This is a genomic window from Agrobacterium sp. 22-226-1, assembly GCF_053522345.1.
This window is the reverse complement of sequence record NZ_JBNWCP010000006.1, coordinates 1-349,254: the sequence shown is the minus strand read 5'-3', so window position 1 is coordinate 349,254 and position 349,254 is coordinate 1. Positions and strand designations below refer to the sequence as shown.

The window sequence follows — 349,254 nt, the reverse complement described above, 5'->3', positions numbered from 1 at the left end:
TATTGCCTCCGACCAAATCACCAGTCGGGGCGATAGAATCAGAATTCCGCAGCCAGGGGAATCCTCAATGCGATTCCGCGTTCAATGGACGTGCTCTAGGCCGGGCCGGCAAACTGCTCGGTGGAAACGGCATGCAGCGCCCTGCCGGTCCTGAAAAAGCTTTCGATATTGCCGATCGTGGTGTCCGAGATGTTCCTGAGGGCCTCCTGCGTGAAGAAGCCCTGATGGCCGGTGACCAGAACATTGGGGAAGGTCAGCAGCCGCGCGAAAACATCGTCGCGCAGCACGTCGTTGGAAAGATCCTCGAAAAAGAGATCGGCCTCTTCTTCATAGACATCGATGCCGAGACTGCCGATGGTGCCGTCTTTCAGACCCGCAATCGCGGCCTGCGTGTCAATGATGGCGCCGCGGCTGGTATTGACGAGCATTACGCCCTTTTTCAGAAGCGGCAGCGTCTCCCGGCGAATGAGGTGACGGGTCTCCGGTGTGAGCGGGCACATCAGCGCCAGAATGTCCGATGTTCGAAATAGTTCCTCGCGCGTGACGTAGACTATGCCCAGTGCTTCGCAATCCGGATTTGGCCGGACGTCATGGCCGACGAGACGGCAGCCGAAGCCGGCCGCAATGCGCGCGAAAATTGCCCCGATCTTGCCCGTACCGACAATGCCGACTGTCTTGCCGTGAAGGTCGAAGCCGAGAAGACCATCGAGGGCGAAGTTTCCTTCGCGGACACGGTTATAGGCGCGATGGATCTTGCGGTTGAGCGACAGGATGAGCGCCATGGTGTGTTCGGCGACCGCATAGGGCGAGTAGGCCGGCACGCGCGCAATGGTCAGGCCGAGCTTTTCGGCGGCGGCGAGATCGACCTGATTGAAACCGGCGCAGCGCAGGGCGATGAGCCGGATACCCATTTCCGCAAGCTTTTCAAGCACCGGCCGCGACAGGTCGTCATTAACGAAGGCGCAGATCGCCGCCGCTCCCTCCGCCAGCGCCACTGTCTCGAGAGACAGACGTGCTTCGTAATATTGCATCCGCATGCCAGCGTGGGCGGCAGCGTCAAGGAACTGCCTGTCATAGGGCTTGGCGCTGTAGACCACGATCCGCATCTGTTTCTCCAGTCTCCAAACGAAAGCTGCCGTTACAGTGCGACGCGTCCGGCAGCTATCTTAGCTGCGAAGGCCCGGTGCTTCCTGTCCCGTGCTTTCGACATATTCGGTATAGCCGCCGCCATATTGGTGGATGCCATCGGGCGTGAGTTCCAGCACCCGGTTCGAAAGCGCGGCCAGGAAATGGCGGTCGTGCGAAACGAACAGCATCGTGCCTTCATAATCCGACAGGGCCTTGATAAGCATTTCCTTGGTGTCGAGATCGAGATGGTTGGTCGGCTCGTCCAGCACGAGGAAGTTCGGCGGATCGAACAGCATGGCCGCCATGACGAGACGGGCCTTTTCGCCGCCGGACAGAACACGGCAACGTTTTTCCACGTCGTCGCCGGAAAAGCCGAAACAGCCGGCAAGGGCGCGCAACGGCGCCTGCCCCGCTTTCGGAAAACGCTCCTCCAGCCATTCGAGAATGGTGCTGTCGCCATCCAGAACATCCATGGCGTGCTGGGCGAAATAGCCGAGTTTGACGCTGGCGCCGAGCGTGATATTGCCGGAATCCGGTTCCGTCGTGCCGGTCACCAGCTTCAGCAGCGTCGATTTTCCAGCGCCGTTGACACCCATGATGCACCAGCGTTCCTTGCGCCGAACCATGAAATCGAGCTCGCCATAGATCTTGCGGCTGCCATAGGCCTTGTTCACCTTCTTCAGCGCCACAACATCCTCGCCTGAGCGAGGAGCGGGGGCAAATTCGAAAGCCACCGTCTGACGCCGTTTGGGAGGCTCGACGCGGTCGATCTTCTCGAGTTTCTTCACGCGGCTCTGCACCTGCGAGGCGTGCGAAGCGCGGGCCTTGAAGCGTTCGATGAACTTGATTTCCTTGGCGAGCATGGCCTGCTGGCGTTCGAACTGCGCCTGCTGCTGCTTTTCGTTCTGCGCACGCTGCTGTTCGTAAAAGCCGTAATCACCGGAATAGGTGGTGAGATTGCCGGCATCGATTTCGATGATCTTGGTGACGATGCGGTTCATGAATTCGCGGTCATGCGACGTCATCAGCAAAGCGCCGTCGTAATTCTTCAGGAAATCTTCGAGCCAGATCAGGCTTTCGAGATCGAGATGGTTCGACGGTTCGTCGAGCAGCATCACATCCGGGCGCATCAAGAGGATACGCGCAAGCGCCACGCGCATCTTCCAGCCTCCGGAAAGCTTGGAAACATCGCCGTCCATCATCTCCTGGCTGAAGCTCAACCCGTCCAGCACTTCGCGCGCTCGGCCTTCCAGCGCGTAACCGTCCAGTTCCTCATAACGCGCCTGCACTTCGCCGTAACGTTCGATGATGGTGTCCATCTCGTCCATCCGGTCGGGATCGGACATGGCGGCTTCCAGTTCCCGAAGCTCCGCCGCCACTTCGCTGACGGGGCCTGCCCCTTCCATGACTTCCGCGACGGCCGAGCGGCCGGACATTTCACCGACATCCTGATCGAAATAACCGACCGTCATGCCCTTTTCGACGACGACCTGGCCCTCGTCGGGCTGCTCTTCGCCGGTGATCATCCGGAACAGCGTGGTCTTGCCGGCACCGTTCGGACCGACAAGGCCGATCTTCTCGCCGCGATTGAGCGCGGCGGAGGCCTCGATATAGAGAATACGGTGACTGTTCGACTTGCTGATGTTTTCGATGCGGATCATGACAGGGCCTGTGAATGGGAGCGGCCCTCCTATGCCACGGGCCGCCGCCGCTGTCACCTGCCGCACACGTCTTGTCAGCCATGCAGCCGACAAGACGCTCCGGAAACAGATCAGTTGGTGAGCGTGGCTATGCTGCCGGCAGCCTTGCGCGCGATTTCGCCAAAGGCTGTGACGATCTGCTCCATGTTTTCCGGCGCGTAATAATTGTCGAGGCTGGATGCGCAATATTGCAACAGCGACTTGCCCTTGTCCGGCGCCATGAAGGCGACGCTGAAAATCTTGATCCCGTCTTTTTTGGCGGTCTCGCAGGTCGTGCGCACCGACTGGTCGATGCTGGAGTTCCACGAGGCGCTGTTGCCCGTCATTTCACCGTCGGTCATGAGAACAATGTAGCGCTCGAAGGATTCACTGCCTTTGTCTTTATGTGCTTTTGCTTCGTCGGTATTGGCTTTTTTAAGGGCGTTATAGGCGGCGTTCAGGCTGCTGCGGGCATCCGTGCCGCCGGAGGGAAATTCCGGGATCTGTTTGTTGACATAGCTGGCGACACTGCCCGTACCCCAGCTGACGGGCTGAGCAGCATATGTCTCGTGCGTATAGACCGAGGCACCGGTGCGGACGAGCTCTGAACCGCCGTTAGCCGTGTAGGTCGGATCAGCCTTGTTCAATGTTGCGACGAGGAACCCGACGGCGGTTTTGAGCGACGTGGCCTTGTTGACATAGCAGGGACTGGATGTGGCCTTCGCTTCGCTGGTACCCCAATTGTCAGCCGTATAAACCGGGCACGATTTTTTCGCGGTATTGATGGTGTCCGTCTTGAATGACATCGAACCGGAACGATCAAGCGCCAGATACATGGAGATCGGTGCCCCCTTGTTGACGGTGCTCTTTGCGGTGCCCGTTACCGAAAGATCGAGTGTTTTTGCGCCAATGAACCCCAGCAACGGATTGAGCTGTACGCGGTGGTTAATGGTGGTCTCAACGGTGTAGGTTTTGCCGCGGGCATTTTCGCTTGTCGTGATATTGGTCGGAGAATTCTGCTCCAGTTCCTTTTTCTCTTCCTCGGTCAGGTTCTTTTCCATCTGGGCCGCGATGAAGTTCTTGGCGATTTCCTTGATCTGCTCGTCCGTCAGGTCGCCCATTTTCAAACGGGCCTCGGTGGCCGCCGCAAGGGCTGCAGAATCCGCGGTATTCTGCATATCCGCTTTCACCTGCATCACATTTGCCAACTCCATGCCGGCGCCGGCAAAACCCAGCAACACCGGCAGCAGAATGGCCGTCATCATGCCGAAATTTCCGCTGGTATCGGCAAGAAAACGGCGCTTCGGTTTTTGATGTGCAGAGGCGGTCATGACGGGCTCACGGATTAGAATATTCGACTGAGCACAGAAAAGCCGCAAACGATGTAAAATCCGCTAACGTGATCGGTTCAATTTTACGCAGCGATCAAATTGGAGCAGTTTTCGAAGTATTTTCAAGAATTGTTGGCGCGATGGCCGCAATAATACACATCGTGTCATTATTGGACGGGGATGACGTCGACGGCCTGTTTTATCTGCTGGTTGCCATAGCTTTTCAAGACACCGATCACGGGGGCGACATCGGAATAGTCCCGGCCGTAACCGACGACGATATGGTCGCTTCCGGCGACGATATCATTGGTGGGATCGAGTTCCAGATAACCGGCTGCTTCTCCGCACCAGACGCGAACCCAGGCATGCATTGCATCGGCGCCTTCAAGCCGTTCCTTGCCCGGTGGCGGAATGGTGCGCAGGAAACCGCTGACATAACCGGCGGGAATGCCGAGGCTGCGCAGCGCCATGATCATGATATGCGAAAAATCCTGGCACACGCCGCGCTTCAGCTTGAAGGCTTCCGATGGCGTCGTATCGACGGTCGTCGCCTCGCCGTCATAGGTAAAGTCCTTGTGGATGCGTTTGCACAGAGAGAGCGCGATTTCGCGAATGGTCATTCCCGGTTTCAGCAATTCCCGGGCATAGGCGGATATTGCCGCATCCATTCCGATCCTAGGGCTTGCGCCGATGAAGTGGTGCGGCGACTGGAAATCGAGCGACCAGACATCGGCCAGGTCCTGCGGCAGGCGGGAGAGTTCCGGAGAGAAATCCGCCGTCAGCGCCGGCGCCTCCACCATCACGCGGGCCTGCATGCGGATATCCAGCTTCTCATGCGGCGCGCGCAGATGCACTGACGTGGCCGATTGATGAAAGAAATCCTCGAAGGTGGCACGTTCTTCCGGCACCGGCGAAACATCGATGGAGCCGGCGACAAGCCGCTGCCGGCCGGGGATGGAAAGCGGCAGGACACGGATGATGTGACGCGCGCCGTGGGCCAGCGTGTCGTAGGTGTAACCCATATGCAGGGAAAGATCGTAAAGCATAGGATTATCCGAGATAGGTCCGGGCCAGAACATCGGAGAGATGTTCCATGTCGGTTTCGAGCTGGCGATAGATCGCGCCGTTCATGTTTTCCGGCGTCATGACCGCAAGCCCGGAATGCAGACGCATCGCCTCGCGGTAGAAGGGAGACATCTGACCGTTCACGAAGGCGTTCGGAAGCTGTTCCACCTCGGTGCGGATCTCGTTCAGCTGGAACAGGATAGAGCGGGGATTGAGCGGGTCGAGCGCCAGAAGATCGGTCACGGTGAGACCCGCCGTATTGACGTTGTAGCGGCGGCGATGGGTCATGACACTGTCGCCGATTTCGAGCAGCATGTCATAGGAGCCGTCAGGTGCGTCCGGGCCGGTCATATGGCCGAGAAGACGCGTCATATGCAGGCCGCGCTCCAGGTAGCGGCCGATCGACAGGAAACGCCAGCCGGTGAAGCGATACATGTTTTCGTGCACGAGACCGGCAAAGCCCGCAAGCTTGCGCAGCAGGATCGTCATGGCATGGGTAGCATCGTCGCCTGGGGCGACTTTCGCGTGGAAACGGCGGGCGGTCTTGGCAAGGTCGTTCAGCGCCAGCCACCCGTCAGGCGAAAAGCGGTCGCGGATATTGCTGGCGGAATAAAGCGCGCTGTTGATGTTGTTCAGCAGGCTTTCCGGCACGGCATCGCTCATCTCCACATCGAGCGCTTCGAGATAGCGTGTCACATGCGCGAGCAGAGGCTGGCGCGGATCGGCGGATTCGGCATAACGCCCGTGCCAGGCGCGCAGGATGCGCAATGCGCCTTCCGAACGCTCGATATAACGGCCGAGCCAGAAGAGATTGTCGGCTGCGCGGCTCGGCAGGCTGCCCGGCATATTGCGGGTGAAGCTTTCTTCCGCCGGCAAAAGCGTGGTGCGTTCCACCGGCTTTTCGCTGACGATCCATACATCCGCAGCGCTTCCGCCCGATTGCATGGCGATGGCGGAGACATCGTTGCTGCTGCCGATACGGGCAAAGCCGCCGGGCATGATCTGCCAGCCGTCCTGGGTGCGCGCGGCAAAAACGCGAAGGCTCATCGGGCGCGGCACGAGCTTGTTGTCGATATAGGCCGGGGTTGTCGAAAGCGTCACCACTTCCTGTCCCACCAGCCTGTGGCCGTCGGAGGCGAGCCAGTCGCTGATCGATTCCTTCGCCGTTTCGCGCAGCGACGAGCCGAGCACGGATTGACCGTTATCGTCGAAGAAGGGAAGCCTTGAGTAAGCCGGGCCGATGACCATGCCTTCGATATTGCCGGCGACGTGGCGACGTTCCGATTCCTGGCCGCACCACCAGGTCGCGATGGAGGGCAGTTTCAGCTCTTCGCCGAGAATGTGGCGGCAGATACGCGGCATGAAGGCGAGCAGCGCCCGCGTTTCGAGAATGCCGCTGCCGAGCGCATTGACGACGGTGAGCGCTTCATTGCGCAGCGCCTGCACCATGCCCGGCGTGCCGATATGGGATTGCTGGTTCAGTTCCAGCGGGTCGGAATAAGAGGCGTCGAGACGCCGCCAGAGAACGCCGACCGGTTTCAGTCCCGCTACGGTTCTGACCATGACGCGGCCGTTGACAACGGTGAGGTCTTCGCCTTCCAGCAGCATGAAGCCGAGATAACGGGCGATATAGGCGTGTTCGAAATAGGTTTCGTTGGCGGGGCCGGGCGTCAACACGGCGATCCGGTCGTCGGGGTGCTTTCTTTGCGCCTGCAGCGTGTCGCGGAAAGCGCCGAAGAACGAGGCCAGACGGTGCACATGGGTTTCGGCATAGATATCGGAGAGCGCGCGGGTGGTTGCCACCCGGTTTTCGAGCGCGAAACCCGCACCGGAAGGCGCCTGCGTCCTGTCGGCCAGCACCCACCAGTTGCCGTCAGGTCCGCGCCCGATCTCGAAGGAACAGAAATGCAGATAATGGCCGCTTGCCGGTTTTACGCCGACCATGGGCCGCAGATATTCCGGATTGGAGGCGATTAGGGCCGGCGGCACGAAACCTTCCTTGACCAGCCGGTTTTCGCCGTAAAAATCGGCGACCATGGCCTCCAGAAGATTAGCGCGCTGTTTCAGCCCTTCGGAAAGAACCGCCCACTCCCTGTCGTCGATCAGCACCGGAATATGGGAGATCGGCCAGTTTCTTTCGCTGCTGCCCTTGCCGTAATCGCGGTAGAACACGCCGGCATCGCGCAGATAGCGGTCGGTGCGGGCAAAGCGCTCATGCAATTCCCGTTCCGACATGCGCGACAGGGCGTCGAGCAGGGTCTTCCAGACCGGCCTGACCTTGCCGTTGGTATCGAGCATTTCGTCGGCAACGCCCGGCAAGGGGGAATATTCAAGCCCACGCGGTTGCGCGCTCGTTTCCGTCTTGCGTTCCGTTGCCGGGGCTTTGGACAATTTACACTCCGTAAGGCCGACGCAGATCGAGCGTCAGCGGAAATTCTGGCGACATGGTTTCCGCCTGTAGCGGATATTGCCCTGCCGTATGCCCCCATGGTTCGAAACGGGCGAGGCGGCGTGCCTCGGCCTCATTGCCGTTGACGGGAAACGTCTCGTAATTGCGCCCGCCCGGATGAGCAACATGGTAGATGCATCCGCCGATCGATCGCCTCGACCATGTATCATAAATGTCAAAGGTCAAGGGTGAATTGACGGGCAGAACGGGATGCAGGCCGGAAGCCGGCTGCCATGCCTTGAAGCGAACGCCGGCGACCGCGACACTGCGGTTTTCCGTCGGGGTCAGCGGCACGGCGCGGCCGTTGCAGGCCACCGCGTAACGGGCGGGATTGGAGGTTTCCAGCCGCACCTGCAGGCGCTCGACGGAGCTGTCGACATAACGCACGGTTCCGCCGATGGCGCCCTGTTCGCCCATCACATGCCAGGGCTCCAGCGCCTGGCGCAGTTCCAGCTTCGCGCCCTCATATTCCACCTCGCCGAAGAAGGGGAAACGGAATTCCTGCTGGGCGGTGAACCATTCCGGCTTGAGGTCGAAACCGTTTTCCCTGAGGTCGGCAAGCACGTCGAGGAAATCCGCCCAGATATAATGCGGCAGCATGAAGCGGTCGGCGAGCGCCGTACCCCAGCGCACGAATTTGCCGGCGGCCGGATTTTTCCAGAAGCGGGCGATGAGGGCGCGCACCAGCAATTGCTGGGCGAGCGACATGCGCGCGTTGGGCGGCATTTCGAAGCCGCGGAATTCCACAAGGCCGAGGCGGCCGGTCGGCCCGTCCGGCGAAAACAGCTTGTCGATGCAGATTTCCGCGCGATGGGTATTGCCCGTCACATCCGTCAGAAGATTGCGGAACAGCCGGTCGACCAGCCATGGCAGCGGCGGCACGCCTTCTCCGGGGGCAGGCACCTGCGCAAGCGCGATCTCCAGCTCGTAGAGACTGTCGTGGCGGGCTTCGTCGATACGCGGCGCCTGGCTCGTCGGGCCGATGAAGAGACCTGAGAAGAGATAGGAGAGCGAGGGATGCCGCTGCCAGTGCAGAACGAGGCTTTTGAGAAGATCGGGCCGGCGCAGGAAGGGGCTGTCATTGGGGTTGGCGCCGCCCACGACCACATGGTTGCCACCGCCGGTGCCGGTGTGGCGGCCGTCGATCATGAACTTATCGGCGCCGAGACGCGACTGACGCGCTTCCTCATAAACAGCCGTGGTGATGTCGACGCAATCCTTCCAGCCCGCGGCGGGGTGGATGTTGACCTCGATGACGCCGGGATCGGGTGCGACGCGGATGACATTGACGCGCTCGTCATGCGGCGGCGCATAACCCTCGATATGGACGGGCAAGCCAAGATCGGCGGCCGCCGCTTCCGCTGCTGCAATCAGTTCGAGATAGTCCTCGATGCGCTCGACCGGCGGCATGAAGACGCAAAGCCTTCCGTCACGCGGTTCTACCGACATGGCGGTGCGCACCGCGCCGCCGATTTCGCCGAGCGTCTGTTCGATGCGCTCCTGCCCTGCGGCCTCGCTGGCATGGAAGGAGGCTTCGGGCATGGCGCGGCCCGATGGCGTCAGCACATCTGGAAGCGGACCGCGGGGGATCGAAGGATCGGCTTCATGAATATAGGGATAGGCGGATGGCGGCACATAGGGCAGGGTGCCGAGCGGCAGGCGGTAACCCACCGGGCTGTCACCCGGAACGAGGAATATTTTACCGCGCCGCGTCTTCCATTTTTCGCTGATCCAGCGTTTGCCCGTGGCGCGCGCATTCCACGCCTGAACGGGAAGAATATAACCGGTTGGTGTCGTCAGTCCCCGTTCGAAGACGCGGGCCATGCGGTTTCGCTCCTCCGGGTCTTTCAGCTTGGAATTGGACGGGTCGACATTGTCGGGAAGGCTGCCTTCCTTGATGATCCATTCGGCCGGATCCTCATAGGCCGGCAGCACCAGCTCCGGCTCGATGCCGAGATGGGAGGCTATGCCGCCCAGCAGTTTCTGCGCATCTTCCGCCTTGACGCCTGTATTTGCGCCCTCCTCGGCGATCAGCGCCGGGTTCTGCCAGATCGGCAGGCCGTCCTTGCGCCAATAGAGCGAGAAGGTCCAGCGCGGCAAGCTTTCGCCCGGATACCATTTTCCCTGCCCGTAATGTAGAAAGCCGCCCGGTGCGAAACGTTCACGCAGGCGGCGGATCAGGGCATCGGCCTTTTCACGCTTTGTCGGCCCGACCGCGCCGGTGTTCCATTCGTCGGATTCGAAATCGTCGATGGAAACGAAGGTCGGTTCGCCGCCCATGGTCAACCGGACATCATGGCTGTTTAGAACGTCATCGACCTCCTGACCGAGCGCGTTGAGTTCCTCCCAGCTTTCATCCGAAAAGGGTTTGGTGATGCGCGGCGTTTCGGCAACCCGCCGGACCTGCATGTCGAAGGCGAATTCCGTGTTGGCATGGCCGTAATAACCGCCGGAAATCGGCGCCGCATTGCGGTAATGCGGCGTTGCCGCCAGCGGAATATGGCTCTCGCCCGTCAGAAGCCCCGAGGTGGGATCGAGGCCGATCCAGCCCGCGCCGGGCATATAGACTTCGGCCCAGGCGTGCAGATCGGTAAAATCCACTTCGGTGCCGGATGGGCCATCCAGCGCCTTGAGATCGGGGGTGAGCTGAATGAGATATCCCGACACGAAACGGGCAGCGAGGCCAAGATGCCGCAGAACCTGCACCAGCAGCCAGCTGGTATCGCGGCAGGACCCCTTGCCGGAAGCAAGCGTCTCCTCCGGCGTCTGGACGCCCGGTTCCATGCGGATGACGTAACCGATCTCCTGTTGCAGGCGGGCATTGAGGCCAACGACCATGTCCACCGTCTGCTGCCCCGGCGTTCGGTCGACGGTGGCCATGAAGGCGGCGAGCAGCGGGCCTGTCGGCTCCGGCTTCATGTAGATGGAGAGATCGTCGCGCAATTCCTGCGGATAGTCGAAGGGCCACTTTGTCGCCTCTTCCTCCACAAAGAAATCGAACGGATTGTAAACCGTCATATCGGCGACAAGATCGACCTCAATCTTAAATTCCGTCGCCGGCTCCGGAAAAACGAAGCGGGCGAGGTAATTGCCGTAGGGATCCTGCTGAAGGTTCACGAAGTGATTGGAGGGCGAAACCTTGAGCGAATGGCTGATAACGCGGGTTCTGGAGTGCGAGGCGGGCTTTAATCTTATGATCTGTGGTCCAAGGCGAACCGGATTGTCGTATTTATAATGCGTCAGATGATAGATGCTCGCTTTGATCGCCATTAATCTGCCTTGCCCGGTTTTCCGGCTTATGCGGTTTGTCCGCCCCTCTGAAATTATTCGGATTTTGTGCAATGCAGGAAAAGAAAGCAAGGATCATTTCCGGGGGCAACCGCATTGTTGGTCGAGGCCGCGATATTTGCCCGCGGTAAGAATTGTCCGGGCTTTTCAATCATCGCCGCTGAGATTTCGCCGGGATTGTGGACAAGGTCGAACGGCGTGTTATTGCTTGGCAACGAAAGGCGCAGAATCGCGACCCGCTTTCTTTGCCGACTGACGTTTCGGAATGGAATGAATGGCAACAACGGTGACCGACGATCAGCGCAAAAGCGCGGCTAATCTTTCGGGTTTCGATCTCGATTTCCCGGCGCAGCTGCGCATGATGGGGCGTGCCTTCTGGACCTCGCCGGTGCGCACCCGGCTGATCTTGCTGTCGATAGCGCTGCTCACGGTGATATTGCTCACCGCCTATGGGCAGATCAGGCTCAATGAATGGAACGCGCCGTTTTACAACGCGCTGGAGCGGCGCGATCTTGCCGCCTTCATTCACCAGCTGGAGGTCTTCGCCATCATCGCGGGGCTGTTGCTTCTCCTCAACGTCATCCAGACCTGGCTGAACCAGATGACGGCGCTGAACATGCGCGAGGGTCTTGCCAAGGATATGGTGGATCAATGGCTGAAACCGGGGCGAGCCGCGCGTCTTGCCGGTTTCGGCACCATTGCGATCAACCCCGACCAGCGCCTGCATGACGATGTCCGCAATCTGGCTGAAAGCAGCACGGCGCTTTCCATCGGTCTCGTCAATGCAACGATCCTGCTCGTCAGCTTCATCGGCGTCCTCTGGTCGCTCTCGGCCGGCTTCGCCATCACCATCAGCGGCGATACCTATGCGATCCCCGGCTATATGGTCTGGGCGGCGATCCTCTACGCCGGTTCCGCTTCCCTGCTCAGCAACCTCGTCGGTTATCGGCTGGTGGGACTGAATGCCGAGCGTTATTCCAAAGAGGCGGAGCTTCGCTTCTCACTGATGCGGGCCAGCGAAAATCTTGCCGCCATTGCCCTTGCACGTGGCGAAAAGAACGAAAGGCGGCGGATAGGCATCGATATTGATGCGGTGCTCGGCGTCATTCGCGGGCTCGCCATGGCGCTAACGCATCTGACATGGGTTTCGGCAGGATATGGCTGGCTGGCGGTGGTGGCGCCGATCCTGATCGCGGCTCCGGTTTATTTCTCCGGCAACCTCACCTTCGGCGGGCTGATGATGGCTGTCGGTGCGTTCAACCAGGTCAACACGGCACTGCGCTGGTACATTGACAATTTCGGGCCGATCGCCAGCTGGAAGGCGACATTGCAACGCGTTTCGGTGTTCCGCAACGCGCTTATCCAGATGGACAGCGTCGAACAGCACGGCCTGGCGATCGATCTGCAACGCAGCGCGGAGAATGAAAAAATCCGTCTCCAGTCGGTGGTGATCTGCCGCGATGCGGGTGGGCAGGATCTGGATCGCGGCTTCCAGCTGCGCGAGAGCGAAGTCGAGATCGGGCCGGGCGAACGGCTGATGATCAATGGCGAGCAGGGCGTGAACCGAAGGCTGCTTTTTGCGGCGATGGCAGGCCTGTGGCCCTGGGGACAGGGCAGGATCGAGATGCCCGAGCAGTCCGACACGCTTTTCATTGCCCAGCACGGTTATCTGCCGGCGGGATCGCTGCGTGAAATCCTCGCCTATCCGCGCGCGCCCCAGCGTTTTGCCGATGCGGATTATGTCTCGGCGCTCACTGCCTGCGGGCTCGGCGAGATGGCATCCCGTCTCGAGGAAAATATTCGCTGGGACAAAAAACTGGATTCAGACGAGCAGGCCAGTATCCGGGTGGCCAATGCCCTGCTGCTGAAGCCGAAATTCGTCGTTATCGACGATTTGCTCGAAGGGCTGGAAAAACAGACGCAGGATACGCTGGCGGAGGTTCTGAACGGGATCGACGGCGCGGCGATCATCTATATCGGCCGGTCGGAAACATTTCTGTCGGTTCTCGCCCCGGCTGTGGCGCATCTCGACCATACCGCGCAGAAGGAAAATATCTCCAGGGCCGGGAGCGCTCCGGAGTAGGTCATCGGGCCATTCGGCTGTTCGGGGCGGACTAGAGCCGCAAATGCCATTTGTCCGAATCGAGCCGCTGTTGTTTGGCAAGGCTTATGGTGGTGTCCGGCTCCACCTGCGAACGCAGGGCAAGGGTGCCGGTCGCCAGGCTGATGGCGACGACGCTGGCGACCACCAGGACGATACGGTCGTAGCGCTGCTGTATTGTGTTGTTTCCGCTCCAGTCATAGGCCATTCGCACGCCCTCGCGTTTTTTGGAATCGTGCCTCATCATGGTTAACCGAAGCTTACGATGGCTCTGTGATTCCTTGCTGTTTTGGAAGGGCTGCCGCGACAAATCGGCTATTGGCGGATGGGGTGCGGTTGTTTAAGTCCGGCAGCGGGAGGCTTGTGAAAGGACTTTGAGACATGGACCAGCAACCGCCCGCCGATATGGAACTCACGCTCAGAACGCTTGCGATGCCCGCCGATGCCAACCCGGCCGGCGATATTTTCGGCGGCTGGGTCATGTCGCAGATGGACCTTGCCGCTTTCGTCCGCGCCAATGATGTGGCCGGCGGCCGCACCGTTACCGTCGCAGTCAATGAGATCGTCTTCAAGAAGCCGGTCAAGATCGGCGATACATTGTGCGTCTATACCAAAATCGAGAAAATCGGCCGCACCTCCGTCACGCTGAAGATCGAGGCCTGGACCCGCAGGCACTATCAGGATTCACGCGAAAAGGTGACGGAGGCCGTCTTCATCATGGTCGCGGTGGATGACAACGGCGATCCACGCCCCGTCCGCAAGGAGGCGTGAGGCGGCCTCTCCTTTTTTCAAAGCAATTCCGAAACGCCTGCAAAAGATCAGGCGTTTCGGATTTTTCGCAATTCGATATCCGTCCGCCCAATACTTTAGAAATATCCAATTTATTTATCAATTTTTGCGATCAAGATATGGAATAGGACGGGGATCAGGCTTTGACCATTCCAGGTGTTGTTATTGTCGGCGGCGCTCACGGCACGCTCGCCCTTGCCCGAAGCCTCGGCGCCCTCAATGTGCCTGTTTATTACCTCACCCATGATTCCCCTTTGCCGGGTTGGTCGCGTTTCGTGCGGGAAACGATCCGCTGGGCCGGCCCGCATGATGCCGGCGCACTGCCGTTCCTGCATCAAATGGCTGACAAGCATGGTCTGAAGGGCTGTCTGCTCGTGCCGTCCGGCGATGGAGAGGTCCAGCTCGTTGCGCAACATCGTGAGGAACTGTCCTCGCTCTACAAAATCATCCTGCCGAATTGGACGGCCCTGCAATGGCTCTGCGAAAAACCGCTGCTTTACCAGCGCGCCGCAGAACTTGGCGTCAGTATTCCGCGAACCTATGCGCTGGCATCGGCCGCTGACATCGATACGCTGGACATATTGTTTCCCGTCATTCTCAAGCCGAATATGGGGGGTGGCGATACCACCATCGCCCGGGCGAAAGTCATTCGCGCCGATGACCGACATGCTCTCAAAACGGCTTTTGCCGATGCGAGCGGAGAGATCGGCGCCGGCAATGTCGTTGTGCAGGAACTCATTCCGGGTGGGGGAGAAAGTCAGTTCTCCTACGCCGCGCTCTGGCTGAATGGAGAGCCGGTAGCGGAGTTCACCGCTCGGCGCGCCCGGCAATATCCTGTCGATTTCGGCTATACCAGCACCCGCGTCGAGGTCGTCGACAACGGGGAAGCGGTGGATGCGGCCCGAAAAATATTGAAATCGGCCGGCCATAGCGGGCTGGTCGAGGCGGAATTCAAGCTCGACGGCCGGGACGGGAAACTGAAGCTTCTCGATGTCAATCCGCGCCCATGGTCATGGTTTGGCCTTTGCTCTGCGGCGGGCATCGACCTTGGCGCCCTGCTATGGCGGGTCGCCAATGGCGAGCCGGTCGGCCAGCCCGGCAATGTGCGGCAGGGCGTCTCCTGGTCCTATCTTGTCCGCGATGCCGTTGCCGCCTTCACATTGGCCCGGAGAGGGCAGGCGAAAATCGGCGACTATTTCGCTTCTTTGGGCAAGATCCGCAGTTGGGCCGCCTTTGCGCCGAATGATCCCTTGCCGGGTCTGATCGACCTGCCGCTGACGGTCTCGAGAGTCGTGAGAAAACGCCTTCTTCCCGGCCTGACATCAGGACAATCGGGGAGGATGTTCTTTCAACCGATAAAACGCCTTGTGAAATATGGGGCCATAAGGGCGGGGCTGGAGGTGAGTTCTCTCCCGGCCGTCCGCTCGGCATTTCCGTCTTTTGCCGGGCGCGGTGTGATCTTCACGCTTCATCATGTGCGCCCGGGAAAGGCTGTTTCGGCTTTCGCACCCAATGTGCAATTGTCCGTCACGCCGCAATTTCTGGAAGAGGCGATACAGGCCGCACTCGAATGCGGTCTCGTTCCCGTGCATCTGCACGATCTGCCGGCTCTGCTTGCCGATAATCACGAAGGCCGGTCGTTTTGCGCCTTCACGCTTGATGACGGCTATCGAAACAATGCCGACTATGCCGCGCCGATCTTCCGTAAATATGCCGTTCCCTACACGATTTTCATCACGCCGGGTTTTGTGAAGCGAACACGCAGCCTCTGGTGGGAAACCGCTGCTGCCCTGACGCAGAAAGCCACGTCTTTCGAATTCGATTTCGGTGCGGGGCCGGAGCAGGTGGCATGCGCCAGCCCTTCGCAGAAAGCGGAGGCATTCACGCGGCTTGAAGATTTTGTCCAGAACTTTTCGGAAGACGAGGCGGTGGAAAGGATCGATCGTATCGCGAGGCAGCATGGCGTCGATCCCATCGCGATCGTGGACGAACTTGTCATGGATGAAGATGAGCTCAGGGCGCTGGCGGAGGATCCCCTGCTGCATTTCGGCGCGCATACCATGACGCATGTGAATATGCGCAAGATCGATGCGGCGCGTCTGGCTTATGAGATTGCGGAATCGGCGCGCCGGGTGGAAGCCTATGCCGGCAACCGGCCACGGTCCTTTTCCTATCCCTATGGCTGGGTGAAGGCCGTGGGAGAACGTGAAGCGAAAGCAGTTCACCATGCAGGATTTTCCGCGGCCGTGACCACGCAGGCTGGCGTTATCGGTTCCCACAGCCTTGAAAAGCCGACGCAGTTGCCGCGTGTATCGCTGAATGGACGCTTTCAGAAAAAGCGCTTCGTCAAGGCGCTCATCTCGGGCCTGCCCTTCCGGTTCATCTAGCGACGTTGTTCGTTCGCCATCTCCCGGCCGTCTCGCCATATATGGTTGCGGCCCGCGTTTGGCATTCTCTTTTTGCCGTTTCCGATTTCTTCCCTTGTCCTTTGGGTCTCTTTGCGGCTGATTGGCCAGTCCGAAAGCTGCGCCATAATTTTTGTTATTCACATCCATTTATCTATTGATTATAAATAAATTTATCGACGTAAAACATTACAACTTTTATGAAGGCCTCGCCCGTGCTGCTGATTTTTGCCGATGATCTGACCGGAGCGCTCGACGCCGCCGCCCCCTTTGCCGGGCGTGGGCTGGCGACCGAGGTCGCCATCGGGCTTGACGGTGTGCGTGCGGCGCTCGCAGATGCGCCTGCCGTCCTCAGCGTCAATCTCGGCTGCCGCGATGGCGAAGCGGATGAAGCCCGGCTTCGCACGCAGGAACTGTTGGGGCTGGTTCCGGCCGATACTATCCTTTTCAAGAAGATCGATTCCCGCCTGAAAGGGCATATTGCGGCGGAAATGGATGCGATTTCCTATCGGCACGCGCTTGTCGCGCCCGCCATTCCGGATTTCGGGCGCTTCGTTATTGGCGGAACCGTTTCCGGCTTTGGCGTCGAAGCTGCCATTCCGGTTCATGAAAGGCTGGGCAGACATGCCGGCCGCTGCACGATACCCGATACACGATCAAAGGGCGATATCAGGGAAGCTCTCGCCGCCGCGCAGGCGGAAGGGGCCGATCTTCTGGTTGGCGCGCGTGGCCTTGCCGAGGCGTTGGCTGAAGCGATGACGGCGCAGGCTGTTCCTGAAGCGGCGTTCGTTCCACCCGGCAAGGGGCTTTTTGTCATCGGGTCTCGCGATCCGATCACCGTGGAGCAGATTGACGTTCTCAAAAGCGCTGGGCCTGTCTCGATCATTGAGGCGCCGAATGGCGTTATGCCGCGACACACCGATGACGGTGCCGGTCTGACGTTGGTTCAAGCGACGCAGGGTAAGGAAAATCTGTCGCCGCTTGCGGTTTCAGACCGGTTGGCGGAAGGCGTCGTGCCGCATTTTACCGCGAGGGCGGCCAGGCTGCTGTTGTCGGGCGGAGCCACGGCAGAAGCCGTGCTGCGGGCCATGGGCATTTCGCGTCTGCGTCTTGCTGGCGAATGCCTGCCGGGTCTCGGGGTCGGCTGGTCCGGAGATCAATGCATCATTGCGAAATCCGGCGGTTTTGGGCAAGCTGACACGTTGAAACGGATCGCGAAAATGATGCTTGGCGACAATGACGCTGGAGAGAACTGACCAGATGGGGCTGATGAAAGAAACGGCGCGCAAGGCACTTCCGGACATTATTTTCGAGAGAATGCACCGGGCGATCAAATCCGGCGCTTACAAGCCGGATGAGCGGCTGCCGACCGAGCATGAACTCGCCATGGAATTCGAAGTGTCGCGACCCGTCGTGCGCGAGGCGTTGCGCCGGCTGCGCGAGCAGGGGTTTATTTATTCCCGCAGAGGCTCCGGCAGCTATGTCAGGGCTTTTGGCCTGCGCGAGCCGCTCGGCTTCGGACAGCTCGAAAACGTTGCTGATCTTCTCAACTGTTACGAATTCAGGCTGACGCTGGAGCCGGCAGCGGCGGCCGCGGCAGCCTTGCGGCATGATGGCGAGAGGCTTGCGGCGATCCGGAAGGCGCTCGAACTGATGCGGGATGCGACCAATCGCCAGTCCCACCGCGAGGATGCCGATTATCAGTTCCACCTCGCCATCGCGCGGGCGGCGCGAAACAGTTATTTCTCCACCGCGATGGAGGCGCTGAAGGACCATATTGCAGTGGGAATGAAGTTTCACGGCATGTCGGTGAAGCGGGAGGCATCCGGCCTGACGCGTGTTTTCGCCGAGCATGAGGCAATCGCAAAGGCGATTGCCGATGGGGACGCAGAGGCGGCGCGCCAGTTGATGCTCCAGCACCTGACCGGATCGCGAGACCGCCTGTTCGAGTCTTCGCACACGGATTAGGCGGGTGACCGAAGACCGATGCGCGCGTCCGCGCACCGGATTTTTGCTCAGAAGGCGTGGCGGTAAATGCCGAGCACGTCCTCGATGCTCATGTAGACGGGGTTATTGTCCATCAGCCGGCGGATGGCATGCGCATCCTCAGCGTAGCGGGAAAGATCGGCCTCAGTCGCGCCATGCCGTGCGAGCGACATTTCGATGCCGAGCCCAGCGCAGAAATCCGTTGCCGCCTTGCGCAGATCATCAGGCGAAAGGTGTTCGCGAAGCCCGAGCGCTCCCGCCACTTCCGCCGTCTTGGCCGAAACCGCAGGCTGGTTGAAGGCCAGAACATGCGGAAACACAATGGCGTTCGCCAGCCCGTGCGGCAGGTTGAGAAGCGTGCCGAGCGGATAGGCGATGGCGTGGCCCGCCGCCGTATTGACCGGGCCGAGGCAGATGCCGCCATAATAGGAGGCAAGCATCATGCCCTCCCGCGCTTCAGTATCCGCACCGTCGCGAACGGCGCGCGCCAGATATTTACCGACCAGCGCAAAGCCCATGCGGGCGAAACCGTCGATCATCGGATGGGCCTTGCGGTTGGTGAAAGCTTCGACGCAATGGGCCATGGCATCCACCCCGGTTGCCGCCGTAACGGCTGATGGGACGGAATAGGTGAGTTCCGGATCGAGCACGGCGAAATCCGCGATCAGATGAGGGCTTTCGACCGCGATCTTGTTGCCTTTCACCGGGTCTGTGATGAGCGAACGGATGCCGGCTTCCGAGCCGGTGCCGGCGGTGGTGGCGATCTGCACCAGCCGTGTGTCGCGCCCGGCAACCCTGTTCGGCCCCGCCACGTCTTCAAGCGACTGGCTGGAATTCCAGAGGGCAGCGACCAGCTTTGCCACATCCATTACCGAACCGCCGCCGAGGCCGATGACAAGATCCGGCTTGGCAGCGCGTGCTGCGGCGAGGGCGGCTTCCAGCGTTGTTGTGTCCGGCTCGCCGGGAATGGCATCGAAGATCGTGAAAGGGCCCTGCAATTGCAGCCGTTCGGCAAATTTCGCCGTCAGCGGTGTGGCGATAATCAGGGTCGATGCTGTTTTTCCCGCCCAGGCGCCGACCTGTGAAATGGTGCCGGCACCAACGGCGAGCCGTCGTGGCTGGTGGATGAGAATGGGAGCTGTCGACATGGTGCTCATTCCTTCCGCTCCTTGCCCGCCACCAACTTGCGCGCATAGGCGATGGCCGCATTCATGTTGCCGTGATTGGCGATGCCCTTGCCGGCGATATCGAAAGCCGTGCCGTGATCGACGGAGGTGCGATCTATCGGCAGATCGACCGAGACGTTGACGGCGGTGTCGAAGGCGACAAGCTTTATCGGGATATGGCCCTGATCGTGATATTGCGCGACGACGAGATCGAAAGCACCGGAATAAGCCCGGTGGAACACGGTATCGGCGGAAATCGGTCCCTGCACCTCAATGCCTTCGGCACGGGCGGCTGCGACCGCCGGTGCGATCTGGTCGTCATCCTCGGTGCCGAACAGGCCGTTTTCACCGCAATGCGGGTTGATGCCGGCAACCGCGATGCGCGGTTGAACATAACCGATGCGTTTCAGATGCGCGTTGCCGGCGCGGATGGTCGCCAGCACCCGCTCCGTCGTCGCCCGGCGAATGGCCTCCTGCAGGGAGACATGGGTGGAAACGTGAATGACCTTCAGCCGTTCGGAGGCGAGCAGCATATAGGCGGCTGAGGAGCCGGTGAGGCTGCGCAACATGCCGGTGTGCCCGTCATAATGATGACCGGCGAGGTTCAGGGCTTCCTTGTTGATCGGCGCGGTGACGATGCAGCCGATTGTACCCGCTTCGGCATCGCGAACGGCCTTTTCGATAAAGCGGAAAGCGGCGTCTCCGGCCACGGGCGACAACATACCCCAGGGCAGCGGCGCGCCCTCCACGGGCAGGTCGACCACGTGTTGAGAAAGATCGATATCAACGCCGAGCGCATCCCGCGCCGCTTCCAGCGTGGCGAGGTTGCCGTAAATCCGCGTCGCCGCACGATCCGGGGCGGACATTTCTGCGAGCGCCCGCACCGTGATCTCGGGGCCGACGCCGCAGGGGTCGCCCATGGTGATGCCAATGATGTTGCTCATCTTTGTCTCCCGTCGTTCTCTTCAGCCCAGCCGGGCGCCAGCCGGACATATTTGATTGCGCGGCGATGATAGGTGTAGCTCGCATGCAGCGTACCGTCCGGCGCTTCCAGAAGCCACGGATAGGACATTTCCAGATTACGCCCATCGGTCGAATCGTTCGAAAGGCAGGTGCCCGGCCCGTCTTCGATCAGGATCCGGGTGGTAAAACTGCGCCCGTCATCATCGGACAGGCAGATCGAAACCGGCGCGCGCGGCACACCCCAGACCGGCACACAGCCGCCGCTTGGATCGGCATCGGGCCTGTCGTCTTCCTCTCCCAACTCGTCATAAAGCGAGGCGCGGCGATCGCTCGACTGCGCGGCGTTGACGGGGTTGCAGATCATAGCCAGCCTGCCATCGTTCAGCCTGATGACCGCAATGGAGGAATTATTGTTGGGCACATCGGTCGGCTGCGGCTTTGACCATGAGCGGCCGCCATCGGCGCTTTCCGTGCGATAGACGAAATCGGCCTGACGGCGGCGGAAGAAGGCGGCGTAGCCCCCATTCGTCACCGCAACCGGGCTCATATGCACGCAGCCGGTCGATTCCTCCAGCTCCTGCAATTGCCAAGTCGCACCATTGTCCGTGGATATGCCGAGCGCTGCCGTATCATGGCTGCCGTTCCATTTCTGGCCGGGTCGCTGGACGCAGCGGAAGATCGGCAGCAGCCAGACGCCATCATCGCGGATGCGCAGCGGCGCGCGGATGAAGCAGCCCCGGGGGAGATCGAGAAAACGTCCTTCTTCGGAAACAAGCTTTTCCGGTGCAGTCGGGTCGCGGTGGATTCGCGCCATGCGAATGCGGCATTCATCCTGATTGCCGGAGGGCTGGGCGGTATGAAACAGCCAGAGAACGCCATCCGGCGCGGTGAAGAAAACCGGGTTCTGTTCGGAATGGGCGGGGTCGTGGCTCAGGCGCTGCGGTGGTCCCCAGCGGGTTGCGCCCGCTGTCAGCACGGATGCGAAAATCGAAATATCCGATTTTCCTTCCAGCGTGCCGCCGAACCAGGCGCAGAGCAGGGTGCCGTCATCCAGAAGGTGCAGGAAGCTCGCATGGTTCTGGATCATGGGCGACGGCAGGAAAGCTTCCTGCCGGTTTTGCGACACGGCATGCATGGCTCCGGTCATGGCGTGAGCGATGTCATCAGGGGTCATCGTGGTCTCCTCTTGTCCTGATGAAAATGACATATTCAAAAAGTTGTCAAGTTTATTTGATAAAAAAATGGGATCTATTATTTTTGATTATTTTATCTAAACATTTGTTTTTAAAAAATAAAATTATGAGACTTGGCTCGAATAAAATTTGACATCTAAAAATAAATTGACAAAAAATGCGATAACGTCGATGCTCTGCTTGCGGGTGGAGGAGACAATCATCCGCATGCCATGCTCCTCAATGCAGGAGACGGGGATTTTTCAGATGCCCCTTGCGGCGCGCCGCCATGTTGCTGAATTTCTGAATCTGGGAGGAGAACGGAATGAAGAAGTCATTGATTGCGGGCGCCCTTGTCTTGGGTTCCCTCAGCGCCGCGGTTTCGCCGGCGCTTGCGGCATCGGGGCCGATCAAGATCGTGCTGGCGGAAGAGGCGGACCTGCTGGAACCCTGCATGGCCACCCGCTCCAATATCGGCCGCATCATCATGGAAAATGTCAGCGAGACGCTGACCGAGCTCGATGTGCGCGGCAAGAAGGGCGTTCAGCCGCGCCTCGCCGAGAAGTGGGAACAGAATGCCGATGGAAGCTGGCGTTTCCACCTGCGTGAAGGCGTGAAGTTTTCCGACGGCACGGCATTCGATGCCAAGGACGTCAAGCACAGCTTCGAACGCATCATGAGCGACAAGAACGCCTGCGAGTCCCGCCGTTATTTCGGCGGCATGACGGTGACCCCGTCTATCGTCGATTACCACACGATTGACTTCAAGACCGAACCGGCCCAGCCCATTCTGCCGCTTCTGATGTCGCTCGTCACCATTGTTCCCGAAGAAACCAAGATGGAATTCATCCGCGAGCCTGTCGGCACCGGGCCTTACAAGCTGGCCAACTGGACGCCGGGTCAGCAGATTGTGCTCACCGCACGCGACGACTATTGGGGCGCCAAGCCGCAGGTGACGGAAGCGACCTATCTTTTCCGCGCCGATCCTTCGGTCCGCGCCGCCATGGTGCAGACCGGCGAAGCAGATCTGTCGCCTTCCATTTCCCAGCTAGACGCCACCAACGCCAAGACCGACTTTTCCTATCTCGACAGCGAGACGGTCTATATGCGTCTCGACCATAACATCGCGCCGCTGAACGATGTCCGGGTACGCCGTGCGCTCAACCTCGCCATCGACCGGCAGGCCTTCCTTGGCACGCTGGTTCCGGAAGGTGCCGTGCTGGCCACCGCGCTCGTTCCGCCGACCACGCTTGGCTGGAACCCCGACGTCAAGGTCTTCCCCTATGAACCCGAGGGCGCAAAAAAGCTGCTCGAGGAAGCAAAGGCTGCCGGTGTGAAGGTGGATACGCCGATCACCATCATCGCACGCACCGCGAATTTCCCCAACGTCACCGAGATCATGGAGGCGATCCAGCAGCAATTGCAGGAAGTCGGCTTCAAGATCGACCTGAAATTCGTGGAGGTGGCCGAGCACGAAAGCTACTACTCCAAACCCTTCAAGGAAGGCCGAGGACCGCAGATCGTCGCCGCCATGCACGACAACTCAAAGGGCGACCCGTCCTTCACCATGTTCTTCAAATATGCGACCAAGGGCACGCAGTCCGGCTTCTCGGACAAGAAGGTGGACGATCTGATCGAACGCGCATCGGCAGCGGTCGGTGACGAGCGCGCCAAGCTGTGGTCGGAACTCATTGCCCACCTGCACGATGACGTGGTGGCGGATGTGCTGATGTTCCACATGGTCGGCTTCTCCCGCGTCTCCGAGCGGCTGGACTTCAAGCCGACTATCGCCACCAACTCGATGCTGCAGCTTTCGGAAATCGGCATCAAATAGGACCCCGCGTCTTGTCAATTGAGAAGCGGCGGCGCGGCGAAAGCCTCGCCGCCGCATTGAAAAACCGGAGGCAACCATGTTGAGCTTCATCCGAAAACGTTCCGTTGCAAGCCTGATTTCCCTGATCGGCCTCATCGTCATGGTTTTCTTCCTGTCGCGCCTGACGGGGGACCCGGCCGCGCTGTTTCTGCCGGTGGAGGCTTCGGAAGAGTTGAAGCAGCAGTTCCGGGCGTTGCACGGGCTGAACGATCCGTTGATGGTGCAGTTCCTGCGTTATGCGGGCGATGTGATGACGGGTGATCTAGGAGAATCGCTCAGAAAAGCCCGCCCGGCGCTGGATGTGGTGCTGGAGGCTTTCGTCTGGACGCTGTGGCTTGCGGTCATCACCATGTCGCTCGTCACCACGGCGGCCATCGTCATCGGTTCGCTTGCGGCTTTCCGCTCCGGCGGCTTCTTCGACCGCATGGCCTCAAGCATCTCGCTCATCGGTGCATCCGTGCCGGATTTCTGGCTGGCTATCGTCGCTATCGTCGTCTTTTCCGTCAATCTCGCCTGGTTGCCCACGTCAGGAACGGGCTCCGTGCTGCACTGGATATTGCCGATCGCGGTCCTGTTCGTGCGCCCCTTCGGCATTATCGTGCAGGTGGTGCGTGGCTCGATGATCGGCGCTTTGTCCTCTGCCTATGTCAAAACGGCGCGCGCCAAGGGCGTGAAGTCGGGTCCGATCATCTTCATTCACGCCTTGCGAAACGCCATGCTGCCGGTCATCACCGTCATTGGCGACCAGGCGGCAAGCCTTCTCAATGGTGCTGTCATCGTCGAAACCATTTTCGGTTTTCCCGGTGTCGGCAAGCTGATGATCGATTCCATTCTTCAGCGCGATTTCAACGTCGTGCTCGCCGCCATTCTCGTCACCGCGCTGGCGATCTTCCTGATGAATCTTCTGATCGATATCGCCTATGCGCTCCTCGATCCGCGTATCCGGCATTGAGGAGGCCGTTCAGCCATGAGCCTTTCCAGCGCCGACACCGAGATCATCGCCGAGCCATCCTTCGCAACACGCATGCTGCGCATGTTGTGGGCGGATAAATTCGCGCTCTGCGCCGCGATCTTCCTCGTCATCGTCGTTATCCTCGCTTTTATCGGCCCGGCCTGGCTTGGCGATCTGGCGACGAAACAGAACCTGCGCGGGCGCAACCTCGCCCCGTTCGACTGGCAGCGCGGGTGGTATTTCTGGCTGGGGGCGGATGCGCTCGGCCGTTCGCTTCTCGCGCGCATTGTCGCCGCCACGCAAAACACGATGATGATCGCCGCCGGCGCGGTGCTTCTTTCCGCCATCACCGGCACCGTGCTCGGGCTGATCGCCGGTTTTTCCTCCAACCGTGTCGGCCAGGTCATCATGCGGCTTGCCGATGTGATCATGTCGTTCCCGTCGCTCTTGATCGCGGTCATCGTGCTTTATCTGCTCGGCTCCTCCATCCTCAACCTGATGCTGGTTCTCGCCATCACCCGCATTCCCGTTTACATCCGCACCACGAGGGCGGAGGTGCTGGAGGTGCGCGAGCGCATGTTCGTGCAGGCGGCGCGCGTGATGGGCGCCTCCGGCAAGCGCATCCTGTTCCGCCACATCCTGCCTGTGGTGTTGCCGACGCTGACGACGCTCGCCACGCTCGATTTCGCCTATGTGATGCTGGCGGAAAGCGCGCTGTCCTTCCTCGGCATCGGCATTCAGCCGCCGGAAATCACCTGGGGCCTGATGATTTCGCAGGGACGGCAATATCTCACCAATGCCTGGTGGCTGTCCTTCTGGCCGGGACTTGCCATCATTCTCACCACCCTGTCGCTCAACCTGCTTTCCAACTGGCTGCGCATCGCGCTCGATCCCGTGCAGCGCTGGCGGCTGGAAATGAAAGGCCGCAAGCATGGCTGACCATCTTCTCGACGTGCGCAACCTTTCCGTGGAGTTCCACACCGCAAGCGGTGTCGTCCATGCGGTGAAGGATGTCTCCTACCATATCGACCGTGGCGAAACGCTGGCCATCCTCGGCGAAAGCGGTTCGGGCAAGTCGGTATCGTCCTCGGCCATCATGAACCTCATCGACATGCCGCCCGGACATATCAGCAGCGGCCAGATATTGCTCGATGGCCAGGACCTTCTGACCATGCCGGCCGAGGCGCGCCGCGAGATCAACGGCCGACGCATCGCCATGATTTTTCAGGACCCGCTCAGCCACCTCAATCCGGTTTATACCGTTGGCTGGCAGATCCGTGAGGCGATGACCACCCACGGCATGGACAAGGCAAAGGCCGAAGCGGAGGCGAGGCGGCTTGTCGCCCGCGTCGGCATTCCCGACCCGGACGGGGCCTTGAAGAAATATCCGCATGAATTTTCCGGCGGCCAGCGCCAGCGCGTCATGATCGCCATGGCGCTGGCGCTTCGGCCCGATCTCCTGATCGCCGATGAGCCGACCACCGCGCTTGACGTGACGGTGCAGGCCGAAGTGCTTTCGCTGCTCAAGGAATTGCAGCGGGAAACCGGCATGGCCGTGCTCATCATCACCCACGATCTCGGCGTCGTCGCCGAAATCGCCGATCGCGTGGTGGTGATGGAAAAGGGCGTTCTGGTCGAGGCTGGCACGGTTCGCGAGGTCTATCGCAATCCGCAGCACCCCTATACCCGCAAGCTCATCAGCGCAGCACCCGGCAGGGGCGACATGCACGAGCCGCACGCGGCGGGCGAAGCGCTGCTCAGCGTGCGTGATGTGCGCAAGCGTTACGGCGCCTTCGAGGCGCTGAAGGGCGTTTCCTTCGACCTCATGGAAGGCGAAACCATCGCGGTCGTCGGCGAAAGCGGTTCCGGCAAATCGACGCTGGCGCGTATTCTCTTGCGGCTAGACGAGCCGGATGCGGGCAGCGCCTTGTGGAGGGGCCGTGATCTCTTCAAACTTTCGCCTGCCGAACTCTTCGCGCTCCGGCGTGATCTGCAGATGGTGTTTCAGGACCCCACCCAGTCGCTCAATCCGCGTATGACCGTGTTTCAGCTGATTTCTGAGGCTTGGGTCATCCATCCGGAGATATTGCCCAGGGCAAGATGGCGTGAGCGGGTTGCGGAATTGCTGCATCAGGTGGGTCTCTCGCCGGAACATATGCGCCGTTATCCGCACCAGTTCTCCGGCGGTCAGCGGCAGCGGATCGCCATTGCCCGCGCATTGGCGCTGGAGCCGAAGCTCATCATCTGCGACGAGGCGGTCTCGGCGCTCGATGTTTCGGTTCAGGCGCAGGTTATTGCGCTGCTGGACAAGCTGCGCCGCGAAATGGGCCTCTCCTTCATCTTCATCGCGCATGATTTGCCGGTGGTTCGGGATTTTGCCGATCACGTCATGGTCATGCAGCGGGGAGAGGTCGTGGAATTCGGGACGGTCCGCCAGGTGTTCGAAGCGCCGCGCGAGGCCTATACCCGTGCCCTTCTATCCGCGAGCCTCGATCCCGACCCCGATATGCAATCTCAGCGTCATCCGGCCGTCGCCGGCGACGCCCTCGGAAATTCAAGCGGAGTTCTTTCATGAGCAAACAAGCTTTCGTCGCGCTCGTCACTTGTTTCAACGAGGACGAAACCATCAACTATGAGGCGACCCGCGCACAGGTGCGCCGCCAGGTGGCGGCCGGCAACAACATCATGTGCGCCGGCACCAATGGCGATTTTACCGCGCTCACGCATGAGGAAAAAATCCGGCTGACGGAAGAGGTGGTGGACGAAGTTGCAGGCCGTGCCAAGGTGATCGTGAATGCGGGCATGCCCGCCACATTCGAAACCCTGCAACTTGCCAAAGCCTTCGACCGCATCGGCGTCGATGGCGTCGCCGTCATCACGCCCTTCTTCATCGCCTGCACGCAGGATGGGTTGATCCGCCATTTCTCGACGGTGGCTGACGCCGTTAAAACGCCGGTCTATCTCTATGATATTCCCGCCCGCACCCAGAACCACATAGAGCCGGAAACCGCCCGCAAACTTGCCACCCATGGCAATATCGCCGGCATCAAGGATTCCGGCGGCGCGCAGCAGACGCTCGAAGCCTATCTTCAGGTGGCAAAGGAGATGCCCGGTTTCGAGGTCTATTCCGGCCCGGATCACCTCGTTCTCTGGTCGTTGCAGAACGGTGCGGCAGGCTGCATTTCCGGCCTCGGCAACGCGCTGCCGGATGTGCTGGCCGGCATTCTCAATGCTTTCAACGCCGGCGACATCACCGAGGCCGAACGCCAGCAGGCGATCTATGCCGACTTCCGCACCGATCTCTATGCCCTCGGCTTCGCACCGGCCATGGTCAAACGCTCGCTTTATCTCCAGGACTCTTCCGTCGGCGCCAGCCGCCAACCAGCCCTTCTGCCCGATAGAGAGCAGGATGAAAAAATCCTGGAAATCTTACGGCGTTATCAACGGATCTGACGCTGCTATCGAATGTGGCGCGCACCCCTGCGGATCGTGCGCGTCATCTTGAAAATATCTGCGAAAACGGCCAGAAGCCGATGCATTTCCCCAGCCTCACCCATGACGAATAATTTGTGACACAAACACGAAATTCCCCTTGTCAGTCACGCCATTGATGTTTAAGAGGAGCGCGCAACGCAAGCGTTCGCGCATGCGGAGAGGTGGCAGAGTGGTCGAATGCACCGCACTCGAAATGCGGCATACCTGCAAGGGTATCGTGGGTTCGAATCCCACCCTCTCCGCCATAAGACCCTTCGTTCCGAAGATTTTCTGCTGAGAACTGAATCTGTCGGTTATTGCCGGCTCGCCGCGCCGGGATAATCTTCGGCACGGCACGATGGTCTATTTTGTGTCCGCTTCAGAATCCATTCGCAGCAAGAAACGCCCTGCTGGCCGCCAGATCATCCAGAATGCCGCCGGCATTGCGCGGGTCGCGCTCCTGTTCGATGGTGATATAGCCGCCATAGCCGAGTTCCGTCAGAAGGCTGCGGATGGCTGGATAGTCGATTGAGCCGCGACCGATGGGGCACATGACGCCTTTGGCGCAGGCGTCGAAGAAGCGGATGGGTTCTGCCATCACCTCCTCGAAAACCGTGGCGTCGATATCCTTGAAATGAATATAGTCGACACGATCCCAATAGCGGCGAAGCGCGGTGACGGGGTCCATGCCGGAATAGGCCATATGGCCGGTATCGAGGCACAGGCCCGCCAGATCGGCGGGAATGTCCTTGACGATCTGCTGCAACTCATCGGCAAATTCGATGTAGCCGCCGGCATGGGGGTGGATAGTGGCGCGCACGCCATATTTGTCGCGGGCGAGCGTTGCGATGGCGCGGATGTTTTCGACCATGCCGTTCCATGCACCCCCATCGAGGCGCGGCGCGCGGTCGGAGTGGCCGGCGGCATAGTCCCGCTCGTCATGTCCCCAGTCCATCACAGTCAGATAGGGGGCGGAAAAGCGTTGGCCGGCATGGGTTTCCGGTTTCGGCAGGCGGGTGATCAGCGCGCAGATCTCGTCGGTCTGGCGCAGCAGATTGTTGCGGTTCTCCGGTGAGACCAGATCGTCGAAAATCGTGCCGGCGACGATTTTCAGATCGCGCTCATTGAGCGTCTGCGAAACACGCTCGAGGTCGAGCGGAAGATAACCGTAGGGGCCGAGTTCCAGGCCGCCGAAACCGGCGGCCTTCGCCTCGTCCAGCACCTTTTCCCAATGGGGCAGATGGGGATTTTTGACGTCGTCGACGCCCCAGCAGCAGGGAGCGATGGTGATGGTGATCCGGTTGGTCATGGCATCCTCGTAGCGCAATTGACGCCGGGCCGCCTTCTGCGGCCCGGAGAGGGTTTCAGCGATGGTGGCTTTAAGGGCGTCGATGGAAGACTGGATGCCCGCCTCGGTGGACATGGTGAAATCCTCCATTTCCAGACTGACCCAGCCATTGTAACCGGCCATGCGCACCACGGAGAAAAATTCCTTCCACCATTGCAGATCATGGCCGGCGCCCACCGCCACATAGTTCCAGTTGCGGTTGGCGACGTCAGTCACCTCTTTGAGTTCCAGCAGCCCGTTCACACCGGCCAGTCCGCGTTCGATGCGGGTGTCCTTGCCGTGGCAATGGTGGATCTTGCTGCCGAGTGCACGGGCAGAGGCGATGGGATCTGCCCCATCCACATCAGGTGCGACGGGTCGAGATTCATGCCCACCGTCGGGCCGACCTCATTGCGCAGGCGGAACAGGGTTTCCGGGTTCCAGACGAGCATGGCCGAGAAATTCTCGAGCGCATATTTTTCGACGCCCGCTTCCCTGGCGAGCTTCACAAGCCCATGCCAGAGCGGAAAGGCGCGGTCTTCCCATTGGTAACGGTCGCGCTCCGGCATCTCGTTCGGCCAGCTCTTGGTGTAGACGAGCCAGTTCGGCACGGCGTCACCCGGCGCTGCTTCCGGCAGGCCGGACATGGTGACGATCTTTGTCACGCCGATTTCGCCCGCAAGCCGGACGGTGTCCTCAATCTCCTTCAGGTGGCGCTTGCCCATGTCGCCGGGATCGAGCGGATTGGCGGAGCAATTCAGCGCAGCGATTTCGAGGCCACGGGCCTCGATTTCCTTGAGCCTGGATTTGAGAAGCCCCTTATCCGCCAACAGTTCGTCGGCCCTGAAATGCGGGCCGCTGGACCAGCCGCCGCCGGTCATCTCGATGCCCTCGACACCGAGCGCGACGCATTTGTCGAGCATATCGGTGAAGGGCAGGCTTGCCATGACGTCAGTACAAATTGCGAGTTTCATCGTTCATCTTTCCGAGGAGGTATGGGGACGCGCCTGAAGAGGAGGAGGACGGGAGAGTTGTCCGGCGCGCCCCCAAGCTGGTTAAGCGAAATCGACCCAGGCGGCGCCGGCATCGGCCGAACGGACGCAGTTTTCCAGCCAGCGAACGCCTTCGGTGCCGGCCGTGATACCGGGATAATGGTGGGTCTTCAGAAAGGCCCTGTCACCGCGATTTGCCGCATCGATTGCCTGGGCAATCCAGAGATAGATGTTCGACCAGCTGTCACCGAGACCTTCGGTATGCAGCGCGCCCATGCGGTCGATGGCGAGGCTTTCCTGTTCCAGATATGGCATGCCGTGGTGCAGGATGCGGCCGGGTTCGCCCTGAACCTCGTAGATCAGCTGGTCGGGATGGGAATCGGACCATTCGAGGGACGCCTTGGAGCCGACGAAACGGTAACGTTGCGATCCCATATTGCCGGCATTGACGGAGGAGACCCACAGGCGGCCGCGTGCGCCATTGTCGTAATGCATCAGAACGGTGGCGTGGTCCTCCAGCGGTGCGCGCGTGGGGATGAAGGCCTTGCGGTCGCAGAGCAGGCGTTCCACCTTCATATGCGGCAGTACGACTTCCGAGAGGTAATAGAGATGCGTGCCGATATCGCCCAGCACGAAGGTCGGGCCGGCGGTGCGGGGATTGGTGCGCCATTTGACGGCCTCGCCCGCGTCCACATCGTCACCGGCGTTAAAGCCGTGGGTATATTGCAGGTCGACGATGCGGATGTCGCCCAGCATTCCTTTTTTGACCATGGCCGCCATCTGGTGGACGAGCGGGTGCCCGGTAAAACCATAGGTAACGCCGACGATCAGGCCCTTCTGTTCGGCCAGCCGTGCCACCTCGTCGCATTCCGCCACGGTGAAGAATAACGGTTTTTCGCAGATGACATGCAGCCCGGCCTCAAGGCAGGCCTTGGTAATCTCGTAATGAGTGAAATTGGGGGTGGCGATGGAGACGACGTCAACACCGTCTTCGCGTGCCGTTTCGCCGGCAATCAGCGCCTTGTAATCCGCATAGCAGCGTTCCGCCGCAACGCCGAGATTGACGCCGAAGTCACGGCCTCGTTCGGCATCGAGGTCGAAGGCGCCGGCGGCGAGCTGGTAATTGCCGTCGCGCAAGGCGCCGGTGCGGTGCTTGTAACCCACCTGTCCCGTGCGTCCGCCGCCCACCATGGCCCAGCGCAGCGGGCGTGAAATCCGTCTTTCTCCGTTGATCATGTCGGTCGTCTTTCCATTTGATGTTGCCAATGGCCGTGGCCGGAGGCAGGGTCCGCCTCGGGCTCAGCGCCGGTTTGCCGCGTTATTTCTTGAAATAGAGGTCGATATAGTCCTGCATCTTGCTGCGCATGAACCGGCTCGATTCATCGGCCCTGTCCTCCCAGGCGAAGACGCAGGAGGTCATGATGCCGTCGAAGCCGATTTCGGCGAGTGTGCTGAAGAAGTCGTCCCATGGAACTTCGCCCTGGCCGATATTGAGATGCTGGTGCACCCGCGCCTGCGTGCCCGGCGGGTTGAGGATATAACGAAGCCCGGAGCTGGCCTTGTGGTTGAAGGTATCGCCGACATGCACATGGGCGAGCACATCCTTGGCTTCGCGCAGCATCGCCTTGGTGTCGTCACCGAAATAGAAGGTGTGCGGCGCGCAATAGAGGAATTTGACGTTCTTCGAATTGACAGTGCGGATGATGTCCAACGCCGGCTGCAGCGTCTCGCACCAGTCTTCCGGATGCGGCTCGACATGCAGGTTGATGTTTTCACGCTCGAAGATCGGCACCAGCTCCTCCATCGAGCGCCACCAGGCGTCCTCGCAGGCCTCGATCATCGAGCCGGTATGGCAGCAGTAGCAGGAACCCTTGTCGGGATGCGGTCCGCGGCCGAATTCGGAGTTCATCGTGTCGACCTCCAGTTCGATGGCGATCTCGATGGCGCGTTTCCAGTACTTGACCGCCGCCTGCCGTTCGGTCTCGTCATTGGAGGCCCAGCGATACATGGGCAGCAGCGAGGCGATGCCGACATCGGCGTCTTTCAGCGCCTTCTTGAAAGACCTCATCCGCTCGGGAAAGACGCGCGGGGCCTTGAACCATTCGAGGAAATCGGCGCGCGGGCTGAGTTCGATCCAGTCGTAGCCGAGTTCCTTCACCTTGGCGGGCAGCTCATCGAGGCTGATGAAACGGTGCATGTGGGGGTCGATGGCGATTTTCATCGGTCTTGATCCTTCTCTATGTCTTAACTGGATGGCGGCTGCGGCGGATGGCCGTCATGGCTGGCCATGTAATTTTCCACCTCAGCCCTGAGATCGGCGAGCGCCTCACCGCCGGCCATCAGGCCGGTGATCTCCTCGCGTGACTTCTCGCCCTTGCGGAAATTGGCGGCGACTGCGCCACGGATCAGCACGGCGAAATGGTCGCCGACGGCGATGGCGTGGGTGACCTGAGGGGTGATGAGGATCACCGCGATGCCGCGCTTGCGCGCTTCCAGCACGATGCGCAGAACGTGGGACGCCTGTTTCACGCCCAGCGCCGCCGTCGGCTCGTCGAGGATGAGAACGCGCGCGCCAAAATGCACCGCGCGGGCGATGGCGAGCGATTGCCGCTCGCCGCCGGAGAGCCCGCCGATCAGGCGGTCGCCGTCATCGACACTCTTTTTGATGAGGTTCCAGAACGCATCCTCATTCTTGCCGCCGACAACTGAGATATTGGCCGCGAACGCGCCGGATGCCATCACGAGCGACACAGCGCCCGTTGCGAGAAATTTCCTGAAAAATGCCATTGCTTCCTCCCTGCCCATTCTCCCGACGGGCCCTAATGACAGGGTGATTTATATCTTTCATTTTCAGGAGAACGGAATTTATATTTCATTTAATGTTGCATTTAATATCATTTCATGTCATTCATGGATGATACGATTGTGAGGCGTCATGAACCGACCGACCATTACCGATCTTGCGAAAGCCGCCGGTGTCAGCATCTCCACGGTCAACCGGCTGCTGCACGGTTCGACTTCCGTGCGCCAGGATACGATCGACCAGATACTCAAGGCGGCGGAGGAGATCGGTTTTTATGGTCTCGGCACCATCAAGGACCGTCGCCGCGAGGCCATGCCCCATCACCGGCTCGGCTTTCTGTTGCAGCAATCCCACCGGCCGCTTTACCGGCTTTGGGCGGAAGGGATCGTCGCCGCCGCACGCCAGCGGCCGGATAGCATCATCGAGCCGGATGTTGTGTTTGAGGACGATCTTTCACCGGAGGCCGTTTCCGCCAATCTCCTGAAGATGGGACAATCCTGCGGCGCAATCGCGGTGGTGACGGCCGATCATCCGCTCGTCAGCCAGGCGATCGACGAGCTGCGGGGCAGGGGCGTTCCGGTGGTGACTTACGTATCCGATCTGTCGGCGGCAAGCCGCGCGGGCTTTGTCGGCACCGACAGCTGGAAACGCGGCCGCACGGCGGCATGGTTCCTCAGCCAGACGGTGAAGGGTGAGGGCGTGGTCGTGCCGCTGATCGGCAGCAATCGGTATCAGTGCCAGGATGTTTCGGACGCCAGCTTCCGCTCCTATATGCGCGAAAACACGCCTGAACTTCAGGTCGCGGAAACGCTGCTGACCCACGAGGAGCCGGAAAACGCCTATGTCATCGTGCGGGATATGATTGTTGCCGAACCGGGGCTCCGGGGGATTTATGTCAACGGCGGCGGCATATCGGGTGTTCTGCGCGCACTCAGGGAACTGCCTGCCGAGCGGCAGCGCGACATAAAAATCATCTGTAACGATATCGGGCCGGAAACACGAAAAGGCCTCAACGAAGGGCTGATCACCGCCTCGCTGCCGCTTCCCCTCGACAGGATGCCGCAGCAATTGATCGACGTGATGTTACGGCGCATCGAGAACGGAGATTCATCCTCCGTTGAACAGCGGATCGTGCCATTCGAAATCCTGACGCCCGAAAGCATCTGGACCTGACCGACACGATCACTGGAATTCGAGGCTCATCCGGGCAAGATCGTCCCACAGGCTTTCGGCAAAACCGCGCAGCACGATGACTTCGAAAACCTGTTCGTCGACGCGGGTGAGGTGGGCGGCGATGTGACCGATCAGCGTCGCGGCGGAATGTCCCACCGGGAAGGCTGCGAGAGACATGTCGACCGCCGTGCCTTTGGCCAGAACCCGCTCGGCCATCGTGCCTTCGATGCGGATGCGAACGCGTCCCTGGCTCTGGTCGACACCCGTTGCCTGAGGTTCGAGCGCCGCAAGAAGCGCCTTCATATCGGCATGAGACAGAGATTGTTCACCGACGATGAACCATTGGCCCGGTGAGACCGCGCGTATATCGCCTTTGGCAAGGTCGCGAAGGCGGGCTTCCAGATCCGTTGCGTCGGGTGCGGCCAGAACGTGGATGATCGCGCCTTCCGGCAGGGGGGAGAGCTTGATGGCGGTGGAGGCAATCGCTCGCTTCGCGCCCAGCACCGGGCGGAGCGTCGGACGGAAGCCGGATTTGAAGTCAGGCTTGAAATCAAACATGGAGTTTCTCGTTTTGAGGATCGACAAAAACCGGGTTGCAAAGGCGGGCTTGGGTAAATTCGTTGCGCAGGCCGTTCCAGACCATGATTTCCTCGCCATGCCGCGCAGGACCATTCTTGACCAGGGCGAGACCGATGGTCGAACCCAGATGCGGTGAGAACGCACTGGAGGTCACATAACCCTGATCGTTCTCCAGCGTTGCCGCGGCATCCTTCGCAAGAATATGCGAGCCGGTGCGGAAGGACTGTTTTGGATCGAGCGGCACGACGCCGACGAGGCTCGGACGGTCGGCGTCGGAAAGCCCCTCGCGCTCCAGCATCCGTCGGCCAATGAAATCGGCCTTTGTGGTGGAGACCATTTTGCCGAAGCCGAGATCGGCGGGCACCACCGTGCCGTTGATTTCATTGTGGGTGACATGGCCTTTTTCGATGCGCAGCACGCCAAGCGCCTCGACGCCATAGGGCATGATATTCTCCGGCTCGCCGGCTTCCATCAGCGCATCGGCGACGCTTTCACCGTAACCGGCCGGGACGGCAAGCTCGTAGGCCAGTTCGCCGGAGAAGGAAATCCGGAACAGGCGTCCATGCAGTTGCCCGCCAAACAGGAAGACTTCCCGGGCTGCGAGGAAGGGAAAGGCCTCGTCGGAAATATCTTCATCGACGATCCTTTGCAGAATGGCGCGCGCCTTCGGCCCGGCAATCGCCATCTGCGCCCATTGATCGGTGACGGAGGCAAACCGCACATCGAGATCCGGCCAGAGCGCCTGCGTGCAGAATTCAAGGTGGTTCAGGACGCTCGCCGCATAGGCGGTGGTGGTCGTCATGAAGAAGCGGTTTTCCTCCAGCCGGCTGGTGGTGCCGTCGTCGTAGATCATGCCGTCCTCACGCAGCATCAGGCCATATCGTGCCTTGCCGACCGGCAGTTTGAGGAAAGCGTTGCAATAAACCCGGTTCAGGAATTCGGCGGCGTCCCTGCCACAGATTTCGATCTTGCCGAGCATCGATACATCGCAGAGCCCGGCATTCTTGCGCACATTCAGAACCTCACGGTCGACGCTTTCCCGCCAGCCGCCTTCGCCTTCGCGCGGAAACCAGGAGGAGCGATACCAGAGCCCGGTTTCGACGAACACGGCCCCGTTTTTCTCGGCCCAACCATGCAGCGGCGATTTGCGCACCGGCTGGAAATGCTGGCCGTGATAGGCTCCGGTCAGTGCGCCGAAGGAGACGGGCGTATAAAACGGCCGGAACGTCGTGGTGCCGATATCCGCCGGGGAGATACCGCGCGCTTCGGCCAGCAGCCCGATGGCATTGACATTCGAAAGCTTGCCCTGATCCGTCGCCATGCCGTTCGTGGTGTAGCGTTTGGCGAGTTCGACATGGCCATAACCTTCACGGATGGCGAGGCCGAGATCCTTGCGGTGAACGTCGTTCTGGTAATCGACAAAGGCTTTCGCCTTAATGCCGGGGATGGACCAGAGCGGCTTTGCAGGCGGGGCCACGACATCGTTTTCCACCGTGCCGAATGTCGGTGCGGTTGATGCAAAGCCGAGCTCTTGCGCCAGCGCTGCGCCCTTCCGCGCGCCATCCTGAAGGCAGGCGGCGATACCGTTGATCGCGGAAACCGCGCCGGCGAGTTCCAGCCCCTTGAGATTGCCGGGCGCCAGGAAAGCGGCATCGTCTTCCGACCAGACCGGCTTGCCGCCGCGATGGCAGGCGAGATGGATGATGGGGCTGAAGCCGCCCGACATGGCCAGCGCATCGACATTCAGCTTCTCCGCCCGGCCATTCGCATAAATCTCAATGGCGGAAAGCGCCTTGCCGCCCTTGGCATTCGAGACGACGCCACCCTTGATGACACGCGCATTGCCTTCGTAGCCCGGATTGCCCCGCTCACGGCTGTCGATGATGGCGGCAAGAGTAACACCCTGTGCTTCCAGATCGCGGGCGAGCGCATAACCACTGTCATTGGTGGTGAAAATCGCCGTCGCCGTGCCGGGGCTGACGGCATAACGGTTGAGATAGCTGCGCATGGCGCTGGCCATCATCACGCCGGGAACATCGTTGCCGCCGAAGACCAGCGGCCGTTCTTCCGCGCCGGTTGCCAGCAGCGCCCGCTTGGCGGCGATGCGCCACAGGCGTTCCAGGGGCACATGGGCTTTCGGATCTGGCAGATGTTTCTGCACCCGCTCCACCGCGCCGAAGACATTGCCGTCATACCAGCCGAAAGCCGTGGTTCGCGTCAGCATCGTCACATTCGGCAGGGCTTTAAGTTCGGCAACGCATTGCGCCGCGAAATCCGGTGCGCTCTTGCCGCCGATGGCTGCCGTTTCGGAAAGAAGCCCACCGCCTGCCACGGAATGTTCATCGACAATGATGACGCGCGCGCCGGCGCGTCCTGCGGCAAGCGCTGCCGCCAGACCCGCCGCGCCGGAGCCGATCACCAGCAGGTCGCAATGCGCCCAGCATTTGTCATAGGTATCCGGATCCGCCTCGTAGCTTGCTTTGCCGAGACCGGCGGCTTTGCGGATGAAGGGCTCATAAACCTTTTCCCAGAAGGCGGCAGGCCACATGAAGGTCTTGTAGTAGAACCCCGCGCCAAGGAAGGGTGAGAGAAGGCCGGTCAAGGCGCCGATATCGAACTCGAGAGAGGGCCAGCGGTTCTGGCTGTTGGCTTCCAGCCCGGCATAAAGCTCCTGCATGGTGGCGCGGGTGTTCGGCTCCGTGCGCCCGCCGCGGCCGATGGTCATCAGCGCGTTCGGCTCGGCTGCACCCGCCGTCAATATGCCGCGCGGGCGGTGGTATTTGAAACTGCGACCGACGAGTTTCTGGTCGTTGGCGAGCAGGGCGGAGGCGAGGCTGTCGCCCTCAAAGCCCGACATCGGCTTGCCATCGAAGGTGAAGGAAAGCGGTTTGGAACGGTCGATCAGACCGCCGGTCTTCAGGCGGTTGGCGCTCATGCGTTTGTCACTTTCGTCTTGTCGGCGGCGTCGCGGCAGGCGGATATCTCATGGGTGGCGGTATCGCGGGCGACGACCAGCCAGCGGCGGCAGCCGGATGTGTGGTGCCAATATTCCTCATAGGCGCCGCGCGGATTATCGCGCAGATAGACATAATCGAACCATTCCTCCGCGCCGGCATCGGCGGCAGGCCTTTGAAGGGCTGCGCCCTTGATGGTGAATTCTTCCCTGGGTCTTGGCCCGCAATGCGGGCAGGGCACGAGACTTGCCATTTCAGATGTCCTTGATCCGCCAGATAGCGGGATGGCGAAAAGTGTGAGCGGTTTTCGCCTGAAATCCCGCTATAAATTTAGTGAAGGTTGGGCTGGGCTCCCTGGCCCTTTTCATCGATGAGATAACCGCGCCGGAAGCGATCCAGCCGGAAGGCCATTGCCGTTTCCTGCGGTGCGCCGCGTGCCAGAAGATGGGCGAAGCAGAAACCGGAAGCGGGCGTCGCCTTGAAGCCGCCATAACACCAGCCGGCATTCAGGTAGAGATTGTCGATCGGGGTTTGGTCGATGATCGGTGAGCCATCCATCGACATATCCATGATGCCGCCCCAGGAGCGAAGGACCCGGACGCGGGAAAGCGCCGGTATCATCGCCTTGCCTGCCTCCGCGACATGTTCGACCGTCGCCAGATTGCCGCGCTGGGCATAGGAGTTGTAACCGTCTATATCGCCGCCGAAGACGAGGCCGCCCTTGTCCGATTGCGAGACGTAAAAATGGCCGGCCCCGAAGGTGACGACGCCATCGATGAAGGGCTTCAGCCCTTCAGACACGAAAGCCTGCAACACATGGCTTTCGATCGGCAGTTTCAGCCCGGCCATGGCGGCCACCTGCGAGGAATTGCCTGCTGCCGCGAGCGCCAGCTTGCCGCAGCCGATGAAGCCCTTGGCGGTCTCCACACCCACGACCCTGCCGTTTTCGCGGCGAATGCCGGTTACCTCGCAGCCCTGAATGATATCGACGCCGCGGCTGTCTGCGCCGCGCGCATAACCCCAGGCGACGGCATCGTGACGCACAGTGCCGCCGCGTCTTTGCAGCAGGCCGCCCTGCACCGGAAAGCGGGCATTGTCGAAATCGAGAAACGGCAGCATGGCCTTCAGTGCGGCGCAGTCCAGCAATTCGGCATCTACGCCGTGCAGCCGCATGGCGTTGCCGCGCCTTGTATAGGCATCGCGCTGTGCATCCGAATGATAGAGGTTCAGCACGCCGCGCTGGGAAACCATGGCGTTGAAATTGAAATCCTGCTCCAGCCCTTCCCACAGCTTCATCGAAAGTTCGTAGAAGGGATTGTTACCCGGCAGCAGATAATTGGAGCGAATGATCGTGGTGTTGCGGCCGACATTGCCGGAGCCGATGTAGTTTTTTTCCAGCACCGCGACATTGGTAATGCCAAATTCTTTCGCAAGATAATAGGCCGTTGCCAGCCCGTGTCCGCCGCCGCCAACGATGATGACGTCATAATGCGGTTTCGGAGATACCTCCCGCCAGGCGGGTTTCCACGCCTTGTTGCCGAAAAGGCCGTTCTTGAAAATGGAAAAGGCGGAATAGCGCATCTGCGTACCTCGAACGATATCGCGCAAGCTTACCGGCGTCGTTCGAAAGGGAATTGCAAATAAGGGACATAATGATTTAAAAAAGAGACATGACGACCATCGAGCAGAAGAATGTCCAGCGCATTGGTTTCATCCTGGTTCCGAATTTCGCGCTGATGTCCTACGCCTCGGCGGCGGAGCCATTGCGCGCCGCCAATCTGATCGCCGGAACCGATCTTTACGATGTGGTTCCGCTTTCTTTCGATGGCGAGGCTGTCAGAAGTTCTTCCGGCATCATTGTCGGCTGCGAGGCACTCGCCACCGCAGGCGAGAGATGCCACACGATCTTCGTCTGCGCAGGGGGCGGGCCGCAGGACTGGACCGTTGCGGAAAATTCCTACGGGACTTTAAGGCGGCTGGCGCGGCAGGGTGTCCGGATCGGGGGCATTTCCAGCGGCGCTTATGTGCTGGCGGCGGCGGGATTGCTGGAAAACCGCGATTTCACCATTCACTGGGAGCATGCGCCGGTGCTGAAAGAGGCCTTCGGCCATCTCACGCCCCGGCAGGCGCGGTTTGTTTTCGACGGGGACCGCATCACCTGCGCCGGCGGCGTCGCGCCCCTCGACATGATGCACGCGATGATTTCGCAAAGAATGGGCGCTCATTTCGCACGGCGTGTCAGCGACTGGTATCTGCACACAGCCGTGGCCGAACCCGGCGCGCCGCAAAGGGGTTCCGCCGCCGAGCGCCATAGCACCAACCATCCGGCCTTGCTGACCGTTCTGGAAAAAATGGAAACGACCATTGAAAGCCCGCTCGACCGGCAGACCATGGCGAAACTGGCGGGAACCAGCGCGCGTCATCTCGACCGGCTTTTCGCAACCCATCTGAAAACGACGTTTCTGGAAACATACCGCGCGATCCGCCTCGATCACGCCCGGCGGCTACTGGAGCAAAGCCCGCTCTCCATTGCCGAAGTGGCCTTCGCCACCGGCTTCTCAAGCGCCGGGCATTTTTCGGGGAGCTTCAAGGCCCGGTTCGGCCATACTCCAAATGCACTGCGGCAAAGATTTCCTCCGAATTAAAATAGTTTTCCTGTAAGGAAGGGAAAACACGATAATGCCGGAGGACCCCATGGCGAAGGATACCACCAAGACCGAAACTGCGCAGTTCCTGTCGCAGGATCCCCATGCCGTCCGCGAGCCAAGGGTCAATAATCTGGAAATGGCGATTGGCCATGAGGTGCGCGCCTATCGCAAGAAACTCGGCATCACGGTCACCGATCTTGCATCGGCCACCGGCGTTTCCGTGGGCATGCTTTCCAAGATCGAAAACGGCAATATCTCGCCGTCGCTCACCACGCTGCAGACGCTTTCAAAGGCTCTGGGTGTGCCGATCACGGCCTTCTTTCGCGGTTTTGAGGAACCGCGCAGCGCCACCTTCGTCAAGGCGGGGCAGGGCGTGAATATCGAGCGCAGGGGCACTCGCGCCGGTCATCAATACAGCCTGCTCGGCCATATCGACAACAATACCAGCGGCGTCACCGTCGAGCCCTATCTCATCACGCTGACCAAGGATTCGGACGTGTTTCCGACCTTCCAGCACGAGGGGATGGAGTTTCTCTACATGCTGGAAGGCGAGGTGGTTTACCGCCACGGCGAGCAGCTTTTCACCATGCAGGCCGGCGATAGCCTGTTTTTCGACGCCGATGCGCCGCACGGGCCGGAGGAATTGGTGAAGCTTCCCGCGCGTTATCTGTCGATCATTTCCTATCCGCAGAGGCGGCTTGGCAACGATGGATAATTTGCCTTAGAAGAAAAAAATATTCCTGATAGTTGACGGAGTGGAATTCCATATGTTAGCCCTTCATTCAGAAACGAATGGAGGTGCCTGTCGATGTGCGGCATTGTTGGACTATTCCTGAAAGACAAAAGCATTGAACCGCAGCTGGGTCAGCTGCTTTCGGACATGCTCGTCACCATGACCGATCGCGGCCCGGATTCGGCCGGCATCGCGATCTACGGAAGCGCTGCCAATGGTCGGGCGAAAGTGACGATCCAGTCGGCCGATCCTGCCGCCGATTTTTCCGGCCTCGCCGAAGCGCTGAAGGAAAGCGGCGTCGATGCCGTGGTCACGGTGAAAAGCACTCATGCTGTTCTCGATATTCCCGCCGAAAAACTGGATGGTATCCGTCCGGTCCTTTCCGCAATCCGCCCGAATGTGCGTGTGATGGGTTCCGGCGACAGCGTCGAAATCTATAAGGAAACCGGTCTTCCGAAGGATGTCGTCACCCGTTTTGACGTGCGTTCCATGGCCGGCACCCATGGCATCGGCCACACCCGCATGGCGACGGAATCGGCGGTGACGACGCTTGGCGCGCATCCCTTTTCCACCGGCGCAGACCAGTGCCTGGTACATAACGGCTCGCTTTCCAACCACAATAATCTGCGCCGCGAACTGGTGCGCGAAGGCATGGTCTTCGAGACCCAGAATGACTCGGAAGTCGCCGCGGCTTATCTCACGGCGGAAATGGCCAAGGGCAAGGATCTGGGCGAGGCGCTGACCGGCGCGCTCGACGATCTCGATGGTTTCTTCACTTTCGTTGTCGGCACCAAATCCGGTTTCGGCGTGGTGCGTGATCCCATCGCCTGCAAGCCTGCTGTCATGGCCGAGACAGACCAATATGTCGCTTTCGGCTCTGAGTATCGCGCGCTGGTCAATCTGCCCGGCATTGAAAATGCCCGCGTCTGGGAGCCGGAACCGGCGACCGTCTATTTCTGGGACCATGAAAAGGCCGCCTGAGACCGTCATCGGCGCCTGTTTTGAAAGTCATAATCCATGCCAGTTTTCGATCTCTCCCACACGCCGCTGCGTGAACTCAACAAGGCGCTCCACGGTCTTTCCTCGGGCGCGAACGACACCGAATTCGAGGTCGTCAATCCGCGCGGCCACCATGCCGTGGCGGTCGGCATCGACAGCCCCGTCACCGTCGATGTGCACGGTTCGGTCGGTTATTATTGCGCCGGCATGAATGATGGCGGCAACGTCACCGTGCACGGCTCGGCCGGGCCGGGTGTCGCTGAGAACATGATGTCCGGCACGGTCGTCATCGAGGGCGACGCCTCGCAATATGCCGGCGCCACAGGCCGCGGCGGGCTTCTGGTCATCAAGGGCAATGCCGCCTCGCGCTGCGGCATTTCCATGAAGGGCATCGATATCGTCGTGAAGGGCAATATCGGCCACATGTCGGCCTTCATGGGCCAGTCCGGCCACCTCGTCGTCTGCGGCGATGCGGGCGATGCGCTGGGCGATTCCCTTTATGAGGCGAAGCTCTTTGTGCGCGGTTCGGTGAAGAGCCTCGGTGCCGATTGCATCGAGAAGGAGATGCGCCCTGAACATCTCGAAAAGCTCGCAGAACTTCTCGACAAAGCCGGCGTCACGGATGTCAGCCCTGACGAGTTCAAGCGCTACGGCTCGGCCCGCACGCTCTACAATTTCAACATCGACAACGCCGACGCGTATTGAGGCGAAGGATTTTCCTATGAGCTATCACAACCCCTTCACCCCGCCGCGCAAATCCGCAACTTTCGATGACCACACGCTGGCGGAAATCCGCCGCGCGGCGGCAACCGGCATCTATGATATTCGCGGCGCGGGCACCAAGCGCAAGGTGCCGCATTTCGACGATCTCCTGTTTCTCGGCGCGTCCATCTCGCGTTATCCGCTCGAGGGTTATCGTGAGAAATGCGATACGACAGTTACGCTTGGCACCCGCTTCGCCAGGAAGCCGATCACGCTGAAAACGCCGATCACCATTGCCGGTATGAGCTTTGGCGCTCTGTCAGGCAACGCCAAGGAAGCGCTCGGCCGGGGCGCGACAATCGCCGGCACCTCCACCACGACCGGCGATGGCGGCATGACGGATGAGGAGCGCGGCCACAGCCAGACGCTGGTTTATCAGTACCTGCCCTCGCGTTACGGCATGAACCCAAAGGATCTGCGCCGTGCGGACGCCATCGAGGTCGTCGTCGGCCAGGGCGCGAAACCGGGCGGCGGCGGCATGTTGCTCGGCCAGAAGATTTCCGATCGCGTCGCCAATATGCGCAACCTGCCGAAGGGCATCGACCAGCGCTCCGCCTGCCGTCATCCCGATTGGACCGGACCGGACGATCTGGAAATCAAGATCCTCGAACTGCGTGAAATTACCGACTGGGAAAAACCGATCTATATCAAGGTTGGCGGTGCACGGCCCTATTACGATACGGCGCTGGCGGTGAAGGCCGGTGCGGATGTGGTGGTGCTTGACGGCATGCAGGGCGGCACGGCGGCCACGCAGGATGTCTTCATCGAAAATGTCGGCATGCCAACGCTTGCCTGCATTCGCCCCGCCGTGCAGGCGCTTCAGGATCTCGGCATGCACCGCAAGGTGCAGCTGATCGTTTCCGGCGGTATCCGTTCGGGTGCTGACGTCGCCAAGGCACTGGCGCTGGGTGCCGATGCGGTCGCCATCGGCACGGCGGCGCTGGTGGCGCTCGGCGACAATGATCCCAAGTGGGAAGACGAATATCAGAAACTCGGCACCACGGCCGGCGCTTACGATGACTGGCACGAGGGCAAAGACCCCGCCGGCATCACTACGCAGGACCCGGAATTGGCAGCACGCCTCGATCCCGTTGCCGCTGGCCGCCGCCTTGCCAATTACCTGAAGGTCATGACGCTCGAGGCGCAGACCATCGCGCGTGCCTGCGGCAAGAACCATCTCCATAATCTGGAGCCGGAAGATCTGGTGGCGCTGACGATGGAGGCTGCCGCCATGGCGCAGGTTCCGCTGGCGGGAACCAACTGGTTCCCGGGCAAAGGCAGCTTTTAAGCCATAAGAACGGACGGGCGCATTTGGGAGGATGTGCCCGTCTTTTTTCGATGAAGTGTCTGATATTCAAAAAAAAGGGGAATGACGTGACACTGGACCTCTCCAAATTTGCTGCCGAAAAGGGCATCAAATATTTCATGATCAGTTATACCGATCTCTTCGGCGGCCAGCGCGCCAAGCTGGTTCCCGCAGAAGCCATTGCCGATATGCAGAAGGATGGCGCGGGTTTTGCGGGCTTCGCCACCTGGTTCGATCTGACACCCGCCCATCCTGATCTATTCGCCGTGCCCGACGCCTCCTCGGTCATCCAGCTCCCTTGGAAAAAGGATGTCGCCTGGGTCGCCGCCGATTGCGTGATGGAAGACCAGCCGGTGGAGCAGGCGCCGCGCGTGGTGCTGAAAAAGCTCATTGCTGAGGCGGCAAGCGAAGGGCTCAGGGTCAAGACGGGCGTGGAGCCGGAATTTTTCCTGATTTCGCCGGATGGTGCGAAAATCTCCGACGAATACGATACGGCGGAAAAGCCCTGCTACGACCAGCAGGCGGTGATGCGTCGTTACGATGTGATCGCCGAGATTTGCGATTACATGCTGGAGCTCGGCTGGAAGCCATACCAGAACGACCATGAGGACGCGAACGGCCAGTTCGAGATGAACTGGGAATATGACGACGCGCTGCAGACCGCAGACAAACATTCCTTCTTCAAATTCATGGTCAAATCCGTCGCCGAAAAACACGGGCTGCGCGCCACCTTCATGCCGAAGCCTTTCAAGGGCCTGACCGGCAATGGCTGCCATGCCCATATTTCGGTCTGGGACATCGACGGCAAGGTCAACGCCTTTGCCGACAGGGAAATGCCTTTCGGTCTGTCGGCCAAGGGCAAGACGTTTCTCGGCGGTATCATGAAACATGCGTCGGCGCTTGCGGCCGTCACCAATCCGACGGTCAATTCCTACAAGCGTATCAACGCGCCGCGCACCATTTCCGGCGCGACCTGGGCGCCGAATACGGTGACCTGGACCGGCAATAACCGCACCCATATGGTGCGCGTGCCGGGGCCGGGGCGGTTCGAACTGCGCCTGCCGGATGGCGCCGTGAACCCCTATCTGCTGCAGGCCATCATCATCGCCGCCGGCCTTTCCGGTGTCCGCTCCAAGGCCGATCCCGGTCCGCACTACGATATCGATATGTATCGCGAGGGCCACAAGGTCACGGATGCACCGAAGCTGCCGCTCAACCTTCTCGATGCGCTGCGCGAATATGAGAAGGATGCGGAATTGCAGCAGGCGCTCGGCACTGAATTCTCCAAGGCCTATCTGAAGCTCAAGCAGGGTGAGTGGAACAGCTATTGCTCGCAATTCACCGCATGGGAGCATCAGACCACCCTCGACGTCTGAGCCCGGGTTTCCCCGCCGCCCCTGCGGCTTTTCCCCGCGCTGATCAAGAGCGCGGGGTTTTTCACTAAAGCGCGTCGCGTCCAATCTGATTCATGCGACGCGCTTCAGATCTTTGTTTTTAAGCATGTCTTGGTTCCAAAACCGCTGCACACTTTTGGGAGACATGCTTTATCGATGACAGAAAGAGTGCCAGATGACGAACTTCGTCCTGACCGTGACATGCAAATCCACCCGCGGCATTGTCGCCGCCCTTTCAGGCTTTCTCGCTGAGAAGGGGTGCAACATCGTCGACAGTTCGCAATTCGACGACCTCGGCACCGGCCGTTTTTTCATGCGCGTGGGTTTCATTTCCGAGGAGGGTGCAACACGCGACGCGTTGATGGCCGGGCTTGCTCCGATCTCGGAAAAATTCGGCATGGAGGTGGCGCTGCACGATCAGGCAGAGCGGATGAAGGTTCTTTTGATGGTGTCGCGCTTCGGCCATTGCCTCAATGACCTGCTTTATCGTTGGCGCATCGGGGCGCTGCCGATCGATATTGTCGGCGTCGTCTCGAACCATTTCGATTATCAGAAGGTCGTCGTCAATCACGACATTCCGTTCCACCACATTCCGGTGACGAAAGAGAACAAACCGCAGGCCGAAGCCCGGATCATGGAGATCGTGGAAAGCTCGGGTACGGAACTCATCGTGCTGGCGCGTTACATGCAGGTGCTTTCCGACAGGATGTGCGAGGCGATGTCGGGCAGGATCATCAATATCCACCACTCCTTCCTGCCGTCCTTCAAGGGAGCCAACCCTTACAAGCAGGCCTATCAGCGCGGTGTGAAGCTGATCGGCGCGACGGCGCATTATGTGACCGCTGATCTGGATGAGGGACCGATCATCGAGCAGGATACCGTGCGCATCACCCATGCCCAGTCGGCCGAGGATTATGTGTCGCTTGGCCGCGACGTGGAGGCGCAGGTGCTGGCGCGTGCCATCCACGCCCATATTCACCGTCGTGTATTTCTGAACGGCAGCCGAACCGTGGTGTTTCCCCCCGGTCCCGGCTCTTACGCTTCGGAAAGAATGGGATGAGCATTCCGCCTGAGCCGTGCTGATGTTGCCTTAAAGAGATCACGGCGCTAAATAAGTTGGTACGCCATAATACAAAAGCCATTTCTCGCTCTTGTTCGTAACCGCGTTGCGACGAAACGGGAGGTGTCAAACGAGGTGATACCATGACAGATGCTTCGCACGGAACTGCCATTCGCGTTGAGCGCCCGACAAAGACGCTGAGGGAACTCGCTCTCGACAAGGTCCGTGACGCCATCGTGAACGGTTATTTCCGCCCGGGCGACCGTCTGGTCGAGCGCGATCTCTGCGCCCAGCTCGGCGTTTCCCGCACAATCGTTCGTGAGGTCCTGCGGCATCTGGAGTCCGAGGGGCTGGTGGCGAATTTGCCGAACAAGGGCCCGATGGTCGCGATGCTCGATCTCGATGAGGCGAAGCAGATTTATGAAATTCGCGGTGCGCTGGAGGGAATGGCGGCACGCCTTTGTGCGGAGCGCCGCGATCCTGCCATCGTGGAAGCGCTTGAAGTGTCGCTCAGGCATATCCGCGAAAGCTATGTCGAAAGGGATATGCCGGGCGTTCTGGCGCATACCTCGTCCTTTTATCAGACGCTGTTCAGCAAGATCGACCGGCATGTCGCCTGGGGCGTCGTCAACCTGCTGACGGTGCGGATCAACCATCTTCGTTCGATGACGATCAAGACGAAAAGCCGCGATACCGAAGGTCCGGCGCAAATGGAAAAGATCGTCGAAGCCATCCGGCAGGGGGACGGAGACGCCGCTTACAAGGCGGCTCTGGACCATGTCGCGAGCGCAAGCGCGATTGCGGAAGCCGTTCTCATCGCCCAGAAGACCGGCAAAGAGTGACCTCTTCCGCCTCGTATTCGGCTAAAATTTCCGGCGCAGTATCTAGCCTGCGTCGGCACCTGTCCCCGCAAGCGTGGTTTGCAGCATTTCCCGAACGGCAGCTACCAGATTGTTGAGCGGCTGGTCGTCGCGGTAAAATGGCGCCGCCGTCCGGACGTGCTGATAAAGCCTATCGGTGCCGGGTGCACGGCCGGCTTCGCCTGGCTGCATATCGTAAGCCTGCGCGGCGCTCATGATCTCGATCGCCAGAATGGTTTCCAGATTGCCGATAATCGAAAGCGTCTTGTCGGCAGCGGCGGTGGCATGTGTCAGTATATCCTCCTGCAAGGCGGAGGTGATGCCGCCATCGAGGCTGGCGGGGGCGGCGAGGCGGCGATTTTCTGCGGCAAGCGCTGCGGCCGTGTACTGGATGATCATGAAACCGGAACAGACACCGTCACTTTCCGCCAGAAAGGCGGGCAGCCTGCTGACAAGCGGGTTGACGAGGCGGTCGATACGCCGCTCGGAAATCGCCGCAAGTTCGGCTGCCGCCGTCGCCAGCCCATCCATGGCAAGCCCGAGCGCCGCACCGACGGCATGGGCCTGGGAGTGGACCTCCGGCGACTGCGGCGTGCCGCCGACGACCGGGTTGTCCGTGACGCTCGCGAGTTCGCGGTCTACGACATCGGCGATCTGCGCGACGCTGTCGCGAACGGCGCCATGCACCTGCGGCACGGCGCGCAGGCTCAGCGGATCCTGCGTGCGCGATCCGGCCGACCGGGCAAGAAGCGGGCTTGCCGCCAGAAGCTGGCGCAGGTTTTCGCCGACGGTCTGGATGCCGGGTGAGCTGCGCAGTGCCAGCGGCCCTGCGGCGAAGGGATCGGCCTGCGCACCAAGGTTTTCATAACTCATTGCCGCTGCCGCATCGGCCCAGTCAAGGAGCGAAGTCGTGCGGGCAAGCGCGAGGCTGGCGAGGCCGGTGGCGCAGGGTGTGCCGTTAACGAGGCTGAGCCCCTCCTTCGCCTGCAGAACCATGGGTTCGAGGCTAAGCTTTTCGAGCCCCTGTCTGCCGCTGATGAGTTCGCCGCCGTGGCGGGCCCGGCCTTCGCCGATCAGCACCAGCCCTATGGCCGCGGCATGGGTGAGGTAACCCACCGAGCCCTTTGACGGAATAACGGGAAGAATATCGCCATTCAGCAGGGCGAGCAGCGCTTCGACCGTCTTGACCTGCACGCCGGAATAACCATGCGCGAAGTTGTTGATCTGGGTGGCCATGATGGCGCGCGTTTCTTCGCGCCCGAGCGGTTCTCCGACGCCGCAGGAGTGGCTGAGCAGGATGTTGCGGGAGAGGGCCTGCTGCTGCGGGATGTCGACGATCACATCGCAGAGCGCGCCGACACCTGTGTTGATGCCGTAACCGCGAACCCGTTTTTCGACCAGCGCATCGACGATGGCGCGGGCTCCGGCAATGCGCCGCCACGCTTTATCCGACAGGGAAAGCCTCGCACCTTTTGCAACAGCGGCGATCTCTTGCCAGTTGAGGGGACGATCGATGGTGATCGTATCAGCCATGCTGGCCTTCTCCCGCACCCGTGCGGCGCTCCACGAAACGGGCGACATAGTCGTTTGCGGGGCTGTTGAGGATCTGGTCCGGCGTTCCCACCTGCACCAGTTTGCCGTCCTTCAGGATCGCGATCTGCGCGCCGATGCGGAGCGCCTCGTCGAGATCGTGGGTGATGAAAACGATGGTCTTGTGCAGGTTCTTTTCGAGCTGCAGCAACTGATCCTGCATGTCAGCGCGGATCAGCGGATCGAGCGCCGAAAAGGCCTCGTCCATCAGGATGACGTCGGTATCGGCGGCCAGCGCGCGGGCCAGACCGACGCGCTGCTTCATGCCCCCGGAAAGCTGGTGCGGAAACTTGTCCTCATAGCCTGAAAGGCCGACGGTCTCGATCCACTTCATGCCGATGGGCCGCGCGTCGGCCTTGGTCAGCCCGCGCACACGCTGCCCGTAAACGACGTTCTGCAACACGGTGCGGTGCGGCATCAGGCCGAAATTCTGGAACACCATGCTGACGCGCCGGTTGCGGAAGTCGCGCAGGTCCTTCGGTTTCAGCGCAAGAACATTGTCGTCTCCGACAAGAATCTCTCCGCTTGTCGGTTCGATAAGGCGGTTGATGTGGCGCACGAGGGTCGACTTGCCGGAACCGGAGAGGCCCATGATCACGAAAATGCGGCCACCCGCTATATCGAGGCTGACATTGTCGAGCCCGACGCTGCACCCCGTCTTTGCCAGGATGTCGCTCTTTTCCGCGCCCTGCTGCGCCATGGCGAGCGCAGCCTTCCAGTTGCCGCCGAAGATCTTGGACACGTTGCGGATATGGATATCAGTCATTGCCCATTTCCTTCCGGCTGGATCGGCCAAAACCCTGGGTGATACGATCGAGCACGATTGCGAGAATAACGATGCCGAGGCCCGCTTCGAGGCCCTTGCCGACATCGAGCGTCTGGATGCCGTTCAGCACCTGCTCACCAAGGCCGCGCGCGCCGATCATCGAGGCGACGACGACCATGGAGAGCGCCATCATGATCGTCTGGTTGAGGCCGGCCATGATCGTGGGCGTGGCGAGCGGCAATTCGACGCCGAAGAGGATTTGTCTCGGGCTGCCGCCAAAGGCGGTCGCCGCCTCCACCACTTCCCGGTCCACCTGCCGGATGCCGAGATCGGTCAGGCGGATCAGCGGCGGCACGGCGTAAACGATGGTGGCCAGCACGGCCGGAACCTTGCCGAGACCGAAAAGCATGATGGCGGGAATAAGATAGACGAAGCTCGGCATGGTCTGCATGACGTCGAGCACCGGCAGGGTGATGCGCCTTGCCCACTCGCTTTTGGCAAGCAGGATGCCCATGGGCACGCCGATGACGATGGAGATGAGGCTGGCAATCAGCATCAGCGCCAGCGTCTGCATCGTCAGGTCCCAGAGACCGAGCGCGCCGACGATGAAAAGCATCACCGCCACCATGATGACGAGCGAAATCTTCTTCGCCGCGAACCAGGCGAGCACCAGGAAGACCAGAAAAATGACCCACCACGGCAGACCGCGCAGCACCCATTCCACGAAGAGGATCGCCTGCAGGATCGTCTGCGAGATCGCCTTGAAAACGGAGCCGTAATTCACCACCAGCGAACGCACGATCTCATTGATCGGGCCTCGGATGGAAATATGGAAAACTTCAGGAAACATTGGTGTCGTCCTCGCGCCTGCCGACCCCATGTCCGGGAGCCGGCCCCTGTCCTGACGGGAAAATGCGCGCCGGAAGCCCGGGGCGCCTGCGATGTTTACTTGACGGCGGCTTCGATACGCGCCTTGGCGTCCGCAGAAACCCAGCTACCCCAGATATCGGCCTTGGTCTGAAGGAAGGTCTTGGCGGCGGCTGTCGCATCGACCTGTTTGTCGGTCATATAGGCGAGGCTGGAGTTGATCTCCGCCAGCGGGAATGTCGCCTTTTCAAGGATCGCGATGATTTCCGGCGCCTCCTTCGCAAAGGTGCTGTTCACGCCATAGGCCACCTCGACGGAGGGGAAGGCGCAACCGGCGCCGCGCTTTCCATCGGCGCTCGTCAGTTCCTTCCAGCAGGCGTCGCTATAGGCCGGCTCCTGCAGCTGGATGAGCTTGTATTTGCCCATGATTGCCGTCGGGCTCCAGTAATAGAACAGCATCGGCTCGCCCTGGAGATAGGCGGCGGCAATGGCGGCGTCGAGAGCGGTGCCGGTGCCGGGGCGGAAATTCACATAGTTTGCTTCCAGCTTGTAGGCCTGCAGCTTGGCGGTGTTGACGCCTTCGCAGGTCCAGCCCGAGGGGCAATTGAGGAAGCGGCCCTTGGTCGGCTCTTCCGGATCCTTGAACAGTTCGACGATCTTCGGGTCGGAAAGCTGGTCGACGCTCTTCAGGTCCGGAGCCTTGGCTTCGATGCCTTTTGCCGGGTCGCCCTTGACCAGGTATTCCGGCACGAACCAGCCTTCAGCGGCGCCAACGAAGGTCTTGCCGACCGATGTTACCTGGCCTGCTTCCGCAGCCTTGTTCCAGACGTCGGAGCGGCCGATCCATTCTTCAGCGAAGATCTGCACGTCGTTATTGGCGGTCGCCTGTTCCAGCGTCACGGAGTTGCCGGGAATGGAATCGACCTTGCAATCATAGCCCTTGGAGAGGATTTCCTTCATGACTTCGGTGATGAAAGCACCGCTTTCCCAGTCGATGCCGGCGAAGGTGATGGTCTTTCCAGCGGCGCAATAGCCTTCCGCTCTCGCGGACCCGGCATAGGCTCCCATGATGAGCGCGGTGGTGGCCAGCGCGATTTTCAGCTTTGAATTCAGCATTGCATTCCCCTTTTGGTTTGATGATTGGCAAGTTGCTGGCATGCGTTTTGTGGTTTCAGCCGGGCGCTCCGGGCAGATGTCTACCCCTGAGCCCGGCGGTCATTGGTGCATTTCATGTCCCGTCGAAATCGGCAGCCGGTTGATTGTCGAATCAATACGGAATTCGTTGTTCGCCTCGAAACGATGTGCCGAAAGTTCACTATACAACTTTGAGAAATTCATATGGCTCACGCGCATTGGCCGCGCCGGGTCGAAGACGCATGTGGTTGGCGGGTTCTGGCAAGGGCGGTCTTTCAGCGCATATTGCCCGGCCGAACCATCAAACATTGCTTCGGCATCGGCATGGCAGCTCCTGCCGTTGCGCTGGGCGGGCATTCGAATATCGCCCCGACTATCGGCGGGAGACTTGCGGCCGCTGGAGATCGAGTCTTCGCTTGCCATTATTTTCCCCTCAAGTTGTATATGTAACTTCACACATTTGCGAAAGACAAGCAAGATAGGATGTGATAATTTTGTGCTTGCGCGGATTCTGGCTGCGTTTTGTGCAGTCGCCCGATTTTTAGGAGTTTCAATGCTGCCCGTCACCGAAAACGAGTTTCCTGTCTCGGGCGATCGCTCCTCCCTGCCGCTATATGAGCGGGTGAAAGAACAGATCAAGGAAAAGATCGCCAGCGGAGAGTGGTTGACCAACCACAGGATACCCTCCGAAAACGAGATCGTCGACATGCTGGGTGTCAGTCGCATGACGGCAAACCGCGCCTTGCGGGAGCTGGCAACCGAGGGGGTGATCGTTCGCGTGCAGGGGCGCGGGTCCTTTGTCGCCCCGAAAAAGCGAAGCGCCGGCATGATGGGCGTGCGCAATATTGCCGACGAGATCAAGGAACGCGGCTCGACGCATCGGCCGAGCCTGATCCTCGCCCAGACGGAGGTTTGCGGTCCCGATCTTGCAACGGCGCTGGAGATCGCCGTGGGAGCGAAGGTTTTTCACTCCATCATCGTGCACCACGAAGACGATGTTCCGATCCAGCTCGAAGATCGCTTCGTCAATGCGGAGATCGCTCCGGATTATCTGATGCAGGATTTCAATACGCTCACCCCGAATGCCTATCTGACGGCGGCGGCGCCGATTTCCCGGACCGAGCAATTCATCGAGGCGGCATCGCCCCAGCCGTGGGAATGCAAATTGATGGCCATCAGCCGAAACGAGCCCTGCCTTCTCGTGCGCCGTAGAACCTGGTCATCAAGCCGCGCCGTCACGTCCGTACGGCTGCTCTATCCCGGTTCCCGATATCGGCTTGAAAGTCAGGAATAGAGGGCGCCGGCCTCGGCTGCCCTGATCTTCCGGAACATTATCGCCGTATAAGGCGGCCACTTGCGCATCCAGCCCGGCTGATGATGCCCCGGTCAAATCTGCCCCATTTTCCCGCCTCCAATCGTTGTTTGCCAAGTGCAATCGGTTGGCCATAGCGCTCGGCTTATCGGCGACGACAACCCCAAAAATTCCATTGCTCATCCTTACGGGATTACGGTACTTGACAGTCATATATTATGGCATACCATAAGCCATCATATTTACGGAGAGAGCGCTGATGTCCATCCAGATCCGCAAGACCCTGCTGCAGGTCGAAACGACGTTGATTGAGGGGGGCAAGGCTGCCGCAGCGCCGTTGAAGCTGTTCGCCGCCATTGCGGTCGTTAAAAATCCGTGGGCGGGCAAAGGTTTCGTAGCCGATCTGAAGCCGGAAATTCACGCAGGTGCGCCGGTGCTTGGCGAATTGCTGACGAAGATGATCCTTGACGCCGTCGGGTCCGGTGAGGCGGTGGAGGCCTATGGCAAGGCGGCCGTCGTGGGGCTGGATGGTGAGATCGAACATGCCTCCGCGCTCATCCATACGCTGCGCTTCGGCAATCACTATCGTCAGGCGGTCGGCGCCAAATCCTATCTCGCTTTCTGCAACACGCGCGGCCCCGGCAATGCGCCGATCATGATCCCGCTGATGGACAAGAATGATGAGGGCCGCCGTTCGCATTATCTGACGATCCAGACGGCCATTCCCGATGCCCCGGCCGCCGACGAGATCGTGGTCGCGCTCGGTGCTTCCGTTGGCGGCCGGCCGCACCACCGTATCGGCGACCGTTATCAGGATCTGAAGGATCTCGGTCAGGATGTTGCCAATCCGGCCGGCGTTTGAGGCGGACGCCAATGCAAAAGGTCGCCGACACGTCACGGGTCAATGGTGCGAAGACAGGCGCCGCCACGCTTCCCCGGAAAACGACCGGAGGCGGGGCCGCCTATTTCGAAGCCGGCGCGGGCGAGAATCTGATCCTCATCCACGGTGTTGGAATGCGGCTCGAAGCCTGGACGCCGCAGATCGAGGTGTTTTTGAGGACGCACCGCGTCATCGCGGTAGACATGCCGGGCCACGGCGGCAGCGAACGTCTTGGGGCCGGCAGCACTCTTGAGGATTTCGTCGGCTGGTTCGGCCGGTTTCTCGACGACATGCGGATAGAGCGTGCCAATGTCGCGGGGCATTCCATGGGTGCGCTGATTTCCGGCGGGGCAGCCGCGACGCTTGGAGATCGCATAGCGCGTGTCGGGTATCTGAACGGTGTTTATCGCCGCGACCCCGTTGCGAAGGCGGCTGTGCTTGCGCGCGCGGCGGCGATCCGCACCATGGGCGTGGACAAGGAAGGCCCCTTGCTGCGCTGGTTCGGCGATGATCTGAAAAGCCGGCATGCCCGGGAATTGACGAGAGGCTGGCTGGAAATGGTCGACCCGGAAGGTTACGCGGTCGCCTATACCGCTTTTGCGGGTGGGGATGAGACCTACGCCGACCGCTGGCCTTCGGTCACCTGCCCGGCGCTTTTTCTGACCGGTTCGGACGATCCGAACTCCACGCCCCTGATGGCGGAACAGATGGCGGCGATCACGCCGCGCGGTTATGCCCGCATCGTCGAGGCGCACCGGCATATGGTCAATCTGACCGCACCCGAAACCGTCAATGCACTGATGGCCGAATGGCTGGCTTTAGAGGAGGAGCCGCAATGACCGTTGCAACCCTTGACCCGCGCGCCCTGCGCGACGCATTCGGCGCCTTCGTGACGGGGGTGACGATCGTTACCACCCGCGACGAAGCCGGAAAGCCGGTGGGTTTCACCGCAAATTCCTTCACCTCCGTCTCACTCGATCCGCCGCTGCTGCTGATCTGCCTTGCCCGCACCTCGCGCAATTTCGCGACGATGACGGGTGCGAAAAATTTCGCCGTCAATATTCTGTCGGAAGGCCAGAAGGACCTGTCCAATACGTTCGCCCGGCCGGTGGAAGATCGTTTTGCCGCCGCCATCTGGTCGGATGCGCCGGCAGGCTCACCGGTCTTTGCCGATGTTGCGGCCTGGTTCGAATGTTCGATGCAGGAGGTTATCGAGGCCGGAGACCACGTCATTCTGCTCGGTCGCATCGACGCTTTCGAGAATAGCGGTCTGAACGGCCTCGGTTATGCGCGCGGCGGTTACTTCACGCCGATGCTGGCCGCTAAGGCGCTTTCGGCTGCGGCAGAGGGTGAAATCGCTGTCGGCGCGGTTCTTGAGCGGCGCGGCGAGATTTACCTCGTCGGCGAGGATGTGCTGTCGCTGCCCGGCTGCGTCGTGGCGGGCGGCGATCCGGTCGCGGCGCTGACGGCGCGGCTGGAAGAGCTCACCGGACTGACGGTCAGGACGGGCTTTCTTTACTCGGTTTATGAAAACAAGGCGGATGGGCGTCAGCACATCGTCTACCACGCACTGGCAGATGGGGACGATGCGCCGCGCCATGGCCGTTTTCTGTTGCCCGGCGCGCTGGCTTCGGCAAAGTTCGACTCCGGCGCGACGGCGGACATTGTCAACCGGTTCGCGCTGGAAAGTTCAATCGGCAACTTCGGTGTCTATGTCGGTAACGAGACTGCCGGCAGGGTCCACCCCATCTCGATGAAGGCGGCAAACCCATGAAATTCTCCCTCTTTGTCCATATGGAACGGCTGGACGCCTCGCAGGATCACAAGACGCTCTACGAGGAGTTCGTAACGCTTTGCGAAATCGCCGATCGCGGCGGCATGCATGCCATCTGGACCGGTGAACATCACGGCATGGACTTCACCATTGCCCCGAACCCCTTCGTGACAATCGCCGATCTGGCGCGGCGCACCAGGACGGCGCGCCTTGGCACGGGAACGGTAATCGCGCCCTTCTGGCACCCGATCAAGCTTGCCGGCGAAGCCGCGATGACCGACCTCATCTGCGATGGTCGTCTCGATATCGGCATTGCGCGCGGTGCTTACTCGTTTGAATATGAGCGGTTGCTTCCGGGCCTCGATGCCTGGGGCGCCGGCCAGCGCATGCGCGAGCTGATCCCGGCCATCAAAGGTGTGTGGGCGGGCGACTATGCCCATGACGGCGAGTTCTACAAATTTCCGGCCACCACGTCTGCTCCCAAGCCATTGCAACAGCCCTTCCCGCCGATCTGGGTAGCGGCGCGCGATCCGAATTCGCATGAATTCGCCGTCGCCAATGATTGCAATGTGCAGGTGACGCCGCTCTGGCAGGGCGATGACGAGGTGGAAACCCTGATGGGCCGCTTCAACGATGCCTGCGCCAAGAACCCGGAAAAACAGCGGCCGAAAATCATGCTGCTTCGCCACACCTATGTCGGTTCCGATGAAGCCGATATCGCCCAGGCAGCGCATGAGATGAGCGTCTATTACAATTATTTCTTCGCCTGGTTCAAAAACGAAAAACCGATCCATCAGGGGCTGATCGAGCGTATTGCGTCCGAAGACATCGCCGCCAACGCGATGCTTTCCACCGATGTCATGCGAAAGAACAATGTCGTCGGCAATGCCGATGAGGTGATTAGCCGGCTTAAGGCCTACGAGGCCATGGGCTATGACGAATATTCCTTCTGGATCGATACGGGCATGAGCTTCGAACGTAAGAAGGCCTCGCTGGAGCGCTTCCTTTCCGATGTCATGCCGGCTTTCGGGGAGTAACGCGATGCGCAGTTTCCAGTGCTATATCGACGGACGTTTCGAAGATGGCGAGACGCGTTTCGCAAGTCTCGATCCCGCAAGCGGCACTGCATGGGCCGAAATGCCGGAAAGCCGCGAGGCCGACGTCGGTCGTGCGGTCGAGGCCGCGCATCGGGCGCTTTACGAAGATGCAGGCTGGTCGAAACTGACGGCGACACAGCGTGGCAAGCTGCTCTATCGGCTTGCCGATCTGGTCACTGAGAATGCGAAGACGCTTGCCGAACTCGAAACCCGCGATACCGGCAAGATCATCCGTGAGACCTCCGCGCAGATTGCCTATGTCGCGGATTATTATCGTTATTATGCGGGTCTGGCCGACAAGATCGAGGGCGCCTATCTGCCGATCGACAAGCCGGATATGGATGTCTGGCTGCGGCGTGAACCCGTGGGCGTCGTGGCGGCCATCGTGCCGTGGAACAGCCAGCTGTTTCTCGCCGCCGTCAAGATCGGTCCCGCACTCGCGGCCGGCTGCACCATTGTCGTCAAGGCCTCGGAAGATGGGCCGGCACCCCTTCTGGAATTTGCCCGGCTGGTGCATGAGGCCGGTTTTCCCGCCGGTGTGGTCAATATCGTCTCCGGCTTCGGCGCATCCTGCGGCACGGCGCTCACCACCCATCCGAAGGTGGCTCATATCGCCTTTACCGGCGGTCCGGAAACGGCGCGTCATATCGTGCGCAATTCGGCTGAAAACCTCGCTTCCACCTCGCTGGAACTCGGCGGCAAATCGCCGATCCTCGTTTTTGCCGATGCCGATCTCGAGAGCGCCGCCAATGCGCAGGTGGCTGGCATTTTCGCCGCGACCGGCCAGAGCTGCGTCGCCGGCTCGCGGCTGATCGTCGAAAGAAGCGTCAAGGATCGGTTCCTCGATATTCTGAAGGCGAAAGCTGAGGCGATCCGCATCGGCTCGCCGCTGGATATGGCGACGGAAGTAGGACCGCTGGCGACGGAGCGCCAGAGGAAGCACATTGTTTCTCTGGTTTCCGCCTCCGTGGACGCGGGCGCCAAAGTTGTCACAGGCGGTGCGGCTGTAGACGGCGACGGTTATTTCTATCGGCCAACCATTCTCGATTGCGACGGCATTCGTTCGCCATCGATGGAGAAAGAGTTCTTCGGCCCCGTCCTCTCGGTCGTTTCCTTTGAGACCGAAGCGGAAGCCATCGCGCTGGCCAATGACACGGTCTATGGCCTTGCCTCCGGTGTCTTCACACAGAACCTGACGCGCGCCCACCGTTTGATGAAAGCGATCCGTGCCGGCATCGTCTGGGTGAATACCTATCGTGCGGTCTCGCCGATTGCGCCTTTCGGCGGATTCGGCCTGTCGGGCGACGGTCGCGAAGGCGGGCTTGCGGCGGCGCTCGATTACACGCGCACCAAGACCATATGGTTACGCACCTCCGATGACCCGATCCCCGATCCCTTCGTGATGCGGTGAGCCCATGTTTTACGAAATCCGCACCTACCGGCTGAAGAACGGCGCCATCCCTGCCTACCTCAAGGTGGTCGAGGAAGAGGGCATCGAAATCCAGAAGAGCCATCTCGGCGAACTGGTGGGTTACTTCTTCTCCGAGATCGGCCCGATCAATGAGATCGTTCATATCTGGGCCTTTTCGAGCCTGGATGACCGCGAGGAACGGCGCGCACGGCTGATGACCGATCCGCGCTGGTTGTCCTTCCTTCCGAAAATCCGCGACCTCATCGAAGTCGCCGAAAACAAGATCATGAAACCGGCGCGATTTTCACCGCTCGGGTGAAATGCGCCGGTCGCGACGTGCATACCAACAAGAAGCTCTAAAACGGAGTAAGGGAACATGAAATTGAAACTGGTATTGACGACATGCGCCGCTCTTTTTGCCCTTGGTGCATCTGCTGAGGCGAATGATCTGGTTTTCTCCAGCTGGGGAGGAACCACGCAGGACGCCCAGAAGGCGGCCTGGGCTGAAAAATTCATGGTATCGACCGGCATTAACGTGGTGCAGGACGGCCCGACGGACTACGGCAAATTGAAAGCCATGGTCGAGGCGAACGGCGTGACCTGGGATGTGGTCGATGTCGAGGGCGATTATGCCGCGCAGGCCGGCCCGAAGGGCCTGTTGGAGAAGCTCGATTTTGCCGTCATCGACAAGACCAAACTCGATCCGCGCTTCGTGACGGACTACTCCGTCGGCAGCTTTTATTATTCCTTCGTCATCGGCTGCAATGTCGATGCCGTGGCCGCCTGCCCGAAGAGCTGGGCGGATCTGTTCGACACTGCGAAATTTCCCGGCAAGCGAACCTTCTACAAATGGTCTGCTCCGGGCGTGATCGAAGCAGCCCTTCTGGCCGATGGCGTGGCCGCCGACAAGCTTTATCCGCTCGATCTCGACCGCGCTTTCAAGAAGCTCGATACGATCAAATCCGATATCATCTGGTGGTCCGGCGGCGCACAGTCACAGCAGTTGATTGCATCTGCGGAAGCGCCCTTCGGCAGCGTCTGGAATGGCCGCATGACGGCGCTTGAAAAAAGCGGCGTGAAGGTGGAGACCTCCTGGCAGCAGAACATCACCGCGGCGGATTCCCTCGTCGTTCCCAAGGGAACGAAGAACAAGGATGCGGCGATGAAGTTCATCGCGCTCGCCACCTCTGCGCAGGCGCAGGCGGATATGGCGACCGCGACGGGTTATGCGCCGGTCAATATCGAATCCGCCAAGCTGATGGATCCGGAAACCGCCAAGACACTGCCGGACCAGCAGACGGCAAGCCAGGTCAATGCCGATATGAGCTACTGGGCGCAGCATCGCGATGAGATTGGCGAGCGCTGGTACGCCTGGCAGGCGAAGTAAGATAACGGCGCGGGCCGCGACAGGCGCCCGCGCGATTTTTCCACGTCCGGGAGGTTTGGGCATGGTCTCGCTTACCGATGAAACAGTCAGCCCGAAAGCGAAGGTGCGGATGCCTTTCCGGTCCGGCAACTTTACGGCTACCCTGCCGGCGCTTGTCCTGCTTGTCCTGTTCTTCGTCGTTCCGGTTCTGATCCTGCTGTCGCGCAGTGTCACCGAACCCGTCCTCGGATTCGGCAACTATGCCGCCCTGCTGGGAAGCTCCACCTATCTGAAGATTTTCTTCAATACCTTCGCGGTGTCGGCGCTGGTCACGGTCGTGTCGCTGGCGATCGGCTTTCCCGTCGCCTGGGCGCTCGCCATCATGCCGGCGCGGCTCGCTTCCATCGTCTTTGCCATATTGCTCCTGTCGATGTGGACCAATCTTCTGGCGCGCACCTATGCGTGGATGGTGCTGTTGCAGCGCACGGGCGTGGTGAACAAGACGCTGATGGGGCTCGGCATCATCGATCAGCCTCTGGCGCTGGTCAATAATCTTATCGGGGTAACGATAGGCATGACCTATATCATGCTGCCCTTCATCATCATTCCGCTCTATGGCGTCATCCGCAAGATCGATCCGGCCATTCTTCAGGCGGCGGCCTTGTGCGGGGCGACACGCTTTCAGGCGCTGACCCGTATCCTTATTCCGCTGGCCGCGCCCGGCATGATTTCCGGCGCGCTGATGATCTTCGTCATGTCGCTCGGTTACTTCGTCACCCCGGCGCTCCTTGGCGGTACGGCGAACATGATGCTGGCCGAACTCATTGCGCAATTCGTCCAGTCGCTCGTCAACTGGGGCATGGGCGGGGCGGCCGCACTGGTGCTGCTGGTGGTGACGCTGACGCTTTACGCCGTGCAGCTCAAATTTTTCGGCGCGGCCGGGGCAGGGGGGCGCTGACATGCTTTTGAACTATAACAGCCTCGGCGTCTGGAAATGGCTACTCCTCCTGATCACGCTGCTGACGACGGCATTTCTTGTTCTGCCCATCGTTTTCATCGCAGCGCTGTCCTTCGGCTCGTCGCAATGGCTGATCTTTCCGCCGCCCGGCTGGACATTGAAATGGTATGCGGATTTCTTCGCCGATCCGCGATGGCTGGAGGCCGCCTGGACGAGCCTGCGCATCGCCCTCATGGTCACGGTGCTGTCCGTGCTGATCGGTCTTGTCGCCTCCTTCGGGCTGGTGCGCGGCCGTTTCATCGGGCGTAACACGCTTCGTGCGCTGTTCATGACGCCGATGATCCTGCCCGTCGTGGTGCTGGCTGTGGCGCTTTACGCCTTTTTCCTGAAACTTGGCCTTGCCGGCACCACTGCCGGTTTCGTTATCGCCCATCTCGTCGTGGCGCTGCCCTTTTCCATTCTGGCGTTGACCGGCGCGCTGGAGGGTTTCGACAAATCGATTGAGGATGCGGCGGTGCTGTGCGGCGCAAGGCCGTTGCAGGCGAAAATCCGCATCACGCTTCCCGCCATCAGCCACGGCCTGTTTTCGGCGGCGATCTTCTCCTTCCTAACCTCGTGGGATGAGGTGGTGCTGGCGATCTTCATGGCAAGCCCGACATTGCAGACGTTGCCGGTGAAAATCTGGGCAACGCTGCGTCAGGATCTGACGCCGGTGATTGCGGCCGCCTCCACGCTTCTCATCGCGGTGACCATCATTCTCATGCTGCTTGTCGCGGCTGTGCGAAAAGGACTGAAAACATGACCAAACCGCTCCTGCAGATTCGCGGCATCCGCAAGCAATACGGACCGGTCGTCGCCGTTCAGGACGTCAATCTCGACGTGCAGCCGGGTGAGTTCATGACATTTCTCGGGCCGTCCGGTTCGGGCAAGAGTACGACGCTTTATATCCTTGCTGGTTTCGAGCAGCCGACATCGGGCGATATTCTGCTGAACGGCGAAAGCCTGCTGTCGACGCCGTCGCACAAGCGCAATATCGGCATGGTCTTCCAGCGCTACACCCTGTTTCCGCATCTGTCGGTCGGTGAGAACATCGCCTTTCCGCTGAAGGTCCGCCGCAAGAGCAAGGCGGAAATCGATGCGAAGGTGAAGGAAATGTTGCGGCTTGTCCGTCTCGAAGGTTTCGAGGACAGAAAACCGGCGCAGATGTCGGGCGGCCAGCAGCAGCGCGTGGCGCTGGCCCGCGCGCTTGCCTACGACCCGCCGGTGCTGCTGATGGATGAGCCGCTGTCGGCGCTCGACAAGAAGCTGCGCGAAGAAATCCAGTTCGAAATCCGCCGTATTCACCAGCAGACGGAAGTGACGATCCTCTACGTTACCCATGATCAGGAAGAAGCCTTGCGTCTTTCCGACCGGATCGCCGTGTTTTCCAAGGGGGTTATCGACCAGATCGGCACGGGACCGGAGCTTTACGCCCACCCGGCTACCCGCTTCGTGGCTGAATTCATCGGGGACAGCGACTTCATCGCCTGCGATCTCCTCGCTGCTTCGGGCGGCAGGGCGACGGTGTCGCTCGGTCGGGATATCGTCTTCGATCATATTCCGATGCATGGCGAAGCCGCGCCGGGAAAGAAAGCGGCGCTGATGCTGCGCCCGGAGCGGCTGCAACTCAGCCGTAACCGGCCGGTCGTCGCCGCCGGTTTCCAGGCCACGGTCAGCGACATCACATTCCTCGGCAACAATGTCCATGTGGTGGCCCATACCGGCTCGGGTGAGCCCCTGGCCGTGCGCCTGCCTTTCGGCCATGAGGCGATTTCTGGCCTCAGCCGTGGCGACCTCGTGCATCTCGCCTTCGATCCGGCCTCGGCGCAGGTCTTCTGTTGAGGGATGGGCCATGAATCTGAATGATCCCACACTCTTCGGCGAGAAAGTGCCGGTGGCCGGTCGCTGGATCGGTTGCGATGGCCGTGAAACGGCGGCGATCCGCAATCCCGCGACCGGTGAGATTGTCGGGCGGGTTCCAGAGCTCGGTGCGAAGGAAACGAGAGAAGCAATCGTTGCCGCTGTGATCGCCCAGAAGGAATGGGCCCGCCGCACCGCCGGCGAGCGTGCGAATATCCTGAAGGAATGGTTCCGGCTCGTCATGGAGAACCGTGACGATCTCGGCATGATACTGACGCTGGAACAGGGAAAGCCGCTGGCGGAAGCAAAGGGTGAGGTCGCCTATGGTGCGAGCTTCATCGAATGGTTTGCCGAGGAGGCGCGGCGGATCAATGGCGAGACAGTGCCCGGCCACCAGCCGGATAAACGCATTCTGGTTCTCCGCCAGCCCGTGGGCGTGGTTGCGGCCATCACGCCATGGAATTTCCCCAATGCCATGATCACCCGCAAGGCCGGCCCGGCGCTGGCCGCCGGCTGTGCGGTGGTGCTGAAACCGGCGCCGCAAACGCCGTTTTCTGCCATCGCCCTTGCCATCCTTGCCGAGCGCGCCGGCCTGCCGCTTGCGCTTTTCAGCATTTTGACGGGGCCAACGGCCGAGATAGGCGGGGAAATGACGGCAAGCCCGGATATCCGCCTTCTGACCTTTACCGGCTCGACGCGCACAGGCGAACATCTTTACCGGCAATGTGCGCCGACGATCAAGAAACTGGGGCTGGAACTCGGCGGCAATGCGCCCTTCATCGTCTTCGATGACGCCGATCTCGATGCCGCTGTCGAGGGCGCGGTCCTCGCCAAATTCCGCAACAATGGTCAGACCTGCGTTTGCGCCAACCGTCTTTATGTGCAGAGCGGCGTCTATGATGCTTTCGCTGAAAAATTCGCTCGAGCCGTCGTTCGGTTGAAGGTTGGCAACGGGCTGGAGGGGGCAAGCATTCTCGGGCCTCTCATCGACGCAAACGCCGTCGCCAAAGTGGAGGCCCATATTGCCGATGCGCTTTCGAAAGGCGCCGAGATTGCCATCGGCGGCAAGAGGCATGCACTGGGCGGCAATTTTTTCGAGCCGACGATCCTGCGCAATGTCGATGCCGGCATGCAGGTGGCGCGTGAGGAAACCTTCGGGCCGCTTGCGCCGCTCTTCCGCTTCGAGGATGAGGCGGATGTGATCGTGCAGGCGAACAATACCGATTTCGGCCTCGCATCCTATTTTTATGCGAGCGATCTGTCGCGGGTCTTCCGGGTTGCCGAGGCGCTCGAATATGGCATGGTCGGCGTCAATACGGGGGCTATTTCCACCGCCGAGGCGCCTTTCGGTGGTGTCAAGATGTCGGGCCTCGGCCGGGAAGGGTCACGCCACGGCATCGAGGAATATACCGAACTCAAATATGTCTGCATCGGTGGCGTCGGCTGAGACCGGGCCTCAAGGAATGATGCCTATGTCAGCAGTCCGCGCATGATCAGTTCGAGGTGAATCTTCAGAACGGCCTGCCTGTCCAGAATACGCCGGTCGTTAAAAATCAGCCGAAACACCAATGTTCCGACCATGGGCGACATCACGACCTTGGCAAGTTCGGGGGGATTGGCCCTGAACCTTTTTTTCGCGACGCCTTCCTCGAGGATCGTATTGATGCGATCGAAGACCGGCGCCATCAACGTGTCATGGTGCTGGTCGATGAGATCGGGGAATTTTGCGCCTTCCGCGAGGATCAGGCGAAACAGTTCCCGCATTCTTTTATTGTCGACGAGCACATCGAACAGGAATTCCAGCAGCAGGCGAAGCTGCTCGACGGGGTCGTCGGATGTATGCGTATAGGCATTGAATGCCTCCTGGAACGGCAGGGAGGCATGCTTGACCATAGCCTCGAAGAGCGCCTCCTTGGTTTCGAAATAGACGTAGACCGTCCCTTTCGTCACCCCCACCCGTTCCGCGATGTCTTCCACCCGCGTCGCGGTAAATCCCCTTTTGGTGAATTCCTCGAATGCGGCATCGAGAATTTGCAACGGACGTTGTATCTTCTGTTCAGCACGTGTCAGTTTTGCTTTCGCCATGACCCCGGATCCTTCTATTTTTTGACGCGTGCCCTTCTGTCCGTCGCGATAGGCGGAAATGAGAGATGGGTTTGCCTATAGCACCGGCGCAAAAACCGGAACGATTTTTGTGAAGGCGCGCGCATGCTTCACTATGCCGGAACATTGCCAATGCGCCCGCAGGTATGTGCCGGACGAGAGGGGAACGATCATTCGGGAACCTGTACCGATACTCCAGACAGCTCCCCGATCAGCGGCATAAGAATTTCATTGACTATTCAGTCAGTCAAATATTATAGGATGAGGCGAAGATCAAGAGGTCACCATGAGAACCATTCTTATCGCGGCGGCGCTTGGCGGTATTTTCGCCCTGTCGTCCTGCAGCAATGAAGAGCCGCCTGCCGAAAAGCCGCTCCGCATCGTCGATGTGGTCGCGGCTGAGAAAAAACCAGTCGATCGCGGCAGCGTCATTACGGGCGAAGTAAAGGCACGGGTCCAGACGGATCTGTCCTTCCGCGTCAGCGGCAAGATCACCGAGCGGCTGGTGGATGTGGGCGCAAGGGTGAAGACCGGGCAATTGCTTGCCCGCATGGATCCCGAAGAGCAAAAGGCCGATCTCGATGTCGCCCTGGCCAACCTGCAATCAGCGGAAGCGCAGCAGACGCAGGCGCAATTGACGTTCGACCGTCAGCAAAGCCTTTTCAAGACGCAGGTGACCTCGCGTTCGGCGGTCGACAAGGCCCAGGAGACCCTTCTCACGACGCAAGGGGCGGTGAGATCGGCGCAGGCGCAGCTCGATACGGCCCGCGATGCGCTTTCCTATACCGAACTCAGGGCGGATGCGGATGGCGTTATCACGGCGCGCAATGTCGAAGTCGGCCAGGTGGCGCAGGCCGCCCAGCTCGTCTTCACGCTGGCGCATGACGGGCCGCGCGATGCGGTCTTCGATGTCTACGAATCCCTTTTCCTTGAGCGTGATATCGACAATCTTGTCAATGTCAGCCTCCTGTCGGACCCCGCCCGCAGCGTTGCGGCGCCGGTGCGGGAGATTTCTCCGACGATAGACCCGGACAATGGAACGATCAGGGTCAAGGTGGGTCTGAGCGGCGATTTGACCATGCCGCTCGGCGCGCCCGTATCCGGCCATTTCCGCTTCAAACAGGTCGATGCGATTGAGCTTCCGTGGTCGGCGATGACGTCGCAGGACGGCTTCCCCGCCGTGTGGGTGGTCGATCCGCAATCCTCGGAAATCGCCATGCGGCGCGTCGAGGTCGCCGATTACGAGACGGGTCAATTCGTCATCACGCAGGGGCTTAATCCCGGCGATCTCGTCGTCACCGTCGGCACCAAATTTCTCCGCGCCGGTGAAAAGGTCGCCTATGAAAAGGGGCAGGCACAATAATGTCCAGTATATATAAATGCTTGTTTTTGTTGGCTGTGGCGATTGCGGTTTCCTCCTGCGAGGAAAAGCAGGAAGCCGCCGCCGAGGCGCCGCGCCCGGTGCTTTCCGTCGTCGTGGAAGAGAAGCCGGCCGATGCCCTGCGTCTGACCGGCACGGTGGAATCGCGCATTCAGACCGATCTCGGTTTTCGCGTGCTCGGGCGCATTATCGCCCGCAATGTCGATGTCGCCGATCTGGTGAAGAAGGGTGACGTGGTGGCGTCGATCGATCCGCTGGCGCTCGAGCTTGCGGTGAAGAGCGCGCAATCCGACCTCTCCAATGCGGAAGCGCAGCTGGCCAATGCAGTGACGACCGAGCAGCGCCAGCGCGTGCTGGCGGAAGCCCGCAGCGGCACGGAAGCCGCACTGGAAGAGGCCGAGCAGGCCACGCGCACCGCCAATGCATCCGTCGCCAAGGCGCGCGCCAATCTGGACAAGGCCGAGGAACAGCTGGGTTATGCGCAGCTGCATGCGGAATTTGACGGTGTGGTGACGGCAACTTCGGGCGAAATCGGTCAGGTCGTCTCGGCCGGGCAAACGGTCGTGACGATTGCCCGTCCGGAAGTGCGCGATGTGGTGGTCGACGTTCCGCAATTTGCGGCGCAGCGGCTGGAGATCGGCTCCGCCTTCGAGGTCGCCCTGCAGCTCGATCCGAAAATTCGCACCACCGGCGTGGTGCGCGAGATCGCTCCGGAAGCCGAAACGGCGACGCGCACGCGCCGCACGAAGATCAGCCTGCAGGACGCGCCGCCGACATTCCGGCTGGGGTCCGTCGTCACTGCTTCAGTGCTTGCCGCCTCCGAACCGCAGATCATGCTTCCGTCATCGGCCCTGCTGAAGACCGACAATGGATGGGGCGTCTGGATCGTCAATGCCGAGACGGCAACGGTGACGCTGCGCCCGGTCACGATAGAGGGCGAGCCTGCCGAAGGCGGCAGCGTCCGCATCACCGGCGGCGTCAAGCCCGGTGAGCGCGTTGCCAGCGCCGGCGTTCACAAGCTCAAGGATGGACAGGCCATCAGGATCGATCAGGAGGTCCGTCAGTGAAGAAATTCAATCTCTCCGACTGGGCGCTCGAACACCGTTCGCTCGTCTGGTACTTCATGCTGGTTTTCGTTCTTGCCGGCGTTTTCTCCTATCTCAACCTCGGTCGCGAGGAAGATCCGAACTTCACCATCAAGACCATGGTGATCAGCGCGCAATGGCCCGGCGCTTCCGCCGAAGAAGTGGCGCGGCAGGTGACCGACAGAATCGAGAAGAAGCTAGAGGAACTCGACAATCTCGATCATCTGCGCAGCCAGACTGTGGCCGGCCGCACGACGATCTTTGTGGAGCTGGTGCCGGAAACCAAGGCGCGCAACGTCGAGCCGACCTGGGTGCGGGTGCGCAACATGATTGGCGACATCAAGGGCGATTTCCCCTCGGGCGTCGTCGGCCCCTTCTTCAACGACCGCTTCGGCGATGTCTATGGCAATATCTACGCCTTCACCAGCGACGGTCTCAGCCAGCGACAATTGCGCGATCTGGTGGAAGATGCCCGTGCGAAGGTGCTGACCGTCGACAATATCGGCAAGGTCGATGTCATCGGCGCACAGGATGAGACGATCTATCTGGAGTTTTCCACGCGGCAGATCGCGGCGCTCGGCATCGACCAGCAGTCGATCATCAAGACGCTGCAAGCCCAGAACGCCGTCACGCAATCCGGCTTCGTGAATGCCGGGCCTGAGCGTGTGGCGCTGCGTGTAAGCGGCCAGTTCACCTCGGAAGACAGCCTGCGGTCCATCAATCTGCGGGTCAACAACCGCTTCTTCCCGCTGACGGAAGTGGCGACGATCCGGCGCGGTTATGTCGATCCGCCATCCTCGCTGTTCCGCTTCAACGGCCAGCCGGCCATCGGCCTTGCGATCGGCATGAAAACCGGCGCGAACCTGCTGCATTTCGGTGAGGCGCTGGATGCGCAGATGAAGCGGGTAGTTGCGGACCTGCCTGTTGGCGTCGATGTGCATCGCGTGTCCGATCAGCCGGCCGTGGTCGATGAGGCGGTCTCGGGCTTCACCTCGGCGCTGTTCGAGGCCATCGCCATCGTTCTCGTCATCAGCTTCATCAGCCTTGGCCTCAGGGCCGGAATGGTGGTTGCCGTTTCCATTCCGCTCGTGCTGGCGATCACCTTCGTCTACATGGAATATACCGGTATTTCCCTGCAGCGTATCTCTCTGGGCGCCCTCATCATCGCGCTCGGGCTTCTCGTCGACGATGCGATGATTGCCGTCGAGATGATGGTCGCGCGGCTTGAAGTGGGAGACGATCTCAGGAAAGCGGCGACCTATGTCTACACCTCGACCGCTTTCCCGATGCTGACCGGTACGCTGGTCACGGTTGCCGGCTTCATTCCGGTCGGTCTCAACAACAGCGCGGCGGGTGAATTCACCTTCACACTTTTTGTGGTGATCGCCGTTTCGCTGATCGTGTCATGGATCGTCGCGGTTCTTTTCACGCCGCTGCTCGGCGTGACGATCCTGCCGAAGACGATGAAATCGCACCATGAGAAAAAGGGCCGCTTTGCCTCTGCCTTTTCCTGGCTTCTCGGCCGGGCGCTGCGCTGGCGCTGGGTGACGATTATCCTCACCATTGCGCTGTTCGGCCTTTCCGTCGGCGGCATGGGCCTTGTGCAGCAGCAGTTCTTCCCGTCATCCGACCGCGTGGAGCTGATCGTTGACTGGAACCTGCCGCAGAACAGTTCGATTGCCGAGACCAACCGGCAGATGGCGCAGTTCGAGCAGGACATGCTGGCCAAGAATCCGGATATCGACCATTGGACAACCTATGTTGGTGAAGGCGCGCCGCGTTTCATTCTGTCCTTCGACGTGCAGACGCCTGATGTCACCTTCGGCCAGACGGTCATCGTCACCAAGGGGCTGGATGTCCGTGACAAGGTGCGTGCCGAGTTGCAGGACTATCTGAACAAGACTTTTATCGGCACCGACGCCTTCGTGAAACTGCTCGATATCGGTCCGCCGGTCGGAAAGCCGGTGCAATATCGCCTAAGCGGCCCTGATATCCAGAAGGTGCGCGAGCTCGGGCAGCAATTGTCGGGCATCGTCGGCGAACACCGGCTGCTGTCCAACATGGTCATGGACTGGAACGAGCCGACGCGCGTCGTCAAGGTCGATGTTCTGCAGGACAAGGCCCGCCAGCTTGGCGTCTCCTCGGAAGACATCGCCAATGCCATGAACAGCATTGTCGAGGGGTCCACCGTCACGCAGGTGAGGGACGATATCTATCTCGTCAACGTGGTGGCGCGGGCGCAGCTTTCGGAGCGCGGCTCCATCGAGACCTTGCAAAACCTGCAATTGCCGGCAACCAACGGCAAGGCCGTGCCGCTCTCGGCAATCGCCAATTTCCGCTATGAGCTGGAGCAGCCGACCATCTGGCGTCGTGACAGGATCCCGACGATTACCGTCAAGGCTGCTATTATCGGTCCGACGCAGCCGGCGACGATTGTGGAGCAACTGAAGCCGAAAATCGAGGCGTTCCAGAAAACGCTTCCCGTCGGCTACACACTGGAGACGGGCGGCTCGGTGGAATCCAGTGCGGATTCGCAAGCGCCGATCGTCGCTGTCGTGCCCATGATGCTGTTTGCGATGGCGACGATCCTGATGATCCAGTTGCAGAGCTTCAGCCGGCTGTTCCTGGTCTTTGCCGTGGCGCCGACAGCCCTGATCGGCGTCGTGGTGGCGCTGCTCTTCTCCAATGCGCCGATGGGCTTCGTTGCCATTCTCGGCGTGCTGGCGCTGATCGGTATCCTGATCCGCAACTCGGTCATCCTCGTCGTGCAGATCGAGCATCTGAGAAGCGAAGGGGTCTCGGCATGGCGCGCCGTCATCGAGGCGACCGAGCACCGCATGCGGCCGATCATGCTGACGGCGGCGGCGGCCACACTTGCCCTCATCCCCATCTCCCGGGAAATCTTCTGGGGCCCGATGGCCTATGCGATGATGGGCGGTATCGTGGTGGGCACGGCGCTTACGCTGCTTTTCCTGCCGGCGCTCTATGTCGCGTGGTTCCGCATCCCGCGTGAGGATGACAAGCCGGAGGTAGCGGAAATCAAGGCGTAATATCTGACGTGGAGCGAGGGTGCGGCGATGCTGCATCCTCGCTCCAACAAAAATATCCGCCGTCGTTGTTCCGGCGGGCAGGATAATGTTAGGAAGGTCGGCTTGGCCGCGAGAGCGGCGGCCGTCCTTTGCGTTTGGGCGGTTGTCCGGTTTTGCGTTGATATTGCGAACATATTGAGAGTGCGGAGGGTTTGAAGATGGGCGGGTTGTCGGATTGGCTAGCGGATGCGCAGCCGATCAATCGCAAGAATGCCGCAGAAGCGGTGTTCGATGATATCCGTTCCGCCATCACCTCGGGGCAGCTTGCGGTCGGCACACGGCTGCCTTCCGAAGCCCATCTGGCCGCCCGATATGGCGTCAGCCGGCCGATTATTCGCGAGGCTTTGCGGTCGCTCCAGACCCTGGGGCTGACGCAGACCCGCACCGGAAGCGGCACCTATGTGATGACGCCGACCCCGCCTTCCGAATTGAATTACGGCGCCTATTCCGCCCGCGATCTGATCGAGGCCCGCCCCTTCATCGAAGTTCCTGCGGCCGGATGGGCGGCGTTGAGGCGCACGGATGCTCAGCTGGAAGTCCTGCTTGACCTCTGTGATCGGATGGAAGCCGAAGAAAGGCCGCATCCCTGGGTGCTGCTGGATGGGCAATTCCATTGCGCCATTGCCGAAGCTTCGGCCAACAGGCTGTTCGCCAAGGTGGTGGCCGATGCCCGCGAGGCGCTCTCCCAACAGTCAGAGATGGTCAACCTGATGGCCGGTCGCCGCGTTGCCTCGAATTTCGAGCACCGCCGGATCGTCGAGGCGATCCGGCGGGGTTCAGCGCCTGAGGCGCGGGAGGCGATGGAGCTTCACCTTGGGCAGGTGAAGCAGGTAGTGACCACGATTATTGGCGAAGATCGGCTTCGCCAGCCGTGACGGCGGGCAGGTTGGCAAGGTGCCGCGGGCTTAGTGCCTGCTGCAATTGCGCATCGGTGAGATAACCGCGTTCCAGAACCACCTGCGGCACGGTGCGGCCACTGGCAAGTGCTTCCTTCGCCACTTCGGTCGCCGCATAATAACCGATCAACGGGTTGAGCGCGGTGGCGAGACCGATGGATTCTTCCACGCGCTGCGCCATGATCGCCGGATTGGCGACGATGCCGTCGACGCAGCGTTCCGCCAGCGTGCGGCAGGCCGCGCTGAGCTGGCTGATGCTCTGTGAAAGCGCGCGCACGATGATCGGCTCGAAAGCGTTCAGCTGCAGCTGCCCGGCTTCGGCCGCCATGGTGATGGTGATGTCATTGCCGATCACCGCATAGGCCACCTGATTGACCACTTCGGGAATGACCGGGTTGATCTTGCCTGGCATGATGCTGGAACCCGCCTGAACGGAGGGCAGGGTGATTTCGCCGATGCCGGCGCGCGGGCCGGAAGAGAGCAGGCGAAGGTCGTTGCAGGTTTTCGACAGCTTCACGGCAACGCGTTTCAGCACACCGGAGAGATGCACGAAAGCGCCGGGGTCCTGCGTGGCTTCGATAAGGTCCGCCGCCGTCACCAGCGGGCGTCCGGTCAGTTCCGCCAGATGCTGGCAGGCAAGCTCGGCATAACCGCGCGGCGCATTCAGCCCGGTACCGATGGCTGTTGCTCCGAGATTGATCTCGTGCAGAAGTGCTGCGGATTCGATGAGGCGCGCCTGATCTTCTCCCAGCATCACCACGAAGGTGCGGAATTCCTGGCCGAGCGTCATCGGCACGGCGTCCTGCAATTGCGTGCGGCCGATCTTGATGAAGCCCGCGAATTCCTGCGCCTTGCGGTCGAAGACATCCTTCAGCACGCCCATGGAAGCCGCCAGATCGTCGATGGCCTCTATCAGCCCGACATTGATCGCGGTCGGATAGGCGTCGTTGGTCGACTGGCTGAGATTGACATGGTCATTGGGGTGAAGGCGGGCATAATCGCCTTTTTCGTGGCCAAGCAGTTCGAGCGCGCGGTTGGCAATGACCTCATTGGCGTTCATGTTGGTGGAGGTGCCGGCGCCGCCCTGGATTTCATCCACCACGAACTGCTCATGCAGCGCGCCGGCGCGGATTTCGCGGCAGGCCTCGGCGATGGCTTCCATGCGTTCTGTGTCCAGAAGGCCGAGCTCGTGATTTGCGCGTGCCGCCGCCTCCTTCACATAGGCCAGTCCCCTGACGAGATAGGGGTTGTGGCCGATGGTCACCCCGGTGATCTTGAAGTTTTCCACGGCGCGCGCCGTGTGCACGCCCCAATAGACATCCGCCGGAATTTCCTTCGTCCCGAGCAAATCATGCTCCTTGCGCGTCACGCTCACTTTTTCCTCCACTGGCTTTTAAGCGTTGCTATATCTGTAAAGCTGTCTTACAGATTTTTCGACCTTAATTCGGGGGGAGGAGAAGGTCAATCATATCGAATACGCTTGACGAACGGCATTATCTGCCATTATGAGGGGCGAAAATCTGTCATGCAGCTTTACAGCGTGCATGAGCATGCATGCTGGCCATATTCCAGCGCGGACTGTGCCAGTTTCATTTTCATTTCCGGCTTATCGCCGACTGCAAGCACTTTATCGGGAGGATAAATATCCATGCATTCTGGAAAAACGGCGTCTGCCGACCGTGAGGTCTTCGTCGAAGAAGACCTCGGTTACCACAAGGCCCTCAAGCCGCGTCAGATCCAGATGATCGCCATTGGCGGCGCCATCGGCACCGGGCTTTTCCTCGGTGCGGGCGGGCGTCTGGCGCAGGCCGGCCCGGCGCTGGTGTTCGTTTATGCGCTGTGCGGTTTCTTCGCGTTTCTGGTGCTGCGCGCGCTCGGCGAACTGATCATGCATCGCCCGAGCTCCGGTTCCTTCGTGTCCTATGCCCGCGAATTCTACGGCGAGAAAATGGCCTTCGCCGCCGGCTGGATGTATTGGCTGAACTGGGCCATGACCTCGGTGGCGGATGTGACCGCCGTTGCGCTCTACATGAATTTCTTCAAGCAATATGTTCCGTGGCTCGCTGGTATCGACCAATGGGTCTTTGCGATGACGGCGCTTCTGGTCGTGCTGGCGATGAACATGCTGTCGGTGAAGGTCTTCGGTGAGCTTGAATTCTGGTTCAGCCTCATCAAGGTGCTGGCGCTTGCGATCTTCCTCGTGGTCGGCATTTATTTCGTCATCTTCGGCACTCCCATCGAAGGACATGTCACCGGCTTCAGCATCATCACCGATAATGGCGGCTTCTTCCCCAACGGTATTTTGCCAGCCTTCGTCATCATACAGGGCGTCGTCTTCGCTTATGCCTCCATCGAACTGATCGGCACGGCGGCAGGCGAGACGGAAGACCCGCGCAAGGTCATGCCCCGCGCCATCCGCGCCGTCGTCCTGCGTCTCGTGGTCTTTTATGTCGGTTCGGTGCTGCTGTTCGCGCTGCTTCTGCCCTACACCGCCTACAAGGCCGGCGAGAGCCCCTTCGTCACCTTCTTCGGTTCCATCGGTGTGCAGGGCGCTGACGTGATCATGAACCTCGTCGTTCTGACCGCCGTGCTGTCCTCGCTCAATGCCGGGCTTTATTCCACCGGCCGCATCCTGCATTCCATGGCGGTTTCCGGCTCTGCTCCGGCGGCGCTGGCGAAGATGAACAAGAATGGCGTGCCTTATGGCGGCATTGCGGTCACGGCCGTCGTCACCGTTCTCGGCGTGGCCCTGAATGCGGTCGTTCCCTCCGCCGCTTTCGAAATCGCGCTTAACCTGTCGGCGCTCGGCATCATCTGCGCATGGGCGGTTATCGTGCTTTGCCAGCTGAAGCTCTGGCAGCTTTCCAAGCGTGGTGAACTCGTGCGTCCGGATTTCCGCATGTTCGGCGCGCCCTATACCGGCATTCTCACGCTCATCTTCCTGTTCGGTGTGCTGGTGCTGATGGCCTTCGATTATCCCGTCGGCTCCTGGACAATCGCTTCGCTACTGGTCATCATCCCGGCGCTCGTCATCGGCTGGTATCTCTTGCGTGACCGCATCTACCGCCTTGCGGACGAGCGTGCGGGAGCATCGCAGTGAGCGGGCAGGACGCAACGCCTCTGGTGGCGGTCATCGCCACCGGCGGCACCATCGCCAGCCGGCGTGGTGCCGATGGCGTGAGCACGCCCAGCCTCTCGGGTGAGGATCTGCTGGCGCTGGTTCCGCAGATCAACGCCCGGCTGAAGCCGGTTGATCTGATGGCGAAGGATTCCTCCAGCCTGACACTGGCGGACATGCAGCGCATCAGCGATGCGGTGGGTACCGAGCTCGATGATCCCGCCGTTACCGGCATCGTGGTTCTGCATGGCACCGACGCCATGGAAGAATCCTCGCTGCTCGTGCATTTGCAGCGGGCCATCACAAAGCCGGTGGTCTTCACCGGCGCACAGTTTACCGCAGACCATAAGGACGCGGACGGGCCGGCCAATCTGGCCCGGGCCATAGAAACAGCGCTTGATCGAGCGAATGCCGCAAAAGGCGTGCTCCTCTCCTTCGGCGGCCGCTGTCTGCCGGCCTGGGGGCTTTATAAACTGAGCGCGGACGAGGCGGACGCCTTCCGCTCCGCCCGGCCGTTGGCTGCCGCCGCAACGCTGCGGCTTTCCGCCCCGGTAACCGATCAGCGCGTCGATATCGTCGCCATTCATCCCGGCTGTGACGCGACCCATATCGATGCAAGCCTGCAGGCGGGCGCGAAAGGCATCGTCCTTGCCGCACTCGGTTCCGGCAACGCCAATCCGCGTATCGCCGAAGCCGTGAAGCGCTGCGCCGAACGCGGCGTTCCCGTCATCGTTTCCAGCCGTGTGCCGGAAGGGCGGCTGGTGGCGACCTATGGCGGCGGCGGCGGCGGGCATGACCTTGTCGCGGCGGGCGCCGTGCATTCATCCACGCTTCGCCCGGGCCAGGCCCGCATTTTGCTGGCAGCGCTGCTGGCCGGTAAAAGTCCGGCGGAAACCATCGTTTCCGCTTTCGGTGACAGCCCGCTCTCTTAGAGCATTTCCAGGAAAAGTGGACCCCGGTTTTCCGTCCGGAAATGCGTCAAAACTCTAAGTAGCGGCAGCGATGCCCGCGACCGGCGGGCATCGAAATTCCTATAGGATTCCTATTTTATTGCCTCTGTGGCCGTCTCGAACCTTTATGCGGTTCGGGTGCATTCTTCTGTGCGGGAAGGGATGGTGTTCCCTTCTCAGCCAGAAAGAATGAAAAGCGACGTCCCACATGACGGCGCTTTTCTTCCTGTCCGGCTCCTCGAATAAAAAGGAGTCCCATCGATGATGGATGTTGTTCTGATCGGCGCAGCGACGGTGTTTTTCGCCCTCTGCTTTGCCTATACGCGCGCCTGCGACCGGCTTTAGGCGGAGGCTGCGATGACATTCGACTATATCTTGAGCGGTGCCGTCACGGTCTTTATCGCCGCCTATCTCACCTATGCTCTCATTCGCCCCGAACGTTTCTGATCGGGAAGCGGCGGCTATTGAAAGTTCAATACCATGACCCTCAATGGATGGTTTCAGATTCTGCTGTTTTGCGGGATCATTTTTGCGCTGGTGAAGCCGCTCGGCTTCTATATGGCGCGTGTCTTTAATGGCGAGCGCACCCTGCTGTCGCCAGTTCTCGCACCGGTCGAGCGCGGCCTTTATGCCCTTGCCGGGACAAGCGAGCGTGAGGAGCAGCACTGGACGACCTATGCTTTCTCCATGCTTCTCTTCAACCTGCTCGGTTTTGCCCTGCTTTATGCCCTGATGCGCTTTCAGGCGGTGCTGCCCTATAATCCGCAGGGAATGGCGGCCGTGGGGCCGGAATTGTCCTTCAATACGGCGGTCAGCTTCGTCACCAACACCAACTGGCAGAATTATGGCGGCGAAAGCACCCTGTCCTATCTGACCCAGATGGCGGGTCTCACCGTGCAGAACTTCGTTTCCGCCGCAACAGGCATGGCCATCGCCATCGGCCTGATCCGCGCGTTTTCCCGCGCCTCCGGCAAGGCGATCGGCAATTTCTGGGTGGATATGGTCCGCTCCACGCTCTACGTGCTTTTACCCCTCTGCATCGTGCTGACCCTCGTTTATGTCTGGCTCGGCGTGCCGCAGACGCTCGGCGCCTATGTGAATGCGCAGACGCTGGAAGGCGCGCAGCAGACGATTGCCGTCGGCCCCGTCGCGTCGCAGCTGGCGATCAAGATGCTGGGCACCAATGGCGGCGGCTTCTTCAACGCCAATTCGGCGCATCCCTTCGAAAATCCTGACGCCATTTCCAACATGATCCAGATGGTGTCGATCTTCGCCATTGGCGCCGCCTTTACCAACGTCTTCGGCCGCATGGTCGGCAACCAGCGCCAGGGCTGGGCGATCCTCGCCGCCATGGGTACGCTGTTTATCGCCGGCGTCGCCGTCACCTATTGGGCGGAAGCGGCCGGAAACCCGCTGATGCACAGCTTCGGTCTTGCCGGCGGCAATATGGAAGGCAAGGAGGTCCGCTTCGGCGTGGCACTCTCGTCGCTCTTCGCGGTCATCACCACGGCGGCCTCCTGCGGTGCTGTCAATGCCATGCATGGCAGCTTCACGGCGCTGGGCGGCCTTATCCCGCTCATCAACATGCAGCTGGGTGAAGTGATCGTCGGCGGTGTCGGCGCGGGTTTTTACGGCATTCTGCTCTTCATCGTCATCGCCATCTTCGTGGCGGGGCTGATGGTCGGGCGCACGCCGGAATATCTCGGCAAGAAGATCGAGGCCAAGGAAATGAAGATGGCGGTTCTGGCCATTCTCTGCCTGCCGCTCGCCATGCTGGTCTTCACGGCAACGGCCACCGTGCTGCCCTCGGCGGTCGCATCGATCGGCACGGCAGGGCCGCACGGCTTCTCCGAAATTCTCTATGCCTATACCTCGGCGGCCGCCAATAACGGCTCGGCCTTCGGCGGCCTCACCGGCAACACCACCTGGTACAACATCACGCTTGGTCTCGGCATGCTGATGGGACGTTTTCTGGTGATCATTCCGGCACTCGCCATTGCCGGTTCGCTGGTCACCAAGAAGACCGTTCCGGCCTCGGCCGGCACCTTCCCGACGGATGGCCCGCTTTTTGTCGGCCTGCTTGTCGGCACGATCCTGATTGTCGGCGGCCTTACCTTCCTGCCTGCACTGGCGCTCGGCCCCGTTGCCGAACATCTGGTGATGGCGGCAGGCCAGCTCTTCTGAGGTGATGCCATGAACGACAAGTCCCGAAATAACCGCATCGTTTCCACCCGCAAAGGCGCTCCCGGCAGGGGGAGCGCCACGCCCGGCGGCTGGTGCGCTTCCAATGTCATTCTCGCGATGATGGCGGCTCTCGTCGCCGCCGTTGTCGCTCTCGAAGTTATCACGGGTTGATCGACCTTCATCGGTCGCCCTGTTTCAAACGCTGGAGCCTCTTCATGAGCCAGTCCAAACAAGCGAGCATCCTCGATTCTCGCATTCTCGTGCCGGCCATTGCCGCCGCATTCAAAAAGCTCAACCCACGCACGCTTGCCCGCAATCCGGTCATGTTCGTAGTCGCGACGGTGTCGGTGTTGACAACAGTGCTGTTCATCCACGATCTCATCATGGGCGGCGCCAATCTCGGCTTTTCCTTCCAGATCAATCTCTGGCTCTGGTTTACCGTATTGTTCGCCAATTTCGCGGAAGCCGTCGCCGAAGGGCGCGGCAAGGCGCAGGCGGATTCGCTGCGTCGGACCCGCACCGAAACCCAGGCGAAACTGCTCACCGGCGATGATCGCAGCCAGTATAAGATGGTGGCGGGCACCAACCTGAAGGTGAACGATGTCGTTCTCGTCGAGGCGGGTGATATCATCCCCTCCGACGGTGAGGTCATCGAAGGTGTCGCCTCCGTCAACGAGGCGGCAATCACCGGCGAATCCGCCCCCGTCATCCGCGAATCCGGCGGTGATCGCTCTGCCGTCACCGGCGGCACGCAGGTGCTGTCGGACTGGATCAGGGTTCGCATCACCGCCGCTGCCGGTTCCACCTTCCTCGACCGGATGATTTCGCTGGTCGAAGGCGCTGAACGCCAGAAGACGCCGAACGAGATCGCGCTCAACATTCTGCTCGCCGGCATGACGCTGATCTTCGTGCTGGCCACCGCGACCATTCCGAGCTTTGCATCCTATGCCGGCGGTTCGATCCCGATCATCGTGCTGGTGGCGCTGTTCGTGACGCTCATCCCCACTACCATCGGCGCGCTTCTGTCCGCCATCGGCATTGCCGGCATGGACAGGCTGGTTCGTTTCAACGTACTCGCCATGTCCGGCCGCGCTGTCGAGGCGGCCGGCGATGTCGATACGCTGCTGCTCGACAAGACCGGCACCATCACCCTCGGTAATCGGCAGGCGACCGAGTTTCGTCCCGTTGCCGGTGTTTCCGAGCAGGAACTGGCCGATGCGGCCCAGCTTGCCTCCCTTGCCGACGAAACCCCGGAAGGCCGCTCCATCGTGGTTCTCGCCAAGGAAAAATACGGCATCCGCGCCCGCGACATGCAGAAGCTGCATGCGAATTTCGTTCCCTTCACCGCCCAGACCCGCATGAGCGGTGTCGATTTCGAAGGTTCCTCCATTCGCAAGGGCGCAGTCGACGCCGTTCTTGCCTATGTTAATGGCGGCGCTTCGCAACAGGGCAATGTGGCGCTTGCCGTCAAAACCGAAACGGACGCCGCACGCGGCATCCGGACAATTGCGGAAGAGATCGCCAAGACCGGCGGCACGCCGCTCGCCGTCGTGCGGGATGGAAAGCTGCTCGGCGTCGTGCAACTGAAGGATATCGTCAAGGGCGGCATTCGCGAGCGTTTCGCAGAGCTTCGCCGCATGGGCATCCGCACGGTGATGATTACCGGCGACAACCCGATGACGGCCGCGGCAATAGCAGCGGAAGCCGGCGTCGATGATTTCCTCGCCCAGGCAACGCCGGAAAACAAGCTGGAGCTTATCCGCGAGGAACAGGCCAAGGGCAAGCTCGTCGCCATGTGCGGCGACGGCACCAACGACGCACCGGCGCTGGCGCAGGCCGATGTCGGCGTTGCCATGAACACGGGTACGGTGGCGGCACGCGAGGCGGGCAATATGGTCGATCTCGATAGCGATCCGACCAAACTCATCGAGATCGTCGAAATCGGCAAACAATTGCTGATGACGCGCGGCGCGCTGACGACGTTCTCCATCGCCAACGATATCGCCAAATATTTTGCCATTATCCCGGCAATGTTCCTGGCGCTCTATCCGCAGCTTGGCGTTCTGAATGTGATGGGGCTTTCGACACCGCAGAGCGCCATCCTGTCGGCCATCATCTTCAACGCACTCATCATCATCGCGCTCATCCCGCTCTCGCTGAAGGGTGTCAAATATCGGCCGATCGGCGCGGGCGCGCTGCTGTCGCGCAATCTGGTCATTTATGGCCTCGGCGGCATCATCGTTCCCTTCATCGGCATCAAGGTCATCGACCTCGCCGTCACGGCGCTCGGTCTCGCCTGAGGAGTAAAGACAATGTTCAAACAGCTTCGTCCCGCACTGGTGCTCATCCTCGCCACCACCGCCATCACCGGTCTTGCCTATCCTCTGGGCATGACGGGTCTCGCGCAGGCGATCTTCCCCTTTCAGGCCAATGGCAGCCTCATCGAAAAGAGTGGTGCGGTTGTGGGTTCGCACTTGATCGGGCAGGCCTTTGCCAGTGAGAAATATTTCCATGGCAGGCCATCGGCTGCCGGCGATGGTTATAATGCCGCTTCGTCCTCGGGCTCCAATCTCGGTCCGACGAGCGCCAAGCTCATCGACCGGGTGAAACAGGATTACGAGGCCGCAAAAGCCGAAAATCCGGCGGCCGAGGTTCCGGCCGATCTGGTGACGGCTTCGGGCAGCGGCCTTGATCCGCATGTTTCGCCGGAGGCCGCTTATTTTCAGATTCCCCGTGTCGCCAGGGCAAGGGGCATGGATGAGGCATCCCTGCGTGCCATCGTCGAGCGCCATGTCGAAGGACCGGAACTCGGATTCATGGGAGAGCCGGTCGTGAATGTGCTGGCGCTCAACATGGCTCTTGACGCAGCCGGCTCATGAACTGAAATGGCTATGGCTTGTTCGCAAGCCATAGCCTCGACACTGGTGGGTTAAATGCCTGACGACAATCGCGATATGCCGAGCCGACCATCGCCCGATGCGCTGCTGGAAAACGCCCGGCGCGAGGCGCGGGGCCGGCTGAAGATATTTTTAGGGGCGGCGCCCGGCGTCGGCAAGACCTATGAAATGCTGATGTCCGGCCGGGCGAAGCTGGCGGAGGGGGTGGATGCCGTCATCGGCGTTGTGGAAACCCATGGCCGCCGTGAAACCGAAACGCTGGTGCAGGGTTTCGAGATCGTCGCACGCCGGCGTATCGATTATCGCGGTCAGGTGCTGGAAGAGATGGATCTCGATGCCATTCTCGCCCGTCGTCCCGCCCTGGTTCTGGTCGATGAACTGGCCCACACCAATGCCGCCGGCAGCCGCCACCCCAAGCGCTACATGGACGTTCAGGAAATTCTGGCGCAGGGCATCGACGTCTATACGACGCTGAACATCCAGCATGTCGAAAGCCTGAACGATGTCGTTGCGCAGATCACCCGCATCCGTGTTCGTGAAACAGTGCCCGACAGCATCATCGACCGGGCCGACGATGTCGAAATCATCGATATTACGCCAGACGATCTGATCAAGCGCCTGCAGGATGGCAAGGTTTACCTGCCCCGCACCGCCCGGCGCGCCATCGAGAATTATTTTTCTCGCGGCAACCTGACGGCGCTGCGCGAACTCGCACTTCGCCGCACCGCGCAACGGGTGGATGAGCAATTGCTCAACCACATGCAGTCCCATGCCATTTCCGGCCCGTGGGCCGCTGGAGACCGGGTTCTGGTTTGCCTGGACCATGGCGGCAACGGTCCGGGGCTGGTGCGTTATGCCCGCCGGCAGGCAGATCGTCTGCGTGCACCATGGACGGCGCTGCATCTCGATACGCCGCGTTCGCAACAATTGTCGGAGGCGGAAAAGGACCGGCTGGCCGGAACGATGCGGCTTGCCCAGCAGCTTGGCGGCGAGACGGTGACCCTGCCGGCGCTCGACCTGACACGGGAGATCATCTCCTACGCCAACGCCAATAATTTCACCCACATCATCATCGGCCGCCCGCGAAAATCCTGGTGGCAGCGGATTTTTCAGCGCTCGCTGACGCATGATCTGATCGACCATGCGGGCGATATCAGCGTTCACGTCATTTCCGGCGATAAAAAAGAAGAGAAGCCGGGCCAGGCCGCAAAGCCGGCCTCGGCGCAATCGTATCGTTCTATACGGCCCTATCTTAACAGCACCCTGTTCGTCGGCTTGGCGATCGTGGCCGGCATAGTGCTCGACCAAACGCTCGATGTCAGAAATCTGGCGCTGGTGTTCCTGATGGCGGTCTTGGCCGCCGCCGTGCGCGGCGGGCTGGGGCCAGCGCTTTATGCTTCCCTGCTCGGCGCTTTTGCATTCAATTTTTTCTTCCTTGAGCCGCGTTACACCCTGACCGTTCGCGATCCGGAAAGTGTCGTGGCGCTGCTGTTTTATCTTGGCGTGGCGCTTGTCGCCTCCAATCTCACGGCGGCCGTGCAACGGCAGGCCGCCGCCGCGCGGGCAAGGGCGCGAACGACGGAAGATTTATATCTGTTCTCGAAGAAGCTTTCGGTGACGGGAACGCTGGACGATGTGCTGTGGGCGGCCGCTTTCCAGATGGCCTCGATGCTGAAGGTTCGGATCGTTCTGCTTCTGCCGGAAAACAATACGATCACGGTCAAGGCGGGGTATCCGCCGGACGATACGCTTGTCGATGCCGATATTGCCGCCGCGCAATGGGCCTGGGAACATAACAAGGCTGCCGGCAGGGGCGCGGATACGCTGCCCGGCGCCAAACGGCTTTATCTGCCCCTGCGCACCGGCAGCGGCGCCGTCGGCGTGGTGGGGCTGGACGATGACCGGCTTGGCCCGCTTCTGACGCCGGAACAGCAGCGGCTGTTCGATGCCCTGGCCGATCAGGCGGCACTTGCCATCGAGCGAATCCAGCTCGTCTCGGATGTCGACCGGGCGAGGTTTGCGGCGGAAACCGACCGGCTGCGCACCGCGCTTCTGACATCCATCTCCCATGATCTCAAGACGCCGCTTGCGGCCATTCTGGGCTCGGCCGGAACGCTGAAGGATTTCGCCGAGGACATCCCGCCGGATGCGCGCGCCGAACTGCTTTCGACGATCGTCGAGGAATCCGAGCGGCTGAACCGGTTCATCTCCAATCTTCTTGATATGACGCGGATCGGTTCGGGCGCGATGGAGCCGAATTACGGTCTGCATTTCGTGGGCGATATGGTCGGAACCGCACTTTCGCGCGCCGCGAAAATCGTCGTCAGGCATGAGATCGTTCTGGATATTCCTTCCGACCTGCCGATGCTGAAGGTCGACCCTGTGCTTTTCGAACAGGTTCTGTTCAATCTCATCGACAATGCCGCCAAATACGCTCCCGAACATACCGCTATCGAGATTGGTGGCTGGCGGCAGGGGAAGAATATCTTCCTCTCCGTGGCGGATGCAGGGCCGGGTATTCCACCCGACGATACGGAACGGGTGTTTGACAGTTTCTACCGGGTACGCAAGGCGGATCATGTGCAGGCCGGAACGGGCCTGGGGCTATCCATCTGCAAGGGGTTTATCGAGGCCATGGGCGGCTCGATCCGCGCGGAAAACAGGTCGGGCCGCACCGGTGCGCAGTTTACCGTCAGTCTGCCGGTTCCCGCCGATGCGCCGGTGATAGACCATGATTAAGGCGCGATTGCCGGCGACAAGCAGCTATGCCGCTGAGGGAGATCGGGAATGACCAATTCCGCCGTTCGTATTCTGATCGTCGACGACGAACCGCCGATCCGCAAGCTTTTGCGCGTAGGCCTGTCGACCCAGGAATATGCGGTGAGCGAGGCGATGAATGCGAAGGTCGCCATGGAGCTGGTCAGTGAAGACAAGCCCGATCTCGTCGTTCTCGATCTCGGCCTGCCGGATATGTCGGGTCATGATCTTCTGGCGAAATGGCGCGGCGAAGGGCTGGCGCTGCCGGTCATCATCCTCTCCAGCCGCACGGATGAGGCGGGTATCGTCGAGGCGCTTGAACTGGGGGCGGATGATTACATCACCAAGCCTTTCGGCATGAACGAACTGGTTGCCCGCATCCGTGTCGCCCTGCGCCATCGTCTGCAAAGCCAGGGGGAGAGGCCGGTGTTCCAGACCGGCGATCTTTCCGTCGATCTGGTCCGGCGCATCGTCAAGGTGGAGGACCGGGAGGTGAAGCTCTCGCCCAAGGAGTATGACATCCTGCGGGTTCTGGTGCAGCATGCCGGCAAGGCGCTGACGCACCGTTTTCTGCTGGAGCATGTATGGGACGAACTGACCGACGTGCAATATTTGCGGGTCTATGTGCGCCAGCTTCGCCAGAAGATCGAAAAAATCCCGGATCAGCCGCGCTATATTCTGACGGAAACCGGGGTCGGTTACCGGCTGCAGGAGGTATGAAGGCGCCGCAAGGCGACGCCCTCCGATAGTTTAAACGGCGGCGCAGATCGACAGGAATTCGTCCACATCGGCCTCGGTCGTCGCAAAGCTGGTGACCATGCGGATCAGCACTTCGTCCTTGCCGACCTTTTCCGGCATGTCGCGCGGCTCCAGCCAGTCATAGAACTTCGCACCCTTTGCCGTGGCGGCTTCTGCGGCGGCCTTTGGCAGAATGGCAAAAACTTCATTGGCCTGGGTCGGCCAGGCAAGGCGGGCGCTGTTCAGCGAAGCGAAACCGGCGCGCAGCCGGTTGGCCATGGCGTTGGCGTGGCTGGCGAGGCCGAGCCACAGGTCGTCCTGCAGATAGGCCTCGAACTGCGCGGCGATGAAGCGCGACTTGGAAAAAAGCTGGGCTGTGCGCTTGCGCAGGAAGGAAAAATCCCGGGCGAGCGAAGGATCGAAGAAGACGATGGCTTCCGCACACCAGCAGCCATTTTTCGTGCCGCCGAAAGACAGGACGTCGACGCCGCGTTTCCAGGTCATTTCGGCGGGCGTGGTGTCGAGGGCAGCCAGCGCGTTGGCGAAACGCGCGCCATCCATATGCAGCGGCAGGCCATTATCCTTGGCGATTTTGGCGATGGCGTCGATTTCATCGAGTGTGTAGACCGTGCCGGCCTCGGTCGCCTGCGTCATGGTGATGGCTGCGGCGCGGCCGTGATGCACGGCATCCTGCGGATAACGCGCAATGCGCTCGACGAGGTTCTCCGGCAGCATCTTGCCGTTCGGTCCCTCGACGGCGACCATGCGCATGCCGGAAAAGAAATCCGGCGCGCCGCATTCGTCCTCGATCACATGCGCTTCGGAGTGACAGAAGGTCAGGCCGCCGGCGCGGGCGATGCTGGCCAGCGAAAGCGAATTGGCCGCCGTGCCGGTGGCCACGAAAAACACCGCGACCTCGCGCTCGAAAATCTCGTTGAAGCGCTTTTCGATGGAGAGATCGAGTTCGCTGGTGCCGTAAGCGGCGGCAAAGCGCGTGGATTCCCGTGAAAGCCGTTCGTTGACGGCAGGGTGGGCGCCGGCCCAATTGTCTGAAGCAAAAAACATCTCTGAAGGCTTTCCGATGGCTGGGGTTCTGGTTTGGGAATGCGTGGCGCGATGAACGGCAAAGTTCTATGACCTAAGATTGCGATTGGCAAATCCGGCAATGAAAGCAATGGCTCTGCGGGTCTTGCGATAAGAAAGTTTCGCGCAATAGGTCAGTATCGAAACTTCGCTGCAAAATGGGGCTTTCACTAATTGGATTCGCACCCTTGCTAAATTCGCCTGTTTCTGCCAAAATCCTCGTGAATTGAGACAGCTTTGCTGTCCTAAATTTGATCGAGCCGGATTGAATGCGGATTTTGCGGGAAGCGAAAATTCGCGGTCGAGCCGGATCTTCGCATGAAACCATGCAAGTAATTTTGCAGGAGGGACAAAAATGACGAACAAGCCGCAGGCGGAAATCGCCGCCGCCACCCTGACCACAGACTGTCCCACCGCGGCTGCGGCCGCACCCGTTTCTGCGAAAGCGCGTTTCGCGGGCGGTTTGCCGGAAAGGCAGGGTCTTTACGATCCGGCCAATGAACATGACGCCTGCGGCGTCGGCTTCGTTGCCCATATGAAGGGCGCCAAGTCGCACCAGATCGTCAAGGACGGCCTGTTCATCCTTGAAAACCTGACGCATCGCGGCGCCGTCGGCGCCGATCCCCTGATGGGCGATGGTGCGGGCATTCTCGTGCAGATTCCCGACCGCTTCTTCCGCGAGGAAATGGCCGCGCAGGGCGTTACCCTGCCGAAGGCCGGCGAATATGCCGTCGGCCACATCTTTATGCCGCGCGATCCTTCCCGCATCGAGCACTACAAGAAGGTCATCGTCGACGTCATCGGCGAAGAGGGGCAGCAGTTCCTCGGCTTCCGCGATGTGCCGGTCGATAATTCCTCGCTCTCCAAGGCGCCGGATATCGCAGCGACCGAACCGCACCATGTGCAGGTCTTCATCGGTGCCGGCCGCGATGCCGCGAGCAATGCCGATTTTGAGCGCAAGCTGTTCCTGATCCGCAAGGTACTGTCCAACCGCATCTATGACGAGGGCGGCGGCAAGGAAACGCAGGATTTCTATCCGGTTTCCCTCTCCTCCTCGACCATCGTTTACAAGGGCATGTTCCTCGCCTATCAGGTGGGCGCCTATTACAAGGATCTGGCCGATCCGCGCTTCGAATCCGCGGTTGCGCTGGTGCATCAGCGTTTTTCGACCAACACCTTCCCGTCCTGGAAGTTGGCGCACCCCTACCGCATGGTCGCCCACAACGGCGAAATCAACACGCTGCGCGGCAACGTCAACTGGATGGCGGCGCGTCAGGCGTCGGTTTCCTCCGTGCTGTTCGGCGACGATATCTCCAAGCTCTGGCCGATCTCCTATGAAGGCCAGTCGGATACGGCCTGCTTCGACAACGCGCTCGAATTCCTCGTGCGCGGCGGCTACTCCATGGCCCATGCCGTGATGATGCTGATCCCGGAAGCCTGGGCCGGCAACCAGTCCATGTCGGCCGAACGCAAGGCATTCTACGAATATCACGCAGCGCTGATGGAGCCGTGGGACGGCCCGGCTGCCGTCGCCTTCACCGATGGCAAGCAGATCGGCGCGACGCTCGACCGCAACGGCCTGCGCCCGGCGCGTTACCTCGTCACCGATGACGACCGCATCATCATGGCGTCGGAAGCCGGCACGCTGCCGGTGCCGGAAGAGCGCATCGTCAAGAAGTGGCGCTTGCAGCCCGGCAAGATGCTGCTGATCGACATGGAAAAGGGCTCCATCGTTTCCGACGAGGAAGTCAAACACGAGCTTGCCGCCAAGCACCCCTATCGCACCTGGCTCGACCGCACGCAGCTCATCCTCGAAGAGCTGAAGCCGGTTGAACCGCGCGCGCTGCGCCGCGATGTGTCGCTGCTCGACCGTCAGCAGGCCTTTGGCTACACCAGCGAAGATACCAAGCTCCTGATGTCGCCGATGGCGACGACCGGTCAGGAAGCCATCGGCTCGATGGGCACCGATACGCCGATCTCGGCCATGTCGGAAAAGTCGAAGCTGCTTTACACCTATTTCAAGCAGAACTTCGCGCAGGTGACCAACCCGCCGATCGATCCGATCCGCGAAGAGCTTGTCATGAGCCTCGTGTCCTTCATCGGTCCGCGCCCGAACATTCTCGACCATGAAGGTGCCGCCCGCGCCAAGCGTCTGGAAGTGCGCCAGCCGATCCTGACTAATGGCGATCTGGAAAAAATCCGCTCCATCGGCCACACGGAAGACCGTTTCGACACCAAGACGCTCGACTTCACCTATGATGTGGAGCGCGGCGCCGAAGGCATGCCTGAAATGCTCGACCGCCTGTGCGAGCGCGCTGAATCGGCCGTTCGCGGCGGTTACAACATCATCGTTCTCTCCGACCGCCAGCTTGGCCCGGACCGCATCGCGATCCCCGCCCTTCTGGCGACGGCTGCCGTGCACCATCACCTGATCCGCAAGGGTCTGCGCACCTCGGTCGGTCTCGTCGTGGAAACCGGCGAACCGCGCGAAATCCACCATTTCTGTCTGCTGGCCGGTTATGGTGCCGAGGCGATCAACCCCTATCTCGCCTTCGACACGCTGCTCGACATGCACAAGCACGGCGCCTTCCCGAAGGAAGTCTCCGACGATGAAGTCGTCTATCGCTATATCAAGGCGGTGGGTAAGGGCATCCTCAAGGTCATGTCCAAGATGGGCATTTCCACCTACCAGTCCTATTGCGGCGCGCAGATCTTCGACGCCATCGGTCTGTCTTCGGAATTCGTCGAGAAATATTTCTTCGGCACCGCCACCTCCATCGAAGGTGTCGGCCTGACGGAGATTGCCGAAGAAACCGTGACACGCCACACGGCGGCCTTTGGCAAGGACCCGATCCTTGCCAACACGCTCGATATTGGCGGCGAATACGCCTATCGCATGCGCGGCGAAAGCCACGCCTGGACGCCGGATGCGGTTGCCTCGCTGCAGCACGCCGTGCGCGGCAACAGCCAGGATCGCTACCGCGAATTCGCCGGCATGGTGAATGAGACGGCGCTGCGCATGAACACCATTCGCGGCCTGTTCAAGGTCAAGTCGGCGGAAGCGCTTGGCCGCAAGCCGGTTTCCATCGACGATGTCGAGCCGGCGGCTGATATCGTCAAGCGTTTCTCCACTGGCGCCATGTCCTTCGGTTCGATCAGCCGCGAGGCGCATACCACGCTTGCGATTGCCATGAACCGTATCGGCGGCAAGTCCAACACGGGTGAGGGCGGCGAAGAATCCGACCGTTACATGCCGCTGTTGAACGGTAAGCCGAATCCGGAACGCTCCGCCATCAAGCAGATCGCTTCCGGACGCTTCGGTGTGACGACGGAATACCTTGTCAATGCCGACATGCTGCAGATCAAGGTGGCGCAGGGCGCAAAGCCCGGCGAAGGCGGCCAGCTGCCCGGCCATAAGGTGGATGCGACCGTTGCCAAAACCCGTCACTCGACCCCGGGTGTCGGCCTCATCTCGCCGCCGCCGCATCACGATATCTACTCCATCGAAGATCTGGCGCAGCTGATCTACGACCTGAAGAACGTCAACCCGGAAGCCGATGTTTCGGTGAAGCTGGTGTCGGAAGTCGGCGTCGGCACGGTTGCGGCCGGTGTCGCCAAGGCGCGCGCCGACCATATCACCGTTGCCGGTTTCGATGGCGGCACGGGTGCTTCGCCGCTCACCTCGCTGAAGCACGCCGGTTCCCCATGGGAAATCGGCCTTGCCGAGACCCAGCAGACGCTGGTGCTGAACGGCCTTCGCTCGCGCGTGGCGCTACAGGTGGACGGCGGTCTGAAGACCGGCCGCGATGTCATCATCGGCGCGCTGCTCGGCGCGGATGAATTCGGCTTCGCCACCGCGCCGCTGATTGCGGCCGGCTGCATCATGATGCGCAAGTGCCATCTCAATACCTGCCCGGTGGGCGTGGCTACGCAGGACCCGGTTCTGCGCAAGCGCTTCAAGGGCACGCCGGAACATGTCATCAACTACTTCTTCTTCGTGGCCGAAGAAGTGCGCGAAATCCTCGCTTCGCTTGGCGTTACCAGGCTGGACGAGATCATCGGCGCTTCCGAGCTGCTCGAGAAGGATGAGATGTTGGCGCACTGGAAGGCCAAGGGGCTGGATTTCAACCGCATCTTCCACAAGGTCGAAGCTCCGAAGGAAGCAACCTTCTGGACCGAGCGCCAGAAGCACCCGATCGACGATATTCTCGACCGCAAGCTGATCGAGAAGTCCCTGCCCTCGCTCGAAAACCGCGAACCCGTAGTTTTCGAAGTGCCGATCAAGAACGTCGACCGTTCCGCCGGCGCCATGCTGTCGGGTGCGCTCGCCAAGCGCTGGGGTCACAAGGGCCTGAAAGACGACACGATCCACGTCACCCTCAAGGGAACGGCGGGCCAGTCCTTCGGCGCGTTCCTCGCACGCGGCATCACCTTCGATCTGGTGGGTGACGGTAACGATTATGTCGGCAAGGGTCTGTCGGGTGGCCGCATCATCGTGCGCCCGCCGGAAAACACCCGTATCGTTGCGGAAAACTCGATCATCGTCGGCAATACCGTTCTTTACGGCGCGATCACCGGCGAGTGCTATTTCCGTGGCGTGGCTGGCGAGCGTTTCGCGGTGCGTAACTCCGGCGCGGTCGCGGTTGTTGAAGGTGTCGGCGACCACGGTTGCGAATATATGACCGGCGGCATCGTCGTTGTTCTCGGTGAAACGGGCCGCAACTTCGCGGCCGGCATGTCCGGCGGCGTGGCTTATGTTCTCGACGAGAAGGGCGATTTCGCCACCCGCTGCAACATGGCCATGGTCGAGCTGGAGCCGGTTCCGGAAGAAGACGATATGCTGGAGAAGCTCCACCATCACGGCGGCGACCTCATGCACAAGGGACGTGTGGACGTTTCCGAGGACATGACGCGCCACGACGAGGAGCGTCTCTACCAGCTGATCTCGAACCACTTCCATTACACGAACTCGTCGCGCGCCAAGGATATACTCGACCGCTGGAGCGAGTTCCGTCCGAAGTTCCGCAAGGTCATGCCGGTCGAATACCGTCGTGCGCTTGAGGAAATGGAGCGCATGCGCATGGGCGTGGCGGCGGAGTAATCCGCCGCGTGAGGATACTACAGCAACTGGTCTCGCTGATGATCGCGGTCGCCGTTCCCACGGCGATCACCTGGACGAGCGGCGAGACCGGATTTGAGTTCATCGTATTAGGGGCGGTTATTGGTTTCGCCACCTGGTACTGGGGCCCGACAGGCGCCCCGCTTTGATGTGAGGACATAAACGTGGGCAAGGTTACAGGTTTTCTGGAGATCGACCGGCAGGTGGGCAAGTATCAGCCCGCATCGGATCGTATCCGCCATTTCCGCGAATTCACCATTCCGATGTCGGATGCCGAGGTGCAGAAGCAGGCGGCGCGCTGCATGGATTGCGGCATTCCCTACTGTCATGGCCCGACGGGCTGTCCCGTGCACAACCAGATCCCCGACTGGAACGATCTGGTCTATAACAACAATTGGGAAGAGGCGATCCGCAACCTCCATTCCACCAACAACTTCCCGGAATTTACCGGCCGCGTCTGTCCCGCGCCTTGTGAGGAGGCGTGCACGCTGAACCTCGAGGATGCGCCGGTCGCCATCAAGACCGTCGAGCAGGCGATTGCCGACAAGGCCTATGAGTTGGGCTTTATCGTGCCGAAGCCGGCGACGATCCACACCGGCAGACGAGTCGCCATCATCGGTTCCGGTCCTTCGGGCATGGCGGCGGCGCAGCAGCTCGGCCGCGCCGGTCACGAGGTTCATGTCTATGAGCGCGAATCCAAGCCCGGTGGCCTGCTGCGTTACGGCATCCCGGACTTCAAGATGGAGAAGAACTTCATCGACCGCCGTGTCGAGCAGATCAAGGGTGAAGGCGTCACCTTCCATTGCGGCGTCAATGTCGGCGTCGATGTGACGGTCGAGGCGCTTCTGGCCGACCACGATGCCGTGCTCTACTGCGGCGGTTCGGAAACCCCGCGTCCGGCCGGTATCGGCGGCGCCGATCTGCATGGCGTCTACGATGCCATGCCTTACCTCGTGCAGCAGAACCGCCGCGTCGGTCGCGAAAATATCGACAGCGTCGGCTGGCCGGCCGATCCGATTCTTGCCGGCGGCAAGCATGTCGTCGTTGTCGGCGGCGGCGATACCGCATCCGACTGCGTCGGTACGGCTTTCCGTCAGGGTGCGGTGAAGGTCACGCAGCTCGACATCCGCCCGATGCCGCCGGAAAAGGAAGACAAGCTGGCGGTCTGGCCTTTCTGGGCAACCAAGATGCGCACCTCGTCCTCGCAGGCCGAAGGCGCCATCCGTGAGTTCCAGGTGGCGACGCTCGAATTCGTCGGCGAAGACGGCGTGTTGACCGGCGTGAAGTGCTGTCAGGTGGATGACCGCCGCAAGCCGATTGCCGGCACGGAATTCATCATCAAGGCCGATCTCGCCTTCATCGCCATCGGCTTTTCCGGTCCCTTCACGGACAGCGTGCTGAAGGAAATGGATGGCAAGCTGACGCTCAACACCGACCGTCGCGGTTCCACCAATGTGATTGCCAACGAAACGGACTACAAAACCTCGGTCGACAAGCTGTGGGCGGCGGGCGACGTGCGCCGTGGCCAGTCGCTTGTGGTCTGGGCGATCCGCGAAGGCCGTCAGGCGGCGCGCGCGATCGATGAAGCGCTGATGGGTGCGACCGTTCTTCCGCGCTAAGCACTGACGGTAATACGAACCGGAAAGGCCTGTTGCAGACGCAACAGGCTTTTCTTTTGGCTGCGAAAATGACGGCTTCTTCTTCAGCAATAGGGAAGGGTGATACGAAAACAGGCGCCACCGGTGGAGGCATCGCTGATGGTAATCTCCCCGCCGTGATAACGGACGATTTCCTGCACGAGGTTGAGCCCGAGCCCGGTGCCGCGATCTTTCGGTCGCAGGCGGTGGAAGGCATCGAAAACCAGTTCCCGGTCCTCCTCGGGAATACCATTGCCTTCGTCGGCTATCTCGATCACCCGGTTTGTCGCCACCCTTATCGTGATCGTGCCGCGATTGCCGCCATGTTCTATGGCGTTTTGCACGATGTTCATCAGGGCGCGCTGCAACGAAGCGTCGTCGGCAAGGGCGAGGATAGGCTCTTCCTCCGGTTCGAAGGACAGCGCATATCCCTGTGATATGGCGAGCGGGGCCATATCGGCGACGACCGATCTGCACAGGGTGACAAGATCAAGGGGAACCAGAGGGGCTTTCTGCCCGCCAAGGCGCTGCAAATCGAGCAATTGTTCGGCCAGCACGGCGATACGGCTGGCATCCGCCAATATTCTGCTACGGGCCGGGCCGTCCAGCAGCGTTTCTACCCGGGTCTGGAGAATGGCGACGGGGGTTCGCAATTCATGGGCGGCATCGAGAATGAAGCGCTTGTGCCGTTCGTAGCCATCGTCCAGCCGCTTCAACGCGCCGTTGACGGCATGCACGAGCGGCTGCACCTCCCGTGGAATATCGCCATCCGGCAATCGGTATCCGCGCCTGTCGATATCGATGGTTTCCGCCGTGTGGGCAATGGTGGACAGGGCGCGAAATTCCCTGCGGATGATCCAGGGGATGGTCACGACCGTCACGATGGACATGAGAATGAGGACAGGCATGATCAATATGTTCGAGAACAACAAAACGGGGAAGGTCATGCTGAACGGCCCGCCTTTGCCGATCATGACGAATTCTCCCGCCGGCCCCGAAGCTCGGCGAACGACGGCGATGCGCACCACGGCGAGGTAGGAATAGGACAGCGCCGCGTCGCGCACGTCGGAGACCCTGATGTCGCTCAGCTGCTGATCCATGTTGCTGAATGCCTCGGGCACCTGCCCGCCCTGCACGATCTCACCTTTTTCGCTGACCGCGACGAACCAGAAATCGGAGGTATTGCTGCGCAGGTTGATGAATTCGGGCGTTTCTTTGAGAACCAGCCGATTGTCCTCATTCCGTATGATCGCATTGGCGGTTATCTGGGCCGCCTCCGGGCTGAGCAGCGCGCTGCCTGCGCCGCCGCTCGACATATAGGTGACAATGGCGGCGGTGACGAAGAACAGGCTGCCGATCTGGAACAGCAGCAGTTGAATGGTGAGCCGGCGCTTGAGCGATTTTCTTCTGGCCAGCCTCACGGGGTTGCCCTCAGCAGGTAACCGACGCCGCGAATGCCGTGGACCTCAAGGCCCGCATCCGCGGCCGCCAATTTGCGGCGCAAGCGGGAAATATGGGAATCGAGTGCATTGGACTGGATCTCATCGTCGAAATTATAAACGGCTTCCTCGAGCAATGAGCGCAGCACCGTTCTGCCCTGTCGCCGTAACAGGGCTTCGAGGATCAGCAGTTCGCGTCTGGTCAGCGGAAGGAATTCACCCTTGATGCGCACTTCGCGGGTTTCGAAGCAGAATTCAAGCCTGCCCAGTTTTGCAGTCATCGTCACGGCGCCGGCCGGCCGGCGCATCAGGGCGCGGATGCGCGCAAGCAGTTCCTCGACCGCGAATGGCTTGGCCAGATAATCGTCCGCACCGAGGTTCAGGCCATTCACCCGATCCACAAGCGCGCCCTGCGCGGTGAGCACGATGACGGGCGGGGTGACGGGCAGAAGCCGCAAATCTTCGATAAGCTGGATGCCGTCACCGTCGGGCAATTGCCGGTCAAGCACGACAAGGTCGTGGACGCCGTCCATGATGGCGTGACGGGCAAGATCGAGCGTGCCGACCGTATCCACGATAATATCGAACCGGTGGAGCGCGGCGGACAGGGCTGCTGCCATTTCGCGTTCGTCTTCAACAAGCAGCAGGCGCATGAATTCATCTCGGTATTGTCCGGCGTACCTTCTGGAGAGGGGCGCGGCGAAAGGCAAAAAAATGACGGCGCTGCTGACGCTACGAACAAGCGAGGCGTCGCCGTCAAATAGATGTCGCCATGCAAAAAGGGGGAGCGGGGATGGTGGATGGCCAACCCCGCATTCCTGCAAAGCTGTACCTATCCTGTCATGTGCGGATTGCCTAAACATTACGCCCGCTGCTGGGCGGTCAGGCCGCTGCGAAAGCGCTTATTGTTTTGCCTGTGTGGTATCGGGCGCCACACGATAGTCATCGATGCGGCCTGCCGGTGCATCGGCCATTTCGCCCCGCTTGGTCAACCTTTCGCGTGGCGATTCCACCACGGATACGCGTGTCGGTCCGGCGGCCAAAGGGGCATCGCCCAGCAGCTTGTCGCCGCCATCGAGATTGGGATCGGTGAGGCTGATAGGCTGGGTACGCACCTGCCCGGCATCGATGCCGAGCGCGGGCAGGGAGGTAAGTGCCGGCAGATTGCTGCCGTCCAGTTTCACGAGGTCCGGCCCGGCGCTATCGAGGTGCCGGCGCACGAATTTTTCGACGTAAAATGCAAGCTTGCGTTTGCCGGCCTGGGTCATGCCGATGCCATCAGCCTCGCGCAGGCGCGCCTGCTGGCCGTTCATGTCGTAGCCGGTAATGACGAATTTTCCCGCCTCATCGACGAAGCCGTCCCAGACGTCCACGAATTCGCCGCCGTATTTCTCGACATGGCTGCGATAAAGCCGGTTGAAACCGACGAGATCGGCCGAAAGCGACGGCGACTGGAAGGCGGGAAGGCCAACCCACAAGAGCGGCACCTTTTGGCGCCTGGCAAGGGCCAGAAGCTCGTCGATCCGCCGCTCATATTCCTTGAACCAGACCTCCGTGCCGAATTTTTCCCTGATATCGCCGATCTGCATCTGCTGGCGATCGTTCGATCCCATCATGATGACGATGGTGGCCGGTTTGGTCTCGCTGATGAATTGCGGCAGGTTGGTGAACCAGTCGTAATAATCGGTACGGACGAGGCCGGAAGAACCATTTGCACGCACATCGACGGCGATTGCAGGCGAACTGGCGAAGGCATTGACCAGTTCTTCACCCATGCCGCCGGCAAGAAAATCGCCGATGACCAGAACGCGTCGCGCATTTTCAAGCTTGGCGGCCGGCTCCGGCTTTGCGGTCCGCATCTGCACCACCGAGGGCGCTTTTCTGGCGGGTTGCGGGCGGGTGACCGATCTTTCGCGCGGAGCAGACGGAAAGTCGCGGCGGTTGCGGGGCTGGTATTCGCGCCCGGATCCGCCATCGCGGCCCACCGGTCTGCCGAAGAGCATTTCAAACAGGGTGCGCCGTTGCTCCTGGGCGAAGCTTTCGGAAGGAACGAGCGGCACGGCAAGGACAACGGAAAGAAGGACGGCGCAGAAACGCCAGCCGGTTCTTCCGTTCTTCGCCGCAGGTTTCCTACTCATGACATCAACCTTTCCGGATGCATCGGCGGCGCTCACGCCGCCGCCGAATTCACCGGCACATTATCAATTGCGCAAGGCTCTCAGCAACCGCTGCGACGGTTGGCCGTCGGTTTCCATACCCATGCGCGACTGGATGGCGCTGATGGCGGCTTTCGACCCGGAGCCAAAGTTCCCATCCACCTCACCGTCATAATAGCCGAGTTCCTTCATGCGGGTCTGCAGCTCGAATTTTTCACGAATGTCCAGCGTCCCATCGGGGCGCGGCCATTTCTGCTGCATGCCGCCATAACCGGCGATCTCATCCGCAAGCAGACCGACGGCGAGCGCATAGCTGTCGGATGCGTTGTATTTCTTGATGGTGAAGAAGTTCTTCATCATCAGGAAGCCGGGCCCGTTTGCTCCGCCCTGCAATTTCAGCATGGCGCGATCGGAACCGCGCGTGAAGTTCTTGCCGTTCGGGCGGGCAAAGCCGAGCTTCGTCCATTCCGCAATGGTCTTCGTCTGCCCTTCATAACGGGCGCCGCCACGCGGAACGGCGGTTTCATAACCCCAGGTCCGGCCGGGCTCCCAGCCGTTCTTGGAAAGAAGATTGGCCGCGGTTGCCAGCGCGTCCGGAACGGAGTGCCAGATGTCGCGCTTGCCGTTGCCATCCGCATCCACCGCATAAAGCAGGTAGCTGGTGGGAATGAACTGGGTGTGACCCATCGCGCCCGCCCAGGAGCCTGTCAGCTGTTTCGGCGTGACATCGCCCGCCTGGAGAATCTTCAGAGCGGCGATCAATTGCGTGCGCGCGAATTTGGCGCGTTTGGGATCGGAATAGGCGAGCGTTGCCAGCGCCTGCGGGATGTTGTGCAGACGTTCGGGTTTTTCGAGAACCGCGCCGTAATTCGATTCCATCGACCAGATGGCGAGAATGATGTGCTTGTCGACGTTAAAGTTACGCTCGATCCAGTTAAGGGTTGTCGCGTGCTTCATCTTCATCTCGCGGCCGATCCGCACCGTGTACGGATTGACGCGGGAATCGAGATAATCCCAGATCTGCGTGGTGAATTCCGGTTGGAAGGTGGCCTTGCGCAGCGCGTCGGGATCCGGCTCGCTGACACCGGCAAAGGCCTTCTGATAGGTCGCCTTGCTAATGCCTTCTTTCGCGGCTGTTGCATAGAACTGGTTGATCCACTGACGGAATCCCTGATCGGCGCGGGCCGAAACGGGCGCCAGCGAGATTGCCAGGCCTGCAACCACCATGCAGCCGAATTTGCGGACATCTGAAAGGATCATCTTTGTCATCGTCTGTCTTTCGTTCTCTCGAATGTCATTTCGATTGCGAAAACGCATCGGGCGTCATCATGGATAACAAAAGAACGTCAACAAATTCTTTACCATTAATAGATGGTAGCGTCACCCTTTACAAAACGTTGTTATTTTTGAAATAACAACAGCGTGCGGGGATTGTGATCAAGTTTTATCTCTCAGGAGGGATATGTGGTAGAACAGAAGAAAATTCGGAAGGCCGTATTTCCGGTCGCAGGTCTCGGCACGCGTTTCCTGCCCGCAACCAAGGCGGTTCCGAAAGAAATGCTCACCGTCGTCGACAAGCCGGTCATTCAATACGTCGTCGATGAGGCGGCGGAAGCGGGCATTGAGCATTTTGTATTTGTCACCGGCCGCGGCAAGGCGGTGATCGAAGATTATTTTGATATTCAATTTGAACTTGAACAGATGCTGCGCGAGCGCAACAAGAATGCCGAGCTGACATTGCTGGCCGGCCTTCTGCCCAAGGCGGGCACCGCGAGCTTCACGCGCCAGCAGGTGCCGCTCGGTCTTGGCCATGCGGTCTGGTGCGCCCGTGATATCGTCGGCGACGAGCCTTTCGCCGTGCTCTTGCCCGATATGATCATGCATTCGCAGAAAAGCTGCCTCAAGGGCATGGTTGAACTTTATGACCAGACCCAGGGCAACGTCATCGCGGTGCAGGAATGCGCTCCCGATCAGACGCATAAATACGGTATCGTCGGCGTGGGTGATGCCGTGGGCGAAGGTTTCAAGATCACTGAAATGGTCGAAAAGCCTGCCAAGGGTACGGCGCCGTCGAATTTCTACATCAACGGCCGTTACATTCTTCAGCCCGAGATTTTCGACATTCTCGAAAATCAGGAGCGTGGCGCCGGCAATGAAATCCAGCTGACGGACGGCATGCTGACGCTCGCGAAGTCGCAGGAATTCTCCGGCTATCATTTCCGTGGCCAGACCTTCGATTGCGGCGCCAAGGATGGTTTCATCCTTGCCAACGTCGCCTTCGCGCTGGAGCGTGGCGATATTCGCCCTGCGATCGAAGAGCCGATCAAGGCTCTGATCGACGGGTTGAAGTAATTCACCAGAACAACAACGGGATCCCGGCCTCAGCGCCGGGATTTCTTTTTGGCCGAAGCCTATCGCTTGAGGACAAGTCCTGCGCCGACACGCAGCTCGCTGCTGTCATAAACCGGTGTCCACTGGTAGCTGACGTCCGCCGTCAGGTCGAGATAGCGGTTCAGCCCCCAGGTCAGGCCGGCGCCTGCGGTATATTCAACGGCATTTTCCATGTCGGAAGAGGGGAATGTGCGATGCACGATCTGTCCCGTCAGGCGGGCAACGAGGTTGCTGCGCAATTCGTGGGTCAGGCCGGCATCCAGCCGATAGGAAACCCAGCCACCCTGCGGTCCGCCGGCAAAGTCCTCTATCGTCGTGCGCAGGCCAAGATTGACATTCGTGCCGCGCTGGGGTGACCAGTTGAGTTCGCCATCCAGCGTCAATGCGCCGATCGAGGCGAGGCGATCGTCGTCATATTGCTTGCGCAGATAGCCGATGGCGGCCTCGCCGCGTGTCTTCTCGCCAAGATCGACTTCCGCGCCGACCTTCGCCCCATAGGCATTGGAGGAGCGGGCATAGCCCGAATTGTCGAGACGCCTGTCATATTTGGTCGTCCCGGCATTCAGTTCGAGGAAGGGGATGAGCGCCGGCGACAATTCATAACCGATGCGTCCACGCAGGTTCGCGCCGTTCTGATCACGGTCGCTGAGGCTGATCGGCCGGCCGTCGACGCCTTTCGCGTCCGTATAGACCGTGCGCGAGAGATCGAGCGCCGCCAGGCCGCGCAGCTTGCCGAAATCCCGCTCTATCGATGCGCTGGTGGTGAAGCGGTGTTCGCCGCCCTGCACGGCAGCGCCGGTGAGAGCATTGGGGTCCGTCGTGTCTTCGCGGCTGAATTCGTAACCGGCCTTGAGATTGGCCGTCGTTTCTTCGCCGAGATCAAGGCGCAAATCGGCCTCTATCCTGGCCCGGGGTTCTTCGCCGTCCTTGTCGCTGCCGAAATTTCTCTCCCAGGCGCCGTCGCCTGTCACCGTCAAAGCGTGACGGGACCAGTCGCTGGTGAGCGTACCGCGTATGCCTGTCGTCAGATAGTTGCGTCTGGAAGGGCCGCCGGTATTCGTCTGCTTTTCCGTATTGATCGTCTGGCTGATCGAAGGCCGCAGCAGGAATGTGCCGAGCCGGATGCCGGGCGTCTGGCCGGGTTCGGTCGCTATCCGTGGATTTTCGCCACCGTCCACCGTCGGCTCATAGGGGTTTTCGGCCTCGGCATAGGGTTGGCCCGCGTCGTCCTGCTGTTCGTAAATCGGATCGCCGGGATTGTTGGACGGACGCCAGAGTTGCGGTGCCGGCGTGGGTGTAGCTGTGGCAGGGACAGCGCCAGTGCTCACCCCACTGTCCGTCGCCGGTATGGAGGAAGCTGCTCCGTCGACGGCAGAAGCGGCGCCCGGCAAGACGGGTATGGCTGTCGTTGCGGTCTGCGCGAAGGTGTTTCCCTGTGGGTAAAAAATCGTGCAGGCGAGCAGCAGGGTTGCTGCTTTCCGCGACGTCGGCAGACGTGTGGCGGTGCCCTTCACGTTCATTCCTTTTCACCCGGCGAGTTTGGCCGATGCCGGATCGAAGGACCACCAAGACATCTCCTCAGACCCGATGAGTGACAGGCCGATGAAATGACGTGAAGAAACCAGGGACCAGACAGGCGACGCAAGTTTTAACATCGCTTTAACAATAGGTTTTTTATGGTTAACAGTTGATAAAGATCGCCGGGATTTCAGTGTTATGGCAGGGGCGCAAAGCCAACGGCGCCGATCATCGGACCCGGCGGGCCGATTTCAGCCGTCACCATGACTGGAGGAAAATGGTCAAGAATGCAAAATATTCCTAATATGAGAAGATTAAAACGTTTCAATTCGGCACGGAATCGCCCTATAGTTTATAGGGGCTGATCTTCTATTGCTCAGCAAGTGGTATTGAATTTTATTTTGTGTGACAGCGTCGTTTCATGAATCCCGTTTTGAACACCAAGCAGGTCGGTTTTTATTGTTGGGATATTACCAATGACCGTTTCTATCTAGACGAAGTATGTGCTGAACTCTTCGGTATTCCACTGCGGCAGGCGATGCAGGGCATCAGCATTTTTCAGATGCTTGAAAAAGTGGACCTGGATCATCGAAACCGTGTGATCGAAACGGCTTTGATTACCCTGAAGGCCGCGAGTTTTTATAATCAGGAATATGCCGTGCGCCGCAGTGACGGCTCGGTCTCATGGGTAAGGACGCTCGGGCGATATCTGGTCGACGAGGAAAACATCCCTTTCAAGCGGCTTGGAACGATGGAGGAGATTTCTCCGCCGGATCGCCGTCATTGATGATATGTCGTTATACCGAAACCGTTGAACATTTTCGGACGACATCTACTAAAACCCGGCGCTGGCCGGCTGGAGAGTGGACTTATTCCGGTTGAAAGAGTAACAGTCAGCCATGATTACGCGCGCCGTCAAACTGGTCGAAGACAATGCCATCGAATCCGCCGTGCGGACGATTTCGATGGAGCGGGCTGGCCTTGCCGCCCTTGAGGATGCTCTGAGGAACGGCCTTTCCGAGCCCTTCTGCAAGGCGATCGAGACCATCGGCCAGTCGAATGGCCGTCTCATCATTACCGGGGTCGGGAAAAGCGGCCACATAGGCGCGAAGCTTGCCGCCACCTTCGCCTCCACCGGAACGCCTGCCTTTTTTGTGCATGCGGCGGAGGCCAATCACGGCGATCTGGGCATGATCGGCGGCGATGACGTGGTGCTGGCCATTTCCAAGGGCGGCGAAAGCGCGGAGCTGCGTAGCATCATCAACTATTCGCGTCGTTTCTCCATTCCGCTGATCGCGCTCACCTGTTCGGAAAATTCATCGCTGGCACAGGCTTCCGATATCGTGCTGCTGGTTCCCAATGAGCAGGAAGCCTGCCCGCTCGGCCTTGCGCCCACGACCTCTACGTTGATGCAGCTTGCGCTGGGCGATGCCCTTGCCGTTGCACTGCTGGAGGCGCGCAATTTTACGGCGGGCGATTTCAAGGTGTTTCATCCCGGCGGCAAACTGGGGGCGAGCCTGACGCTGGTCAGCGATATCATGCATACCGGCGATCGTGTGCCGCTGGTCAACAAGGGAACGGCCATGCCGGAAGCGGTCGGGGTTCTCTCCCGCAAGCATTTCGGCTGTGTCGGCATTCTGGACGAGGATGGCTGCCTGTGCGGCATCGTCACCGAGGGCGATATGGCGCGCAACCTGTCGCGCAACCTCGCCGAGATGACGGTCGACGACATCATGACCCGCACGCCGAAGACCGTCAAAAAATCGGTGCTGGCGACCAGCGCACTGGCGACGCTGGAAAAATTCCACATTGGCGCGCTTATTGTCATCGATGACGACAACCGGCCCATCGGGCTGGTGCATTTCCACGATCTCTTGAGAATTGGCGTGGCTTGAAGCCACCGCTGATCCTGAAAAAGCTGGTCTGAATCTATCGGTCCAACGGCTCGATTGTCAGCGTGCGTCCGCGTGCGGAAGCGATCCTCACTCGTGTGCCGGCCGGCAGGTCTTCGCCGTTGACCGGCCACCAGGTATCGTCCAGCCTGATGCGGCCACGCCCTTCGACAATCGGTTCCTGAAGGGTCGCGGTGCGGCCGACAAGGCTTGCCTCACGCTGGTTGAGGAAGGGTTCGTCGCTTGCCGCCCGGTTCCTGCCGAAATATTTCCGGCCAAGCAGGGCGAAGACGACGGAGAGCGCGGCAAACAGCACCAGCTGCAATTGCCAGGCCCAGAATGCCGCATCCCACAAAAGCAGCGAGACCGCGCCGATGACCAGCGCGGCGAGGCCGATCCAGATCAGGAACACGCCGGGGGCGATGAGTTCGGCGGCCAGAAGCACGAAGGCGACAATCCACCAGCTCCATGGTCCCAGCTCAGTGGCAAGCCGTTGCAGCATCATCACTTCTCCGATGAAGAGCCGAAGGGATTACCGGGGATCGTGACGTTGATGCTCTGGCCGGAAGGCCGCGTCGGCGGCACGGAGCGGGACGATGTGGAGGGGGCCGGCGCGGTCGGCGCATCGCCCCTGTCACCGAAAACCTCTTTCGCAATCGTGCCGATACCGCCAAGGGAGCCGATCAGCGCCGAAGCCTCCATCGGCATCAGCACGATCTTGGAATTCTTCGCCGTGCCGATTTCTGCCAGAGCCTCGGTATATTTCTGGGCGACGAAATAATTGATGGCGTGGACATTGCCGGCGGCGATGGCTTCCGAGACCATGCGGGTGGCGTTGGCTTCGGCCTCGGCCAGACGCTCGCGCGCCTCGGCATCGCGGAACGCCGCTTCGCGCTGGCCTTCCGCCTCCAGAATGGCGGATTGCTTTGCGCCTTCCGCACGCAGGATCTGGGCATTGCGGGCGCCTTCGGCTTCCAGCACCTGCGCGCGTTTTTCGCGCTCGGCCTTCATCTGCCGCGCCATGGAATCGACGAGATCCTTCGGCGGTGCGATGTCCTTGATTTCGATGCGGGTGACCTTGATGCCCCATGGTCCCACCGCCTCGTCCACCACGCGCAGCAGGCGGTCGTTGATGGCGTCGCGGTTCGACAGCAATTCGTCGAGGTCCATCGAACCCATCACCGAACGGATATTGGTCATGGTGAGGTTTTCGATGGCCATTTCCAGATTGGCGATCTGGTAAGCGGCCTGCGCGGCATTGAGGACCTGATAGAAGGTGACGGCGTCGGCGGAGACGCTGGCATTGTCGCGGGTGATGACTTCCTGTGTCGGTATATGCAGGACCTGCTCCATCACGTTCATTTTCGAACCGATGGTTTCGAAGAACGGCACGATGAGGTTCAGGCCCGGCTCGAGCGTGCGGGTATAGCGCCCGAACCGTTCAACCGTGTAGCGATGCCCCTGGGGCACGGTCTTGATGCCGGCAAACAGCACCAGAATAACGAGAACCACCGCTGCCATGACGACGATGTCGAAACCGCCCAATGCAATCATCACTTTTCCTCCTGATCAGAACCGTCCGGGTTTTACCCCGGCATCGTTATGGCAAGATTACACCCATCCTTGCAACTCCCGCCGCACAACCTTTTCGAGAACATTCATGCCCTCGGCGCTGTCGTTCAGGCAGGGAATATGGGTAAATTTCTCTCCGCCATTATGCAGGAAAATCTCGCCCGCTTCACCGGCGATTTCTTCCAGCGTCTCAAGACAATCCGAAACGAAGCCGGGATTCATCACGGCGATGCGCTTGATGCCTTCCGAGGCCAGCTTTTCCACGGTCTTGTCGGTATAGGGCTGCAACCATTCTTCCGGTCCGAAACGCGACTGGAAGGTGATCATGAAATTTTTCTCTGTCCGCCCCAGCGCCTCGCGCAGCAGCCGGGCGGTTTTCTGGCAGTGACAATAATAAGGATCGCCCTTTTTGAAATAGGATTGCGGAATGCCGTGAAAAGAGGTGATCAGCATTTCCGGCTCCCAGTCCAGCGTCGCCAGATGGTTTTTGACCGAGGCGGCGAGCGCCTCGATATAGGCCGGATCGTCGTGATAGGGCGGTACGGTGCGGATGGCGGGCTGCCAGCGCAGCTTCATCAAATGCTCGAAAGCCTTGTCGTTCACGGTTGCCGTGGTCGATGCGGCATATTGCGGATAAAGCGGGAAAAGCAGGATTTTTTCGCAACCCTGTTCCTTCAGCGCATCGATCTTCGAGGCGATGGAGGGCTGGCCGTAACGCATGCCCCAGTCGACCGCGACATTGGGCAGGTCCTTCAGCGCTTCCGCCAACAGCTCGCCCTGGCTGCGAGTATAGGTGCGCAGATAGCTTTCATTGCGCTCGTGGTTCCAGATTTCCTCATAGGCCTTGCCGACTTTCTGCGGGCGCTTGTTGAGAACAATGCCGTAAAGGATCGGATACCAGTAGAGACGCGACCATTCGATCACCCGCTTGTCGCTCAGGAATTCCGCCAGATAACGGCGCATCGGCCAATAGTCCGTACCGTCAGGCGTGCCGAGGTTGACGAGCAGGACGCCGACCTTGCCAAATGCCGTGCGGGGATGGTTTGCGGGGAGTGCGGATAGTTCTGTCGCCATGAATGACACCCTGAAACTCGGACTGGTTGCGTGAGGAGCGGTTCCGTTTCGGACAAGGGCGGAAACGCTCCATCTTCTGTTTATGCGTGCCGAACGCAAACCGCGACGGGGTTGGACCGGCAATGCCCGAGCTATACGCTCGTGCCGTCAATTTGTTCACGTGTTCTAGACGAAATTTTTCAGGATTAAACCACCGGCGGAGGCTATTTCCGCGGCGGGGGGCGCTGCAGGATGTCTTTTGCCAAAATTTGATCTGTAAAGATTTGTTTTTAAAAGGAAAATAAGAAGCCGGCCCCGATCTCCGAGGGCCGGCTTCCTGTCTGCGGCAAATTGCCCTGTCTGTTCCCGTCCGGCTTATTGAGCCGGCAGTTCCAGCTCCTCGCCGATCTCGATGTGGTTCGGATGCTTCAGCGTGTTTGCCTTGGCAATCCTGCTCCAGAGAGCGCCGTCGCCATATTTCTCCGCTGCGATCTTCCAGAGCGAGTCGCCCTTTTCAACGACATATTTGCTGGCGGCAGCAGCGGCTGCGGCGGGCGTCGTCGTGGCCGGAGCCGTGGCGGCCGGTGCTGCGGGAGCGGGGGCCGGTGTGGCGGCCGGCGCAGGTGCCGCCGGCTTTGCCGGAGCGACATAACCGGCAGGCGTTACTTCGCTGATGCGGCCATCCGTGTAGGGCTTATAGGGGCTGTTGGCGGTGATATAGGCCGCAACGGCTTCCTCGAGGTTGGGGCCGAAGTCATAGGCGTTGATGGCCTTGGTCGCAAAGACCTTGAAGCCGTCGCCGCCGGTACGAACGTAATTATTGGCCGCGACAATATAGGTCTTGGCGGGATCGAGAGGCACGAAGGCGTCGCCTTCCTTGACCTCGACCGAAACGACACGGCCGCCGGCCGGCTTGGAGCGGTCGAAGGAATATTTCAGGCCGGAGACCTGCATGAAACGACCAGCGCCGTCGTCGATCTGGCTGACGCCATTTTCGAGGGCGGCGCGAATATCCTCGCCCTTCAGCTGGAAGGTCGCGACGGTGTTCTGGAACGGCAGAACCGTCAACACTTCGCCCATGGAGACATCGCCGGCATCGATGGAGGAGCGCAGGCCGCCGCTATTGGCGAAAGCGATGGTCACGCCCTGATCCTTGACGCGCGCAAGCGTCGCATCCGCCACCAGATTGCCCATGGAGCATTCCTTCACGCGGCAAACCTTGCGGTCTCCCTCAATCGGGCCTTCCGAAGAGCCGACGACCTTCGATTTCAGAGCCTCGATCGGCGCCTTCAGCTCATCGATGCGCTTCAGCGTGGCTTCATCGGGCTTGAAGGAGGAGTCGATCAGGATGGGATCGCCCTTGCTTTCCTTGACCACGCCACTGTCGTCGAAGACCACTTTGAGGTCGCCCAGATATTTGCTGTACTGTCCGGCCTGAACGACCGGAACCTTGTAGCCGCCGGGATTGTCGACGAGGGTCGGATAGGGGCCTTCGGCCTTCTGGTCGGTGTTGGAAAGCAGCGTATGTGTGTGGCCGCCGACCACGACGTCGACGTCAGGGATTTTGGCGATGAATTCGAGATCGCGCGGATAGCCGACATGGGTGAGGGCGATGATCTTGTCGACGCCGTCCTGCTTCAGCTTCTGTACCTGCTCGCTGATTTTCGCGACATCTTCGGCGATGGTGATATTGGGACCGGGCGTTGCCAGTTCAGCCGTGTCGTTCGCGACCGCGCCGACGATGCCGATTTTCTGTCCGCCGACTTCGAGCACGATGGACGGCTTGACGCGGTCGCCGATTTTCGAGGCGGCGGTTGCCACCACATTGGCGGTCACGACGGGGAACTGCACCTTGTCGAGGAAGCCGGCAAGTCCGTCTTCGCTGTCGTCGAACTCATGATTGCCGACGGTCATGGCGTCGAACTTCATGGCGTTCAGCACTTCCGCTTCCACCGTGCCCTTGTAGGTGGTGTAGAACAACGATCCCTGGAAATTGTCGCCGGCATTGAGCAGGAGGACATTCTTGCCTTGAGCCTTCAGGGCATCACGGGTCTGATTGATTGCGGTCAGAAGACGGGCGGCGCCGCCGAAGCATTCGTTTTTGCCTTCTTCTTCCGCCGAGCAGGTCGAGTCGAATTTGTTGATCGATTCGATACGGGAGTGAAAATCGTTGATGTGAAGAATGTTGAGCTCGTAATCGGCCAGAGCCGCTCCAGCCGAAAGCGTTATCGCTGAAACGCTCAGCATACCCAATCCCAAAATTTTCTTCATGGTCCCTCTCTCCTGTTCAAAGCGGAAGCCCGGGCCGGTCGATCATCCTCCGGCCGTGCTCATTTTCTAATCTGAAATCATGTCAGTCTTTCAAAGCGCGATGTTTCCATTTAGCGGCAATCGCCGCAAGCGAAATTATGACAGGCGCACAATAAACAAAAACGCACGCCTGAAGCGTGCGTTCCAGAAGATCATCTCTTTGAAAAGGTGACGTTATCAGCCTTGGCGCGTCAGCGAGAACTGGCTGTTCGTGTCCGTCGTGCAGTTCAATTGTGACGGAGAGACGAGGGCGCAGTTGACGCGCGACTGCGTGTTGCGCACCAGTGAGGTCATGTTGATTTCGTAAAGCGTCGGCGAAATCGTCACATAGGTGCCGGAGGCCAGAAGCGTGTTGGTGTCGGTCGAGCGGGTGGAGAAGGCGCCGTTCTGGAACGTCGATACGATGCCGTTGCGGTCGATCCAGCGACCGTCGACGGCCGGGCCGCGGGCAAGCGAAGGCGCCATCGAGGTCTGCTGGGAGGGACCCGGCGCGACGCATGAAGACACCGCGATGGCGGCTGAAAGCAAAGCAGCGCTTGTCTTGAAGTTCATGAGCCTGTTCTCCTGCGATTCGATGAAACCTTCTGTGCTTCGACCATGCCGCGAAGCGTTGCTTATTTCAAGGCAACGTTGTTCGCTCTCCCCGGTTCCTGATGTCATGCAGGAAAGCCCCGGCGTGACAAATATGAGACTCCGTCCCGTCAGCGCACGAGGATGTTGCGAAACTGCCAGGGATCGGACGTATCGATATTGTCGGGAAACAGGCCGGGGCGGCCATCGGTCGGCTTCCAGTCGGTATAATGTCCCTCGACGGGTCCGAGATAGGGGCGCTGCACCTCAAGGCAACGGCGGTAATCCATTTCATCCGCCTCGACGATACCGGCCTGCGGGTTCTCAATCGCCCAGACCATGCCCGCGAGCACAGCGGAACTGACCTGCAATCCGGTCGCATTCTGGTTGGGGGCGAGGGAGCGTGCTTCCTGCAGGCTCAACCGAGAGCCATACCAATAGGCATTCCTGTCATGGCCATAAAGAAGAACGCCGAGTTCATCGGCGCCGTCGACAAGCTCGTCTTCGCCGAGCACATGCTGGATCGGCTGAGGGGTGCCGCCATTGCCGAAAAGCTCATGCAGGGAAAGAATGGCGTCATTGCAGGGATGATAGGCATAATGGCAGGTCGGCCGATAGGTCACGTCGCCATCATCGTTGCGGACGGTGAAATAGTCGGAAATCGAAATCGCTTCGTTATGCGTGACGAGAAATCCATATTGCGGTCCGAGCCCCGGACACCATGTCCGCACCCGCGTATTGGCGCCGGGCTGATCGAGATAGATCGCCGCCTTGCTTCCCTTTTTCTGCTTTTTTGCGTTTTTCGGCATCCAGTTTTCATGCGTTCCCCAGCCGAGTTCGGCCGGCTGAAAACCTTCCGCGATAAAACCTTCGACCGACCATGTGTTCCAGAAAGCGCCGAAGGGCTTGGGTTCTTTCGCCCGCTGGGTGTCGCGCTCGGCCACGTGAACGCCCTTGACGCCAAGCCGCTTCATCAGCTTTGCCCAGCCATCGCGGTCATGCGGCTGCGGTTCCTCGATGTCGAGGCCGGTATCTTTGGCGAGATTGACGAGTGCCTGTTTCACGAACCAGGACACCATGCCCGGATTGGCGCCGCAGGTGGAAACCGCCGTCGTGCCGCCCGGCTTGCGCGCCCTTTCCTTCAACATGGTCTCGCGCAGCGAGTAATTGGTACGGGCCGCATTGTCGGCATCGGCGTCGAAATAAAACCCGGGCCAGGGTTCGACGACCGTGTCGATGTAAAGCATGCCATGCTTGCGACAGATCCGCATCAGATCGACGGAGGCGGCATCGACCGAGAGATTGACGCAGAAGCCCTGGCCCTGAACGCCCTTGAGGAGCGGCTTGAGAATCTCTCGGTAATTTTCCTTGGTCAGATGCGTCTGGATATGGCGGATGTTCCTCTCGGCCAAAAAGGCGGCGATGTCTTCGCGCGGGTCGATGACGACGAGCCGGCTCCTGTCGAAATTGAAATGACGTTCGATCAACGGAAGAGTGCCGCGCCCGATGGAGCCGAAGCCGATCATGATGATGGGGCCGTCAATATCGCCGTAAATCGGGTGGTTTTTATCCGTCATTCGTCAATTTTCCTTTTTCAGCCAATAAGTAAGCTAGATCATAAAAGCGTGCCACAATAAAGGGCAGGTGGATGACGGACATATGACGATGGCGACGGCAAGACGGGTGCGCGCGCCCTTTCCACCGCATTCTGCCTCTTCGCATTTTAGAGAGTGCGTTTATAATTAATTTCTTCTTTTCCTCTCTATGTCCAAAGGCTTGGGGGCTTTGGCCGGATGACGATGGGGGAATTTTCGCCATCACGGGGGAGTTGCCTGTTGAATAATCTTATCGAGCGTGTCGCAGCGCTTCAGAGTGCTACCCCCGTTCTTATTGCGCTTTACGATTCCGAGGACCGGTTGCGCCATGCCAATCCGTCGTTTCGGGAAAGCTTTCAGCTCGCCGCCGGCGATTTCCCGACCTGGGCGGATATCATGCGGCTGAACCACCGGCTGCGCACCGGTGTCGTCGTCCGCAACAATGATTTCGAGGGATGGCTGCTGTCAGCGCAGTCCCGGCGCGGCAAACTGCCTTACCGCGCCTTTGAGATGGATATGCATGACGGCCGCTGGTTCTGGATGACGGAAACGGTGCAGCAGGATGGCTGGATGCTGTGCGTTGCAAGCGACGTCACCGAATTGCGCCAGGGTTACAGAACGCTGCGGCAGGATCGGGATCTGGCAGTCCGCGCCTCGCAGACGGATGAATTGACGGGAACGGCAAATCGCCGTTTCGTCTTCGCCAAGCTGGCTTTGCAGGTGGAGCGGGTTGCCGAGGGGCTGGAAACGCCTTTTTGCCTCTGCACGCTCGATATCGATTTCTTCAAGCAGATCAATGATCGTTTCGGTCATAAATGCGGGGATGCGGTGCTTCGCGATTTCGTCGGCATCGCCCATTCCGTCATCCGGCGGGTGGATTGTTTCGGCAGGATCGGCGGCGAGGAATTCATGCTCATCCTGCCACGCAGCACGGTGGCCGAGGGCCGGGAGATCGTCGAACGGCTGCTGCAGAAGGTGCGCCTTTCGAGGCCCCTCTCCGAATTTCCGGATTTTTCCTACAGCTGCTCAGCCGGGCTGACGGTCTATCGCACGCCCGAAAGCGCCGACGATGTTTTCATGCGGGCGGATCAGGCTCTTTACGCGGCCAAGGAAAAAGGCCGCGACCGGCTTCTGGCGGTGACTGTTTAGACGAGTTCCGCCGCAATCAACCCATGCAACGAATTGCCGACGAAGAGCTTCCGGCCGGCAATGTCTTCCGGTTTCAGCGCCTGCCCGCGCGCCCTGCGTTCGCGGATCAGATCGGCGCGCAGCACACCCGGCAGAATGCCGCTGTCGAGCGGCGGCGTCAGCAATTGCCCATCCGGCATTTCGACGAAAATGCTGGTCGACGATCCCTCGCACAACTCGCCGCGCTCGTTGAGCAGCAGCACCTCGTCGGCCTCCCCGGCTGAAAATTCGGCCCGGGCGGCATCATAGGGCTCGCGGCGTGAGGACTTGTGGCGATAGAAGGTATCGGAGGAATCGAGCCTGGTCTGCCGGGCGATGCGAACCCGCCAGACGGCATCCTGTCGCAAGGGCTGGAAGTCGGCCGTTTCGATATCGAGTTCGCCCTTGTAGTTCATGACCAGCCTGACGCAGAGCGGCTTTTCGCCGCCCACCTTCTTTTCCAGCACCTGAACCGCATTGACCGGCGCGCGAAAACCGAGCGCGTCGGCGGAGCGCAGCAATCGGCGCATATGCTGGTCGATGCGCTGAAAGCCGGTCTGCGGCTCCCAGCGCAGGGTTTCCCTCAAGGTCAGATCGGCGGGTTTGCGTTTCATTGCCTGTGCTCGTCGCCTGAATTGTTGCCGGTGTCTTCTGCCGGCAATATCAACCGGCAAAGCTTGTCCGAAATAGGATAGCCCTGCCGGCGGAAGAGATTAAGCCTGTTTGTTATCCAGCGCTTCCAGCTCGTCGATCAGCCCCTCGATCATCGAAAGCCCCTTGTCCCAGAAGGAGGGATCGGTCGCATCGAGGCCGAAGGGTTTCAGAAGCTCCGAATGGTGCTTGGTGCCGCCCGCCTTCAGGAGCTCGAAATATTTCTCCTGAAAGCCCGTTTCGGCCTTCTGGTAAACCGCATAGAGCGAGTTCACCAGGCAGTCGCCGAAGGCATAGGCATAAACATAAAAGGGCGAGTGAATGAAATGGGGGATGTAGGTCCACCATGTCTCGTAGCCTTCGGAAATCCGGATTGCCGGACCAAGGCTCTCGGCCTGAACGGACAGCCACAATTCGCCGATCTGCTCGGAGGTCAGTTCTCCCTGTTTGCGGGCCGTGTGCAGTTTGCGCTCGAATTCATAAAAAGCGATCTGGCGCACGACCGTGTTGATCATGTCCTCGACCTTGCGGGCGAGCATGGCCTTGCGTTCCCGGATGTCCCTGGTGTCGTCGAGCAGCTTGCGGAAGGTCAGCATTTCCCCGAAGACGGAGGCGGTCTCGGCAAGCGTCAGCGGCGTCGCGCACATCAACGCGCCCTGTTCGCCGGCCAGAACCTGGTGAACGCCGTGGCCGAGTTCATGGGCAAGCGTCATTACGTCACGCGGTTTGCCGAGATAGTTGACCAGCACATAGGGATGGGCCGAGGGCACGGTCGGATGCGCGAAGGCACCCGGCGCCTTGCCGGGGCGGGCCGGCGCGTCGATCCACTCTTCATCGAAGAAACGGCGGGCAATATCGGCCATCTCAGGGGCGAAATTGCCATAGGCGGAAAGCACGGTGTCCTTTGCCTCATCCCAGGGAATGATCGTGTTCGACGTATCGGGAAGCGGCGCGTTGCGGTCCCAATAATTCATTTGCTCCATGCCGAGCCATTTCGCCTTCATGGCGTAATAACGATGCGAGAGGCGCGGATAGGCCTTCTTGACCGCTGCCGCCAAGGCATCGACCACCTCGCGCTCGACGCGGTTGGCGAGATGGCGGCTATCGGCAATATCCTCGAATTTGCGCCAGCGGTCGGAAATATCCTTGTCCTTGGCAAGCGTGTTGGTGATGAGCGTGAAGACGCGCAGATTGTCCTTGAAGGTGGCGCTCAGCGCCTGAGCCGCTTTCTTTCGGGTTTCCGGTTCCGGCTCCTGCAGCATGTTGAGCGTCACTTCCAGCGGCAGGCTCGCGCCGTCAATGTCGAAACGCAGATCGGCCATCGTCTCGTCGAACAGGCGGTTGAAGGCCGCCGCGCTGGTCATCGATTTTTCGAGGAAAAGCTGTTCCAGCTGGTCGTCGAGCTGGTGCGGCTTGTCCTTGCGCAAATCCACCAGCCACGGGCGGTAGTGACCCGCTGCGGCGTCATTCGCCATGCAGGCGTCCATCGTGGCGTCGTCGATGCGGTTGAGCTCAAGGGTGAAGAACAGGAGGTGAGAGGAAATATCCGTCAGCTTCGCCTGGGCATCGCCGTAAAGCTTGCCGTTTGCCGGGTTCGACGTATCGGAAAAATAGGTGAGCCCGGCAAAGGAGCCGATGCGGCCGATGAGATCGTCCAGCGCTTCATATTCCTTGAGCGCAGCGCCGATGCCCTTTTCGCCGGTGGCCTTCGCGGCAGCCTCAAGCTTGCCCTTCCATTTCTTCTCAAAAGCCGCCGCCATCGACGCCGCCTTGTCGAGGTCGCCCTTGTATTCCGGCGAATCGCCCGACGGATAGAGGTCCGAGAGCTTCCAGCCGGGCAGGTCGCCAAGCGCCGGACCGGCGGTTTCGGCAAGGGAGAAGACGGGTTGCGGGGTAGGGCGGTTGAGGGTCATCGAACGTGTCCTTCTGATTATGCGTGCGAAGCATATGGGGACCTTGTTTCCCGCGGCAATGGATAAAATGCAAGCAATTCTCAAAACTGGATGTTCAAGTCTCCCATGCCAGAGTGCGGAATAAGGGACCGCATGAAGCAGGTCCATAAACCGGAAACCGGAGCTAAAAATGACCGCGCATGTTCTCGTGATAGACGATGATCCCGTCCAGCGCCGCCTGCTCAAAAATGCGGTGGAACGTTATGGGCATCTCGCCTTGCTCGCCGAAAACGGCAAGGCGGGGCTGGAACTGCTCAAGCAATATAGCGGCGAGATCAATGTCATCGTCCTCGACCTCATGATGCCTGAAATGGACGGGCTTACCTTTCTCAAGGCTATCGGCGAACTCGGCACCGATGTTCCCGTCATTGTCCAGACGGGGCAGGGCGGCATCGATACCGTTGTGCAGGCCATGCGCGCCGGCGCTTTCGATTTTGTCGTCAAGCCGGTTTCGCCGGAAAGGATCGGCGCTGCCATCTCCAATGCGCTCAAGCTCGACAGGAGAGAGGCAAAGGCCCGCACGGGCCGGCGCGGACGGAGCAATGCAGTGAATTTTACCGATATCGTTTCCGCAAGCCCCGCAATGCTGAGGGTCATTGAACTCGCGCAGCGCGCCGCCCAGTCCAGCATTCCCGTGGTGCTGGAAGGCGAATCCGGTGTGGGCAAGGAAATGGTCGCCCGCGCCATCCAGTCGGCCGGAGACAGGGCGAGCAAGCCGTTCATCACCGTCAATTGCGGCGCCATTCCCCATAATCTCGTGGAAAGCATCCTCTTCGGCCACGAAAAGGGAGCCTTCACGGGCGCGACGGAAAAACATGTCGGCAAATTCATGGAGGCGGATGGCGGCACGCTGTTCCTCGACGAAATCGGCGATCTGCCGCTGGACGTGCAGGTGAAGCTGCTCCGCGCGGTCCAGCAGGGCGAAATCGAAACCGTCGGCTCCGCGCGGGTGCAGAAGGTGAATGTGCGGCTGATCTCCGCCACCAACAAGAACCTTATCGAAGAGGTGAAGGAAGGTCGCTTCCGCGAAGACCTTTATTATCGCCTCAACGTTTTCCCGATCACCATTCCGGCGCTGCGCCGCCGCAAGGAAGATATCCCACATCTGGCACGGGTTTTCGCCGAGCGCTTTTCGGCGGAACAGAAATTGCCCAATCCCGTCGGCCTCAACGCCAGCGCGCTGGCGCTGCTGACGGCCTATGACTGGCCGGGCAATATCCGCCAGCTCGAAAACGCCGTCTTCCGCGCCGTGGTGCTCTCACAGGGCGAGGAACTGTCGGATTCCGATTTTCCGCAGATCGCGCTTCAGCTGCCGGAATTTTCGACCGGCGACGATGCGGACGATGTCATTCGCTCGCCGTCCGGAGCGTCGCTGAAGCTTGCTGCCTATTCACCGGCCCCGCCACCGGCCGCTGAAAACCACGCTGTCATCGAGGAGCCGTCGGATATTTCCACCACCATCTACCGGGGCGGAAACCTGATCTCCAGCATGGACGAGTCGGGCAATATCCGCAAACTGGCCGAGATCGAGGAGGAGCTCATCCGTTTCGCCCTGCGCTTCTATCGCGGGCAGATGAGCCAGGTCGCCAGAAAGCTCGGTATCGGTCGTTCGACTCTCTACCGAAAGCTGAAGGATTATGGCATCGATCCCGACGATCCCCTTCGAGATGCAGCCTGAGCGTATAACCCCCGTATTCCAAGGCAGATCGTAAATTCGTTAACTTCTGAGCAAGGATATCCGCTTACCGTCTATAAACCTCTTGTTAGTGGCTGATTCACTATGTAGAGGAAGGTTGTATGTGTGTGGCAATTTTGCCATCGTGTCACCGTATTTGACGTTCATTTGAGGCAATGTGACAGAAATTGTCTTCCAGGCGGGGATCGAATTGCCATATCTGCATCGGAATAACGCGCTTTCGACAAAGATCGCGCGCGGCTTGATCAAGGATATATGCACGAAGCTGTCGGCGCGCGCTGTCACCTTTGCCTGCCTGATGCTCGCCGCAATGCCTTTCGTAGGTGTTTCGGCGACGGAAGCCGCCGCCGAGACTCGCAGCCTCAAACTGTATTATATCCATACACGCGAGAAGGCGGTCATCACCTTCAAGCGCAATGGAAAATATGACCAGAAAGGTCTACAGGAGCTGAACCGGTTCCTGCGCGACTGGCGTCGCAACCAGCCGACACGCATGGACCCGCGCCTTTTCGATCTCGTCTGGGAAGTTTATCGCCGCAGCGGCGCGACCGACTATATCAACGTCGTTTCGGCCTTCCGCTCGCCGGAGACCAACGGTTTGCTGCGGACACGCACCAAGGGTGTCGCGGAAAAAAGCCAGCACATGCTCGGCAAGGCCATGGATTTTTATATCCCCGGTGTGAAGCTTGCCCGCCTTCGTGAAATCGGTATGCAGATGCAGATCGGTGGCGTCGGCTTCTATCCGACATCGGGCTCCCCCTTCGTGCACATGGATGTCGGCGGCGTTCGCGCTTGGCCGCGCATGAGCCGCCAGGAACTCGTCCGCATCTTCCCGAACGGCAATACGCTGCATCTTCCTTCCGACGGCAAGCCGCTTCCCGGTTATGAGCAGGCGCTTGCCGATTACAAGAAGCGCGTCAGCTCCTCCTCCATTCAGGTTGCTTCCAGTGCCGGTGCCGGCCCTGCCTCATCCGGCGGCGGCAAGCGCAAGACGTTGCTGCAGGCCCTCTTTGGCGGTGGCGGCGACGAGGATGAAGATCCCGATAGCATCGCAGCGCCGGAGCCCGCAGAACGGCCGGCTGTCGCCCGTCCGGCGGCGCCGCAGCAGGCTGCTCCCGAGCCTGAACCCACCATTGCAGTTGCTTCGGCACAGGCGCTTCCCGGCGTGAACGATGCGCCGCTGCCGACGGCCCGACCTGCCTTCGGTAACCAGCCGCCGGCCAATACAGGCCTTGCGACCGCGCTTTATTCGCCGGCCCGCAATGCCGCACAGGATGCCCTGCAGGCAGCGACCACGCCGACTCCGGCTTCCGCGCCGGCCGAGCGCCAGCAATTTGCCGATCTGGCTGAGGTATCCGTGCCAGTGCCCACACTTCTTGGGCCCCGTGGCATGAAAGGTGATGCGGAAGGATCGATCCTGACGGCGTCCGCAGATGGTGCGACACCGGCTGCGACCGGCGAACTCGCCTCTGTTCCGGTTCCCGCCAATCGTCCGGCCGTGGCGGAAGCCCTGCTGGCGGCGGCCAATGCCGATCCCGAAGGTGAGGACGATCTCGCCGAGGCGCAGGAAGATACGCTTTCGCCGACGGTGGTTGCCGCTCTTGAACAGAGCGGTCAGGCCGCCCGGTCGCAGGTCCAGTCGGCTGCCATGCCGACAGCCGCGCCATTCCCGGCCGCCGTCAACCACAAGGTTACCGTCGCACCCGCCGAAACGGCCAAGGCTGAACCGCAGGCTGGCTTCGGTGATGCTTTCGACCTGAAGCCTGCCATCAATGGCGGTCTCAGCGCCGGCATGCCGACCAAGGGTTCGCGCCCGAGCAGGCAGGATGCCGCCGTTTCCCAGCAAGCCATGGTGGGCGGTGGACGCCTGACGCAGGATCTTATTTCGGATTGGGCGCTCAACCAGAACAAGGGTACGACTGGACGCTCGGTGAAGGCGCCGCGTGTTGTCGCCAACCGCATGCTCAGCAACGACATGTCGGCTTCCGCCACCTCGGCGAGCTTCAAGCCCGGTGCAGTGGCCATCGAATCCAGCCGCTTCAGCACGCCGGTGAAGATGCACTGAGCCTGTTTTCATAAGACGGCCGAGAGGCCAACAAAAAACCCGCCGTTACCGGCGGGTTTTTTTATGCGGGATATTGAAGCTTTAGACGCCGCTTTGGCCGTCTGAGCCGATATAGGCGATGCGTACCATATTGGTTGCGCCGGGGGTGCCGAGCGGTACGCCTGCGGAGATGATGATACGATCGCCCGGCTTGCCGAAACCTTCGGAAACCACGATGCGACAAGCGCGGTTCACCATGTCGTCGAGGTCGCTGGCATCGCCGGTGACGACGCAGTGCAGGCCCCAGACGACCGACAGGCGGCGGGCGGTCTGGATGATCGGCGACAGTGCGATGATCGGAACCTGCGGCCGTTCGCGCGCGGCGCGCAGGCCGGTCGTGCCCGAGGACGTATAGGTGACGATTGCCGCAAGCTTCAGCGTTTCGGCGATCTGGCGGGCGGCAAGCGAAATGGCGTCGGCGCCGGTCGGTTCCGGCTGGGCGCGCTGCGCATAGATGATATTGGAATAATAGGGGTCCTGCTCCACCGTGCTGGCAATGGAGGCCATGGTGGAAACCGCTTCGACCGGATAGTCGCCGGAGGCGGATTCAGCAGAGAGCATGATGGCGTCCGCGCCTTCGAAGACGGCGGTGGCGACGTCGGAGACTTCGGCGCGGGTCGGCACAGGCGCGGTGATCATCGATTCCAGCATCTGCGTGGCGACCACGACCGGCTTGCCGGCGCGGCGGCAGGCGCGGGTCAGCTGCTTTTGGATGCCCGGAACGGCTTCCAGCGGCATTTCGACACCGAGATCGCCACGGGCGACCATCAGCGCGTCGGAAAGTTCGATGATTTCCTCGATGCGCTCGACAGCCTGCGGCTTTTCGATCTTGGACATCAGGCCGACGCGGCCGCGTGCGATCTTGCGCACTTCGGCAAGGTCTTCCGGACGCTGGACGAAGGAAAGCGCCACCCAGTCGACTTCGCCGGTAGCGAGAACGGCGTCGAGATCGACGCGGTCCTTGTCGGTCAGAACGCCGACGCCGAGTAGCGTATCCGGCAGGCTGATGCCCTTGCGGTCGGAAATGCGGGTGCCGGAAATGACGGTGGTGACGATGCTTTTGCCGTCGCTCTTTTCAGCGCGCAGATGCAGCTTGCCGTCATCGATCAGCAGGCGATGGCCGGGCTTGACCGCCTCGAGAATTTCCGGATGGGGAAGGAAAACGCGGGTGTTGTCACCGGGCGTGTCGTTATTGTCCAGCGTGAAGGTCTGGCCCGGAACGAGTTCGACCTTGCCTTCGGCGAATTTTCCGACGCGCAGCTTGGGACCCTGCAGGTCGGCCAGAATGCCGATGGGGCGGCCGGTACGGCTCTCGACGGAACGGATACGCTGAATGAGCGTCCGCATCACGTCGTGGCTCGCATGGCTCATGTTGATCCGGAAAAGATCTGCGCCAGCAAGATGCAGCTTCTCGATCATCGCCTCTTCGGAAGAGGCCGGGCCGAGAGTTGCAAGAATTTTGACTTTGCGGTTACGCTTCATCAGTTTTGATTTCCCTGTGTGCCTGGCGTATCGGAGAGCTGGACCATCCAGCTGCCCTGTCTGCCCGTGTCATATTCCTTGAAACCCATTCTCTGGAAGCTGCGGGCAAAACAATCGTCCACGCCGTTGATCTTGAACTCGTTTTCCGCCACGCACATGTTGACGTCACCGGTCCAGCGGCCGCCATGGGCGGCATCTTCGGCATAGAGATAATAATAACGTGACTGCAGCTCACCCTCGATCAGCGTCGCGCAGGTCGAGGAGGGGACCTGCCACCAGCCTTCGCTGACCCAGCCCTCCTGTGCCCGGTAGCCGATTGCGACCCCCACGAGGTTCTGCGTGCTGTTGCACACGCGAAAATCCGCATGCGCGGGCGCCGCGATCATGAACGGGGTCAGAAACAATGCCGCTGCGGAAAAAAGACGGGCGATATGCCGAAAGTGGCGAGGAAGAGCGAGAGATGACTGAGTCACGGCTTCCATCCGGATTCCATGGTTATAATGAACACACTTCTTGGCGTGGCCGCCCAAGAAAGTCAACGCGATTTTAATCGATTATATTGTTCGTGGGATCGTGAGTGCGATAAGGTAGATGGCTGTTCTTTCGCCGCAACTTGCGCCCGGCCTCAAGCCATGCCATCAAGCTTCTCTCCTCAATCCTGCCCCAGAAAATCATCGATGAACGACTTCATACCCTATGAAATCATAGAAGGCGATTATGACAAAGGCATGGTTCTTCTGGCGGACCATGCCATGAACCTCCTGCCGGCACACTACGGCAAACTTGGCCTTCCGCAAACCGCTTTTCATCGCCATATCGCATTTGATATCGGTATAGAGGGGCTGACACGCTCACTTGCCGCGCGCCTTGGCGTGCCGGCGGTGCTCGGGCGGTTTTCTCGGCTGCTGATCGATCCGAATCGCGGCGAGGATGATCCCACTCTCATCATGAAGATTTCGGACGGGGCGATCATCCCCGGCAACCATCCGATTTCGGACGAGGAATGGCAAAGGCGGATCGAGATTTTTCACCGGCCCTATCACAATGCCGTGGACCGTGTGCTGACCGGCGTGGCCGAGGCCTCGGAAGAAGCGCCGCTGGTTCTGTCGCTGCATTCCTATACGCCGTTCTGGAAGGAAACGCCGCGGCCGTGGCATGCGGCGGTTCTGTGGGATACGGATCATCGCGCGGTCGATCCGCTCCTGGCGCATCTGCGGGCTACGGGCGACATCCTCGTCGGTGACAACGAACCCTATGACGGGGCGCTCAAGGGCGATACCATGTATCGCCATTGCATGATGAAGGGCATACCGCATGCGCTTCTCGAGGTTCGGCAGGATTTGATCGCAAATGAAGAGGGGATCGCCGAATGGTCGGACCGGCTCGCTCCCATTTTCGCCGCAATGAACGACGATCCCGTCCTGCATGAATATCAGCTGTTCGCCTCCCGCACCGGCCCCTATTGAGCCTGGAGTTTTGCCATGACGAATGAAAACGACAATCGGCAGGTCGAATTCGAGGCGGCGGCATTTCGCCGTCTCGTGCAGCACCTTCGCGAACGCCACGACGTGCAGAACGTCGACCTGATGAATCTCGCCGGCTTTTGCCGCAACTGCCTGTCCAATTGGTACCGGGAAGCGGCCGAGGAGGCCGGTGTTCCGCTCAGCAAGGAAGAGTCCCGGGAAATCATCTACGGGATGCCCTATGAGGACTGGAAGGAAAAATATCAGGCGGAGGCGAGTGATGCCCAGAAAGCCGCCTTTGAGCAGAACAGGCCCAGGGAATAACCCCGATCGACGGAAACGACTTGACGCGACGCCTTTCAGTGGGCAGTTCACAGGCCGGAATTCTGCTGCCCGCCGGCAGCGACCGGCGAAGGCTTCGCCCGGAAATAATGAACAAGGCTCGCATGCGGGCCGTCAATAAAGGATGATATGATGGACGATACCAGCACCACCGAAACCGTCGCCGCTGCAGAACTGCGCCAGTTCATCGAGCGCGTCGAGCGCCTCGAAGAAGAAAAGGCCGCCATTCAGGGCGATATCAAGGATGTCATGGGCGAGGCGAAGGGCCGTGGTTACGACACCAAGGCGATCCGCACCATCATCCGCCTGCGCAAGAAGGATGCCAATGAGCGCATCGAGGAAGAAACGATTCTCCAGACCTATATGGCCGCGCTTGGCATGGAATGATCGGCTGGAAACGCCTCAATGAAAAATCGCCGCTTTTGCGGCGATTTTTGTTTGAGCATCTCGCGAATTCAGCCGCGCGTGCCGGCCAGCTTTTCCGAAAGGTCGACGGCCTCCTTGCGGGCGTCCTTGTCGGCGGGGTAGAGCGCCAGATAACGTTCCCAGGCCTTCAGCGCCAGCTCCTCCCGGCCCGAGGCTTCGAGGATGTTGGCGAGGCTTGCCAGCGCCGGAAAATAGCGCGGCTCCCTTTCCAGCGTCAGGTTGATATCCGCCATTGCCTTGCGGGTGTCGCCATCGGCAAAATGCACCATGGCGCGGCGATAGGGCGCCTGCACATAGTCCGGATCGAGCAGAATGACCTGGTCGAGAAAATCGTAAGCGGCGGCGTTGCGCTTTTCGTCTGCGGCTTCGCCCGCCCATTGCATCAGCAGGTTGACCGTTGCGCTGCCAGAATCATTCCATTCGGAGGCGATCTGGTTGGCGATGCTGCGCGCCTTGACCGCATTCCGTTCTTTTTTCAGCGATGCGAAAAGCGTGTCGATCGTCTTGGCGGGTGAAGGTGCGGAGTCCGCAACAGCAGGCGGTTGCCCGTCCGCCGCATGGGCAATCGCAGCCATTCCCGGAAGCGGGAGGCTTGAAAACAGGAAGCCCTGGGCGAGGATGATAGCCGTGCAAAAACGATTTGGGCGCATGGGTTAAAGCTTAACCCGACTGCGCCCAATATCAAATGCAAACTTCTGCTCTGTCAACAAAGTGATCCGCGAGCTTGATCGCGAACCGCAGTCGCAGTCAATCAGCCCTGACGAGCCTTGAAGCGCGGGTTCTGCTTGTTGATGATGTAGACGCGGCCCTTGCGGCGAACCAGGCGGTTATCGCGATGACGGGCCTTAAGCGCTTTAAGCGAATTCTTGATCTTCATTTTACTGGTCCGCAGTTTTGCACGGTTTCTGCCGTGCTTATTCAAACAATCAAAAGCGCGCAACGGGGCGCGCTCTTTTCGGTTGGCAGGCAGATACCCGTTTGAGCCCTGCCTGTCAACACTTGCCGGTGTCTTTGCCTTAAAAGACTAGGCTTTTCCTGTGCGCAAAAGCTCGGTCACATGGCCCATCTTGCGGCCCTGCCGTGCTTCCGTCTTGCCGTAGAGATGCACGAGACAGTCTTTTTTCGACAGCCATGCCGGTACATCGTCGATGTCGTCGCCGATCAGGTTGGTCATGACGCAATCCGAATGGCGATCCGTGCTGCCGGGAGTAAGGCCCGATACGGCCCGGATATGCTGTTCGAATTGCGAGATTACGCAGGCCGCCTCCGTCCAGTGGCCGGTATTGTGAACGCGCGGCGCCATTTCATTGGCGACCAGCGAACCATCCGGCAGGACGAAGAATTCGATGCCGATGACGCCGACGTAATCTAGCGCGGCCAGAAGCTTCTCTGCTGACTCCACGGCGACCGCTCTCGCGGCATTGGAGAGCGCTGCCGGAATGGTTGATGTGTGCAGAATGCCGTTCAGATGAACGTTCTCGGCGGGATCGTAACAGGTGACGGTCCCATCCAGGAAACGGGCGGCGATGATCGAAATTTCCCGCTCGAAGGAGATGAAGCTTTCGAGAATCAGCGGCACGCCGCCGAGCGCCGCAAAGGCGCCTGTGAGGTCTTCCCCGCCGCGGAAAAGACGCTGGCCCTTGCCGTCATAACCCATGCGGCGGGTTTTCAGCACGCCCTTGCCGCCGAAGGCGGCCAATGCGGCCTCCAGCTCTTCCTGGTTGTCCACGGCGCGGAAATCGGCGGTCGGGATGCCGCAGCCGTTGAGGAAGCGTTTTTCCGTCAACCGGTCCTGCGAGGCGCTGAGCGCTTTCGGAGGCGGATAGACGGGAACGGAGAGGCCGAGCTTTTCGGCGGCTGCAACAGGCACGTTCTCGAATTCGTAGGTCACGACATCGCAACGGCTTGCGAGTTCCGCAAGCGCGTTTTCATCGTCATATTCCGCCACGATCTGCTCGTTGCAGGCCTGCGCAGCCGGACAATCGGCCTGCGGTTCCAGTACGATGGTACGGTGGTTGAGACGGGCTGCGGCCATCGCCAGCATACGCCCGAGCTGCCCGCCACCGATGATGCCGATGGTCAGGTTGGTCGTCTTTGCCATCACTGTTGTCGTCACTGGGCGCTGTCCATGGGATATTCCGCGACAGCCGCCGACTGGCGCGCACGCCAGGCATCCAGCCGGTCGGCGAGGTCCTCGTCGCTCAGCGCCAGAACCGCGGCGGCGAGAAGGGCCGCATTGATCGCGCCGGCCTTGCCGATGGCGAGCGTGCCAACCGGAATACCGGCGGGCATCTGCACGATGGAATAGAGGCTGTCCTGACCGGACATGGTCTTGGACTGAACCGGAACGCCGAAGACCGGAAGCGGCGTCATCGAGGCCGTCATGCCCGGCAGATGGGCGGCGCCGCCCGCACCGGCGATGATGACCTTGAAGCCTTCGTCCTTCGCGCCATTGGCGAAGTCATAAAGCCGGTCCGGGGTGCGGTGGGCGGAAATGATGCGGGCTTCATATTCGATGTCGAGCGCATCCAGCGTATCGGCGGCGTTCTTCATGGTCTCCCAGTCGGACTGGCTGCCCATGATGATGGCGACGGGGGGCGTTTCTGCTGTCACGTAATGTCTCCGGGCTCAGGCGATGATATCGGGAATGACCTGATCTTCGAGCTGGGTCATCTTGTCCTTGACGGCCAACTTCTTCTTTTTCATGCGCTGTATTCTCAGCGCATCGCAGCTGGTCTGGATCATCGCGTTGATCGCCGCGTCATAATCCTCATGCTCCTGGCGCAGCCGCGCCAGTGTGAGCCTGATGTCCGCCTGGTCCTGATCGGGCATCTCGTCATCCCCATTTTATGCCAGCCGGAGAGTGTCCGGCGCGTATGTCATCCGTTCTGGAGGCTCTATCATCAAATCGCGGTAACGGGAAGTTATCCCTTGCGACCAAATTGCCCACTTATTGCCTTCATTTCGCCTTCGACAAGCCGGTCGATCCGTGTCACATTGTCGTCGCAAACCTGAAACTCCAGCGATGGAGAGCTGGAGGTAGGTTCAAAAAGGAAGGACGTGCCGCATGACCATTCAGGCTCATATTGCATCGCTCGAAAAGAAACACGGTGCTCTGGAGGAGGAGCTCGAAAGTATTCTTGCTTCCCCGTCGTCTGACGATAGAGAGATCGCGGACCTTAAACGTCGAAAACTGCGCCTGAAGGATGAACTGCAGAGGCTCAAGGCCTCGACAAGACATTGATTTATGCCAGACCGTCGGCCTTCGATGAATGAAGGGTCGACGGTCTGAGCCTTTCGAGCTCTGGCGGCGAAAACCTGCTGCCAGAGCTTTTTTATTGTCGGATTTAGAACGGCAGTCCGTCCCACAGCAGTTTAAGCGCCGCAATCAGCGCCATGGCATACATGAGTGGGTAAAACACGGCCGGTTTCAGATATTTCACCACCCTGGCGCCGGCAAGCGTCGCCAGCATCGCCACCGGCAGCAGGCTTGCAGATGTCTTGAGGTTGGTGGCGTCCAGCGCGCCGAGCGCGAAATAGGGAATAAGCTTGATCGCATTCATGATGGCGAAGAAGCGCACGCTCATGCCGGTATAGGTCTTCGGATCGAGCTTCAGCGGCAGAACATAGATCTGGAAGGGCGGACCGCCCGCATGGGCCACGAAACTCGCATAACCCGACAGGCTGGACCAGAGGGTCGCAGCCGCCGGTCTTTGCGGCTTGGCCGGAATTTCTTGGCCCTTGCGGCTTTTGAAGCTCTCATAGAAATAACGCAGCACGAACAGGATCGTGACAGAGGCGACGACAAGACGCATGGCGTCCGCGGAAATGAGGCTTGAGGTCGCCCAGCCGAGCGCGATACCGGCGATTGCGCCCGGCAGCATGATGAGGAGCGTTTCCCGGTGGTTGTAGTGCCGCCAGGCAAAAAGCGCCACGATATCCATGACGATCAGGATCGGCAGGAAGATGGCCGCCGCCTGCACGGGCGATACCGCAAGCGCCATCAGCGGCACGCCCATAAGGGCGAGAGCGCCGCCCAGCCCGCCCTTGGAAAGGCCGACGAGCACGACTGCGGGGATGGCGACGAGATAAAAATGAAAATCGGTGAGCATGGATGGACGGTTGATCCTTTCGCCGGTCCGGTTTATCGGATTTGTCATATGAAAACGAGTGCAGATTGCGCGGTAAGCGTCTTCTGTCTGAAATGGACGAACCGATGACCCTAGTTGAAGATCGTTGCCGCCTTGTCCTGATCGTTCCGCAATCGGACGACGCGCAAAAGCAGGCGACAGAGGTGGAAGACGCATTGCGGGGCGGCGATGTCGCTTCCGTCATCATTCCGCAATATGGTCTGGATGACGCCGCTTTCCAGAAACGCGCCGAGCTGATCGTGCCGGTTGTCCAGAAGGCAGGTGCGGCAGCGCTCATCGCCGGCGACAGCCGCGTTGCCGGTCGCGTGAAGGCGGATGGCCTGCATGTGGTTGGCAATGGCGAGGCGCTTGCCGAGGCCGTGGAAAAATTCACGCCGAAGCTCATCGTCGGCGGCGGCAATGCGGATGACCGTCACAAGGCGCTGGAGCAGGGCGAGGCCAATCCGGATTATGTGTTTTTCGGAAAGCTCGAAGGCGACATCAAGCCGGAGGCCTACCCCAAAAACCTGGCGCTCGGCGAGTGGTGGGCCTCGATGATCGAAATCCCGGCGATCGTCATGGGTGGTACGGATATTTCCTCGGTGGTTGCCGTGGCCGAAACCGGTGTGGAGTTCGTGGCGATGCGCAGCGGTGTTTTCGATAACGCCAGTGGCGCTGCCCAGGCCGTTTCTGAAATCAACGCCCTGCTTGACGAAAAAGCGCCACGGTTTGACGGTTGATACAGGCGATGATCATGCGCTCGGTTCACCTCTGCCTTTCCGTTTCGCTGCTGGCGCTCGCTTTCGGCGCGCCGGCGGGTGTCGCTTTTGCCCAGTCCGGGCCGCAGAGCGAAAGCAATGCGCTTTCCCGCCAGCTGGAAAATGAGGCTCAGCCGACCCGTCAGGGCAGGGTGCAATCCGAAGAGCAGAAAGACTTGCAGCCGTCGGCAGGCGTGAATGTCTATCAGCGCATGGGCGCGGAGTTGCCGGCCTTGCCGCCTGAAAAGGAATTCAAGGGCAGGGTGGACGAAGCTTACGGGCATTTCCAGCGCGGCGAATATGTGCAGGCGCTCGACAAGGCGCTGAACCGCGCGCAGAACGGTGACGCAGCCGCCCAGACGCTGGTGGCGGAAATGATGTCGCGTGGTCTGGGCATCGCCCGCGACGAGAAGACAGCTGCTTTCTGGTACCAGCAGGCGGCTCAGGGTGGCGATCCCGTCGCCATGTTCAAATTCGCGCTGATCCTGATGGAAGGCAAGTTCGTCACCCGCGACAAGGCGAAAGCTGACGATTTCATGCGCCGTGCGGCGGAAGCCGGCAACGCCTCTGCCCAGTTCAACTGGGGCCAGATACTGGTTTCGGAAAATCCCGGCGCCAAGGGCCTGCTGATGGCTTTGCCGTTCTATGAGAAATCCGCTGAACAGGGCATTGCCGATGCGCAATATGCGGTGTCGCAGATTTACTGGTCGCTCAAGGATGTGCCGGCCGAGAAGAAGGCAAAGGCGCGGGACTGGCTGACACGGGCCGCGAAGGCTGGATACGATACCGCGCAGGTCGATCTCGGCATCTGGCTGGTCAACGGTTTCGGCGGTGAGCGCAATCTGGATGAGGGCTTCCGCTGGCTCTACGGTGCGGCACAGCGCGGTAATGTCGTGGCGCAGAACAAGGTGGCGCATCTTTACATTCAGGCGCTCGGCACCCGGCCCGATCCGGTCGAAGCGGCCAAATGGTACGTGCTTTCCCGCCGCGCCGGGCTGAAGGATCCGTCTCTCGAGGACTTTTATCTCGGCATCACCGACGAGCAACAGAAGAAGGCGATTGAGGCCGCAAATCGTTTCCGCCCGACGTGATGGAAGGGGAGCCTTCCGGCACCGGCGTCGACCCATGGGCTTTTTGCCTTGAATTTCCGCGCGTTTTGTGGTCTTGAACCGCAAACTTTCAATTCAAGAAAATAATGACGTGCCTGCCCGGTGAGCTTCCGGGCGGTTCGCAAGATTTCCAGGAAACAACATCGATGGCCCGTTCAGCCCTTCTCAATGTCATGGTTCAGGCCGCCATCAAGGCGGGTAAGTCTTTGTCGCGTGACTTCGGTGAAGTGCAGAACCTTCAGGTCTCGGTCAAGGGACCGAGCGATTTCGTCTCGCAGGCGGACCTGAAAGCCGAGAAGATCGTGCGCGATGAGCTGATGAAGGCCCGCCCGACCTACGACTTCCTGGGTGAAGAAGGCGGCGAGGAAAAGGGCACGGACGGCGCACATCGCTGGATCGTCGATCCGCTGGATGGCACCACCAACTTCCTGCACGGCATTCCGCATTTCGCGGTTTCCATCGCGCTCGAGCGTAACGGTGAAGTCGTCGCCGGCGTGATCTTCAATCCGGCCACCGACGAACTCTACACTGCCGAGCGCGGCGGCGGTGCGTTCCTCAACGATCGCCGCATCCGCGTCGCTGCGCGCAAGGCGCTGACCGATTGCGTCATCGGCTGCGGCGTGCCGCATCTCGGCCGCGGCAACCACGGCAAGTTCCTGGTCGAACTTCGCCACGTCATGGGTGAGGCAGCCGGCATCCGCCGCATGGGTGCGGCTTCGCTCGATCTCGCTTATGTCGCCGCTGGCCGTCTCGACGGTTTCTGGGAAGCCGATCTTTCGCCGTGGGACATGGCGGCAGGCCTGGTGCTGATTCGTGAAGCCGGCGGTTTCGCCTCCGACATCAAGGGCGGCACGGATATCTTCGGCAGCAGCTCCGTCGCTGCCGGCAATGAATATATCCACAAGGCGCTCGTTGAGGTCGCCAACCGTCCCATCCCGGGCCGCTGATTGGTTTTCGGCGGAAAACCTGCCGTTTTCTGCAAGTTTTAGACGCCCGGCGAATATTCGCCGGGTGTTTTTGTTTTCCGTCATCCGGTTCCAGGCTGTTTTAGTGAAACGCCTGTGACGAAAGACCGGCTTTTCGCTTCAAATCGTCGCAATTTTCAAATAGCTTCCGCTGGATAGCTGACCAGAGGGAATGCGAACGTTATGGCGGATTCGGAGCTGCTCGATCTTGGCGTCGAGAAACCGGTGACCACACGGCAATACAGCCACAAGCTGTCCAGCCCGACACCGTTTCTCTGGACGATGGTTCTGTTTCTGATCCTCGTGGGCTTTCTGGCGGCCATTCTTTACCGGCAGGCCCACACCGCCTTCATGACCAATCCGGGGCTCAACGGCTTCATTCTCGGTGTGCTGGCCATCGGCATCATTCTGGTGTTCACGCAGACGATGAGCCTGCGTTCCGAAGTTCGCTGGTTCAATGCCTTTCGTGCTGCCGGCAGCGTCGAAAAGGTCGGTCGTGCGCCCAAGCTGCTTGCGCCGATGAGCACGCTGATCGGCAAGCGTGGCGAAGTCCGGCTCTCTGCCGTTACGCAAAGGACGATCCTCGATTCCATCGCGACGCGCCTTGATGAGACGCGTGACACATCGCGTTATCTCGTCGGTCTGCTGGTGTTTCTCGGCCTGCTCGGCACCTTCTGGGGCCTGATCGGCACCATTGGCGCCATCAGTAACGTTATCCAGTCGCTCGATCCGAGCGCCGGCGACAGCAACGATATTCTCGGCTCCCTCAAGGCCGGCCTGACCGCGCCGCTGGCGGGCATGGGAACGGCCTTTTCCTCGTCGCTGCTCGGTCTTTCGGGGTCGCTGATTCTCGGTTTCCTCGATCTTCAGGCCGGTCGCGCCCAGAACCGTTTCTATACCCAACTCGAAAACTGGCTTTCCTCGGTGACGGATACGACGGAAGGGCCGCGGGAGTTCAAGGGCGAACCCGGCGCGGTGGTCAGCACCGAGCGCTCGCTTGCGGCCATGACCAGCCTTGCCGAAGGCATTCAGGGCCTGGTCAAGAACATGCGCAGCGAACAGCAGATGTTGCGTGACTGGATCGAAGCGCAGCAGGAAGAATCGAAATCGCTCCGCCGCACGCTCGACCGGCTGTCGGCGCGGGTCGACAGCGACACGAAATCTTCCGGACGCACCCGGCACGATAACGGGAGCGAGTAGCCATGGCGCTTGCGCGCAACCGCCGCCGCGACAGGGGCGTGGATTATTGGCCGGGTTTCGTCGACGCGCTGTCGACGCTGCTCATGGCCATCATGTTTCTGCTCACGGTCTTCGTGCTGGCGCAATTCGTGCTGTCGCGGGAAATCACCGGCAAGGATGAGGTGCTGACACGTCTCAACAGCCAGATTGCCGAACTGACCGAACTTCTGGCCATGGAAAAAGGCAACAAGCAGGATATTGAGGACGCACTCGCGAGCCTGCAATCCACCCTTGCCGCATCCGAAAACGAGCGCTCGCGCCTGCAGTCGCTTCTCGATGCGGGATCTGGCAACAACGCAAGCGCCAATGCCCGGATCGGTAGCCTGACTGGTGAACTGGACGACCAGAAACAGGCCAATTCCCGCGCCTCCGCACAGATCGAATTGCTCAACCAGCAGATTGCGGCGCTGAGAGCGCAGATCGCCTCGGTGGAAGCCGCGCTTCAGGCATCGGAAGCCAAGGACGCCTCTTCTCAGGTCAAGATCGCCGATCTCGGCCGCCGCCTCAATGTCGCGCTGGCGCAGCGGGTGCAGGAACTGAACCGCTATCGCTCCGATTTCTTCGGGCGGCTGCGCGAAATCCTGTCGGACCGCGAAAACATCCGCATCGTCGGCGACCGGTTCGTCTTCCAGTCCGAAGTGCTCTTCCCCTCCGGCGGCAATGAACTCAACCCGGAAGGGCAGGCGGAGATGGAGAAGCTGGCTGTCGCGCTGCTCGATCTCGCCAAGGAAATCCCGGCGGAGATCAACTGGGTCCTGCGCGTCGATGGCCATACGGATAATGTCCAGCTTTCCGGTTCCGGGCGTTACCGGGACAATTGGGAGCTCTCCTCGGCCCGCGCCACCTCGGTGGTGAAATTCCTGATCTCCAAGGGCGTTCCGGCAAACCGTCTGGTCGCCGCCGGTTTCGGCGAATATCAGCCCATTGCCGAAGGCGATACGCCGGAAGCACGGCAGCAGAACCGCCGTATCGAACTCAAGCTCACCGAGCGCTGAAATCGCGGACCGCGTCATCGCGGTTGCCTTCTGATAAAAGTAAATTTACGTTCGCGTAAAAGTAATTCCGTCATATCTGGGAGGGGCTGATGGAAGGCTATGATGTGATCGTTGTCGGTGCGGGGCTTGCCGGGCTGGTGGCGGCAACCGAGGCGGCTGAGCGGGGTTTCAGCGTCTGCGTCGTGGATCAGGAGGGTGAGCAGAACCTTGGCGGGCAGGCCTTCTGGTCGCTGGGTGGACTGTTTTTCATCGATAGTCCCGAACAGCGTCGGATGCGGGTGCGAGACAGTCTCGATCTTGCAAGACAGGACTGGTTCGGTTCGGCCGGTTTCGACCGCCCGGAGGATTATTGGCCGCGCCGCTGGGCGGAAGCCTATCTCGATTTTGCTGCCGGTGAGAAACGCGAATGGTTGCACCGCATGGGCATGCGCTGGTTTCCCGTTGTCGGCTGGGCTGAGCGCGGCGGCAGCCTCGCCCACGGCCATGGCAATTCCGTTCCGCGTTTCCATGTAACCTGGGGCACGGGTCCGGGCGTACTTGCACCCTTCGTAAAAAAGGCGAAGGCCATGGCTGCAACAGGCCGGCTGACCTTTCGCTTTCGCCACCGGGTTGATCGTCTGGAGATCGCCGACGGTCGGGTGACCGGTATTTCAGGGGCGGTTCTCGCAGCCGACCCCGTGCAGCGCGGGCAGGAGAGCAGCCGGCAAGAGCAGGGCGATTTTATCTTCGCCGCTGTGGCGGTTATCGTCAGCTCCGGCGGTATCGGCGGCAATCAGGAACTGGTGCGGCGCAACTGGCCGGTGGAACGGCTGGGCGAGCCTCCTGCCAGCATGGTCTGCGGTGTTCCCGCGCATGTGGATGGCCGCATGATCGCCATTACGGAGACCGCCGGCGGAGCCGTCATCAACCGTGACCGCATGTGGCATTATACCGAGGGCGTGAAGAACCACGATCCGATCTGGCCGGGTCACGGTATCCGCATCCTGCCCGGTCCCTCGTCCTTCTGGTGCGATGCGGACGGAAACCGCCTCGCCGCTCCCGCCATGCCGGGTTTCGATACGCTCGGCACGCTAAAAATGCTGGGCGAACGCGGCAGCGGCCATAGCTGGTTCATTCTGACCAAGGCGATCATCAAGAAGGAATTTGCGCTTTCAGGCTCGGAGCAGAATCCTGATCTGACCGGCAAGGATATAAGGATGCTGCTCAAACGGCTGGGCAAGGAACCACCGGGACCGGTGCGTGCCTTCATGGAGCGCGGCGAAGATTTTGCCGTTCGGGATACGCTGGAAGAACTGGTGGCAGCGATGAATGCCATCAGCGGCGACGACCGGCTGCATATAGACCATATCCGCCATCAGATAGAAGCGCGCGACCGCGAAATCGAAAACGGTTTCAGCAAGGATGCGCAGGTAACGGCCATCCACGGCGCGCGCCGTTATCTCGGCGACCGGTTGATGCGGACGGCAAAACCGCACCGGTTGCTCGATCCGGCAATGGGGCCACTGATTGCCGTGCGCCTGCATGTGCTGACGCGCAAGACGCTTGGCGGCCTTCACACCGATCTTGAGGCGCGGGTGCTGGATGGTGCCGGTGCGCCGGTGCCGGGCCTTTATGCCGCCGGCGAAGTGGCGGGTTTCGGCGGCGGCGGCATGCATGGCTATAATGCGCTGGAGGGTACGTTCCTTGGCGGCTGCCTGTTTTCGGGCCGCGTTGCGGGGCGCAAAGTGCTGGCGTGATCTAGGCCTGGGCGCGCAATTCGTCCGGCCCGGTCTGGAATTGCAGCCGGGCAAGCCGCGCATAAAGGCCATTCTGGCGAATGAGGCTCTGATGCGTGCCCTCTTCGATGATGCGGCCCTCATCCATCACCAGAATACGGTCGGCCTTCAGCACGGTGGCAAGGCGGTGAGCGATGACGATGGTGGTGCGGGTTTTCATCAGCTCATCGAGCGCCTTTTGCACCAGCGTTTCGCTTTCCGCATCCAGCGCCGAGGTGGCTTCGTCCAGCAGCAGGATTGGCGCATTGCGCAGGATAGCGCGGGCAATGGCGATGCGCTGGCGCTGGCCGCCGGAAAGCGTCACGCCGCGTTCACCCACCTGCGTATCATATCCGTCTGTGAGACGTTCGATGAAGCTGTCCGCCTGTGCGGCGATGGCGGCGATGCACACTTCCTCGCGCGTCGCATCAGGCCGGCCAAAGGCGATATTGTCATGAATGGAGGAGGCGAATATCGCCACATCCTGCGGAACGATGGACAGGCGCGCGCGCAGATCGGCAAGGGCGACGTCGCGGATATCCGTGCCATCGACGGTGATGCGGCCCTGCTGCGGGTCGTAAAAGCGCATCAGCAGCGAAAAGACCGTGCTCTTGCCGGCACCGGAAGGCCCGACGATGGCGACGGTTTCGCCGGCGCTGACCTTGAAGGAGAGGCCGGAAACGATCGGCCGCCCTGTCGCGAGCGGATAGACGAAATCGACATTCTCGAATTCCGCCTCGCCGCGCGGCGGCTGCGGCATGGCGACGGGCGATGTGGGTTCCGCGACGGGCGAGCGCTCGTTCAGCAGTTCGGAAAGCCGTTCGGCCGCACCGCCCGCCTGCGCCAGTTCACCCCAGACTTCCGAGAGCTGGCCGAGACCGCTTGCCGCGATGACCGAATAGAGCACGAACTGACCGAGCGTACCGGCCGTCATGGTGCCCGACAGCACGCTTTGCGCGCCATACCAGAGAATGCCGACGACGCTGCCGAAGACCAGCGCGATGGCGACGGCGGTGAGGATGGAGCGGGCGCCGATGGCGGCGCGTGCGCCCTGATAGGCGGCTTCCACGGAGGCGCCATAACGGGCATTCGCCAGCACCTCGGCATTAAAGGACTGCACGGTGCGGCTCGCCGCAATCGTCTCGGAAGCATAGGCGGCGGAATTGGCCAATGTGTCCTGCGTGGTGCGGGAACGGGCCCGAACCGAGCGCCCGAAGGCGATCAGCGGAAAAACGATGAAGGGAATGGCAAGCAGCGCGAGGCCGGAAAGGCCGGGGCTGGTATAGATCATCATCGCCACCGCGCCGCAGCACATGATGATGTTGCGCAGCGCTACCGAGGCGGACGAGCCGAAAGCCGAGCGAATCTGCACGGTATCGGCGGTCAGCCGCGAGGTCAGCTCGCCGGATCGATTGCTATCGAAAAACTGCTGCGACAGGGTGGTGAGATGGGCAAAGACATCGCGGCGCAGATCGGCAACGACCCTTTCACCGATGGTCATGACGTAATAATAACGCATGGCGCTGGCGAGCGCGAGGACAACGGCAATCGCCAGAAGCATGGCGAAATAGCTGTTGATCATGCCGCCATCCGGCGTCTGGAAACCGTGATCGATAATGCGGCGAACGGCAAGCGGCAGGGCGAGTGTCGTGGCGGAAGAAAGCACGAGAGCGAAAAGGGCAGCCGCCATCAGGCCGCGATAACGCCGTAGATAGGGAAACAGGCCAAGAAGCGGCTTCAGGCTTCTTTGTTTCGCCGCTTTCTGCTCGTCAATGTCTGCCACGTCCTCTATGCTCCTCATTCCCTGCCGTTTTGGGCCTTTTGCGGGTGAATTTCCGGTGTGCGGCAAAATTCCCGCCCCTTTGGCCATCTCCTTTCACAAGGGGATAGCAGGCTCTTGTTATCTGGGCGACCTTCATGTATAGGCTCCGCATCGAATTGGGAAGCCATAGCCCATCTGGTCTATGGCTTCATTTATTGAAATGGCTCAGTTGACGCAATTGCGGCAAATGGACCGCACGTCACTTAACCAGGAAGATTGTCATGAAGGCTGATATCCATCCCGATTATCACACGATCAAGGTGGTCATGACCGATGGCACCGAATACGAAACCCGCTCCACCTGGGGTTCGGAAGGCGCCGTCATGAACCTTGAAATCGACCCCAAGTCCCATCCGGCATGGACGGGCGGCAACCAGCAGCTTATGGACCGCGGTGGTCGCGTTTCCAAGTTCAACAAGCGTTTCGGCGGCCTCGGCCTCTGATCCTCTTGCGGACGGATCGTTAAAAAAGCCCGGTTTTGCCGGGCTTTTTTGTTGCGTTTCTCCGCCTTGATCAGTTGCAGGCAGCAGCTCTTGCAGCCTCATTGCGAATATACGCCGGTGAGGAATCATCAGAGCAACGGTCGATACGGTCGCTTGCGTCCAAAAGTGGCTTCAAACAAATATAAGCAGCAATGAGCAATGCCCATCCAGACGCCACTGCAATATACATTAAAAAACGCATATTTTCCTCTTCGGAATATTTCAGCGCTATACTGAAACACAAATTATTAAGACAATGCAGAATTAAAGGTCGTTAATGTTGATGACCGTTTGTCGCTTTAAACGAGGGCAATATTTCGGCGTCTCGCCGTTGTATTGTTAGAAACAAAAAAGCAGGCCGGTGAGCCTGCTTTTCAAATTGTCCGGATAAGGTCGTCTTTTCTCAGTTGATCGAGAAAGCCGTGCGCAGAAGGTTGAGCTGCGCCTGCACGCTATTTTCATTGTCCGGCACCTTGGCGGCTTCGGACGGGCGATAGATTTCGCGGTCGAGCAGGGCGATGCGGTTCTGGAGACGCAGCGAGCGCTCGATAAGGTCGCGGAAGGATTCCGGCAGGTCGTTCCAGCCGGGCGCGTTGCGGTCGACGTTGAAGCTGTCGAGTCGCACCTTGTTCTTTTCGTTCAGAACCTGATCGCGCGTCATTTCACCGTTGTTGACGGCGCGCTGCAGAAGCAGCCAGGAGGCCATCTGCATCAGGCGGGTGGTGAGGCGCATCGATTCCGCCGCATAAAGCACCGAGGCCATGCGCGGCAGCACCTTGGAGGCGGCGCGGCCGGCACCGTCGAGATAACTTGCCGTTTCCTCAACCAAGGTCATGCCTTCGGTATAAAGGGTCTTGAACTGGTTGGAAGCAGCCGCGCGACCCGCAAAGCTTATGGTATTTAAAACCTGTTCCGACATTTTCTTTAAATCCCTGCTCACGCACCACACTGTCAGGCAACGACGACCCGGATATTTTGTTCCGGCCTTTAGTGTTTTCAGGATGGTATCTTTACCTGAAATGCGCAAGGCAATTATTAAAGAAGGGTTAATACCCACAGTTTTACGGAAACCGGCCAGCGGCAAAAAAAGAGCCGCGAAAGCGGCTCTCAAGGTAAAACAGGGAGAAAAATCAGACCAATTCGCCGTATGGAGAAGATGCCTGAGGTCCAGAAGAACTGGACATGTATAGTAATCTCTCAGAAAGCTTAATTTTTGGTTAATGGTAAACGAAAGACTGCCCCGTAATATTCATTTTCGGGCACTGGCTGAGCCTTAGCTTACGGCAGCGGAAGTGCAGTCGTGTGTCTATTCTGCAGTGCGCATCAGGATCGGAAGAGATTTTCCGCCGCCTGCCTTCCGGCGGATTTCCGTGTCCTCTCCTCTTCGAGTCGGGTGATTTCGGCTTGCAGAAGATCGATACGGCTGCTCAGTTCGTCCACGGAAAGAAGGCTGAGATCGCCTCCGATCTCATGCGCTGCCGGTTTTTGCGGACGGTCATCGTCAAAGAGGCTCATATGCCTGCTCCTTTTTCCACATAGTCGCCATCGTCGCCTGGATATTGCGGCGCGCGCGGGTCAAGCGCAATACTTTCCGGCGTGACGAGCGGTGAGGGCGTCGTTGGCATCATCGTCGAGAAATTGTCTTTTTCCTCGGTGGAAAGCGCAGCGCGCCGGCGGCTTCTGATGATGGCATAGGCGGTGATGAGCAGATGCGCCACGGCCGTCACCAGAAACAGCGCATAGGGGCCGAAATGGGTCATGATCGCGCCGCCGAGCGTCGGGCCGATGATGGTGCCGATGCCGTAAAGCAGCAGCAGACCACCGGAAACCTTGACGAAGTCTTCCGATGCGGCGAAGTCGTTGGCATGGGCCACGGCGATGGGATAGAGCGCGTTGGCGGCGGCGCCATAAATGGCGATCATCGAAATCAGCACATAGACATCATGCGGCTGGACCACCGCGACAGCCAGGCCCGCGACCGCGCCAAGCCCGGCCAACCCGGCCAGCACGTAGCGGCGGTCTATCCGGTCTGAAAGCCGGCCTGCGGGAAATTGCGCCAGCGCACCGACGAAAATCGTGACGGACACCATGATGGCGATCATGGTCGGGTCCAGCCCTGCCCGCGCACCGAAGACGGCGCCGAGCGTACCGTAAGCGCCATTGGCAATGCCGATCATCAGAATGCCGATGAAGGAAACCGGTGAGTTGCGGTAAAGGGCCGGCAGATCCAGCTTCACCTTCTGCAACGGCTGTGGGCTCGCCGCCTTCGAAAGCGTCGCTGGCAAAATCGCGATGCAATAGATGATGCCGCAGATCATGAACAGCGAGGTATTGCTGATATCCCCCATCGGCACGATCATCTGCCCCGCCACGACGCCGAGCAGCGTGATGGCGATATAAAGCGAGAAGATCATGCCACGACTTTCATTGGTGGCGCGCTCATTCAGCCAGCTTTCGATAATCATCGAGGTTCCGGCCGTGCAGAAACCGGTAAGCGCGCGCAGCGCGATCCATGAGGTGTCGTCGATGATGAGGCCGGTCATCAGCACCGTCAGGCACACCAGCGCCACGAAGGACCCGAATGCCCGTACATGGCCAGCGCGGCGCACGATGGCAGGCGCGACAAAGCAACCGACGACGAATCCCGCCGCCCAGGAAGTGCCCAGAAAGCCAAGAATTTCATTGGAGTAACCTTCCGCCGAACCACGCACCGGCAGGACGAGGCCCTGAAGGCCGTTGCCGAGAAAAAGAAACAGAGTGCTGGATAAAAGAGCGAATACGGGTAGAAGATTTCTGCTCATGAAAACACTCTCATGCGTTCGGACGGACGGTCGGACAGGTCATAGGACGGGCGTTACCCGAATGAGTTGCACTCTTCTGGTGAACGGTAAAAATGTCCAGCCTGTGACGATGCAGAAATAAAGAAAAGGCTCAATAAATGACGAAGGCGATCGGCCTTTTTTTACTGCTGGCCATGGTGGTCCAGATCATCCGGCCGCTCGGTCTGCCGGGCCTGAAAAAAAGAGGCGATTGCTGGAAGATCGCGGTTGCCGCCTTTGTCATCTGGTCGGTGACGCTGCTTCTGCGTCCGTAACGAAAAGCCGCCGCGGAGGCAGGCTCCTTTCAGGCGGGTGGCGGCTCCGCATCGGGCACGACCGATAAAGTATGCTTGAGGCATTTAAGTGCGAAACAGGAGCGGGAATGGCGCACACCCTCGATCTTGTAAAGCTTGCGGCGCAGAAACTGCTCGTAACCCGCGGTTCCCGCCACCGCCACCTTGATGAGATAATCATATTCGCCGGTCGTCAGATAGGCTTCCAGCACTTCGGGAAGAGCGGCCATGGCCTTACCGAAACGTTCCAGAACCTCATCGTCGTGACGCTCCAGCATGACCTCGATGATCACCGTCTCGGTCAGTCCCAGGTGGGCCTGATCGAGAATGGCGGTATAACCGCGAATGACCCCTTCGTCTTCCAGCCGCTTGACGCGCTGCCAGCAAGGGCTGGGCGACAGCCCCACCTTTTCCGATAGTTCCGTATTGCTCAGCCTGCCATTCTCCAGCAGGGCCCGCAATATTTTGCGGTCAATTCTGTCCAGCGGCTTCGTCATGCCGGCCTCCCTGAAATATATCGCAAAAAAATCTGCCGTCCGTGGGGCCGCTTGCGAAAGAAGTGTTTTCCGAAGGGCACTTTGGCGGCGCCATTCGAAAGCACCTTTGGCTGGTCTTTGAGTACCGTACTGCAAGGTACAGGCAGCAGGGAGGAGCAGGCATGGCACCAACACAGCAACAGCATTTTCCAAGGCCGAGAACGCTGATACACCCCGGGATTTCTTCGCCGGTGCGTATCAACAGCCTGCGCTCGCCGTCTGCGCGCCATATGCGGCTGTTCATCGCGCCGGGCTGTAGTCTCTACGATGGAATCGTGCGGTCTTTGGCCGAAAACGGCATCGAAAATGCCTCTTTGACCATTCTCGGCGGTTATTTCGACATCCTGTCCTATTGCGTGGCTCCACCCGATCCTTCCGGCAGGGCGGTCATCGCCTATACGAAACCCATCGATGCCGGGGCGGCATGGCTGGTTTTCGGCAACGCGACGCTGGGGCGGAGCATGAAGGGCGAGCCGATCGTGCATTGCCATGCCGCCATGCGGACTGCGGCGGGTGTGGTCAAAGGCGGCCATTTGCTGACGGAATCCTGTATCGTCGGAGAAGGCGGCATTTCCGCCCTTGTGACCTCGCTCGACAGTTTCGTGCTGCAGCAGTCCTTCGATCCCGAAACCAATATTCCCCTTCTCCAACCCAGGAACCGCACGGAGCGCGCCGATGAACACGCATAACAATGTCGAATCCGGCTCCATGGGCCGCGTGGCCTATGCCCGCATCGCGCCCAATGAAGACCTCGTGCTCGGCGTCGAGAAACTGTGTCTGGCCGAAGGTTTCCGTAATGCCTTCGTGCGCGGCGCCCTGGGCAGTCTGGTGGATGCGTGCCTCGGCACTCGCAGCGGCGCGTTTTTGCAGATAAGCGGTCCTGCCGTTGAAATCGTTTCGATTGCCGGTGAGGTGCGCGCCCAGCCGGATGGCTCCCTGCGCGCCGCGCTGACCGGCGTTGTCGCCGATACCGATGGCGCGGTTTACGGCGGTCCCTTCATCGCCGGCGCCAACCCCGTGTGCATGACCTTTGAGGTGACGCTGGAAGAATGGTTGCCTGCGGAAAAGCCGCAGGCGGCGTGAGGTGCGGTAAGGCGGGCGGTGGAGTTGCGCAGCGCAACTCATGCGGCCGCCCCCTGTTTTTCGGTCAGAAGCAGCTCGAAAGTGACGCAGACCGGGTTTTTGCCGCGCACCAGCCGCCCGCCGCTGATCCGCGTGGTAAGATCGACCATCGCAATATCCAGCATTGCCCGTTCGCCACCCGTGGCGGATGGGTGGATGCGGCCATTGCGGATGAAGATTTCGCTGGCATAGGCGGTGAGACTTGTTCCGTCTTCATAATCCACGCCGATCAGGCTGCCGATACCATTGACCTCGGCCTCCCTCAGGTCGAATTGTCTGCAGGCGGCTTCAAGAGCCGTGCAGATATCGGTATTGGGCCGCACGGTGCACAACAGCGCCCGGAGCCCCGCATCTTTCCGGTTGCGCGGCTGCGCGATGGGCGTGAAGAGGGGGAAATTGGTTTCCTCATCCTTTTGCACGTCCAGAATTGCGCCATCCAGCGCCAGCGCCTCAAGCGGCGTTTCCCCGGAAAATTCGGACTCCAAAGGCAGCAGGTGGCCCATGGATAGAACGCCTTCGGCACTTTTCCACGAACCATGGCAGTGCAGGAACGGCTGACCGTCGCGCCGCCCCATATGCAGGCCGGCATCGATGATCGTGCCCCCCGGCATGGAGAATGTTTCGCTATACCAGGCGGCATGGGCGTCATCGGGTGCGGCTGCGGGCATGACATAGTGCAACCGCTTCATCGGTACATTTTTCAGTCTGACATAACCGCCATCGAAACCCTGTTCGACAAAGGCCTCTGCAATCGCCTCGTTGACGCAGACACCGGGTCTGGCATTCAGCGTGACCGGATGGGCGTGGCAGCCGACGACGCGGAAGCGTTCGGGTGTTGCCGGCCCCGGATGGACGATGCTGCGCGGAAGCCCCTCCGGGGGCATTATCGTCATACCGCAAGCCCTGCGGTAATGAAGCCGCCATCCACGGCCAGCACCTGTCCGTTGATGTAGCTCGCGTCGTCCGACACAAGGAAAGCCACGGCAGAGGCGATCTCGTCCGTCCTGCCATAGCGGTGCATGGGAACGCGACTGTGCCATTGGTTGCGAACATTCTCCGTATGAACCGCCTGGGTGAGGGGGGTATCGACGGGGCCGGGCGCAATCGCATTGACGCGAATCCCAGATTGCCCCAGCTCGTTTGCCATAACCATCGTCAGAAGATTGACACCGCCTTTTGAAGCGCCATAGGCGCTGCGGCCGCGATTGCCGCACATGCCGGAAACAGAGCTGATATTGACGATCGAACCGGAAATTGCGCGGTCCAGCCAGTAACGCGCGGCGGCGCGGGCCACGGCGAAACTGCCGACGAGATTAACGTCAACGATACGACGGAATTCTTCCACGCTGGTATCGACGGAAAGCTTGTCGATGCCGATGCCGGCGCTGTTGACGACGGCCACCAGATCAACGGCATGATCGGCGCCGCCTGCCGTCAAGGCGGCGAAAGCCTCTTCTATCGACGTCTCATCCGCCACGTTGCAGACGATGCCGCGCGAGGCATCGATGCCGAGTTTTTCGCAGGCCGCATCCAGCGCCTCACGCTTGAGGTCCAAAAGCCACGGCTGCCAGCCGCGCGCCATCAACAGCTGCGCCGTGGAAAAGCCGATACCCGATGCGCCGCCGGTGATGGCGACAGCGCCTTTCATCTCTCTCGTCTGCTGTGTCATACCCATCTCCTCCCGGTTATGCGTTACGGCGTTCAGCCGGTCAGTTTTTCCTCGAAAACCGGCATCTGGCCGCGCTTTTCCAGCTCCTCGCGGATCATCTTCTTGGTGATCTTGCCATAGGCGGATTTCGGCATGGCATCCCAGAACACAACGGCTTTCGGCAGCTTGTAACGGGCCATCTTGCCATCGAGATAGGCTTTCAGGTCGATGCCGGCGATATTCGCGCCCTCCCGCGCCACGCAGACGGCGACGCCGACCTCGCCCCACACCGCGTCCGGCACGCCCAGAACCGCTGTCTCGCTGATATCCGGGTGCATGAGGATTTTCTCCTCGATCTCACGCGGATAGATGTTCGAGCCGCCGGAAATATACATGTCGGAGGCGCGGCCGGTGATGTAGACAAAACCGTTCTCGTCGCGGTGGCCAAGATCGCCGGTGCGGAACCAGCCGTTGCGGAAGGCTTTGGCATTGGCATCGGGATTGTCGTAATAGCCCGCGAAAACAGCAGGGCCGATAACGCAAATTTCGCCGGTTTCACCGACCTGAAGCTCCTCGCCCGCATCGTTCTGGATTTGCACTTCCATGCCGGTGCGATCGAAGCCGCAGGTGCCGACCCGCGCCTCCGGGCCGTCCTCGGCGGCGTGGAAGGAAGGCGGCAGCACGGTGATGTTGCCGGTCACTTCGCCCAGGCCGAAATATTGCACCAGCACCGGGCCGAGCTTGGCGAGCGCCCGTTTCTGATCGGCGCGATACATGGGCGCACCGGCATAGATGACGTAGCGCAGCGAGGAATGATCGAAACGATCCACGGAAGGGTCTTCGATCAGCATTTTCAGAATGGTCGGCACGGTGAAAGCATTGGTGACGCGCCATTTCTCGATCAGCGCCCACACCGCGGGCACATCGAGTTTTTCCGCAGCCGGAAGCACCGTTTTTGCCCCATGCGCCACCTGCACCAGCTGGTGGATGCCCGCGCCATGCGACAGCGGCGCAACGACGATGGAAGCGTCGCCCGGTCCGGTGCCGGGCATCAGATCGCAAAGATGGTTGGTGATGACGAAGGCCATCTGGCCATGAGTCAGCACCGCCGCCTTGGGCCGACCGGTGGTGCCGGAGGTGAAGAAGAACCAGCATGGATCGTCCCGATCCACCGCCTGGCTTTTGACTTTCTGGCCCAGATGACGGGCCACGATGGTGTCGTAGTCCTCGCCGAATTCGGCCGTGCCAATGGCGATGGTGAAATTGATCGCGGTCGCCTCCCGGCTGGCCCTTGCATGCTCGGGAAAAGCGCTGGCGCAGATCATGCCGCGTGCGCCGCTGGCTTTTGCCAGATAGGCCACCTCATCGGGCGACTGGCGATAATTGGTCGGCACCCACACCGCGCCCACGCGGAAGCAGGCGAACATGGATTCGAACATCTGGTTGTTGTTGGAAGACTGCACCAGAATGCGGTCACCTTTCCTGACACCGAATTCCGTTACCAGCGCCTGCGCCATGGCATCGACGCGGGCGTCCATTTCAGCCCATGTCCAGCTCTTGTCACCCCATACGAAGCCGATGTCGGCGGGGTTGCGGCGCGCTGCCTGGGTCAGGAAATGCGAGAGATTCATGACCCGCGTGGTCGAAGGCGCAACCCCGCCCGGAGGATGTATCGTCATTTCACGCGCTCCATGATCGAGACATAGTTGGCAACCGCGGTTCCCCCCATGTTGAAAACACCGGCGAGCGAGGCGCCGGGGATCTGCATGTCGCCCGCTTCACCCATCAATTGCATCGCCGCCATGACATGCATGGAAACCCCGGTTGCCCCAACCGGATGCCCCTTGGATTTCAGCCCGCCGGAGGGGTTGATCGGCAGGCGACCGGTTTTCAGAGCCGTGCCTTCGCGCACCACCCGGTGGCCTTCACCGGGCTTCGCCAAGCCCATGGCCTCATATTCGATGAGTTCGGCAATGGTGAAGCAATCATGGGTTTCGACGAAGGAGAGGTCGTCGAGCGTCGCCCCGGCGAGTTCCAGCGAACCTGCCCAGGCGCGGCGCGCGCCCTCAAAGGCCAGGGGATCGCGGCGGCTGAGCGCCAGAATGTCATTGACATGCTTGCGGCCCCTGAAACCGATAGCCCGGTTGAGTGTCGCTGCGGTTTCCTCATCGGCCAGAATGATGGCGGCAGCGCCATCGGAAATCAGCGAGCAGTCGGTGCGGCGCAGCGGGCCTGCGACGTAAGGGTTCTTCTCCGATACCGTGTTGCAGAAATCGAAGCCGAAATCCTTGCGCATATGGGCATAGGGATTGACCGCGCCATTGGCGTGGTTCTTGGCGGCGATCATCGCCAGTTCTTCCGAGCGATCGCCATAGCGCTGGAAATAGGCCTGTGCTATGCGTCCGAACTGGCCGGCAAAGCCGCCGGAAATATCGGCTTCCTCAGCACGGTAGCAGGCGGATAGCAGGATTTCACCCACCTCGGCGGTTGGTAGCGCCGTCATTTTTTCGGCGCCGACAACGAGCGCGATGCGTCCACGCCCGGCCTCGATGAAATCCATGGCGCTGTAAAGGGCGGCCGATCCCGTCGAGCAGGCATTCTCGAAACGCACTGCGGGCGTATAGGCGAGGCGCTCATCGCCCATGGCCACCAGCGCGCCCTGAAAATCCTGTTTCGAGAAACCGTTATTCATCACGCCGACGAAAATGCCGTCTATATCGCCGACATCGACGCCGGCATGGTCTATGGCCGGCGCCACGACCGAAGCCATCAGTTGTTCGGTATTTTCAAGGGCCGATTTGCCGAAAGGCGAATGCGCCCAGCCGACGATCTGCGCTTTGCTCATTTGCTCGTTCTCCTTGTTTGCCGTTTCGCGTCGCCTTCGCCGCGCGTGCGGGCGCGGCTGGCCATCATTTCCGCAATGCGTGTCTCGATGCGGGTCACTTCCTCGCGCAGCAGCGCCGCCAGTTCCGGCTGGCGCTCCGGCCGCATGCGGCTGTCGACGGCGGCAATGCTCAAGGCCCCCGCCACCGCGCCATCCGGTGTTCGGATGGCAACGCCTATACCCCAGGAATTCGAGAGGATCAGACCCGGATTGAGCGAATAACCATTGGTTCGCGTCAATTCGACATCGCGGCGCAGCCCGTCCAGCGTGATGCCGGGATAGTTCGCGGCAATCAGCCCGCTATTGGCGGCAATGACGCTTTCCACCTCGGCATCGGGCAGCGCCGCCAGCATGGCGAGCGATCCCGCGCCAATGCCCAGCGGGTGCTCGAAACCGGCCTGAAGCGCGTGGGTGCGCACCGGCCAGGTGCCTTCTTCGCGATAGAGGCACAATGCAAACGTGTCGCGGCGCACGGAAAGGAAGCTCGAATCCTCAGTGCGGCGGGAAATGCGCGTCAGACTGTCCTGAGCCATCTGCAGCAAGCCGAAACGGCGCGATGACAGGCTGCCTAGCACATAGGCTTCCTCGCCCAGATAATAACGGCGCGTTTCCTCATCCTGCTCCACCAGGCCTGCGCGGATCAGCGCCAGCAGCAGGCGGCGGGCCGTGGGCTTGTTCAGCCCGCTTTCGGTGACGATGACTGAAAGCGCCACGCCGCGTTCGGCATGACGCCCCACCATCGATAGAAGTCCCAGCGCCCGGTCTACCGCGCGCGCGCCTGTCAGGTCGCTTTCTGTCGGGATCATCGTGGCCATATCAGGAAAACGCTCCCACCGCACAGCTTTGCCCGCCATCGACCGGCAGGCAGATGCCGGTGATGAATTTGGCTTCATCGGATGCCAGAAAGACTGCCGCACGGGCGATATCGAAGGCATCGCCCATGCGGCCGACCGGGACCGCGGCATTGCGCGCCGCCACCATATCCTCGACGGAGGCATATTGATTGCTGATCTGTTTGTAGATCAGCGGCGTATCGATCATTCCGGGCAGAACGCAATTGGCCCGAATGCCCTGGCGGGCATATTGCATGGCCAGCGCCACGGTTGCCTGGTTTACGGCGGCCTTCATGGCGTAATAGGCAAAATAGGGATAGCCGGTCCAGCGAATGGAGGCGAGCGAGGAGATGTTGACGATGGCCCCGCCGCCCTGCGCCAGCATCACCGGCAGCACGGCCTTTGTGGTGCGATAAACGGAACCGATATTGAGGTCGACCGAGGCTCGAAAACGTTCCTCATCCAGCTCGACCGGGCCGCCCATATGGGTCACGCCGACATTGTTGTGCAGGATATCGATGCCGCCGAAGGCCTCGCAGGTCCGCGCAACCGTGGCCGATACGGAATCGAATTCCGTGACATCGGCAGCAACCGCAATCGCCTCGAAACCTTCGCCGCGAATGATCTGCGCGGTTTCCTCGGCCGCATCAGCGGAGAGGTCGACACAGGCCACGCGTGCGCCTTCGCGGGCAAATTGCACGGCCGCAGCCTTGCCATTGCCGAAACCCGGACCAGATGATCCTGCGCCAAAAACAATGGCGCGTTTTCCCGTCAGGCGACCTGTCAAAACAGTCTCCATTACAATCGTCAGAAATAGTCGGGTCGGCCCCGCCTGACGCGGGGCCAGCTATTCAGCGGACCGATCAGGTCAGGCTGGCGCCAACGGCCTTTTCGAGAATGGCCCAGGCTTCATCGCCATATTTGCCCTTCCATTCGGAATAGAAACCGGCTTCCTTGAGGGTTGCACGGAAGAGTGAGGCGTCGGTGTCATTGAAGGTCATGCCCTTGGCAATCAGGTCTTCCTTCACCGAGGCATTGAGTTTCGCCACATCGGCCCGCTCGTCCTTGCCGGCCTGATTGAGGTTTTTGGCAACGATGGCGCGCAGGTCATCCGGAAGGCGCTCCCAGGCGCGCTTGTTCGCCAGGAACCAGAAGCCGTCCCACATATGGTTGGTGACCGAGCAGAATTTCTGCACTTCGAACAGCTTGGCGGTGGAAATGATCGCCAGCGGGTTTTCCTGGCCATCGACAACGCCGGTCTGCAAGGCGGTGTAGACTTCAGCGAAATTGATCGAGGCAGGGGCCGACTTGAAGGCCTTGAACATCGAGGTCCAGAGCGGGCTTACCGGCACGCGGATCTTGAAGCTTTCGAGATCGGCCGGCGTGGCGATGGGCTTGGACGCGCTGGTGATCTGGCGGAAGCCGTTATCCCAGATGGTGTCCATGGCAACGAGGTTCTGCTTGGCGATTTCGCCGCGGACATATTTGCCGAGATCGCCATCCATGGCCGCCCAAACCGAATCGTAGTTCGGGAAGGCGAAGCCGATGCCGCTGATGGATGCATTCGGCACCAGCGTCGACAGGATCAGTGGCGAAAGCGTAAAGAATTCAACGCCGCCCGAGCGTACCTGGCTCAACACATCCGTATCAGCGCCCAACTGGCTGCTGGGGAAGATGTTGATCATCACCTGGCCGTCGGTTTCCTTGGCGATACGGTCAGCCGCTTCCTTGGCGCGGATGTTCATGGGGTGCGCCGCAGGCAGGTTGTTGGCGTATTTATAATTGAATTGCGCAGCGCGGGCGCGCGACACAAAAGCGGTGGCAAGAACGGCAGAACCGGCGCCGGCCAACACGGTACGTCTGTTGATATTCATTGCTTTCTCCTCCCAAAAATAAAAGCATGTGTCATTCATCGGCGTGGCGGGTGGACCCGCCACGGTCTCAGAGCAGAATTGTCGAGAAGCCCGGAATTGCCGCAATCAGCAGCAGACCGATGACCATGGCTGCGAGATAGGGCCAGATGGCGCCCATGGCCTCATCAGGCGAAACATTGCCTATCTTGCAGGCGATATAGAAACCGATGCCGATGGGCGGCGCCATCAGGCCGATATTCATGGCGACAACCACCACCATCGAATAATGGATGTCGTTGATGCCAAGCGTGCGGGCGATGGGGAACATGATCGGTGCGAGCAATACGATTGCCGGCAGGCCTTCCAGCACGCAGCCGAGGATCATGAAAATCAGGATCGACACGACCATATAGGTCATCCATCCGCCCGGCAGATCGGTGATCATCGCGGTCAGCTGGAAGGCAAAGCCGCTCTGGGTCAACCCCCACGCCATGGCCGAGGCGCAGCCGAGGATCAGCAGGATCGCCCCGGAAAGGGCGGCCGTCTCCACTAGCATGGAATAGAGTTTTTTGAGGCTGATGCCGCCATAAAGTACCGCACCGATAATCATCGCATAGAGCACGGCAATGGTGGAAACCTCGGTTGCCGTCGCCACGCCGCCGCCGACGAGGCTGCGGATGAGGAAGGGCAGAACCAGCGCCGGTGCGGCAACTAGGGCCGCCTTGCCCACCAGCGGCCACGGCGTGCGTTTTGCGCCTTCCATGTTTTCATGCCGCGCCTTCCAGCGGGCCAGAACGGCCAGCACCAGAAGCAGCACCATGGCGATCATGAAGCCGGACGTGAACAGACCGGCAATCGACACGCCCGCCGCCGAACCGAGAACGATCAGCACGATGGAGGGCGGAACGGTATCGGCCATGGCGGCGCCGGTGGCGAGCAGCGCAATCATTTCCTTGGGCTTGTGGCCACGGCGCTTCATTTCCGGAAACAGCGCCGGTGCAACCGTCGCCATATCCGAAACCTTGGAGCCGGAAATGCCCGAGACCAGAAACAGCGAGCCGAGCAGCACATAGGACATGCCGGCGCGAATATGGCCGAACATGGAGGATAGCAGCTCGACAATCGCCTTGCCCATACCGGTGGCGTCGAGCACACAGCCCAGCAGCACGAAAACCGGAACCGAGAGCAGAATGATGCCCGACATGCCCTCGTCAATGCGCCCGATCATCACGATGGTCGGAACCCAGGTGGTAAAGGTCAGGTAGGCAAGGGTTCCAAGGCCAAAACAGAAGGCGATCGGTACGCCCAGCACCAGAAACACCGCCACGAACAGGCCGAGGAAGATCGCCAGATTGAAATTGCCGAAAGTTTCGAGCGTCGGCGATGCCAGATAGAGCAGGCCGGAGGCGACCGCGACGGTGACAACGGCTGCGATGATGTCCCGTAGATTTTCCCTGCGGAAGAGATTGTTGAGGACCAGCAGCAGCATCAGACAGGCGCCGACCGGCAATGCCGCGGCGCGGAAGGACATCGGAATATTCAGCGCCGCCGAGGTGACGACCCATTCCTCAATGGCATATTCTATCGCCGGCTTGATAATCGCCGCAAGAAATGTCGCCACCAGCACGAGCGCGAGCGAGTTGACATAGCCCAGAATGCGCTGCGGAAACATGTTGAGAAACAGCGTCAGTCGCAGGTGTTCGCTGCGATCGATGGCAATTGCCGCACCGAGCATGGCAAACCACAGGAAGCTTAACGACGCCGTTTCATCGATCCAGACGATTGGCAAATGCAGGGCATAACGCGATGTCACGCCCAGCAGAAGCAGGCCGATCATCACCGCCAGCAGCACCGCCGCCACGGCCTCGACGGGTCGCATGAACCACGAGCCTGTTACCGGCCCCGTATGCAACAGCTCTCCGTCGAGTACAAATACGTCGTCATTCGCGTTTGCGGTCATGGTCATCGGGGCCTCCTCTCCCACAGAACAACCTTCGCAACGGACTGCGGCAGACAAAGAGAGTTATCCGCGCCTAGGCCAATATCATGACCGACGCATCAGGATATATCTGTCATTGCCAGACCGGCCAGACCCCTCCAAAAGCCTGAAACTAGCGGTATATTGCCTCCACAATATGGACCGTTAAAAAACTATGCATTCGGGATACACAGGAAAAGTGCCGAAATCAACTGTATAAATGCAGTATTGCGCGGTTTTCATCATATGCTTATAGGTCCACATAGTGGATCATACTATAATTGATTGAAATTTATCTGTGATGTAACGAGCGCGCAGCAATTTCCGGGGCTTTTCGGAAGCCCATCGAGACGACAGCAATTGTGATGCCGGGCGAGCCGGATGGTCTGGCGTTACGCGCTGGAGAAGTCGGGGAGCAAATCCGCTGCCTATTGCGGCAATGACGGTTATGAAGTCGTCAGGTTGCACGACTCAAAACGGTTGAGAATTATCAGTCAGGTAAATGAAAGACGATGGGGTCGGGTGACGGAATACGGATGATCTTGCTTTATCAAACGAAGCAGCCGCCCGGTGGGGCGGCTGCTGTTTATCTGATGGTCTCTGTCAGCCTCAGGCTGCCTTTTCGAGTTCCTGCTTCCAGTTGCCCTTGGCGGCGAGGCTGTTCATCGCGGCGCGGTGCGTGAAGGCGCGCTGGCCGGCGGCGACATTTTCCTGCTTGCCGCCCCATGTCTTGAGGGCCGTATCCTGAAGCGCGCGGCCGTAGGAATAGGTCAGAGACCAGGGCAGGTCGTAACCGGCATTCATGGCGGAGAGATGCGCCGTCGCCTCTTCGGAGGACTGGCCGCCGGAAAGGAAGGCGATGCCCGGAACGGCGGAAGGCACGGTCGCCTTCAGAACCTTCACGGTCTTTTCCGCCACTTCCTCGACGGAAGCCTTGCGGGCCTTCTTGCCGTCGATGATCATGTTCGGCTTGAGGATCATGCCCTCAAGGTTCACGCGGGCGTCGAACAGGTCCGCGAAGACGGTCTGGAGAACCCATTGCGTGACTTCCGCACAGCGGTCGATGTCATGCGTGCCCGGCTCGCCGTCCATCAGCACTTCGGGTTCCACGATCGGCACGATATCCGCCTGCTGGCAGAGGGCGGCGTAACGGGCAAGCGACTGGGAGTTTGCCTTGATCGAACCCCAGCTCGGACGCTGCTCACCGATGGTGATGACGCCGCGCCATTTGGCGAAACGTGCGCCGGCCTCATGATACTTGCGCAGGCGCTCGTAAAGACCGTCGAGGCCTTCGGTGATGAATTCATGCGGATGGAAAGCCATCGGCTTGGCGCCGATATCCACTTTGATGCCTGGCAGGCTGCCGGCCGCCTTGATGATATCCACGAAAGGTGTGCCGTCGGCGGCCTTTTGGAACAGGGTCTCTTCATAAAGGATGACGCCGGAGATGTATTTCTTCATGGCGTCGTCGGAACGGAACAGCATCTCGCGATAATCGCGGCGGGCGGTCTCGGTGGATTCCAGATTGATGCTGTCGAAACGCTTTTTGATCGTTCCCGTGGATTCGTCGGCGGCGAGCAGGCCCTTGCCGTCGGCGACCATTTTGATTGCGATGTCTTCGAGACGTTCGGTCATTTGCTATTCTCCCAAGGCACAATAAATTTCCGATAACAGAAGTTCCAGGGCAGGGAAATGGCACGCTAACTCATTGAAACGATTGAAATGATTTCAATCGTTTGAAACTTTTCCTCCCGGTGCCGCTTACCAAAAAGCAAGGCCGGACAAGCATGGCTTGTCCGGCCTCGTGTCAGGCAAGTAGCGTGAGTTTACTTGGCGGCGGTCAGGATGGCAACGCCCGGCAGTTCCTTGCCTTCCATCCATTCGAGGAAGGCGCCCCCGGCCGTCGAAACATAGGAGAAATCCTCGGAAACGCCGGCATGGTTGAGCGCGGCAACGGTGTCGCCGCCGCCGGCGACGGAGACGAGCTTGCCGGCCTTGGTGCATTCCGCCGCGTGTTTTGCAGCGGCAACGGTCGCCGCGTCGAAGGGCTCGATTTCGAAGGCGCCGAGCGGGCCGTTCCAGACCAGCGTTTCGGCGCGGGAAATCCAGGCCTTGATGCTTTCAACCGATTTTGGGCCGACATCGAGAACCATGGCATCAGCGGGAATGGCGTTGATGTCGACGATTTCATTGGCCGCACCGGCCTTGAATTCGCGGGCGACGACGCCGTCCTCCGGCAGCACGATCGCGCAGCCGGATGTCGCAGCCTCGATCATGATCTGCTTTGCGGTCTCGGCGAGATCATGCTCGCAAAGCGATTTGCCGACCTGCGCGCCGCGGGCGGCGAGGAAGGTGTTGGCCATGCCGCCGCCGATGACAAGGGCATCGACCTTCTTCACGAGGTTCATCAGCAGATCGATCTTGCTCGACACCTTGGCGCCACCGACGATGGCGACGACCGGACGGACTGGCTGGCCGAGGCCCTTTTCCAGAGCCTCAAGCTCGGCCTGCATGGTGCGGCCGGCATAGGCGGGCAGGTGGCGTGCAAGGCCTTCGGTGGAAGCGTGGGCGCGGTGCGCGGCGGAGAAGGCGTCGTTCACATAGATATCGCCATTGGCTGCCAAAGCTTCGACGAAGGCCGGATCGTTCTTTTCTTCGCCCTTGTGGAAACGGGTATTTTCCAGAAGCAGGATATCGCCATCGTTCAGTTTAGCGACGGCGTCCGCCGGAGGTGCGCCGATGCAATCGGTCGCGAAGGAAACGGCGTGATCGAGCACTTCCTCGACGGCAGGTACGATCTGGGAAAGCGACATATCGGCCACCGGTTCGCCCTTCGGACGGCCGAAATGGGCAAGCAGAATGACTTTCGCGCCCTTGGAGGACAATTCCAAAATGGTCGGCGCAACGCGTTCGATACGGGTTGCGTCCGTCACCTTGCCATCTGCGACCGGCACGTTGAGATCAACGCGGACGAGAACGCGCTTTCCGGCAATGTCGTTGAGGTCGTCGAGGGTCTTGAAAGCGGGCATAGGTCGATCCTGATTTGTTGCGAGTTCGGCACGGACCATACTATGCCTGATTGACGACGCAAGCCGGTCAGGCCTCATTTTCTCTCACTGTATTCGCAGCGGCGGGGGCGCTTTCTTCAACGCTGGCAGAGCGTGGCTGGCGCTTCTCTGCCAGATGGTTGCGCACACGGTTGAGGATTTCCGAAAAGCTGATGAAGATCGGCAGGCTGGTGGCCGGTTCCACTGGTTCAAGGGAGATGCCCACACCCGTTATCGCCTCGTGTTCGTCCAGTGTGCGAACGATCAGGACGATGGAGCCGAGGCGTACGCGGTCGGCATAATCGGCTTTTCCGGCAAGGCGCGCTTCGATGAGTTCCGCGACGCTCATCGCCTGTTCGGCGGGCGAAAGCAGGCCGGGACCATAGGCTGCATCCAGCTCCTTCGCCGGGCGGGCGGGCGAGATCGCGAAGGTGCCGAAGAAATCGGCGTCGTCATCGGCAACCGGCAGGGCGCTGGCGAACAGCCGGTCGATAAGGCGGGAATAGCCGGGCGCGATGAAGAGGTAGACGAGATCGTTCTCCCGCAACCGTCCGGCATATTGGTAGCGGATCGATTTGCCGTCGCGCACCACCAGCGAAGGCATGGCCCAGCGCGGAATGCGCTCGCCCTGCATGATGGCGCTGCCCTTGGCGACCCGGTAGGAGATCAGCTCATGATTGGCGGTGCCGGGAAGGTCCACTTCCAGCTTGTCCACCTCACCCATGCGCGGCGGCACGATCAGCCCGAGCCTTGTCGCCACAGGCTTGATGGTCCAGCCCTGCACGAGGAGTGACACCAGCACGATGATGAAGGCGGCGTTGAAATAGACCTGCGCATCGTCAAGGCCGCCGAGAATGGGCATGATGGCGAGCAGGATGGAGACTGCGCCGCGCAGGCCCACCCATGCCACGAAGGAGGTTTCCTGCTGGGTATAGTTGAAGGGCATGAGGCTCAGCCACACCGCAAGCGGGCGGGCGACGAAGATCAGGAACAGCGCGAGCAGCACGGCCGGAATGGCGATTGCCGGAAACTGCGACGGGGTGGCGAGCAGGCCGAGCATCAGGAACATGATGATCTGGGCAAGCCACGTCAGACCCTCATGGAAACGGCGGATTGTTTCCTTGGCGAAGATCCGGCGGTTGCCGGCAACGATGCCAGCCACATAGACCGCCAGAAAACCGCTGCCGCCAATTGAGCCGGTGAAGGAAAAGACGAGCAGCGCCAGCGCCAGCACGAAGATGGGCGCAAGCCCCCGGTCAGCGGCGAAACGGTTGACGACGGTGGCGATCATGACGCCGCCGAGCAGGCCGAAAATCACGCCAAGGCCCATCTGCTCAATGAAAAGCAGCAGAAAGCCGCTATCGATTCCGGCCAGCCCCTGGCCCTTGGCGATGATTTCGACCAGGGCAATGGTGAGGAAGATCGCCATCGGATCGTTGGTGCCGGATTCGACTTCCAGCGTCGAGCGCACCTGATCGCGGATATGGATGCCGCCGATGCGCAGCAGGAAGAACACGGCCGCCGCATCGGTGGAAGCGACGATGGCGCCGAGCAGCAGGCCTTCCAGCCAGGAAAGCCCGAGTAGCAGGGCGGCTGCGCCGGCAAAAAAGACGGATGTGAGGATGACGCCGACTGTGGCGAGAGCGACGGCGGGTGCCGCCGAAAGCCGGAAAGACTGGATGGATGTGCCGAACCCGGAATCGAACAGGATGACGGCTAGCACCAGCGAGCCGAGCATATAGGCCAGCGGATTGTTGGTGAATTCGATGCCGAGGCCATCCACACCAGCCACAAGGCCGATCATCAGGAAAAGCAGGAGGAGTGGCGCGCCGAACCGGAAGGCGATGAGGCTGGAAAAGGCGGCGACGAGAACGAGAACGGTTGCGACCAGCAACAGAAGATAAAATGATTCCACGTCCACCGCCTCATTCAAACCGCGTTGATGGACCGCAGTCCGTGGCGCAATGAATGCTCTGCGCGTCTGCAGTCAATGCGCCACGGGTTGCGGTCTGTCAGCGCTGTTTCGGGTGGCGTTGAAAGGCGACGCAAGGCGGGGTGTATCGAATGATACGGCAGGGCCGAAGTGCATTGCGCACGACCGTTATCCCTGTGTTTCTTGTCCGTCCCAAAGTGGACCAGACAAAGGCAGGAAATGGGAATTTTTTCGGCGTGCAGGGAAAACATGCAAGGCCCGGACAAGCGGCGCATACCCTGCACAAACAATTCATCCGCTGGTGTTTCAACGTAACATAGAGACAATGCAGCTGCGTTAGTTCTCGCCTCCGAATTGCTTTTGCCCATTATCGGAGCGATCGGATGAAACGGATATCTACCTTTATGATGCTGCTGGCGGCCGGCCCGATGGTTTCGGGTTGCTCGAGTACGGAGCAGACGGCAGAAAACATGGCCGCGCAACGAGAGCGCTGTCGCGTGTTTGGTTATTACGAAGGCTCGCGGGATTTCGCCGGCTGCATGATGAAACTCTCCATGCAGCAAAGCGAATTGAGGCAACAGACCTTCGATACGATCTGGAGCAGTGCCGGCAATTCCGGTCCGGTCATTATCAACAATAGAAAATGACGATTACGCGCGCCTCTTCCGGCTGGGTGAGGGGCGACTTGCATCGTCGGTCGGCCGGTGACGGTTTTCGATCCGAAGCGCCCCGCCTTGCTTCGGGATCGACGCCGGGGGTGGGGATTCCTCGTTCCGCCGGCATTTTTCAGGCAAACAAAAACCGGCAGGATTGCTCCTGCCGGTTTTTTTATGGAAGCGATGCCTGCTTAGATGGTCTTCGCGAAGGCGACGGCCGTGTCCGACATGCGGTTGGAGAAGCCCCACTCGTTGTCGTACCAGGACAGGACGCGCACGAAATTGCCTTCCATAACCTTGGTCTGGTCGTTGGCGAAGATCGACGAATGGCTGTCGTGGTTGAAATCGCGGGAAACCAGCGGCTCGTCCGTGTAGCCGAGGATGCCCTTCAGCTTGCCATTGGCGGCAGACTTGATCGCTTCGTTGATTTCCTCAACCGTGGTGGCGCGCTTGGCAATGAACTTGAAGTCCACGACCGAAACGTTCGGGGTCGGAACGCGGATCGACGTGCCGTCCAGTTTGCCCTTGAGGTGCGGCAGGACGAGGCCAACGGCCTTGGCAGCGCCCGTCGAGGTCGGGATCATGGACAGGGCTGCGGCGCGGGCGCGGTACAGGTCCTTGTGCATGGTGTCCAGCGTCGGCTGGTCGCCGGTGTAGGAGTGGATCGTCGTCATGAAGCCATGGTCGATGCCAACGACGTCATCAAGAACCTTCACGACCGGCACCAGGCAGTTGGTGGTGCAGGACGCGTTGGAAATGACCAGATGGTCCTTCGTCAGCTGGTCGTCGTTGACGCCGAAGACGACGGTGAGGTCAGCGCCGTCAGCCGGAGCCGAAACGATGACGCGCTTTGCGCCGGCCGTCAGGTGAGCGGCAGCCTTGTCGCGGGCGGTGAAGATGCCCGTGCATTCCAGCGCGATGTCGACGCCGAGTTCCTTGTGCGGCAGCGTTGCCGGATCGCGAACGGCCGTCACCTTGATCGGCTTGCCGCCGCCAACGATGATCGTGTCGCCTTCGACCTTCACATCGGCCGGGAACTTGCCGTGGATCGAATCGTAGCGCAGCAGGTGGGCGTTGGTCTCCACCGGGCCGAGGTCGTTGATGGCAACGACTTCGATATCGGTGCGGCCGGATTCGACGATGGCGCGCAGGACGTTGCGGCCGATGCGGCCGAAGCCGTTAATGGCAACTTTTACAGTCATTTACAGTCTCCCGAACAAGAATGGGCGTGGTCTTTGCTGAATGGTGAGGGCCTGGGAAGCCCTCACGCAAGTTTTGCCTCGACTGCGGCGACGACGGCTTCCGCCGTGATGCCGAAGTGCTTGAAGAGATCCTTCGCCGGCGCGGACGCTCCAAAGGAGTGCATGCCGACGAAAGCACCGTCGTTACCGATGAAATAATCCCAGCCCTGGCGAATGGCGGCTTCGACCGCTATTCTGACCGGAGCCTTGCCGATGATGGCGTTGCGATAGGTTTCCGGCTGTTCCTTGAAGAGCTCGAAGCAGGGAACGGAGACGACACGGACGGAAACGCCGTTGTCCTTCAACGTTGCGGCGGCCTTCAGCGCCACTTCGACTTCCGAACCGGATGCGAAGATCGAAACCTTGGCGTCGCTGGCGGAGACGAGTTCGTAAGCGCCGTAAGCAGACAGGTTCTTCTCTTCATATTCCTTGCGCGAGGGCGCAAGGTTCTGGCGGGTAAGGGCCAGCGCGGAAGGACGATGCTTCTGTTCCAGCGCCAGCTGCCAGCATTCCGCCGTTTCGGTTTCATCCGCCGGGCGGAAGACGAGCAGGTTCGGAATGGCGCGCAGGGCTGCGATCTGCTCCACCGGCTGGTGGGTCGGGCCGTCTTCGCCGACGCCGATGGAATCATGCGTCAGAACGTGGACGACACGGATGCCCATGAGCGCTGCAAGGCGGATCGACGGACGGCAATAATCCGAGAAGATCAGGAAGCCGCCGGCATAAGGAATGAGACCGCCATGCAGAGCGATGCCGTTCATGGCTGCTGCCATGCCGTGTTCGCGGATGCCGTAATGCAGGTAACGGCCGGAGAAATCCGTCGGCGTGATGGACTTCATCTGGCTGGTCTTGGTGTTGTTGGACGGCGTCAGGTCAGCCGACCCGCCGACCATTTCCGGCAGGACGCCGTTGATGACTTCGAGCGAATCTTCCGAGGCCTTGCGGGTGGCGACCGTCGGGTTGTTCTCGATGATCTTCTTCTTGAAGGCATCGATGGCGCTGTTGAAGTTGCCGGGCAGGTCGCCGGCGAAGCGGCGCTTGAATTCGGCTTTCTTGCCGGCTTCAGCGGCTTCGAGGCGGGCTTCCCAGTCCTGGCGGGTCTTGGTGGAGCGCAGGCCGGCAAGACGCCATGCATCCAGCACGTCTTCCGGAACAACGAAGGCTTCCGCTTCCCAGTTCAGGTGCTTGCGGGTGGCGGCGATTTCTTCGGCGCCGAGCGGGTTGCCGTGAACCTTGTGGGTGCCCTGCTTGTTGGGTGCGCCGAAGCCGATGACGGTCTTGCAGGCGATGAAGGTCGGGCGGTCGGATTTCTGCGCGGCTTCGATGGCGGCGGCAATCGCGTCCGGATCATGGCCATCGACGCGGATGGTGTTCCAGTGAACGGCCTGGAAGCGGGCGATCTGGTCGGTGCTGTCGGAGAGGCCGACTTCGCCGTCGATGGTGATGTTGTTGTCATCCCAGAACAGAACGAGCTTGTTGAGCTTCAGGTGGCCGGCAAGCGCGATGGCTTCGTGGCTGATGCCTTCCATGAGGCAGCCGTCGCCGCACAGGACATAGGTGAAGTGGCTCTGCAGGTCGGAGCCGAATTCCTCTTCCAGCTTGCGTTCGGCGATTGCCATGCCGACGGCGTTGGCGATGCCCTGGCCGAGCGGGCCGGTGGTGGTTTCGATGCCGGTCGCATGGCCATATTCGGGGTGGCCGGCGGTCTTGGAACCGAACTGACGGAAACGCTTGATCTCGTCGATCGTCATGTCCTCGTAGCCCGTCAGATAGAGCAGCGAGTAAAGAAGCATCGAGCCATGACCTGCCGACAGCACGAAGCGGTCACGATCCGCCCAGAGCGGAGCCTTGGGATCGAATTTCAGGTAACGGGTGAAGAGAACGGTGGCGACATCGGCGGCGCCCATCGGCAGACCGGGATGGCCGGAATTGGCCTTCTCCACTGCATCCATGGCAAGAAATCGGATCGCATTTGCCATCCGGTTGTGTTTGTCGCGAGAAATCATGGCTTTTCCGTCTGTTTCCGGGTGAAAGGAGATAGTTTTACGCAACTATCCAAAAAGCGGGTTGATCCATAGCAGGTGAGGCAGGCAAGTCAATAAATCCACGGGCAATTGCGGTTCGCCGAGGGATAAAAATCGTTTAGAAAATCGGCTGTCCAGATAAAATTCGTGCGATAGGCGTCGCCGCCTCTTCGTTCATCCACAGAGCAAAACGCCTCAATGCACTGGTTTGATTGACGGGATGGTAAATCGGGTAATAACCTCGTGATTGTTGAAAAGGCCTGAAACCGGACGATTCGGCCGGTGGCGTGCGAGTTGGAAAAAACGATGTCGGCTGACAAGACCGTACAATCTGCGCTGACGGAGCTGAATGCTGCCATCACAAATCTCGAAAATGCCATCGACATGCGTATCGAGCGGCAAAGGGAGACGGGCGAGATCGATAACGAGGTCAAGCGGGTCCATGTCGACCGCGCAAGGCTCGCGCATGAGCTGGATCAGGCCGAGTTTCGCGCCAATCGTCTTGAAGAAGTCAATCGCGAGGTTTCCCGCCGGCTGGTGACGGCGATGGAGACGATCCGCGCGGTGCTGGATCGATAGGAGCGGGCTCATGGCGCAAGTCACAGTTATGATCGACGGCAAGGCCTACCGCATGGCGTGCGAGGCGGGGCAGGAAGACCATCTGACCGATCTCGCAACGAGGTTCGACCGGTATGTCGGGCACCTCAAGAGCCAGTTCGGCGAAATCGGCGATCTTCGCCTGACCGTTATGGCGGGCATCATGGTGATGGACGAGCTTTCCGAACTCAATCGCAAGATCGAGAAGCTGGAAGGAGAGGTCGCCTCCCTTTCCCGCAACCGCGACGGCATGGCCGAGCACCGGGCGAAATCAGACGAGATGGTGGCGCTCGCTATCGGCGATCTGGCCGACCGCCTGAACGGGATTACCGAAAAACTGCTGGCGCGGCCGAAGCCCGCCGCGCATTGACCGCGTGAAGGGTTCTGAGGCGGCAAAATTTCGCGCGCTGCCCTCTGGCGGTTTTCTCCGATCCGTCCTATATCTTCTATGCGTTCTGCGCTTCCCGACAGGAACCACAATCCCTGGGGCCATACTCGATCCAAAGGGAGCTGTCCCTGGCCAGTCCCGTGGGGCTGGACACACGGTGCCCACCTACTTTTGTAGGCGCCCAGGATCGTAAATCTCCATCGGTCGCCGTGGATCGCGCTTGAAGTTTCGGATCAACCTCCGGGGCTTCCCTGTATCCTTGATATATTCGACAGTCATTTTTCATAACTGCCGGACGCGGCTTTTTTATATTGCCGTCATTGCAATGGCGGAACAATTCCCTATTATCCGAATTGGTATGTCTGTCATGCCCTTTAAAAAAGGGCGCTGCGGTCAAAACCGCGACGTGCCGTTCAACAGCCCAAAGAGCTAAACTTGTTTACTGAAATTATGATCGTGGTCCTGCTCACCGTATTGAACGGTGTGCTTGCCATGTCCGAGCTTGCCGTTGTCTCCTCCAGGCCGGCGAGGCTCAAGGTGCTTGCCACACAAGGCAGCAAGGGCGCCACAATGGCGCTCAGCCTTTCCGAAAATCCCGGACGCTTTCTTTCCACGGTGCAGATCGGCATCACGCTGGTCGGCGTCCTTTCCGGCGCTTTTTCCGGCGCCACGCTCGGCGCCCGCTTCACGGCGTGGCTTCTGGAGCAGGGCGTTCCCGACCGTGCCGCCGATGCGCTCGGTGTCGGCTCGGTGGTCGTCGCCATCACCTATCTGTCGCTGATCGTCGGCGAACTGGTGCCCAAGCAGATTGCGCTGCGCGACCCCGAAAAGGTCGCCGCCCGCGTCGCCCCCACCATGATGCTGCTGTCCAAGGTCGGCGCGCCGCTGGTGTGGCTGCTCGACCGGTCGGGCAAGGCCGTTCTGGCGCTTCTCGGCCATAGCGGTGAATCCAACGCTTCGGTCACCGACGATGAAATCCGCACGGTTCTGGCCGAAGCTCACAGTGCCGGCGTGATCGAGACCGAGGAATCGGCGATGATCACCAGCGTCATGCGCCTTGCCGACCGCAATGCGCGCGGCCTGATGACGCCGCGTCGCGATGTGGAAGTGGTCGATATCGAAGACAGCGCCGAAGAAATCCGCGAGCAGCTTCGCCAGACGCAGCGTTCGCGCCTGCCGGTGCGCAATGGCGCCTCGGATGAAATTCTCGGCGTGCTTTTCGCCAAGGACGCTTTCGATGCGCTGGCTTCCGGCAAGGAACTCAACATTCGCGAGCTTCTGCGGGAAGTTCCGGTGGTATCGGATCTGACGAGTGCGGTGGACGTCATTCAGTCGCTGCGCCGTTCCACCGTGCATATGGTGCTGGTCTACGACGAATACGGCCATTTCGAAGGTATCATCAGCTCCGGCGACGTGCTGGAAGCCATCACCGGCGCGTTCCAGGAAGATGATGACGAGGAGCCGGCCATGGTCGAGCGCGAGGACGGTTCGTTCCTCGTCGCCGGCTGGATGCCCGCCGATGAGTTCGCTTATCGCATGGGTTTCCAGATCGACGAGGATGCCGAGTTCGAAACCGTTGCCGGTCTGGTTCTGGACGAGTTCCGCCGCCTGCCGGAACTGGGCGAACATGTCACTCGCAATGGCTGGCGTTTCGAGGTCATCGATCTCGACGGCCACCGTATCGACAAGGTTCTCGTGAGCCGGGCCGCCTGATGCCCGGTGACGTTGCCGAAAAAGCAAGGCTGCGCGGCGAAAGGCTCGCCGCGCGCGATGCGCTGACGCTGGCGGAGCGCCAGCAGAAGAGCCAGTCCATCATGGCTCATGGCGCCTCCGGCATCCCCTTTGCACCGGGCACCGTAATTTCCGGCTTCATGCCGATCCGCTCCGAGGCCGATACCCGGCCGCTGATGGAGGCGTTGCGGACAAGGGGCGGGCGTCTTGTCCTGCCCGTTGTGCTGGATCGTGAAACCATTGTCTTCCGCGCCTTTGAAACGGATACGCCGCTGGTGAAGACCGGCTTCGGCACGACCGGCCCGGGTGAGGATGCGGAGGTTCTCGATCCGGATATTCTGCTCGTGCCTCTCTCCGTTTTCGATGGCAAAGGGCAGCGGGTCGGTTATGGCGCGGGCCATTATGACCGCGCCATTGCGCGGTTGCACGCCAGGGGCCGTCAGCCTGTGCTCATCGGCGTCGCCTTCGATTGTCAGGAAGTGCCGTCCGTACCGGCGGAGCCGCATGATGTGTCGCTTCACGCCATTCTGACGGAAAGCGGCCTGCGCTGGTTTTCCGCCCCGTTGTCGATCTCCGATAGTGGGCAAAAGGCGCTTTAGCACTTTTTAAAAGATGGAATACCCGCTAGAGGGGCTCCACTTTCTTTGAATGGCGAAGACCCTCTAACTCTTTGTTTCGTTCGCATTTCCGGACGGAAAACCGGGTTCCACTTTCCCTGGAAATGCACTAGAGGGGACGAAATATAGAAACATGCGCAAGATCGGGGCGGGTGAATGAGGCTTCTTTTTCTCGGAGATATGGTTGGCAAGACCGGACGCACGGCTGTCTGGGAACGATTGCCGGGGCTGATTTCCGACCTGAAGCTGGATTTCGTCATCGTCAATGGTGAAAACGCTGCCGGCGGTTTTGGTATCACAGAGGATATCTATCTTGAGACCATCAATGCCGGCGCCGATGTGGTGACGACCGGCAACCACGTCTGGGACCAGAAGGAAGCGGTTTCCTTCTGTGAGCGCCACGACCAGTTCCTGCGGCCCGCCAATTATCCGGATGGTACGCCGGGCAAGGGCTCGGGCATTTTTTATGCCCGCAACGGTGCGCGCATATTGGTTGCCAACATCATGGGCCGGGTCTTCATGCATCCGGAACTGGACGATCCCTTCAAGTCGGCTGAAAACATTCTTGCCGCCTGCCCGCTGAAGGAACAGGCCGACGCCATTATTTTCGATTTCCACGCGGAAGCGACCAGCGAAAAACAGTGTTTCGGCCATTTCGTCGACGGGCGCGCCAGCTTCGTTGTCGGCACCCACACCCATGTTCCGACCGCCGACGCGCAGATATTGAACGGCGGAACCGCCTACATGTCGGATGCCGGCATGTGCGGCGATTATGACAGCTCGCTTGGCATGGAGAAGGAAGAGCCGATCAACCGCTTCATTTCCAAAATGCCGAAGGGCCGTTTCGAGGCAGCCAGCGGACCTGCGACGATCTGCGGTGTCGGCGTTGAGATTTCCGACCGAACCGGACTGGCGGAAAAGATTGCGCCGCTGCGCATCGGGCCGCGGCTTTCGGAAACCCTGCCGTCCTTCTGGGTTTAATCTTCCCCCGATGCGTTCACAATGACGAGAGGGTGAGCCTTCCGTTGCTCTTGTAACTGGACGCTCGCCAAAACCTGTCCCATCCTCTCAGCTTCGCAAGTTCAGGGGAGTGGCATGATGCTGCGCGTGCTAATGCTTGCAATAACGGGGCTGATCGCCTGTTCGGGAGCGGCCTTCTCCCAGACGGCGAGCCGTCCTCCCGTCAGTCAGTGCCAGGCGATCGCCAGCAACATTCCGGGCGTCATGTTCGCGAGCTTCGATCCGCCGGGTGTGCAGCTGGCGCAGGCGACGGCAAAGGAAGAGGTGAAGATCAGCTTCATCGGCCATTCCACCTATCTGATCGAAAGCCCCGGCGGTGTGACCATCGCCACCGATTATAACGGCGTCTATCGTCCGCCCGTCACGCCGACTGTCGTGACGATGAACCGGGCGCATTCGACGCATTTTACCCTCAGTCCGGACCCGGCCATTCAATATGTGCTGCATGGCTGGAGCGATACGCCGGGAGAAAAGGCCGAGCACAAGGTTCTGGTGGGCGATGTCTATATCCGCAATGTCGCAACCGACATCCGCAACCGCTGGGGCGATTACGAGTCCTTCCAGGAGAACGGCAATTCCATCTTCATCTTCGAGGTTGCCGGGCTGTGCATCGGCCATCTCGGGCATCTGCATCACGAGTTGACGGATACGCATTATGCTGAGATCGGCCGTCTGGATGTGTTGATGGTGCCGGTGGATGGCGGGCTGACCATGGGTGCCGACAGCATGAGCCGGGTGGTCAAGCGCCTGCGCTCCGCGCTGATCCTGCCGATGCACCGCACCGGCCCGCCACTGGAGCAGTTTCTGACGATGTTCGGCGAAAGTTTCCGCATTGCCTATGCGACCGATCCGGTGATCCGCGTTTCGATGAGAAACCTTCCCCGCCAGCCGCAGATACTGGTGCCAAAAGGCATGTAGCATGGCGACGGGCGGGGAAGGCCGGGGTGGTTTATCAGGCAAAGGTGAGGTGCTGGCGGACGCCGACGTCAGGCGTCTTGTCATCCGACATATTCGCGTTGGCGATTTCCCAGCCGAATTTCAGCGTGCTGTCCGTCGAAGCCCAGATATCGGCATCGTCGACATGCAACGCCAGCATGGTCAGTTGCGGGTCGCTTTTGCCGTGTTCGTACCAGGCCGCCGTGACGGAGTTCCAATATTCGTCGATCTTGGCTTTGTCGTCGCGGGCTTCGAGGATGCCTGAAAGGCAGGCGTGGTAGTCGTGATCCTTGCCCACCACGCAGAAATGCGCCCGGGAGCCGGATTTCAGCGATTTCACCAGATCGGTGTCTTTTTTGGAGAAAAACCAGATGGTGTTGGTCTTGGGGTCAGCATGAGGCGCCATGGGCTGCATGTGGTTGTGCAGTCCTTCGAGACCGAGCATGCCGGCATGGACGGAATTGATCTCATCCCAGAGCTGGCGGGCCGGTGCTTCTCGTGCTTCAGTCAGGCTGACCATATGTTTTCTCCTTCGGGTCTCATGCTGCGACGGAGGAAAAATGCCCTGTTCCGCCGCGTTCATGATCAGAACGAAGAGCGGATAAATCAGTTCCTTCCGTTGTTGCGGCAAGAGAAAGCGCTTGCGGGGTTGAATGGCGCGGCTATCGCACTTATAAGGCCCGCAATCTCCAAATTACGACAATCAGGTTTTCCATGGCTGGTCATTCACAGTTCAAGAACATCATGCACCGCAAGGGCAAGCAGGACTCCGTGCGGTCCAAAATGTTTTCCAAGCTTGCGCGCGAAATCACCGTTGCGGCAAAGACGGGCATGCCCGACCCGAACATGAACCCGCGCCTGCGTCTGGCAATCCAGAACGCCAAGGCCCAGTCCATGCCGAAGGACAATATCGAGCGTGCGATCAAGAAGGCCTCCGGCGCCGATGGCGAAAACTATGACGAAGTCCGCTACGAGGGTTACGGCCCGGGCGGCGTCGCCGTCATCGTCGAGGCCCTGACCGACAACCGCAACCGCACCGCCTCCAACGTTCGCTCCATCTTCACCAAGGCCGGCGGCGCTCTCGGCGAAACCGGCTCGGTCTCCTTCTCCTTCGACCGCGTCGGCGAAATCTCCTACAAGGCTGAAGTCGGCGATGCCGACAAGGTCATGGAAGCCGCCATCGAGGCCGGCGCCGACGATGTCGAATCTTCCGAAGACGGTCACACCATCATCTGCGGTTTCGAAGCGATGAACGAGGTTTCCAAGGCGCTGGAAGGCGTGCTGGGCGAAGCCGAAAGCGTCAAGGCCATCTGGAAGCCGCAGAACACGGTGCCGGTGGATGAAGAAAAGGCACAGTCGCTGATGAAGCTCATCGACAATCTCGAAGACGATGACGACGTACAGAACGTCTATTCCAACTTCGAAGTGTCCGAAGAAATTCTCGCCAAGCTTTCCGCCTGACGTCTCATGTTTCAAAAAAGCCCCGGTAGCGATCCGCTCCGGGGCTTTTTGTTTAGGCGGCCTTCTTTATGGAGGTCCGCACGTCGGCAAAAATCTCCACGGATCGCAGCCGTTTTTCGATGTCATGGATCGGCATAGAAACGATCAGCTCATCCGCCTGCGTTTCCGCAAGGAAGCCGTCGAGATGCCGCTGGATCGTCTCAGGCGAGCCGACGGCTGCAAAACGCAGTGTGTGTTCGACAGAAAAACGCTCCATCTCGTTCCAGTAATCGTCCATGTTGTGCACCGGCTTCGGAAACTGCGTGCGCACGTTGCGGCGCAGGTTGACGAATTGCTGCAGCGAGGAGGTGAAGAGATGCTGCGCCTCTTCGTCCGTATCGGCGCCGACGCCCATCACACCCACCATCACATAGGGCTTGTCCAGCACTTCTGAGGGCTGGAAGCGCTCGCGATAGATATGGATCGCTTCCATCAGCATGTCAGGCGCGAAATGCGAGGCGAAGGAATAGGGCAGGCCGAGGGCTGCGGCGAGATGTGCGCTATAGGTGCTGGAACCGAGCAGCCAGATCGGCACGTTGGAATTCATGCCCGGCACAGCGAGAATAGCCTGATCCTGCTGCGGCGGGCCGAGGTAACGCTGGAGTTCGACAATATCATGCGGGAAATTCTCCGCGCCGGCATCGAGATTGCGGCGCAGCGCCCGTGCCGTGCGCATGTCGGTTCCGGGCGCACGGCCGAGACCGAGATCGACGCGGCCGGGAAGCAGCGCCGCAAGCGTGCCGAACTGCTCGGCGATGACGAGCGGGGAGTGGTTGGGCAACATGATGCCGCCGGAGCCGACGCGGATATGTTTCGTGGCCGTGCCCACATGGGCGATGACCAGCGATGTTGCAGCACTGGCAATGCCCGGCATGCCGTGGTGCTCCGCCAGCCAGATGCGGTTATAGCCGTGTTCTTCGGCCTTGATCGCCATTCGGCGGGAATTTTCAAGCGCCTCGCTGACGCTCTCGCCTTCGCCGATGGGCGAAAGGTCGAGAATTGAAAAGGGGATCATCCGACGCTCCTGCGAAATTTAAATCTTTGCTGCGGATGTAAGACGCGTGTCCCGATTTACCAGTGAAGTCGCGCAGAATTGAAGGATGGTTCAAAAAAATTGGGGCCTCCGAAGAGGCCCCTTTGCTTTTTCAGCCTGCCCGCCGAATTTGTCGGGCGTCGCGATGACCTGCTGCATCCCGGTCGGAAGCCAGCGTGAATTGTCCAAGCCTGCCATCCATTTCGCCCGCTTCGGAGGCGAGATTGTGAATGGCGGCCGTCGTTTCTTCCACCATGGCGGCATTCTGCTGGGTCATGGTGTCGAGACCTGCAACGGTGCTGTTGATTTCCGAGAGCGTGTGCGCTTCCTCGCGGGTGGAGTCCATGATCTCCTCGATGCGTGCGCTGATGGTCTGCACATGCTTGCCGATGCCGGAAAGCGACGTGCCGGCTTTTTCCACCAGCGCCACGCCGGCGGAAACCTCGTCGGTGGAACGTTTCAGCAGGCTGGTGATTTCTTTTGCGGCCGCTGCCGAACGCTGCGCCAGTTCGCGCACCTCCTGCGCCACGACCGCAAAGCCCTTGCCGGCTTCGCCCGCACGGGCTGCCTCAACGCCGGCATTGAGGGCGAGAAGGTTGGTCTGGAAGGCGATTTCATCGATGACGCCGATGATCTGGTTGATCTGGCGCGACGAGGTCTGGATGGCCTCCATGGCGGCGATGGTCTGCTCCATGACGCGGCTGGATGCCGTGGCCTCCGCGCTGGCGTCCCGGGCGATCCGCGTTGCCTGTTCGGCGCGTTCGATCTGGTCGCGGACGGCCTCCGTGATCGCCTTGATGGCACTTGCCGTCTCGGTGATGGATGCTGCCTGCCGTTCGGTCCGTTCGGCGAGCTGGTCGGCGCCCACCCGCATCTCCTCGGAACCGCCACGAACTGCGGCGGAGTTGCCGCCGATGGCCTGCATGGTTTCGCTGAGCCGGGCAAGCGCCGTGTTGAAGTTGTGGCGCAGGCTTTCGAGATCGTCGGGGAAGACGGTTTCGATACGATAGGCGAGGTTGCCGTTCGCCAGCCGGTCCAGACCTTCATCCAGGGAATGCACGACCATCTGCAGGGTGCCGGCCTCGGCCTCCCGTTCCGCAAGATGCGCGCGGCGGGCCGTTTCTGCTTCCTCCCGCGTGCGCGATGCGGTTTCTTCCATCTCCCGCTGCAGGATGAGCTTTTCGCGGAAACTGCCGAGCGCCTGCGCCATGCGGCCGATCTCGTCCTTTCGGTCCTGATTGCCGATCTCCGCATCGAGACGGCCTGCGGCCACTTCGCCGGTCAATCCTGCAAGCTTTTCCAGCGGTGCAAAGAGACGCCGCGCGAAAAAGGCCGTGGCCGCGCACATGGCCGCCAGAACGCAAAGGCCGATCACGGCAAGCGTGCCGGCAATCGAAACCGAGCCCGCATTCAATTCGCTGCGCAGCATGCTTTCCACCGCGAGATATTTTTCCCCGGCAAAGGAGAAGGGGCGGGCATAGGCATTGGCCTCCCCATCGGCGCGGTCGATCTTGGCAATCGTCATGCCCGTCGTATTCAGCGCTTGTCCATGGAAGCCGTAGATTGCCGGATCGAGGCCGACCAGCCTGTTGCCCTCCACGCCGATAACCTTGCCATCGGCGGAAACGATTGCCGACTGTTCGGAACTGCCGGTCGTCACACCCTTCGTGAGGATCTGGCTGAAGACCTCTTCCTTGACCCGGAAGAGGACGATGCCCTTGAACGCGCCGAACTTGACGACGGGAACGCCGAAATAAATGCCGGCCTCGTTCGTGGCTGCATCGATGCGTAGGCCGGAGAAGCTGGTCTGCGCCACGTCGTTCACGGCCTTTTCGGCATTCGCAGCGCCGCGTGCGAAAGCCGCGCCGAGGCCGCTTTCCGCCCAGGCGCCGCCTGTGACGGTTTCCCCGAAAGCCGATCCTTTCAGGTAAGAGTAATAGACCGTGCCTGCGGGATCGATGAAGAGAACGTCGCTGAATGGCGTTCCCTGCAGATAACCGCCAATATCCGTCTGGGTTTTTTCATGGGTGGAATAATAAAAGCCGCTCGGGCTTTCCGGCTTGATCAGCTTTTCCTTTTCGCCAAAGGGGTTTTCCTTGACGAAGACGCGCTGCAGTTCCGCCTTCGCATCACCGGAATTCTTCTGCACGGTCGCCCAGCCGCTGCGCATGGAGACGACAGCCATTTGCAGGGATTCGATCTTGGCAATGGAATCCGCCTGCGTTTTTAGCTGCTCAAGACGCTCCTGAAGCATGTCGCCGCGAAAGACGAGAATGCTCTCCATGGATTTCGACGCCTGTTCTTCGAGAACGCCGCTGCTGCTTTGATAGCCGAGAAGCGTCAGAGCCCCGGTCGAGATCGCCATCAGCGCCAGGAAAATCGCCAGCACTTTGGTGGATATGGAATGAAAACGGTTCAGCATGGCCGATGCAGCCCCCAATGCCGGATCAGTTCCCGCGCCAAGCATGTGGCACCACCGGATGGCTGATATGGCTCAAATATTATGCTGCGGATCATCATGTCCGCAGCTCCCCTTTTTTGGTTTTGTGGGGGAACAATGCGGTACGCGGTTTAAGCAGAGGTAAATGCTGCACTGCAAATTTGATGAATGTTGTCGTTTTGTTCACTTATCGCTGGCAGGGTCGCAGCCGGAAAGATAAGGTGCCTCATGCAAAAGACGATTCGAATCATCGGCATTGACCCCGGATTAAGGCGCACCGGCTGGGGGGTGATCGACACCCTCGGCAACAGCCTGCGGTTTGTCGCCTCCGGCACGGTGACGTCGGACGGCGATATGGATCTGGCCTCCCGGCTCTGCCAGCTGCATGACGGGCTGGCGGATATCGTGCACAGCCATCAGCCCGATGAAGCGGCGGTGGAGCAGACTTTCGTGAACAAGGATGCGGTTGCGACCCTGAAACTCGGCCAGGCACGCGGCATCGCCATGCTGGTACCAGCACGCGCGGGACTGCCGGTCTTCGAATATGCGCCGAACGCGGTCAAGAAGGCCGTGATCGGTGTAGGGCACGGCGAAAAGCAGCAAATTCACATGATGCTGAAAATCCTGATGCCGAAGGCCGAATTCAAGGGTAACGATGCGGCGGACGCGCTCGCCATCGCAATCTGCCACGCCCATAATCGCGGCGGTGACAGGATGCGGCGACTGCTGGCGGCCGGTTGAATATTTAAAGTCTCATTGCAGCGGGCGGCATCATGATCGGAAAACTGAAGGGCAGCATCGAGGAAATCGGCGCGGACTATGTGCTGGTGGATGTGCACGGCGTCTGTTACGTCGCCTATTGTTCGGCGCGCACGCTGTCGAAAATCGGCTCCGTCGGAGAGGCGGTGGTGCTGTTCATCGAAACCTATGTGCGTGAAGACCAGCTGAAGCTCTTCGGCTTTCTCTCGGCGCTCGAGCGGGAATGGTTCAATCTTTTGCAGAGCGTGCAGGGCGTGGGCTCGAAAGTGGCCTTGGCCGTTCTTTCCACGCTGTCGCCCTCCGAACTGGCCAATGCCATTGCGTTACAGGACAAAACGATGATCTCACGCGCGCCGGGCGTCGGGCCGAAGGTGGCGGTGCGCCTCGTGACCGAGCTTCGCAACAAGGCGCCGGCCTTCGCAGGAGAGGCTTCCGCCTCGATCGGCCTTAAGCAGGAGCTTGGTGAGGGTGTCGCATCCGCACCGGTGGCGGATGCCGTTTCCGCGCTCACCAATCTCGGCTACTCGCGCGACCAGGCCGCCAATGCGGTTGCCGCGGCGCTGAAGAACGGCGGGGAGGGCGGCGACAGCGCCAAGCTGATCCGGCTCGGGCTGAAAGAGCTTTCGCGTTGATGCGCTTAATGCTAAATTCCTTACAATGGGTAAAAAGTAAGAAAAAGGGCGGCGGCATGGGCTTTCAGGTGACAATCACCTCCAAAGGGCAGATGACAGTTCCCAAGAACGTGCGCGAACAATTGAAAATCAAGCCTGGCGACAAATGTTACGCCTGGGTTCGTAACGGGGAGATGATCGTTGTCCCTCGTAATAAATCTCTTGCCGATCTGGCCGGAATTCTCGGTAAACCTCCGAATGGCAAAAAGCTTACCGTCGAGCAGATGCATGACGCGATTGGTGAGGGAGCCGTTGCGCGGTACAAGCGTTCTACGGGTAAGACGGAAGACGAATGACCAGCCGTTTCGGAATAGACACGAATATTCTGCTCCGTATCGTGGTAGATGACGATGTCGAACAAAAAGAAACGGTGAAGCGTCTTCTTACACGGCTTGAGGACGGAGAAACCCTGCTTGTAAGTCTCGCTGTGATTTTGGAGACGGCGTGGGTACTTGGCCAGTTCTACGGTTATCCTAAAAGCGCCGTTCTGGAGTTTTTCCAGCTTATGCTTGAGCGGCGGGAACTGGAAATTCCGAATTATGAGGCGATTGGCAATGCCATCGACATATGCCGGAATACAAATGCGGATTTTTCCGACGCGATTGTATCGGAAAGCAACAGGGTCAATGGCTGCGTGGCGACATATACGTTTGACAAAAAGGCTGCTCGCAAGCTGCCGGGAATGGAACTTCTGACATGAGTGATGCGGCAAGGCTGATCACCCCCGAAAAGCGCGGTGAGGACATCGACACCACCCTGCGCCCGCAGTCGCTGGACGATTTTACCGGCCAGGCGGAGGCCCGCGCCAATCTCAAGGTATTTATCGAGGCGGCCAAGAACCGTGGCGAAGCACTGGATCACGTGTTGTTCGTCGGCCCGCCCGGCCTCGGCAAGACCACGCTGGCGCAGATCATGGCCAAGGAACTTGGCGTCAACTTCAAATCCACCTCCGGCCCCGTCATCGCCAAGGCGGGCGATCTTGCAGCACTTCTGACCAATCTCGAGGAGCGCGACGTACTCTTCATCGATGAAATCCACCGTCTCAACCCGGCGGTGGAAGAAATTCTCTATCCGGCAATGGAGGATTTCCAGCTCGACCTCATCATCGGCGAGGGACCGGCGGCGCGCTCGGTGAAGATTGATCTTTCCAAATTCACCCTTGTCGCTGCGACGACCCGTCTGGGGCTCTTGACGACGCCGCTGCGCGACCGTTTCGGCATTCCCGTCCGGTTGGCTTTTTACACCGTCGATGAGCTGGAACTGATCGTCCGGCGCGGCGCGCGGCTGATGGGGCTGAACATGACCGACGAGGGGGCGCGCGAGGTGGCAAGGCGCGCGCGCGGTACGCCGCGCATCGCCGGACGGCTATTGCGCCGGGTGCGCGATTTCGCCGAGGTTGCGCGGGCGGAAGCAGTTACCCGCGAGATCGCCGATGAGGCTTTGACCCGGCTTCTGGTCGACAAAATGGGTCTCGACCAGCTCGACATGCGGTATCTCACCATGATCGCGGTCAATTTCGGCGGAGGCCCAGTTGGCATCGAAACCATCGCCGCCGGCCTGTCGGAGCCGCGCGACGCTATCGAGGATATTATCGAGCCCTATATGATCCAGCAGGGTTTCATCCAGCGCACGCCGCGCGGTCGCATTCTGACCGGCACGGCCTGGAAACATCTGGGCATGCAGCCGCCGAGGGACATCGAGGCGGCGCAGTTCCGGCTGACGCTGGAGGAGGATTGAGGGAACAAGCCCGGCGTGCCGGCATTTGATCGTCTTTGGCACGGAGATGGTCATGTCGGTGTATCGCAAGGGCACGAAAGTCCGGTGGAACTGGAGCGGCGCCACCGGTGAAGGTAAAATCGTCGAGACTTTTACGGATGATGTCGAACGCACCATCGCCGGCTCCAGAATAAAGCGGAAGGCGAGCAGGCATGAGCCTGCCTATCTGATCGAGCAGGAAGACGGCGCCAGGGTTCTGAAAAGCAGATCGGAGCTTGAGCGCGTCGATTGAACGACGCCGTCCTTCGGCGGCAATGGAGGAGCCTTCATGTCTTACGATCCGCTGCGGGTCTTCCGCAAACTCGCGCGCAATAACCGGCTGGCCAATTTTCGGCTGCATCAGGCCTGTCTTCAGCTTTCGCAGGAAGCGTTTGTGGCTTCCCGCGTCAGTTTCTTTCCCACGCTGCGTGCGACGCTGAACCACATCTACACCGTCGACCGGTTTTATATCGATGCCCTGCAGGGCGGCACGCTCGGTCTTGCGGCCTTTGCCGAAGAGGAGCCTTTCGCAACCATGGCGGATTTGCATGTCGCCCAGACGGAATTGGACGAGGTGCTGATCGCATTTGTCGACAGTCTCGATGAAGACGGCCTTGTGGCTAACGTCAATGTTCACCGCGGTGCGCGTATACAGCATGATCGCTGCGACGATGTTCTGTCGCATCTCTTCCAGCACCAGACGCATCATCGCGGGCAGGCGCATGCGATGTTGTCCGGCACCGCGCTCAAGCCGCCGCAACTGGATGAATTCATTGTGGGAGATGACGCAAAGGCGAGAAAAGAAGAGATGGATGCGCTAGGGTGGACGGAAACCGATTTGATGTTTCCAGCCCGCAGGTCAGCGCCATGACACACGATACCAAGCAGGACACCCGCATCCGCATCAAGTTCAAGCCGAAGCGCATTTTCCAGATGCGGGTGGCGGGACTGGCGTTTCGCGATGGCCACGTGCTGGTGCACCGGGCATCGCATGAAAAATTCTGGACCTTTCCGGGCGGCCGCGCCGAAATGGGCGAACGCTCCGAAGAAACGCTGGCGCGCGAAATGGTGGAAGAGCTTGGCGTCGAGGCCAAGATCGGGCGGCTTCTCTGGGCGGTCGAAAATTTCTTCCACTACGAGGGCAAGGACTGGCACGAACTCGGATTTTATTACCTGATGGACCTGCCGGAGACGCTGGCCTTTCATCCGACCGATATCATTCACCGCATCCAGGATGGCGACAACGAGCTGGAGTTCCGCTGGGTCGCCGCAACCCGGCAGGCATTGACGGAGCTTGATATTCCGCCCTATTTCATCGCCGACGAAATAGAGCACCTGCCGAAGGCCACGAGACACCTCGTCTGGCATGACGGCGATCTGGACGATAAATGACCCCTGCGCCTGAACGCCACATGATCCGGCTGGAACGCAAGCCGCAGCTTTTCAGCATGCGCGTGGCGGCGCTGATCTTTCAGAACGATCATCTTCTCGTCCAGCGGGGGCCGAAGGATAGCTACTGGGCCTTGCCCGGCGGACGGGCCGAAATCGGCGAAAGCTCGCAGGAAACCATCATCCGCGAGATCGGCGAGGAGCTTGACCGGAATTGTTCGGTCGAGCGTCTTCTCTGGTCGGCCGAAAATTTTTTCGCTTATGACGATTTTGCGGCGCATGAGCTCGGATTTTATTATCTCGTTTCGCTTCGCCAGCCCCTGCCGTTCCATGAAAGCGATATCGTGCATCGGGTGCTTGATGGTGTCGAGGTGGAGTTCCGCTGGCTGCCCGCGCAGCCTTCAGCACTTCTGAAGAGTGATCTGAGGCCCCGTTTCATCGCGGAGCGTATCGATGCGCTGCCGCAACGGCATGAGCATCTTATTGTCCGTGAAGGACGTCCCGATGCAGTCGAAATTCCCAAGGAGATAGTATGAGCGAGCTTGTGGTTTCGCTTTCGGGTGAGCTTATCGAACATGGCCACCGCCTGACGCAGCGTGTCTATTACGAGGATACGGATTTCTCCGGCCTCGTTTATCACGCGCGTTACTTGCATTTTCTCGAACGTGGCCGCACAGACTACCTGCGTTGCCTCGGCTGCGAGCAAAGCGCGCTTCTGACCGCTGACGAGGAGGGGCTGGTTTTCGTCGTGCATCGCATGGAGATCGATTTCAAAAGCCCGGCGCGGATGGATGACGTCTTGACGATCACCACCGTTACCGAGAAGGCCGGTGGTGCGAAAATGGTGCTCAATCAGGAAATCCGGCGCGGCGAAACGCTGCTGGTCGCCGCCAAGGTCATCATCGCCGTCATCAACGCCAATGGTCGCCCGAGGCGTCTTCCGGAGACCGTGGCGGAAAAATTCCTGAAGTAATTGGCGGCCGCATCCAGTAAATCCATCCCGCGTGGCCCGGCTGTAACACTCCTTTAACCATAATGGTGTCTTACTTTAGCAACTGGCATTTGTGCGGCGCACGCCTTCCTTTCACCAAATTTATTGGCAAGTAAGGCTTACTGGCAAGTATCGGGGTATGGCTAAGGGGTTGGCGGCTGTTGCCGCAGGACTTCGAGCGTTAACACGCGTTTGAATCGCCCGGTCCCGTACCGGGCGTTTGGATTCGGGGATTGGATATTTATGGAACAGGCAGGTTTGGCAGCGGCGACGCACGATGTAAGTCTCTGGGCACTGTTTATGCAGGCGGGCCTCATCGTGAAGCTCGTGATGATCGGACTTATCGCCGCCTCGGTCTGGACGTGGGCGATCGTCTTTGACAAATATGTGAGCTTCGGCAAGGCAAGACGCCAGTTCGACCAGTTCGAACAGGTCTTCTGGTCGGGTCAGTCGCTCGAAGAGCTTTATCGCACGCTGGCGGAACGCCAGAACGGCGGTCTTGCGGCGATTTTCGTTTCCGCCATGCGCGAATGGAAGAAATCCTTCGAGCGCGGCGCACGTTCGCCCATCGGTCTGCAGATGCGTATCGACCGGGCGATGGACGTGACCATGGCGCGTGAAAGCGAACAATACGAGGCGCGCCTCGGCTCGCTCGCCACCATCGGTTCGGCCGGTCCCTTCATCGGTCTCTTCGGTACGGTTGTGGGTATCATGACCTCGTTCCAGGCGATTGCCGGTTCGAAGTCGACCAACCTTGCGGTTGTGGCGCCCGGTATCGCCGAAGCGCTTCTGGCGACGGCCATCGGCCTTGTCGCGGCTATTCCCGCGGTTATCGCCTACAACAAGTTCACGGCCGACGCGCACAAGCTTTCCGCCCGCATGGAAGGTTTCGCCGACGAGTTCTCCGCGATCCTGTCGCGCCAGATCGATGAAAAACTTCAGACGCGGCAGGCCGCCCAGTAAGCGGCCGCATGCTGTGCAGTAATTTGCCGCAAGGCAAAATGGAGTAGATGATATGGGTATGTCAGCAGGTGGCAGCGGCGGCGGTTCCGGTGGACGCCGGGGGCGCGGCGGACGACGCAGGGGCGGCGCGATCAGCGAGATCAACGTGACGCCGCTGGTCGACGTCATGCTCGTGCTGCTCATCATCTTCATGGTGGCAGCGCCGATGATGACGGTCGGCGTGCCGATCGATCTGCCGCAGACATCCGCCAATGCGCTGAACTCGGACACGCAGCCGATCACCATTTCCGTCAATGCCAATGGCCAGATCCATCTGCAGGAAACGGAAATTCAGGCGGCCGAAGTGGCCGACAAGCTGCAGGCGATCGCCACGACAGGTTATAACGAGCGCATCTTCGTGCGCGCGGATTCCGTTGCCGCTTACGGCGTCGTTGCCGATGTGATGGCGCGTATTCAGGCGGCGGGCTTCAAGAATATCGGCCTTGTGACCCAGCAAAAACAGGACAATTGACGTAAAACGATGAAGGGCAGCCTTACCACATCCGCGATCGTGCATGCGTCGCTTCTGGCTTTCGCCCTCGTATCCCTGGGCTCGCCGGAGCCGCTTGACGTTTCGCAGGCCGAGGCCCTGCCGGTGGAACTGGTGCCCATCGAGGAGCTGAGCCAGATCCAGCAGGGCGACAAGAACGCGCCGAAAGCGGAAAAGTCGGCCCCGGTCCCGACCACGCGGCCGGATATTGTCGAGAACGCCCAGAATGTCGGCAACAACACGGTCGATCTTGACGCGCCGCCGACCCCGACCACCAAGCCCAACGACAATATCAGCGCCGCCGCTCCGCCAAAGCAGGAAAAGCCGCAACCCGTCGTCGACACCAAGGCGAACGAGGTGAAGGAAATCGTCAAGGAAGAAACCTCGGCTCCGAAGCCGCAGGAAATGGCCGCCTTGCCGCAGACCAAGCCCGAGATCGCGCCGCAGCCGAAGACGGAGCCGCCGCCGCAGGAAACCAAGGCCGAAGAGCCGCCGCCAGCGCAGCAGGAACCGGCCGAAATCCCCGTGCCGCAGAACGTGCCGCGTCCGAATTCCCGTCCCGAGCCGCCGAAGCCGGAAGAGCCGAAGCAGGCCGAGACCAAGCCTGCCGAGCAGAAGCCCGCGGAAAAACCGGCCGAAACCAAGCCCGATCAGGCGAAGTCCACCGACAAGCCTTCCGACAAGAAGCCCGGCGAGAAGAAGCAGGAGACTGCGAAATCGGCTTCCTCGAAGGAAAGCGATTTTAACGCTGACGATATCGCCGCGCTTTTGAACAAGCAGGCGCCTTCGGGCGGCGGCGCCAAGCGCTCCACCCAGCAGGCTTCGCTTGGCGGCAAGAAGACGACGGGCGGTTCGACGCTCAGCCAGACGGAAATGGATGCGCTGCGTGGCGCGATCCAGAAGAACTGGCAGATCATTCCCGGCATGGCGGATGCCTCGGACGTTCGCGTCCGGGTCACCATGAAGCTCGACCGTGATGGAACCATCATCGGTCGGCCCGAGATCGAGGCGACCGGCGGTTCCGAAGGAACGCGTCGTGCTCTTTCCGGCGGAGCCTATCGCGCCATCATGCGTTCTGCTCCGTTCACCAACCTTCCTGCCGACAAATATGACGCATGGAACGAAGTTGTCGTGAACTTCGATCCCAGTGAATTGCTATGAATGCTGAAAGGCCTGGCAACATGAAGATATTTTCGCCGATCCGGCTGGTGCTCGCTGTCGCGGCCCTCATGTCGGTTTTCTCCGCACCGGCTTTTGCGCGGGTGGAAATCAACATCAACAAGGGCAATGTCGAGCCGCTGCCCATCGCCATCACCGACTTCATGTCGAGCGACGGCATCGGCGCGCAGGTTTCCGCGGTCATTGCCGCCGACCTGCAGCGTTCCGGCCTTTTTGCGCCGGTCAACAAGAACGCCTTCATCGAAAAGATCAGCAATCCGGATCAGCAGCCGCGTTTCGAGGACTGGAAGGTCATCAACGCCCAGGCGCTCGTGACCGGCCGTGTCACGCGTGAAAGCGATGGCCGCCTGCGCGCCGAATTCCGCCTGTGGGATACGTTCGCCAACCAGCAGATGACTGGCCAGCAGTTCTTTACCCAGCCGGAAAACTGGCGCCGCGTCGCCCACATCATCGCCGACGCTATTTATGAGCGCATCACCGGTGAAAAGGGCTACTTCGACACCCGCGTCGTTTTCGTCTCTGAAAGCGGCCCGAAGACGGCCCGCAAGCGCCAGCTGTCGATCATGGACCAGGATGGCTTCAACGTCCGCAATCTCACCAACTCGAACGACATCGTCCTGACGCCGCGTTTCTCGCCGAACCGTCAGGAAGTGACCTACATGTCCTTCGAAGGCCAGCAGCCGCGCGTTTATCTGCTGCAACTGGAAACCGGACAGCGCGAAGTTGTCGGCAATTTCCCCGGCATGACCTTCTCGCCGCGCTTCTCGCCGGATGGCCAGAAGGTCATCATGAGCCTGCAGCAGGATGGCAACGCCAATATCTACACCATGGACCTGCGCTCTCGCACCACGACGCGGCTGACGAACACGTCGGCGATCGATACGGCGCCGTCCTATTCGCCCGACGGTCAGCGCGTCGCCTTCGAAAGCGACCGCGGCGGTCGCCAGCAGATCTACGTGATGAATGCCGATGGTTCCGGCCAGCAGCGCGTTTCCTTCGGCGATGGTTCCTATTCCACGCCGGTCTGGTCGCCGCGCGGCGATCTGATCGCCTTCACCAAGCAGTCGGGCGGCAAGTTCTCGATTGGCGTGATGAAGACCGACGGTTCGGGCGAGCGCATCCTGACCAGCGGTTTCCACAATGAAGGCCCGACCTGGGCGCCGAACGGCCGCGTGCTGATGTTCTTCCGTCAGAACGCCGGTGCGGGCGGTCCGCAGCTCTATTCGATCGACCTGACGGGCTACAACGAGCAGCTCATCAAGACGCCGACTTTCGCTTCGGATCCGGCATGGTCGCCGCTTCTGGACTGATATAACTGCCATGACGGCGCCGGCATGAACCGGCGCCGTCATGTTTTATTTGATACCATGGGGAAGTGCGCCTCTTTCTTGCCGCAAACTGTTGTGAGGGAGCAAAAAAATGGGACATTTCCTTTCTGTTAACCATAAGCGTTTGCCGGCTATTAACCGCGATCAGTTAGTGTCCGGCAACGTTATTGAAATCCTAAGGAGAGACCGGCGATGAGCCGTACACACATTTCGGCACTCAGCCCCATGCAGAAACTGGCCCGTAACCCGGCTGTCATCGCCATGACGCTCGCGCTCGCCCTCGCAGGTTGCGCGAACAAGAAGAACATGCCGAACAGCGCCGGTGAACTTGGCCTTGGTGGCGCGGGCTCCGCAACGCCGGGCTCCCAGCAGGACTTCACGGTCAATGTCGGCGACCGCATCTTCTTCGACACCGACTCGACCTCTATCCGCGCTGACGCCCAACAGACCCTGCAGCGCCAGGCTCAGTGGCTCGCCCGTTATCCGAACTACGCCATCACCGTTGAAGGCCATGCCGACGAACGCGGCACGCGCGAATACAACCTGGCGCTCGGCGCCCGTCGTGCGGCTGCAACCCGCGACTTCCTGGCTTCCCAGGGTGTTCCGGCTAACCGCATGAAGACGATCTCCTACGGCAAGGAAAAGCCGGTCGCCGTTTGCGACGACATCTCCTGCTGGTCGCAGAACCGCCGCGCCGTGACGGTTCTCGGTGGCGCGGGCATGTGATTGCCTGACGTTATTGTGATCTTGAATGAAAGGCGGTCTTTGGGCCGCCTTTTGTTTTTTTCATAGTTTGGCCGAAGTTAAGTTGCTTTTTCGGTTGATATGGAAAAAATCCGGCTTGCGCCATTCCGGTGCAAATCAGTTAAGGCAGGACGAATGAGATGAAGAAACTTGTCGTGGCGGGAATGCTGGGGCTTGCAGCCTGCACCGGCTTGAGCGGCATCGCCGTTTCGGGTCCGCTGTTCGGTGCGGGGGGTAGCTTCGGCACGATCAACTCTCAGCAGCGGCCCCCGGTCGTCCGGGTTCAGGCCAATGAAGCCTATCGGGTTCAGCAGCTTGAAGAACAGATCCGGCAGCTCAACGGCCGTATCGAGGAAATGAGCTTCCAGCTTCTGCAGATGCAGGAAACGATCCGCAAGGCGCAGGAAGACAATGAGTTCCGCTTCCAGGAACTGGAGAGCGGGAATGCCGGCGGCAAGGGTGCAAGCCCGACCGCTGCGCCGAAAAAGAAGGCGGAAGCCAGTCCGGTCAATCCGGCCTCACCGCCGACCGACGACGTTGCAACGATCATCGAAACGCCACCCGAGGGTGGCGCTTCCGTTTCTCCGTCTGCTCCCTCCACCGCTCCGACAGGCGCACCGGGAGAGACGACGCTCGGCTCCATCGAGCTCGATTCCAAGGGAATGCCGGTTGGCGGCACGTTGAATCAGGGCGCTAATAATTCCTCCGCCAGCCTTCCGGGCGTCAGCACGGGCAATAGCCAGCGCAAGACGGATCCGGTGAATACGGCGGCGCTGACCAGCGAAGGCGATATTTATCAGGCCGCTTACGGCCATGTTCTTTCCGGTGACTACAAGCTGGCGGAACAGGGGTTCCAGCAATATCTGCAGGGTTATCCCAAGGGCACGAAGGCCGCGGATGCGAGCTTCTGGCTGGGCGAGGCGCAGTATTCCCAGGGCAAGTTCAATGAGGCCGCAAAGACCTTCCTGAACGGCCATCAGGCCTATGGCAAATCTCCGAAGGCGCCGGAAATGCTGATGAAGCTCGGCATGTCGCTTGCCGCTCTCGACAATACCGAAACCGCCTGCGCCACGCTGCGCGAGGTGCCGAAGCGTTATCCCAATGCTTCCAAGACCGTGCTGAGCAAGGTTGCAAGTGAACAGAAGCGGCTGAGCTGCTGATCCCTCTTTCCCGTTGAAGTGCGGTCTGTCCATGCCTGCCAAGACCAGCATTCCAGACGAAACCGGGCTTGTCCCGCTTGAGGCTGCGCGATTGTTCGTCGCGAAACTGCGCAAACCTGCGCATATTCTCGTTGCAATTTCCGGCGGCAGCGATTCCACCGGTTTGTTGCTCGCATTGCACGAAGCTTCCATCGGTTCAGGGGATCAGGTGTGGCTGTCGGCCGTCACGGTCGATCATGCGCTACGGCCCGAATCCGCTGACGAGGCAAAAAAAGTCGCCACGTTATGCGCCGGGCTTGGCATCTTTCATGCCGTGCGCCGTTGGGATGACCAAAAACCCGCCTCCGGTTTGGCCGAGGCCTCGCGCCTGGCGCGTTACCGTCTGATTGCTGGTGTCGCGGACACGATGAGCGCCGATCTCATCGTGACGGGGCATACACAGGGCGACCAGCGGGAAACGGTTGCGATGCGCGCCGCCCGCGGTAAACGGGCTGATAATCTCGGCTTGTCGGGTATGGCAGACGCCGTGCTGTATGGTGGGCGTCACTGGGTCATGCGGCCATTTCTGCATTGCGAGCGCCAAGCCATTCGCGATTATCTTCTCGAAAGGGCGCAAGGCTGGATCGATGATCCCAGCAATGAAAACCGCAAATATGAGCGGGTGAGGGTGCGGCAGGCGCTGGACGATACGCCTCGTCTTTTTCCGTACGGAACGTCAGACACAAGGTCGGAATTATCCGCACGCGCAGCCCGGTTTGTACATCATAACTCTTGGTTTTTTTCCCTTGGTTTAATCAGGATAAACGCTGAGAGCCTCGGTGAAGACCCCGCCGTTATCCGGTACGCGTTGTCGGCGCTATCAGGTGTTATCGGCGGTCGACGATATCCCATGGCGTCTGACACGATGGACAGGGTGATGGCGCTTGTCGCGAATCGAGAACCGGGAAGGATAACGGCGAACCGCGTCGTGTTCGATTACCGCAAGGATGCCCTCTACCTGATGCGGGAAAACAGAAACATTCCATCACTGCGAATGCCGCCGGGCGCGAGGATGGTTTGGGACGAGCGCTTTGACGTGTTCAACCGTTCCGATGCAGAGATAGTCGTCCGCGCTTTTGGCGCCGGAGACACAATGGGTATTCCGATCAAACCTTCCGGTGTCATTCCTCCGGGGATATTGAAACGCTCCAGCCAGACAATGCCGGTCTTCGTGCGCGAAAATCACGATCTGGCATTTCCGGGGTCCGGCGTGGCGGCGATCCGCCCGCTGCTTGCGCCTTATGATCTTTTTCTTCCGCGTTTCGACCTTGAGTTGGCCAATGTGATTGCCATGCGCCTCCTGCGCGCCGCCTATCCACAGCCCCCGGTTTAAATCCGGCCTCTTTTTCGTGAATTGCCTTGGAATAGTTTTTACACCAAAACGCATCAGATAATGCGCTTTGCCTTGGCAACGGCAGATGTCGTCCTTATGTTAGGGGCACGTAAGAGCGGGCAGCAGATATGCCCGTGTGAGTTCGGGGAGTTCGATGAACCCAAATTTCAGAAATTTCGCCTTGTGGGCCGTGATTGCCCTCTTGCTGATCGCGTTGTTCAGCATGTTCCAGACGTCGCCGACGCAAACGGGTTCGCGGGAAATTCCGTATTCCCAGTTTCTTCGCGATGTGGATTCCGGGCGAGTTCGCGACGTGACCGTCACCGGTAATCGGGTTCTCGGAACCTATACCGAAAACGGCACGGCCTTTCAGACCTATTCCCCCGTCATCGATGACAGCCTGATGGAGCGCTTGCAGAGCAAGAACGTGACCATCGTAGCGCGTCCCGAAAGCGACGGTTCCTCCGGTTTCCTGAGCTATCTCGGCACGCTTCTGCCGATGTTCCTCATTCTCGGCGTCTGGCTGTTTTTCATGCGGCAGATGCAGGGCGGCTCGCGTGGTGCGATGGGCTTTGGCAAATCCAAGGCCAAGTTGCTGACGGAAGCCCATGGCCGCGTGACGTTCGATGACGTTGCAGGCGTGGACGAAGCCAAGCAGGACCTCGAGGAAATCGTCGAATTCCTGCGTGATCCCCAGAAGTTCCAGCGCCTCGGCGGTAAAATCCCGCGCGGCGTGTTGCTGGTCGGCCCTCCGGGTACCGGTAAGACGCTTCTCGCGCGTTCCGTCGCCGGCGAGGCCAACGTGCCGTTCTTCACCATTTCCGGTTCGGATTTCGTGGAAATGTTCGTCGGCGTCGGCGCAAGCCGCGTGCGTGACATGTTCGAGCAGGCCAAGAAGAATGCGCCCTGCATCATCTTCATCGACGAAATCGACGCTGTCGGCCGCCATCGCGGCGCCGGTCTTGGCGGCGGTAACGACGAGCGCGAGCAGACGCTGAACCAGCTGCTGGTCGAGATGGACGGTTTCGAGGCGAATGAAGGCATCATCCTCATCGCCGCCACGAACCGCCCCGACGTTCTCGACCCCGCTCTTCTGCGTCCCGGCCGTTTCGACCGTCAGGTCGTCGTGCCGAACCCGGATATTGTCGGCCGCGAGCGCATCCTCAAAGTGCATATCCGCAACGTGCCGCTGGCGCCGAATGTCGACCTCAAGGTTCTGGCCCGTGGTACGCCCGGTTTCTCGGGTGCGGACCTGATGAACCTCGTCAACGAAGCCGCCCTGATGGCCGCCCGCCGCAACAAGCGCGTCGTCACCATGCAGGAATTCGAAGACGCCAAGGACAAGATCATGATGGGTGCGGAACGCCGCTCCTCCGCCATGACCGAGGCCGAAAAGAAGCTGACCGCCTATCACGAAGCCGGACACGCCATCACCGCGCTGAAGGTTGCCGTTGCCGATCCGTTGCACAAGGCGACGATCATTCCGCGCGGCCGCGCGCTCGGCATGGTCATGCAGCTGCCGGAAGGCGACCGGTACTCCATGAGCTACAAGTGGATGGTGTCGCGTCTCGTCATCATGATGGGTGGACGCGTTGCCGAGGAACTGACCTTCGGCAAGGAAAACATCACCTCCGGCGCCTCTTCGGATATCGAGCAGGCCACCAAGCTTGCCCGCGCCATGGTCACGCAATGGGGCTTCTCCGATGCTCTCGGACAAGTGTCCTATGGTGAAAATCAGCAGGAAGTCTTCCTCGGCCATTCCGTCTCGCAGTCGAAGAACGTCTCCGAGGCGACGGCCCAGACCATCGATACGGAAGTTCGCCGCCTGATCGACGAGGCTTATGGCGAGGCTCGCCGCATCCTGACGGAAAACCACGATGGTTTCGTTGCGATTGCCGAGGGTCTGCTTGAATACGAAACCCTGACGGGTGACGAGATCAAGGCCTTGCTGAAGGGCGAGAAGCCCGCCCGCGATCTGGGTGACGATTCTCCGGGCAGCCGTGGTTCGGCAGTGCCGAAGGCAGGCACCAAGAAGGACGGCCCCAGTGAAGTGAAGGGTGACGGCGAAGCAAAAGGCGACGGCGAGGCCGAAGGTGGCATGGAGCCGCAGCCGCATTGATCGTTCGCGCAAGCTAAGAATTGTAAAAGGCCATCCGGGTTTCCGGGTGGCCTTTTCATTTTGGTAACAAGATATAAGCCATTTTTGCGCTAATTTACGTGCTGTTTATCGTGGTTTGTGGCATCTAGCCAAAAACGCTTCCGGCTGTTTTCACCTTTGCCGGAATGTTGGAAAAGATTTGGAGTTCAAATGGCACGCCGTTATTTCGGAACCGATGGTATCCGCGGACAATCGAACGTATTCCCCATGACGCCTGATCTGGCGATGCGTGTGGGCATTGCGGTCGGGACGATCTTCCGCCGTGGCCATCATCGCCATCGCGTGGTCATCGGCAAGGATACGCGCCTTTCCGGTTATATGCTGGAGAACGCACTGGTCGCCGGCTTCACCGCCGCCGGTCTCGATGTCTTCCTGCTCGGCCCCATTCCGACGCCCGCCGTCGCCATGCTGACCCGCTCCCTGCGCGCCGATATCGGTGTGATGATCTCAGCCTCGCACAATCCCTTCTCCGATAACGGCATCAAGCTTTTCGGACCGGATGGTTACAAGCTCTCCGATGAGCTGGAACTGGAGATTGAAGACCTTCTCGACAAGGATATCTATGCGCAGCTTGCCAAGCCGAGCGAGATCGGTCGCGCCAAGCGCGTGGATGGCGACATCTATCGTTATATCGAATTCGTCAAGCGCACCCTGCCGCGTGATGTGACGCTGAGCGGACTGCGGATCGCCATCGACTGCGCCAATGGCGCGGCTTACAAGGTGGCGCCTGCTGCGCTCTGGGAACTCGGCGCGGAAGTCGTCACCATCGGCAATGAGCCGAACGGCATCAATATCAATCTGGAATGCGGATCCACCCACCCGGAAGCGCTGCAGAAGAAGGTGCATGAAGTACGGGCCGATATCGGCATCGCGCTCGATGGCGATGCGGACCGCGTCATCATCGTTGACGAGCGCGGCGAGATCGTCGATGGCGACCAGCTGATGGCCGTCATCGCCGATAGCTGGGCTGCCGACAACACGCTGCGCGGCGGCGGTATCGTGGCGACCGTCATGTCGAATCTCGGTCTTGAACGTTTCCTGGGCGACAAGGGCCTTACCCTTGCCCGCACCAAGGTGGGCGACCGCTATGTCGTTGAGCATATGCGTAACCACAATTTCAACGTCGGCGGCGAGCAGTCCGGCCATATCGTGCTGTCGGATTACGGCACGACGGGCGATGGCCTTGTTGCGGCCTTGCAGGTTCTCGCCAAGGTCAAGCGCTCCGGCCTCACGGTCAGCGAAGTCTGCCGCAAGTTCGAGCCGGTGCCACAGCTTTTGAAGAATGTCCGTATCTCAGGCGGCAAGCCGCTGGAAAACCCTGTCGTGCAGCAGGCGATTGCGGATGCGGAAAGCGCATTGGCCAATAATGGCCGCCTCGTCATCCGCCCCTCGGGCACGGAACCGCTGATCCGCGTCATGGCGGAAGGCGACGACAGCGCGAAGGTGGAGCAGATCGTCAACGATCTCGTCGGCGTCATCGCCAATGCCCGCTCGGCGGCGTGAGCTTCCGCGACAGTAACGCCTGAAAAAGCCGGCTCTGCAGCCGGCTTTTTCTTTGAGTATTTCCTAATAAATATAGTGAATGATCGTGGTTAATCGGGACTTAACCATTTTACGTCAATCTCCATGACTGAACAGTTCACTGGCATCTGCTGCCGAAACCGCACGTGCCTCTTCTGGAGTGGAAGTCATGAAAAACGTCCTGGCCGGATTTCTGGCCGTCCTGCTGACCGGTACAAGCGCTATCGCTGCCGATCTTTATCAAGCCGAGCCCGCACCGGCCTATGTCGAGGCCCCGGAAGTCGAGATCACCCAGGCAAGCGGCTGGTATCTGCGCGGCGACGTCGGTTATTCCTTCAACAAGCTGCGCGGCGCCCATTATTATCAGGGCGGCCCCGGCGGCTACCTCGCGGATTTTGATACCGCGACGATCAAGGACAGCTATGTCATTGGCGCCGGTGTCGGTTATCAGTTCAACAACTATTTCCGCAGTGACGTGACCTTTGACTATATGGGTAAGTCGGATTTCCGCGGCTCCACGAGCGGTTTCTGCGGTTCCGTTCCCGGTCGCTGCGTCTCGGAGGACCTTAGCTCGGTTCGCGCCTATACTCTGATGGCGAATGCCTATGTCGATCTGGGCACCTATGGCCGTGTCACGCCTTATGTCGGTGGCGGTATCGGCGGTTCCTACGTCAAGTGGGACAAGCTGCGCAACACATCCTGCAGCGTCAATGGCCTGGGCTGCGACCCGACCACGGAACATGGCGGCAAGGGCAAGTGGCGTTTCGCCTACGCTCTGATGGCCGGCGCATCCATCGACGTCACCTGTAACCTGAAGGCCGATATCGGCTATCGTTTCCGCCACATCAACAAGGGCGATATGTTCGCTTATGAGAATGGCGGCGGTCCGGGTCGGGACAAGGGCCTTTATTCGCATGAAGTGCGCGTCGGCGGCCGTTATGTCTTCAACGGCTGCGATACCGCGCAATACATGCCGCCCGCCGATATTCCGCTGCAGCCTGCCGTTTATAAATAAACGTCACGCCCCGCTGGTAGTTTCAGACCGTCCGCATCCTTCGGGTGCGGGCGGTTTTGTTTTACCGGCATCTGACACGGGGCATGACGCATATGGACCAAAATTCTTCTGCGTAGCGACATATTCCGCTTGACTGGGATCGGCGAGAGGAATAGCAACGGCGTCAGGACACTCCACCCTAACGTGGAGCGCCTATCTGGAAGGGTAGTCAAATGACAGATATCGTGAAGCCGGACGTCCGTCCGGGCAATACGCATTTTTCCTCTGGTCCCTGCTCGAAGCGTCCCGGTTGGTCGCTAGATGCTCTCTCCGATGCGCCGCTCGGTCGCTCGCATCGCGCCAAGGTTGGCAAAGCCAAGCTGAAGCAGGCCATCGATCTCACCCGTGAAGTTCTGAACGTTCCTGCCGATTATCGCATCGGTATCGTTCCCGCATCCGACACCGGCGCCGTTGAAATGGCGCTCTGGTCGCTGCTCGGTGAACGCGGCGTCGATATGCTCGCCTGGGAAAGCTTCGGCGCCGGCTGGGTCACTGACGTCGTCAAGCAGCTGAAGCTGAAGGACGTCCGCAAATTCGAGGCCGATTACGGCCTGCTGCCGAACCTTTCCGAAGTCGATTTCGACCGCGACGTGGTTTTCACCTGGAACGGCACCACCTCCGGCGTTCGCGTTCCCAATGCCGATTTCATCCCGGCTGACCGCAAGGGTTTGACCATCTGTGACGCCACGTCGGCGGCCTTCGCACAGGACATGGATTTTACAAAACTCGACGTCGTCACCTTCTCCTGGCAGAAGGTGCTGGGCGGTGAGGGCGGCCATGGCGTCATCATTCTTTCGCCACGCGCTGTCGAGCGTCTGCTGAGCTACGCACCGGCTTGGCCTCTGCCGAAAATCTTCCGCATGGTTTCCGGCGGCAAGCTGATCGAAGGCATCTTCACCGGCGAAACCATCAACACGCCGTCCATGCTCTGCGTTGAAGATTACATCGACGCGCTGCTGTGGGCGAAGAATCTCGGTGGCCTCAAGGCGCTGATCGGCCGTGCCGATGCCAATGCCAAGGTCATTTACGACTTCATCGAAAAGAACGACTGGATCGCCAACCTGGCCGTCAAGCCGGAAACCCGCTCCAACACCTCCGTCTGCCTGAAGATCGTCGATCCCGAGGTGCAGGCGCTGGATGCTGCCGCACAGGCCGATTTCGCCAAGGGCGTCGTCGCCCTGCTCGAGAAGGAAAATGTCGCCCTCGATATCGGCGCTTACCGTGACGCCCCGTCCGGTCTGCGCATCTGGGCCGGCGCCACCATCGAGACGGCGGATATGGAAGCCGTCATGCCCTGGCTTGCCTGGGCCTACCAGACGCAGAAGGCAGCACTTTCCAAGGCTGCCGCCTGATTTTGATACCGGCCCTGCGCTGATGCGGGGCCGCATATTCCCCGCTTTCAAAACTGCACCGCTTTCAAGGAGCCCGTGAACCATGGCACCTCGCGTACTCGTATCCGACGAACTGTCGGAAACCGCCGTCCAGATCTTCCGCGATCGTGGCGTCGAAGTTGATTTCCAGCCGAAGCTCGGCAAGGACAAGGACAAGCTTGCCGAAATCATCGGTAACTACGATGGTCTCGCCATCCGCTCCGCCACCAAGGCAACGGAAAAGCTGATCGAGGCTGCGACCAACCTCAAGGTCATCGGCCGCGCCGGCATCGGTGTGGACAATGTCGATATCCCGGCCGCCTCGCGCCGCGGCATCATCGTCATGAACACGCCCTTCGGCAACTCCATCACCACAGCCGAACATGCGATTGCGCTGATGTTCGCCGTCGCCCGCCAGCTTCCGGCCGCAGACAGCTCCACGCAGGCCGGCAAGTGGGAAAAGTCGAAATTCATGGGTGTCGAAATCACCGGCAAGACGCTCGGCGTCATCGGCGCCGGCAACATCGGCTCCATCGTCTGCTCGCGAGCCCTGGGCTTGAAGATGCATGTTCTGGCCTACGACCCCTTCCTCTCGCCGGAGCGCGCGCAGGAAATGGGCGTCACCAAGGTTGAGCTGGACGAGCTGCTGGCCCAGGCCGATTTCATCACCCTGCATGTGCCGATGACCGACAAGACGCGCGGCATCCTCGATGCCGAAAACCTTGCCAAGACCAAGAAGGGCGTTCGTATCGTCAACTGCGCCCGTGGCGGTCTGGTGGATGAAGCGGCCCTTGCCGAAGCCATCAAGTCCGGCCATGTCGCCGGCGCCGGTTTCGACGTGTTCGAAGTCGAGCCCGCCACCGAGAGCCCGCTTTTCGGCCTGCCGAACGTCGTCTGCACGCCGCATCTCGGTGCTTCGACCACGGAAGCGCAGGAAAACGTTGCCCTTCAGGTTGCCGAGCAGATGTCGGATTACCTCGTTAAGGGTGCGGTTTCCAACGCCATCAACATGCCGTCGATCACGGCTGAGGAAGCGCCGCGCCTGAAGCCCTTCATCCGCCTGGCGGATGTTCTCGGCTCTTTCGTCGGTCAGGTGCAGGAAAGCGCCACCAAGGAAATCGAAATCCTTTATGACGGCGCAACCGCCAGCATGAACACCAAGGCATTGACCAGCGCCCTGCTGGCCGGCCTGATCCGCAGCCAGGTTGCGGATGTGAACATGGTTTCGGCCCCGGTCATGATCAAGGAAAAGGGGATCATCCTCTCCGAGGTCAAGCGCGACAAGACCGGCGTTTACGACGGCTACATCAAGCTGACGGTCAAGACGGAAAACCAGATCCGCTCGGTTGCCGGCACGGTGTTCTCGGATGGCAAGCCGCGCTTCATCCAGATCAAGAACATCAACATGGATGCCGATGTTGGGTCGCACATGATCTACATCACCAACACCGACGTTCCTGGCATGATCGGCTTCATGGGCACCACGCTCGGCGAAGCTGGCGTCAACATCGCCAACTTCCAGCTCGGCCGTGAAAAGGAAGGTGGCGACGCCATCGCGCTGCTTTATGTCGACGGCCCGGTTTCCGAAGCGGTGCTGGACAAGCTGCGCGCCAACCCGGCGATCCGCCAGGTGAAGCCGCTGACCTTCAACGTCGACTGATCTTATCGTTCCTCCCAAGGGGACAATAAGGCCCGGCGCAGGGGAGACCCTGTGCCGGGTTTTTCGTTTTTCCAGTGTCTGTTTTGTCGCAAAATACGGGCGACTATCGCATTGGTTGCATATCACAAAAAATTTAAGCCAAGTGCTCTAAAAATGATGATCATGAGTTGCTATATCGCCTGCTGACATGCCGCTCATGGGAGGGCGGCCAACAGGAGATAACGATGTTTGCTGCCTTTCGGCGCTTCAAGGGTTTGTTCGCAGTCGCCGCGCTTGGTATCGCGGTGTCTTTCGTGGCGGTTGATATGGCAGAAGCGCGTCGCGCCAGCGGCGGTTTCGGCAGCCGCGGCACGCGTACCTATTCCGCTCCGCCTTCGACCAGCACCGCGCCCGGCCAGACCGCGCCGATCAACCGCAGCATGACGCCTAACACCAATCAGGCAGCGCCGAACGCTGCTCAGCCGGCTCGTCCGGGCGCGCAGGCGCCACAGCAGAGCCGCGGCCTGTTCGGCGGCATGATGGGTGGTTTGATGGGCGGCCTCTTGATGGGCGGTCTGTTCGGCATGCTGCTGGGTGGCGGTTTTGGCGGCATGGCCGGTTTCTTCGGCATGCTGTTGCAGGTGGCGCTGATCGGTCTTCTGGTCATGCTTGCCATGCGTTTCTTTGCCTCGCGTCGTCAGGGCCAGCCCGCTTATGGCTCGGCCGGCGGGTCTCAGCGCACGGATCATTCCGGTTCTTCCTATAATGGCGCTTCGCAGGCGGGTTCTGCCGCATCCTCGTTCAAGATTCCGAAGATCGGCGCGCTGGCCGGCACTGCGGGCGGTGTGGCCGCCGCTGCCGCAACGGCAAAGCCTGCGCCTCATGCCCCCGCGCCTTATGCCAATGCCATGTCGGAAGGCGATGAAATCGGCATTACCCAGGGCGATCTCGAAACTTTCCAGAAAATGCTGGAAGACGTGCAGGCCGCCTATGCCGCCGAGGATTATGGCACATTGCGCAAGCTGACGACGCCGGAAGCCATGTCTTACCTCGCAGAAGAACTGAGCGACAACGCCACGAGCGGCGTGAAAAACGACGTGCGCGATGTGACGCTGCTACAGGGCGACGTTGCCGAAGCATGGCACGAAGAGGGCCAGGACTATGCAACGGTGGCGATGCGTTACTCCGCCATCGACGTGATGCGCGACCGCACCTCCGGCAAGGTAATCGAAGGTGACGAGCACCAGCCTTCTGAAGCGGTGGAAATGTGGACCTTCGTTCGCCGCCCCGGAAACGACAACTGGCAGGTGGCCGCTATTCAGGCCGCTGCCTGACGAATCGAAGCGTGTTTAACAGATAAAGGCCCGGCGGTTTGGTGACCGCCGGGCCTTTGCTCGTCTCGCTTCCGGAAAGCATGGTCACGCCGACGCTCGCTCAGCTAAAGGGACAGCAAGATGCGGTCAAAAAACGACTGATAAATCTAACGGGTGATATCTCCCCCGCTCATCGGCGGTGAATTCCGCTTCGCCCTGCTATGCAAGGCTTTGAGCCCTGCTTGTCGCGGCATGTTGCCCGCGCATGGCTCATCCGCTTCACGGAATTGCCTTTTTTTATTCATCCGGCATTCAGTCCCTGCATCCTAACCAGAATGCATACACGTCAATGTGACTTTTCGCGCCGGTTCTAAACCGCTTTGGAAAGGGAACCTCAGGCGCAAAACAGCGTTGACAATCCAATCCCCGGCCCCTCCCAAGCCGGGCTGGGTGGCCGGGCAATGCAGGCCCTGCGAGAACGGAGAGCTATCGCGATGAAACGCTTTGACCTGATCGACGGGATGCGTGGTTACTTCCTCGTCTTCATGCTGATCAACCATCTGGTGTTTGCCGGCGGCTTCTGGCTGGTGGAAATCAATCACCGGCAGTTTGCCTTTGTCGAGGACGCCCAGGGCTTTGTGTTCCTGTCCGGCCTGCTGATCGGCATGGTCTATGCGCGCAAGATGATGAAATACGGCTATGACGCCGGCAAGCAGATGATCTGGAACCGGGCGCTGGAACTCTATCGTTACGCGATGGGTCTCATCATCGCCGTGCTGTTCTTCCGCATGGTCATCCCGCATGCACCTTACATCTGGTACAACTGGCTTGGCATGACGTCGTTCGACGATCCGCTGCGACTGGCGGCGATCGCGACATTTCTGTTCCAGCCGACCTTCATGGATATTCTGCCGCAATATATCGTCTACATGATCTTTGCGCCGGTGCTGGTGAAGCTCTGCCTCGACGGTAAGTGGGCCTATGTTATGGCCGGCTCCCTGCTGGTCTGGATGGCCGGCCAGCTTGGCCTCCAGCAGATCGTCACAACCCCGCTCAACGAACTCGTGAAGGGTGCGGACGAGCAGGGCATTCGCGTCAGCTTCAACCTGCTCGGCTGGCAGCTCGTATTCTATTCGGCGCTGGTGATGGGCGCGATGACGGCGCAGAACCGCATTCCGTGGAAGGCGATCTTCTCGCCTCAGCATACGTGGCTGCCGAAGGCGGCACTCGTCATCTGCCTGTTCTTCATGCCGCTGCGCATCGCCACCGCCTGGGGCCTGATGCCGGAATTCATGATGGGCAAATTTTCCACCATGGAAATCCGCGCCGATTTCGGCCCGGTCTATCTCATCAACTTCCTCGCCGTCGGCATTGGCCTGACCTGGCTGGTGATAGCAGGCCCGAAGCACCACCGTCCGCTCGTGCGCTCCCTCGCCGAGGGCGTCATCTGGGTGCTGTCGCTGAAGTTCCTGCAATTGCTCGGCCGCCATTCGCTACAGGTCTATGTCTGGCACGTGGCGATCGTTTATGGCGTCTATTATCTGGATGGCCGCACGGCGGAGCTGTCGCAGCTCAACAAGACGCTGATCGCCTTCACGGCTATCGGATTGCTGGCTCTGCCAGCCCTGTGGCGGGAGCGTGACAAGTGGTTCGGCAGCAGCGGCCAGAAGACGGCTGGCGCCTGACGGCCGGTTCAAGCCTGAATCTGGCGGCTTTGCGGGGCGGTTTTCCGCCCCGTACTTGCGTGCGCGGCCATTCCTTTCTATATGCAGCCCTTAAATCCGCAGGATGACGAGACAGGACGGCCCGATTGATGGCCAAGGTTTCTCGCGGCGGATGACCGACAGGCGGCGGGGCCTTTACCCCCGTTATGACTGACGATGGGAAAAAACGTGAATACGCTCGATTTTAACAAGAGGCCGGAAGATACCCGGATCGTTGTCGCCATGTCCGGTGGCGTCGATTCTTCGGTGGTGGCCGGTATCCTCAAGCGCGAGGGTTATGATGTCCTCGGCATTACCCTCCAGCTCTATGACCACGGTGCTGCCGTGCACCGCGCGGGCTCCTGTTGCGCGGGGCAGGATATAGACGATGCGCGCCGGGTCTGCGAAACGCTCGGCATTCCCCACTATGTGCTGGATTACGAAGCGCGGTTCCGCGAAACCGTCATCAACCCCTTTGCCGAAGCCTATGCGATGGGTGAAACGCCGATCCCCTGCGTGGCCTGCAACCAGACGGTAAAGTTCGCGGATCTGCTCGCCACGGCGCAGGAACTGGGCGCCGATGCGCTGGCGACCGGCCATTACATTCGTTCGCGTCCCAATCCCGTTTCCGGTCAACCGGGGCGGCGTGCGCTTTATCGGCCGATCGACAGCGACCGCGACCAGAGCTGGTTCCTGTTCGCAACGACGCAGGAACAGATCGACTATCTGCGCTTTCCGCTCGGCGGCCTTTCCAAGGCCGAGACGCGCGCTCTGGCGGAAGATATGGGGCTTGTCGTGGCCAAGAAGGCCGACAGCCAGGACATCTGTTTCGTGCCGCTGGGCAAATATACCGATATCATTAACAAGCTGAAGCCGAATGCGGCATTGGCGGGCGATATCGTCCATCTCGACGGCCGCGTGCTCGGCCGCCACGATGGCATCGTGCACTATACGATCGGCCAGCGCCGCGGCATTGGTGTCGCGACCGGGGAGCCGCTTTATGTCGTGCATCTCGATGCGCGCGGCCGCCGGGTCATCGTTGGCCCGCGCGAAGCACTGGAAACCCGCCGGGTCTATCTGCGTGACATGAACTGGCTGGGTGACGGCGAGCTGGCGAACGATGCCGGGCAGGGCTTTGCCTGTTTCGCCAAGGTGCGCTCCACCCGCCCGCCGACGGAAGCGATGCTGCATGCGGACGAAAACGGTATCTATGTGGACCTGATGACGGGGGAAGCGGGTGTCGCTCCCGGTCAGGCCTGTGTGCTTTATTCCGCGCCTGGTGCGGATGCCCGCGTTTACGGCGGTGGTTTCATCGAACGGTCGGAACGCTCGGCGGAAGCCGAGGCGTCGCTGAAGGCGCTTCTGGAAAAGCCGGTTGCCGCCTGAAACCATTCGCTTTTTGCAGCGATGCGGAAAGCGAATTTTTTGCGCATGTTGCGCTTGACACTTTGGGGAGCGGCACCTTATAAGCCGCTCATCCTGATGGAACGGCCGGTCACATGACTGTCACGTTTCCCCTGTGGCGGGGTAGCTCAGGTGGTTAGAGCAGCGGAATCATAATCCGCGTGTCGGGGGTTCAAGTCCCTCTCCCGCTACCACTTTCCTTCATATGAAAAATCCAGATCGCACTGTACCCTGTAGCGCGTTTTCGGAATTTTGACACGAGAAATCGGAATTTCGCCCGTTTCTGATTGGGGTGTCAAATTGGCTATCTGTGCTTTTTCCGGCATCAGAATTTTCATTGCGAGTTGTTCTCTGCTAGCGTCGTTGCCAACGCGGCTACAAAGGGAGAACGACAGAATGAACTTGAGAAAACGGTCATTAAATTCGGTATCGGGCAAGACACTTGTTCTTGGATTGCTGGTCAGCTGCACCGCCTTGTCGAGTGCCATGGCTCTCGACCATGACCAGAAGCAAACAGCACAAGGGCTAGCCAAGATTGTATCGAGCGCGCCTTCTTGTGGGTTCGAAATCGATACACCCGCGCTTGAAGCGTACTACGCGAAGTCGGGTTTGGATACGCCCGAAGGTCTCGCTTACTTTAGCAACATGATGACCATATTCAGCGGAAACAGCAGCGATAAAAGCGCCTGCGCGCTAACAAAGACGACAGCTAGATCCATCGGCATTCTGCAAGACTAGTCGTTCCCGCCGAACATCGGCTTCAGGTGGATCGCATCGCTCGGCTTATAGGTCCACCGCCATTTATCAGATATGGCCTTTGCCAACCGCGCCGCGATCTCTTTGCGGGCCGGCTCTGAATACAGGGTGAGCTTGTCGGCAAAGGTCTTTGCGAGATCGTCAGGCACGGCCGTCAACTCAGCAGCCAGGAAGGCTTCCACATCGCTTTTCTCGACCTTCTTATCGTTCTCATAGAAGGTGTAGGTGTGACCGAGATAGCGAGTGACGACGGCGGAGACTTCCTTTGTAGCAGTCGGCTCTCGCCGGCGTCTAACACCCTTTCCCCCAAATCCGTTTCGGAAGGTCCTCGGCACCACCGCCAGAGCAACTGCGATAGCTTTCTCGATGTCGTCGTCCGCTGCGGGGTCCACAGGTCTCTCCTTAAAGTCTCAACGCGGTTTTGAAGCCGCGTTGAGGATGTTTTGAGGAGGGTTTATTGACCCCTCAAATCGGCTTTCTTGAGGCGTCAAAAGTCTGCCGCTTGTTCCCGCCCCGGAAGAAAACCGTATCCAGCAAGGTGGTCGACGGCGCGGGCAATCAACTCCACGCCCATTGGAGCAAGGCTTCGACGCCATAGGTCGGCGGCCGTATCGCTCTTACGGACGAAACACCAATCCTGAAACACGACATCGCCCGCGTCCATCTCATCGGTGAGATGATATACCGAACCGCCCGTGATGCTTTCGCCGGCGCTTATGGCGTCCTCGACGGCGCGAGACCCCCGGTAAAGGGGAAGAAGCGACGGGTGATACCCGATGCACCATGCCGCTTGCGCTCGCAGTGTAGGCGGAACAAATGCAAAGGAGCCCGCTGTTATCAACAGGTCGATACCTTCCGGTAGGTTGAAATCCCGCAAGCCACGGCCACCGTAAGCGAATGTCTCGATGCCAGCGCGTTCGGCCGCTGCGGCAAGCCTGTCCTCACTGTTAGGAGCGGCGACGATCCGCACCGTGGCCGCCCCTCCGATCGCGTTCAAAACCTGCTCTCCGATCCACTTCTGACCAATCAACGCTATGCGCATTCCCGCACCTCTATCCCTTCAATGTATCTGAAACCCTGCACGGCGCGGAAATGGCCGCCGTATCCCGATTTGGTCGATGTCCCCCGGCCGAGTTCTTTTTCGGTCGCGCCCTTCGGGCCGCCGTAAAGAACGCCGGAAACCTGCGTCCAAAGTGGGTCGCGTCGAAGGGCCGCCGCCAAGCCCGGATGAGAGGTGTGGAACAGAACCGGCATGGGCTTGCGATAGCGGTTTTCGCCGCGTCGCCATGCGGCGCAAACCATGTTCAAAAAGCGGGTGCCAACACCCGCCCCTTGCCACTCCGGCATGACGACGAGGCGGCATGCGCGCGCCTCTACAAGACCCGGCCGTGTCGATACCGCCAAGTGCGCCACCGGCTCCTCGTTGACGAATGCCACATAACAATCGGCGGCGATCATCAGGGGCATTTTCAGATAGTGATGTGGCTCAAAATATCGCCACCATCGCCAGTCGGTTTTTCTGATTTCCACGGTGATCGGCGGGCGTCGTCGAAGATACCTCCCGGTGAAAGCACCTGTCGCGGTATCAAAGACCCAATCCGGGTCAAGCCAGTCGATGATGTCATAATGGCAGGAGAGCAGCGCGGCCCGGCCTCCAGTTCGCCGCCATGCCTTACCGAAGGCCAGTGCACCCACTCGGGCAATCTGCCGATCGACAACGGAGGTGAATTCGTCAATCACGATCTCTGCCGGCCGGTCGCAGACGATACGAGCCAGATCGGCTCGGAAGCGTTCTCCGTTCGATAAAACATGCCACGGCCGCAACCAGCTCGGCACAGAACCGAGGCCGACTGCCGATAGTGCGGCCGTGGCGTTGTCGAACGATCCCGCAGCATCGATGACGTCGATAATCGGCTTGTCGGCCGGCCACTCGATCGAAGCGGTTTTGTCGGTCCCGAAGAGATGACGGCCGAGGGTTGACTTTCCCGAACCGGAAGGGCCAACCACAAGACCGAGCCGCCAATCCGTGCCCTCGATCGGTAGGTCTACGGAGAGTTCAAAGCGGCTGCCATCGTCAACATTGAACAGGCTCCGGACGCGAGCGGCCCGGTAGCTGTCGAAGTCTTCGCAGGTGTTGATGAGATCAAGTTTCACGTCACCACCACCTTAATCTTGCAATTGCGGATGGCGGAGAGGGCATCGTAAAGCTTGACCTGATCGTCTTCGCTCTCGCAAACGAGGATGACGCCCCACTGCGGCTTGTAGCTGTATTTGTTTTTACCGGGTGAAGATTTTGGAAGTGGTGGAAGGTCTGTCGTTTGAGGCATGAGGCCGCTCCTTAGATCGCCGCTCCGGGCGGTCGGTTAAGGGCTCTGCTGGCCTCAAGTGATTGATGGTGCCGCAACGGCGGCACTTGATTTCGATATCGTTGGAAATGGCTCCCTGTCCAGCCCTAAAAAGAAGGGCTGAACAGGAGCCACAACGAATGTTTTGCATATCAAAAAGCTCACGAGTCAGTCACAAGGAACCCGCCCTGCAGGGTACGGGTGCGACGGTTATCGTGTGGTGTCGTCGGACGGGTTAGGTCGCCAAACTTTGGCCCGTCGCTTGGGTGTTTCCGCACCCGAGCCATCCGGTCAGAACCGACCGGACCTATTTACTACGATGCCGCGCCCGCTTCGGGCCAGACAATGGCATCAACGATCGCATTCGCCGCTTCAGCGCTGGCGGCGTCGTCAACGTCCTTCTTCGTGTTCATGCGGATTTTCTCGATACCAGCGCCGATCACGGCCCATGCCGCATCCATTGCAAGCACGATGGTCGCGATCTCCTTGACCGTCTCGCCATCCACACCGAGGGAGGCGGCAAGCATCGTGTAATCGTCTGCGCTCGGTTCTTCTTCGAGGATCGCGCGCTTGGCCTCTTCGACCTTGCGCTGATAGGTCATGGCCTGTCCTTCACCCGGGGTGATGTACCGTTTGCGCTCGGCCTCGGCCAAGGCATCAACACGGGCCTTCAATTTGGCCTTGATTTCGGTGAGCGGGGTTTCTTCGGCCGGGGGCGGCGCGACAATTGCATCATCCTTGATGGTGTAGCCGAACCCGGAAATGAGCATCAGCCACTGAGCATGGCTGATTTCGAGCACGTCGAGGTTTCCCGGTGGCGGGCTGTCGATTGAATCGTAAAACCCGGTGATCTGCCCCTCGGCATCAAACGCTGCGTATTTCTGTCCCATGGCGGTGTCCTTCAGTACCCGATCGCGATCCAGTTGACGCCAAGCCCGTTCTGACCTTCCCAGCTCTTCGACGTGGCGTTCCATCGAAGCGTGTAAATTCTGACCTGCGAGGCGGTCCATGTTGAGTTTTGCGGTGCGGACACGTCGGGAATACCCGCGCCCCAGTTCGCATCGCCGGCGTTCCCCTGGCTGGCCACGCACGTCAAAATCCCGGTTGGGAAAGCGATCGGGAAAGTGATGGTTTGAGCGGGGTTGGAGGTTGTGACGTAGGTACCCCATTGCAGGATGAAGCCGGATGGGAGCTTCTGATAGCCAATCCCGCTCTTCACCATCGGGAAATCGGTCACCCCCAAAGCGCGTAGCCGCCATGCAGCGCCGGTCCAGATGAACTCCCGGATTGTGCCCGCCTGTAGCTCTCCGGCGATCAGGGCGGCACCAAGCGTAGACACCACCGAAACCGCACCAAGACCCACGTTCAGCGTCACGGCCCCGGTGTTGGTCGTTGCGATCTTCAGGCGAATGGTCATGCCTTCCGTCAAGGCGGCCGGCACGGGCGACAAAACGGCGGTCAGCGCATTCGCTGTGCCGCCTGCAACGGCGTAGGTCCATTTGCCAGATTGCGCATCGAGCGCCAGCTTTTCGACATAGGTGCCGGCGATGCGCTCAAACACGCGACCGTCCGGCAGGCTGATGCCGTGTCCGTCAGGCGGCGTCAGGTATGACCATGCAGACCCTGTCCACTGCGCAATCTCGCCCACATGGGTTGCCCAGATGCCGGTCGCGCCGGTCGGGATCAGATAGGTGTCGCCCGCCGAGGGCGCACCTGGGGCGCTGGAGAGCGTCATGGAGATGACGGACAGCCAGCGACGGCTGCGGCTGTCTGCCGACAGGCCATGTATCTGCAACGCTTGCCAGAGCTGCGTCCAGTCGCCTTCACTCGGGGCGAGGCCCGCTTCGGTGATGACCTTCAGGATTTCTTCCTGAACCATGTTGAGAAAGAGCGCGGTCACCTCTGTGCCGGCAGCGCCGGCCACGAGGTTCTCATCGCGAAAGCCGCGACGACCGCCGCCGATATCGATTGTGTCAGCGCCGTTGATGCGATCCATCAGGCTTCTCCGTACTTGAAAACGAGTTGGGTGTGGGCGGGCTTGTAGCGCCGCAGAACGCATTCGATGGCCGAGATTTCGAATGAGCCGAGGCGATGGCCGGCGCGGCTCGCGCCTGCCCGGAAGTTCGTCACGGTCACGAGGCCGGGAATATTGACGCGCCAGACGAATTGCGAGCCTTCCGGCCGCAATGGCTGTCCGGCGCGAAGAACACCGGCTCGGCTCGGCCAGAACTCTTCAACGGTGACGGTCACGCCGAGCGCTGCCGCAATCGACACGAAATAAGGGATCGACTGCCCGCCTCGGGCCGTCCAGCGCTGGAAGGCGAGCTGGCGGCGCTGGTGAACCGTCAGGCCGTCATTGTCACGCCCGCAGGGATCGGGACCAAGGCAGTGCTCGAAATCCGAAAGAAGCTTGTCAGCCAGACGCGGGTCCGTTTCGTTCATCATCGCCTCGGCCGCTATCTCGGCGTCGGCAATGGCCTCGGAGATCGCGCGGAGGATCACGCCCATGACGCCGCCGCGATAGCGGAGCGCCCAGCCGATCGGCAGTTTCGAAAACAGGCTTTGAAGGATCGTTGAAGAAGTCCTGGACATGCTTCAAAGCCCCCTTAATCCAGCCACGTGATTTCGGTGGCGACGGGGCATTCCTTGGTGCCGAGCGTGTATCTGGCGGCCGGGACTGTGAGATCGTGCGAATATTCGCCGTCGGCGGCCGAGATCGCTTCCGAGATGCGCGACGGCTCAATGGTCGCGCCGATCGGGCTTTCGTTCTCGATATCGTCCTCGTCACCGATGGTGGCGAGGAAGCGATCATAGGCGGCCTGCACCGCCGCCCTGGTCAATGCGCCGTCCGGACGAAGGCGTACGCTTGCCGGCACCTGCACCAGCTCGGCCGCCAAGGGGATGACGCGAGCCGTGACGGGCCTGACGCCGGTCTGGCTACCCTGAGCGCCGATATAGCTGCCGATCGCGGTCAGCTCCAGTTCGGTTGGGACACGCGGCGTGCCGTCATCGTTCTTCAGGGCGATGACGAGACCCACGGAGCCGCGACCGATCCAATCTTCCACGACCTTGACGGCGTAGACGCTGGCGACATTGCCAACCCACGCCTTGTAGTCTGCGGAAGAGCCGCCCATCGGCGGCTCGCGGATGCGCTGAAGATATCGCACCTGGACTTCTTCCGGCGTCTCATCGTCAGCGCCGCCCGCAAAGGCGGTTGCGACCGTGATCTTCGAAATCTCGGGGTATGCGGCAACCGTTGAAAGCTGCACACCGCTTTCCAGATTGCCGACGCTGCCGGCCGTAACCGCCTCGGCCGTGACGATGACTGTGCCACCGGCCGCGATCGTGCCGCCCGAGGTGGTGACGTATGTGGTGGTGGCAGTCGAGGCCAGCACGATACCCGATGCCAGGACGGTTCCGGCGACACCTTCGACCGTGACCGATCCGACCGCTTTTGTCGCCGCGCGCGGTTCCACGCCCCAGATTGAGGCATGCCGCAGGATCATGGTTTCGTCGTCGGCGCTGTCCGGCATCCATTGCCGCGCCCACCATGCGATATGGTCGTGGGTTTCGCGAACCTCCGGAGCAACGGCGCTCCAGATAACGGCGAACATGCCACGCGCCGAACGAACGGCGCGGGAAATAGCCTTCACGTCCGCCTCGGGATAAAGGCCAAGCAAACCGACTTCGGCGGCGGCAGCGATGCGGGAGAAGATTGTTTTTGCTGAAGGGACAGGCCAGACCATCACGCCACCTTCCGCGTCAGTTCGAGCGTGACATCCTCGACCAGGACGCGATAGGCAAGAACGCCGGCACGGAGCCACCAGACTTCAATTTCAGCCGGCGTGCCGGTATCGGTCTCTGCCCACGCCAGCCCCTCGGCAAGGTAATATTCCGCGAGCTGGCGGGTGGTCTCGGTTTCCTTGGCTCGCTCCAGCAGCCACATCTTGCAACCGGCCATGTCGCCGGCAGCATTGAGGCCGTCGAGAAGCGCGCCACGGCGCTCGGAGAAAGAGACAGGCGCGAGAAACTGCGAGCGGCCGTCCGGCAGGTCATCGTCCGGAGAGGCGCGGCGATCAACGCCGACCGAAAGCAGGATCGGCGTGACCGGAGTTTCGTCGATGACCAGATTGAAATCGTCATCGAGCACCAGATCGCAGCAGCGCCGCGTGGCGTCATAGGTCAGGGCAAGGTCGAGAAATCCGGTCATGGCGCGAAATTATCGCGCGCGCGCAAGCCTGATCAGGCCCGCCGTGGCGGGCGGTCAACCAACTGGCACGCTACTGATGCCGCCACCTGGCACAACGCCCGTGTGCTTGTGCGTCTTGTCGATCACCACGCCGTCATGCTTGATGCTGCCGCCTTCGACGCTCAATCCAGAGGCGTCAAGCGTCATCGTCACGCCGCCCACCTTGAAGGTGATGGAGTTGGCGGCTTGGACATCGATGCCGCCGCTGGCTTTGATGATCATGCGATCGCCGAACTTGTTGGAAAGACCGACATCACCCTTGCTGAGGCCGCCCATGCGTTGCGACGGATTGCCGAGCGGCAGAAGAACCATGTCACCCTCGTCACCGCCAATCGCAAGCGCCACGCCGACCGCGCCATCATCATCCGGCACGGATATCAGGCCATAGGGCTGCATGATCTCCAGATCGGAGCGAAAGACGCCTTCCGCGACCTCGGCCGAGGCCGTCTGCATCTGGCCATCGTCCTTGATGTCCTTCACGGTGACACGGCGGATCATTCCGCGCATCTTGTTGAAGATTTCGCTCATAACGCCTCCGCCGTGCCGTCCAGCGGGCCGGAGCTGGCCTTCTTCGCACCCTTGCCGGATTTGTTCGTGCGGCGCTTACCGACCGGCTCCTTGTCGAAGGCTTCGGCCGAGCAGACGGAAATATCCGTGACGATCTCGCCTTCTTCCTCGCCATAGCGGACGGCCGAAATCAGCAGATCGCGCTCGATGCCGAGGAAAGCATCGGAGACGGCAACCTGCTGGTTGACGGTCCATAGCTCGCCGTTCACCTCATGACCCTTGACGGTATAGGTCTGTTCGTCGCCTTCAGCGCGGGATGTGCGATTGCGCCAGTCGGCTTCATCCTGGGCGCTCACTGCGCCTGCCTTGCTGCGGGCCAGATGGACGACCGGGCGATACCGTTTAATTTCGTCATCGGACGAGGTGCCGGTGGCAACCGTGCCTTTCCGTTCGCGCTCGCGGGCCGAACCGTCGCCATCGCTGCGGGCATCAGCACTGATTGGCTCGGCGGTGCCATCAAGGGCGGCAGCGCTGCGGGCCTTGCCCGACCGTTCCGACTGCCCGCGCACCACGGTCTTGCTAAAGCGGTTCGCGGTGCTTTCGGTGGCTCGAACCGCGATCACGTTGCCCGGAAGATTAATCCCATCGGGTGCGCGGGTCTTGCCCGTTCGGGTGATAACGATATTGCCGACGCCATCCGAAAGGATAAGGGCGCTGCGTTGTCGCGCCCCTTTCTCGATTGCTGAGAAGGCAGTTTCGCCAAGGTCGATCGAGTACCGGTCGAAGCTGTCGCCGGTGTCTACTTCCGTGCGGACCTTCAGGCCGAATGCCTCGGCGATCTTCGAGGCTGCGGCCTCCAGCTTGACGCCCTTCAACTCGGCAGGTCCTTCCGCCAGTGCCGAGCAGTCGATCAGATCGCCGGTCTTGTCCCGGCCGGAAATCGTCACTGCGGCATTGCCGTCGCTCACATCATAGGCGACGGTTTCGACATGGCCGATCAGAACGGTGCGCTTGCCGATCATGATTTTTGCCTGCATCTGGGTATGAAGGCGCGGCAGGTTCGGCATCGAGGCGAAGACCAAGGTCTGTTTTGAAGCTTCGCCATCGCGAAACGTGAAGCTGAAGCTGCCGGAAAAGTCCTTCAGGTCGCGGGTGACTTCACCGGATGTCCACTGGTCGTAGGCCGTGCCATCGAGAAAGAGTTTTATGCTTTTCGCCATCAGCCGCGCTCCAGAAACTCGACATTGCCGGCAGGCAGTTGCGCCGGATGTGTCGGGTCGTTGCGAGTGACGATATCGGCATAGACGGTTTCGAGCAGTGCCGGCGTATCGCCGGAAAGATGCTGCGCCACCAGCCACGCATCCGTGTCGCGACTGACCGACAGGCGACGGACGGACGGCAGGCGGCCAATCACCTCGTTGAGATCGGAGACGATTGCGGCCGTCAGCGATCGCGCGGCCGAGGACAGCGCCGAACTAGCAGCCTGCATCGTCTCGGGCGCTTGCTGCTCGACCTGGTCAATGAGGCCGGCAAGCGCCGAGGTCATCGCCGAACGATACCGAAGCGCCTCCTGCCGGGAAACGAAATCCGCATAGGAAGATTGCTCGGCCGTCGCCGCGAGGAACTGGCCGGCCGCATCGGCCAGCAACAGCGCATCAATCGCGGAAGGTGCCTTGCCTGCTTCCGTCAGCAATCCCGATGCCAGGGAAAGGCCGGCGCTCATCAGCGCCTGGGCGCTGGGCGTCGTTGTTGCGGCTGTCGTCGCCGGCGCAACGGCCGGAACCTCGACCGTCTGGGCAATGACCGAGGCGGCCGAGCTGGCCCAGCTATCGAAAGCCGCGGGCGAAGATGGCGACGAGGCCGCCAGCGCCGAGCGTATCCGGCTGACCGCCGAACGCGCGTCCGGACGCGCCGTGACGGAATCGGCAACCGAAGACGTGACACGACGGCTGCGGACGGTGGCGGCAGTTCTGGCGCTGGAAATGACGGTCAGCGCGATCGAGGCGGCAAGCGAGGTCACGGCGCTGGTGAAACCGGAGAGCGCCGAGGACAGCAGGCCACCGGAGAAGCCGGAGATCGATGACGACGGCGCACGCTTGAACCGTGCTGAAATCCGGATGACGCGCAGTTCACGTTCAGAGAACCGGATTTGCGCCGGCTCCTCCATGATGACCTGCATCGGCCCAAGCCATGGATGAATGAGCAACGCAGGACCGGGCGTCTCGAAGGCTTTGGCAAGGAGCTGCGCACGCAAGCGGTAATCGTCGCCGACATACAACGCCTCGATGCTGATGCCGGACGGCCCGACGCCGAAATCGTCATAGGCGGCGGGATCGACGCCCGGAAACAGATATTCGAGGACCCGCCGTCCATGGTCGCTGGATATATCGACGATGGAGATCGGAATGCCGCGATAGACACCCGGCAACAATCCTTGCGCGGAATTGAGGCTGTCGAGAAGCATCAGGGCCTCCCGACGGCGCGGCCGGTGTTGACGTTCGGCGACGGTGACGTGACGGTTGTTGTCTGGCCGGCCACCTTTCCGGGGCCTTCGACAACAACCTTCGCTTCAGTGCTGACATTGAGCTGCTGCGGCGCTGTCGGCGATGCCTGTGCCGGAAGGACACCGTTCTGGTTGGCAGGCTGGCGGCTACCGGGGCCGAATTCGGTGCGATTGATCTTGGTGATGCCGAGCGCATCCTTGACACCCTCTACACTGAGCGCATTTTTGACGCGCTCAAGAGCAGAGGCCACGGCATTCCAAGCGTCAGCGACACCTTGCGGCATCAGCGCTTTCCAGTCGATACCGCGATTGATGGCTTCGATGAGGGAGGCAAGTCCGTTTACGACCCACTCAATAGCTTTCGCAACGTCTTCCAGGATCATCACGGCCGCGAGGACGGTCTTGCCACCAAGGTCTCCGAGGAATTTCATGACGCCTTGCAGCCTGCCGCCATCGCCCAGGCCGACGAGTTCGCGAATTGCCGTCGCAAGGCGCATGAACCCGGTTGCTATTCCGGCGATCGATCTGACCGTCCCGCCCGCCGCCTTGCCGATCGGCTCCAGCCACGGTGCAAAACCGGAACCGAAATCTTTCATGCCCTGCCATGCCCTGGCGATGCCATTCAGGGCAACGTCAAGGCCACGGAAGACGGCGAGCTTGGCATCGTCGATCGTCAGGCCAGAGAGATCGATCTTGAGATCGAGGCCCTCGGCAAAACCGGACATGAGCTTTTTCAGGTTCTGCCAACCGGCCGTCACGTCATCGAGCGCGGAGCCAAGGCCGGAGCGGATAATGGGGCCATACCGCCCTGCCAGTTCACGGGCAACACCCATGACCTGGTTGCCGATGCTGCGCAGATGCGGGACCGCTGCGGCTGCTTTCTGGCGCACGGTTCCCCAGGCATCGCCCAGCCGTTCCCACATGCGGGACAGGCGCGGCCCGTAGTTCGACCAGTTGCGATAGATGTAGACGCCGGCAGCAGCGATGCCCGCCAGTGCAATGCCCACGGGGCTGAACAATGCGGCCAGAACCGACAGGCCCGCCCCGATCGCAGGCAGAACGACGCCAAGGACGCCGAGACCGGCCGCCGCCAGGACGGCAACGCCGGCGAAGGCGAGGCCTTGTTTCACCATGCCGCCCGTCGCTGCATCAAACTCGCGCACCCATTTGAGGCCGTCCATCAGATAGCCATTGATCGCCGGCATCCATGTGCCGAACGCAAGGCCCACTTCGCGGGACGCCTGCGTGCCGATTTCGCGGAAGATGGTGAGCTGTCGATTGAGGCCCATCATCTGGGTTTCGAAGTCGGCATCGATGGCGCTGCCCGTCGCTTTCGCAACCTCGTCCTTGATCGACTTGTATTCGTCGATGTTGCCGAGCATGGGGATCAGGAAATCCATTACCTGCATGTCGGAGAACAGTTCGCCAAGCTTGCCAGCGCCGTAAATCTTTTCGAGCTGCTCCCGAACGGTTGCCAGGGCGTCGGCATCGGACATACCAGCGGCTTTCGCCTTGCCCATCAGTCCCTGAATTTCCTTGGCTGAAACGCCGGTCAGCTTCGTGATCTTCTGCACCACGGCTTCGATCGGGTTGATGCCCTTCGTTACCGCATCCTGCATCACGCCCTGGATATCGACGCCCATGTCCGCAAAATTCTTGACCGTGGTGGGGGCAAGCACTTTCGACAGGAAGTTCTTCAGGTTGTTGGCGGCCTCGGCCGGGTCCGACGTTCCCTTGCGGGCGATCTGGAGGGCAGCGCCGAGGAAGTTGACAGCCTCGCGGCCCGTCACGCCGAATTTCGCCATCTGTCCGGTGAGTGTCGGGAAGTAACGCGACATGTCCTTAAGCTCGAAGGAACCGAGTTTGCCGGCCGTGACCAGAGCACCCATGGCGTCATCCAGTTGCTCGGCCGGAAGCTTCAGCGTGGTGAGAAGCGACGTGGCGACGGACGCCATGTCGTTCATTTCGGCATTGGCGGCGGTGGCAGCGCGGCTGATCGAACCGATCGAGCGGTCTACCAGGTCGTTATTGACGCCGGCGGCGATCATCTGCCCCGCGCCTCGGGCAACGGTATCGGAAAGCTGTCCGACATCGAGGGCGAGTTGCTCGAATTTCGCCTTCGATTGATCGACGAACGCAAAGGCCGCCTGTCTCGTCAGGTTTGACGTTCCGGCGATATCGAGCAACTGCTGCTGAAAAGCTGCGGCCTCCTGCATGGGGCCGAGAAAAGAAATGCCGGCGACGGCAGCGCCGACGATACCGATCTTGCGCGCGGCGCTGGAGATACCGTCAAGAGCACCTTTAAGGCCACGCAATGGCCCGCTTAAAAGGTCCCTGAGACGGACAATGACATCAAGGTTCATGTTCCGGCTGGCCATCATCCGCCTCGCTTGAGAATAAGGCGGAAATTCTCACGCGCGCGCGAAATAGATCAGGCCCGCTGTGGCGGGCGGGCCTGATTAAGTTTCGGAGAGTTGCCGGACGTGATTTCGATATGCCATGACGCAGTTCCACCAGAACAGAACGTCGTCGATCGTCATGGTCTCAATCTCGGTGGCGCTGAAGCCGGAGCCGTCAGCGAGGCCGCCGAACTTTATCGGCCAGTCTTCGGGCCACTCGTCAAAAAACTTTCGATGATCCTGCCGCCGTCCGCAATATCGACGCCGTCCATCTTATCGAAGAGCTTGTCCATCACCATTTCTGAAATCCGGGTGGAACGCGAAAAGGTGACGATCGACGCCTTGGCATCGCTGGTAGCCTGGATGGCTCGCAGATCAGCGCCGTTAAAGCGATGGAAGACCAGCTCGGTAAAAACGCGGTCCCGGACCTTGCCGTCTTTGCGGGTGGTCAGCGTTACCTTCTCAAACAGCGGAAGCGTCACCGAGCCATTGGCGTTCGGGCGCGCACGCTTGGGGAGTTTGGAATCGGCGCTGGCATCCTCGTCAATGATATCGTCGGCGACGTTCGCGCCGGCGTCTTCGTTAATGACAGTGTCCGTGCTCGAAAGAACCTCGCCGTTTGGCTCGTCTTCGTCCAGGTCAATGTTGAGGTTTTTCGGAGTGCCCATCAGAGAATTTCCTCAGGCGCAGATGCAGCCCACTTGAGTTCGATCTTGCCGCCTTCGCCGCCCGTCATCTCGGGGATATCATCCACGAGGAAGGCATCATTGAAGACATACGTCTGGCCGGTGTCGCAAAGCACCTGCAGTTCACCTTCGCCGGGGTCCCAGAGATTGCCCCAGCGCTGGCCCTTTTCGAGGTTGGTTGTGGCGGTGACCTGCGACCCCTGAAACTCCTGGGCGCGGCCGACCTTGCGGCCATAGGTCACTGCGTTGTTCTTGATGCCGCCGATGCGCAGTTTTGCGCCCCTCTCGACGGGGAGGTTTCGCCCCCGCCAGACAATATCGACGATGCCCAATACCTGTGTCATCGCTTAAAAGCTCCTGTTAAACCTGAAACTCGATCCGGCCGGCAAACACCATGAGGTTGCCGACGATCTCCACCTGTTGCCGGCTTTCCAGCCGGTTGCGATCGTCCGTGGACCGTTCGAAGACGCTTTCCCTGACCGTGCGCTGCACGTCCTCGATCCAGACCTTTTCGCCGTAAAGCGAGCACCGGGCGGCCCACGACGCGGCCATTCGCTTCGGCGTAACCACGGCCGTGCCGGGGTCCTGATCGTCGTCATGACGAGAAGCGAATGCGCCGGCGCTTTCGTCATCGACCAGCTTGGAGCGCGGATACATCAGGCCGACATAGGCGGACCAGTCGTAGCGGATGCGGCTCATGGTGACGGGCACCATGATATCCAGCCAGGCGCGATCGGCGATATCGAGCGTGGTCTTCTTGTAGGTCGTGATCATGCGCGAGATCGTGACCGAACCATCCGACAGGCAGTCGAATGTGGAAATGCCGTTGCGCAACAGCAGATCGTTTTCCTCGTCAAGGAATTGATCCGCTTCGTCCGGAGCCTCGACACCGGGCAGCACGAGAGAGCGCAACTGGCGGGCCGGGTCATTGGTCAGATGGAACGAGGCGACACCAAGCGCCGAGGCCGCGATCGCCCAGGACGGCGTCGGGCTTCTCTTCAGGCCGGCGTTCGTCAGGAAAGCCGAGTTCGTGAGATTTCCGAAGGTGGTCAACTGACCATAGGTGCCGCCCTTGAACACGAAGCCATGGCAATCGAGCTTCGAGGTCGCAATATAGCGGATGCGCAACCACTCGGCGGTTTTTGCAAGATTGGTCGCGTCAGCCCAGGGATGCGTGATCTTGGTCGCCCAGGTGCTAGCAAGAAGATCGAGCGCCGGCTGTACGTCCGGATTACCGGAACCGCCCGCCATCGCGACAACGGCGCATGTCAGGCCGGCCGGAAGCGGCTGAACCTTGGTATCGACGCGCAGATCGATCTCGTTGCCGACCTCGCCACCGTGGCGGGCTGTTACCGTCACGACGGCTGCGGCGGCCGCTGCGGTCGCGACCATGTCGAGGTCCGCATTGATGGCGGCGGCAAGCTTCGTCGCCAGCGCTGCCGGCGCGTCTCCGGAGAGCGCGGTCATGCGAACCTGCCGGCCGCCGATCTTGAAGCGCAGCACGACTGAGCTGCTCGGGGAACCGGCGAAGGTGAAGGTGCCGGTTGCCTTCACGGCCTCCTCATCGTCGGCAAGGCCGATGACGTACAATGGCGTGTTGCGGTTTGCCTTCTTGAAGTAAGCGACCTGCTCCGCACCGATCGAGCCACGGCCAAAAAGCGCGACGGCCTGGTCAGCGCGGGTCACCTCCTGAATGACACCAGCCGCCAGCGTGCCGGTGGCGAGCTTGGGGCCGATGATGAAGACCTTTTCCGGCCAGGGCAGGATGCCGACATTGCGATAATTCGGCGCGATCTCGATCAGGGTTGCGGGTTCGAGGCGATCGACGGGGATTTCGTTGAAATCCATTACTTGTCTCCTTCAGGCTTCTTCGCCTCTTCCGACTTGGCCGTCCGGGCGGGTTTCTCGATCAGATCACCGTCAGCAATGCGCCGGCGCGTGAAATGCGTGTTCGGGTCGGGCAAGCCTTCCTTCGGCCATTCGGAACCGTCCGGAAGGTGGACCGTGCGGCCCTCGGCCGCGATGAGTGTTTTCGTGGTGGCCATGGCCGGGTTTACTCCTGGGGTGGTTGAATTTCGTCGCTGACGGTTTCGGTCGAGCCGTTGACGGACCAGGTGACGCCAAGCGCTTCAAAGTCCTCGGGCTGCATCTTGCCGGTCGCAGCGGCGCGGGTTGCGAAGCTGAAGGTGAAATCGAGCTGGGCAATCGCGACGTTGTCGTCGGTCCAGCCATCGGCGATGACGCTGTTGATCAGCGTCACATTGGTGACACCCTGGCCACTGAAGCTGACGCCCTGGAGAAGCACCGAGGCGACATCGACCATGGCGTCCATGCCGATATCGTACTTGTCGCCCTTGAAGCGGGCTTCAAGGCCGCTCGAAACCCTGTTTATGAGGATCAGACGCCAGAGCATATTGCCCTTCAGCATCCGGCCATTGTCGGGGTCAGGCTTCATGCCAGTCCAGGCAAGGCCGATGAACGGCGACAGTTTGACGACGCGCTTGAACTCATCAAGGCTGAGAACCTGAGGGACGCGCTCGATCGTGAAAGGGTTTTTCGGGAAGGCGATACGGAGCCGCTCGATGATAAGCGGCTCCTGGTTGCGGATCGGCATCAGGGGAAAGCTGTCCATCAGAAACCCCTTAACGTGTCGAAGGTGACGATGCGCTCGCGGTCGGAGATGCGCGGGCCAGAGCCCACCGCATTGCCGCCTGTCGGCGATGCCAGTTGAATGTCCAGGTGCACGATTTCCTTGGCGACGTTCTCAAGCCACTTGATGACCTCGGCGCGGCCCTTGGCCATTTCTTCCGAAGGGCTGGAACGTTCGGTATCGGCGAGATCGTAGCGGGCGAGGATGCAGGTGGCGCGCACTACGTCCTGCGGCGGGGTCGCGATCGGCGTCAGGTAGCGGCCGCGAATGTAGCTGTTGATCAGCTCGGTGGCGTCGGTCAGCGCGGTGTTGACCTTTTCCACGTCCGGCGTCTCGGCTTCACGATCTTCCGGATTGGACAGGCGCACGATCTGCACCTCTCCAAAGCGGGCGATCATGTCGGTGACGGTGGCGTACATGGTCACTTCTCCCGTGATTTCAGCATGAACATGAAAGCGGTAGCGCCTGCGAGGCCGCCCGCGATCTGGAAAAGCGAAAGGCTGAGGCTAACCAGGAGGAGCGACCGAGGGGCGGTAAAAAGCACCAGAATGAGAAACGCCAGGGTCACCGCGATAGCGCCAATGATGGCACCGCCGAGGCAGGCAGCAAGTTCTTCGACAGTTGGTTTATTCTTGTCTGTCATGGTCTTCCTCAAGGCGGGGATTAGGGCTGACCCGAAGGCCAGCCCCTTGCGGCGCTCCCGTCAGGAATTACTTCTTGACGGTCTTTTTGCCGTCGCTGGGGTTGGCCTCGCCAGCGCCGCCCGCCTGGGCGGATTTCAACGTGACGATTTCGTTTTCAGCGGCCTCAAGCTTCTTGCCGAGGGCGTCCATCGCGTTGTCATGATCCGCCTTCGTGTCGGCGAGCTTTTCGGCGACGGCGTCTGCAACAGCCTGGTTAAAGCTGTCCTGAAGCTTCTGGCGCTCGATCTGGACGCGGGCGTTCACGGCCTGCTCGATGTCGGCGCAGGAGACTTCGACCGTCTTGCCGGTGACTTCCTGGACGATGAAGGCAGGATCGGCGCGGAAGGCATCAAGCTGTTTTTCCGTCCAATGGCCGGCGTCATAGATCGCCTGGGCGGGATGCTCCGCACCGTTGCGGCGAATGCCCGGTTTCGAGCAGATGATCTGGATTTGCGTCATGTGTAGTTCCTTGGGCTTCGGGTTTCGGGAAAGCGGCGGTATGGCCGTTTTCCGGAAACCCGCCAGCAATCGGGAGGTGACTGCTGGCGGTCGATCGAGCGATGTAGAACGCTCGACCATTGAGGTCAGGCGAGATGCGGGACGGACACGACGGTCGCGGTCTTTGCCCAGACGTTGGTTTCACCGCCGTTGATCAACGCAGCTTCGACGATCTGGCGGGCCTGACGCTCCAGCGCTGGTGGAACGAGCAGCTTCGTCGGACGGATCGCGTTGATCTGGCCATCACGCTTGCGGATCGACTGCATGGCGGTACGTGCGGCTTCGTAGTTTGCCTGCGTCAGCTCAAGCTTGGACTTGAAGGCCAGCTGCCAGAGGCCAAACCCGGCGTTGCCACGCGTGTCGGCGCCCCAGACATATTCATCGCGCCAGAACACATTCGGGTCAGTTTCCGAAAACAGCTGCGTCAGCTTGAGCGCCTTTCGGGACTGCCAGATCATCGGCTTGATGACCTGCGTATCGTCGATCAGATACCAGGCGGGCTGAGCACCGGCTGCATAGTTGGCAACCGATATCTGGTTACCCTGTTCGTTGTAGCCGGGATGATCCGTGTCGAAGTAATACTGCCCGTCATAGCAGGTCGTGGTTTCGCCCTTCTTGAGCAGCGGCCATACGAGCGTGTCGGGGAAAGCTGCGCCGTCCTGGCCGTACTGTGCGGCGATCGGTGTGAAGATGCCGACCTGATCGTCTTCGATCTGCCGTTTCTTGATGGCGATCGTCTTTTCGAACGAACGGTTCGTGATCGAGTAGAGCGAAGCGCCGACATCATGAGCAACACGATCACCGATCCATTCGCGGAAGCCGGGCAGTTCGTCTAGGCGCGGGTACTCGTTTGCGAATGTCGTGGACCCCACGGTCATCGCAATGGTGCTGTAGAAGGTCTGCGTTGCCGCAAGCGACTGATTGAAGATGGTCGAGAGCGAGGTGTAAATGCCTCGAAGATTGGTGGCGTTGATGTCCATTTCTGCCCCTTAAAGCGTCTTGAGCCAGACGCCGTCCGCGTCGATGGCATCGATGGTGCCGGCCTGGAGCAAAGCGCCCGCAGCCAGCGTGAAGGTGTCATCGGCCGAGGCGTAGACCGGCTTGTTGATATCGGCCGGCGTCGCACCAGCGAGCGGGATGTTGACCACGCCCTTCCGGGCATTGATCAGCTTGTCGCCGGTTGCGCCGTCGCGATTGTCTACCGCTTCCTCGGCAAAGCCGATCAGCGCCACGCAAGAAGCGTGGGCGGCCGGGACGGCGGCAAGTGCGGCGGTGACGCCGATCATCGTGCCGCCAAAGATGCGGACGCCGCCCAGAACGGGATAACCGTAGGCATCGCCCTTGCGCCATTTGCGGCGAATGTCGGTGGTGGCTGTCATTTCACTGACCCTTTCCGAAGAGCGCCTTGTGCTCTTTCTTGAAGGCTTCCGGATCGACACCCATCATGGCGGCGACGGAAAGCTCATCGCTGGTTGCGGTTTCGCCCTCGGCGGGCAACTGGCGACCGCCGAGGCCGCCGGCGTTGAGCGACGGCATGACCTTCAGCTCCGCTTCGACCTCGGCCGGGTTCTTCATGTGGCGGGAAATGAAGTGCTCGCGGAGTGACGGCACGATCTGCATCTTGGCGATCGCAGCGTCGATAACGGTGGTGGCCTTTTCCTTCGCGGAATCGGTGATAAGCGTTTCGACACGCGTATTGAGCGCCTTGACCTGATTTTTCAGGTCTGCGTTTTCCTGCTCGATGCCGGTGGCCGGCGTCGTTTTCGCCTGAAGGGCGGTGACGAGGGCGTCAGCACCGACGGTGACGTCAACGCCGGCGAGTTCCGCCAGTCTCGACATCAGTGCCGCCTGCGCGGTCTGGGCAGAGTGAGCCGCAGTGAGCGCCGCAAGGATCGCGGCCTCATCTGCGGTTTCCGGCAGGCCAAGTGCCTTCCGGAGAGCTTCCAAATCCATGGTGGTCTCCAAGTTCTGAGAGTGAAGAGATTTCAGGTTGAGGTTGGGATCGTTGGTCAGCGCTACCCGCAGCAGCTTGTGAACCGCAAAGGGAGCCTTGGCGCTGTGGGTGAAAACCGGGGAAATGTAGCCGTAGGCTTTGCCCTGCATCATCGCGAGGCCGTCAGGCGTCCACTCGACTTTTGCCCAGACACCATCGTCACGGCGCTCAAGCGCGGTGAGCCAGCCACGGGCAGGCGCGGAAAAACCCTGCTTTGCCGCAAGGTCGGTTGAATGGTTCTCATCGACCGGCAGCTTCTTGCCCTCGGCATTGAATGCCGAGATCAGGGCGTCGGCATTGTCCAGGACATAAGGGCCGCGACCATCGACGCCGGAGAAACGGCCGGTCGGCAGAACATGCAGCCATTCGGGCACCGTGGCGGCCGACTGCAACACGACAATATGGGTCGAGACCGGCACAGCCGAGGCCGAATGAAGTGCAACAACAGTGGTCGAGATCAGGTTTCGCATGGTCCGGATATGCCATGCGGGCAAAATTCAGTTCATGCCAGCACCTGCGGGCGGGCCTGATGTAGAGAGAATTTCAGCGGGAGGAATAGCGGCTCACAAACCCGAATACGGTCTCGGCGATCATCGCTTCGTCATCCGACGATATACCGAGGAAGGGACGCGCGGGCAAGGTAACACTGTCGGCTTTGATAAGGTTCCCGCCAATCCGGAACCAGAGATGCGTTGCCCGCACCGGCACGATCGTCGCGCCGAACTGGTGAGCGGCCGCGTAAATGACATCCGTGCCGACAAGCACTTCGTCATTGCTTGCCCTGGCATTGATGCTGTTCCGTAGCCGGCTGCTTTCGGTCAGGATACGGGAATTGCGCTTGCCCTCGGCATATCCCGTGTTCAGCGCTTGCCACGCCTGGCCGTCCGGGTCGGTCTGGGTGACGAAGCGCATATGGGTCGAGCCGACAAGCCCTACGCCGATCGCGCGCATGACGGGCGTGGTATTCGTCATCAGGCCTTCGAGCTGGCGAAAGCCGCGTCGGACTTCCGAATCGAGAACCTGTGCCGTGATCGAGATTAACGCGCCGCTCATGCCGCAAACCTCACCGCCAGCCGGAGCCGAAGGCGTCAGTCAGATCGGAGCGGCTGACGCGCTGGAGCGAGGTCATGTAAACCGTCTTGCGATCGGCCTTCATGACGATATCGACATTGGCTCGATAAAAGACGCCATCATGCTCCCCGACGAAGGCCGGCCGACCGCGATTGTCGCGCACCAGCTTTCCGGACTGGACGAGCTGGCCGGGGATGACACCGATTGTGTCGGGCGACAATGCCTCGGCTATTTGTGCCTGGCTGCGGATGGTGTCCGCCGTCAGGCGAATTTCCGTGCCGGCGGCGACATCGAGGGCGGCACCCGTCGCCTTGTTTGCCGTCGCAACCGGCGTCCAGGCACCGTCAGGCCATTTGCCCTTCAGCGCCGATTGAACGAAGGCGGCAACCTGCACCTGGTCAGCACTAACAGCTTTCGGACCAGGTGCCGTTTGCGTCAGCCAGGCAGCACCGGGATTGTAGGCGAAGGACGGATCGATGCCCCGCGGCTGATCCGTGCCGAGCTGGTCAAGGTTCGGCGGGGTGTCGGGCTTGGATTTGCCGAGGCGGCGAAGACCAGGACGAGACACCGGCGTCACGAAGCAACCGCACCGGTAGCCGTTCGGCGGGTACATTTTCGCCCAGACCGGATCGGTTGCTTCGTAGCATTCACCGTCCCATGCCTTGTGCTCCAGGCGCGGATGAAGCGCGCCGGAATGATTGTACATCCAGTAGGGAAACGCTTCGAGCGTCTCCGGGGCCGTCATCTGGGCGTAGCGGCCGGCCGCGTAAGCCGTACTGAGATTGGTTTCGAAGATCAGGCGGGAGCGCCAGCCGCGTGAACCGTTGTACTGCCAGCCGTGGCGGGCGACGATCGCATCGAAGTCGGCGCGGAAATCTTCCAGCGTCAGGCCCTGTTCGGCGGCCTTGACGATCGCCGCCTGAAAGTCTTCGACCAGCGCCTTTTTGTTCGCGCCGGCCACCATGAACATCTTCGAATGGGCCGCGTCCCAGACATCGCGATAGCTTTCAGTCGGGACGGCGGTTTTCCGGCGAAGGAAGTCGATCGCCTCATCGAACGGCAGATTGATCGCGCCCACCGTCGTCGCCATCAGAGCAACGACCAACGGCTTAAAAGTTGAGGCGCTTTTAAAGGCCGTGGAGGCGTTTTTCGGGCCAGAAGCTACGGATGCCGCAAAAAGCCCCCCGAAGCGCGCCAGCGGGCCTCCTGTCATGACTGCCTCTTGAGGTCATCAATGAGCGCGGCCTGCCCGATCAGGTGTGCCATCGTCATGCCTCGCGCCATGGCTTCCGCGAGATCCTCGGCCGACAATTTAAGACCCGCGAGTTTGTTCGCTGCGTCCCGAAGATCCGTGGCGGAAAACAGGATTTCGCGCACTTCGTCGATCATGCCGTCCATGGCTACCGCCGCGTCCTTCTCCAGCCGATCGGTCAGTTTTTCGAGCAGATCGGGTTCCTCGCGGGAATGCGCCGAGGCGAACAGCCTATCGAGGCTTTGCTTTGCGGTGAGCGGTTTCGGCTGTGGCTTGTCCTCGGGCGGAACGACTGTCTCGGCACGTCCGCCGACCAGCTCCGCATCCGTCGCAGGTGCGGGAATGCCGAGGCGGTCACGAAGGAAGCTGGCCTCGGCCGTCAGGCCGTGCTTGGCGAGCTTGTCGAAAGCCTCGGCAAAATCCTTTAGCGGCACTTCGTCCGGTCGGCCGATGTGGATTTTCGGGTATTCATCCTGGGGGCCAAAGTTGAAAGCGATGATGTTCGGGACGAGCTGCGCATTGAGCGTGTCGGATGCGTCAAGCGCGTCGGAACGCTCAATGTCTTCCTGGACAAGGCGATGTTCCTTTGCGACGGCGTGGCCACCGGAAACAGCGTCCGTCGTTGTCGTCTGGCCGAGGATCAGCTTGGAAATCTCGCGATTGTACCAGTCCGCCCGCTTTTCGAACATGTCCGTCGAACTGCTCTTCGAGCCGACCTCGTGGAACTCGATCAGCATCTCGCGTGGAATGATGGCCGCGCAGTCGCCGGCAATCCCGGAGACCGCCCGCCACAAAACATCCTTTTCCTGCTCTGTCGCGCCCCGGCCATATTTGCCGACGCGGATCGGCTGGCCGTAGTTCTGCACGAAGACCGCCCAGTCTTTCACGGTGAAGCTCTTGAACATCCAAAGCCAGACCGCAACGCGGGCAATGCCCGACCGGATGGTCAGGCCTGATTTCGCCTTGGAGCGATGGACGACGAACTTGTGCGGAATGAGCGGCTCACCAACAACGCCCTCGCGCAGCAGCAAGGTTTCTCCGTCTGTCCGGTCGAACGTGAACCAGCGCTGTGTCCGCCAAGTCAGTGCGCGTGGAAGCACCTTGCCGTTCTTGTGGTGCCATTCTGTCTCCAGGACAGAGATCGCCTTGCCGATTGCATCGAGCATGTCGAAGAGAGCGGAACGCAGCACGCCTGTCTCGATCCAGTCTCGCAAGAACTGGGCGTGCTTCTTGTGTTCCTCGCTATCCGACGCGGGCGTGACAGTGATCGGCAACTGCGAAACCGAGCGCCGGCGCGTGGCGAGCTGCGCGAGGTAATGGCTATCGCGTTCTTCGATGTCCTCGGCCAACTCGAAATAGGCTTCCACTTCGCCCTGGTCGGCAGCACGGAGAATGGACGCCAGTTTGAGCGGCGTCATGCCATCGGCCGGATGACCGGAAATCCACTGGCGAACCCCGCCCACATGTGCGCCGGCAAGTTCTTCCTCCAGCTCGGCCGCGCTGACGACCTTGCCGTCCTTATCCTTCATCGAGCTGGCGAGGTGATGAGAAATCTTCTGCTTCTTCTTTTTCGCCATCAGAGCGATCCTCTCAGGTAGACATTGACGGTTCCGCCTCGGCGGTCATCGTCATGCATCGGCGGGCCGCCATTGTGGCCCTGCATCGGATTGTTGGGTTTGCGGTTGGTCTCGTACTCGTAGGCGATTGCCTCCTGGTTGGAGGCAAACCACGCGAGCGCCCCGGCCGGCGCGGTATCGCCATGGCGATCGTAACCGTCAGCGCCCTTGGTCGAGTGTTCGTCCGGAACCTTGATGATCCCGTTGACGTAGGCGAGCGCCTGGTGATCAGCGAGAACATCGGCGTCTTTCGGTAAAAGCAGGCTCTTATCTACAAACGCCTCAATGTAACCGGGCATGTTGGCAGCATACCATTTGGCAGATGTCATCACTTCGTGGATGCATTCCCCCCAGCGCTGGCGGGCCTTTTCTGCAAGGTACTGCCCGTTGCCTCGCGCATCGAGCGCGCCACCGATCAAGCGTGGCAGGGCATCGCCAATGTAGAAGAGGATGTCGCGCTGCTGGTCGAACGGAATATTCTTCAGCTCGACAATCAGGCGGGCGCGGCGGATCATATCGGCCCCGATCTCAAAGACCACGATTGCAGTCTTGTCGCCGGATCGGGCAAAGTCTTCGCCAAAGCAGTGTTCACGGTCCCTGTCGAGCTGATCTAAAAGGGGCTTCAAGAGGCCCTCACAGAACTCTTCAGCCTGTTCGGCGCGCTCGAAATCGTCGAGGTTTTTGAATTCGTCCGGCCGGTCCCATCGCACGACGGCCGGGAGATCGGCGGACATGCAGCGCTCGATCAGGACGCGCGTCAATGCAGCGCCTTCCGATTCGGCGGGTATCGCGTCCAGCTCTTGTTTCATCTTGGAGGTGCGCGTGCCATAGGCCGAGCGGATTTTCGCTTCCCAGGCGTCTTCCTTCTCCTGCGACCATTCCTCTCCCTTGATCAGGCAGACGCGTTTGAACAGGCCGTTCTTGACGGCATCGCCGAAGGTGAAAGTGTGGAAGTTAAAGCCGTTCTTTCCGGCCTCGGCTTCCTTGATCAGTTCGTTGAACGGATTGCTGACGCCGTTGTGCGAGGAAATCACACGGACCTTGCCGCCCCAGATCAGCAGGGCCGCGACGGAATCAATGACGGCGCGAACATCACGGTGGAAGGCGGCTTCGTCGATGCAGACCGTTCCCTGAAGACCACGAATGTTTTCCGGCCGCGAGGAAAGCGCCTCGATGCGGAAACCGGACTTGAAACGGATGATGTAGCTGGAGATCGCATTCGTGGTGCCGTCGTCACGCTGGTCGAAGAAGATGCCATCCTCGATCGTCAGCAGTTCCTTGGCGACGGTCTTTGCGAAATGCGCAGCATAGCCGATGAACTCCCGGCCCTTCGGCTTGGTGTCCGGAATGTAGAAATAGTTCTGCCCGCCTGCGGATCGCTGGGCAGCGGCGATCAGCGTTGCATCCAGCGCCTCGGCGAAGGTGATGCCGGTTCGGCGGCCCTTGGCGCAGCCCTTCAGCAGACTGTCGTCGGCAATCCATTCGGCCTGATGCGCCATAAGGACGCCTTCGGCCAATGGATCGAGATCAACCGGAATATCGGCACCACGAGGCAATTCGTCCGGCAACTTGGCCGGATCGATCGGAAGCACTGGCGGGTCGGTCCATTTGCCTTGCGGCAAACCGGGCAAGGCTTCAGCCACGCTGTTCCTCCATGCACGCAAGACCGGTCCCTTTGCAGGACCGGCAATCGTTCTTCAGGTCATAGACGGTGCTGGAAATGGTGCCGTCTCGGCGACGGTTAATCCGCTTGATCGCCCGCCCCGTGCCATCGCACCTGGTGCACGGGTCTTTCGGAAGGGTGACGGTCATTGCTCGCCATCCTTCTTCTCGGCGTCCGGAGAGACCTCGGGAACGGATTTCGCCTTCGGCCGCACGCCGAGGAACTCGCGACGGGCGCGGGCGATAGCCTCTTTCGAAATACCGGGTTCGTTCGAAAGCACGTCGAGCGCCTTTTCCGCCTTGGCCTTCATATCGGCCTCAACGCGGCGGGCCTTCTCTTCGGCTTCCAGCTTCAGGCGGCGGTTCGAAGACGTTACCTGAGCGGCCGAGGCAGCGCGCAGCGCGTTCGCCAGTTCCATTGCACCCTTCGGCGAAATGCCGGCGTCGCCTGCCGATTGCAGCAGTTCGAAAATGAGCGTCTTGATCGCCTCGGCCGCGATCAGCGTCAGATCGTCGGAACCGGCCGCGTCCATACGCTCGGAAATGGTGGCGGCAATCTCCCGCGTCTGTTCTAGCCGGCGCGTCATTTGCGACAGCCGGATGGCGAAGCGGTTGAACGCCGAAAAAGACGGAATGTCGAAATCGAGACCGATTTCCCCCTGAAGCGCGATCAGCTTGGTTTTCCACTCGGCGTAAATGTCGAGCTGGCTACGATCACGGTCGGCAAGCGCCTGCGATGCCCAAGAGATGGTATCGCTGCATTCCTCGGGTAGAAGGTCGATTGCTGAAAGACGGCCGCGTGCTTTCGCCATGTCAGCCACCCACGCGCGACGGACGCTTCACGCCCTCGATGGCGGATTGACGATCGACATGGCGACGGCCGAGATCGGTCAGGGAAGCAATCTTGATGCTGCCGGCGCTGACGACGACAACAGCGCCCATGGTCTCCAGATACTCGATCTGCTGATGAACCCATGGCCGTTCCTGGTTGATGCCAAAATTGGCAAGGACCGGCTCAAGCATGGAACTGCTCAAGCTCTCATTCACCTGTTCCGCCAAAGCCCTCAAGATGATGAGCCGCGCTTCCTCGCGCATGATTTTCATATAGTCGATACCGATGCTCATTGTTTGCCTGCCGTTTCCACCAGTAGCTGGTTCATTCTTTCGTTCGTGGCTTTGATGGGCTTGAGGGTTTCGTTCAGCGTGTCGAGGCGGCCATTCACCTTCTCCAGGGCAAGCTCCAGGCGGTGCTGGCTTTCCCGATCGGGCAGGTGGCGCATTTCCCCTTCGATCGCCTGGATGCGGCGGTCATGGCTGGTAAGCTTGGTTTCGTGGGCCTCTACGTCTTTGCCCAGGAGCGCGATTTCCTCGCGACCGCTTTTGATGTCGGCCTCAAGCTTTTTTTCGCCGCTGGAGAAAAAGACCTTGAGGTGACCGAGGACAGCAAGACTGGAGAGAACCAGCGTCAGCCAGGGAATGATTTCAGTCGGCGTCATCGGCGGGCCTTCTCAAAGTTTGTCTGGCAGACGATGCACCGTGTGGCGGATGGCAATGCGATGCGGCGCTCGCGGGCGATATCATTGCCGCAGTCTTCACACTCGATCGTGCCGGTTGTGCGCAGAGAGCGCGAGGCGGCGGCAATCCCCGCCTCGCGCTCCTGTTCGGCCCGTTCGGCGGCCAGATCGAGAGCGGCGTTTCCACCAAAGTTCATCTGGGGGTCTCCACCACCTGGCGAAGACTGACGCCTTGAGCCAGTTCCGGCAGCTTCGACATGATGATCTCGTTCAAAGCCTTTGCGTTGACGCCGAGTTTATCGATCGCATCCGGGTTCTTCTCGATGACGTATCTTGCGGCGTCCGCGATGATCGCTTCGCTGACATGCCCACCCACGTGGATGACGCCGGCCTTCGCCAGGGCAAACCGAACGGCGTTGGCGGCCGATTGATGCAGGGCATCGCGGAGCTTGCTTTCGATATCGATGCGTTGCTTTTCGTCCGTGATCTTCAGGAGCGAAATCACGCGGGCGCTGATCCATGTGACCAACACCGGCCCAACGGTCGAGACGAGTAGCACGATAACCGGCTGCACGATCGTCCAAGCTTCATACCAGATCGAAGACGGTGCGATGACTGGGGCAGCGTCCTGGGCGAAGGCCGGCGTCAGAATGAACCAGCTGATGCAGACGAGAGCCACCAGTCCAGCAAGGTAATAAAAGAGCCTGGTCATGATTACCCCTCTACCTTTCTGGCTTCGTGCAGGGCGCGCGTGATGGCGGCATAGGCCTCTGCAACCTTCACCAGGGCATTCGCTGCGGTGACGGAGGAAGGGTCACGGCAAACGGCGTCCGCTCCGGCCCATGCAGCATTTTCCTTGGCCACAACGGATGGCTTGATGGTGCCGGTGCTCGCGACGATCACGAAAGCGCTATGCGCCGTCGCAGCGGCCGAGCAGGCGTGCGGCAAATTCTTCTGGATCGCATTGTCGATCGATCCGGTGGACTGGCAGGCCGACAACGCAAGCGTTGCGGCAACTGCGACGAAGACAGACTTGAACATCATGGTCCTTTTGATGATGGGAGGGGGAAAGGGCATTTCCGTCAGGCCTCGGTTTTCGAGACCGGCGCGCCGGCGCTGGAAAGCTCGACCTTGCCGCCGATCGGCGCGTCGGCCGTCTTCGGCCAGCGGACACCGCCAGTGACGAGGCGGCCTTTTTCGATACGGGTGATCGAAACCGAATTGTTCTGGTTGCCGCCGAGGACGTGGTAGTGCGTCCGGTCTTCGCCGACGTAGAGGCCGACATGGCCGCCACCCTTGCGCTCGAAGACAAGGATCGCCCCGCGTGCAATCCGGCTTTCAGCGCCGAACTTTTTCCAGTTCAAAGCGCCGAGAGGATTTGCAGGTAGCGCCTCTTTGGGCAGCGTCGTGGCGATGAGATTGCCGACGAACAGACCGCACCAGGGAATGTCGTCGTCGGTGAAGAAACTGGCGATCCAGCCGCCGAGCTTCTTGGCCCAGCCCATGATGGTCGGATTGGATTTCGGGCCAGCGATTTCCTTCAGGCCCATGAAGCGGCGGGCCTCGCGCATCCACACCGGCTCAGCTGGGACCACGACCTTGTCGTGAACAACAAGTGTGCTGTTCGGGTTTTTGCTCTTTACGCCGCGAAGGAGGTTTACGGTCGCAGTATCAGCGCGGCCGGTCTCGTTCAGGCCCGCCGCATGCTGGAAACGCAGGAGCGCCGCGATAACCTCACGGCCATGGACGCCGTCCGCGACCCCGCCGTAAGCGCCGGCGACGCGCAAGCGATCGATCAGCCATTCGTCAAACGTTTGAGTGGTCAAGGAAAGCCCCGTCATGATGGCAACTGGCGGAGATCGCGCGGGCCGATATGGGGGCAAATTAGAGTTTGGGCCTGAAACAAATCAGGCCCGCCATTGCAGGCGGGCCTTTAAAACATTTCCATCTGGCGGGGGTCTGTCTTTCGCCTGGACTTGAGTGGCTCCCGTTTTCGGGCGCGCTTCAAAAGTCTTTCGACACCGCTTTCGGTCAAACCGAGCCTTTTGGCAATATCGCGGTTGCTCATTTCGGCATCGACATAGCGGCGGGCGCGAAACTCGCGTGCCAGAGGCACCCTTATATATCCGCCCGGATATGCTTTGGCTAGACGGTATGCGGCATCAACCCCGATCGTCGAGGAAAGTTCGCTACGCTCCGGATCAGACGGAACATAAAGCCTGACGCCGGCATGCGCCTCGACCAGAGAGAAGAAGCCATCTTCGCCAAGCGTCGATAACAGATCAAGGGTGAGGTCTTCGGCCACGGGTAATCCTGTTCGAAATGATGAGCTGCTCTTCGGTCAGCGCCCTCAGGCGTGCTTCCAGCTCGATACGCCGGTGTGAAAAGCGCGGCAGCTTGGCGATCCTTTCCGCCAGTTGGTCACGCCGGTTCTGAAGAACATCGATCTCCCGCTGGTCCGGCCAGCCAAAGAGCGGCATGCCATTCAGGGGAGCGATGTTCCCGGTCATCACTTTTGAGCCTTCTTCAGCCGGCGAACCTGCGGCCCGAAATGGTTCATCACCGTGATCCACTCGGCATCGCTCAAATTTCTGTAGCTGATGCTTTCCATGACGATGTGCGTGACGGCCTGCCAGAAGGCATTCGGCTGGGTCGGATGCAGGATCGACCATTGTGCGCGGGCGATCTTGTAGCCGGGGCTTTTCTCGTAAGGCTCGGACGGCAGGCGATCGGCCCAGACAACACCGGCCCGCGCCAGCATTCCCTTCATCGCCTCGACGACGCTGGCGGCGTCCTCTGGCTTGTGAACGAAACGCATGTCCGAAATATCCGGTAACTGCCTGCCCATGGCAAAGGCTTCCAGTGCGGTGTCACCGCGATCGTCGATGACGCCGAGATTGTAACAGGCGATCCAGAGTGCACGCATCTTCGGCAGGTACTTGCCAGAAAGTTTGTGCTTGCCGTCGCGACCGTCCTGGCGCACCGGCGCGGGCCTCGCGGCAGTGCCTCGCAAGCTGACGAGAACCTTCTGCCGCTCGGCCTCGGTCATGTCCTTGGTGGATGTCTTGCCGGTCAGAATGTGGAGCTTGGCGCGATAGGCGAAATCGTCGAGGCCGAGTTTCTTCTGCTCGATCTTGATGGCGGCAATTGTTTTGCTCATTTCGACATTCCTTTCGCCATGTGATCTGCGATGTCGGAAAGGCAAAACTCGGAAGTCCGCTCTTCGCCCGCTTCCTCGGGAACGACCAGGACGTACATCCTGCCGCCTTTGGCGTGCACGAAATGCCCATCGTTCATGAAAGCGTTGATCAGTGCCGTCAGCAGCTGGTCAGGTTCAAATGTCCTCGGCATCGTAGGCCTCGCTGATTTCGGTGTTGGTGAAGGTGGCTTTGAAAACCGGGATGAAAAACCGCACATAGACGAACTGGACGGACCAACCTCGGCGCTGCGCCTTTTCCCAAGTCTCGTGTTTGCGGTATTTGGATGCGATCGCCTTGGCGGTGGTCTCGCCCCATGTTTTCGGCTGAAGCTTTCCGGATGGAGAGCAAAGAACATAGCCCTTGGTGAAGGCTGCGGGGATTTGGCGCTTACTCGTCATAGGCGACAAACTCCAACTCGGCCGGGTGGCAATTGCTGTAGTGCCTGTCGCCGTGGAAATGCACTTTGACGTAGTGCTGATGCGACTGGCCCTCCGGCTTGATCTTCCCGTAGCGGGCGGTCACCGTGTGCCGGACGAGCCGGTTCACGGTGATCTCAATGCCGTAATAGTTGCGGATATAGTCGTAGCTCACAGGGCACTCCCCGCCAACGCGCTTTCACAGACCCGAAAAACATGCGACTTGTTCCGGACGTCATAAGGGTTTCGGGGGAAGCTTTGTCCGATTTGCACAAGAAGCGGCTGCTGATTTTGTTTTGGCTTGTCGTAGCCACGACCGTGTTGTTGCCGGTTTTTTTCGGGGAGGCACGTAATGTCACCGGTCAAGTGGGCGGCGACAGGTGGCGCAATTTCATCTACGATTTCCAGACCCTGATCGGCGGCGGAGCGGCAATCATTGCCGCTTGGTACACCGTTCGCCAAATGCGCATTAGCGATGAAAGGAGTGAACAGCGGCACCGAGAACTTGTCGGCCTTCAGCTCCGTGCCGATCGGCTCAGGGTCGAGAGGCTGCTGTTTCCCGCTTTGCATGACCTCGAGGATTCTTTTAACTGTATATCGAGGGTCAATCTGACTGCGGTTCGAGAACTCATCAGCATGGAAACCCAAAGCGGCCGATCTGTCGTCGAGTCCCTGCAGGGGTTCTGCAATGACGCGTATTCCATCTTGCAGCGAAGACAGTTTAAGGACGCATTTGATCTGTTCGATGGTGATCTCGCATTTCGATACGGGAAAACGGTTGATCAAATTCTGAACCTGAGAGCGGCGAGCGGGCTTTGCCTGAACTACTTCGACAGGCTGGTCGCGGTTCAGCGAGAAATCTATCCGGACGTTTTTGGGCGCGCCACCATCGAAGTAACCGAGAATTTGGATCGCCTCAGAAATTTGAGGCGCGACCTTCTTATCGATTTCGCAGACATGCTTGTCTGTCTGGAGTACATGAAAAAGGAATACGGGATTCATTGAACGATCTCCCCTAAGCCTTTGCCAAATCAATGGTGATGGCCTGCCAATCGGCTTCGATACTCTCGCGCTTGTAGAAGCGGACATATTCCTTTGAACCAGTAATCCGGATCGCGTCTCGGACTGCCTCCATCGCCTTCTTCCATCGGGTATCTTCAATTTCCAGCTTCAGCAGCATGAAGACGTCGGCGCGGTTCACCTGACCTTCTTTTTCGGTGTTGAAGGCGCGGGTGACGATGGACTGAATTTCCGGGCGGCTGTCGGCGCTCCATTCGGTCAAGCACTCGTCAATGAGGGCTTTCGCTACCTGAAGCTCAGGGCCGAAGCTAATGAGGTCGGAAACCTGAACCTGAATCCTCATCAGGCCATCGTAGGTCTGATAGGTTCGATTTCCTTTCTTACCGCCGATGGTGACGTTGTACTTTTCACCGAGCAGGGCATCCAGTGCGGAGAGGTCTGCCGCGGTGTGGCCCCGAAAACGGGAGAGCTGAGCATTCAGGTTCAGCGCGAAATCGATGCATTTGCGGACCGTTTGGTCTTCGAGCTTGTACTGATCCTTGACGTTGCCGATTGGATCGAGACCGCCCTTGGCATTGTGCATGAACTCCCGACCGTTGATGATTGTGACGCCGGGCTTGTTGTTCTCTTCCAAAATGACTGACTGCATGGGGATAAACCTCAGAAATTAATGTGGATCGGGATCAGGCCGCGTCGCCACCGGACGGCGCGGAAGGTGCGGGGGAATTGTTGGGCTTCGGGCGGAACAGGACGACGTTGCCGCCGTCCTCGGTGTCGGGTCGCATCAGGCCGAGAACCTCGGCCGTGACCCGGTTCATGCTGGTCAGCAGCGACAGGCGATCTTGTGAAGCGCGCCGGTTCCACTCCGCCTGCGACCAGGCGTTTTCGAGTTTGCGCGCGAGATCGGCGATGCGGCCGATATGAACGATGACGTTCGCAGAGGTCACCCGGTCAAGGTTGATGGTGCCGCGCTCATTGACGACGCCGTTCAAATCACGCGCCAACTGAAGCAGATAATCGGAAACGCAGTCAGGCTTCGCCGTCATTCTTCTTTCCTCCAAAGTTCGGGCGGATGATGTTGCCTTCGGCTTTTTTCAGAAGGCCGGTGAGTTCGCCGGTGGCGAGTTGCTCCGCCGTCTTGGCGAGCAGCTTCCCGGCCTCGCTGTCACGCAGAATGGAAAGCTCAAGCTCAAGATGGCCGGCTTGCTGTGACAGGGCGCGAAGGGTTTTCAGGACGGTCTGGGCGGAACGGGCATCCAGTTCCAGTTTCTCGTCCGGCTTCATCTTTCTGGCTTCCGCGAAGATGCCAGCCAGATACTCCAGATGAGTTTTCAGGGAGGGAGCCGCCGAGGTCATAGGCTGTCTCCCATGTCGCGGTTCTTCCAGGCGGCCTGAAGGTGCTCCAAGCGCACGCCTTCCTCGCCGTCGCCGATGGCGAGCATGGACGCGGCCTTCATGGTGCGGTCGATCTGACGAAGCGCACCGGGCTTGCTGGCAATGCCTTTCAGGAAGGTGGCGCAATCGGTTCCTTCCTGAACGCCCCACGCCTTAATGAGGATCGCAGCGTCCGCAGCCGGATCGCGCACGGTGCGGACCTGTCTATCAAAGCGGGAAAGCACCTGTGCGCGGCTGGCAATCGAGCGGCCGAGGTCCTTCACAAATGCTGTGGCCGTGTCCTCGTTGCCGAGAAGAGCGACGCCGCACTGGTCGTTATCGACGAAGTGCCGAAGCTGGTTGATGGCGTCCGGAACCGCGTTCTGCGCTTCGTCGATGACGAGCAGGGAACCTTCGCCGACGCGCTTCAGCTTGGCACCAAGGGCACGGACGAACTTCGCGGGATTGTGCTCTTGGACTTCCAGTGCACCGCATAGCTCGACCAGCATGCCGTGAACTGTCTTGGTGCTCGGGCTGAGCGTGGCCATAAACACATGAGGGCGGGTCGCCGCGAAATGCTTGGCGGCGGCAGTTTTTCCGGAGCCGGCGGGCAGCGTGACGCGAATGAAACCGGATGTCACCTGGGCGAACAGGAGCGCGTTATAGACGTCCTGACCAACGGTTGTCCGCTGGAAAGGCGGCGATACCGGCATGATGGCGGCCATGTTCTGGCTTGCATCGAGCGCATCGAGCCAGTTTGCCATCTGCTGATTGATGTTCGACAGAACGCCGAGATATTTTCCGCTGAACCACGGCGAGAACGTGCCGTCAGGGACGCCGGTGCGGCGCGATACTTCCGCTTTTGTCCAGCCGTAGTTGGTCGCGGCGTCCACTGTGCGCGCCGTCAGCTTGCGCCATTCGGCAACGTCTGCTGCCGGATGCTTGGCGTTAAACTCGATCGTCGGTTGAGACTGTTCCCACACGATATTTGTGCTGGTCGTCTTTTTCATGCTAAGGTTCCTTTGTTCAATTGTGGGGCGGCCTTCGGGTCGCTCATTTTTTTCGCCCTGTTGGACTGGAACCGTACTCAGTACTTTTCGGCTCTTCTCTTGCGGGCAGGCTTGCCGCCTGCCTCGGTATTCCCCGTGGGGAATTGGATGATTGCGCTTTCCCCGCCCGCCACTCTGGCGAGGCCACGCGCAAAACTGTCTTCGAATTGATCGGCGCTGACCGCCTCGACCGGCGCATGCGCGAGGTTGCCGGTGACGAGGCGTGTGACGACGGAACGGACCGGCGTTTGCGGACGCTTCGCGGCCTCGGCCTTCCGGCCTTTCTCCATGATCTCGCCAAGCTGCATCGGCGAGAGCGCCGCATTGCTCTTTGCCACCGCCTGAAGGTTCTTGACGTGCGTCTTGCGTGCCTTCTCCTGGCGACGGGCGGCACCCGTATCGGCAAAGCCGGTTTTAGCCAGGCAGTCGGCATCACAGAGGAAACGTCCTTCCGGGTCGTAGACCTTGACCGGCTTGTGCAGGTCGGCCGGGTCGAAACGAACCGTCAGCTTCTTGCCGATCCACTCGTTAAGCACCGCATTCCAGTAGCGGTTACCGTGCATGTGGATCGCGCCGTCCGGCTTGCGTGCCGTGATGGCGACGGCCGAGAGCATCCAGAGCGAACGCTGCGCCATGCTGGCATAGCGAACGATGGTGGACGGCTCCGCGATCGACGCGTCGAACGTCTGCGCAAAGCTGCGACCGTTGGCGGTTTCCGTGGTGCGGTTCAGCCGATGATTATGCTCATCAACGCAGTGCGCGACATGGCGCTGGAGCGTTTCGAGCGGCACGGCGCTGTTGCCGTAGTTTTCCGGCTTCGCGTCGGGCTTGTTGCCGGTATAGCAACCAGACATGGACGGATGCTTTGAGATTTCCTCGGCAAGATCGCGCCAGGCGCGTTCGATCGGCTTAGACTGACCGGAACGCGGCTTTACGAAATGCGGCTCGATATCGAGCGTTTTCAGAAGACCGGCAACATCGTCCTCATTGACCTTGAAGCGGTGGCGGGTCTTTGCCCCGCCCGAAATCATCTTGCCCGCGAACGCACGGCCGTTGTCCATATAGATGTGGTAGGGCAGCATGCCGTCATGGTTCTCGATCATGGAACCGATGCAGGTGCGGACGGCCTCCCATGTCTCGGCTTCGGCAAGCGTCCACGAAAGCACCTTGCGCGAATAGACATCTTGAATACCGATCAGGATCACGCGGACCGGCGTTTCCGACCACGGCGCGCGCACAAACAAGTCGAGCTGGTGACCGTCGGTGTTGACGATTTCCATGGCATGCAGATGGGAAACCGTGCGCTTTTGCGCCGGGAAAAGCTGCTTTGCCTTATCCTTGCCTTCGCGGGCGATGATCTGCGCGGCCTTCGGCACCTCCGCGTCAAGGCGGCGGCGCAAGGAACGCTCCGAAGGGATCGGTGACAGGTTCTGGTCACGGGCCACCATCATCATGCGACGGTAGCAGGCGCTAAACGACGGGCGTTCCGGTCGCAGGAAGTCGGATTTCAGGATTTTCCACGCCTCGGGGTGGCATGGGGTGACTTCGGCGACTTGGCCGCTGGCGCTGCCCGAGAATGACGGAGCGAGGGCGGCAAGCCAGTCCTGGCGGGAATGGCCTTCGACCATCTTGCGCCACTCGTAGTAGGTGGCGGGCACGATATCGGCCCTGCGGGTGACGTGGGCGACGGCATGTTTCATGCTGATGCCTGAAGCGCGCAGTTCCTCGACTTCCGTCAGGACGGAAAAGCGGGTCTTGCAGATCGCTTTATGGGCGTCGGGAAGGGCCTCAAAACGGTCCCAAAGCATCTTTGAAAGCTTCGTCGGGCGCGGATCGGTCGGCTCGGCATTGAGAAATGCGATCTTCGCCTGCGCCACCGAAGGCAGGAAGGAATAATGATACTCATACCCGCCGCCTTGTCCGGCCTTCGTGCGGGCTTTCGCGGTGGATCGCACGCCAGAGCGAGCGATAAACAGCTCAAGCCCTTGGCGCGTGCTCGGAATACCCGGCAAAGCTGCCTGGGCCAATTCGGCGGATGTGAACCATTCCTTCTTCATTTGCGCACCCGACGAATGTGCACGGGCGTCGCTTGAAGAACTTTGAGTTCCTGGGCGAGCTTCCTTTGCTCCTGGCGAATGCGGGACATTTCCGCGAGGCGGGCTTCGTCACCTTCCAGCAGCAGCAGACCGTCATCGGAAACGACGACATCCCAAAGCCAGAAGGCGTTGGTGGCGCGAACGAATGCCTTGAAGCGCGGCATGCTGATGTCGTGGGCGGTCTTGCTCTCGGCGGTGTAGCTGTCGAGAGCCGACTTAGAGACCTTGTCGAGGCCGAGGTAATAGGCCATGCGCGCCGCGATCGTGTCGCGGTCATACTGGCATTCGCGGATGGCACGGGCCATTTCGCGTTTCAGGGTCGAACGGAAGCGGTCGATATCGAGACGTTCCGATGCAGAGCGCACCGGAAAAACCGTCTCCTTAAAAAAGTCCATCTGGTTGGGATCGCGTTTCGTGCTCATGCTGCCTCCTCGCGGATCGCAGCCATGAGGGCATCCGGCGTGTTGGACATGCCGATGTGCTCAAGGAAGCTATCGCGTGTTTCTTCGCTCGCCTCGTCCCAGGCGGCGATCAGTTTGGTGAGGATGATGGATTGAGAAGGGGCGGGCGGCGTGGTGACCAGAGCCGGGGGCTTGGTGAAAGCCAAAACCTTCTTCACATCCGGGGTGTGCTTCAGAGCGCCAGCCACCGCGACCTGATCTTCGCGAGGGAGTTTTGCCAGAGCGAGGAGCTGTGACTGATCGTTCTCCGCTGTGGTGCCGCGTACCGCCTGCCTCAGCACCGGATCAAGGTTTTGCCCAATGCGCGACACAAGCTTATATGTCTCAGCGCCGAAGCCAAAACGCTCCTGAACCTTCTCGGACAGTGCCCGACCCTTGGCGAAAACAGGGTAATCGTTACCCTGTTTTTCAGGTCTGCCGCCCTTCGGATTAATCTTCCCGTGCTTTTCCTCCCACAGTTCGCGGTACTTCATGACGAAGATTGCGCGGTCGAGTGCGTTCAACTCGTTGCGATAGAGGTTCTCGGAGATTTCGAGCAGCTGCGCCTCGACGGCGTCAGCCTTGACGACAATTGCCTCGATCTCCGTCCAGCCGAGCAGCGTTGCGGCGGCGGTGCGATAGCCGCCCGCGACCAGGGTGTAAGGGGTTCCCTTTTTCGCGGGCGTCTTGCGGAGCATGATCGGGCTGATCTGCCCGTGTTCGGACATCGAAGCGGCGATCGCCTCGGCATAATCCATGTCGATCGGGCGCAGCCGCTCGCCGACATGAATGCTCGATATGGTGGCGCGGATGAACTCAGCCATGAGCGGCTTCCTGTCCGGCCGAGGCCTCGTAGAGCATTTCCATAAAGGTGTCTTTGGCGCGGGCGGCGATGCGCTCGTAAGCCTTGTCAAAGAGCGGCTCGAATCGTCGTGCCTCGACGACGCGAACAGCCTGCATGACGGTCCAGCGGGCAACGCCCAGGAGCACGACCAAGCGGCGGCGTGGAACGTTGAAATCGATGTGGAGCACATAGATCGCCATCTGCCGTGCGAGCTTCGCATCGAACATTTCGGCAGGCGGGTTGATGATGTGGCGCAGTGGCAGGTGGTTGAAATGCGAACGGCTGGCGCGGTAGCTGGCCGCCACCATCGCCTGCAAACGTTCTTCATCGGAATAAGGATTTACCATCGAAACCTCGGAGTTCGTCGCTCGGCGACGGCATTGCGGCAGTTCGATGCCGGGGCGGTGGGGACGGGATTTTGGCCGCCCCGGCGTCTGGCGTCGCTCCTTGGGGGTAACAGAGCGACGGTTCGGCAAATCAGCGGGATTTGTTGGCGTCCGAGCGCGCAAGCAGGCGGCAAAGCTCGGGCTGCATGTCCATGGTGAGGCAACCGACAAGCTTGTCGTCGATATCTGCATCACATTCGCCAAGCAGCAGGTCGACGACCTTGTTTCCGACCGTCATATGAACGTCAGCGTCCATAACGGTAGCGTCTGCCTCCGCGCTTAGAAGCTCAGTCAAAGCCTGCTGCAGAACGGTGTCATCAAGGGTGATTGATGCCGGGCTGTAACCGGCCGCGAGCTTCGCCTCATTGAGCGCGTGGGCAGCAGTAACAATAGCCCATGCCTGCCTCAGGCGCTCGGCGCCAACTGCTTCCAAGTCCACGGCGCAGGCAATGGCGTGTGGTTGTTTCACCCGGCGTTCTGGTGTGGTGTTGGCTGTCGATCGGTGGGCTGAGCCGGTAACGGCGTTCAATTGAACGACTTCGGACGGATGCGGGCGTTCGACCAAGCCGTTTTTGACGCGCTCGTGCCAGTCTGCAAATTCTTCGAACGTAGGGCCTTCAAACTGCCGCTGTTTCACGCCGTTTGCGAAGAAATAATAGGCCTCGCGTTTGTTCTGTGCGCGCTCGACGATGTTGTCGAAGGTGGTGATGACGAGGTCCATGACCCGTGGCGGGACGCGGTCAAAGAAAGGCACGGCGACGTAGTTGCGGACTGCTGCGGTCATTGAGCTGCTCCATAGTTTTTGAGGATGGTGAAAAGGACGGCCGAAACGCCTGCGAACGCAGGACTAAAAATCAGCAGGGTTTCGGCCCACCGGCACACGCGAGAGTGCGACGGAATGAAAATAGGGCTGTCGAAATTGGCATGTGGTTTCGTCATTGTGGGGTGTCTGCTGATCGGCGATTGTCGAGGTGTGGAGCGGTCGAGAGATTGGGTCTGACAGCCGGGGCGAACGAACGCCTTGCACTCGTGCAGTAGGCTAGAGCAGCAATCCCGAACCGTTCCACGCTTCATGCTGCGGCTTGCTCCGCTTCGGCGGCGCGGCGGCCGTTCCGGTAATTCTCCGAAGGCTGCGGGCTGAGCCTGCGACCATCGGAGTGATAGCGGGAGAACCAGAGAAGGTGCGGCCGGGTTTTTAAGGCCGCTGCGATGGCGCGTTCACCTGCCGCGTGCGGCTCATGGACGGCGTTGCCGGCGGTGCCGGTGGGCAGGCAGTATTTCTTGTCGATCTCGGCAAGCGTAATTTTGGCAATGATGAGCTTGCCTTTTATGCGGGCAATTTCTTCCAGCCTTCGGCGTTCGGCACGGCTTGTCTTGCCGCCGTCAGAGACACGGTGCATAAAGGATTCCTTCCAGAAGGGAGGCCCTGACCGGCCTCCTTTTTTGGGGTTATTAATTCTGCGAACACAGAAAGGATTAATGCAAAATCCGGGTATTGTAAACCTGCATTTTGCATTTTTGCGACGGATTTGGCGCGACCTGAAACATTCAAGACTCCGCTCGCTCAGCGACTGCGGGAAATTCGTAAATCTCTTGGTGATCCGCCGAGGGACTTATTCGCGAAAACGCTCGACATTTCCGAGAAGACACTGGGCAACTACGAGCGCGGAGATAATGAACCGGACGCCTCCGTGCTACTTGCATATAAACAGGTGTATGGCGTTGATGTTGCTTGGCTGCTGACGGGAGAAGGCCCTATGTTCAGCGAATCTGCGATGCCCGTCGCGGGAGCCGATCTTGTTCAAATCCCTTTGTTCGACGTTCAGGCTGCGGCTGGTTCAGGTCTGATAGCGAAAGAGGACGGCCTCCATACATCCGTCGCCTTCAGTCGCGCGTTTTTAAGGAGCATCGGAGCAAAGCCCGAAAGTTGCATTATGCTGGAGGCAAAAGGCGAAAGCATGCTGCCGACCATTCCGGATGGCGCATTCATGATCGTCGATCAAAGCAAAACGGACATCGTCGATGATCAGGTTTTCGTGTTTCGTGTTGGACCTGGAATAAAGGTGAAAAGGGCCAACTGGCGTATGGATGGATCGCTCGAATTGCGTTCGGACAATGAGCAAAATGGCTACCCCGCGGAGGTTATTGGAGAGGACATTGCCGATGACCTGTCAGTCGTCGGCCAAGTTCTCTCTCTCCTTCGAAAAGCTTAAATTATTCATCGGCCGGGATACGCTGCGATCCCGAAACAGAATTTTTATTGGTGCTATTCCGCATAAGGTGGCGCAATGAGCAATGATCCATTTTTTTCGCTGCCACCGGATTCTGAATGGAATGCTCTGATCGGAAGACAGGGTAGCACGGTTAATTACGCGGATGGCTATATCGAAGCTGCTCTCGATCTCGCGAAACTCGTAATCAACGAAGATAGGTTCTGGCAACGGGACACCTTGGTCCTGCCGATCCTCTACAACGCAAGACATTCGATTGAACTCCACCTTAAACTCGTGATCGGGGTGTTCATCAAGTCGGGCATTTTGAAGTCAGGCCACGTCCCAAACCATGACATCGCCTCCCACCTTCAGTTCTTGATCGATTGCGATGTCCCTGATTTAGCGCTGCGAAGCTTTCTGAAGGACCTCCATCCATTCGTGGACAGTCTCGCAAGAATCGATGAGGATGGCCAGGAGCTTCGGTATTCTACAAATCGAGACGGCAAGCCAAGCCTCGACAACAAGGCTCTGGCAAACCTCGTCGTCATCAGAGATAGCTTAGCTAGACTCAAAGATATTTTGGAAAACTTTAAGTATCGGGCATTTGAACTACGCGACGAATTTCAGACCGGGACTCGTACAAATCGTTTGTCGCGTGCAGACTTGTTTGCCCTCTCAGCCATGCTCCCTAAAAAGGAACTTTGGTCTGAACAGGATTTCGTTGAGTCTAAAGCAGCTATCATGCAGCACTTCGATATAGGAAGCAGGCAATTCTCTGGCGCACTAAACATGATCCAAACGCGCAGGCAGTTGAATGCGATGATCGGCGTGCAAACCGAGTTGATTCACCTTAGTGACGAGAAGGCGATTTTCCTCGCGCAACAATGGCGAAAGTTTCATCCTCCGCGTCCACGGTCAGATTTGGGAACTGATTTTTTCAAGCGCGTGTTGAATGAAACATCCGAACGTCACAAGATTGAAGTAGCCGCATTGGATGCGATACTGGCAGCACTGAGCTTCGATGAAATTGCCGATGCGGAGACCATCTACTATCTCGCGCGCGACCGAAACTTCTCCGAAAGCTACGAAAGCAGTCTGGATAGGAAGAAAAAGGAGTATCGCGCTTCAGGTGATCTTGAGGCAGAGACATTCAATCTCATGCATAAAACCAACTTTCTCTCAGAGTTTACAAGAGGAGTTGCTATGCTTGGGCGGCTTGACTTACCTAACCAAATTCGAGGCATCTGATGACGACTTCACATAGAGGAAGTTGACTCTGTCAAAAAATAGAACAAAATATGAACATCGAAACGCCGTGTGTGAGGTAAGAGGGTATGGCGCCAGTTGAAAAATTCGTTGTTGTTCCGTTTCCTGATCGGAAAGGTGAGATGGTGGATATCGATTGGAAACTGGCTCCAAAAAATGCTCGTTGGTGGGCGGTCGATGCCAATGGTGAAGCACATTGGTTTTGCGAGCCGGACATTGCCGCGTTCACAGACTTCTGGTTTTCCGAGCCGCTTAACGCACCCTCTTTCGGCTTCAACGGGGACTGGCGAACTAGCCTAACGGAGCGCCCATCTAGGTTTGGCCTGGTCCGATAATGAAAAAGCCGTGTTGCATCTTCACGCAACACGGCCTTTCCTTATTGTATTTGATTTCATTGCAAAAAATCGGAAATTTCTCGAACCTGCAAGGAAGTTGCATGTTCAATTTGGCTTCTGGTCGGTCGTTCTTGCTTGTTTGAGAGATATCGCGTGAGGCCGACGATTTCTTAAAGGCCAGTTTTCTGGGCTTTAAGGGGGCCTAAAAGGCCAAGAGGCTGGTTCTTGAAGTGTTGTTGAGAGCCGGTGGAATTCTCGCGGTTCTTGCAAAAGTCATTCGCTGATCGCCCCTCAGGTCTGTCAAAGTGAGTTTTGATAGGGTACTCGCCGACAGCTTCAAAACCCCTGCTTTATAAGACTTTATCGCGAGTTCCCGGATATTATCGGATATTCTCAGAAATTCCGGTATGTGGTGACAAAGTACATCCGAGCCGGAGAAACGATTGATCCGATGGTGCCTGCCGGTAAGTCATGCCTAAAAAAAGGGAAACCCGCTTACTGCAAAAATGCAGCCAGCGGGTCTCGACCTCTACCCCCTCCCACAAGGGCGGCTGCACAAAAGCACATTGAAGGAATTATGGCAAGATCAAGGCGACCATATTGTTGCTGTTGATGGCCCTGTTCGCCAGTTTAGTGGTGGATGGCAGAGCGTGACCTGTTCCGTGTGCCGTTCGTAAGGGGAGCGATAGGACACGATATTTTCGGTGCAGCGCATTTCTGCGGGATTGGAATAGGTATTTTCGATGCGCTGCGGTTGAGGATGTGTTTTGTGCGGCAAAACCCGTTCCTCACGATAAACTGTCATATCTGCGGCAAAGGATGTGCCTGATATTGACAAGGTGGCGAATGCGGCAATCAAGAGAATTCTTCCAGGATGTGCGGACATGGCTCTTCCCCGCGTTGAACAACGCAGGAGAACGTGCTGTGCACATGAGCTGTTCCAGGGGCGTCGGCAAAAAAATGCCCGCTCATTGGCGGGCAATCAGAGGGGAACTGAGGTTAGGAGCCTCGGGTCTGAAACGGACATCTTCCGCATAAGTTCCGCTTGCGGAATAATTTCCGTCACGCTTTGCCGACAGGGGGGGCTGGGCAGGCCGAGTTTCAAGCCGCACGACACGGAACGATGCGACGTGCGCGCACATGAATGCTTTGATGATGATTCTATCTTTAGGAAAATTTGGAGCGGGCGAAGGGATTTGAACCCTCGACCCCAACCTTGGCAAGGTTGTGCTCTACCCCTGAGCTACACCCGCTCAAATCCACCGGTCCGGGGTAGTTCGCTGAACCGTGGGCCGCCAAGCGGCGACGGGCGCTATATCGCTCAATCGATTTTGGAATGCAACAGGGAAATGACAAAAACGCGAAAATTTCTTTGAGAAATGCGACAAGCGGCGGAAATGATTGAGAATTTTTCATCCCGCTGTTTTTTCCTGCGTTGCCAAGCGTCGGCTGCCCGCTTAATCAGGAAACAAGCATAGTGGAATCGGCAGAGACAGGCGGCAGGATATGGCGGAAAATTCCCGGAAGACGGCAACGGAGCTGTTCGAGTTTCTCGACGGACTTGGCATTTCCCACACCACGAAGCAGCATGAACCGGTGTTTACCGTCGCCGAATCCCAGTCGCTGCGCGATCTCATTCCCGGCGGCCATACAAAGAACCTCTTTGTAAAGGACAAGAAGGATCAGTATTTCGTTCTGACCGTTGAGGAAAATGCGGTCGTCGATCTGAAAAGCGTTCACAAGACCATCGGTGCGGCAAGCCGCGTGTCCTTTGGCAGACCGGAAAAGATGCTTGAATATCTGGGCGTCGCGCCGGGCTCGGTAACGGTGTTCGGAGCCATCAACGACACCGACAGGCAGGTCACCTTCGTGCTCGACAGCGGGCTTCTGGAAAACGAGCTGGTCAATGGCCATCCACTTTCCAACGACCAGACGACAACGATCGCGTCCACGGATCTCATTCGCTTTCTCGAGGCAACCGGACATGCGCCGCTTGTCTTGAAAGTCAGCGAGTGAGATACGATCTTTGCTTCAAATAAGACATATGACAGAGGTTACGGGAGACCGGCATGAGCGGCGAAAATAATCCTTACGGCGGTTCCTATAGCGGGCAGATGACCGCAAGCGCCCACCATAATGGCGAGCTGAACGGTGCGGCCTCCGGCCACATCAAGGACACCACGACGGCGGGTTTCTCCAGAGACGTTCTTGAGGAATCGCGTCGCCAGCCGGTTCTCGTGGATTTCTGGGCGCCCTGGTGCGGTCCGTGCAAGCAGCTGACGCCGGTGCTCGAGAAGGTCATCAACGAGGCGAATGGCCGCGTGAAGCTCGTGAAGCTGAATATTGACGACCACCCGTCGATTCCCGGCCAGCTCGGTATCCAGTCCATTCCGGCAATCGTCGCCTTTGCCGACGGCCGGCCGGTGGATGGCTTCATGGGTGCCGTGCCGGAAAGCCAGATCAAGCAGTTCATCGAGAAGATCGCCGGGCCTGACGCGGGCGATCCCAAGGCCGAGATAGAGGCTGTTCTGACGGAGGCGAAGCAGCTTCTGGCGGATGGCGATTTCAACGGCGCGGCGCAGCTTTTCGGCGCCGTCATGCAGGCCGATCCGGAAAATCCGGCAGCGATTGCCGGTATCGCCGAATGCATGATCGCCGCCGGCCAATATGAGCGGGCAAGCGAACTGCTCTCTTCGCTGCCCGCGGAACTCAATGAGGATGCGGGCATTCAGCTCGTTTCGAAAAAGATCGCGCAATATGAGGAAGCCCGTAAGATCGGCGACCCCGTGGCGCTGGAGCGCGAGCTTGCGCTCGATCCCGATCGTCACGAGGCGCGGGTGAAGCTTGCCAAGGTGCTGAATGCTCAAGGGCGGCGCGACGAGGCTGCGGACCATCTGCTCTACATCATGCGCAAGGACCGGACCTTCGACGATGACGGCGCGCGCCGCCAGCTGCTGGAGTTTTTCGAGGCCTGGGGCTTCAAGGACCCGGCAACCGTTGCCGGCCGCAGGAAGCTTTCGGCGATACTGTTTTCGTAATGCGGGCATATCCCGGCCGCGGCGGTTGATCCACCGGCCGGGCAGCAGTGAACAGGGGGCTTGATTCCCATGCATGTCGGAAATGCGAGATATGTGAAGAACGACGATCTGCCGGAAACCGTGCCGGTCTTTCCATTGCCGGGCGCGCTGCTTCTACCGGAAGGCCATCTTCCACTCAATATTTTCGAGCCTCGATATCTCGCCATGATCGACTGGGCATTGGCCGGCCACCGCATCATCGGCATGGTGCAGCCCGCCCTGCATGTCATTGAGGCGGGGCTTGAGGGCGGTCCGCTAAGCGCCGTCGGCTGCCTCGGCCGCATCACGTCCTTTTCCGAAACCGGCGATGGCCGTTATATCATCTCGCTCACCGGCGTGTGCCGCTTCCGCCTGCTGGAAGAGGTGGAGGCGGGCAAACCCTATCGCAGCTTCCGGCATGCGCCCTTCATCGCCGATCTTTCCGGCGAATATGACGAGGATGCGGTGGACCGCGAAAACCTGCTTCGGGTATTCCGTTCGTTTCTGGATGCCAACCAGCTGGAAGCGGATTGGGAAAGTGTGGAAAGGGCGGGCAATCGCGTTCTCGTCAATTCGCTTTCCATGATGTCTCCCTTCGGACCGGCTGAAAAACAGGCGCTTCTGGAAGCGCCGGACCTGAAGACGCGGGCCGAAACATTGATCGCCATCACCGAGATCGTTCTTGCCCAGGGATCGGGCGAGGGCGGCAACGTGCTGCAATAGGATCGCCGCCATGGACGACAGGATGAGCAATGTCGATCCCAAGCTGCTGGAGCTGCTGGTCTGCCCTTTGACGAAAGGGCGCCTTGCCTATGACCGCGCCCGCAATGAACTCGTCTCCGAGAGCGCCAGGCTTGCTTATCCGATCCGCGATGGCGTGCCGATCATGCTGATTTCGGAAGCGCGCAAAATAGAAGACTGACCTTCCCGCTTGCCCGCCTTCACACATTGCGTGTCGCGAATTGACGAAGATGCGTTGACAACCATGCGTGGATTTGACCAGAGTCCCGCCCGACATGTCTGTTGCGGGGAGAAAACTGATGTCGTTGCGCGCGCTCGTCCGGATTTCGCTGGTTGCGGTCTCAACCGCCCTGTTTTTTCCGCCAGCCATGGCGGCGGAACCCTCCCGCAAGGTCGTTACGACCCAAAATGGCGATTATTTCGGCTTCGATCTCAGGACGGAGCAAAATGTCTCGCTGGAGCAATGTGGCGAGATTTGCGTCGGCGATACCGCCTGCAAGGCCTTTACCTACAATCCCAAGGTGAAATGGTGCTTCCTCAAATCGGATTTCAACCAGCTGAACGCTTTCCCCGGCGCGGTTGCTGGCAAGATCGTGGAAGTGGCCGCGGAAGCCGATATCGGTGCGCCGCAGCGCCTGTCCTTCGTGACCGACAGCCTGCAGCAAGAAGCGCGCCGGCTGAAATCCGGCCTTGCGGCAAATGACGGTGAGGGCGAACAGGGTCTGGAAGCCCTCGTGGAGACGGCGCGGCAGCAGGCAGCCGCAGGCAATATTCCCGATGCGGTCACGACCTATAAACAGGCCCTTGCGATCACACCTGACGATGGTGCGCTCTGGGCCGAATTGTCGGAAAAGGCCGCGCAGGTCACCGATAATTATTCGATAGCGGGACAGGCCGCTTCCGCCGCCATCAACGCTTACCAGCTGAGCCGCACGGTCAGCGCCCGCACCGAGGCCCTGAACCGGCTGGCGAAGGCTTTTGAGCGAACCCAGAATTATCGCGCGGCACTCAATGCCTATAAGGAAAGCCTCGCGCTTACCGACAATGCACAGACCAGGGCGGCCTATGCCGATCTGCGCACGCGTCAGGGTTTCCGCGTCATCAACAATACTGTGGATACGGATAGCGTCAGCCCGCGCGCCTGCGTGCAGTTTTCCGAGCCGCTGGTGAAGAACGGCGTCGATTACTCCTCATTCATCACGCTGGATGGGGCAGCGCCCAAGGCCATCGAGGCGAAGGGCAGCGAGATTTGCGTCGAAGGGTTGGCCCATGGCCAGCGTTACAAGATCGCGTTTCGCGCCGGCCTGCCGTCCTCGGTTGAAGAGCCGCTGGAAAAGCAGGTCGACCTCGATATCTACGTGCGCGACCGCGCCGCCAGCGTGCGCTTCACGGGTGAGAATTTCGTGCTGCCGGGGACTGCCCGTCGCGGCATTCCCATCGTCTCTGTCAATGCCGACAAGGCCGACCTGAAGCTTTATCGCGTCGGCGACCGCAACATCACCTCGCTTCTTTCAAACTCGCAGTTTCTGACGCAGATGGACGGCTACAATGCCGACCGTATCGAAAACGAAATTGGCGAGCTTGTCTGGCAGGGCTCGATCGATATCCAGCCCGATCTCAACAAGGATGTGGTGACGAGTTTCCCGGTGGATGAGGCCCTGCCGGAGCGCAAGCCCGGCATCTATGTGCTGACCGCCGTACCGCCGGGCACCGCGCCGGAAACGTGGGACTCGCGCGCGACGCAATGGTTCCTCGTATCTGATACCGGCATCACCACCTATGCCGGAACCGATGGGCTCAATGTCTTTGTTCGCGCCCTTGGCAGCGCGAAGCCGCTGGCAGATGTGGATTTGCAGCTGCTCGCCAAGAATAATGAGGTGCTGGGCACCGCGAAGACCGATGCGGACGGCCGCGCAGTGTTCTCGGCCGGCCTGATGCGCGGCACGGCGGCGCAGGCGCCTGCGATCCTGACGGCGCGCAACGGCGACAAGGACTATGTCTTCCTCGACATGACCCGCGCCGGCTTCGATCTTTCGGATCGCGGCGTGACGGGACGTGCAGCTCCCGGCGCCATCGACGTGTTCAGTTGGACGGAACGCGGCATCTATCGCGCCGGCGAGACAGTGCATGCCGCAGCCCTTGCGCGCGATGTCGACGGCAAGGCAATCGAGGATCTGCCGCTCACTTTCATCTTCTCGCGCCCGGATGGTGTCGAGGACCGGCGTTTCGTCAGCGACGGCAAGGCGCTCGGCGGCCATGCGGTCGATCTGCCGTTGCAGGCAAATGCGATGCGCGGCACCTGGACGCTGCGCATCCATACCGATCCTAAAACGCCTGCGATCAGCGAAAAGAGCTTCCTCGTCGATGATTTCGTGCCTGACCGCACAGAGTTCGACCTCTCGAGCAAGGCAAAGCAGATCGACCCCGGCGCGGAAACGGCAATCGATGTCGATGGTCGCTATCTCTATGGTGCGCCCGCAGCCGGCCTGACGCTGGAGGGCGAGGTCGCCATCAAACCGACGCGCACCAGTGCCGATTTCGAAGGTTATTTCTTCGGTCTGGCCGATGAGGAGAGCGAAGAGGAAAACCGCACGACGCTTGCCGATCTGCCGGTTCTGGACGACGAGGGCAAGGCGAGCTTCAATGTCGATCTGACCGACCTGCCATCCACAACGCAGCTTCTTTCCGCTAACATCACCGTGCGCATGCAGGAGGCCGGCGGCCGTGCCGTAGAGCGCTCCCTGGCGCTGCCCATCAAGGCTGAAGCGCCGGTCATCGGTATCAAACCGCAATTTTCCGGCGATCTCGCCCAGAATTCCGTTGGTCGTTTCCACATCATCGGCGTCAATGCTGACGGTGCCAAACAGGCGATGAATGGTCTGACCTGGAAGCTCATCAAGGTTGAGCGGAACTATCAATGGTATCGTCAGGGCAACTCCTGGCGTTACGAACCGGTGGAATATACCAAGCAGCAGGAAGCCGGCAGCTTGTCTGCCGATGCCAATGGCGGTGAGATTTCCGTGCCCGTCACCTGGGGCCGTTACCGGCTGGAAGTGGAGGGCGCCGGCAATGGCGCGCCTGTCTCCAGCGTTGAGTTCGATGCCGGTTTTTATGTCGAGGCAAGCTCGACGGAAACGCCGGATGCGCTGGAAATCGCTCTCGACAAACAGAGCTACAAGATCGGCGATACGGCCAAACTCAAGGTTTCGTCGCGTTTCGCCGGTGAGTTGATGGTGACTTCCGGTTCGGAAAAGCTGATTGCCGTTCAGAATGCCGAGATCGGCGAGGATGGCGGCGAGATCGACATTCCCGTCACCGAGGAATGGGGTGCGGGCGCTTATGTGACGGCCACGCTGTTCCGTCCCGGCGATGCGCAGGAAAGCCGTATGCCGATGCGCGCCATCGGCATCAAATGGCTCGCGGTCGATCCGGCCGAGCGCAAACTTGCCGTCACGCTCGGCGCGCCGCAGAAGACGCTGCCGCGCCAGCCGCTTGAAATTCCGATCACGGTTGCGGGTGCCGGCGTGGGCGAAAAGGCCTACGCCATCGTTGCGGCCGTCGATGTCGGCATATTGAACCTTACCCGATATGAGCCGCCGAAACCGGATGAATGGTATTTCGGCCAGCGCCGGCTGGGGCTGGAAATCCGCGACCTTTATGGCCGCCTGATCGACGGTTCGCTCGGCGCCACCGGCCGGCTGCGCACCGGCGGTGACGGCGGGCAGGCAGCCCTTCAGGGCAGCCCGCCCACGGAAAAGCTCGTGGCCTTCTTTGCCGGGCCGGTCGAACTCGACGCAGACGGCAAGGCGACGGTGAGCTTCGATATTCCGCAGTTCAACGGTACGGCCCGCATCATGGCGGTGGCCTGGACGAAGACAGGCGTGGGACATGCGGTCTCCGATGCCATCATTCGCGATCCTGTCGTGGTCACGGCCAGCGCGGCGAAATTCCTCGCACCCGGCGATGTCTCGCAATTGCGGCTCGATATCGCCAATACCGATGGCGAGCCCGGCGATTATCGGCTGGATGTGACCAGCAACACGGCATTGACGGTCGATCAGGGCGAGATGTCGCAAACTCTCGCGCTTCAGAAAGGCGGTAGGTCTTCGCTGACGGTCCCGCTGACGGGCGAACAGCCCGGCAATGGCGCGATCACCATCAAGGTTTCCAATGCCGCCGGTCTTTCACTGGAGCAGGTTCTGAACGTTCCGGTACGTCCGGCCGTTCTGCCGGTGACGACGCGGCGCGATATCAAGATCGCGCCCAATAGCAGCCTGACGATCAATGGCGATCTTCTGGCGGACAGCATGCTTCTCGGCTCTTCCGTCGCGGTCAACGTCACGCGCTCGCCGGCCTTCGATATTCCGGCGCTGGTGATGATGCTGGACAAATATCCCTACGGCTGCGCCGAACAGACGACGAGCCGCGCTTTGCCGCTGCTTTACGTTTCGGAACTGATGAAGGATAGCGGCCTTGCAGAAGACCCCGATACCCGCAAGCGCGTGCAGGAGGCGATCTACCGGGTGCTGTCCTTCCAGTCGAGTTCCGGCAGCTTCGGCCTTTGGTCGCCGGGTTATGGCGATCTGTGGCTCGATGCCTATATCAGCGACTTCCTGACAAGGGCGCGTGAGCAGAATTACGATGTTCCCGAACAGGCCATGGTGCAGGCGCTGAACAACCTGCAAAACGGTCTTTCCTATGACAGCAATGTCAAAGATCGCGGCAACGAGATCGCCTATTCGCTTTATGTGCTGGCGCGCAACCGCAAGGCGGCGATCAACGATCTGCGTTATTACGCGGATACGGCGCTTGCCGATTTCCCGACACCGCTCGCCAAGGCGCAGGTTGCCGCCGCCCTCTCGCTTTATGGCGATCAGGCCCGTTCTAAGGCCGTATTCGGCGCTTCGCTCGACATGGCAAGCCGCACCACCAATGTCAGCTTCTCGCGCGCGGATTACGGCTCCGCCCTGCGTGACGGCGCGGCGACGCTGGCGCTTGCGGCGGAAAGTCGGCCGGTTCCGGCCGTCGTGCCGCAGCTTGCCGGTGCGGTGGCCAAGGAATGGGAAAAGAAGCCCTATACCAGCACCCAGGAACAGGCATGGATGCTGCTTGCCGCCCGCGCCGTCAAAGGCGAGGATAAGGATATCCGTCTCGATGTGAACGGCGATCTGCAGACAGGCGGCTTCGGCAAACGGATGAGCGGCGATGAATTGCTGGTCGCACCCTTGAAGATCGCCAATGCCTCGGCCGATCCGGTCACGGCCGTCGTCACCACGGTGGCGCCGCCGGCGCAGCCGCTTGCGGCGGGCGGCGAAGGCTTCACCATTACCCGCACCTATTATTCCATGGATGGTGAGGAGGTGAACTCCAGCGACGTGATCCAGAACGAGCGTTATGTCGTGGTGCTGAATGTGGTGCCGCAGAATAACTGGCAGTCGCGCATTCTGGTGACCGACCTGCTGCCCTCCGGTTTCGAAATCGACAATCCGAGCCTCGTCAATTCGGCAGAGCTTTCGAATTTCGACTGGCTGCCGGAAACGGAAGCGGCGCATACGGAATTCCGCTACGACCGTTTCGTGGCGGCCTTCGACCGCTCGGCCGGCGACAGTTCGGAAATTGCGCTTGCCTATGTGGTCCGCGCCGTCACCCCCGGCACCTACGATCATCCGGCCGCTTCGGTTGAGGATATGTACCGGCCGCAATTTGCCGCCCGCACGGCAACCGGCCGCATGGAGGTGCGCTCGGCAAACCCATGATGCGACGCAAGGCGATCATTGTCGGCATCGTGACGGCCGCGTTGCTTATGGGCGGCGCGGCCTTCGGTCTCGATGCGCTGGACAAGGCCTATCCGCCGCCGCTGGACGCTGCGCAGCAACGATCCTTCGAGGTTCTGGATCGTGACGGCAGGCTTTTGCGCGCTTTTGCGACACCCGATGGCCGTTGGCGGCTGAAAACCTCGGCCGCCGAAGTCGACCCACAATTCCTACGCATGCTGGTGGCCTATGAAGACCAGCGTTTCTATGAGCATCACGGCGTCGATCCCTGGGCGCTTTTGCGCTCCGCCTGGCAATTGGCCAGCAACGGCCGGATCGTTTCCGGCGCATCGACGCTTTCCATGCAGGTGGCGCGGTTGATCGAGCCGCGCGCCGACCGGTCGTTTTCGGCGAAATTCCTGCAGGCCGCGCGCGCGCTTCAGATCGAGAGACGGCTGAGCAAAGCGGAGATCCTCGATCTCTATCTGAATATCGCGCCTTATGGCGGCAATCTCGAAGGCATTCGCGCCGCAAGCCTCGCCTGGTTCGGCAAGGAACCGGGCCGGCTCGATACGGCGGAAGCAGCGCTTTTGGTGGCGCTGCCGCAATTACCGGAAAAGCGACGTCCGGATCGTTTTCCGGAGGCGGCGAAGCAGGCGCGGGAGCGTGTGCTGCAACGGCTTGCCGTCGAACGCGTGGTGGGTGAGGGGGAGGCGGAACGGTCGGCGCTTGCGAATGTGCCCGCCAACCGGCGGGACCTGCCGGCCTATGCGCCGCATATGGCCGTCGCCGCACGGGTGAAATTCCCGGATACTGCCGAGGTGCGTTCCACGCTGAAGCTGCCGATCCAGCGGGAGCTGGAGGGTGTCGCCCGCCATGCGGCGGAAAAGCTCGGCGACAGGGTCTCCGTCGCCATCGTCATGGCCGATGCGCAAAGCGGCGATATTCTGGCGGAAGTGGGTTCGGCGGATTATCTCGATACGGCAAGACGCGGTTTCGTGGAGATGAGCCGGGCCGTTCGCTCGCCGGGCTCCACCCTCAAGCCATTTATTTACGGCCTTGCCTTCGAAGACGGTCTTGTCGGGCAAGAAACCATCATAGAGGATCGCCCGTCCGACTTTTCCGGTTACAGGCCGCGCAATTTCGACATGCATTATCAGGGCGATGTCAGCATCCGGCAGGCGCTGCAACTGTCGCTCAATGTGCCTGCCGTCAAGCTGCTTGATGCCGTCAGTCCCTCGGCGCTGATGGTGCGGTTCCGGCGGGTGGGCGTCAAACTCGTGCTTCCCGCCAATGAAGCGCCCGGGCTTGCCATCGCCCTTGGCGGCGCGGGTGTTTCGCTGGTCGATCTGGCGCAGCTCTATGCGGGGCTTGCCGGCGGCGGCGATCCCGTGCGGCTTGGAGACGGCGTCCGCTCCGCCCCGGAACGGCTGGAGGGGGACCGGTTATTCTCCGATGCCGCTATCTGGAACATCTCCGACATCCTCTCCGGCGTGCTGCCGCCGCTCGGCATGAAACAGCGCGGCATCGCCTACAAGACCGGCACCAGCTATGGCTATCGCGATGCCTGGTCGGTGGGTTATGACGGGCGGCATGTGGTCGGTGTCTGGGTCGGCCGGGCCGACAATGGGGCGGTGCCGGGCATTGCCGGTTATGCGACGGCCGCCCCGATCCTGTTCGAGGCTTTCGAAAAATCCGGCGTGGCGATCACGCCGATGCCTGCCGCGCCTTCTGGCGTCGCGCGGGTCGCGGTCAATGACCTCCCCGCCAACCAGCGGCGTTTTACCACGACGGCCAGCGGCCTGCTTTCTGCTTCAAGACGTGAAAGCGCCCCGCGCATCGTTTACCCGCCGGAGGGCGCGCGCGTGGAGCTTTCCGGCCAGTCGGGCATCTCGCCGCTGGTATTGAAGCTGCAGGGCGGGCGGGCACCCTTCCGCTGGCTCGCCAATGGTTTGCCTTTGCCGAACGCTTCCCATCGCCGCAACAGCGAATGGCGGCCGGAAGGCCAGGGGTTTTCCACACTGACGGTCATCGACGCCGACGGCCGCGCCTCGAGCGTGCGGGTTTTCGTCGAATAGCAGGGATGTCCAACTGCACGAGGGGTTGCTCCGGGCTTGCGCCTCGAGCGTCTCGTCAGTTCTTTTTTCGCCGTCTTGCCAAAGATATGCAGCAAGCAATTGTACAAGAGTGACGACGAAGATGATGTGCCTAAGCTCTATTACGCCACATTGAGTGAATGGCGGTGGATCCGCTCCTGAAGCGAAACCACAACGGCTTGTAGAAATTCCCGGCGCCTGGGATTGGTCGTTGCCGTCAGAGTCACCTGTAGCCGGCTTGTGATGTTGTTCAGAAAGCCAACGTGATTAAAACTATCGGCGGCGATATTGATCTCCACCTCGTCCATGTAATGCGCCAGATGCGGTTCCAATACGAGATTTGTATTCGTCTGGTAGCAGGCAGCCATCTGTTCTCCAAGCGTGGACATCTGCACATATGGACCATATTCGTCGATCATCAAATCTCCTTCCTCTAGCGCAACTAATTTTGACAGGCGCTTCATCATCACAGATAGGAATAGGAAGCAATTGCCCGCTTTCAACGCTCCCTTTTGAAGCTTTGAATTTTCCGTGTTCGTGAAGGATGTCGCCGAGACTCCGGTCGAAGTAGACCTGCCAAACGGCTGTCGGCTGCGCTGGGCCGCGCTCAAGCTATAGCATTTTTTTGCTGGGTTTTGCAGGAAATTGGCGTCCACGAGAGGATTCGAACCTCCGACCCCAGGATTCATACCGCTTCGGCTTTCGCCGCCGTCCCGCCATTTGCCGGCAAGACGTTCGTGGTCTGGACTGTCCCTTCACCATGGGCCTTGCGGCCTTTAGGTGCTGCCCATCCAGTCTCTACACCTTCACCAGATTTCTCCGGAGCTTGGCTCGGGATTGGCATGCTGGAAGACCAGCGAAGCTTTCCCCGACTTTGAGCAGATCGATTGCGTCGTTTCCGGGCGCAACCCCCAATTTGTCTTAGGAATCCTGTGCTCTATCCTGCTGAGCTACGTGGACACTGAATTGCTCTTTAACCTGACGATGCTTGCGGATCAACCGCGTTCTTCATCGCGGTCGATCTCTTCCTCGGCTTTCTTCGCGTCAGTCGGCAATCAGCTCGTCAGACGCTGTTCGGCCAGTTTCACCCAATAGGAAATGCCGTAAGCGATGGCCTCGTCGTTGAAATCATAACCGGGATTGTGAAGCCCGGCCGAATCGCCATTGCCGATGAAGATGAAGCAGCCTGGTCTTTCCTTCAGCATGAAGGAGAAATCCTCTCCCGCCATGGAAGGATCGACATCGGGGTCGACATTCGGTTCGCCTGCCACATCTCGCGCCACACGGATGGCGTGGTCGGTCTCGGCGGCGTGGTTGAAGGTCACCGGGCAATAACGCTCATAGACGACTTCCGCTTCTGCGCCATTGGCAAGGGCAATGCCTTCCGCCATCTGCTTGATGCGATCCTGCGCCAGATCGCGCACAGTTTCATCGAGGCTGCGCACCGTGCCGGCGATCAATGCCTCGTTCGGGATGATGTTGTGGCTGGAGCCGGCATGAAAGCGGGTGACGGAGACGACCACCGAACGGATCGGATCGGCGTTGCGCGAGGCGATCATCTGCAGGTTGCCGACGATCTGCGCGCCGATGGTGATGGGATCGACGGTGCGGTGCGGCTGTGCCGCATGGCCGCCACGGCCCTTGACGGTGATCGAGAATTTGTCCGGTGCCGCCATGATGCCGCCCTTGCGGATGGCGAAGGCGCCGAGCGGAATTCCCGGCATGTTGTGCATGCCATAGACCTCATTAATGCCGAAACGCTCCATCAGGCCGTCCTCCACCATGGCGAGCGCGCCGGCACCCCCTTCTTCCGCCGGCTGGAAGATCACGGCGATGGAGCCGGCGAAATTGCGGGTCTCGGTGAGATATTTCGCCGCGCCAAGCAGCATGGCCGTGTGGCCGTCATGGCCGCAGGCATGCATGGCGCCCGTGGTTTTCGACGCCCAGGGCTTGCCGGTTTCCTCAACGATGGGAAGAGCGTCCATATCCGCGCGAAAGCCGATGGTGCGATTGCCCGGAAGATTGCCCCTGATGATGCCGACCACACCCGTGCGGCCGAGACCGGTCACGATTTCGTCAACGCCGAAAGATTTCAGCTTCTCCGCAACGAAGGCTGCGGTGTTGTCGACATCATACAAAATCTCGGGATTTTCATGCAGGTGACGCCGCCATTCTCTGACTTCCTGCTGGAGTTCGGCGGCTCTGTTCAAAATCGGCATTCGTTCATTCCTGGGTTCATCGGTACGGCGTGTCGTAAAATCCTATCCTCCATGGTGGATAGTGCGCCGCATAATTGACGTAATCAATGTACTTTGCCATTGCTAGGACATATATGGTGAATATTGCCATTCCCCGACCGAAGACGGGAATTCGAGGACAAGCCTTGCCACAGACTTTTAAATCGCCAAACGCCGCCAGACGGCTTTCCGCAGCCGTTGCCATCATGACCGCAGGCCTCGTTGCCGCAGCACCCGTGGCAAATGCCAATCCGAAAATGGTGGTCGATGTCAAAACCGGCAAGGTGATTTCCCATCAGGAAGCCTTCCGCAAGTGGTATCCCGCTTCGCTCACCAAGCTGATGACCGCCTATATCGCCTTTTCGCAGATGAAGGCCGGCAAGATCAGCCCGCAGACGGAAGTGGTGATGAGCAAGAAGGCCGCCGATCAGCCGGCCTCGAAAATGTATTTCAAGCCCGGCCAGAAGCTGACGATGGATAGCGCTTTGAAGCTGCTGCTCATCAAATCCGCCAATGACATCGCCGTGGCGATCGCCGAGACCATCGGCGGCACCAGCGATAATTTCGTGGCGCAGATGAATGCGCAGGCGCAGCGGCTGGGCATGAGTTCCACCCGTTACATCAACGCCAATGGCCTGCCCGGCAAGGGACAATATACGACCGCCCGCGATCTGGCGCTGCTGGCGCTGATCATCAAGCGCGAGTTTCCGGAATATGCCCATTATTTCTCGCTGGAAGGCGTCAGCACCGGCAAGAAGAACTACGCCAATTTCAACATGCTGGTCGGCCGTTTCGATGGCGCGGATGGCATGAAGACCGGCTTCATCTGTGCCTCTGGCTTCAACCAGGTGTCGTCGGCCGTGCGCAATGGCCGCTCGGTCATCACGGTCGTGCTGGGCGCGGACAGCCTTGCCGGACGCACCGATCAGTCGGCCGATCTGTTGCAGATGGGGCTGACGGCGCCTTCGGGCCAAGGCGTTTCGCTCGCCGCGCTGGCGCCCTATGGCGATACCGGTGATGTCAACGATATCAGCGCCGAAATCTGCAACCCGAAGGCCGCCAAGGTGCGCAGCGAAAGCCGCGACGAGGCTGGCCGCATGGTCATCCATTCGCCCTATGTGCAGGAAATGACCCGCCCGCCGGAATATTCCTTCGCCGGTCTCATTCCGGGCAGCGAGACGGTGGCGGTGAATGCCACCAAGGGAGTTGGCAAGGGCGAACTCGCCAACGTGCCGATCCCGATCCCGCGCCCGACATTCTGATGATCGATGAATGCCTCGAGGCCGAGCCTCGCGGTCGCAATGCGGTTTGTGTATTCGCAGGTCGATGATGTTATGATATTACAGTGTCGCTCGCGGCTTCCAGGCGCGGGCGATTTCTTTTAGCTCCATGCGGCTCCGGGTTTCGTGTCTTCCAGTGACCTGCCGGAGCGGCCATCAACACACAGGCAAGTCATGTCTCGCGATCGCATCCCGGTTTCCATCATCACCGGATTTCTCGGCGCCGGAAAATCGACGCTGCTCAACCGGCTCCTCAAGGATCCGGCGATGAGCGATGCGGCGATCATCATCAACGAATTCGGCGATGTCAGCATCGATCACATGCTGGTCGAAAGCGCGGGTGAGGGCATCATCGAGCTGGCGGAGGGCTGCCTCTGCTGCACGGTGCGCGGCGAGCTGGTGGATACGCTGGCGGAACTGATGGACGGCATTCAGACAGGCAAGCTGAAGCCGGTAAAACGGGTGGTGATCGAGACCACGGGCCTTGCCGATCCCGCCCCCGTCATGCAGTCGGTCATGGGCAACCCGGTCATCGCGCAGAATTTCGTGCTGAACGGCATGATTACGGTGGTGGATGCCGTGAACGGCCTTTCCACGCTGGACAATCATCAGGAGGCGGTGAAACAGGCCGCCGTGGCTGACCGTCTGGTGATGACCAAGCGCGCGCTTGCCGATGCCGCCACGATTTCCGCGCTGACAGCCCGTCTACAAGCGCTCAATCCGCGCGCGACCATCGAGGATGGCGACAAAACCGAGTGGAGCGCTACGGGGCTTCTCGACAACGGCCTTTACGATGCCGGCAGCAAGAATGCCGATGTCGGCCGCTGGCTGGGCGAAGAGGCGGTACACGATCACCACGATCATGATCACGACCATCACCACCATCATGGCGATCACGACGACCACCATCATCATCACGATGTGAATCGGCACGATGCGTCTATCCGGTCCTTCTCGATCATTCACGATCAGCCGGTCAGCCCGATGGCGATCGACATGTTCGTGGATCTGCTGCGCTCGGCACATGGTGAAAAGCTCCTGCGCATGAAGGCCATCGTCAAGCTGTCGGATAATCCGGCCCGGCCGCTGGTGTTACATGGGGTGCAGACTATTTTCCACACGCCGGAGCGCCTCGCGACGTGGCCGGACCCGGCTGATCAACGAACCCGCATGGTGCTGATTACGAAGGATTTGCCGGAGGCTTTCGTGCAGGACCTGTTCGCAGCCTTCACAAGCGCACCGGGCATAGACCGGCCGGACAGGCAGGCGATGACAGATAATCCGCTGGCGGTTTCGGGGTTGCGGTTTTAGGGCGTGTCGTGATGGTCTAGGTCGGTGGGTGTGGTTCACCCCCCTCTGTCCTGCCGGACATCTCCCCCTCAAGGGGGGAGATCGACAAGCGGCTTGCTTCGAACATCTTTATCGATGCAGTAGCCCGAAGTGCAGAGCTTGTGAGAAAACGAGCGGTCGCCACAACTGATCTCCCCCCTTGAGGGGGAGATGCCCGGCAGGGCAGAGGGGGGTAAGCCCGGAGCGTGCGCGTTGAACCTCGGTTACACGCCCTTCACAATGCGAAACCGATGCCCCTTTTCCAGCGCAGTGGTTTCCACCAGCCTATGCCCATCCTCATTGCACATATGGGTAATATCGATCACCGCCAGCGGATCGGTCGTCTCGACGGTCAGAACATCTCCCGCCTTCAGGGTTGCGAGTTTCTTGCGGCTTCTCAAAACCGGAAGGGGGCATTTAAGCCCCCTCAAATCATAGACGATCTCGGCCGTGTCGCTCATTCCTTGGCCCAGAACTTCCAGAACGGCTTCTTTTCCGGCGTTTCCGGAGCAGGTGCTGCGGAATAGGCAAGCGGGTTCATGGCGGGAACCGGGATGCTCTGCGCGGCAGCTCCGGTCTGGCCGGTTGCTGCGGGGGTAGCCGAGGCAACCATCGTCGGTGCCGCTGGGGCAGGGTTCGATTGCGGTGCCGTGGCTGGCTGGACAGCCGAAGGGCGCGGGCCGCGCAGGGAAGAGGCGGTTGCGGTAGTGGCCGGTGAGGACGACGTCACCTGCTGCGCCTTCTTCTCCATCAGCGCGGCATATTCCGTTTCCTTCATCAGCTTGCCGGCCTTCAGCGCCGAGCCGGTCGGGGCATAGGCGGGCTCGCGGCCCTTGCGCTTTTCGGCGACCAGCGCCTTGCGCTCGGCTTCGCTCGGGTCGTACCAGGCCATGCCGTCATATTTCTTCATCGCCTTTTCATAGGCGAGATCGTAGGTCTTCTCGTAGCTCGAAAGCGCGCTGACGAGCGCCGGCGGGGTGCTCATGGCCGGGCATTGGGCAGACGCGTTGAAGCTGCCGCCTTCCGTCTGCTGGTTGAAGACATATTTCTTCTCGCAGACATTCACTTCCGGCGGGCGCTTGGTCACTTCGAAATTGTCGTAACCGACCTTCAGCATCTTCCAGAATTCGAGATGTTCGCTCTGGCGATGGCGGGCCATGTTTTCCGCCGTCATGCGGAAGGGGAAGGCCTGCAACTGCACGGTCTTCTGGCCGCCCTTGAAGGCGTCACGGGCAAAACCGTAGATTTCGAGAATCTGCGCATCCGTCATCGAATAACAGCCGGAGGACGAGCAGGCGCCATGGATCATCAGATTGGTGCCGTTGCGGCCATTGGCGGCATCGTAGCGGTTCGGGAAGCCGGTATTGATGGCGAGATAATATTTCGAGTTCGGATTGAGATGCGCAGGCGTCAGGTTGTAGAAACCTTCCGGCGCCTGCCGGTCGCCTTCCTTCACCTTCGGGCCGAGTTTGCCGGACCATGCGCAAATCTCGTAGCCGGCGATCTTCTCGAAACGGTTGTCGCGCCTGGCTTTCCAGATTTCCAAGGCACCTTCTTCCTTGAAGATGCGGATCATGATCGGCGAGGTGCGGTCCATGCCCCTTTTGTCGATCTCGGCCAGAATGGCCGGAGACAGCGGGTAATCGACCTTGTTCTTGACGTGGGAGACGTCGCGTTCAACGGTTTCGAGCGTATCGTTACAGCCGGCAAGAACGAGCGCGGTGCAGGCAAGAAGTGCAAAATGTGTCAAACGCATGATCTGATCCGAAAGACGATGGCACGAAGCGGCGGCAGTTCTACACCGTCCCGTGTGTATTTTAAATACGGTATTAACCGTTTACATCTTCTTAACTTAAATCGGACCCGCCCCGCGGCCGCCGATACATCTTTTGATGTGACCGGACTATGGCCGAGTTGGGGCGATATTCAAGGAAAATAAGGCCGGAGCCAGATTGTTTCGGCTTTTCTTCGAACCGCCAAAACAATCTGACTCCTTCTTTTGACGCATTTTCCGGACGTAAAACCGCTGCGCACTTTTACTGGACATGCTCTAGAGGTTCCGGCCAATATCCAGGAACTTCTGGCGGCGTTCAGCGCGCAGCTGTGTGCCGGAACGCTGGGAGAGATCGGCCAGCGCCTTGGCGATGACATCGCCGGTCGCACCGATCACGGTTTCCGGAGCACGGTGTGCGCCGCCGATCGGCTCCGGAATGATTCCGTCGATGACGCCGAGCGATTTCAGGTCTTCCGAGGTGATCTTCATGTTGGTTGCGGCTTCCTTCGCGCGGGTCGAATCGCGCCAGAGAATGGAGGCGGCACCTTCCGGCGAGATCACCGAATAGATCGCATGTTCGAGCATATAGACGCGGTTGCCGGTGGCGATCGCGATTGCGCCGCCTGAGCCGCCTTCGCCAATGACGACGGAGACGATCGGCACCTTGACGTTGAGGCACATTTCCGTCGAGCGGGCGATGGCTTCGGCTTGGCCGCGTTCTTCCGCGCCGACGCCGGGATAGGCGCCCGCCGTATCGATGAGGGTGATTACCGGCAGCGAGAAACGGTCGGCCAGTTCCAGCACGCGGATCGCCTTGCGGTAACCTTCCGGGCGCGGGCTGCCGAAATTATGCTTCAGGCGGCTTTTGGTGTCGTTGCCCTTTTCCTGGCCGATGATGGCGACGGGCTGACCGTTGAAGCGGCCGAGGCCTGCCTGAATGGCGGCGTCTTCGGCAAACTTGCGGTCGCCGGCCAGCGGCGTGAAATCGGTGAAAAGCGCCTTGGCGTAATCGACGAAATGCGGACGCTGCGGGTGACGCGCGACCTGCGTTTTCTGCCAGGCGTTCAGCTTGGAATAGATGTCCTGCATCGCGTCGTTGACGCGCGATTCCAGACGGTTGATCTCCTCCGAGGTGTCTATGCTCTCGTCTTCATCGGCAAGCTTCTTCAGCTCGATGATCTTGCCCTCAAGGTCCGAGATAGGTTTTTCGAAGTCGAGATAATTGTGCATGAGATCCGTTTCCGATCGTTTTGCGCAAGGTTTGACCGGATTATCCGGCGGTTCCGGTCGCTCTAATCAAGGTTTTTGCCCTGTTTGGCAAGGGGGTGATGTGTTTGTACCAGCTCTTGCAAGCGTTCTTCCAGCACATGTGTATAGATTTGTGTCGTGGAAATGTCGGAATGGCCGAGCAGTTCCTGTACCGCGCGCAAATCCGCGCCGTTCTGCAGAAGGTGGCTGGCAAAGGCATGGCGCAGCACATGCGGCGATATCGCAGACGGGGTCAGGCCCGCACGGATGGCAATGTCCTTGAGGTCGCGGGCAAAGACCTGGCGGGGCAGGTGGCCTTCCTTGCTGCTGGAAGGAAACAGCCAAGGGCTTTCCGGTGTCTCCGGTTTTTTCTGCGAAGCGGCCACCTTGCTTTTCTCCGATGCGAGCGCCTTTCTGGCAGCCTCGTATTTTTCCATCGCCTCGATGGCGGCGCGGGAAAGAAGAACCATGCGGTCCTTGTTGCCCTTGCCGCGTATCATCAGGAAGCGTCCTTCCTGACGCAGCACCTTGACCGGCAGCGAGACGAGTTCGCTGACACGCATGCCGGTGGCATAAAGAAGTTCGAGCAGCAGATGCATGCGGATGCGGGCAAGCTGGCCGGGACCGGATGTGGCGGCTTCCTGCGCCGCGAGGCTAAGCAGCCTGTTCACATCGGCGACGCTCATCGTTTTCGGTAAGGCGAGACCTTTTCTGGGAGCGTCGATGATGCCGGTCGGGTCGTCGCCGCGCAGTCCTTCCGAATAGAGAAAACGATAGAATTGCCGCATGGTGGAAAGACGTCGCGCCTGTGAGGTTGCGGCAAAACCCTGAGCGGAAAGATGGGTCAGATAGGCGGAAAGGTCAGGCGTCTGCGCTTCCGTCAGGGTCTGGCCGCGACGGCCGAGAAATTCGCGCAGGTCAGCAAGGTCGCGCTCATAGGAAGAGAGCGTGTTGGCGGCAGCCCCGCGTTCGGCGCTCATCATTTCCAGAAAACTTTCCAGCCGCGCGCCGTCGCGCCCTGCCGCCGCCTGTCCGCTCATGGGGTGCGCCTTGCCGGTTCGGTCGACGGCGGGTTCAGCCGCTCGGAAGGAATGCGCACCGTCACTTCGCGGTCGCGCGGTTTGACGACCATGACGAGCAGCACCATGCCGCCATAGATCAGCCCCGCGATGGTCGCCAGTATCATCGTGAAGCGGAAGAGGGTGGGCATGGCGGCTCCGTGCAGGTGGCGGTCGAAACGTATATGCGGTGCGGCGAAAGCGGCGACAAGATCAAAATGCCCGCTCCGCTCCATGCCGCATGCGGCGATGATTGTGATTCACCGCAATTCAGTCAGCAATTTGGCTTGACGCTTCGTAAACATTTGCAGATATCCATGCCAAACGGGCTTTCAAATCTATGAATGAAACGAATTTATCCGTCCCGGCTACACTCGGGGAGCAAGCGCGGGCAAAGCTCGGACGGCGCAACATCGTCTTCGTCGGGCTGATGGGGGCTGGAAAGTCGGCGGTGGGCCGCATGGTAGCCCAGCAGCTCAGGGTGCCGTTCATCGATACGGATGTCGAAATCGAGCGCGTTTCGCGCATGACAATATCGGAACTTTTCGCCACCTATGGCGAGGAAGAATTCCGGGCGCTGGAAACGCGGGTCATCAAGCGGCTGCTGCGCGGCGGCCCCAAGGTCATCTCCACCGGCGGCGGCGCCTTCATCAACGACAATACCCGCCGGCACATCACGCGCGGCGGCATTTCATTGTGGCTGAAGGCCGATCTCGAGGTGTTGTGGGAGAGGGTCAACAAGCGCGACCACCGCCCGCTTCTCAAGACCGAAAACCCCAAAGCCACGCTGGCGGCCCTGATGGAGAAGCGCTATCCGATCTATGCGGAAGCGGATCTGACCATCGAATCCCGCGATGTCCGCAAGGAAATCATCGTGACAGAAGTGCTGGCCGCCATAGCCGGCATCGAACAGAAAGACTGCTCCCCATGACGCCTTCCGAAATCCACGCCGATGAACGTCTCGTGCATGTGCCGCTCGGCGAGCGCGCCTATGACATTCTGATCGGGCCGGGCCTCATCGGCCGGGCGGGCGGCGAAATTTCGGCGCGGATGAAGGGCCGGCGCGCGGCCATCATCACCGATGAACATGTCGCGCCGCTCTACCTCGAAGGCCTGATGGACGGGCTGCAGACCGACGGCATCGAGGCCGTCTCGCTGACCCTGCCGGCCGGCGAAAAGACCAAGAGCTTCGAGCATCTGGTCACCGTCTGCGATGCGGTTCTGGCAGCACGGGTGGAGCGTAACGATGCGGTGATCGCGCTCGGCGGCGGGGTGATCGGCGATCTCGCCGGTTTTGCAGCGGGCATCGTGCGCCGTGGCGTGCGCTTCGTGCAGATACCGACCTCGCTTCTGGCGCAGGTCGATTCCTCCGTCGGCGGCAAGACCGGCATCAACAGCCGCCATGGCAAGAACCTCGTCGGCGTGTTCCACCAGCCCGATCTGGTGCTGGCGGATACGGCGGTGCTCGATACGCTGAGCCCGCGCGAATTCCGCGCCGGTTATGCCGAAGTGGTGAAGTACGGGCTGATCGACAAGCCGGATTTCTTCTTCTGGCTGGAAAAGAACTGGGATGAAATCCGCACCGGCGGCCCCGCCCGCATTCAGGCGATTGCGACGAGCTGCCAGGCGAAAGCCGATGTGGTGGTGGCCGACGAGAAGGAGAACGGCGTGCGCGCCCTTCTGAACCTCGGCCATACATTCGGCCATGCGCTGGAGGCGGCGACCAATTACGACAGCAAGCGGCTGGTGCATGGCGAAGGTGTCGCCATCGGCATGGTGCTGGCGCACCAGTTCTCCGCCCGCCTCAACCTCGCAAGCCCGGACGATGCCGCCCGCGTCGAGGCACACCTGAAGGCCGTCGGCCTGCCGACGACGATGAAGGATATTCCCGGCGAGTTGCCGCCGGTCGAAACGCTGATGACGGCAATTGCGCAGGACAAGAAGGTCAAGGGCGGCAAGCTCACCTTCATCCTCACCCACGGCATCGGCCAGTCCTTCGTGGCCGATGATGTTGCGGCATCCGAGGTGCAGTCTTTCCTGTCGGAAAAGCATCCGGGGTGAGATGTTGAGCGATACGGTGAGGGCGCCCCCTCATCGCCTCGCTTCGCTCCGGCACTTCTCCCCGGCGGGGAGAAGAACAAGCCATGATGGCAATGCCATACGAGACAGCGTTGGTTCAGCTTAGATTGAGGTCAGAGCTTTGAGCACGGGGCTGCCGCCCGGTTTCTTCTCCCCGCCGGGGAGAAGCTGGCCCGCAGGGCCGGATGAGGGGGCTTGCTCGAGGTTTAAAACCGCATCGCTTCCCCCGGCGCTGCCGCCTCAATCGCCAGCGCATGCAGGCCGGCATCGAGTTCCGGCTTCAAAAGCGCGTTGATCGCCCGGTGGCGCTCGACGCGAGACTTGCCGGAAAAGCTTTCCGACACTATCTGAACACGCATATGCGTCTCGCCCGTGCCGGTCATATCCGGCTGGTGGCCGGCATGCATCCGGCTTTCATCGACGACCCTCAGGCGCTCCGGTGAAAAGCTTTCCCGAAGCTTCGTTTCTATGCGTTCTCGCAGGGACATGCGACGGGCTCCATTCTCGTTGGCTGGTCTTGAAGGGGGCTACCTAAAAGCCAGCAACATTCCGCTTTGTCAATTCTTGTTGTGCGGCTTTTCGCACCCCATAATCAGGGCATCATGAAACTGGATTCGAAATATTTCGATCGCATCCGCACGCGCCGGAAAAGGGAGAGGGAACCTGAGGTTCAGGCCCCCACCTGCCAGTGGGACGGATGCGACAAACCGGGTATTCACCGGGCACCCGTCGGCCGCAATGCCGAGGGGCAATTCTTCCTGTTCTGTTTTGAGCACGTGAAGGAATACAACAAGGGCTATAATTATTTTTCCGGCCTGTCCGACAGCGAGATCGCCCGTTACCAGAAGGAAGCGATTACCGGCCATCGCCCCACCTGGACGGTGGGCGTCAACAAGACGGCGCGCGACAGCCCGCTGCATTCCACGCTGCGTTCCGGCACGGCGAGCGGAAATGCCCGTATCCGCGATCCTTTCGGCTTCGCCGGCGGTTTTGCGGGCGGCGCAAGGGCAGGCGGCACCCGCATGCAGCAGGACCGAAAATTGAAGACGCTGGAGGCAAAAGCCTTCGATACGCTCGGTCTTTCTTCCACCGCAAAGCAGGAAGACATAAAAAGGCGCTACAAGGAGCTTGTCAAAAAGCACCATCCTGATGCTAATGGTGGCGATCGTGGTTCGGAAGAGCGTTTTCGGGCTGTTGTTCAAGCATATCAATTGTTAAAGCAGTCAGGTTTCTGCTAAGCCAACTTATGTGTTTACCGCCTGATTGATGATGTGGCCGGGTGGCTGCCGCCCGCCTTGGAGACGTGATGAGCAAAATCGACCTTGATATTTCCAACCTGCCCGACACGACGGTGTCCGTGCGGGAGGTTTTCGGCATTGATACGGATCTGCGGGTTCCCGCCTATTCCCAGGGCGACGCCTATGTGCCTGACCTCGATCCCGACTATCTTTTCGATCGCGACACGACGCTTGCGATCCTTGCCGGTTTTGCTCACAACCGACGTGTCATGGTTTCCGGTTTCCACGGCACGGGTAAATCCACCCATATCGAGCAGGTGGCCGCCCGCCTGAACTGGCCCTGCGTGCGCGTCAACCTCGACAGCCATGTCAGCCGTATCGACCTCGTCGGCAAGGACGCCATCGTCCTGAAGGACGGTAAGCAGGTTACCGAATTCAAGGACGGCATTCTGCCCTGGGCCTACCAGCACAATGTGGCGCTCGTCTTCGACGAATATGATGCCGGCCGCCCGGATGTGATGTTCGTCATCCAGCGCGTGCTGGAATCCTCCGGCCGCCTGACCCTGCTCGACCAGAGCCGCGTCATCCGTCCTCACCCGGCATTCCGCATTTTCGCGACCGCCAACACTATCGGCCTTGGCGATACGACCGGCCTTTACCACGGCACGCAGCAGATCAACCAGGCGCAGATGGACCGCTGGTCCATCGTCACCACGCTCAACTACCTGCCGCATGAGCAGGAAGTGAACATCATCGCCGCCAAGGTGAAGAGCTTCGACAATCCGAAGGGCCGTGAAACCGTCTCCAAGATGGTGCGCGTGGCCGATCTCACCCGTTCGGCTTTCATCAATGGCGATCTTTCCACGGTCATGAGCCCGCGTACCGTCATCACCTGGGCGGAAAATGCGGAAATCTTCGGCGATCTCGCCTTTGCCTTCCGTGTAACCTTCCTCAACAAGTGTGACGAGCTGGAGCGCACGCTGGTGGCCGAGCAATATCAGCGGGCTTTCGGCGTCGAGCTGAAGGAAAGCGCTGCGAACATCGTTCTCAGCGCCTGATAGTCCCCGGCTCGTCCGGGGAAGATCACCGATGACTTGAAGACGCCGGTGGGGCGCGCGATCCTCCGATCGCGTGCCGCGGGCGCCGACAAATGACAGGAAAGACAATGGCAGGGCGCGGCGACAATTCCAGAGCAAAACCGGGTACGGCGGTCGATACGGAACCGTTGCGTCAGGCGATTGCCGGATGCGTGCGATCTGTCGCTGGCGATGCCGAAGTCGAGGTCGTCTTCGCCAATGAGCGGCCGGGTCTTGCCGGTGAGCGCATGCGCCTGCCGGAAATCTCCAAGAAACCGACCGCGCAGGAAATCGCCATCACCCGCGGCCTTGGCGATTCCATGGCGCTGCGCCTTGCCTGCCATGATGCCGACACCCATGCGGTGATGTCGCCGCAGGGCGCCGAAGCGCGGCTGATCTTCGATGCGGTGGAACAGGCTCGCGTGGAATCCATCGGCGCGCTGCGCATGCCGGGCATGGCCTCCAACATCCATGCCATGAACACGGAAAAATACGCCAAGGCCAACTTCGCCGGCATCAACAACAAGGATGATGCGCCGCTTGCAGAAGCAGTGGCGCTTTTGGTGCGCGAGAAGCTGACCGGTGAAAAGCCGCCGGAAAGCGCCGGCAAGGTTGTCGATCTGTGGCGCGATTTCATCGAGGACAAGGCGGCGGGCGATCTCAAGGATCTCTCCAGCGTCATCACCGACCAGAAGGCGTTTTCGCGGCTGGTGCGCAAGATGCTGACCTCCATGCAGATGGCGGAGGATTTCGGCGACGAGGATAACGAGCCCGAGAGCCAGGAAGCGGAATCCAACGAGGACCAGCCGCGCACCAACGAGACCGAAGAAGAGCAAGTCGAGGAGGAGGCCGGCTCGGACGCGACGCCTGCCGATGAAAACGAGGCCTCGCAGGAGGAAATGGAAGAAGGCGAGATGGACGGCGCCGAGATGTCGGACGAGGAAATGTCCGACGATCTCGACGAGGATTCCGAGACGCCCGGCGAGACCCGCCGCCCCAACAGCCCCTTCGACGACTTTAATGAAAAGGTCGATTACCGCATCTTTACGCAGGAATTCGACGAGGAAATCCATGCCGAGGAACTGTGTGACGAGGCCGAGCTGGACCGTCTGCGCGCCTTCCTCGACAAGCAGCTCGCTCACCTTCAGGGCGCGGTCGGGCGCTTAGCGAACCGTCTGCAGCGCCGCCTGATGGCGCAGCAGAACCGTTCCTGGGACTTCGATCTGGAAGAGGGCTATCTCGATCCGGCCCGCCTCGTCAGGCTCATTATCGACCCGATGCAGCCGCTTTCCTTCAAGAAAGAGCGCGACACCAAGTTCCGCGATACCGTGGTTTCGCTGGTCATCGACAATTCCGGTTCGATGCGCGGCCGTCCCATTACCGTGGCTGCCACCTGCGCCGATATTCTGGCGCGCACGCTGGAGCGTTCGGGCGTGAAGGTCGAAATTCTGGGCTTCACCACCAAGGCCTGGAAGGGCGGACAGTCGCGCGAACAGTGGCTCGCCAATGGCAAGCCTGCGTCGCCCGGCCGTCTCAATGATCTGCGCCATATCATCTACAAGTCTGCGGATGCTCCGTGGCGGCGTTCGCGGCGCAATCTCGGCCTGATGATGCGCGAAGGCCTGCTGAAGGAAAATATCGACGGCGAAGCGCTGATGTGGGCGCATAACCGCCTGATCGGCCGCCCCGAGCAGCGCAAGATCATGATGATGATCTCCGACGGTGCGCCGGTGGACGATTCGACCCTGTCGGTCAATCCGGGCAATTATCTGGAGCGGCACCTGCGCGCCGTCATCGAGCAGATCGAAACGCGCTCGCCGGTGGAACTGCTGGCAATCGGTATCGGCCACGACGTGACGCGTTATTATCGCCGCGCCGTGACCATCGTGGATGCGGACGAGCTGGCCGGCGCAATGACCGAGCAGCTTGCGGCGCTCTTCGAGGATACGAGCGGCGCTTCCGGTTCGTCCCGCAGGGTTCGCCGTGCGGGATAAGCGGGGCCGGGCTTCTTCCGCCTGCAAAACGCTTGCGATGGCCGCCATTCTGGCGGCCGCATCGCTATGTCCGGTTTCCATCGGCGCTTCCACCATCGATGTGCCGGTGAGCGTGCGTCTGCTCTCCTCTTTCGAGGTCGGCACCAGCGAAAAACGTTTCGGCAAGCTGGAATTTATCGGCGGCATGGTGATGAGCGCGCCGGAAAAGCTGTTTGGGGCGATATCTTCCATCCGTTTCCGCCCCAATGGGGAGGATTTCGTTGCGGTGCTGGATACCGGCCATTGGCTGACGGGCAGGGTCTTGCGTGACGCTCGCGGTGCCTTGTCCGGGCTTGCCGATGCCCGCATCACCCCCATGCTGGACATGAGCGGGCGCGAACCGCCGCGCAAGATGGAGATGGATGCGGAAGGGCTGGCGCTGCGCGACGGCCGGGTTTTCGTCAGTTACGAGCAGCACCACAGGATCGATATCTATCCCGATCCGGGCTTCGCCACCGCAAAGCCGCTCGACCGCCTGCCATATCTCATCCCCAGCAACGAGTTGCGCCACAATGGCGGACTGGAAGCTCTCGCGGTATCGCCGGCCGATTCGCCGCTTGCCGGCGCTCTGGTCGTGGTGGCTGAAAAAAGCATCGATACGGACGGCAATCTTCTCGCCGCCATATTGGAAGGTCCGCGCAAGGGGACATTTGCCGTTACGCATCATCCGTCATTCGATGTGACGGACGGTGCGTTCCTGCCCAATGGCGACTTGCTGCTTCTCGAGCGCCGCTTCAATTTCGCTGAAGGCGTGGGCATGCGCATCCGTCGCATCCGTGGGGCCGATATCCGGCCGGGCGCGGTGGTGGATGGCGAAATTCTCATGGAAGCCGGCATGGCCTACCAGATCGACAATATGGAAGGCATGGATGTGGTGAAGGGACCGGACGGCTCGACGCGTCTCATCATCGTTTCCGATGACAATCACTCGTTCCTCCAGCGCAACCTGATGCTGGAATTCAAGCTGGTGGAGTGAAATCAGGCCTGCTGCTGCTGTGCCGCCTTGTAGGCTGCCATCAGGTCCTCGACGGGAATGCCGTCGATCTTCATGCCGGTCATTCGGCATGACGTTATCTGCGCACCGGACAGATTTGAGTTGCTGAGTTTCAGACCGGAAAAATTGACGTCATCGATCGACCAGCAGGACATGTTGTTATCCGTGAACGACGCACCTGACAAATTGATATTGTTAAAGCTCGCCCCGGAAAGATTGACGTTGTCGAAGACCGTGCCGGATAGATTGACGTCGTTGAAGGTTGAGCCTGAAAGCGTGGCGCTGACAGCCTCCACGATGTCTATAACGTCCTTGATCTGCATGTCGACCTGCCTCCGCGCTGTGCCACGGACGACAGACTGCAATGCTGACGGCTGGCTTGCAAGCGCGATTTGATCCGCGCTTGCCCGGTCTCAAACGCGGCCGGTTTTTACGGCGCCCGGCATCGGCTTCAGCGTGTTCATCAGCGCGCCGTAGGGGAGGAGCATGACGAGGCCGACGAGAACCTTCACCGAGAGATCACCCAGCGCCCAGGAAATCCAACGGGGCGCTTCCACGGCGAAGACACCGAGAATTGGAGCGTTTTCGATGGCGAAGGCATCGTTGGGGCCGACGAAGGAGAAGCTTGCCGCAAAGGCGATGGAGAAGAACAGGGCCGTATCCAGCACCGATCCCAGCATCGAGCCGGCGAGCGGCGCATGCCACCAGCGCTGGCGGCGCAGGCGGTTGAAAACGGAAATATCCAGCAGCTGGCCGATCAGATAGGCGGTGCCGGAGGCGACCGCGATGCGCGGGATCGATGTCCAGAAGGACAGCGTGACCCCGACGACGAAGCCGGCAAGCACGACACGGCGCGCGATGGAAGGGCCGAACTGGCGGTTGGTCAGGTCCGTGACGAGGAAGGCGATTGGATAGGTGAAGGCGCCCCAGGTCAGAAGGTCGCCGAGATTGACGCCGAACAACGAGCCGGAAAGCGGGTATTGCACCAGAATATTGGACGCGACGACCACCAGTGTCATCAGCAGCACATAGATAAGCGTAAAGCGCAGATAGGGCATTTTTTTATCCTGGGTGATGCCACCAGTTGGAGCCAAGCATCGGAAGAAAACGTCTCAAACGGTTTTCGCAAAACCTGATGCAACTAAAATCTGGAACAAACAAAAGGCTTGAGCGGCAAAGCCATTCAAGCCTTCTGAATTCAGATGATGTCGAAACCGCTATTAAGCAGCTTCGGCCGTCTTCTTGGCGATCTGGCGGCGCAGGAGACGAGCGCGCATGCTCAGTTCGTTTTCGCCGGACTTCAGAAGGAAGGCATCGAGGCCGCCACGGTGTTCAACGGAGCGCAGAGCGGCTGCGGAAACACGCAGGCGGAAACGCTGGCCGAGAGCATCGGAGATCAACGTGACCTGGCAGAGGTTCGGAAGGAACCGGCGCTTGGTCTTGTTGTTGGCGTGGCTGACGTTGTTGCCCGTCTGGACGCCCTTGCCGGTCAATTCGCATACACGGGACATGGGTACACCTATTTCGTTTCGTCTGTTTCACCACTGGCTCGCCACCGGCAAAACCGGGGTGGCAATCCAACTGGCCATGATTGGAAAGTTGCGGTTCTATAGTCAGACGAGACTTAACAGTCAAGCCGCTCGCGATCAAATGAAAGGAAATTCCGGCGTTTTCAACCGGCATCCGCTTTTTTATTGCCACAAGTCAGCGTATATGATCGCCCGATAAGGCCGCTTCCGCGCCTCTTTTAAGGTGATATCGAAATGATTGCCAGAGGAAAAAGCATTTTCGTGGCCGCGACAATAGCGTTAGCGGGCGTCTCCCCCTCGCTCGCCGCCGAAGCGCGCCACACAAGCGAATACAGCATCAATCTCGGCATTTTGCCGATTGCCAGGGCAAGTTTCTCGACTCGCATGGATGGACCGAATTATTCGATCTCCGGTTCCTTCAGCGCCGCCGGTCTTGCCAGCATCCTCAAGGATATTTCCGGCAAGACGACCGTTTCCGGCGCCAAACGCGGCCATCGGCTGCAGGCCAACGAATATTCGCTGGTCTACAAGGACGGCAAGCGGGTGCGCACCTATGACGTTGTCTATCGCAACGGCAACGTCACATCGACGACGGTGAAGCCTGAGCCGAAAGCCCGGCCGGACAACTGGGTGGACGTGAAGGACCGCGACCTGCGCTCGGTTCTCGATCCGATCTCCGGTCTCATCATTCCCGCGGGCGGCCGCATCTGCCCGACTCGCCTGCCGATCTATGACGGCGAATCGCGACTCGATCTGGTTTTGAGCTCGAGCGGCACCAAGCCCTTCAAGACCAATGGTTTTAATGGCGACGCCATCGTCTGCAAGGCGCGGTATGTGCCGAAGTCGGGTTACAGGCAGGGGCGCAAGGATATCGAATATCTGAAATCCATCTCCATGGAGATCTGGTTTGCCAAGTCGAACAACATGGATGTCTATGCGCCCGTCTATGCCATCATTCCGACCCGGGTGGGGCAGGTCTATATTACGGCTACGAAATACGGCGGCTGACCAAAGCTGGCGGTGGCGTAAGAAAAGTAAACGTTGCGGCGTATTTCTTCTCCCCGCCGGGGAGAAGGTGGCCCGAAGGGTCGGATGAGGGGGCAACGTTGACGATAGATCGAGAGCTTGCCCCCTCATCCCGCTGCCGCGGACTTCTCCCCGGCGGGGAGAAGAAACAAGTGGCATCCGCTCACCCCACCGACATAACTCAGGGAGTTACGGCGCATCACCCGGCGACCAGCCGGGCTCTGCCATAACGAAACTCGAAAAGGCAAAGCCCGGCGAGACGGTGCAGCCGACGAGCGTGAAGTCGCCGAGGCTTTCGGCCGATTGCCAGCAATTGGCGGGAACGATGACCTGCGGGCGCTCGCCTTCAAGAATGGCGGGGCCGAGCGTGAAGGTCTGCACTTCCCGGCCGTCCTGCGAAAGATGCAGCGCAATCGGCGCGCCGGCATAATAATGCCAGACCTCCACCGCATCGGTGACCCGGTGCCAGTGCGAGCGGTCGCCCTTTTCCAGAAGATAATAGATCGCCGTCGAATGACCGCGCTCACCGCCTGCCTTGTCGCGGAACGTCTGGTGGTAAAAGCCGCCCTCGGGATGCGGCTCCAGCCCCAGTTCGCGAATGATCGCCTGCGCCGATATTTCCGTTCCCATCAGAAATTGTCCTTGCGTGTGCGGATTTCCGCGAAAACATCGGCATCCGTGGCGCTTTCAAGGCCAAGATATTTGCGAATACCGGCATCGGCCACCCGCATGTAGGGATTGGTCTGTTTTTCGAGCCCGATGGTGGTGGGAATGGTGAATTCATTCGCCTGCCGCGCCTTCTCGATGTGGGCCGCGCGCTCGCTCAGCACAGCGTTCTCCGGATCGACGGTGAGGGCGAAACGGGCATTCGTCAGCGTATATTCATGGCCGAAATAAACCTTGGTCTCATCCGGCAGCGCCATGAGTTTCTGGAAGGAATGCCACATATCCGCCGCCGGACGTTCGAACAGGCGGCCGCATCCCATGGCAAACAGCGTATCGGCGGCAAACAGCAGCCCGTCATCGGGCAGATAATAACAGATATGTCCCGCCGTATGGCCGGGCGTGGCGATAACCTGAACACGACGGCCGGCGAATTCGAACTCGTCGCCATCGGCCTGCGAACGGTCGAGGCCGGGGATCGCAACCGCCTCGTCGTAGGGGCCGTGAATTTCGCAGCGGAACTTGTCTTTCAGGGCCAGATTGGCTTCCACATGGTCCTGATGGTGGTGAGTGGTGAAGATATGGGTGAGCTTCCAGCCGTGGCCGTCGAGCGCCTGCAGGATAGGTCCTTCTTCCGGTGCGTCTATGGTGGCTGTCGCGCCGCTTTCGGGATCGTGCAGAAGAACCCCGAAATTGTCGCTGCGGCAAAGAAAGACGTCTATTTCCAAAGGTTTCATCTTATCCTCTCCATTTGCCGGCCAAAACCGGCGCATTCGCCCGCCTGACCTTCTATGTAAGGGCAGACGCCTTGAAGTCCAACCGCCTGATGCTACATTCTCGCCCATGAATACCGATATCGTCGATCTGCGCGAATTCTATCATTCTCCGCTTGGCCGCTCGGCCGAGCAGGCGATCACCATGGCGCTTTCGACGCTGTGGCCGCCTTTGCCGGAAGAGCGGCTGGTCGGCCTTGGTTACGCTGTGCCGTTTCTGGAGCGGTTCCGTCGCGATACGGAGCGCACCTTCGCCTTCATGCCGGCGGGGCAGGGTGCGGTGAACTGGCCGGCGGGCGAGCTTTCCTCCACGGCGCTGGTGTTCGACGAGGAACTGCCGCTGCCAGATGCGTCGATAGACCGGGTCTTGATGGTGCATGCGCTGGAATTTGCCGAAAATCCGCGTGAAAGCCTGAAGGAACTGTGGCGGGTGCTGGCGCCCGGCGGCCGTCTGGTGATCGTGGTGCCGAACCGGCGCGGCGTCTGGGCGCGCATGGAGCACACGCCCTTCGGTTCCGGAAGGCCCTATTCGCGCGGACAGCTGACGGCGCTTTTGCGCGAAACCAATTTCACGCCGGGCGCCACCGCCGAGGCGCTGTTCTTCCCGCCCACCACCAGCCGGCCGATACTGAAATTCCGCCGCTATCTCGAACATACCGGCCGCCGGCTGTGGCCGCTTTTTTCCGGCGTCATCGTGGTGGAAGCCCAGAAGCGTCTCTATCAGGGATTGCCCGTCACCCAGCGCGCCTCCCGTCGCGTTTTTGTGCCCGTGCTGGCTCCGCAGGGGGTGCCCACCACCCGCACTGCCGCAGGCCAAGGAAAGCCGCGCTGACCCTCGACAAAGCGACCATTCCGGTCTAATGCCTCCGGCATTGCTTTTGCCGGGTTCTCCGGCGCTTTTCCAAAGGTCGATCAAATGAGTGCAGAGCTTAGCCAACCTGTTCCGCGTCCGGGTATTCTGGATATCGCCGCTTATGTTCCGGGCAAGGAACATGTGGACGGCGTCGCGAAGGTTTATAAGCTCTCCTCCAACGAAACGCCGCTTGGGCCGAGCCCGAAGGCGATAGAGGCTTTCGGCACGGCTGCCAGCCATCTGGAAATCTATCCGGACGGTCAGGCCATTGCGCTGCGTCAGGCGATTGCCGACGTGCACGGTCTCAACATCGCGAATATCATGTGCGGCAACGGTTCGGACGAGCTTCTCGGCCTGCTTTGCCACGTCTATCTCGGCGCGGGCGACGAGGCGATCATCACCGAACACGGTTTCCTCGTTTACAAGATCCAGATCATGGGCGCGGGCGCGACCCCGGTGACGGTGAAGGAAAAGGATTGTGCGGTGGATGTGGATGCGATCCTCGCCGCCGTGACGCCGAAAACCAAGATGGTTTTCGTCGCCAATCCGGGCAATCCCACCGGCACCTATGTTCCCGTGGCGGAAATCCGCCGCCTGCAGGCCGGCCTGCCGAAACATGTCGTGCTGGTGCTGGATGCGGCTTACGCAGAATATGTTCGCAAGAATGATTACGAGGCCGGTCTCGAGCTGGTCTCCGGCAACCGCAACGTGGTGATGACCCGCACCTTCTCCAAGGTATACGGCCTTGCCGCCCTGCGCGTCGGCTGGATGTATGGCCCTGCCGCTGTCATCGATGCGCTGAACCGCGTGCGCGGCCCGTTCAACATGAGCGCGCCGGCTATCGCGGCGGGTGCTGCGGCCATCCGCGATCAGGCTTTCGTAGAGAAGGCCGTGGCGCATAACGCGTTGTGGATGGAAAAGCTGGTCACGACCTTTACCGGCCTTGGCCTCACCGTCACGCCTTCGGTCACCAACTTCATCCTCATCCATTTCCCGGATCAGGACGGCAAGCGCGCAGCGGATGCGGACGAGTTCCTGAGTCGCCGCGGTTACATTCTGCGTGCGGTACGTGGTTACGGTTTCCCGAATGCGCTGAGAATGACGGTCGGTTCGGAAGAGGCCAATCTCGGCGTCATCGCGGCCCTTACCGAGTTCATGGGGCAGGCGTGATGGCTGAGATCATGTTTGAACGCATCGCGCTGATCGGCATCGGCCTGATCGGCTCGTCGATTGCCCGCGATGTCAGGGAACTGGGGCTTGCCCGCCATGTGACCATTTCCACCCGCAGCGAAGACACGCTGAAACGGGCGGAAGAACTGGCGCTTGGCACGGATTACACCGTTTCGGCGGCGGAAGCGGTAAAGGATGCCGATCTCGTCATCGTCTCGGTGCCGGTCGGTGCGTCAGAAAGTGTGGCGCAGCAGATCGCGCCGCATCTGAAGCCGGGCGCCATCGTTACCGATGTCGGTTCCACCAAGGCATCGGTCATCGCGCAGATGGCCCCGCATATGCCTGACAATGTGCATTTCATTCCCGGCCATCCGCTGGCGGGTACGGAAAAATCCGGCCCGGATGCCGGTTTTGCCGGTCTCTTCCGCGACCGCTGGTGCATCTTCACGCCGCTGCCGGGCACGGATGCCGAGGCTCTGGAAAGGCTGAAGGATTTCTGGCGGGCGCTCGGTTCGCGCGTCGATGAGATGGATGCCGAACACCACGACAAGGTTCTGGCGATCGTGTCGCATCTGCCGCATATCATCGCTTACAATATCGTCGGCACGGCGGATGATCTGGAGACGGTGACCGAATCGGAAGTCATCAAATATTCCGCCTCCGGTTTCCGCGATTTCACCCGTCTGGCCGCCTCCGATCCCACCATGTGGCGCGATGTCTGCCTGCATAACAAGGATGCGATCCTTGAGATGCTGGCGCGGTTTTCCGAAGACTTGGCATCCCTGCAAAGGGCGATCCGCTGGGGAGAGGGCGACAAGCTGTTCGAACTGTTTTCCCGCACCCGCGCCATCCGCCGCTCTATCGTGCAGGCGGGCCAGGATGTCGACGCACCGGACTTCGGCCGTCACGCGCTGGACCAGAAGAAGTAAATCGCATTTAGCTTAGGTCGTGATGGGATTGGATCCGGCCCGTCGCGCCCGCCGGCAAAGTGCCAAAGCCTCCCCGGCGTCATCCTCGGGTCAAGCCCGAGGATGACGCTGAGTATAAATCAATCCTTCAGATCGGCGGGATTTTCCCAAGCGGAATAAAGCCGCTGACCGTGGCGCGGCCACGATCTACCACGAGATCGACGGATGCCCGGTCACCGCCGCCGGCCAGCGCGCCGAGCAGTTTGCGGGCCGTATCGATGGTGGACTGCAACTGCGGGAAGACCTGCTTGGCATTGTCCGACCATGCGCCGAGCTTTTCTATTTCCAGCTTGAACTGGCCGGAGAGATAGCCCTCATTGTCGAAGGAGAAGGGGCCGCTGATGCGCATGGTTCTGCCTTCGCCAATATCTGCCACCAGCCGGCGAAGCTCGCCGCTCGCGCCATAAAGGCCCGATCTGTCGCTGCCATCCACCATGCCCGCCTTGCCGGCAAGCGTGACATCGGCAATGGCGTTGAGGCGCGGCAGAAGCTGCGGCCAGTCCTTGATGACGGTTGCGGAGTCGGTGAGCGTGATGGCCCCGTCGAGATCGGCGCCGTTCTGGCGCAGATGCATTTCCGTTTTTACCGCGTCGAAATCGATGGTCTGGCCGGTGACGGAAGAAACCGCCTGCGCCTTCAGCCCGTCGATGACGAGCGAGCTGCGGTCGATGCCCTTCAGCTTGGTGACGATGCTGGACTGCATATTCTGCCAGGCGGCCGAAATCGTCAGGCCGTGGGCGGAACGAATTTCCGCCGGCGAATCGAGTTCCCAGACGATGTGGCCGGGATTATAAACCTGCGCCGCCGAGCGAAGTTCGCCGAAGGAAGCGGAAACGCCGTTCTCTTTGTCATCCACCGTCACTTTGGAGCAGAAGAGGCCGATGCGGAAGGGATAACCCTTGAAGGCGATATCGCCGCATTCGCCGCTGACGCTGCGGGCCTGCGAGGGGGCAATGACGTTCAGAACCGTCTGCTTCAGCCTGTCGGCGGCATAAAACCACCCGGCGGTATAAAGTCCGATGACCACGAGGATGGCGATGGCGAGCCAGAGGAATTTTTTGGCGGTGCCGGATTGGCTTGACGCTGCCATATTGATCTCCGATGAACAGACTTCAGACAATTTCGATTTGGCTTGGGATATGGACGATTTTTGGGTCTTTGGCTACGGTTCGTTGATGTGGAACCCCGGCTTCGCCTTTGAAGAGCGGCAGCAGGCGCGGCTGCACGGGTATCGGCGCTCGCTTTGTATCAGTTCCAACTTTTATAGAGGCACCGAAGAAAAGCCCGGTCTCGTTCTCGGCCTGGAGCGCGGCGGCTCCTGCCTTGGCGTCGCTTTCCGCGTGCGCGGACAGGACCGCGAGCCGGTCATGATCTATCTGCGCGAGCGCGAACTGGTGACGAATGTCTATAAGGAGCGGCTGGTTTCCATCGCGCTTTCCGATGGCAGACGCAGCAGCGCGGTGACCTATGTGGCCGATCCCGCGCATGAGCAATATATCGGCGGTCTCGGCGTTGCCGAATCGGCGACCATCGTCGCAGCCGCATCGGGCCGATCCGGGCCGAATACGGATTATGTCTTCAACACCGTGCAGCATCTGCAGGAGATGGGCATTCGCGATTCCCTGCTGGAGAGCATCGCCAAAAATGTCGGCACGCTCGCCGCTCAGCCGGCGACGGTTTCCTTGCCCTGAAGTTCGGCGATCCGCTTCACGGCGGTCGGCGGCAGCGGCAAATGCGGGTTGTTGCGCACGGTTTCCAGCAGCAACTCGTCGCTCGCCTTTTCCGTTACATCGATCAGGCGCTTGAAAAACAAGTCGGGGTCCAGCCCCGGCTCGATGGCCGGCAGGATACGCACCTTGAAATGGCCGGGATAGCGCATGGTGGAACGGCGCGGCCAGAAGAGGCCGGGATGCATGGCGACGGGAATGACCGGAACCTGCAGATCGCGGTAGAGCCTTGCGATGCCGTAACGATATTCGGGCTCGGCCCCCGGTGGGCGGCGCGTGCCTTCGGGATAGATGATGAGCTCGCGGCCGGCGGCCATTTCCTCTTTCGCCCGCTCCATGACTTTCAGCATCACCTTGCCGCGTGCGGCGCGGTTGACCGGGATCATGCGCTGTTTCATGGCGTACCAGCCGAACAGCGGAATCCATAAAAGCTCGCGCTTCAGAATATAGACCGGATCGGGAAGATTGGGCAGCAGCGCATAGGTGTCCCAAAAAGACTGGTGCTTGGGTGCGAAGATGCAGCCGGTTTCGGGAATGTTTTCCAGCCCTTCGACCTCGAAGGTGGTACCGACGATGGTTTTCATCAGCCAGTGGTTGGATCGCGCCCAGTTCTTGGGAATTTCATAGGCGATCTTGCGCGGCAGGATGAAATAGATCGGCGTCAGCACGATCATGCGGACAATCAGGTTGAGATAAAACAGCGTATTGAAAAGAAAAGAGCGCAGCTTGAGCATCAACAGCCTTCCCGGAGCGCAGCCGTTCCGAAGCCCTGGACAAGCCTCGATGCCGGATGCCGATGCCAGACGCCTACACGAAAACAAGGGGCCGCAGCAAGCGCGTTCTCGCCGGTCAGGACGAAGCGGTTGTCGTCTTTATCCGGGAATGATCGGCGGCGGCCTTGCGCAGACCGTCGCCCTTGCCGAAGCCGGTGAGGTCGCGTCCCGCCGCCGCCACGAACTTCAGATATTCGTAAAGCATGGTTCTCACCACATCCGGCTCCACGAACCAGTTGGTGCGGGCAAGATCGGCGCTGATGACGGGATAGGCGATGAATTGCGTCTGCGGGCTGGCGCTGCGCAATTCATGCAGGCTGCGATGCATATGATAATTATTGGTGACGACGACGATGGAGGAATAATTGTGGTCGCGTATCCAGCTTGCCGCCTCACTGGCGTTGCCGATCGTGTCTATCGCCTTGTAGCCCATATCCACGCAGCAGGAAAACATGTCGGATGACCCTTGCGTCATCTTGCGGATCTGCGAGCGGGTGGTGGCCGGGTTGACGCCGGAAATCAGAAGCCGCTTGCCCACACCGTCTCTCAACAGGCCGACCGCCTGTTCGATGCGCTGATAACCGCCGGTAAGCACGATGATGGCATCGCCTCTTGCCCCCTCCGGCGGACGCATGGAGGCGACGGAATCGGCAAACCACAGAAAACCGCCGGAAAATGCGCCAAGCACAATGACGCAAAGCAGGATGAGGCCGCGAATAAAACGGCGCAGAGGACCGCGCCGCGACAACAGGCCCTTTCTGGCCGGTCGCGCTGTCGTCTGATCCTGGTCCATCCGACTCACAAACATTCCTCCTGAATACTCGCCGATTAAGGCAAGGAACAGGCATTTTTGTCCACCGTCTGCAGGTTACATCCGGCTTGTGACGGTTTCAGTCTTACCGCAGGATTCCGGGGGTGTTCTCACGATGCAAGACCGTCGCTTTTCGATGGATCGGAGCGGACGCGGTCGATATCGTCAATGGTGCGGATGACGGTCACACGCGCCGTGATGGTGGTCAAAAGCGCGATGATGATCATCGTCATGGCAATGCCGAAATAACCGCCGAGACCGACCGAAAACGAACCGAAAAGCGCGCTCGCCTGATCGCTTTGCGGCGTGGCGACCGTGCTCGATTGCCAGAAACCGGCGACAAGGAAAACCGCCGCAGCCAGTGCGCTGCCCGCCGCCGCCCCCTTGAGGCTGATCTTCAGGAAGTGTTTCTGGAATTCGCGCGCCACAAAACTGCTTTCCGCGCCGACGAAATGCAGAACCTCGACGATATGCCGGTTGCCGGAAAGCGCGCCGCGCGTCGCAAACACCACCGTCAGCACCATGGCGGTGAAAACGAGGATAAGAACGCCGACGCCGATCATGACAGTGGTTCTGGCCATGGAGACCAGCCTGTCGACCCAGGTGCGGTGGTCGTCCAGAAACGCCTGCGGAATCTCGGCCTTCAGCATATCGCGCATCGCCTGGAAATCGGGCGGATTGTTTTCATCGATGGTGATGACGACGAGACGTGGCACCGGCAATTCGGAAAGATCGAGACCGCTGCCGAGCCACGGCTCCAGCAGGCGCGATGTCGCCGCATCGTCGAGGATGGTGCCATCCCGCGTGCCGACGAAGGTGAGCGCCAAGTTGCGCGCCTTGTTTAGCGCCGCATCCATGTCCAGCCCGTCCTCGGGCTTGATCTGGATGGTGATCTCACGGGAAATCTGGCTCTGCCAGGTGGCGGCGGTGGCGCGCACCATGGAGACGGCGCCCAGCGTCAGGCAAGCGAGAAAGGCCATGATGGCGATGACCACCATCAGCGCATTGCCCTGAATATTGGAGGGCGGCAGAATAGGCGCCATCGGGCGGATGCGCATGGGCGGGCGCTTCGGCTGCGCCGCTTCCGGCTTCAATTGTTTGCGGTTGATCTCATTCATAGATGTCGAGCCGCCCTTCGGTCAGGATCATCCGGCGCGCATCGATCTGGTCCATCAGGCCGAAATCATGGGTGGCGATGACGACGGCCGTGCCCAACCGGTTTAGTTCCAGGAAAAGGTTGAGAAGGCGCTTGGCCATCGGTGGATCGACGTTGCCGGTCGGCTCGTCGGCCAGCAGGATTTCGGGTTGGTCCATCAGCGCGCGGGCAATGGCGGCGCGCTGCTTTTCCCCGCCCGAAAGAATGGCCGGCAGCACATTGATGCGCTCGCCGAGCCCCACCCACTTCAGAAGCTCGATCACATCGTTGCGATAGGCGCTCTCTTCCTTGCCGCGCACGCGCAGCGGCAGGGCGACATTTTCATAGGTCGTCAGATGATCGAGCAGCCGGAAATCCTGAAACACGATACCGACGCGGCGGCGCAGCATCGGCAACTCGCTGCGCGGAATGCGCGACACATCGCGGTTGAACATGCGGATATTGCCGCGCGTCGGCTGCAGCGACATCAAAAGCAGGCGGAGCAGCGTCGTCTTGCCGGCGCCCGACGGGCCGGTCAGAAACTGGAACGAACCCTTGGGGATATCGAAGGTCATGTCCCTCAGGATCTCGGGTCCCATGCCGTAACGCAACCCGACATTTTCGAAATGGATCAACGGACTTCCAGTCTCTTCGTTTCGTGGTGGTTCGCAAGCCGCTGGCGCATGGGGTTCGGATGTCGGGGTTTAACCCGGATCCGGCAGCCTGTGCGAGCCGTTTTTGCGAAGCATTAACCAATTAAATTTAAAACTTGGCAGGATTCGTTGCAATGCCCAGTTTTGCGGGCCGGAAAACCTCACCCAAGGAATTCTATGGCTATGTTCCGTTCATCTCGCCGGCAAGCGGCATTCGATTTCGACCTCCTGATGCCGGAAACGCCGGTGCGCCGCACGGCGCGGGCGGCAAATCCCGACCGCGATGTGGTAGACGCGGAATTTGTCACCATCAAGGAAAACCGTTCGCCTCGGCCCGGAAACGACAATCGCGGTGCAGGGCGCCGGCAGGCGGCAAAACCACCCGTCACCATCGGTGTGCTCGGCCTCGCCTTCATCGGCTGGCTGGACCGCAGATTGTCCCGTCTTTCGGCGGACGCCTATTCGGCGCTGGTGGCGGGGCTTGCGATTTTCGTCTTCGTCTGCTCGGGCGGTCTCTCGGTGGTCGTGCCGGAAAAGCCGGCTGTTGCCGCTTCGGTGAACCCGCTCGCCATTTCCCATGTCACCGTGACCCCGATGGAGGCGGATGGCATGGATACTCTGCTCATCAATGGCATCGTCGAAAACAATGGCGGCAATCTCGAAGAGGTGCCGGCCCTTCGCGCCGATCTCTTCGCCGCCAAGGGACAACTGGTGGCCAGCATGGTCATCGAACCGCCGGTGAAGGAGATGCAGCCCGGTTTCAGCCACGGTTTTTCGGCAAAGTTGCGCCATCCCGGTGGAAAAACGCCCGAGATCAAGCTTTCCTTCGTTGAGGCGGGTGCGTCCGAACGCTGACTGTGCTAACGCGTGGTCTTCGTATTTTTACTGAAAGGTAAAATCGGCAAGGCGCAGCACAGGAGTAAGAATGCCCGTCGTCCGTGGAAAAAACATCGAGCCGCTTTATACCGCCGAGCAGATCGCCGAGCGTAATCGCGATATGGCCAAGCACATCGCCAGCGGCCCGACCAAGGATTTGCTGGTCATTGCCGTGCTCAAGGGATCGTTCATTTTCGCGGCCGATCTTATCCGCGCGCTGCATGACAGCGGCCTTGCCCCTGAAGTCGAGTTCATCACGCTGTCGAGCTATGGCGCCGGCACGGTTTCGCAAGGCGTCAGAATCGTCAAGGATATCGACAGCGACGTGAAGGACCGCGATGTCCTCTTGATCGACGATATTCTCGAATCCGGCCGCACTTTGCGTTTTGCCAAGGAACTGCTTTACGAGCGTGGCGCCCGCAACGTCACCATCGCCGTGCTGCTCGACAAGAAGGTGAAGCGCAAGGAAGATCTGGAGGCCGATTATGTCGGTTTCGAATGTCCGGATTATTTCGTCGTGGGTTACGGCATGGATGTCGCTTATGCCTTCCGCGAACTACCCTTTGTCGGCGTCGTGACCGGCGACGCCTGAGCACTTTTGCCGTGCCGGAACGGCACAGCGCGGAGACGCCTCATTAACCATTCACCCAGCGAAGGGCTGGGTGTTTACCTCTTGAAAAGAGGAGCCTGCGATGTTGCTCACGGCTGGAAATGATGCCCAGGAGCAATGAGTAATGGCGAAGATTCTGATTACCGAAGACGAGGATGCATTGCGGGCTTTCGTCGCTCGCGCCCTGCGTCTCGACGGTCACGAGACCCATGAGGCGGCGGATGGCGAGCAGGGGCTGGAAAAGCTTCAGGAAACCAGTTTCGATCTTCTTCTTTCGGATATCCGCATGCCGGTCATGGATGGCATCGAGCTGGCGCACCGCGCCGCCGAACGCTTCCCGGCCATGCGCATTTTGTTGATGACCGGTTACGCCGAGCAGCGCGAACGGGCTGACGATCTGGCGGAGAAGATCGTGGACGTCGTCTCGAAGCCCTTTGCGCTTCCGGATATCCGCAAGGCTGTGGCGCGGGCGCTTGCAGCCTGAGTTGATGAGGGCGCAGAGATTTAAAGGGCGGCTGTTAGGCCGCCTTTTTTGTTGGTCAGCCCTCTGGCCCAGCGCAGTTCCCTACCTCCGTCATTCCGGCCTTGAGCCGGAATCCAGCCAGCCCAAGTCCTTGGGCTGAAAGAACTCTTTCCGCCGCGCAGACGCGCGCCGACTGGATGCCGGATCAAGTCCGGCATGACGGAAACTTTAGCTTCTGAAACAGGATGTAACGAGGCGCGCCATTACCTGTGCGAACCCTCACTGTATATCCAGCAACCGCTCCAGATACCGCCGCTCGATTTCACCGGGCGGATTGTTGCCGAGCTTTTCGCGGATGGCCTCGAGGATTTCGCGGGCGCGCTGCACGTCGATTTCATCCGGCACCTTCACCTGATCGCCGAAATCCGGGCCGGTGGTGCTGCGCGGGCGGCCGAGCGGATCACGGCCGTTCTGGCCTCCCTGTCCGGCCATGCCTTCCTGACCTTGCCCCGGCTGCTGGCCCTGCTGGCGCATGGCCTGCATGATCTGGCCCATCATGTCCTGCGCGCCCTGTCGCAGCGCATTCAGCGCATTGCCTTGACCTTCGACGGCCTGCTCGCCCTGGCCCTTGCCCAGCGCCTCGCCGGCGCCTTGCATTTCCTGCTGCGCCTTGCCGAAGTTTTCGCCCGGTTCCATGCCGAGATCGCGCAGCCCCTGCTGCAATTCGCCGAGTTGCTTGCCGAGCGCATCCTGCTGCGCCCGCAGGTTTTTCAGCGCCTCGCGCAATTGTTCGGCGGTCATCTGGTCGCTTGGCTGTCCGCTTTGCTGTCCGTTCTCGCCCTGTTGGCCCTGCTGTCCTTCTTGCGGTTGCTGGCCGTTTTCGCCCATCTGCTGTTCGTCTTCACCGCCCTGCTGCGGGTTGCCGCGCTGCATGCGGTCGCGCAGCGCCTGATCCAGCTTGAAGGTCTCGTCCATCAGCTTCTGCTGCTGCTGCAGGATTTCGCCCAGCTTGTCGATCTGCTGGCGCATCTTGCTGCTCTGCTGCTGCCCCTGCTGGCCCTGACGCTGCGGCCGGCCGGCCTGCAGATTGTTCATCATGCGCTGCAGCTGCGAGAGCATTTCCTGCGCCGCATCTCGATTGCCGGAGCGTGCGAGGTTCTCAATCTGGTTCATCATGTTTTCCAGATCGCGCTGGCGCAATACGTTCTGCGCTTGGCTGTTCATGTTGGCCTGCGGCGCATTCTGCATGCGCTGGGCAAGCTCGCTCATGAACTGCTGCATGGCTTCGCGCAGTTCCTGCATCAGCTTGGCAATTTCCTCATCGGAAGCATTGCGCTGAAGCGCTTCGGAAAGCGCAGTCTGCGCATCGCGCAGGCGTCTTTCGGCCTGCGAAAGATCGCCGTCCTCGATGCCGAGCGCGATTTCCCAGAGATAATCGGCCGTATCCTTCAGCATCTCCTCGTTATAGGCGAGCCGCATGCGGGTCTGCGCCGATTGCAGCAGGAGGTAATGGGTGGTGTTGGGAATGGTCTCTTCCGGGCGCAGGCCCACCGCCTCGTTATAGGCGATCGCCTTCGGCATCTGGCGCGTATCAAGCGAGAATATCTGCCGCTGCTCGGCAATGGAGGCGGCCAGCGGTTCGGAGAAATTGCGGCCCGGCAGCACCATTTCATGCGCGGGGCTGCGGCCGGTCTGGCCGGCGCCATCCGTGGCCACCAGCGTGATGCGCACGCGTTTTCCCGCCATCGGATGTTCGGTCAGGTTACGGCTAGTCAGGCCCTTGATCTCGCGATTGTTCTGCCGCGGCAGATCGAGCTTGAATTCCGGCGGCGGGTAAAGCGCGGTCGCACCTTCCGCAACGCCAATCGGCTCGATGATGGCATGGGCTTCCTTCAGCCCATAATCGTCCTTGGCGGTAAAGCCGATTTCCAGCGCGCCGTTAACGGCCCGGCGCGGCATGTTGTCGAAGGCGATGCTGGGCGGCTGGTCGGGGATGACGTTGAACACCCATTGTTCGCCATTGGCGGTAATCATGCCGCTTTCGGTAACATCCATGGCGAAAGTGCGCGGCGCGACGGGCTGATCCGCCGAACGAACCGGCGTTTGAACGGCGATATCGCCGCTTGCGCTGTCGGCACGCGCCGCTTCCGGCGCAAGCTTTTGCAGCGCGCCTGCCATTTCAGGCTCGAAGGTCACTTCCTCGCCGCCATCGCCGCCGGTCATGCGGATCGCCAGCTTGGAGGATTGCGGCACGGAAACCGCGTCACGGTTGGTTGCGTCGCGTCCGGTCAGGAAAATCGGCGCGCGGCCGGTATAGGATGGCGGCGTGACCCAGGCATCGAGACGGATATCGGGATTGAGCGGACCGACCGCCGGCCGGCTGCGGAAGGCATCGGCAATCGTGCCCGCGCCGTTGGAATAGGAAAAACCGAAGGCGGCGGCGAGAAGAAGGGCGGGAACGGCGCGTAGCGCCAGACGGTCATAACGGGCGATATCGGGTTTCGGCAGGCCGGCATTCAGCGCGGCGATGCGCTCCGCCATGCGGATCTGGTGCTCTTTCCACAGCGTTCGGGAAAAAGGCGTATCGAAGGCCGGTTCGTCCTCCTGCACGCCAACCGGCTGGTGCGCGAGACCGTTGCGATCTTCAAGCAGGCGGGATGCATCGTGGTCCGTCGGCCATTTCTGCCGCACGATTGGCAGGAGAGTGGCGATGAAGGAGAAGACGAGCACGAAAACAACGCCGAGCCGCAGGAAATCCGGCATCTGCCGGTAGAGGCCGAACCATGCAAGCGCCAGAAACACGGCGGCGATGGAGAGAGGCCAGAGCATTTTCGGCGCAATTTTCTCCGAAAGCAGCACGATTTTCGCGAAGAAGCGCTTGGCGGCAACCCGGCGGGCAAGGTCCGGCCGCTGCGCGAATGCGCCGGTCGGGCGCTTTCTGCCTGTCCTGTCCTCTCCGGCTGTGGTCATCAATCCGTTCTCCCGGTTCTGGCCACGTCGAACGCCATTCCCGGAACGGCGCGCTGTTCATATCACGGGAGCAAGGATAACATTCTTTGTGGCGAAGACGAGGGCACCCAAGCCCTCACCCCCATTTTTTAGGCAGCTTCGCTTGATTGTGATCGGCCAACCGGTGATGCAGGCGAGATCAATCGAGCCAGGCGGGCACGGAATCGAGCGCGATCAACTCTTCATAGGTGCCGCGCGGACGGATCACGTGGAACTTGTCATCCTTCACCAGCACTTCCGGCACCAGCAGGCGCGAGTTGTAGGTGCCGGCCTGCACCGCGCCATAGGCGCCTGCGGAACTGACGGCGATCAGATCGCCCGGCTGCGGCGCGGCCATCTCGCGGTCGAGCGCCAGATAGTCGCCGGTCTCGCAAACCGGGCCGACGATATCGGCCTTGATGCGCGGCGTGTTCTCTGCCGGCTGCACCACCGGGCGGATGCCGTGATAGGCCTCATAAAGCGTCGGGCGGATGAGGTCGTTCATGGCGCCGTCGACGATCACGAAGGTCTTTTCGCCGCCATCCTTCACATAGATCACTTCCGTCACCAGAATGCCGGCATTGCCGACGATCAGGCGGCCCGGCTCGGTGACGATCTTGCAGTTGAGGCTCTTCAGCTCATTCTTGACGATATGCGCATAGGCATCCGGCAGCGGCGGCGGATTATTGTCCTCGCGATAGGGGATGCCGAGACCGCCGCCAATATCGACGTGGCTGATCGTGTGTCCGTCGGTGCGCAGCGCCTCGACAAGCTCGCGCAGCAGCCGGAAGGCATCCTCGAAAGGCTGCAATTCGGTGATCTGGCTGCCGATATGCATGTCGATGCCGGTCACTTCGATGCCGGGCAGGGTGGCGGCATGGGCATAGACCGCGCGGGCGCGCTCATAGGAAATGCCGAACTTGTTTTCTTTCTTGCCGGTGGAAATCTTGGCGTGGGTGCGCGCATCCACATCCGGATTGATGCGGAAGGAGACATGCGCCCGCTTGCCCACTTTCACGGCGCGCAGGTTGAGGACTTCCAGTTCCGGCTCGGATTCGATGTTGAAACAGTAGATGCCGGCTTCCAGCGCATAATCCATTTCCGCAACCGTCTTGCCGACGCCGGAAAACATGATGCGGCTTGCCGGAACGCCGGCTGCAAGCGCACGGCGCAATTCGCCGCCCGAGACGACGTCGATGCCCGCGCCGAGCTTTGCCAGAGTCTTCAAAACCGCCTGGTTGGAATTGGCCTTCATGGCGTAACAGACCATGGCGTCCACATCCGCAAAGGCGCCGGAAAACACCTTGTAATGGCGCTCCAGCGTCGCAGTCGAATAGACGTAGAATGGCGTGCCGACCGCCTTGGCGATCTCGGGCACGGGCACGTTTTCGGCGTGCAGCACGCCGTCGATATAGCCAAAATGGTTCACAGGCTTTTATCCGTCAGAGAAGCTTGTCGAGAATGAACGGCCGTTCCGCCGTCGCCGGCTTTGTCTCCGTTCCGTCGGCATTGCGCTTGTTGCGCATTTCGACCGGCGTGCTCGGCGGGTCGATGTCGCCCTTACGCCCACAGGCGCTGAGAACAAGGCTGACGGCGAGCGTCATGCCGATGGGAACGATAAGTTTGCGCGCGGTTTTTGAAAGCATGGGCCTGTCCAAAGGAAATATGTGCCTCTCTGATAACGAAAAACAGGGCGCTTGTGCACCCTGTTTCTTGTGATCGCAGCGTAACGCGATTTTATCAGTTGCGTCCGCGCCACCAGGCGATCTGCTTCTTCACTTCCGAAGGGGCTGTGCCGCCGAAGCTCACGCGGCTGGCAACCGATGCCTCGACGGACAGAACGTCGAAAACGCCCTTGGTGATGCCGGGATGGATGGCCTGCAATTCCTCAAGCGAAAGATCGGCGAGATCGCAGCCCTTCTTTTCCGCCAGCGCCACGGCATTGCCGGTCACATGGTGGGCATCGCGGAAGGGCAGGCCCGCTTCGCGCACCAGCCAGTCGGCAAGGTCGGTGGCGGTGGAATAGCCCGAACCGGCGGCGGCGCGCATGCGGTCCTTGCGAACTTCAAGGTCGCGGATCATGCCGGTCATGGCGGCAATCGCCAGTTCCAGGCTCTCGGCGGCGTCGAAAACCTGTTCCTTGTCTTCCTGCATGTCCTTGGAATAGGCGAGCGGCAGGCCCTTCATCACTGTCAAAAGGGCGATCAGCGAGCCGTTGATGCGGCCGGTCTTGGCGCGCACCAGCTCGGCGGCGTCCGGGTTCTTCTTCTGCGGCATGATCGAGGAGCCGGTGGAGAAGGCATCCGACAGGCGGATGAAGCCGAATTGCGGCGTCGACCAGATGACGATTTCTTCCGCGAGGCGCGACAGATGCGTGGCGCAGATGGAAGCGATAGACAGGAATTCCAGCGCGAAATCGCGGTCGGAGACGGTATCGATGGAATTGCGGGTCGGCTCGCGGAAGCCGAGCGCCTTCGCCGTCATGTGGCGGTCGATGGGATAGCCGGTGCCGGCAAGGGCAGCGGCGCCGATCGGGCTTTCGTCCATGTGCTCGATGGCGTGGCGCACGCGGGCGCGGTCACGGCCGAACATTTCCACATAGGCCATGCAATGATGGCCGAAGGTCACCGGCTGCGCTGTCTGCAAATGGGTGAAGCCAGGCATAACCGTATCGGCATTTTCTTCGGCGCGATCTAGGAAGGCGGCGATGAGGGCGGTCAGCATGCCCTCGGTCTTCTGCAATTCTTCCTTGACCCACAGGCGGAAATCGAGCGCCACCTGGTCGTTGCGCGAGCGGGCGGTGTGCAGGCGACCGGCTGCCGTGCCGATCAGCGTTGCAAGCCGCGCTTCGATGTTCATGTGAATGTCTTCGAGCTTGCGCGAGAATTCGAAGCTGCCGGATTCGATCTCTGACAGGATCGTGTTCAGGCCATCGGTGATCTTGTCTTTATCTTCCGGCGAAATAATGCCTTTAGATGCCAGCATGGCGGCATGCGCCATAGAGCCGCGGATGTCCTGGGCGTAAAGCTTCTTGTCGAAGCCGATGGAGGCATTTATCTCTTCCATGATGGCAGATGGCCCGGAAGCGAAACGCCCGCCCCACATCTGGTTGGAGGATTTCTGATCTGTGCCGTCAGCCATGTTCGCAGTGCCCTGGAGTATTCGATGACAGAAAAAAGGCCGTTCAGGCTTCCTTCCGCCAAGTTGGTTGCAATTGCTGCCGTTGCCGGTGTCTTAAGCGGCGCGGGCGCGGTCTGGTTCAGGCATATTGGGTCTGAGAGCCCGGTTCAAGGGGCAGCGGTGACTGACGCCGGTTTATGTGAGGGGGCGGCGAACCGCATCGCCTCGCTGAAGCCGTTTCTGAAGGGGCAGGTGGCGGCCATGTCGGCCACGGACACGCCGCGCATCATTCCTCTCTCCTTCAAGGGGCCGCAGGCGCAGGACATGACGCTTGCCGATCTCAAGGGCAAGGCGGTTCTGCTCAACCTCTGGGCCACATGGTGCGTGCCCTGCCGCGAAGAGATGCCGGCGCTGAACGCGCTTGAAAAGGAAAAGGGCGGCAACGCTTTCGAGGTCGTGGCCGTCAATATCGATACCGGCGCGGATGAAAAACCGAAAGCCTTCATGGATGAATACAGGATCGATGCCCTGAAGCACTACCGCGACAGTTCCATGGGCGTCTTCAACGTGCTGAAAAAGGAGGGTCTCGCTTTCGGCCTGCCGGCAACCCTGCTGCTGGATGAAAACGGCTGCCTGCTTGCGGCCATGAACGGCCCGGCGGCGTGGGACAGCGAGGATGCCAAGGCGCTGGTGACCGCTGCCACCGGAAAATGATGCCGGCGGCTGGATATTGAGGGCTGTAGGCCGCAACCGCCTTCAGAGCCGGCCTTTCCAGCGGACGGGCTGGTGCAGACAAGCCAGTGCCCGCCTCGTATAATGATCCTGGCTTCCGCCATGAATGGGTGCCGATATGGAGTTGCTTATTCCCCGGCTTGGTCTTGTCCTCGCTATCGGCCTGCTTGTCGGTCTTGAGCGCGGTTGGCGGGAGCGCGATGCGCCGGCGGGCAGCCGCACCGTCGGGATCAGGACCTACGGCATTGCCGGCCTGCTGGGTGGCGTCTTCGGCGTATTGGCCGCCGAGCAGAACAGCGCCTTCGCCTTCGCGGCGGGTTTTCTGGGGTTCGCATTCAGTTTTTCATGGTTCAAGCTGCGCGAGGCGCGCCATGACAATGATTTCAGTGTCACTGGCGTGGTTGCGGCGCTCTGCGTCTTTGCCCTTGGCGGGCTTGCGGTAACGGCGCAATATCAGGCGGCGGCGGCTGGTGGTGCTGCCCTTGCGGCATTGCTCGCTGGCAGGGAAGTTCTCCACCGCCTGCTGAAACGGCTGACATGGATCGAACTTCGCTCCGCGCTGGTGCTTGCCGTGATGACCGCCGTTGGCCTGTCGATCCTTCCAAACCGGACGATCGATCCGTGGGGCGGCTTCAACCCCTGGGAAATATGGCTGTTCACCGTGATCAGCGCCACGATTTCCTATTGCGGTTATATTGCCGTGCGCCTCCTTGGCTCAACCCGTGGCCTGCTGGTGACCGGGCTGGCGGGCGCCCTCGTTTCATCGACCGCCGTAACCGCCAGCTTCGGGCAGAAGGCGAAAAGCGGTGAAAACGTGTGGCCTCTGGCCGGTGTGGCGGCGCTGGCCGCGGCGGTATCGCTGCTTAGGGTCCTCGTTATCGTTCTTGCCCTTTCGCTGACGACATTTTCCCTTATCGCACCGGCCGTACTGGCCGCTGCACTGGTTCTCGGGTTGAGCGGCGCTGGCCTGATAAGGCTGCAGGACATGCAGCCCGGACAGGAAATCGACGCAAAGAACCCGTTCGAACTGGTGCCGCTTGCCATCTTCGCCACGCTCTTTGCCGCGACGAGAACGCTGAATGCCGTTCTTCTCGTCTGGATCGGCGCGGGCGGTTTCATCGCCCTCACGGCCTTGTCGGCCATATTCGATGCCGATGTCGCCGTTCTCAGTGCGTTGCGAACCAGCGCACAAAATCTGTCGCCGGATATCGTGGCGAGCGCTATCCTCGCTGCACTCGCCGCCAACGCGGTAGGGCGCGTATTCGTCGCCGCCGTTTCCGGAACGCTCGTTTATTGCGGGTTGCTCACGGCTGCATCCGTCGTCGCCGCCGGCGTCGGATCGATCATTTACCTGCTCATCGCCTGAGGGTTCAGGTGAAGGGGATCAGCGCGTCGGAACCGGCGTCTCGCCGCGATAGTCGTAGAAGCCGCGGCCGGATTTGCGGCCGAGCCAGCCGGCCTCGACATATTTGACCAGCAGCGGGCAGGGGCGATACTTGCTGTCGGAGAGGCCGTCATGCAGCACCTGCATGATCGACAAACAGGTGTCGAGACCGATGAAATCGGCAAGCTGCAGCGGTCCCATCGGGTGGTTGGCGCCGAGCCGCATGGCGGTGTCGATGGCTTCCACCGAGCCGACGCCTTCATAAAGCGTATAGATCGCCTCGTTGATCATCGGCAGCAGGATGCGGTTGACGATGAAGGCCGGGAAATCCTCGGCAACGGTGATCGCCTTTTCCAGCGTCCGCACATAGTCCTTCGCCGCGTCGAAGGTCTTTTCGTTGGTGGCGATGCCGCGCACCAGTTCCACCAGCTTCATGACTGGCACCGGATTCATGAAGTGGATGCCCATGAACTGTTCGGGACGGTCGGTGGCGGATGCAAGGCGGGTGATGGAGAGCGACGAGGTGTTGGTGGCGAGCAGCGCTTCGGGCTTCAGAATCGGGCAGACCTGCGCATAAATCTTGCGCTTGATCTCCTCGTTTTCCGTCGCGGCCTCGATGACGAGGTCCATGGCCGCCAGATCGTTGATGTCGGTCGAACCGCTAATCAGCGCCAGCGCCTGCTTGCGGGCGTCGTCCGATAGCTTGCCGTTGGTGACCTGGCGGGCGAGATTGCCGTTGATCGTGGCAAGACCGGCCTCGATGCCTTCCTTGGAAAGATCGTAGATATGGACCTTGTAGCCGGCAATGGCGGAGACATGCGCAATGCCGCATCCCATTTGACCGGCTCCAATGACACCGATGTTCTTAAAGGGGGCGGTCATAGGCTGGTCTCCTCTCAGGGATTTTGTCTGTGTTATTGCCGGCGATGTTACGCATATCGCCGAAAAAGAGAAGGCGGCGCGTTTAAAAAACGCGCCGCCTCCAATTTATGCTTAAATTACAGCGATTTTTCGAGTTCGGGCAGCGCCTCGAACAGGTCTGCGACGAGGCCGTAGTCTGCCACCTGGAAGATCGGCGCTTCCTCGTCCTTGTTGATGGCGACGATGACCTTCGAATCCTTCATGCCGGCCAGATGCTGGATGGCGCCGGAAATGCCGGCGGCGATGTAAAGCTGCGGCGCAACCACCTTGCCGGTCTGGCCCACCTGCCAGTCGTTCGGGGCATAACCGGCATCGACGGCCGCACGGCTGGCGCCAACGGCGGCACCCAGCTTGTCGGCGACGGGAAGGATCACTTCCTTGAACTTCTCCGACGAACCGAGCGCGCGGCCACCCGAGATGATGATCTTGGCCGATGTCAGTTCCGGACGGTCGGACGACGCCAGTGCATCGGAGACGAAGCTGGAAAGGCCGGGGTTTGCAGCAGCGCCGATGGTTTCAACCGCTGCCGAACCACCTTCGGCCGCGGCCGCAAAGGCGGTCGGACGCACGGTGATCACCTTCTTCGCATCGGTCGCCTGCACCGTCTGGATGGCGTTGCCGGCATAGATCGGCCGCTTGAAGGTGTCAGGGCTGACGACCTCGATGATTTCCGAGACCTGCGCAACATCGAGAAGCGCCGCAACGCGCGGCGTCACGTTCTTGGCCGAGGCGGTGGCCGGCGCGATGATGACGTCATAAGAAGGCGCGAGCGAAACGATCAGCGCCGCCAGCGGTTCTGCCAGCGCATTGGCATAGGAGGCGTCGTCGGCGAGCAGCACCTTGGATACGCCGGAGAGTTTCGCTGCTGCGTCAGCTGCGCCCTTGGCGCCGGAACCGGCGACCAGCACATGGACGTCACTTCCCGTCCCCTTGGCAATCTGCGTTGCCGCCGTCAGCGTCTTGCCCGTCAGGTCGGAAAGGGTTGCGTTGTCGTGTTCTGCCAGAAGAAGAATGGCCATGAGAATATCTCCCTTTTCCGAAACCTTAGAGGACGCCGTCGGCTTTGAGCTTTTCGACCAGTTCGGCAACCGAGCCGACCTTGATGCCGGCCTTGCGGCCCGCCGGCTCTTCGGTCTTCAGCACCTTCAGGCGCGGTGAAACGTCGACGCCGAAATCGGCCGGCGCCTTTTTGTCGAGCGGCTTCTTCTTCGCCTTCATGATGTTCGGCAGCGATGCATAACGCGGCTCATTGAGACGAAGATCGGTGGTGACGACGGCGGGAAGCTTCAGCTCCACCGTCTGCAGACCGCCATCGACTTCACGGGTGACTGCGACCTTGCCGTCGGACGGTACGACCTTGGAGGCGAAGGTGCCCTGGCCCCAGCCGAGAAGGGCGGCCAGCATCTGGCCGGTCTGGTTCGAATCGTCGTCGATCGCCTGCTTGCCGACGATGACGAGGCCGGGCTGCTCAGCTTCCGCCACGCCCTTCAGAAGCTTGGCGACGGCGAGCGGCTCGACCGTTTCGTCGGTCTCGATCAGAATGGCGCGGTCGGCGCCCATGGCGAGCGCGGTGCGCAGCGTTTCTTCCGCCTTGGCCGGGCCGATGGAGACGACCACAACCTCTTCGGCCTTGCCGGCTTCCTTCAGGCGCAGCGCCTCTTCCACCGAAATTTCGTCGAACGGGTTCATCGACATCTTCACATTCGCAAGCTCAACGCCTGAACCATCCGATTTTACCCGGATCTTCACGTTGTAATCGACGACTCGTTTGACGGGGACAAGGATCTTCATCGGCGGCTTTCCTCAAACTCCTGTCCGCTTTGGCCAGTTGACCGCGCGGACCTCCAAAAACAGGTTGGCGACATGGATAAGCATTTTTCCCGCAATTACAACGGAGCAATCTTCATTATCACATGCACGTAAGGCATATCTTACGTTGACGTTCACGTAAATACTCTATCTCTTTCGCAAGAGCTCATCTGCTCCCGTCATAGCCCCGTTCGATTTGCGACAACCCCGCCGTTTGCGACGGATTCTTGAACTGTGCCGCCCTCGGCGGAACAATGGTGCGGTCAAACAGGGGAACGCCCCGCCTGCGCATGAAGATCACCATGATTGCGCCCGCCATGATGCCACCCACATGCGCGCCCCAGGAAACGTTTTCTTCGAGCCCGAGCGCCAGCATCAGGAACTGCTGGCCGATCCACAGCGCCAGCGGAATGAAGGCGGGCAAAGGAAGCGGAATGCGCATGAGAACCAGCACCCAGACGCGCACCCTGGGATGCAGCAGGAAATAGGCCGCGACGACGCCGGAAACCGCACCCGAAGCGCCGATCAGCGGCCCATCCGAGGTGGGGGCGACGAAACCGTGAAACAGCGCGCCGGCGATGGCGCAGGCGATGTAGAAGATCAGGAAACGGAAATGGCCGAGCGCATCCTCGACATTGTCGCCGAAGACCCAGAGAAACAGCATGTTGCCGGCCAGATGCCAAAAATCCAGATGCAGGAAAGCATAGGTGACGACGGTCAGGTCATCGGGCACGACCTGCAGGGCGGGTTCCAGATAGGCGTAGTCGAACACCACTGCCGGAATGAAACCGAGGCCGAGGGCTGCGGCATTGGCCTCAGTATCGCTGGCCAGCACCCCGGTAAACAGCCAGACCAGCACATTGACCACGATCAGGCCGATGGTGACATATTGCAGCCGGATATGTTTGAGGGAATTCGCATCGTGCAGCGGTATGAACATCGAACGCCCTTTGGTTGCGTCATTGAAACGCTTTAGCGGTTCTTGCCGGGAACCCACAATATATCGGCCTTGCCCGCATCATTGGCGAAGCGGGCGGCAACGAACAGGAAGTCGGACAGGCGGTTGGCATATTTCAGCGCTGCCGGGCTGACGATCTCATTCTCAGTGACGGAAAGTTCCACCATCAGTCTTTCCGCGCGCCGGCAGACGGTGCGCGCCATATGCAGGCTGGCCGCCGCCGCACTGCCGCCCGGCAGCACGAAAGAGGTGAGCGGTTCAAGGGCGGCATTGAGATCGTCGATTTCGTTTTCCAGCCGCGTGACCTGGCTTTCGACGATGCGCAGCGGCTCGTAAGAAAGCGGTTCGCCGCTGTCCGGCGTGGCGAGATCGGCGCCGAGATCGAAAAGATCGTTCTGGATGCGGAAAAGCATGGCATCCAGCTTTTCCATCCCACCCGTATGAAGCCGCGCGACGCCGATGGCCGAATTGGTCTCGTCCACCGTGCCATAGGCCTCGACGCGAAGATCGTGCTTCAGGCGGCGCGGGCCGGAAACCAACGCCGTGGTGCCCTTGTCGCCGGTACGGGTGTAGATCTTGTTCAGCTTCACCATGTCAGCGGCCACCGCCGGTGAGCCAGAGGGTGAACATGATCAGCACAATCGCCACAGCCTGCAAAAGCAGGCGAAGCTGCATCAGCTTGTTGGAGCGGTTGGCGTCCTGTCCCTTCAGCATGTTGAAGAGGCCGCGTATCAGCACGATGACGACGAGGCCCATGACGATAAGGGCCAGAACGGTGGTGAAGCCGGACATGCGGTATTACTCCTCCTCAATCGAATCTGCGCAGCAGACGATAGAAAAGTCCGGCAGGCAAGAGCCGTTTCAGCACAAGCCCCTGTTTGGCCGGCACGGTAACGGGATAATGAGGTTTCGGCCTTTTGGCGGTCAGGGCATGTTTCAACACGGCATAAACGGCGTCCGGGCCGAGCTTGTGGCGGTTGACAGGGCCGGAACCATCCATACGCGCCAGCTGGCGTTTATATTCCGCCGCATGGGCGGAATTTTCGAGATCGATGTGCTCGTTGATATGGGCAAGCGCCGTTGCGGTGAATTTGGAGGTGATTGGCCCCGGTTCGATCAGGCTGACATGGATGCCGCTGCCCTGAAGCTCCATGCGCAGCGTGACGCCCAGCCCCTCGAGGGCGAATTTCGAGGCGGTGTAAGCGCCGCGATAGCGATAAGGCACAAGGCCGAGGATGGAGGAGCAATGCACGATGCGCCCCGCACGCCGGGCGCGCATGAAAGGAATGACCCGCCGCGTCAGATCGTGCCAGCCGAAGACATTGGTTTCGAACTGTGCCCGCAGCGCCTCGACAGGCAAATCCTCCACCGCGCCCGGCTGGCCATAGGCGCCGTTGTTGAAAAGCGCATCGATACGGCCGCCGGTCCGGGCTGCGACGGTGTCCACCAGCGCGGCGATGGTTTCCGGCTTGGTGTAATCCATGATCAGGGTCTCGATGCCCTGATTTTCGAGTGCGGCCATGTCGGCGATGCGCCGCACGGTGGCGAAAACCCGCCAGCCGTCCCGGTGGAGCGCGCCGGCGCAATGGGCGCCGATGCCCGAGGAACATCCGGTGATGATGATGACGGGTTTTTCAGACATTTGCCGCTCCGGGAAACCGACTGTTGCTCTGGCCCGATTACCCGGCCCGTTAAAATCCGATCGCGCAAAATCCGTGCCCTTCTGGAACCGAAAGGCCAGCTTGCGCGCTGTACAAAGCGAAGCTGATTTCCCATATTCGGCTCGAAGTTACAAATGAAATGCCGATGAATGGAGGTGACATGGTTGCCGCAGTGCGCCTGGCAGGCAAGGTTGCCTTCGATGCCTATTCCCATTTCGCCGAGGATGACGGCTGGGCGATGGCGAGCCATATGGCGCTGTCCATTCTGCTGGCCCTGTTTCCGTTTCTGATCTTCGGCACGGCTCTCGCCGGTTTTCTGGGGGCGGATCAGTTTTCCGAAACGGCGGTGCATCTGATTTTCGACACCTGGCCGGAGGCGATTGCGGGGCCGCTGGCGGCGCAGGTGCAGCAGGTACTGACCATTCCGCGCGGCGGGCTGCTGACGATTTCGGTGCTGGCGGCCGCCTATTTTGCGTCCAATGGTGTGGAAGCGCTGCGCATTTCGTTGAACCGCGCCTATCGAGTCACCGAGACGCGCTGGTGGTATGTCACCCGCCTGCTCAGCCTGCTTTATGTGCTGATCGCCGTCGTGGTCTTTGCCTGCATCAGCATCGTGCTGGTTGCCGTGCCGGTCGCCACATCTTTTGCCGAGCAGCGGTTTCCGTGGCTGACGGATGTGCTGAACACCATCTCCAGCCTCGGCCTTTATGGCACCATCGTCGTGCTGACGGCGGGGCTGGTAGCGGCGCATCTGTGGCTTCCGGCCGGCAAGCGCCGCATCTGGGATGTCTGGCCGGGTATTCTGCTGACGATGATCTTCTGGGTCATCGGTGCGGCGATCTTCGCCTATTATCTCTCCACCTTCGCCAATTATGCCGCCACCTATGCCGGTCTCGCCTCGGTGATGGTGGTGCTGGTGTTTCTTTATATGGTCGGCGTCATCTTCATGCTGGGGGCTGAGGTGAATGCCGCGCTGATGAAATACAAGGTCCGCCAGATCATCCGCCGCAATATCGGCGGCAACAGCGCGCGCCGCGAGCAGGTTCTAGAGGAGCCCGACAAGCCGGCGGATATCTGAGGGCGTAGCACCTTCCGAACGAAGGGCGGAAAGCCCGGTGCTGCCTTCGCTTTTCGAGAGCTTGCGGCCGTCTGCACCCAAGATCAGCCGGTGATGGTGATAGGCCGGTTGCGGCAGGTCCAGCAAGTGTTGCAACAGCCGGTGAATGGCGGTGGCGTGATAGAGATCCATGCCGCGCACCACATGGGTTATGCCCTGCAGCGCATCATCCACCACAACGGAAAGATGATAGCTCGAAGGCGCGTCGGAACGCGACAGCACCACATCGCCCCAAAGCGCGGGCAGGGCCTCGATCTGCCCCGCTTCGCCATCGCCGCTTTCCTGCCAGAACAGGGGGCTGCCGGCGGCACGGATCGCCTTTTCCATATCGAGCCGCCAGGCGTGCGGACGGCCAGAGGCGAGCAGCGCATCCCGCTCCGCCCTTGGCCTCTCCCGGTCGATGGCCGGGTAACGCGGCGCGCCATCGGGATCGCGGGGCCACAACCCTCCCTCCGCCTCGAAAGTACGAACGATTGCCTTGGTTTCTCCACGGCTCAGAAAGGCAGGGTAAGCGAGTCCTGCCTCGATCAGCCTGTCCAGCGCCACGCGGTACTCTTCGAAATGCTCCGATTGCCGCCGCACCGGCTTCTCCCAGTCGAGACCCAGCCAGCCAAGATCGTCATAGATTGCCCGTTCCAGCTCCGGGGTGCAGCGTGTCTGGTCGATATCCTCGATGCGCAGCAGAAAGCGGCCGTCATTGTCTCGCGCCATATCATGGTTCAGGAAGGCGGAAAGCGCGTGGCCGAGATGCAGCAGGCCATTAGGGCTCGGTGCGAAACGGTAAACCGGTTTTTGACGGAGAGGCGAAGGCATGGTTTCTTCTGCCATGTTTTAAAGCACCCCGCCAGCGGCTGGCGGTATATGGAATGACGGACATGAAAATCATTACCGGGATTGATGACATCAGCGAAGGGCTGGAGCATCTCCCCCACCTCGATCCGGCTCTCGGCCTCGTCATCGAAAAAGCCGGTCCGCTGGAACTGCGCATTCACGAGCCCGGCTTTTCCGGCCTTGCCCATATCGTCGTCTCGCAAATGGTGTCGCGCGCCAGCGCCAATGCCATATGGGCGCGTATCCTTGCCGGCACCGGCGGCGCGGTCACGGCGGAAAATTATCTCGGCGCATCGGAGGAATTGCGCGCCACCTTCGGCCTTTCCCGGGCCAAGGCGACGACGCTGGAAGGGCTGGCGCGCGCCGTCACGGAAGGGCAGATCGATCTTGACGGCGTGGTGCGCAAGGAGGCGCGCGCAGCCCTTTCCGAGCTGGTTGCGCTTCGCGGTATCGGCCCGTGGACGGCGGAGGTGTATCTGATGTTCTGCGGCGGGCATCCGGATATTTTTCCGGTCGGCGATGTGGCGCTGAGATCCGCGGTGGCGCATGCGCTTGCCCTGGAGGTGAGGCCGGAAGCGAAGTGGCTGGCGGAGCGGGCGACAATCTGGTCGCCATGGCGCTCCGTGGCCGCGCGGCTTTTCTGGGGCTACTATGCCAATATCATGCGGCGCGCCATGGTGCCTCTGCCCTGAGCGGGGTTAAAAATCGGCGATACTGTAGGGCAGGGCTCCGCGCGAAAGATGATCGAAATGCAGCCTGCGTTTCAGCGGCGGCACGGCGCGCTGCACGCAATCCACCCTCTCGCAGACCCGACAGGAAATGCCGATGGGTTTGAAGGAGGCCGCATTGCCGAGATCGAGCGTATCGGCATAAACGAAATTCTGCGCATGGGAAATTTCGCAGCCGAGCGCGATGGCATAACGCGGTCTCTCCGTGTTGAACCCGGCGCCGGCCTTTTCGATCTGGGTGGCAATGGAAAGATAGCGCACGCCGTCAGGCGTTTCCGCCAGCTGCCGCACGATCCTGTCGGAGCTTTCGAAGGCCTGGTGGATATTCCACAGCGGACAGGCCGCGCCGAAACGGGCAAATTGCAGCCGCGTGGCGCTGTGGCGTTTGGTGATGTTGCCGGCGCGGTCGATCTTGGCGAAAAAGATCGGCACGCCTTTTATGCCCGGCCGTTGCAAGGTGCTCAGCCGGTGGGCCACCTGCTCAAGGCTCGCGCCGAAACGAACGGCGAGAAGCTCGAGATCGTGGCGCAGTTCCTGCGCCGCCCGGTGAAAGCGGCCATAGGGCAGGATGAGGGCTGCGGCGAAATAATTGTGCAGCCCGATACGACAGATTTCCGCAGCTTCCGCATTGCGGAAACCGGCGCCCGCCAGCACCCTGTCCACGGTTGGGCCGGCGTGAAGCTGGGCGATCTGCAATGCAAGCTGAAAACAGCGGGTAGGCGCGGCCATATAGGAGCTGAGGGCGAGCGTCTTGCCGGCAGGATCGAAGTGCCGGATCAGACCGCCGGCCGCCTCGGTTCGGGTGATATGGATGCCGTAGCGGCTCTTCAGATGCGCCGCCAGAATGCCATAGGTCTCGCCGCCTTCTATCTCCAGTTCTTCCGCCAGCTCCTCGGCCAGAAGATCGATCTCGGCGACGTAATTGTCGACGAAGTGGAAGAAGTCGCGCACCTCCTCATAGGGGGTTCTTTCCACCTGTGCGGTGCCGCGGCCCAGCCGGTCATCCAGCTGCACCAGCTGCTCGCTGTTCTGGCGATAGGCCTGATGGGCGCGCAGCAGTGCATGGGCAAAACCCGGCGCGTTCTGGGCAATCAGCTTCAACTCCTGAAGCCCCGGCTCGTAGTTCAGGAACAGCGGGTCTTTCAGCGCCTCGCGCACGGCGGAAACCAGCCGGTCGCTTTCACCGGTCGCCAGTTCCGCCATGTCGAGCTGGAATTTTTCCACCAGCGTCACCAGAACGCTGGCCGAAACCGGGCGCTGGTTATTCTCGATCTGGTTCAGGTAGCTCGCGGAAATGCCAAGCCGTTCAGCAAATTGCGCCTGCGTGGCGCGGACGTTTTCGCGAAGGCCGCGAACTTTGCGGCCGATGAAGAGTTTTTCCGTCGCCATGTTGCAACTTTGCAAAATTAAACATTGCAAATATTTATGGCACGCATACGCGCACGATCAAGGCTTCTTGGCGAATGTTTTCTGGGCTATTGATCTTGGCATAACGCATGGAGGAAACATGCCCGGCATTCTGGAGCAATTGGAAACGCGGCGCGCTGAGGCGCGGCTCGGCGGCGGCGTCAAGCGCATCGAGGCGCAGCATGGCAAGGGCAAGCTGACGGCGCGCGAGCGCATCGACGTGCTCCTGGATGAAGGTTCCTTCGAAGAATACGACATGTACGTCACCCACCGGGCGGTGGATTTCGGCATGGCGGAGCAGAAGGTGGCGGGTGACGGTGTCGTCACCGGCTGGGGCACCATCAATGGCCGGCAGGTCTATGTGTTTTCGCAGGATTTCACCGTGCTCGGCGGTTCGCTCTCGGAAACCCATGCCCAGAAGATCTGCAAGATCATGGATATGGCCGTGCGCAACGGTGCGCCGGTGATCGGCCTCAACGACAGCGGCGGCGCGCGTATTCAGGAAGGCGTGGCCTCGCTCGGCGGTTATGCCGATGTGTTCAAGCGCAATGTCATCGCCTCCGGCGTCGTGCCGCAGATTTCCGTCATCATGGGACCTTGCGCGGGCGGTGCCGTCTATTCGCCGGCCATGACCGATTTCATCTTCATGGTGCGCGATACCTCCTACATGTTCGTGACCGGGCCGGATGTGGTTAAAACCGTGACCAACGAGATCGTTACGGCGGAAGAACTGGGCGGAGCCTCCACCCATACGAAAAAATCCTCCGTCGCTGACGGCGCGTATGAAAACGACATCGAAACGCTGGAACATGTGCGGCTGCTGTTCGATTTCCTGCCGCTGAACAATCGCGAAAAGCCGCCGGTGCGCCCGTTCCACGACGATCCGGCCCGGCTGGAAGCACGTCTCGATACGCTGATCCCTGATAGTTCCAATAAGCCCTATGACATGAAGGAACTGATCCACGCGCTGGCCGATGAGGGCGATTTCTTCGAGTTGCAGGAGGCCTTTGCCCGCAACATCATCACCGGCTTCATCCGTCTCGAAGGCCAGACGGTGGGCGTCGTCGCCAACCAGCCGATGGTGCTGGCCGGCTGCCTCGATATCGACAGTTCGCGCAAGGCCGCCCGTTTCGTGCGCTTCTGCGATGCCTTCAACATTCCGCTGCTGACGCTGGTGGATGTGCCGGGTTTCTTGCCGGGAACCGCGCAGGAATATGGCGGCGTCATCAAGCACGGCGCAAAACTTCTCTTCGCCTATTCGGAAGCGACGGTGCCGATGGTGACGCTGATCACCCGCAAGGCCTATGGCGGCGCTTACGACGTGATGGCCTCGAAACATATCGGCGCGGATGTGAATTACGCCTGGCCGACGGCGGAAATTGCCGTGATGGGCGCGAAGGGTGCTGCGGAAATTCTCTATCGTTCCGAGCTTTCCGATCCGGAGAAGATCGCCGCACGCACGAAGGAATATGAAGAGCGTTTCGCCAACCCCTTTGTGGCGGCGGAGCGCGGTTTTATCGATGAGGTCATCATGCCGCATTCCTCGCGCCGCCGCATCGCCCGCGCCTTCGCGTCGCTGCGTAACAAGAGCGTGGAAACCCGCTGGAAGAAACACGACACTATTCCGCTCTGAGACTGGAAAAATGCTTCGGCCACCTTACTATATGTTTGTTCAGGCGCCCGGATGTCCGGATGTCCTCCCGAAACGCACAAGGACACATTTTCATGGCCGAGAATTCCTCCGCAGATAATTTCCCCGCCGGATATGAAGTGCCCAAGGTCTGGACCTGGGACAAGGGCAATGGCGGCCAGTTCGCCAATATCAACCGCCCGATTGCCGGTCCCACCCATGAAAAGGAACTGCCGGTCGGCAAGCACCCGCTGCAGCTTTATTCGCTGGCGACGCCGAATGGCCAGAAGGTCACCATCATGCTGGAAGAATTGCTGGCCGCCGGCCACAAGGGCGCAGACTATGATGCGTGGCTGATCAAGATCGGCGAAGGTGACCAGTTCGGTTCCGGTTTTGTCGGCGTCAATCCGAATTCCAAGATCCCGGCGCTGATGGATCACTCGACGCCTGAGCCGACACGCGTTTTCGAAAGCGGCTCGATCCTCGTTTATCTCGCGGAAAAATTCGGCGCCTTCCTGCCGAAAGAGGGCAATGCCCGCACGCAGGCGCTGAACTGGCTGTTCTGGCAGATGGGCTCCGCCCCCTTCCTCGGCGGCGGTTTCGGCCATTTTTATGCCTATGCGCCGGTGAAGATCAAATACGCCATCGACCGCTACGCCATGGAAGTCAAACGTCAGCTCGACGTGCTGGACCGGCATCTGGCTGAGAACCGCTATCTGGCGGGTTCGGAATATACGATCGCCGACATGGCCGTCTGGCCGTGGTACGGCAAGATCGCGCTCGGTCAGGCCTATGGCGATGCCGGTGCGTTCCTTGAGGCGGACGGTTACAAAAACGTCATGCGCTGGACGCTCGAAATCGGCGAACGCCCGGCGGTCAAGCATGGCGTGATCGTCAACAAGACCTCGGGCGATCCGTCCGAACAATTGCATGAACGCCACGATGCCTCCGACTTCGAGACGAAGACGCAGGACAAGATCGGCAGGGCATAAAGAAAGATTAGAGCGCCAAAAGCGCTCTAACTATTTGAATTGGCGCATTTCCGGACGTAAAAGCAAGGCAGCTTTTACTGGAAATGTTCTGGAAGGACAAAAGATGGCGAACCTGCCCGAAATGACCAAACACAAGGGATTTCCCTCCGGCATGCCGAGCACGGGCGTCCAGTTCACCATCCGCCGCGCCAACCCCAAAGGGGTAACGCCTATCAAGATGATACCCCGCCGGGCGCGCAACGACACCAAGGAGCATCGCATCGATGCCGCCTTCCTGCACTCGCTCTGGCACCATTTCGGTGCCGAGCCCTTCGAGCGCGGCAATCTCGACGCCGCCCGCCTCAACCTGCTCTTCGGCCGCGAGGTCGTACCGGCGGAAAAGAATTTCGATCCGCTTTCCTATCAGGCGATGCTGGTGATCGATGAGCGCGTCGCGCGGCAGAACTTCCCGGAATCCTTCGAGAATTTCTTCGAGATTTGAGTGTGCTGTCATCCGCCAACGGGGAATGAAATTCGATGTCGACAGCGACCAGCAAATTTCTGAGTTACGTTCTGCGCCATGCGCCTGAAAGTATCGGCCTGACCCTGGATGCTCAGGGTTGGGCGGATGTCGCAGATCTGTTGGCAAAAGCGAATGCGAGCGGCACGCCGCTCGATGAGGCAGGCCTCTTTTCGGTCGTCGCAGAAAGCGACAAGAAGCGCTTCACGCTGTCGGAAGACGGCCGCCGCATCCGGGCGGCGCAGGGGCATTCCGTTAAGGTCGATCTTGGCCAGCCGCCAGTCGAGCCGCCGCCGCAATTGTTTCACGGTACGGCGACCCGCTTTCTCGATTCCATTCTGCGGGAAGGCTTGCGTCCGGGGGAAAGGCAGCAGGTTCATCTTTCCGCTGACCGGAAGACTGCGATTGCCGTCGGACAACGGCACGGAAAGCCCGTGGTCCTGATTGTCGATGCCGGCCGGATGTTTGCGGATGGCTGCAATTTCTACCAAGCCGACAACGGCGTTTGGCTGACGGACGCCGTGCCATTTGCCTATCTGACCCCGTTCGAGGATTTCTCAGCGGAGAGCGACGGGTGACGGGCTGACGTGTGGTAACGGAGGAGGGAGGCGAAATGGGTGTCGGCATATTTCAGATCGATATGGATTGGCTGCATCGCTGGCTAAGGCAGCGGCGTGGCGGCGGTGCCCGCAAGCCCGGCAACGGTAAGCTCAAACCCAGGATGACGCCGGAAGCCGCACGCCTTGATCACCGGCAGATGTTGAGGTTCATGGCGCTCAATGCGGCGGTCGGCGTGCTGATCGGCGTCTGCGTCGGTGCAGCGCTGATCTTTCTCGACATTGGCGGTTTGGGCGCGCACATCGGCCGCGCCGCAAATCCGGTCGTGCCCGTGCTGCTGGTCGTCATGCCCATCGCATCTCTGTTCGGCGCGGCCGCCACCGCCTCGGCGATCCTGATGATGCCCTATGAAAAGAAATTCCGCGACGACGATGACGATGCGAGGGGAGAATAACCGCATGATTAAGAAAATCCTCATCGCCAATCGCGGCGAGATCGCCTGTCGGGTCATCAAGACGGCGAAGAAGATGGGCATCGCCACTGTCGCAGTCTATTCGGACGCGGATGCCAATGTGCTGCATGTAAGACAAGCGGATGAGGCCGTTCATATCGGCCCGGCCCCCTCGTCGCAGTCCTATATCGTCATCGACAGGATTCTTGAGGCAATCGCGAAGACCGGGGCGGATGCTGTCCATCCCGGCTACGGTTTCCTGTCGGAAAATGCTGCTTTTGCCGAGGCGCTGGAAAAGGCGGGCGTCGTCTTCATCGGTCCGCCTGTTGGCGCCATCAAGGCCATGGGCGACAAGATCACCTCCAAGAAACTGGCCGCGAAAGCGGGCGTTTCCACCGTTCCCGGCCATATGGGATTGATCGAGGATGCGGATGAGGCGGTGAGGATCGCATCGCAGATCGGTTATCCCGTCATGATCAAGGCGTCGGCCGGCGGCGGCGGCAAGGGCATGCGCATCGCCTTCAACGATGCCGAGGCGCGCGAGGGTTTCCAGTCTTCGAAAAACGAGGCGAAATCCTCCTTTGGCGATGACCGCATTTTCATCGAAAAATTCGTCACCCAGCCGCGCCACATTGAAATTCAGGTGCTGGGCGATAAGCACGGCAACACACTTTATCTGGGTGAACGCGAATGCTCGATCCAGCGGCGTAACCAGAAGGTGATCGAGGAAGCGCCGTCGCCCTTTCTGGATGAAGCGACCCGCAAAGCCATGGGCGAGCAGGCCGTGGCGCTGGCGAGAGCGGTCGGTTACCATTCGGCCGGCACGGTGGAATTCATCGTCGATGGCGAGAGGAATTTCTACTTTCTGGAAATGAACACCCGCCTGCAGGTAGAGCATCCGGTAACGGAACTCATCACCGGCATCGATCTGGTCGAACAGATGATCCGTGTGGCATCAGGAGAAAAGCTCTCCTTCGGACAGGCGGATGTGAAGCTGAATGGCTGGGCGATTGAAAGCCGGCTTTATGCCGAAGATCCCTATCGCAACTTCCTGCCCTCCATCGGCCGGCTGACGCGTTATCGTCCGCCACAGGAGGGCGAACAGGAGAACGGCACCGTCATTCGCAATGATACCGGCGTCTTCGAAGGCGGCGAAATATCGATGTATTACGATCCGATGATCGCCAAGCTGTGCGCTCTAGGCAAGGATCGTGAAACCGCCATCGACGCCATGGGGCAGGCGCTGGATCGTTTCGAGGTGGAGGGCATCGGCCACAATCTGCCCTTCCTGTCGGCCGTCATGCAGCATGAGCGTTTCCGCGCCGGTAGGCTCACGACGGGCTTTATCGCTGAAGAATTTCCGGAAGGATTTTCCGGCGTGGAACCGGATGAGGCCACGGCGCGCCAGCTTTCCGCCATTGCCGCCATCATCCATCAGCGGCTGCAGAGCCGCGCGGTCGAAATTTCCGGCACGATCGGCAATCACCGCCGCATTGTCGGTCAGGACTGGGTGGTGTCGTTTGGCGCATCCCGCCACAGGGTTAGCGTTGAAACCGGCACGGATGGCACGGCGATCCATTTTGAAGACGGGGCGGCGCTCACCGTCGATACCGGCTGGCTTCCCGGTCAGAGCCTCGGCCTGTTCACGGTAGCGGGTGAGGTTATCGCCGCCAAGGTCGATCTTGCAGGTGCTGCGATCCGCCTGCGCTGGCGCGGCATGGATGTTCGTGCCCATGTGCGCAGCCCGCGTGTGGCGGAACTGGCGCTGTTGATGCCGGAGAAGCTGCCGCCGGATACCTCGAAACTGCTGCTCTGCCCCATGCCGGGCGTCATCACCGATATTTCCGTGGGTGAGGGTGACGAGGTGGAGGCCGGGCAGGCGCTGGCGACGGTGGAGGCCATGAAGATGGAAAACATTCTGCGTGCGGAAAAACGCGGCCGCGTTGCCAGAGTGGCGGCAAAACCGGGCGACAGCCTCGCGGTGGATGAAGTCATCCTCGAATTCGAGTGATGGCCGCTGCCGTTTTTTCGGAACGCATGTGGGCCGGAGCGGTTTACGGGGTCGGACCTGCGGGCGGATCGTTCGATTTTCGTCACGATCACCGGCCACAGTGCTAAAATGAAATGCAGAAGGGGAGAGATGCATGTCGGGTGAAAAAACGGTGCGGGATTGGCTGCAGCTTGCCGAGAAAGAGCTGAAGCGTTCACCGGAAACGCTCGTCTGGCACACGCCCGAAGGTATCGAGGTCAAGCCGCTCTATACGGCTGACGATCTGCAGAAGATTTCCCATCTGGACAGCCTGCCGGGCTTTGCCCCTTTCACGCGCGGCCCGCGTGCCACCATGTATGCCGGGCGGCCCTGGACCATCCGCCAATATGCCGGTTTTTCCACGGCCGAAGCCTCGAATGCCTTTTATCGCAAGGCGCTCGCCGCCGGTCAGCAGGGTGTTTCCGTGGCCTTCGATCTCGCCACCCATCGCGGTTATGACAGCGATCATCCGCGTGTGGAGGGCGATGTCGGTAAGGCGGGCGTGGCGATCGACAGCGTCGAAGACATGAAAATCCTGTTCGACGGCATCCCGCTCGAAAAAGTCTCGGTGTCGATGACCATGAATGGCGCCGTCATTCCGGTGCTCGCCAGTTTCATCGTTGCGGGGGAAGAACAGGGCGTTCCTCGCGCCGCCCTTTCCGGCACCATCCAGAACGATATCCTCAAGGAGTTCATGGTCCGCAATACCTATATCTATCCGCCGGAACCCTCGATGCGGATCATTGCCGACATCATCGAATATACGGCGAAGGAGATGCCGAAATTCAACTCCATCTCCATTTCCGGCTATCACATGCAGGAAGCGGGCGCGACGCTGGTGCAGGAGCTTGCCTTCACGCTGGCGGATGGCCGCGAATATGTGCGCGCTGCTTTGGCCAAGGGGCTGAATGTCGATGATTTCGCCGGGCGCCTGTCGTTCTTTTTCGCCATCGGCATGAATTTCTTCATGGAGGCTGCCAAGCTGCGCGCCGCGCGCCTGCTCTGGTCGCGCATCATGGAGGAGTTCAAGCCGCAGAAGGCGTCGTCGCTGATGCTGCGTACCCATTGCCAGACGTCGGGTGTCTCGCTTCAGGAACAGGATCCCTATAACAACATCGTCCGTACCGCCTTTGAAGCCATGTCCGCCGTGCTCGGCGGCACGCAGTCGCTGCATACCAATTCCTTCGATGAGGCGATTGCCCTGCCGACGGAGTTTTCCGCCCGCATCGCCCGCAATACCCAGCTCATCCTCCAGCATGAAACCGGTGTCACCAAGGTCGTCGATCCGCTGGCCGGCTCCTATTATGTCGAAAGCCTGACGGATGAACTGGCAGAGAAGGCCTGGGCGCTGATCGAGGAGGTCGAGGCGCTTGGCGGCATGACCAAGGCCGTGGCCGAAGGTCTGCCGAAACGACTGATCGAAGAGGCCGCCACACGCCGGCAGGCGGCAGTTGACAAGGGCGAAGAGGTCATCGTCGGCGTCAACCGTTATCGTCTCGAAAATGAAGAGGATATCGATGTTCTCGATATCGACAACGCCGCCGTGCGCGCCGCGCAAATCCGCCGCATCGAAGAAACGCGCCGCCGCCGCGATGGCAAGGACGTGACCGCCGCTTTGGCAGCACTTTCCGAAGTCGCCCGCAGCGGCAAGGGCAATATTCTCGAAGCCGCGGTTGTCGCCGCCCGCGCCCGCGCCACGGTGGGAGAGATTTCCGATGCGCTGCGTGCGGCCTTCGGCGACCATGCCGCCGTGCCGGAGGTGGTGAGCGATATTTACGGCGAGGCCTATAAGGACGAGCCGGAACTTGCCACGCTCGCCGCCCGGCTTTCCGGTGTGGCTGAGAGGATCGGCACCAAGCCGCGCATCATGGTCGCCAAGCTCGGGCAGGACGGGCATGATCGCGGCGCGAAGGTCATCGCCTCCGCCTTCGGCGATATCGGTTTCGATGTGCTGGCCGGGCCCCTGTTTCAGACGCCCGTTGAAGCGGCTGATCTCGCCGTCCAGAACAGGGTGCATGTGGTCGGCATGTCGTCGCTCGCCGCCGGTCACAAGACACTGGCGCCGCAGCTGGTCGAGGCGCTGAAACAGAAGGGCGCGGAAGACATTATCGTCGTCGTGGGCGGCGTCATTCCGCGGCAGGATTATCAGTTCCTGCTCGACCACGGTGTCTCGGCGATTTTCGGCCCCGGTACCAATGTCATGGATGCCGCCAACAAGGTGCTCGACCTGCTCGAAGGCGTCAGGCGCAACGCGTGAGGGAAAGACGGCCATGTTCGGAAGACTAAATCACGTCGCCATCGCGGTGCCCGATCTTAATGCCGCCATTGCCCGTTACAGGGAGCTGGGCGCAGATGTCTCGGAACCGCAATCCCTGCCGGAGCACGGTGTGACGGTGGTTTTCATTCAGGCTGAAAATACCAAGATCGAGCTTCTTCACCCGCTCGGCGAAAATTCGCCGATTGCCGCTTTTCTCGAGAGAAATCCGGGCGGCGGCACGCACCATCTCTGCTTCGAAGTGCCTGACATTGTCGCGGCGCGCGACGATCTCGTCAAAAAGGGCGTTCGAATTCTGGGGGACGGAGAGCCGAAAATCGGCGCGCATGGCAATCCCGTTCTTTTCCTGCATCCGAAGGATATGGGCGGCGTGCTCTATGAGCTTGAGCAGGTTTCCCCGACACATAGCTGAAACACAGACCCCGTAAGAGGCTGGCCATACGGTGAACGGCGCGCAGCGGCCGTTCGCCTTTGCCGGAACGTGTTTCGTTTGTTTTCTTTTGACATTCGTTTTGTTTTCGTTTTTATGGCAATTGTCTTTCAACGATGGGGACGCGCTCCCCCGACGCTGTCGTGGAGGCTCTATGTCCGGCGAGAATATTTTCGATCTTTTTGTCATCGGTGGCGGCATCAATGGCTGCGGCATTGCCCGCGATGCCGTGGGCAGGGGCTATTCCGTGGCGCTTGCGGAAAAAGGCGATTTTGCCTCCGGCACCTCTTCCGCCGCCACCAAGCTCATCCATGGCGGCCTGCGTTATCTCGAACATTACGAGTTTCGTCTGGTGCGCGAAGCGCTGATGGAGCGGGAAATCCTCTGGGCCATGGCCCCGCATGTCATCTGGCCCATGCGTTTCGTCCTGCCCATCCAGAAAGGCGGCGTGCGCCCGGCATGGATGGTCCGGCTCGGCCTGTTTCTTTATGACAATCTCGGTGGCCGCAAGCTTTTGCCGGCGACCCGCACGCTCGATCTTCGCAAGGACCCGGCGGGAAAGCCGCTGAAGCCGGCTTTCGCCAGGGCTTTCGAATATTCCGACGGCTGGGTGGATGATGCCCGTTTCGTGGTCCTCAATGCGCGCGACGCGGCCAATCGCGGCGCGACGATCATGAACCGCACGCGGGTCGTTTCCGCACGGCGCGAAGGCGGGTTGTGGCTCATCGAGACACTGGATGAAAAAACTGGACGTGCGGAGACACATAAAGCACGCATGCTGGTGAATGCCGCGGGTCCCTGGGTGGACAAGGTGCTTTCCGGCGTCTTCGGCCGCAACGACGTGCACAACGTCCGGCTCGTGCAGGGCAGCCATATCATCGTGCGCAAGAAGTTTTCCGATCCGCGCGCCTATTTCTTCCAGAACCCTGATAACCGCATCATCTTCGCCATTCCCTATGAGCGCGATTTCACGCTGATCGGCACCACGGACCGCGATTACAAGAGCGATCCGGCCAGCGTTCGCATCTCTGAGGAGGAGATTTCCTATCTCTGCAACGCGGCCAGCGACTATTTCAGCGAACCGGTCCGGCCGGAAGATATCGTCTGGACCTATTCCGGCGTGCGGCCGCTTTTTGATGACGGCGCTTCGAAAGCGCAGGAAGCGACACGCGATTATGTGCTGAAAGTGGAAGAGGGGGAAGGCGAAGCGCCGCTCCTCAATATTTTCGGTGGCAAGCTCACCACCTATCGGCGACTGGCGGAACATGCGCTGGAAAAGATCGGTGCGGCGATTGGTGAAAAGGGCAAGCCGTGGACGGCGGGCTCCCACCTGCCGGGCGGCGATTTCGGCGCTGAGAGATATGAGGCGCAGGTGCGGGCGCTCGTCTCCCGTTATCCCTTCCTTGACGGACGCCATGCCGAGCGACTTGTCAGAAACTACGGCACCAAGGCGGCGGAACTGTTGGGCAGCGCCACCGATGTCTCCGGCCTCGGCCGGCATTTCGGCGGCACGCTTTATGAATGCGAGGTGCGCTGGCTGGTTGAGCACGAATGGGCCTGCGCGGCCGAGGACATTCTCTGGCGGCGCACGAAACAGGGCCTGCGCCTGAACAAGGACGAGGCTGCCGGTCTCGATGACTTCGTGGCTGTGCTGATGGGTGGCGGACAAAAGGCCGAAGTCGTGGCGGAGCGGGCCTGAAAATCCGCCGGTTGCCCCGTCAGCTCCCGGAACTCTTCGCCGGTCTCTCCGGGCCATCGGCGCTCAGGATATAGTCGTCTGCGGCTGAAAGCGCGTGTTCCATATGCCCTTCGAACACCAGTTCCGGCTCGTTGGGCGCTATGGCGATTTTCGGCATGCCGCCGAAACGCACCGCTTGCGATTGCGCCAGACCGTCGCGCAGGCCGCTTTCCAGAAGATCGAAATAGCGGGTGCCGGGGCCGGTGATGAAGACCGGCATATGGCCATGCAGGCTGAAGAGGCGCGAAAGACCGTTGCCGAGAGCAAGCCCGGCGGTGCGGAAGGCAAAACGCGCCATGCGGGCGCCGGTGCGGGCCGAGGCGGCGATCTTGTCCACCTCGGCGATCGGCACGAATTTCGCCGGTTCCGCCTGCGGCGGGGCTTCGAAAGCAGAACGCAGGATGGCGTAAAACCCGCAATAGGCCTCGATACAGCCTTTGGTGCCGCAACGGCACAGTGCGCCGTCGGCCAGATGCAGCATATGGCCGAAATTGGGAGCGCTGACCTCGATTGCGCCGCCCGTCGAGCGGGCGATGCCAAGGCCGATGCTGTGGCCGAGCGACAGGGTGACGAGGGCCTCCGGCGCCGGGTTTTCCCGTGCCTGCTCCCGCATCCAGATGGCTTTTGCGGCCAGCAGCGTCTCGTTGTTCAGCGTCACGCGAATGCGGCCGTCGCCGGAAACGAGCCGCTGGAAATCGATCCTTTCGTCACCGAGAACCGGCGACCAGACAAGCGTTGCCGCGGCCGCATCCACCAGCCCCTTGCTGCTGATCGAGACCTGGAGGATATCGTGCCGGTCGATGCGCGAGCGATCGGCAAGTCTTGCGAGACCGGCGAGGATCGCGCTACCGAATGTGCCTTTCTCAGCCGCAATCCTCTGTTCGGTGAAGCGGTCCACCAGCTTGCCGGCATAATCGACCAGCGAATATTGCACGCTGTCGGAAGAGATGATGACGATGGCGACATGGCAGAAAGCGCCGCGCGGGCCGAAGAGAATGCGCGGCCGGCCACGGCCGGCGGTGGCGAGCTGCTCTTTCCGCAGAATGAGACCGGCCCGCTCAAGCTCGGTGGTGATGGCGGAGACGGTCGCGGAGGCAAGCCCGGTGAAAGACGACATGTCGGTATGGGAAAGGCTGCCGTGCAGGCGCAGCGCCGCCATCACCGACAGGCTGTTTTTCCGGCGCACCAGTTCCGTACTTGCAATGGCGGACATGGGCTGGGGCATGCTCCCTGAACGGCCTTTTTCCTGTCGTGCTGATCCACTCTGATGGCGCATGCCAGAGCGAAGATCAAGGCACCCGGATGCTGCCCGCAGCCGTTGTTGACAGCATGGGGAATCTCTGACATTAATTTTCTCGACTGTCGAGAAAATTGTGAAACCACAGAGACCGGCAGCTTTTTCCGGGCGTTTTTCCTGCATGGAGGTGCAGGCTTCGCCCTTACCGGGAGGACATCATGAATTCTTTTGCCAAGCTTCTGGCGGGTACGGCCGTACTCGTTTCCCTGCACACTGCCGCCATGGCCGCCGATCTCGTCGTCGGCGTTTCCTGGTCGAATTTCCAGGAAGAACGCTGGAAAACGGATGAGGCGGCCATCAAGGCGGCGCTCGACAAGGCCGGCGCGAAATACATCTCCGCCGATGCGCAATCATCCGCCGCAAAGCAGCTGACCGACGTGGAATCGCTGATCTCGCAGGGCGCCAACGCGCTGATCATTCTGGCGCAGGACAGCGACGCGATTGGCCCGGCGGTTGAAAAGGCCGTTGCCGAGGGCATTCCGGTCGTGGGTTACGACCGCCTGATCGAAAACCAGAACGCCTTCTACATCACCTTCGATAACAAGGAAGTCGGCCGTCTGCAGGCTGCCGAAGTCTTCAAGGTGAAGCCCGAAGGCAATTACGTCTTCATCAAGGGCTCTTCTTCCGACCCGAATGCGGACTTCCTGTTCGCCGGTCAGCAGGAAGTGCTGAAGGCGGCCATTGACGGCGGCAAGATCAAGAATGTCGGCGAAGCCTATACCGATGGCTGGAAGCCGGAAAATGCCCAGAAGAACATGGAACAGTTCCTGACCAAAAATAACAACAAGGTCGATGCGGTCGTCGCCTCGAATGACGGCACCGCCGGCGGTGCAATCGCCGCTCTCGCCGCGCAGGGCATGGCCGGTTCGGTTCCCGTTTCCGGTCAGGATGCCGATTTCGCCGCGTTGAACCGCGTCGCGCTCGGCACGCAGACGGTGTCGGTCTGGAAGGACAGCCGCGAACTCGGCAAGGAAGCGGCCGGCATCGCGCTGGAACTGGCCGGCGGTAAGAAGATGACGGAGATCAAGGGTGTCACGGCCTTTGATGGCGGCCCGAAGAAGGTCACGATGCAGTCGGTCTTCCTGAAGCCGATCGCCATCACCAAGGACAATCTGAACGTCGTCATCGATGCCGGCTGGATCAAGAAGGAAACGGCCTGCCAGGGTGTGAAGGCCGGAACCGTCAAAGCCTGCGATTGATCGAATAGGTCCCGGTTCGGGCGCTGCGCCATGGTTCATGGCGCGGCGCCTTTTAGAGCATTTCCAGGAAAAGTGGGCCCCGGTTTTCCGTTCGGAAATGCGCAAAACAAAGAGTTAGAGCATTTCCAGGAAAAGTGGAGCCCGGTTTTCCGTCCGGAAATGTGCCAGAACAAAGCGTTGGAGCGTTTTCGCGATTCAGGGAAAAGCGAAAGCGCTCTAAGATGTGAGGAGCACCGGCAGTTCATGGCCGATATGACCCAGTCCAATTCCACAACGTCGCAAAAGACGGAAAAAACAGGCTCGATAACGCGCTTCATCAACGCCACCGAGCTGGATACCAGGCTGCTCGGCATGGTCGGCGCGCTTCTTCTGATCTGGATCGGATTTCATATCCTGTCCGGCGGGCTGTTCCTGACGCCGCGAAACCTCTGGAACCTCTCCGTGCAGACCGCGTCCGTGGCCGTCATGGCGACCGGCATGGTGCTCGTCATCGTCACCCGCAACATCGACCTTTCGGTCGGGTCGATCCTCGGTTTTTCCGGCATGATCATGGGTGTCATGCAGGCCGAAATCCTGCCGCAGATCCTCGGCTTCGAACATTGGGCCACATGGATCGTCACACTTATGGTCGGCATTTTCGTTGGCGGCGCCATCGGCATGTTGCAGGGCTCCATCATCGCCTTCCTGAACGTGCCGTCCTTCATCGTCACGCTCGGCGGTCTGCTCGTCTGGCGCGGCGGCACCTGGTTCATCACCAGCGGCCGCACCGTGGCGCCGATGGATTCCACCTTCCGCCTGATGGGCGGCGGCACCAGCGGTTCGATTGGTGCGACATGGAGCTGGATCGCCGCCGTCGTCGCCTGCGTCGCCATCATTGCGGCCATCCTGAATTCCCGCCATCAGCGCCGCCGTTTCGGCTTTCCGTTGCGGCCCGTCTGGGCGGAATATTTTCTGGCCGCGCTCGGCTGCCTTGTCGTCATCGGTTTCGTGGCGGTGGTCAACAGCTATCCATGGCCGGTCAACATCGCCCGCAACTATGCCGATGCCAATGGCATCGCCTGGCCTGAAGGCGGTCTGTTCATTTCGCATGGCATCGCCATTCCGGTGCTGATGGCGCTCGCCGTGGGTGCGGTCATGACCTTCATCGCCACACGGCTGCGCTTCGGACGTTATGTCTTCGCCATCGGTGGCAATCCGGAAGCGGCCGAACTCGCCGGCATCAAGACCCGCTGGGTGACGGTGAAAATCTTCACGCTGATGGGCGTTCTGTGCGCCATCGCGGCGGCCATCTCGACCGCCCGCCTCAATGCCGCCACCAATGCCCAGGGCGAGCTGGACGAGCTTTACACCATCGCGGCGGCCGTCATCGGCGGCACCTCGCTTGCCGGTGGTGTCGGAACCATAGCGGGCGCGATGCTCGGCGCGCTCGTCATGCAGTCGCTGCAATCCGGCATGGTGCTGGTGGGCATCGATACGCCCTTCCAGCGCATCGTCGTCGGTGTGGTTCTGGTCGTCGCCGTCTGGCTCGACACCATCTACCGCGCCCGCGCCAAGTAAGAACCGAGGAGAACTCCTATGACGGACCAAGTCACGCCCCTCGTGGAAATGCGCAATATTTCCATTTCCTTTGGCGGTATCCATGCGGTGGAAAACGCCTCTGTCGATCTTTTCCCCGGTGAGGTGGTCGCCCTTCTCGGCCACAACGGCGCGGGCAAATCGACCCTTATCAAAATCCTCTCCGGCGCCTATCGGCGCGATGGCGGCGATATTCTCATCAACGGCGAGGATGCGGATATCCGCAATCCGCGCGACGCCAAGAAATACGGCATCGAAACCATCTACCAGACGCTGGCCGTGGCCGACAATGTCGATGCGGCCGCCAATCTTTATCTCGGCCGCGAGCTGAAGACGAAATGGGGCACGCTTGACGATGTCGCCATGGAAGCCTCGGCCCGCGAGGTCATGGGGCGTCTCAACCCCAATTTCCGGCGGTTCAAGGAACCGGTGAAGGCGCTTTCGGGCGGCCAGCGGCAATCCGTCGCCATCGCCCGCGCCATTCTGTTCGATGCCCGCATCCTCATCATGGACGAGCCGACGGCAGCACTCGGACCGCAGGAAACGGCGCAGGTGGGCGATCTCGTCAAGGAGCTGAAACGGCAGGGCATCGGCATCTTCCTCATCAGCCACGATATTCACGACGTCTTCGATCTGGCCGACCGGGTCTTCGTGATGAAGAACGGCAAGGTGGTGGGCCATGCCCGCACGCAGGATGTCACCAAGGACGAGGTGCTTGGCATGATCATTCTGGGCAAAGTGCCGGCCGGTGCGGTGCCGGGGCCGGGTGCGGTCGCGCTCTGAACTCAATGAAATAAAGATATAAAGATTTCTTTATGTCTATTGACATCGTGACGCCCGTGGTGAGAAATGCGGGTGTCATGGTTCTCCGGGCTTGTTTGTTCGATCCCGGAGCTAAGAGGGAATCCGGTGCGCCGACGATCGGCAAGACCGGAGCTGCCCCCGCAACTGTAAGCGGCGAGCCTTTGTCCAAAACGTCACTGGGGTAAACCCCGGGAAGACGGACAAAGGCGACGACCCGTAAGCCAGGAGACCTGCCAGGACAAAATAACGTCCACGGGCGGGGTGTCCCGGTGGTTGCTGCAATGGTCCGGCACAGGCCGGGCCTGCACGCGTCCGCTTTACCCATGCCCCCACAACCAAATGGGGTATGACAATGCCAAACAAGACAATTCCAGTCGCATCGCTCGGTTTTCCGAGGATCGGACGCCATCGCGAACTGAAGTTCGCGCTTGAAGGCTTCTGGTCCGGCAAGATTTCCGAGACGGAGCTGCGCGAAACCGCCACCCGGCTGCGCGCCGAAAACTGGGCGCTTCAGCGTGAGAAGGGGATCACCCACATCCCCTCCAACGATTTTTCCTTCTATGATCATGTCCTCGATACGGCCGTGATGGTGGGCGCCATTCCATCCCTCTACGGATGGACGGACGGAGAGGTTCCCCTGTCGACCTATTTCGCCACGGCGCGCGGCAGCCAAAGCGAAGGCCATGCAGGTTGCGACCATGCGCATGAAGGACATTCCCATCACGCACAGGGTGTTCCGGCGCTGGAAATGACCAAATGGTTCGACACCAACTATCACTACATGGTGCCGGAGGTTTCAGAGGATCAGCATTTCGTGCTCACCTCGCAAAAGCCGGTCGACCACTTCCTTGAGGCGAAGGCGCTCGGCATTCACACGCGCCCGGTCATTCTCGGCCCGGTCACGTTCCTGAAGCTTGCCAAGGCGCGCGAGGCAGCCTTCAAGCCTCTCGATCTGCTGGCAAGGTTGCTGCCCGTCTATGAAGAGCTGCTGCGACGCCTGCGCGCGGTCGGTGCGGACTGGGTGCAGATCGACGAGCCGGTCGCCGTGCTCGATCTTTCCAAGGGGGAGCGTCACGCGCTGGCTATAGCCTATCGGGCTTTGTCGAAGGCCGCGCCGGATCTGAAAATCCTGCTCGCCACCTATTTCGGTGGGCCTGAGGACAATCTCGAAGTCGTCGCATCGCTTCCGGTCACCGGCCTTCATATCGATCTGGTGCGAGCGCCCGATGCACTGGAGACGGCGTTGAAGGCGTTGCCGGAAAATCGCGTCCTGTCGCTGGGTGTCATCGACGGCCGCAACATCTGGCGCGCTGATCTCGCTGCAATCATTACCCGATTGGAACCGGTGATCGCGGCACGCGGTGCGGCGGCGTTTCAGATCGCGCCGTCCTGCTCGCTGCTGCATGTCCCGGTCGATCTCGAACTGGAAACCGGCCTCGATGCCGATCTCAAAAGCTGGCTTTCCTTCGCCACCCAGAAGCTCGGCGAACTTGCCACGCTCGGCAGGGCTCTCGGTGAGGGCAAGGCTGCTGTCGCGACGGAACTGGAGGCTGCCTCCAAGGCGGTTGCCGCGCGTGCATCCTCGCCGAAGGTAACGGACGTCGCCGTGCAGAAGCGTATTGCGACGATTGGCGAGGCCGACAGGAAGCGGGTGAGCCCGTTTGCCGAGCGGCAGAAAGTGCAATCGCAGGCCATTGCGCTGCCGCTTTTCCCGACGACGACCATCGGCTCCTTCCCGCAGACGACGGAGGTGCGCAAGGCCAGATCGGCACATTCCAAGGGCGCGCTGACGGATGCGCAATATGAAAAATTCCTGCAGAAGGAAACCGAAGCGACCATTCGCTGGCAGGAGGAAATCGGTCTCGACGTTCTCGTGCACGGCGAGTTCGAGCGCAATGACATGGTGCAATATTTCGGCGAACAGCTTTCCGGTTTCGCTTTCACCCAGCATGCATGGGTGCAGAGTTACGGCTCGCGTTATGTGCGCCCGCCCATCATTTTCGGCGATGTGTCGCGCCCAAAAGCGATGACGGTTCGCTGGTGGGAATATTCCCAGTCGCTCACCGACAAACCCGTCAAGGGCATGCTGACCGGGCCGGTGACGATCCTCAACTGGTCCTTCGTCCGCGACGATATCGCCAGAAGCCTGACATGCCGCCAGATCGCGCTCGCCATCCGCGATGAGGTCAATGATCTCGAAGCAGCCGGTGCGCAGATGATCCAGATCGATGAGGCAGCTCTTCGTGAAGGACTGCCGCTTCGGCACCGGGACTGGCAGGATTATCTCGGCTGGGCGGTGGAATGCTTCCGCATTTGCTCCAGCGGTGTGGGCGACCGCACACAGGTTCACACCCATATGTGCTATTCCGAATTCAACCAGATCATCGATGCCATTGCTGCCATGGACGCCGACGTGATCTCCATCGAGACCTCGCGTTCGAAGATGGAACTGCTGGATGCGTTTCGGACCTACAAATACCCGAACCAGATCGGTCCCGGCGTTTACGACATCCATTCGCCCCGTGTGCCGGCGGTTGGAGAAATGGTCGATCTTCTGGCGCTGGCGCGAGAGCGGCTTGACGACCGGCAGCTCTGGATCAATCCGGATTGCGGCCTGAAGACGCGTAAATGGGAAGAGGTCAGGCCGGCACTGGTCAACATGGTCGCCGCCGCTGCCGAGCTTCGCCGTGCGGTGCTCTGATATGAATGGAGGCCCGGCGAGAACCGGGCCTCCATCATGGCTTCCGCCGGGAAAATGTGGGGGAGGGCATATGAAAGCCTCTCCGGGAGGATGGAGCCAGCCGGACAGGCAGATGAACGTTTCCGGGCCTACGACTGGAGATCGGTGTGGAAACGCTCAATCCCGGCGGATTTACGCCGTTGCGAAAGCGCTCAATGCAGATCGGCCTGAGCGAAGGCGCCGACATTCAGCTCTGCGCTTACCGGCGGCAGACCCTGCTGATTGATGTCCTGGGCCAGCGACAACAATGCCATTTCCAGGAAATAGGTCGACATGCCCAGTTCCAGAGATTTCGAGCGCTGGCAAAGATAGGAAACCATCCGCCCGAGCGCCAGAATCTCGTCTGCATTGTCCTGTTCAAGTATAGCTGTGGTAGACGCCGCCATGATTCCCTCTCGACAGTCGACAGTATGAAAACGCGATAATGTTGCGTTGTTCATTTTCGACCACATCGAGCGTCACGCGAGCGTCACACCTGCGTCAATCGTCGTTTTTGTCCGCCGGCGCGGCGGCATTTTCCGCCGCTTCAGTGGCGGCGAGCGATGTCACGAGAGCGACGATGCTTCTGCGCACAGCGGCGCTCTTGATGCGCGAAAAGGCCTGGTTGAGCGAAAAGCCTTCATTCGAGGCCACGAAGGTCTGCATGGCATTGATCGTGCCAAGGGCCGGATTGGCCGGGTCGCCATCGGGCGTGGCATTGGCGAACAGGGAGCTGACCTCAACGCCGAGAATCGACGCAATGGCCTGCAGACGGGACGCGCCGACACGATTGGCGCCCTTTTCATACTTCTGGACCTGCTGGAAGGTGATGCCCAATCGCCCGGCCAGCGCACTCTGGCTCATGCCGAGCGACTTGCGGCGCATTCTGATTTGTGCGCCGACATGGACGTCGATCGGGCTGGGTAGTTTGGCGTGCATTACAAATTCCTCCGGTTGAGGTTCTTAAATCCGATGATTATCAATTAATATTGTTGAAGGTATACATTCAACACAATTTCCACGGGTATTATGACGCTTTATTGACGAAATTGCACGATTTTTCGTTCATAATCGCGTGTATGGGCCGCGATTTATTATTTTTGTTGCACAACGCAACGCACCGTTGCGGCTGGAAAGATGGCTCCATCCGGCCACGCCGATGGTCCGAAAGCCGATTCTGTCCCAAATTTCTCGGTTCATTGCATCGAATTCCTCAAGCGACTCGGTATCGCCGAAATGCGGAATCCAGACGAATGGCCGTTTCTGACCGGAACGTATGACATTTTCAAGAATGACATTGTTGTAAAGTCTGGGCAGGCATTTGTTGGTGTCGATGGCCGGCGAAAGCGGGATGGGATTTCGTTCTATCGCAAAGCCCTGCCGAGCGAGCCAAAGTGCCGAGGCGTCCAGTTTTCTTTTCAGCTCGGTCGTGGCGCGGGCATTGCATCCGCCATGCGCGACAGGGTCGGCAACGAGCAATAGCGGCCGGCCGCTGCTTCTCAGACCGGTGACGGAAACGAACTGGTCAACGTGGAAGCCGCATTGGTGCATTTTTTTGCCGGCAATCTCCGCTCCGCAAGTTTCCATCGCGGAAAAATCGGAGGAGACCGGGATTTTGCCGAAATCTTCCGGCCGATATCCGAAACTGAAGATGTTTCTGCCGTCGAGAGCCTGAATTTTTTGCCACCGCTGCGAAGGGATGGCCGCATTCCTTCCGATCCCCCTGTCATCCTGCAGGCTGGAATGGCCCACCAGCCGAAAATCCGGGCCGACAAGCTGGTTGCCCCCCGCCAAGGCGACATCCGAATGCGTGGTTGCCGCTCCCAGATATTCGGCCAGGCTGACACCGATGGCCTTCTCCGCCACCAGGACGAATTCCGCCGCAGCATCAACCGCACGCACATGGAGTATGTCCTGTATCCATGGATGCGAAATGCCGTCGTTTCCGGCAAGGGGTATCAGCTCGGTGCCGCAGGGGGTTAGCAGGCTGCCGAGCCAGTCTCGTGCTGACCCGAGACGGGCTCGATCGGTCACGATAACGGCGGTGATATCTGCAGGCAGGGCCGAGAGCAGGTTTCCAATTGGAACGAGCGGTGAAACAGTGTCAGCGGCCCTGTTTTCCGCAAAAAAAGAGGCGGGTAGTGCGAGCGCAATCGTGCGGATCAGCCCGCCGCAATCGGGCATCAGAGCCAGGGGCTGGATGGCGCTCAAGACGTTTTGTCCCCTGCCGCCCGCCTTGCCGCCAATTGCTGGAAAAACATCGTATTCTGGAGTTTCCATGATGGCGGCGGTGGGGATGGCAACGTTTCGCCGGCGAGCGTTGCCAGAAGCCTGGCCGCATCGTTTCTTTTGGCGGAAACAGCATTGGCCCCGAGCAGATTCGCTGTCGCGGAACCGAGGCCCGCTTCCGCGGCGATGGTGCGCCATGTCCTGCGGGTAAAATGCAGATTGTTTGCTGCGCGGGTGAGTGCGTCATATTCCTCTGGAGCGACCGTATCGCGGCAGGCGGCAAGCGTCGCCTCGGCATCGACCAGCGCGACTGTCAGCGGGCGGTAATCGAGCGCGCCGGGTGCATGGCTCACCGCCACATCGGCATCGGAAAAACGCCGCCCGTCGCGATAGGCTTCGAAAATCTCGCCGATGCCGATCATGCCGAAGGGTGCGCATTCCGCCGCCCTGAGCGCCCCCATGCTGGCGGCGCCGAAAACGGTAACGCCGCTCGCCAGTGCAAACAGGATTTCCTTGTGCCAGACGGCGGCGCAATCGCCGTAAAGCCCGTCGATCAGCCCGATTGTCCCGACGCCTTGCCGAACCGCATCGAAAATATCGCCGCAGGCGGCCGGACCGCGAAGATCGAGACCGGATATATGCTCGGCTGCGATGCCGTGGATGGACGGCCCTGCAAAAACCACCGGCTTCATCCGAGGCCTCCGACGGTCAGCAGGTGATCGAGAGTGCGTTGCGAGATGTGTTGCAGGCCGCCGCCGGCCGGAGCAAGGCCGCTTGCCAGAACCCGCACCACATGCAGGCCGGATACCTCCGTTTCCAGCGGAAAGACATAGATATCCTCGATACCGCCGGCGAACAGGTGCGTCGCAAGCTGACGCCATGGCGGCGAAGACGTGGCGTCATGTATAAAATCGAGATTGGCCGGCACCCTTTCCATCGGCTGCACGCCGGGGGCCGAAGACCCGGCCGCAACCATATCCCGCTGGTAGCGGAGAGGAGAAAGATCGTCCCTCGCACCGCTGATATCGGTTAATCGCGACTGGATCGCCTCCAGCAAGGCTGCAATCGCAGCGCCATGGATATCAGGCCGGCAGGCGGCGCCCGCGGCGCTGCGGGTGGCTGGCCCGTCCTGCGCCTGCAGCGACCGGGGCAGGCTCGCCATCGCCACAGGCACGCCAAGCCCATTCGTCATGTCGAAGAAGGACGGCGGCAGGCCGATATCCGACAGGTGTCGAACAAGACCGTCGAAGGAAGGATCGACGCCCGCCGGAATGAGGATCGGTCGCGGTGCGATGGCGCGCGTCTCGAAAGTGTCGACGAGAAAGCAGGCATCGTTTTCAATGAGTTCGAGCAGGGCATGGAGGACCGCATGGTCATGGTCGAACCCCGCCGCGAGCCCTTGGGAACTCATGCGGAAGGCCTGCCGGTCCCATGGGAAATCCACCCGGAAATCCATGCCGACAAGTTCGTAAGGCGCAAAAACCTCCCCCTGCCGGCGAATGGATGTGCCCTTCACCCAGGCACGTTCTTTTCGCGGATCGAGCGCGTCCGGATCGACCCTGCCGACGGTTTCGAAGGGAATGAGAGGAACACCTTTGTCCCGCATCTCCTGAACGGAGCTGAAGGCGGCGATATGTTTGCGGGTTTCTTCGGCAACCGCGCCTTCGATCGCCTCCATGATCGCCGATAGCCGGGCCTGTTCCGCGACAAGCCCCTTGCCCTGCGAGACCGACAGCCCGCGCGAATTGGGCCGGGCCGCGAACCAGACGGGAATGCCGATAATGTCGAGGCCGGTCACGTCGCCGACACGGGTAATCCCGAACCGCCGAAGCAGTCCGGGATCGAAGAACGAAGCGTCGACATGCCTTGAAGCCGCTGTCGCTGATATGGGAGCATCGGCGCCGGTCAAGGCTGCGAGACCGCGATCAGGGCGCCGTGTTGCTGTCGTCGGCAAGGATGGCGTCGAACAGCTCGCCGGTGACGGAGCCGGCCGGGCCGACAGCCTTCAGGGCCGCTTCGATCGGCGCCTGTACCATGCGGTTGAAATCCCAGCCGGCGTCGTTCACTTCGCCGATGAAGGCGAAATCGGCTTCGGAAACCACCGCGCCGCCGGAGACGAGGGCTTCGATGCCCTGGATCTGAACCTGGTCCAGTTCCGCTTCCGGCTGGCCGTTCTGGCGAACGAGCATGGACTTTGCGGCGGCTGCCACGCGGGCATAACCATCCACGCCGGGATGGCTGGCTTCATAGGCGGCAATCGTCTCATGCGACACGGACGCAACCCTGAGCGGCGCCGTGCGAATGAAGAGAACGCCGAAACCCTTTTTTCCGACAATGAAGAAATGCGAGGACATAGTATCTCCTATTTGATCCCAGCTAATCGAAGTGCGTGATAGAATTTTTCATTCGCTATCGGGTCTCGGTCTGGAGACAGGCTGCTGATCTCCCTCGCCGTCATACCCGGATAGTTTTCCTGAAGCCTGTTGCCGGATTCCCGAGCGGAGGCCAGATCGCCATGCAGCGCGTGGCTTGCGGTGAGGACGCGCAGCGCAGGCTCGTCATTCTCCATCCGCCCGCACAGTTCCACCGCCGTGCCGTAATCCTCGCGCTTGAAAGCGATGCTGGCGCCGGCCCACCAGTAGATGTCGGGCGCCAGCGGATTGAGGTCGATGGCTTGCTGAAACTTCTCCCAGGCGATTTCCGCATCGCCGAAATGAGCGAGCGCATCGGCATGCTGGAGCAGGAGGTCGGCCGAGTTGGGCGCCAGCGCCTCCGCCTCGAAGAATTTTTCGGCGGAGATGTCGAAGTCCCGCTGGTAGAGCGCCACCACCGCGCACATCCAGTGGCCCACACCAAGGGCGGGGTCGATCTCGACGGAAGAATCGGCCTCCGCCTTGGCGCGGTGCAGGAGATGGGGGTCGTTGCCGCCCAGCATCAGCCATTCCAGTTGCAGGCTCTGTGCCACGCGGGCGCGGGCAACCGCCATGCTGTGGTCGAGATCGACGGCCTTGCGGAACATCGAACGGGCTCTTCTGAGAAGCGGCAGATCGCATTTGCCGCGCAGAAGCTGCTGGCCTTCCAGCAATTGCCGGTAGGCCTCGCCGCTGTGGTTGCGGTCGGGCTCCACCTGAAGCCGTTCGATTTCGCGGGCAAGCGCCGCCGCCACCTGTTTGGAGAGCAGCCGGAAGGCGGCGTGGATATGCCGTTCGGTCAGGACCGCTTCCAGTGACCAGACGATTTCACCGCTCGCATCCTCGATCAGCGCAACCGACATGCGGGTTTCGTCGAACACGGTCGAAATGATGCGGTAATCCGCCCGCAGCATGGCGTAGCCGTCATCGGCCCGGTCATGCGCCAGCGCAAAGGTGCTGTGCGGCGAAAGGACGGTGAAGGTTCGGTATCGAACAAGGCTGTTGGCGACATCCTCAACGAAGGCATGCATGACCGGCGAGACCGGCTGCCCGTCGACCCGTGCCGGGCGGACGAATGCGACACGCGGTTTTGCCATTGATTTGCGGCGACTGCCTTCTTCGGGCTCGGCGGGGGCCGTTATCGTGGCGGCCAGACTTTGTATTCTCCGCCTCAGCGCCACGGTTTCCGCTTCCGGCGAACGACCCTCCTGACGAAGCTGCTCCATCAGAAGCTGGTACATGCCCTCGCAGGCGCTGATATTTCCGATCCGCGCATAGGCCGCCATGGCGGCGCGGTAGGTTTCTTCGCGCTCCGGTTCGATCTTGCAGGCGCATTCGGCAAGTCTGGCGATGTCGTTCGAGCTGGCGCGGCCGAACCGCGTCAATTCCTCCAGAAGCTGGGTGTAGCTCGAAAAGAACAGGTCCCTGAGACGGCGGCGCTCCGAAAGCAGCCAGAGATAAAGATGGTCCTGCCCGGCCTCCAGCCCCTCCAGCAACTCGCCGCCGAATTCGAGCAGCGCATTGAGCCGCCGCATCGGGTCTTCGGCTCTTGCGCCGGCAAGGAAGATGGCAAGGTCGGTGCGCTGCGCCAGCTTGCCGGCCTTCAGGTCGTTTCCTTCGGTCAGAAGGATGGCATCGTCCTCATTGGGCAGTTTCTGCAGGCGGAGAATGAGCTGCCGCAAATTGCCGAGAGCCCTTTTCTGCTCGACATTTTCCCACAAAAGCGATGCGGCATGCTGGCGGGAAAGGGACTGGTTCGGCGCAAGGATGAGGGCGGCGGTAAGGGCGAAGCCCTTGGACGGAAAAAATGCCTCCCGCACCGCGTCACAGCGCGGGGTGCCAAAAAGCCGGATCGGTATCAGTTCAGCGTTCCCAGCCACTTTCGTCCCCTCATGAACCATCATCTAACAACGTGTCCGGGAAATTGAAAGTCATCATAGCGTTCCATTTGACGCTGGTGTGACGCGGCCTGCCTATTGTCGCAGACAGAAGCATGAATGACGGGTGGAAAACAGCGGACATGCGACGGGCAGGCATCGGGAATTTTCGACAGTGATAGCGTTTAACGGAAGCTACATGGCCTTCGAGCCGCGTATCGAGCCTTACCAGCGTGCCGACGATGTCGGATATGCGGTCAGTGAATTCATGTGGTTCAAGGGCCGTCCGTTCTATCCGGTCTCGGCGCTGGTCCATGCGAAGGTCGCGCATGCCAGGCTGTCGGCGGAAAAGGGCGACGACGAGGACGAGGATAATCTCGATATTCTCTTTCGTATGCCGCTGGTGGCGGGCGGGCACTTTTTCGAGATCGTGCTGCGTTCGAATGAAGGGACGTCCTACGGCGGCTGGGTGTGGGGAGAAGAACTGGAAATCCTGAATGAATTCGTCAACGGCTATCGCGTTCTGGCGGGGAAGTTCGACGACAGGCTCATCCGGTTCGAATATTCCAGGCGGTTTCAGCGTTACCGGACGATCGAGCCGCTGCCGGTGGAAAAATCCGTCTTCCTGATCCAGCGGGAGGCAAAACCCTATGCGGGCAGGCGTGGTCTACCGGGAGTTCCGGTGGCCTGATCGCGGGGGGGGGCGCCCTTTGGGACAACGGGCGGAAGGCATGGATGCGCGTATTGCGGCATGTCCGGTAAAGCGCGGCTCTATCGGAAGTCACCCGGGAATATTTTTATTTTTATTGTGTGGAACATTATGATGCCCAATAGAGGTAAAGTGCGTAACAGGGGGATGTCATCGCAGCTTGTGGCGGTGAATTGCGCTTCCGGCGACGATACGCTTTCCGATGCGGAGAGCGTCGAGGACGAACCGCGCCCGCTTCTGCGCAGCGACAGGCTCTACGTTGTCAGCGAGCCCGTTTCCCAGACATTGCCCGCATCCGCCATCGGCGACGATCGAGCTGGAAAAGAGGCGCCGGGCAGGACCGAAATCCGAAACAGGGTTGTCGATGCCGATATCAGGGCCGCAAAATGGGCCTGGGCGATATTGGCCATCGCGCATTGTTGGCTGATTTATTTCATGGTTCACAATCTCGGTTAGCACCTCCCGCCGGAAGACATCCGGTTTCAACCCGCTGGCGCGCAAGCCCATCGCCGCAATTTGCGGCCATTTCGCCGTTTGAGCGGACCCGAGTGTCCGCAACTTGACATTCCGACAGCCTCCCACGCACTTCTTCATGCCGTCGCCTGTCCAGCCACGAAGGCCCGCTCTCCCTGCTGTTTGCCTGCGGAAATGTCATAAAGCTGTAAATGAAGAAACTTAATTGAGTGATCGGTTTCAACGGAAACGGACCACCATGTCCCGGTCGCTTTTTACCGACACGGCGGCGGCCTCGGACTTTCTTACGACATCGCATCGCCCGGGATAGGCGACGTCAATATCGACCGCCCGGACCTGTTTGAAGTGGCGTCGCATGTGCGGCGCCCGAACTCCCATGACCTTTCTAGCCCTGGAGATGACGAAGTGAGCAATCTTATAGGTACCGGCTTCAACGCCGGCTCGGATGATGGCGAACTGGCCACCCTCGAAAGCGATCTGCGCGCGCTTGCCGAAATTGGCTGCGATACCGTGGAAATCGCCGCAACAAGCCTCGACATGATCGCCGGCGGCCGGATCATCGAAGAGCGCGCCGACCGTTTCGTGTCGCTCGCAAAGCAGTTCGACTTCCGCTACACCGTGCACGGTCTCGTCTCTTCGAATTTCATGGATCCGGTGACATGCCGTTACCAGATCGATGCTGCCAAGGCGCTTGCCGTTCTATGCGACCGTATCGGCGCGGGCATTCTCGTCCAGCATAGCGGCGCGCTGCGTGCCGACCAGATCGCCGAACGGGCCGATGCCGACAGCCGCGAGCGGGAAGCGCTTTTCGAACTGGCGGAATTCTGCAGGCCCTATGGCGTGCGCATCGCCCTTGAGAATATCTTCTCCACCGAACCCGGCCAATATCGCCAGACGCCGGCCGGAGTGGCAGCGACCGTGAAAGCTGTCGGTCACGACAATCTCGTTGCGCTGATCGACTTCAGCCATGCCTATCTCGAATCCACCTATCGTGGTCTCGATTTCCGCGATGAGCTTCGCGCCATGGCGCCGGTTGCCGGCCATCTGCATGTGCACGATTCCTTCGGCCGCCCGCAGGGCTTCTATCAGCCCTATTTCCCGCAGGAAAACACAGCACTCGGCATCGGCGATCTGCACATGCCGCTCGGCTGGGGCGATATCGACTGGCAGGACATCTTCTCGGAACTTTCCTTCCTGCCCGATACCGTGCTGATGATGGAAATCGGCCGCCGTTATCGCGCCGAGCAGCCGGCAAGCCTCGAAACGGCGCGGCACCTGATCTCGCTAAATAGCGCCCGCACCCAGCTCGCGGCCGAGTGATTCGCCTGAACGAGGCGTAAGCCGAGAGGCTGATGTTTGAAACACCGGCAGTCCCGATGCGACTGCCGGTGTTTTAATTCATGCGGCCCAGTCGGAGAGCGAATAGGCCCTGATATAATCGATCATCATCTGCGAGCCGTCGCTGAAATCAGCGTCCGATGGCGTTCCTGCCGTGCCGCCAACGGCAAGGTTGACGACCATATACATGGGGTCATGCATATCGTCAGGCGTATCCGTCTGCGCCACAGCGACATCGTCGAAATACCAGGTTATGTGCTCGGCATCCCACAACAGGCCGTAAGTGTGAAATCCTTCGGTGCTCGGCACGCTGACATTGTTGATGACCGAGGTCTGTTCACCGGTGGCGTTGGAATGGGCGGACATGATGAGCGTATTGGGGTTCTGACCGCGCATTTCGATGACATCGAGTTCCGGCGGCCAGGAGCCGTCTTCGGGCAGGAGCCAGAAGGCAGGCCAGGCGCCCCGGTCGGTCGGCATATCGGCGCGGATTTCGAAATAGCCATAGGTCTGGCTGAAGGAGGAATAGGTGTTCAGCATCCCCGAGGTATAATCATACCCCTCGACCTCGTCGGCAATCGACTGCGGGGTTTCCTCGGCGGTAATGGTCAGGACGCCGTTTTCGACGCTGAAAGGGTTGACCTCCGATGTGCCAGCATAGGCCGGGTTGATGTACCATTGCGCCTCGCCATTCGTCGTCAGCGAGCTTCCCTTTTCCGGCGCCCACCAATATTTGGCGTCCCAGGTGCCCTGATCGCCGCTGCGCAGCGAGAGCGTATCGAATTCATCGGCAAAGGTCTGGGTGAGGGACGATCGGTCGAGGCTGAGTTCGAACTGGTCGGCCTGAAGGTCGTCTATGGTCGTTCCAGCAAGAACGATGGCCTCGCCATTCGAAAAATTGAGCCACAGGTCGCTGCCTTGCTGCGTTGCGCTGCCGACAAGCTGATCGAAAGATGTGATGCCGTAGCCATTGAGCCGGATCGTGTCATTGGCGCTGAAATCCGTGATGAGATCGGTGCCGTTTCCGCTGGTGAAAACAAAGGTGTCGGCCCCGCCGCCGCCGATCAGCACGTCGTTGCCAGCCCCGCCATCGATCGTCTGGCTGCCCGACCCGCCGGTGATGATATTGTCGAGCGAATTGCCGAAGGCATAACGCCCGTCACCCGTTACCCGTAAATTCTCGAAATTGTCGGGCAGGGTGTAACTCATCCAGGTATCGATGGTGTCGATACCTTCCCCGGCATTTTCGGCGGCGCGATTGATGCTCGAATAGAGATAATAAATATCGTCGCCCGTACCGCCCGCCATGGTCACGTTGACGGAACTGTCGCCCCACATGGAATCATTGCCTGCGGTGCCGGTGAGCAGCGGGCCGGAACCCGTGGCGGAGAAAAATCCCGTGGAACTGCCGCTGTAATAGAGTGTGTCTCCAAGCGCATTCACTACTGTCCGGGCCATGAACCGTCTCCTGTCCGTTAGCGTTGGTGTCTCACTCCTCCTGCTGCACACTCTAACAGGGCAAAAAGCCTCCTGTTAGGCCGAAATATGAGGGGTATGTTCCGTTGCGGTTGCATTCAGCTGTTGAACGGGCGCGTTGTCATGACCCGCTTCCGCCTGTTACATATTCGTTTTTGAACCGGCGCAGCGCGGTCTTGCGGTGCCCCTGCGCGCGATGGCAGAATTGGGGCGGATCGCAGATATGTCGCGGGGCATCTCGGGAATGGAGTGTCAGGATTGAGCGTAGCCTTTACCAAGGAAGACAGTGCGGAAACCGCAGCCGAAACCGTTCTGCCGGATCGGGTAATCTCGCCTCATCCCAATCTGGTAACGCAGTCCGGGCTGAAGGCGCTGGAAGAGCAGTTGCGGCTGGCGCGCGAAGCCTGTGAGGCGGCCAATGCCATTGAAGACATCAATGAAAGACGGCGCATTTCCGCCAGCCCGCTACGCGATTTGCGATATTTCTCCGAGCGGGTCCGCACCGCGCAATTGATGCCTGATCCGCCAGCGGATGGCGTCGTCGCTTTCGGCAGCCTGGTGACGTTCAGCCGCGATGACGGGCGAACGCAACGGTTCCGGATCGTCGGCGAAGATGAAGCCGATCCCGCTGCGGGAACGATGTCCTATGTTTCCCCGGTTGCAAGGGTGCTGATGGGAAAAGCGGCCGGCGATCTCGTCAGTTTGGGCGGGAGGGAGATCGAGATCGTCGACGTCGCCTGAAGCGTTCGGTCAGAACACAGGTGGACTTAGACCCGGCCTGTTTCCGATGAGGCTTCCTTCTTCCTGGTTGCGCGCATTGTCTGCCGTGCCCAGCATCCGCATCATCGTGTTTTTCAGGAAAAGCCTGAAGTCCAGATCAATGGCGGCATAGGCAAGCGCAAGTCCCACATGGGCCATGAAGACGGGGTTGAAATTCAGCTCTTCAAATTGATAGCCGATAATGACGCCGATTGCCGAATAGGCGAAAAAGCCGATTTTGCGTTTCCGGAAAATTGCATAAAAAAGCGCGAAGGCGCTCATGATGCAAAATCCCAACCCGGACGCATAGGCGGTGGCCATAAAACCATTATGTGGCGTCCCGATCCTCGATATCTGCGCAAGCTCTTCGTATCGTGCGGTAAATCCTATGCCCAAGGGATGCTGGAACATGACCTGAAAACCGCCGGTGATCGTCTCCCACCGCTCATGCAAGTTGTTGCTGCTATTGCTGTCCTCGAGAAAACGTTTCGAAAAGGCCTGTTCCGCAAAATCGAAAGCGCCGAGCGGCAAAACGGCGGCGATGACGAGGGCGCTCAAGGCAAAACCGAAATAGGTGCTGAGCAGCATTTTGATCGAAAAATTCCGGACGTAGAAATAGAGCCCGATGGCGAGGACGGCAAACACCCCCGACCGGTTAAGCGTAAGGGTAAAGCTGGCAAGATATGCGAGCAGAAACACGGCAAACAGCGCGGGGCGCCTGTGGCGTTCGGCGACATGGGCTGCCGCCGCTCCGGCCAGCGCGAAGGCCGGTCCAGCCGTGTTGCCGACGGGCCAGATGCCGCCTGCCTTTTCGACGCGTAAAAGCAGCGGGGTTATCTCACCTTTCGCCGCAAGCTCCAGCACGCCCGCCTCATCGAACATGAAGGACAATCCGAGGGAGGCGAGCTGGTCATGGATGACGATGTCCAGGAAAAGCAGGATCGTCACCGCTATGAAGCCCGCAAATATGCCCCAGCAGAACAGTTCGAGCAGGTTTTCCTTGAACAGCAGATAGGCAAAGAACAGAAAATAGACCGCATAAAAATAGGTCATCGCCGTTGTATAAAATTCGCCATCGCCGCGCGCGTCGGCAAAGAGCGTCGTGAGGATAAACAGCACCGTCAGCGGGAGAAGATAAAACAGGATGATCGACGGCGTCAGGCAGCGAATGTAAAGCAGCGCGATGACGGGCAGCGTCATCAGCACCAGCATGTCGGTAATATTGAGGAAACGCAGGCCAATATTGCTGGTCGCCACATTGCATTGAATGAAGAAACCAATGGCGAAAACGAATATCGCGAGAAAGATGCCGGGAATATTGATTATTTTTGAAGGGTAAAGCGGCATTGCCAAAACAAAACCCGGTATAGCGGGCTGGCGCAATGCCGCATGATTTGCTGGTCTTTTCATCCGCGGTTTCTATCTTTTGTGGGCGGATTTCGACTGTCCACAGGACAGCGCTACCGCGCGGCAATCAATATAATATGGCGACCACTATTGGGCTCGATGATGTCGCCGCGCAAGATATTTTATCGTTTCGTCACGAGATCAGATTGCCTCTCGGTAAATCCCCTTCGACGGCGATGACGCGCTGAATGTGAACCGGTTCATTCGAGGTGGGCGCGCTGGTCCCGAATGCCGGAAGGATTCGCAGATAGAAATTATACCCCGCCGGGTTGATATCGGGGTCTATGGCGACCCCGTTGGCTATCGCCCACATCCAACCGCTATTGCCGGCGATGTTGGCACCTCCGAATTGCAGGGCGGAACAAGCGATTGTCCGGACTGAGCCGCCGCTTTTCGTAACCAGCGTTATGTAGGGCAGACGCTGCTTCTCGTTGTTCTTGTAAAGCACAGCGAAAGAAACGGTCCTGCCTATCATCGCTATGGCTTCCGCATTGCGGAAATTGCGCGTAAGCCCGGCGATCTGGCTGCCATTTGGAGAGAGGGCGAGGCTGCTTGCGAAGGACGGGGAGAAGATGATGTCGGTGGCTTTGGTGGCGGAGCCTGGTGAAGTCATTCCCCAGCCCGTCGGAACGGAACCAGTCCAATCGGAGAAATCGCCATTGCCGATGAGATTGGCGGCAGGCAGCTTTGGCCAGCAAGGTGTCTGGAAGTTGTTATCGCCTGCCGATCCTAGATAGGAATCGAACAGGGTCCGGGCAATCAGCCGGGAGCCCGCATCGTTCGGGTGAACATTGTCCCGATAAAGCGCGGCGTCCTTGCCCTTCGCCAGAAATGCAGCATGCGTATCCACCAGCGTGAGGTTCGGATGGGATCGGGCCAGGTCGAGGATCGCCTGATAGACCTTGTCGTAACCCGTCCCATCCCGCCACGGGTTCTGGGTGGTGATGAGTTGTGGAGCATTTGGCCACTGCCATTCGGTCATTCCCAGCGGTCCGAGCAGGGTGGATCGTCCGGAGCTCAAAATGCCGCCGGGCGCTTCGAAGGTCTGCATATTGTGGCCATGATGCATGATGCAGAGATCGGGGCGGGTAATCTTCAGCGCTGCTGCGCGCTGTTCCGCAAGCATGTAACCCGCCATACCGCCGGGCAACGTCGCAAGATAGAGCGTCAGCGTCGCCCCCTTGCCGGCACGCAGCGTGACTGGGGCGGCATAGGTTTTTGGCCCGGTGGCGGCGCTCGTCTCCCATTCCGCCCAACGGTATAACACAACAGTCGTATCGTGAAGATCGCCGAGCATCATCGCAAATTGCTGAAATGGTCCGGCTTCGGCATGGGCGGTGCTGTCGCCGTTCACGAAGATCGTGGCATTCTGGCCGGCCGCCAGACGGGCCCGCAGGGGCGAGAACGCGGTCAGGGAAAAACCGATGCCACCCATGTTTCGGGGACGTATGCCGAGCGTCAAACCGATCATGCGGCCACCTCTTCCGTTCGCGCCGTATATATGCATATGTTGTGTTCGGGCGGTGTCATCGTTCGTTCTCCTGGTCTGGCTTCAGAATAATTCCGCCACGAGGACCGGGGAAAAAATGCCGGGAGCGAAACAGAAAACAGCGCATGAAAACGAGCGTCATGAATTTTTCTTTGATCTCGCTTGAAGCGTAAAAATAGAATACTATTCTAATTATTATTGTTATTGTTGAATTTTATTGCGAATAAAGGTTTTGATGCTGGTGTTTTTATCTAGCGATATGCGTTTCCACGCAGCTTTCAGGCAGGTCCGTTCTTTCCGCCGGCCTGCTCGTCATGCCCGCAATTATAGACAGATGCGTCGTGGGTCCTCTCATCCGGCAGGGGAGATGTCATGACATCCGCTCTTTTCGTCAGCCATACCGGAGAGAAGGGCGGCGCCGAACTTTTTCTGACGGACCTCGTCAAGGCGGGCCCACACTCCTGGCGTGCCTGTTTTCTCAGTGGCGGTGCGGCCGCAGACGATCTCGTTGATGCGGGGCGAGCTCCGATCATGCTGTCCGCTGGAGAAAAAATGCTGTCGATCCGCCGAAATGCGTCCTTCGGGACCCTGTTGCGCGGAGCGGCCGATGTGATGGCGGTTGCCTGGCAATTGAGCCGGGAGGCGAGGCGCTATGATGTGATCTGCGCCAACTCGCAAAAGGCGCTTTTCGTCTGTGCCTTGGCCGCGAAGCTCAGCCGTCGGCCGCTCGTCTGGATTTTACACGATATCGTCACCGATCCGGCTTTCAGCGCCACCAATCGCCGCGCCTCGCTGGCATTTGCGCGCCTTTTCGCCAGGTTGGTGGCTGTCAATTCCGAAGAGACGGGCCGGGCTTTCATCGAGGCCGGCGGCGAGGCTGATAAGGTTCGCATCGTTTACAATGGCTTCGACCCTGCGAAAGCAAGGGTTTACGAGCCTGGCGCCGCCGCGCGGCTGCGTGCGGAACTGGGCCTTGGTCCGCAACCGCTTGTCGGCCTTTTTGGCCGGCTGAGCGAATGGAAGGGACAGCATGTGTTTCTGGACGCGATTGCGGCGATGGAGGGCGTGCAGGCGGTCATCGTCGGCGGTGCGCTCTTCGGGCAGGAGGCCTATGAGGCGCGCATCCGCGAACAGGCGTCCCGTCTCGGTCTCGACGGTCGCGTCCGTTTCCTCGGTTTCCGCCCGGATGTGCCGGAACTGATGTCGGCGATGGATGTGGTTGCTCATACCTCGATTGTTGCCGAGCCCTTCGGCCGGGTGGTGGTGGAGGCCATGATGTGCGGGCGTCCGGTTGTCGCCACGCGCGGCGGCGGTGTTACCGAGATCATCCGTGACGGCGAAACCGGCCTTCTTGTGCCGCCGGGGGATGCATCGGCGCTGGCGGCGGCGATCGGCTGTGTCCTGTCGCAACCGGCTCTGGCGGAAAGGCTGGCGCAAAAGGGGCGGGAGGATGTGAGCCAGCGTTTCTCGCTGGAGGAAACCTGCCGCTCCGTTTCCGCGCTGCTGACGGAGGCGGCGTGAGGTTTCGCCCGGCGATCAACAGGAACAGGCAATGCCGGCAGGCGGAAGGGCCAGGATGCGCATTCTCGTAAACATGCCGAGCCAATATGGCGGCAAGGCCTCCGGTGTGGCCCGCGTGACCTTCAGCCTGCTGGAGCGGTTGCTGGAACAGACGGGTGACGATTATGTACTGCGTTCTCCCTGGACGCGGGCGCAACTGCCTGAAAACCTGCGCGACAGCCGGTTGCAGCTCATCGAGACTCCGCGGCCGCGCGTCATGGTTTTCGATGTGGTGCGTCAGGCTGCGATGCTGCCCGCGCTCTGCCGCCGGCACGGTATCGATGTGCTGTTTAATGCCGATCCTTTCGGAAGTCCCCTCGGCGGCAAACGGCGTCTCACCCTTGTTCATGATCTTTATTTCAAAACCATTCCCGAACAGATCGGCTGGCGGGCGACCCTGACGACCGATTTCATCTTCAAGCTGATGATGGCCGGTTCGGATCGGGTCATCTGCGTATCCGAAGCGACGCGGAAGGATCTTGGACGTTTCTATCCCGCCGCTGCCGATAAGAGCCTTACCATTCATTCCGACAGCACGCTGAATGTCGATCCCGGGGCTTTCGACACGGTGCCGCCTGTTCCCGGACGCTACATACTCGCGGTCGGAAACGCGACGTCCAATAAGAATTTCGCTCTCCTGGGCAAAGCCTTTGCCATACTCGGTAAAAAATGGCTGGATTTGCGCATCGTGCATGTTGGCCGCGACGAGGCGGAGGAAATCGCCGGCGCGCTGGATGATCCGGAATTGAAGGCCCGGCTGATCCGGCTTTCCGGCATAGATGACCGGCAACTGGCCGAACTTTACCGTCACGCAGCCTGCCTTTGCGTCCCCTCCACCTATGAAGGCTTCTGCCTGCCGGTGCTGGAAGCGCAGCAGCTGGGATGCCCGGTCGTCTGCTCCAATCGTTCGGCAACACCGGAGATTGCCGGCGAAGGCGCCCTGACTTTCGATCCAGCGGATGCTCAAAGCCTTCTCGACACGCTTGAGCGACTTTTGGACAATCCGGAACTGGCAGAAAATCTCCGCCAGGCGGGTTATGAAAACCGCAAATTATATTCGTGGCGGAAGGCGGCGGAGAGCTACGCGCGGCTTTTCAAGCAAGGAGCCGCAGCCTGAGGAGGGACGCTGTCGTCACGGTCATGCGGTCTTGCACACATCCGCATAGAGCTTTTCATAGGCCGCGACGACCCCTTCAGGCTCAACGCCTTGGCGAATTCTCTCCCGGGTTTCAGGTGTTTCCGCAAGCATGGCGGGATTGCGCATCGCCTCTGCCATGCGCGCGGCCAGTTCGGCGGCATTGCCCGGGGCGAACAGGCGTTCCGGCCTGTCCGCGCCGATCTGTTCGGCAACACCCGCAAGATTTGCGCCGATGACGGGTACGCCGCGCAGAATGGCTTCAGCGACGGTGCGGCCGAAGGCCTCCGGCCATAGGGGCGGTACGATGAGGCAATCTATGCCGGCGAAGAAACGATCGGCCTCCACATAGCCCGGAAATTCGACCGGCAGGCCGGCTGCCTTTTGCTGATAGGTCTCGATACCATCCGGCGCGCGGCCTGCCATGACAGCCCGCCAGCCCTGCGGTGGCAAAAGCCGCAACGCTTCTATCAGCAAGTCAGCCCCTTTCGCCGCTTCGATGCGGCCCAGATAGCCGAAAACCAGCGGCTCGCCGGGCGTGCGGGGAATGTGCGGTTCTGGCGAATCTGGCGGTGAGATGGCGTTCCAGATCGCCGTGCGGCGGTTTTCGGGAACATGGGTGAAAAAGCCGGCCCGCACATGGCGTTCGACGATATCGCGACCGACGCCGACGACAGCATCGACCGCGCATTGGCAACGCCGGTGGAGATAAGAAAAGGCACGGCATTTTTTGCTGCTGCCATCGCAGATATGCCCGTCATGAAACAGGGAGCCATTGGTGCACATGCTCGTGAAATCATGCAGCGAATGAACCAGCGGAACGCCGCGCCTGCGGATCATCGGCCAGATCAGCGGCGTCAGTTCCGATAGCGAATGGGTATTGACCACGTCCGGCCGGAAATCATCGATGACACGCGCAAGCCGGCGAACGAGGCGCGGATCCAGTTGCACGGCGATTTTGTAATATTTTCGCTTCCATTCCGGTTGTTGCCCCCAGTCGCCGATAAAGAACGGCGTGGTATGCCCGAGGCGATGAATGGTGAAACCATCGCGTTGTTGCGCTGTCTGCTCTTCACGCGAGATGGCGGCCACTGCGACCGTGTGCCCCTTATCGGCAAGTCCACGCGCAAGGTCTTCCACGAATATTTCCGCACCGCCCACCCGATCCGGAGAAAACAGCGAGGTTATCTGCAATATCCGCATGCTCAAATTCCTGCGCCTTTAAGATCACGAAACCTGTTTTGCATTCGTAAAATCCGTTATTGCAGACGAAGCGGCGTTTGTACTGTCTGGCCTGAATGGCCCGGCGCCGGCATTGCAGCGTCTTCCGGAAATTGTCTCCGCCGTTTGCGGCCTTCCCGCTCCATTCCGGGCGGGTTCAGGCAAAGCGTGACGACCGGGGCGAGGAAAACGGCATAGGCCATGGCAAAGCCCGGAATCTGCAACGAAAAATCAAGTGTCGAATGCAGCAGGACGAGCAGCAGCGCGGCAAGGCCGAGATGAGAGGCATAACGATAATTTCTGCGTTTCAGTGCCCCGCGAATGAAAATCACCAGTTGGATGAGCACAAAAAAAGCGAGGTAAAACGGGAAGGCCGCACCGAGTGTCAGTAGCCCTTCGGCGTAGACATTGTGGGCATGGGTGACGACGGCGTCCACCCCGCATCGCGCCACATGATAGGGAGCGTAGATTTCCGTAAAGCTTGCAAGGCCCGACCCTTGCGGCCAATTGTCGGCGATGGCGCGGGCGATGCCCGGCATGTAGCAGAAGCGCATATCGTCTTCCAAACGCGTTTCCATGCGAAGCGCCACCCGGTTGGCGAAAAGCGCGAAGAGGGCGATGGCGATTGCGATCAGGAGCGCGGCACGACGTCTTGTCCCGCGCTGCCTGCGCCGGCTGGAGGCCCCATTGCGGCCGGTTCTGGCGGGAGAGTTGAACACAATCAGCAGGATCAGGAGAATCAGCGCCGCGAGGCTTGAGCCGATCCCCGCACGGGATCCCGTCAACATCAACGCGATGAAACAAAAGCCCGCGAGGACGCCGAGAAAAGCGGCCCTGCGGATTAGTTGTTTCTGCTCCGCCGGCACGGTGAGGCGATTTGCCACGAGCGCCTTTACTCTCGCCCAATCCGGAGCGAGGAGGCTTTTGTGCAATAATGCGGCGAGCGTGAGAAGGATGAGACCGAAGAAGGTCGCGGCAGTATTGCGGTTGACAAAAAGGCCCGTGAGGCTGCCGAGATAGAAACGCTTCTGGATGAAGCCGAGAGCTTCGGGGAAAAGCACGAATTGCACGATGGAAAACAGCGCGAGCCAGCCACCGGCAATTGCGAACCATCGCAGCGTCTTTGCCGCACGCTCGTCGCTATCGAAAAGTACGAGGCCGGTCATGAAGGCGCCGAAGGGCAGGGCCGCGCTCATGAGGCCGAGCCGGTCATCCGCAGGTGTCAGTGAGATTGTGGCGGCTGGCGCAGTCTGCATGAACATGGCGGCGGTGGACCATGCCGGATTGGCGCGCGCGATGCCGGGCATGGAGGATGCCTGCAACAGCACCTGAACGATGAGCGCTCCCAATAAAAGGCAGGCTGCCGCGAATACCTTGCCCGCACCGGCCTTCGGAGGTCCGAACAGGAGGATTGCTGGCACCAGCAGGAGATAGATCCCGGCCGTGACGACGATGCGACTTTCGATTTCCGTTGCGCCCCTATTGAGAAGTGCCAGCAGAAATATTGCCCAGAATGCGACTATTGCGACCGGCCGGACATAGTCCCGAACCGCCGCCAGTGGGGGCTGCGAGGAGGAGAGCGGTTCTGATCGGGCTTCGGTGAGCGACATATCTTTGGGCTTTGTCGGAATTGTTTGTGGTGGCTATGCCGCGAATATCGACGAGGCTCAGCCGTTTCATCGTTTCAGATCATGACAGCGGCGCGGGGCGTTTTGTGTCTGCCGGCGGTGGCTTTGGGCAGACTTCCGCCAGCGTCCATCGCAGGATTTCTCCCTGCCTGCCGCAGACGACGGCCGTATCCGCCTCGCGGGCAGCCTCCGCCTCGGGCAAGGTGTTTTTCGGAAATTGCTGCCAAATCACGAAACGCCCACGGATCAGATTGGCATCGGCAGGCCCATAGAGCTGGGAGAAGTTCATCAGCACGGCGACTTCCATGGGCGAGGCGTTGCGCAGCGAGCGAACCATGGCAAGACGCAGCCAGACATCGCCATTTGCGGGGAAACAAAAGAGCGAATGACGAATAAAGGTCTCGGCAAAACCGAGACGCGCCGCGCCGGAATCGGATGCCGGATCGACGCCATTCGCATCGAGATCGGCCAGAACGAGCCTCAGTCCGGCTTTGACGATATCCGAACGGCAAATTTTTTCGGTAACGATGGGCTGAAGTTCAGGGACCGTTTCCGCAAGGAGATCAGGCGCGAGGCCATTATTGTCGTCGGCGATCCGCGCCAATGCGACAATATCGGAAAACCGCCGGCTTTGCGAAAAGGCCTGCGCCGCGACGGACAGGACAAAGATGGAAATGACGAGGACCGGTACGACCGCGAGGATTTTCCGCAGGCGCATCACGCCGTCACGCCTGGTCATGGTAATATCGTGTATAGCGCGAATGATAATATTCGCTCGAACCATAGGCGCGGTAAAGCTTCAGCTTTTCGGTGTCCACCTTGTTGAGGACGACGCCGAGACACTTCTTGCGGATATGAACCTCATTCTCCACCGTGTTCCGCACTGCCCTGCGGGCGGTTTTGCCCCATTCGGTGACGAAGATAAAACCGTCGATCCGCCCCGCCATGGCGCGGGCATCGACCACCGGCCCGAGCGGGGGCAGGTCGACGATGATATAGTCGAAAGCATTGCTCGCTTCGGCCAGCAGCTTGTGCATCTGCGCCGAGGTCAGCAGTTCGGAGGAGTGAGGGACACGCTGTTTGACCACCGTGGGCAGGAAAGCGAGTCGTGTCTTTTCGTCACGAAGCAGCACATCCTGCACGCTGCGGCCTTCCAACAATACTTCGAGCAGGCCCTCGCTCGCGTGACGCGCCATGGCGCGCGTGGCGCCGGGATTGCGAATATCGGCATCCAGCAACAGGACCCGCGCACCCTGCCCGGCAAGCAACTGCGCCAGGTTGATGGAAATCGTGGATTTCCCTTCACTCGGCAAGGCCGAGACGACACCGACAATCCGCGCTCCGCTTTTGGCGGGAATACCGAGATCGATGGCAAGCCTGGTGCTGCGCAGGGTTTCGGCGAAGGAGGAGAGCGGATGGTCGACCGCGTAGCGCGCGACGCTGGTGGGGCGCGTCAGGGCCGGATGGCCGCCTTCCTGATCTTCTATTACGGCCTTGTTCTGGATGAGCGGGGTATTGCCGAGGAACTCCAGCCCGAGAACGTCACGAACCTGTTCCCCGGTGCGGAAAAACCGGTCGCGGAATTCGCGGAACATGGCGATACCGCCACCCGCCGCGGCACCCATGATCATGAACAGGGCCAAAATGATGGGCTTGTTCGGCTTGCTCGGAATTCCAGGCGGCATCGCCTTGGAAATCACGCGCGCTTCCGTTACGGGGAAGGATTGCTGCTGCATCGCTTCCTGATATCGCTGCAGGAAGGTCTGGTACATGTTCTTGTAGGTTTCGGCCTCGCGCTGTAGTTCGCGCAGCTGAACCTGTGTCTCGCTGGCGGAGTTGCTGATGTCGGTCGCCTTGGCGACACTTTCGGCGAGCGATTTTTCCCTTGCTTCGGAGACTTCCAGATCGCTTTTGTAACTTTGCGCGATGCGGCTGATTTCCTGGAACATCAACCGTCGGTATTCCTGCATTTCATTGCGCAGACGCACCGCCTGAATGTGGTTGCTGCTGAGCCTGCTGGTAATTTCCGCCTCAGTCTTGGAGGCTTCGAGATATTTTTTGCGCAGATCGTTGGCGACCGAGCTGTCGAGAATATCGGTAACCACCGCATCGACATCGTCGGTGGCGAGAATATGTTCGATGCGTTGCACCCGCGCCCGCGCCCTGGCCGTTTCCGACTGCGCCAAAATCAGCGCGCTGTTGGATTCCGCCAGCTGCTGATCGGAGAGCAGGCCGTCATTGCCGGTCGAGATCAGATTATGTTCGGCGCGAAACTTCTGCACGGCCAGATCGGTTTCGAGCGCCCGCTGGCGCAACTCGGCAATACGGTCGGACAACCAGTCGCTGGCCCGCCGCGTCGCCTCGTATTTGGAATTCAGCTTGTCCACCAGATAGGCCGAGGCCACGGCATTGACGATCTGCGCGGCGAGAACCGGCGATGTCGAATTATAGGTGAGTTCCAGCGCATATGTCCGGCCGATGCGCTTGACGCTGAGGCCGTTGAGCAGCCGGTCCGACAGCGATCTCTTCAGGGTTCCATCGTCAACCACCGCCTCTTTTTTCTTCGCTGGCGAGAACCATTGCGAAACATTGACGAGCGAGCGGATGGTGCCGAATATCGAGCTCAGAAGCGATGCGCGCGTTGCCCTGAATTCCTGATTTTCCGTGAGGTTGAGACTATCGACAACGGCAAGCCCGATGGTTTCCGATTGCAGAACCTCGACCTGGCTGAGAATGGAAGCTTCATCCTCTATGACGCCACCGATCGTCGAAAGCTGTTCGACAATCTGGCTGTTGTTGCGGTCGATCAGCAGCGTCGCCGTCGCCGAATAGATCGGAACGGCCGTTGCGGCAAAGGCGAGGCCGATTGCCCCGGCGACTGCGACGGCGGCGAGCACGATGCGCCACTGCCGGCGGATCATCGCAAGAACGGCGTCGATATCGATAAATTCGGCCGTCAGCCCGCTTTTATCGTAGTCAGCCATCGTCAGGGGATCGTGCCTTTGTAACAACTGTCAGCCTCGCTCTTTTCGGCGGGCGCAGGGCCCGCCAAGTCACGGTTGCATCACAGAACTGGCGGCAGCCTTCCTCACGGGAAAGGCGATAAAGCCAAACTCAAACGGGACTTGTGCTCGTCGTCGTGCTGGTGCTGCCGGTTGAAAGCGATCTGCCACGGCCAGCCGGCGGGCTTCCGCCACCCGCCTGTGCGGTGCCGCCTGCGGCACCTGCCGTTCCCGAACCGCCGATGCTGTTGGCGCTTGCCGGCGAGGAACCGGCGCCGCCGATCGGCGAGGCCGCTGCTGCTGCCGCCGCAGGGGCGGCCGGACCGGCAGCCGTTCCTTCGATATTTTCGCTAAAGGCGATCAGCAGATCGGCGGGTACGTTGGCGCCCTTTGTCTGCAACTGGATGGCGGCTGCGAGTATCGTATTGCCGTTCCTCATCGCGGTGGCGTGGGCAAGCGCCAGACCTTCGCCGACGACTTCGGAGAAGTCCTTGTTGCCGACCTTCTGGGCCAGTGCGACGATGGTTGGCAGCTGGCCGGAGTCACTCAGGATGAGGCCGGAAAGCTGTTCGGAGAACTGTGCCGCGCTGGTGGAAACGGCGATGATCGGAAATCCGCTCGTCACTTTTCCGGTTACGTCGGCCGTTGCCGCATCTGTGCTGGACGCGATGGTGACCAGATCTCTGATCGTCCCCTGCGTCGGAGACTGCTTGAACAGTTCCGCTGCGGCAATCGAAACCGTGTCCGGATTGGTGGTGTTGACGCGGCTCAGAAATGCAGCGGTGGTTTCATCGGCGGCCTTGACGGGTGCGCCTGTTGCAGCGCTCTCAACCGAGGGCGCCTGCTGCGGTGCGGCCGGCGGTGCGGTTTCCACGTTCTGTGCGTTGGCGACAGCGGAAAAGAGACCCATGCTGGCAATAAACATCGCACCAACGAGCATCGAGCCGTTACGAATGCGGGGCATCCAACTCTCCAAATCTTTTAAAATACGACTTTAAATACATCTAATGCCAGGCAAAGTTACCCAACATCTAAAATTTCTTTTTAAATCGCACAGCCCAAGCAAAGGATCAAGCGCTAAAATAAACCTGCGGCAGAAACCCTCAGCTATTGTTAACGGCCGCCCTTGCCTTTCTCCGGTTTGTTCATGACACGGCGACTTTCCGTGGCGCTGTTATCAGCCGGTCACGCAGCCAGATATTGGCTGGCGTTTCGACAAGGATGTGGAAGGTGTGGGCTATGGCGACGGTGCTGAAGACGATGACGAGATAAACGAGGTTGCTCCACTCGGGCGGGAAGGTGACGCCGCCGAGCGCAATCTTGAAGCCCCGGAAAATAAACGGGTGCAGCAGGTAAAGCGCATAGGATGAATCGCCGAGTTTTGCCAGCGGCCGTGCGAAACGGGGCAGGGAGATGTTTCTGGTCAAGGTTGCCGCTGCCATCAGCAAAATCGCGCCGCCGCCGAAAACGAGCAGCCGCGAAAAGGAATAACAGCCCGGATCGCACTTGAATCCTAGCCTGCTCAGATCGGTCAGCATCCAGAGCGCCAGGCCGCACAGGGCCGTTGCAAGCCCGAGCAGGGGCGGCAGGCGAACGCCTCGGAGGAAGAGGACTGCAATGAACATACCTGCGACGAATTCGAGAATGATCGGCTGAAACCAGAAGCTGAACGGCAGGCCGAGATCGAAGGCGGAGCCGATCATGACGGCGGCAAACAGCACGCCGGCTGTCGTGAATACCGCGCGCTCCAGCGGAAGGAAGATGAACGCTGCGAAAACGATATAAAAGAACATCTCGTAATTCAGCGTCCAGCCGAGATCGATCAGCGGAAACGGATAGGCGTCGCCATAACCCATGCTGTCATAGGGAATAAACAGGTAGGAGGTGAGGATCGACTGTAACGGCGGGAAGGCCTTTGCACTGATAAGGGTCACGCTGGCGGCCATGGCAAGCCGCAGGGTCAGCACAAACCAGTAAAGCGGAACGATGCGGAGAAACCGGCGCAGCAGAAACGCCGAACGACCGCCTGTCGCTGCGAAATAGGGCCGGGATGCATAAACGATGACAAAGCCGGAAATGACGAAAAACAGGTCGACACCGCCACCCAGCCGCAGCAGATGCAGTGGAAAAAGCGTGAATTGCCAGTTCACGTCTGCGTGCAGCGCAACAATCATGGTTGCCGCGACGGCGCGCATCACCTGAAGAACATCAAGACGCTGCGCCCCGGCAGCGGGCGCTTCTTTAAAGTTTTTCATCATCGTCAATCTATAAAAATAAAGATATATTTAGTATTATATTGCGGCCGCTTTTGCGGGGCGGAAGTCCAGTATTCAAGCAGGCTATCATGCAATGGACAGGCGCGATACACACAATTTTGCGATGCGGCATTTCCTGCGCGCCATTCAGAAAACTTCCAGAACCGTAAGCTGGTCGCTGACCGAAAGCCGGTATTGCCCGCTTTCCTGCGTGATTGTCTGCTGGCTCACGGAGCCGTCATCGCGGAAACGGTGTGCGATAACGTGACTATGCTGGCCGGCCACCGAAAATGTCGCAATCCGTTCGGCGGGCGGGTTTTCGATGCGGGCCGGCCATTGCCAGCCGGAAATTCCCAGCCAGACAGGCACGAGCAAAGCACCGTCCGTTCTTGTAAGGTGAAGGGATAATCTTTGGGAATCGGTGGTGAGGAAATCGAGCTGTCGTTGCTCCGGTCCGGTTCGCCGTTCTGCCCTGCAGAGGGAAAGAAGGGCGCGAACGGCCTCGTAGGCCGGGGTGCGGCTCAGATCGTGGCGCAGGAGGCCGAAGGAGGATTCCGGGTTTGTCTCATCGGCGGCGAAGCTTGAAACCATTTCATAGATGTAGGACCGGCGGATACCGCTGATGAAGCACCAGAGCAGCGTGCGCGGCATATAGCGCGCCTTGATGCCTTCGGTGACGGGGAAATGAAATGTCTTGGTTTGCAGCGAGGTATGGTAGCCCATTTCCGTGGCGAGCACCGGCCTGCCGGCCGCTATATGCGCCGAAGCGGCGACGGATTTCGAGAGTGCCCCCGGACCGGTCGTTTCGGGATGCTCCATCCCGGCGTAAGCGTGGATATTGCCGTAGTCGCAGGCATTTTTCAGGTCCAGCGCCAGCGCTCTGTTCGACAGGACATAACTTGGCGCCGCGACGGGCACCGCACTCAGGCGCGGAACCGAGCGGATGGTGTCGTGCAGCGCTGCCTGATGCTCCGCCGAAATGCGCGGAGCATTTTGCGGATCCTTCGTCAGGTTCGGTTCATTGCTGCCCTCGAAAACATCGATACCCGCGTCGCACCAGTCGTAGAAATCCGCCAGCCTGTCGAGCGGCGTGGAAACGTAAGGGTTGAGATTGTCGTAACAGATGACGGTGAGGCGAACGCCCGCCGCCACGATCCGGCGCAGCCGCCGAAAGACGGGGCTGTCGCGACTGTCTCTCGCGGTGATGAGCCCATCATCGCGCAGATGCCGGACGCCCAGTGCTTCGAGTTCCGGCACGATCCGCTCGAACTGTTCGGGATAGATGCCCGTGGGACGGGTGAAGTGACCGCACACCCCCACACTGTCCAGAAAGGCTTCGGTACTGGCTGAAGCAACCGTCTGCGCCCGTGCGGGAATGGCTTGCAAACCGGAGGCGGCGACCAACGCAAGGGGCGCGGCTGAAAGCAGGTTGCGCCGTGTCAGGCTGCCCATGGCGATCGGCGTTTTTCCATTCATCTGCGCCTCCTGGTGTGTCCGGAGAAAATATGAGCCAGATGTCATCACATGGACGTCACCGTGTTTAAATGGCGACGATGCCTCTCAACACGTCGAGATCAGAATGTCCTGGAAGTTTTCGGCATCTACAATCGCGCTGAAATCCATGTGTTTGAAATAAAATAGATATTATCAACTGGAATATAGTCGCAAGCTGCAACGCAACCGATTTCTCCCGATTGCCTGCACTTTAAAGTGGCTAAACCGTAACACGAGACCGGTTCTTTTCGCAACACCGCATGGCTTTTGCCGCGCCGCGAAAAAAATCACTTGAAATAGCGTCGATTCCCGTGCTTTTTGAAAAGTAGATTTTGGTAATTCATATTTTCAAACATTAGTTCTGCTCCGGCTCTTTTATTTTTGCAGATGTCTCACTGGTCTCTTGGAATGAAGGGAGACGAACGAGCCCGGGATGGACGCCATAGATTTTCGATGAAGGAAAACAGAGCGTATCCGCATGAGAATTCTCCATCTTAGCAGCCTTTATCCGCCGCATATCGTTGGTGGATGCGAACGCTCGGTCGAACATCTCGCCGAGGAACTCGTCTCCATGGGACATACGGTTGGCGCCGCCTGTATCGAGCGGCAGGCCGAACCTAAAACCATGCGCAACGGCGTCACCGTCTACCGCATGTTCCATAATAACGATTTCTGGCTCGAGGACTGGCCGCAATATTCGCCGCAGCAGCGGCGCATGCAGAAGCTCAAGCAGCAGTGGAATTTCGACGTCGAAAAGCAGTTCGAGGCCGTTCTCGACGATTTCAAACCTGACGTTCTCAACACCCACTCACTGCTGGATGTGACGACGCTGGTGTGGCGGGCGGCGAATAAGCGCGGCATTCCGATCGTTCACACGATCTGCGAATATGATCTCCTGTGCGGCAACGCCGCCATGTTCAAGGGCGGCAAGCCCTGCGAGCACATCCATCTCGGTTGTCAGGCGGTGAATTTCACCAAGAAATTCACCCAGCGTTATATCGGTGCTGTCGCAAGCGTCGGCACGGAAATCCTCAAGACGCATGTCAATCACGGGCTTTTCCACCACATTCCGGAAAGCCTGCGCCGCGTCATCTTTTATTCCTGCACGGTTCCGGAGGGCGATCCCGTCGCCCGCCGGCAGATCGACCGCACTGGCCGGCCGCTGACCTTCGGTTATATCGGCCGTATCAATACGGAAAAAGGCGTCGGCAACATGGTCGATGCCTTCAAGGAAATCGGCCACGGCAACTGGCGCTGTCTGGTCGCCGGCCATGCGATGGACGATTCGATCGAACGTTTCACGGCTCAGGCCGGCGATCTGCCGATCGAATTCGTCGGCTGGGCGAAACCGAAGGAGTTTCTCGAAGAGATCGACGTGCTCATCGTTCCTTCCTTCTGGGCGGAGCCTTCGCCACGCACGATCTACGAGGCTTATGCCATGGGCGTGCCGGTCATCGGCGCGGCCTCCGGCGGCATTCCGGAGCTGATCGGCGAGACCAACCATGACTGGCTGTTCGAACCGGGCAACGCCACGGACCTTGCCGCCCGTATCCGCCGCGTGCTGACGCTCTCGCGCGAAGAATTACCGACGGAGGCGGATTTCGGAAACATCGTCGAGGAATCCACCTCGCGTCGGGTCGGCGAAAATTATGTGAAACTCTATGAGGACGTCCTGACGCGCTACAGGCAAAGCCGAACCCTGCGTGCATCTTAACCGGCAGCGGACCCGGTCCGTTGCAGCGGTTTTCTTCGAAGGAGAGAGCATATGGTGGGAAGCAATAAGGGCAGCCTCCGCTTTCACGGCCTGGGCGTCGACTGTTTTGCGGTCGCTGCGCATGTTGCGTCAACGCGGCCGGCTTTACGGGTGGTGAATTGATGCCCGAAGCTACGTCGATAGGTAATGCTGCCCTGAAAGGCGTGTTCTGGTCCATCGTCCAGAACTGGGGAGGCAAGCTTTTCACCTCCATTCTCTTCATCGTTCTGGCCCGTTTCCTCAGTCCTACCGACTACGGCATGGTCGCCACCGCCGGGCTGGTGCTGATGCTGATCCAGATGGTGTCGGAGTTCGGATTCGCAGATGCGATCGTGCAGAAACGCAACCTGGAACCCGGCGATGTCAATCTGCCCTTTTATGCCTCGGTTGCCGTCGCGACGCTGCTGGCCATTGCCGTCTGCGTGTTTTCTCCGGAACTGGAACGCTGGTTCGAGGTCGAAGGACTGGCGCCGGTCATCGTGGCTATCTGCATATTGCTGCCGCTGAACACGGCATCGATGTTTCAGGAGGTGAATTATCGCCGCGCACTGGCTTTCAAGCCGCTGGCAATCAGAACCTTCATATCGAACATCGTCGGCGGTGGCGTGGCGATTGTTTTCGCGATCATAGGCATGGGCGTCTGGAGCCTCGTCGTGCAGACCTATGTCGCCACCCTCGTCACGCTGATCTGGCTCTGGCGAAAGCCGCACTGGCTGCCGGGCACCACTCTCAATCCCGGCACCTTCGTCGAACTGCTTCGCTTCGGTTCGTCGGCGCTCGGCCTTCGCATTGTCGATTTCGCGGCCACGCGCCTGATCGATTTCATGATCCTGGGGCGTTACGGGGTCGCGCTCTTCGGTCTCTACACCGTCGGCAGCCGCCTTTATCAACTTCTCATGCAATTGCTTCAGTCGGCACTTTATGACGTGTCGCTGACGGTGCTTTCGCGCGTCTCGCACGAGCGTGAACGCATGGCGGAACTTTACAAGCAGTTGATCGCAATATCCGCAATTGTCTCGACACCAGCCTTCGTGCTTTTTGCGGCACTGACGCCGGAGATTTGCCGCGTTTTGTTTGGGGCGCAGTGGCAAGGGGCAGATGAGATCGCGAGACCCCTGCTGCTTCTCGGTGCTTTACAATGTGTACAATTTCAAAACGGCCCGTTTCTCTCCGCACGCGGCAGCCCGAACAAGGTATTGATTGCCGGCGCCGTCAAATCGATTGCCACAATTCTGATGATTGTCTTCATACCGACAAGCGGTATCGATGAACTCGTCATTGTTTACGTATTTGGCCAGCTTGCTTCCACGCCCTTTACGTTCTTTTATGTTTCGCGCGAATTGGGCGTGTCGCTCCGAATAATAATGTCTCTGCTTCTGCCGAGTTTTGCCACCAGCGGTCTCTGCTTTGTGATCGTTCAATGGATGCGCCCTGAAATTGCTGCCCTGGGTTTAGGCGATTTCATGTCTGCAATACTGCTCGGATCCGTTTTCGTCTTAACTTATTTTTTGCTCATAGCGCTGGTTGCCCGAACGCAGGCGCGGTCGGCCCTTCTTTTCGTCACGAGCAAGGTACTCCCACGGAAGGAAGTGAATGCGTAAGCTCATAAAAAAAATCATTCCCGCACCGCTGCATCGTGAATGGGTGAAGTACAATGAACGCCGCAATCAGGATGTTACCATTCGTCACTTCTTTCACGCGCTGCAGGAACAAAAGCGACGTATAAAAAAACTCCCCGGTGGGGATCATATAAATCGGGTTTTGATTGTCGCCTGCGATCCCTATTCCGTTTTTGGCTCTATCGGTGATGATGCCATGATCACCGCGACAGTTCAGCATGCTCGCGCAAGAAATCCTGATGTCGAAGTCGATATACTGGTCGAGGGAACAGGTGCCGCGGACCTGGTTCGCCAGAGGGGATTTAATCCCGTTGATCTCTTTGGCGAAATTGATTTTTCCGAAGCACTTCTAAATCACTTTGAAGCGCGGCGATACGATTGCGTCGTGGTGGTTGGAGCGGATGTGATGGATGGATATTACCATCCGTTGGTCAGCGCAAAACTCCTGGCAAGTGCTGATTTGGCTGCGGCTGCCGGGATAAAAAATGTCATCCTCGGTTTCAGTTTCAATCAAGCGCCTCATCCCGCTCTGGCTATGTTTTATAGCGCCCTGCATCCCGACGTTTCGATTAATGTGCGCGATCCGGTTTCCCTCAGCCGCCTGCAATCCTTCGCCAGGACAAACGCGGTACTGGTTGCCGATTCGGCGTTCAGCCTTGTTGCCTCAGAACCGGATCAAGACACCGTCTCCTGGATCAAACGGAAACGTGACGAGGGATACAGGGTGATGGGCTTCAACCTGCATCCCATGCTGTTCAAAAATGCTGACCGCAGCCAGGTCGATACCATCATCAAGCGTGGAGCTGAGGCATTGCACTTCGTGGCGGATGCACGACCCGTCTGCTGGCTTCTTATGCCGCATGATTACCGGGAGGGTTTCGGTGACCAATTTTGCCTTCAGGCGATTGCCGGGCAGGTTCCTGATTCGCTGGCAGATAGGGTTAGATATCTGAACGGCAAGTGGTCCGCATCCGTTCTCAAGGGCATTGCAGCGCAACTGGATGGAATTGTCAGTGGGCGCATGCATCTCGCAATAGCAGGGCTGGGTAAAGGCGTTCCGGTCATATGTATCGCCTATCAGGGGAAATTCGAAGGACTATACCAGCATTTCGCCCTATCTTCGTCGGAACTGCTCGCTCCCTCCGCCTTCTATAGCGATGACGGAATAAGGAATGCCTTGATGGAGTTTGTCGAGAATGCTGATGACCTTCGCGAGCAGGTCAAGCGGAAATTGCCTGATGTTCTCAGCCTGTCAAAAAACAATTTTCAGATTTTCGAGTCCTTTCCAAAACAGAATCAATCGTTCTCATGAAAGTTGCTTTCGTCTCAGCCATTCCCGCCGTTCCTGCGTCAGAGGGTAACCGCAGCCGGATTCTCCAGCTGACACGTGCCGTTCGCAGCCTGGGACATGAGGTGCATTTCGTCTATGTTGATACGCCGATTGCCGCCGATTTCGATCCGGTCGTGCATGAAGTGGAATTCGGTTCCGGACGTCTGCATTTCGTATCACAGCAGCGGAATCGTTTTAAAACACGGCTTATCGGGGATTTGGGTTTCGAAGCTGAAGTCATAGCGTTTCGAGCGATTCGAAAGGTCCACCGCCTTCTCGGTCACGACAGCGGTTTTTATAATCACCTCGACGAGTTCTATTATCCCGAAATCGGCCGGCAGGTTCGGGACCTTCAGCGCCGGCTTGGTCTCGATGCTGTCATCGTCGAATATGCCTTTCATTCGCGGGCGTTCCTGGGATTGCCGAAGGGTGTGCTGCGCATTCTCGATACCCATGATTCCTTCGCCGACCGACACAAGGCTTTCGTCAACACCGCGAACAAATATGGATACTGGTTCTCCGTTCCGCCGGCCGTGGAGAGCAAGGCTTTCCGCCGTGCGGATGTGGTTGTCGCCATTCAGGAGGAAGAGGAGCGGACGTTCAGGCAGCGGCTGGGGGCAGAGCCGCCGGTTGTTGCGACCGTCAGTCATATTCTCGATCTCGGTGGAAGAGTGGAAGACTTCACGCCGAGTGACTTCTTGTTCCTCGGTTCCGGCAACGACGCCAACATTATTTCCCTGAAGGGGTTCGTGCAGAACGTCATGCCGCTGGTCAGGGCGGCCCGGCCGGATATTCGTCTGGTTCTGGCGGGCGGCATATGCGGCAAGATCGAAGACGGGGAAGGCATTCTCAAGCTCGGTCGCGTGGATAATCTGAAGGACGCCTTCGCGCGCGCGCCACTCTCCATCAATCCCATCACGCTCGGAACAGGCATCAATATAAAATTGCTCGATGCCCTGGCTGCCGGTGTTCCGACAATCAGCACCCGGACAGGTGTTCGGGGACTTTCGGAACGATACCGGCGCGGCGTGGTCATTGTGGAGGATAATGACCATCGGGCTTTCGCCGACGCGATCCTGCAGCTCGCCTCCAGCCGCGATCAGCGGCAGGAACTGGGAAACAGGGCGTTTGAGGACGCCGTTGAATGGAATCGCCAGCAAATGGCGGTCCTCGATGATATTCTGAGCGGCAGGCAGGCTGGTTGAAACCAGACCTTGATGCCGCTTTCGAGCCTTCTCTTGGACGTGCGGTCTAACGCGGGCAGGGTGGCTTTGGGCGTTCGAGTGGTCAGGGAAGACCTGATAGCTTTCTCAGGTCGCTATTGATGCGTGACTGCCAGCCTTTGCCCATGGCTTTGTAGTGCTCCACTAAATCAGGATCGAGACGGATCGTAACCGGCGTTTTCGGTGCATCCGCCCTTGGCCTGCCACGGCGCGCAATTTCCCGATCAATGCTCTTGGCAAGGTCAGGGAAAACCGCCCCGAACGGTTTGGCTTGCGCCATCTCTTTATCGGTGGCTTCGGGGGCGTCCGGATCGGACGCTATCATTTTCTGAATCTCCGCTTCTTCCTTATTGGTAAGCGGGCGTTTCGAAGAAAATTTTAAGGGCATGAGAGCCTCCTTTCCTTGGTGCTGGCTGGCCGCATGGAAATGACGGACAGGGCCTGCGAACCTAGCGGGCTGAACACCACCGCAATGATGATGCGACCCTGAAACTCACCTATAGCCATAAAGCGGTCTTCCTTGGCGGGAAGAACGATAGAGCTTGCAAAGAACTCAATCGTCAGATCGGCAAAATCGAGGCCATGCTTCTCGATATTCGTCAGCCGTTTCGTTTCGTCATAAGTGATTTTCATATTATGTACGTACAATAAATTGGCGACATATGCAAGATTTTTGTAAGTACAAAAAATCCTGGGTTAGCCTATCAGGTGCAAGCCCGCATCAGAAAGCCTGAGAACGGTGAGCCTGCCTGTGGTGAATGCACCCGTGTCGATGCCGATCCGTTGCGGGCCGGTTTCCGGCTCGGTTACCGGCGTGTGGCCGTGGATGACGACGAGGTCCAGCCCGGCCCCTTGTGACAGGAACGGTTCCCTGATCCAGAGCATGTCCTCATCCGTTTGCGCCTCCAGCGGCAATCCCGGTCTCAAGCCGGCATGCACGAAAATATACGGTCCTATCCGGGCGTAGATCGGCAGGCTGGATAAAAGCTGGCGGTGGGTCTGCGGAATTGCGCCGAGCAGGGCGTCCCTGAATGGCTGCAGTCTCAGGCGGCCCTTTTGCAGGAAATAGTCGATATCGACGCCGTAGGATAAAAGCGTCTGGCGGCCACCGAAGTCCAGCCAGTGCATATTCTGCTGCGGATTTTCGAGAAAATCATGGAAGAGCTGCTCGTGGTTGCCGCAAAGCGCAATACGGCGCAGCGGCGCGGGCGGCGGCTGGAGCAAATGTTCGAGAACGCCACGGGAATCGCGCCCGCGATCGACATAGTCGCCGAGGAGAACGACCAGCGCGGGAGAAGGGTCGGGCCCCAGATCGGCAAGGATTTTCCGCTCCGCCTGCAACAGCAGGTCGAGGCTGCCATGCACGTCGCCAATGGCATAGATCGGGAAGGACGCCGGCTTGTCGCCAAGGTCAATTCTGCGCCGCCTCCGGTCGTCGCGGGAGGCTGGTTGTTTACGACCGCGAATCCAGTTGAGCACCTTGGGCATAGCTGCCGATACTGTCTCTCCCGCACAAGGTCAAGAGCGTTGAAGGCGGCGGTCGCATCACCCGCCAAAGCTGCGTTGACGCGTCGATTCTGTGGGGAAAGAATACCCGCTTTGAGGGTCGAAAGATACGTTGCCTTAAACCGGCAACCGAAATGCTTGCCGTCCGAAAGGGCGGCTTCAGCCTGAAACCGTGTTCTAGAGTTTCAGCCAGACACGCGGGTCCTCGTGCGACTGAATCTTGATCCATTTCAGATCCACCGCTTTCCATGGCTTGACGACATTGGTGCGGTTATCCAGCACCAGATCGCCCTGGCTGGTGCTGACGACCAGAACGGCATGTCCTATGCCATCCGTCGTGCGGGCTGTGGCGATGCGTAGGGCGCCTGAAGGCCAGCCGGCGCGCAGGAGACGTTGCCGCTTGGTGACCGCAAAATCTTCACAGTCGCCGCTTGCCGGGTTCAGTTTCCAGTCGTCTTCGCCGTCTTGCTCCCCGATATAGCTTATCGAGGTGTTGATCTCGGCGTTGATGCGCTGGAGTTCCGTGCGCTTCTGCTTGCTCAGTTCCACCGTATCGCGGTCGCCAATCCGGAGGCACTGGTCAGCGGCGCTTTCACAGAATTTCGCAAAGGCAATGGGTGCGATGGTGGGACGGCTCGTGGTCATGAACTGGCCGGGCCGCGAGGCACCGGGCTTCTGGGCAAGGCCACCGAGCTGGACGGCGGATGCCGTTGTCGCAACACTTGCCGCCACGCCGGCAGCGACGACAAAAATCTTTGCCAGACGGATTGTTCTCTTCGCCATGTCCTTGCCCCTGCACAATTGTCTTGTCTTGTGCCTGGCACCATAGCGACCCATTCTTGCGGGCCGTTTAAGTCGATAGATTGCATTTTAACGAAATCTAATTTTGTTACAGCGCGCTGAAAACAGCCGGAAAACCGGGCTCGCGCTCACCTGCAGCGGGTTCGCCCCTCGGTGTCGACAATACAGGTTTGCTGCGGGACAGCCCGCCTGAGTTCACGCCGGGTCTCGGGGGAGGCGCGGCTTGCCGGCGGCCGGTCGTAATTTCGGTAAACTTCGAAATTGCGCCCGCCAATCGTTCCCTGCGCCCCGCCGCGGCCATCCGGCGTTACTTCGAAATTCTGATATTGCTGGGCATGGGCGCTTGCGGAGAGGCAGATGAGGGCGGTCAGGACGCCGGCCGCCAGGCCGCCCCGCAATGCTGCCGCTTGCTGCCTGCCCAACCTCATGAAGGTTCCTCCATTGACGGAAATGATGAATGTAGCCGCCGCACATTTGCCATGCCCGGCGCGCATTGATTTTCCAGTCGTCCGTCGGGGGTAATCATATCACCGATAGTGCATCCGGTGTTAGAAGGATTTGTGCTTGGCAAAGGCCCGAATCGCCTTCCTGCCGCATCAGCCAGCGGTGTCACAACGCCAGGAGGTGTCACCGTGCCGTTCGATCGTCAGGAATGCGAAAAAGGCCATTCTACGGCTCAAAAATTAAGCTCTTCGCCGCTGCATTTATAGGCTTCACAATCCTGTAACAACGGACCTAATATACAAGTGCAGATGCCGAATCGCTCAGGAGAAGCCCTTGACGATTGCAGTTTCACCACAGGCCCTGCCGGCGCTCGTTCTGAACGCAGACTACAGGCCACTGAGTTATTATCCCTTGTCGTTATGGTCCTGGCAGGACGCGATCAAGGCCGTCTTTCTAGACCGTGTGAACATCATTGCAGAATATGATCACGCGGTGTCGTCCCCCAGCTTTTCCATGCGGCTGCCGAGCGTCGTCAGCCTCAAGACCTATGTGCAGCCCACCCGCAATCCCGCCTTTACCCGCTTCAACGTTTTCCTTCGGGACAAGTTCGAATGCCAGTATTGCGGCACGCGGGACGAATTGACCTTCGACCATGTGATTCCCCGCGCGCATGGCGGTGAAACCACCTGGCACAATGTCGTTGCGGCGTGCTCTCCCTGCAACCTTAAAAAAGGCAGCAAGCTTCCCAAGCAGGCGGGCATGTTCCCGGCGCAGAAGCCCTTCCAGCCCACGGTTCAGGATCTGCACAATAACGGGCGGCTGTTCCCGCCCAATTATCTGCACGAAAGCTGGATGGACTATCTTTACTGGGATACCGAACTGCAGCCCTGATCTTTCGAGGACTGCAACGCGGTTTTCCGCTTACCGGCTTTTACGGCTCGCGCCAAAAAAGGCGACTGCCGCAAGTGCAACGCTTGCGATGACATTCCAGCCCGCGAAGGAAAGGCCGAGCACCCGCAAAGCGGCGTCGTTGCAGGAAGGCGCCTTGATGGCGTTCAGATTGCCCAGCAGATCGCCGGCATTGGTGGTGATGGAAGGCGCCCCGGTGGCGCAGGTGATCGGCCCTTCCCAGAAGCCCCATTCTACACCGGCATGATAAACGCCGAGCCCGGCACCGATCAGCATCGCCACGCCGATAAGGGCAAGCAGCAGCCGGGTGATCTGGACCGGCAATTTGAAGATGCTGGTCGCAATGGCCAATATGCCCAGCGGAATGGCGTAATAATAGGGATCGCGCTGCAACAGGCACAGCGCGCAGGGCGTATAACCGCCTATATGCTGGAAACCGAGGGCGGAGCCGACGGTGAAGATCATTCCCGCCGTGACGCCGAGAGCGGCGAGCGTGCGGCTATTGTCGGCGGTGGTCGCATTGGCCATGTTGTTTTCCTCAAACTTCGCGAAGAAGCAGATATCCCGGACGGGCTTTCAAAAAGGCGGGCGTGATGGCGAAATTAAGTCGCCGGTCCTCACGGGGTGTAACGGGCTTCGTCTAATCGAGTCCGCCGCATCTGGCAAATGAAAGCCTGGTAATATTCAGGGGGTGCGCAAGCAAAGTTTCGTGAGCTTGTCAGCGGCGTGTGGCCATTGAAGAATTTACTGGCGCGTGCGGGATAAAGCCTAGAGAAATCAAGCGCTTTTGGAAATGATACCCCAAGCCAGGTCGCTGATTTTTAACGAAATTAGCGACTTGTTTTGTTTTTGGACCTCATAATAGTTTTCCACGCGGTCATTACGCTTTTTCAAAAGTGTCCAACGCCTGCCCGCTCTGATAGTTGTTGTTGTAGCGGGAGTGCACTCAATCCGCAGCAGATGACTTGAAGACGAATTAGTTAGTCTTAGGCAAAGTGCGAAGATCGTCAAATCAACGGACAATCGGATCGAGTACAGACCCTGCATTCGCACCGAACATTCGCTCGTGAAGACTGATGAGTTCTCGCTCCGTTAAACCAGAAATACAGTCGGCCGCATATCGTGGTAGCCTACCTGCATTGACGTCCCAGATGTATTTCAACCTCGTTGGCAAATATCCTGGGGGGCCTTTCTCAGACTCACTGCACAGTGCGCCGAAGACGTCTGCGATTATTTTCTTTTGTCCTCGCTGTTGAGCGAGCAGAGCTGGGTTGCTAATAATGTAGTGCTTCGTAATTTCCTTTAGAAGCCTAACTTCGGCTTGCACACCGAGAGAAATCTTCAGGCCGCTGCTCTTGAAGTCTAGTGTCGTTTCTTTGATGAATCGACCGATTAACTCCGATGTAAAGGTTCGCAGACTGACGCGCTGCCCGCGCGAACCTTCGTAGGGAGCTAAGAGATCAGGAGGAAACAAGTCGATAATGTCCGCTATCCTAGAGTATGCATCGTCTAGGAGAGTATCAATGTCATGCGGGGGATTATGCCAGCGCTGTTTTGCAGACTTTTTTACGGCTTCCCCTTTTTCATCGAGGATGAGCCGCCAAGGAATTGCGTTGCATCTATGGAAATCCTCCAAGTCATGGACAGAATAAGCGATATCGTCGGCCCAATCCATTAGAGCCGCTTCCAACGTTTGTTCGTCCCCCGGATGATATTTTCGCGCAAAGTCGAACGCATCTGCATCGACTCTGTACGCGCTCCACTTTTTACTTTTATTTGGGTGCTCGCGATCTCTGTGCCACGGATACTTCAACACAGCAGCCAACGTCGCGCGGGTCAAATTCAAGCCTTGGACTTCGGTAAACCGAACGCCAAGAGCTGTCACAATTCGAAAGGTCTGAGCATTCCCCTCAAAACCGTCCGTATCGCCAGCGTTTTCTACGAGGCGATTTAATTCGTATTCACCTGCGTGACCAAAGGGTGGATGGCCCAGATCGTGCGCAAGGCAAGCCGCTTCCACTGCCTCCACATCAAGTCCGTGGTACCTACTCTCTACCTTGTATTTGTCGAGGCAGATTTCAGCCAAACGCCGTCCAATTTGTGCTACCTTGTAGGTATGCTGTTGGCGCGTGTGAAACACGTCTGCCTCGCCGGCGCGAACTATCTGCGTCACTCCGGCGAGTCTATGGAACGACGACGAATATTGTATTCTGTCTCGATCTATGGCGAATTGATTGCGCTGGTCTTGCTTAGAGAAGTCGTGTTGACGTTCCGCACGCTCTGCTAGTCGCCATTCAGGCTGCGGCAAGGCGGGTCTCTACAATTACGACACGCATGCGCTCATCAAGGCGTATTCTACCGCGCTCAAATGCAAGTTGGATCGCTCTCCTCGATTCCGTGGGGTTGAAGCCAGCAACCCCCATCGCACTTATAAGTGAACCTGCAGAGATCGGCTGTTTTGCGGCCAATATCTCCATCAATGTGTCAAATACGCTGCTTTTTACCGACATGAACGTATCCCTTGTTTTGCTCCTGCTATTACGCAGTAACATCCCTTACTCGTCTCTTAACGGATTCCTGCGACATGCGATTTTCTTACCGCTTCATTCTTGGTTATGCAACGCTGAACATTGAAGAATGGTTGCGCGCTTTTTCGACGCACGCAAATCCTAACTCACAAAAATGATTATAACAATTCACTTCGTATTTCTGTGCCTCAGCCAAAAATCACGCACGTTTTTTCCTCAGGTAAGTTAAATCGGCTACATATTTTGGCAACTGGTCTCGGAAACAATGCGATGAAGCTGACTTTACGCACTGCAGCGCTCACGGCCTGATAACACTGACGCTGCACGGCTTGCCGATACTGGTGTGACCGAACACCAAATTATAGCGATCACCTCGAAAGAGGTTATCCGCTACATCAAGGTGGAGCACCAAAAAATGCTCGCAAAGAGCGCCGTCAAGCTTATGGATCAGGCCGTAGACGACAGCGACGATTGACCAAAAGCAGAACAAAGTGTCCAACTTTTCTATGTGGTGTGAACTACTTGGACATTTCAGACCGGAAAACCTAAGAAAATCAGTGTGATTTTCAGGAAATGGTACCCCAAGCCGGGCCGCTGATTTTGAACGAAATCAGCGGCTTCTACAATTCTTGGACATACGAGATCATTGATGGTTCATTTTCTTTTCTGACAAAGTGTCCAACCCGGTTCGGTGCGTGATGCAGCGGGTTTCACTTTACGGTGAACCGCATTGGGTCTTTATGTTCGTGAGTATGAAAATTGTGGTCGACCCGCGAGGGCTGTTGTGACAATGTGCGTTGGGACTTTTCAAATCGGAGCGAATTGCTCATAAGTTCCCATTGGTATCAGGCTTGTCTAACAAATTTGGTGATGTTTTTCAGATGACAGCGGTGGTTGAAGCAGTTGACTTGTTCTGCGGCGCAGGTGGTCTCTCTTACGGGCTGCTGAAAGCTGGGGTTATCGTTCGCGCAGGACTGGATTTCGACGGAAAATGCGAATTTCCGTTCACCGAGAATGTTGATTTGCACTGAGAAGTGACCCGGCATTTGCGCCGAGAACTGACCCGCCTCTTAGGTATGTTTCGGGTCGGTGGTGGTGGTCAAGTTCCTACTTT

Annotated in this window: 334 protein-coding genes, 3 tRNA genes, 1 other RNA gene, 2 pseudogenes and 1 riboswitch; of the genes and pseudogenes, 158 read left to right on the top strand and 182 right to left on the bottom strand. The window is 60.0% G+C overall.

Translation table 11 applies throughout. The features are described 5' to 3' along the window. Positions 1 to 95 precede the first annotated feature (95 nt). The 6 genes from ACQZ5K_RS13605 to ACQZ5K_RS13580 all read right to left on the bottom strand — a co-directional run bounded on the left by ACQZ5K_RS13605 (position 96) and on the right by ACQZ5K_RS13580 (position 10,922). Complete coding sequence (locus ACQZ5K_RS13605; protein ID WP_448740595.1) at positions 96 to 1,106, bottom strand: 2-hydroxyacid dehydrogenase; 1,011 nt, start codon at positions 1,104 to 1,106, stop codon at positions 96 to 98. Between the two features lie 60 nt (positions 1,107 to 1,166). Next, positions 1,167 to 2,789, bottom strand: a complete 1,623-nt coding sequence (locus ACQZ5K_RS13600) for an ABC-F family ATP-binding cassette domain-containing protein (protein ID WP_448740594.1) — start codon at positions 2,787 to 2,789, stop codon at positions 1,167 to 1,169. A gap of 110 nt (positions 2,790 to 2,899) precedes the next feature. After that, complete coding sequence (locus tag ACQZ5K_RS13595) at positions 2,900 to 4,138, bottom strand: vWA domain-containing protein (protein WP_448740593.1); 1,239 nt, start codon at positions 4,136 to 4,138, stop codon at positions 2,900 to 2,902. 167 nt (positions 4,139 to 4,305) lie between these two features. Further along, complete coding sequence (locus ACQZ5K_RS13590; RefSeq protein WP_059757870.1) at positions 4,306 to 5,184, bottom strand: transglutaminase family protein; 879 nt, start codon at positions 5,182 to 5,184, stop codon at positions 4,306 to 4,308. 4 nt (positions 5,185 to 5,188) lie between these two features. Beyond that, positions 5,189 to 7,594, bottom strand: a complete 2,406-nt coding sequence (locus ACQZ5K_RS13585) for a circularly permuted type 2 ATP-grasp protein (RefSeq protein WP_448740592.1) — start codon at positions 7,592 to 7,594, stop codon at positions 5,189 to 5,191. Position 7,595: 1 nt separating this feature from the next. After that, positions 7,596 to 10,922: a transglutaminase family protein gene (locus ACQZ5K_RS13580; protein ID WP_448740591.1), complete on the bottom strand. Its 3,327-nt coding sequence runs from the start codon at positions 10,920 to 10,922 to the stop codon at positions 7,596 to 7,598. Between the two features lie 292 nt (positions 10,923 to 11,214). On the opposite strand from ACQZ5K_RS13580, the gene ACQZ5K_RS13575 reads away from it, so the two are divergent. Continuing rightward, complete coding sequence (locus tag ACQZ5K_RS13575; protein WP_448740590.1) at positions 11,215 to 13,023, top strand: ABC transporter ATP-binding protein/permease; 1,809 nt, start codon at positions 11,215 to 11,217, stop codon at positions 13,021 to 13,023. A gap of 31 nt (positions 13,024 to 13,054) precedes the next feature. On the opposite strand, the gene ACQZ5K_RS13570 is transcribed toward ACQZ5K_RS13575, so the two are convergent. Continuing rightward, positions 13,055 to 13,288: a hypothetical protein gene (locus tag ACQZ5K_RS13570; RefSeq protein ID WP_127755489.1), complete on the bottom strand. Its 234-nt coding sequence runs from the start codon at positions 13,286 to 13,288 to the stop codon at positions 13,055 to 13,057. Between the two features lie 134 nt (positions 13,289 to 13,422). Between ACQZ5K_RS13570 and ACQZ5K_RS13565 the strand changes: the two genes are divergently transcribed. From ACQZ5K_RS13565 to ACQZ5K_RS13550, 4 genes are all read left to right on the top strand, one after another. Further along, positions 13,423 to 13,812 carry an acyl-CoA thioesterase gene (locus tag ACQZ5K_RS13565; RefSeq protein ID WP_035260778.1) on the top strand — a complete coding sequence of 130 codons (390 nt, stop codon included), beginning with the start codon at positions 13,423 to 13,425 and terminating at the stop codon, positions 13,810 to 13,812. Positions 13,813 to 13,973: 161 nt separating this feature from the next. Then, complete coding sequence (locus tag ACQZ5K_RS13560; RefSeq protein WP_448740589.1) at positions 13,974 to 16,217, top strand: polysaccharide deacetylase family protein; 2,244 nt, start codon at positions 13,974 to 13,976, stop codon at positions 16,215 to 16,217. Positions 16,218 to 16,450: 233 nt separating this feature from the next. Continuing rightward, complete coding sequence (locus ACQZ5K_RS13555; protein ID WP_448740588.1) at positions 16,451 to 17,491, top strand: four-carbon acid sugar kinase family protein; 1,041 nt, start codon at positions 16,451 to 16,453, stop codon at positions 17,489 to 17,491. A 4-nt stretch (positions 17,492 to 17,495) separates the two neighbouring features. Beyond that, positions 17,496 to 18,203, top strand: a complete 708-nt coding sequence (locus tag ACQZ5K_RS13550) for a FadR/GntR family transcriptional regulator (protein WP_003506041.1) — start codon at positions 17,496 to 17,498, stop codon at positions 18,201 to 18,203. Between the two features lie 47 nt (positions 18,204 to 18,250). Here the strand turns inward: ACQZ5K_RS13550 and ACQZ5K_RS13545 are convergent, their stop codons facing one another. From ACQZ5K_RS13545 to ACQZ5K_RS13535, 3 genes are read right to left on the bottom strand one after another with little or no spacing between them, the layout of a single operon-like run. Next, positions 18,251 to 19,378, bottom strand: a complete 1,128-nt coding sequence (locus ACQZ5K_RS13545; RefSeq protein ID WP_448740587.1) for an iron-containing alcohol dehydrogenase — start codon at positions 19,376 to 19,378, stop codon at positions 18,251 to 18,253. Continuing rightward, positions 19,375 to 20,331, bottom strand: coding sequence for a 4-hydroxythreonine-4-phosphate dehydrogenase PdxA (gene pdxA / locus ACQZ5K_RS13540; RefSeq protein WP_448740586.1), 957 nt, complete (start codon positions 20,329 to 20,331; stop codon positions 19,375 to 19,377). Before pdxA ends, ACQZ5K_RS13545 begins: the two co-directional genes overlap by 4 nt. Continuing rightward, positions 20,328 to 21,524, bottom strand: a complete 1,197-nt coding sequence (locus ACQZ5K_RS13535; RefSeq protein ID WP_448740585.1) for a sialidase family protein — start codon at positions 21,522 to 21,524, stop codon at positions 20,328 to 20,330. The genes pdxA and ACQZ5K_RS13535 overlap by 4 nt, the downstream gene beginning before the upstream one ends. Positions 21,525 to 21,847: 323 nt before the next feature. Here ACQZ5K_RS13535 and ACQZ5K_RS13530 point away from each other — a divergent pair, with 323 nt between their 5' ends. From ACQZ5K_RS13530 to ACQZ5K_RS13505, 6 genes are all read left to right on the top strand, one after another. After that, positions 21,848 to 23,356: an ABC transporter substrate-binding protein gene (locus ACQZ5K_RS13530; RefSeq protein WP_448740584.1), complete on the top strand. Its 1,509-nt coding sequence runs from the start codon at positions 21,848 to 21,850 to the stop codon at positions 23,354 to 23,356. A gap of 76 nt (positions 23,357 to 23,432) precedes the next feature. Further along, entirely contained in the window at positions 23,433 to 24,347 is a 915-nt protein-coding gene (locus tag ACQZ5K_RS13525) for an ABC transporter permease (RefSeq protein WP_035262398.1), read from the top strand. A gap of 15 nt (positions 24,348 to 24,362) precedes the next feature. Next, the gene (locus tag ACQZ5K_RS13520) at positions 24,363 to 25,286 is read left to right on the top strand and encodes an ABC transporter permease (RefSeq protein ID WP_448740583.1); all 924 of its coding nucleotides are present in this window, start codon (positions 24,363 to 24,365) and stop codon (positions 25,284 to 25,286) included. Then, positions 25,279 to 26,922: an ABC transporter ATP-binding protein gene (locus ACQZ5K_RS13515; protein ID WP_448740582.1), complete on the top strand. Its 1,644-nt coding sequence runs from the start codon at positions 25,279 to 25,281 to the stop codon at positions 26,920 to 26,922. The genes ACQZ5K_RS13520 and ACQZ5K_RS13515 overlap by 8 nt, the downstream gene beginning before the upstream one ends. Further along, positions 26,919 to 27,800, top strand: coding sequence for a dihydrodipicolinate synthase family protein (locus tag ACQZ5K_RS13510; protein WP_448740581.1), 882 nt, complete (start codon positions 26,919 to 26,921; stop codon positions 27,798 to 27,800). The genes ACQZ5K_RS13515 and ACQZ5K_RS13510 overlap by 4 nt, the downstream gene beginning before the upstream one ends. A gap of 197 nt (positions 27,801 to 27,997) precedes the next feature. Continuing rightward, a tRNA-Ser gene (locus ACQZ5K_RS13505) sits at positions 27,998 to 28,087 on the top strand. Positions 28,088 to 28,200: 113 nt separating this feature from the next. Here the strand turns inward: ACQZ5K_RS13505 and ACQZ5K_RS13500 are convergent. The 5 genes and pseudogenes from ACQZ5K_RS13500 to ACQZ5K_RS13480 form a co-directional block, all read right to left on the bottom strand. Then, a complete protein-coding gene (locus tag ACQZ5K_RS13500) occupies positions 28,201 to 29,130 on the bottom strand; it encodes a sugar phosphate isomerase/epimerase family protein (protein ID WP_448740600.1) in 930 nt (309 codons plus the stop codon). Between the two features lie 57 nt (positions 29,131 to 29,187). Then, positions 29,188 to 30,122: pseudogene (locus ACQZ5K_RS13495) on the bottom strand (sugar phosphate isomerase/epimerase family protein); the annotation flags it as partial. A gap of 81 nt (positions 30,123 to 30,203) precedes the next feature. Next, entirely contained in the window at positions 30,204 to 31,376 is a 1,173-nt protein-coding gene (locus ACQZ5K_RS13490) for a Gfo/Idh/MocA family protein (protein ID WP_448740580.1), read from the bottom strand. A gap of 82 nt (positions 31,377 to 31,458) precedes the next feature. After that, positions 31,459 to 32,361: a sugar phosphate isomerase/epimerase family protein gene (locus ACQZ5K_RS13485; protein ID WP_448740579.1), complete on the bottom strand. Its 903-nt coding sequence runs from the start codon at positions 32,359 to 32,361 to the stop codon at positions 31,459 to 31,461. A 23-nt stretch (positions 32,362 to 32,384) separates the two neighbouring features. After that, positions 32,385 to 32,795: pseudogene (locus ACQZ5K_RS13480) on the bottom strand (ATP-binding cassette domain-containing protein); the annotation flags it as partial. A gap of 280 nt (positions 32,796 to 33,075) precedes the next feature. On the opposite strand from ACQZ5K_RS13480, the gene ACQZ5K_RS13475 reads away from it, so the two are divergent. Then, a complete protein-coding gene (locus ACQZ5K_RS13475; RefSeq protein ID WP_448740578.1) occupies positions 33,076 to 34,116 on the top strand; it encodes a LacI family DNA-binding transcriptional regulator in 1,041 nt (346 codons plus the stop codon). A gap of 9 nt (positions 34,117 to 34,125) precedes the next feature. Here the strand turns inward: ACQZ5K_RS13475 and soxG are convergent, their stop codons facing one another. The 4 genes from soxG to ACQZ5K_RS13455 all read right to left on the bottom strand — a co-directional run bounded on the left by soxG (position 34,126) and on the right by ACQZ5K_RS13455 (position 39,230). After that, entirely contained in the window at positions 34,126 to 34,674 is a 549-nt protein-coding gene (soxG, locus tag ACQZ5K_RS13470; RefSeq protein ID WP_448740577.1) for a sarcosine oxidase subunit gamma family protein, read from the bottom strand. Continuing rightward, positions 34,667 to 37,630 carry a sarcosine oxidase subunit alpha gene (locus tag ACQZ5K_RS13465; RefSeq protein ID WP_448740576.1) on the bottom strand — a complete coding sequence of 988 codons (2,964 nt, stop codon included), beginning with the start codon at positions 37,628 to 37,630 and terminating at the stop codon, positions 34,667 to 34,669. Before ACQZ5K_RS13465 ends, soxG begins: the two co-directional genes overlap by 8 nt. After that, a complete protein-coding gene (locus ACQZ5K_RS13460; RefSeq protein ID WP_065656564.1) occupies positions 37,627 to 37,902 on the bottom strand; it encodes a sarcosine oxidase subunit delta family protein in 276 nt (91 codons plus the stop codon). The genes ACQZ5K_RS13465 and ACQZ5K_RS13460 overlap by 4 nt, the downstream gene beginning before the upstream one ends. 77 nt (positions 37,903 to 37,979) lie before the next feature. Beyond that, positions 37,980 to 39,230: a sarcosine oxidase subunit beta family protein gene (locus ACQZ5K_RS13455; protein ID WP_448740575.1), complete on the bottom strand. Its 1,251-nt coding sequence runs from the start codon at positions 39,228 to 39,230 to the stop codon at positions 37,980 to 37,982. Positions 39,231 to 39,319: 89 nt separating this feature from the next. On the opposite strand from ACQZ5K_RS13455, the gene ACQZ5K_RS13450 reads away from it, so the two are divergent. The 8 genes from ACQZ5K_RS13450 (at position 39,320) to ACQZ5K_RS13415 (ending at position 47,393) form a co-directional block, all read left to right on the top strand. Beyond that, a complete protein-coding gene (locus tag ACQZ5K_RS13450; protein WP_448740574.1) occupies positions 39,320 to 40,294 on the top strand; it encodes a GlxA family transcriptional regulator in 975 nt (324 codons plus the stop codon). Between the two features lie 34 nt (positions 40,295 to 40,328). Further along, entirely contained in the window at positions 40,329 to 41,012 is a 684-nt protein-coding gene (locus tag ACQZ5K_RS13445; RefSeq protein ID WP_448740573.1) for a helix-turn-helix domain-containing protein, read from the top strand. Between the two features lie 93 nt (positions 41,013 to 41,105). Further along, on the top strand, positions 41,106 to 42,011 hold the full coding sequence (locus tag ACQZ5K_RS13440; RefSeq protein ID WP_448740572.1) for a class II glutamine amidotransferase: 906 nt from the start codon (positions 41,106 to 41,108) through the stop codon (positions 42,009 to 42,011). Positions 42,012 to 42,047: 36 nt separating this feature from the next. Further along, positions 42,048 to 42,734 carry a GltB/FmdC/FwdC-like GXGXG domain-containing protein gene (locus tag ACQZ5K_RS13435; RefSeq protein WP_059757800.1) on the top strand — a complete coding sequence of 229 codons (687 nt, stop codon included), beginning with the start codon at positions 42,048 to 42,050 and terminating at the stop codon, positions 42,732 to 42,734. A 16-nt stretch (positions 42,735 to 42,750) separates the two neighbouring features. Then, the gene (locus ACQZ5K_RS13430; RefSeq protein WP_020813492.1) at positions 42,751 to 44,079 is read left to right on the top strand and encodes an FMN-binding glutamate synthase family protein; all 1,329 of its coding nucleotides are present in this window, start codon (positions 42,751 to 42,753) and stop codon (positions 44,077 to 44,079) included. A gap of 86 nt (positions 44,080 to 44,165) precedes the next feature. Further along, a complete protein-coding gene (glnT, locus tag ACQZ5K_RS13425) occupies positions 44,166 to 45,473 on the top strand; it encodes a type III glutamate--ammonia ligase (protein ID WP_137453592.1) in 1,308 nt (435 codons plus the stop codon). Between the two features lie 193 nt (positions 45,474 to 45,666). Continuing rightward, positions 45,667 to 46,551, top strand: a complete 885-nt coding sequence (gene purU / locus ACQZ5K_RS13420) for a formyltetrahydrofolate deformylase (protein WP_448740571.1) — start codon at positions 45,667 to 45,669, stop codon at positions 46,549 to 46,551. A gap of 143 nt (positions 46,552 to 46,694) precedes the next feature. Continuing rightward, positions 46,695 to 47,393, top strand: a complete 699-nt coding sequence (locus ACQZ5K_RS13415; protein WP_269313209.1) for a GntR family transcriptional regulator — start codon at positions 46,695 to 46,697, stop codon at positions 47,391 to 47,393. 42 nt (positions 47,394 to 47,435) lie between these two features. On the opposite strand, the gene ACQZ5K_RS13410 is transcribed toward ACQZ5K_RS13415, so the two are convergent. The 5 genes from ACQZ5K_RS13410 to ACQZ5K_RS13390 form a co-directional block, all read right to left on the bottom strand. Then, positions 47,436 to 48,944 (bottom strand): HAL/PAL/TAL family ammonia-lyase, encoded by a 1,509-nt coding sequence (locus ACQZ5K_RS13410; RefSeq protein WP_448740570.1) that lies wholly within the window; start codon positions 48,942 to 48,944, stop codon positions 47,436 to 47,438. After that, entirely contained in the window at positions 48,937 to 49,767 is an 831-nt protein-coding gene (locus tag ACQZ5K_RS13405; RefSeq protein ID WP_003519594.1) for a quaternary amine ABC transporter ATP-binding protein, read from the bottom strand. Before ACQZ5K_RS13405 ends, ACQZ5K_RS13410 begins: the two co-directional genes overlap by 8 nt. Then, positions 49,760 to 50,617, bottom strand: coding sequence for an ABC transporter permease (locus tag ACQZ5K_RS13400; protein WP_003519593.1), 858 nt, complete (start codon positions 50,615 to 50,617; stop codon positions 49,760 to 49,762). The genes ACQZ5K_RS13405 and ACQZ5K_RS13400 overlap by 8 nt, the downstream gene beginning before the upstream one ends. A gap of 95 nt (positions 50,618 to 50,712) precedes the next feature. Then, complete coding sequence (locus ACQZ5K_RS13395) at positions 50,713 to 51,750, bottom strand: ABC transporter substrate-binding protein (protein WP_448740569.1); 1,038 nt, start codon at positions 51,748 to 51,750, stop codon at positions 50,713 to 50,715. Between the two features lie 99 nt (positions 51,751 to 51,849). Further along, positions 51,850 to 52,191, bottom strand: a complete 342-nt coding sequence (locus tag ACQZ5K_RS13390) for a hypothetical protein (protein ID WP_448740568.1) — start codon at positions 52,189 to 52,191, stop codon at positions 51,850 to 51,852. Positions 52,192 to 52,321: 130 nt separating this feature from the next. Here ACQZ5K_RS13390 and hutC point away from each other — a divergent pair, with 130 nt between their 5' ends. From hutC to ACQZ5K_RS13330, 12 genes are all read left to right on the top strand, one after another. After that, on the top strand, positions 52,322 to 53,062 hold the full coding sequence (gene hutC / locus ACQZ5K_RS13385; protein ID WP_003519590.1) for a histidine utilization repressor: 741 nt from the start codon (positions 52,322 to 52,324) through the stop codon (positions 53,060 to 53,062). Between the two features lie 277 nt (positions 53,063 to 53,339). Beyond that, positions 53,340 to 53,942, top strand: a complete 603-nt coding sequence (locus ACQZ5K_RS13380; RefSeq protein WP_003519589.1) for an amino acid synthesis family protein — start codon at positions 53,340 to 53,342, stop codon at positions 53,940 to 53,942. An 11-nt stretch (positions 53,943 to 53,953) separates the two neighbouring features. Next, positions 53,954 to 54,799, top strand: coding sequence for an alpha/beta fold hydrolase (locus ACQZ5K_RS13375; RefSeq protein ID WP_448740567.1), 846 nt, complete (start codon positions 53,954 to 53,956; stop codon positions 54,797 to 54,799). Then, positions 54,796 to 55,734: a flavin reductase gene (locus tag ACQZ5K_RS13370; protein ID WP_448740566.1), complete on the top strand. Its 939-nt coding sequence runs from the start codon at positions 54,796 to 54,798 to the stop codon at positions 55,732 to 55,734. The genes ACQZ5K_RS13375 and ACQZ5K_RS13370 overlap by 4 nt, the downstream gene beginning before the upstream one ends. After that, a complete protein-coding gene (locus tag ACQZ5K_RS13365; protein ID WP_448740565.1) occupies positions 55,731 to 56,771 on the top strand; it encodes an LLM class flavin-dependent oxidoreductase in 1,041 nt (346 codons plus the stop codon). Before ACQZ5K_RS13370 ends, ACQZ5K_RS13365 begins: the two co-directional genes overlap by 4 nt. Before the next feature lie 4 nt (positions 56,772 to 56,775). Continuing rightward, positions 56,776 to 58,242 carry an aldehyde dehydrogenase gene (locus ACQZ5K_RS13360; protein ID WP_448740564.1) on the top strand — a complete coding sequence of 489 codons (1,467 nt, stop codon included), beginning with the start codon at positions 56,776 to 56,778 and terminating at the stop codon, positions 58,240 to 58,242. A gap of 4 nt (positions 58,243 to 58,246) precedes the next feature. After that, complete coding sequence (locus tag ACQZ5K_RS13355) at positions 58,247 to 58,561, top strand: NIPSNAP family protein (protein WP_448740563.1); 315 nt, start codon at positions 58,247 to 58,249, stop codon at positions 58,559 to 58,561. Between the two features lie 57 nt (positions 58,562 to 58,618). Continuing rightward, on the top strand, positions 58,619 to 59,629 hold the full coding sequence (locus tag ACQZ5K_RS13350; RefSeq protein ID WP_127755519.1) for an ABC transporter substrate-binding protein: 1,011 nt from the start codon (positions 58,619 to 58,621) through the stop codon (positions 59,627 to 59,629). A 109-nt stretch (positions 59,630 to 59,738) separates the two neighbouring features. Beyond that, positions 59,739 to 60,566, top strand: coding sequence for an ABC transporter permease (locus ACQZ5K_RS13345; RefSeq protein WP_448740599.1), 828 nt, complete (start codon positions 59,739 to 59,741; stop codon positions 60,564 to 60,566). Position 60,567: 1 nt separating this feature from the next. After that, the gene (locus ACQZ5K_RS13340) at positions 60,568 to 61,368 is read left to right on the top strand and encodes an ABC transporter permease (protein WP_448740562.1); all 801 of its coding nucleotides are present in this window, start codon (positions 60,568 to 60,570) and stop codon (positions 61,366 to 61,368) included. Continuing rightward, the gene (locus ACQZ5K_RS13335; RefSeq protein WP_448740561.1) at positions 61,365 to 62,447 is read left to right on the top strand and encodes an ABC transporter ATP-binding protein; all 1,083 of its coding nucleotides are present in this window, start codon (positions 61,365 to 61,367) and stop codon (positions 62,445 to 62,447) included. Before ACQZ5K_RS13340 ends, ACQZ5K_RS13335 begins: the two co-directional genes overlap by 4 nt. Before the next feature lie 10 nt (positions 62,448 to 62,457). Continuing rightward, positions 62,458 to 63,912 (top strand): NAD-dependent succinate-semialdehyde dehydrogenase, encoded by a 1,455-nt coding sequence (locus ACQZ5K_RS13330; protein WP_448740560.1) that lies wholly within the window; start codon positions 62,458 to 62,460, stop codon positions 63,910 to 63,912. Positions 63,913 to 63,935: 23 nt separating this feature from the next. Here the strand turns inward: ACQZ5K_RS13330 and ACQZ5K_RS13325 are convergent, their stop codons facing one another. Further along, a complete protein-coding gene (locus tag ACQZ5K_RS13325) occupies positions 63,936 to 64,550 on the bottom strand; it encodes a TetR/AcrR family transcriptional regulator (protein ID WP_448740559.1) in 615 nt (204 codons plus the stop codon). 304 nt (positions 64,551 to 64,854) lie between these two features. Between ACQZ5K_RS13325 and ACQZ5K_RS13320 the strand changes: the two genes are divergently transcribed. From ACQZ5K_RS13320 to ACQZ5K_RS13305, 4 genes are all read left to right on the top strand, one after another. Continuing rightward, positions 64,855 to 65,931 carry an efflux RND transporter periplasmic adaptor subunit gene (locus ACQZ5K_RS13320; protein WP_448740558.1) on the top strand — a complete coding sequence of 359 codons (1,077 nt, stop codon included), beginning with the start codon at positions 64,855 to 64,857 and terminating at the stop codon, positions 65,929 to 65,931. After that, positions 65,931 to 67,016 (top strand): efflux RND transporter periplasmic adaptor subunit, encoded by a 1,086-nt coding sequence (locus ACQZ5K_RS13315; protein WP_448740557.1) that lies wholly within the window; start codon positions 65,931 to 65,933, stop codon positions 67,014 to 67,016. The genes ACQZ5K_RS13320 and ACQZ5K_RS13315 overlap by 1 nt, the downstream gene beginning before the upstream one ends. After that, entirely contained in the window at positions 67,013 to 70,084 is a 3,072-nt protein-coding gene (locus ACQZ5K_RS13310) for an efflux RND transporter permease subunit (RefSeq protein ID WP_448740556.1), read from the top strand. The genes ACQZ5K_RS13315 and ACQZ5K_RS13310 overlap by 4 nt, the downstream gene beginning before the upstream one ends. Before the next feature lie 197 nt (positions 70,085 to 70,281). Beyond that, on the top strand, positions 70,282 to 70,998 hold the full coding sequence (locus tag ACQZ5K_RS13305) for a FadR/GntR family transcriptional regulator (protein ID WP_142780781.1): 717 nt from the start codon (positions 70,282 to 70,284) through the stop codon (positions 70,996 to 70,998). On the opposite strand, the gene ACQZ5K_RS13300 is transcribed toward ACQZ5K_RS13305, so the two are convergent. Next, complete coding sequence (locus ACQZ5K_RS13300; RefSeq protein WP_448740555.1) at positions 70,967 to 72,394, bottom strand: aspartate ammonia-lyase; 1,428 nt, start codon at positions 72,392 to 72,394, stop codon at positions 70,967 to 70,969. The two genes, ACQZ5K_RS13305 and ACQZ5K_RS13300, sit on opposite strands and share 32 nt — an antisense overlap. Positions 72,395 to 72,667: 273 nt before the next feature. Here ACQZ5K_RS13300 and ACQZ5K_RS13295 point away from each other — a divergent pair, with 273 nt between their 5' ends. The 9 genes from ACQZ5K_RS13295 (at position 72,668) to ACQZ5K_RS13255 (ending at position 83,645) form a co-directional block, all read left to right on the top strand. After that, the gene (locus ACQZ5K_RS13295; RefSeq protein ID WP_137453610.1) at positions 72,668 to 74,119 is read left to right on the top strand and encodes an amino acid permease; all 1,452 of its coding nucleotides are present in this window, start codon (positions 72,668 to 72,670) and stop codon (positions 74,117 to 74,119) included. Beyond that, positions 74,116 to 75,069 (top strand): asparaginase, encoded by a 954-nt coding sequence (locus ACQZ5K_RS13290; RefSeq protein ID WP_448740554.1) that lies wholly within the window; start codon positions 74,116 to 74,118, stop codon positions 75,067 to 75,069. The genes ACQZ5K_RS13295 and ACQZ5K_RS13290 overlap by 4 nt, the downstream gene beginning before the upstream one ends. Before the next feature lie 375 nt (positions 75,070 to 75,444). Further along, a complete protein-coding gene (gene kdpF, locus ACQZ5K_RS13285; RefSeq protein WP_003506089.1) occupies positions 75,445 to 75,534 on the top strand; it encodes a K(+)-transporting ATPase subunit F in 90 nt (29 codons plus the stop codon). 33 nt (positions 75,535 to 75,567) lie between these two features. Next, the gene (gene kdpA / locus ACQZ5K_RS13280; protein WP_174058076.1) at positions 75,568 to 77,271 is read left to right on the top strand and encodes a potassium-transporting ATPase subunit KdpA; all 1,704 of its coding nucleotides are present in this window, start codon (positions 75,568 to 75,570) and stop codon (positions 77,269 to 77,271) included. 9 nt (positions 77,272 to 77,280) lie between these two features. Beyond that, on the top strand, positions 77,281 to 77,442 hold the full coding sequence (locus ACQZ5K_RS13275; protein WP_162936065.1) for a hypothetical protein: 162 nt from the start codon (positions 77,281 to 77,283) through the stop codon (positions 77,440 to 77,442). A 44-nt stretch (positions 77,443 to 77,486) separates the two neighbouring features. Beyond that, entirely contained in the window at positions 77,487 to 79,571 is a 2,085-nt protein-coding gene (gene kdpB, locus ACQZ5K_RS13270) for a potassium-transporting ATPase subunit KdpB (RefSeq protein ID WP_448740553.1), read from the top strand. Between the two features lie 12 nt (positions 79,572 to 79,583). After that, positions 79,584 to 80,150, top strand: coding sequence for a potassium-transporting ATPase subunit KdpC (gene kdpC, locus ACQZ5K_RS13265; protein ID WP_448740552.1), 567 nt, complete (start codon positions 79,584 to 79,586; stop codon positions 80,148 to 80,150). Positions 80,151 to 80,204: 54 nt separating this feature from the next. Beyond that, positions 80,205 to 82,907, top strand: coding sequence for a DUF4118 domain-containing protein (locus ACQZ5K_RS13260; protein ID WP_448740551.1), 2,703 nt, complete (start codon positions 80,205 to 80,207; stop codon positions 82,905 to 82,907). Between the two features lie 48 nt (positions 82,908 to 82,955). After that, positions 82,956 to 83,645, top strand: coding sequence for a response regulator transcription factor (locus ACQZ5K_RS13255; RefSeq protein ID WP_448740550.1), 690 nt, complete (start codon positions 82,956 to 82,958; stop codon positions 83,643 to 83,645). Between the two features lie 30 nt (positions 83,646 to 83,675). Here ACQZ5K_RS13255 and ACQZ5K_RS13250 read toward each other — a convergent pair whose 3' ends face one another. After that, the gene (locus tag ACQZ5K_RS13250) at positions 83,676 to 84,728 is read right to left on the bottom strand and encodes a threonine aldolase family protein (protein WP_448740549.1); all 1,053 of its coding nucleotides are present in this window, start codon (positions 84,726 to 84,728) and stop codon (positions 83,676 to 83,678) included. A 373-nt stretch (positions 84,729 to 85,101) separates the two neighbouring features. Here ACQZ5K_RS13250 and gltB point away from each other — a divergent pair, with 373 nt between their 5' ends. The 3 genes from gltB to ACQZ5K_RS13235 are packed head-to-tail and all read left to right on the top strand — an operon-like array spanning position 85,102 to position 91,484. Beyond that, complete coding sequence (gltB, locus tag ACQZ5K_RS13245) at positions 85,102 to 89,847, top strand: glutamate synthase large subunit (protein WP_448732457.1); 4,746 nt, start codon at positions 85,102 to 85,104, stop codon at positions 89,845 to 89,847. An 8-nt stretch (positions 89,848 to 89,855) separates the two neighbouring features. Next, positions 89,856 to 90,014 carry a hypothetical protein gene (locus tag ACQZ5K_RS13240; RefSeq protein WP_448740602.1) on the top strand — a complete coding sequence of 53 codons (159 nt, stop codon included), beginning with the start codon at positions 89,856 to 89,858 and terminating at the stop codon, positions 90,012 to 90,014. 15 nt (positions 90,015 to 90,029) lie between these two features. Beyond that, complete coding sequence (locus ACQZ5K_RS13235) at positions 90,030 to 91,484, top strand: glutamate synthase subunit beta (RefSeq protein WP_127755537.1); 1,455 nt, start codon at positions 90,030 to 90,032, stop codon at positions 91,482 to 91,484. Between the two features lie 83 nt (positions 91,485 to 91,567). Here ACQZ5K_RS13235 and ACQZ5K_RS13230 read toward each other — a convergent pair whose 3' ends face one another. The 4 genes from ACQZ5K_RS13230 to ACQZ5K_RS13215 all read right to left on the bottom strand — a co-directional run bounded on the left by ACQZ5K_RS13230 (position 91,568) and on the right by ACQZ5K_RS13215 (position 96,366). Further along, positions 91,568 to 92,923, bottom strand: a complete 1,356-nt coding sequence (locus tag ACQZ5K_RS13230) for an ATP-binding protein (RefSeq protein ID WP_174058070.1) — start codon at positions 92,921 to 92,923, stop codon at positions 91,568 to 91,570. Further along, positions 92,920 to 93,594, bottom strand: a complete 675-nt coding sequence (locus ACQZ5K_RS13225) for a response regulator transcription factor (protein ID WP_174058069.1) — start codon at positions 93,592 to 93,594, stop codon at positions 92,920 to 92,922. Before ACQZ5K_RS13225 ends, ACQZ5K_RS13230 begins: the two co-directional genes overlap by 4 nt. A 249-nt stretch (positions 93,595 to 93,843) precedes the next feature. Then, entirely contained in the window at positions 93,844 to 95,079 is a 1,236-nt protein-coding gene (locus ACQZ5K_RS13220; RefSeq protein WP_174058068.1) for an SGNH/GDSL hydrolase family protein, read from the bottom strand. A 63-nt stretch (positions 95,080 to 95,142) separates the two neighbouring features. Continuing rightward, positions 95,143 to 96,366: a lytic murein transglycosylase gene (locus ACQZ5K_RS13215; protein ID WP_003519550.1), complete on the bottom strand. Its 1,224-nt coding sequence runs from the start codon at positions 96,364 to 96,366 to the stop codon at positions 95,143 to 95,145. A 195-nt stretch (positions 96,367 to 96,561) separates the two neighbouring features. On the opposite strand from ACQZ5K_RS13215, the gene galU reads away from it, so the two are divergent. Further along, complete coding sequence (galU, locus tag ACQZ5K_RS13210; protein ID WP_003519549.1) at positions 96,562 to 97,449, top strand: UTP--glucose-1-phosphate uridylyltransferase GalU; 888 nt, start codon at positions 96,562 to 96,564, stop codon at positions 97,447 to 97,449. Positions 97,450 to 97,508: 59 nt separating this feature from the next. Here the strand turns inward: galU and uppP are convergent, their stop codons facing one another. Further along, positions 97,509 to 99,008 (bottom strand): polysaccharide biosynthesis protein UppP, encoded by a 1,500-nt coding sequence (gene uppP / locus ACQZ5K_RS13205; protein ID WP_448740548.1) that lies wholly within the window; start codon positions 99,006 to 99,008, stop codon positions 97,509 to 97,511. Between the two features lie 419 nt (positions 99,009 to 99,427). Between uppP and ACQZ5K_RS13200 the strand changes: the two genes are divergently transcribed. Continuing rightward, positions 99,428 to 99,793: a PAS domain-containing protein gene (locus ACQZ5K_RS13200; protein WP_020809352.1), complete on the top strand. Its 366-nt coding sequence runs from the start codon at positions 99,428 to 99,430 to the stop codon at positions 99,791 to 99,793. A gap of 112 nt (positions 99,794 to 99,905) precedes the next feature. Further along, positions 99,906 to 100,901, top strand: coding sequence for a KpsF/GutQ family sugar-phosphate isomerase (locus ACQZ5K_RS13195; protein ID WP_448740547.1), 996 nt, complete (start codon positions 99,906 to 99,908; stop codon positions 100,899 to 100,901). A 34-nt stretch (positions 100,902 to 100,935) separates the two neighbouring features. On the opposite strand, the gene ACQZ5K_RS13190 is transcribed toward ACQZ5K_RS13195, so the two are convergent. From ACQZ5K_RS13190 to ACQZ5K_RS13165, 6 genes are all read right to left on the bottom strand, one after another. Then, complete coding sequence (locus ACQZ5K_RS13190) at positions 100,936 to 101,400, bottom strand: NfeD family protein (protein WP_031233584.1); 465 nt, start codon at positions 101,398 to 101,400, stop codon at positions 100,936 to 100,938. A gap of 2 nt (positions 101,401 to 101,402) precedes the next feature. After that, positions 101,403 to 102,452, bottom strand: coding sequence for an SPFH domain-containing protein (locus ACQZ5K_RS13185; RefSeq protein ID WP_059757718.1), 1,050 nt, complete (start codon positions 102,450 to 102,452; stop codon positions 101,403 to 101,405). A 57-nt stretch (positions 102,453 to 102,509) separates the two neighbouring features. After that, entirely contained in the window at positions 102,510 to 103,544 is a 1,035-nt protein-coding gene (gene hemH, locus ACQZ5K_RS13180; protein WP_142780764.1) for a ferrochelatase, read from the bottom strand. Positions 103,545 to 103,898: 354 nt separating this feature from the next. Next, a complete protein-coding gene (locus tag ACQZ5K_RS13175; RefSeq protein WP_448740546.1) occupies positions 103,899 to 105,794 on the bottom strand; it encodes a 5'-nucleotidase C-terminal domain-containing protein in 1,896 nt (631 codons plus the stop codon). Positions 105,795 to 106,010: 216 nt separating this feature from the next. Further along, on the bottom strand, positions 106,011 to 106,385 hold the full coding sequence (gene omp10, locus ACQZ5K_RS13170; RefSeq protein WP_003497694.1) for an outer membrane lipoprotein Omp10: 375 nt from the start codon (positions 106,383 to 106,385) through the stop codon (positions 106,011 to 106,013). Between the two features lie 149 nt (positions 106,386 to 106,534). Further along, the gene (locus ACQZ5K_RS13165; protein ID WP_448740545.1) at positions 106,535 to 107,980 is read right to left on the bottom strand and encodes a homospermidine synthase; all 1,446 of its coding nucleotides are present in this window, start codon (positions 107,978 to 107,980) and stop codon (positions 106,535 to 106,537) included. Positions 107,981 to 108,238: 258 nt separating this feature from the next. On the opposite strand from ACQZ5K_RS13165, the gene ACQZ5K_RS13160 reads away from it, so the two are divergent. Further along, positions 108,239 to 109,147, top strand: coding sequence for a diguanylate cyclase domain-containing protein (locus ACQZ5K_RS13160; RefSeq protein ID WP_448740544.1), 909 nt, complete (start codon positions 108,239 to 108,241; stop codon positions 109,145 to 109,147). Here the strand turns inward: ACQZ5K_RS13160 and ACQZ5K_RS13155 are convergent. Continuing rightward, positions 109,144 to 109,779, bottom strand: coding sequence for an aminotransferase class IV family protein (locus ACQZ5K_RS13155; protein WP_448740543.1), 636 nt, complete (start codon positions 109,777 to 109,779; stop codon positions 109,144 to 109,146). The genes ACQZ5K_RS13160 and ACQZ5K_RS13155 overlap by 4 nt on opposite strands. Before the next feature lie 99 nt (positions 109,780 to 109,878). Beyond that, a complete protein-coding gene (locus ACQZ5K_RS13150; protein WP_269828938.1) occupies positions 109,879 to 111,729 on the bottom strand; it encodes a M3 family oligoendopeptidase in 1,851 nt (616 codons plus the stop codon). 169 nt (positions 111,730 to 111,898) lie between these two features. Here ACQZ5K_RS13150 and ACQZ5K_RS13145 point away from each other — a divergent pair, with 169 nt between their 5' ends. Next, positions 111,899 to 113,446, top strand: a complete 1,548-nt coding sequence (locus ACQZ5K_RS13145) for a sigma-54-dependent transcriptional regulator (protein WP_137453627.1) — start codon at positions 111,899 to 111,901, stop codon at positions 113,444 to 113,446. A gap of 175 nt (positions 113,447 to 113,621) precedes the next feature. Continuing rightward, the gene (locus ACQZ5K_RS13140; protein ID WP_425645979.1) at positions 113,622 to 115,529 is read left to right on the top strand and encodes a DUF882 domain-containing protein; all 1,908 of its coding nucleotides are present in this window, start codon (positions 113,622 to 113,624) and stop codon (positions 115,527 to 115,529) included. 81 nt (positions 115,530 to 115,610) lie between these two features. Here ACQZ5K_RS13140 and pyk read toward each other — a convergent pair whose 3' ends face one another. Together pyk and ACQZ5K_RS13130 are read right to left on the bottom strand one after the other, a co-directional pair. Beyond that, on the bottom strand, positions 115,611 to 117,050 hold the full coding sequence (gene pyk, locus ACQZ5K_RS13135; RefSeq protein WP_003520375.1) for a pyruvate kinase: 1,440 nt from the start codon (positions 117,048 to 117,050) through the stop codon (positions 115,611 to 115,613). Further along, positions 117,050 to 117,436 carry a DUF1036 domain-containing protein gene (locus ACQZ5K_RS13130; RefSeq protein ID WP_020012242.1) on the bottom strand — a complete coding sequence of 129 codons (387 nt, stop codon included), beginning with the start codon at positions 117,434 to 117,436 and terminating at the stop codon, positions 117,050 to 117,052. The genes pyk and ACQZ5K_RS13130 overlap by 1 nt, the downstream gene beginning before the upstream one ends. Positions 117,437 to 117,727: 291 nt before the next feature. On the opposite strand from ACQZ5K_RS13130, the gene ACQZ5K_RS13125 reads away from it, so the two are divergent. The 3 genes from ACQZ5K_RS13125 (at position 117,728) to ACQZ5K_RS13115 (ending at position 119,242) form a co-directional block, all read left to right on the top strand. After that, a complete protein-coding gene (locus ACQZ5K_RS13125) occupies positions 117,728 to 118,516 on the top strand; it encodes an N-formylglutamate amidohydrolase (RefSeq protein ID WP_020012241.1) in 789 nt (262 codons plus the stop codon). Between the two features lie 15 nt (positions 118,517 to 118,531). After that, positions 118,532 to 118,837, top strand: a complete 306-nt coding sequence (locus tag ACQZ5K_RS13120) for a DUF1244 domain-containing protein (RefSeq protein ID WP_448740542.1) — start codon at positions 118,532 to 118,534, stop codon at positions 118,835 to 118,837. 147 nt (positions 118,838 to 118,984) lie between these two features. After that, positions 118,985 to 119,242: a DUF2312 domain-containing protein gene (locus tag ACQZ5K_RS13115; protein ID WP_020812069.1), complete on the top strand. Its 258-nt coding sequence runs from the start codon at positions 118,985 to 118,987 to the stop codon at positions 119,240 to 119,242. A 68-nt stretch (positions 119,243 to 119,310) separates the two neighbouring features. Here the strand turns inward: ACQZ5K_RS13115 and ACQZ5K_RS13110 are convergent, their stop codons facing one another. From ACQZ5K_RS13110 to ACQZ5K_RS13090, 5 genes are all read right to left on the bottom strand, one after another. Beyond that, positions 119,311 to 119,931: a tetratricopeptide repeat protein gene (locus ACQZ5K_RS13110; RefSeq protein WP_174058055.1), complete on the bottom strand. Its 621-nt coding sequence runs from the start codon at positions 119,929 to 119,931 to the stop codon at positions 119,311 to 119,313. A gap of 101 nt (positions 119,932 to 120,032) precedes the next feature. After that, the gene (ykgO, locus tag ACQZ5K_RS13105; protein ID WP_003497670.1) at positions 120,033 to 120,158 is read right to left on the bottom strand and encodes a type B 50S ribosomal protein L36; all 126 of its coding nucleotides are present in this window, start codon (positions 120,156 to 120,158) and stop codon (positions 120,033 to 120,035) included. Between the two features lie 147 nt (positions 120,159 to 120,305). Continuing rightward, positions 120,306 to 121,382 carry a 5-(carboxyamino)imidazole ribonucleotide synthase gene (locus tag ACQZ5K_RS13100; protein WP_448740598.1) on the bottom strand — a complete coding sequence of 359 codons (1,077 nt, stop codon included), beginning with the start codon at positions 121,380 to 121,382 and terminating at the stop codon, positions 120,306 to 120,308. An 11-nt stretch (positions 121,383 to 121,393) separates the two neighbouring features. Continuing rightward, positions 121,394 to 121,861: a 5-(carboxyamino)imidazole ribonucleotide mutase gene (gene purE / locus ACQZ5K_RS13095; RefSeq protein ID WP_035212960.1), complete on the bottom strand. Its 468-nt coding sequence runs from the start codon at positions 121,859 to 121,861 to the stop codon at positions 121,394 to 121,396. Positions 121,862 to 121,909: 48 nt separating this feature from the next. Further along, positions 121,910 to 122,113 carry a YdcH family protein gene (locus ACQZ5K_RS13090; RefSeq protein WP_003497661.1) on the bottom strand — a complete coding sequence of 68 codons (204 nt, stop codon included), beginning with the start codon at positions 122,111 to 122,113 and terminating at the stop codon, positions 121,910 to 121,912. 235 nt (positions 122,114 to 122,348) lie between these two features. Between ACQZ5K_RS13090 and ACQZ5K_RS13085 the strand changes: the two genes are divergently transcribed. Further along, positions 122,349 to 122,525, top strand: coding sequence for a YdcH family protein (locus ACQZ5K_RS13085; protein ID WP_003506164.1), 177 nt, complete (start codon positions 122,349 to 122,351; stop codon positions 122,523 to 122,525). Positions 122,526 to 122,628: 103 nt separating this feature from the next. Here the strand turns inward: ACQZ5K_RS13085 and ACQZ5K_RS13080 are convergent, their stop codons facing one another. Continuing rightward, positions 122,629 to 123,393, bottom strand: a complete 765-nt coding sequence (locus ACQZ5K_RS13080) for a sulfite exporter TauE/SafE family protein (RefSeq protein ID WP_003520365.1) — start codon at positions 123,391 to 123,393, stop codon at positions 122,629 to 122,631. A 104-nt stretch (positions 123,394 to 123,497) separates the two neighbouring features. Here ACQZ5K_RS13080 and ACQZ5K_RS13075 point away from each other — a divergent pair, with 104 nt between their 5' ends. The 6 genes from ACQZ5K_RS13075 (at position 123,498) to ACQZ5K_RS13050 (ending at position 130,213) form a co-directional block, all read left to right on the top strand. Then, complete coding sequence (locus ACQZ5K_RS13075; RefSeq protein WP_448740541.1) at positions 123,498 to 124,151, top strand: thiamine phosphate synthase; 654 nt, start codon at positions 123,498 to 123,500, stop codon at positions 124,149 to 124,151. A gap of 8 nt (positions 124,152 to 124,159) precedes the next feature. After that, positions 124,160 to 125,260: a tetratricopeptide repeat protein gene (locus ACQZ5K_RS13070; RefSeq protein ID WP_035262893.1), complete on the top strand. Its 1,101-nt coding sequence runs from the start codon at positions 124,160 to 124,162 to the stop codon at positions 125,258 to 125,260. 164 nt (positions 125,261 to 125,424) lie between these two features. Next, on the top strand, positions 125,425 to 126,225 hold the full coding sequence (locus ACQZ5K_RS13065) for an inositol monophosphatase family protein (protein WP_035262908.1): 801 nt from the start codon (positions 125,425 to 125,427) through the stop codon (positions 126,223 to 126,225). A gap of 201 nt (positions 126,226 to 126,426) precedes the next feature. Beyond that, the gene (locus ACQZ5K_RS13060) at positions 126,427 to 127,443 is read left to right on the top strand and encodes a flagellar motor protein MotA (protein ID WP_448740540.1); all 1,017 of its coding nucleotides are present in this window, start codon (positions 126,427 to 126,429) and stop codon (positions 127,441 to 127,443) included. A gap of 2 nt (positions 127,444 to 127,445) precedes the next feature. Further along, positions 127,446 to 128,477 carry a peptidoglycan -binding protein gene (locus tag ACQZ5K_RS13055; protein ID WP_035262896.1) on the top strand — a complete coding sequence of 344 codons (1,032 nt, stop codon included), beginning with the start codon at positions 127,446 to 127,448 and terminating at the stop codon, positions 128,475 to 128,477. 89 nt (positions 128,478 to 128,566) lie between these two features. Beyond that, positions 128,567 to 130,213, top strand: coding sequence for an FAD-binding dehydrogenase (locus ACQZ5K_RS13050; protein ID WP_448740539.1), 1,647 nt, complete (start codon positions 128,567 to 128,569; stop codon positions 130,211 to 130,213). A 1-nt stretch (position 130,214) separates the two neighbouring features. Here the strand turns inward: ACQZ5K_RS13050 and ACQZ5K_RS13045 are convergent, their stop codons facing one another. After that, a complete protein-coding gene (locus ACQZ5K_RS13045; protein WP_448740538.1) occupies positions 130,215 to 132,014 on the bottom strand; it encodes an ABC transporter transmembrane domain-containing protein in 1,800 nt (599 codons plus the stop codon). A 260-nt stretch (positions 132,015 to 132,274) separates the two neighbouring features. Between ACQZ5K_RS13045 and rpmE the strand changes: the two genes are divergently transcribed. Then, a complete protein-coding gene (gene rpmE, locus ACQZ5K_RS13040) occupies positions 132,275 to 132,496 on the top strand; it encodes a 50S ribosomal protein L31 (protein ID WP_003497640.1) in 222 nt (73 codons plus the stop codon). A gap of 442 nt (positions 132,497 to 132,938) precedes the next feature. On the opposite strand, the gene rcdA is transcribed toward rpmE, so the two are convergent. The 3 genes from rcdA to ACQZ5K_RS13025 form a co-directional block, all read right to left on the bottom strand. Beyond that, positions 132,939 to 133,454, bottom strand: coding sequence for a protease adaptor protein RcdA (rcdA, locus tag ACQZ5K_RS13035; protein WP_035262902.1), 516 nt, complete (start codon positions 133,452 to 133,454; stop codon positions 132,939 to 132,941). Positions 133,455 to 133,858: 404 nt separating this feature from the next. Next, positions 133,859 to 134,050, bottom strand: coding sequence for a DUF1192 domain-containing protein (locus tag ACQZ5K_RS13030; protein WP_003506186.1), 192 nt, complete (start codon positions 134,048 to 134,050; stop codon positions 133,859 to 133,861). Then, positions 134,047 to 135,336, bottom strand: a complete 1,290-nt coding sequence (locus ACQZ5K_RS13025) for an MFS transporter (RefSeq protein ID WP_035262904.1) — start codon at positions 135,334 to 135,336, stop codon at positions 134,047 to 134,049. Before ACQZ5K_RS13025 ends, ACQZ5K_RS13030 begins: the two co-directional genes overlap by 4 nt. 137 nt (positions 135,337 to 135,473) lie before the next feature. On the opposite strand from ACQZ5K_RS13025, the gene ACQZ5K_RS13020 reads away from it, so the two are divergent. After that, entirely contained in the window at positions 135,474 to 135,629 is a 156-nt protein-coding gene (locus ACQZ5K_RS13020) for a hypothetical protein (protein WP_003520354.1), read from the top strand. Positions 135,630 to 135,658: 29 nt separating this feature from the next. Here the strand turns inward: ACQZ5K_RS13020 and ACQZ5K_RS13015 are convergent, their stop codons facing one another. Beyond that, positions 135,659 to 136,144, bottom strand: coding sequence for an Lrp/AsnC family transcriptional regulator (locus ACQZ5K_RS13015; RefSeq protein ID WP_065656502.1), 486 nt, complete (start codon positions 136,142 to 136,144; stop codon positions 135,659 to 135,661). 161 nt (positions 136,145 to 136,305) lie between these two features. Here ACQZ5K_RS13015 and ACQZ5K_RS13010 point away from each other — a divergent pair, with 161 nt between their 5' ends. After that, on the top strand, positions 136,306 to 136,872 hold the full coding sequence (locus ACQZ5K_RS13010) for a PPC domain-containing DNA-binding protein (protein ID WP_059755816.1): 567 nt from the start codon (positions 136,306 to 136,308) through the stop codon (positions 136,870 to 136,872). Continuing rightward, positions 136,859 to 137,266, top strand: a complete 408-nt coding sequence (locus tag ACQZ5K_RS13005) for a PPC domain-containing DNA-binding protein (RefSeq protein WP_174058050.1) — start codon at positions 136,859 to 136,861, stop codon at positions 137,264 to 137,266. Before ACQZ5K_RS13010 ends, ACQZ5K_RS13005 begins: the two co-directional genes overlap by 14 nt. A gap of 38 nt (positions 137,267 to 137,304) precedes the next feature. Here the strand turns inward: ACQZ5K_RS13005 and ACQZ5K_RS13000 are convergent, their stop codons facing one another. From ACQZ5K_RS13000 to ACQZ5K_RS12950, 11 genes are all read right to left on the bottom strand, one after another. Next, the gene (locus ACQZ5K_RS13000) at positions 137,305 to 138,198 is read right to left on the bottom strand and encodes a PCC domain-containing protein (RefSeq protein ID WP_448740537.1); all 894 of its coding nucleotides are present in this window, start codon (positions 138,196 to 138,198) and stop codon (positions 137,305 to 137,307) included. Then, on the bottom strand, positions 138,195 to 138,974 hold the full coding sequence (locus ACQZ5K_RS12995; protein WP_448740536.1) for an SDR family NAD(P)-dependent oxidoreductase: 780 nt from the start codon (positions 138,972 to 138,974) through the stop codon (positions 138,195 to 138,197). The genes ACQZ5K_RS13000 and ACQZ5K_RS12995 overlap by 4 nt, the downstream gene beginning before the upstream one ends. 32 nt (positions 138,975 to 139,006) lie before the next feature. Continuing rightward, a complete protein-coding gene (locus tag ACQZ5K_RS12990; protein WP_448740535.1) occupies positions 139,007 to 140,632 on the bottom strand; it encodes an acyl-CoA synthetase in 1,626 nt (541 codons plus the stop codon). Further along, entirely contained in the window at positions 140,629 to 141,798 is a 1,170-nt protein-coding gene (locus ACQZ5K_RS12985; protein WP_020812232.1) for an acetyl-CoA acetyltransferase, read from the bottom strand. The genes ACQZ5K_RS12990 and ACQZ5K_RS12985 overlap by 4 nt, the downstream gene beginning before the upstream one ends. After that, complete coding sequence (locus ACQZ5K_RS12980) at positions 141,795 to 142,652, bottom strand: IclR family transcriptional regulator (protein WP_127755561.1); 858 nt, start codon at positions 142,650 to 142,652, stop codon at positions 141,795 to 141,797. Before ACQZ5K_RS12980 ends, ACQZ5K_RS12985 begins: the two co-directional genes overlap by 4 nt. Before the next feature lies 1 nt (position 142,653). Next, complete coding sequence (locus ACQZ5K_RS12975) at positions 142,654 to 143,457, bottom strand: SDR family NAD(P)-dependent oxidoreductase (protein ID WP_448740534.1); 804 nt, start codon at positions 143,455 to 143,457, stop codon at positions 142,654 to 142,656. A gap of 76 nt (positions 143,458 to 143,533) precedes the next feature. Beyond that, positions 143,534 to 144,544 carry a TRAP transporter substrate-binding protein gene (locus tag ACQZ5K_RS12970; RefSeq protein ID WP_059755806.1) on the bottom strand — a complete coding sequence of 337 codons (1,011 nt, stop codon included), beginning with the start codon at positions 144,542 to 144,544 and terminating at the stop codon, positions 143,534 to 143,536. A gap of 67 nt (positions 144,545 to 144,611) precedes the next feature. Beyond that, positions 144,612 to 146,489: a TRAP transporter large permease gene (locus ACQZ5K_RS12965; RefSeq protein ID WP_080819516.1), complete on the bottom strand. Its 1,878-nt coding sequence runs from the start codon at positions 146,487 to 146,489 to the stop codon at positions 144,612 to 144,614. Positions 146,490 to 147,110: 621 nt separating this feature from the next. Next, the gene (locus tag ACQZ5K_RS12960; protein WP_003523197.1) at positions 147,111 to 148,136 is read right to left on the bottom strand and encodes a class I fructose-bisphosphate aldolase; all 1,026 of its coding nucleotides are present in this window, start codon (positions 148,134 to 148,136) and stop codon (positions 147,111 to 147,113) included. A gap of 191 nt (positions 148,137 to 148,327) precedes the next feature. After that, entirely contained in the window at positions 148,328 to 149,530 is a 1,203-nt protein-coding gene (locus ACQZ5K_RS12955; RefSeq protein WP_448740533.1) for a phosphoglycerate kinase, read from the bottom strand. 67 nt (positions 149,531 to 149,597) lie between these two features. Then, entirely contained in the window at positions 149,598 to 151,463 is a 1,866-nt protein-coding gene (locus tag ACQZ5K_RS12950; protein WP_448740532.1) for a potassium/proton antiporter, read from the bottom strand. A 422-nt stretch (positions 151,464 to 151,885) separates the two neighbouring features. Between ACQZ5K_RS12950 and ACQZ5K_RS12945 the strand changes: the two genes are divergently transcribed. Further along, the gene (locus ACQZ5K_RS12945) at positions 151,886 to 152,128 is read left to right on the top strand and encodes a hypothetical protein (protein WP_448740531.1); all 243 of its coding nucleotides are present in this window, start codon (positions 151,886 to 151,888) and stop codon (positions 152,126 to 152,128) included. A 200-nt stretch (positions 152,129 to 152,328) separates the two neighbouring features. On the opposite strand, the gene gap is transcribed toward ACQZ5K_RS12945, so the two are convergent. Both gap and tkt read right to left on the bottom strand, forming a co-directional pair. Further along, positions 152,329 to 153,339, bottom strand: a complete 1,011-nt coding sequence (gap, locus tag ACQZ5K_RS12940; RefSeq protein WP_059755800.1) for a type I glyceraldehyde-3-phosphate dehydrogenase — start codon at positions 153,337 to 153,339, stop codon at positions 152,329 to 152,331. 62 nt (positions 153,340 to 153,401) lie between these two features. Beyond that, a complete protein-coding gene (gene tkt / locus ACQZ5K_RS12935) occupies positions 153,402 to 155,384 on the bottom strand; it encodes a transketolase (RefSeq protein ID WP_080819510.1) in 1,983 nt (660 codons plus the stop codon). A gap of 324 nt (positions 155,385 to 155,708) precedes the next feature. On the opposite strand from tkt, the gene ACQZ5K_RS12930 reads away from it, so the two are divergent. From ACQZ5K_RS12930 to ACQZ5K_RS12900, 7 genes are all read left to right on the top strand, one after another. Beyond that, positions 155,709 to 155,981 (top strand): DUF4164 domain-containing protein, encoded by a 273-nt coding sequence (locus ACQZ5K_RS12930; RefSeq protein ID WP_035263131.1) that lies wholly within the window; start codon positions 155,709 to 155,711, stop codon positions 155,979 to 155,981. Between the two features lie 10 nt (positions 155,982 to 155,991). Beyond that, complete coding sequence (locus tag ACQZ5K_RS12925; protein WP_003523207.1) at positions 155,992 to 156,369, top strand: cell division protein ZapA; 378 nt, start codon at positions 155,992 to 155,994, stop codon at positions 156,367 to 156,369. Positions 156,370 to 156,448: 79 nt separating this feature from the next. After that, a non-coding RNA gene (ssrS, locus tag ACQZ5K_RS12920) (6S RNA) lies at positions 156,449 to 156,607 on the top strand. Positions 156,608 to 156,837: 230 nt separating this feature from the next. Further along, the gene (locus ACQZ5K_RS12915; protein ID WP_020812224.1) at positions 156,838 to 158,100 is read left to right on the top strand and encodes a hemolysin family protein; all 1,263 of its coding nucleotides are present in this window, start codon (positions 156,838 to 156,840) and stop codon (positions 158,098 to 158,100) included. After that, positions 158,100 to 158,717: a 5-formyltetrahydrofolate cyclo-ligase gene (locus ACQZ5K_RS12910; protein ID WP_448740530.1), complete on the top strand. Its 618-nt coding sequence runs from the start codon at positions 158,100 to 158,102 to the stop codon at positions 158,715 to 158,717. Before ACQZ5K_RS12915 ends, ACQZ5K_RS12910 begins: the two co-directional genes overlap by 1 nt. Before the next feature lie 174 nt (positions 158,718 to 158,891). Beyond that, a complete protein-coding gene (locus ACQZ5K_RS12905; protein WP_003523211.1) occupies positions 158,892 to 159,716 on the top strand; it encodes a TIGR00282 family metallophosphoesterase in 825 nt (274 codons plus the stop codon). Between the two features lie 114 nt (positions 159,717 to 159,830). Next, positions 159,831 to 160,673 carry an MBL fold metallo-hydrolase gene (locus ACQZ5K_RS12900; RefSeq protein ID WP_448740529.1) on the top strand — a complete coding sequence of 281 codons (843 nt, stop codon included), beginning with the start codon at positions 159,831 to 159,833 and terminating at the stop codon, positions 160,671 to 160,673. 34 nt (positions 160,674 to 160,707) lie between these two features. Here ACQZ5K_RS12900 and ACQZ5K_RS12895 read toward each other — a convergent pair whose 3' ends face one another. After that, complete coding sequence (locus ACQZ5K_RS12895; protein WP_448740528.1) at positions 160,708 to 161,211, bottom strand: pyridoxamine 5'-phosphate oxidase family protein; 504 nt, start codon at positions 161,209 to 161,211, stop codon at positions 160,708 to 160,710. Between the two features lie 194 nt (positions 161,212 to 161,405). Here ACQZ5K_RS12895 and ACQZ5K_RS12890 point away from each other — a divergent pair, with 194 nt between their 5' ends. After that, positions 161,406 to 162,152 carry a YebC/PmpR family DNA-binding transcriptional regulator gene (locus ACQZ5K_RS12890; RefSeq protein WP_003523214.1) on the top strand — a complete coding sequence of 249 codons (747 nt, stop codon included), beginning with the start codon at positions 161,406 to 161,408 and terminating at the stop codon, positions 162,150 to 162,152. A gap of 52 nt (positions 162,153 to 162,204) precedes the next feature. On the opposite strand, the gene ACQZ5K_RS12885 is transcribed toward ACQZ5K_RS12890, so the two are convergent. Beyond that, positions 162,205 to 163,206, bottom strand: a complete 1,002-nt coding sequence (locus tag ACQZ5K_RS12885) for an LLM class flavin-dependent oxidoreductase (protein WP_448740527.1) — start codon at positions 163,204 to 163,206, stop codon at positions 162,205 to 162,207. 130 nt (positions 163,207 to 163,336) lie between these two features. Continuing rightward, positions 163,337 to 165,646, bottom strand: coding sequence for a methyl-accepting chemotaxis protein (locus ACQZ5K_RS12880; RefSeq protein ID WP_448740526.1), 2,310 nt, complete (start codon positions 165,644 to 165,646; stop codon positions 163,337 to 163,339). Positions 165,647 to 165,892: 246 nt separating this feature from the next. On the opposite strand from ACQZ5K_RS12880, the gene ruvC reads away from it, so the two are divergent. The 26 genes from ruvC to ACQZ5K_RS12750 all read left to right on the top strand — a co-directional run bounded on the left by ruvC (position 165,893) and on the right by ACQZ5K_RS12750 (position 190,860). After that, on the top strand, positions 165,893 to 166,405 hold the full coding sequence (gene ruvC, locus ACQZ5K_RS12875; protein WP_003523217.1) for a crossover junction endodeoxyribonuclease RuvC: 513 nt from the start codon (positions 165,893 to 165,895) through the stop codon (positions 166,403 to 166,405). A 32-nt stretch (positions 166,406 to 166,437) separates the two neighbouring features. Next, positions 166,438 to 167,055: a Holliday junction branch migration protein RuvA gene (gene ruvA, locus ACQZ5K_RS12870; RefSeq protein WP_003523218.1), complete on the top strand. Its 618-nt coding sequence runs from the start codon at positions 166,438 to 166,440 to the stop codon at positions 167,053 to 167,055. Then, the gene (locus tag ACQZ5K_RS12865) at positions 167,055 to 167,390 is read left to right on the top strand and encodes an AbrB/MazE/SpoVT family DNA-binding domain-containing protein (RefSeq protein WP_448740597.1); all 336 of its coding nucleotides are present in this window, start codon (positions 167,055 to 167,057) and stop codon (positions 167,388 to 167,390) included. The genes ruvA and ACQZ5K_RS12865 overlap by 1 nt, the downstream gene beginning before the upstream one ends. Further along, entirely contained in the window at positions 167,387 to 167,794 is a 408-nt protein-coding gene (locus tag ACQZ5K_RS12860) for a PIN domain-containing protein (protein WP_448740525.1), read from the top strand. Before ACQZ5K_RS12865 ends, ACQZ5K_RS12860 begins: the two co-directional genes overlap by 4 nt. After that, positions 167,791 to 168,831, top strand: a complete 1,041-nt coding sequence (gene ruvB, locus ACQZ5K_RS12855; protein WP_448740524.1) for a Holliday junction branch migration DNA helicase RuvB — start codon at positions 167,791 to 167,793, stop codon at positions 168,829 to 168,831. Before ACQZ5K_RS12860 ends, ruvB begins: the two co-directional genes overlap by 4 nt. Before the next feature lie 52 nt (positions 168,832 to 168,883). Then, on the top strand, positions 168,884 to 169,102 hold the full coding sequence (locus ACQZ5K_RS12850; protein WP_448740523.1) for a DUF2945 domain-containing protein: 219 nt from the start codon (positions 168,884 to 168,886) through the stop codon (positions 169,100 to 169,102). 36 nt (positions 169,103 to 169,138) lie between these two features. Further along, the gene (locus tag ACQZ5K_RS12845) at positions 169,139 to 169,720 is read left to right on the top strand and encodes a DinB family protein (RefSeq protein WP_448740522.1); all 582 of its coding nucleotides are present in this window, start codon (positions 169,139 to 169,141) and stop codon (positions 169,718 to 169,720) included. Further along, a complete protein-coding gene (locus tag ACQZ5K_RS12840; protein WP_448740521.1) occupies positions 169,717 to 170,241 on the top strand; it encodes an NUDIX hydrolase in 525 nt (174 codons plus the stop codon). The genes ACQZ5K_RS12845 and ACQZ5K_RS12840 overlap by 4 nt, the downstream gene beginning before the upstream one ends. After that, positions 170,238 to 170,774 carry an NUDIX hydrolase gene (locus tag ACQZ5K_RS12835; RefSeq protein WP_448740520.1) on the top strand — a complete coding sequence of 179 codons (537 nt, stop codon included), beginning with the start codon at positions 170,238 to 170,240 and terminating at the stop codon, positions 170,772 to 170,774. Before ACQZ5K_RS12840 ends, ACQZ5K_RS12835 begins: the two co-directional genes overlap by 4 nt. Then, entirely contained in the window at positions 170,771 to 171,211 is a 441-nt protein-coding gene (ybgC, locus tag ACQZ5K_RS12830; protein WP_020812213.1) for a tol-pal system-associated acyl-CoA thioesterase, read from the top strand. Before ACQZ5K_RS12835 ends, ybgC begins: the two co-directional genes overlap by 4 nt. Before the next feature lie 261 nt (positions 171,212 to 171,472). Further along, a complete protein-coding gene (gene tolQ, locus ACQZ5K_RS12825; protein WP_003523238.1) occupies positions 171,473 to 172,192 on the top strand; it encodes a protein TolQ in 720 nt (239 codons plus the stop codon). 52 nt (positions 172,193 to 172,244) lie between these two features. Further along, entirely contained in the window at positions 172,245 to 172,703 is a 459-nt protein-coding gene (gene tolR, locus ACQZ5K_RS12820) for a protein TolR (RefSeq protein ID WP_003523240.1), read from the top strand. A gap of 9 nt (positions 172,704 to 172,712) precedes the next feature. After that, on the top strand, positions 172,713 to 173,882 hold the full coding sequence (locus ACQZ5K_RS12815; protein ID WP_003523241.1) for a cell envelope integrity protein TolA: 1,170 nt from the start codon (positions 172,713 to 172,715) through the stop codon (positions 173,880 to 173,882). Positions 173,883 to 173,902: 20 nt separating this feature from the next. Further along, positions 173,903 to 175,210 (top strand): Tol-Pal system beta propeller repeat protein TolB, encoded by a 1,308-nt coding sequence (gene tolB, locus ACQZ5K_RS12810; RefSeq protein ID WP_003523242.1) that lies wholly within the window; start codon positions 173,903 to 173,905, stop codon positions 175,208 to 175,210. Positions 175,211 to 175,420: 210 nt separating this feature from the next. Further along, positions 175,421 to 175,954: a peptidoglycan-associated lipoprotein Pal gene (gene pal / locus ACQZ5K_RS12805; protein WP_003506243.1), complete on the top strand. Its 534-nt coding sequence runs from the start codon at positions 175,421 to 175,423 to the stop codon at positions 175,952 to 175,954. Positions 175,955 to 176,112: 158 nt separating this feature from the next. Further along, the gene (gene ybgF, locus ACQZ5K_RS12800; RefSeq protein ID WP_448740519.1) at positions 176,113 to 177,132 is read left to right on the top strand and encodes a tol-pal system protein YbgF; all 1,020 of its coding nucleotides are present in this window, start codon (positions 176,113 to 176,115) and stop codon (positions 177,130 to 177,132) included. 31 nt (positions 177,133 to 177,163) lie between these two features. Continuing rightward, a complete protein-coding gene (gene tilS, locus ACQZ5K_RS12795; protein ID WP_448740518.1) occupies positions 177,164 to 178,504 on the top strand; it encodes a tRNA lysidine(34) synthetase TilS in 1,341 nt (446 codons plus the stop codon). Positions 178,505 to 178,658: 154 nt separating this feature from the next. Further along, positions 178,659 to 180,623: an ATP-dependent zinc metalloprotease FtsH gene (gene ftsH, locus ACQZ5K_RS12790; RefSeq protein ID WP_080819500.1), complete on the top strand. Its 1,965-nt coding sequence runs from the start codon at positions 178,659 to 178,661 to the stop codon at positions 180,621 to 180,623. 189 nt (positions 180,624 to 180,812) lie between these two features. Next, complete coding sequence (glmM, locus tag ACQZ5K_RS12785) at positions 180,813 to 182,165, top strand: phosphoglucosamine mutase (RefSeq protein WP_003523248.1); 1,353 nt, start codon at positions 180,813 to 180,815, stop codon at positions 182,163 to 182,165. 187 nt (positions 182,166 to 182,352) lie between these two features. Further along, positions 182,353 to 183,198 carry an outer membrane protein gene (locus ACQZ5K_RS12780; RefSeq protein ID WP_020810670.1) on the top strand — a complete coding sequence of 282 codons (846 nt, stop codon included), beginning with the start codon at positions 182,353 to 182,355 and terminating at the stop codon, positions 183,196 to 183,198. Between the two features lie 212 nt (positions 183,199 to 183,410). Then, positions 183,411 to 184,589 (top strand): phosphoserine transaminase, encoded by a 1,179-nt coding sequence (locus ACQZ5K_RS12775; protein WP_448740517.1) that lies wholly within the window; start codon positions 183,411 to 183,413, stop codon positions 184,587 to 184,589. 82 nt (positions 184,590 to 184,671) lie between these two features. Next, the gene (serA, locus tag ACQZ5K_RS12770; RefSeq protein ID WP_448740516.1) at positions 184,672 to 186,267 is read left to right on the top strand and encodes a phosphoglycerate dehydrogenase; all 1,596 of its coding nucleotides are present in this window, start codon (positions 184,672 to 184,674) and stop codon (positions 186,265 to 186,267) included. Between the two features lie 224 nt (positions 186,268 to 186,491). After that, complete coding sequence (locus ACQZ5K_RS12765) at positions 186,492 to 187,580, top strand: Tim44 domain-containing protein (protein ID WP_448740515.1); 1,089 nt, start codon at positions 186,492 to 186,494, stop codon at positions 187,578 to 187,580. Between the two features lie 473 nt (positions 187,581 to 188,053). After that, positions 188,054 to 189,244, top strand: coding sequence for an OpgC family protein (locus ACQZ5K_RS12760; protein WP_448740514.1), 1,191 nt, complete (start codon positions 188,054 to 188,056; stop codon positions 189,242 to 189,244). Between the two features lie 207 nt (positions 189,245 to 189,451). Further along, positions 189,452 to 190,648, top strand: coding sequence for a tRNA 2-thiouridine(34) synthase MnmA (gene mnmA, locus ACQZ5K_RS12755; protein ID WP_448740513.1), 1,197 nt, complete (start codon positions 189,452 to 189,454; stop codon positions 190,646 to 190,648). 135 nt (positions 190,649 to 190,783) lie between these two features. Beyond that, positions 190,784 to 190,860: transfer RNA gene (locus tag ACQZ5K_RS12750), tRNA-Met, on the top strand. Here ACQZ5K_RS12750 and ACQZ5K_RS12745 read toward each other — a convergent pair. From ACQZ5K_RS12745 to ACQZ5K_RS12480, 54 genes are all read right to left on the bottom strand, one after another. Next, complete coding sequence (locus tag ACQZ5K_RS12745; protein ID WP_448740512.1) at positions 190,855 to 191,154, bottom strand: hypothetical protein; 300 nt, start codon at positions 191,152 to 191,154, stop codon at positions 190,855 to 190,857. The two genes, ACQZ5K_RS12750 and ACQZ5K_RS12745, sit on opposite strands and share 6 nt — an antisense overlap. Before the next feature lie 246 nt (positions 191,155 to 191,400). After that, positions 191,401 to 191,814 (bottom strand): hypothetical protein, encoded by a 414-nt coding sequence (locus tag ACQZ5K_RS12740; RefSeq protein ID WP_448740511.1) that lies wholly within the window; start codon positions 191,812 to 191,814, stop codon positions 191,401 to 191,403. 95 nt (positions 191,815 to 191,909) lie between these two features. Next, entirely contained in the window at positions 191,910 to 192,464 is a 555-nt protein-coding gene (locus ACQZ5K_RS12735) for a formyltransferase family protein (protein WP_448740510.1), read from the bottom strand. Further along, complete coding sequence (locus tag ACQZ5K_RS12730) at positions 192,455 to 193,576, bottom strand: GNAT family N-acetyltransferase (RefSeq protein WP_448740509.1); 1,122 nt, start codon at positions 193,574 to 193,576, stop codon at positions 192,455 to 192,457. The genes ACQZ5K_RS12735 and ACQZ5K_RS12730 overlap by 10 nt, the downstream gene beginning before the upstream one ends. Further along, positions 193,573 to 193,749, bottom strand: a complete 177-nt coding sequence (locus ACQZ5K_RS12725; protein WP_448740601.1) for a hypothetical protein — start codon at positions 193,747 to 193,749, stop codon at positions 193,573 to 193,575. The genes ACQZ5K_RS12730 and ACQZ5K_RS12725 overlap by 4 nt, the downstream gene beginning before the upstream one ends. Next, a complete protein-coding gene (locus tag ACQZ5K_RS12720; protein ID WP_448740508.1) occupies positions 193,700 to 193,918 on the bottom strand; it encodes a Com family DNA-binding transcriptional regulator in 219 nt (72 codons plus the stop codon). Before ACQZ5K_RS12720 ends, ACQZ5K_RS12725 begins: the two co-directional genes overlap by 50 nt. A gap of 163 nt (positions 193,919 to 194,081) precedes the next feature. Next, positions 194,082 to 194,657 (bottom strand): hypothetical protein, encoded by a 576-nt coding sequence (locus ACQZ5K_RS12715; protein ID WP_448740507.1) that lies wholly within the window; start codon positions 194,655 to 194,657, stop codon positions 194,082 to 194,084. 11 nt (positions 194,658 to 194,668) lie between these two features. Continuing rightward, positions 194,669 to 195,763: a gp53-like domain-containing protein gene (locus ACQZ5K_RS12710; protein ID WP_448740506.1), complete on the bottom strand. Its 1,095-nt coding sequence runs from the start codon at positions 195,761 to 195,763 to the stop codon at positions 194,669 to 194,671. Then, entirely contained in the window at positions 195,763 to 196,359 is a 597-nt protein-coding gene (locus ACQZ5K_RS12705; protein ID WP_448740505.1) for a YmfQ family protein, read from the bottom strand. Before ACQZ5K_RS12705 ends, ACQZ5K_RS12710 begins: the two co-directional genes overlap by 1 nt. Positions 196,360 to 196,373: 14 nt before the next feature. Beyond that, the gene (locus tag ACQZ5K_RS12700) at positions 196,374 to 197,513 is read right to left on the bottom strand and encodes a baseplate J/gp47 family protein (protein ID WP_448740504.1); all 1,140 of its coding nucleotides are present in this window, start codon (positions 197,511 to 197,513) and stop codon (positions 196,374 to 196,376) included. Then, positions 197,513 to 197,977 (bottom strand): phage GP46 family protein, encoded by a 465-nt coding sequence (locus tag ACQZ5K_RS12695; protein ID WP_448740503.1) that lies wholly within the window; start codon positions 197,975 to 197,977, stop codon positions 197,513 to 197,515. Before ACQZ5K_RS12695 ends, ACQZ5K_RS12700 begins: the two co-directional genes overlap by 1 nt. Positions 197,978 to 198,031: 54 nt before the next feature. Further along, a complete protein-coding gene (locus ACQZ5K_RS12690) occupies positions 198,032 to 198,544 on the bottom strand; it encodes a phage baseplate assembly protein domain-containing protein (protein WP_448740502.1) in 513 nt (170 codons plus the stop codon). Next, positions 198,541 to 199,743: a phage baseplate assembly protein gene (locus ACQZ5K_RS12685; RefSeq protein ID WP_448740501.1), complete on the bottom strand. Its 1,203-nt coding sequence runs from the start codon at positions 199,741 to 199,743 to the stop codon at positions 198,541 to 198,543. Before ACQZ5K_RS12685 ends, ACQZ5K_RS12690 begins: the two co-directional genes overlap by 4 nt. After that, positions 199,743 to 200,987 carry a DNA circularization N-terminal domain-containing protein gene (locus tag ACQZ5K_RS12680; protein WP_448740500.1) on the bottom strand — a complete coding sequence of 415 codons (1,245 nt, stop codon included), beginning with the start codon at positions 200,985 to 200,987 and terminating at the stop codon, positions 199,743 to 199,745. The genes ACQZ5K_RS12685 and ACQZ5K_RS12680 overlap by 1 nt, the downstream gene beginning before the upstream one ends. After that, a complete protein-coding gene (locus tag ACQZ5K_RS12675; protein ID WP_448740499.1) occupies positions 200,987 to 203,404 on the bottom strand; it encodes a phage tail tape measure protein in 2,418 nt (805 codons plus the stop codon). Before ACQZ5K_RS12675 ends, ACQZ5K_RS12680 begins: the two co-directional genes overlap by 1 nt. A 215-nt stretch (positions 203,405 to 203,619) precedes the next feature. Further along, a complete protein-coding gene (locus ACQZ5K_RS12670; protein WP_448740498.1) occupies positions 203,620 to 204,093 on the bottom strand; it encodes a hypothetical protein in 474 nt (157 codons plus the stop codon). Then, positions 204,093 to 204,455, bottom strand: coding sequence for a phage tail tube protein (locus ACQZ5K_RS12665; RefSeq protein ID WP_448740497.1), 363 nt, complete (start codon positions 204,453 to 204,455; stop codon positions 204,093 to 204,095). Before ACQZ5K_RS12665 ends, ACQZ5K_RS12670 begins: the two co-directional genes overlap by 1 nt. A gap of 16 nt (positions 204,456 to 204,471) precedes the next feature. After that, a complete protein-coding gene (locus ACQZ5K_RS12660; RefSeq protein ID WP_448740496.1) occupies positions 204,472 to 205,959 on the bottom strand; it encodes a phage tail protein in 1,488 nt (495 codons plus the stop codon). After that, a complete protein-coding gene (locus ACQZ5K_RS12655) occupies positions 205,959 to 206,156 on the bottom strand; it encodes a DUF2635 domain-containing protein (protein ID WP_087746008.1) in 198 nt (65 codons plus the stop codon). The genes ACQZ5K_RS12660 and ACQZ5K_RS12655 overlap by 1 nt, the downstream gene beginning before the upstream one ends. A gap of 8 nt (positions 206,157 to 206,164) precedes the next feature. Continuing rightward, positions 206,165 to 206,743 (bottom strand): hypothetical protein, encoded by a 579-nt coding sequence (locus ACQZ5K_RS12650; RefSeq protein ID WP_448740495.1) that lies wholly within the window; start codon positions 206,741 to 206,743, stop codon positions 206,165 to 206,167. Next, the gene (locus ACQZ5K_RS12645; protein ID WP_035264146.1) at positions 206,743 to 207,180 is read right to left on the bottom strand and encodes a gp436 family protein; all 438 of its coding nucleotides are present in this window, start codon (positions 207,178 to 207,180) and stop codon (positions 206,743 to 206,745) included. Before ACQZ5K_RS12645 ends, ACQZ5K_RS12650 begins: the two co-directional genes overlap by 1 nt. A 2-nt stretch (positions 207,181 to 207,182) precedes the next feature. Beyond that, complete coding sequence (locus ACQZ5K_RS12640; protein WP_448740494.1) at positions 207,183 to 207,404, bottom strand: hypothetical protein; 222 nt, start codon at positions 207,402 to 207,404, stop codon at positions 207,183 to 207,185. A gap of 67 nt (positions 207,405 to 207,471) precedes the next feature. Next, positions 207,472 to 207,903, bottom strand: coding sequence for a hypothetical protein (locus tag ACQZ5K_RS12635; protein ID WP_448740493.1), 432 nt, complete (start codon positions 207,901 to 207,903; stop codon positions 207,472 to 207,474). 125 nt (positions 207,904 to 208,028) lie between these two features. Beyond that, the gene (locus tag ACQZ5K_RS12630; RefSeq protein ID WP_035264140.1) at positions 208,029 to 208,922 is read right to left on the bottom strand and encodes a Mu-like prophage major head subunit gpT family protein; all 894 of its coding nucleotides are present in this window, start codon (positions 208,920 to 208,922) and stop codon (positions 208,029 to 208,031) included. A gap of 9 nt (positions 208,923 to 208,931) precedes the next feature. After that, complete coding sequence (locus ACQZ5K_RS12625) at positions 208,932 to 209,321, bottom strand: hypothetical protein (RefSeq protein WP_035264139.1); 390 nt, start codon at positions 209,319 to 209,321, stop codon at positions 208,932 to 208,934. Position 209,322: 1 nt separating this feature from the next. Then, complete coding sequence (locus ACQZ5K_RS12620; RefSeq protein ID WP_448740492.1) at positions 209,323 to 210,405, bottom strand: phage protease; 1,083 nt, start codon at positions 210,403 to 210,405, stop codon at positions 209,323 to 209,325. A gap of 73 nt (positions 210,406 to 210,478) precedes the next feature. After that, the gene (locus ACQZ5K_RS12615; RefSeq protein WP_448740491.1) at positions 210,479 to 210,988 is read right to left on the bottom strand and encodes a phage virion morphogenesis protein; all 510 of its coding nucleotides are present in this window, start codon (positions 210,986 to 210,988) and stop codon (positions 210,479 to 210,481) included. 10 nt (positions 210,989 to 210,998) lie between these two features. Continuing rightward, complete coding sequence (locus tag ACQZ5K_RS12610) at positions 210,999 to 212,096, bottom strand: phage head morphogenesis protein (protein WP_448740490.1); 1,098 nt, start codon at positions 212,094 to 212,096, stop codon at positions 210,999 to 211,001. Positions 212,097 to 212,215: 119 nt separating this feature from the next. Beyond that, on the bottom strand, positions 212,216 to 213,835 hold the full coding sequence (locus ACQZ5K_RS12605) for a DUF935 domain-containing protein (RefSeq protein WP_448740489.1): 1,620 nt from the start codon (positions 213,833 to 213,835) through the stop codon (positions 212,216 to 212,218). Then, a complete protein-coding gene (locus ACQZ5K_RS12600; RefSeq protein WP_448740596.1) occupies positions 213,835 to 215,373 on the bottom strand; it encodes a hypothetical protein in 1,539 nt (512 codons plus the stop codon). Before ACQZ5K_RS12600 ends, ACQZ5K_RS12605 begins: the two co-directional genes overlap by 1 nt. Before the next feature lie 309 nt (positions 215,374 to 215,682). Then, entirely contained in the window at positions 215,683 to 216,348 is a 666-nt protein-coding gene (locus ACQZ5K_RS12595; RefSeq protein WP_448740488.1) for a phage protein Gp27 family protein, read from the bottom strand. 1 nt (position 216,349) lies between these two features. Continuing rightward, positions 216,350 to 216,661 carry a VpaChn25_0724 family phage protein gene (locus ACQZ5K_RS12590; RefSeq protein ID WP_080866963.1) on the bottom strand — a complete coding sequence of 104 codons (312 nt, stop codon included), beginning with the start codon at positions 216,659 to 216,661 and terminating at the stop codon, positions 216,350 to 216,352. Then, positions 216,658 to 217,032: a DUF2730 family protein gene (locus ACQZ5K_RS12585; RefSeq protein WP_051671865.1), complete on the bottom strand. Its 375-nt coding sequence runs from the start codon at positions 217,030 to 217,032 to the stop codon at positions 216,658 to 216,660. Before ACQZ5K_RS12585 ends, ACQZ5K_RS12590 begins: the two co-directional genes overlap by 4 nt. Further along, on the bottom strand, positions 217,029 to 217,247 hold the full coding sequence (locus ACQZ5K_RS12580) for a TraR/DksA C4-type zinc finger protein (protein WP_035261589.1): 219 nt from the start codon (positions 217,245 to 217,247) through the stop codon (positions 217,029 to 217,031). The genes ACQZ5K_RS12585 and ACQZ5K_RS12580 overlap by 4 nt, the downstream gene beginning before the upstream one ends. Continuing rightward, on the bottom strand, positions 217,244 to 217,762 hold the full coding sequence (locus ACQZ5K_RS12575) for a hypothetical protein (RefSeq protein ID WP_448740487.1): 519 nt from the start codon (positions 217,760 to 217,762) through the stop codon (positions 217,244 to 217,246). Before ACQZ5K_RS12575 ends, ACQZ5K_RS12580 begins: the two co-directional genes overlap by 4 nt. Before the next feature lie 2 nt (positions 217,763 to 217,764). Further along, complete coding sequence (locus ACQZ5K_RS12570; RefSeq protein WP_245285021.1) at positions 217,765 to 218,094, bottom strand: cell wall anchor protein; 330 nt, start codon at positions 218,092 to 218,094, stop codon at positions 217,765 to 217,767. Between the two features lie 38 nt (positions 218,095 to 218,132). Continuing rightward, entirely contained in the window at positions 218,133 to 218,876 is a 744-nt protein-coding gene (locus ACQZ5K_RS12565) for a TIGR02594 family protein (RefSeq protein ID WP_245285020.1), read from the bottom strand. A 107-nt stretch (positions 218,877 to 218,983) separates the two neighbouring features. Then, positions 218,984 to 219,355: a sigma factor-like helix-turn-helix DNA-binding protein gene (locus ACQZ5K_RS12560; protein WP_035261583.1), complete on the bottom strand. Its 372-nt coding sequence runs from the start codon at positions 219,353 to 219,355 to the stop codon at positions 218,984 to 218,986. Then, positions 219,333 to 219,560 (bottom strand): hypothetical protein, encoded by a 228-nt coding sequence (locus ACQZ5K_RS12555; protein WP_080866956.1) that lies wholly within the window; start codon positions 219,558 to 219,560, stop codon positions 219,333 to 219,335. Before ACQZ5K_RS12555 ends, ACQZ5K_RS12560 begins: the two co-directional genes overlap by 23 nt. Next, positions 219,560 to 220,210 carry a regulatory protein GemA gene (locus tag ACQZ5K_RS12550; protein ID WP_448740486.1) on the bottom strand — a complete coding sequence of 217 codons (651 nt, stop codon included), beginning with the start codon at positions 220,208 to 220,210 and terminating at the stop codon, positions 219,560 to 219,562. The genes ACQZ5K_RS12555 and ACQZ5K_RS12550 overlap by 1 nt, the downstream gene beginning before the upstream one ends. Beyond that, a complete protein-coding gene (locus ACQZ5K_RS12545) occupies positions 220,207 to 220,401 on the bottom strand; it encodes a hypothetical protein (RefSeq protein WP_448740485.1) in 195 nt (64 codons plus the stop codon). The genes ACQZ5K_RS12550 and ACQZ5K_RS12545 overlap by 4 nt, the downstream gene beginning before the upstream one ends. Next, positions 220,385 to 220,648: a hypothetical protein gene (locus ACQZ5K_RS12540; protein WP_448740484.1), complete on the bottom strand. Its 264-nt coding sequence runs from the start codon at positions 220,646 to 220,648 to the stop codon at positions 220,385 to 220,387. Before ACQZ5K_RS12540 ends, ACQZ5K_RS12545 begins: the two co-directional genes overlap by 17 nt. Further along, positions 220,638 to 220,841 carry a hypothetical protein gene (locus tag ACQZ5K_RS12535; protein WP_448740483.1) on the bottom strand — a complete coding sequence of 68 codons (204 nt, stop codon included), beginning with the start codon at positions 220,839 to 220,841 and terminating at the stop codon, positions 220,638 to 220,640. Before ACQZ5K_RS12535 ends, ACQZ5K_RS12540 begins: the two co-directional genes overlap by 11 nt. Further along, on the bottom strand, positions 220,838 to 221,668 hold the full coding sequence (locus ACQZ5K_RS12530) for a hypothetical protein (protein ID WP_448740482.1): 831 nt from the start codon (positions 221,666 to 221,668) through the stop codon (positions 220,838 to 220,840). The genes ACQZ5K_RS12535 and ACQZ5K_RS12530 overlap by 4 nt, the downstream gene beginning before the upstream one ends. A gap of 13 nt (positions 221,669 to 221,681) precedes the next feature. Further along, positions 221,682 to 222,335: a DUF3164 family protein gene (locus ACQZ5K_RS12525; protein WP_448740481.1), complete on the bottom strand. Its 654-nt coding sequence runs from the start codon at positions 222,333 to 222,335 to the stop codon at positions 221,682 to 221,684. 34 nt (positions 222,336 to 222,369) lie between these two features. Then, entirely contained in the window at positions 222,370 to 222,732 is a 363-nt protein-coding gene (locus ACQZ5K_RS12520; RefSeq protein ID WP_448740480.1) for a hypothetical protein, read from the bottom strand. Next, on the bottom strand, positions 222,716 to 223,042 hold the full coding sequence (locus ACQZ5K_RS12515) for a hypothetical protein (protein WP_448740479.1): 327 nt from the start codon (positions 223,040 to 223,042) through the stop codon (positions 222,716 to 222,718). Before ACQZ5K_RS12515 ends, ACQZ5K_RS12520 begins: the two co-directional genes overlap by 17 nt. Next, positions 223,039 to 224,070 carry an AAA family ATPase gene (locus ACQZ5K_RS12510; protein WP_448740478.1) on the bottom strand — a complete coding sequence of 344 codons (1,032 nt, stop codon included), beginning with the start codon at positions 224,068 to 224,070 and terminating at the stop codon, positions 223,039 to 223,041. The genes ACQZ5K_RS12515 and ACQZ5K_RS12510 overlap by 4 nt, the downstream gene beginning before the upstream one ends. A gap of 77 nt (positions 224,071 to 224,147) precedes the next feature. Beyond that, positions 224,148 to 226,166 carry a transposase domain-containing protein gene (locus ACQZ5K_RS12505; protein ID WP_448740477.1) on the bottom strand — a complete coding sequence of 673 codons (2,019 nt, stop codon included), beginning with the start codon at positions 226,164 to 226,166 and terminating at the stop codon, positions 224,148 to 224,150. Next, a complete protein-coding gene (locus ACQZ5K_RS12500) occupies positions 226,163 to 226,627 on the bottom strand; it encodes a hypothetical protein (RefSeq protein WP_113075966.1) in 465 nt (154 codons plus the stop codon). Before ACQZ5K_RS12500 ends, ACQZ5K_RS12505 begins: the two co-directional genes overlap by 4 nt. After that, the gene (locus ACQZ5K_RS12495; protein ID WP_448740476.1) at positions 226,624 to 227,469 is read right to left on the bottom strand and encodes a ParB/RepB/Spo0J family partition protein; all 846 of its coding nucleotides are present in this window, start codon (positions 227,467 to 227,469) and stop codon (positions 226,624 to 226,626) included. Before ACQZ5K_RS12495 ends, ACQZ5K_RS12500 begins: the two co-directional genes overlap by 4 nt. Further along, positions 227,462 to 227,836 carry a hypothetical protein gene (locus tag ACQZ5K_RS12490; RefSeq protein ID WP_448740475.1) on the bottom strand — a complete coding sequence of 125 codons (375 nt, stop codon included), beginning with the start codon at positions 227,834 to 227,836 and terminating at the stop codon, positions 227,462 to 227,464. Before ACQZ5K_RS12490 ends, ACQZ5K_RS12495 begins: the two co-directional genes overlap by 8 nt. Positions 227,837 to 227,966: 130 nt before the next feature. Beyond that, a complete protein-coding gene (locus ACQZ5K_RS12485) occupies positions 227,967 to 228,659 on the bottom strand; it encodes a hypothetical protein (RefSeq protein WP_448740474.1) in 693 nt (230 codons plus the stop codon). 286 nt (positions 228,660 to 228,945) lie between these two features. Beyond that, positions 228,946 to 229,275 (bottom strand): helix-turn-helix domain-containing protein, encoded by a 330-nt coding sequence (locus ACQZ5K_RS12480; protein ID WP_244405911.1) that lies wholly within the window; start codon positions 229,273 to 229,275, stop codon positions 228,946 to 228,948. A gap of 129 nt (positions 229,276 to 229,404) precedes the next feature. Between ACQZ5K_RS12480 and ACQZ5K_RS12475 the strand changes: the two genes are divergently transcribed. From ACQZ5K_RS12475 to ACQZ5K_RS12465, 3 genes are all read left to right on the top strand, one after another. Then, positions 229,405 to 230,088 carry an XRE family transcriptional regulator gene (locus ACQZ5K_RS12475; protein ID WP_448740473.1) on the top strand — a complete coding sequence of 228 codons (684 nt, stop codon included), beginning with the start codon at positions 229,405 to 229,407 and terminating at the stop codon, positions 230,086 to 230,088. Between the two features lie 75 nt (positions 230,089 to 230,163). Next, positions 230,164 to 231,336, top strand: coding sequence for a hypothetical protein (locus tag ACQZ5K_RS12470; RefSeq protein ID WP_448740472.1), 1,173 nt, complete (start codon positions 230,164 to 230,166; stop codon positions 231,334 to 231,336). An 86-nt stretch (positions 231,337 to 231,422) separates the two neighbouring features. Next, entirely contained in the window at positions 231,423 to 231,689 is a 267-nt protein-coding gene (locus ACQZ5K_RS12465) for a hypothetical protein (RefSeq protein ID WP_448740471.1), read from the top strand. Positions 231,690 to 232,275: 586 nt separating this feature from the next. Here the strand turns inward: ACQZ5K_RS12465 and ACQZ5K_RS12460 are convergent. Then, the gene (locus ACQZ5K_RS12460) at positions 232,276 to 232,575 is read right to left on the bottom strand and encodes a hypothetical protein (protein WP_137005002.1); all 300 of its coding nucleotides are present in this window, start codon (positions 232,573 to 232,575) and stop codon (positions 232,276 to 232,278) included. Between the two features lie 292 nt (positions 232,576 to 232,867). Continuing rightward, a tRNA-Gly gene (locus ACQZ5K_RS12455) sits at positions 232,868 to 232,942 on the bottom strand. A gap of 253 nt (positions 232,943 to 233,195) precedes the next feature. Between ACQZ5K_RS12455 and ACQZ5K_RS12450 the strand changes: the two genes are divergently transcribed. From ACQZ5K_RS12450 to pbpC, 6 genes are all read left to right on the top strand, one after another. Beyond that, the gene (locus ACQZ5K_RS12450) at positions 233,196 to 233,705 is read left to right on the top strand and encodes a prolyl-tRNA synthetase associated domain-containing protein (protein ID WP_448740470.1); all 510 of its coding nucleotides are present in this window, start codon (positions 233,196 to 233,198) and stop codon (positions 233,703 to 233,705) included. A gap of 53 nt (positions 233,706 to 233,758) precedes the next feature. After that, on the top strand, positions 233,759 to 234,727 hold the full coding sequence (gene trxA / locus ACQZ5K_RS12445; protein WP_003523262.1) for a thioredoxin: 969 nt from the start codon (positions 233,759 to 233,761) through the stop codon (positions 234,725 to 234,727). Between the two features lie 69 nt (positions 234,728 to 234,796). Next, a complete protein-coding gene (locus ACQZ5K_RS12440; protein ID WP_003523264.1) occupies positions 234,797 to 235,468 on the top strand; it encodes an LON peptidase substrate-binding domain-containing protein in 672 nt (223 codons plus the stop codon). A 10-nt stretch (positions 235,469 to 235,478) separates the two neighbouring features. Further along, positions 235,479 to 235,667, top strand: coding sequence for a Trm112 family protein (locus tag ACQZ5K_RS12435; protein WP_174024285.1), 189 nt, complete (start codon positions 235,479 to 235,481; stop codon positions 235,665 to 235,667). Positions 235,668 to 235,785: 118 nt separating this feature from the next. After that, positions 235,786 to 241,242, top strand: a complete 5,457-nt coding sequence (locus ACQZ5K_RS12430; RefSeq protein WP_448740469.1) for an MG2 domain-containing protein — start codon at positions 235,786 to 235,788, stop codon at positions 241,240 to 241,242. Continuing rightward, entirely contained in the window at positions 241,239 to 243,317 is a 2,079-nt protein-coding gene (gene pbpC / locus ACQZ5K_RS12425) for a penicillin-binding protein 1C (protein ID WP_448740468.1), read from the top strand. The genes ACQZ5K_RS12430 and pbpC overlap by 4 nt, the downstream gene beginning before the upstream one ends. Positions 243,318 to 243,457: 140 nt before the next feature. Here the strand turns inward: pbpC and ACQZ5K_RS12420 are convergent, their stop codons facing one another. After that, entirely contained in the window at positions 243,458 to 243,754 is a 297-nt protein-coding gene (locus ACQZ5K_RS12420; RefSeq protein WP_137004997.1) for a hypothetical protein, read from the bottom strand. A 636-nt stretch (positions 243,755 to 244,390) separates the two neighbouring features. Then, positions 244,391 to 245,554: a M20 aminoacylase family protein gene (locus ACQZ5K_RS12415; protein ID WP_137004996.1), complete on the bottom strand. Its 1,164-nt coding sequence runs from the start codon at positions 245,552 to 245,554 to the stop codon at positions 244,391 to 244,393. 224 nt (positions 245,555 to 245,778) lie between these two features. On the opposite strand from ACQZ5K_RS12415, the gene ACQZ5K_RS12410 reads away from it, so the two are divergent. Then, positions 245,779 to 246,834: a D-alanyl-D-alanine carboxypeptidase family protein gene (locus ACQZ5K_RS12410; protein ID WP_175422234.1), complete on the top strand. Its 1,056-nt coding sequence runs from the start codon at positions 245,779 to 245,781 to the stop codon at positions 246,832 to 246,834. Positions 246,835 to 247,026: 192 nt separating this feature from the next. Next, positions 247,027 to 248,163 carry a CobW family GTP-binding protein gene (locus ACQZ5K_RS12405; protein ID WP_448740467.1) on the top strand — a complete coding sequence of 379 codons (1,137 nt, stop codon included), beginning with the start codon at positions 247,027 to 247,029 and terminating at the stop codon, positions 248,161 to 248,163. A gap of 242 nt (positions 248,164 to 248,405) precedes the next feature. Here the strand turns inward: ACQZ5K_RS12405 and ACQZ5K_RS12400 are convergent, their stop codons facing one another. The 5 genes from ACQZ5K_RS12400 to ACQZ5K_RS12380 form a co-directional block, all read right to left on the bottom strand. After that, on the bottom strand, positions 248,406 to 248,642 hold the full coding sequence (locus ACQZ5K_RS12400; protein ID WP_137004993.1) for a sulfurtransferase TusA family protein: 237 nt from the start codon (positions 248,640 to 248,642) through the stop codon (positions 248,406 to 248,408). After that, the gene (locus ACQZ5K_RS12395; protein WP_137004992.1) at positions 248,639 to 249,937 is read right to left on the bottom strand and encodes a L,D-transpeptidase family protein; all 1,299 of its coding nucleotides are present in this window, start codon (positions 249,935 to 249,937) and stop codon (positions 248,639 to 248,641) included. Before ACQZ5K_RS12395 ends, ACQZ5K_RS12400 begins: the two co-directional genes overlap by 4 nt. A gap of 294 nt (positions 249,938 to 250,231) precedes the next feature. Next, positions 250,232 to 251,185: an acetyl-CoA carboxylase carboxyltransferase subunit alpha gene (locus tag ACQZ5K_RS12390; protein WP_125144929.1), complete on the bottom strand. Its 954-nt coding sequence runs from the start codon at positions 251,183 to 251,185 to the stop codon at positions 250,232 to 250,234. 62 nt (positions 251,186 to 251,247) lie between these two features. Next, positions 251,248 to 252,243: a site-specific tyrosine recombinase XerD gene (gene xerD, locus ACQZ5K_RS12385; RefSeq protein WP_448740466.1), complete on the bottom strand. Its 996-nt coding sequence runs from the start codon at positions 252,241 to 252,243 to the stop codon at positions 251,248 to 251,250. Continuing rightward, the gene (locus tag ACQZ5K_RS12380) at positions 252,240 to 252,413 is read right to left on the bottom strand and encodes a hypothetical protein (protein ID WP_035239639.1); all 174 of its coding nucleotides are present in this window, start codon (positions 252,411 to 252,413) and stop codon (positions 252,240 to 252,242) included. Before ACQZ5K_RS12380 ends, xerD begins: the two co-directional genes overlap by 4 nt. Before the next feature lie 188 nt (positions 252,414 to 252,601). On the opposite strand from ACQZ5K_RS12380, the gene ACQZ5K_RS12375 reads away from it, so the two are divergent. Together ACQZ5K_RS12375 and aroB are read left to right on the top strand one after the other, a co-directional pair. Beyond that, positions 252,602 to 253,192: a shikimate kinase gene (locus ACQZ5K_RS12375; RefSeq protein ID WP_448740465.1), complete on the top strand. Its 591-nt coding sequence runs from the start codon at positions 252,602 to 252,604 to the stop codon at positions 253,190 to 253,192. After that, positions 253,189 to 254,322: a 3-dehydroquinate synthase gene (aroB, locus tag ACQZ5K_RS12370; RefSeq protein ID WP_065656307.1), complete on the top strand. Its 1,134-nt coding sequence runs from the start codon at positions 253,189 to 253,191 to the stop codon at positions 254,320 to 254,322. Before ACQZ5K_RS12375 ends, aroB begins: the two co-directional genes overlap by 4 nt. A 224-nt stretch (positions 254,323 to 254,546) precedes the next feature. Here the strand turns inward: aroB and ACQZ5K_RS12365 are convergent, their stop codons facing one another. Beyond that, positions 254,547 to 254,828 carry a BolA family protein gene (locus ACQZ5K_RS12365; protein ID WP_174057970.1) on the bottom strand — a complete coding sequence of 94 codons (282 nt, stop codon included), beginning with the start codon at positions 254,826 to 254,828 and terminating at the stop codon, positions 254,547 to 254,549. 114 nt (positions 254,829 to 254,942) lie between these two features. On the opposite strand from ACQZ5K_RS12365, the gene ACQZ5K_RS12360 reads away from it, so the two are divergent. The 4 genes from ACQZ5K_RS12360 to ACQZ5K_RS12345 all read left to right on the top strand — a co-directional run bounded on the left by ACQZ5K_RS12360 (position 254,943) and on the right by ACQZ5K_RS12345 (position 259,663). Next, positions 254,943 to 255,578 (top strand): J domain-containing protein, encoded by a 636-nt coding sequence (locus ACQZ5K_RS12360; protein ID WP_059755848.1) that lies wholly within the window; start codon positions 254,943 to 254,945, stop codon positions 255,576 to 255,578. A gap of 68 nt (positions 255,579 to 255,646) precedes the next feature. Next, a complete protein-coding gene (gene cobS, locus ACQZ5K_RS12355; protein WP_004445672.1) occupies positions 255,647 to 256,636 on the top strand; it encodes a cobaltochelatase subunit CobS in 990 nt (329 codons plus the stop codon). Positions 256,637 to 256,743: 107 nt separating this feature from the next. Next, entirely contained in the window at positions 256,744 to 258,648 is a 1,905-nt protein-coding gene (cobT, locus tag ACQZ5K_RS12350) for a cobaltochelatase subunit CobT (protein WP_078051974.1), read from the top strand. 37 nt (positions 258,649 to 258,685) lie between these two features. Beyond that, complete coding sequence (locus ACQZ5K_RS12345) at positions 258,686 to 259,663, top strand: esterase-like activity of phytase family protein (RefSeq protein ID WP_174058224.1); 978 nt, start codon at positions 258,686 to 258,688, stop codon at positions 259,661 to 259,663. 2 nt (positions 259,664 to 259,665) lie between these two features. Here ACQZ5K_RS12345 and ACQZ5K_RS12340 read toward each other — a convergent pair whose 3' ends face one another. From ACQZ5K_RS12340 to rpmB, 3 genes are all read right to left on the bottom strand, one after another. Continuing rightward, positions 259,666 to 260,004, bottom strand: a complete 339-nt coding sequence (locus ACQZ5K_RS12340) for a pentapeptide repeat-containing protein (protein ID WP_174057969.1) — start codon at positions 260,002 to 260,004, stop codon at positions 259,666 to 259,668. Between the two features lie 90 nt (positions 260,005 to 260,094). After that, positions 260,095 to 260,739: a queuosine precursor transporter gene (locus tag ACQZ5K_RS12335; RefSeq protein ID WP_080857445.1), complete on the bottom strand. Its 645-nt coding sequence runs from the start codon at positions 260,737 to 260,739 to the stop codon at positions 260,095 to 260,097. A gap of 162 nt (positions 260,740 to 260,901) precedes the next feature. Then, complete coding sequence (gene rpmB / locus ACQZ5K_RS12330) at positions 260,902 to 261,192, bottom strand: 50S ribosomal protein L28 (RefSeq protein WP_003509888.1); 291 nt, start codon at positions 261,190 to 261,192, stop codon at positions 260,902 to 260,904. A gap of 252 nt (positions 261,193 to 261,444) precedes the next feature. On the opposite strand from rpmB, the gene ACQZ5K_RS12325 reads away from it, so the two are divergent. After that, the gene (locus ACQZ5K_RS12325; RefSeq protein WP_059755520.1) at positions 261,445 to 262,218 is read left to right on the top strand and encodes a DUF3108 domain-containing protein; all 774 of its coding nucleotides are present in this window, start codon (positions 261,445 to 261,447) and stop codon (positions 262,216 to 262,218) included. 207 nt (positions 262,219 to 262,425) lie between these two features. On the opposite strand, the gene ACQZ5K_RS12320 is transcribed toward ACQZ5K_RS12325, so the two are convergent. Beyond that, positions 262,426 to 262,866 (bottom strand): cupin domain-containing protein, encoded by a 441-nt coding sequence (locus ACQZ5K_RS12320; RefSeq protein ID WP_162936853.1) that lies wholly within the window; start codon positions 262,864 to 262,866, stop codon positions 262,426 to 262,428. Continuing rightward, positions 262,866 to 263,636: a hydroxyacylglutathione hydrolase gene (gene gloB / locus ACQZ5K_RS12315; protein WP_003523305.1), complete on the bottom strand. Its 771-nt coding sequence runs from the start codon at positions 263,634 to 263,636 to the stop codon at positions 262,866 to 262,868. Before gloB ends, ACQZ5K_RS12320 begins: the two co-directional genes overlap by 1 nt. Before the next feature lie 106 nt (positions 263,637 to 263,742). Between gloB and ACQZ5K_RS12310 the strand changes: the two genes are divergently transcribed. The 3 genes from ACQZ5K_RS12310 to ACQZ5K_RS12300 all read left to right on the top strand — a co-directional run bounded on the left by ACQZ5K_RS12310 (position 263,743) and on the right by ACQZ5K_RS12300 (position 266,624). After that, on the top strand, positions 263,743 to 264,504 hold the full coding sequence (locus ACQZ5K_RS12310) for a class I SAM-dependent methyltransferase (protein ID WP_078051970.1): 762 nt from the start codon (positions 263,743 to 263,745) through the stop codon (positions 264,502 to 264,504). Positions 264,505 to 264,588: 84 nt separating this feature from the next. Then, on the top strand, positions 264,589 to 265,695 hold the full coding sequence (gene hisC / locus ACQZ5K_RS12305) for a histidinol-phosphate transaminase (protein WP_020808958.1): 1,107 nt from the start codon (positions 264,589 to 264,591) through the stop codon (positions 265,693 to 265,695). After that, a complete protein-coding gene (locus ACQZ5K_RS12300; protein WP_003523309.1) occupies positions 265,695 to 266,624 on the top strand; it encodes a prephenate/arogenate dehydrogenase family protein in 930 nt (309 codons plus the stop codon). The genes hisC and ACQZ5K_RS12300 overlap by 1 nt, the downstream gene beginning before the upstream one ends. 127 nt (positions 266,625 to 266,751) lie before the next feature. Here the strand turns inward: ACQZ5K_RS12300 and ACQZ5K_RS12295 are convergent, their stop codons facing one another. Continuing rightward, on the bottom strand, positions 266,752 to 267,753 hold the full coding sequence (locus ACQZ5K_RS12295) for a DUF2125 domain-containing protein (protein ID WP_020808960.1): 1,002 nt from the start codon (positions 267,751 to 267,753) through the stop codon (positions 266,752 to 266,754). Between the two features lie 49 nt (positions 267,754 to 267,802). On the opposite strand from ACQZ5K_RS12295, the gene ACQZ5K_RS12290 reads away from it, so the two are divergent. Beyond that, positions 267,803 to 268,354, top strand: a complete 552-nt coding sequence (locus ACQZ5K_RS12290) for a gamma-glutamylcyclotransferase (protein WP_059755846.1) — start codon at positions 267,803 to 267,805, stop codon at positions 268,352 to 268,354. Here the strand turns inward: ACQZ5K_RS12290 and ACQZ5K_RS12285 are convergent. The 4 genes from ACQZ5K_RS12285 to ftsE form a co-directional block, all read right to left on the bottom strand. After that, complete coding sequence (locus ACQZ5K_RS12285) at positions 268,327 to 269,124, bottom strand: lysophospholipid acyltransferase family protein (RefSeq protein WP_059755511.1); 798 nt, start codon at positions 269,122 to 269,124, stop codon at positions 268,327 to 268,329. The genes ACQZ5K_RS12290 and ACQZ5K_RS12285 overlap by 28 nt on opposite strands. Positions 269,125 to 269,239: 115 nt before the next feature. Next, the gene (locus ACQZ5K_RS12280; RefSeq protein WP_020808963.1) at positions 269,240 to 269,956 is read right to left on the bottom strand and encodes a YdcF family protein; all 717 of its coding nucleotides are present in this window, start codon (positions 269,954 to 269,956) and stop codon (positions 269,240 to 269,242) included. A gap of 128 nt (positions 269,957 to 270,084) precedes the next feature. After that, positions 270,085 to 271,092 carry a cell division protein FtsX gene (locus ACQZ5K_RS12275; RefSeq protein WP_065657057.1) on the bottom strand — a complete coding sequence of 336 codons (1,008 nt, stop codon included), beginning with the start codon at positions 271,090 to 271,092 and terminating at the stop codon, positions 270,085 to 270,087. Beyond that, positions 271,085 to 271,744: a cell division ATP-binding protein FtsE gene (gene ftsE / locus ACQZ5K_RS12270; protein ID WP_003497447.1), complete on the bottom strand. Its 660-nt coding sequence runs from the start codon at positions 271,742 to 271,744 to the stop codon at positions 271,085 to 271,087. The genes ACQZ5K_RS12275 and ftsE overlap by 8 nt, the downstream gene beginning before the upstream one ends. 201 nt (positions 271,745 to 271,945) lie before the next feature. Here ftsE and ACQZ5K_RS12265 point away from each other — a divergent pair, with 201 nt between their 5' ends. The 3 genes from ACQZ5K_RS12265 (at position 271,946) to ACQZ5K_RS12255 (ending at position 273,732) form a co-directional block, all read left to right on the top strand. Further along, positions 271,946 to 272,617 carry a hypothetical protein gene (locus tag ACQZ5K_RS12265; RefSeq protein WP_174057968.1) on the top strand — a complete coding sequence of 224 codons (672 nt, stop codon included), beginning with the start codon at positions 271,946 to 271,948 and terminating at the stop codon, positions 272,615 to 272,617. Positions 272,618 to 272,687: 70 nt separating this feature from the next. Then, complete coding sequence (gene hpt, locus ACQZ5K_RS12260; protein WP_035222581.1) at positions 272,688 to 273,230, top strand: hypoxanthine phosphoribosyltransferase; 543 nt, start codon at positions 272,688 to 272,690, stop codon at positions 273,228 to 273,230. A gap of 142 nt (positions 273,231 to 273,372) precedes the next feature. Then, the gene (locus ACQZ5K_RS12255) at positions 273,373 to 273,732 is read left to right on the top strand and encodes a response regulator (protein WP_003497441.1); all 360 of its coding nucleotides are present in this window, start codon (positions 273,373 to 273,375) and stop codon (positions 273,730 to 273,732) included. Between the two features lie 258 nt (positions 273,733 to 273,990). Here ACQZ5K_RS12255 and ACQZ5K_RS12250 read toward each other — a convergent pair whose 3' ends face one another. The 4 genes from ACQZ5K_RS12250 to argH form a co-directional block, all read right to left on the bottom strand. Beyond that, positions 273,991 to 276,681, bottom strand: coding sequence for a TIGR02302 family protein (locus ACQZ5K_RS12250; RefSeq protein WP_174057967.1), 2,691 nt, complete (start codon positions 276,679 to 276,681; stop codon positions 273,991 to 273,993). 178 nt (positions 276,682 to 276,859) lie between these two features. Further along, a complete protein-coding gene (lysA, locus tag ACQZ5K_RS12245) occupies positions 276,860 to 278,128 on the bottom strand; it encodes a diaminopimelate decarboxylase (RefSeq protein WP_174057966.1) in 1,269 nt (422 codons plus the stop codon). Between the two features lie 13 nt (positions 278,129 to 278,141). Further along, a complete protein-coding gene (gene lptM / locus ACQZ5K_RS12240; RefSeq protein WP_003497438.1) occupies positions 278,142 to 278,345 on the bottom strand; it encodes an LPS translocon maturation chaperone LptM in 204 nt (67 codons plus the stop codon). 94 nt (positions 278,346 to 278,439) lie between these two features. Beyond that, positions 278,440 to 279,840, bottom strand: a complete 1,401-nt coding sequence (gene argH / locus ACQZ5K_RS12235) for an argininosuccinate lyase (protein WP_174057965.1) — start codon at positions 279,838 to 279,840, stop codon at positions 278,440 to 278,442. A gap of 24 nt (positions 279,841 to 279,864) precedes the next feature. Here argH and tlpA point away from each other — a divergent pair, with 24 nt between their 5' ends. Both tlpA and ACQZ5K_RS12225 read left to right on the top strand, forming a co-directional pair. Then, positions 279,865 to 280,533: a thiol:disulfide interchange protein TlpA gene (gene tlpA / locus ACQZ5K_RS12230; RefSeq protein WP_174057964.1), complete on the top strand. Its 669-nt coding sequence runs from the start codon at positions 279,865 to 279,867 to the stop codon at positions 280,531 to 280,533. A gap of 136 nt (positions 280,534 to 280,669) precedes the next feature. After that, positions 280,670 to 281,917, top strand: a complete 1,248-nt coding sequence (locus tag ACQZ5K_RS12225) for an MgtC/SapB family protein (RefSeq protein ID WP_174057963.1) — start codon at positions 280,670 to 280,672, stop codon at positions 281,915 to 281,917. Between the two features lie 18 nt (positions 281,918 to 281,935). On the opposite strand, the gene ACQZ5K_RS12220 is transcribed toward ACQZ5K_RS12225, so the two are convergent. From ACQZ5K_RS12220 to ACQZ5K_RS12190, 7 genes are all read right to left on the bottom strand, one after another. Beyond that, positions 281,936 to 282,817: a 3-hydroxybutyryl-CoA dehydrogenase gene (locus tag ACQZ5K_RS12220; protein ID WP_003523331.1), complete on the bottom strand. Its 882-nt coding sequence runs from the start codon at positions 282,815 to 282,817 to the stop codon at positions 281,936 to 281,938. A 116-nt stretch (positions 282,818 to 282,933) separates the two neighbouring features. Beyond that, complete coding sequence (locus tag ACQZ5K_RS12215; protein WP_448740464.1) at positions 282,934 to 283,875, bottom strand: electron transfer flavoprotein subunit alpha/FixB family protein; 942 nt, start codon at positions 283,873 to 283,875, stop codon at positions 282,934 to 282,936. A 25-nt stretch (positions 283,876 to 283,900) separates the two neighbouring features. Further along, positions 283,901 to 284,647 (bottom strand): electron transfer flavoprotein subunit beta/FixA family protein, encoded by a 747-nt coding sequence (locus tag ACQZ5K_RS12210; protein ID WP_003520827.1) that lies wholly within the window; start codon positions 284,645 to 284,647, stop codon positions 283,901 to 283,903. Positions 284,648 to 284,831: 184 nt separating this feature from the next. After that, entirely contained in the window at positions 284,832 to 285,605 is a 774-nt protein-coding gene (locus tag ACQZ5K_RS12205; protein ID WP_174057957.1) for a rhomboid family intramembrane serine protease, read from the bottom strand. Positions 285,606 to 285,637: 32 nt separating this feature from the next. Next, a complete protein-coding gene (locus ACQZ5K_RS12200) occupies positions 285,638 to 286,216 on the bottom strand; it encodes a cob(I)yrinic acid a,c-diamide adenosyltransferase (protein WP_020813416.1) in 579 nt (192 codons plus the stop codon). A 1-nt stretch (position 286,217) separates the two neighbouring features. Further along, entirely contained in the window at positions 286,218 to 286,415 is a 198-nt protein-coding gene (locus tag ACQZ5K_RS12195; protein WP_003520830.1) for a twin transmembrane helix small protein, read from the bottom strand. Positions 286,416 to 286,431: 16 nt separating this feature from the next. Beyond that, positions 286,432 to 287,265, bottom strand: a complete 834-nt coding sequence (locus tag ACQZ5K_RS12190; protein ID WP_174057956.1) for an SDR family oxidoreductase — start codon at positions 287,263 to 287,265, stop codon at positions 286,432 to 286,434. Between the two features lie 179 nt (positions 287,266 to 287,444). Between ACQZ5K_RS12190 and ACQZ5K_RS12185 the strand changes: the two genes are divergently transcribed. Beyond that, positions 287,445 to 288,362 carry a YihY/virulence factor BrkB family protein gene (locus tag ACQZ5K_RS12185; protein ID WP_174057955.1) on the top strand — a complete coding sequence of 306 codons (918 nt, stop codon included), beginning with the start codon at positions 287,445 to 287,447 and terminating at the stop codon, positions 288,360 to 288,362. Here the strand turns inward: ACQZ5K_RS12185 and gluQRS are convergent. After that, positions 288,330 to 289,229 (bottom strand): tRNA glutamyl-Q(34) synthetase GluQRS, encoded by a 900-nt coding sequence (gene gluQRS / locus ACQZ5K_RS12180; protein WP_174057954.1) that lies wholly within the window; start codon positions 289,227 to 289,229, stop codon positions 288,330 to 288,332. The two genes, ACQZ5K_RS12185 and gluQRS, sit on opposite strands and share 33 nt — an antisense overlap. A 38-nt stretch (positions 289,230 to 289,267) precedes the next feature. Here gluQRS and ACQZ5K_RS12175 point away from each other — a divergent pair, with 38 nt between their 5' ends. Further along, complete coding sequence (locus ACQZ5K_RS12175) at positions 289,268 to 289,924, top strand: DNA-3-methyladenine glycosylase family protein (RefSeq protein ID WP_174057953.1); 657 nt, start codon at positions 289,268 to 289,270, stop codon at positions 289,922 to 289,924. A 6-nt stretch (positions 289,925 to 289,930) separates the two neighbouring features. On the opposite strand, the gene ACQZ5K_RS12170 is transcribed toward ACQZ5K_RS12175, so the two are convergent. After that, entirely contained in the window at positions 289,931 to 291,349 is a 1,419-nt protein-coding gene (locus ACQZ5K_RS12170; protein ID WP_174057952.1) for a helix-turn-helix domain-containing protein, read from the bottom strand. Between the two features lie 118 nt (positions 291,350 to 291,467). On the opposite strand from ACQZ5K_RS12170, the gene ACQZ5K_RS12165 reads away from it, so the two are divergent. From ACQZ5K_RS12165 to ACQZ5K_RS12125, 9 genes are all read left to right on the top strand, one after another. Continuing rightward, complete coding sequence (locus tag ACQZ5K_RS12165; protein WP_125144905.1) at positions 291,468 to 293,000, top strand: acyl-CoA carboxylase subunit beta; 1,533 nt, start codon at positions 291,468 to 291,470, stop codon at positions 292,998 to 293,000. A gap of 92 nt (positions 293,001 to 293,092) precedes the next feature. Continuing rightward, the gene (yghU, locus tag ACQZ5K_RS12160; protein WP_174057951.1) at positions 293,093 to 293,989 is read left to right on the top strand and encodes a glutathione-dependent disulfide-bond oxidoreductase; all 897 of its coding nucleotides are present in this window, start codon (positions 293,093 to 293,095) and stop codon (positions 293,987 to 293,989) included. A gap of 103 nt (positions 293,990 to 294,092) precedes the next feature. Beyond that, positions 294,093 to 294,470 (top strand): hypothetical protein, encoded by a 378-nt coding sequence (locus ACQZ5K_RS12155; RefSeq protein WP_003520841.1) that lies wholly within the window; start codon positions 294,093 to 294,095, stop codon positions 294,468 to 294,470. 35 nt (positions 294,471 to 294,505) lie between these two features. Then, entirely contained in the window at positions 294,506 to 295,066 is a 561-nt protein-coding gene (locus tag ACQZ5K_RS12150; RefSeq protein ID WP_174057950.1) for an RNA 2'-phosphotransferase, read from the top strand. A gap of 35 nt (positions 295,067 to 295,101) precedes the next feature. Then, positions 295,102 to 295,500, top strand: coding sequence for a hypothetical protein (locus tag ACQZ5K_RS12145; RefSeq protein WP_174057949.1), 399 nt, complete (start codon positions 295,102 to 295,104; stop codon positions 295,498 to 295,500). Positions 295,501 to 295,504: 4 nt separating this feature from the next. Further along, positions 295,505 to 297,508, top strand: a complete 2,004-nt coding sequence (locus ACQZ5K_RS12140; protein WP_174057948.1) for an acetyl-CoA carboxylase biotin carboxylase subunit — start codon at positions 295,505 to 295,507, stop codon at positions 297,506 to 297,508. A gap of 133 nt (positions 297,509 to 297,641) precedes the next feature. Beyond that, positions 297,642 to 299,783 carry a methylmalonyl-CoA mutase gene (gene scpA, locus ACQZ5K_RS12135; protein WP_174057947.1) on the top strand — a complete coding sequence of 714 codons (2,142 nt, stop codon included), beginning with the start codon at positions 297,642 to 297,644 and terminating at the stop codon, positions 299,781 to 299,783. 13 nt (positions 299,784 to 299,796) lie between these two features. Then, positions 299,797 to 300,213 (top strand): methylmalonyl-CoA epimerase, encoded by a 417-nt coding sequence (mce, locus tag ACQZ5K_RS12130; protein ID WP_174057946.1) that lies wholly within the window; start codon positions 299,797 to 299,799, stop codon positions 300,211 to 300,213. Positions 300,214 to 300,385: 172 nt separating this feature from the next. Further along, positions 300,386 to 301,930, top strand: a complete 1,545-nt coding sequence (locus ACQZ5K_RS12125; protein ID WP_174057945.1) for a glycerol-3-phosphate dehydrogenase — start codon at positions 300,386 to 300,388, stop codon at positions 301,928 to 301,930. A gap of 19 nt (positions 301,931 to 301,949) precedes the next feature. Here ACQZ5K_RS12125 and ACQZ5K_RS12120 read toward each other — a convergent pair whose 3' ends face one another. Then, complete coding sequence (locus ACQZ5K_RS12120) at positions 301,950 to 303,182, bottom strand: ROK family transcriptional regulator (RefSeq protein WP_174057944.1); 1,233 nt, start codon at positions 303,180 to 303,182, stop codon at positions 301,950 to 301,952. A gap of 242 nt (positions 303,183 to 303,424) precedes the next feature. Between ACQZ5K_RS12120 and xylF the strand changes: the two genes are divergently transcribed. The 4 genes from xylF (at position 303,425) to metE (ending at position 309,545) form a co-directional block, all read left to right on the top strand. After that, positions 303,425 to 304,465: a D-xylose ABC transporter substrate-binding protein gene (gene xylF, locus ACQZ5K_RS12115; protein WP_020813430.1), complete on the top strand. Its 1,041-nt coding sequence runs from the start codon at positions 303,425 to 303,427 to the stop codon at positions 304,463 to 304,465. A 243-nt stretch (positions 304,466 to 304,708) separates the two neighbouring features. Further along, positions 304,709 to 306,022: a sugar ABC transporter permease gene (locus ACQZ5K_RS12110; RefSeq protein ID WP_174057943.1), complete on the top strand. Its 1,314-nt coding sequence runs from the start codon at positions 304,709 to 304,711 to the stop codon at positions 306,020 to 306,022. A gap of 18 nt (positions 306,023 to 306,040) precedes the next feature. Beyond that, positions 306,041 to 306,823, top strand: coding sequence for an ATP-binding cassette domain-containing protein (locus ACQZ5K_RS12105; RefSeq protein WP_059753655.1), 783 nt, complete (start codon positions 306,041 to 306,043; stop codon positions 306,821 to 306,823). Positions 306,824 to 306,884: 61 nt separating this feature from the next. Next, positions 306,885 to 307,096, top strand: a riboswitch (cobalamin riboswitch). 100 nt (positions 307,097 to 307,196) lie between these two features. Beyond that, positions 307,197 to 309,545: a 5-methyltetrahydropteroyltriglutamate--homocysteine S-methyltransferase gene (metE, locus tag ACQZ5K_RS12100; RefSeq protein WP_448740463.1), complete on the top strand. Its 2,349-nt coding sequence runs from the start codon at positions 307,197 to 307,199 to the stop codon at positions 309,543 to 309,545. 191 nt (positions 309,546 to 309,736) lie between these two features. Here the strand turns inward: metE and ACQZ5K_RS12095 are convergent, their stop codons facing one another. The 7 genes from ACQZ5K_RS12095 to ACQZ5K_RS12065 all read right to left on the bottom strand — a co-directional run bounded on the left by ACQZ5K_RS12095 (position 309,737) and on the right by ACQZ5K_RS12065 (position 316,107). Then, the gene (locus ACQZ5K_RS12095; protein WP_020811749.1) at positions 309,737 to 309,970 is read right to left on the bottom strand and encodes a hypothetical protein; all 234 of its coding nucleotides are present in this window, start codon (positions 309,968 to 309,970) and stop codon (positions 309,737 to 309,739) included. 94 nt (positions 309,971 to 310,064) lie between these two features. Beyond that, a complete protein-coding gene (locus ACQZ5K_RS12090; protein ID WP_003520859.1) occupies positions 310,065 to 310,502 on the bottom strand; it encodes a helix-turn-helix domain-containing protein in 438 nt (145 codons plus the stop codon). Between the two features lie 126 nt (positions 310,503 to 310,628). After that, complete coding sequence (locus ACQZ5K_RS12085; protein ID WP_174057941.1) at positions 310,629 to 311,774, bottom strand: hypothetical protein; 1,146 nt, start codon at positions 311,772 to 311,774, stop codon at positions 310,629 to 310,631. Further along, positions 311,771 to 312,484: a TfuA-like protein gene (locus ACQZ5K_RS12080; RefSeq protein ID WP_174057940.1), complete on the bottom strand. Its 714-nt coding sequence runs from the start codon at positions 312,482 to 312,484 to the stop codon at positions 311,771 to 311,773. The genes ACQZ5K_RS12085 and ACQZ5K_RS12080 overlap by 4 nt, the downstream gene beginning before the upstream one ends. Continuing rightward, the gene (locus tag ACQZ5K_RS12075) at positions 312,481 to 313,680 is read right to left on the bottom strand and encodes a YcaO-like family protein (RefSeq protein ID WP_174057960.1); all 1,200 of its coding nucleotides are present in this window, start codon (positions 313,678 to 313,680) and stop codon (positions 312,481 to 312,483) included. Before ACQZ5K_RS12075 ends, ACQZ5K_RS12080 begins: the two co-directional genes overlap by 4 nt. 37 nt (positions 313,681 to 313,717) lie before the next feature. After that, positions 313,718 to 314,146 carry a hypothetical protein gene (locus tag ACQZ5K_RS12070; protein WP_003520863.1) on the bottom strand — a complete coding sequence of 143 codons (429 nt, stop codon included), beginning with the start codon at positions 314,144 to 314,146 and terminating at the stop codon, positions 313,718 to 313,720. A gap of 8 nt (positions 314,147 to 314,154) precedes the next feature. Continuing rightward, positions 314,155 to 316,107, bottom strand: coding sequence for a BTAD domain-containing putative transcriptional regulator (locus ACQZ5K_RS12065; protein WP_174057939.1), 1,953 nt, complete (start codon positions 316,105 to 316,107; stop codon positions 314,155 to 314,157). 172 nt (positions 316,108 to 316,279) lie between these two features. Between ACQZ5K_RS12065 and ACQZ5K_RS12060 the strand changes: the two genes are divergently transcribed. From ACQZ5K_RS12060 to ACQZ5K_RS12050, 3 genes are all read left to right on the top strand, one after another. Continuing rightward, a complete protein-coding gene (locus tag ACQZ5K_RS12060; protein ID WP_003520865.1) occupies positions 316,280 to 316,771 on the top strand; it encodes a hypothetical protein in 492 nt (163 codons plus the stop codon). 165 nt (positions 316,772 to 316,936) lie between these two features. Next, positions 316,937 to 317,245 carry a hypothetical protein gene (locus ACQZ5K_RS12055; protein ID WP_236775774.1) on the top strand — a complete coding sequence of 103 codons (309 nt, stop codon included), beginning with the start codon at positions 316,937 to 316,939 and terminating at the stop codon, positions 317,243 to 317,245. A 423-nt stretch (positions 317,246 to 317,668) separates the two neighbouring features. Continuing rightward, positions 317,669 to 318,583, top strand: a complete 915-nt coding sequence (locus ACQZ5K_RS12050) for a TIM barrel protein (RefSeq protein ID WP_174057938.1) — start codon at positions 317,669 to 317,671, stop codon at positions 318,581 to 318,583. 78 nt (positions 318,584 to 318,661) lie between these two features. Here ACQZ5K_RS12050 and eglC read toward each other — a convergent pair whose 3' ends face one another. After that, positions 318,662 to 320,059: an endo-1,3-1,4-beta-glycanase EglC gene (gene eglC / locus ACQZ5K_RS12045; protein ID WP_020811758.1), complete on the bottom strand. Its 1,398-nt coding sequence runs from the start codon at positions 320,057 to 320,059 to the stop codon at positions 318,662 to 318,664. A 276-nt stretch (positions 320,060 to 320,335) separates the two neighbouring features. Between eglC and greA the strand changes: the two genes are divergently transcribed. After that, positions 320,336 to 320,818, top strand: a complete 483-nt coding sequence (gene greA / locus ACQZ5K_RS12040; protein ID WP_137004952.1) for a transcription elongation factor GreA — start codon at positions 320,336 to 320,338, stop codon at positions 320,816 to 320,818. 9 nt (positions 320,819 to 320,827) lie between these two features. Here the strand turns inward: greA and ACQZ5K_RS12035 are convergent, their stop codons facing one another. Both ACQZ5K_RS12035 and ACQZ5K_RS12030 read right to left on the bottom strand, forming a co-directional pair. Further along, on the bottom strand, positions 320,828 to 322,246 hold the full coding sequence (locus tag ACQZ5K_RS12035) for an O-antigen ligase family protein (protein WP_174057937.1): 1,419 nt from the start codon (positions 322,244 to 322,246) through the stop codon (positions 320,828 to 320,830). A gap of 130 nt (positions 322,247 to 322,376) precedes the next feature. Beyond that, positions 322,377 to 323,714: an SGNH/GDSL hydrolase family protein gene (locus ACQZ5K_RS12030; RefSeq protein ID WP_020811761.1), complete on the bottom strand. Its 1,338-nt coding sequence runs from the start codon at positions 323,712 to 323,714 to the stop codon at positions 322,377 to 322,379. 390 nt (positions 323,715 to 324,104) lie between these two features. Here ACQZ5K_RS12030 and ACQZ5K_RS12025 point away from each other — a divergent pair, with 390 nt between their 5' ends. Both ACQZ5K_RS12025 and ACQZ5K_RS12020 read left to right on the top strand, forming a co-directional pair. Next, complete coding sequence (locus tag ACQZ5K_RS12025; RefSeq protein WP_174057936.1) at positions 324,105 to 325,253, top strand: glycosyltransferase family 4 protein; 1,149 nt, start codon at positions 324,105 to 324,107, stop codon at positions 325,251 to 325,253. 55 nt (positions 325,254 to 325,308) lie between these two features. Continuing rightward, positions 325,309 to 326,409, top strand: a complete 1,101-nt coding sequence (locus ACQZ5K_RS12020; RefSeq protein ID WP_174057935.1) for a glycosyltransferase family 4 protein — start codon at positions 325,309 to 325,311, stop codon at positions 326,407 to 326,409. Between the two features lie 21 nt (positions 326,410 to 326,430). Here ACQZ5K_RS12020 and ACQZ5K_RS12015 read toward each other — a convergent pair whose 3' ends face one another. From ACQZ5K_RS12015 to ACQZ5K_RS11985, 7 genes are all read right to left on the bottom strand, one after another. After that, on the bottom strand, positions 326,431 to 327,630 hold the full coding sequence (locus ACQZ5K_RS12015) for a glycosyltransferase family 4 protein (RefSeq protein ID WP_174057934.1): 1,200 nt from the start codon (positions 327,628 to 327,630) through the stop codon (positions 326,431 to 326,433). A 56-nt stretch (positions 327,631 to 327,686) separates the two neighbouring features. Further along, positions 327,687 to 329,258, bottom strand: coding sequence for an O-antigen ligase family protein (locus ACQZ5K_RS12010; RefSeq protein WP_174057933.1), 1,572 nt, complete (start codon positions 329,256 to 329,258; stop codon positions 327,687 to 327,689). 79 nt (positions 329,259 to 329,337) lie between these two features. Next, positions 329,338 to 330,015, bottom strand: coding sequence for a hypothetical protein (locus tag ACQZ5K_RS12005; RefSeq protein ID WP_236775773.1), 678 nt, complete (start codon positions 330,013 to 330,015; stop codon positions 329,338 to 329,340). Then, positions 330,002 to 332,260: a polysaccharide biosynthesis tyrosine autokinase gene (locus ACQZ5K_RS12000; RefSeq protein ID WP_174057932.1), complete on the bottom strand. Its 2,259-nt coding sequence runs from the start codon at positions 332,258 to 332,260 to the stop codon at positions 330,002 to 330,004. Before ACQZ5K_RS12000 ends, ACQZ5K_RS12005 begins: the two co-directional genes overlap by 14 nt. A 130-nt stretch (positions 332,261 to 332,390) precedes the next feature. Further along, on the bottom strand, positions 332,391 to 333,242 hold the full coding sequence (locus ACQZ5K_RS11995) for a hypothetical protein (protein WP_174057931.1): 852 nt from the start codon (positions 333,240 to 333,242) through the stop codon (positions 332,391 to 332,393). A gap of 181 nt (positions 333,243 to 333,423) precedes the next feature. Next, positions 333,424 to 334,536 carry an acyltransferase family protein gene (locus ACQZ5K_RS11990; protein WP_174057930.1) on the bottom strand — a complete coding sequence of 371 codons (1,113 nt, stop codon included), beginning with the start codon at positions 334,534 to 334,536 and terminating at the stop codon, positions 333,424 to 333,426. A 144-nt stretch (positions 334,537 to 334,680) separates the two neighbouring features. Next, the gene (locus ACQZ5K_RS11985) at positions 334,681 to 336,009 is read right to left on the bottom strand and encodes a hypothetical protein (RefSeq protein WP_174057929.1); all 1,329 of its coding nucleotides are present in this window, start codon (positions 336,007 to 336,009) and stop codon (positions 334,681 to 334,683) included. Between the two features lie 496 nt (positions 336,010 to 336,505). Here ACQZ5K_RS11985 and ACQZ5K_RS11980 point away from each other — a divergent pair, with 496 nt between their 5' ends. The 4 genes from ACQZ5K_RS11980 (at position 336,506) to ACQZ5K_RS11965 (ending at position 341,934) form a co-directional block, all read left to right on the top strand. Then, on the top strand, positions 336,506 to 337,741 hold the full coding sequence (locus ACQZ5K_RS11980; RefSeq protein WP_174057928.1) for a glycosyltransferase family 4 protein: 1,236 nt from the start codon (positions 336,506 to 336,508) through the stop codon (positions 337,739 to 337,741). A 161-nt stretch (positions 337,742 to 337,902) separates the two neighbouring features. Further along, on the top strand, positions 337,903 to 339,381 hold the full coding sequence (locus ACQZ5K_RS11975; protein WP_174057927.1) for a lipopolysaccharide biosynthesis protein: 1,479 nt from the start codon (positions 337,903 to 337,905) through the stop codon (positions 339,379 to 339,381). After that, complete coding sequence (locus tag ACQZ5K_RS11970; protein WP_174057926.1) at positions 339,374 to 340,711, top strand: polysaccharide pyruvyl transferase family protein; 1,338 nt, start codon at positions 339,374 to 339,376, stop codon at positions 340,709 to 340,711. The genes ACQZ5K_RS11975 and ACQZ5K_RS11970 overlap by 8 nt, the downstream gene beginning before the upstream one ends. Then, the gene (locus tag ACQZ5K_RS11965; RefSeq protein WP_174057925.1) at positions 340,708 to 341,934 is read left to right on the top strand and encodes a glycosyltransferase family 4 protein; all 1,227 of its coding nucleotides are present in this window, start codon (positions 340,708 to 340,710) and stop codon (positions 341,932 to 341,934) included. The genes ACQZ5K_RS11970 and ACQZ5K_RS11965 overlap by 4 nt, the downstream gene beginning before the upstream one ends. A gap of 82 nt (positions 341,935 to 342,016) precedes the next feature. Here the strand turns inward: ACQZ5K_RS11965 and ACQZ5K_RS11960 are convergent, their stop codons facing one another. The 5 genes from ACQZ5K_RS11960 to ACQZ5K_RS11940 all read right to left on the bottom strand — a co-directional run bounded on the left by ACQZ5K_RS11960 (position 342,017) and on the right by ACQZ5K_RS11940 (position 344,687). Then, on the bottom strand, positions 342,017 to 342,340 hold the full coding sequence (locus ACQZ5K_RS11960) for a BrnA antitoxin family protein (RefSeq protein ID WP_142780597.1): 324 nt from the start codon (positions 342,338 to 342,340) through the stop codon (positions 342,017 to 342,019). After that, positions 342,331 to 342,585, bottom strand: coding sequence for a BrnT family toxin (locus ACQZ5K_RS11955; RefSeq protein WP_020811775.1), 255 nt, complete (start codon positions 342,583 to 342,585; stop codon positions 342,331 to 342,333). The genes ACQZ5K_RS11960 and ACQZ5K_RS11955 overlap by 10 nt, the downstream gene beginning before the upstream one ends. Before the next feature lie 63 nt (positions 342,586 to 342,648). Next, positions 342,649 to 343,440, bottom strand: coding sequence for a metallophosphoesterase family protein (locus tag ACQZ5K_RS11950; RefSeq protein ID WP_080854411.1), 792 nt, complete (start codon positions 343,438 to 343,440; stop codon positions 342,649 to 342,651). 195 nt (positions 343,441 to 343,635) lie between these two features. Beyond that, a complete protein-coding gene (locus tag ACQZ5K_RS11945; RefSeq protein ID WP_174057924.1) occupies positions 343,636 to 344,241 on the bottom strand; it encodes a transglutaminase-like cysteine peptidase in 606 nt (201 codons plus the stop codon). Positions 344,242 to 344,387: 146 nt separating this feature from the next. Next, the gene (locus ACQZ5K_RS11940) at positions 344,388 to 344,687 is read right to left on the bottom strand and encodes a hypothetical protein (protein ID WP_174057923.1); all 300 of its coding nucleotides are present in this window, start codon (positions 344,685 to 344,687) and stop codon (positions 344,388 to 344,390) included. Between the two features lie 349 nt (positions 344,688 to 345,036). Here ACQZ5K_RS11940 and ACQZ5K_RS11935 point away from each other — a divergent pair, with 349 nt between their 5' ends. Continuing rightward, a complete protein-coding gene (locus tag ACQZ5K_RS11935) occupies positions 345,037 to 345,594 on the top strand; it encodes an HNH endonuclease (protein WP_003585610.1) in 558 nt (185 codons plus the stop codon). Between the two features lie 30 nt (positions 345,595 to 345,624). Here the strand turns inward: ACQZ5K_RS11935 and ACQZ5K_RS11930 are convergent, their stop codons facing one another. The 3 genes from ACQZ5K_RS11930 to ACQZ5K_RS11920 form a co-directional block, all read right to left on the bottom strand. After that, positions 345,625 to 346,140 (bottom strand): disulfide bond formation protein B, encoded by a 516-nt coding sequence (locus ACQZ5K_RS11930; protein WP_035264342.1) that lies wholly within the window; start codon positions 346,138 to 346,140, stop codon positions 345,625 to 345,627. 484 nt (positions 346,141 to 346,624) lie between these two features. Beyond that, positions 346,625 to 347,920: a deoxyguanosinetriphosphate triphosphohydrolase family protein gene (locus ACQZ5K_RS11925; RefSeq protein ID WP_174057922.1), complete on the bottom strand. Its 1,296-nt coding sequence runs from the start codon at positions 347,918 to 347,920 to the stop codon at positions 346,625 to 346,627. Further along, positions 347,907 to 348,122 (bottom strand): hypothetical protein, encoded by a 216-nt coding sequence (locus tag ACQZ5K_RS11920; protein ID WP_174057921.1) that lies wholly within the window; start codon positions 348,120 to 348,122, stop codon positions 347,907 to 347,909. Before ACQZ5K_RS11920 ends, ACQZ5K_RS11925 begins: the two co-directional genes overlap by 14 nt. Positions 348,123 to 348,483: 361 nt before the next feature. Between ACQZ5K_RS11920 and ACQZ5K_RS11915 the strand changes: the two genes are divergently transcribed. Together ACQZ5K_RS11915 and ACQZ5K_RS11910 are read left to right on the top strand one after the other, a co-directional pair. Beyond that, positions 348,484 to 348,615: a hypothetical protein gene (locus tag ACQZ5K_RS11915; RefSeq protein ID WP_272870585.1), complete on the top strand. Its 132-nt coding sequence runs from the start codon at positions 348,484 to 348,486 to the stop codon at positions 348,613 to 348,615. A 376-nt stretch (positions 348,616 to 348,991) separates the two neighbouring features. Continuing rightward, positions 348,992 to 349,171, top strand: a complete 180-nt coding sequence (locus tag ACQZ5K_RS11910) for a hypothetical protein (protein ID WP_448740462.1) — start codon at positions 348,992 to 348,994, stop codon at positions 349,169 to 349,171. Positions 349,172 to 349,254 lie beyond the last annotated feature (83 nt).

Excerpts from the sequence above, each read along its gene's own strand:
- ACQZ5K_RS12190 (WP_174057956.1), bottom strand. The coding sequence starts at position 287,265 with ATGTCTGAAAAACCCGTCATCATCATCACCGGATGTTCCTCGGGCATC.
- ACQZ5K_RS13275 (WP_162936065.1), top strand. The coding sequence starts at position 77,281 with ATGAACGACAAGTCCCGAAATAACCGCATCGTTTCCACCCGCAAAGGC.
- ACQZ5K_RS12320 (WP_162936853.1), bottom strand. The coding sequence starts at position 262,866 with ATGGGAACGGAAATATCGGCGCAGGCGATCATTCGCGAACTGGGGCTG.
- ACQZ5K_RS13145 (WP_137453627.1), top strand. The coding sequence starts at position 111,899 with ATGACCGCGCATGTTCTCGTGATAGACGATGATCCCGTCCAGCGCCGC.
- ACQZ5K_RS12090 (WP_003520859.1), bottom strand. The coding sequence starts at position 310,502 with ATGCACGCCAAACTACCCAGCCCGATCGACGTCCATGTCGGCGCACAA.
- gltB (WP_448732457.1), top strand. The coding sequence starts at position 85,102 with ATGACGAACAAGCCGCAGGCGGAAATCGCCGCCGCCACCCTGACCACA.
- ACQZ5K_RS12515 (WP_448740479.1), bottom strand. The coding sequence starts at position 223,042 with ATGACCTCGGCGGCTCCCTCCCTGAAAACTCATCTGGAGTATCTGGCT.
- ACQZ5K_RS12780 (WP_020810670.1), top strand. The coding sequence starts at position 182,353 with ATGAAAAACGTCCTGGCCGGATTTCTGGCCGTCCTGCTGACCGGTACA.
- ACQZ5K_RS12905 (WP_003523211.1), top strand. The coding sequence starts at position 158,892 with ATGAGGCTTCTTTTTCTCGGAGATATGGTTGGCAAGACCGGACGCACG.
- ACQZ5K_RS12635 (WP_448740493.1), bottom strand. The coding sequence starts at position 207,903 with ATGACGCAAATCCAGATCATCTGCTCGAAACCGGGCATTCGCCGCAAC.
- ACQZ5K_RS12310 (WP_078051970.1), top strand. The coding sequence starts at position 263,743 with ATGAATACCGATATCGTCGATCTGCGCGAATTCTATCATTCTCCGCTT.
- ACQZ5K_RS13030 (WP_003506186.1), bottom strand. The coding sequence starts at position 134,050 with ATGAGCCTCTTTGACGATGACCGTCCGCAAAAACCGGCAGCGCATGAG.
- ACQZ5K_RS12900 (WP_448740529.1), top strand. The coding sequence starts at position 159,831 with ATGATGCTGCGCGTGCTAATGCTTGCAATAACGGGGCTGATCGCCTGT.
- ACQZ5K_RS12915 (WP_020812224.1), top strand. The coding sequence starts at position 156,838 with ATGATCGTGGTCCTGCTCACCGTATTGAACGGTGTGCTTGCCATGTCC.
- ACQZ5K_RS12860 (WP_448740525.1), top strand. The coding sequence starts at position 167,387 with ATGACCAGCCGTTTCGGAATAGACACGAATATTCTGCTCCGTATCGTG.
- ACQZ5K_RS12985 (WP_020812232.1), bottom strand. The coding sequence starts at position 141,798 with ATGAGCAAAGCGCAGATCGTCGGCTGGGCGCATTCGCCTTTCGGCAAA.
- ACQZ5K_RS12265 (WP_174057968.1), top strand. The coding sequence starts at position 271,946 with ATGTTCCGTTCATCTCGCCGGCAAGCGGCATTCGATTTCGACCTCCTG.
- ACQZ5K_RS11945 (WP_174057924.1), bottom strand. The coding sequence starts at position 344,241 with ATGGCGAAGAGAACAATCCGTCTGGCAAAGATTTTTGTCGTCGCTGCC.
- ACQZ5K_RS12625 (WP_035264139.1), bottom strand. The coding sequence starts at position 209,321 with ATGACAGCCACCACCGACATTCGCCGCAAATGGCGCAAGGGCGATGCC.
- ACQZ5K_RS13455 (WP_448740575.1), bottom strand. The coding sequence starts at position 39,230 with ATGCGCTATTCCGCCTTTTCCATTTTCAAGAACGGCCTTTTCGGCAAC.
- ACQZ5K_RS12275 (WP_065657057.1), bottom strand. The coding sequence starts at position 271,092 with ATGAATGAGATCAACCGCAAACAATTGAAGCCGGAAGCGGCGCAGCCG.
- ACQZ5K_RS13055 (WP_035262896.1), top strand. The coding sequence starts at position 127,446 with ATGGCGCTTGCGCGCAACCGCCGCCGCGACAGGGGCGTGGATTATTGG.
- omp10 (WP_003497694.1), bottom strand. The coding sequence starts at position 106,385 with ATGAACTTCAAGACAAGCGCTGCTTTGCTTTCAGCCGCCATCGCGGTG.
- ACQZ5K_RS11940 (WP_174057923.1), bottom strand. The coding sequence starts at position 344,687 with ATGAGGTTGGGCAGGCAGCAAGCGGCAGCATTGCGGGGCGGCCTGGCG.
- ACQZ5K_RS13065 (WP_035262908.1), top strand. The coding sequence starts at position 125,425 with ATGGCCCGTTCAGCCCTTCTCAATGTCATGGTTCAGGCCGCCATCAAG.
- ACQZ5K_RS12480 (WP_244405911.1), bottom strand. The coding sequence starts at position 229,275 with ATGCACCGTGTCTCTGACGGCGGCAAGACAAGCCGTGCCGAACGCCGA.
- ACQZ5K_RS12470 (WP_448740472.1), top strand. The coding sequence starts at position 230,164 with ATGAGCAATGATCCATTTTTTTCGCTGCCACCGGATTCTGAATGGAAT.
- ACQZ5K_RS12345 (WP_174058224.1), top strand. The coding sequence starts at position 258,686 with ATGGCCGCCATTCTGGCGGCCGCATCGCTATGTCCGGTTTCCATCGGC.
- ACQZ5K_RS11990 (WP_174057930.1), bottom strand. The coding sequence starts at position 334,536 with ATGATGAAAAACTTTAAAGAAGCGCCCGCTGCCGGGGCGCAGCGTCTT.
- ACQZ5K_RS13185 (WP_059757718.1), bottom strand. The coding sequence starts at position 102,452 with ATGATTGCATTGGGCGGTTTCGACATCGTCGTCATGGCAGCGGTGGTT.
- gloB (WP_003523305.1), bottom strand. The coding sequence starts at position 263,636 with ATGAAACCTTTGGAAATAGACGTCTTTCTTTGCCGCAGCGACAATTTC.
- ACQZ5K_RS12205 (WP_174057957.1), bottom strand. The coding sequence starts at position 285,605 with ATGTTCATACCGCTGCACGATGCGAATTCCCTCAAACATATCCGGCTG.
- hemH (WP_142780764.1), bottom strand. The coding sequence starts at position 103,544 with ATGGCGACAGAACTATCCGCACTCCCCGCAAACCATCCCCGCACGGCA.
- ACQZ5K_RS12580 (WP_035261589.1), bottom strand. The coding sequence starts at position 217,247 with ATGAACTTTGGTGGAAACGCCGCTCTCGATCTGGCCGCCGAACGGGCC.
- ftsH (WP_080819500.1), top strand. The coding sequence starts at position 178,659 with ATGAACCCAAATTTCAGAAATTTCGCCTTGTGGGCCGTGATTGCCCTC.
- ACQZ5K_RS13590 (WP_059757870.1), bottom strand. The coding sequence starts at position 5,184 with ATGCTTTACGATCTTTCCCTGCATATGGGTTACACCTACGACACGCTG.
- ACQZ5K_RS12715 (WP_448740507.1), bottom strand. The coding sequence starts at position 194,657 with ATGGGACAGAAATACGCAGCGTTTGATGCCGAGGGGCAGATCACCGGG.
- ACQZ5K_RS13340 (WP_448740562.1), top strand. The coding sequence starts at position 60,568 with ATGCTTTTGAACTATAACAGCCTCGGCGTCTGGAAATGGCTACTCCTC.
- ACQZ5K_RS13465 (WP_448740576.1), bottom strand. The coding sequence starts at position 37,630 with ATGAGCGCCAACCGCCTGAAGACCGGCGGTCTGATCGACCGTTCCAAA.
- ACQZ5K_RS13325 (WP_448740559.1), bottom strand. The coding sequence starts at position 64,550 with ATGGCGAAAGCAAAACTGACACGTGCTGAACAGAAGATACAACGTCCG.
- rpmE (WP_003497640.1), top strand. The coding sequence starts at position 132,275 with ATGAAGGCTGATATCCATCCCGATTATCACACGATCAAGGTGGTCATG.
- ACQZ5K_RS12735 (WP_448740510.1), bottom strand. The coding sequence starts at position 192,464 with ATGCGCATAGCGTTGATTGGTCAGAAGTGGATCGGAGAGCAGGTTTTG.
- ACQZ5K_RS11955 (WP_020811775.1), bottom strand. The coding sequence starts at position 342,585 with ATGAAAATCACTTATGACGAAACGAAACGGCTGACGAATATCGAGAAG.
- ACQZ5K_RS13260 (WP_448740551.1), top strand. The coding sequence starts at position 80,205 with ATGCCTGACGACAATCGCGATATGCCGAGCCGACCATCGCCCGATGCG.
- ACQZ5K_RS12525 (WP_448740481.1), bottom strand. The coding sequence starts at position 222,335 with ATGCAGTCAGTCATTTTGGAAGAGAACAACAAGCCCGGCGTCACAATC.
- ACQZ5K_RS13080 (WP_003520365.1), bottom strand. The coding sequence starts at position 123,393 with ATGCTCACCGATTTTCATTTTTATCTCGTCGCCATCCCCGCAGTCGTG.
- ACQZ5K_RS12300 (WP_003523309.1), top strand. The coding sequence starts at position 265,695 with ATGGCTGAGATCATGTTTGAACGCATCGCGCTGATCGGCATCGGCCTG.
- ACQZ5K_RS13295 (WP_137453610.1), top strand. The coding sequence starts at position 72,668 with ATGCATTCTGGAAAAACGGCGTCTGCCGACCGTGAGGTCTTCGTCGAA.
- ACQZ5K_RS12025 (WP_174057936.1), top strand. The coding sequence starts at position 324,105 with ATGACATCCGCTCTTTTCGTCAGCCATACCGGAGAGAAGGGCGGCGCC.
- ACQZ5K_RS13125 (WP_020012241.1), top strand. The coding sequence starts at position 117,728 with ATGAACGACTTCATACCCTATGAAATCATAGAAGGCGATTATGACAAA.
- ACQZ5K_RS13510 (WP_448740581.1), top strand. The coding sequence starts at position 26,919 with ATGAGCAAACAAGCTTTCGTCGCGCTCGTCACTTGTTTCAACGAGGAC.
- ACQZ5K_RS12170 (WP_174057952.1), bottom strand. The coding sequence starts at position 291,349 with ATGGCGACGGAAAAACTCTTCATCGGCCGCAAAGTTCGCGGCCTTCGC.
- scpA (WP_174057947.1), top strand. The coding sequence starts at position 297,642 with ATGTCGGGTGAAAAAACGGTGCGGGATTGGCTGCAGCTTGCCGAGAAA.
- tolQ (WP_003523238.1), top strand. The coding sequence starts at position 171,473 with ATGGAACAGGCAGGTTTGGCAGCGGCGACGCACGATGTAAGTCTCTGG.
- ACQZ5K_RS13050 (WP_448740539.1), top strand. The coding sequence starts at position 128,567 with ATGGAAGGCTATGATGTGATCGTTGTCGGTGCGGGGCTTGCCGGGCTG.
- ACQZ5K_RS12380 (WP_035239639.1), bottom strand. The coding sequence starts at position 252,413 with ATGCCCACCCTCTTCCGCTTCACGATGATACTGGCGACCATCGCGGGG.
- ACQZ5K_RS12600 (WP_448740596.1), bottom strand. The coding sequence starts at position 215,373 with ATGGCGCATCAGGCCGAATGGATTGCCGACGACAGTCTGCTGAAGGGC.
- ACQZ5K_RS12285 (WP_059755511.1), bottom strand. The coding sequence starts at position 269,124 with ATGCTCAAGCTGCGCTCTTTTCTTTTCAATACGCTGTTTTATCTCAAC.
- ACQZ5K_RS12055 (WP_236775774.1), top strand. The coding sequence starts at position 316,937 with ATGTCATCGCAGCTTGTGGCGGTGAATTGCGCTTCCGGCGACGATACG.
- cobT (WP_078051974.1), top strand. The coding sequence starts at position 256,744 with ATGGCAGGGCGCGGCGACAATTCCAGAGCAAAACCGGGTACGGCGGTC.
- cobS (WP_004445672.1), top strand. The coding sequence starts at position 255,647 with ATGAGCAAAATCGACCTTGATATTTCCAACCTGCCCGACACGACGGTG.
- metE (WP_448740463.1), top strand. The coding sequence starts at position 307,197 with ATGCCAAACAAGACAATTCCAGTCGCATCGCTCGGTTTTCCGAGGATC.
- ACQZ5K_RS12575 (WP_448740487.1), bottom strand. The coding sequence starts at position 217,762 with ATGACCAGGCTCTTTTATTACCTTGCTGGACTGGTGGCTCTCGTCTGC.
- ACQZ5K_RS13085 (WP_003506164.1), top strand. The coding sequence starts at position 122,349 with ATGACCATTCAGGCTCATATTGCATCGCTCGAAAAGAAACACGGTGCT.
- ACQZ5K_RS13360 (WP_448740564.1), top strand. The coding sequence starts at position 56,776 with ATGCGCAGTTTCCAGTGCTATATCGACGGACGTTTCGAAGATGGCGAG.
- ACQZ5K_RS12520 (WP_448740480.1), bottom strand. The coding sequence starts at position 222,732 with ATGACGGCGAAGCCTGACTGCGTTTCCGATTATCTGCTTCAGTTGGCG.
- ACQZ5K_RS13075 (WP_448740541.1), top strand. The coding sequence starts at position 123,498 with ATGACCCTAGTTGAAGATCGTTGCCGCCTTGTCCTGATCGTTCCGCAA.
- ACQZ5K_RS12760 (WP_448740514.1), top strand. The coding sequence starts at position 188,054 with ATGAAACGCTTTGACCTGATCGACGGGATGCGTGGTTACTTCCTCGTC.
- ACQZ5K_RS12155 (WP_003520841.1), top strand. The coding sequence starts at position 294,093 with ATGGCGAACCTGCCCGAAATGACCAAACACAAGGGATTTCCCTCCGGC.
- ACQZ5K_RS12555 (WP_080866956.1), bottom strand. The coding sequence starts at position 219,560 with ATGACCGGGAACATCGCTCCCCTGAATGGCATGCCGCTCTTTGGCTGG.
- ACQZ5K_RS13580 (WP_448740591.1), bottom strand. The coding sequence starts at position 10,922 with ATGGCGATCAAAGCGAGCATCTATCATCTGACGCATTATAAATACGAC.
- ACQZ5K_RS13190 (WP_031233584.1), bottom strand. The coding sequence starts at position 101,400 with ATGCTGCAACGGCTTGCCACTGAGCTGGGACCATGGAGCTGGTGGATT.
- ACQZ5K_RS13165 (WP_448740545.1), bottom strand. The coding sequence starts at position 107,980 with ATGACGGATAAAAACCACCCGATTTACGGCGATATTGACGGCCCCATC.
- ACQZ5K_RS13070 (WP_035262893.1), top strand. The coding sequence starts at position 124,160 with ATGATCATGCGCTCGGTTCACCTCTGCCTTTCCGTTTCGCTGCTGGCG.
- ACQZ5K_RS13485 (WP_448740579.1), bottom strand. The coding sequence starts at position 32,361 with ATGAAAATCGCCATCGACCCCCACATGCACCGTTTCATCAGCCTCGAT.
- pal (WP_003506243.1), top strand. The coding sequence starts at position 175,421 with ATGAGCCGTACACACATTTCGGCACTCAGCCCCATGCAGAAACTGGCC.
- ACQZ5K_RS12175 (WP_174057953.1), top strand. The coding sequence starts at position 289,268 with ATGACGGACATGAAAATCATTACCGGGATTGATGACATCAGCGAAGGG.
- ACQZ5K_RS12995 (WP_448740536.1), bottom strand. The coding sequence starts at position 138,974 with ATGACACAGCAGACGAGAGAGATGAAAGGCGCTGTCGCCATCACCGGC.
- ACQZ5K_RS12210 (WP_003520827.1), bottom strand. The coding sequence starts at position 284,647 with ATGAAGATCCTTGTCCCCGTCAAACGAGTCGTCGATTACAACGTGAAG.
- ACQZ5K_RS12710 (WP_448740506.1), bottom strand. The coding sequence starts at position 195,763 with ATGGATCGCATCAACGGCGCTGACACAATCGATATCGGCGGCGGTCGT.
- ACQZ5K_RS12695 (WP_448740503.1), bottom strand. The coding sequence starts at position 197,977 with ATGACCGGATTTCTCGACCTTGCCCTGACCTATGACGCCACGCGGCGC.
- ACQZ5K_RS12595 (WP_448740488.1), bottom strand. The coding sequence starts at position 216,348 with ATGGCGAAAGCACGCGGCCGTCTTTCAGCAATCGACCTTCTACCCGAG.
- ACQZ5K_RS12325 (WP_059755520.1), top strand. The coding sequence starts at position 261,445 with ATGATTGCCAGAGGAAAAAGCATTTTCGTGGCCGCGACAATAGCGTTA.
- tolR (WP_003523240.1), top strand. The coding sequence starts at position 172,245 with ATGGGTATGTCAGCAGGTGGCAGCGGCGGCGGTTCCGGTGGACGCCGG.
- ACQZ5K_RS12530 (WP_448740482.1), bottom strand. The coding sequence starts at position 221,668 with ATGAATCCCGTATTCCTTTTTCATGTACTCCAGACAGACAAGCATGTC.
- ACQZ5K_RS12465 (WP_448740471.1), top strand. The coding sequence starts at position 231,423 with ATGGCGCCAGTTGAAAAATTCGTTGTTGTTCCGTTTCCTGATCGGAAA.
- ykgO (WP_003497670.1), bottom strand. The coding sequence starts at position 120,158 with ATGAAGATCAAGAATTCGCTTAAAGCGCTTAAGGCCCGTCATCGCGAT.
- ACQZ5K_RS13395 (WP_448740569.1), bottom strand. The coding sequence starts at position 51,750 with ATGCTGAATTCAAAGCTGAAAATCGCGCTGGCCACCACCGCGCTCATC.
- ACQZ5K_RS12570 (WP_245285021.1), bottom strand. The coding sequence starts at position 218,094 with ATGATGTTCAAGTCTGTCTTCGTCGCAGTTGCCGCAACGCTTGCGTTG.
- ACQZ5K_RS12030 (WP_020811761.1), bottom strand. The coding sequence starts at position 323,714 with ATGATCGGTTTGACGCTCGGCATACGTCCCCGAAACATGGGTGGCATC.
- hpt (WP_035222581.1), top strand. The coding sequence starts at position 272,688 with ATGCCCGTCGTCCGTGGAAAAAACATCGAGCCGCTTTATACCGCCGAG.
- ACQZ5K_RS13550 (WP_003506041.1), top strand. The coding sequence starts at position 17,496 with ATGGGGCTGATGAAAGAAACGGCGCGCAAGGCACTTCCGGACATTATT.
- ACQZ5K_RS12485 (WP_448740474.1), bottom strand. The coding sequence starts at position 228,659 with ATGACCGCAGCAGTCCGCAACTACGTCGCCGTGCCTTTCTTTGACCGC.
- ACQZ5K_RS12615 (WP_448740491.1), bottom strand. The coding sequence starts at position 210,988 with ATGAGCGGCGCGTTAATCTCGATCACGGCACAGGTTCTCGATTCGGAA.
- ACQZ5K_RS13020 (WP_003520354.1), top strand. The coding sequence starts at position 135,474 with ATGACGAAGGCGATCGGCCTTTTTTTACTGCTGGCCATGGTGGTCCAG.
- ACQZ5K_RS13600 (WP_448740594.1), bottom strand. The coding sequence starts at position 2,789 with ATGATCCGCATCGAAAACATCAGCAAGTCGAACAGTCACCGTATTCTC.
- ACQZ5K_RS12125 (WP_174057945.1), top strand. The coding sequence starts at position 300,386 with ATGTCCGGCGAGAATATTTTCGATCTTTTTGTCATCGGTGGCGGCATC.
- ACQZ5K_RS13370 (WP_448740566.1), top strand. The coding sequence starts at position 54,796 with ATGACCGTTGCAACCCTTGACCCGCGCGCCCTGCGCGACGCATTCGGC.
- ACQZ5K_RS12140 (WP_174057948.1), top strand. The coding sequence starts at position 295,505 with ATGATTAAGAAAATCCTCATCGCCAATCGCGGCGAGATCGCCTGTCGG.
- ACQZ5K_RS12505 (WP_448740477.1), bottom strand. The coding sequence starts at position 226,166 with ATGAAGAAGGAATGGTTCACATCCGCCGAATTGGCCCAGGCAGCTTTG.
- ACQZ5K_RS13405 (WP_003519594.1), bottom strand. The coding sequence starts at position 49,767 with ATGACTGATATCCATATCCGCAACGTGTCCAAGATCTTCGGCGGCAAC.
- ACQZ5K_RS13435 (WP_059757800.1), top strand. The coding sequence starts at position 42,048 with ATGCCAGTTTTCGATCTCTCCCACACGCCGCTGCGTGAACTCAACAAG.
- ACQZ5K_RS12645 (WP_035264146.1), bottom strand. The coding sequence starts at position 207,180 with ATGTACGCCACCGTCACCGACATGATCGCCCGCTTTGGAGAGGTGCAG.
- ACQZ5K_RS12660 (WP_448740496.1), bottom strand. The coding sequence starts at position 205,959 with ATGGATTTCAACGAAATCCCCGTCGATCGCCTCGAACCCGCAACCCTG.
- ACQZ5K_RS13355 (WP_448740563.1), top strand. The coding sequence starts at position 58,247 with ATGTTTTACGAAATCCGCACCTACCGGCTGAAGAACGGCGCCATCCCT.
- ACQZ5K_RS13330 (WP_448740560.1), top strand. The coding sequence starts at position 62,458 with ATGAATCTGAATGATCCCACACTCTTCGGCGAGAAAGTGCCGGTGGCC.
- ACQZ5K_RS12850 (WP_448740523.1), top strand. The coding sequence starts at position 168,884 with ATGTCGGTGTATCGCAAGGGCACGAAAGTCCGGTGGAACTGGAGCGGC.
- ACQZ5K_RS12630 (WP_035264140.1), bottom strand. The coding sequence starts at position 208,922 with ATGGACATCAACGCCACCAATCTTCGAGGCATTTACACCTCGCTCTCG.
- ACQZ5K_RS13010 (WP_059755816.1), top strand. The coding sequence starts at position 136,306 with ATGGCACCAACACAGCAACAGCATTTTCCAAGGCCGAGAACGCTGATA.
- ACQZ5K_RS12105 (WP_059753655.1), top strand. The coding sequence starts at position 306,041 with ATGACGGACCAAGTCACGCCCCTCGTGGAAATGCGCAATATTTCCATT.
- ACQZ5K_RS12610 (WP_448740490.1), bottom strand. The coding sequence starts at position 212,096 with ATGGCGACGACGGTGGGCGCGATCAATCTGCCGTTCGATGAGGCGATC.
- ACQZ5K_RS12640 (WP_448740494.1), bottom strand. The coding sequence starts at position 207,404 with ATGACAGACAAGAATAAACCAACTGTCGAAGAACTTGCTGCCTGCCTC.
- ACQZ5K_RS12335 (WP_080857445.1), bottom strand. The coding sequence starts at position 260,739 with ATGCCCTATCTGCGCTTTACGCTTATCTATGTGCTGCTGATGACACTG.
- ACQZ5K_RS12965 (WP_080819516.1), bottom strand. The coding sequence starts at position 146,489 with ATGACCATGACCGCAAACGCGAATGACGACGTATTTGTACTCGACGGA.
- ACQZ5K_RS13490 (WP_448740580.1), bottom strand. The coding sequence starts at position 31,376 with ATGATCAACGGAGAAAGACGGATTTCACGCCCGCTGCGCTGGGCCATG.
- ACQZ5K_RS12070 (WP_003520863.1), bottom strand. The coding sequence starts at position 314,146 with ATGTCCTCGCATTTCTTCATTGTCGGAAAAAAGGGTTTCGGCGTTCTC.
- ACQZ5K_RS12340 (WP_174057969.1), bottom strand. The coding sequence starts at position 260,004 with ATGCAGATCAAGGACGTTATAGACATCGTGGAGGCTGTCAGCGCCACG.
- hutC (WP_003519590.1), top strand. The coding sequence starts at position 52,322 with ATGCTGCCCGTCACCGAAAACGAGTTTCCTGTCTCGGGCGATCGCTCC.
- ACQZ5K_RS13400 (WP_003519593.1), bottom strand. The coding sequence starts at position 50,617 with ATGTTTCCTGAAGTTTTCCATATTTCCATCCGAGGCCCGATCAATGAG.
- tilS (WP_448740518.1), top strand. The coding sequence starts at position 177,164 with ATGCCTGCCAAGACCAGCATTCCAGACGAAACCGGGCTTGTCCCGCTT.
- ACQZ5K_RS13225 (WP_174058069.1), bottom strand. The coding sequence starts at position 93,594 with ATGCGCCTGCTGCTTGTTGAAGACGAACGCGAAATGGCAGCAGCCCTG.
- pbpC (WP_448740468.1), top strand. The coding sequence starts at position 241,239 with ATGATGCGACGCAAGGCGATCATTGTCGGCATCGTGACGGCCGCGTTG.
- ACQZ5K_RS12250 (WP_174057967.1), bottom strand. The coding sequence starts at position 276,681 with ATGACCACAGCCGGAGAGGACAGGACAGGCAGAAAGCGCCCGACCGGC.
- ACQZ5K_RS12415 (WP_137004996.1), bottom strand. The coding sequence starts at position 245,554 with ATGCCGATTTTGAACAGAGCCGCCGAACTCCAGCAGGAAGTCAGAGAA.
- ACQZ5K_RS12220 (WP_003523331.1), bottom strand. The coding sequence starts at position 282,817 with ATGACCGCCCCCTTTAAGAACATCGGTGTCATTGGAGCCGGTCAAATG.
- ACQZ5K_RS12665 (WP_448740497.1), bottom strand. The coding sequence starts at position 204,455 with ATGACACAGGTATTGGGCATCGTCGATATTGTCTGGCGGGGGCGAAAC.
- ACQZ5K_RS12540 (WP_448740484.1), bottom strand. The coding sequence starts at position 220,648 with ATGACGAGTAAGCGCCAAATCCCCGCAGCCTTCACCAAGGGCTATGTT.
- ACQZ5K_RS11950 (WP_080854411.1), bottom strand. The coding sequence starts at position 343,440 with ATGCCCAAGGTGCTCAACTGGATTCGCGGTCGTAAACAACCAGCCTCC.
- ACQZ5K_RS12910 (WP_448740530.1), top strand. The coding sequence starts at position 158,100 with ATGCCCGGTGACGTTGCCGAAAAAGCAAGGCTGCGCGGCGAAAGGCTC.
- ACQZ5K_RS12390 (WP_125144929.1), bottom strand. The coding sequence starts at position 251,185 with ATGCACAATTATCTCGACTTCGAAAAACCTATCTCGGACCTTGAGGGC.
- ACQZ5K_RS12365 (WP_174057970.1), bottom strand. The coding sequence starts at position 254,828 with ATGTCCCTGCGAGAACGCATAGAAACGAAGCTTCGGGAAAGCTTTTCA.
- ACQZ5K_RS13515 (WP_448740582.1), top strand. The coding sequence starts at position 25,279 with ATGGCTGACCATCTTCTCGACGTGCGCAACCTTTCCGTGGAGTTCCAC.
- ACQZ5K_RS12000 (WP_174057932.1), bottom strand. The coding sequence starts at position 332,260 with ATGGCTGACTACGATAAAAGCGGGCTGACGGCCGAATTTATCGATATC.
- ACQZ5K_RS12080 (WP_174057940.1), bottom strand. The coding sequence starts at position 312,484 with ATGAAGCCGGTGGTTTTTGCAGGGCCGTCCATCCACGGCATCGCAGCC.
- ACQZ5K_RS13005 (WP_174058050.1), top strand. The coding sequence starts at position 136,859 with ATGAACACGCATAACAATGTCGAATCCGGCTCCATGGGCCGCGTGGCC.
- ACQZ5K_RS13415 (WP_269313209.1), top strand. The coding sequence starts at position 46,695 with ATGACAGATGCTTCGCACGGAACTGCCATTCGCGTTGAGCGCCCGACA.
- ACQZ5K_RS13175 (WP_448740546.1), bottom strand. The coding sequence starts at position 105,794 with ATGAAGAAAATTTTGGGATTGGGTATGCTGAGCGTTTCAGCGATAACG.
- ACQZ5K_RS12765 (WP_448740515.1), top strand. The coding sequence starts at position 186,492 with ATGTTTGCTGCCTTTCGGCGCTTCAAGGGTTTGTTCGCAGTCGCCGCG.
- ACQZ5K_RS12215 (WP_448740464.1), bottom strand. The coding sequence starts at position 283,875 with ATGGCCATTCTTCTTCTGGCAGAACACGACAACGCAACCCTTTCCGAC.
- ACQZ5K_RS13195 (WP_448740547.1), top strand. The coding sequence starts at position 99,906 with ATGATTACGCGCGCCGTCAAACTGGTCGAAGACAATGCCATCGAATCC.
- ACQZ5K_RS12490 (WP_448740475.1), bottom strand. The coding sequence starts at position 227,836 with ATGGTAAATCCTTATTCCGATGAAGAACGTTTGCAGGCGATGGTGGCG.
- ACQZ5K_RS12295 (WP_020808960.1), bottom strand. The coding sequence starts at position 267,753 with ATGGCAGCGTCAAGCCAATCCGGCACCGCCAAAAAATTCCTCTGGCTC.
- ACQZ5K_RS13475 (WP_448740578.1), top strand. The coding sequence starts at position 33,076 with ATGAACCGACCGACCATTACCGATCTTGCGAAAGCCGCCGGTGTCAGC.
- ACQZ5K_RS12955 (WP_448740533.1), bottom strand. The coding sequence starts at position 149,530 with ATGCCCGCTTTCAAGACCCTCGACGACCTCAACGACATTGCCGGAAAG.
- ACQZ5K_RS12545 (WP_448740485.1), bottom strand. The coding sequence starts at position 220,401 with ATGCCGAGGACATTTGAACCTGACCAGCTGCTGACGGCACTGATCAAC.
- tolB (WP_003523242.1), top strand. The coding sequence starts at position 173,903 with ATGAAGATATTTTCGCCGATCCGGCTGGTGCTCGCTGTCGCGGCCCTC.
- ACQZ5K_RS12395 (WP_137004992.1), bottom strand. The coding sequence starts at position 249,937 with ATGCGTTTGACACATTTTGCACTTCTTGCCTGCACCGCGCTCGTTCTT.
- ACQZ5K_RS12020 (WP_174057935.1), top strand. The coding sequence starts at position 325,309 with ATGCGCATTCTCGTAAACATGCCGAGCCAATATGGCGGCAAGGCCTCC.
- ACQZ5K_RS12865 (WP_448740597.1), top strand. The coding sequence starts at position 167,055 with ATGCGCTTAATGCTAAATTCCTTACAATGGGTAAAAAGTAAGAAAAAG.
- eglC (WP_020811758.1), bottom strand. The coding sequence starts at position 320,059 with ATGGCCCGGACAGTAGTGAATGCGCTTGGAGACACACTCTATTACAGC.
- ACQZ5K_RS12720 (WP_448740508.1), bottom strand. The coding sequence starts at position 193,918 with ATGCAAAACATTCGTTGTGGCTCCTGTTCAGCCCTTCTTTTTAGGGCT.
- ACQZ5K_RS13375 (WP_448740567.1), top strand. The coding sequence starts at position 53,954 with ATGCAAAAGGTCGCCGACACGTCACGGGTCAATGGTGCGAAGACAGGC.
- ACQZ5K_RS11965 (WP_174057925.1), top strand. The coding sequence starts at position 340,708 with ATGAAAGTTGCTTTCGTCTCAGCCATTCCCGCCGTTCCTGCGTCAGAG.
- ACQZ5K_RS12375 (WP_448740465.1), top strand. The coding sequence starts at position 252,602 with ATGAATGAAACGAATTTATCCGTCCCGGCTACACTCGGGGAGCAAGCG.
- ACQZ5K_RS12930 (WP_035263131.1), top strand. The coding sequence starts at position 155,709 with ATGTCGGCTGACAAGACCGTACAATCTGCGCTGACGGAGCTGAATGCT.
- ACQZ5K_RS12845 (WP_448740522.1), top strand. The coding sequence starts at position 169,139 with ATGTCTTACGATCCGCTGCGGGTCTTCCGCAAACTCGCGCGCAATAAC.
- ACQZ5K_RS12150 (WP_174057950.1), top strand. The coding sequence starts at position 294,506 with ATGTCGACAGCGACCAGCAAATTTCTGAGTTACGTTCTGCGCCATGCG.
- ybgF (WP_448740519.1), top strand. The coding sequence starts at position 176,113 with ATGAAGAAACTTGTCGTGGCGGGAATGCTGGGGCTTGCAGCCTGCACC.
- ACQZ5K_RS12585 (WP_051671865.1), bottom strand. The coding sequence starts at position 217,032 with ATGACGCCGACTGAAATCATTCCCTGGCTGACGCTGGTTCTCTCCAGT.
- ACQZ5K_RS12895 (WP_448740528.1), bottom strand. The coding sequence starts at position 161,211 with ATGGTCAGCCTGACTGAAGCACGAGAAGCACCGGCCCGCCAGCTCTGG.
- ACQZ5K_RS13575 (WP_448740590.1), top strand. The coding sequence starts at position 11,215 with ATGGCAACAACGGTGACCGACGATCAGCGCAAAAGCGCGGCTAATCTT.
- ACQZ5K_RS12890 (WP_003523214.1), top strand. The coding sequence starts at position 161,406 with ATGGCTGGTCATTCACAGTTCAAGAACATCATGCACCGCAAGGGCAAG.
- ACQZ5K_RS13025 (WP_035262904.1), bottom strand. The coding sequence starts at position 135,336 with ATGAGCAGAAATCTTCTACCCGTATTCGCTCTTTTATCCAGCACTCTG.
- rcdA (WP_035262902.1), bottom strand. The coding sequence starts at position 133,454 with ATGTCGGAACAGGTTTTAAATACCATAAGCTTTGCGGGTCGCGCGGCT.
- ACQZ5K_RS13565 (WP_035260778.1), top strand. The coding sequence starts at position 13,423 with ATGGACCAGCAACCGCCCGCCGATATGGAACTCACGCTCAGAACGCTT.
- ACQZ5K_RS13120 (WP_448740542.1), top strand. The coding sequence starts at position 118,532 with ATGACGAATGAAAACGACAATCGGCAGGTCGAATTCGAGGCGGCGGCA.
- ACQZ5K_RS13525 (WP_035262398.1), top strand. The coding sequence starts at position 23,433 with ATGTTGAGCTTCATCCGAAAACGTTCCGTTGCAAGCCTGATTTCCCTG.
- ACQZ5K_RS12255 (WP_003497441.1), top strand. The coding sequence starts at position 273,373 with ATGGCGAAGATTCTGATTACCGAAGACGAGGATGCATTGCGGGCTTTC.
- purE (WP_035212960.1), bottom strand. The coding sequence starts at position 121,861 with ATGGGCAGCCAGTCCGACTGGGAGACCATGAAGAACGCCGCCGATACG.
- ACQZ5K_RS13155 (WP_448740543.1), bottom strand. The coding sequence starts at position 109,779 with ATGAAACGCAAACCCGCCGATCTGACCTTGAGGGAAACCCTGCGCTGG.
- ACQZ5K_RS12960 (WP_003523197.1), bottom strand. The coding sequence starts at position 148,136 with ATGACCGAACGTCTCGAAGACATCGCAATCAAAATGGTCGCCGACGGC.
- ACQZ5K_RS13460 (WP_065656564.1), bottom strand. The coding sequence starts at position 37,902 with ATGGCAAGTCTCGTGCCCTGCCCGCATTGCGGGCCAAGACCCAGGGAA.
- ACQZ5K_RS12495 (WP_448740476.1), bottom strand. The coding sequence starts at position 227,469 with ATGGCTGAGTTCATCCGCGCCACCATATCGAGCATTCATGTCGGCGAG.
- xylF (WP_020813430.1), top strand. The coding sequence starts at position 303,425 with ATGAATTCTTTTGCCAAGCTTCTGGCGGGTACGGCCGTACTCGTTTCC.
- ACQZ5K_RS13410 (WP_448740570.1), bottom strand. The coding sequence starts at position 48,944 with ATGGCTGATACGATCACCATCGATCGTCCCCTCAACTGGCAAGAGATC.
- ACQZ5K_RS11920 (WP_174057921.1), bottom strand. The coding sequence starts at position 348,122 with ATGTCGGTAAAAAGCAGCGTATTTGACACATTGATGGAGATATTGGCC.
- uppP (WP_448740548.1), bottom strand. The coding sequence starts at position 99,008 with ATGAACGTGAAGGGCACCGCCACACGTCTGCCGACGTCGCGGAAAGCA.
- aroB (WP_065656307.1), top strand. The coding sequence starts at position 253,189 with ATGACGCCTTCCGAAATCCACGCCGATGAACGTCTCGTGCATGTGCCG.
- ACQZ5K_RS12420 (WP_137004997.1), bottom strand. The coding sequence starts at position 243,754 with ATGATCGACGAATATGGTCCATATGTGCAGATGTCCACGCTTGGAGAA.
- pdxA (WP_448740586.1), bottom strand. The coding sequence starts at position 20,331 with ATGAGCAACATCATTGGCATCACCATGGGCGACCCCTGCGGCGTCGGC.
- ACQZ5K_RS13535 (WP_448740585.1), bottom strand. The coding sequence starts at position 21,524 with ATGACCCCTGATGACATCGCTCACGCCATGACCGGAGCCATGCATGCC.
- ACQZ5K_RS13315 (WP_448740557.1), top strand. The coding sequence starts at position 65,931 with ATGTCCAGTATATATAAATGCTTGTTTTTGTTGGCTGTGGCGATTGCG.
- kdpF (WP_003506089.1), top strand. The coding sequence starts at position 75,445 with ATGACATTCGACTATATCTTGAGCGGTGCCGTCACGGTCTTTATCGCC.
- ACQZ5K_RS12035 (WP_174057937.1), bottom strand. The coding sequence starts at position 322,246 with ATGAAAAGACCAGCAAATCATGCGGCATTGCGCCAGCCCGCTATACCG.
- ACQZ5K_RS12745 (WP_448740512.1), bottom strand. The coding sequence starts at position 191,154 with ATGGCACTCGACAAGGCGGTGCAGCTGACCAGCAATCCAAGAACAAGT.
- ACQZ5K_RS12725 (WP_448740601.1), bottom strand. The coding sequence starts at position 193,749 with ATGCCTCAAACGACAGACCTTCCACCACTTCCAAAATCTTCACCCGGT.
- ACQZ5K_RS12970 (WP_059755806.1), bottom strand. The coding sequence starts at position 144,544 with ATGAATATCAACAGACGTACCGTGTTGGCCGGCGCCGGTTCTGCCGTT.
- ACQZ5K_RS12095 (WP_020811749.1), bottom strand. The coding sequence starts at position 309,970 with ATGGCGGCGTCTACCACAGCTATACTTGAACAGGACAATGCAGACGAG.
- ACQZ5K_RS13090 (WP_003497661.1), bottom strand. The coding sequence starts at position 122,113 with ATGCCCGATCAGGACCAGGCGGACATCAGGCTCACACTGGCGCGGCTG.
- ACQZ5K_RS13440 (WP_448740572.1), top strand. The coding sequence starts at position 41,106 with ATGTGCGGCATTGTTGGACTATTCCTGAAAGACAAAAGCATTGAACCG.
- ACQZ5K_RS11970 (WP_174057926.1), top strand. The coding sequence starts at position 339,374 with ATGCGTAAGCTCATAAAAAAAATCATTCCCGCACCGCTGCATCGTGAA.
- ACQZ5K_RS12840 (WP_448740521.1), top strand. The coding sequence starts at position 169,717 with ATGACACACGATACCAAGCAGGACACCCGCATCCGCATCAAGTTCAAG.
- ACQZ5K_RS13445 (WP_448740573.1), top strand. The coding sequence starts at position 40,329 with ATGCCGGAGGACCCCATGGCGAAGGATACCACCAAGACCGAAACTGCG.
- hisC (WP_020808958.1), top strand. The coding sequence starts at position 264,589 with ATGAGTGCAGAGCTTAGCCAACCTGTTCCGCGTCCGGGTATTCTGGAT.
- trxA (WP_003523262.1), top strand. The coding sequence starts at position 233,759 with ATGAGCGGCGAAAATAATCCTTACGGCGGTTCCTATAGCGGGCAGATG.
- ACQZ5K_RS12165 (WP_125144905.1), top strand. The coding sequence starts at position 291,468 with ATGCCCGGCATTCTGGAGCAATTGGAAACGCGGCGCGCTGAGGCGCGG.
- ACQZ5K_RS13000 (WP_448740537.1), bottom strand. The coding sequence starts at position 138,198 with ATGACGATAATGCCCCCGGAGGGGCTTCCGCGCAGCATCGTCCATCCG.
- ACQZ5K_RS13380 (WP_003519589.1), top strand. The coding sequence starts at position 53,340 with ATGTCCATCCAGATCCGCAAGACCCTGCTGCAGGTCGAAACGACGTTG.
- tlpA (WP_174057964.1), top strand. The coding sequence starts at position 279,865 with ATGACAGAAAAAAGGCCGTTCAGGCTTCCTTCCGCCAAGTTGGTTGCA.
- tkt (WP_080819510.1), bottom strand. The coding sequence starts at position 155,384 with ATGATTTCTCGCGACAAACACAACCGGATGGCAAATGCGATCCGATTT.
- ACQZ5K_RS12460 (WP_137005002.1), bottom strand. The coding sequence starts at position 232,575 with ATGTCCGCACATCCTGGAAGAATTCTCTTGATTGCCGCATTCGCCACC.
- ACQZ5K_RS13365 (WP_448740565.1), top strand. The coding sequence starts at position 55,731 with ATGAAATTCTCCCTCTTTGTCCATATGGAACGGCTGGACGCCTCGCAG.
- ACQZ5K_RS12650 (WP_448740495.1), bottom strand. The coding sequence starts at position 206,743 with ATGGACAGCTTTCCCCTGATGCCGATCCGCAACCAGGAGCCGCTTATC.
- soxG (WP_448740577.1), bottom strand. The coding sequence starts at position 34,674 with ATGTTTGATTTCAAGCCTGACTTCAAATCCGGCTTCCGTCCGACGCTC.
- ACQZ5K_RS12405 (WP_448740467.1), top strand. The coding sequence starts at position 247,027 with ATGTCTCGCGATCGCATCCCGGTTTCCATCATCACCGGATTTCTCGGC.
- ACQZ5K_RS11985 (WP_174057929.1), bottom strand. The coding sequence starts at position 336,009 with ATGAATGGAAAAACGCCGATCGCCATGGGCAGCCTGACACGGCGCAAC.
- ACQZ5K_RS11960 (WP_142780597.1), bottom strand. The coding sequence starts at position 342,340 with ATGCCCTTAAAATTTTCTTCGAAACGCCCGCTTACCAATAAGGAAGAA.
- ACQZ5K_RS12990 (WP_448740535.1), bottom strand. The coding sequence starts at position 140,632 with ATGACGATACATCCTCCGGGCGGGGTTGCGCCTTCGACCACGCGGGTC.
- ACQZ5K_RS13545 (WP_448740587.1), bottom strand. The coding sequence starts at position 19,378 with ATGAGCACCATGTCGACAGCTCCCATTCTCATCCACCAGCCACGACGG.
- ACQZ5K_RS12885 (WP_448740527.1), bottom strand. The coding sequence starts at position 163,206 with ATGATCCCCTTTTCAATTCTCGACCTTTCGCCCATCGGCGAAGGCGAG.
- kdpA (WP_174058076.1), top strand. The coding sequence starts at position 75,568 with ATGACCCTCAATGGATGGTTTCAGATTCTGCTGTTTTGCGGGATCATT.
- ACQZ5K_RS13520 (WP_448740583.1), top strand. The coding sequence starts at position 24,363 with ATGAGCCTTTCCAGCGCCGACACCGAGATCATCGCCGAGCCATCCTTC.
- ACQZ5K_RS12550 (WP_448740486.1), bottom strand. The coding sequence starts at position 220,210 with ATGAGCAAAACAATTGCCGCCATCAAGATCGAGCAGAAGAAACTCGGC.
- ACQZ5K_RS12450 (WP_448740470.1), top strand. The coding sequence starts at position 233,196 with ATGGCGGAAAATTCCCGGAAGACGGCAACGGAGCTGTTCGAGTTTCTC.
- ACQZ5K_RS12980 (WP_127755561.1), bottom strand. The coding sequence starts at position 142,652 with ATGGCCACGATGATCCCGACAGAAAGCGACCTGACAGGCGCGCGCGCG.
- ACQZ5K_RS11975 (WP_174057927.1), top strand. The coding sequence starts at position 337,903 with ATGCCCGAAGCTACGTCGATAGGTAATGCTGCCCTGAAAGGCGTGTTC.
- ACQZ5K_RS13130 (WP_020012242.1), bottom strand. The coding sequence starts at position 117,436 with ATGATCGCGGCGCCCGCGCATGCGGATTTTCGCGTGTGCAACAGCACG.
- ACQZ5K_RS12200 (WP_020813416.1), bottom strand. The coding sequence starts at position 286,216 with ATGGTGAAGCTGAACAAGATCTACACCCGTACCGGCGACAAGGGCACC.
- ACQZ5K_RS12690 (WP_448740502.1), bottom strand. The coding sequence starts at position 198,544 with ATGAGCGAAATCTTCAACAAGATGCGCGGAATGATCCGCCGTGTCACC.
- ACQZ5K_RS12015 (WP_174057934.1), bottom strand. The coding sequence starts at position 327,630 with ATGCGGATATTGCAGATAACCTCGCTGTTTTCTCCGGATCGGGTGGGC.
- ACQZ5K_RS12925 (WP_003523207.1), top strand. The coding sequence starts at position 155,992 with ATGGCGCAAGTCACAGTTATGATCGACGGCAAGGCCTACCGCATGGCG.
- lptM (WP_003497438.1), bottom strand. The coding sequence starts at position 278,345 with ATGCTTTCAAAAACCGCGCGCAAACTTATCGTTCCCATCGGCATGACG.
- glmM (WP_003523248.1), top strand. The coding sequence starts at position 180,813 with ATGGCACGCCGTTATTTCGGAACCGATGGTATCCGCGGACAATCGAAC.
- ACQZ5K_RS12400 (WP_137004993.1), bottom strand. The coding sequence starts at position 248,642 with ATGAGCGACACGGCCGAGATCGTCTATGATTTGAGGGGGCTTAAATGC.
- ACQZ5K_RS13200 (WP_020809352.1), top strand. The coding sequence starts at position 99,428 with ATGAATCCCGTTTTGAACACCAAGCAGGTCGGTTTTTATTGTTGGGAT.
- ACQZ5K_RS12815 (WP_003523241.1), top strand. The coding sequence starts at position 172,713 with ATGAAGGGCAGCCTTACCACATCCGCGATCGTGCATGCGTCGCTTCTG.
- xerD (WP_448740466.1), bottom strand. The coding sequence starts at position 252,243 with ATGAGCGGACAGGCGGCGGCAGGGCGCGACGGCGCGCGGCTGGAAAGT.
- rpmB (WP_003509888.1), bottom strand. The coding sequence starts at position 261,192 with ATGTCCCGTGTATGCGAATTGACCGGCAAGGGCGTCCAGACGGGCAAC.
- ACQZ5K_RS12655 (WP_087746008.1), bottom strand. The coding sequence starts at position 206,156 with ATGGCCACCACGAAAACACTCATCGCGGCCGAGGGCCGCACGGTCCAC.
- ACQZ5K_RS12510 (WP_448740478.1), bottom strand. The coding sequence starts at position 224,070 with ATGAAAAAGACGACCAGCACAAATATCGTGTGGGAACAGTCTCAACCG.
- ACQZ5K_RS12605 (WP_448740489.1), bottom strand. The coding sequence starts at position 213,835 with ATGGCGAAAAAGAAGAAGCAGAAGATTTCTCATCACCTCGCCAGCTCG.
- ACQZ5K_RS12010 (WP_174057933.1), bottom strand. The coding sequence starts at position 329,258 with ATGTCGCTCACCGAAGCCCGATCAGAACCGCTCTCCTCCTCGCAGCCC.
- ACQZ5K_RS13250 (WP_448740549.1), bottom strand. The coding sequence starts at position 84,728 with ATGTTTTTTGCTTCAGACAATTGGGCCGGCGCCCACCCTGCCGTCAAC.
- ACQZ5K_RS13015 (WP_065656502.1), bottom strand. The coding sequence starts at position 136,144 with ATGACGAAGCCGCTGGACAGAATTGACCGCAAAATATTGCGGGCCCTG.
- ACQZ5K_RS12225 (WP_174057963.1), top strand. The coding sequence starts at position 280,670 with ATGGAGTTGCTTATTCCCCGGCTTGGTCTTGTCCTCGCTATCGGCCTG.
- argH (WP_174057965.1), bottom strand. The coding sequence starts at position 279,840 with ATGGCTGACGGCACAGATCAGAAATCCTCCAACCAGATGTGGGGCGGG.
- ACQZ5K_RS13345 (WP_448740599.1), top strand. The coding sequence starts at position 59,739 with ATGCCTTTCCGGTCCGGCAACTTTACGGCTACCCTGCCGGCGCTTGTC.
- gluQRS (WP_174057954.1), bottom strand. The coding sequence starts at position 289,229 with ATGGCAGAAGAAACCATGCCTTCGCCTCTCCGTCAAAAACCGGTTTAC.
- ACQZ5K_RS12590 (WP_080866963.1), bottom strand. The coding sequence starts at position 216,661 with ATGAGCATCGGTATCGACTATATGAAAATCATGCGCGAGGAAGCGCGG.
- ACQZ5K_RS12675 (WP_448740499.1), bottom strand. The coding sequence starts at position 203,404 with ATGGCCAGCCGGAACATGAACCTTGATGTCATTGTCCGTCTCAGGGAC.
- ACQZ5K_RS13215 (WP_003519550.1), bottom strand. The coding sequence starts at position 96,366 with ATGACAAAGATGATCCTTTCAGATGTCCGCAAATTCGGCTGCATGGTG.
- ACQZ5K_RS12670 (WP_448740498.1), bottom strand. The coding sequence starts at position 204,093 with ATGGGCACTCCGAAAAACCTCAACATTGACCTGGACGAAGACGAGCCA.
- ACQZ5K_RS13430 (WP_020813492.1), top strand. The coding sequence starts at position 42,751 with ATGAGCTATCACAACCCCTTCACCCCGCCGCGCAAATCCGCAACTTTC.
- ACQZ5K_RS12705 (WP_448740505.1), bottom strand. The coding sequence starts at position 196,359 with ATGTCCAGGACTTCTTCAACGATCCTTCAAAGCCTGTTTTCGAAACTG.
- ACQZ5K_RS13605 (WP_448740595.1), bottom strand. The coding sequence starts at position 1,106 with ATGCGGATCGTGGTCTACAGCGCCAAGCCCTATGACAGGCAGTTCCTT.
- ACQZ5K_RS12360 (WP_059755848.1), top strand. The coding sequence starts at position 254,943 with ATGAAACTGGATTCGAAATATTTCGATCGCATCCGCACGCGCCGGAAA.
- ACQZ5K_RS12145 (WP_174057949.1), top strand. The coding sequence starts at position 295,102 with ATGGGTGTCGGCATATTTCAGATCGATATGGATTGGCTGCATCGCTGG.
- ACQZ5K_RS13255 (WP_448740550.1), top strand. The coding sequence starts at position 82,956 with ATGACCAATTCCGCCGTTCGTATTCTGATCGTCGACGACGAACCGCCG.
- ACQZ5K_RS12435 (WP_174024285.1), top strand. The coding sequence starts at position 235,479 with ATGGACGACAGGATGAGCAATGTCGATCCCAAGCTGCTGGAGCTGCTG.
- ACQZ5K_RS13220 (WP_174058068.1), bottom strand. The coding sequence starts at position 95,079 with ATGAGTAGGAAACCTGCGGCGAAGAACGGAAGAACCGGCTGGCGTTTC.
- ybgC (WP_020812213.1), top strand. The coding sequence starts at position 170,771 with ATGAGCGAGCTTGTGGTTTCGCTTTCGGGTGAGCTTATCGAACATGGC.
- ACQZ5K_RS12775 (WP_448740517.1), top strand. The coding sequence starts at position 183,411 with ATGACAGATATCGTGAAGCCGGACGTCCGTCCGGGCAATACGCATTTT.
- ACQZ5K_RS12195 (WP_003520830.1), bottom strand. The coding sequence starts at position 286,415 with ATGTCCGGCTTCACCACCGTTCTGGCCCTTATCGTCATGGGCCTCGTC.
- ACQZ5K_RS12835 (WP_448740520.1), top strand. The coding sequence starts at position 170,238 with ATGACCCCTGCGCCTGAACGCCACATGATCCGGCTGGAACGCAAGCCG.
- ACQZ5K_RS13110 (WP_174058055.1), bottom strand. The coding sequence starts at position 119,931 with ATGCGCCCAAATCGTTTTTGCACGGCTATCATCCTCGCCCAGGGCTTC.
- purU (WP_448740571.1), top strand. The coding sequence starts at position 45,667 with ATGACGAACTTCGTCCTGACCGTGACATGCAAATCCACCCGCGGCATT.
- ruvC (WP_003523217.1), top strand. The coding sequence starts at position 165,893 with ATGCAAAAGACGATTCGAATCATCGGCATTGACCCCGGATTAAGGCGC.
- ACQZ5K_RS13390 (WP_448740568.1), bottom strand. The coding sequence starts at position 52,191 with ATGGCAAGCGAAGACTCGATCTCCAGCGGCCGCAAGTCTCCCGCCGAT.
- ACQZ5K_RS12500 (WP_113075966.1), bottom strand. The coding sequence starts at position 226,627 with ATGAGCACGAAACGCGATCCCAACCAGATGGACTTTTTTAAGGAGACG.
- mce (WP_174057946.1), top strand. The coding sequence starts at position 299,797 with ATGTTCGGAAGACTAAATCACGTCGCCATCGCGGTGCCCGATCTTAAT.
- ACQZ5K_RS13570 (WP_127755489.1), bottom strand. The coding sequence starts at position 13,288 with ATGATGAGGCACGATTCCAAAAAACGCGAGGGCGTGCGAATGGCCTAT.
- ruvB (WP_448740524.1), top strand. The coding sequence starts at position 167,791 with ATGAGTGATGCGGCAAGGCTGATCACCCCCGAAAAGCGCGGTGAGGAC.
- ACQZ5K_RS11980 (WP_174057928.1), top strand. The coding sequence starts at position 336,506 with ATGAGAATTCTCCATCTTAGCAGCCTTTATCCGCCGCATATCGTTGGT.
- ACQZ5K_RS11930 (WP_035264342.1), bottom strand. The coding sequence starts at position 346,140 with ATGGCCAATGCGACCACCGCCGACAATAGCCGCACGCTCGCCGCTCTC.
- ACQZ5K_RS12060 (WP_003520865.1), top strand. The coding sequence starts at position 316,280 with ATGGCCTTCGAGCCGCGTATCGAGCCTTACCAGCGTGCCGACGATGTC.
- ACQZ5K_RS13150 (WP_269828938.1), bottom strand. The coding sequence starts at position 111,729 with ATGACCCTCAACCGCCCTACCCCGCAACCCGTCTTCTCCCTTGCCGAA.
- ruvA (WP_003523218.1), top strand. The coding sequence starts at position 166,438 with ATGATCGGAAAACTGAAGGGCAGCATCGAGGAAATCGGCGCGGACTAT.
- kdpB (WP_448740553.1), top strand. The coding sequence starts at position 77,487 with ATGAGCCAGTCCAAACAAGCGAGCATCCTCGATTCTCGCATTCTCGTG.
- ACQZ5K_RS13530 (WP_448740584.1), top strand. The coding sequence starts at position 21,848 with ATGAAGAAGTCATTGATTGCGGGCGCCCTTGTCTTGGGTTCCCTCAGC.
- ACQZ5K_RS12005 (WP_236775773.1), bottom strand. The coding sequence starts at position 330,015 with ATGACCAGGCGTGACGGCGTGATGCGCCTGCGGAAAATCCTCGCGGTC.
- ACQZ5K_RS13350 (WP_127755519.1), top strand. The coding sequence starts at position 58,619 with ATGAAATTGAAACTGGTATTGACGACATGCGCCGCTCTTTTTGCCCTT.
- ACQZ5K_RS13100 (WP_448740598.1), bottom strand. The coding sequence starts at position 121,382 with ATGGCAAAGACGACCAACCTGACCATCGGCATCATCGGTGGCGGGCAG.
- ACQZ5K_RS12440 (WP_003523264.1), top strand. The coding sequence starts at position 234,797 with ATGCATGTCGGAAATGCGAGATATGTGAAGAACGACGATCTGCCGGAA.
- ACQZ5K_RS12680 (WP_448740500.1), bottom strand. The coding sequence starts at position 200,987 with ATGCTTCTCGACAGCCTCAATTCCGCGCAAGGATTGTTGCCGGGTGTC.
- serA (WP_448740516.1), top strand. The coding sequence starts at position 184,672 with ATGGCACCTCGCGTACTCGTATCCGACGAACTGTCGGAAACCGCCGTC.
- ACQZ5K_RS12700 (WP_448740504.1), bottom strand. The coding sequence starts at position 197,513 with ATGGTCTGGCCTGTCCCTTCAGCAAAAACAATCTTCTCCCGCATCGCT.
- ACQZ5K_RS13115 (WP_020812069.1), top strand. The coding sequence starts at position 118,985 with ATGATGGACGATACCAGCACCACCGAAACCGTCGCCGCTGCAGAACTG.
- ACQZ5K_RS12685 (WP_448740501.1), bottom strand. The coding sequence starts at position 199,743 with ATGGCGAAAAGCATAAAACTCTTTCTCGATGGCACGGCCTACGACCAG.
- ACQZ5K_RS13595 (WP_448740593.1), bottom strand. The coding sequence starts at position 4,138 with ATGACCGCCTCTGCACATCAAAAACCGAAGCGCCGTTTTCTTGCCGAT.
- ACQZ5K_RS12945 (WP_448740531.1), top strand. The coding sequence starts at position 151,886 with ATGATGCTGCTGGCGGCCGGCCCGATGGTTTCGGGTTGCTCGAGTACG.
- ACQZ5K_RS12620 (WP_448740492.1), bottom strand. The coding sequence starts at position 210,405 with ATGCGAAACCTGATCTCGACCACTGTTGTTGCACTTCATTCGGCCTCG.
- ACQZ5K_RS11995 (WP_174057931.1), bottom strand. The coding sequence starts at position 333,242 with ATGCCCCGCATTCGTAACGGCTCGATGCTCGTTGGTGCGATGTTTATT.
- kdpC (WP_448740552.1), top strand. The coding sequence starts at position 79,584 with ATGTTCAAACAGCTTCGTCCCGCACTGGTGCTCATCCTCGCCACCACC.
- ACQZ5K_RS13500 (WP_448740600.1), bottom strand. The coding sequence starts at position 29,130 with ATGACCAACCGGATCACCATCACCATCGCTCCCTGCTGCTGGGGCGTC.
- ACQZ5K_RS12065 (WP_174057939.1), bottom strand. The coding sequence starts at position 316,107 with ATGATGGTTCATGAGGGGACGAAAGTGGCTGGGAACGCTGAACTGATA.
- ACQZ5K_RS13060 (WP_448740540.1), top strand. The coding sequence starts at position 126,427 with ATGGCGGATTCGGAGCTGCTCGATCTTGGCGTCGAGAAACCGGTGACC.
- ACQZ5K_RS12110 (WP_174057943.1), top strand. The coding sequence starts at position 304,709 with ATGGCCGATATGACCCAGTCCAATTCCACAACGTCGCAAAAGACGGAA.
- ACQZ5K_RS12280 (WP_020808963.1), bottom strand. The coding sequence starts at position 269,956 with ATGGACCAGGATCAGACGACAGCGCGACCGGCCAGAAAGGGCCTGTTG.
- ACQZ5K_RS12880 (WP_448740526.1), bottom strand. The coding sequence starts at position 165,646 with ATGCTGAACCGTTTTCATTCCATATCCACCAAAGTGCTGGCGATTTTC.
- pyk (WP_003520375.1), bottom strand. The coding sequence starts at position 117,050 with ATGAAGCGTAACCGCAAAGTCAAAATTCTTGCAACTCTCGGCCCGGCC.
- yghU (WP_174057951.1), top strand. The coding sequence starts at position 293,093 with ATGGCCGAGAATTCCTCCGCAGATAATTTCCCCGCCGGATATGAAGTG.
- ACQZ5K_RS12185 (WP_174057955.1), top strand. The coding sequence starts at position 287,445 with ATGGTTGCCGCAGTGCGCCTGGCAGGCAAGGTTGCCTTCGATGCCTAT.
- ACQZ5K_RS13320 (WP_448740558.1), top strand. The coding sequence starts at position 64,855 with ATGAGAACCATTCTTATCGCGGCGGCGCTTGGCGGTATTTTCGCCCTG.
- ACQZ5K_RS12410 (WP_175422234.1), top strand. The coding sequence starts at position 245,779 with ATGACCGCAGGCCTCGTTGCCGCAGCACCCGTGGCAAATGCCAATCCG.
- ACQZ5K_RS13305 (WP_142780781.1), top strand. The coding sequence starts at position 70,282 with ATGGGCGGGTTGTCGGATTGGCTAGCGGATGCGCAGCCGATCAATCGC.
- ACQZ5K_RS12430 (WP_448740469.1), top strand. The coding sequence starts at position 235,786 with ATGTCGTTGCGCGCGCTCGTCCGGATTTCGCTGGTTGCGGTCTCAACC.
- ACQZ5K_RS12290 (WP_059755846.1), top strand. The coding sequence starts at position 267,803 with ATGGACGATTTTTGGGTCTTTGGCTACGGTTCGTTGATGTGGAACCCC.
- gap (WP_059755800.1), bottom strand. The coding sequence starts at position 153,339 with ATGACTGTAAAAGTTGCCATTAACGGCTTCGGCCGCATCGGCCGCAAC.
- ACQZ5K_RS12120 (WP_174057944.1), bottom strand. The coding sequence starts at position 303,182 with ATGTCCGCCATTGCAAGTACGGAACTGGTGCGCCGGAAAAACAGCCTG.
- ACQZ5K_RS13450 (WP_448740574.1), top strand. The coding sequence starts at position 39,320 with ATGACGACCATCGAGCAGAAGAATGTCCAGCGCATTGGTTTCATCCTG.
- ACQZ5K_RS13335 (WP_448740561.1), top strand. The coding sequence starts at position 61,365 with ATGACCAAACCGCTCCTGCAGATTCGCGGCATCCGCAAGCAATACGGA.